At 60.2% G+C, this 455244-nt stretch carries 440 protein-coding genes, 1 tRNA gene and 10 pseudogenes (1 of these 451 cut by a window edge); 196 read left to right on the top strand and 255 right to left on the bottom strand.

All coding sequences use genetic code 11. The annotated features are described in order from the left end of the window. Positions 1-238: 238 nt before the first annotated feature. Positions 239-931, bottom strand: coding sequence for a helix-turn-helix domain-containing protein (locus IHQ71_RS08825; RefSeq protein ID WP_258161587.1), 693 nt, complete (start codon positions 929-931; stop codon positions 239-241). 227 nt (positions 932-1158) lie between these two features. Between IHQ71_RS08825 and IHQ71_RS08820 the strand changes: the two genes are divergently transcribed. Next, positions 1159-2289, top strand: coding sequence for an acyl-CoA dehydrogenase family protein (locus IHQ71_RS08820; RefSeq protein WP_308737961.1), 1131 nt, complete (start codon positions 1159-1161; stop codon positions 2287-2289). 197 nt (positions 2290-2486) lie between these two features. On the opposite strand, the gene IHQ71_RS08815 is transcribed toward IHQ71_RS08820, so the two are convergent. The 3 genes from IHQ71_RS08815 to IHQ71_RS08805 all read right to left on the bottom strand — a co-directional run bounded on the left by IHQ71_RS08815 (position 2487) and on the right by IHQ71_RS08805 (position 4981). Further along, positions 2487-3119 (bottom strand): sulfotransferase family protein, encoded by a 633-nt coding sequence (locus tag IHQ71_RS08815; protein WP_258161585.1) that lies wholly within the window; start codon positions 3117-3119, stop codon positions 2487-2489. 151 nt (positions 3120-3270) lie between these two features. Next, entirely contained in the window at positions 3271-3927 is a 657-nt protein-coding gene (locus IHQ71_RS08810) for an outer membrane protein (protein WP_258161584.1), read from the bottom strand. A gap of 130 nt (positions 3928-4057) precedes the next feature. Continuing rightward, positions 4058-4981, bottom strand: coding sequence for a hypothetical protein (locus IHQ71_RS08805; protein WP_258161583.1), 924 nt, complete (start codon positions 4979-4981; stop codon positions 4058-4060). Between the two features lie 278 nt (positions 4982-5259). On the opposite strand from IHQ71_RS08805, the gene pgsA reads away from it, so the two are divergent. Genes pgsA through IHQ71_RS08790 form a run of 3 tightly spaced genes read left to right on the top strand, consistent with a single transcriptional unit; the run spans position 5260 to position 6582 of the window. Further along, positions 5260-5853, top strand: a complete 594-nt coding sequence (gene pgsA / locus IHQ71_RS08800; RefSeq protein WP_258161581.1) for a CDP-diacylglycerol--glycerol-3-phosphate 3-phosphatidyltransferase — start codon at positions 5260-5262, stop codon at positions 5851-5853. Further along, entirely contained in the window at positions 5850-6107 is a 258-nt protein-coding gene (gene moaD / locus IHQ71_RS08795) for a molybdopterin converting factor subunit 1 (protein ID WP_258161579.1), read from the top strand. The genes pgsA and moaD overlap by 4 nt, the downstream gene beginning before the upstream one ends. A gap of 1 nt (position 6108) precedes the next feature. Then, positions 6109-6582, top strand: a complete 474-nt coding sequence (locus IHQ71_RS08790; protein ID WP_258161577.1) for a molybdenum cofactor biosynthesis protein MoaE — start codon at positions 6109-6111, stop codon at positions 6580-6582. Here the strand turns inward: IHQ71_RS08790 and IHQ71_RS08785 are convergent. After that, positions 6579-7490, bottom strand: coding sequence for a branched-chain amino acid ABC transporter permease (locus IHQ71_RS08785; RefSeq protein ID WP_258162784.1), 912 nt, complete (start codon positions 7488-7490; stop codon positions 6579-6581). The genes IHQ71_RS08790 and IHQ71_RS08785 overlap by 4 nt on opposite strands. A 49-nt stretch (positions 7491-7539) precedes the next feature. Here IHQ71_RS08785 and IHQ71_RS08780 point away from each other — a divergent pair, with 49 nt between their 5' ends. The 4 genes from IHQ71_RS08780 (at position 7540) to IHQ71_RS08765 (ending at position 11541) form a co-directional block, all read left to right on the top strand. Beyond that, the gene (locus IHQ71_RS08780; protein WP_258161576.1) at positions 7540-8103 is read left to right on the top strand and encodes a CGNR zinc finger domain-containing protein; all 564 of its coding nucleotides are present in this window, start codon (positions 7540-7542) and stop codon (positions 8101-8103) included. Beyond that, positions 8100-8594, top strand: coding sequence for a hypothetical protein (locus IHQ71_RS08775; RefSeq protein WP_258161575.1), 495 nt, complete (start codon positions 8100-8102; stop codon positions 8592-8594). The genes IHQ71_RS08780 and IHQ71_RS08775 overlap by 4 nt, the downstream gene beginning before the upstream one ends. A gap of 101 nt (positions 8595-8695) precedes the next feature. After that, on the top strand, positions 8696-10114 hold the full coding sequence (locus tag IHQ71_RS08770) for a hypothetical protein (RefSeq protein ID WP_258161573.1): 1419 nt from the start codon (positions 8696-8698) through the stop codon (positions 10112-10114). Further along, positions 10111-11541: a hypothetical protein gene (locus tag IHQ71_RS08765; protein WP_258161572.1), complete on the top strand. Its 1431-nt coding sequence runs from the start codon at positions 10111-10113 to the stop codon at positions 11539-11541. Before IHQ71_RS08770 ends, IHQ71_RS08765 begins: the two co-directional genes overlap by 4 nt. 74 nt (positions 11542-11615) lie before the next feature. On the opposite strand, the gene ndk is transcribed toward IHQ71_RS08765, so the two are convergent. Both ndk and IHQ71_RS08755 read right to left on the bottom strand, forming a co-directional pair. Beyond that, positions 11616-12038 (bottom strand): nucleoside-diphosphate kinase, encoded by a 423-nt coding sequence (ndk, locus tag IHQ71_RS08760; protein WP_258161571.1) that lies wholly within the window; start codon positions 12036-12038, stop codon positions 11616-11618. A 128-nt stretch (positions 12039-12166) separates the two neighbouring features. Then, positions 12167-12859, bottom strand: coding sequence for a glutathione S-transferase family protein (locus IHQ71_RS08755; RefSeq protein ID WP_258161570.1), 693 nt, complete (start codon positions 12857-12859; stop codon positions 12167-12169). Between the two features lie 146 nt (positions 12860-13005). Between IHQ71_RS08755 and IHQ71_RS08750 the strand changes: the two genes are divergently transcribed. Then, positions 13006-13515: a DinB family protein gene (locus IHQ71_RS08750; protein ID WP_258161569.1), complete on the top strand. Its 510-nt coding sequence runs from the start codon at positions 13006-13008 to the stop codon at positions 13513-13515. Positions 13516-13546: 31 nt separating this feature from the next. Here the strand turns inward: IHQ71_RS08750 and IHQ71_RS08745 are convergent, their stop codons facing one another. Next, the gene (locus tag IHQ71_RS08745) at positions 13547-13819 is read right to left on the bottom strand and encodes a hypothetical protein (protein ID WP_258161568.1); all 273 of its coding nucleotides are present in this window, start codon (positions 13817-13819) and stop codon (positions 13547-13549) included. 140 nt (positions 13820-13959) lie between these two features. Further along, entirely contained in the window at positions 13960-14994 is a 1035-nt protein-coding gene (locus IHQ71_RS08740) for a calcium-binding protein (protein WP_258161567.1), read from the bottom strand. Between the two features lie 203 nt (positions 14995-15197). On the opposite strand from IHQ71_RS08740, the gene IHQ71_RS08735 reads away from it, so the two are divergent. Next, entirely contained in the window at positions 15198-17072 is a 1875-nt protein-coding gene (locus IHQ71_RS08735) for an ABC-F family ATP-binding cassette domain-containing protein (RefSeq protein ID WP_258161566.1), read from the top strand. Between the two features lie 9 nt (positions 17073-17081). On the opposite strand, the gene IHQ71_RS08730 is transcribed toward IHQ71_RS08735, so the two are convergent. Beyond that, positions 17082-17510, bottom strand: a complete 429-nt coding sequence (locus IHQ71_RS08730; RefSeq protein WP_258161565.1) for a type II toxin-antitoxin system VapC family toxin — start codon at positions 17508-17510, stop codon at positions 17082-17084. After that, positions 17510-17758, bottom strand: coding sequence for a type II toxin-antitoxin system VapB family antitoxin (locus IHQ71_RS08725; protein WP_258161564.1), 249 nt, complete (start codon positions 17756-17758; stop codon positions 17510-17512). The genes IHQ71_RS08730 and IHQ71_RS08725 overlap by 1 nt, the downstream gene beginning before the upstream one ends. Positions 17759-17897: 139 nt before the next feature. Here IHQ71_RS08725 and IHQ71_RS08720 point away from each other — a divergent pair, with 139 nt between their 5' ends. Further along, positions 17898-18824, top strand: coding sequence for a Gfo/Idh/MocA family protein (locus IHQ71_RS08720; protein WP_258161563.1), 927 nt, complete (start codon positions 17898-17900; stop codon positions 18822-18824). Here IHQ71_RS08720 and IHQ71_RS08715 read toward each other — a convergent pair. Beyond that, positions 18821-19273 carry a hypothetical protein gene (locus IHQ71_RS08715; RefSeq protein ID WP_258161562.1) on the bottom strand — a complete coding sequence of 151 codons (453 nt, stop codon included), beginning with the start codon at positions 19271-19273 and terminating at the stop codon, positions 18821-18823. The genes IHQ71_RS08720 and IHQ71_RS08715 overlap by 4 nt on opposite strands. 336 nt (positions 19274-19609) lie before the next feature. Here IHQ71_RS08715 and IHQ71_RS08710 point away from each other — a divergent pair, with 336 nt between their 5' ends. Genes IHQ71_RS08710 through IHQ71_RS08700 form a run of 3 tightly spaced genes read left to right on the top strand, consistent with a single transcriptional unit; the run spans position 19610 to position 21071 of the window. Further along, entirely contained in the window at positions 19610-20119 is a 510-nt protein-coding gene (locus IHQ71_RS08710; protein WP_258161561.1) for a TadE/TadG family type IV pilus assembly protein, read from the top strand. Continuing rightward, positions 20119-20712, top strand: a complete 594-nt coding sequence (locus IHQ71_RS08705) for a TadE/TadG family type IV pilus assembly protein (protein WP_258161560.1) — start codon at positions 20119-20121, stop codon at positions 20710-20712. The genes IHQ71_RS08710 and IHQ71_RS08705 overlap by 1 nt, the downstream gene beginning before the upstream one ends. 8 nt (positions 20713-20720) lie before the next feature. Beyond that, complete coding sequence (locus IHQ71_RS08700) at positions 20721-21071, top strand: VOC family protein (protein ID WP_258161559.1); 351 nt, start codon at positions 20721-20723, stop codon at positions 21069-21071. 18 nt (positions 21072-21089) lie between these two features. Here the strand turns inward: IHQ71_RS08700 and IHQ71_RS08695 are convergent, their stop codons facing one another. Together IHQ71_RS08695 and IHQ71_RS08690 are read right to left on the bottom strand one after the other, a co-directional pair. Further along, a complete protein-coding gene (locus tag IHQ71_RS08695) occupies positions 21090-21536 on the bottom strand; it encodes a DNA polymerase III subunit chi (RefSeq protein WP_258161558.1) in 447 nt (148 codons plus the stop codon). An 11-nt stretch (positions 21537-21547) separates the two neighbouring features. Then, entirely contained in the window at positions 21548-23044 is a 1497-nt protein-coding gene (locus IHQ71_RS08690) for a leucyl aminopeptidase (protein ID WP_258161557.1), read from the bottom strand. Positions 23045-23221: 177 nt separating this feature from the next. On the opposite strand from IHQ71_RS08690, the gene IHQ71_RS08685 reads away from it, so the two are divergent. The 8 genes from IHQ71_RS08685 (at position 23222) to IHQ71_RS08650 (ending at position 32538) form a co-directional block, all read left to right on the top strand. Beyond that, positions 23222-23962, top strand: a complete 741-nt coding sequence (locus tag IHQ71_RS08685; RefSeq protein WP_258161556.1) for a phosphatase PAP2 family protein — start codon at positions 23222-23224, stop codon at positions 23960-23962. A gap of 65 nt (positions 23963-24027) precedes the next feature. Continuing rightward, a complete protein-coding gene (locus IHQ71_RS08680) occupies positions 24028-25203 on the top strand; it encodes an LptF/LptG family permease (RefSeq protein WP_258161555.1) in 1176 nt (391 codons plus the stop codon). Then, positions 25203-26291 carry an LPS export ABC transporter permease LptG gene (lptG, locus tag IHQ71_RS08675; RefSeq protein ID WP_258162783.1) on the top strand — a complete coding sequence of 363 codons (1089 nt, stop codon included), beginning with the start codon at positions 25203-25205 and terminating at the stop codon, positions 26289-26291. Before IHQ71_RS08680 ends, lptG begins: the two co-directional genes overlap by 1 nt. Then, complete coding sequence (locus IHQ71_RS08670) at positions 26291-28669, top strand: LPS-assembly protein LptD (protein ID WP_374989969.1); 2379 nt, start codon at positions 26291-26293, stop codon at positions 28667-28669. Before lptG ends, IHQ71_RS08670 begins: the two co-directional genes overlap by 1 nt. Positions 28670-28764: 95 nt before the next feature. After that, positions 28765-29706, top strand: coding sequence for a peptidylprolyl isomerase (locus tag IHQ71_RS08665; protein WP_258161554.1), 942 nt, complete (start codon positions 28765-28767; stop codon positions 29704-29706). A 2-nt stretch (positions 29707-29708) separates the two neighbouring features. Beyond that, entirely contained in the window at positions 29709-30740 is a 1032-nt protein-coding gene (pdxA, locus tag IHQ71_RS08660; RefSeq protein WP_258161553.1) for a 4-hydroxythreonine-4-phosphate dehydrogenase PdxA, read from the top strand. Next, entirely contained in the window at positions 30727-31554 is an 828-nt protein-coding gene (rsmA, locus tag IHQ71_RS08655; RefSeq protein WP_258161552.1) for a 16S rRNA (adenine(1518)-N(6)/adenine(1519)-N(6))-dimethyltransferase RsmA, read from the top strand. The genes pdxA and rsmA overlap by 14 nt, the downstream gene beginning before the upstream one ends. A 78-nt stretch (positions 31555-31632) precedes the next feature. Continuing rightward, positions 31633-32538 (top strand): DMT family transporter, encoded by a 906-nt coding sequence (locus tag IHQ71_RS08650; RefSeq protein WP_258161551.1) that lies wholly within the window; start codon positions 31633-31635, stop codon positions 32536-32538. Here the strand turns inward: IHQ71_RS08650 and gmk are convergent. The 7 genes from gmk to fabD all read right to left on the bottom strand — a co-directional run bounded on the left by gmk (position 32535) and on the right by fabD (position 39040). Beyond that, a complete protein-coding gene (gene gmk / locus IHQ71_RS08645) occupies positions 32535-33182 on the bottom strand; it encodes a guanylate kinase (RefSeq protein WP_258161550.1) in 648 nt (215 codons plus the stop codon). The two genes, IHQ71_RS08650 and gmk, sit on opposite strands and share 4 nt — an antisense overlap. Positions 33183-33186: 4 nt before the next feature. Beyond that, a complete protein-coding gene (locus tag IHQ71_RS08640) occupies positions 33187-34077 on the bottom strand; it encodes a YicC/YloC family endoribonuclease (protein ID WP_258161549.1) in 891 nt (296 codons plus the stop codon). Between the two features lie 26 nt (positions 34078-34103). Then, positions 34104-35285: an endolytic transglycosylase MltG gene (gene mltG / locus IHQ71_RS08635; protein WP_258161548.1), complete on the bottom strand. Its 1182-nt coding sequence runs from the start codon at positions 35283-35285 to the stop codon at positions 34104-34106. A gap of 117 nt (positions 35286-35402) precedes the next feature. Beyond that, the gene (gene fabF / locus IHQ71_RS08630) at positions 35403-36665 is read right to left on the bottom strand and encodes a beta-ketoacyl-ACP synthase II (RefSeq protein ID WP_258161547.1); all 1263 of its coding nucleotides are present in this window, start codon (positions 36663-36665) and stop codon (positions 35403-35405) included. A gap of 99 nt (positions 36666-36764) precedes the next feature. Continuing rightward, positions 36765-37001: an acyl carrier protein gene (locus IHQ71_RS08625; protein WP_258161546.1), complete on the bottom strand. Its 237-nt coding sequence runs from the start codon at positions 36999-37001 to the stop codon at positions 36765-36767. A 329-nt stretch (positions 37002-37330) separates the two neighbouring features. Further along, positions 37331-38068, bottom strand: a complete 738-nt coding sequence (gene fabG, locus IHQ71_RS08620; protein ID WP_258161545.1) for a 3-oxoacyl-[acyl-carrier-protein] reductase — start codon at positions 38066-38068, stop codon at positions 37331-37333. A gap of 27 nt (positions 38069-38095) precedes the next feature. Further along, positions 38096-39040: an ACP S-malonyltransferase gene (gene fabD / locus IHQ71_RS08615; RefSeq protein WP_258161544.1), complete on the bottom strand. Its 945-nt coding sequence runs from the start codon at positions 39038-39040 to the stop codon at positions 38096-38098. 187 nt (positions 39041-39227) lie between these two features. Between fabD and IHQ71_RS08610 the strand changes: the two genes are divergently transcribed. Further along, positions 39228-40274, top strand: a complete 1047-nt coding sequence (locus tag IHQ71_RS08610; RefSeq protein ID WP_258161543.1) for an aldo/keto reductase — start codon at positions 39228-39230, stop codon at positions 40272-40274. A gap of 71 nt (positions 40275-40345) precedes the next feature. Here IHQ71_RS08610 and IHQ71_RS08605 read toward each other — a convergent pair whose 3' ends face one another. Further along, positions 40346-41104 carry a hypothetical protein gene (locus tag IHQ71_RS08605; protein WP_258161542.1) on the bottom strand — a complete coding sequence of 253 codons (759 nt, stop codon included), beginning with the start codon at positions 41102-41104 and terminating at the stop codon, positions 40346-40348. Between the two features lie 445 nt (positions 41105-41549). On the opposite strand from IHQ71_RS08605, the gene rpsF reads away from it, so the two are divergent. The 8 genes from rpsF (at position 41550) to IHQ71_RS08565 (ending at position 48044) form a co-directional block, all read left to right on the top strand. Then, positions 41550-41999, top strand: a complete 450-nt coding sequence (gene rpsF, locus IHQ71_RS08600; protein ID WP_258161541.1) for a 30S ribosomal protein S6 — start codon at positions 41550-41552, stop codon at positions 41997-41999. Between the two features lie 12 nt (positions 42000-42011). Next, a complete protein-coding gene (rpsR, locus tag IHQ71_RS08595) occupies positions 42012-42263 on the top strand; it encodes a 30S ribosomal protein S18 (RefSeq protein WP_258161540.1) in 252 nt (83 codons plus the stop codon). A 187-nt stretch (positions 42264-42450) separates the two neighbouring features. Then, complete coding sequence (locus IHQ71_RS08590) at positions 42451-43410, top strand: DUF2232 domain-containing protein (RefSeq protein WP_258161538.1); 960 nt, start codon at positions 42451-42453, stop codon at positions 43408-43410. Positions 43411-43424: 14 nt separating this feature from the next. Continuing rightward, positions 43425-44000: a 50S ribosomal protein L9 gene (rplI, locus tag IHQ71_RS08585; RefSeq protein ID WP_258161537.1), complete on the top strand. Its 576-nt coding sequence runs from the start codon at positions 43425-43427 to the stop codon at positions 43998-44000. 280 nt (positions 44001-44280) lie between these two features. Next, positions 44281-45558, top strand: coding sequence for a cyclopropane-fatty-acyl-phospholipid synthase family protein (locus IHQ71_RS08580; RefSeq protein ID WP_258161536.1), 1278 nt, complete (start codon positions 44281-44283; stop codon positions 45556-45558). A gap of 249 nt (positions 45559-45807) precedes the next feature. Continuing rightward, a complete protein-coding gene (locus tag IHQ71_RS08575) occupies positions 45808-47307 on the top strand; it encodes a replicative DNA helicase (protein WP_258161535.1) in 1500 nt (499 codons plus the stop codon). Between the two features lie 72 nt (positions 47308-47379). Then, positions 47380-47643, top strand: coding sequence for an AbrB/MazE/SpoVT family DNA-binding domain-containing protein (locus IHQ71_RS08570; RefSeq protein WP_258161534.1), 264 nt, complete (start codon positions 47380-47382; stop codon positions 47641-47643). Further along, on the top strand, positions 47643-48044 hold the full coding sequence (locus IHQ71_RS08565) for a type II toxin-antitoxin system VapC family toxin (RefSeq protein ID WP_258162781.1): 402 nt from the start codon (positions 47643-47645) through the stop codon (positions 48042-48044). The genes IHQ71_RS08570 and IHQ71_RS08565 overlap by 1 nt, the downstream gene beginning before the upstream one ends. Here IHQ71_RS08565 and IHQ71_RS08560 read toward each other — a convergent pair. The 3 genes from IHQ71_RS08560 to IHQ71_RS08550 all read right to left on the bottom strand — a co-directional run bounded on the left by IHQ71_RS08560 (position 48041) and on the right by IHQ71_RS08550 (position 49979). Beyond that, complete coding sequence (locus IHQ71_RS08560; protein WP_258161533.1) at positions 48041-48343, bottom strand: AzlD family protein; 303 nt, start codon at positions 48341-48343, stop codon at positions 48041-48043. The two genes, IHQ71_RS08565 and IHQ71_RS08560, sit on opposite strands and share 4 nt — an antisense overlap. Beyond that, a complete protein-coding gene (locus tag IHQ71_RS08555) occupies positions 48340-49038 on the bottom strand; it encodes an AzlC family ABC transporter permease (protein ID WP_258161532.1) in 699 nt (232 codons plus the stop codon). Before IHQ71_RS08555 ends, IHQ71_RS08560 begins: the two co-directional genes overlap by 4 nt. Before the next feature lie 80 nt (positions 49039-49118). After that, entirely contained in the window at positions 49119-49979 is an 861-nt protein-coding gene (locus IHQ71_RS08550) for an AraC family transcriptional regulator (protein WP_258161531.1), read from the bottom strand. 90 nt (positions 49980-50069) lie between these two features. On the opposite strand from IHQ71_RS08550, the gene alr reads away from it, so the two are divergent. From alr to pssA, 5 genes are all read left to right on the top strand, one after another. After that, complete coding sequence (alr, locus tag IHQ71_RS08545; RefSeq protein ID WP_258161530.1) at positions 50070-51194, top strand: alanine racemase; 1125 nt, start codon at positions 50070-50072, stop codon at positions 51192-51194. Positions 51195-51249: 55 nt separating this feature from the next. Continuing rightward, positions 51250-51447, top strand: a complete 198-nt coding sequence (locus IHQ71_RS08540; RefSeq protein ID WP_258161529.1) for a type II toxin-antitoxin system CcdA family antitoxin — start codon at positions 51250-51252, stop codon at positions 51445-51447. Continuing rightward, positions 51447-51746 carry a CcdB family protein gene (locus tag IHQ71_RS08535; RefSeq protein ID WP_258161527.1) on the top strand — a complete coding sequence of 100 codons (300 nt, stop codon included), beginning with the start codon at positions 51447-51449 and terminating at the stop codon, positions 51744-51746. Before IHQ71_RS08540 ends, IHQ71_RS08535 begins: the two co-directional genes overlap by 1 nt. Before the next feature lie 100 nt (positions 51747-51846). Continuing rightward, on the top strand, positions 51847-52545 hold the full coding sequence (locus IHQ71_RS08530; RefSeq protein WP_258161526.1) for a phosphatidylserine decarboxylase: 699 nt from the start codon (positions 51847-51849) through the stop codon (positions 52543-52545). 11 nt (positions 52546-52556) lie between these two features. Beyond that, positions 52557-53441 (top strand): CDP-diacylglycerol--serine O-phosphatidyltransferase, encoded by an 885-nt coding sequence (gene pssA / locus IHQ71_RS08525; RefSeq protein WP_258161524.1) that lies wholly within the window; start codon positions 52557-52559, stop codon positions 53439-53441. On the opposite strand, the gene IHQ71_RS08520 is transcribed toward pssA, so the two are convergent. The 9 genes from IHQ71_RS08520 to IHQ71_RS08480 form a co-directional block, all read right to left on the bottom strand. Then, on the bottom strand, positions 53415-55559 hold the full coding sequence (locus IHQ71_RS08520; protein WP_258161523.1) for an AMP-binding protein: 2145 nt from the start codon (positions 55557-55559) through the stop codon (positions 53415-53417). The two genes, pssA and IHQ71_RS08520, sit on opposite strands and share 27 nt — an antisense overlap. A 91-nt stretch (positions 55560-55650) precedes the next feature. Further along, positions 55651-56388 carry an SDR family NAD(P)-dependent oxidoreductase gene (locus IHQ71_RS08515; RefSeq protein ID WP_258161522.1) on the bottom strand — a complete coding sequence of 246 codons (738 nt, stop codon included), beginning with the start codon at positions 56386-56388 and terminating at the stop codon, positions 55651-55653. Positions 56389-56469: 81 nt separating this feature from the next. Beyond that, positions 56470-57966: an amidophosphoribosyltransferase gene (gene purF, locus IHQ71_RS08510; RefSeq protein WP_258161521.1), complete on the bottom strand. Its 1497-nt coding sequence runs from the start codon at positions 57964-57966 to the stop codon at positions 56470-56472. A 296-nt stretch (positions 57967-58262) separates the two neighbouring features. After that, positions 58263-58901: a CvpA family protein gene (locus IHQ71_RS08505; protein WP_258161519.1), complete on the bottom strand. Its 639-nt coding sequence runs from the start codon at positions 58899-58901 to the stop codon at positions 58263-58265. Between the two features lie 93 nt (positions 58902-58994). Beyond that, complete coding sequence (gene radA, locus IHQ71_RS08500; RefSeq protein ID WP_258161518.1) at positions 58995-60398, bottom strand: DNA repair protein RadA; 1404 nt, start codon at positions 60396-60398, stop codon at positions 58995-58997. Beyond that, positions 60398-60709 (bottom strand): type II toxin-antitoxin system RelE/ParE family toxin, encoded by a 312-nt coding sequence (locus tag IHQ71_RS08495; RefSeq protein ID WP_258161517.1) that lies wholly within the window; start codon positions 60707-60709, stop codon positions 60398-60400. The genes radA and IHQ71_RS08495 overlap by 1 nt, the downstream gene beginning before the upstream one ends. Further along, positions 60706-60969, bottom strand: a complete 264-nt coding sequence (locus tag IHQ71_RS08490; protein ID WP_258161515.1) for a type II toxin-antitoxin system ParD family antitoxin — start codon at positions 60967-60969, stop codon at positions 60706-60708. Before IHQ71_RS08490 ends, IHQ71_RS08495 begins: the two co-directional genes overlap by 4 nt. A 65-nt stretch (positions 60970-61034) precedes the next feature. Beyond that, positions 61035-62924: an ABC transporter ATP-binding protein/permease gene (locus tag IHQ71_RS08485; RefSeq protein WP_258161513.1), complete on the bottom strand. Its 1890-nt coding sequence runs from the start codon at positions 62922-62924 to the stop codon at positions 61035-61037. Positions 62925-63048: 124 nt separating this feature from the next. Next, on the bottom strand, positions 63049-65493 hold the full coding sequence (locus IHQ71_RS08480; protein WP_258161512.1) for a LysM peptidoglycan-binding domain-containing protein: 2445 nt from the start codon (positions 65491-65493) through the stop codon (positions 63049-63051). Between the two features lie 160 nt (positions 65494-65653). Here IHQ71_RS08480 and IHQ71_RS08475 point away from each other — a divergent pair, with 160 nt between their 5' ends. Beyond that, on the top strand, positions 65654-66268 hold the full coding sequence (locus tag IHQ71_RS08475) for a TIGR00730 family Rossman fold protein (RefSeq protein ID WP_258161511.1): 615 nt from the start codon (positions 65654-65656) through the stop codon (positions 66266-66268). Here the strand turns inward: IHQ71_RS08475 and rarD are convergent, their stop codons facing one another. Continuing rightward, positions 66269-67186 (bottom strand): EamA family transporter RarD, encoded by a 918-nt coding sequence (gene rarD / locus IHQ71_RS08470; protein WP_258161510.1) that lies wholly within the window; start codon positions 67184-67186, stop codon positions 66269-66271. A gap of 102 nt (positions 67187-67288) precedes the next feature. Beyond that, entirely contained in the window at positions 67289-68194 is a 906-nt protein-coding gene (locus IHQ71_RS08465) for a LysR family transcriptional regulator (RefSeq protein WP_258162780.1), read from the bottom strand. Positions 68195-68298: 104 nt separating this feature from the next. Here IHQ71_RS08465 and IHQ71_RS08460 point away from each other — a divergent pair, with 104 nt between their 5' ends. The 5 genes from IHQ71_RS08460 (at position 68299) to IHQ71_RS08440 (ending at position 71905) form a co-directional block, all read left to right on the top strand. Continuing rightward, a complete protein-coding gene (locus IHQ71_RS08460; protein WP_258161508.1) occupies positions 68299-69471 on the top strand; it encodes an MFS transporter in 1173 nt (390 codons plus the stop codon). Positions 69472-69498: 27 nt separating this feature from the next. Further along, complete coding sequence (locus IHQ71_RS08455) at positions 69499-70533, top strand: aldo/keto reductase (protein ID WP_258161507.1); 1035 nt, start codon at positions 69499-69501, stop codon at positions 70531-70533. A gap of 70 nt (positions 70534-70603) precedes the next feature. Further along, on the top strand, positions 70604-70903 hold the full coding sequence (locus IHQ71_RS08450) for a hypothetical protein (protein WP_258161505.1): 300 nt from the start codon (positions 70604-70606) through the stop codon (positions 70901-70903). Next, the gene (locus IHQ71_RS08445; RefSeq protein ID WP_258161503.1) at positions 70900-71316 is read left to right on the top strand and encodes a type II toxin-antitoxin system VapC family toxin; all 417 of its coding nucleotides are present in this window, start codon (positions 70900-70902) and stop codon (positions 71314-71316) included. The genes IHQ71_RS08450 and IHQ71_RS08445 overlap by 4 nt, the downstream gene beginning before the upstream one ends. Before the next feature lie 7 nt (positions 71317-71323). Further along, on the top strand, positions 71324-71905 hold the full coding sequence (locus IHQ71_RS08440) for a hypothetical protein (RefSeq protein WP_258161501.1): 582 nt from the start codon (positions 71324-71326) through the stop codon (positions 71903-71905). Positions 71906-71991: 86 nt separating this feature from the next. Here the strand turns inward: IHQ71_RS08440 and IHQ71_RS08435 are convergent, their stop codons facing one another. From IHQ71_RS08435 to cysS, 7 genes are all read right to left on the bottom strand, one after another. Next, positions 71992-73350, bottom strand: coding sequence for a calcium-binding protein (locus tag IHQ71_RS08435; RefSeq protein ID WP_258161498.1), 1359 nt, complete (start codon positions 73348-73350; stop codon positions 71992-71994). A gap of 199 nt (positions 73351-73549) precedes the next feature. Beyond that, a complete protein-coding gene (cimA, locus tag IHQ71_RS08430) occupies positions 73550-75169 on the bottom strand; it encodes a citramalate synthase (RefSeq protein ID WP_258161497.1) in 1620 nt (539 codons plus the stop codon). Positions 75170-75328: 159 nt separating this feature from the next. Next, positions 75329-76285 carry a prolyl aminopeptidase gene (gene pip, locus IHQ71_RS08425; protein WP_258161495.1) on the bottom strand — a complete coding sequence of 319 codons (957 nt, stop codon included), beginning with the start codon at positions 76283-76285 and terminating at the stop codon, positions 75329-75331. Further along, entirely contained in the window at positions 76282-76770 is a 489-nt protein-coding gene (locus IHQ71_RS08420; protein ID WP_258161494.1) for a GFA family protein, read from the bottom strand. The genes pip and IHQ71_RS08420 overlap by 4 nt, the downstream gene beginning before the upstream one ends. Continuing rightward, positions 76767-77285: a GFA family protein gene (locus tag IHQ71_RS08415; RefSeq protein ID WP_258161493.1), complete on the bottom strand. Its 519-nt coding sequence runs from the start codon at positions 77283-77285 to the stop codon at positions 76767-76769. Before IHQ71_RS08415 ends, IHQ71_RS08420 begins: the two co-directional genes overlap by 4 nt. Positions 77286-77471: 186 nt before the next feature. After that, on the bottom strand, positions 77472-77942 hold the full coding sequence (locus IHQ71_RS08410) for a GFA family protein (RefSeq protein WP_258161491.1): 471 nt from the start codon (positions 77940-77942) through the stop codon (positions 77472-77474). Positions 77943-78048: 106 nt separating this feature from the next. Beyond that, positions 78049-79533, bottom strand: a complete 1485-nt coding sequence (cysS, locus tag IHQ71_RS08405; RefSeq protein ID WP_258161489.1) for a cysteine--tRNA ligase — start codon at positions 79531-79533, stop codon at positions 78049-78051. 346 nt (positions 79534-79879) lie between these two features. On the opposite strand from cysS, the gene IHQ71_RS08400 reads away from it, so the two are divergent. Continuing rightward, positions 79880-80041, top strand: coding sequence for a hypothetical protein (locus tag IHQ71_RS08400; RefSeq protein ID WP_258161488.1), 162 nt, complete (start codon positions 79880-79882; stop codon positions 80039-80041). Here IHQ71_RS08400 and IHQ71_RS08395 read toward each other — a convergent pair. From IHQ71_RS08395 to IHQ71_RS08385, 3 genes are all read right to left on the bottom strand, one after another. Then, complete coding sequence (locus IHQ71_RS08395) at positions 80038-80652, bottom strand: LysE/ArgO family amino acid transporter (protein ID WP_258161486.1); 615 nt, start codon at positions 80650-80652, stop codon at positions 80038-80040. The genes IHQ71_RS08400 and IHQ71_RS08395 overlap by 4 nt on opposite strands. Positions 80653-80854: 202 nt before the next feature. Beyond that, the gene (locus tag IHQ71_RS08390; RefSeq protein WP_258161485.1) at positions 80855-81265 is read right to left on the bottom strand and encodes a VOC family protein; all 411 of its coding nucleotides are present in this window, start codon (positions 81263-81265) and stop codon (positions 80855-80857) included. A 21-nt stretch (positions 81266-81286) separates the two neighbouring features. Further along, positions 81287-81628 (bottom strand): cupin domain-containing protein, encoded by a 342-nt coding sequence (locus tag IHQ71_RS08385; RefSeq protein WP_258161484.1) that lies wholly within the window; start codon positions 81626-81628, stop codon positions 81287-81289. Between the two features lie 162 nt (positions 81629-81790). Between IHQ71_RS08385 and IHQ71_RS08380 the strand changes: the two genes are divergently transcribed. Next, a complete protein-coding gene (locus IHQ71_RS08380; RefSeq protein WP_258161483.1) occupies positions 81791-82330 on the top strand; it encodes a MarR family winged helix-turn-helix transcriptional regulator in 540 nt (179 codons plus the stop codon). A 270-nt stretch (positions 82331-82600) separates the two neighbouring features. Here the strand turns inward: IHQ71_RS08380 and IHQ71_RS08375 are convergent, their stop codons facing one another. From IHQ71_RS08375 to IHQ71_RS08365, 3 genes are all read right to left on the bottom strand, one after another. Next, complete coding sequence (locus IHQ71_RS08375) at positions 82601-83200, bottom strand: ankyrin repeat domain-containing protein (protein ID WP_258161481.1); 600 nt, start codon at positions 83198-83200, stop codon at positions 82601-82603. 94 nt (positions 83201-83294) lie between these two features. Continuing rightward, the gene (locus IHQ71_RS08370) at positions 83295-83939 is read right to left on the bottom strand and encodes an FMN-binding negative transcriptional regulator (protein ID WP_258161480.1); all 645 of its coding nucleotides are present in this window, start codon (positions 83937-83939) and stop codon (positions 83295-83297) included. Positions 83940-83950: 11 nt separating this feature from the next. Further along, positions 83951-84721 carry an SOS response-associated peptidase gene (locus IHQ71_RS08365; RefSeq protein WP_258161479.1) on the bottom strand — a complete coding sequence of 257 codons (771 nt, stop codon included), beginning with the start codon at positions 84719-84721 and terminating at the stop codon, positions 83951-83953. 64 nt (positions 84722-84785) lie between these two features. Here IHQ71_RS08365 and IHQ71_RS08360 point away from each other — a divergent pair, with 64 nt between their 5' ends. From IHQ71_RS08360 to IHQ71_RS08330, 7 genes are all read left to right on the top strand, one after another. After that, positions 84786-85193 carry an NUDIX hydrolase gene (locus IHQ71_RS08360; RefSeq protein WP_258161478.1) on the top strand — a complete coding sequence of 136 codons (408 nt, stop codon included), beginning with the start codon at positions 84786-84788 and terminating at the stop codon, positions 85191-85193. Between the two features lie 37 nt (positions 85194-85230). Next, positions 85231-85653 carry a TIGR02301 family protein gene (locus IHQ71_RS08355; RefSeq protein WP_374990011.1) on the top strand — a complete coding sequence of 141 codons (423 nt, stop codon included), beginning with the start codon at positions 85231-85233 and terminating at the stop codon, positions 85651-85653. Between the two features lie 108 nt (positions 85654-85761). Beyond that, positions 85762-86019 (top strand): hypothetical protein, encoded by a 258-nt coding sequence (locus tag IHQ71_RS08350; RefSeq protein ID WP_258162779.1) that lies wholly within the window; start codon positions 85762-85764, stop codon positions 86017-86019. A 12-nt stretch (positions 86020-86031) separates the two neighbouring features. Beyond that, positions 86032-86790 carry a hypothetical protein gene (locus IHQ71_RS08345; RefSeq protein WP_258161476.1) on the top strand — a complete coding sequence of 253 codons (759 nt, stop codon included), beginning with the start codon at positions 86032-86034 and terminating at the stop codon, positions 86788-86790. Between the two features lie 78 nt (positions 86791-86868). Further along, positions 86869-87711: a folate-binding protein YgfZ gene (locus IHQ71_RS08340; RefSeq protein WP_258161474.1), complete on the top strand. Its 843-nt coding sequence runs from the start codon at positions 86869-86871 to the stop codon at positions 87709-87711. Then, on the top strand, positions 87708-88334 hold the full coding sequence (locus tag IHQ71_RS08335; protein ID WP_258161472.1) for an HD family hydrolase: 627 nt from the start codon (positions 87708-87710) through the stop codon (positions 88332-88334). The genes IHQ71_RS08340 and IHQ71_RS08335 overlap by 4 nt, the downstream gene beginning before the upstream one ends. Before the next feature lie 199 nt (positions 88335-88533). Continuing rightward, a complete protein-coding gene (locus IHQ71_RS08330; RefSeq protein WP_258161471.1) occupies positions 88534-89067 on the top strand; it encodes a tyrosine phosphatase family protein in 534 nt (177 codons plus the stop codon). Here IHQ71_RS08330 and IHQ71_RS08325 read toward each other — a convergent pair. Beyond that, positions 89010-89519 (bottom strand): hypothetical protein, encoded by a 510-nt coding sequence (locus IHQ71_RS08325; protein WP_258161470.1) that lies wholly within the window; start codon positions 89517-89519, stop codon positions 89010-89012. The genes IHQ71_RS08330 and IHQ71_RS08325 overlap by 58 nt on opposite strands. A 197-nt stretch (positions 89520-89716) precedes the next feature. On the opposite strand from IHQ71_RS08325, the gene IHQ71_RS08320 reads away from it, so the two are divergent. The 6 genes from IHQ71_RS08320 (at position 89717) to IHQ71_RS08295 (ending at position 93923) form a co-directional block, all read left to right on the top strand. Beyond that, positions 89717-90211 (top strand): pyridoxamine 5'-phosphate oxidase family protein, encoded by a 495-nt coding sequence (locus tag IHQ71_RS08320; RefSeq protein WP_258161469.1) that lies wholly within the window; start codon positions 89717-89719, stop codon positions 90209-90211. An 80-nt stretch (positions 90212-90291) separates the two neighbouring features. After that, positions 90292-90879 carry a DJ-1/PfpI family protein gene (locus IHQ71_RS08315; RefSeq protein WP_258161468.1) on the top strand — a complete coding sequence of 196 codons (588 nt, stop codon included), beginning with the start codon at positions 90292-90294 and terminating at the stop codon, positions 90877-90879. A 107-nt stretch (positions 90880-90986) separates the two neighbouring features. Continuing rightward, positions 90987-91619, top strand: a complete 633-nt coding sequence (locus IHQ71_RS08310; protein ID WP_258161467.1) for a CDP-alcohol phosphatidyltransferase family protein — start codon at positions 90987-90989, stop codon at positions 91617-91619. Continuing rightward, complete coding sequence (locus IHQ71_RS08305) at positions 91616-92236, top strand: lysophospholipid acyltransferase family protein (protein ID WP_258161466.1); 621 nt, start codon at positions 91616-91618, stop codon at positions 92234-92236. Before IHQ71_RS08310 ends, IHQ71_RS08305 begins: the two co-directional genes overlap by 4 nt. Beyond that, entirely contained in the window at positions 92233-93162 is a 930-nt protein-coding gene (locus tag IHQ71_RS08300) for a phosphatidate cytidylyltransferase (protein ID WP_258161465.1), read from the top strand. The genes IHQ71_RS08305 and IHQ71_RS08300 overlap by 4 nt, the downstream gene beginning before the upstream one ends. A 110-nt stretch (positions 93163-93272) precedes the next feature. After that, entirely contained in the window at positions 93273-93923 is a 651-nt protein-coding gene (locus IHQ71_RS08295; RefSeq protein ID WP_258161464.1) for a glutathione S-transferase family protein, read from the top strand. A gap of 31 nt (positions 93924-93954) precedes the next feature. On the opposite strand, the gene IHQ71_RS08290 is transcribed toward IHQ71_RS08295, so the two are convergent. Then, a complete protein-coding gene (locus IHQ71_RS08290) occupies positions 93955-94596 on the bottom strand; it encodes a dihydrofolate reductase family protein (RefSeq protein ID WP_258161463.1) in 642 nt (213 codons plus the stop codon). 148 nt (positions 94597-94744) lie between these two features. Between IHQ71_RS08290 and IHQ71_RS08285 the strand changes: the two genes are divergently transcribed. From IHQ71_RS08285 to IHQ71_RS08275, 3 genes are read left to right on the top strand one after another with little or no spacing between them, the layout of a single operon-like run. After that, positions 94745-95083, top strand: a complete 339-nt coding sequence (locus IHQ71_RS08285) for a helix-turn-helix transcriptional regulator (RefSeq protein ID WP_258161462.1) — start codon at positions 94745-94747, stop codon at positions 95081-95083. Position 95084: 1 nt separating this feature from the next. Continuing rightward, the gene (locus tag IHQ71_RS08280; RefSeq protein ID WP_258161461.1) at positions 95085-95564 is read left to right on the top strand and encodes an SRPBCC family protein; all 480 of its coding nucleotides are present in this window, start codon (positions 95085-95087) and stop codon (positions 95562-95564) included. A gap of 6 nt (positions 95565-95570) precedes the next feature. Further along, complete coding sequence (locus tag IHQ71_RS08275; RefSeq protein ID WP_258161460.1) at positions 95571-96578, top strand: acetylserotonin O-methyltransferase; 1008 nt, start codon at positions 95571-95573, stop codon at positions 96576-96578. A 21-nt stretch (positions 96579-96599) separates the two neighbouring features. On the opposite strand, the gene IHQ71_RS08270 is transcribed toward IHQ71_RS08275, so the two are convergent. Then, positions 96600-97469: an amino acid ABC transporter substrate-binding protein gene (locus IHQ71_RS08270; protein WP_258162778.1), complete on the bottom strand. Its 870-nt coding sequence runs from the start codon at positions 97467-97469 to the stop codon at positions 96600-96602. Positions 97470-98552: 1083 nt separating this feature from the next. On the opposite strand from IHQ71_RS08270, the gene IHQ71_RS08265 reads away from it, so the two are divergent. Together IHQ71_RS08265 and IHQ71_RS08260 are read left to right on the top strand one after the other, a co-directional pair. Further along, the gene (locus tag IHQ71_RS08265; RefSeq protein WP_258161459.1) at positions 98553-100853 is read left to right on the top strand and encodes a Tex family protein; all 2301 of its coding nucleotides are present in this window, start codon (positions 98553-98555) and stop codon (positions 100851-100853) included. Positions 100854-100926: 73 nt separating this feature from the next. Then, on the top strand, positions 100927-102057 hold the full coding sequence (locus IHQ71_RS08260) for an acyltransferase (protein WP_258161458.1): 1131 nt from the start codon (positions 100927-100929) through the stop codon (positions 102055-102057). A 2-nt stretch (positions 102058-102059) separates the two neighbouring features. On the opposite strand, the gene IHQ71_RS08255 is transcribed toward IHQ71_RS08260, so the two are convergent. The 11 genes from IHQ71_RS08255 to rpoZ all read right to left on the bottom strand — a co-directional run bounded on the left by IHQ71_RS08255 (position 102060) and on the right by rpoZ (position 110158). Further along, a complete protein-coding gene (locus tag IHQ71_RS08255; protein ID WP_308737930.1) occupies positions 102060-102401 on the bottom strand; it encodes a glutathione S-transferase C-terminal domain-containing protein in 342 nt (113 codons plus the stop codon). Then, positions 102332-102553, bottom strand: a complete 222-nt coding sequence (locus tag IHQ71_RS08250) for a glycerate kinase (RefSeq protein ID WP_258161457.1) — start codon at positions 102551-102553, stop codon at positions 102332-102334. The genes IHQ71_RS08255 and IHQ71_RS08250 overlap by 70 nt, the downstream gene beginning before the upstream one ends. 84 nt (positions 102554-102637) lie before the next feature. After that, positions 102638-103561 carry a GTPase Era gene (era, locus tag IHQ71_RS08245; RefSeq protein ID WP_258161456.1) on the bottom strand — a complete coding sequence of 308 codons (924 nt, stop codon included), beginning with the start codon at positions 103559-103561 and terminating at the stop codon, positions 102638-102640. Between the two features lie 17 nt (positions 103562-103578). Then, positions 103579-104301, bottom strand: coding sequence for a ribonuclease III (gene rnc, locus IHQ71_RS08240; RefSeq protein ID WP_258161455.1), 723 nt, complete (start codon positions 104299-104301; stop codon positions 103579-103581). Further along, positions 104298-105083 (bottom strand): signal peptidase I, encoded by a 786-nt coding sequence (gene lepB, locus IHQ71_RS08235; protein ID WP_258161454.1) that lies wholly within the window; start codon positions 105081-105083, stop codon positions 104298-104300. Before lepB ends, rnc begins: the two co-directional genes overlap by 4 nt. A gap of 69 nt (positions 105084-105152) precedes the next feature. After that, on the bottom strand, positions 105153-105554 hold the full coding sequence (gene acpS, locus IHQ71_RS08230) for a holo-ACP synthase (protein ID WP_258162777.1): 402 nt from the start codon (positions 105552-105554) through the stop codon (positions 105153-105155). A 410-nt stretch (positions 105555-105964) separates the two neighbouring features. Beyond that, positions 105965-106129 carry a DUF3563 domain-containing protein gene (locus tag IHQ71_RS08225; RefSeq protein ID WP_258161453.1) on the bottom strand — a complete coding sequence of 55 codons (165 nt, stop codon included), beginning with the start codon at positions 106127-106129 and terminating at the stop codon, positions 105965-105967. A gap of 162 nt (positions 106130-106291) precedes the next feature. After that, positions 106292-106753 carry a DsrE family protein gene (locus IHQ71_RS08220; RefSeq protein WP_258161452.1) on the bottom strand — a complete coding sequence of 154 codons (462 nt, stop codon included), beginning with the start codon at positions 106751-106753 and terminating at the stop codon, positions 106292-106294. Between the two features lie 15 nt (positions 106754-106768). Next, positions 106769-107353 (bottom strand): hypothetical protein, encoded by a 585-nt coding sequence (locus tag IHQ71_RS08215; protein WP_258161450.1) that lies wholly within the window; start codon positions 107351-107353, stop codon positions 106769-106771. Between the two features lie 66 nt (positions 107354-107419). After that, positions 107420-109651, bottom strand: coding sequence for a bifunctional (p)ppGpp synthetase/guanosine-3',5'-bis(diphosphate) 3'-pyrophosphohydrolase (locus IHQ71_RS08210; RefSeq protein WP_258161449.1), 2232 nt, complete (start codon positions 109649-109651; stop codon positions 107420-107422). Positions 109652-109753: 102 nt separating this feature from the next. Then, positions 109754-110158, bottom strand: coding sequence for a DNA-directed RNA polymerase subunit omega (gene rpoZ / locus IHQ71_RS08205; RefSeq protein WP_258161448.1), 405 nt, complete (start codon positions 110156-110158; stop codon positions 109754-109756). 436 nt (positions 110159-110594) lie between these two features. Here rpoZ and IHQ71_RS08200 point away from each other — a divergent pair, with 436 nt between their 5' ends. Then, complete coding sequence (locus IHQ71_RS08200) at positions 110595-111173, top strand: NYN domain-containing protein (protein ID WP_258161447.1); 579 nt, start codon at positions 110595-110597, stop codon at positions 111171-111173. 80 nt (positions 111174-111253) lie between these two features. Here IHQ71_RS08200 and IHQ71_RS08195 read toward each other — a convergent pair whose 3' ends face one another. From IHQ71_RS08195 to dapA, 3 genes are all read right to left on the bottom strand, one after another. Continuing rightward, entirely contained in the window at positions 111254-112360 is a 1107-nt protein-coding gene (locus IHQ71_RS08195) for a mandelate racemase/muconate lactonizing enzyme family protein (protein ID WP_258161446.1), read from the bottom strand. A gap of 89 nt (positions 112361-112449) precedes the next feature. Next, a complete protein-coding gene (gene smpB, locus IHQ71_RS08190; protein ID WP_258162776.1) occupies positions 112450-112902 on the bottom strand; it encodes an SsrA-binding protein SmpB in 453 nt (150 codons plus the stop codon). A gap of 29 nt (positions 112903-112931) precedes the next feature. Continuing rightward, positions 112932-113816, bottom strand: a complete 885-nt coding sequence (gene dapA, locus IHQ71_RS08185; protein WP_258161445.1) for a 4-hydroxy-tetrahydrodipicolinate synthase — start codon at positions 113814-113816, stop codon at positions 112932-112934. 212 nt (positions 113817-114028) lie between these two features. On the opposite strand from dapA, the gene IHQ71_RS08180 reads away from it, so the two are divergent. Both IHQ71_RS08180 and IHQ71_RS08175 read left to right on the top strand, forming a co-directional pair. Continuing rightward, positions 114029-116203 carry a lytic transglycosylase domain-containing protein gene (locus IHQ71_RS08180; RefSeq protein ID WP_258161444.1) on the top strand — a complete coding sequence of 725 codons (2175 nt, stop codon included), beginning with the start codon at positions 114029-114031 and terminating at the stop codon, positions 116201-116203. An 82-nt stretch (positions 116204-116285) separates the two neighbouring features. Continuing rightward, positions 116286-117155, top strand: a complete 870-nt coding sequence (locus tag IHQ71_RS08175) for an alpha/beta fold hydrolase (RefSeq protein WP_258161443.1) — start codon at positions 116286-116288, stop codon at positions 117153-117155. A 337-nt stretch (positions 117156-117492) separates the two neighbouring features. Here the strand turns inward: IHQ71_RS08175 and IHQ71_RS08170 are convergent, their stop codons facing one another. The 14 genes from IHQ71_RS08170 to IHQ71_RS08105 form a co-directional block, all read right to left on the bottom strand. Next, positions 117493-118587 (bottom strand): porin, encoded by a 1095-nt coding sequence (locus tag IHQ71_RS08170; protein ID WP_258159421.1) that lies wholly within the window; start codon positions 118585-118587, stop codon positions 117493-117495. A 546-nt stretch (positions 118588-119133) separates the two neighbouring features. Next, positions 119134-119817 carry a TetR family transcriptional regulator C-terminal domain-containing protein gene (locus tag IHQ71_RS08165; RefSeq protein WP_258161442.1) on the bottom strand — a complete coding sequence of 228 codons (684 nt, stop codon included), beginning with the start codon at positions 119815-119817 and terminating at the stop codon, positions 119134-119136. Positions 119818-120019: 202 nt separating this feature from the next. Beyond that, positions 120020-120244, bottom strand: coding sequence for a hypothetical protein (locus IHQ71_RS08160; RefSeq protein ID WP_258161441.1), 225 nt, complete (start codon positions 120242-120244; stop codon positions 120020-120022). Positions 120245-120365: 121 nt separating this feature from the next. Next, positions 120366-121340, bottom strand: coding sequence for a nitronate monooxygenase family protein (locus IHQ71_RS08155; RefSeq protein ID WP_258161440.1), 975 nt, complete (start codon positions 121338-121340; stop codon positions 120366-120368). A 108-nt stretch (positions 121341-121448) separates the two neighbouring features. After that, positions 121449-122630 carry a beta-ketothiolase BktB gene (bktB, locus tag IHQ71_RS08150; protein ID WP_258161439.1) on the bottom strand — a complete coding sequence of 394 codons (1182 nt, stop codon included), beginning with the start codon at positions 122628-122630 and terminating at the stop codon, positions 121449-121451. An 82-nt stretch (positions 122631-122712) separates the two neighbouring features. Beyond that, a complete protein-coding gene (locus IHQ71_RS08145) occupies positions 122713-124854 on the bottom strand; it encodes an acetate--CoA ligase family protein (RefSeq protein ID WP_258161438.1) in 2142 nt (713 codons plus the stop codon). A gap of 99 nt (positions 124855-124953) precedes the next feature. Further along, the gene (locus tag IHQ71_RS08140) at positions 124954-125616 is read right to left on the bottom strand and encodes a TetR family transcriptional regulator C-terminal domain-containing protein (RefSeq protein WP_258161437.1); all 663 of its coding nucleotides are present in this window, start codon (positions 125614-125616) and stop codon (positions 124954-124956) included. 30 nt (positions 125617-125646) lie between these two features. Next, positions 125647-126804 carry an acyl-CoA dehydrogenase family protein gene (locus IHQ71_RS08135; RefSeq protein WP_258161436.1) on the bottom strand — a complete coding sequence of 386 codons (1158 nt, stop codon included), beginning with the start codon at positions 126802-126804 and terminating at the stop codon, positions 125647-125649. 10 nt (positions 126805-126814) lie between these two features. Continuing rightward, positions 126815-127600, bottom strand: a complete 786-nt coding sequence (locus IHQ71_RS08130; protein WP_258161435.1) for an enoyl-CoA hydratase/isomerase family protein — start codon at positions 127598-127600, stop codon at positions 126815-126817. 64 nt (positions 127601-127664) lie between these two features. Continuing rightward, positions 127665-128486: an enoyl-CoA hydratase-related protein gene (locus IHQ71_RS08125; protein ID WP_258161434.1), complete on the bottom strand. Its 822-nt coding sequence runs from the start codon at positions 128484-128486 to the stop codon at positions 127665-127667. A 1-nt stretch (position 128487) separates the two neighbouring features. After that, positions 128488-129285, bottom strand: a complete 798-nt coding sequence (locus IHQ71_RS08120) for an ABC transporter permease (RefSeq protein ID WP_258161433.1) — start codon at positions 129283-129285, stop codon at positions 128488-128490. Between the two features lie 12 nt (positions 129286-129297). Then, complete coding sequence (locus tag IHQ71_RS08115; RefSeq protein ID WP_258161432.1) at positions 129298-130218, bottom strand: ABC transporter permease; 921 nt, start codon at positions 130216-130218, stop codon at positions 129298-129300. 2 nt (positions 130219-130220) lie between these two features. Then, entirely contained in the window at positions 130221-131318 is a 1098-nt protein-coding gene (locus tag IHQ71_RS08110) for an ABC transporter ATP-binding protein (protein ID WP_258161430.1), read from the bottom strand. Positions 131319-131426: 108 nt separating this feature from the next. Next, positions 131427-132458, bottom strand: a complete 1032-nt coding sequence (locus IHQ71_RS08105) for an ABC transporter substrate-binding protein (protein WP_258161429.1) — start codon at positions 132456-132458, stop codon at positions 131427-131429. 327 nt (positions 132459-132785) lie between these two features. Here IHQ71_RS08105 and IHQ71_RS08100 point away from each other — a divergent pair, with 327 nt between their 5' ends. The 3 genes and pseudogenes from IHQ71_RS08100 to IHQ71_RS08090 all read left to right on the top strand — a co-directional run. Continuing rightward, a complete protein-coding gene (locus IHQ71_RS08100) occupies positions 132786-134336 on the top strand; it encodes an acetolactate synthase large subunit (protein WP_258161428.1) in 1551 nt (516 codons plus the stop codon). A 35-nt stretch (positions 134337-134371) separates the two neighbouring features. Further along, the gene (locus IHQ71_RS08095) at positions 134372-135211 is read left to right on the top strand and encodes a DMT family transporter (protein ID WP_258161427.1); all 840 of its coding nucleotides are present in this window, start codon (positions 134372-134374) and stop codon (positions 135209-135211) included. 294 nt (positions 135212-135505) lie between these two features. Then, a pseudogene (locus IHQ71_RS08090) lies at positions 135506-135819 on the top strand (integrase core domain-containing protein); the annotation flags it as partial. Positions 135820-136180: 361 nt separating this feature from the next. Here the strand turns inward: IHQ71_RS08090 and IHQ71_RS08085 are convergent. The 10 genes from IHQ71_RS08085 to IHQ71_RS08040 form a co-directional block, all read right to left on the bottom strand. Beyond that, entirely contained in the window at positions 136181-137251 is a 1071-nt protein-coding gene (locus IHQ71_RS08085; protein WP_258161426.1) for an adenylate/guanylate cyclase domain-containing protein, read from the bottom strand. A 3-nt stretch (positions 137252-137254) separates the two neighbouring features. Continuing rightward, positions 137255-137746: a Rab family GTPase gene (locus IHQ71_RS08080; protein ID WP_258161425.1), complete on the bottom strand. Its 492-nt coding sequence runs from the start codon at positions 137744-137746 to the stop codon at positions 137255-137257. 15 nt (positions 137747-137761) lie between these two features. After that, entirely contained in the window at positions 137762-140827 is a 3066-nt protein-coding gene (locus IHQ71_RS08075; protein ID WP_258161423.1) for an OmpA family protein, read from the bottom strand. 7 nt (positions 140828-140834) lie between these two features. Beyond that, a complete protein-coding gene (locus tag IHQ71_RS08070) occupies positions 140835-141500 on the bottom strand; it encodes a hypothetical protein (protein WP_258161422.1) in 666 nt (221 codons plus the stop codon). Positions 141501-142285: 785 nt separating this feature from the next. Further along, positions 142286-142633: a hypothetical protein gene (locus tag IHQ71_RS08065; protein ID WP_258161421.1), complete on the bottom strand. Its 348-nt coding sequence runs from the start codon at positions 142631-142633 to the stop codon at positions 142286-142288. A gap of 32 nt (positions 142634-142665) precedes the next feature. Then, the gene (locus IHQ71_RS08060) at positions 142666-143160 is read right to left on the bottom strand and encodes a hypothetical protein (protein ID WP_258161419.1); all 495 of its coding nucleotides are present in this window, start codon (positions 143158-143160) and stop codon (positions 142666-142668) included. An 18-nt stretch (positions 143161-143178) separates the two neighbouring features. Continuing rightward, positions 143179-144399, bottom strand: coding sequence for a hypothetical protein (locus tag IHQ71_RS08055; RefSeq protein WP_258161418.1), 1221 nt, complete (start codon positions 144397-144399; stop codon positions 143179-143181). Positions 144400-144436: 37 nt separating this feature from the next. Then, positions 144437-145198 (bottom strand): TfuA-like protein, encoded by a 762-nt coding sequence (locus tag IHQ71_RS08050; protein ID WP_258161416.1) that lies wholly within the window; start codon positions 145196-145198, stop codon positions 144437-144439. Next, on the bottom strand, positions 145191-146354 hold the full coding sequence (locus IHQ71_RS08045; RefSeq protein ID WP_258161415.1) for a YcaO-like family protein: 1164 nt from the start codon (positions 146352-146354) through the stop codon (positions 145191-145193). The genes IHQ71_RS08050 and IHQ71_RS08045 overlap by 8 nt, the downstream gene beginning before the upstream one ends. A 7-nt stretch (positions 146355-146361) precedes the next feature. Continuing rightward, positions 146362-149349, bottom strand: coding sequence for an AAA family ATPase (locus IHQ71_RS08040; protein WP_258161414.1), 2988 nt, complete (start codon positions 149347-149349; stop codon positions 146362-146364). A 638-nt stretch (positions 149350-149987) separates the two neighbouring features. On the opposite strand from IHQ71_RS08040, the gene IHQ71_RS08035 reads away from it, so the two are divergent. After that, positions 149988-151151, top strand: a complete 1164-nt coding sequence (locus tag IHQ71_RS08035; RefSeq protein ID WP_258161413.1) for a site-specific integrase — start codon at positions 149988-149990, stop codon at positions 151149-151151. 12 nt (positions 151152-151163) lie between these two features. Then, a complete protein-coding gene (locus IHQ71_RS08030; protein WP_258161412.1) occupies positions 151164-151358 on the top strand; it encodes an AlpA family transcriptional regulator in 195 nt (64 codons plus the stop codon). A 293-nt stretch (positions 151359-151651) separates the two neighbouring features. On the opposite strand, the pseudogene IHQ71_RS08025 reads toward IHQ71_RS08030, so the two are convergent. The 5 genes and pseudogenes from IHQ71_RS08025 to IHQ71_RS08010 form a co-directional block, all read right to left on the bottom strand. After that, positions 151652-152083 (bottom strand): annotated as a pseudogene (locus tag IHQ71_RS08025) (ISL3 family transposase); the annotation flags it as partial. A gap of 302 nt (positions 152084-152385) precedes the next feature. After that, the gene (locus IHQ71_RS08020) at positions 152386-154005 is read right to left on the bottom strand and encodes an L-lactate permease (RefSeq protein WP_258161411.1); all 1620 of its coding nucleotides are present in this window, start codon (positions 154003-154005) and stop codon (positions 152386-152388) included. Positions 154006-154053: 48 nt separating this feature from the next. Beyond that, a complete protein-coding gene (locus IHQ71_RS08015) occupies positions 154054-155052 on the bottom strand; it encodes a 2-hydroxyacid dehydrogenase (protein ID WP_258161410.1) in 999 nt (332 codons plus the stop codon). A gap of 645 nt (positions 155053-155697) precedes the next feature. Further along, positions 155698-156087, bottom strand: a complete 390-nt coding sequence (locus IHQ71_RS32030) for an HlyD family efflux transporter periplasmic adaptor subunit (protein ID WP_374990010.1) — start codon at positions 156085-156087, stop codon at positions 155698-155700. Positions 156088-156147: 60 nt separating this feature from the next. Then, on the bottom strand, positions 156148-156432 hold the full coding sequence (locus IHQ71_RS08010; RefSeq protein WP_258161409.1) for a hypothetical protein: 285 nt from the start codon (positions 156430-156432) through the stop codon (positions 156148-156150). Between the two features lie 236 nt (positions 156433-156668). On the opposite strand from IHQ71_RS08010, the gene IHQ71_RS08005 reads away from it, so the two are divergent. Then, positions 156669-157157, top strand: coding sequence for a DUF2721 domain-containing protein (locus IHQ71_RS08005; protein ID WP_258161408.1), 489 nt, complete (start codon positions 156669-156671; stop codon positions 157155-157157). A 92-nt stretch (positions 157158-157249) separates the two neighbouring features. Here IHQ71_RS08005 and IHQ71_RS08000 read toward each other — a convergent pair whose 3' ends face one another. The 5 genes from IHQ71_RS08000 to IHQ71_RS07985 all read right to left on the bottom strand — a co-directional run bounded on the left by IHQ71_RS08000 (position 157250) and on the right by IHQ71_RS07985 (position 159643). Beyond that, positions 157250-157465: a hypothetical protein gene (locus tag IHQ71_RS08000; protein WP_258161407.1), complete on the bottom strand. Its 216-nt coding sequence runs from the start codon at positions 157463-157465 to the stop codon at positions 157250-157252. 32 nt (positions 157466-157497) lie between these two features. Then, positions 157498-158055 (bottom strand): hypothetical protein, encoded by a 558-nt coding sequence (locus IHQ71_RS07995; protein ID WP_258161406.1) that lies wholly within the window; start codon positions 158053-158055, stop codon positions 157498-157500. Positions 158056-158064: 9 nt separating this feature from the next. Continuing rightward, positions 158065-158307 carry a hypothetical protein gene (locus IHQ71_RS07990; protein WP_258161405.1) on the bottom strand — a complete coding sequence of 81 codons (243 nt, stop codon included), beginning with the start codon at positions 158305-158307 and terminating at the stop codon, positions 158065-158067. Then, positions 158190-158591 carry a GcrA family cell cycle regulator gene (locus IHQ71_RS32025; protein WP_374989968.1) on the bottom strand — a complete coding sequence of 134 codons (402 nt, stop codon included), beginning with the start codon at positions 158589-158591 and terminating at the stop codon, positions 158190-158192. Before IHQ71_RS32025 ends, IHQ71_RS07990 begins: the two co-directional genes overlap by 118 nt. Positions 158592-159148: 557 nt before the next feature. Further along, positions 159149-159643, bottom strand: coding sequence for a helix-turn-helix domain-containing protein (locus IHQ71_RS07985; protein ID WP_258161404.1), 495 nt, complete (start codon positions 159641-159643; stop codon positions 159149-159151). Between the two features lie 45 nt (positions 159644-159688). On the opposite strand from IHQ71_RS07985, the gene IHQ71_RS07980 reads away from it, so the two are divergent. From IHQ71_RS07980 to IHQ71_RS07955, 6 genes and pseudogenes are all read left to right on the top strand, one after another. Further along, positions 159689-160009 carry a hypothetical protein gene (locus tag IHQ71_RS07980; protein WP_258161403.1) on the top strand — a complete coding sequence of 107 codons (321 nt, stop codon included), beginning with the start codon at positions 159689-159691 and terminating at the stop codon, positions 160007-160009. Between the two features lie 150 nt (positions 160010-160159). Beyond that, positions 160160-160281, top strand: a pseudogene (locus IHQ71_RS07975) (cysteine hydrolase family protein); the annotation flags it as partial. Between the two features lie 360 nt (positions 160282-160641). Continuing rightward, on the top strand, positions 160642-162138 hold the full coding sequence (locus IHQ71_RS07970) for an ATPase domain-containing protein (protein WP_258161402.1): 1497 nt from the start codon (positions 160642-160644) through the stop codon (positions 162136-162138). Then, complete coding sequence (locus IHQ71_RS07965) at positions 162131-163798, top strand: ATP-binding protein (RefSeq protein ID WP_374990009.1); 1668 nt, start codon at positions 162131-162133, stop codon at positions 163796-163798. The genes IHQ71_RS07970 and IHQ71_RS07965 overlap by 8 nt, the downstream gene beginning before the upstream one ends. Positions 163799-164097: 299 nt before the next feature. After that, complete coding sequence (locus tag IHQ71_RS07960; protein WP_258161401.1) at positions 164098-165150, top strand: sensor histidine kinase; 1053 nt, start codon at positions 164098-164100, stop codon at positions 165148-165150. Between the two features lie 72 nt (positions 165151-165222). Beyond that, complete coding sequence (locus IHQ71_RS07955) at positions 165223-165615, top strand: response regulator (RefSeq protein ID WP_258161399.1); 393 nt, start codon at positions 165223-165225, stop codon at positions 165613-165615. Between the two features lie 128 nt (positions 165616-165743). Here the strand turns inward: IHQ71_RS07955 and IHQ71_RS07950 are convergent, their stop codons facing one another. Together IHQ71_RS07950 and IHQ71_RS07945 are read right to left on the bottom strand one after the other, a co-directional pair. Continuing rightward, a complete protein-coding gene (locus tag IHQ71_RS07950; protein WP_258161398.1) occupies positions 165744-166250 on the bottom strand; it encodes an N-acetyltransferase in 507 nt (168 codons plus the stop codon). A 23-nt stretch (positions 166251-166273) separates the two neighbouring features. Next, positions 166274-166645: a hypothetical protein gene (locus IHQ71_RS07945; protein WP_258161397.1), complete on the bottom strand. Its 372-nt coding sequence runs from the start codon at positions 166643-166645 to the stop codon at positions 166274-166276. A 362-nt stretch (positions 166646-167007) separates the two neighbouring features. Between IHQ71_RS07945 and IHQ71_RS07940 the strand changes: the two genes are divergently transcribed. The 3 genes from IHQ71_RS07940 (at position 167008) to IHQ71_RS07930 (ending at position 169706) form a co-directional block, all read left to right on the top strand. Continuing rightward, a complete protein-coding gene (locus IHQ71_RS07940; protein WP_258161396.1) occupies positions 167008-167382 on the top strand; it encodes a hypothetical protein in 375 nt (124 codons plus the stop codon). Between the two features lie 488 nt (positions 167383-167870). Next, the gene (locus IHQ71_RS07935) at positions 167871-168212 is read left to right on the top strand and encodes a DUF982 domain-containing protein (RefSeq protein WP_258161395.1); all 342 of its coding nucleotides are present in this window, start codon (positions 167871-167873) and stop codon (positions 168210-168212) included. A 21-nt stretch (positions 168213-168233) separates the two neighbouring features. Next, the gene (locus IHQ71_RS07930; protein WP_258161394.1) at positions 168234-169706 is read left to right on the top strand and encodes a phospholipase D-like domain-containing protein; all 1473 of its coding nucleotides are present in this window, start codon (positions 168234-168236) and stop codon (positions 169704-169706) included. A 66-nt stretch (positions 169707-169772) separates the two neighbouring features. Here the strand turns inward: IHQ71_RS07930 and IHQ71_RS07925 are convergent, their stop codons facing one another. Both IHQ71_RS07925 and IHQ71_RS07920 read right to left on the bottom strand, forming a co-directional pair. Then, positions 169773-169994, bottom strand: a complete 222-nt coding sequence (locus IHQ71_RS07925; protein ID WP_258158996.1) for a hypothetical protein — start codon at positions 169992-169994, stop codon at positions 169773-169775. Positions 169995-170719: 725 nt separating this feature from the next. Continuing rightward, a complete protein-coding gene (locus tag IHQ71_RS07920) occupies positions 170720-170971 on the bottom strand; it encodes a helix-turn-helix domain-containing protein (RefSeq protein ID WP_258161393.1) in 252 nt (83 codons plus the stop codon). Between the two features lie 123 nt (positions 170972-171094). Here IHQ71_RS07920 and IHQ71_RS07915 point away from each other — a divergent pair, with 123 nt between their 5' ends. The 6 genes and pseudogenes from IHQ71_RS07915 (at position 171095) to IHQ71_RS07890 (ending at position 177548) form a co-directional block, all read left to right on the top strand. Next, on the top strand, positions 171095-171721 hold the full coding sequence (locus IHQ71_RS07915) for a hypothetical protein (protein WP_258161392.1): 627 nt from the start codon (positions 171095-171097) through the stop codon (positions 171719-171721). Positions 171722-174342: 2621 nt separating this feature from the next. Then, entirely contained in the window at positions 174343-174663 is a 321-nt protein-coding gene (locus IHQ71_RS07910; protein WP_258161391.1) for a hypothetical protein, read from the top strand. Between the two features lie 376 nt (positions 174664-175039). Further along, positions 175040-175597 carry a hypothetical protein gene (locus tag IHQ71_RS07905; RefSeq protein WP_258161390.1) on the top strand — a complete coding sequence of 186 codons (558 nt, stop codon included), beginning with the start codon at positions 175040-175042 and terminating at the stop codon, positions 175595-175597. Positions 175598-175657: 60 nt separating this feature from the next. Beyond that, positions 175658-176291, top strand: a pseudogene (locus IHQ71_RS07900) (GntR family transcriptional regulator); the annotation flags it as partial. After that, on the top strand, positions 176209-176583 hold the full coding sequence (locus IHQ71_RS07895; RefSeq protein ID WP_308737960.1) for an ABC transporter permease subunit: 375 nt from the start codon (positions 176209-176211) through the stop codon (positions 176581-176583). The pseudogene IHQ71_RS07900 and the gene IHQ71_RS07895, both read left to right, overlap by 83 nt. A gap of 17 nt (positions 176584-176600) precedes the next feature. Beyond that, positions 176601-177548, top strand: a complete 948-nt coding sequence (locus IHQ71_RS07890) for a nucleoside hydrolase (RefSeq protein ID WP_258161389.1) — start codon at positions 176601-176603, stop codon at positions 177546-177548. Positions 177549-177583: 35 nt separating this feature from the next. On the opposite strand, the gene IHQ71_RS07885 is transcribed toward IHQ71_RS07890, so the two are convergent. The 3 genes from IHQ71_RS07885 to IHQ71_RS07875 are packed head-to-tail and all read right to left on the bottom strand — an operon-like array spanning position 177584 to position 183049. Beyond that, the gene (locus tag IHQ71_RS07885) at positions 177584-180853 is read right to left on the bottom strand and encodes an error-prone DNA polymerase (protein ID WP_258161388.1); all 3270 of its coding nucleotides are present in this window, start codon (positions 180851-180853) and stop codon (positions 177584-177586) included. Then, positions 180850-182373 carry a DNA polymerase Y family protein gene (locus IHQ71_RS07880; RefSeq protein ID WP_258161387.1) on the bottom strand — a complete coding sequence of 508 codons (1524 nt, stop codon included), beginning with the start codon at positions 182371-182373 and terminating at the stop codon, positions 180850-180852. The genes IHQ71_RS07885 and IHQ71_RS07880 overlap by 4 nt, the downstream gene beginning before the upstream one ends. Next, complete coding sequence (locus IHQ71_RS07875; protein WP_258162773.1) at positions 182288-183049, bottom strand: ImuA family protein; 762 nt, start codon at positions 183047-183049, stop codon at positions 182288-182290. Before IHQ71_RS07875 ends, IHQ71_RS07880 begins: the two co-directional genes overlap by 86 nt. A gap of 375 nt (positions 183050-183424) precedes the next feature. Here IHQ71_RS07875 and dinB point away from each other — a divergent pair. After that, positions 183425-184464 (top strand): annotated as a pseudogene (gene dinB, locus IHQ71_RS07870) (DNA polymerase IV). Between the two features lie 13 nt (positions 184465-184477). Here dinB and IHQ71_RS07865 read toward each other — a convergent pair. The 4 genes from IHQ71_RS07865 to IHQ71_RS07850 all read right to left on the bottom strand — a co-directional run bounded on the left by IHQ71_RS07865 (position 184478) and on the right by IHQ71_RS07850 (position 187771). Then, a complete protein-coding gene (locus tag IHQ71_RS07865) occupies positions 184478-185125 on the bottom strand; it encodes an SOS response-associated peptidase (RefSeq protein ID WP_258161386.1) in 648 nt (215 codons plus the stop codon). A gap of 29 nt (positions 185126-185154) precedes the next feature. Further along, entirely contained in the window at positions 185155-185826 is a 672-nt protein-coding gene (locus IHQ71_RS07860; RefSeq protein ID WP_258161384.1) for an SOS response-associated peptidase family protein, read from the bottom strand. A 514-nt stretch (positions 185827-186340) separates the two neighbouring features. Continuing rightward, entirely contained in the window at positions 186341-187078 is a 738-nt protein-coding gene (locus tag IHQ71_RS07855; protein WP_258161383.1) for an SDR family NAD(P)-dependent oxidoreductase, read from the bottom strand. Positions 187079-187375: 297 nt separating this feature from the next. Then, positions 187376-187771, bottom strand: coding sequence for an Ohr family peroxiredoxin (locus tag IHQ71_RS07850; RefSeq protein WP_258161382.1), 396 nt, complete (start codon positions 187769-187771; stop codon positions 187376-187378). A 260-nt stretch (positions 187772-188031) separates the two neighbouring features. On the opposite strand from IHQ71_RS07850, the gene IHQ71_RS07845 reads away from it, so the two are divergent. The 4 genes from IHQ71_RS07845 (at position 188032) to IHQ71_RS07830 (ending at position 193636) form a co-directional block, all read left to right on the top strand. Continuing rightward, positions 188032-190881, top strand: a complete 2850-nt coding sequence (locus IHQ71_RS07845; protein WP_258161381.1) for a helix-turn-helix transcriptional regulator — start codon at positions 188032-188034, stop codon at positions 190879-190881. 603 nt (positions 190882-191484) lie between these two features. Beyond that, positions 191485-192603, top strand: a complete 1119-nt coding sequence (locus tag IHQ71_RS07840; protein WP_258161380.1) for an efflux RND transporter periplasmic adaptor subunit — start codon at positions 191485-191487, stop codon at positions 192601-192603. Next, entirely contained in the window at positions 192600-192863 is a 264-nt protein-coding gene (locus IHQ71_RS07835) for an FAD-dependent monooxygenase (protein ID WP_258161379.1), read from the top strand. Before IHQ71_RS07840 ends, IHQ71_RS07835 begins: the two co-directional genes overlap by 4 nt. A 77-nt stretch (positions 192864-192940) precedes the next feature. Continuing rightward, on the top strand, positions 192941-193636 hold the full coding sequence (locus IHQ71_RS07830) for an FAD-dependent monooxygenase (protein ID WP_374989967.1): 696 nt from the start codon (positions 192941-192943) through the stop codon (positions 193634-193636). 269 nt (positions 193637-193905) lie between these two features. Here IHQ71_RS07830 and IHQ71_RS07825 read toward each other — a convergent pair whose 3' ends face one another. Together IHQ71_RS07825 and IHQ71_RS07820 are read right to left on the bottom strand one after the other, a co-directional pair. Further along, positions 193906-194769: a winged helix-turn-helix domain-containing protein gene (locus tag IHQ71_RS07825; protein WP_258161378.1), complete on the bottom strand. Its 864-nt coding sequence runs from the start codon at positions 194767-194769 to the stop codon at positions 193906-193908. An 887-nt stretch (positions 194770-195656) separates the two neighbouring features. Beyond that, the gene (locus tag IHQ71_RS07820) at positions 195657-196025 is read right to left on the bottom strand and encodes a hypothetical protein (RefSeq protein ID WP_258161377.1); all 369 of its coding nucleotides are present in this window, start codon (positions 196023-196025) and stop codon (positions 195657-195659) included. A gap of 236 nt (positions 196026-196261) precedes the next feature. Between IHQ71_RS07820 and IHQ71_RS07815 the strand changes: the two genes are divergently transcribed. The 10 genes and pseudogenes from IHQ71_RS07815 (at position 196262) to IHQ71_RS07770 (ending at position 210734) form a co-directional block, all read left to right on the top strand. Beyond that, the gene (locus tag IHQ71_RS07815; protein WP_258161376.1) at positions 196262-196549 is read left to right on the top strand and encodes a DUF1236 domain-containing protein; all 288 of its coding nucleotides are present in this window, start codon (positions 196262-196264) and stop codon (positions 196547-196549) included. A 651-nt stretch (positions 196550-197200) separates the two neighbouring features. Further along, on the top strand, positions 197201-203521 hold the full coding sequence (locus IHQ71_RS07810; protein ID WP_258161375.1) for a HAMP domain-containing protein: 6321 nt from the start codon (positions 197201-197203) through the stop codon (positions 203519-203521). 9 nt (positions 203522-203530) lie between these two features. Beyond that, a complete protein-coding gene (locus IHQ71_RS07805; RefSeq protein ID WP_258161374.1) occupies positions 203531-205225 on the top strand; it encodes a response regulator in 1695 nt (564 codons plus the stop codon). A 635-nt stretch (positions 205226-205860) separates the two neighbouring features. Beyond that, positions 205861-206262 carry a hypothetical protein gene (locus tag IHQ71_RS07800; protein ID WP_258161373.1) on the top strand — a complete coding sequence of 134 codons (402 nt, stop codon included), beginning with the start codon at positions 205861-205863 and terminating at the stop codon, positions 206260-206262. After that, a complete protein-coding gene (locus IHQ71_RS07795; RefSeq protein ID WP_258161372.1) occupies positions 206263-206460 on the top strand; it encodes a hypothetical protein in 198 nt (65 codons plus the stop codon). It begins immediately after the preceding gene. A 13-nt stretch (positions 206461-206473) separates the two neighbouring features. After that, positions 206474-206692 carry a hypothetical protein gene (locus IHQ71_RS07790; protein WP_258161371.1) on the top strand — a complete coding sequence of 73 codons (219 nt, stop codon included), beginning with the start codon at positions 206474-206476 and terminating at the stop codon, positions 206690-206692. A gap of 838 nt (positions 206693-207530) precedes the next feature. Next, positions 207531-209454: pseudogene (locus IHQ71_RS07785) on the top strand (PAS domain S-box protein). 14 nt (positions 209455-209468) lie between these two features. Further along, positions 209469-209662: pseudogene (locus IHQ71_RS07780) on the top strand (ferritin-like domain-containing protein); the annotation flags it as partial. 143 nt (positions 209663-209805) lie between these two features. Continuing rightward, positions 209806-210114 (top strand): PepSY domain-containing protein, encoded by a 309-nt coding sequence (locus IHQ71_RS07775; RefSeq protein WP_258161370.1) that lies wholly within the window; start codon positions 209806-209808, stop codon positions 210112-210114. A 23-nt stretch (positions 210115-210137) separates the two neighbouring features. Then, on the top strand, positions 210138-210734 hold the full coding sequence (locus IHQ71_RS07770) for a general stress protein (RefSeq protein WP_258161369.1): 597 nt from the start codon (positions 210138-210140) through the stop codon (positions 210732-210734). 1544 nt (positions 210735-212278) lie between these two features. Here IHQ71_RS07770 and IHQ71_RS07765 read toward each other — a convergent pair. Then, positions 212279-212869, bottom strand: coding sequence for a hypothetical protein (locus IHQ71_RS07765; protein ID WP_258161368.1), 591 nt, complete (start codon positions 212867-212869; stop codon positions 212279-212281). 390 nt (positions 212870-213259) lie between these two features. Here IHQ71_RS07765 and ligD point away from each other — a divergent pair, with 390 nt between their 5' ends. Both ligD and IHQ71_RS07755 read left to right on the top strand, forming a co-directional pair. Continuing rightward, positions 213260-215902 (top strand): DNA ligase D, encoded by a 2643-nt coding sequence (gene ligD, locus IHQ71_RS07760; protein WP_258161366.1) that lies wholly within the window; start codon positions 213260-213262, stop codon positions 215900-215902. Positions 215903-215910: 8 nt separating this feature from the next. Beyond that, positions 215911-216948 (top strand): ATP-dependent DNA ligase, encoded by a 1038-nt coding sequence (locus IHQ71_RS07755; protein WP_258161365.1) that lies wholly within the window; start codon positions 215911-215913, stop codon positions 216946-216948. 60 nt (positions 216949-217008) lie between these two features. Here IHQ71_RS07755 and IHQ71_RS07750 read toward each other — a convergent pair whose 3' ends face one another. The 5 genes from IHQ71_RS07750 to IHQ71_RS07730 form a co-directional block, all read right to left on the bottom strand. Next, positions 217009-217905: a DUF72 domain-containing protein gene (locus tag IHQ71_RS07750; RefSeq protein ID WP_258161364.1), complete on the bottom strand. Its 897-nt coding sequence runs from the start codon at positions 217903-217905 to the stop codon at positions 217009-217011. A gap of 48 nt (positions 217906-217953) precedes the next feature. Further along, positions 217954-218817 carry an SDR family oxidoreductase gene (locus IHQ71_RS07745; RefSeq protein WP_258161363.1) on the bottom strand — a complete coding sequence of 288 codons (864 nt, stop codon included), beginning with the start codon at positions 218815-218817 and terminating at the stop codon, positions 217954-217956. Positions 218818-218951: 134 nt separating this feature from the next. Continuing rightward, positions 218952-219857: an NAD(P)/FAD-dependent oxidoreductase gene (locus IHQ71_RS07740; RefSeq protein ID WP_258161362.1), complete on the bottom strand. Its 906-nt coding sequence runs from the start codon at positions 219855-219857 to the stop codon at positions 218952-218954. A gap of 165 nt (positions 219858-220022) precedes the next feature. Beyond that, the gene (locus tag IHQ71_RS07735) at positions 220023-221033 is read right to left on the bottom strand and encodes a sensor histidine kinase (RefSeq protein WP_258161361.1); all 1011 of its coding nucleotides are present in this window, start codon (positions 221031-221033) and stop codon (positions 220023-220025) included. A 440-nt stretch (positions 221034-221473) separates the two neighbouring features. Further along, on the bottom strand, positions 221474-221659 hold the full coding sequence (locus IHQ71_RS07730; protein WP_258161360.1) for a DUF4142 domain-containing protein: 186 nt from the start codon (positions 221657-221659) through the stop codon (positions 221474-221476). A gap of 142 nt (positions 221660-221801) precedes the next feature. Here IHQ71_RS07730 and IHQ71_RS07725 point away from each other — a divergent pair, with 142 nt between their 5' ends. The 3 genes from IHQ71_RS07725 to IHQ71_RS07715 all read left to right on the top strand — a co-directional run bounded on the left by IHQ71_RS07725 (position 221802) and on the right by IHQ71_RS07715 (position 224287). Next, positions 221802-222728 (top strand): manganese catalase family protein, encoded by a 927-nt coding sequence (locus IHQ71_RS07725; RefSeq protein ID WP_258161359.1) that lies wholly within the window; start codon positions 221802-221804, stop codon positions 222726-222728. Between the two features lie 81 nt (positions 222729-222809). Further along, on the top strand, positions 222810-223034 hold the full coding sequence (locus tag IHQ71_RS07720) for a hypothetical protein (RefSeq protein WP_258161358.1): 225 nt from the start codon (positions 222810-222812) through the stop codon (positions 223032-223034). A gap of 83 nt (positions 223035-223117) precedes the next feature. Beyond that, positions 223118-224287, top strand: coding sequence for a zinc-dependent alcohol dehydrogenase (locus IHQ71_RS07715; protein ID WP_258161357.1), 1170 nt, complete (start codon positions 223118-223120; stop codon positions 224285-224287). A 67-nt stretch (positions 224288-224354) separates the two neighbouring features. Here the strand turns inward: IHQ71_RS07715 and IHQ71_RS07710 are convergent, their stop codons facing one another. Next, positions 224355-224561 carry a hypothetical protein gene (locus IHQ71_RS07710; RefSeq protein WP_258161356.1) on the bottom strand — a complete coding sequence of 69 codons (207 nt, stop codon included), beginning with the start codon at positions 224559-224561 and terminating at the stop codon, positions 224355-224357. 133 nt (positions 224562-224694) lie between these two features. On the opposite strand from IHQ71_RS07710, the gene IHQ71_RS32020 reads away from it, so the two are divergent. From IHQ71_RS32020 to dnaE2, 4 genes and pseudogenes are all read left to right on the top strand, one after another. Continuing rightward, on the top strand, positions 224695-224817 hold the full coding sequence (locus IHQ71_RS32020) for a hypothetical protein (RefSeq protein ID WP_374989966.1): 123 nt from the start codon (positions 224695-224697) through the stop codon (positions 224815-224817). A 226-nt stretch (positions 224818-225043) separates the two neighbouring features. After that, on the top strand, positions 225044-225592 hold the full coding sequence (locus IHQ71_RS07705; protein ID WP_258161355.1) for a YidB family protein: 549 nt from the start codon (positions 225044-225046) through the stop codon (positions 225590-225592). Beyond that, complete coding sequence (locus IHQ71_RS07700) at positions 225592-225969, top strand: response regulator (RefSeq protein ID WP_258161354.1); 378 nt, start codon at positions 225592-225594, stop codon at positions 225967-225969. The genes IHQ71_RS07705 and IHQ71_RS07700 overlap by 1 nt, the downstream gene beginning before the upstream one ends. Before the next feature lie 113 nt (positions 225970-226082). Further along, a pseudogene (dnaE2, locus tag IHQ71_RS07695) lies at positions 226083-227659 on the top strand (error-prone DNA polymerase); the annotation flags it as partial. Between the two features lie 243 nt (positions 227660-227902). Here dnaE2 and IHQ71_RS07690 read toward each other — a convergent pair. The 3 genes from IHQ71_RS07690 to IHQ71_RS07680 form a co-directional block, all read right to left on the bottom strand. Continuing rightward, positions 227903-227992, bottom strand: a tRNA-Ser gene (locus IHQ71_RS07690). 165 nt (positions 227993-228157) lie between these two features. Further along, positions 228158-228481: a hypothetical protein gene (locus tag IHQ71_RS07685; RefSeq protein WP_258161353.1), complete on the bottom strand. Its 324-nt coding sequence runs from the start codon at positions 228479-228481 to the stop codon at positions 228158-228160. Between the two features lie 82 nt (positions 228482-228563). Next, entirely contained in the window at positions 228564-228878 is a 315-nt protein-coding gene (locus IHQ71_RS07680) for a hypothetical protein (RefSeq protein ID WP_258161352.1), read from the bottom strand. 114 nt (positions 228879-228992) lie between these two features. Between IHQ71_RS07680 and IHQ71_RS07675 the strand changes: the two genes are divergently transcribed. Both IHQ71_RS07675 and IHQ71_RS07670 read left to right on the top strand, forming a co-directional pair. Then, positions 228993-229157: a hypothetical protein gene (locus tag IHQ71_RS07675; RefSeq protein WP_258161351.1), complete on the top strand. Its 165-nt coding sequence runs from the start codon at positions 228993-228995 to the stop codon at positions 229155-229157. A 75-nt stretch (positions 229158-229232) separates the two neighbouring features. Next, a complete protein-coding gene (locus IHQ71_RS07670) occupies positions 229233-230696 on the top strand; it encodes a YdiU family protein (protein WP_258161350.1) in 1464 nt (487 codons plus the stop codon). A gap of 71 nt (positions 230697-230767) precedes the next feature. Here IHQ71_RS07670 and IHQ71_RS07665 read toward each other — a convergent pair whose 3' ends face one another. Continuing rightward, the gene (locus tag IHQ71_RS07665; protein ID WP_258161349.1) at positions 230768-231076 is read right to left on the bottom strand and encodes a PepSY domain-containing protein; all 309 of its coding nucleotides are present in this window, start codon (positions 231074-231076) and stop codon (positions 230768-230770) included. Positions 231077-231444: 368 nt separating this feature from the next. Between IHQ71_RS07665 and IHQ71_RS07660 the strand changes: the two genes are divergently transcribed. The 3 genes from IHQ71_RS07660 (at position 231445) to IHQ71_RS07650 (ending at position 233301) form a co-directional block, all read left to right on the top strand. Beyond that, complete coding sequence (locus IHQ71_RS07660; protein WP_308737929.1) at positions 231445-232521, top strand: GAF domain-containing sensor histidine kinase; 1077 nt, start codon at positions 231445-231447, stop codon at positions 232519-232521. 151 nt (positions 232522-232672) lie between these two features. Continuing rightward, a complete protein-coding gene (locus IHQ71_RS07655; protein ID WP_308737928.1) occupies positions 232673-233014 on the top strand; it encodes a response regulator in 342 nt (113 codons plus the stop codon). A gap of 95 nt (positions 233015-233109) precedes the next feature. Further along, positions 233110-233301 (top strand): DUF3008 family protein, encoded by a 192-nt coding sequence (locus IHQ71_RS07650; protein ID WP_258161348.1) that lies wholly within the window; start codon positions 233110-233112, stop codon positions 233299-233301. 61 nt (positions 233302-233362) lie between these two features. Here the strand turns inward: IHQ71_RS07650 and IHQ71_RS07645 are convergent, their stop codons facing one another. Further along, positions 233363-241873, bottom strand: coding sequence for a GH36-type glycosyl hydrolase domain-containing protein (locus IHQ71_RS07645; RefSeq protein WP_258161347.1), 8511 nt, complete (start codon positions 241871-241873; stop codon positions 233363-233365). A 150-nt stretch (positions 241874-242023) separates the two neighbouring features. Between IHQ71_RS07645 and IHQ71_RS07640 the strand changes: the two genes are divergently transcribed. Both IHQ71_RS07640 and IHQ71_RS07635 read left to right on the top strand, forming a co-directional pair. Further along, entirely contained in the window at positions 242024-243382 is a 1359-nt protein-coding gene (locus IHQ71_RS07640; RefSeq protein ID WP_258161346.1) for a PQQ-dependent sugar dehydrogenase, read from the top strand. Between the two features lie 11 nt (positions 243383-243393). Next, a complete protein-coding gene (locus IHQ71_RS07635) occupies positions 243394-243726 on the top strand; it encodes a hypothetical protein (RefSeq protein ID WP_258161345.1) in 333 nt (110 codons plus the stop codon). A gap of 18 nt (positions 243727-243744) precedes the next feature. Here IHQ71_RS07635 and IHQ71_RS07630 read toward each other — a convergent pair whose 3' ends face one another. Next, positions 243745-244419, bottom strand: a complete 675-nt coding sequence (locus IHQ71_RS07630; protein WP_258161344.1) for a TetR/AcrR family transcriptional regulator — start codon at positions 244417-244419, stop codon at positions 243745-243747. A 318-nt stretch (positions 244420-244737) separates the two neighbouring features. Here IHQ71_RS07630 and IHQ71_RS07625 point away from each other — a divergent pair, with 318 nt between their 5' ends. From IHQ71_RS07625 to IHQ71_RS07595, 7 genes are all read left to right on the top strand, one after another. Beyond that, a complete protein-coding gene (locus IHQ71_RS07625) occupies positions 244738-245886 on the top strand; it encodes an aromatic ring-hydroxylating dioxygenase subunit alpha (protein ID WP_258161343.1) in 1149 nt (382 codons plus the stop codon). Between the two features lie 29 nt (positions 245887-245915). Beyond that, entirely contained in the window at positions 245916-247019 is a 1104-nt protein-coding gene (locus IHQ71_RS07620) for a polyamine ABC transporter substrate-binding protein (protein WP_258161342.1), read from the top strand. A 48-nt stretch (positions 247020-247067) separates the two neighbouring features. Further along, positions 247068-248186 (top strand): ABC transporter ATP-binding protein, encoded by a 1119-nt coding sequence (locus IHQ71_RS07615; protein ID WP_258161341.1) that lies wholly within the window; start codon positions 247068-247070, stop codon positions 248184-248186. A 244-nt stretch (positions 248187-248430) separates the two neighbouring features. Further along, positions 248431-249366 carry an ABC transporter permease gene (locus IHQ71_RS07610; protein ID WP_258161340.1) on the top strand — a complete coding sequence of 312 codons (936 nt, stop codon included), beginning with the start codon at positions 248431-248433 and terminating at the stop codon, positions 249364-249366. Then, positions 249366-250205, top strand: a complete 840-nt coding sequence (locus IHQ71_RS07605; RefSeq protein WP_258161339.1) for an ABC transporter permease subunit — start codon at positions 249366-249368, stop codon at positions 250203-250205. The genes IHQ71_RS07610 and IHQ71_RS07605 overlap by 1 nt, the downstream gene beginning before the upstream one ends. A gap of 4 nt (positions 250206-250209) precedes the next feature. Beyond that, the gene (locus tag IHQ71_RS07600; RefSeq protein WP_258161338.1) at positions 250210-250866 is read left to right on the top strand and encodes a dimethylsulfoniopropionate lyase; all 657 of its coding nucleotides are present in this window, start codon (positions 250210-250212) and stop codon (positions 250864-250866) included. A gap of 18 nt (positions 250867-250884) precedes the next feature. Continuing rightward, complete coding sequence (locus IHQ71_RS07595; RefSeq protein ID WP_258161337.1) at positions 250885-252519, top strand: amidohydrolase; 1635 nt, start codon at positions 250885-250887, stop codon at positions 252517-252519. 282 nt (positions 252520-252801) lie between these two features. Here the strand turns inward: IHQ71_RS07595 and IHQ71_RS07590 are convergent, their stop codons facing one another. From IHQ71_RS07590 to IHQ71_RS07565, 6 genes are all read right to left on the bottom strand, one after another. After that, the gene (locus tag IHQ71_RS07590; protein ID WP_258161336.1) at positions 252802-254004 is read right to left on the bottom strand and encodes an adenylate/guanylate cyclase domain-containing protein; all 1203 of its coding nucleotides are present in this window, start codon (positions 254002-254004) and stop codon (positions 252802-252804) included. Between the two features lie 142 nt (positions 254005-254146). Next, positions 254147-255748, bottom strand: a complete 1602-nt coding sequence (locus IHQ71_RS07585) for a GMC family oxidoreductase (protein WP_258161335.1) — start codon at positions 255746-255748, stop codon at positions 254147-254149. An 8-nt stretch (positions 255749-255756) separates the two neighbouring features. After that, the gene (locus IHQ71_RS07580) at positions 255757-256548 is read right to left on the bottom strand and encodes an ABC transporter ATP-binding protein (RefSeq protein WP_258161334.1); all 792 of its coding nucleotides are present in this window, start codon (positions 256546-256548) and stop codon (positions 255757-255759) included. 20 nt (positions 256549-256568) lie between these two features. After that, positions 256569-257366, bottom strand: coding sequence for an ABC transporter permease (locus tag IHQ71_RS07575; RefSeq protein ID WP_258162770.1), 798 nt, complete (start codon positions 257364-257366; stop codon positions 256569-256571). A gap of 112 nt (positions 257367-257478) precedes the next feature. Next, complete coding sequence (locus IHQ71_RS07570; RefSeq protein WP_258161333.1) at positions 257479-258462, bottom strand: ABC transporter substrate-binding protein; 984 nt, start codon at positions 258460-258462, stop codon at positions 257479-257481. A gap of 209 nt (positions 258463-258671) precedes the next feature. Continuing rightward, entirely contained in the window at positions 258672-259616 is a 945-nt protein-coding gene (locus tag IHQ71_RS07565) for a LysR family transcriptional regulator (RefSeq protein WP_258162769.1), read from the bottom strand. Positions 259617-259764: 148 nt separating this feature from the next. Between IHQ71_RS07565 and IHQ71_RS07560 the strand changes: the two genes are divergently transcribed. Continuing rightward, positions 259765-259902, top strand: coding sequence for a hypothetical protein (locus IHQ71_RS07560; protein ID WP_258161332.1), 138 nt, complete (start codon positions 259765-259767; stop codon positions 259900-259902). A gap of 277 nt (positions 259903-260179) precedes the next feature. Here IHQ71_RS07560 and IHQ71_RS07555 read toward each other — a convergent pair whose 3' ends face one another. The 3 genes from IHQ71_RS07555 to IHQ71_RS07545 all read right to left on the bottom strand — a co-directional run bounded on the left by IHQ71_RS07555 (position 260180) and on the right by IHQ71_RS07545 (position 263258). Continuing rightward, a complete protein-coding gene (locus IHQ71_RS07555) occupies positions 260180-261670 on the bottom strand; it encodes an aldehyde dehydrogenase (protein WP_258161331.1) in 1491 nt (496 codons plus the stop codon). A gap of 277 nt (positions 261671-261947) precedes the next feature. Beyond that, positions 261948-262622 (bottom strand): DUF1028 domain-containing protein, encoded by a 675-nt coding sequence (locus tag IHQ71_RS07550; protein WP_258161330.1) that lies wholly within the window; start codon positions 262620-262622, stop codon positions 261948-261950. 216 nt (positions 262623-262838) lie between these two features. Further along, positions 262839-263258, bottom strand: a complete 420-nt coding sequence (locus IHQ71_RS07545; protein WP_258161329.1) for a RidA family protein — start codon at positions 263256-263258, stop codon at positions 262839-262841. 262 nt (positions 263259-263520) lie between these two features. Here IHQ71_RS07545 and IHQ71_RS07540 point away from each other — a divergent pair, with 262 nt between their 5' ends. Then, on the top strand, positions 263521-264750 hold the full coding sequence (locus IHQ71_RS07540; RefSeq protein WP_258161328.1) for an NAD(P)/FAD-dependent oxidoreductase: 1230 nt from the start codon (positions 263521-263523) through the stop codon (positions 264748-264750). Here the strand turns inward: IHQ71_RS07540 and argE are convergent. Beyond that, complete coding sequence (gene argE / locus IHQ71_RS07535; protein ID WP_258161327.1) at positions 264747-265901, bottom strand: acetylornithine deacetylase; 1155 nt, start codon at positions 265899-265901, stop codon at positions 264747-264749. The two genes, IHQ71_RS07540 and argE, sit on opposite strands and share 4 nt — an antisense overlap. A gap of 447 nt (positions 265902-266348) precedes the next feature. On the opposite strand from argE, the gene IHQ71_RS07530 reads away from it, so the two are divergent. Further along, positions 266349-267443 (top strand): porin, encoded by a 1095-nt coding sequence (locus IHQ71_RS07530; RefSeq protein ID WP_258161326.1) that lies wholly within the window; start codon positions 266349-266351, stop codon positions 267441-267443. A 273-nt stretch (positions 267444-267716) separates the two neighbouring features. On the opposite strand, the gene ppk2 is transcribed toward IHQ71_RS07530, so the two are convergent. The 8 genes from ppk2 to napE all read right to left on the bottom strand — a co-directional run bounded on the left by ppk2 (position 267717) and on the right by napE (position 274271). Continuing rightward, a complete protein-coding gene (gene ppk2, locus IHQ71_RS07525) occupies positions 267717-268523 on the bottom strand; it encodes a polyphosphate kinase 2 (protein WP_258162768.1) in 807 nt (268 codons plus the stop codon). A gap of 303 nt (positions 268524-268826) precedes the next feature. Next, positions 268827-269303, bottom strand: coding sequence for a histidine kinase (locus IHQ71_RS07520; protein ID WP_258161325.1), 477 nt, complete (start codon positions 269301-269303; stop codon positions 268827-268829). Positions 269304-269686: 383 nt separating this feature from the next. Beyond that, the gene (locus IHQ71_RS07515; protein WP_308737927.1) at positions 269687-270376 is read right to left on the bottom strand and encodes a NapC/NirT family cytochrome c; all 690 of its coding nucleotides are present in this window, start codon (positions 270374-270376) and stop codon (positions 269687-269689) included. After that, positions 270373-270879 (bottom strand): nitrate reductase cytochrome c-type subunit, encoded by a 507-nt coding sequence (locus IHQ71_RS07510; RefSeq protein ID WP_258161324.1) that lies wholly within the window; start codon positions 270877-270879, stop codon positions 270373-270375. Before IHQ71_RS07510 ends, IHQ71_RS07515 begins: the two co-directional genes overlap by 4 nt. Then, positions 270849-273353: a periplasmic nitrate reductase subunit alpha gene (gene napA, locus IHQ71_RS07505; RefSeq protein ID WP_258161323.1), complete on the bottom strand. Its 2505-nt coding sequence runs from the start codon at positions 273351-273353 to the stop codon at positions 270849-270851. The genes IHQ71_RS07510 and napA overlap by 31 nt, the downstream gene beginning before the upstream one ends. Continuing rightward, positions 273350-273613 (bottom strand): chaperone NapD, encoded by a 264-nt coding sequence (locus IHQ71_RS07500; RefSeq protein ID WP_258161322.1) that lies wholly within the window; start codon positions 273611-273613, stop codon positions 273350-273352. The genes napA and IHQ71_RS07500 overlap by 4 nt, the downstream gene beginning before the upstream one ends. Then, a complete protein-coding gene (locus IHQ71_RS07495) occupies positions 273606-274106 on the bottom strand; it encodes a ferredoxin-type protein NapF (protein ID WP_258161320.1) in 501 nt (166 codons plus the stop codon). Before IHQ71_RS07495 ends, IHQ71_RS07500 begins: the two co-directional genes overlap by 8 nt. 6 nt (positions 274107-274112) lie before the next feature. Beyond that, positions 274113-274271 (bottom strand): periplasmic nitrate reductase, NapE protein, encoded by a 159-nt coding sequence (gene napE, locus IHQ71_RS07490; protein ID WP_374990008.1) that lies wholly within the window; start codon positions 274269-274271, stop codon positions 274113-274115. Between the two features lie 501 nt (positions 274272-274772). Here napE and arcD point away from each other — a divergent pair. From arcD to arcC, 4 genes are read left to right on the top strand one after another with little or no spacing between them, the layout of a single operon-like run. Beyond that, the gene (gene arcD, locus IHQ71_RS07485; RefSeq protein ID WP_258161318.1) at positions 274773-276245 is read left to right on the top strand and encodes an arginine-ornithine antiporter; all 1473 of its coding nucleotides are present in this window, start codon (positions 274773-274775) and stop codon (positions 276243-276245) included. Between the two features lie 54 nt (positions 276246-276299). Then, the gene (gene arcA / locus IHQ71_RS07480; RefSeq protein ID WP_258161317.1) at positions 276300-277529 is read left to right on the top strand and encodes an arginine deiminase; all 1230 of its coding nucleotides are present in this window, start codon (positions 276300-276302) and stop codon (positions 277527-277529) included. 40 nt (positions 277530-277569) lie between these two features. Further along, complete coding sequence (locus IHQ71_RS07475) at positions 277570-278574, top strand: ornithine carbamoyltransferase (protein WP_258161316.1); 1005 nt, start codon at positions 277570-277572, stop codon at positions 278572-278574. 2 nt (positions 278575-278576) lie between these two features. After that, positions 278577-279512, top strand: coding sequence for a carbamate kinase (arcC, locus tag IHQ71_RS07470; RefSeq protein WP_258161315.1), 936 nt, complete (start codon positions 278577-278579; stop codon positions 279510-279512). A 253-nt stretch (positions 279513-279765) separates the two neighbouring features. On the opposite strand, the gene IHQ71_RS07465 is transcribed toward arcC, so the two are convergent. From IHQ71_RS07465 to IHQ71_RS07455, 3 genes are all read right to left on the bottom strand, one after another. Further along, positions 279766-280335 carry a tyrosine-protein phosphatase gene (locus tag IHQ71_RS07465; RefSeq protein WP_258161314.1) on the bottom strand — a complete coding sequence of 190 codons (570 nt, stop codon included), beginning with the start codon at positions 280333-280335 and terminating at the stop codon, positions 279766-279768. 89 nt (positions 280336-280424) lie between these two features. Continuing rightward, positions 280425-280796, bottom strand: a complete 372-nt coding sequence (locus IHQ71_RS07460; RefSeq protein WP_258161313.1) for a cupin domain-containing protein — start codon at positions 280794-280796, stop codon at positions 280425-280427. Between the two features lie 8 nt (positions 280797-280804). Continuing rightward, complete coding sequence (locus tag IHQ71_RS07455; RefSeq protein ID WP_258161312.1) at positions 280805-282913, bottom strand: FAD-dependent oxidoreductase; 2109 nt, start codon at positions 282911-282913, stop codon at positions 280805-280807. A gap of 369 nt (positions 282914-283282) precedes the next feature. Here IHQ71_RS07455 and IHQ71_RS07450 point away from each other — a divergent pair, with 369 nt between their 5' ends. The 13 genes from IHQ71_RS07450 (at position 283283) to IHQ71_RS07390 (ending at position 294792) form a co-directional block, all read left to right on the top strand. After that, a complete protein-coding gene (locus IHQ71_RS07450) occupies positions 283283-284614 on the top strand; it encodes an ABC transporter substrate-binding protein (RefSeq protein WP_258161311.1) in 1332 nt (443 codons plus the stop codon). 125 nt (positions 284615-284739) lie between these two features. After that, positions 284740-285684 (top strand): carbohydrate ABC transporter permease, encoded by a 945-nt coding sequence (locus IHQ71_RS07445; RefSeq protein ID WP_374990007.1) that lies wholly within the window; start codon positions 284740-284742, stop codon positions 285682-285684. Continuing rightward, positions 285681-286634 carry a carbohydrate ABC transporter permease gene (locus IHQ71_RS07440; RefSeq protein WP_258161309.1) on the top strand — a complete coding sequence of 318 codons (954 nt, stop codon included), beginning with the start codon at positions 285681-285683 and terminating at the stop codon, positions 286632-286634. Before IHQ71_RS07445 ends, IHQ71_RS07440 begins: the two co-directional genes overlap by 4 nt. Continuing rightward, positions 286631-286834 carry a hypothetical protein gene (locus tag IHQ71_RS07435; RefSeq protein WP_258161308.1) on the top strand — a complete coding sequence of 68 codons (204 nt, stop codon included), beginning with the start codon at positions 286631-286633 and terminating at the stop codon, positions 286832-286834. The genes IHQ71_RS07440 and IHQ71_RS07435 overlap by 4 nt, the downstream gene beginning before the upstream one ends. 3 nt (positions 286835-286837) lie before the next feature. Further along, a complete protein-coding gene (locus tag IHQ71_RS07430; protein ID WP_258161307.1) occupies positions 286838-287935 on the top strand; it encodes an ABC transporter ATP-binding protein in 1098 nt (365 codons plus the stop codon). Further along, entirely contained in the window at positions 287928-288941 is a 1014-nt protein-coding gene (locus IHQ71_RS07425; protein WP_258161306.1) for an ABC transporter ATP-binding protein, read from the top strand. Before IHQ71_RS07430 ends, IHQ71_RS07425 begins: the two co-directional genes overlap by 8 nt. A 5-nt stretch (positions 288942-288946) precedes the next feature. Then, positions 288947-289567 carry a dihydroxyacetone kinase subunit DhaL gene (gene dhaL / locus IHQ71_RS07420; RefSeq protein ID WP_258161305.1) on the top strand — a complete coding sequence of 207 codons (621 nt, stop codon included), beginning with the start codon at positions 288947-288949 and terminating at the stop codon, positions 289565-289567. After that, a complete protein-coding gene (dhaM, locus tag IHQ71_RS07415; protein WP_258161304.1) occupies positions 289564-289968 on the top strand; it encodes a dihydroxyacetone kinase phosphoryl donor subunit DhaM in 405 nt (134 codons plus the stop codon). Before dhaL ends, dhaM begins: the two co-directional genes overlap by 4 nt. Before the next feature lie 37 nt (positions 289969-290005). Beyond that, entirely contained in the window at positions 290006-290308 is a 303-nt protein-coding gene (locus IHQ71_RS07410) for an HPr family phosphocarrier protein (RefSeq protein ID WP_258161303.1), read from the top strand. Then, positions 290295-291905, top strand: a complete 1611-nt coding sequence (gene ptsP / locus IHQ71_RS07405) for a phosphoenolpyruvate--protein phosphotransferase (protein WP_258161302.1) — start codon at positions 290295-290297, stop codon at positions 291903-291905. The genes IHQ71_RS07410 and ptsP overlap by 14 nt, the downstream gene beginning before the upstream one ends. Next, a complete protein-coding gene (locus tag IHQ71_RS07400; RefSeq protein ID WP_258161301.1) occupies positions 291902-292312 on the top strand; it encodes a hypothetical protein in 411 nt (136 codons plus the stop codon). The genes ptsP and IHQ71_RS07400 overlap by 4 nt, the downstream gene beginning before the upstream one ends. A 208-nt stretch (positions 292313-292520) precedes the next feature. Then, a complete protein-coding gene (dhaK, locus tag IHQ71_RS07395) occupies positions 292521-293510 on the top strand; it encodes a dihydroxyacetone kinase subunit DhaK (RefSeq protein WP_258161300.1) in 990 nt (329 codons plus the stop codon). 295 nt (positions 293511-293805) lie between these two features. Continuing rightward, a complete protein-coding gene (locus IHQ71_RS07390; RefSeq protein ID WP_258161299.1) occupies positions 293806-294792 on the top strand; it encodes a calcium-binding protein in 987 nt (328 codons plus the stop codon). Positions 294793-294866: 74 nt separating this feature from the next. Here IHQ71_RS07390 and IHQ71_RS07385 read toward each other — a convergent pair whose 3' ends face one another. Then, positions 294867-298751: a caspase family protein gene (locus tag IHQ71_RS07385; RefSeq protein ID WP_258162767.1), complete on the bottom strand. Its 3885-nt coding sequence runs from the start codon at positions 298749-298751 to the stop codon at positions 294867-294869. Between the two features lie 104 nt (positions 298752-298855). Beyond that, positions 298856-299971, bottom strand: coding sequence for a Gfo/Idh/MocA family protein (locus IHQ71_RS07380; protein ID WP_258161298.1), 1116 nt, complete (start codon positions 299969-299971; stop codon positions 298856-298858). A 157-nt stretch (positions 299972-300128) separates the two neighbouring features. On the opposite strand from IHQ71_RS07380, the gene IHQ71_RS07375 reads away from it, so the two are divergent. The 6 genes from IHQ71_RS07375 (at position 300129) to IHQ71_RS07350 (ending at position 307378) form a co-directional block, all read left to right on the top strand. Further along, positions 300129-300989 carry a MurR/RpiR family transcriptional regulator gene (locus IHQ71_RS07375; RefSeq protein ID WP_258161297.1) on the top strand — a complete coding sequence of 287 codons (861 nt, stop codon included), beginning with the start codon at positions 300129-300131 and terminating at the stop codon, positions 300987-300989. Positions 300990-301084: 95 nt separating this feature from the next. Beyond that, positions 301085-303010 (top strand): 5-dehydro-2-deoxygluconokinase, encoded by a 1926-nt coding sequence (iolC, locus tag IHQ71_RS07370; RefSeq protein ID WP_258161296.1) that lies wholly within the window; start codon positions 301085-301087, stop codon positions 303008-303010. Between the two features lie 240 nt (positions 303011-303250). Further along, entirely contained in the window at positions 303251-305101 is a 1851-nt protein-coding gene (gene iolD / locus IHQ71_RS07365) for a 3D-(3,5/4)-trihydroxycyclohexane-1,2-dione acylhydrolase (decyclizing) (RefSeq protein WP_258161295.1), read from the top strand. Between the two features lie 68 nt (positions 305102-305169). Continuing rightward, the gene (iolE, locus tag IHQ71_RS07360) at positions 305170-306087 is read left to right on the top strand and encodes a myo-inosose-2 dehydratase (RefSeq protein WP_258161294.1); all 918 of its coding nucleotides are present in this window, start codon (positions 305170-305172) and stop codon (positions 306085-306087) included. Between the two features lie 259 nt (positions 306088-306346). After that, entirely contained in the window at positions 306347-307144 is a 798-nt protein-coding gene (gene iolB / locus IHQ71_RS07355; RefSeq protein WP_258161293.1) for a 5-deoxy-glucuronate isomerase, read from the top strand. Positions 307145-307204: 60 nt separating this feature from the next. Continuing rightward, positions 307205-307378, top strand: coding sequence for a type II toxin-antitoxin system Phd/YefM family antitoxin (locus IHQ71_RS07350; RefSeq protein WP_258161292.1), 174 nt, complete (start codon positions 307205-307207; stop codon positions 307376-307378). 5 nt (positions 307379-307383) lie between these two features. Here the strand turns inward: IHQ71_RS07350 and IHQ71_RS07345 are convergent, their stop codons facing one another. Then, positions 307384-308754, bottom strand: coding sequence for an MATE family efflux transporter (locus tag IHQ71_RS07345; protein ID WP_258161291.1), 1371 nt, complete (start codon positions 308752-308754; stop codon positions 307384-307386). A 331-nt stretch (positions 308755-309085) separates the two neighbouring features. Here IHQ71_RS07345 and IHQ71_RS07340 point away from each other — a divergent pair, with 331 nt between their 5' ends. The 4 genes from IHQ71_RS07340 to IHQ71_RS07325 all read left to right on the top strand — a co-directional run bounded on the left by IHQ71_RS07340 (position 309086) and on the right by IHQ71_RS07325 (position 311793). After that, entirely contained in the window at positions 309086-309457 is a 372-nt protein-coding gene (locus IHQ71_RS07340; RefSeq protein ID WP_258161290.1) for a hypothetical protein, read from the top strand. A gap of 170 nt (positions 309458-309627) precedes the next feature. After that, complete coding sequence (locus tag IHQ71_RS07335) at positions 309628-309987, top strand: PilZ domain-containing protein (RefSeq protein ID WP_258161289.1); 360 nt, start codon at positions 309628-309630, stop codon at positions 309985-309987. 64 nt (positions 309988-310051) lie between these two features. Next, a complete protein-coding gene (locus tag IHQ71_RS07330; RefSeq protein ID WP_258161288.1) occupies positions 310052-311170 on the top strand; it encodes a pyridoxal phosphate-dependent aminotransferase in 1119 nt (372 codons plus the stop codon). Positions 311171-311199: 29 nt separating this feature from the next. Beyond that, positions 311200-311793, top strand: coding sequence for a YdeI family protein (locus tag IHQ71_RS07325; protein WP_258161287.1), 594 nt, complete (start codon positions 311200-311202; stop codon positions 311791-311793). 96 nt (positions 311794-311889) lie between these two features. Here the strand turns inward: IHQ71_RS07325 and IHQ71_RS07320 are convergent, their stop codons facing one another. Both IHQ71_RS07320 and IHQ71_RS07315 read right to left on the bottom strand, forming a co-directional pair. After that, on the bottom strand, positions 311890-312153 hold the full coding sequence (locus IHQ71_RS07320; protein ID WP_258161286.1) for a sel1 repeat family protein: 264 nt from the start codon (positions 312151-312153) through the stop codon (positions 311890-311892). Positions 312154-312591: 438 nt separating this feature from the next. After that, positions 312592-313068 (bottom strand): group III truncated hemoglobin, encoded by a 477-nt coding sequence (locus IHQ71_RS07315; protein WP_258161285.1) that lies wholly within the window; start codon positions 313066-313068, stop codon positions 312592-312594. Between the two features lie 222 nt (positions 313069-313290). Here IHQ71_RS07315 and IHQ71_RS07310 point away from each other — a divergent pair, with 222 nt between their 5' ends. After that, on the top strand, positions 313291-313461 hold the full coding sequence (locus IHQ71_RS07310) for a hypothetical protein (protein ID WP_258161284.1): 171 nt from the start codon (positions 313291-313293) through the stop codon (positions 313459-313461). Between the two features lie 88 nt (positions 313462-313549). Beyond that, on the top strand, positions 313550-315052 hold the full coding sequence (locus tag IHQ71_RS07305; RefSeq protein WP_258161283.1) for an AMP nucleosidase: 1503 nt from the start codon (positions 313550-313552) through the stop codon (positions 315050-315052). Positions 315053-315058: 6 nt separating this feature from the next. Here the strand turns inward: IHQ71_RS07305 and IHQ71_RS07300 are convergent, their stop codons facing one another. After that, a complete protein-coding gene (locus tag IHQ71_RS07300; protein WP_258161282.1) occupies positions 315059-315973 on the bottom strand; it encodes a diacylglycerol kinase family protein in 915 nt (304 codons plus the stop codon). A gap of 228 nt (positions 315974-316201) precedes the next feature. On the opposite strand from IHQ71_RS07300, the gene IHQ71_RS07295 reads away from it, so the two are divergent. Next, entirely contained in the window at positions 316202-317455 is a 1254-nt protein-coding gene (locus tag IHQ71_RS07295; protein WP_374990006.1) for an MFS transporter, read from the top strand. On the opposite strand, the gene IHQ71_RS07290 is transcribed toward IHQ71_RS07295, so the two are convergent. Continuing rightward, positions 317421-317807, bottom strand: a complete 387-nt coding sequence (locus IHQ71_RS07290; protein ID WP_258161281.1) for a helix-turn-helix domain-containing protein — start codon at positions 317805-317807, stop codon at positions 317421-317423. The genes IHQ71_RS07295 and IHQ71_RS07290 overlap by 35 nt on opposite strands. A 137-nt stretch (positions 317808-317944) precedes the next feature. Here IHQ71_RS07290 and IHQ71_RS07285 point away from each other — a divergent pair, with 137 nt between their 5' ends. After that, positions 317945-318955, top strand: a complete 1011-nt coding sequence (locus IHQ71_RS07285) for a zinc-binding alcohol dehydrogenase family protein (protein ID WP_258161280.1) — start codon at positions 317945-317947, stop codon at positions 318953-318955. Between the two features lie 10 nt (positions 318956-318965). On the opposite strand, the gene IHQ71_RS07280 is transcribed toward IHQ71_RS07285, so the two are convergent. Beyond that, positions 318966-319490, bottom strand: coding sequence for an Lrp/AsnC family transcriptional regulator (locus tag IHQ71_RS07280; RefSeq protein ID WP_258161279.1), 525 nt, complete (start codon positions 319488-319490; stop codon positions 318966-318968). A 127-nt stretch (positions 319491-319617) separates the two neighbouring features. Here IHQ71_RS07280 and IHQ71_RS07275 point away from each other — a divergent pair, with 127 nt between their 5' ends. Next, on the top strand, positions 319618-320529 hold the full coding sequence (locus IHQ71_RS07275) for a DMT family transporter (RefSeq protein WP_258161278.1): 912 nt from the start codon (positions 319618-319620) through the stop codon (positions 320527-320529). A gap of 269 nt (positions 320530-320798) precedes the next feature. Here the strand turns inward: IHQ71_RS07275 and IHQ71_RS07270 are convergent, their stop codons facing one another. Both IHQ71_RS07270 and IHQ71_RS07265 read right to left on the bottom strand, forming a co-directional pair. After that, positions 320799-321416, bottom strand: a complete 618-nt coding sequence (locus tag IHQ71_RS07270) for a L,D-transpeptidase (protein ID WP_258161277.1) — start codon at positions 321414-321416, stop codon at positions 320799-320801. A 724-nt stretch (positions 321417-322140) separates the two neighbouring features. Continuing rightward, positions 322141-323670, bottom strand: coding sequence for a winged helix-turn-helix domain-containing protein (locus IHQ71_RS07265; RefSeq protein WP_258161276.1), 1530 nt, complete (start codon positions 323668-323670; stop codon positions 322141-322143). A gap of 196 nt (positions 323671-323866) precedes the next feature. Here IHQ71_RS07265 and IHQ71_RS07260 point away from each other — a divergent pair, with 196 nt between their 5' ends. The 3 genes from IHQ71_RS07260 (at position 323867) to IHQ71_RS07250 (ending at position 326014) form a co-directional block, all read left to right on the top strand. Further along, positions 323867-325345, top strand: a complete 1479-nt coding sequence (locus IHQ71_RS07260) for an MDR family MFS transporter (RefSeq protein WP_258161275.1) — start codon at positions 323867-323869, stop codon at positions 325343-325345. Between the two features lie 85 nt (positions 325346-325430). Further along, on the top strand, positions 325431-325649 hold the full coding sequence (locus IHQ71_RS07255; protein ID WP_258161274.1) for a type II toxin-antitoxin system VapB family antitoxin: 219 nt from the start codon (positions 325431-325433) through the stop codon (positions 325647-325649). Next, a complete protein-coding gene (locus IHQ71_RS07250) occupies positions 325646-326014 on the top strand; it encodes a type II toxin-antitoxin system VapC family toxin (RefSeq protein WP_258161273.1) in 369 nt (122 codons plus the stop codon). Before IHQ71_RS07255 ends, IHQ71_RS07250 begins: the two co-directional genes overlap by 4 nt. Here the strand turns inward: IHQ71_RS07250 and IHQ71_RS07245 are convergent, their stop codons facing one another. Next, entirely contained in the window at positions 326015-327676 is a 1662-nt protein-coding gene (locus IHQ71_RS07245) for an electron transfer flavoprotein-ubiquinone oxidoreductase (protein WP_258161272.1), read from the bottom strand. A gap of 212 nt (positions 327677-327888) precedes the next feature. Here IHQ71_RS07245 and IHQ71_RS07240 point away from each other — a divergent pair, with 212 nt between their 5' ends. Next, positions 327889-328086 carry a hypothetical protein gene (locus tag IHQ71_RS07240; protein WP_308737926.1) on the top strand — a complete coding sequence of 66 codons (198 nt, stop codon included), beginning with the start codon at positions 327889-327891 and terminating at the stop codon, positions 328084-328086. 36 nt (positions 328087-328122) lie between these two features. Here the strand turns inward: IHQ71_RS07240 and IHQ71_RS07235 are convergent, their stop codons facing one another. The 5 genes from IHQ71_RS07235 to IHQ71_RS07215 all read right to left on the bottom strand — a co-directional run bounded on the left by IHQ71_RS07235 (position 328123) and on the right by IHQ71_RS07215 (position 334052). After that, positions 328123-329133, bottom strand: a complete 1011-nt coding sequence (locus IHQ71_RS07235; protein ID WP_258161271.1) for an AraC family transcriptional regulator — start codon at positions 329131-329133, stop codon at positions 328123-328125. Positions 329134-329183: 50 nt separating this feature from the next. Further along, positions 329184-330197 (bottom strand): AraC family transcriptional regulator, encoded by a 1014-nt coding sequence (locus tag IHQ71_RS07230; protein WP_258161270.1) that lies wholly within the window; start codon positions 330195-330197, stop codon positions 329184-329186. A 986-nt stretch (positions 330198-331183) separates the two neighbouring features. Then, the gene (locus IHQ71_RS07225) at positions 331184-332455 is read right to left on the bottom strand and encodes a hypothetical protein (RefSeq protein WP_258161269.1); all 1272 of its coding nucleotides are present in this window, start codon (positions 332453-332455) and stop codon (positions 331184-331186) included. 89 nt (positions 332456-332544) lie between these two features. Next, on the bottom strand, positions 332545-333834 hold the full coding sequence (locus IHQ71_RS07220) for a pilus assembly protein (RefSeq protein WP_258161268.1): 1290 nt from the start codon (positions 333832-333834) through the stop codon (positions 332545-332547). Between the two features lie 80 nt (positions 333835-333914). Continuing rightward, positions 333915-334052 (bottom strand): hypothetical protein, encoded by a 138-nt coding sequence (locus IHQ71_RS07215; RefSeq protein WP_258161267.1) that lies wholly within the window; start codon positions 334050-334052, stop codon positions 333915-333917. Positions 334053-334704: 652 nt separating this feature from the next. Between IHQ71_RS07215 and IHQ71_RS07210 the strand changes: the two genes are divergently transcribed. From IHQ71_RS07210 to IHQ71_RS07200, 3 genes are all read left to right on the top strand, one after another. Continuing rightward, positions 334705-336042 carry an Hsp70 family protein gene (locus tag IHQ71_RS07210; protein ID WP_258161266.1) on the top strand — a complete coding sequence of 446 codons (1338 nt, stop codon included), beginning with the start codon at positions 334705-334707 and terminating at the stop codon, positions 336040-336042. 103 nt (positions 336043-336145) lie between these two features. Next, on the top strand, positions 336146-336928 hold the full coding sequence (locus IHQ71_RS07205) for a hypothetical protein (RefSeq protein WP_258161265.1): 783 nt from the start codon (positions 336146-336148) through the stop codon (positions 336926-336928). A gap of 39 nt (positions 336929-336967) precedes the next feature. Continuing rightward, positions 336968-338116, top strand: a complete 1149-nt coding sequence (locus tag IHQ71_RS07200) for an MFS transporter (protein WP_258161264.1) — start codon at positions 336968-336970, stop codon at positions 338114-338116. Between the two features lie 16 nt (positions 338117-338132). Here IHQ71_RS07200 and IHQ71_RS07195 read toward each other — a convergent pair whose 3' ends face one another. The 3 genes from IHQ71_RS07195 to IHQ71_RS07185 all read right to left on the bottom strand — a co-directional run bounded on the left by IHQ71_RS07195 (position 338133) and on the right by IHQ71_RS07185 (position 342205). Continuing rightward, complete coding sequence (locus IHQ71_RS07195; protein WP_258161263.1) at positions 338133-338792, bottom strand: DUF2726 domain-containing protein; 660 nt, start codon at positions 338790-338792, stop codon at positions 338133-338135. Between the two features lie 111 nt (positions 338793-338903). Continuing rightward, a complete protein-coding gene (locus IHQ71_RS07190; protein WP_258161262.1) occupies positions 338904-339836 on the bottom strand; it encodes a DMT family transporter in 933 nt (310 codons plus the stop codon). A 65-nt stretch (positions 339837-339901) separates the two neighbouring features. Next, positions 339902-342205: a xanthine dehydrogenase family protein molybdopterin-binding subunit gene (locus IHQ71_RS07185; protein WP_258161261.1), complete on the bottom strand. Its 2304-nt coding sequence runs from the start codon at positions 342203-342205 to the stop codon at positions 339902-339904. Between the two features lie 293 nt (positions 342206-342498). Between IHQ71_RS07185 and pepN the strand changes: the two genes are divergently transcribed. The 3 genes from pepN to IHQ71_RS07170 all read left to right on the top strand — a co-directional run bounded on the left by pepN (position 342499) and on the right by IHQ71_RS07170 (position 348647). Then, entirely contained in the window at positions 342499-345144 is a 2646-nt protein-coding gene (gene pepN, locus IHQ71_RS07180) for an aminopeptidase N (RefSeq protein WP_258161260.1), read from the top strand. Between the two features lie 172 nt (positions 345145-345316). Beyond that, the gene (locus IHQ71_RS07175; RefSeq protein ID WP_258161259.1) at positions 345317-347617 is read left to right on the top strand and encodes a PAS domain-containing sensor histidine kinase; all 2301 of its coding nucleotides are present in this window, start codon (positions 345317-345319) and stop codon (positions 347615-347617) included. Between the two features lie 97 nt (positions 347618-347714). After that, positions 347715-348647, top strand: coding sequence for a calcium-binding protein (locus IHQ71_RS07170; protein WP_258161258.1), 933 nt, complete (start codon positions 347715-347717; stop codon positions 348645-348647). Here IHQ71_RS07170 and IHQ71_RS07165 read toward each other — a convergent pair. The 8 genes from IHQ71_RS07165 to ccmI form a co-directional block, all read right to left on the bottom strand. Next, positions 348644-351598 carry a bifunctional [glutamine synthetase] adenylyltransferase/[glutamine synthetase]-adenylyl-L-tyrosine phosphorylase gene (locus IHQ71_RS07165; RefSeq protein ID WP_258161257.1) on the bottom strand — a complete coding sequence of 985 codons (2955 nt, stop codon included), beginning with the start codon at positions 351596-351598 and terminating at the stop codon, positions 348644-348646. The genes IHQ71_RS07170 and IHQ71_RS07165 overlap by 4 nt on opposite strands. A 27-nt stretch (positions 351599-351625) precedes the next feature. Next, a complete protein-coding gene (locus IHQ71_RS07160; RefSeq protein ID WP_258161256.1) occupies positions 351626-353050 on the bottom strand; it encodes a HAMP domain-containing sensor histidine kinase in 1425 nt (474 codons plus the stop codon). Beyond that, entirely contained in the window at positions 353051-353740 is a 690-nt protein-coding gene (locus IHQ71_RS07155; RefSeq protein ID WP_308737925.1) for a response regulator transcription factor, read from the bottom strand. Between the two features lie 96 nt (positions 353741-353836). Further along, complete coding sequence (locus IHQ71_RS07150) at positions 353837-355414, bottom strand: Do family serine endopeptidase (RefSeq protein WP_258161254.1); 1578 nt, start codon at positions 355412-355414, stop codon at positions 353837-353839. A gap of 130 nt (positions 355415-355544) precedes the next feature. Beyond that, positions 355545-356012, bottom strand: coding sequence for a cytochrome c-type biogenesis protein (locus IHQ71_RS07145; protein WP_258161253.1), 468 nt, complete (start codon positions 356010-356012; stop codon positions 355545-355547). Next, on the bottom strand, positions 356009-358012 hold the full coding sequence (locus tag IHQ71_RS07140; RefSeq protein ID WP_258161252.1) for a heme lyase CcmF/NrfE family subunit: 2004 nt from the start codon (positions 358010-358012) through the stop codon (positions 356009-356011). The genes IHQ71_RS07145 and IHQ71_RS07140 overlap by 4 nt, the downstream gene beginning before the upstream one ends. Next, a complete protein-coding gene (gene ccmE, locus IHQ71_RS07135; RefSeq protein WP_258161251.1) occupies positions 358009-358461 on the bottom strand; it encodes a cytochrome c maturation protein CcmE in 453 nt (150 codons plus the stop codon). The genes IHQ71_RS07140 and ccmE overlap by 4 nt, the downstream gene beginning before the upstream one ends. After that, on the bottom strand, positions 358458-359591 hold the full coding sequence (ccmI, locus tag IHQ71_RS07130) for a c-type cytochrome biogenesis protein CcmI (RefSeq protein WP_258161250.1): 1134 nt from the start codon (positions 359589-359591) through the stop codon (positions 358458-358460). Before ccmI ends, ccmE begins: the two co-directional genes overlap by 4 nt. Positions 359592-359774: 183 nt before the next feature. On the opposite strand from ccmI, the gene IHQ71_RS07125 reads away from it, so the two are divergent. Then, the gene (locus IHQ71_RS07125) at positions 359775-360719 is read left to right on the top strand and encodes a homocysteine S-methyltransferase family protein (protein ID WP_258161249.1); all 945 of its coding nucleotides are present in this window, start codon (positions 359775-359777) and stop codon (positions 360717-360719) included. Between the two features lie 74 nt (positions 360720-360793). Here IHQ71_RS07125 and IHQ71_RS07120 read toward each other — a convergent pair whose 3' ends face one another. From IHQ71_RS07120 to IHQ71_RS07035, 18 genes and pseudogenes are all read right to left on the bottom strand, one after another. Continuing rightward, positions 360794-361267 (bottom strand): hypothetical protein, encoded by a 474-nt coding sequence (locus tag IHQ71_RS07120; RefSeq protein WP_258161248.1) that lies wholly within the window; start codon positions 361265-361267, stop codon positions 360794-360796. A 155-nt stretch (positions 361268-361422) separates the two neighbouring features. Then, positions 361423-362964 carry a sensor histidine kinase gene (locus IHQ71_RS07115; RefSeq protein WP_258161247.1) on the bottom strand — a complete coding sequence of 514 codons (1542 nt, stop codon included), beginning with the start codon at positions 362962-362964 and terminating at the stop codon, positions 361423-361425. Beyond that, positions 362964-363650 (bottom strand): response regulator transcription factor, encoded by a 687-nt coding sequence (locus IHQ71_RS07110; protein ID WP_258161246.1) that lies wholly within the window; start codon positions 363648-363650, stop codon positions 362964-362966. Before IHQ71_RS07110 ends, IHQ71_RS07115 begins: the two co-directional genes overlap by 1 nt. A 225-nt stretch (positions 363651-363875) precedes the next feature. Then, complete coding sequence (locus IHQ71_RS07105; protein ID WP_258161245.1) at positions 363876-364157, bottom strand: hypothetical protein; 282 nt, start codon at positions 364155-364157, stop codon at positions 363876-363878. Positions 364158-364283: 126 nt separating this feature from the next. Further along, the gene (locus tag IHQ71_RS07100; protein WP_258161244.1) at positions 364284-364490 is read right to left on the bottom strand and encodes a hypothetical protein; all 207 of its coding nucleotides are present in this window, start codon (positions 364488-364490) and stop codon (positions 364284-364286) included. 24 nt (positions 364491-364514) lie between these two features. After that, positions 364515-368354: a glycoside hydrolase/phage tail family protein gene (locus IHQ71_RS07095; protein ID WP_258161243.1), complete on the bottom strand. Its 3840-nt coding sequence runs from the start codon at positions 368352-368354 to the stop codon at positions 364515-364517. 42 nt (positions 368355-368396) lie between these two features. After that, a pseudogene (locus IHQ71_RS07090) lies at positions 368397-368675 on the bottom strand (DUF86 domain-containing protein); the annotation flags it as partial. Between the two features lie 67 nt (positions 368676-368742). Beyond that, on the bottom strand, positions 368743-369033 hold the full coding sequence (locus IHQ71_RS07085; protein ID WP_258162764.1) for a nucleotidyltransferase family protein: 291 nt from the start codon (positions 369031-369033) through the stop codon (positions 368743-368745). A gap of 63 nt (positions 369034-369096) precedes the next feature. Further along, positions 369097-369507, bottom strand: a pseudogene (locus IHQ71_RS07080) (NlpC/P60 family protein); the annotation flags it as partial. Beyond that, positions 369500-370390, bottom strand: a complete 891-nt coding sequence (locus IHQ71_RS07075) for a DUF2163 domain-containing protein (protein WP_258161242.1) — start codon at positions 370388-370390, stop codon at positions 369500-369502. The gene IHQ71_RS07075 and the pseudogene IHQ71_RS07080, both read right to left, overlap by 8 nt. Beyond that, complete coding sequence (locus IHQ71_RS07070; protein WP_258161241.1) at positions 370387-371019, bottom strand: DUF2460 domain-containing protein; 633 nt, start codon at positions 371017-371019, stop codon at positions 370387-370389. Before IHQ71_RS07070 ends, IHQ71_RS07075 begins: the two co-directional genes overlap by 4 nt. A 3-nt stretch (positions 371020-371022) precedes the next feature. After that, the gene (locus tag IHQ71_RS07065) at positions 371023-371598 is read right to left on the bottom strand and encodes a phage tail tape measure protein (protein ID WP_258161240.1); all 576 of its coding nucleotides are present in this window, start codon (positions 371596-371598) and stop codon (positions 371023-371025) included. A gap of 21 nt (positions 371599-371619) precedes the next feature. Beyond that, positions 371620-371844: a rcc01693 family protein gene (locus IHQ71_RS07060; protein WP_258161239.1), complete on the bottom strand. Its 225-nt coding sequence runs from the start codon at positions 371842-371844 to the stop codon at positions 371620-371622. After that, on the bottom strand, positions 371841-372188 hold the full coding sequence (locus IHQ71_RS07055) for a gene transfer agent family protein (RefSeq protein WP_258161238.1): 348 nt from the start codon (positions 372186-372188) through the stop codon (positions 371841-371843). The genes IHQ71_RS07060 and IHQ71_RS07055 overlap by 4 nt, the downstream gene beginning before the upstream one ends. A gap of 1 nt (position 372189) precedes the next feature. Then, on the bottom strand, positions 372190-372597 hold the full coding sequence (locus tag IHQ71_RS07050; RefSeq protein WP_258161237.1) for a phage major tail protein, TP901-1 family: 408 nt from the start codon (positions 372595-372597) through the stop codon (positions 372190-372192). A gap of 70 nt (positions 372598-372667) precedes the next feature. Then, positions 372668-373063, bottom strand: a complete 396-nt coding sequence (locus tag IHQ71_RS07045) for a DUF3168 domain-containing protein (protein ID WP_258161236.1) — start codon at positions 373061-373063, stop codon at positions 372668-372670. A 1-nt stretch (position 373064) separates the two neighbouring features. Next, entirely contained in the window at positions 373065-373394 is a 330-nt protein-coding gene (locus IHQ71_RS07040) for a phage head closure protein (protein WP_258161235.1), read from the bottom strand. After that, entirely contained in the window at positions 373394-373963 is a 570-nt protein-coding gene (locus IHQ71_RS07035) for a head-tail connector protein (RefSeq protein ID WP_258161234.1), read from the bottom strand. The genes IHQ71_RS07040 and IHQ71_RS07035 overlap by 1 nt, the downstream gene beginning before the upstream one ends. A gap of 186 nt (positions 373964-374149) precedes the next feature. On the opposite strand from IHQ71_RS07035, the gene IHQ71_RS07030 reads away from it, so the two are divergent. Further along, positions 374150-374374, top strand: coding sequence for a DUF4189 domain-containing protein (locus IHQ71_RS07030; protein ID WP_258162763.1), 225 nt, complete (start codon positions 374150-374152; stop codon positions 374372-374374). Positions 374375-374439: 65 nt separating this feature from the next. Here the strand turns inward: IHQ71_RS07030 and IHQ71_RS07025 are convergent, their stop codons facing one another. After that, the gene (locus IHQ71_RS07025; protein WP_258161233.1) at positions 374440-375693 is read right to left on the bottom strand and encodes a phage major capsid protein; all 1254 of its coding nucleotides are present in this window, start codon (positions 375691-375693) and stop codon (positions 374440-374442) included. A 24-nt stretch (positions 375694-375717) separates the two neighbouring features. After that, positions 375718-376284 (bottom strand): HK97 family phage prohead protease, encoded by a 567-nt coding sequence (locus tag IHQ71_RS07020; protein WP_258161232.1) that lies wholly within the window; start codon positions 376282-376284, stop codon positions 375718-375720. A 108-nt stretch (positions 376285-376392) separates the two neighbouring features. On the opposite strand from IHQ71_RS07020, the gene IHQ71_RS07015 reads away from it, so the two are divergent. From IHQ71_RS07015 to IHQ71_RS07005, 3 genes are read left to right on the top strand one after another with little or no spacing between them, the layout of a single operon-like run. Further along, positions 376393-377232: an AraC family transcriptional regulator gene (locus tag IHQ71_RS07015; protein WP_258161231.1), complete on the top strand. Its 840-nt coding sequence runs from the start codon at positions 376393-376395 to the stop codon at positions 377230-377232. A gap of 56 nt (positions 377233-377288) precedes the next feature. After that, on the top strand, positions 377289-377552 hold the full coding sequence (locus IHQ71_RS07010; RefSeq protein ID WP_258161230.1) for a type II toxin-antitoxin system RelB/DinJ family antitoxin: 264 nt from the start codon (positions 377289-377291) through the stop codon (positions 377550-377552). Then, a complete protein-coding gene (locus IHQ71_RS07005; RefSeq protein WP_258161229.1) occupies positions 377539-377820 on the top strand; it encodes a type II toxin-antitoxin system YafQ family toxin in 282 nt (93 codons plus the stop codon). The genes IHQ71_RS07010 and IHQ71_RS07005 overlap by 14 nt, the downstream gene beginning before the upstream one ends. 1 nt (position 377821) lies before the next feature. Here the strand turns inward: IHQ71_RS07005 and IHQ71_RS07000 are convergent, their stop codons facing one another. After that, positions 377822-378133 carry a DUF6107 family protein gene (locus IHQ71_RS07000; protein ID WP_258161228.1) on the bottom strand — a complete coding sequence of 104 codons (312 nt, stop codon included), beginning with the start codon at positions 378131-378133 and terminating at the stop codon, positions 377822-377824. A gap of 335 nt (positions 378134-378468) precedes the next feature. On the opposite strand from IHQ71_RS07000, the gene IHQ71_RS06995 reads away from it, so the two are divergent. After that, positions 378469-379443 (top strand): isopenicillin N synthase family oxygenase, encoded by a 975-nt coding sequence (locus tag IHQ71_RS06995; RefSeq protein ID WP_258161227.1) that lies wholly within the window; start codon positions 378469-378471, stop codon positions 379441-379443. A 9-nt stretch (positions 379444-379452) separates the two neighbouring features. On the opposite strand, the gene IHQ71_RS06990 is transcribed toward IHQ71_RS06995, so the two are convergent. From IHQ71_RS06990 to IHQ71_RS06955, 8 genes are all read right to left on the bottom strand, one after another. Then, positions 379453-379809, bottom strand: a complete 357-nt coding sequence (locus tag IHQ71_RS06990) for a ribonuclease E inhibitor RraB (protein WP_258161226.1) — start codon at positions 379807-379809, stop codon at positions 379453-379455. Between the two features lie 132 nt (positions 379810-379941). Then, complete coding sequence (locus IHQ71_RS06985) at positions 379942-381099, bottom strand: phage portal protein (RefSeq protein ID WP_258161225.1); 1158 nt, start codon at positions 381097-381099, stop codon at positions 379942-379944. An 86-nt stretch (positions 381100-381185) separates the two neighbouring features. After that, a complete protein-coding gene (locus IHQ71_RS06980; protein WP_258161224.1) occupies positions 381186-381497 on the bottom strand; it encodes a Dabb family protein in 312 nt (103 codons plus the stop codon). Between the two features lie 74 nt (positions 381498-381571). Further along, positions 381572-382219, bottom strand: a complete 648-nt coding sequence (locus IHQ71_RS06975; RefSeq protein WP_258161223.1) for a hypothetical protein — start codon at positions 382217-382219, stop codon at positions 381572-381574. Between the two features lie 198 nt (positions 382220-382417). Further along, positions 382418-383638 (bottom strand): DNA-packaging protein, encoded by a 1221-nt coding sequence (locus IHQ71_RS06970; RefSeq protein ID WP_258161222.1) that lies wholly within the window; start codon positions 383636-383638, stop codon positions 382418-382420. A gap of 355 nt (positions 383639-383993) precedes the next feature. Continuing rightward, positions 383994-384539: a hypothetical protein gene (locus IHQ71_RS06965; RefSeq protein ID WP_258161221.1), complete on the bottom strand. Its 546-nt coding sequence runs from the start codon at positions 384537-384539 to the stop codon at positions 383994-383996. Between the two features lie 147 nt (positions 384540-384686). Next, positions 384687-385100 carry a type II toxin-antitoxin system VapC family toxin gene (locus IHQ71_RS06960; RefSeq protein WP_258161220.1) on the bottom strand — a complete coding sequence of 138 codons (414 nt, stop codon included), beginning with the start codon at positions 385098-385100 and terminating at the stop codon, positions 384687-384689. Then, positions 385097-385345, bottom strand: coding sequence for a plasmid stabilization protein (locus IHQ71_RS06955; protein ID WP_258161219.1), 249 nt, complete (start codon positions 385343-385345; stop codon positions 385097-385099). The genes IHQ71_RS06960 and IHQ71_RS06955 overlap by 4 nt, the downstream gene beginning before the upstream one ends. A 118-nt stretch (positions 385346-385463) precedes the next feature. Between IHQ71_RS06955 and IHQ71_RS06950 the strand changes: the two genes are divergently transcribed. Continuing rightward, on the top strand, positions 385464-385790 hold the full coding sequence (locus tag IHQ71_RS06950) for an MmcQ/YjbR family DNA-binding protein (protein WP_258161218.1): 327 nt from the start codon (positions 385464-385466) through the stop codon (positions 385788-385790). On the opposite strand, the gene IHQ71_RS06945 is transcribed toward IHQ71_RS06950, so the two are convergent. The 5 genes from IHQ71_RS06945 to IHQ71_RS06925 form a co-directional block, all read right to left on the bottom strand. After that, positions 385787-386785, bottom strand: a complete 999-nt coding sequence (locus IHQ71_RS06945) for a hypothetical protein (protein ID WP_258161217.1) — start codon at positions 386783-386785, stop codon at positions 385787-385789. The genes IHQ71_RS06950 and IHQ71_RS06945 overlap by 4 nt on opposite strands. A gap of 96 nt (positions 386786-386881) precedes the next feature. Next, the gene (locus IHQ71_RS06940) at positions 386882-387940 is read right to left on the bottom strand and encodes a hypothetical protein (protein ID WP_258161216.1); all 1059 of its coding nucleotides are present in this window, start codon (positions 387938-387940) and stop codon (positions 386882-386884) included. Between the two features lie 96 nt (positions 387941-388036). Beyond that, positions 388037-389065 (bottom strand): hypothetical protein, encoded by a 1029-nt coding sequence (locus tag IHQ71_RS06935; protein WP_258161215.1) that lies wholly within the window; start codon positions 389063-389065, stop codon positions 388037-388039. A 110-nt stretch (positions 389066-389175) separates the two neighbouring features. Beyond that, the gene (locus tag IHQ71_RS06930; protein ID WP_258161214.1) at positions 389176-389799 is read right to left on the bottom strand and encodes a class I SAM-dependent methyltransferase; all 624 of its coding nucleotides are present in this window, start codon (positions 389797-389799) and stop codon (positions 389176-389178) included. A 34-nt stretch (positions 389800-389833) separates the two neighbouring features. Next, positions 389834-390316 (bottom strand): YcgN family cysteine cluster protein, encoded by a 483-nt coding sequence (locus tag IHQ71_RS06925; RefSeq protein WP_308737924.1) that lies wholly within the window; start codon positions 390314-390316, stop codon positions 389834-389836. Between the two features lie 129 nt (positions 390317-390445). Here IHQ71_RS06925 and IHQ71_RS06920 point away from each other — a divergent pair, with 129 nt between their 5' ends. Then, positions 390446-392614, top strand: coding sequence for a transglycosylase domain-containing protein (locus IHQ71_RS06920; protein WP_258161213.1), 2169 nt, complete (start codon positions 390446-390448; stop codon positions 392612-392614). 230 nt (positions 392615-392844) lie between these two features. Continuing rightward, positions 392845-393915: a calcium-binding protein gene (locus tag IHQ71_RS06915; RefSeq protein ID WP_258161212.1), complete on the top strand. Its 1071-nt coding sequence runs from the start codon at positions 392845-392847 to the stop codon at positions 393913-393915. A gap of 132 nt (positions 393916-394047) precedes the next feature. On the opposite strand, the gene IHQ71_RS06910 is transcribed toward IHQ71_RS06915, so the two are convergent. The 4 genes from IHQ71_RS06910 to IHQ71_RS06895 form a co-directional block, all read right to left on the bottom strand. Continuing rightward, a complete protein-coding gene (locus IHQ71_RS06910) occupies positions 394048-394443 on the bottom strand; it encodes a hypothetical protein (RefSeq protein WP_258161211.1) in 396 nt (131 codons plus the stop codon). A gap of 527 nt (positions 394444-394970) precedes the next feature. After that, positions 394971-395666 (bottom strand): RNA polymerase sigma factor, encoded by a 696-nt coding sequence (locus IHQ71_RS06905; RefSeq protein ID WP_374990005.1) that lies wholly within the window; start codon positions 395664-395666, stop codon positions 394971-394973. A 45-nt stretch (positions 395667-395711) separates the two neighbouring features. Then, positions 395712-396038, bottom strand: a complete 327-nt coding sequence (locus IHQ71_RS06900) for a cupredoxin family copper-binding protein (RefSeq protein WP_258162761.1) — start codon at positions 396036-396038, stop codon at positions 395712-395714. 9 nt (positions 396039-396047) lie between these two features. Further along, positions 396048-396569: a DUF4142 domain-containing protein gene (locus IHQ71_RS06895; protein WP_258161209.1), complete on the bottom strand. Its 522-nt coding sequence runs from the start codon at positions 396567-396569 to the stop codon at positions 396048-396050. Positions 396570-396814: 245 nt separating this feature from the next. Here IHQ71_RS06895 and IHQ71_RS06890 point away from each other — a divergent pair, with 245 nt between their 5' ends. Together IHQ71_RS06890 and IHQ71_RS06885 are read left to right on the top strand one after the other, a co-directional pair. Next, complete coding sequence (locus IHQ71_RS06890; RefSeq protein WP_258161208.1) at positions 396815-397531, top strand: ParA family protein; 717 nt, start codon at positions 396815-396817, stop codon at positions 397529-397531. Positions 397532-397612: 81 nt separating this feature from the next. Continuing rightward, positions 397613-398287, top strand: a complete 675-nt coding sequence (locus tag IHQ71_RS06885) for a hypothetical protein (RefSeq protein ID WP_258161207.1) — start codon at positions 397613-397615, stop codon at positions 398285-398287. Between the two features lie 457 nt (positions 398288-398744). On the opposite strand, the gene IHQ71_RS06880 is transcribed toward IHQ71_RS06885, so the two are convergent. Then, positions 398745-399239, bottom strand: coding sequence for a BA14K family protein (locus IHQ71_RS06880; protein ID WP_374989965.1), 495 nt, complete (start codon positions 399237-399239; stop codon positions 398745-398747). Positions 399240-399359: 120 nt separating this feature from the next. Next, positions 399360-401207, bottom strand: a complete 1848-nt coding sequence (locus IHQ71_RS06875; RefSeq protein WP_258161206.1) for a calcium-binding protein — start codon at positions 401205-401207, stop codon at positions 399360-399362. Positions 401208-401456: 249 nt separating this feature from the next. Between IHQ71_RS06875 and IHQ71_RS06870 the strand changes: the two genes are divergently transcribed. The 4 genes from IHQ71_RS06870 (at position 401457) to IHQ71_RS31885 (ending at position 406425) form a co-directional block, all read left to right on the top strand. Continuing rightward, complete coding sequence (locus IHQ71_RS06870; protein WP_258161205.1) at positions 401457-402038, top strand: DUF1214 domain-containing protein; 582 nt, start codon at positions 401457-401459, stop codon at positions 402036-402038. Continuing rightward, positions 402035-402583 (top strand): DUF1254 domain-containing protein, encoded by a 549-nt coding sequence (locus IHQ71_RS06865; RefSeq protein WP_258161204.1) that lies wholly within the window; start codon positions 402035-402037, stop codon positions 402581-402583. The genes IHQ71_RS06870 and IHQ71_RS06865 overlap by 4 nt, the downstream gene beginning before the upstream one ends. A gap of 97 nt (positions 402584-402680) precedes the next feature. After that, complete coding sequence (locus tag IHQ71_RS06860; RefSeq protein ID WP_258161203.1) at positions 402681-404531, top strand: Ig-like domain-containing protein; 1851 nt, start codon at positions 402681-402683, stop codon at positions 404529-404531. Between the two features lie 79 nt (positions 404532-404610). Beyond that, on the top strand, positions 404611-406425 hold the full coding sequence (locus IHQ71_RS31885) for a calcium-binding protein (RefSeq protein ID WP_308737923.1): 1815 nt from the start codon (positions 404611-404613) through the stop codon (positions 406423-406425). 31 nt (positions 406426-406456) lie between these two features. Here the strand turns inward: IHQ71_RS31885 and IHQ71_RS06845 are convergent, their stop codons facing one another. The 4 genes from IHQ71_RS06845 to IHQ71_RS06830 all read right to left on the bottom strand — a co-directional run bounded on the left by IHQ71_RS06845 (position 406457) and on the right by IHQ71_RS06830 (position 409385). Then, positions 406457-407218, bottom strand: coding sequence for an amino acid ABC transporter ATP-binding protein (locus IHQ71_RS06845; RefSeq protein WP_258161202.1), 762 nt, complete (start codon positions 407216-407218; stop codon positions 406457-406459). Then, positions 407215-407898 carry an amino acid ABC transporter permease gene (locus IHQ71_RS06840; protein ID WP_258161201.1) on the bottom strand — a complete coding sequence of 228 codons (684 nt, stop codon included), beginning with the start codon at positions 407896-407898 and terminating at the stop codon, positions 407215-407217. Before IHQ71_RS06840 ends, IHQ71_RS06845 begins: the two co-directional genes overlap by 4 nt. A 212-nt stretch (positions 407899-408110) precedes the next feature. Then, a complete protein-coding gene (locus tag IHQ71_RS06835; RefSeq protein WP_258161200.1) occupies positions 408111-408884 on the bottom strand; it encodes an amino acid ABC transporter substrate-binding protein in 774 nt (257 codons plus the stop codon). A gap of 249 nt (positions 408885-409133) precedes the next feature. Then, positions 409134-409385, bottom strand: a complete 252-nt coding sequence (locus IHQ71_RS06830) for a DUF982 domain-containing protein (protein WP_258161199.1) — start codon at positions 409383-409385, stop codon at positions 409134-409136. 367 nt (positions 409386-409752) lie between these two features. On the opposite strand from IHQ71_RS06830, the gene IHQ71_RS31880 reads away from it, so the two are divergent. Further along, entirely contained in the window at positions 409753-410181 is a 429-nt protein-coding gene (locus tag IHQ71_RS31880) for a M10 family metallopeptidase C-terminal domain-containing protein (protein ID WP_308737922.1), read from the top strand. Positions 410182-410439: 258 nt separating this feature from the next. Here IHQ71_RS31880 and IHQ71_RS06820 read toward each other — a convergent pair whose 3' ends face one another. The 3 genes from IHQ71_RS06820 to IHQ71_RS06810 form a co-directional block, all read right to left on the bottom strand. Continuing rightward, a complete protein-coding gene (locus tag IHQ71_RS06820) occupies positions 410440-411507 on the bottom strand; it encodes a cyclic nucleotide-gated ion channel (RefSeq protein ID WP_258161198.1) in 1068 nt (355 codons plus the stop codon). Positions 411508-411927: 420 nt separating this feature from the next. Next, complete coding sequence (locus tag IHQ71_RS06815; protein WP_258161197.1) at positions 411928-412992, bottom strand: succinylglutamate desuccinylase/aspartoacylase family protein; 1065 nt, start codon at positions 412990-412992, stop codon at positions 411928-411930. Between the two features lie 168 nt (positions 412993-413160). Continuing rightward, complete coding sequence (locus IHQ71_RS06810) at positions 413161-413331, bottom strand: hypothetical protein (protein ID WP_258161196.1); 171 nt, start codon at positions 413329-413331, stop codon at positions 413161-413163. A 351-nt stretch (positions 413332-413682) separates the two neighbouring features. On the opposite strand from IHQ71_RS06810, the gene IHQ71_RS06805 reads away from it, so the two are divergent. Continuing rightward, on the top strand, positions 413683-414663 hold the full coding sequence (locus IHQ71_RS06805; RefSeq protein WP_258161195.1) for a DUF2336 domain-containing protein: 981 nt from the start codon (positions 413683-413685) through the stop codon (positions 414661-414663). 6 nt (positions 414664-414669) lie between these two features. On the opposite strand, the gene IHQ71_RS06800 is transcribed toward IHQ71_RS06805, so the two are convergent. Then, a complete protein-coding gene (locus tag IHQ71_RS06800) occupies positions 414670-415890 on the bottom strand; it encodes a hypothetical protein (protein ID WP_258161194.1) in 1221 nt (406 codons plus the stop codon). 271 nt (positions 415891-416161) lie between these two features. On the opposite strand from IHQ71_RS06800, the gene IHQ71_RS06795 reads away from it, so the two are divergent. Beyond that, complete coding sequence (locus IHQ71_RS06795) at positions 416162-417193, top strand: calcium-binding protein (protein WP_258161193.1); 1032 nt, start codon at positions 416162-416164, stop codon at positions 417191-417193. A 50-nt stretch (positions 417194-417243) separates the two neighbouring features. Here IHQ71_RS06795 and IHQ71_RS06790 read toward each other — a convergent pair whose 3' ends face one another. The 10 genes from IHQ71_RS06790 to IHQ71_RS06745 all read right to left on the bottom strand — a co-directional run bounded on the left by IHQ71_RS06790 (position 417244) and on the right by IHQ71_RS06745 (position 428554). Further along, positions 417244-418479 (bottom strand): M10 family metallopeptidase C-terminal domain-containing protein, encoded by a 1236-nt coding sequence (locus tag IHQ71_RS06790; protein ID WP_258161192.1) that lies wholly within the window; start codon positions 418477-418479, stop codon positions 417244-417246. An 83-nt stretch (positions 418480-418562) separates the two neighbouring features. Beyond that, on the bottom strand, positions 418563-419009 hold the full coding sequence (locus IHQ71_RS06785; protein WP_258161191.1) for a DUF1801 domain-containing protein: 447 nt from the start codon (positions 419007-419009) through the stop codon (positions 418563-418565). 445 nt (positions 419010-419454) lie between these two features. Next, positions 419455-419583 carry a hypothetical protein gene (locus IHQ71_RS06780; protein ID WP_258161190.1) on the bottom strand — a complete coding sequence of 43 codons (129 nt, stop codon included), beginning with the start codon at positions 419581-419583 and terminating at the stop codon, positions 419455-419457. A 344-nt stretch (positions 419584-419927) separates the two neighbouring features. Further along, positions 419928-421148, bottom strand: coding sequence for a hypothetical protein (locus tag IHQ71_RS06775; RefSeq protein ID WP_258161189.1), 1221 nt, complete (start codon positions 421146-421148; stop codon positions 419928-419930). A 233-nt stretch (positions 421149-421381) separates the two neighbouring features. Continuing rightward, the gene (locus IHQ71_RS06770; protein WP_258161188.1) at positions 421382-422614 is read right to left on the bottom strand and encodes a calcium-binding protein; all 1233 of its coding nucleotides are present in this window, start codon (positions 422612-422614) and stop codon (positions 421382-421384) included. A gap of 541 nt (positions 422615-423155) precedes the next feature. Beyond that, a complete protein-coding gene (locus tag IHQ71_RS06765) occupies positions 423156-424400 on the bottom strand; it encodes a calcium-binding protein (RefSeq protein WP_258161187.1) in 1245 nt (414 codons plus the stop codon). A gap of 260 nt (positions 424401-424660) precedes the next feature. Next, complete coding sequence (locus IHQ71_RS06760; RefSeq protein WP_258161186.1) at positions 424661-425914, bottom strand: calcium-binding protein; 1254 nt, start codon at positions 425912-425914, stop codon at positions 424661-424663. Between the two features lie 363 nt (positions 425915-426277). Further along, positions 426278-427495: a calcium-binding protein gene (locus IHQ71_RS06755; RefSeq protein WP_258161185.1), complete on the bottom strand. Its 1218-nt coding sequence runs from the start codon at positions 427493-427495 to the stop codon at positions 426278-426280. A gap of 205 nt (positions 427496-427700) precedes the next feature. Next, complete coding sequence (gene uraH / locus IHQ71_RS06750; protein ID WP_258161184.1) at positions 427701-428057, bottom strand: hydroxyisourate hydrolase; 357 nt, start codon at positions 428055-428057, stop codon at positions 427701-427703. Then, positions 428054-428554 carry an ureidoglycolate lyase gene (locus IHQ71_RS06745; RefSeq protein WP_258161183.1) on the bottom strand — a complete coding sequence of 167 codons (501 nt, stop codon included), beginning with the start codon at positions 428552-428554 and terminating at the stop codon, positions 428054-428056. The genes uraH and IHQ71_RS06745 overlap by 4 nt, the downstream gene beginning before the upstream one ends. Positions 428555-428692: 138 nt before the next feature. On the opposite strand from IHQ71_RS06745, the gene IHQ71_RS06740 reads away from it, so the two are divergent. Both IHQ71_RS06740 and IHQ71_RS06735 read left to right on the top strand, forming a co-directional pair. Next, entirely contained in the window at positions 428693-429085 is a 393-nt protein-coding gene (locus IHQ71_RS06740; protein ID WP_258161182.1) for an antitoxin Xre-like helix-turn-helix domain-containing protein, read from the top strand. Then, positions 429082-429777 (top strand): RES family NAD+ phosphorylase, encoded by a 696-nt coding sequence (locus tag IHQ71_RS06735; RefSeq protein ID WP_258161181.1) that lies wholly within the window; start codon positions 429082-429084, stop codon positions 429775-429777. Before IHQ71_RS06740 ends, IHQ71_RS06735 begins: the two co-directional genes overlap by 4 nt. An 18-nt stretch (positions 429778-429795) precedes the next feature. On the opposite strand, the gene IHQ71_RS06730 is transcribed toward IHQ71_RS06735, so the two are convergent. The 9 genes from IHQ71_RS06730 to IHQ71_RS06690 form a co-directional block, all read right to left on the bottom strand. After that, positions 429796-430092 carry a type II toxin-antitoxin system RelE/ParE family toxin gene (locus IHQ71_RS06730; RefSeq protein ID WP_258161180.1) on the bottom strand — a complete coding sequence of 99 codons (297 nt, stop codon included), beginning with the start codon at positions 430090-430092 and terminating at the stop codon, positions 429796-429798. A 5-nt stretch (positions 430093-430097) separates the two neighbouring features. Beyond that, positions 430098-430334 carry a CopG family ribbon-helix-helix protein gene (locus IHQ71_RS06725; protein WP_258161179.1) on the bottom strand — a complete coding sequence of 79 codons (237 nt, stop codon included), beginning with the start codon at positions 430332-430334 and terminating at the stop codon, positions 430098-430100. 123 nt (positions 430335-430457) lie between these two features. Then, positions 430458-430955, bottom strand: coding sequence for a 2-oxo-4-hydroxy-4-carboxy-5-ureidoimidazoline decarboxylase (gene uraD, locus IHQ71_RS06720; RefSeq protein ID WP_258161178.1), 498 nt, complete (start codon positions 430953-430955; stop codon positions 430458-430460). A gap of 98 nt (positions 430956-431053) precedes the next feature. Further along, a complete protein-coding gene (locus IHQ71_RS06715) occupies positions 431054-431749 on the bottom strand; it encodes a calcium-binding protein (protein WP_258161177.1) in 696 nt (231 codons plus the stop codon). Positions 431750-432188: 439 nt separating this feature from the next. Continuing rightward, positions 432189-432899, bottom strand: a complete 711-nt coding sequence (locus IHQ71_RS06710) for a calcium-binding protein (protein ID WP_258161176.1) — start codon at positions 432897-432899, stop codon at positions 432189-432191. A 140-nt stretch (positions 432900-433039) separates the two neighbouring features. Beyond that, on the bottom strand, positions 433040-433957 hold the full coding sequence (gene puuE, locus IHQ71_RS06705; RefSeq protein ID WP_258161175.1) for an allantoinase PuuE: 918 nt from the start codon (positions 433955-433957) through the stop codon (positions 433040-433042). 116 nt (positions 433958-434073) lie between these two features. Next, entirely contained in the window at positions 434074-435426 is a 1353-nt protein-coding gene (locus tag IHQ71_RS06700; RefSeq protein WP_258161174.1) for a calcium-binding protein, read from the bottom strand. Between the two features lie 154 nt (positions 435427-435580). Next, a complete protein-coding gene (locus tag IHQ71_RS06695) occupies positions 435581-436303 on the bottom strand; it encodes a LuxR family transcriptional regulator (protein WP_258161173.1) in 723 nt (240 codons plus the stop codon). A gap of 117 nt (positions 436304-436420) precedes the next feature. After that, positions 436421-437746 (bottom strand): FAD-binding oxidoreductase, encoded by a 1326-nt coding sequence (locus IHQ71_RS06690; protein ID WP_258161172.1) that lies wholly within the window; start codon positions 437744-437746, stop codon positions 436421-436423. A 191-nt stretch (positions 437747-437937) separates the two neighbouring features. Between IHQ71_RS06690 and IHQ71_RS06685 the strand changes: the two genes are divergently transcribed. The 5 genes from IHQ71_RS06685 to mnmD all read left to right on the top strand — a co-directional run bounded on the left by IHQ71_RS06685 (position 437938) and on the right by mnmD (position 440269). Continuing rightward, positions 437938-438261, top strand: coding sequence for a helix-turn-helix transcriptional regulator (locus IHQ71_RS06685; protein WP_258161171.1), 324 nt, complete (start codon positions 437938-437940; stop codon positions 438259-438261). After that, positions 438258-438734 carry a DUF1801 domain-containing protein gene (locus IHQ71_RS06680; protein ID WP_258161170.1) on the top strand — a complete coding sequence of 159 codons (477 nt, stop codon included), beginning with the start codon at positions 438258-438260 and terminating at the stop codon, positions 438732-438734. Before IHQ71_RS06685 ends, IHQ71_RS06680 begins: the two co-directional genes overlap by 4 nt. A gap of 109 nt (positions 438735-438843) precedes the next feature. Then, positions 438844-439275 (top strand): SRPBCC domain-containing protein, encoded by a 432-nt coding sequence (locus IHQ71_RS06675; protein ID WP_258161169.1) that lies wholly within the window; start codon positions 438844-438846, stop codon positions 439273-439275. A gap of 48 nt (positions 439276-439323) precedes the next feature. Next, positions 439324-439566, top strand: coding sequence for a hypothetical protein (locus IHQ71_RS06670; protein WP_258161168.1), 243 nt, complete (start codon positions 439324-439326; stop codon positions 439564-439566). 4 nt (positions 439567-439570) lie between these two features. Further along, positions 439571-440269: a tRNA (5-methylaminomethyl-2-thiouridine)(34)-methyltransferase MnmD gene (gene mnmD, locus IHQ71_RS06665; RefSeq protein ID WP_258161167.1), complete on the top strand. Its 699-nt coding sequence runs from the start codon at positions 439571-439573 to the stop codon at positions 440267-440269. Here the strand turns inward: mnmD and IHQ71_RS06660 are convergent. The 8 genes from IHQ71_RS06660 to IHQ71_RS06625 form a co-directional block, all read right to left on the bottom strand. Continuing rightward, positions 440266-441525, bottom strand: a complete 1260-nt coding sequence (locus IHQ71_RS06660) for a calcium-binding protein (RefSeq protein WP_258161166.1) — start codon at positions 441523-441525, stop codon at positions 440266-440268. The genes mnmD and IHQ71_RS06660 overlap by 4 nt on opposite strands. Before the next feature lie 137 nt (positions 441526-441662). Continuing rightward, entirely contained in the window at positions 441663-442943 is a 1281-nt protein-coding gene (locus IHQ71_RS06655; protein ID WP_258161165.1) for a calcium-binding protein, read from the bottom strand. 117 nt (positions 442944-443060) lie between these two features. Then, on the bottom strand, positions 443061-444194 hold the full coding sequence (locus tag IHQ71_RS06650; RefSeq protein ID WP_258161164.1) for a calcium-binding protein: 1134 nt from the start codon (positions 444192-444194) through the stop codon (positions 443061-443063). A gap of 231 nt (positions 444195-444425) precedes the next feature. Then, a complete protein-coding gene (locus tag IHQ71_RS06645) occupies positions 444426-445724 on the bottom strand; it encodes a calcium-binding protein (protein WP_258161163.1) in 1299 nt (432 codons plus the stop codon). Between the two features lie 153 nt (positions 445725-445877). Further along, positions 445878-446219, bottom strand: a complete 342-nt coding sequence (locus tag IHQ71_RS06640; RefSeq protein ID WP_258161162.1) for a DUF1491 family protein — start codon at positions 446217-446219, stop codon at positions 445878-445880. A 67-nt stretch (positions 446220-446286) separates the two neighbouring features. Continuing rightward, positions 446287-447843, bottom strand: a complete 1557-nt coding sequence (locus IHQ71_RS06635) for a calcium-binding protein (RefSeq protein WP_258161161.1) — start codon at positions 447841-447843, stop codon at positions 446287-446289. A 294-nt stretch (positions 447844-448137) separates the two neighbouring features. Next, entirely contained in the window at positions 448138-448992 is an 855-nt protein-coding gene (locus tag IHQ71_RS06630; protein WP_258161160.1) for a peptidoglycan-binding domain-containing protein, read from the bottom strand. Beyond that, entirely contained in the window at positions 448961-450418 is a 1458-nt protein-coding gene (locus IHQ71_RS06625; protein ID WP_258161159.1) for a HAMP domain-containing sensor histidine kinase, read from the bottom strand. The genes IHQ71_RS06630 and IHQ71_RS06625 overlap by 32 nt, the downstream gene beginning before the upstream one ends. Before the next feature lie 470 nt (positions 450419-450888). On the opposite strand from IHQ71_RS06625, the gene IHQ71_RS06620 reads away from it, so the two are divergent. Both IHQ71_RS06620 and IHQ71_RS06615 read left to right on the top strand, forming a co-directional pair. Continuing rightward, positions 450889-451281 carry a DUF5330 domain-containing protein gene (locus IHQ71_RS06620; protein WP_258161158.1) on the top strand — a complete coding sequence of 131 codons (393 nt, stop codon included), beginning with the start codon at positions 450889-450891 and terminating at the stop codon, positions 451279-451281. A 145-nt stretch (positions 451282-451426) separates the two neighbouring features. After that, positions 451427-451849 (top strand): SufE family protein, encoded by a 423-nt coding sequence (locus tag IHQ71_RS06615; RefSeq protein WP_258161157.1) that lies wholly within the window; start codon positions 451427-451429, stop codon positions 451847-451849. A gap of 3 nt (positions 451850-451852) precedes the next feature. Here IHQ71_RS06615 and IHQ71_RS06610 read toward each other — a convergent pair whose 3' ends face one another. The 6 genes from IHQ71_RS06610 to IHQ71_RS06585 all read right to left on the bottom strand — a co-directional run. Further along, a complete protein-coding gene (locus IHQ71_RS06610; protein WP_258161156.1) occupies positions 451853-452662 on the bottom strand; it encodes a DUF6456 domain-containing protein in 810 nt (269 codons plus the stop codon). Continuing rightward, positions 452655-453188 carry a helix-turn-helix domain-containing protein gene (locus IHQ71_RS06605; protein WP_258161155.1) on the bottom strand — a complete coding sequence of 178 codons (534 nt, stop codon included), beginning with the start codon at positions 453186-453188 and terminating at the stop codon, positions 452655-452657. The genes IHQ71_RS06610 and IHQ71_RS06605 overlap by 8 nt, the downstream gene beginning before the upstream one ends. Positions 453189-453380: 192 nt before the next feature. Further along, on the bottom strand, positions 453381-453809 hold the full coding sequence (locus IHQ71_RS06600) for a MucR family transcriptional regulator (protein WP_258161154.1): 429 nt from the start codon (positions 453807-453809) through the stop codon (positions 453381-453383). Between the two features lie 543 nt (positions 453810-454352). Further along, the gene (mnhG, locus tag IHQ71_RS06595) at positions 454353-454676 is read right to left on the bottom strand and encodes a monovalent cation/H(+) antiporter subunit G (RefSeq protein WP_258161153.1); all 324 of its coding nucleotides are present in this window, start codon (positions 454674-454676) and stop codon (positions 454353-454355) included. Further along, positions 454673-454954 (bottom strand): cation:proton antiporter, encoded by a 282-nt coding sequence (locus IHQ71_RS06590; protein ID WP_258161152.1) that lies wholly within the window; start codon positions 454952-454954, stop codon positions 454673-454675. Before IHQ71_RS06590 ends, mnhG begins: the two co-directional genes overlap by 4 nt. Next, positions 454951-455244, bottom strand: partial view of a Na+/H+ antiporter subunit E gene (locus IHQ71_RS06585; protein ID WP_308737921.1) — the 3' portion only. The gene runs 33 nt beyond the window's last position; the window shows 294 of its 327 coding nt (coding positions 34-327); its start codon lies beyond the right edge, outside the window; the stop codon is at positions 454951-454953. The genes IHQ71_RS06590 and IHQ71_RS06585 overlap by 4 nt, the downstream gene beginning before the upstream one ends.

Below are 455244 nucleotides of genomic sequence, written 5' to 3'. Positions count from 1 at the left end.
TGATCATCAACACAGCGCAGCTGGTTACAAACATGACGATTGAGGTGAACGCTGCCATGTCGCGAAGAAAATCGGTCATTTACGCCTCCTGTTCGTTTATGTTTCTTATTTGTTCCATTTTTGTTCATGAGTCAATGGGGCAAATGCTGGGTGGTTAAGAAAGTGTTGAGAGCGACGAGGGACCGCCCGCTATTCACAGGGGCGGGAGAACTTTGGCCTGGCTGACGTTGGACTGAGGTTACTGCGCCATTCGCTGCACGGTCGCGAAACCGCTCAGGCCAAGCCATTGCTGCATGCTTTTGGCGATCGCAGGATCGCCCTCGATATCAAGTTGGCCTGCATCGGCCTCGCGCCGGATGGTGGTGAGGCCCATCCAGATGGCGGTCATCGACCGCAGCGATCCACGCACCAGCAAGTCGAGATCGTATCCGGGGTCAAAATTGCAGAGATCAGCACTTCCGTTCTCGACCACAAGCCACCAACTCTTCTGCGAGGCAATGAGTTCGGGATACAGAAACTGAATCGTGCAGCGGCGGGACGGCAGATGCCCGGCATCGAGGTTGCGGCGCATGTCCCACATCAGCAGCGAAGGATCGAGATTCTTCAGCGACAGCCTGGATTCCATCCATCGCTGTGCCCAGTTTCCAAGGCCGATGATGAGCGGACGAAGCTCTTCGCCGGCCGGCGTCAGCCCATACTCCACAGCGCCTCCCGGTTTGCGCAATGTCGTGACCACGCCCGACTGTTCGAGTTCCTTGAGACGCTTGGAAAGCAGTGCCGGGGACATTTTGGGGACGCCGCGGCGAAGTTCGTTGAAGCGCGTCGAACCGCAGAGCAATTCGCGCACCACAAGCGTCGTCCAGCGCGAACACAGAATCTCCGACGCCATCGAAACCGGACAGAACTGTCCATACCCACCGCGCTCTTGCATTGGAGACCTCTCAAGGTCGACGAAAAACCCATGATAGTCGAGATTTCCACCAGAACCAACACGTGTCGCCATTCTCAGAAACATGGTCGAGCGACCCGTCTCACCGAGCAGTACAGTTCCTGAACTGGAAGCTGGTCGGAAGTGCAGGCAAGGTCGATGGCATAGTTTCACAATTGGAGGATATCGACATGCAAGCCGCAGCGGAATTTGCACTTTCCCCGAATACGATGGACACCCCCAAGCGCAGCGTTGCCGAGATTGCGGCATCGCTGGCATCGGCGATCGCGGATGGCGCCGCGACAACAGATGAAAGCGATAGCTTCGTCAGCGAGAACTACGCCCTGCTCAAGGAATCAGGCCTGGTCGAGGCAGCCGTGCCCGTCGAGCTTGGCGGTGGTGGCGCGGAAGTCGCCGAGTTGGCGGACATGCTCCGCATCCTCGCACACGCCTGCGGTTCCACCGCGCTCGCTTTCTCGATGCACACACATCAGGTGGCGATCCCCGCCTGGCGCTGGAGGCACCAGAAAGTCGCCGCCGTCGAACCGCTACTCAAGCGCGTCGCCGCCGAACGCCTGATCCTGCTCTCCAGCGGCGGCTCGGATTGGATAGGCGGTTCCGGGAAAGCCGAAAAGGTCGATGGCGGCTACCGCATCAACGCCCGCAAGGTGTTCACATCGGGCGCCGAAGCCGGGGCGATCCTGATGACCGGTGCCGTTCATGAGGCGGCGGATGGCACGCGGTCCGTCATCCATTTCGGCGCGCCGATGAAATCACCCGAGGTGAGGATCGAAAACACCTGGCGGACACTCGGCATGCGCGGCACGGGGTCCAACGATGTGGTGTTCGAGAACCTCTTCATCCCTGACGCCAACGTGGCGCTGTCGCGAAAGGCCGGCGAATGGCATCCACTGTTCCAGGTCATCGCGACCGTCGCCTTTCCCCTGATCTACGCGGTCTATCTCGGCATCGCCGAAAGCGCCCGCGACATCGCCATCGATCTTGCCAGGAAGAAGCCCGCCAGCGATCACGCCACCAGCCTCGCCGGGCGGATGGATACCTCGCTCCGCGCCGCACAACTCGCACACCGCTGGATGCTCGATATCGTCGCCCGCAATGCGCCGTCTGCGGAGAGCGTGAATGAAGTGATGATCGGTCGCTCCCTCGTCGCCCGCCATGCGATCGAGGCGACGGAGTTTGCGATGGAACTCGCCGGCGGGGCCGGGTTCTATCGGGCCAACGGACTGGAGCGGCGCTTCCGCGATGTGCAAGGTGCACGCTTTCATCCGCTTCAATCGGGACCTCAGGCGCGATATGCCGGTGCGATGGCTCTCGGCCAGCCGGTGGCGGAGATCTTCTGATCGCCTGCCGGCTAACCGGTTCATTTGCTGAAAAAGCTGCGCCGTCTCTGGCTCAAGGGCTCAGAGGCGGTGCTTGACGCGTCCCTAGAACTGTCAAAAAGTGTTGAGAGCGGCCGAAGCCTGCCCGCTATTCACAGGGTTTCGAGGTGCCGGGCTGTAATTGGCGAGTTGCCACGGCGTTAGGAACGGCCCTCGGATCAGGCCGGCACGCCGCCGAGACCGACCCAAAATTCCGCCAGACCGTTGCGGCGGGGGAACGGACCATCCGGGATATCGACGCTGAGGAAAGTGCAAAGTGGTGCCCAACCCTCGGAGACGTCGAAGACGAGCAGCCGGTCCGCTGGAATGGCTGCGCGGACATCCGCCGTGCGGCGATGAAAGGCGGCCAGCGCCTTGTCCCTGTCGCCAAACTGTTCGGCAAAGGTCTGCTTGCCGATGATCTCGTAAGCCGCATTCAGCATGTCACGGACATGTGGCGGGACATCCAGCCCTTCGTGGATCGAAAGGAGCTTGCCGATCGTGCTGGAGAAGCTGTTCCACCATGCGTCGTCGGGGCGGACGCTGTGCACGACCTTGGCGTCGGGAAATGCGACGGACAGCTCGCGCCAGACATGCGCGCCTGGCCAATCTACCTGAGCCCGATAATTGGCAAAGACGTCGTGCCAATCGACGGGCTCGCCACTAGCGACTGATTGCCAGTATGGAACCTGAGGAGGATTTTCGAAGACCTCCTCCATATGGTGGCATGTTGCAAAACCGAGTGTTTCCAGCGCTTCCTTGAGTGAGCGCGTACCCGTTCTGCCGAAGCCCGAGCCAATGACTGAAAGCATCACCTGTCCCCTCCGAACAGTGCAGTTCCTGCCAGTGTTGATTTGGGCACAGAGTGATGTCGCTGGCAAGAGAGCGAGTTGATTTCCGGCGATGTGGAGCAAGTATTTTGGTTTCGACCCCTCAAAAACCGGCTTGAGTCGATAAAATCCGTTAGAAGCTGATCTTCAGCCCCACCTGCACCACCGGATACACCCTGAACGGCGCAATCCGGTTTCTCGCACGCTCCGCCTGGTCGCGAATCTGGTCGCGGGTGAAGCCGAGTTCGGTGGCGCGGGAATTGTAGCTGAGCGAAGGCGTGCCGGCATAGAGCGCGCCGAGGTCGAAATTCAACGACACCCGCTCGTTGATCGGCACGGAATATCCGGCGCCGATATAGGGCTGGATGACATTCTGGCGGACGGTGAAGTCGGTCAGGGGGTCGTCGATGGTGACAGTGGAGCCGCCCATCTTCGCTTCCATGTTCTTGACCTTGCCCTCGATCTTGTTGGCCGAGAGGCGCACGCCGCCCGATAGGTAGAAATCGCCGGCGAAGGGGAAATAATCCACGGTGACGCCGCCATTGAGCAGGGTCAGCGTCGAAGGCAGGTCCGACTTGCGGTCATGGTAGACATAGGATGTGGCAAATCCGTTGATGCCGGCGCGGACCTGCCAGTTGTCGTTCCAGCGGTAACCGGCCTCGATACCGGCGCCAAGCGTCGAGACGTTGGGCATCATGAAAAACCGGTCATAAGCCAGATCTTCGCCGGCGAGCGATGGCCCCGCCGCAAACGAAGCGAGCAATCCGAATGCCAGTGCCGGCAGTTTCATCGACCTTCTCCAGCCGCGCCCCTTGCGGCAACCGGCCGGAATTTCCGGACCTGATTCGAATCTAGCCATAACCTGTTGAGAGAGTTCTAATTCCGGCCGCGTCCGGCCACGAAATTTCATCGATGATTGTTCACCGGCAGGAGACGGCATCCGACCGGCTTGCGGGATAAGCTATCTCGCCCAAAGCTGGGATATCGAAGCTAGATGGGTCGGCGTCAGCACCGCTTGCATGCCTAGCGTGGGCATCCGCTGCCGCGTCATGCAGGCGGCCGATCCAGCGGCAAAACTGGCGCAGGTGGTAGAGGTTGATCGAGAGCATGGAAATCGCGCCCTTCTCCTCCCATGCCATGGTTCCCGCCTCGACCGAGAGGCGCACCAGCCGGTAGAGCGTGCTGCGCGACAGGCCGAAATACCGGCTCATGCGCGGAATATTCAGGTCCCGCGCCGGAACCCAGGCCTCGCCGGTGGCTTCGACCGGCAGGTGGCGCAGAATGTCGCTCATGACCAGCCAGCCGCCGCGCATATCCTGGGTCAGGCTCACATCGATGGGCGGCTTCATCCATTTGCCGTCGGCGAGCAGGCTTGCGGCGATGTCGAGATACATGCGGCGCAGGCACTCTTCGCCAAGCGAGCCGGTATCCTCGCCGGTAGCGGACTCAACGACCAGCCGCGTCCAGTCCAGCATCACGGCCTCTGCGCCTTCGGAAAGCGAGATCAGACGGATGCGCCTGTCGCCGCGGCATTCCTTCTTGGTGAGATAGCCATAGGCGACCAGTTGGTTGAAGAAGGCGAGCGAGGTGTTGCGGCTGGCGACGCCGAGTTCGGAGGCACGGTCGCAGATCCAATTGGCTGCAGCGCCGTGCATGCTGCCGGCGTTTTCGGGATGGCCGCAGGTGTCGGCGATCAGGTGCAGCAGCAGCCACTTCTGGTGCGTATCCACGAAGCGCAGGAACCGGCGGTGCCTGCCATGGAATTCCACGCTCATTTCGGCATGTTGCCTGATTTGCGGCAACAGGTTTTCGTGGCCGCTGATATCGGCGCGATTCATCAACATTGTCGTCTAACCCTTTGTGGTGTCGAAGGTTTTTCAGGCCCTCTCGTTGAGCCTAAAATGCCTGCGACCCGGGGCACACGATGTTACGCCGGGAACAATCCCCGAATTTTTTTCATTTTCTTCCGAATAAATTTGAATGGCGGTCCGTAGCTGCCTATTTTCCGACACAGCGGGGGACGAAAGCATTGACATCCAAGGGATTTAGCGGGCGCACCGGCTTGACCTTTTGGCGGCAAAGCCTTCTTCTTGGTGCATCCCACGAGTCTGAAGCGGTGATCATGGCGAAACGCGCATTGAATATTCCGAATATGCTGACCTATGGCCGCATCCTGGCCGTTCCGCTCATCGTCCTGTGCTTCTTCGTCGAGGGCCGGCTGCAAAGTACGGATTTCGCCCGGTGGACCGCGCTCGGCCTTTTCGCGGTCGCCTCGATCACCGATTATCTCGACGGCTATCTCGCACGAATCTGGAACCAGACTTCGAATATCGGCAAGATGCTCGACCCGATCGCCGACAAGCTGCTGATCTCCGTCTGCCTGCTGCTGCTCGCCGCCGACACCGAGCGCACCATCGCCGGCTGGTCGCTCTGGGCCGCCATCATCATCCTGAGCCGCGAAATCCTGGTGGCGGGATTGCGCGAATATCTCGCCGACCTCAAGGTCTCGGTGCCGGTCACCCGCATCGCCAAGTGGAAGACGACGGCCCAGATGTTGGCGATCGGTTTTCTGCTCGCCGGGCCTGCGGGCGAGAAAGTTCTGCCTTACACGATCGAGATCGGCATCACTCTGCTCTGGGTCGCAGCACTTCTGACCGTCTATACCGGCTACGACTATTTCCGCGCCGGTATCAAGCACGTGGTGGATGACGAATGAGGGCGTCGCTCGTCTATTTCGCCTGGGTGCGCGAACGGATCGGCAAGGGCCACGAGGAAATCGACCTGCCGCCCGATGTGATCACGGTCGGCGACCTGCTCAACCATCTCAAGACGCTCGGCGAGGAATACGAGATCGCGCTCGAGCACGACCGGGTGATCCGCGTGGCGCTCGACCAGGAACATGCCCACCATACCGACAAGATTGCCGGCGTGCGCGAGATCGGCATCTTCCCGCCGATGACGGGTGGCTGAGATGGCGACGGTCGAGCCCGTCATCCGGGTGCAGGCCGAGGATTTCGACCTGGCCCGGGAAAGCGCCCTGCTCTCCTCGGGCCGGCGCGATATCGGCGCGGTTGTCAGCTTCACCGGATTGTGCCGCGACGAGGGCGGCAGGCTCGCCGCTCTCGAACTCGAACATTATCCAGGGATGGCCGAACGCGAAATCCGCCGCATCTGCGAGATCGCCATCGACCGCTGGCCGGTGACTGGGCTGACCGCGATCCACCGCTTCGGCAAGATCGCGCCGGGCGACAATATCGTGCTCGTGCTGGCAGCCTCCGCCCACCGGCAGGCAGCCTTCGACGCCGCCAATTTCGTGATGGACTACCTCAAGACCTCGGCGCCCTTCTGGAAGAAGGAGCATTTTGTCGATGGGTCCGAAGGCGACTGGGTGAGTGCCAGGGACACGGATACCAGCGCGTTCGAGCGGTGGCGCGACAAGGACTAAACCCGCCGCTCCTGCCTCGCCACGACGGCGAGGATTACCAAGCCCGAGAACATCGCGAGATCGCGCCAGACATAGGGCATGTAAGCGCCCCACATCGTCTCGGCGAGACCGTAGAGCGCGGCGCCAAGCGCGCATTTTGCCGGTGACGACTGATCGCCGATGGCGGCGATCATCACCACCTTGAGCCCGAACATCAGGCCGGCGCCGAAATCCATCGAGCCGTAATAAGAAGTCGCCATCACGCCAGCGACGGCCGAAATCGCCGCCGTGATCAGTGCCGCCGCGACGAGCACCCTGCCCGCATCGACGCCTAGCAGGGTGGCGGCAAAGGCGTCGTCCGACACCGCACGCCAGTTGCGGCCCTGTTTGCTATAGGCGAGCACGGCGGCGCCGAGCAGCACGATTGCCGTCATCGAGACGACATTGATGACCTGGATGGCCGTGAGCACCACGGGAAAGCCGGGGTGAGCCCAGAAGGTGATGCGCGTGTTTAGGAAGGGCGACAGCCAGAGATCCTTGGCGCTTGCTGCGATCCGCACCAGTTCCATCAACACTATCATGATGGCGAGCGAGGCGGTGATGACCGAATTGGGCGATATGCGCGCCAGCGGCCGGATCACCTTGTCACCGACAATGGCCGCAGCAAGCAGCGTATAGGTGATCGCTGCCGTGGCGCCGATCGCGAGCGCCGCAGGATAGATCAGCCACAGCCGGTCATAGCCGAAAGCGGTGAAATAGACGAAGACCTGGCCTGCGAAGGCGAATAGCGCGCCGGGCGTGAAATCCGCACGTTTGGTCAGCGCGAAGCTCAGCGAATAGCCGAAGGCCAGCATGGCATAGAGCGCCGCGACCGGTGCGGCATTGAGACTCTGCTGGAGGAAATAGGCGAGTTGGGTGTCGCTGAGCATGACGAAATTATAACTGGCAAAATAGTTTTTGCCAGTTATAATTCGTGCCATGACGTTTCGATGGACACCACATCGCTTTACGGGTGGCGCGCTGGCGCTCGATGTCGCCAACAGCGTGATCCTGCGCTTCGACGAGAAGCGCCGCACGGACCGTTTCGCGGTGCCGGAACAGTTCGGCGCCTTTGCAGAAGCCGCGAGCGAGCTGTCGGCCGAGCGGACGGATTTCCCTGAGCTCGCGCCGGTCGCGGATGGGCGGCAGGCCGATTTCATCGGGCTCAGGGAAGCGATCGACGCGCATTTCCGTCACCGTACCCTTCATGGCGCGGATGACCACCGGCTGGTCGCTGGGTTGCTCGGGCGGCTTTCAGCGACCTTTGCAGCCCATACAAGTAATCCCGATCCCTGCCCCGTCGATCTCGCCACCGCGCGTTCGGCGCTGAAGCTGATCGCCTCGCCGGAAACGGAACGGCTAAAGATCTGCCCCAATTGCGAATGGCTGTTCATCGACCGCAGCAAGAACCAGAGCCGCACGTGGTGCGACATGTCGGTCTGCGGCAACCGTGCCAAGGCGCGGCTTCACTACGAAAAGAGACGCAAGGAGGCGTCGCCATGAACAGGCTGGTCATCATCCCCATTCTGCTGGCCGGACTGCTGCTCTCAGCATGCCAGCGGGAGCCGGAGGACTATATCACCATCAAGGGCAAGGTCTTCATCTTCAACATCAGGGTGGCGCGCGCTTTCTACATGCTCACGCTCAACCGGCTGCCGACGACGCCCGACGACGCCGTGGTGGTGGCCGAGTTCGAGGACCCTTCGGGCGGTCCGCCGCTGATCAAGAAGCAGAAGGTGTTCCCCAAGATGACGCGGATCGATCTCCAGAGCCCGGATGTCAATTGCGTGGTCACCGGCAAGGCCTACAAGATCAAGATCACGCTCAAGAGCGCCGATGGCGAGGAACTGCAAACCATCGACACGACACTGAATTCGACGCTCGACGAAACCATGCTGCCGGAAAAGGCACTCGTGCTCGGCGCCAAGTATGACCGGAACCCGGAGGCCTTCAATCCTGATGGCTCGATCAAGTTCCGCAAGAAATGTGGCTAGAGGCATTGCTGGGCTTGAAATAATTCCTTGGCCTTATACGTTCGCCATAGAGAAGCCTTAGTGAATCCGGAGGCTTCGCGCTCTTGCAGAGGCGAACATCCTTGATTTCGAGACGTGCATTTCTTCTGGGATCGACCCTGCCGCTTGTCATGGGGTTGCGGCCCGGTTTCGCGCAGGAGGCTTGCGCGTCACAGGATCACATTGTGCTGCTCGCGGACTACGTGATCGCCAACCGCTCCAAGCTCCCGAAACTGCAGAACCGCCGGCATGGCACGGTCTCGGCCTATCTCAAGATCATGTATCAGCAGCTTGGGGCCGAACAGATCGCGGCGCTCGTCGAACCGCTTGCCAATGCCAAGGTCGATCGCGCCCGCGAACTGTTTCTGGCATGGCGGATCAGCACCGATGGGCTTGAGGCTACGCTGACGAGCGCTACGCCGGAGGCCCAAGAAGACGTCCTGACATTAGGCGAAGGCTTTTCGCCTCTTCGGGCCGCGACCCGGTCTGGCGAGATTGCATTTTTCTTCGACAAGCTCGCAGCGATACCCGAGGAGAACCGCCACGGGCTCGAAAAGAGCGCCGCCCTCTCAGTGATCGATGTCGATGACGAATCCAAGAAGGCACTCGGCGCCGAGGCGCTGACCCGGAGGCTCTATGTCTTGGCCGCCAGCCTTGCCGCAACACAGGATGACGCGAATGCCTGGCCGGTTTTCCTGGCGGCATTGCAGGACCTCAGGCGCGCCGAGGCGCTGACCACCATGCTTCACTGGCTGCCGGCATTGAAGGGCAAACCTGCGCTGCCTCGCCCGGCGCCCGCCAATGCGGAAGGGCAGATGGTGCGCTCGTTGCTTCACGAAACGATGATCGCCGCGGCACGGATACCCGAACGGGATTATCTCGTGACCTATCTCAACCAGACCGGCGATTTCGCCGGCGCCGGCCGGGCGGCAGCCGCGATCATCGACCTGACGCGCGAAGGCGCCGCGATCGACATGGAGACCGCCTGGCTGGTGATTTATGAATCGCTGGTCGAATCCTCCGGCAAGCGCGCCGAGATTGACGAGAAGCTCAAGAACATCGCTGTGAACAGCGTGCGCTTCGGGGGCGACAATGTGCGCGAAGTTCTCGACCATATGCTGGCGATCGAGGCTCTCAAGACACATGCCGCGAATGGCGGCGCGTCGCGGCCACCGGAACTCCAGGGAGCCTCGGCGGGTTTCGAGCCGCAATACAAGGCATGGCAGGAGGCAGCCGCGGTGATTGCGGCCGGCGGCGACCTGGCGGCGCTTCGGTCCAGCGGCCAGAAGCTGCTGATCGCCGCCAACCTGCTGTTCGCATCCGGACGTCATGAGGAACTGGCAAAGTTCCTGACCAGCACCGTGCCCAATTCGGACAGTATCCGGCTCGCCGAACTGTTCGCCGAAGCGCTCGACCGGCATTGCAGCGGCTACCTCGCCTTCCCCGCCGAAGCTGTGCTGATGCCCGGAGCGCCCATGTTCAGGTTCGAACCGCAGACATGATTTTGAAGTCCGGTTTTCTGGCACTCCTCGTCACATCGGCGTTCCTGCTTGCAACGCCCGCGATCGCCGGCGGCGAGCAATGCGCGCACGCCAAGGAGATCACCGATCTCGCGGGCTTCGTGCTCGATGATCTGGCGCATCCCCAGCCGACGCTTGGCAAAAGTTACGGTGTGGACGCCGCATATCTTACGCTGCATTACGGCAATATCTCGGAACCGGAAGCCGAAGGCTTACTCAAGGCTTTGATTGCGCAAAACGTCGTGGCTGGGCGAAGCTTCGTGCAAGCCTATCTCATCTCCCGGTACGGATACGATGAGGCTACGCAAAGATTGCAGTCGTTTCGGCAGACCGTGGGATACGGATCGCTCGATACCACGGTGATCCGGCAGTTGGCGAAGGCCAACCGGTTCGATGTCGCGATATCGGCACTCGTCAAGCAAACCACGCCTCCGGACGCCAATCGGCCGCTGGGCGACGCAATGGCGGTGATCGATTTCCCGGATGCCGACAAGCGGCGCTTTGCGCAGGCCGCCGAAGCGGCCGGGCTCTATGCGATGGCGGGCGGCATCTATGCCTCGATGGGCGACCGGAGTGATTGGCCGGGCTACATCAAGCGCAACTTCAAGAAGCCGGGATTTCCGCGCCTGCGCTACACATTCCTGGCGTTTTCGGCCTACCATCCCGAACTTCCGCCTATGCCTGATCCGCGCAATGGTCGCAACTCATTGATGATCCGGAAATATGTGAGAACGGACTATGCCGCCGGCTTCCGCCTGCCGCATGTATCGCTGCCGCTCGCCTATGGATCAAGGATCCATTTCGAACCTCTCTTTTCCGCCAAGGCCAGCGACAAGCTGATCAAGCTCATCGATCAAGGCGCAATCAAGCCGACCGACAACATGGACGAGAGCTGGCTCGTCGCCTTTCGCGAGATAGCGGCCCGCATCGGCGACCCGCGCGGAACAATGGAAAAGATGGAGCGCATCGGCTTCGACGGCAGGCGGCACCTGAGGACGAACGCCGGTGAGATCCTGAACTGGATGCTGGCCGTGGAAGCGATCGCGCCATGGCTGAATAATCCGGGCGATGAATTTCCGGATATTCCCGACGAGGCCGGCGAAAGCCTTCGCGTGAACTGGCAAACGTGGCGGACTGTCGGCACCGCCATCGAGGCGGGCGACCTGCAGAGTCTTGATCGACGGGATGAGAAGGCGTCCGCGATAGCCACTGAACTGCTGTTCGCGAAAGGCGATTATCAGGCGCTGACCGAACTGGTCGCATCCGTTCCTTCGCCCTGGCTCAAGCTGCGCCTTGCGGAAGACTTCTCCACGCGTCTCGACAGGCTGTGCGACAGCCGGCTCTATTTTCCGGGAGAAGGCGTGATGGGGCCTGCCGCCCTGCTCTACGATTTCGACGTGGCAAAATAGAAAAACCGGGATGCAGCGCATCCCGGTTTCCTGAATAATACCAGTTCTCTAAGGCTTGAACCTCAGGACTTGAATCAGCCGACGACCTCGGTGCCCGAGAACCAGTAGGCGATTTCTTCGGCAGCCGTTTCGGGGGCGTCCGAACCGTGGACCGAATTTTCGCCGATCGACAGGGCATGGACCTTGCGGATGGTGCCTTCAGCGGCGTTGGCCGGGTTGGTGGCGCCCATCACTTCGCGGTTCTTGGCGATTGCGTTCTCACCTTCAAGAACCTGCACGATGGTCGGAGCCGACGACATGAATTCGACGAGTTCGCCGAAGAAGGGGCGATCCTTGTGAACGGCGTAGAAGCCCTCGGCTTCGCGGCGGCTCATCCAGACGCGCTTGGAAGCGACGACGCGAAGGCCTGCATCTTCCAGCATCTTGGTGATGGCGCCGGTGAGATTGCGGCGGGTTGCGTCCGGCTTGATCATCGAAAAGGTGCGTTCAATCGCCATTTTCAGGGTCCTTTGTCTTGGTTTCCTTGGGTGGGCGGCTCTTAACCGCCTTCCCAAGGGAAAACAAGGGGTCGAACGCGCAGCCGGCAATCACTGACGAGAATTTCATGCGATTGTCGCAACTGTGCTCAAGCAGCGGCAGCCATCTGCCTTCCTCGTCCGCCATGAAGGTCCAGGCAGCGCTCGAACCAATCGTAAACGGGATCGTCATCGCTCAGTATCGCCTTGGGCGAGGCCACCCTTGCCCATTGCAGCGCACCGAACAGAATGTAATCCGCGAACAACGGCGCTTCCCCGCCGATGAAGGGCTGATATTTGAGCATATGCCGCATGGGGTCGAGCCTGGGCCGGAAGGCGGCCAGCTCGGCCTCGTGTCCCGCCTCGATGTCTTCCAGAGTGAGCCCGAGCCTTTCTTCGCGGCTCGTCCTGAAATAGCTTTGATCGATGGGTGACAGGATGTCGTGGATGTCCTTGACGATGATCTTGACCAGCGCGGCCTGGATCAGCGTCTGCGCATAGCCTTCAATCATGCGGCTCAGCGCTTTGCCGCCTTCGCCATGGAAAAGGCTTGGTCGATCCGGATATTTTTCCTCGAGGTAGAGGGCGATGGCGAAACTGTCGCGCACCAGGTGACCACCGTCATCGAGCACCGGCACGGTCGGCGAGAATCCGCCCTCGATCGCCTTGATTGCCGTGAATGGCGTCGGCACTTCCGAGAAATCGAGGCCCTTGTGCGAAAGCGCCATGACGACCTTCCACGTATGAGGCGAGAACCGCCGACCGGGGTCGGCGCCGCAAAGCGAATAAAGAAGTCTGGTCATGGTCGTCTCCTCAATCTCGAAGCGCCGAATTGACCGCAAAAAGCAGGCCGCATCAATTCAATAAATGTTATCGCCGCCATCAACGATCGTCACTTGATCGCGCCGGCTACAGGCGATTAACTGGCGTGACCGCAGGGAGATCTATCATGAAAGACCATTTCGAGATGTTCGCCGCCTATAATCGCTGGGCCAACGAAACCCTCTATGCGGCCGCGGCCACGCTGACACCGGAGGAATTCGACTCCAATCGCGGCGCCCACTTCGGCTCGATGAAGGGCACGCTCAATCATCTGCTCTGCGCCGACCGGATTTGGATGCGGCGGTTCACCGGCGCGGGCGACGCGCCGGCAGCGCTGAACGTCATTCTATTTGAGGAGCTCTCGGCACTCGAAACGGCGCGCAAGGCGGAGGACGAACGGATCGCGGATTGGGTTGCAGGCGTCGAGGAAGAGTCACTTGGACAGAACTTCACATATACGCCGATCACCAATCCGCAATTGGTCACCCAGAAGCTCGGCTCGGCGATGTTCCACTTCTTCAACCACCAGACCCATCACCGGGGCCAGTGCCATATGATTCTGACGGGCCTGGGCAAGCCGAGCCTGATACTCGACCTGGTCTATTTCCAGCGGTTCGCCGGAAAGCAGTGGCTATAGCAGCACTATCCGGCACCGGTCGGCAACGGCCTCATTCGCTGTCCATCGTCGCACGGCGTTGAAAGTCCACGCTGACGACGTTGCCACGCAGAATGCGGGCGGGTGGTCGCATGTGGCGGCGGATTTCGTCCTCCGCCTTGCGCCGGTTTTCCTCGATCAACGCATCGATCGCTTCAGGATCGACGCGCGCCGCCCTGAGTTCGCAAACCTGTCGGTAGAGCTGGGCCACAAGCCTTGTGTAATACGCAATGCTTTGCTGGTGCTCCTCGCGGGAAATATATCGCTCCTGGAACCACTGGGTCATGGCGTTCACCTTTTCAATCGAACAGAATAACACCCGGATTCACGGGGTGTTCCGGAAGATTGCTTGAGTGGCTAAGAAACTCTAACTGCAGGCCTCTCGCGGTGTTTCTCTTTGCATCAGATTGTCTTTGCGTGCCCGCATCAGAGAACGAAATCGTCTTCTACAAGCTTGATCCGCCCCTTGAGCTCGATCATGAAATCGGCCTGGCCATCGGCGTCGACGGTGCCTTCGATGAAAGTCTTGTGGCCGGAGAAATAGTACCGCAACTCACCGGGTGTGTTGGAGAAATCGTCCTTGCCGATGAAGGTGAAGGCATCGTTGGCGCCGCCGATATTGGCATCGAGTTCGTTGAGGATGATCCTGTCGCCCTGACGGTGGCTGAAGTCCTGGATCAGGTCGCGGCCGCTCCGATCGACATGGGTGTCGTTCATGAGGTGGTAGATGAACTCGTCGCTACCTTTACTGCCTTTCAGGATGTCGCGCCCTTCGTCGCCAGCAAGCTGATCGGCCCTGGGGCCACCCGTGAGCCTGTCGTTTCCGACCTCGCCACTGATGATCCCAACAACGCGACCGCCGGTTCCGACATAGCGGTCGTTGGCGTCGCCGAAGATGATCCCGCCGTCGAACCTTCCGGAATTGATGATCGTCTGCCGGCCACTGGAGTCGGTACCGTCATAGGCATAATCCGCCTTGGAACTGATCTTTCCGTCGTTGACCAGGCGGAAATCTTCCTCGCCGTTGCGATAGATCGCGGCGGCCGATTGGCTTTCCGTGACAATCAGCCCGGTGTTGAACAGGCGTGAGGTCGTTCCCGTATCGTCGCCGTAGAGTGAAATCGCGTTCGTGCCGCCGCCGAGTTGGCCGTGGTTCCTGACCACGCTGTTGCTGCCATAGATGACCGCACCGCTGAATGTCGAACCGATCACCGATGCGTCCTCGGCGATCGTCAGCCGCTGGTTGGCGTCGAGTGCGCTGTCGCCCAATGTCATGCCGCCGATATGGCCGATGACATCGCCCTTGACGACGACCTGGTGGCCCGAGCCGGTTCCGATAATCACGACGTCGTCCAGGCTGTTGAGAAGCACCCCTTTTTTGACAAGCGCGTCATCGACGGCGCCGAGTTGGCCGATAACACCATTTTCTGAACGGTCGGTACCGAAAACCTGCAGACCCATTGCCATTCTCCTTCAATTTCTCGATGGACAAAGATGCTTGCTGCAAGGCGCAATCCAATCGCACCAGTCGGAGAAACCTACGCCCGCACTGCGCGCAAACCTGTTACCGGGGGAACACCGTTGCCGCCCTCAATCTGATCCGGGCGCCCCGATAAACCGCCCGGCCCCTTGCCTTCCCTGATATCCCGGTTATTGAGAGCGCCATGATAACGATTTCCAATCTTTCGATCCGGATTGCCGGACGCCTGCTGCTGGACGACGCCAGCGTTTTCATCCCCACCGGCTTCAAGGTCGGCTTCGTGGGAAGGAATGGCGCGGGCAAATCCACCCTGTTCAAGGTCCTGACCGGCGAGATGGTGCCGGAGGGCGGCGAAGTCTCCCTGCCGAAGAGCGCGCGCATCGGCCAGGTCGCCCAAGAAGCGCCGGGCACCGACGAGCCCCTCATCGACATCGTGCTTGCCGCCGACAAGGAGCGCGCGAGCCTGCTGGCGGAAGCCGAGACCGCCACCGATCCGCACCGGATCGCCGAGATCCAGATACGGCTTGCCGACATCGACGCCTATTCGGCGGAATCGCGCGCGGCCTCGATCCTCGCCGGCCTCGGTTTCGACGAGGCGGCGCAGCGACGCCCGGCCAAGAGCTTTTCCGGCGGCTGGCGCATGCGCGTGGCGCTGGCGGCGGTGCTCTTCGCCGAGCCGGACCTGCTTCTCCTCGACGAGCCGACCAACTATCTCGACCTTGAAGGCACGCTGTGGCTTGAGGATTATGTGCGGCGCTATCCGCATACAGTGATCATCATCAGCCACGACCGCGACCTGTTGAACTCGGCGGTCAATTCGATCGTCCATCTCGACCAGAAGAAGCTGACCTTCTATCGCGGCCCCTACGACCAGTTCGAGCGGCAGAAGGCGGAAGCCGAGGAGTTGCAGACAAAAGCGAAGGTCAAGAACGAAGCCGCGCGAAAACATCTGCAGAGCTTCATCGACCGCTTCAAGGCGAAGGCGACCAAGGCCAAGCAGGCGCAAAGCCGGGTCAAGGCGCTTGAACGCATGGGCACCGTGGCGGCCGTCGTGCACGATCATGTCCAGGGCTTCAAGTTTCCCGATCCCAAGAAGGAAGCCGCATCGCCGATCATCGCCATCGAGAACGGATCTGTTGGGTACAAACCCGGCCACCCGATATTGACCCGGATGAACCTGCGTATCGATACCGATGACCGCATCGCGCTGCTCGGTTCGAACGGCAACGGCAAATCGACATTCGCCAAGTTCATCTCCGGCCGGCTGAAGCCGGATTCGGGCGGGCTAACCGTCGCGCCGAGCCTCAAGATCGGCTTTTTCGCCCAGCACCAGCTCGACGATTTGAGGCCCGATGAAAGTGCGGTCGCGCATGTCCGCAGGCTGATGCCCGGCGATCCGGAGGCCAAGGTCCGTGCCCGCACGGCGCAGATGGGGCTTGCGACGCAGAAGATGGATACGGCGGCCAAGGATCTCTCGGGTGGCGAGAAGGCGCGGCTGCTCATGGGGCTCGCGGCGTTCGATGCGCCCAACCTGCTGATCCTCGACGAACCGACCAACCATCTCGACATGGACAGCCGCCGCGCGCTGATCGAAGCGCTCAACGACTATTCGGGCGCGGTGATCCTGATCTCGCATGATCGCTATCTGATCGAGGCAACGGTCGATCGGCTGTGGCTTGTCCGCGATGGAACCGTCAAGCCGTTCGAGGGCGACCTCGAGGAATACCGCGAAATCATTGTCGGCTCCTCGAAGAAGGGCAAGAAGAGCAAGCAGGAAGATGCGCCGCCCCCCGCTCCTGAGCCGACCAGAGCCGAGCCAGCCAAGCGGATCAATCCGACCGTTCTCAAGAAAAAAGTCGATGATCTCCACAACTTGATGGGCAAGATTGAGAGATTGATTCAAGGCATCGACAAGGAACTCGCCGATCCCTCGATCTTCACGAAGAACCCCAACAGGGCGGCGGAACTGGCCAAGGCGCGGGCGAACGCCGAGAAGAAACTCGCCGAGACCGAGGAAGAATGGCTGATGATGACGGCTGAGTTGGAAGCGGCGGAGTGACGCGGGTTTTCAGGCGAGGTCGGTCTGGGAGAAGTCGTTGCCTTTGTAGAGAAGCGGCACGTTCTGGGCTTTGGCGCAGGCATAGGAGAAACAGTCGCCCATGTTGAGAGCGGCCTTGTGGCCGACGACTTTGCCGAATGTCGCCGCGGCATGGAGGGCGCCATCACCGATCGCCGGTGTAATTGGAAGCTCGCGAACTCCGATCTCAGCCAAGTACCTTTCCAGCGCTTTGCTAGCTTCTGCCATCAGCACCGCTCTACGCTGCCCGGTCTCTCCGTTTCTTTCCCAATTCGAACGGGCGATCGCCATCGCGGCTTCGAACTTTACCATAGGAGAAATGTAGGTTGGCGAAGTCAGGTCTGCGATGCGCAGTTCCAACGCTGCGCCGTCGGCTTCCTCGTTGAAAATGGCGACGAGAACCGATGCGTCGAGGAACATCAGTTCTCGCCCCACATATCATCGAAAAAGGCCTTCTGATCGAAATCCGGGTTGGGCAAGAGCCCCTTAGTCCGCGCTTCCGCTCTAATCCGCTGAAGCCTTTCCTTGAGGGGAATTTCCGATTTCTTACGCTCAATCTCACTCTCGAGCGCCCTTCGTACGGCTTCGGTCTTGGTCGGCGCATTCGTCATCGCCTGAAGTCGCTCGGCAAGCGCATCGACTTCGCGATCCCTGATATAAAGCGCCATGAGCCGGCTCCTGCATATTCATTTTTTCTGATTTGAATATGCGCCTGACGTTCACCGATTGCAAGTCTTGCCACCCTTGCCTACGCTCGCCTTTATGCTAAAACGCCAGCCAAATAATCATACTTTTCGGGAGGAAACCATGGCACCTATCAAACTCGCGATCGTGGGCATCGGCAAGATCGTCCGCGACCAGCATCTTCCCGCCGTGGCCAAGAACGCGGACTACCAGTTGATCGCCGCAGCTAGCCGCAATGGTGTGGTCGATGGCATCGACAATTACAAGTCGATCGAGGAAATGCTCACTGCCAAGCCGGAGATCGAGGCGGTGTCGCTCTGCATGCCGCCGCAGTTCCGCTACGAGGCGGCGCTTGCCGCACTTCAGGCCGGCAAGCACGTGTTTCTCGAAAAGCCGCCGGGTGCGACGATTTCCGAGGTGCAGGATCTACAGCGCATCGCCTCGGCCAAGGGCGTTTCGCTGCTCGCCAGCTGGCATTCGCGCTACGCGCCGGCGGTGGAAGCCGCGAAATCCTTCCTCGCCGCCTCGCCGGTCCGTTCGATGACCGTGACCTGGAAGGAAGATGTTCGCCACTGGCATCCGAACCAGGCCTGGATCTGGGAAGCCGGCGGGCTCGGCGTGTTCGACCCGGGTATCAATGCGCTGTCGATCGTCACGCACATCCTGCCGAAGCCGGTGTTCCTGTCATCGGCGGTGCTCGAATTCCCCGAAAACCGCGATGCGCCGATCGCGGCCTCACTCAACTTCACCAATGCCGACAAGCTCAGGGTCGAGGCGGTGTTCGACTGGCGCCAGACGGGCAAGCAGACCTGGGATATCGAGGCGGTGACCGATCAGGGCGCGATGCGGCTTGCCGATGGCGGCGCCAAGCTCTTCATCGACGGCAAGCTTACATTCGAGAAGCCGGAGGAAGAGTATCCCGAGCTCTATCGCCGCTTCGCCGAGATCATCAAATCAGGCGCCAGCGATGCCGATATCTCGCCACTGACCCATGTCGCGGATGCCTTCATGCAGGGCAAGCGCAAATTCGTTGAAGCGTTTCACGACTAGCGGCTAGGTTCGAGGCCGTAGCAATGTGCGACCTCTGGATCTCTTGGCGCCGCCTGCCATATCTCCTCGTGGAAGTTGACCGCGTTGAAACGTGCCTCGATCTTGCTGACGACTTCTCGGTCGTCAGTGATGATCTCATAAAAACTACTGTCGATCGCGCGAATGATAACCCATTGCCTGCCATGAATGGCGGGCAGATAAGCCGTGAAGGCTCCCCAGATGACCTGAACGGTGTCCTGTGCGGCGGCCATAAGCGCTTTGCCGCTCACGGGTTCCCCGGTCTGGGCCATCGCTTCCAGTCTTTCGCCGCCGGGGCCGGTCGCATCAAAGCTCGGAAACCCAGCATCGACCGCTGACAGACTCCATGCTGCCTCGAGCGATCGCGGGGCCAGCAGAGCAAGAACGTCGCGCAAGTCGAACGAAAGCGCCGACCCGGCCGTATCGGTCACCCTTAGAATTGTCATTCCCCGCTCCAAAACAGTGCAACCCCGCAATCCAGAACAGATTTCCCGATAAATAACGGATCACTCTCAAAGTGAGCCGTTTCATTCCGGAACCCGGATCAATTCAACACCTTTGCTTAACCGAAACGCAAGGCTTGGGCGATAAGCTCCCGATCAATATTGCATCCGGAGTGAGTTCATGCGTCTCCAGGTCAACAGTTCGGCCGCCAGACCCGCACGCCCATCGTGTGGCGTATCCGGCTGCGCCGGAGCATCGATCCTCGACGCACATCCGGATGATATGGTCCGCCATGGACCGATAGCACGCGGGAGAGTGCGGGCATGAGGCTGTTGCACTCGTTGATCAAGGACAGGAAGGGCAGTGCCGCGATCGAGTTCGCGATCCTGGCGCTACCGTTTTTCGTCGTCATTTTCGCCATCGCCGAAATCGCGGTGATGTATTTCGTGGAATCCGGCCTTGATGCCGCCGTTCACCAGACGGTGCGGCAGGTGCGCGTCGGCGTCGCAAAGTCCGGTGCCTGGGACTCCAAGAAATTCAAGGACACTGTCTGCGCGAACCTGTCGCTCTCCTTCGGCTGCGCGACCAATCTCAAGGTGCGCGCCGTCGTGGTCACCGATATGGCATCGGTGACAAGGGTATCGCCGATCACCAATGGCGCGCTCAATGTGACGGAAGATTTCAACCTCGGAGACTCCGGAAGCTACGTGCTTGTGCAGGCTTTCCTGCCGTGGGATCCCGTCTTCAAGCTCTACCCAATCGCGTCGACACGGCTTTCCAACGGTTCCTACGTCCTCGGCTCTTCAGAGCTTATCAAGAACGAGCCATTCTGATGATGACACGATTGAAGAATGCGATCGTCAAGAGCCGGGTGTCTTTTCAACAGGCATCCACGCGTCTGCTACGCGACCGGAGCGGCGTCTCGGCGATCGAGTTCGTGCTGCTGTTTCCGATCCTGGTGACCATGATGGCCGGCACCGTCGATATCGGCCAGGCACTGACGGTCAGTCGCAAGATGAACCAGATCGCGTCGACGCTCGGTGACATGACCTCGCAGCAAGCGACATGGAAGGCGGCCGACATCGATGCCATCGTCGCAGGTGCTGCGACAATCATCGACCCATACAGCAAAACGGGCGTCAAGATCGAACTGGCAATCCTCGATATCGACGCGACCCTGAAGGCCAAGGTCAACTGGTCACGCGGCTACAATACTCCCGCGCTCGTCAAGGGTGTGGCGTCCCCTGTCCCCATCCCCACGAACATCGCCCAGTCTGGCGTGCAGCTCATCGCCGTCCGGGCGACATATTCGCTGCAGACGCCGTTCACGAAATTGCTGACCCCGGTCACAGGCGTTACATCCTACAATTACGAGAAGACCTATATCATGCGCCCCCGCACCGGTGAGGCGATTACCCTGGAGTAGGTCTCAGCATGGGCGTGCTCCGTATCGTCGCCAACCTGCTCGCACCGGACCCGGGGGCAGTAGCCGCTTTCTACCGCGATCTGCTAGACCTCGATGTGGTCATGGACCACGGTTGGATCGTGACGTTGGCTGCCGGCGGCAATATGGTGCCGCAGCTCAGTATCGGAAGCGAAGGTGGCGCGGGTGCGCCCATGCCCGACATTTCAATTGAGGTCGACGATGTCGATACGGTCTTCGCCCGCGCGGTGCATCGAGGACACGAAATCACCTATCCGCTGACTGACGAGGATTGGGGCGTCCGCCGCTTCTTCGTCCGGGATCCCTCGGGCAACGTGGCCAACATCCTGATGCACCTGTAACGCGGCACGACCAGCTGCTCAGGCCTTCTTCTCCCAGCGGCCATCATGGTTCTGCTGCCAGTAGGAGAGTGTGTGCCCCTGGCCCTTGAGGCGCTTCCACTGGCTTCGCGCGGACTGCACCTGGTCGTCGTCATGGCCGTCGAACATGAAGACCACGCGGTCGTAGTCCTGGAGTTCCGGCGGTTCGGCGCCATCGATGACGAAACGCACACCTGATTTGTTCTGGTTGGCGGCGCCCGAGGTCAGCAGGATCGGTTGACGATCGGCATGCGGGTCCTTGTCCATGCCATGCGGCAGGAAACTGTCGGGCCGGAAGGTCCACAGATGCGTGTCGAGCGCCTCGCAGCGCTCCTGGGTGGTTGTCTGGACCGTCACGCGCCAATTGCGCTCGATGCTGCGCTCGAGAAGCGCGGGCAGCGCGTCGTCAACCTTGGATTCGGTCAGGTGGTAGAACAGGATTTCCAATTCGTCTCTTCTCAACTTTCGTAATAAGTGCGCACCAGTTCATCCAGCAGCCGCACGCCATAGCCGGAGCCCCACGAAGTGTTGATCTCGTCACCCGGCGCGCCCATGGCAAGCGAGGCGACATCGAGATGAGCCCAGGGCGTTTCACCGACGAAGCGCTTCAGGAACTGGGCCGCGGTAATCGCGCCTGCCTGCCGGCTGCCGCCAGTGTTCTTCATGTCGGCGAACTTGCTATCGATCATTTTGTCATATTCACGGCCGAGCGGCATTCTCCACAGCTTTTCGTTGGAGCTTATGCCTGAGGCGAGCAGATTGGCGGCCAGTCGGTCGTCATTGCAGAACAGTCCGGCATGATAGCTGCCAAGCGCCACCCCGATGGCGCCGGTCAGCGTCGCGAGATTGATCATGAAGGCGGGCTTGAAGCGCTCATTGGTGTACCAAAGCGCGTCGCCCAGCACGAGCCGGCCCTCGGCATCGGTGTTGATGACCTCGATCGTCTGACCCGACATCGAGGTGACGATGTCGCCCGGGCGCTGCGCATTGCCATCCGGCATGTTCTCGACCAGGCCGATGACGCCGACGGCGTTGACCTTCGCCTTGCGGGCGGCGAGCACATGCATCAGGCCGGTCACGGCCGCGGCACCACCCATGTCGCCCTTCATGTCCTCCATGCCGGCGGCCGGCTTGATCGAAATGCCGCCGGTATCGAACACCACGCCCTTGCCGATAAAGGCATAGGTCTTGTCCTTCGGCTTGCCGCCCTTCCAGTTCATCACGACCAGCCTGGGCGGCCGCACCGACCCCTGCGCCACGCCGAGAAGCGCGCCCATGCCGAGTTTGCGCATTTCCTTCTCGGTCAGGATTTCGATCTCGACGCCGAATTTCTCGAGTTCCTTGGCCTTGGCGGCGAACTCCGACGGGCCAAGCACATTGGCGGGTTCGTTGACGAGATCGCGCGCCAGGATGACGCCGTCGGCCACGGCCTGCGCGGTCTCGAAGAAGCGCTTGGCGGTGATCGATGCCGAGACAACGACCGTCACGCGCACCGGTTTGTCCGAAGCACCGTTGTCGTCGTCGGACTTTTTCGATTTGTATTTGTCGAACTTGTAGCCGCGCAGGATCATGCCGAGCGCGAAATCAGCCGCCTGCTCGCCGGTGACGGTCAGGCCGGGTGCGTCGAGATAGATCACCGCTTTCTCCGCGCCGTTGAGGGCAGCGGCCGCTGCGCCGCCGGCTTTCAGCCAGTCATGCGCGGTCAGTTCGGAGGCCTTGCCCAATCCGATCGCGACCAGCCGGTCGGCGCCCGAACCTTGCGGGGCGAGAATATCGAGCTTGGCGAGGAGCTTGCCCTTGAACTTGGCGATTTTCGCGGCGCGCGGCAGGCTGTTGCCGGGATCGGCATTGTCGCCACCGGAGAACCCTTCCGTATCGAGCGCCTTGAGAACGACGGCCGCGCCGCCCGAAACCTTGGCGGACCGGGCGAAAGTGAATTCAAACCTCGATTTCATTACTGCTCCTGAACTTCACGCGCGTGATTCCCGCATATGGACCGAGCACGACTCATTGCAAGCAGCCCGGTATCGAGCGCTGTCATAGCCCTGTAACGCAGCGAGGTGAAGAAGAGTTCGCGGGATCGACAAGTCGATCCGCTTGCTGTGACAACGACGATCACCTCGGGGGCCTGCGTGATTCCGGACATCCGGCCTGAGAGGGACGCCATTTTCCTGGCGCGTTGCTTGCTCGCATGGCTCGTCATTTTCGTGTTCTTCCGCAATCTTCCGGGTCTGGACCTCGGTGTGACGACGCTCTTCTGCCGGGACGTCGCGACATCCTCCGGCCTGCTCTGCGAGGGCTTCGCGGCGCGCAAGAGCGGGGTTGCCGCGGCCTTTCGAAGTTTGTTCTACTGGATACCGGTGCTTGCACCCTTAGCGCTACTGGCAAACATCGCCTGGACCGGATTGCGCAGCGGCTGCGCCGATCGCGAAACCCTGCGGAGCAAGGCAATCCTGATCGGCGGCTTTCTCCTCGGGCCGGTTCTGATCGTCAATGGCCTGCTCAAGACCTTTTCCGGCCGGCCGAGGCCGCATGAGACGATCGAGTTCGGCGGAACGTTGCCCTTTGCGGCGGCGGGCGATTTCTCCGGCGCCTGCATTGCCAACTGTTCCTTCGTTTCAGGCGAGGCCGCCAGCGCCGGATGGCTGATCTGCCTGCTGCCGCTGCTCAAGGGGCGGTTTCGCACGGTTTTGGCGGCTGTCATCATCGATATATCGATTGCGACGCCCCTGCTGCGCGTTGCAATGGGCGGACATTATCCGTCCGACGTGGCTCTCGGCTGGATCATCGGGCTTGCAAGCCCTGCCGCTCTGTCGCTGCTGCTGATTTTCCGGCCGACCCGCATTTCTGCAACACTTGAACGGGCGCGGTAAAAGTGCCACATCCGGGGTCTTATGCCCCGATGGCGCTCAGGGGCGAGCACGCTCGCGGATCATGCATGAACCTGCTGGAAAACTATATCTTCGGCCGGATATTCCGGATGTTCGTCGCGGCGCTGATTCCAGTGCTGGCGATCATCTGGGTGACGCAGGTGCTGGGGCGAATCAACCTTGTCACCGATAGCGGGCAATCGATCGGTTCCTTCGTCGCACTCGCCACCTACATGCTGCCGACGCTGATCCCGGTTGTCATGCCCTTCGCCGTGATCATCGGCGTCACGCAGACGCTGCAAACGATGAACAACGATTCCGAACTTGCGGTGATCGACGCATCGGGCGCGCCGCGGCGAACGGTCTACAAGCCGGCGCTCATCCTCGCGGGCATACTCTGCATCGTCTCGTTCGGCGTCGACAATTTTCTCGAACCGGTCTCGCGCTACGGCATGCGCAAGACGATCGCCGCGACCTATGCCGACCTGTTGTCATCCGTCATCGAGGAAAAGGCCTTCCGCAAGATCGACGATGGCCTCTATGTGCAAATTTCCGAGCGGATGCAGGGCCGCGTTTTCAAGGGCCTGTTCGTGGCCGATTCCCGCGACCCACGCTTCGAGATGGTCTATTATGCCCGCGAGGGCGCGGTCGACGAGAGCGGCGGCACGCTGATCATGAAGGATGGCGAAATCCACCGCAAGATCGAGGGCCGCAGCGTCTCGGTCATCCATTTCGACTCCTATTCCTTCGACCTCTCCGAACTGTCGGCCTCGCGCGGACAGGCCACGCTGAGAGCCGGCGACCGCGACTTGGGCTTCCTCTTCAATCCCGATCCCAACGACCCATACTACAAGGAAAAACCGAATGATTTCAGGGCCGAACTGCACCGGCGCCTGACGGACTGGTTCTTCCCGGTGACCTTCGCGCTGATTTCGCTGATGGTCGCGGGCTCGGCGCATTCACATCGCGAGCGGCGGCTGCATCCGCTGATCTCGGCTCTGTTCCTGGCATTCGTGTTCCGCTGGAGCGCCTTCTATCTGGCCAACCGCGTCGAGGGCGGCATGAACTCGCCCGCGCCGCTCTATGCCTTCATGGTCGTCATCAATCTTCTGCTGCTCGCCGGCATCTATCGCAGCGTCACGCGGCTTGACCGCGACAGCCTGTTTCCACGCGTCGCCGACAGTTGCGCTCAGCTCTATGGCCGCCTCGTTCCCGGACGCGCAAAGAGCGGAGGTGCCGCTTGATCTTCACCGGCACGCTTTTTCGCTATTTCCTGCGGCGGCATCTGATGACCATCTTCTGGTTTCTGGTCGGCGTGACAGGTCTCGTCTACCTCGTGGATTTCATCGAGATCTCGTCGCGACGGGGCGACATTCCAGGCTTCACGCTCGCCGACAGCCTGTTCCTGACACTGATCCGCGTGCCGTCTATCCTGCAGCAGACGCTGCCGTTCATCATGCTTTTTGCCGGCATCACCACGCTTGTGTCGCTCAACCGCAAGCAGGAGATGGTGGTGACCCGCGCTGCCGGGATTTCGGTCTGGCAGTTCATGGCCCCCTTTATCACCGGGGCGATTCTCGTCGGGCTCGTCGGCCTGTTCGTGCTCAATCCGCTCGCGGCCGCCGGCATGCGCACGGCGACGATGATCGAAAACAATCTCAAGGCCTCGAAGCAGCTCGGCCGCAAGAATGAAACCATTCCCTGGCTGCGCCAGATCACCGCCGATGACGACGTGATCGTCGGTGGTGCGCGCGTCAGCGCCGATGGCACGACGATCGAGGACGCGGTCTTCATCCATTTCGGACCGGAGAGCCGAATCGTCCTCAGGCAGGACGCACGCCAGGCAAAGTTGAAAGATGGTTACTGGGAGCTTAACGACGTTACCGAGAACCGGCCGGGACAAATTCCGGCCTTGCTCAAGACGGTACAGGTCCGCACCAATCTGAAACGGGAGTTCGTCCAGGAGCGGCTCGCACGGCCTGAAACCGTTGCGTTTCTCGACATTCCCTCGAAAATCGAGGCCGCGAGGTCGTTCGGGGTGTCAACTTTCACGCTTGAATCGCAATATCACTCCCTCATGTCGATGCCATTCCTGCTCGTCGCGATGACTCTCATTTCGGCAACAGTCTCGTTAAAATTCAGCAGGTTCAACCAATCGCAGAGCATGATTTTCGGTGGCATCGTTTCGGGCTTCGTGCTTTATGTGATCACCGTGCTGATTAAAGCATTCGGTAGCAGCGGTGTTGTACCTCCGTTCGTTGCAGCCTGGATTCCGGTCGTGGTAGCAATGTTTCTCGGGTCCACCATTTTGCTGCATCAGGAGGACGGTTAGTGGCGGCAGGCAACCGCGGAGTAACAGGGGTGTTCGGCGGAGCGCTGCTTTCGGCAGTGGCCGCCTGCGGACTTTTTTTGCCCTCGTTCCAGCCTGCCTTCGCACAGAATGCGATCGAGCAGATGGCTGCAAAGCCGTCGCCTGATTCGAAGCTGCTGCTGACATCGTCCGAACTCATCTACGATCAGGATGCCAAGAAGATCATCGCCGTTGGCGGCGTGCAGATCAATTACGCCGGCTACAAGCTGGTCGCCAAGCGCGTGGAATACGACCAGGCCTCTGGCCGGATGATCGCGATAGGCGACATCGAGCTGATCGAGCCCAATGGCAACCGGGTCTATGGCGACAAGATCGACGTGACCGACGATTTTGCCAGCGGCTTCGTCGATGCGCTGAGGATCGAGACGACCGACAATACAAGGCTGGTGGCCGTCAGCGGCGAGCGCATCAATGCCGACGAAATGATCCTCAACAAGGGCGTCTACACGGCTTGCGAGCCCTGCAAGGAGCATCCCGAGAAGCCGCCGCTCTGGCAGATCAAGGCCGAGCGCGTCGTCAACAACGGCAAGACCCATACGGTCCGGCTCGAAAAAGCTCGCTTCGAACTGTTCGGCGCGCCTATCGCCTATATCCCGGTGCTTGAAGTGCCCGATCCGACGGTGAAGCGGAAGTCCGGCTTCCTGTTCCCGCGCATGTCCACCGCCGAAAATCTCGGCTTCGGACTGGCCATTCCGTACTACCAGACTTTGACGCCGCATATGGACGCGACGCTGACTGCCACCGGCTTCACCAACCAGGGCGTGATGTTCGACGCCGAATTCCGCCAGCGGTTCAGGCTCGGCACGCATACACTCAGGATCGCCGGCATCCACCAGCTGAGGCCCGGCGCGTTCACCAGGTTCACGTCGGATGCCCAGGTCGATCAGCGCGGCATGATCCAATCCAAGGCCGACTTCAAGATCAATCCGCGCTGGGCCTTCGGCTGGGACGTCATGGTCCAGTCCGACAACAATTTCGCCCGCACCTATTCGCTCGACGGCGTGGACGATCAGGTCCGCACCAACCAGGCCTACCTGACCGGGCTTGGCCATCGCAATTCGTTCGACATGCGGTCCTATTATTTCGATGTGCAGGACGCGGATCCGAACAGTCGCGACGAGAAGGAGCAGGCAGTCGTCCATCCGGTCTTCGACTACACCTATTATCATCCTGACTCGGTGCTCGGAGGACAGCTCTCCGTCGTCACCAATTTTACCAGTCTGAGCCGGACCACCACAGACCAATATGACCGGATCGAACGCATCGACGTTGCCGACCGTTTCCGCGGCCTTGCCGGCAATTTCAACCGCTTCTCGACGGAAGCGGAGTGGAAACGCACCTTCATCCTGCCTGGCGGTCTGGTGCTGACACCGCTCGCGGTTGTGCGTGGCGACGGTTTCCAGGTCAATATGAACCATCCCTCGGCGGCTTATCCCGGCGACTTCCATGACGGCAACAACGCCACCCGCAGCATGCTGACCGCTGGGCTGGAAGCGCGCTATCCGATCCTGATGACGACGGCCAATTCGAGCCACATCTTCGAGCCCATCGCGCAGATCTTCGCTCGACCCGACGAGCAACTTGCCGGCGGGCTGCCCAACGAAGACGCGCAGAGCTTCGTCTTCGATGCATCCAACCTCTTCGATCGCGACAAGTTCTCTGGCTTCGACAGGGTCGAAGGCGGAACGCGCGCCAATGTCGGCGCCCGCTATACTGGCACGTTCGACGCCGGCTATACGCTGCGTGGCGTCTTCGGCCAGTCGTTCCTGCTCGACGGCAAGAATTCCTTCGCGTCACCCGACCTGGTTTATGCCGGCGCGGATTCGGGCCTGGAAACGGCGAGTTCCGATTATGTCGGCGCCATGGGCGTGGAAATGCCGGTCGGGCTTTCCCTCGCGCTTGGCGGCCGGCTTGACCAGAAAACTTTGGATATCCGCCGGTCCGACGTGACTGTGGGCTACAATTCGAACTGGCTGCAGACCGAGGTCACTTATTCGCAGATCGCCGCGCAGCCGCTCTACGGCTATCCGACCGACAATGACGAAGTACAGACGGTCAGCGGCGTCAAATTCGACCAGAACTGGACCGTTTACGGCTCAGCGACCTGGGACATGGACGACAATGTGCTTTCGCGCCGGGGCATCGGCTTTGCCTATGACGACAGCTGCACCATTTTTGCGCTCGCCTTCACCCAGACGAAGGACCTCAACGACACATCGGCCAACGACTGGCAGATCGGTGCGCGGCTTTCCTTCCGCACGCTGGGCGACGTGAAGGTCGGCGACACCGCCGAGCCGACATCGATCGCCGGCCAGACCCTGTTGCCGGTGTTCCGGTAAAACAGTGCGATCTTGGGCGAATGACATTGTTTTGCCGCAAGTAATGTGCAATTCCACCACTTCACTATAAAAGCCCGAAGCAAGAGGTTGGATCCATGGCCAAAGTCCGTTCGCTTTATCTCGGCGCGGCATCCTTGCTGCTCGCGGCATTCATCGTGCCGCAGACCTTTGTTCCGGCACATGCCGAGCAGATCGCCGCCACCGTCAACGCGACCGTCATTACCAGTGGTGATGTCGCCAGGCGCGTCAATTTCCTGAAGCTGCAACGCGCCAAGGGCAACCTGAAGCAAGTGGCGACACAGCAGCTTGTCGACGAAGTGCTGCAGCGTCAGGAGATTATTCGGACCGGCACATCGGTCAGCACCGACGACGTCGATGCGGCCTTCGCCCGGTTTGCCAAGAACAACAACATGTCGACTGAGCAACTGACCGAGATCCTGAAACGTGCCGGCATCGGCGCCGCGCACTTCAAGGCCTATATCGGCGTGCAGATGAGCTGGCCGAAAACCGTCTCGGGCCGCTACGGCGGCGGCAACGGACGCATGAGCAATGAGGATTTCGTCGCGAAGCTGAAGGAAAACAACGGCCAGAAACCGAAAGTGACGGAGTATTTCCTGCAGCAGGTCATCTTCGTCGTGCCGGAATCCAAGCGCGCCAAGATCACCGGCAAGCGCAAGGCCGAAGCCGAGGCCTCCCGCAAGAGCTACCCAGGCTGTGCTCAGGCGAAGGTCTTCGCAGCCGGCTTCAAGGATGTGTCCATCCGTGACATCGGCCGCGTTCTGGAAGTCCAGCTTGCCGAAGCGCAGAAGAAACTACTTGCCGGCGTGCCTGTCGGCGGAACCACGACGACAACTGTCAGCGCAACCGGCGTTGAATACACCGCGATCTGCAAGAAGCGCGAGGTGAGCGACGATTTCTCGGCACAGGTCGCGTTCCAGTCGCAGGATCTCGAGAAGGCCAAGGAAGAGGGCGAGAGCCCCGATGCCAAGAAATATATGGACGAACTGAGGAAGATGAACGAGGTCACGATCCGCTGATCATGGTCACTGGTGCCGCGCCACTCCTGGCCCTCACACAGGGCGATCCCGCCGGCATCGGCCCTGACATAACATTGATGGCATGGTTGCGGCGGGACGCGGACAGCGTTCCGCCATTCCTTTATCTCGGCGACCCCGACGTTCTTGCCGCACGTGCCATCATGCTCGGTCTTGATGTGCCTATGCGAGAGGCCGACGAACAATCGGGGGCTTCCGTCTTCAACGAGGCGCTGCCGGTGCTGGCGGTGCCGGCTGGGGTGGGCGTGGAGGCCGGCAAGCCGGACAGTGCCACGGCACACGGCACGATCCGTGCCATCGAACTCGCCGTCGAAATGACCATGCTCGGCAAGTCTGCCGCCATGGTGACCAACCCGATCGCCAAGTCGGTGCTCTACGAATCCGGCTTCACCTTTCCGGGCCACACCGAGTTTCTCGCCGATCTCGGACGCAGAGTGACGGGCCAGCCTGGAATGCCCGTCATGATGATCGCCGGACCCGAGCTCAGGACCGTGCCGGTGACCATCCATATCCCGCTCAGGGATGTTCCCGAACAGCTGACCACACGGCTGGTCTACGAGACCTGCCGCATCACCGCCCATGATCTCAATCGCCGCTTCGGCATCGAGGCGCCGCGGCTCGCGGTTTCCGGGCTCAACCCTCATGCCGGCGAGAATGGCGCGCTCGGGCTCGAGGACGATGCCATCGTAGCGCCGGCGATCCGACAGTTGCGTGCCGACGGCATCAACGCGGTCGGCCCCCTGCCCGGCGATACGATGTTCCACAAGGCAGCACGCGAGACCTATGACGTGGCGATCTGCATGTATCACGACCAGGCGCTGATCCCGGCCAAGGCGCTCGGCTTCGACGATGCCGTCAATGTCACGCTCGGCCTTCCCTTCATCCGTACCTCGCCAGACCATGGCACCGCGTTCTCGCTCGCGGGCACCGGCAAGGCAAAACCGAACAGCTTGATCGCCGCGCTGAAAATGGCCGCCGAAATGGCATCGAGAGAGACAGTCCATGGCAGCACTTGACGGCCTGCCGCCGCTGCGCGAGGTCATCGCGAAGCACGGGCTCGATGCGCTCAAATCGCTCGGCCAAAACTTCCTGCTCGACCTCAACATCACGCAGAAGGTCGCCCGCAATGCCGGCAAGATCGACGACGCCATCGTGGTCGAGATCGGCCCCGGCCCCGGTGGATTGACGCGCGCGCTGCTGGCGCTTGGCGCAAAGCACGTGATCGCCATCGAACGCGACCGCCGGGCGATTCCGGCGCTGGCGGAAATTTCGGATCACTATCCCGGGCGGTTGACTGTGATCGAGGGCGACGCGTTGACGATCGATGTCGCGCAGTTGGTAGAACCCGGCGTGCCACTGAAGATCGTCGCCAACCTGCCCTACAATATCGGCACGCAGCTTCTGGTGAACTGGCTGACCATCCCCTGGCCGCCGTTCTGGCAATCGCTGACGCTGATGTTCCAGAAGGAGGTCGGCGAGCGTATCGTGGCGGAGGCCGACGACAACCATTACGGCCGGCTTGGCGTGCTCTGCGGCTGGCTGACCCACGCCGAAATGATGTTCGACCTTTCGCCGCAAGCCTTCACGCCGCCGCCGAAGGTGACCTCGACCGTGGTGCATATCGAGCCGCGCAAGAACCCGATCCCGTGCGAACTCGCCAAGCTCGAGCGCGTGACACACGCCGCCTTCGGCCAGCGCCGCAAGATGCTGCGCCAGAGCCTGAAGCCGCTCGGCGGCGAAGCGCTGCTCAACCGAGCGGAGATCGATGCGTCGCGGCGGGCGGAAACGCTCAGCATCGAGGAATTCTGCCGGATCGCCAATCTGCTGTGACACTTCGACCGGCGCCGAAGCATCGTGGCGATGTTCGAGGATAGGAATGCGGCATCCGCAATGAGAGATCCGACCGATATGACCGCTCCCACCTCGAAGCCGCTCACCAATATCCTGCTGCTGCTGGCGCTCGCCACGCTCTGGGGGGCGTCCTACACCTTCATCAAAGTCGGCGTGGAAACCATCCCGCCGGTGACGCTGATCGCGGTGCGCACGCTGATCGCCGCCTCGATCCTTGTATTCGTCATCACGCTTCGCGGTCTATCCTTGCCGCGTGACGCGACCACATGGCGGCGGTTTCTCTTCCAGGCATGCCTTAACAGCGTCATACCATTCACGCTGATTGCCTGGGCCGAACAATCCGTCGATGCAGGCCTCGCAACGATCCTGAATTCGACAACGCCGATCTTCACCTTCCTGCTCACGGTGATCGTGGTGCGGCATGAGGCGGTGACCGCGCGCAAGATCTTCGGCGTCGTTGCGGGTTTGGCCGGTGTTTGCTTGATCATCGGCACCGAAGCACTTTCCGGTATTGGCGACCAGTTGCCCGCACAGTTTGCCATTCTTCTCGCCAGCATGGCCTATGCCGGTGCTGCGATCTTCGGCCGGAATTTCAAGGGCCTCGATCCGATGATGCCGGCGGCCGGATCGATGATCTGTGGCGCGATCATCCTCATCCCGATCAGCCTGATCGTCGACCGGCCCTGGACATTGACGCCATCGGCCGAGTCCATCGGCGCGCTTCTCGGCCTATCGGTGTTCTCGACGGCACTCGCCTTCGTGATCTTCTTCAGGCTGATGCAGACGCTCGGCTCGGTCGGCACGACCGCGCAGGCCTATCTCCGCGTGCCGATCGGCGTTGGCATCGGTGTGGTCTTCCTCGGCGAGACCGTGACGCAGACAGCCGGCATCGGGCTCATCTGTGTCATCGCAGGAGTGGCGGCGATGACATTGCCCTCACGAAAAAAACTCGCGGCGGCTTAGGCCAACAGCGTGCTGACGAAATCGAACATGCCGTGGCGGCGGTCGCGGCGGAGGCGTTCGGCCTCGACGATGCAACGCACCGAGGCGAACGCGCGATCAAGGTCGTCGTTGATCACGCCATAGTCATATTCCCGCCAATGGGCGATCTCCTCGCGCGCATTCTTGAGGCGCGTCGCGATCACCTCCGCCTTGTCCTCCGCACGGCGGTTGAGCCGCGATTGCAGCTCGGTCATGGTCGGCGGCAGGATGAAGATCGAGACCACGTCGGCAGGCATCTTGTCCTGCAATTGCTGGGCGCCCTGCCAGTCGATGTCGAATAGCATGTCGCGGCCCTCCGACATCGCGACCTCCACCGGTTCGCGCGGCGTGCCGTAGAAGTTGCCGTGCACTTCGGCCCATTCGAGCAGCGAATCGCTGTTCTTCAGCCGTTCGAATTCCTTCCTGCTGACGAAATGGTAATGAACGCCTTCAATCTCGGAGGGCCGGCGCTCACGGGTCGTGACGCTGACCGAGAGCGACATGTCGCGATCGGCTTCGAGCACGTTGCGGGCGATGGTCGATTTTCCAGCGCCCGACGGCGAGGAAATCACCAGCATCAGGCCGCGCCGCGCGATCTCCACAAGCCTCTTTTCGGTCGCCGCCATGCGATCACTCCAGATTTTGCACCTGCTCGCGGAACTGGTCGATGACCACCTTGAGCTCGATCCCCGCCGCGGTCACCGCCGCGCTGTTGGATTTAGAACAGATCGTGTTCGATTCGCGATTGAATTCTTGCGCCAGGAAATCGAGCTTGCGCCCCACCGGCCCGCCCTTGTGGAGCAGATCGCGCGCGGCCGCGATGTGCGACTTAAGCCGGTCGATCTCTTCCCGGACATCGGCCTTGGTGGCGAGGATCGCGACTTCCTGATGCAGCCGGTCGCGATCGAGCGTGCTTGAGGCGCCTTCCATCAGCGTGGCGACCTGCGCTTCGAGCCGTGCGCGGATCTGGTCGGCTGTCCGGGATGGATCGGTCTCGACCATCAGGGTCAGCTTCTCGATGGCGCCGACCTGGGCGAGAAGCACGGCGGCGAGGGCCGCGCCTTCCGCCTCGCGCATCGCGGCCATGGCAGCAGAGGCGCGTTCAACAGCCTGCAACAGCCCGGCGTCAAGCGCTTCCAAGTCGTCCTGGCCGTCCGCAGCATCCTTGAAATCGATGATACCGCGAATGCCGAGCAGCGTATCGAACCGGATCGGTGCCGGATCGATCACATCGGCAAGCTGGTCCTTGAGCGCCATGACGGCATCAAGTGCGGCCTGGTTGACCACGGCCTCGACCCTCGACTCGCCCGACTGCAGCGAGAGTGTGGCCTGGATATTACCGCGCGAGAAACGCACTGACAGAATGCGCCGCGCTTCAGCTTCCATCCGCTCGAAGCCCTGCGGCAGCCTCAGCCTGACATCGAGGCCCTTGCCGTTGACCGAGCGCAGTTCCCACGCCCATTGATGACGGCCGGCTTGTCCGTCGAGGCGGGCAAAGCCCGTCATGGATTGCAATGCCATTGTGCTGGCCCCCCGGCCTTGAGAACTCAGTCTGGCTGGGTCTCAGTATTTGGTTCCTGCGCGCCGTTCTTCTGGTCCGCCTGGAACTTGCGCCAGCGCGCCACATTCTCGTTGTGCTCCTTGAGCGTCGCGGCGAAAGCATGCCCGCCCGTGCCGTCAGCCACGAAATAGAGATATTCGGTGCGCGATGGATTGGCGACCGCTTCGAGCGCGGCACGGCCCGGATTGGCGATGGGCGTCGGCGGCAGGCCGTCGATCTCATAGGTATTGTAGGGCGTTTCCTTGTCGACATCAGCCGAGGTCAGCTCGCGGTCGGAGGGCTTGCCGTCGCCGCCGAAGAGGCCATAGACGATGGTCGGGTCGGACTGCAGGCGCATGCCCTTCTTGATACGGTTGAGGAAGACGGAGGCGACCTGCGGCCGCTCGTCGGCCTTGCCGGTCTCCTTCTCGACGATCGAGGCGAGGATCAGCATTTCTTCCTTCGAGGCGAGCGGCGAATCCTTGTCGCGCTTCTCCCAAACCTCGTCGAGAATCTTCTGCTGCGCATTCTTCATCTGGGTGACGATGGTGTTGCGCTTGTTGCCACGCGTAAACTTGTAGGTGTCGGGTCTCAGGCTGCCCTCGGGCGGCAGCTCGACCGGCAGATCGCCTTCAAGCACGGTGTCGGCGGCGAGCCGCTTGAACATCTGCTTGACGGTCAGGCCTTCCGGCAGCGTCAGCGAATACTGGATCGACTTGCCCGACTTGAAGAGATCCATGATCTCCAACATCGAGGACTTTGCCTTGACCTCATACTCGCCATGGCGCGATTTCTGGTCCTCGCCGAGGAACTTGGTGACCGTGGTGAAGATGCGCGACTGGGAAATGATGCCCTTGCGCTCCAGGCTCTGGCCGATTTCGTTGATGCCGGCGCCCTCGCGGACGAGGAATGTGGTGTCGGCTTCAAGTGGGCCTGGCACCTGGTATTCGCGGAAAAAGTAATAGACAAGCGCCACGGCGGCGACAGTCAATAAGGTGACCAGGGTCATCACGAAATTGAGGAAGATGACGAGCTGGCTGCGGGCCTCGCGCGAGCGGCGTGGCGGCAGCGGCACCTTTTCAGGCCTCAGCGCCTCCTTCGGCGACTTCGGTATGATGCGCGTCTGGGCGTCACCGCCATTGGCGGCGCGGCCAAACTGACCTTCGCTCGTCTGGTTGGGATCGGTCAAATGCATTCCTCAAAATTCGGACTGTTTCACACGCAATTAAGCAGACATTGGAGCGGCATTGCGGCAAGACTGGATGCGCGTGAGCGCCCTGGAATGTCTGTTCCGGAGCGGCAAAAGTCAATCCTGAAGACGGCGCAGGATCAGCGATGCATTCGTGCCGCCAAAACCGAAGGAATTGGAGAGCGCGATATCGACCTTGCGCTTGCGCGCCTTGTTCGGCACCAGATCGATCTTGGTCTCGACTTCAGGATTGTCGAGATTGATCGTGGGAGGCACGATGCCGTCGCGGATGGCGAGAACCGAGAAGATCGCCTCGATCGCGCCGGCGGCACCCAGGAGATGGCCGGTCATCGACTTGGTCGAGGACATCGACACGTTGGACGCGTGATCGCCCACGAGCCGTTCGACCGCGCTGAGCTCGATGGTGTCGGCCATTGTGGATGTGCCGTGCGCGTTGATGTAGTCGAGCTCACTGGGCTGCAGCCCGGCTCGCTTCAGCGCCATGCGCATGCAGCGCTCGGCACCCTCGCCGTTCTCCGAGGGGGCAGTAATATGGTAGGCGTCGCCCGAAAGACCGTAGCCGACGACCTCCGCATAGATCTTGGCGCCGCGCGCCTTGGCGTGCTCGAACTCCTCGACCACGACGATACCGGCGCCCTCGCCCATAACGAAACCGTCGCGGTCCTTGTCATAGGGTCGCGAGGCACGTTCAGGCTCGTCGTTGAAATCCGTCGACAGTGCCTTGCAGGCGGCAAAACCCGCGAGCGAAATCCGCGACACCGGCGACTCCGAGCCGCCCGCGACCATGACGTCCGCGTCGCCCAGCGCGATCAACCGCGCAGCATCGCCGATCGCATGCGCGCCGGTGGAGCAAGCGGTCACGACCGAATGGTTCGGACCGCGCAGCTTGTGGCGGATCGAGACCTGTCCCGAGACCAGGTTGATCAGGCGGCCGGGAATGAAGAAGGGGGATACGCGGCGGGGGCCCTTGTCGCGGAGCGTGTAGCCCGCCTCGACTATGCCTTCGACGCCGCCGATGCCGGAGCCGATCAGCACGCCGGTGGCGATCTGGTCCTCATCCGTTTCGGGATGCCAGCCGGCATCGTCCAGCGCCATGGTGGCGGCTGCCATGCCGTAGATGATGAAGGGATCGACCTTGCGCTGTTCCTTCGGCTCCATCCAGTCGTCGGCATTATACGTGCCGTTGGAGCCATCGCCGAAGGGCAGCCGGCAGGCAATCTTCGCCGGCAGGTCCTCGACTTCGAATTCGGTGACCCTGCGAGCGCCGCTTTTTCCAGCAAGCGCGTTCGCCCAGGTCGCCTCAACACCACATCCAAGCGGGGTCACCATTCCAAGCCCCGTGATAACGACGCGTCTCATGGCTTATTCTCCACCCTACTCAAGTCTGTTCATTAATTCATGCCGGATAGCAAACTGCCGGGCGACAAAAGTCTGCCCGGCAGAGCCAACCCGGAATGATCAGGCCTGGGCCTTGGAGATGAACTTCACCGCATCGCCAACCGTCAGGATCGAGTCGGCGGCGTCATCGGGGATTTCCACGCCGAATTCTTCTTCGAAAGCCATCACGAGTTCGACGGTATCGAGAGAATCTGCGCCCAGATCATCGATGAAGCTGGCGGCTTCGGTCACCTTGTCGGCTTCCACGCCCAGATGGTCCACCACAATTTTCTTTACGCGTTCTGCGATATCGCTCATGTCGGTTTCCTCGACCTTCGTCTGTTTATGCGCCAGGAGTGGCGTCAATACCCGATTTGCACCGCTCTTCCCCAAAAGGCGGGAGCGGCAGTTCCATCTAGCGGCTCGCATGTCCAAAATCCAGTCTAAACCGATTTTAGTCCTGCAAGCGCCATTCTAGAGACTGCACTCAGTCTCCTGCGGCTTAACACGGTTTATTTCCCGCGCAAAGCCTGAAAATGAGCAATTCCCGGCTGTTCAGGGGTGTTTCCCCAGCGGTTCTTGCCCAAGTTTTTCAACCGCTTTACCGCCCCTTTCGAACGAAACGCGGGAGCTGGTCAATTCGTTGCTTAGAGCATCGCCATGCCACCGTTCACATGCAGCACGTGACCGGTGATGTAGGAGCATTCTTCGGATGCGAGGAAACAGACGGCAGCGGCGACTTCCTTGCCCAGGCCCATGCGCTTCATCGGAATCTTCACGAAAAGCGTTTCCTTCTGCTTGTCGTTCAGCTTTTCGGTCATCGCGCTTTCGATGAAGCCCGGCGAGACGCAGTTGGCGACGATGCCGCGCGTCGCGACTTCAGCGGCCAACGCCTTGGTGAAACCTTCCATTCCGGCCTTGGAGGCGCAGTAATTGGCCTGACCCGGATTGCCCGTCGTGCCGACCACCGAGCTGATGTTGACCACGCGGCCGTAGCGGCGCTTCATCATGGGGCCGCAGAATTCGCGGGTCAGCAGGAAGGCGGCATTGAGATTGATGTCAAGGACATTGTCCCAATCCTCGTCGCTCATCCGCATCATCAGGCCGTCCTTGGTGATGCCGGCATTGTTGACGAGGATATCAACGCCGCCGAGTTCCTGTTCGGCGGTCTTCGCCAGTTCCTTCACCGCGGCGCGGTCGGTGAGATTGGCGGTGAAGATATGGGTCCGCTCGCCGAGATCGGCGGCCAATTGCTCAAGCTTTTCGCGGCGGGTGCCGTGCAGGCCGACGGTCGCGCCGCGTGCGTGGAGCGCCCGCGCGATCTCTTCGCCAATTCCCCCGGTTGCACCTGTCAGAAGCGCCTTGCGGCCGGTCAGGTCGAACATGTCTCGCAATCCTTATCTTGATATTGTTCAGGCGTTGAGCGCCGCGAGTGCCGCTTCGATATCGGCAGGCGTATTGACCGCCGTGCCGGCCAGCGACTTGTCGATGCGGCGGACGAGCCCGGTCAGGACCTTGCCCGAACCGACTTCATAGAGCGAGGTGACGCCGTTCGCAGCGAACCACTCCACGGTCTCGCGCCAGCGCACCTGTCCGGTGACCTGCTCGACGAGAAGCTTGACGATCTCGGACGCATCCGTCACCGGGGCCGCACGGACATTGGCGACGATGGGTACGACAGGGCTATTGGCAGTCACCTTGGAAAGCGCTTCGGCCATGGCATCCGCCGCCGGTGCCATCAGGCGCGAATGGAAGGGTGCGGACACGGGAAGAAGAATGGCGCGCAATGCCTTCTGTTCCTTGGCGAGTGCGGCGGCCTGTTCGACCGCGGCCTTCTCGCCGGAGACGACCAGCTGGCCACCGCCATTGTCGTTGGCGATCTGGCAGGCGCCAAGCCCGGCGACCGACTGACAAATGGCTTCGACTGCGGAATGCTCGAGCCCGATGATCGCCGCCATGGCGCCCTTGCCCGCCGGCACCGCGGCCTGCATGGCGTTGCCGCGAATGCGAAGAAGACGCGCTGTATCGGCCAGAGTAAAGGTGCCGGCGGCGCAGAGTGCGGAATATTCACCGAGGGAATGGCCGGCGACATAGGCGACCTTCGACTTGAGATCGAGGCCACGCGCCTGCATCACCCGGATCGCGGCGATCGACACCGCCATCAGCGCCGGCTGGGCGTTGGCCGTCAGCGTCAACGTCTCCTCGGGGCCGCTCCACATGACATCGGAAAGCTTTTCGCCGAGCGCCTCATCGACCTCGTCGAACACCGCGCGCGCCTCGGCAAAGCTGTCCGCCAATTCCTTGCCCATGCCGACGGACTGACTGCCCTGACCGGGAAATGTGAATGCGACCGTCATGGCAGCTCCCTCTCGTTCTCGTATTTGGCCTTCCCATTCACACAATCTTGCAGCCTGTCAAGCATTGGTGATCCGCTGCCAACCGGTTTTTACCCCGAAAACGCCGCCGCGTGCCCTTGCACTGCAACAAAATCGGCATAGATTGCGCCCGTTTCAATGCCCTCGCTTCAATTTCCAAGGATACTCCATGCGCTTTAATCCGCTCGGCCGCACCGGCATGCAGGTTTCGGAAATCTGCCTCGGCACCATGACCTGGGGCAGCCAGAATACGGAGGCCGAGGCACATGGGCAGATGGATTACGCCGTCGCCGAGGGCGTCAATTTCCTGGACACAGCCGAACTCTACCCGACCACGCCCGTTTCGGCCGAGACACAGGGCGATACCGAACGCTTCATCGGCACCTGGATGAAGGCGCGCGGCAATCGCGACAAGGTCGTGCTGGCAACCAAGATCGCCGGCCCCGGCCGCGACTATATTCGCGGCGGCGTGCCGATCACCGGCGATGAGATACGCAAGGCGATCGATCTCAGTCTCACGCGGCTCAATACCGATTACATCGACCTCTACCAGCTCCATTGGCCCAATCGCGGCCACTACCATTTCCGCCAGGCCTGGACCTACAAGCCCGAGCGCCAGCCGCCGCGCGAGGCCGTGGTCGCCAATCTCCGCGAGATCCTGGAAGCGATCGGCGAAGCGCACAAGGCAGGCAAGATTCGCGCCTTCGGCCTCTCCAACGATACCGTCTGGGGCACGATGCAGTATCTGCGGCTTGCCGATGAACTCGGCCTACCGCGCGTGGCTTCGATCCAGAACGAATACAATCTGCTCTATCACCAGCATGACCTCGATTTCGCCGAAGTCGCCCATCACGAGGATATCGGGCTGCTAGCCTATTCACCGCTGGCTGGCGGTCTGCTGACCGGAAAATATTTGGGTGGCGCCATTCCCGCTGGCTCGCGCGCGTCGATCAATCCCGACATCGGCGGCCGCCTCACCCATCACCAGGAACCGGCCGTCGCCGAATTCGTCGAGGTTGCGAAGAAGCACAATCTCGATCTCGCGCGGATGTCGCTGGCCTTCTGCCTGACACGGCCGTTCATGACGTCGGTCATCATCGGCGCCACGACAATGGAACAGCTCAAGACGGATATCTCGGCGAAGCATTTGACGCTCGACGATACCGTAATCCGCGATCTCAGGGCGGTGATCCGGAAATATCCGATGCCGATCTGACGGATGGGCTTTATCGGCCGCGGCCGGAAGCGCGTATCGGTGCTGCTTCCGGCCCAGGCATGTTGGTACGATCAAATATCCTTCGTGATGTCGTTGTTGCTTACCCAGCCCTCGACCGGCTCGTCCTTCTTGCCTGTTTTCGTAACGAACACGTCCTGAGCGCCCTTGACCGCGAGCATCGCCGTGCGCGCGTCCTGCAGGTTCGCGTCCAATTTGACGAACGCCATCTTGGAAACGATGTCCTTGACGTTCTCGGCGCCGATCTTGAACGCGAGAAACTCCGGCAGTTTCGCAGTGGTCAGGTCGACAGCGGTCCCGGCTGCGGCGTTGTCGGCGATGAATTTGTTCAGCGTTCCCTCGTGAATGATGTACTTGATGACATTGTTGGGCGCGAAAATCGCGATCCGGCTGAAGCCCTGGTCAAGTAGGGTGCGGATCTGGGCGATGGTAACATTGGCTTCATCGGCAGCCGTGGCGAGATCGAGGCTCTTTATCGCGTTGCGCTTTTTCATCACCTGGCTGACGGCGGTCTGCTGCATCTCCTGCTCCGGCGTCAGCTTCTCCATCGCCTTGTCAACCGCCCTGTTGGCGGTCTCGAAATTTTCACGCGAGAAGTAGAAGGCCAGGATGGTTCCGACCCATGTACTGAACAGCGGCACAAGCGTTGTGAATACGTCACGTGCGGTCGTGCCGCTGCCCTGGATCGTGGCGGCAAAATAGCCGGTCACGAGTATTCCAAACGTCGATACCAGAAAAACAGCCCATGCCAGCAGATTCTTGAATTCCCATTTTGGCGTGGCGTTATCAGCCACAGCATTGGAAACAGCCATTTCATTCCCCCTTTTGTGTTGCCGCGGTATCCAGCACCTCGTCTCCCGCCGAGAGCACCCGCATCAGGGAATGAGTACAACCTTCTCATTCGAGAATCAATACCTATGCGTGCATTATTATACAATTGCAACCATGCGTAAACTCTTGGTTGCGGTATTGTCCCGAGCATATGCGCTATCCACCCCTTGCTTTCGCCGCATTTTCCTGTAAAAGCCGCCCTCATCAAACATCCGGTCATTTGGCTGGTGGCTTTACGGAAGGCCGGTTTCGTCGTTGAAACCGTGAGGAACCACAGGGTTCCGGCTTCCCGTGTCTCCGCTCTCGACCGTACCGAACAGACGCTTTTCTTGCCCCGCGGGCTTGCCCGCAAACAAAGAACAGTCGTTGAGGCTTGGCGCCATTCCGGATGGGATTGATGAAAACGCAAGAAAGGCAAGTCATTTCATGGCTCTTTACGAACATTGCTTCCTTGCCCGGCAGGATATCGCCGCTCCGCAGGTCGACGCACTCGTTGAAACATACAAGGGTGTTATCGAATCTCTCGGCGGCAAGGTTGGGCGCATCGAGAACTGGGGCCTCAAGTCCCTCACCTACCGCATCAAGAAGAACCGCAAGGCCTTCTACGTCCTCATGGACGTCGATGCTCCGGCAGCCGCGATCCAGGAAGTCGAGCGCCAGCAGCGCTACAACGAAGACATCCTGCGCTTCATGACCGTCAAGGTCGAGGCTCACGAGGAAGGCCCGTCGGCCATGATGCAGAAGCGCGACCGCGACGACCGTCCGCGCCGTGATGGCGACGACCGTCCGTTCTCGCCGCGCGGTGATCGTGGCGACCGTGGTGATCGCCCGCCGCGTCGCGATGGCGACCGTCCGTTCCGTCCGCGCGAATCGTAAGGAGAATTTCCAATGGCTGATACTTCATCCGCTCCGGCCGCGCGCCGTCCGTTCCATCGCCGCCGCAAGACCTGCCCCTTCTCGGGCCAGAATGCGCCGCGCATCGACTACAAGGACGTCAAGCTGCTCTCGCGCTACATTTCCGAGCGTGGCAAGATCGTTCCGTCGCGCATCACCGCCGTTTCCCAGAAGAAGCAGCGCGAACTGGCCCAGGCCATCAAGCGCGCCCGTTTCCTCGGCCTGCTGCCTTACGTCGTAGCGTAAAGCTCGATCCCCGGAGACCCGCTCTCCGGCACCTGACTCCGCGTGAGGCGCCCGGCGCCTCATGCATCCCTTCCGCGATGGGCGCGGATCGGAACGACAGAAATCCCATGTTGGGGACCTGAATCAATCCTTCAGGAAACTCCCCTAACTGCTTCATTCGATTGAATGGACAGGACAGCGAGATAGAATGAAACCGAGCGTAAACCCTGTATTGGTCGGCATCATTGCCGGACTGGTCGCCGCCATTCTCATGGTGGTGTCGCCGGCCCTGCCCGTGATTGCGCCGATTGCCGCAATGACCGCGCTGTTCATCGCCGGTCTCGGCTTTGGCCGGGTGGCCGGACTGCTGGCCGTCGTCGTTGCCGCCGCGGCGCTCGGCGCGCTGGCATCTTCAATCGAATTTGCCTTCATTTTCGGGGCCACGCTTCTGCCGGCAGCCATCATGAGCCAGCTCGCGGGACTTGCGCGTCCGGCAAGCGAGATCGGCGGGCCGGAAACCGCGCTCGCATGGTATCCGCTTTCCGACATTCTTCTCGCAGGCGCCGCGCTGGTCGCGCTGGCAACCCTGTGCCTGGTGCTGGTTGCGCCGCTCGACGCCTATTTCACCCAAGAGATCGATCGCCTCTCCGCCATTATCGCCGAGATGGATCCCCTGGCGGCACCGACGGCCGGCGACAAGCTGCAGATGCTGGCCACCCTGAAGACGTTCAGCCCGGTCCCCATCGCCGCCGGCAACATGATCTCCTTCTTCGGCGGCTTCTATTTTGCGATGCGCATTCTCACCGCGTTCAAGCGCAATGTCCGGCCGCGTGAAGATGTGCGCTCCAGCCTTCGCATGAACCGCCTCGCACTGGCCGTATTGGTGGGTGGGATTGTGTTGATGCTCGTCGGCGGCACGGTCGGCCTTATTGGCGCCAGTTTTGCGGGCGCGGTCGGCGGCGGCTTTCTGCTTGCCGGTTTTGCGGTCATTCACAATGCACTGCGCGACAAGCCGTGGGCGTTGCCTGCGTTGATCCTGACCTACTTGGTCGCTCTTATTCCCGCCGTCGGACAAATATTGATCATGTCCTTCGGTCTTGCCAATCCGCGACGCGCCGTCGCGATCACGCCTGCCAATTCCAACGAAACTTCCGACACGCAGAACTGAAAGGAACTCACATCATGCAAGTCATTCTCCTCGAACGCGTCAACAAGCTCGGCCAGATGGGCGAGACGGTAAAGGTCAAGGACGGCTACGCCCGTAACTACCTGCTGCCGCTCGGCAAGGCACTGCGCGCCAACGAAGCCAACAACAAGCGCTATGAAACCGAGCGCGTGCAGCTTGAAGCCCGCAACCTCGAGCGCAAGAGCGAAGCCCAGACGATTGCCGACAAGCTCGAAGGCAAGTCCTTCGTCGTCGTCCGCTCCGCTGGCGAAACCGGCCAGATGTACGGCTCGGTCGCAGCGCGTGACATCGCCGACATCGTGTCCGCCGAAGGCTTCAGCATCGGCCGCAACCAGGTCGACCTCAACACCCCGATCAAAATGATCGGCCTGCACAATGTGGTTATCCACCTGCATGCCGAGGTGACCGTCACGATCGAACTCAACGTCGCCCGCTCGGCCGACGAAGCCGCCCGCCAGTCCAAGGGCGAAAGCCTGACCTCGGCCGACGCCATCTATGGTGTCGACGAGGATGCATTGAAGCCGGAAGACTTCTTCGATGCCAGCCAGATGGACGACGGCGAAGAAATGTAAGATCGTACGATCTTTAAGCGGTTCGCCCCGCTTTTTTGAACGCCTCCGGAACCATCCGGAGGCGTTTTGCGTTTCCCCACGCATGTTAATCATATCACAAATCGGAATGGATTCTTGTGCAAGTTTGAACAATTAGCCGATCAAGACCCATTGCCAATTGGAGATTCTTTGCTAAATTTTACTATTGTTAATGTTTTGGACAAGCTTACCGCCCGGTGCGCCCTCCATTACGCCCGTCCGGCCTGCTGTCAGTTGTGTGTAATGCGCGTGGAGCTGACATATGAATCGCATTCTAGACCGCTTTATTGCGACCATCGTTCGCAAGGGTAATCTAACTCTCACATTCGCCGATGGTACGCGGCGCACCTATGGCGGAGGAACCGGCAAGCCGGTCCACATCCGCTTCAACACCAGCAAAGCGGAGTGGCTGGTCGTCTACAATCCCGAATACTATCTCGGAGAATGTTACGGCGACGGCGGGCTCGATATCGTCGAAGGCGATATGTACGACCTTCTGGAGACGGTGTTCACCGGCAATCCCGATGGCGAGTTCGAGTACAAGCCGTGGATGAAGCTGTTCGCCAAGATTCGCTACGCTTTCCGGTTCTTCAAGGAATACAATTTCGCCCAGCGCTCGCGCAAGAACGTACAGCATCATTACGACCTGACCGGCGCGCTCTACGACCTGTTCCTCGATGGCGACAGGCAGTATTCCTGTGCCTATTTCGAGACGCCTGATACGGATCTGGAAGAGGCGCAACTCGCCAAGAAGCGGCATATCGCAGCCAAGATGGTGATGAACCGGCCGGGCCTTTCCGTGCTCGACATCGGTTGCGGCTGGGGCGGCATGGCGCTTTATCTCGCACGCAATCTCGGCGCCAAGGTCAAAGGCGTCACGCTCTCCGACGAGCAGTTGGCAATCGCCCGCAAGCGCGCCGAGGATGGTGGCCTGAAGGATGACGTGCGCTTCGACCTGCAGGATTATCGCCATGTCGAAGAGAAGTTTGACCGCATCGTCTCCGTCGGCATGTTCGAGCATGTCGGTCGGCCGTTCTACGACACTTATTTCAAGAAGTCGGCGCAGCTTCTCAAAAAGGACGGCGTGATGCTGATGCACACGATCGGCCGCACCGACGTGCCGAGCACGACCAATCCGTTCATCGAGAAATATATCTTCCCCGGCGGCTATATGCCGGCACTGTCCGAGGTGATGCCGGCGATCGAGCGCTCCGGCCTCAAGATCACCGATATCGAGATCCTGCGGCTGCACTATGCCGAGACGTTGAAGGCATGGCGCAAGCGCTTCATGGCAAGGCGTGAGGAGGCCAAGGCGCTCTATGACGAGAAGTTCTGCCGCATCTGGGAATTCTATCTCGCCTCCTCCGAAAGCGCCTTCCGCTGGCAGAACCTGGTGATCTTCCAGTTCCAGCTGGCACATGACCAGGAGGCGGTGCCGCTGACGCGCGACTATATCCAGTCCTCGGAAAACTGCCTGCGCCAGACCGAGCAGAAGCAGCAGGCCGGCTCCGTCCGTTTCCCGCATGAGGCGGCCGAATAGCTGATTCTCCTTCATCCCTTTCAAAAGGCCCGCACTTCCGGTGCGGGCATTTTTGTTCTATGTATGTTCGCCGCGAGTCGCTTGAGTCGAGTCAACGGAAAGATGTGTCAATGGCGATCTTATCCACGGTAAGCTTCATGCTGTGGACATCGGCTACAGCTTAACGAATTGGCAAGATTCATCTGCGTCTTGAGGCCAACCGGTCTATAGGATCGGCACCTTCAAGACAGAATTGTGACGGACAGCATAATGAAAGACGCCGCGCGGAAACTTGCCGCCATCAGCAATACCGACGCCACCCCGCATTACCGCGAAGCCCCGAACAATCTCGAGGCGGAGCAGGCGCTGCTCGGCGCCATGCTGGTCAACAACGACGCCTTCTACCGCGTGTCGGATTTCTTGAAGCCCGTGCATTTCCAAGAGCCGCTGCACCGCCGGATCTTCGAGGTCGCGGGCGATATCATCCGCATGGGCAAGACCGCCAACCCTGTGACGATCAAGACCTTCCTGCCGGCCGACGACAAGGTCGGCGACCTCACCGTGGCGCAGTATCTGGCGCGCCTTGCGGCGGACGCCGTCTCGATCATCAATGCCGAGGACTATGGCCGAGCGATCTACGATCTGGCGCTCCGCCGTTCCCTGATCACCATCGGCGAGGACATGGTCAACATCGCCTATGACGCGCCGCTCGACATGCCGCCGCAGACCCAGATCGAAGACACCGAGCGGCGCCTGTTCGAGCTTGCCGAGACCGGCCGTTACGACGGCGGCTTCCAGGCGTTTTCCGATGCCGTGGCGCAGGCGATCGACATGGCGGGCGCTGCCTTCGAGCGCGAAGGCCATCTCTCGGGTATCTCCACCGGCATCATGTCGCTGGACGCGAAGATGGGCGGTCTGCAGCGCTCCGACTTGATTGTGCTTGCCGGACGTCCCGGCATGGGCAAGACCTCGCTGGCCACCAATATCGCCTATAATATCGCCGCGGCCTACGAGCCGGAAGTCCTGCCGGACGGCTCCTTCAAGGCTCGGAACGGCGGCGTTGTCGGCTTCTATTCGCTCGAAATGTCTTCCGAACAGCTGGCCACCCGTATCATTTCCGAGCAGACGGAAGTCTCGTCGTCCAAGATTCGTCGCGGCGACATCACCGAAGCCGATTTTGAGAAGCTGGTCGCCTGCTCGCAGATGATGCAGAAGATTCCGCTTTTCATCGACCAGACCGGTGGTATCTCGATCGCGCAGCTTTCGGCGCGTGCCCGTCGCCTGAAGCGCCAGCGCGGCCTCGATTGCCTCGTCGTCGACTATATCCAGCTGATGACCGGTTCCGGCAAATCCGGTGAGAACCGCGTGCAGGAAGTGACGCAGATCACCACCGGCCTCAAGGCGCTCGGCAAGGAACTCGGCGTGCCGATCATCGCACTGTCCCAGCTGTCGCGCCAGGTGGAAAGCCGTGACGACAAGCGCCCCCAGCTCTCGGACTTGCGTGAATCAGGCTCGATCGAGCAGGACGCAGACGTCGTGCTCTTCGTGTTCCGCGAGGAATATTATGTGAAGAACGCCGAGCCCCGCGATCCCGACGATCCGAAATACACGGAATGGGAATCCAACATGGACAAGGTCAAGGGCACCGCCGACGTGATCATCGCCAAGCAGCGCCACGGACCAACCGGCACGGTAAAACTCGCCTTCCAGGCGGAATTCACGCGCTTCACCGACCTCGCGGACCCGAGCTTCACGCAATACGAGCATTGAGGGCCGGAACGGCACCTTGAAAGTAATGCAATTTTGCATTACTTTCATTTGGTATTCCACGGAGATCCTGTCATGACCAGCTTGACTGTCACAGCACGGGGTCAGGTTACCCTCCGCAAGGACGTGCTTCAGCATCTGGGTATCGAGCCGGGCGACAAGATCCACGTGGACCTGCTTCCCGACGGCCGCGCAGAAATAAAGGCCGGCAAGCCCAAGGGGACCATCCGTGATCTGCGCGGGTTCCTGCGCGGCAAGACCAATGGCCGGAAGCTTTCGATCAAGGAGATCGGTGAGGCTATCGCCGAGGCTGGTTCTCGCGCCGGGCGCGGCGATTGATGCTGGCGACAACAGATACGAACGTACTGATACGGTTTTTCGTCGAGGACGATGTCCAACAGAGCGAGCTTGCGGCAGAGATTCTTGAATCAGCCGAGGTCATCGCCATCGGCCTGCAGGTTCTTTGTGAATTCGCCTGGGTCTTAAGCTCCCACTATAAAACGTCGCGTGCCGATATCTCCGCGTCGATAAGCCAGCTTCTCGGCACAGCGAATGTCGTCGCCAACCGTCCGGCGGTCGAAGCCGGTCTCGCCGCGCTGAATGCCGGCGGCGATTTCGCTGATGGCGTCATAGCCTATGAAGGCCAATGGCTCGGCGGCGAGACTTTTGTCACTTTCGACAAGAAGGCATCCAAAATTCTTGAACGGCAGGGGCGATCGACAAAGTTATTGGCGCCCTAAAACCCAACCGCCCGCAACGCCACGACGGTCCCCACCCCGATCGCCACGCAGGCCAGCAATGGAAGCCGCAATGCAGCAAGCGCCGTCACGGCACATGCGATCGTCTCGGCCAAGCCCGTCGCGAGCGCAGTGGGCGCGATGACGGCCATCAGCACGGCGGGAGGGATCGCATCGAGTGCTCCCCGCGCGTGCTCGCCGATCGAGATGTAGCGCAGTAGGAACACGCCGGAGACGCGCGTGAGGATCGTCGCGGCGGCCATGGCGAGGATTGCGAGGAATGTATTGAGATCGATCGTCATTGCGCCACCGCCACTTTTCTGAACCGTCCGGTGACGACCGCCGCCACCAATCCCGCAGCCGCCCCCGCCGCGATGTACCAGGCGCCGGGAACCAGATGGTGCACCAGGATCGAGGCGAGTGCGCTCGCGATCAGCACCATGCCGGTAGCCGGGCCTTTCCAGAAGCCCATGACCAGCACGATGAACACCGCCGGAAAGGCGAAATCCAGCCCGATAACGGCGGGATCGCCGAGGAAGGCCCCGAGCAGCGCACCAGCCAGGCTGCATATGATCCAGTTGAGATAGAAGAAGATCGATAAGCCCGCGAAAAAGGCGGGCGTCAGCTTGGTCTTCCGAGCGCGCGCCTCGGCCATCGCCCAGTTCTCGTCGGCCATCACGAGCACAGCGAGATATTTCTGCCAGGGAGAGAAAGCGTCCATCTTGTGTCCGAGGGAAGCACCCATCAGAACATGGCGGATATTGACGAGCAGGGCTGCGAAGCCGAGCGCCGTCCAGCTCGCCGGATGGGTCCAGATATCCATCGCCACGAACTGCGAGCCTCCGGCAAACACCATGGCGCTCATCAAGGTCGCTTCCAGTGGCGACAGCCCCTTGGCGGCGGCGACGGCACCGAAGACGAGGCCGATCGGCATGGCGGCGACGATGATCGGTGCGATGGTTTTCACACCGGCGGTAAATTCCGCTTTCCAGGTCATGATTTCTCCTGATTGGTTACGCCCTCTTAGCCTTGGGCATAACGCGGGTCTTGAAGGAAAGTGCTCGGGGGTTGAGAAAATCAGCCGTTGCGGAAGACGGCCGGCGTGACGCCCGTGCGGGCCTTGAAGTGACGGGTGAAATGCGCCTGATCGGCGAACCCGCATTGCAAAGCCACTTCAGACGGCGATGCGCCTTCGCGCAGCAGGCGCCGCGCCTGTCGGACGCGCATGTCGGTCTGGAAGGCATGCGGCGTGATGAAGAACTCGCGCCGGAAAGCCCGGATCAGATGCGCGCGGCTGAGCCCCGCCACGCCCGCCAGTTCCTCCAGCCCGATATCACTTTCGAAATTCTCGGCGAGATAGTCCCGCGCACGCGCCACCCCTATGCGCCCCGTCTCGGCCGGCGGCGAGATGATGACGCTGCCATACTGGGCGAACATCCGCGAGAGCACACTGTACATCGCCTCCTCGGCCGCGAGCGGTTCGTCTCCGGCTTCTACCAGCCGATGGGCATGATGGAACGCCTGGGCGAGGTCCGGATCATGCAGCAACTGGCGCGAGAAGCTCGGCGTTCCCTGAAAGCTGCGACCCGTCACATCTTCGAGAATCCCGGTCAGTAGCGCGATCTCCGGATAGATCATCCGGTAGCGATAGCCATCGCTGATGCCGGGCGCGCCATCATGGATCTCGCCGGGATTGAGCAGGTAGAGCGCGCCCGGCCCGGTGAACTCGCGTTCGCCGCGGATGCTGGCGATCTGGCAACCGGATTCGATCGCGCCGATCGAGAACGTGTCGTGCGCATGCGGCGCGAATGCGTGGGTGATGAAGGTCGCCGTCATGCATTCCATGTCCCGGAAGGGCTTGGCCCGCCAGAAACTGGTCTTTTCCTTCGCCGTCACCGGCACGGCTTCCGTCGCCTGCGATTGGGAAACATTCTGCATGGTGGCTCAAATACCGCATTTTCACTCAACCGTCTTGAACAAAAGTGCTCATGCTTGCCCCCGCCGAAGTTTCTCATTAAGAGCGCGGCCATGGATATGCCGCCGCCCCAAGCCAGCACTTTCGATATCGCGCCTGCGCGGCTGACGGTCGATACCGGTGCGATTGCGGCTAACTGGCGGATGCTGGCGGAGCGCAGCGGCCGGGCGGAAACGTCGGCCGTGCTGAAGGCGGATGCCTATGGCCTGGGGGCCGCGCCCGTCGCGCAAGCCTTGTCCGGGGCCGGCTGCCGGACCTTTTTCGTCGCGACGGTTACCGAGGGCGCCGAACTCCGCAGCACACTGCCGGATGCGCGCATTTTCGTTCTCTCCGGATTATGGGCTGGATGGGAGGACCAGTGCTTCGCCAATGGTCTCATTCCCGTGATCGCCTCGGTCGAGCAGTTCGATTTCTTCCAGGGCCTTGGCCGCACGCACCCTCACGCGCTTTATGTCGATACCGGCATGAACCGCCTGGGCGTGCATCCCGAAGAGGCCGCGCGCCTATCGACATCCGGTGTTGCGGCTCCCGTCATGCTGATGAGCCATCTCGCCTGCTCCGACGAACCGACCCATCCGTTGAACCGTCAGCAGCTTGAATCCTTTCGGACGGTTAGCCGGCTTTTCCCAGGCGTGGAATCAAGCCTGTCCAGCTCGGCTGGCATCTTCCTCGGCTCCGGATATCATTTCGACCTCACCCGTCCCGGCATCGCGCTATATGGCGGCGAGTCTGTCTGCGGCGTGGCCAATCCCATGCGGCAGGTCGTGACGGCCGAGGCACGCATCCTGCAGATCCGCGATGTCACCGCCGGCGAAAAGGTCAGCTACGGTGCCACGCAAACGCTGGCGCGCGACAGCCGGGTGGCTGTGGTGGGCGCGGGCTATGCGGATGGCTGGCACCGGTCGCTGTCCGGCTCGGGTGTCGCGCTGAGGCAGGCCGGATCACCTGGTGCTTTCGGTTTCGTTGCGGGACAGAAAGTGCCGGTCATCGGCCGCGTTACCATGGACCTCACCATGTTCGACATCACGGACATCGATAAATCGCATGTGAAAACAGGCGATTACATCTCGCTGTTCGGAAACGGAATCACACTGGATGAAGCGGCGCGTGCGGCAGGCACGATCGGCTATGAATTGCTGACCAGCTTGGGTAGGCGCTATGAGCGACGCTATGTTTGAACGTTGAAATCCGGCGGCGAATGGCTAGTATGCTTGGGTAAAGACGGAGAACGAGATGACCAGTTCGAAGAAAGTGCCCGAGAATATGCAAGCCGACCTTGAACGTCTTCGCATGGAACGCGCGGCACGGACGCCACAAGAACGCCTCGAAGCTGAGCGGCTGTTCAAACGGGAAAATGCGAAAGCGTTCGCGTCAATGAATGCCTGGGTAGAGGAGCACGGGCTTCCGCTCGAAAAGTACCGACAGTTCTGATGGCGCAATTCGACGTCTACTCACTGCCGGGTTCGGATACGCTTTTTGTCGATCTGCAATCTGGCGCTGTCGATGAATACAACACGCGTCTTCTGGCACCCCTGGTACCAGCCGATCCAAGATTGAAACCATTGAGAAGGGTCAATCGCGAACTACGCTTCAATTCCCGCACGTATCTCTTCATGCCGCAGTTGATGTCCGCGGTGAGAACGCGCGATATTGGAAAGAGCGTAGGCAGCATAGCTGATCAACGCGATCAGATCACCGCGGCACTCGACGTCCTGTTCCTGGGCATCTAACCGCACCTCTTCCTCCCGCCCCAACCTTTCCGCCTTGAACATGGTTGAAGAGGACCCCATTTCGCGCTAGTCCGGTGCCGCAACCAGGAGCCCCGATCGAATGAGCCTTGTCGATACCATCCGCAAAACACTCGTGCCGATCCATCGGGAAGGGCACAAGTTCATCGTCGCCTTCTTTGCGTTGTCCCTTATCCTCGGCTTTCTCTGGCAGCCGCTGTTCTGGATCGGCCTGATCCTGACGCTCTGGTGCGCCTATTTCTTCCGCGATCCCGAGCGCTCGGTGCCGCAGGACGAGGATTACGCGATCAGCCCGGCCGATGGGACGGTGTCGCTGGTTTCCATGACGGTTCCGCCGGCTGAACTGGCGCTGAGCGCCGAGCCGATGCTGAAGATCTCGATCTTCATGAACGTGTTCAACGGCCATATCAACCGCGCGCCGATGAAGGGCATGATCGATCATGTCGTCTATCGCGAGGGCAAGTTCCTCAATGCCGATCTCGACAAGGCAAGCGAAGACAACGAGCGCAATGGTCTGGTCATCGATACCGTCCATGGCCGCATCGGCGTCGTGCAAGTGGCGGGCCTTGTGGCGCGCCGCATCGTTTGCTGGGTCACGCCGACTATGCAGATCGATGCCGGCCAGCGTTTCGGCCTGATCCGTTTCGGCTCGCGGCTCGATGTCTACCTGCCCGAAGGCTTTACCCCGCACGTGACCGTCGGCCAGGCCGCGATCGGTGGCGAGACGGTGCTTGCCGAATTCGGCAGCGACAAGGGGCCGGTGCTCGGCCGGCGGATGTGAGGAACCTGGAAATGGATAGCGCCGCCACACCGCCGGGAACACATGCCAAGGACGATGGAGCCCGTGGCCCGCGCCTGCGCGAAATTCCGCTTCGCATGATGGTGCCGAACCTCATCACGGTGCTGGCGATCTGCGCGGGCCTCACCGGCATAAGGCTGGCTTTCGAGGGTCGCTATGAACTGGCCGTCTCCATGGTGCTGGTTGCCGCCTTTCTCGATGGCATCGACGGACGAGTGGCGCGGATGATGCGCGCCACCTCGAATTTCGGCGTGCAGATGGATTCGCTGGCCGATATCGTCAATTTCGGCGTCGCCCCGGCGCTAGTCCTCTATGTCTATGTGCTCGACCAGGCCCGTTCGATCGGCTGGATCGCGGCGCTGATTTTCGCGATCTCGGCCGGCCTAAGGCTGGCGCGCTTCAATGTGATGACCGACCGGCCGAACAAGCCGAAATGGCTCTCGGAATATTTCGTCGGCGTGCCGGCGCCGGCCGGGGCGCTGCTCGTCATGCTGCCGGTCTATATCGGCTTCCTCGGGCTGGAAGCTTCGCCCATCTACGGCTACTGCTCGGCGGCCTATACGGTTCTGATCGGCTATCTCCTCGTCTCGCGCATTCCCGTCTGGTCTGGCAAGGCGCAGGGCATGATCCGGCGCGAAAACGCCCTGCCCTTCATCCTGGTGGTCGTGGTCTATGTGGCGCTGTTGATGAGTTACACTTGGCAGGTTCTCGCCGCGACCTCCATCCTCTATCTCTGCACACTGCCATTCGGCGCCCGCGCCTGGATGAAGAAATACGGCTCCTTGCCGGCACACGAAAGGGATGTGGAAGAAGGCGTGGTGCCTGAAGTGCCACCCAGCCGCGTAGAAGGCTCAGACGACGACGGTCCCCGCCACTAGCGCAGTGGTCGCCGTGTAATCTACCTTGCCACTGCCCAGGACCGGTATCTCCGGCACGTTGACGATATCATCGGGGATCATCATCTCGGTCGCGCCGAAGCGTTTGGAATAGGCGATCAACTCGTCCTTCCGCGCTGGCAATTGCGTGGTGACCAAAACGATCCGTTCACCGCGCCGCTTGTCGGGAAGCGAGATTGCCGCATGGTTGGCCTCTGGCCAGAGTTGCTTGACCATCATCTCCACGGCACCGAGCGAGATCATTTCGCCGGCGATCTTGGCGAAACGCTTCGCCCGACCCTTGATGCTGATGAAGCCCCGCTCGTCGATCGAGACAATGTCGCCGGTATCGTGCCACTTGCTGGCCAGCGGCTGGACCACGCCGGGCTTGTCACCGAGTAGATATCCGAGCATGAGGTTGGGCCCCGCGATGAACAACCGTCCACCCTCGGCAATCCCCTCGACGGGTTCGATGCGCATTTCCATGCCGGTGAGCAGCCTGCCCACGCTGCCGTCCTTGGAAAAGGTCGCGGAGTTGACCGCCACGACGGGCGAGGCTTCTGTCATACCGTAGCCTTCTACAACCAGGGCATCGAAGCGGTCGCGGTACATCTTGCGCGTCTCGGGCTTCACCGCCTCGGCTCCGGCAACGATCATCCGCAGGCTGTCGAAATCGCCATCCTTGGCAGCGCGCGCGTAGCCGTTGAGGAACGTATCGGTTCCGAACATGAATGTCGGCGCCACCTTGCGGGCCAGTGACGGGATCAGCTTGTAGTGCAGCGGTGAGGGATAGAGGAACAGCCGGACGCCGTAATAGATCGGCAGGAAGGCGCCGCCGAGCAGTCCGAAGGAATGGAACAGCGGAAGCACGTTGAACAGCGTGTCCTCGCTCGAAAAATCGATCCGGCAATCGACCTGCGCGGCATTGGCGACGAGACTGTTCGCCGAGAGCACGACGCCCTTCGGCGTACCCTCGGAACCCGAGGTGAAGAGCACGATGGCCGGATCGTCCGGTTTGGATTTCGCAACGGCACGCCGCCACAACAGGAAAGCGCGGAACTTCTCCATGAAGCCGATGCTCTCGCGCAGCTCCTCGACATGGACGATCTTGGCCCCGCTTTCCTTCATTTTCTCGATGAGGCCACCGAGATCCGCCTTTTCGATGAAGCCCTTTGATGTCAGCACGGTCGAGATGTTGCCGGTGCCGAGTGCCGAGACGATCGCTGCGGGACCAGCGGTATAATTGAGCATCGCCGCGACCCGCCCGGCGGACGCCACCGCGAACATGCCGACCACCACGCCGGTGGAATTGGGCAGCAGGATGCCGATCGCCTCGCCCCGCTTGGACATGGCTTCGATCCGCTTCGCCAGCACCCGCACGCCGATCAGCAGCTTTCGGTAGCTCAGCCTGGCGCCCAGCGCATCCTCGAGGATCTCGCGAGAAGGGCCGTAGAGCTTGGCTGCCGCGACCAGCGCCTCGAACAGCGACTGGCGCAGATTGACGGAGCGGAACTTGGCATTGGCCGCGCCATCGAGCAACTGGTCGGCCAAGTGCTGGCCGCTGGTTCCCGACAGCTGGAATTCGGGTGCGGCCGCCATCACCACCTGCGGCAACAAGCTGCGCGGCGCCTGAGCCTGCTTCCAATGGGAGAAGAGGGAAAAGCGCGTGCCGCGTATGAAGATCGGCACAATCCGCGCGCTGGCCTCGCGCGCGACCGCACCTATCTCGGCGAGCAATCCCATTGTTTCCGGCGAAGCCTCGACCTGGGGCGGCAGGTAGACACAGGTGATGCCGTGGCCCGCCATCACCGACTTGAAAAGCGTCATGGCCTGCGCCGTCGCGTCCTCGCCCTCAGTCTCGACATGAAATGTCTGGGCGGGCAGGAACGGCTTCAGGATGGCCCGGTCGAGCGAGGACTGGGCGAGGACGATGAAGACAACCGGTCCCTTCCACTCTGCCTTGGGATCGAAGCCCGAATGCCGGATACCGAAGACGAATTTGAGGAGCGTGAACTTGAGCGCCTGGACATAGGTGATGCCGCCGGCACCCTTCTCGCGGAAGGCGGTGATCAGCCACACAAGGATAGCCGCGCCGACTACGGCGAAGATCGCGTTTTCCAAGAAATGTCCTCCGCAGAGCCGTAGCGCTCGTACCGATTGCTTGTATCCAAACTATGGCACAAGTTGAAGAGCGCGCACGCTGGCGCGCGCCTTACGGCATCACATAGTCGCCGAAACGCTTTTCCCTGACGATGTAGAGCTTGCCCGTTTCACGCATATCCGGACCGGTGAGCTTCACCAGTTCGCGCGCGACTTCCGAGGGATGCGGCAGCGTATCGGGATCCTCGCCGGGGAAGGCCTTGGCGCGCATGGCGGTACGGGTGCCGCCGGGATCGACGCTGACGATGCGGAGCGGCAGGCGGTTCGTCTCGCCCGCCCAGGTGCGCGCGAGCGCCTCCACCGCCGCCTTCGAGGCTGAATACGGTCCCCAGAATGGACGGCATTTGTGTGCGGCGCCGGACGACAGGATCAGTGCCCTGCCCGCATCGGATTTCTGCAGCAGCGGATCGACCGAACGGATCAGCCGCCAGGTGGCGGTGACGTTGATGGTCATGACCTTTTCGAACGTCTTGGCCTCGACATGCCCGATCGGCGAAATGGTGCCGAGAATGCCGGCATTGGCGACTAGGATGTCGAGCTTGCCCCAGCGTTCGAAGATCGCGCCGCCGAGGCCGTCGATCGCGCCCATGTCGGCGAGATCGAAAGGCACCAGCGTGGCGCTGCCGCCGACCTTCTGGATTGCATCGTCGAGCTCTTCCAGCCCGCCGACAGTGCGGGCGCAAGCCACGACATGGGCGCCTGCCTTTGCCAGTTCGAGCGCCGTGAAATAGCCGATGCCGCGCGAAGCGCCGGTGACGAGCGCGATCTTGCCGCTCAGATTGATACTCATGAAGTGCCCTGATCCATGCTGTTCTCGCGAAACGAAGGGCCGGAGCCCTTCGTGTGTTCATAACCGGAAAACCAGACGGTGTCAGCCGTTGCTGGCGATGACCGAAAGCTTGCCACCCAAGGCCTCGCCGTCCTTGTCGAGAAGACGTGTCGGATAATCGCCGGTGAAATAATGATCGGTGAATTGCGGCCGGGCGGCGTTGCGGTCTTCGCCGCCGACAGCACGATAGAGGCCGTCGATCGACAGGAATGCGAGCGAATCCGCACCGATATATTTAGCCATGTCGTTCACGTCGGCATACTGATTGGCCAGCAGCTTGTCGGCGTCGGGCGTGTCGATGCCGTAGAAATCCGGATAATAGATCATCGGGCTGGCGACGCGGATATGCACTTCCTTGGCGCCGGCATCGCGGATCATCTGGACGATCTTCAGCGAGGTCGTGCCGCGGACGATGGAATCATCGACCAGGATCACGCGCTTGCCCTCGATCATCGCCCGGTTGGCGGAATGCTTGAGCTTGACGCCAAAGGCGCGGATCGACTGCGTCGGCTCGATGAAGGTGCGGCCGACATAATGGTTGCGGATGATGCCATATTCGAACGGAATGCCGCTCTGCTGCGCATAGCCGAGTGCCGCGGGCGTGCCGCCATCTGGCACGGGAACGACGACATCGGCCTCGACCGGGGCTTCCCTGGCGAGGTTCATGCCCATATTCTTGCGCGCGACATAGACGCTGCGCCCGCCGACGACCGAGTCCGGCCGGGCGAAATAGACGTATTCGAACAGGCAGAGCCGTTCCGGCTTCGGATTGGAGGCTTTCCGGGAATCGATCAGCACCGAGCCATCCGGCTGGAGTTCGCAGATGACCACTTCGCCATTCTCGACATCGCGGACATACTTGGCGCCGATAATGTCGAGCGCACAGGTCTCGGAGCAGAAGATCGGCTTGCCGTCGAGTTCGCCCATCACCAGCGGCCGGATGCCGATCGGGTCGCGCGCGGCGATCAGCTTGGTGCGGGTCATGGCCAGCATCGAATAGCCGCCCTCCATCTGCCGGATCGCATCGATGAAACGGTCGGAGGACGACGGGTGCTTGGAGCGCGCGATCAGGTGCAGCACAACTTCCGTATCCGATGTCGACTGACAGATGGCGCCGGTGGAGATGATCTGGCGGCGAAGCGTCAGGCCGTTGGTGAAATTGCCATTATGCGCGATGGCAATGCCGCCGACCTCGAGTTCGGCAAAAAGCGGCTGCACGTTGCGCAGCGCCACCTCGCCGGTGGTCGAGTAGCGGGTGTGGCCGATCGCCATTTCGCCCGGAAGCTTCGCCAGCGTCGCCGGGTCCGTGTAGTGGTCGCCGACCAGGCCCATGCGCTTTTCGGTATGGAACTGCTTGCCCTTGCCGTCGAAAGTGACGATGCCGGCGGCTTCCTGCCCGCGATGCTGGAGCGCGTGCAGGCCGAGCGCCGTCAGCGCCGCGGCATCGCTGTGCCCCAAAATGCCGAACACCCCGCATTCTTCATGAAGGGTGTCGCCATCGATATCGTCATGGACCTTGCGAGAGGCGGTGTCGTTCATTGGATTTACGGCCTTTGGCTCGTGGGAAACTAGGGATTGAGGACCCGTCGAGCGACCCATTTCACGAGGCGGATCCGGAGGCTCGAATGAAGCGAGAATATGGGCTTTGCAGCCCGCATTTTCAATCACTCAAAATCGCCGAATTCAGCCTCGGTCCGTGGACCGGAAGACATGATGCCTGCCGAAAGCGTAGCCCCGGGCCAAATGCCCAGGCGTCGCCGCCTTCATCCATGCGATCCGGTGTCTTCAGACCGCATCGCATGGAAACCTCAGTCCTCCCTGCCTCAACAGAACTCTTACTGCTGCGGCGTCGTCTGCTCCTCGGCCGGTGCCGTATCCGCCGGCTGATCGGCAGGTGCCGTATCAGTCGATGTATCGGCGGGCGGCGTGGCGGTATTATCCTTGCCGTTGGCGTCGTTCATCTTCTCTTCGATCTTCTTGCGGAGAAGGGCAGCGACGTCTTCCGGCAGCGCATTCTTCAGCTTTTCCCCAAGATCGTCGAGAAAGGGCTTGGATTTAGAGCCGGCGATCCAGGCCTGATGCTTCTCCGGCGGCACCCATTCATTGTAGAATTGTACCGCAACGACGACGATGAGGATACCGCGCGCGGCACCAAAAATGAAGCCCAGCGTACGATCAAGCGCCCCGATGCGGCTGTCGATGATCATATCGGCGATGCGCATGGTGATGAAGGAGATGACGATCAGCGCGATCAGGAAGATCGCGGCGGCTGAAGCGATGATGGCGAACTTCTCGTCGGCGATGAAATTCTTCGCGTAAGGCAGGCCGTATGGGTAAAGCTTGTAGGCGGCATAGGCCGAGCCGAACCAGCTCACGACGGAGAGAACTTCGCGGGAAAAGCCGCGAACCATGGCGAGAACGGCGGAAAACAGCGCAATAGCAAGAACAATACCATCAAAAGCAGTAATGGGCATTTATCTCTCCACAAAACGGCGGGACGAAACCCACCGTTAACAAACTCTTACCACGCGCGCCCATATAGCATCCGGCACCGCCAACGCGAAAGCCTAATCCATGTCGTTTGCCGCACGGCCCACATGTTTCGAGCCTGCGATCCGTGCGACCAGGTCGGTCAGGCTCTCGATCTGCGTCCAGCGGCCCGAAAGCCCCTTTGGCAGTTCCGCCGAACCGGTTGGCAGCACTGCGGTCTGAAAGCCCAATTTCTCGGCTTCTTTAAGGCGGAGCCCCGTATGGCCCACCGGGCGCACCGCGCCAGACAGGCTGATTTCGCCGAAATAGACGCAATCATGCGGAAGAGCAAGAGAGGCTAGCGAAGAAACGAGCGCCGCCGCAATCGCGATATCTGCAGCCGGTTCGGAGATGCGGTAGCCGCCGGCGACGTTGAGATAGACGTCGTGGCTGCCGAGCCTGACGCCGCAATGGGCCTCCAGAACCGCGAGGATCATCGCAAGCCGCGACGAATCCCAGCCGACGACCGCACGGCGGGGCGTGCCGAGTGATGTCGGCGCCACAAGGGCCTGAACTTCGACCAGCACCGGCCGCGTGCCTTCCACGCCGGCGAAGACCGCCGCACCCGGCGACTTTGCATTGCGCTCGCCAAGGAAGAGTGCCGAAGGATTGGTGACTTCGCGCAGGCCCTTGTCGGACATTTCGAACACGCCGATCTCGTCGGTCGGCCCGAAGCGGTTCTTGACCGTACGCATGATGCGATGATGATGGCCGCGATCGCCCTCGAAATAGAGCACCGCATCGACCATGTGCTCGACGACGCGCGGTCCGGCGATCTGCCCGTCCTTGGTGACATGGCCGACCAGCACCATAGCCGCGCCCGTCTGCTTGGCGAAACGGATCATTGCCTGCACGCCGACCCGCACCTGGGTGACCGTGCCGGGTGCTGCTTCCGCCATGTCGCTCCACAGCGTCTGGATGGAATCGATGATGACGAGATCGGGGCGCTTGCCCTCGGCGAGGGTTGCGAGGATGTCCTCGACATTGGTCTCGGCGGCAATCAGCACGCCGGCATCGGCCGCACTCAGGCGCTGGGCGCGCAGGCGCACCTGCGCGATGGCCTCCTCGCCCGAGACATAGATGACGCGGTGGCCCTTGCGGGACAAGGCCGCCGCCGCCTGCATCAGCAATGTCGACTTGCCTATGCCGGGATCGCCGCCGACCAGCAGCGCGGAACCACGCACAAAGCCCCCGCCCGTTGCCCGGTCGAGTTCGGAAATGCCGCATTCGATACGCGGCGCTTCCTCGATCTCGCCGTCAAGCGTGGTCAGGACCACCGGCCTGCCCTTCTTCGGCGCCCGGGTAGGGCCGCCGCCGATGCCTGAGGTCGGGTCTTCCTCGATGATCGTGTTCCAGGCGCCGCAGCCATCGCACTTGCCCGCCCAACGGGAATGAACGGTGCCGCAGTTCTGGCAGATGAATTGGGTGCGGGTCTTGGCCATCAGTTTTCGTCCTTGAACAAATCCGCACCTACATCCTGCCTCCCATGAAGCACACGCAAGACGTAGAACTCGCTGCCAATCACTCGGAAGTAGATGCAGCGTTGCCTGAACGGACGAGCCCTGAGGCCAGGTAGGATATCATCACGCGCGACACCGCTGTTTCCAGCTGCTGCCATCGCCACAATCTTTGCAGTTATGGCAGCGACTAGGCTCTCAGCAGCAATTGGATTCTTTGCCGCGACATAGTTGTAAATGTCAGCAAGATCATCGAGGGCCCTGTCGGAAAGAACGTGTCTCAGCGGTGCAATCAATTGCGCGTCTTCGCACGTTCTATAACATAACGCGTCATATCCCCTGCATTCTCAAATGCGTGGATCCGACCGGCTGCAATGTCCTCATCGCCTTCAGCAATCAACGCACGTAACACAACAAGCTTCTTTCTGGCCTGCAGAAGCTCCAGCGCCGCATCGACGATTTCGGCCTCGTCCGCATAGACTCCACCGGCGAGTTCCTCCTCTATGAATTCGCGACGGTGGTCGAAAATTGCGACTGACAGTTTTCCATCGTCCATGGACTGCTCCTAAAAAACAGCTGATAAGGACACCCTAGCAAACCCGGAACAAAATAGCAACAACCTCACTCGGCGGCCGGGGCTCTCCGCTCGATCACGCCGAGATCGTCTTCCTCGCGCACCTTCTTGAGCTTCTCCTCGGCCTCGCTCGCCTCGCGCTGGCGGCTCCACATCTGGGCGTAGAGGCCGTTGGTTTCCAGGAGGTCGGCGTGCTTGCCGCGTTCGGCGATGCCGCCGTCCTTCAGCACGATGATCTCGTCGGCATTGACCACGGTGGAAAGCCGGTGGGCGATGACCAGAGTCGTGCGGTTCTTGGACACGACATCCAGTGCCGACTGGATTTCCTGCTCGGTATGGGTGTCGAGCGCCGAGGTCGCCTCGTCGAGGATCAGGATCGGCGGCGACTTAAGGATCGTGCGGGCGATTGCCACGCGCTGCTTTTCGCCGCCCGAGAGCTTCAGACCACGCTCGCCAACCATCGACTTGTAGCCTTCCGGGAGGCTGTCGATGAATTTGCCGATCTGGGCGATCTCGGCTGCCTGCTCAACCTCGGCCTCAGTGGCGGACGGCCGGCCGTAACGGATGTTGTAGGCGATCGTGTCGTTGAACAGCACGGTGTCCTGCGGCACCATGCCGATGGCCGACCGCAGCGACTTCTGCGTCACGCCGCGCACGTCCTGGCCGTCGATGGTGATCGAGCCCTTCTGCACGTCGTAAAAGCGGTAGAGAAGCCGCGAAATGGTGGATTTGCCAGCACCAGACGGCCCGACGACGGCGACCGTGTGCCCGGCCGGCACGTCGAACGAAATGCCCTTGAGGATCTGCCGCGCCGGATCATAGGCGAAATGCACGTCCTTGAACGAGATCGCACCCTTGGCGGCGATCAATTCCTTCGCGTCGGGCGCGTCTTCGATTTCGGCATCGACCTCCAGCAGGTCGAACATCTGCTCGATATCGGTCAGGCCCTGGCGGATTTCGCGATAGACGAAGCCGATGAAATTGAGCGGCACCGAGAGCTGCAGCAGCATGGCATTGATGAAGACGAAGTCGCCGATCGTCTGGGTGCCGTTCTGCACGGCGAGCGCCGACATGACCAGCATGACCAGCGTGCCGATGCCGAAGATCACGCCCTGGCCGAAGTTCAGCCAGCCGAGCGAGGTCCAGACCTGCGTCGCCGATTTCTCGTATTTCGCCATCGACTGGTCGAAGCGCCTGGCCTCCATGTCCTCGTTGCCGAAATATTTGACGGTCTCGAAGTTGAGCAGCGAGTCGATCGCCTTGGTATTGGCGTCGGTGTCGGAGTCGTTCATGTCGCGGCGGATGTTGATCCGCCAGTCGCTGGCCCGGATGGTGAACCAGATATAGATCCACACCGTGAAGGCCGTGACGCCGAGATAGGAGAGGCCATAGCCCCACCAGAAGATCGCCGCCGTCAGCACGAATTCGATCAGTGTCGGGAAGGTGTTGAGGATCGTGAAGCGGACGATCGTCTCGATGCCCTTGGTGCCGCGCTCTATGACGCGGGACAGGCCACCGGTGCGGCGCTCGAGGTGGAAGCGCAGCGACAACCTGTGGAGATGGACGAAGGTCTTGAAGGCGAGCTGGCGCACGGCATATTGGCCGACGCTGGCAAACATCGCGTCGCGGAGCTGGTTGAGTCCCCATTGCACCAGCCGCGCCACATTATAAGCGATGACCAGCATCAGCGCGCCGAGCATGAAGGTCGGCAGCAGGCCCACCGGGTCCATCTTGCCGTTCAGCGCGTCCGTCGACCATTTGAAGAAATAGGGAACGCTCAGCAGGATGATCTTGGACAGGAGAAGATAGAACGTGGCCCAGACCACCCGCATCTTCAGGTCCATTCTGTCCGCCGGCCACATATAGGGCCAGAGATTATAGATGGTCTGAAGCGTCTTGCCCGATTCCGCGGAGACGGTTTTGTCGTCGGATGCCATGGGGATTCACCGGAAGTCGATCAAAATGAGGCGCGGCGATCCGCCCCGGACCGCCGCGATAGTCCCTGTCAGATAGGTTTCCGGCCACACATTCGCAACCGAGAAGCCGAAATTAATTGCCGGCTCACTTCTTGTGCTGATGTAGGCGCTCCTTGTGGAGCTCCTCGGCATTATCCAGCCACTTGCCCGGCATGGAGAAGACCTGGCCCGGCATGATCCGGTCCGGATCGGTGATCTGCGCCTGGTTGGCGACATAGATCGTGGTGTAGCGGACACCCTTGCCGTAGACGCGGCGTGAAATCTGCCAGAGCGTGTCGCCGCGGCGGATGATCACCGATGAAGCATCGCTCTGCGTCAGTGGCGCCTGTTCGATGACCTTCGGCTGGTCGCCGGTCGCGACTTCCTGAGTGGCGTCCGGCGCAGGCTTGCCTGCCACATCCTCCGTCCCGGTCGATGAAGCCGAGCCATCGGCGGTGTTGCTGACCGCCGTCGTCGCGGTATCGGCGGATTTGTCCTTGGTTGCGTCGTCCTTGGCGGCTTCGGCGGCGGTGAGCGTATCCTTTTTCTTGAGATCGTTGATTTCGCCCGGCTGGGCGGTGTCGGATGCCACCGAACCGTCTTCCGGCGCGCTTGTCGTCTCCTTGGACGTCGCAACGTCGGCCGGCTTGGCGGTGTCAGTCACCGGCTCCTTGATTGTCGTATTGGCTGCAAGCTCGGTGGCCGGCTTGAGCGCGGAGCTGACGCCCTGCTCGATCGAACCCAGCGCCGACTTGACGGCGGCGGGATCCTGCGGCAGCGCCTTCAGCGTCGTCAGGGCCTTCTCGGCCTCCTGCGATACGGTCTTTGCCATTTCAGCGAGCGCGGCATCGGCGTTTTCGGCGACGCGCACTTCAGACAGGCGCTTCAGGGCTATCTCGGTCGAGGAGCGCGCAGCTGCGAGTTCTTCGGCCGTCGGCGTCTTGCCATCGGCATAGAGATCCTTGAGCAGGCCAAGCGCCTTGCCGGCCTCGTCACGCGCCGTGTCGAGAGCGCCGTTGGCAGTGGGCTCGACGGCCGTTGCCGCGTTCTTCGCCGGCTCCTTGCTGGCGACGACGGCAAGATCGCCCTCGGGCCGGAAGAACGGAACCGAAGCCCGGAACTCGACCTTCGCGCCGTCCCTGCTCAGCACATCGGCGCGGATCGTGTGGTTGCCCACGGCGAGCGGCATCCTGGCATCGGCCACGAAACTGCCGTTCTCGTTGGCCTTGACCTCCGCGACGATCTTGTCGTCGGCATAGACGCGAACAGTCGCCCCGGCCCTGGTATTGCCGGCGATGAAGATCTTGTCGCCTTCGAACTCAACGGCGCTGACCAGCACTTCCGGCGCGGCAGCGGGTTCGGCGGTCTTGGCGGCGCTTTCGACTGGTGTCGCGCTATCGGCCTTTGCCACTTCCTGCGCTTCGGCCTTCGCCTTGTCTTCGGTTGCGACAACGGGCGGATTTTGCGCGATCTCGGTCGACAGCGCGGGAAGGTCCGGCGTCGTCACGGCGCCATCGGCGGCCTTCGCCTGCTCCGTCGTCACGCCCTTGTTGGCCGCGACTTCCATCGTCTTGTCCGCCTCGGGCATAGAAAGGATCTTGGAGGCTTCGCCCGGTTTGGTCACCATGGCTAGCAGTTCGCCCTTGCCGTCCTTGGGAACGGAGACCGTGGCGATTTCCTGCGAAGCGTTGGACTTGCCGTCCTTGGATGTTGTCTTCAGCACGATCGAATGGTCGCCCGAAGCCAGCGGGTTGTCGAGCACGGCGACAAACGCGCCGGTATCGTCGGCCTGCGCGGATGCGATCAACTTGTCGCCATCGACGATATCGACCTTGGAGCCGGCTTCGGCGCGGCCCGCGATCAACGTCGAACCGTCCTTCTCGACGCGCAGGATATCGAAAGAAGGAACCGCCGGGTTGGTTTCCTGCTTGGCACCGTCCGCATTCGTCGTATCGGGCGTCAACTTGGCCGTCTCGGTGCTGTCCTTTGCTGCGTCGGCCGGTTTGGCCGCCGTATCGCCCGGCAGGGCCGATTCGATGCCGGCCTTCAGGTCGGCGATCGCGGCCTTGGCGGCGGCGGGATCGGCAGGCAGTTTCTCAAGTGTCGCAAGCGCTGCCTTGGCGCTCTCGCTCGCCTTGCCGGCCAATGCCACGGTCGCGGCATCCACGCCTTCGGGAAGCTTGACGTCGCTCGCCTGTTTCAGCGCGGCTTCGATCTTCGCCTTGGCGGCGGCCATCTCTTCGGCAGTCGGCGTGCCTTTGTCCAGCAGCGCCTGCAGTTCGCCGGTCGCGGCCTCGGTATCGGCCTTCAGCCGCGCCATCTTGGAGACAAAGGCGGCCTTGGCTTCTTCAGTGCCCTTCGCGACGTCCTCGACCTGCTTGCCGGCATCGTTGACGGCATTCTGGGCCTGTTCGACGGTGTCGCCGGCTTTCCTGGCAATGTCCTCGACGGTCTTGCTGCCCTTCATTTGCGGCATGACGACAAAATACATCAGCAGTGCCGCCACTGCGAGAACTGCCACTACCACCCCGATGGCGCCGCTTTTTTTCATATTCTATCTCCGGGCGGTGAGAATCCCGCCAAAACCCCTCCCCGACTGCTAACGTTTTCCACTGCGCTTCTCAAGCATTTAGGCCCATTATGCCCGTAATCTCAGGCATTTTAATGGTATTTACCTTGACGGACGGGCGCGGTCTTTGTCATCTCGGCTCATGTCAGACAAAAAAATCCCGATTCGATCCATTTGTGTCTATTGCGGCTCCCAGCCGGGACGCGATCCCGCCTATATGGAAGCAGGCCGCGCGCTCGGTCGTTCCATTGCTGAACATGGCCTCAGGCTTATTTATGGTGGCGGCACGCGCGGCATCATGGGCGCCGTGTCATCGGGCGTTCTATCGAACGGCGGCCATGTAACCGGGATCATTCCGGAATTCCTGATGGACAAGGAAGCGTCGAAACATTCGCTCGGCGCGCTCTCCGAACTGATCGTGACGCGCGACATGCACGAACGCAAGCACAAGATGTTCGAGCATTCGGACGCGTTCGTGACGCTGCCCGGCGGCATCGGCACCTTGGAGGAGATCGTCGAGATCATGACCTGGGGCCAGCTCGGCCGTCACCGCAAGCCGATGGTCTTCGCCAATATCGGCGGCTTCTGGAACCCGATGATGGAATTGATCAAACACATGTCGGGCGAAGGCTTCATCCACACCGCCCATCTCGTCAAGCCAATGGTGATCGACGACGTCAACGACATCGTGCCCGCTGTTATCAAAGCCGCGAAGACCGCAAGCGAGGGCGACTCGGCCGTGCTTGAGAAGATGTAATCAGCTTTTGCGTCCGCGGTACATCGAGACCGAATAGATCACCAGCGCTGCCCAGATGAAGCAGAAGGCGATGAGCTTGGTCGAGCCAAAGGGCTCCTTGAAGATGAAGATCGCGATCAGGAACACGAAGCTCGGCGCGATATATTGCATGATGCCGATGGTCGAGAGCCTCAGCAGCTTGGCCGCATTTGCGTAGAGCATCAGAGGCACCGCGGTCGCCACGCCAGCGAACATCAGCAGCCATGTATCGTTGGCGTCGAAGGCGCCGAGGAAATGGCCGATCCCGGCGCGTTCGACATAGATGACATAGCCAAGCGCCGGCACCGTGAGGATCAGCACTTCCAGGAAGAAACCCTGATTTGGCCCGAGCGGCAGTGCCTTGCGCGCCAATGCATAAAAGCCCCAGGTGATGGCGAGCGTCAGCGAGATCCATGGCAGGCCGCCCGCGTCCCAGGCGAGGATCGCCACCGCGACGACGGCAAAGCCGACAGCGACCATCTGCCCAGGCTTGAGCCGCTCCTTGAGGACCACTGCCGCGATGATCACCGAGATCAGCGGATTGATATAATAGCCGAGCGCCGCCTCGACCGTGTGGCCCGAGCCGATCGCATAGACATAGGTCAACCAGTTGGCCGTGATCAGCGAAGCGGTCAGCATGCCCATGGCGAGCTTCTGCGGGTTGCGGATCATCGGCCAGATATCGCCCAGCCGCCCGCGCAGCATCAGGGCGGCCGCCGCGATCGGCAGCGACCAGATAACCCGGTGGGCGACGACTTCCATCGCGGGAATGTGGCTGACCATCTTGAGATAGAGCGGCAGAGCACCCCAGAGCAGGTACACTGCGGTCGCGTAGGCAAAGCCGGCGGTCGTGTCTTCGTTGCCGATCACCGGCTTCTGAGCCGAATCCGTCGCCGCCATATCCGCATTCCTCCGAAAGCGGCGGTTTACGTTATCCTCGGTCAGGCGACCAATTCATTCGGCTGATGGCTGAATCAAGATATGGAAAGTGAGCGCGTACGTTCATTCGACCCGGCCATGCTCCGCCAGATAATCGAGCATGACCCGAACCCGCACAGGCAAAGGACCGCCCTGCCCGACATAGACGGCGTGGAAAGCCTCGGTCTCAGCCACCATCCGCTCGGGCAACACCTCCACCAGTCTTCCCGCCGCCATGTCGGATCGCACGCAGAATGCCGCGAGCCGGGCCATGCCTACGCCGTTGAGCGCCTGGTGCCGCAATGCCTCGCCATCGCTGGCCTGAACTCTCGATTTGGCAGAGATCAGTTCGATCTCGCCATCTTCCTCAACGCGCCAGCCCTCGGCATGCCTGACATAGCTGAAGCCCAGCCGATTCAGCTTGTTGACCTCGGCAAGTGTCGTAGGCCGGCCCGCGCGCTCGAGATAGTCCGGGGACGCGACCACCAGCAGCCGGGTCTCGCCGAGCTTACGGGCCAGCAGCGTCGAACTCACGAGTTCACCGGCACGGATGGCGATATCGGTGCGATCCGCCACCAGATCGACAATCTTGTCCGTCTGGATCAGATCAACCGACGTGCCGGGATAGCGCGCCAGGAACCCGGCAAGAATCGGCGCCAGGATATGCGTGCCGTAGGAGGCGCTGGTATTGATCCTGATCTTGCCCACCGGTTGATCGGAGGACGCGGCACTGCTTTCGGCCTCTTCCATATCAGCAAGAATCCGCAAAGCCTTCTCGTGGAACGCCGCGCCTTCGGGCGTCAGTTCGAGCTTGCGCGTCGTGCGATTGACAAGCCGCGTGCCGAGCCGCGCTTCGAGCCGGCTGACGAGCTTGCTCACCGCCGAGGGCGTCATGCGCAATTCGCGCGCGGCCACCGAGAAGCCGCCTAGCTCCACGACGCGGGTGAAGACTTCCATCTCGCCGGAGCGGTTGATGTCGATGCGTGCCATTTCGTGAATTGAACTCACAAATCCTTTTCCCAAACGCATCCTAGTTCACAAGCTGTGGCGTGTCTATCTCAGTGCCATCGTCAATCGTTCGCCGAGTGCCCACTATGCCCCTCGCTCTTTATGCCCTCACCGCCGGCGCCTTCGGCATCGGCGTCACCGAATTCGTCATCATGGGCCTGCTCATCGATGTCAGCCAGGATCTCAACGTCACCATCGCCGCCGCCGGCCTGCTGATCTCGGGCTATGCGCTGGGCGTCGTCGTCGGCGCGCCGCTTCTGACTGCGCTCACCAGCCGCTGGCCGCGCAAATCCGTGCTGATCGGCCTGATGGCCATCTTCACTCTCGGCAATCTCGCCTGTGCGCTGGCACCGACCTATGAGCTGCTGATGGCCGCGCGCCTGCTGACCGCGCTTGCGCACGGCACCTTCTTCGGCGTCGGCTCGGTCGTCGCGACCAATCTCGTCGCGCCGGACAAGAAGGCCACCGCCATTGCCGTGATGTTCACCGGCCTGACCGTCGCCAACATCCTCGGCGTCCCCGCCGGCACCTGGCTCGGCCAGCAGTTCGGCTGGCGCACCACGTTCTGGGCCGTGACCGCCATCGGCATAACAGCGCTCGCCATCATCGCCGCCTTCGTTCCCCGGGATAAATCCGCGCCGGAAGCCAGCGACTGGCGCGCCGATCTCCGTGCCATGGCACGCGGCCCGGTCCTGCTCGGGCTCGCCATGACGGTTCTCGGCTATGCCGGCGTGTTCGCCGTCTTTACCTATATCGCTCCGGCGCTGACCGAAATCACCGGCTTCTCCGATGCCGCTGTCTCGCCGATCCTGCTGGTCTTCGGCGGTGGGCTCGTGCTGGGCAACCTGCTCGGCGGCAAGCTTGCCGATCGCAATATCGTCAGCGCCATCTTCGGCACGCTGATTGCGCTGACGCTGACGCTCGGCCTGATGACCTTCGCGCTGCATGACAAGATCGCGGCCATCGTCTTCACGGGCCTGCTCGGCGCTACGGCCTTCGCGACCGTCGCGCCCCTCCAGATCTGGGTGCTGCAGAAAGCCGAAGGCGCTGGCCAGAGCCTCGCCTCAAGCCTCAATATCGCAGCTTTCAATCTCGGCAACGCGATCGGCGCCTGGGCGGGCGGTATGACCATCAAACACGGCCCCGGCCTCGCTTATACGCCGCTGGTCGCCGCCGCCTTTCCGCTCGCAGCCATCGCAATCACGGTCGTCGCGCTGCGCACTGACCGCAGCCGGTTGGTTCCGGTCGCCGCCGAATAACCTCGCTCATTCGAAAGGACAAAAGCCATGGAATATCGTCGTCTCGGGGCCTCGGGCCTCAAAGTTCCCGTCCTCAGCTTCGGCGCCGGCACGTTCGGCGGCTCCGGCCCGCTCTTCGGCCACTGGGGCAATTCTGATGCGGCGGAAGCGCGCCGGCTGGTGGACATCTGCCTCGAAGCCGGCGTCAATCTCTTCGATACAGCGGACGTCTACTCGAACGGCGCATCGGAAGAGGTTCTCGGTGAGGCGATCAAGGGCCGCCGCGACCAGGTGCTGATCTCGACCAAGACTTCGCTCCCCATGGGCGACGGCCCCAACGACGCCGGCTCATCCCGCTCACGCCTGATCAAGGCAACCGAGGATGCACTCCGCCGTCTCGGCACCGACTATATCGACCTCCTGCAACTCCACGCCTTCGACGCCTTCACCCCGGTCGAAGAGGTGCTGGCGACCCTCGACATGCTCATCCGATCCGGCAAGGTCCGCTATGTCGGCGTCTCCAATTTCTCGGGTTGGCAGATCATGAAATCGCTAACGGCGGCCGACAAGCACGGCTGGCCGCGCTACGTCGCCAACCAGGTCTATTACTCGCTGGTCGGCCGCGATTACGAATGGGACCTGATGCCACTTGGCCTGGACCAGGGCCTCGGCGCGCTGGTCTGGAGCCCACTCGGCTGGGGCCGCCTGACCGGAAAAATCCGCCGTGGCCAGCCCTTGCCCGAAGGCAGCCGCCTCAACGACACCGCAAGCTTCGGCCCGCCGGTCGATGACGAAAAGCTCTACGACATCGTGGATGCGCTGGACGAAGTGGCCGCCGAGACTGGCAAGACCGTGCCGCAGGTGGCGCTTAACTGGCTCACCACCCGCCCGACCGTTTCCTCGGTCATCATCGGCGCCCGCAACGAGGAGCAACTCCGCCAGAACCTCGGCGCCATCGGCTGGGCGCTGACGGCGGACCAGATCGTGCGGCTGGACAAGGCAAGTGCGGTGACGGCGCCCTACCCTCACTTTCCGTATCACCGGCAGGAAGGGTTTGCGCGGCTGAACCCGCCGGTGGTTTGATGCAGTGATAACCTCTAGGCAAGATCTGTCGCCGGTGATATAACCGGCGATAGGTCACCGAGGCATTGCCATGAACCAGGCACAACGAAAAGCATCGAAAGTTCATCGCGAACGCGCCAAGGCACGCGGTCTCGCGCGGATCGAGGTCCAGGCGCATGCGCATGACACCGCGCTCATCCGCGCCGTCGCCGAAACCCTTCGATCAGAGACCGAGGAGGCCAGCCGCCTGCGCAAGGTCATCGCGGAACTGTTGCCCGACGCCGCTCCCCGAAATGCCTTCGACGTGTTCGGATCGGATTTGTCGGACACAGCATTCCACGAAATCCTCGACCAACCGCGTCAGGTCGGTTGGCGTGAGGTCGAGCTTTGAAGTTCCTGCTCGACACCAACATCATCTCGGAAATCCGGAAGACCCACCGCGCGCATCCCAACGTGATTGCCTGGGTCAACGCCACCGATGTCCGGGACATGGGAACGAGCGTCGTCGTGCTCGCCGAAATCCGGCGCGGCATAGAACTCAAGCGCCGGCATGATCCCTCACAGGCAAAGGCCCTGGATGCATGGTTCGAACAAATGCGAAGTGGTCTCGCCGATCGTGTTCTGCCGATAGATGAAGCTATCGCCGATCAATGGGCAAGGCTCAGCGTTCCTGATCCCCTGCCCTTTATTGATGGTTTGCTGGCGGCGACAGCGATTGTACGAGAGCTGACACTCGTCACGAGGAATACCCTCGATATCGTCCGAACCGGCGCCAAATTCTTCGATCCATTCTCCAGGCAGTGAGGGCCTGATGACCGCACAAGGCTACCCCGAGCAATATGATGTCATGTGGGCGGCGACCGACAGCATCGGCCAGGTCGGCGTATTTTTCTCGGCGGGCGAAGGGCCGATTGCGAAGGCTTTTCTCGACTACGAAGGCTATGAACAGAAAGATCTTGGAGGCCGTTTTGGCGATCCGCCTCCACGCGGCGAATTGATCCGGGTTGGTGGATTTGGAGATGATTCCGTCTACGAACTCGCAGAGCGCGGATGCTATGTCTTCGACTGGAGCGACGTTCATCGCGGTTCGGGGAAGCTCCACGCATATGAGCTCTGCGCGATGCCGAGTGCCCCGTGGAAACTCAGCGAACTTGCGCTTGATGTGCAGACGTTCCTTGGGCAAGTCCAGCTTCCGGGCGTGGTGTTCGGGACCTCGAACTGGCTTGATGTCGAAGCACATGCCGAATGCCTGAACACGCGATATCGGATGCCTTTCGATGATTTGCCGGTGCGCAAGGACGGTCCACCGGTTCAATACGCAGGGAGCGTAGGAGCGCGCACGTCCACTCTGCAATCCCTCATGACGCTTCTTCAGCGGCTCCTGCCGCGCTAGATGCCACGTCTCAAGTGTTTCATGAGGCGATAAAGGCAACCACAATATGCCGCGCCGCCGACTTACACGACGGCACGGCATTTGCTTTAGAACACGAAGTCCGCCTCGACCGGAGCGGCCACGTTCTTCAGGGTTATCTGGAAATCCGTGCCACCGTCCGTATCGACGCTGACCACCGTATCGCTGCCAGCGGTGCCGAAGGAAACGTCGGCAAAGTCGATGCCGTAATCGCTCAGGTCGATCTTGTCCGTGCCCGACACGAAGTCGATGATCGTATCGTTGCCGGTGACATCGGTGAAGACGAACGTATCGAGGCCCGCGCCGCCAATGAAGGAATCGGAGCCGATCCCGCCATTGATGGTGTCGTTGCCAACGCCGCCGACCAGGAAGTCGTTGCCGGTATCGCCGGTCAATGTGTCGTCGCCCGCGCCGGCATTGATGTAATAGACGAGTGTGCCGCTGTTTCCGCCGAGGTCGTCATTGCCTGATGTACCGAGCTTGACCGCGGTGAACAGATCGCCCCGCGCCGCGCCACTGACAAGGTCGCGGACGTCGAACGTCACGCCGGCGGTTGTGCTCATGAAGGTCATGCCTTCGTCGTCGAAGCGGCTGATCGTGCCAGTGAGACCACCAAGGCCGTCCTCGACCTGCAGACGCACGGCCAGACCGGCATCCTGATTGGTCATCGTTCCGCTGTCATTGGCACTGTCATTGCCGACCTCGCTGCTGGTGAAGGTCAGCCGGACCTGGCTTGCTGCGAGCGGTGCGGCGACGTTGACGGTATCGTCACCCGCTCCGAGATTGACGCTATCGGTGCCATCGGTGGCCGTCGTGAAGATAGCCAGATCGTTGCCGGCTCCGCCGACGATCGTATCATTGCCGCCGCCGCCAATGAAGGAATCATGGCCATTGCCGCCATTGAGCCTGTCGTTTCCGGCACCGCCGACCAGGAAATCGTCCTTGCGGCCGCCGGTGATCACATCATTGCCCATGCCGCCATTGATGTAATAGCGCTCTTTTTCGCCGCTCTCGTTGAGAACGTCATTTCCAAGGGTTCCGAGAACCACGGTATCGAACTGGTCGCCGCGCTGCACGCCGCTGACGAGGTCGCGCACGTCGAAGGTGAATTTGCCCTTGCTTTCGAAAGTAATGCCCTCGTCGTCGAAACGGCTGGCCACGCCCGCCAGAACGTCGGTCGTGCCGGTTTCCCGCTGCATGCGGACGGCCAATCCACCATCCTGGTTGGCCAGCATGCCGCTATCGTTTGCGAAATCATTGCCGACCTCGCTGCTGGTGAAGGTCAGGCGCACCTGTTCGACATTGTTCCTCGCATCGACCTGAACCGTGTCATCGCCGGCCTTCAAATCCCTGTTGACCGGATCATCGACCGAAATGTCGAAGGCATAAGTCTGGTTGATGTTCTTCCTGGCGTTCTGTTTGGTCATCGGATTCTCCCAGAGAGCGGGCCCCTGCCGTCACGGCAAGAGCTGGCCAAATCGAGCGCACCTTATGGCGTCGCAAGCGTAGCTACGGGTTAGCCCGCCTGGGAGTTTCAGGGTTAATCAAGTATTGCGTACACGTATCCGTGAACGCGGCGTGAAGAGTCATCCCCGACGTCGTTGCATCTCTACATCAAGAAGCTATTCACTCCGCCGCGATCTGCCCTGCCTGATCCCGGTTCTTCATCAGCTTGTAGATGATACTGTCCATCAGCGCCTGGAATGACGCATCGATGATGTTGTCCGAAACACCCACCGTCCACCAGCGCGCGCCGGATGCATCGGTCGATTCGATCAGCACGCGGGTGATGGCCGCCGTCGAGCCGTTGAGGATGCGCACCTTGAAGTCCACCAGAACGAGGTCGCCGATCTCGGCCTGGTATTTGCCGAGATCCTTGCGCAGCGCGATGTCGAGCGCGTTGACCGGGCCGTGAACGCTTTCGGCGACCGACATGGTCATCTCACCGTCGATCTCCACCTTTACCACCGCTTCCGACACGGTCTTGAGGTTGCCATTGGCGTCGAAGCGGCGCTCGACCATCACGCGGAAGCCATCGACGCGGAAAAAATCCGGCACCGAGCCGAGCGTCCGGCGCGCCAGCATCTCGAAGCTCGCATCGGCGCCTTCATAGGCATAGCCGGTTGCCTCGCGTTCCTTGACGATCGAGATCAGCGCGTCGAGCTTCGGATCGTCCTTGGAGACAATAATGCCGCGCCGCTTTAGCGCGTTGATGAAGTTCGACTTGCCGCCTTGGTCCGACACCATGACCTTGCGCAGGTTGCCCACCGTTTCCGGCGGCACGTGCTCATAGGTGCGCGGGTCCTTGAGCAGCGCCGAGGCATGGATGCCGGCCTTGGTCGCGAAGGCCGAGGCGCCGACATAGGGCGCCTGATGATCGGGCGAACGATTGAGCAATTCGTCGAACGAATGCGCGAGCTGGGTCAGGCCCTGCAGCTTCTCGGCATCGATGCCGGTCTCGAAGCGCGTGTTGAAGGCGGGCTTCAGCACCAAAGTCGGGATGATGGTGACCAGATTGGCATTGCCGCAACGCTCGCCGATGCCGTTCAGAGTGCCCTGCACCTGCCGCGCGCCGGCGTCGATCGCGGCGAGCGAATTGGCGACGGCCTGGCCCGTGTCATTATGCGCATGGATGCCGAGATGGTCGCCCGGCACGCCCGCGGCGATCACCGCCGAAACGATGTCGCGCACCTCCGACGGCTGCGTGCCGCCATTGGTGTCGCAGAGCACGACCCAGCGGGCGCCTGCCTGATACGCGGTCTTCGCGCAGGCGAGCGCGTAAACCGGATTGGCCTTGTAGCCGTCGAAGAAATGCTCGCAATCGACCAGCGCTTCCTTAGCCGCGCCGGTCGCCGCCTTTACCGACTCGTCGATGCTTTCGAGATTTTCCTCGTTGGTACAGCCAAGCGCGACCTTCACATGGTAATCCCAGCTCTTGGCGACATAACAGATGGCGTCCGATTTCGCCTGCAAAAGCAAGGCCATGCCGGGATCGTTTGACACGGAGATTCCGGCGCGCTTGGTCATGCCGAAGGCGACAAAGGACGCCTTTTTGGTGGCCTTCTTCTCGAAGAACTTGGTGTCGGTGGGGTTGGCGCCTGGATAGCCGCCTTCGACATAGTCGAGACCGAACTCATCCAGCATAGAGGCGATGGCGATCTTGTCCTCGACGGAAAAATCCACGCCGGGCGTCTGCTGCCCATCGCGCAAGGTGGTGTCGAAGAGGTAGATGCGTTCACGTGCCATGTCGTATGTCCAAGTTCAACTTTGCATTCCAGGGCTGCCCCTCACCCTAGCCCTCTCCCCGTAAGGACGGGGAGAGGGGACGCTAGAGGTACTAACCGTGCCACAAGTCCCTTCTCCCGGCCTGCGGGGAGAAGATGCCGGCAGGCAGATGAGGGGCTTTTACCCCACCTTCCCCGCATATTTATCCGTCGCCTCGATCAGCGCATCCAAAATCCCCGGCTCGGAATAAGCGTGCCCCGCCCCCTCGATCAGCCGGAAGTCCGCCTTCGGCCAGGCCTTGTGCAGCGCCCATGCATATCTCGCCGGGCACGGCATGTCGTAGCGGCCATGCACGATCGTGCCCGGAATGTCTTGAAGCTTATGTGCATCGCGCAGCAATTGCCCCTCGTCCATCCAGCCGGCGTGGACGAAATAATGGTTCTCGATACGGGCAAAGGCGATGGCGAAATCGTCCTCGCCGAACTTGTCGGATGTCTCGGGCTCGGGCAGCAGCGTGATCGTCTCGCCTTCCCAGAGGCTCCACGCGCGGGCGGCTTCCACCTGCTTGTCACGATCGGTGCCGACCAGCCGCTTGCGATAGGCACCCATCATGTCATGGCGCTCACTCTCGGGAATCGGCGCGAGGAAGCGCTCCCACTTGTCGGGAAACATCTCGGAGACGCCGAACTGATAATACCAGTCGAGCTCGCCTTTGGTCAGCGTGTAGATGCCACGCACCACGAGTTCGCTCACATGATCCGGATGCTTCTCGGCATAGGCGAGCGCCAGCGTCGATCCCCAGGAGCCGCCGAAGACCAGCCATTTATCGACGCCCATCTTTTCCCTGAGCTTTTCGATGTCGGCTACCAGATCCCAGGTCGTGTTGTTGTCGAGCGAGGCGTTCGGCGTGGATTTGCCGCAGCCGCGCTGGTCGAACAACATCACGTCATAGAGCTTGGGGTCGAAAAGCTGGCGATGCTTGGCCGAGAAGCCACCGCCCGGCCCGCCATGCAGGAACACGGCCGGCTTCGCACCCTTGGTTCCGGAACGCTCGTAATAGACCTGATGTCCGTCGCCGGTGTCGAGAAAGCCGGTCTCATAAGCTTCGATTTCGGGATAAAGGGTGCGCAGTCTCATGGCTCATTCTCCTCGGGCCAAACGGATGTGTCATGGTCCGGATGCTGATGATTACTGTTGCGGATCTCTTGGTAGTGCTCACCGCCGCCATCCGTCGCGTCCTTGGCGCCTTCCTCGGGAAGGCTGAAAAGTGCGTCGAACCACGGCATGCGGGCATAGGCGTCGGAATGAGCGACCGGCGGCACATCCTGCGGCCGGTCGAGCGAGCCGAGCGTGATCGCCACATGCTCCCCGCCGATCGTTTCATAGATCAGCGGCGTGCCACAGTGGGCACAAAAACCGCGCCGCACGATATCGGACGAGTGGAACCAGGCCACCTCACCGCGCGTGATCTCGAAATCCTCGTGCATCACCCCCCCGAGCGGCATGAAGTAATTGCCGGCCGCCTTCTGGCACATGCGGCAATGACAGAGGTGTGGCTCGGACGGCGCCTTCGCCGCCCGGTAGCGCACCGCCCCGCACTGGCATCCGCCGGAAAAGCTCATACGCCCTGCTCCGTCGGCCGCCAGTGATCGGGCTCGTCCGCGGGTCTCGCCGTCCAGTCCTTGGTGTCGTGGTCGGGGTGCTGGTAATTGACGATGTCGGCCAGGAAAGGCGCGGCCTCGAGATCATCCATCGTGTCGCGCTCGGGCAGTGCATGGAGATGATCGACATAGGCGATTTTGGCCTCGACGCCGAACTGGGTGAGCGGTGGCAGCCGGCCGGGCTCGTCGAAGGCACCGATCGCAAGACCCGTTCCGTCGGGCCCCTCATAGGTCAGCGGCGTGCCGCAATTCTCGCAGAAGCCGCGCTTCACGTGGTTGGAGGAGTGGAAATATTTCGGCCGCCCGCGCGTCCAGCCGAACTTGACATGCGTGACCGAAACCAGCGGCGCATAGAAATTCCCGAACGCCTTCTGGCACATTCGGCAATGGCAGATCGATGGATCCTTGAGCTCGCCCTCGACCCGGAAGCGGATGGCGCCGCACTGGCAGCCGCCGTTGTAGATGTGGTCAGACATTTGCGGCTTCCTTGTAGTAGAACCCCGCCCCGAAACCCCTCCCCACAAGGGGGAGGGGCCAACGTGTGGCGGCCGCATAGTGCAAAGCAACGTCCGCTCTTGCGGAAACGGTAAGGTTCGATCGCAGAGGGGGCGGCAGATTAAGCCCCTCCCCCTTGTGGGGAGGGGTTTGGGGCGGGGTCTTCTTCACGTCGCGTCCTCCGGCCATTTGTCGGTATTATGATCCGGGTGCTGCCAACTCTCGATCGCCGCGTGGGCGGCCTCCACCTCGGGATTGTCGAGCACCGGCTGGTCGAACAGATGGTCGATCCACGGCAGCCGTTTCTTGTGGTTGACCTGGATTTGCGGCTCCAGCCGTTCGGGATGGTCGAAGGCGCCGATCGCAAGTTCGACGCCCTCTCTCATCTGATAGGTCAAAGGCGTGCCGCATTTGGCGCAGAAGCCGCGCCAGATCTTCGCCGAGGAGCGGAACAGCGTCGGTGCGCCGCGCGTCCATTCGAGATGCGCCGGATCAGCGGTAACCAGCGGCCCGAAGAACCCACCGAATGCCTTCTGGCACATGCGGCAATGGCAGATCGAGGGCCGGCCGAGCTTGCCGGCGGTGAAGCGCACCGCGCCACACTGGCAGCCGCCGGACATGGGTTGGTCGATGGTCATTGGCCGCCTCCATTCGGGGCATACCCCCCTCTGTCACTTCGTGACATCTCCCCCTCAAGGGGGAGATGCCCGGCAGGGCAGAGGGGGGTATCAAGTCCACAAGCCATCACCGCTTCACCTCCCATGTCGTCACGCGCTCGCCGGTCGCTGGATCCTTGCCGTCCTTGAGTTGGATGCCCTTGGTTAGTAGGTCGTCGCGAATCTTGTCGGCTTCGGCGAAGTTCTTCGCGTTCAACATTTCGAGCCGCGTCTGGATAATGGCATCAAGGCCGTCGGCCACGGCAGCCTCGACCTTGTCTGCTTCGGCCTTGAACCCCAACAAACGAAGTGATTGGCGGTATTGCGACCACCGCTCTTCGTGCTTCATAGTTCCTTGATTGGCCCGATCGCTCAGATAGCTGTGTTGTTCGTGTAGAGACTTGATGGCTGCTGGTACATTTAGATCGTCTGACAAGGCAGCCACGACGTCCGGGTGCGGCGCGATGTGATCGTATTCCGGGCCGTAGCCAACTTGATCGTCCAAATTAGACCATCGGGAAAACTTAGCGAGCGTACGCCTTGCTTCCAACAATTTATCAACGGTGAAATCGATCGGCTCGCGATAATGCGTCATCAGCATCGCCAACCTCAGCACCTCGCCCGGCCACTTGCGACCACCAAATGTCTCCGTCTCCAGCAATTCATGGATCGTGACGAAATTGCCCTCGGACTTCGACATCTTCCTGCCTTCGACCTGAAGGAAGCCGTTGTGCATCCAGACATTGGCCATCACGTCGTGCCCATAGGCGCAACGCGATTGGGCAATCTCGTTTTCATGGTGCGGGAAGATCAGGTCGAGCCCGCCGCCATGGATGTCGAAGACCTCGCCGAGATGGACCTCGGACATGGCCGAGCATTCGATATGCCAGCCGGGGCGGCCGTGGATCGCGATTTTCTCGCCATCCACGACATGCTCGGCGGGCCAGCCGGGCTGGTCGCCAGCGGATTCCTTCCATAGCACGAAATCTGCCGGGTTCTTCTTGTGCGCCTCGACGGCCACGCGCGCGCCGGCCTGCTGGTCCTCCAGCTTGCGCTTGGACAGCTGGCCGTAGTCGGCCATCGAGCCGGTGGAGAATAAGACCTCCCTGCCCTCGGCGCCGGTGGCGACATAGGCATGGCCGCGATCGATCAGCCGCTGGTTGATCTCCACCATCTTGCCGATGTGCTCGGTGGCGCGCGGCTGGGCGCTCGGCTCCAGGCAGCCGAGTGCCTTCACATCCTTCTGGTACTGGTCGTAGGTCTTTTCCGTCACCAGCCGGATCGCGGCATTGAGCTCCATGCCGGGGTAATCGCGCAGCGCCCGCGCGTTGATCTTGTCATCGACGTCGGTGATGTTGCGCGCATAGGTGACGTGGTCCGCGCCATAGACATGCCTCAGCAGCCGGAACAGCACATCGAAGACGATGGCCGGGCGGGCATTGCCGATATGGGCGAAATCATAGACGGTGGGGCCGCAGACATACATGCGCACATCCTTGGCGTCGATCGGTGTGAACGCCGATTTTTCGCGCGTGAGCGTGTTGTAGAACCTGAGCTCGGGGGTCGCACCCATCAGTCACTCCCAAATATCCATGCCAAACTTCATCACCCGGTCGGCCGGGGCGTTTTGAGCTCTTGTCATGTCAGGAGACGAAAACGGCCGGGCCAGCGTGTGGGCTAGCGAATAATGTTCCGGCAAATGCAGATCATCGTTTTCATGCGTGTTGTATCGCGCTTTCTTCGGTTTCGGTCAAGACCGCCGCCGTAGATTGTGTGTCACTTCGGTAACAGATTTTCTGGTGGCGTCCGCTAATGATGATTTCAACCCGGACTTTTTATCCCGCCGTCATGGTTTCGTCCAATTCCAAGCGGCATAAGGGGCCTTCGGGAACAGTTCACAGATTGGATGAGGGACTATCATGCAAAAGATTGAAAAACGTAAACAAAACCTTAACGACCTGGTGTCGAATTATCGCCCCATCGGTCCCCGTCACCTGCTTGCCGCGGCCCTGATGCTGCGCGCCGGAAAAGTCGCGGACGAAGCGGCGAAGAAGCCTGCCCGCAAGATCGCCGCCGCTTAAAAAAGCGTCACGGCAAGGCTGGTCGCCAGGCCGGACATGACGAGGCCGATCACGACATCGAGTACCCGCCAGGCGGCGGGTCTGGCGAAGACGGGTTCGAGCAGGCGGGCGCCATAGCCCAGGCCGAAGAACCAGATGAAGGACGCCAGCGCGGCCCCCGCGCCATAGGCGATCCGCCCTGCCCCTTCGAAACGGGCAGACAGGCCGCCGAGCAGCACGACCGTATCCAGATAGACATGCGGATTGAGGAAGGTGAAGGCGAGGCACGCGGCAATCGCGGCCTTCAGGCTGCCGGTCTGTGTCTCAGCCGCATTCATCACTGCCGGATGCAAGGCCCGTCGGAAGGCGATCACTGCGTAGGCACCAAGAAACACCACGCCGCCGATGGTGACGACCGTTATCAGCACTGGCGCTTGCGAGATCAGCGCACCCAGCCCGCCGACGCCAAGCACGATCAGTGCGGCGTCCGATGCCGCGCAGATCAGGCAGAGGATGAACACATGCTGGCGCAACAGTCCCTGCCTCAGGATGAAGGCATTCTGGGCGCCGATGGCGATGATCAGGGAAGCTCCGAGCAAAAGGCCGGAGACGAAGGCGGAGAGAAGCGGCATGCGGGAATCTTCAGGATTCGAGTGGACGGCCTTCCAAGCACAGTCTCGGACGCAAGTCCATGCTGCAGCCTCCCGCTTCTCCCCTTGGGGAGAAGATGCTCGAAGGGCAGATGAGGGGTTGCGCGAAGCGCAGAGTAAGGGGCCAAGAACCCCTCATCCGGCGCTTCGCGCCGCCTTCTCCCCAAGGGGAGAAGCGATCCAGTCACTCGCCCGGCATGCCGCTCATGTCCATATGTGCGGCTTCGAAAACATGGCCGTTCGGATCCTGGAAAGCGCGGTTATACATGAAGCCGAGATCCATGGGATCGCGGATATCGGCCTTGCCGCCGGCGCTGGCTGCGGCTTCGGCGATGGCATCCACATCTGCGCGGCTGTCCATCGAAATCGCCAGCAGCACCTGGCAGGTGGCCTGCGCGTCGGCGATCGGCCGTGAGATGAAGGTCGAGAAATAGGGCTCGACCAGAAGCATGAAGCTGATCGAGTCCGACCAGACCATGCATGAAGCATTGCCGTCGCTGAACTGTTCGTTCCTGGTGCAGCCGATCGCCTCATAGAAGCGGGTCGATGCCGCGAGATCCTTCACGGGCAGGTTTACGAAAATCATCTTGGGCATATCAATTCTCCTCTCTTCAAATCAGACTTGGACAAGTTCCTGCACGATCGTGTCGTTCGCATGAATGCAGACGATTTCGAGTCTATCGTCCCCGACATTCTCGAAACGATGCGGAATATTGGCGGCGGCGACCACGATGTCGCCGGGATAGGCGCGCGTCTGTTCGCCGCCTACGGTGAACTCCGCCTCGCCTTTCCGGACGACCCAGGTCTCGGTATAGGGGTGCACATGCAGCGCCGACCCCCTGCCCGGCTCGGCATCGACAAGGAACAGCGAGACCTGGCCGCCGAAATCGCGGCCCTCGAAGCGTACCGTGCGGCTTTGACCGGCCTGCGGTTCCTGATGGCGGTGGACCATGAACATTGCACGACCTCCTATCGACTGGTTGGTAAAACTATCTTGATGAGAAGATATATTGGCGAAAACTATCTTCTCGTCAAGGTAAATATCTTTATGGGAAGATATATTTACCAAGCCACTGATTCCGTGTATATTTTTTGCATCCTTAGAGTACGGTGATAGAAGATGGCGGACAAAATTGCTGGCGAAGAGCAGGATCATGTCGATCGTCTGCGCGGCCAATGGGCGCGCGAACTGCCCGACCTCAATACCGAACCGATGGCGATCCTCGGCCGCGCCATGCGGATCACCAACATGGTTCGTCCCTCGATCGAGGCGACCTTCGCAGGTTTCGATCTCGACCGTGGCGAGTTCGACGTCATTGCCACACTGCGCCGCTCAGGCACGCCCTATCGGCTCACCCCCACCGACATGTACACGTCCTTGATGATTTCATCCGGCGGCCTCACCCACCGCCTCGACCGGCTGGAAAAGGCCGGCCTCATCCGCCGCGAGAAGTCGCCGCATGACGGCCGCAGCATGCTGGTGGCGCTGACGGACAAGGGCATCGCGCTTGCTGAGGAGGCGTTCCGCACGGACATGGCGAGTGAGCTGAAATTCCTTGATGTGCTGGATGCCGGGGAACGGAAAGCGCTTGCAGGCCTGTTGCGGAAGCTGATTGGCGGCATTCAGAATAAAATCGCGGAAAGCGAAGGCGACGCCTAGAGCGTTTCATTGTTAAATGGAAGCAGTTCTGCCGGAGCAGGTTTTCGTCAGGACCAAGGCGGCGGGCGAGCGTCGTACCCTCAGGTACGGCCGAGGCCGGCGCCGCAGGGCCTGGCGGAAAGATGCCCGGCCCTTCGGGTTGGCTGAAACGGGCCGCCTGATCGACCGGCCGGCTTGGCCGTAGAGCTTTGGCTACGACACGCGCCGGCCGGTCGACCATCCGACTCCGTTTGAGCCAACAGAACTGATTCCATTTAACAATGAAGCGCTCTAGCGACCCGCCGTCTCCAAAATCGCCACCATCTCGTTAAATCCCCGCGAACGCGCATGTTCCAGCGCCGTCACACCATCCTTGTCGGCGATGCCGATATTGGCGCCCGCATCGACCAGCAGTTTGACGATCTCGACATGGCGCTGACCGCCATCGCCGAGGATCACGGCTTCGAGCAGCGCCGTCCAGCCGAGATTGTTGACATGGTCGATATCGACGCCCGCCTCGATCAATGTCCGCACCGTCTCGACATGGCCGCGCTCGGCAGCCGGAATCAGCGCCGTGCCGCCGTAGCGGTTGGTGCTCTTGAGATCAGCGCCATGGGCAAGCGTCTGTTTGAGGATTTCGAGATGCCCGCGCGCGCCGGCATAGAGATAGGGGCTGTCGTTGATGTCGTCCTTGGCGTTGACGTCGGCGCCCGCCTCGATCAGCGCCTTGGCGGCAGCGATATTGTTGGCATGGGTGGCTGCCAGCAGCGCCGTGCGTCCTTGGCTATCGCGGGCATCGATCTGGGCGCCATCCGAAAGCAGGGATTTGATGGCGGCGGCATCGTCCTTTTCCGCCGCAACGAAAAGCTGGTCTTCCCTGGCTCCGGACATCGCGGGCTCCATTGGCATGAATGAGAGGATGAGGGTCGCGAAGAGCGCGCAAAGGGTGGGGCGTGCACGGTTGAGTTTGCGAATCATGACGGCCTTAGCTCAGCCCGCCATATTGCTTCACCAGCTTCACCATCTCGGCGTTGGCCTCGCGGTCGTCGGTGGTCAGTCCCTCCACCACGCCAACCCGGTCCGGCACCGGGCGGTTCTGGCTCACCTTCCATTTGCCTTCGAGGCTGGAAATCTCGATCTCGAAGCCGACGATCCCTTTGATCTGGCTGTCGATGAAACTCTCCGGGGCATCGGACACCGCCCAGGGATCGGCCCTGCCCTCCTCATGCGCATCGGAGAGCGCACCGACATGGGTCCGCAGCCAGCCCGCGTCCTCGTGAATTTTCACCGTCCCGCGCGCCTGCACGATCACATAGTTCCAGGTCGGCACGACCTTGCCGGTCTCCTTCTTGGTCTCGTACCAGGATGGCGTCACGTAGCTGTACGGCCCCTGGAACACAACCAGCGCCTTGCCGGTCTCGGCGAGCAGTTTCCAGTGCGGATTGGCACGCGCGAGATGGCCGCGCAGCATGCCTTTCTCGCCCGTGGAAGGGTCGAGCAGCAGCGGAATGGCATTGGCCACCGGCTCCCCATCCGACCCGGCCGAAATGATGAGACCGAACGGATGCGCCCGCATCAGCCCGTGGAGCACTTCGAGACGTTCTTCCCTGAACAGTGGCGGCTGGTACATGATATCGTTTCCTAGAACAGATCGAGTTGGCCGGCATTGCCCCCGGCCGCCTTTTTCGGCGCCGGCGGCGGGGCGGGCTGGGGCGTGAAAAGCAGTATCAGTTCCGGCCCGGTGTTGGCGACCTTGTTGACCAGGTCGGAGACCGGAATGGCCTCGAACAGATCCGGCTGCGGCGTCACCATCAGGTCGGCGACCTCACGCGGTTCCTGCGTCTTGCAGTCGAGCCAGCGGGTGAAATCCTCGGGCGCGATGACGACGGGCATACGGTCGTGGATGGCGCGAAAACCCGGCGTCGCATCCGCCGTGAGGATTGCACCGGTATCGACCTCCGAACCGTCGGCGGACGACCATGTCTCCATCAGTCCGGCAAAAGCCACGATACCGCCGTGCTTCGGGCGCACCCAATAGGCTTGGCTCTTCTCTTTCGAACCCTTTTCCGGCCGCCGCCATTCGTAGAAGCCGGATGCGGGGATCAGGATGCGGCGGTGACGCATGGCGGCGCGAAAGCTCGCCTTGCCGATTGCCGTCTCGGAACGCGCATTGATCAGCAGTGGGAATTCCTTGGGATCCTTCACCCAGCCCGGCATGAAACCCCAGCGCAACAGCAATGCCCGGCGCGCCGGCAGGTTCGAACCCGGCTCCGGCCGCTCGCCTTCGATCACCGCGAGGATCGGCTGGGTCGGGGCAATATTGTAGCGTGCCGGAAACTCTTCCAGATCCAGGATCGACAGCAATTCCTGTACGGCATCGGGTGTCGCCGTCAGCGCAAAACGTCCACACATGAGAGATTACTTGGCATCGGCAAGGGGTTGCGTCAATGTCTCAAGGAATTGATTCAAGGTCGACATGACGCCCGAAGCCGCATCCTCCGCAATCCTCATCCGCGATGGCCGGATCCTGCTCATCCGCCGCCGAAACCCGCCGTCGTTTGATATGTATGCCTTTCCGGGCGGCCGCGCCGAGCCGGGCGAGACGCCGGATCAGACTGCGCTGCGCGAATTCGAAGAAGAGACCGGCATCACGGCGCATTCACCGCGCCAATTCGCCTTCTACGATCTCCAGGCCGAAAACCCCGGCCGGCATTTCCATCTCACCGTCTTTCTCGTCGAAGCGAGCCCCGACGAGATCGCCGAGGCGCGCGACGATGCGGCCGATGCCGGCTGGTTCACGCCCGACGAGATTCGCGCCCTCAACACGCCGCCCAGCGTCATCGATTGTATCGACCGGCTGGAGCGGGAAATCATGGGGCGATAGTTTGCTCAAAGCATTCCTTTTTGCTAAGCCGCTGACCATGCTCAAGTTCATTCTTCCCGTTGCTCTTCTGGTTGCGCTTTGCGCAGGCGATTCGTTTGCCCAGCAGAAGAAAAAGGAAGAGGCTCCCGCCGAGCCGCCACCCGTCGTGGAGGAGAAGCCGGCGCCTTATGATAGCAAGATCATGCGACTTGCCGAAATCCTGGGCTCGGTCCATTATCTTCGCAATCTCTGCAACGGCGGAGAGAGCGAATGGCGGCAGATGATGGAATCACTTCTTGCCGAGGAAACCAAGGGTGAACCGCAGCGTGCCGCGCGCTTTACGGCCGCTTTCAACCGCGGTTACCGCTCGTTTGCGGCCACTTATGTGAAGTGTACTCCGCAGGCGATCGCCGCCGAGGAGAAATACCGTGCCGAAGGCGCAACACTTGCTACGGAAATTACTGCCAGATTCGGAAATTAAGAGATAATTTACCGCTTTTCATTGCGCTCCGTGCCGAATTGAGAAAACCTTGGTAATGAAATTAACGGTCCGGTAAGTTCTGACCGTCACCGCGAGTAAGGATGAATGATGGAAGCGAGCCTCAAGGAAATCGACGACCTGATCGTCCATGAAAAGATGCAGGCCGCGCTCGAATATCAGACCGAGGCCTGGGCCGATGGCCGCGCCGACGGAATTGAACCCGAGATCATCGCCGAAGCCGCACTTTGCTTCGCCATGCAGGAAACAGTGCGCCTTCAGGGCGAGGCTGGCGCCGAGGCGCTGCTTGAGACGCTCAAGGAGCGCATCCTGTCGGGTGAATTTTCGCCTAGCCGCACAATACAGTAAGGATTTTTCGAAATGCCCGGCATGGGGTTCTACTCCTCGCTCCGCCACAGGCTTCCGGTCGCGCTGGCAGCGACGGCATTGTTCTTGGCCTTGTCCTCCCCTCCGCATACCGCCCTTGCCCTGACCGAGCTCAAGAAAGAGCCCGCGGTCGAGCAGCCCAAGGATCCGGCAGACACTGTCGATGACGAGCCCGTGCCCGAAGATGACGTGACCGGCGGCGCCACGACCCTGCCCATGCCCGATCCGCTGATCAAGAAGCCGGGGGACGACACCACGGCCGATGGCAAGGACCAGCCGGAAATCCCTGCCGTGATCATCACGGACCTTTCCACCCTTCCCGAACCGGTGAAGAAGATGCGCGTGGCGCTGGTCGAGGCGGCCGCCTCGGGCGATATCGAGCGCCTTCGCCCCCTGCTCGGCACCGGCGAAGACCAGACCCAGGTCTCCGTCGGCGATGCGCCGGAAGACCCGATCGCGGCACTCAAGAGCCTGTCCGGCGACCAGGATGGCCGCGAAGTGCTCGCCATCCTGCTGGACATCATCTCGACCAGCGCCGCACTGGTCGACAAGGGCACGCCGCAGGAAACCTATGTCTGGCCGTATTTCGCCGAGAAGAACCTCGATACGCTGACGCCTCCCGAAGTGGTCGAACTCTACCGTATCGTGACGGCAGGCGACGTCACCGACATGAAGGAATTCGGCGGCTATAATTTCTATCGTCTCGGCATCGGCCCCGACGGCAAGTGGAAATTCTTCGTCGCGGGCGATTGAGCGGGTATGGGGTGAGCCTGCCCCCTTGCCGCGCGCTGGGCGAACGACTACCTCTGGCGTGACAACGGATCACCGCCCATGCCCCAGACCACGCTCGAAAACCGCACCTTCATCGCCGTCGCAGGACCGGAGGCGGAAGATTTCCTGCAAGCCATCATAACAACAGACTTGCCGTCGGTCGGTCCGGGCGAAGCTTGGCCGGGCGCGCTGCTGACGCCGCAGGGCAAGATCATGTTCGAGTTCCTGATCGCGCGCAGCGCGGATGGCTTCGTGATCGAAACGGATGCCGCTTCGGGCGACCCCTTTGCCAAGCGGCTGACGCTCTACAGGCTGCGCGCCAAGGTCACGATCGCAAAGCTTGAAGCGAATGCCGCCACGGCTTTCTGGGATACGGCAGCGCCGGAGGGCGCGGTGCGTGACATGCGCTTCGCCAAGGCGGGCGTCGATCTTTTTCGCATGCCCGACAGTGCCCAGGGCACCGACGTCTCCGCTTACACCGCGCTACGCATCGTGCACGGCATTTCCGGCGGCGCCGAGGATGGCGACGCGACGGATTTCTTCCCGCATGACCTGTTGCTCGACCGAAATGGCGGCCTCAATTTCAAGAAGGGCTGCTATGTCGGCCAGGAGGTCGTCAGCCGCATGCAGCACCGTTCGACGGCGCGCCGGCGCATCGTGACGGTGAGCGCCGACAGCGCCCTGCCCGCATCGGGCGCTGCGATCCTCGCCGGCGGCAAGGATATCGGCACGCTCAGGACCGTCGAGGGCAATACAGGCCTCGCGGTGGTCCGCATCGACAAGGCCGGCGATGCGATGGTGAGCGGCACATCGATCTCTGCTGGCGATGTTGCAGTCACACTTGCCCTACCCGCCTGGAGCGGTGTCGAATTCCCCGCCATGTCGGACGAAGCTGCATCATGACGGGTGTCATCGGCATCAAGGCCGCGATCGGCGCCCGTGCGTGGCAGCGCATGCTGTCGGGCCGCAGGCTCGATCTTCTCGATCCCTCGCCGATGGATGTCGAGCTTTCCGATATCGCCCACGGCCTTGCACGCGTGGCCCGCTGGAACGGCCAGACGCATGGCGACCACGCCTTCTCCGTCGCGCAGCACAGCCTCGTCGTCGAGCAGGTGTTCCGGCTGCAGAACCCGGATTGCAGCGCCGATCACTGCCAGATGGCGCTGCTGCACGATGCGCCGGAATATGTGATCGGCGACATGATCTCGCCGTTCAAGTCGGTGGTCGGTGGCGGCTACAAGGCCGTCGAACAACGTCTCGAGGCCGCCATCCACCTGCGCTTCTCGCTGCCGCCGCATCCCTCGGCAGCGCTGAAAGCCCAGATCAAGAGGGCGGATACGGTATCCGCCTATTTCGAGGCGACCCGGCTCGCCGGCTTCTCGGAGACGGAGGCGAAGAAATTCTTCGGCCAGCCCCGCGGCATCACAGCCGAGATGATCCCGATCCAGCCGATGGCGACGTCGGAAGCGCAGGCGCTGTTTGCCGCGCGGTTTTCGGAGATCGAGGCGATGCGGGGGAAGCGGTGAGCATGTTTGCGAGAACACCCCCCTCTGTCCTGCCGGACATCTCCCCCTCAAGGGGGGAGATTGGATGGAGCGCTAACTGCGCCATTCAACGAACGTTGAGAGATGTGGCGGGGGGTGACGCCAGCGTCCGATCTCCCCCCTTGAGGGGGAGATGTCGCGAAGCGACAGAGGGGGGTGATCTCACCCGCAAGGCATCACTATGCCCCGCATAATCGTCTCCCCCGTCAAGATGATCGGCGAAATGGCCGCCCGCCATGGCGCTCGCGAAATGATCACGCTGATCGCCGAGGACCACAATTTCCATCGCCCCGGCATCATCGATCCCACCCGTCATCTCCACGTCAAGGTCAGCGACATTGACTTCGCCAGCCGCGACGGCCTGATCGCCCCCCAGGAAAGCCATGTCGCCGAGATCGCGGATTTCGCTCGCGCCTGGGACCAGACGTCGCCGCTCCTGATCCATTGCTGGATGGGCGTGTCGCGCTCGCCGGCCGCAGCTCTGATCGCGGCGCTTGCCGCCAATCCCGATCTCGATGATGCCGAACTCGCGGCAAACCTCCGCCGCGTGTCGCCGCAGGCCACGCCCAACACGCGCCTCATCGAGATCGGCGATGCCTATCTCGCTCGTTCCGGACGTCTCGTCTCGGCGGTCAAATCGATCGGCCGTGGCGCCGATTATGTGGGTGACGCGCCATTCGTGCTGGAATTCGAACCCGCTGCCAGTAGTGGCTGAAGCCCGCGCGTGACCGAGAGCCCGCCAGAGACGATGGTTTGCCCATGCTCGGCGGCGATGCGGAGGATTTCCTCATGCACATGCTGGAAGACCTTGCCCATGTTGAGTTCGGTCGTCTCGTCGATTTCGTCGAACCGGACCGTCGCGATCGCCAGCAGGTTCAGCTCAACCGGCGGCACGGCTTCGAGCCGCTTGATTAGGGACACACGGATGAAGTCGGAAATGAATTTGTCGGCGCCCGCCTGCGCGCCGATATGCTGCGAATAGCAGAAATAATCCCAGGCGGAAATTTCCCGGTCGAAGATCTTGAGCGTGAATTGCGAGAATTTCTTGCGCGCCGACTTGATGACCTTGGCAGCGATGGCGAGCGCGCGAGCGCCCGCGAAATCGTCCGCCAGTCCCCGATACACGCACGCCACGAAGTCCCCGTTCTTCAGCAGCATTCCACTCACGCAATTCCCCCGCGGCACGACCGCGAATCCATGACATTAATGTGACAGTTTTCTAATGGCCCCGAAAGTGCGATTTCTCGCAGCGTCAGCATGGATTGTTGATGGACAGGGTCAGCCTCGCACAGGGAATGGCGTCCGCGCGCGGGAACAAAGCGCCGCGAAAACGGGTTTCTTCGACCCGACCCAAGGAGACACCGATGAGCAATATTGCCGACGCCAAGGCCGATCCGATCGGCCAGATCTGGGACAAGCTGGACAAGGTCCATGCCGTGATGCTGGGCAGCCCCGACCACAAGCAGCATATGCAGCCGATGGCGCCGCAGACCGCGCGCGCGGAAAACGCCGTCTGGTTCTACACCCGCGTCAGTGCCGATATCGCGCGCGCCGCCGTCAATGGCGGTCATGTCCATATGTGCGTGGTCGGCGACAACGACTGGTATGCCTGCCTCGACGGCACGCTGCAGACCATCCACTCGCCCGAGCACGTCGAGCGTTTCTGGTCGTCGATCACCGAGGCGTGGTATCCGCAGGGCAAGACCGACCCCGAGCTCACCATGCTGAAGTTCACCCCGTCCACCGCCGCGATCTGGGCCAGCACGTCCTCGACGCTGAAATTCGGCTGGGAAATCGCCAAGGCCAACCTCACCGACAGCGAGCCGGATGTCGGCTACACGACCCATGTAACCTTTTAATCGAGGTGCTATTTTATGCTGCCATAAACTGGCAGTATCATGCATTATGGTGTTCCCATCAACATCAGATGGAGGACGCCATGACCCGGATGCTCGCGATACTCACCGACAACTATGCTGATTGGGAATTCGGCCCGCTGGCGGCCGCGGCACGCGGCTATTCCGACATCGAAGTCGTCACCGCAACGCCTGAAGGCAAGCCGGTCACCTCGATGGGTGGCTTGAAGGTGATGCCCGACATGGCGATCGACGAAATCGATCTCACGTCCATCGATGCATTCATCGTGATTGGCGGCTCCGTCTGGGGCACGGTCGGTGCCCCCGACCTCTCGGGCTTTCTCAATGCCGCCCATCGCGATGGCAAGCTGATCGGCGCGATCTGCGGCGGCACCAAAGCGCTCGCGGGCTCGGGTCTCATCGACGCCATCCCGCATACCAGCAACGATTCCCGTACCCTCGCCGATGTCGCGGGCTACAACGGCCAGTCCTACTTCGTCGCCTCGGCGGCGGCGCTGAAATGTGGCCGCATCGTCACCGCCTCGGGCATGGCGCCGATCAGCTTCATGCGCACCATCATCACCGCGCTCGGACGCGGCGGCGATGAACTCGATTATTACGCCGGCATGTTCGGCGCCGAATTCGAGGGCCGCCACCAGATGGCGGCGTGAACCTTACGGTCCTCGGGCGTCCTCTCGAATAAGCGGCCCGTTCCGCACGTTCCCCTGTTCAATCCAGGAATATGGGGCGCGCGGCCCAGGCCGCTCAGACAAAACACATGAACACTACAGGAGACGACGGCGCACGCCGTCCGATCGCCAGCCGGTCGTCATTCTGGGCGATCGGCACCGCCCGGTTTCTTGGCCGGGCCGGCGTGACGCCGAACTCGATTTCAGTGGCATCCGTCGTGTTCGCCGGGTTCGGCGGCGCGCTGATCATGTTCTGCGCCCATCCGCTTGGATGGCTGACTGCTGCGGCCTGTGTTCAGCTTCGCCTCGTCTGCAATCTGCTCGACGGGATGGTGGCGATCGAGGGCGGCAAGAAAACCGCGACTGGCGCGCTCTATAATGAATTTCCCGACCGGATCGCCGACAGCCTGCTTCTCATTCCTCTCGGCTATGCCGCTGGTCTTCCCTGGCTTGGCTGGCTCTGCGCCCTGCTCGCGGCGCTCACCGCCTATGTCAGGGTGTTCGGCGGGTCCGTGGGCCTGGCGCAGGATTTCAGCGGCATCATGGCCAAGCAACGCCGCATGGCAGCGCTGACCGCCGGCCTTGTCGCCCAGGCCGTGGAATGGCCGCTCTTCGGCAGCCATTGGTCGCTCGTGACAGCTGCGTCCGTCATCGCGCTTGGCAGCCTCGTGACCTGCATCACCCGCACACGGGCGATTGCCCGGGCGCTGGAGGCAGCATGATCGCGCTGGTCCGCCGCCTGCTCGTTCTCCTCGTCCGCATCCTCGTCGGAGCACGCAGCGACTGGCGCGGTTGCGCGCCCGATACCCGCCGCCGCATCTATTTCGCCAACCACGGCAGCCATTTCGACACCGTGGCGGTGATGGCCGCCCTGCCCTGGCCGGTACGCCGCCTGACGCATCCGATTGCCGCGAGCGACTATTGGGGCACGACCAGTTTCAGAAAGTTCATCGCCGAGAAATGCCTGCGTGCCGTACTGGTCGATCGCAAGCCGCGGGTTCACAGCGATCCGCTTGGGCCGCTGGCGCGGGTGCTCGAGGACGGCCGCTCGATCCTGATTTTCCCCGAGGGCACGCGAAGCAGTACCGGCGAGGTCGTGACGTTCCGCAGCGGCCTGTTTCATCTGGCGCGCCGTTTTCCTGATGTCGATCTCATCCCGATCTATCTCGACAATCTCAGCCGTATTCTGCCCAAGGGCAGCTGGCTCATCGTACCGATCACCTGCACCGCACGCTTCGGCACGCCCATGCGGCTGATGCCGGGCGAGGAAAAGGCGGCCTTTCTCGATCGCGCCCGCGAGGCCGTCGTCGCGCTCGGCAACGGAAGTGCAAGCCAATGACCGCCACTTTCACCTATGTGCTCGGCAGCATCCTCATCCTGCTGACAGCCGCGACACTGATCGGCACCGTGCTGCAGTACCGTGCCAAGGATGCGAAAGCGATCGCGACGGTCGAGAACCTCAATGCCCGCATTCGCTCCTGGTGGATCATGGTGGTGATTTTCGGCGGCGCGGTGCTGCTCGGCAGCACGGTCACGACGGTGCTCTTCGCGCTGCTCTCATTCATGGCGCTACGGGAATTCTGGACACTGACGCCGTCGAAACGTGGCGATCATCTGGCGCTTTTCTTGTCGTTCTTCATCGTGCTGCCGATCCATTACATCCTGGTCGGGACCGAATGGTATGGCCTCTTCTCGATCTTCATCCCCGTCTATGCCTTCCTTATCCTGCCTGCCGTGGCGACGATTGCCGGCGACACAAGCGAATTCCTGGCGCGCAGTGCCAAGGTGCAATGGGGATTGATGCTGACGGTCTATGCGATCAGCCATGCGCCGGCCCTGATGATGCTCGACACAGGCACGCCGTCGTCGCTGCTCCTTGTCTACTTGGTCATCGTCGTCCAGCTTAGCGATGTCTTTCAGTATGTGTGGGGCAAGCTTCTGGGCAAGCGGCGCTTCTCGCCCAATATCAGCCCGTCGAAAGCGGTCGAAGGCCTGGTCGGCGGCGGCGCATCCGCCGTGCTGATCGGAACGCTGCTTTATCCGCTCACGCCGTTCTCGCCACTGCAGGCCGCTGGTGTCAGCACCGTCATCGTCGTTGCAGGCTTCTTCGGAGGTTTCGTGCTGTCGGCCATCAAGCGCGACCTTAAGGCCAAGGACTGGGGCTATGTGATCGAAGGCCATGGCGGCGTTCTCGATCGGCTGGATTCGATTACGTTTGCCGCGCCGCTGTTTTTTCACATCACGCGGTATTGGTTTACGGGGTGAAGGGATGGGCCATCCGAGGCAATCTGACGAAGGGTGATTTTTGTTGTAGGAGGATTGTCGGAACTTCGCTTGGCTCATCGTCTTCGACACGAAAGCCATGGAGAACGACGATGACGATGACAATCACCGCCTTTGAAAGCTCGCCGGATCGCGGCAGGGGGCTGGCGCGCGACATGCGCGTGCGCTGGGCGCTCGAGGAAGTGGGGCAGCCCTACAATGTCCGCCTCGTGTCGTTCAAGACGATGAAGCAGCCCGCCCATCTTGCGCTGCAACCTTTCGGACAGATCCCCACCTATGAGGAAGGCGATCTCGCCCTATTCGAATCCGGCGCCATCCTGCTCCATATCGCCGAGCACTATCCGGGTCTGCTGCCAGATGATGCCAATGCCCGGGCCCGCGCGATCACGTGGATGTTCGCCGCCGTCAGCACAATGGAGCCGCCGATCGTCGATCGCGAAATCGCGCGGTTCACGGAGGGCGACAAGCCCTGGTACGAGGAGCACCTCGCGATGATCGACAAGCGCATCCGCACACGGCTGGACCAACTCTCCGCCCGCCTTGGCGACGCCGACTGGCTCGACGGCGCCTTCAGCGCGGCCGACATCATGATGGTGCATGTGCTGCGCCGGCTGGAGAGTTCGGGCATACTGCCGGAATATCCGAAACTTTCCGCCTATACTGAGCGCGCCAGGGAACGGCCGGCGTACAAGCGGGCGTTCGAGGCGCAGTTGGCGGTTTTCACGGCTGCGCCGGGTGGGTGATTGAGGGCGCGCGGGTGAGTAAGGCGAACGCCTAGCGTCGGAAGGTCAGGTGGATGATGCCGCTCTCCGCTGTTTCCGACTTGACCGCGTAGCCGGCTTCCAGGCCGCGCAGATCGTCCCAAAGGTTGATCCCGCGCCCCAGCAGGATCGGAGTGATCGCAACATGAAGGCGATCGACAAGGCCCGCCTTGAGGAACTCGCGAACGACGGTCGGACCGCCACCAACCCTGATATCCTTGCCGCCAGCCACACTGACAGCGCGCTGGAGCGCATCTTCAGGCGTAGCGCTGAGGAAATGGAAAGTCGTGCTCCCGGCCATCTCGATCGAGGGCCGTTGCTTGTGGGTGAGGACGAAGACCGGACACCGGAACGGCGGCTCGTCGCCCCACCAGCCACGCCAGCCCGGATCGTCGGGGAAGTTATGAAGCCCGAACATGCCGGCGCCCATGATCTCGGCGCCAATATTCTCGAAATAGGCCTTCGCATAGTCGTCGTCCATGCCGGTGGTTCCAGCCCCGCTGGTATCCTTGAACACGCGCTCGCGGAATGTCCGGGTCGCGGCATAAGCGCCGACGAGGCGCCCCCAATCGTCGCCGAATGGGTTTTCGGGCGTCTGGTCCGTCGTTGTCGCGAAACCATCGAGCGAGATCATGAGATCGACACGAACTACCACTGGAGTCCTCCTTGTGCGTGGGTTGCGTAACCGCCCCGATATCGCGCAGATTAGATACTAAGGCATGTGCCTTCATATCTAGAGCCAATCACTAAGGCAAGTACCTTTTTATTCTTGACCAGCACCCGATCGCGTCTTAACACGTCACATGCCTTATCATTCGACCCCTCTCGATCTCGCCTTTCACGCCCTCAGCGATCCGACCCGCCGCGCGGTGCTGTCGCGGCTGGCCGATGGCGAGGTGCCGGTCAGCGCCCTGGCCGAGCCCTTCGACATGGCGCTCCCTTCCTTTGCCCAGCATCTCAAGGTGCTGGAGGATTGCGGGCTGATATCAAGCGAGAAGCGCGGACGCAGCCGCTGGTGCAGGCTGGTGCAGGCGCGCTTCGACGAGGCGGCGGACTGGATGGCGGCGGAACGGCTGCGCTGGGCCCAACGGCTGGATCGCCTGGAAGTCTACCTGGACAAGACGGAAGAGGACGTTGACTGATATGGCAAACCTGTTTGAGACCTGGTCGCTCGACCGCGAAATCGTGCTGGTCAAGGTGTTGAATCACCCGCGCGCCAAGGTCTTTGCCGCCTGGATGGACCCCAAGGCGCTCGCGGAATGGTATGGTCCGACGGGCCTTGAGATCGAAAGCCACGATGCCGACATCCGCGAGGGTGGCGTCTGGCGGTTCGACATGGTGGGCGTGTTCGAGGGCAAGGAGCAGCGCTTCGCCAACCTCATGCGCTTTCTGGAGATCGTGCCGAACGAGCGCATCGTCATGGACTATGGCACGCCCGAGCCTGACGACCCCGACCGCTTTCGCGTCACCGTGACATTCGATGAACAGGCCGACGGCAAGACGGTGCTGACCATGCGCCAGCTCCACCCCAGCGCCAAGCGGCGCCAGTTCGTCATCGGCTTCGGTGCGGTGGAATACGGGCTGCAGACGCTGGACGGCCTCGCCGCCTGGCTGGACCGCTGAGCAATCATGATGACTTTCGAGAGCGCGCATCCGCAACCAAAGCGCATCCAGTCGCTTCAGGCGTCCGTTGCGCCGGCATTCGCACTTCATGCCGGCGTGATGCTGGGGGTGTTCACCGTGCTTGGCGACGCCACGCTTTCCACGGTCGAAGTCGCCGAACGACTCGACGTCGAGCCACGGCGTGTCGAGCGCCTGCTCTATGCCTTGATCGCGACGGGGCTTCTGGAAATTTGCGACGATGGCTTCCGCAACGGCGAGGAGGCAGCAGCCTACCTCGTGCGTGGAAGACCTGATTATATCGGCGACGAGCACCAACTTCTCGACCAACTCTGGCATGCCGATCTATTGACGGCGACGTCGATCAGGCAGGGCCAGCCAGCTGGAAAGCACGACTTCGCCTCTGCCGATCCCGGGTCGTCGCTGGCATTCTTCCGCAGTACCGCGCCATATGCACTGGCTTTCGGCCGGGGACTTTCTGAGATGATCGACCTTCGCGCGGTGAATTCCGTCATCGATATCGGCGGCGGAGCAGGCCATGTGCTGATCGGCCTCGGCGAAACAAAACCGGGCCTGCGATCGACGCTCTTGGAATTGGCATCGAGCATCGCCATTGCGAAGGAGCTTCTCGCAGGTGAGCCGCTGGCCGACGGAATGGAATTCGAAATCGGTGACATCGTCCAGGCACCTTCGGCGACGACGCACGATCTCGCCGTTCTCAAGGCGGTCATCCAGGTCTTGTCGCCCGGGGATGCGGCAGCGGCGATCCGCAATGCACATGCGAGCCTGAATTCGGGCGGCAGGCTGATCATCAGTGGGGTCGGCATTCTCAACGATGACCGGGTATCTCCGCTGGAAGCCGTCTTCTACAACCTGACCTTCATGAACCTCTATGCCGATGGCGCATCCTATACCCGCAGCGAATATTCTCGCTGGCTGTCCGAGGCAGGCTTTGGCGAAATCACGTTCGATACCATGCCACCCGGCAGCCAGTTGATCTCGGCAAGGAAGCCGTGAAGCTCGGCTTTCTCCTTCACCCTACGGCACATGCTCCATTATGACTTGCGTGTGTAGCATCGGCGCCTCGGATCCGAAATACGTCGTGAGTAGCGGCAGAAAATCGTCGGACTGGTAGAAACCCGTCAGCGCACGATCTACCACCAGGCGGAATTCGGCGTCGTTGCGTCGCACGGCAATGGCATAGGGTTCATGCGAAAACAGGCGATCGCCGACTTCGAGCGAGGACGGATCGCGGGCGCGCATGGCCAAACTGATCAGCAGCGCCCTGTCGGCGAAATAGGCATCGATTTTGTAATCCTCCAGCGCCGCAAGACCCTCCTCATGCGTCTCGAAATCGGCGATCTTCATCTTCGACTCCTCCAGTGCCAGCGCCTGACGTAGCGTCGCGTCAGTCGTGGTGTTTGCGCGCACGCCGATGACGCGCTTGGAAGCTATCCGCTGGTTCACGACGCGGACAGCCGGCTCGTCGAGAAAAAGAGGCTGAAGGTAGCTGGGCGAATCCTTGCGGAGCAGCGCGGTCGCGCCTGTCAGGAAGATCGGCTGTGAGAAATCGACAATTTCCCTCCTTTCCAAATTGACGGTGATAGCACCGCAAAGAAGGTCTACTTTTCCATTCTTCACGGCATCGAAGCCGTCTGCGAGCTTCAGCTCGACATATTCCCGCTTCAGCTCCGGGACGTAATGCTCGATCTCGTCGGCGACCTTGTCACACAGGTCGACGGCATATCCCACTGGATTGGCACCCGGCTCACTGGAAGCGAAAGGTGCTTGGCCGCCGATGTAGCCGATACGCACGGTTCCAAGTTCGGTTACCGCCTCCAGCGTTGCAGCGCCGGCCGCCAGCGCCGAAAAGCAGAGGGCAATACCGGTGAGCAGAAACCGTCTCATGCACTTGGCCAAACGCGTATGCAGGGCACCAACATGGTCATCATCTCCGAAAACCGGTGGTAGTCTCAAAGGGCGCGCAACCAAATTACGGGCAGTCCGCCATTTGTCAACTAAGCCATGTCGTGGGCTGGCAGGGTCCTATGCCGACCAGCACGCCGGCGACGCATTGCGACCCTAGGCGGGTATTATCCACGAATCGTTGGTTGAATTGCTGAGGGCGATCGGCAAGTGCGGCAATCGGTCCCTCGCTTGCATCCCTATCGCGATCATAGGCCCAATCGCCGAAATAGGAAAATAATCCTTTCATTTTTCTTGGGCCCATGCCATACTCCGTCCCGTTCCGCATCGGCTACACCTTGAGGCGTCAGGGCGAGGCGGGACCGGTGACCGGTGTGGAGAAGCGACGTAAGTCTCCATGCAGGGCGTCCGCGAGAAGGGCCAGTCCTCTGGGGACGGCAGCCGAAAGGCTGAGTTTCGCCCCGGACGTGCGCTGTAGCGCACACATGATCGTTGCCCACGGCTCCTCAAAGGCTGCGGGACAACGGGGGCAGTGCTGGCGAGTTCGGGGATGGAGACACCGTTTGACGGGGCACGGCAACGTGTCTTAACGGCCGCGAAAGCGGTCATATAACTCGGCACGGAGACGTGCCCCGGCCGATCCTTCATGCCAAGCAAGAGGATCGGGAGACGTGCATGGTCATACCACGGGGCGGAAACGCTCGCGTGAATGCGGAGGTGTGTTCAAGGATAGGGAAGCGAATTTATGTACCGTTGCATTTACCTCTCACCAACTTCGGCCAGGCGATCGGCTACGCCTCTCGCGGCCTTCGTATCCTCTCCCGCAAGGGGAGAGGTAGGGTGCCGCGCTCTCGGCTTTTGCATGTGGATAAGGCGGTGCAGCGGGCTTTACCTCTCCCCTTGTGGGAGAGGATACGCAGACCGGGCGAGCTTGCGAGCCCTTGGTCGAAGTTGGTGAGGGGTGAAAGCTAACCCACCCCCACCTGTGCAAATCCCCGCCCCGCCCTTCCCTTTTCGCCGCGCATGACTATCTTCCGCCGACCTACAGAAATCAGGAACACCCAGATGCCCGCAGATATCAGACGCCTGTCCGCCACCATCGCCGCCGAGATCAATGCGCGCGCCGAACAGGTCGTGGCAGCGGTCGGGCTGATCGACGAGGGCGCGACCGTGCCGTTCATCGCGCGCTACCGCAAGGAGGTCACCGGCGGGCTCGATGACACGCAGTTGCGCAATCTCGCAGAACGGCTGGTCTATCTGCGTGAGATGAAATCCCGGCGCGACACGATCCTCGATTCGATCGAGAGCCAGGGCAAGATGACCGACGAGCTCAGGCGCCAGATTGTCAGTGCCGAGACGAAATCGACGCTCGAGGACATCTACCTGCCCTACAAGCCCAAGCGCCGCACCCGCGCCCAGATCGCCCGCGAGCGCGGCCTGCAGGCGCTGTCCGACGCCATCCTCGCCAATCGCGCCGCCAACCCCCAGACCCTCGCGGGAGCCTTCGTCAAGGAAGAGGTGATCGACGTGAAGATGGCGCTCGAAGGCGCCCGCGACATCATCGCCGAGGACCTGTCGGAAAACGCCGTCCTGCTCGGGCGCCTGCGCGACCACATGCATCGGCAAGCCCAGCTGGTCGCCAAGGTCGCGGATGCCAAGAAGGACAACGCGGAAAAATTCTCCGATTATTTCGACCATCGCGAAACCTGGTCGAAGGTGCCGAGCCACCGGGCGCTCGCCATGCTGCGCGGCTGGAACGAGGAAGTGCTGTCGGTGACCATCGAGGTCGATGCCGGCGACACCTCCCCCGTCAAGCCAGCCGAGAACATCGTGGCCGCCGCGCTCGAAACCCGCACCAATGGGCCCAGTGATCTCTGGCTGCGCGAGGTGGCTGGCTGGACATGGCGGGTGAAGCTTTCGCCGTCGCTCTCGCTCGACCTGATCCGCGAGATGAAGGAACGTTCCGAGGAAGAGGCGATCCGCGTCTTCGCCCGCAATCTCAAGGACTTGCTGCTCGCCGCCCCCGCCGGCACCCGTACGGCCATCGGGCTCGATCCCGGCATTCGCACCGGCGTCAAGGTCGCCGTTGTCGATGCCACGGGCAAGCTGCTCGACACCGCGACCGTCTATCCCTTCCAGCCGAGGAACGACGTGATCGGCGCGCAGACCGAAATCGCGTCGCTGATCCGCAAGCACAATGTCGAGCTGATCGCCATCGGCAACGGCACGGCCAGCCGCGAGACCGAAAAGCTCGCGGCCGACCTGATCGCCAAGCTGCCGGGCAATAAACCCACCAAGGTCATCGTCTCCGAAGCCGGCGCCTCGGTCTATTCGGCCTCGGAACTGGCGGCACTGGAATTCCCCAAGCTCGACGTCTCGCTGCGCGGCGCGGTGTCCATCGCACGGCGCCTGCAGGATCCGCTCGCCGAACTGGTCAAGATCGAGCCGAAATCGATCGGCGTCGGCCAGTACCAGCACGATGTCGACCAAGGCAAGCTCGGCCGCTCGCTTGATGGCGTGGTGGAAGATGCGGTGAATGCCGTCGGCGTCGATCTCAACACGGCGTCCGCGCCGCTGCTGTCGCGCGTCTCGGGCCTGGGCGGCTCGACCGCCGAGGCGATCGTCGCCTTCCGCAACGAGAACGGCCCATTCCAGTCGCGCAAGGACCTGATGAAAGTGCCGCGCCTCGGCGCCCGCACGTTCGAACAGTGCGCGGGCTTCCTGCGCATCTCAGGCGGCAAGGAGCCGCTCGACGCCTCCTCTGTGCACCCGGAAGCCTATGGCGTGGCGCGCAAGATCATTGCCGCCTGCGGCCGCGACCTGCGCAGCCTGATGAGCGACGGCTCGGCGCTGAAAAACGTCGATCCGCGCCAGTTCATCGACGAGAAGTTCGGACTGCCGACGGTCAAGGACATCATATCGGAGCTGGAAAAGCCCGGCCGCGACCCGCGCCCGGAATTCAAGACCGCGACGTTCGCCGAGGGCGTCAACGAGATCTCCGATCTCCGCCCCGGCATGATGCTCGAAGGCACCGTCACCAATGTCGCGGCCTTCGGCGCCTTCGTCGATATCGGCGTGCACCAGGATGGCCTCGTCCACGTCTCCGAACTCGCCGATAAGTTCATCAAGGACCCGCATGAAATCGTCAAAGCCGGCGATATCGTCCAGGTCCGCGTGGTCGAAGTCGATCCCAAGCGCAAGCGCATCGCGCTGTCGATGAAGAAGCAGGCGAGCGGGCCACGGGAGCCGCGCGAGGATCGGAGCAGGAATTCGGCACCGGCACCGAAGCAAATGCAGACCAAGCCGCAGGCGCCGAGCCAGGGTGCGTTCGGGGCGGCATTGGCCGAGGCGATGAAACGAAAATAACGCAATGCATCAGAAATATTTTTGCGTCGCAACATGTTGACTTGCTCATGAGAGACATGCGCATACTCAGCCCATGAAGAACGAAGCAAGGAGCCAGCCGGTCGTGACGGGCGCCCCAATCCCTTCGCTGCAATCGCTCCGGGCCTTCGCGGCACTCGCGGTCGTCGCCCATCACGCCATGCGGTCGGTCACCGTCAATGCCGACACCGGCCTCAACCTGCCCGAGCCTCTCCTGCTGCGCAGCCACGCAATGATCGAACTCGGCGCCGTGGGCGTTGATCTGTTCTTCATCCTCAGCGGTTTCCTGATGGTCTACATCTCGAAGCCTTACGTCGAAGGACGGCGGTCGACCGGAAATTTCGTTCTGCAGCGTGCCATCCGCATCTGGCCGATGTACGTCATCGCGACGGCTCTCTACCTGGGCCTCAACATCGCCATCCGGCTGATGGAAGGCCGTGAACTGCCTTTCAATGCCACGCCGCTTCGACTGCTGAGCTTCTTCTTCGTGCCGTCCTTCGACGCCTATGGGCTGTTGCAGCCAATCCTCGGCGTCGGTTGGACGCTGAATTACGAAGTGTTCTTTTACCTGGTCTTTGCGTTGGCACTGGCCGTCGGCCGCAGGGCGCTGGTGCCGGTCATTGCTGCGATTCTGGCCGGGCTATTCCTCGCCGGCACAGCGCTTCCGCAGGAGACCGTGGCCCATGCGTTCCTCGGCAATCCGATCCTTTTCGAATTCCTGCTTGGAGCGCTGGCGGCGAAACTCTTCATGGCAGGTCGGCTGGTAGCCGTGCCGCCAAGTGTCGCGATCCTCGCCGGTCTCACCCTGCTCTTCGCCTTCGCCTGGCTGCCCAATGAAGGCTATTTCCGGGTGCTCTATCGCGGCATTCCGAGCCTGTTGATCTTCGTCGGCGTGCTCAACCTCGACTCGAGGATCACATGGCCGAAGTGGTGGATCCATGTCGGCGACGGCTCATATTCCATCTACCTCTTCCACCTGATCTTCCTCTTTCCACTCGCCGGGTTCGTTCTCAGGAAGTTCGTAGCGGCGGGCTATGTCGCAGGGGCGGCGGAAGTGACCGCACTCATCGGTTTCCTCGTCGTGACGGCGATCGGGCTTCTCATTCACTGGATGATCGAGAAACCCCTGACGCGTTTCCTGCATGATCTCGCGAGCCGAAAGAAGGCGGCGCAAAACGCCGCTTGAGCCTATGCCCTTGTGAACACGCCCTTGCCGGCGAGATGTTCGCGACCATGCGGGCTGTCGAAGTCAAGGTCCGGCCCCTTCGGCACGATCTTCGTCGGATTGATATGGCCGATGCCGTAATAGCCGCGCTTGATCTGATCAATCCGGACGGTCTCCGCGATCCCTCGCCACTGATGGATTTCCCTGACATAGCCGGAGAGATTGGGGTAATCCGCGAGCTTGCGGATGTTGCATTTGAAGGCGCCGTTATAGGCCGCATCGAAACGGATCAGCGTCACGAAGGCGCGGATATCGGCCTCGGTGAAATGTTCGCCTGCGATGTAGCGGTTGTCGGCGAGATGCAATTGCGCAGCCAGGCATCATATTCCGCCTGCTCCTCCGCAGTCAGCGTCTTCTGCGGGCCGAAGATGCTTTCGTCGATGACATTGTCTTCCTCGTCATCGGTCGAAAGCGGCATCTGGGGATGATCCTCGAAACCATCGGGATTGTCCGACATGTCGAAGTTCTCTTTTTGTTTCAAAATAGCAAATCAGCTGCGCGGCACAAGCATAATCCGGGAGTCCGCAGGAAATAAAACCTGCTACTGGCTGTAATCAAGCCCCATCTCACGGAAGCGTTCGGGGTCGTCGCCCCAGTTTTCGCGCACTTTGACGAACAGGAAGAGGTGCACCGGCTGTTCGAGTATCTCGGAGATTTCCTTGCGGGCGGCCATGGAGATTGCCTTGATGGCGTCGCCGTTCTTGCCGAGCGCGATCTTCTTCTGGCTGTCGCGTTCGACATAGATGACCTGCTCAATCCGTACCGAGCCGTTCTTCATCTCTTCCCACTTCTCGGTCTCGACGTGGGAGGCGTAGGGCAGCTCCTGATGCAGTCGTAAGAACAGCTTCTCGCGGGTGATCTCGGCCGCGAGCTGGCGCATCGGAAGATCGGAGATCTGGTCCTCGGGATAGTACCAGGGACCTTCTGGAAGGGTCGCTGCGAGATATTTCATCAGGTCGTCGCAGCCTGGGCCTTTCAGCGCCGAGATCATGAAGGTCGCGTCGAAATTGACATACTGGTTGGCAGCGGCGGTGAGCGCCAGCAGCATCTCGTGCGGAACCGTGTCGATCTTGTTGAGGATCAGGATCTTCGGTTGCCTGACGTCTTTCAGCGCCTCGAGGATTTTCTCCGCGTCGCCTTTGATGCCGCGCTCGCTGTCGATCAAGAGCGCGATGATGTCGGCGTCCTTCGCCCCGCCCCAGGCGGTGGTGACCATGGCGCGGTCGAGCCTGCGGCGCGGCTTGAAGATACCTGGCGTGTCCATGAACACGATCTGCGTCCGGTCCTCGATCGCGATGCCGCGAATGATGGCGCGCGTCGTCTGCACCTTGTGGGACACGATCGACACCTTGGCGCCGACCAGCCGGTTGACCAGCGTCGACTTGCCGGCATTGGTGGCGCCGATCAGCGCCACGAAACCGGAACGGGTGGGAGCGTTTTCCACGACCTCGGGAGTCTCATTCATAGAAGTATCCATCAATCCTAGCGCGTGACCGGGGCCTGGATTGTCCAGACGCCTTCGCGCAACAGCATTCTTTCCGCGGCGACCTGTTCGGCGGCCCGCTTCGAGCGGTCGGTGCCGCTCTCGGGCGCGATCCCCGATACCTCGACCACGACGGTGAACTCCGGCGCGTGATCCGGCCCGCTGCGGTCTTCGATGCGATAGCTTGGCGCGAACCCGAACTTCTGGTGCGCCCATTCCTGCAATTCCGTCTTGGCGTCGCGGCGCATCGGTGTCGATGCTGTCGCCCGTGCCGACCAGTTGCGAAGAACGAAAGCGCGAGAGGCTTCCAGTCCGCCATCGAGATAGATTGCCGCGATCAGGCTTTCCACCACGTCGGCGCGTACATTCTTCATACGCTGACCGGTGATCTTTTTCAAATCCGCACCGGTGCGGACGAAACGATGGAGTTCGAGCTGGTCGGCGACTTCGGCGCAGCTATCGGCGGAGACGAGTTGGTTGAGGCGGACCGAGAGCTCCCCCTCGCCCGCATTGCGGAATGTGGTGAACAGAAGTTCGGCGACGCAGAGGCCGAGCACCCGGTCGCCGAGGAATTCCAGCCGCTCGTAATTGCCTGATTTGGCGACGCGGGCAGAGGAGTGCGTGATCGCCCGCTCCAGCCGTTCGCGATCCTCGAACACATAGCCGATCAGCCCTTCGAGCGCCTCACGCTCGGGGTCCGAAAGGCCCTTGCCGCGGCTCATCTGATGCCCTTGAAGAAGCGGTCGTAGCGCAGGTTGGACGGCCATCGCCAGACCTGGAAGAAGGGGGTCTCGTTACCGAGCGAGAAGATGATGAAGCTGGCGCGGCCGACGAGATTCTCCTCGGGCACATACTTGACCGAGAAGCGGCTGTCCGACGAATTGTCACGGTTGTCGCCCATCATGAAATAGTGCTTTTCCGGCACGTTGAAGACCGGCGTATTGTCGCCGTCGGACATCGCATTGAGGTCGAGCGTCTGGTAGGTCGCGCCGCTATCGAGCGTTTCGCGATAGATCGGCACGTCCTTGTATTCACCGACGGAGTGCTGGACACCCACGCCCGCCGTATCCGAGGTGTCGGAAGAGAACGTGCCCTCGGCGACGCGTGGCACCGGCTTGTCGTTGATGAAGAGCACGCCGTCCTTGACCTGAATCCTGTCGCCCGGCAGGCCAACGATGCGCTTGATGTAATCGATCGCCGGGTCGGACGGCAGGCGGAAGACGATGACGTCGCCGCGCTTCGGCACGCTGCCGAACAGACGGCCCTTGAACCAATCCGGATTATAGAGCGGCAGCGAATAGCGCGAATAGCCATAGGCGAACTTGTTGACCAGCAGGTAATCGCCCACCAGCAGCGTCGGCATCATCGAGCCGGAGGGAATGGTGAAGGGCTGAAGCAGAACGGTGCGGATCACGGCTGCCAGCAGAAAGGCCTGAAACAGGACGACGATGGTTTCCCACAGGGCATTCTTCTCTGCCGGCTTATTCTGATCGGACACGCTCATGTATTCCTCTTGGATATTTGGGAAACTTCTCTAGCTGTTTCCCTGTTCGGGAGCAACCCGCCCACAAGCTCAGCTCTCGGACAGAGCCTCGATGATGACAAAGGCCTGAGCGAGCGGGAAATCGTCAGTAATGGTGACATGCACATGGGCTGCATGACCAGCGGGTAACAGCGAGGCGAGGCGTTCGGCCGCACCGCCGGTGAGCTGCATCGTCGGCTTGCCGCTGGGGAGATTGACCACACCCATTTCCCGCCATTTGACGCCCATGGAAAGGCCGGTGCCGAGCGCCTTGGAACATGCCTCCTTGGCGGCGAAGCGCTTGGCATAGGAGGCAGCGCGGTTCTTGCGGCGGTCGGACTTGGCGCGCTCGATCTCCGTGAAACAGCGGTTGGTGAAACGTTCGCCGAACCGTTCGAGCGTCTTCTCCACCCGCCTGATGTCGATCATGTCGCTGCCGATGCCGATGATCACGTTCATGCCTCCCGCCGGGATTCTTCTAGATTATGACTGGCTCTAACGCCGAATGCATAATTTGGGTAGCCCAGAACGCTTCATGGCTAAATAGAAACATTCTGCCGGAGCAGGTTTTCGTCAGAACCAAGGCGATGGGCGAGCGTCGTACCCTTAGGTACGGCCGAGACCATCGCCGCAGGGACTGGCGGAAAGATGCCCGGCCCTTCGGGTTGGCTGAAGCGGGCCGCCTGATCGACCGGCCGGCTTGGCCGTAGAGCTTTGGCTACGACGCGCGCCGGCCGGTCGACCATCCGACTCCGCTTGAGCCAACAGAATGTTTCTATTTAGCCATGAAGCGTTCTAAAGACAAAAAATAAGGCCGGCAGTTATGCCAGCCCTTCGGTCGCCGCTTCTGACGGGACACTTCCTTAGAGGAAGTTGATGCCGCGGTTGCGGAACATGCCGCGGTCGATCTGCCGCTGGCGATATTCGAGGTCGACGCGGTCGACGCTCTGGTTCAGGTAGTCCATTTCGCGCTCGGCAGTGGTCGGGGCGCGAAGCTTCTGGGTGATCTTCGATACATAACCAAACATGGGTTTCATCCTTTTCTTGTCATTCCTCCCTTCTTCGATGCTTAAGATAGCGCGAATATTGCGATGCACAATAAGTAATGAAAGGACGCTGCCATGCAGCCGACGCATGACGCCGTCACATTCGCTTAATAATTCGGCATAGGTCGTGGCAACCTGCCTGTTTCACGGGCGAATGTAGAGATAGCCATCCGCCTGGAGATCGGCGATGCGGACGACACCACCCTCCTCCGCGACCTCGAAACCATCCGGCATATCGGTCAGCGCGAGTTTCCGCGCCGACATCGTGTTGCCGCAGGCGACGAAGCTCACTCCATCGCCAACGCGACCTTCGATCTGACGCTTCATGTCGGGATTGGCTTTGGAGGACACGAAGGACTCGAGCGCCGGACCGTGTACGACCAGCACGATCTTGACCTTGTCAGGTCCGCCCTTGCCGGCGATGTGGTTCTTGATATTGCCCATGACGAAATTGACGCGGGTGGGCTCGGAGAGATGGTAGACCACTTTTTGTACCGGGCGGACCGACGTCAGTGCACTGGCCGAGACAGGCAGGACGGAAACCGCGGCGCCTCCCGCCAGACCGGGAAACAGGCGTGAAATGAAGAAGCGGCGTGAGAAGGACATATCTGGCTCTCCCGTTTACTGCGTGATCACACCGCTCATGACCTTGGCTTTGATCTCATCGTCATAGATGACCGGTAGGCAGTCCTTGAGTTCGGTGCGATCGAGGCGGAACAACTTGTCGTCGGAGCCGAAGCGGGCGCCCTTGGGCAGGTCGCCTTCCTCGGTCGCCGCGGGATCGAAGAGACGGACGCTGTCCGGGATTTCGACGAGGATGGACGACTCGTTCTTGACGCGAACGCTGAGCGAGCCGCCATCGCATTCGACGCCACAACCAAGCGTCTGCTTGCCGTCCGTGCTTTGGCTGCAACTGCCGGACACCTGGAAGGGCTTCAGGAGTTGGCGGAAATTGACCTGCAGATTGATCATGTAATACGGGTCCGGCCCGGCCTGCTTGCCGACATAGGCGATCATGTCGGTGACGTTCTGGTCGGGATGGGATTTGAGATGCGCCTTGGCGTAGTGGCGCACGAAGCAGGCATGCGCATCGCCGGTGCCGGGATCGCGGCCGAAAATCTTGACGACATCCGATTGATCCGCAACGGCGATGCCCGGCAGGACAGTGACAACAAGCATCAGGCAGGTAGTAACGGCTCGGCGCATCGGAATTCTCCCCGCTCAATTTTCAGAGGCAATCTTACCTCAGAACGGGCGGCGCGGAAATTCTATTCAGTCGAAGACGCGCTTCACTGTCGAGATGCATTCGAGGTCCTTGATCTGGGATAGGAGATGGCTCAGCTGGCGCAGATCCCAGACTTCGAGATCGAACTCCATCTCCGAGAAATCGGGTGCCACCCGGATCATGGTGAGGATCGAAATATTGACATCGGCCTGGCCGACCGTCTGGGCGATGGTGGCGAGCGTGCCCGGCTCGTTGATGGCATTCACCAGAATGCGGGCCATGAAGCGCGACTTGTTGGCCTCGTCGAGATCCCAGCGGATATCGATCCAGCGCTCCGGCTGCTCGTCGAACTTGGAGAGCGACGGCGACTGGATGGGATAGACGGTAATCGAATGCTTGCCATCGTGGATGCCGACGATGCGGTCGCCCGGCACCGCCCCTGACGGTGAGAAGCGAACCTCGATATCACCGCCGAGGCCGCGGAAGGGCTGGACGCTCGCCTCCTCGGGCACATCAGGCTCCGCCGCGATGCGCGATTTCTGGCCTTCGGGGATCTTGAACATCATGCCCTGGGCCGAGCGGACGTTGAACCAGCCTTCCTCGTAGTTCTGCCGGGTGGTGACGCGCTCGTCCTGATAATCGGGATAGACCGCCTTCAGCACATCAAGCGACGAGAGTTCGCCACGACCGACCGAAGCGATGGCATCCTCGACCTCCTTGTGGCCAAGGCGATGCAGCGCGGGCTTCATCATATCCTTGGAGAACACCTTGCCGGCGCGTTCGAAGGTGCGTTCGAGGATGCGCTGGCCGAGGCCGGAATATTGCTTGCGGATGGCTAGCCGCGTGGCGCGCCGGATGGCCGAGCGCGCCTTGCCGGTGACGACGATCTCCTCCCAGGCCGCAGGCGGCACCTGCACGCCCGAACGGATGATCTCCACCTCGTCGCCATTGGCGAGCCGGGTGACGAGCGGCATGATGCGTCCGTTGATCTTGGCGCCGACACAGGTATCGCCGACATTGGTGTGGACGGCATAGGCGAAGTCGATCGGCGTCGCGCCGCGCGGCAGCGCGATCAGCTTGCCCTTGGGGGTGAAGCAATAGACCTGGTCCTGGAACAGTTCGAGCTTGGTGTGCTCGAGGAATTCCTCCGGGTTATCGCCTTCGGCGAGAGACTCGATGGTGGTCCTGAGGCCCTTATAGGCGCTCGACTGGCGTACCTCGGCTTCGCCGGGGGTGAGATTGGTGCCGTCCTTGTAGAGCGTATGCGCCGCGATGCCGAGTTCGGCAATATCATGCATGCGGCGCGTACGGATCTGCAGCTCGATACGCTGGCGGGCGGGGCCGACGATGGTCGTGTGGATCGACTGGTAATCGTTCTGCTTGGGCGTCGAGATATAATCCTTGAAGCGGCCCGGCACGACGCGCCAGCGCGTGTGGATGATGCCGAGCGCCTTGTAGCAATCCGGCACCATATCGACGACGACGCGAAAACCCCAGACATCGGAGAGTTGCTCGAAGGAAAGCGATTTCGACTGCATCTTCTTGAAGATCGAATAGGGCTTCTTCTGCCGGCCCTTGACGACGGCGTCCTTGAGGCCGTTGGCGGTGAGCAGTTCGGAGAGTTCGGTTTCGATGTTCTTGACGAGGTCGGCATTGCGCTCGGAGAGCTCCTCGAGCCGCTTGGTGACGGTCTTGTAGGCTTCCGGGTTGATGTTCTGGAAGGACAGTTCCTCCAGTTCCTCGCGCATGTCATGCATGCCCATGCGGCCGGCGAGCGGCGCATAGATGTCCATCGTCTCTTCGGAGATGCGGGCGCGCTTTTCCAGCGACATGTGTTCGAGCGTGCGCATGTTGTGCAGCCGGTCGGCGAGCTTGACCAGCAGCACGCGGACATCGTCCGATATGGCGAGCAGCAGCTTGCGGAGATTTTCCGCCTGCTTGGCCTTGCGCGAGACGAGGTCGAGCTTCTTGATCTTGGTCAGGCCCTCGACCAGCCGGCCGATATCCTCGCCGAACAGCGTATCGATCTCGTCGCGCGTCGCCGACGTGTCCTCGATCGTGTCATGCAGCAGCGCCACCGCGATAGTGGCTTCATCGAGATGCATGTCGGTGAGGATGGCCGCGACTTCGAGCGGGTGGGAAATGTAGGGATCGCCGCTGGCGCGCTTCTGCTGGCCATGCTTCTGCATGGCATAGACATAGGCCTTGTTGAGGAGCGCTTCATTGACGTCTGGCTTGTATTGCTGAACCCGCTCGACGAGCTCGTATTGCCGCATCATTGAAAGACTGCTCCGAATGCTAGAAACAAATCAGGCGCCAATCATAGGACCGGCGCCTGAGAGTGCAACGAACTTCGGTGGCCCGAAGCTACAAACTTGCGATCAATAGTCGTCGTTCTTTTCCGGCGGCACGAGGCCTTCGATGCCGGCGAGCAGTTCTTCTTCCGACATCTGGTCGAAATTGAGCGACTCGGGCGCATCCTCTTCCACGTCTGATGTCTCGGTGGTGCTCTCGGCTGTCGAGATCATGGCCGAAGCGTCGGGCTCGGGCTCGTCGATTTCGACGTGCTTCTGCAGCGAGTGGATCAGGTCTTCCTTAAGATCCTCGGGCGCCAGGCGCTCATCGGCGATTTCGCGCAGCGCCACGACCGGGTTCTTGTCGTTGTCGCGATCAATAGTGATCGGCGCGCCCTGGGAAATCAGCCTGGCGCGATGGCTGGCAAGCAGAACCAGTTCGAACCGGTTGTCCACCTTGTCAATGCAATCCTCAACGGTAACGCGGGCCATTGCAATCCTTCATGTTCTTCAAATATCGGGTCAAGCCGCACGCGTTACAGATTCCTCGCGGCAAATTCAAGGCTTGATTGGCATTAGCGGTCAAAAAGCGCAGATTGGGCGTCGTCGCCGGAACCAAAAGCGGCAGGAGCCGTTCCGATGCCGTAACATGACGCTTTTGTGCGACGGCAAGCAAAGAGAAATGTGTAATTGATGCACGTCACTCAAAGACCGAGAGAAAAGTGATCACACACCAGTATAAAGCATGTCGATTGGGATAACGGCTGGAGAAGCGCAAATTTCTCTTGGCATCGTGCGGGAGTTGCTCTAAGTACATGTCTTATATGAATGATTCATAAAATATCTGAATTGTTCGCAAGTCCACGTCATGGCGCATGAAGAGTATTTTTTAGACCACGCTTTTTCATCGCAACCAAATGGGATATTTATGTTCGATCCTCGCGAAAAAATTGCACTTTTCATCGATGGCGCCAATCTTTACGCGGCCTCCAAGAGCCTTGGCTTCGATATCGACTACCGCAAGCTGTTGAAGCATTTCAACAAGGAAGGCTACCTTTTGCGGGCCTATTATTATACCGCGCTGATCGAAGACCAGGAATATTCCTCAATCCGGCCGCTGATCGATTGGCTGGATTATAACGGCTACAAGGTGATCACCAAGCCTGCCAAGGAGTTCACCGACTCGCTTGGACGCCGCAAGATCAAGGGCAATATGGACATCGAGCTTGCGATCGATGCCATGGAGCAATCGGAGGTCGTCGACCATCTCGTGATCTTCTCCGGCGATGGCGATTTCACGACGCTCGTCGAAGCATTGCAGCGGAAGGGCCGCAAGGTTTCAGTGGTATCAACGATGGCAACGCAACCTCCAATGATTGCAGACGACCTGCGCCGCCAGGCAGATCACTTCATCGAATTGACGACGCTCAAGGCTGCGGTTGGACGCGATCCCTCGGAACGGGCGCCTCGCCCCGTCGAGCCCGTGCATGATGAGTTCGAAGTCTGACCCGCTCAAAACGGCATGAAAAAAGCGCCCCCTGGAGGCGCTCTTTTTATTCTAAATTTATACTTTATACTTGATGTATACTAATTCCTGATGTCCAGGAACGGCGTTCCAATCAACGCCGGATCGACGTCGATACCCAGGCCGATACCATCCGGAATCCCCATCCTTGAACCACCTATGACGGGCGGTGCATTGCGGGCGGTCTTCACCGTCACCCATTCATGGAAGGCGATGGCGTGCAGGCGCTTTTCCTCCGGCGTCGAGAGCGAAAGATGCGCCATTGCGGCCGTGTCGATTTCGGCGCCACCGGTATCCTCAACCGTCACCATAAGGCCGAGATCGACGGCGAGATCGCGCAGCTGGCGGGTGCGGGTCACGCCCCCGAGGCGGGAAATTTTCAGCGTCACGCCATCGGCCGCGCCCTTGCGGTGGATTTCCAGCAGATCCTCGAGCGACTGGACGCTCTCATCGAGCACCATCGGCTTGTCGAAAGAGCGGCGAACCGAGAGATTGTCGTCGATGGTGACACAGGGCTGCTCGAAGACGAAATCGATATCGCGGGTCTGGTCAGCGAAACGGCGCGCCTGGAACGGGGTCCAGCCGGCATTGGCGTCGCAGAAGAGCACCGTGCCGCGCGGCACGGCACTTGAGACCGCCCTCACCCGGTCGATATCGCCGTTGACGTCGCCGCCCACCTTGACCTGTAGGCGACGATATCCATCGGCAACGTAGCGCACGGCATTCTCAGCCATCTTCTCAGGTTCGCCATGCGTGACGACCTTGTAGAGCTCCACAGTCTCGCCTTCGCGGCCGCCCAGCATGGTGACGAGCGGAACGCCGGCAGCACGGGCTGCCAGGTCGTTGCAGGCCATGTCGATCGCCGACTTGATATAGGGATGGCCCTTGAACACGGTGTCCATGAGACGGCCGATCTGGGTCAGCGCGCGCGGGTCCTGGCCGAGCAGGTGCGGCACAATCTCCTTGACGCCAGCCTCGGCCCCGGCAGCGAATGCAGCGGAATAGAAGGTGCCGAGTGGCGCCATCTCGCCCCAGCCGGTGATGCCATCGGCGGTGATCGCCACGATGATGGAATCAAAGGCATCCGCCACGCGGCCCTTGGACATGCGGTACGGACCGTCGATAAACGGCTGCAACATGCGAAAGGCTTGAATTCGTTCGATCTTCATGCCGCGTCCCCTCTTCAGGAATTTATTATGTAATTACATAATAAGAGGATCGACGCCGAGCGCAATGCGTGTTCAGGGGAATATTTGCGTTAGCCGCGATCGCGCAGCAGCCGGCCCTTTTCGCGATTCCAGTCGCGCTCTTTTTCGGTGTCGCGCTTGTCGTGCAGCTTCTTGCCCTTGGCGATGGCCAGTTCGAGCTTGGCTCGGCCCTGATCGTTGAAATAGATCTTCAGCGGGATGAGCGTCATGCCCTCGCGATTGATGCCGGTCCGCAGCCGGCCGATCTCCTTGGCGGAGAGCAGCAGCTTGCGTGGACGGCGTGGCGCGTGGTTGAAACGGTTGGCCTGCAGATATTCCGGAACATAGGAGTTGATCAGCCAGATCTCGCCGTGCTCGTCGCTGGCGTAGGACTCGGCGATATTGGCCTTGCCTTCGCGCAGCGATTTGACCTCGGTGCCCGTCAGCATCAGGCCCGCTTCATAAGTATCAATGATTTCATAGTTGTAGCGGGCCTTGCGGTTCTCCGCTACAATCTTGCTGATCGTGGTCGATCGGCCTTTGTGGGTCGTTTTCAGTTTAGCAGTCCTGCATGTTTGAGCGCCGCATCGATCGCGGCTTCGACCGGCGCCTCGAGATCCCTGGTCAGGGGCGAGCGCACCGTGCGGCTCATCCGGCCGAGGCGGTTGAGTGCATATTTAGAACCGATCACGCCAGGTTCAAGGAAGATCGCCTTGTGCAGCGGCATAAGACGGTCCTGATATTCAAGCGCCTTGGCATAATTGCCGGCGAGCGTGGCCGCCTGGAACTCGGCACAGAGGCGCGGCGCGACATTTGCCGTCACCGAAATACAGCCTGTGCCGCCATGCGCGTTGAAGCCCAGCGCACTGGCATCCTCGCCCGACAACTGCACGAAATCCTTGCCGCAGGTGATGCGCTGCTCGGAGACGCGCTCGATCTTGCCCGTGGCGTCCTTGACGCCGATGATGTTCTTATAGGCATGCGCCAGCTTGCCCATGGTCTCCGGCGACATGTCGATGACCGAACGCGGCGGGATATTGTAAATGATGATCGGCAGGCTGACAGCCTCGGCAATCGCCGAGAAATGCGCGATCAGGCCCTTCTGTGTCGGCCTGTTATAATAAGGCGTGACCACGAGGATGGCGTCGGCGCCGGCCTTTTCCGCATGGCGCGCCAGTTCGATCGCCTCGACAGTATTGTTCGAGCCGGCACCGGCGATCACCGGCACGCGCTTTTTCGCCGCCGCGATGCAGGTTTCGACAACGCGTTTATGTTCGTCATGGGATAGCGTCGGGGATTCGCCCGTCGTGCCCACAGGCACAAGGCCGGAACTTCCCTCCGATATCTGCCACTCCACATGGGCGGCAAAAGCCTCGTGATCGACGCTGCCGTCATCGTTGAAAGGGGTCAACAGAGCGGGAATGGAACCCTTGAACATAAATTACTCCTGATCGAACGGCGTGTACCGCCCATGCTTTAGCCGCAATCCTGATTTACGGAAACGCGACATTATAGAGGACCGGCATCAGCGGCAAGCGCGTTTCTTAGCCGTCTTCAAGGTCCGAGAAAAGACAAAAACGGCAATTTTTACCGGTCTTTAAGCATAGCGGGACAAAGTCATCGGGTATTCCGGTAACCGGAGCGGGCGTGATGAAACAAGGTATCATTGCTTTTCTGGTCGTGCTCGCCGGATGCTTCAGCGCGTTCGCAATTCTCGGGCTTGGAAGCGCGCCACCGGAAGACGCAGCCCCTCTCAAGACAGTCACCGTCAAGCTGAACGTCGAGAAGGCGCCTGAGACGGTTGTGAAGCTTGCCGAGACTTCTGACTTGGCCATTAAGACGAGCGACAAGGTCGATCGCGTAGCGTCCGTCGAAACCGCATCGATCGAAACCGACGTCAGCGTTTCCGACACCGCGCCCGTTGTCGCGGACCTGCCGAAGCCGGTTCCCAGCACCAAATTCCTTGAGGGAATGACCGAACTCGCCAAGCGCCACAGTCTCGAAGCAATCGCCTATCGCGACCAGCTCGAGCGGGACTCCGCGGAATGGAAGACGCTGAGCTGGGCGATCGCGATATCCGGCCAGCGCGCCGTCCCATCCAAGATGATCGCCGAGACCCAAGCGCTCCTCAAGGATTGGCCCGGCCAAAAGGAGATGCAGGCGAACTTCGAGGAAGCGCTGTTTCAGGAAAATCCCTCCCCCAACCTGATTGTCACTGCCTTCGACAAAAAAAGCCCTTCGACATCCGATGGCACCATGATCCTGGCTCGCGCTGCGCTCGCCACCGGCGACAAGACGAGAGCGGCCTCCGTCATCCGCGCATTGTGGTCGGGCGAGAAGCTGGACGAGGCGGAGGAAGACAGGTTTATCAAGGAGTTCGGCGAGCTTCTTACGGCTGCGGATCACAAGCGCCGCATGGATTTCCTGCTCTACAAGGAGCGCTATCAGCAGGCCGAGCGCTTCTCGGAATTCGGCGAGGCGCAATCGCTGTTCGACGCTTTCTCAGCGGTAGGCCGCAAGACCAAGGATGCTGACAAGAAGATCGACGCCGTCGACGCCAAATGGCACGACGATCCGAGCTATCTCTACATCAAGATCAAGCGGCACAGGCAGCTCCAGGAATATGACACCGCCGCCAAACTGCTGGAAAAAACGCCGAAGGACGCGACTTTGCTCGCTGATCCCGGTGCCTGGTGGGTCGAGGCGCGGATCGTGACCCGTGGGCTGATCGACGCGGGCAATGTGAAGGCGGCCTACCGCCTCGCCTCGGCCCACGTGGCTATTGAGCCCGACGATCTGGCGGAAGCCGAGTTTCACGCCGGCTGGTATGCATTTCGAGGCCTGAAGGACCGAGCGAAGGCCGAGGCGCATTTCAACAAACTTCTTGCTGCCAGCCCCAAGGCTCACGACCAGGCGCGCGGGTTCTACTGGCTGGGTCGAACATTCGAAAAATCGAACCGCGAGAAATCCAAGGACTATTTCGAGCGGGCGACAGAATATCCCGCGACCTTCTATGGCCAGCTCTCGGCGGCCCGGATGAAGGTCGCGATCAAGCCCGGCCACCGCTATGCTGTAACGGATGCCGACCGGCTGGCCTTCGCGTCGCGGCCAGAGATTATCGGCCTCTCGCTGATCGAGCAGTCGGGGGAAGCCGCCCGGGCACGACGGCTGTATCTCGCACTCGCCGCGACGCTCGAAAATCCGGTCGACATCCAGCAGCTTGCCAGCAAGGCACTTGAAACGCACGGTTCGACACTGGCGCTGGCGATTGGCAAGACAGCACTCAAGCAGGGCCATGATCCGGGGCTCGCCGCCTTCCCGCTCGGTGCGATCCCAGAGACGGCTGATATCTCCGGTGCCGGCAAGGCGCTCGCCTATGCGATCGCCCGGCAGGAGAGCGCCTTCAATCCGCAGGCTGTCTCGCCCGCCAACGCACGCGGGCTGCTGCAATTGCTGCCCTCGACCGCAAAACGTGTCGCGAAGCAATACCAGATGGCCTATGCGGACGAGAAGCTGACCGAGGATCCGGCCTTCAACGCGACGCTTGGCTCGCACTATCTCGGCGAGCAGATCAGCAAATTCGATGGCTCGCTGATCATGACCTTCGCCGCCTATAATGCGGGGCCGAGCCGGGTAACGCAGTGGATCAGGCGTTACGGCGACCCGCGCGGCAAGGATATCGACGTCGCGGTCGATTGGGTGGAGAGCATTCCCTTCACCGAAACGCGCGACTATGTGCAGCGGGTGATGGAGAATTACCAGGTCTACAAGCTGCTGCTGAGCGAGACACCTGATATTGCCGCCGACATGACGGCTGGCCGATAGGGTCCCGCAATTCTCATACCGGCACTTGACCGGGAAGCCGTTCTTGCCTTTGCTGCGCATCCGACCAGCGAACGGACAGAACATGCAGCAAGATGGCTTTACGCCCCTTCACTTCACCAGCGACGATGGGCTGGCACTTTACGGCCGTGACTATGGAAGCGGGAATTCCGGGCGACGGCCGATCGTCTGCCTGGCGGGGCTCTCCCGCAACAGCCGGGATTTTCACCAGCTGGCGACATGGCTTGCAGACCAGGGGCGGCGCGTGATCACCCTCGACTATCGCGGCCGCGGCCTTTCCGCCCGGGATCCGAACCCCGCCAACTACAATATCGGCCGCGAGGCCCAGGACGTGGTCGCCGCATTGCGGACGCTCGGCATCAGCCGTGCGATCTTCATCGGCACGTCGCGTGGCGGCTTGATCCTGCATATTCTGCCTGCTTTCGTGCCCGATATGATCGCGGCATGCATTCTCAACGACGTCGGGCCGGTCATCGAGGTCGCCGGGTTGCGGGTGATCCGCGAATATCTGTCGGCGCGGCTGGAGCCAAAGGACTTTACCGAGGCAGCCCGCGCGCTCAAGGCAACGCACGGCGTGGACTTTCCCGCGCTTGGCGACAATGACTGGAACGACATGGCGGATGCGATCTTCCGGGAGACGGGCGGGCGCATTGTTTCGGATTATGATCCGGCGCTGGTCGAACCGTTGAAGACCATGGACATGGATCAGCACCTGCCCGATCTCTGGCCGCAATATGAAGCACTCGCTTCAATTCCCGTGATGATCGTGCGGGGCGAAAACTCGAAGCTGTTTTCGGCGGATGTGGCCGGTGAGATGGTCGCACGACACGGGCCGCAAATCGAATTGATCATGGCCAGAGGTCAAGGGCATGCGCCGATCCTGCACATTCCTGATGTGCTTGGACCGGTCTCCAATTTTATCGCGTCCCATTAGAGCCCTTCAGGGTTAAATGGAAGCATTCTGCCGGAGCAGGTTTTCGTCAGGACCAAGGCGATGATCGAGGTCGTACCCGTAGGTACGGCCGAGGTCATCGCCACAGGGTCATGGCGGAAAGATGCCCGGCCCTTCGGGTTGGCTGAAGCGGGCCGCCTCTTTGACCGGCCAGCTTGGCCGTATGCTTTGGCTACGACGCGCGCGGGCCGGTCAAACATGCGATTCCGCTTGAGCCAACAGAATGTTTCCATTTAACCCTGAAGGGCTCTAAAGCTGACATTCCAACGCAAAAAGGCCCGGGAGACCCGGGCCTTTCGCATCCGAGAGTGAACTCAGATTAGAAATTGCGCTGGAAGCGCAGCATGCCAGCCTTGGAGTCGTCGCCCTTGTCAGGGTTGAAGTAGATGCCTTCAACCAGGACCGAGAAGCCCGTAGCGACTTCCCAGTTGACATCGCCAACCAGGCGCCAGTCGCCGTTGTCGAACCACTGGATGTCCTTCGCGACGGTCACGGTGTCGGTGACCTTGGCAGACAGGCCGATCAAGGCGCTGAAGCCGTCATAAGCGAAGTAGATGTTCTCGTCGCTGTTCGAATACAGGCCCATCGCGGTGAAGCCGAACATGCCGATGTCGCCACGAACAACCTTCTTGACCGCGAAGGATTCGTCGGACTCGTCATAACCGATCGCTGCGGCAGCCTGGTAGTCGCCGAAGGTGCCGGACACACCAGCCGAGATATCGGGCAGGTACTGGCGGCCACGCTTGCCGGCGAGGCCGTCGCCGTCATGATCTTCCGGCTTGTAGAATTCGTCAGCGTCGTTGTCGAGCGAGACGAAGGCCTTGAAGTTGCCGAAGTCAGCCGTGTAGCTCACATACTGGCGCGAGTCAGGATAGTTCCAGTCAGAGGTGTAGACGCCGCCGTCATCGGTACGGCCGCCGTAGCCCATGAACTTCGCCCACTGGCTGTCGTAGTTGCCGAATTCGAGGCCACCGATGCCGAAGTAGTAGTAGGCACGGAGGTAGCTGTTATTGCCTTCGCCGTAGATGTTCTCGCCGTTGTTCACCGAGTCAGCCTGGATCTGGATCCAGCTGTAGACAGTGCCCCACTCGGAGTCATTGCGAGCGTCGATACGCAGACGAGCGCGGGTGTGGTTGTCGTAGGCATCATCCGTCGATCTGCCGGTGAGAAGACCAGCGCGGTCATACTTTTCAACACCGTTGGTGCCGAAGCGCTTTTCGTAACGCAGCTGGCCGCCGATCTTGAGGCAGGTTTCGGTGCCCGGGATGTAGAAGAAGCCCGTGCCGTAAGCGTCGCAGACGCGTACATATTCCATGGGTTCCGGCTCGGCAGCGACGACAGCGTCGGCAGCCTGTGCGCCGGAGACCACTGCCAGGGCAGCGGCGGAGCCGAGAAGAAGGCTCTTAATGTTCATTTCTGACCTCCAGTCAAAAGTTTAAATCGGACCGGGTTTTAGCCGCCTGCGTGGCATCCCCTGCCCAGTCCCAGAATTCGGAAACTGGTTACCCCTTGTTCCCAAGGCCCGAACCTAAATAAGTTTCGCCGCGGCGCAACCTCGAAATGACCATGATCGCCGTGGTCCATGGCTGATGAGATCAGGATGTGGCTGATTTGCAACAAAACAGCACGAGGGCCGGCCATGAACTTCCGGTGCCCATCGCTTGCGGTCGTTAAGTCTTAACAAATATTAAGGAAATCACTATTTGAGATTTATCGGCCTAGAGTCCGGGACTAGCCGTTCCTATTGCTCAGGGACGCCGATCGGCGTGAATTTCGGCACAAGCAATCTTCATACGGCCGTATATCAACACGGCACCCGGATCGGATTAATGCGATGAGATCGATGCGTAGGAGAATCGCCTGCCGCTGGCTGCCGAAATAAGTGGACGGATGCCCGCTTTATAAATTTCAGCAGTGTTCAGATTGCCGCTACGTTCCCGCGCCAACCAGCAAAGCCATGTCAGCCTTGCCCATCCAAGCCGCCGCCGGTTGACTTCCGACCCGTCACTTTGCTCGTCGCCTTCTTTCGCGAAGGTGCCGGCTTTCGCGCAGGTGCCGGCTTGGTTTGCTTCTCCCCGAGCAACTCAAGTATCCAATCCCGTGCGATTTCCTCAGCTTCTTCAAGAGAATAAGCCTCCTTGTCGAGGAGCCAGCCCACCCACAAACCGTCGGCAAGCTGAACATAGGTTATCGCTGCCTTTCGCGCATCGATCTCAAGGTTCCGCTGCGCCGCCGCCTCGGCGATCATCCGCTCGATCCATGAGCGATACTTTCGCCAAAGCGTATGCGTGAGGTCGAGCATTCCGGCATTCCACGGCGCCACACCGAGACATGCCCATGTGACCAGCGTGTCTTCCTGGTTCAATCTCATGCGGCGGAAGTTCTGGGCGATTGCAGCAAGCAGCCGCTGGAGTGGATCAGGACCCGCCTCGCGCACGGCCTGACGCGCCTCCGCATCCGCCTGCGCAACAAGGTACCGATATGCCTCGATCAGCAATTCATCCTTGCTCTTGAAGTAATAGCCAATCAGTCCGCGTGAAAACCCTGCCGCCTCGCAGATGGTATTGATCGTCGAGTCGTTATATCCGATGGATGCAATCGACCGAATCGTACCCTGGATCAGGTCATCTCGACGCTCCAGCATAATTCTCGATTTTCTTGATGTAGCCCGCATCTGATACCAGCCCCTTGAATTCGTTTGACGACTTCGACAAATATACCCTCGATGTCGTTTAGCCTAGATTTGGTCAAAATGGCTATCCACGCGATTTTGCCCAGGCGCCAATCATGAACCCGCTGCTGACAGCGCTGTCGAAACAATGAGCACCGGCGTTATGCCGATGCGGTCAACCGCTCTTCCCGAAAACATTTCCACCGATCAGGAAGCTCAACATCACGACCGTATAGTAGGACGCTTCGGTTCGCGTCAGATGGAAATCCGCCTCAAAAGTTGGCATGAGGACCACGGTCCACATGCCCGCACTGCTGAGAACCGATATTGCGAGGGTAATGGCGAGCCGCATCCATGCATAGCTGCCGTCAGCCACGAGTGCTGTGTTTGTGGGCGTCACGAGCCGATTCCTTTTCACAGCTTTGCAATTCGGCCGCCGATCCATCCGCGGCATCAAGGGATCGCGCGCACGGCCACGATCTCGGCTGCGTCCCATGCAATGTAAGGCGCGAGATGCGGGTTTAGTCTTTGAAAGCGTTGAGACCATCGTCGATCGCCGCGCGGCAGTCGTGCACCATGCGCTCGATCAATTCCGCACAGCTGGGAATGTCATCGATCAATCCAATCGCCTGGCTAGCCCAGACCAGTCCGCTATCGACCTTTCCCTCTGTCAGCGCCTCGCGGCCGCGAGCTCCCGCGACGAGATGCCGGATATCTTCAAACTCGCAGCCACCGGGACGGCGCTCGGTGGCGACCACTTCCTCGGAGATCGCGTTCTTCAAAACGCGGCCCGTGTTGCGCAGAGTGCGGAAGATCAAGTTCGTGTCAGTCTCACCAGCACGGACAAGTGCCTGCTTGATGTCGTCGTGGATCGGCGCTTCCTTCGTGGCGCAGAAACGCGTGCCCATATTGATGCCCTCGGCGCCGAGCATCATGGCAGCAGCCATACCTCGGCCGGAACCGATCCCGCCGGACGCTATCAGCGGAACCTTGACGGCACGCGCTGCCGCGGCGAAGAGCACCAAGCCGCCAATGTCGTCCTCTCCGGGATGGCCCGCGGCTTCGAACCCGTCGATAGAGATCGCATCGACCCCTGCCCGCTCCGCCGAAAGCGCATGACGGACCGCCGTGCATTTGTGGACGATCTTGGCGCCAGTTGCCTTCGCCTTGGCAATGAACTCCTTGGGGCTTCGCCCGGCTGTCTCGATGATCCGCACACCCGATTCAAGCGCCGCATCGAGGTATTCCTCGTAAGGCGGCGGTGCGGTCGAGGGAAGAATTGTCAGGTTCACTCCGAACGGATGGTCCGTCAGGTCCCGACAGCGCTTGATCTCTTCTGCCAGGGCAGCAGGAGTTGGCTGGGTGAGTGCGGTAAGGATACCAAACCCTCCCGCATTGGAAACCGCCGAAGCCAACTCCGCGCGGCCAACCCATTGCATGCCGCCCTGTATGATGGGGTAACGGGTTCCCAAAAGCTCAGTGATGCGCGTTCTCATCTGTCCTCCTCGGGCTTCGAGCCTTTATAGAATTCGTAGGAAGAAACCGGCCAAGCGTCAACAAATTTTGTTGAACGTCCAGAAAAATTTTAAGGTTTTCCGATGTCGTCACGCGGCTTCCACGATCACGGCGATACCCTGGCCTCCGCCGATACACATGGTCGCAAGACCATAGCGACCGCCCGTGCGCCGGAGCTCATAGATCAACTTGATCAGGATGATCGCACCGGATGCGCCGATTGGATGTCCCAGCGCCACGGCGCCCCCGTTGGGGTTCGTCTTCTCGGTTGGAAAATCGAGTTCGCGTGCCACCGCGCAGGCTTGCGCAGCAAAGGCTTCGTTCGACTCGATAATGTCGAGGTCCGAAACAGTCAGTCCCGCTCGCTCCAGCGCCTGCTTCACAGCAGGAACCGGGCCGAGGCCCATCACGCCGGGCGCAACTCCGCCCAGACCGTAGGCGACGATGCTCGCCAGCGGCTTCACGCCACGGGCTGCCGCGGTATTCTCCTCCATCAAGACAAGAGCGGCGGCCGCATCGTTGAGACCGCTCGCGTTGCCGGCGGTCACCGTTCCGTCCTTGCGGAAGGCCGGCCGCAACTTGGCGAGATCCTCGAGCGTAACATTGGCGCGGACATGCTCGTCCGTCTTGAACACAGTTTGCTGGCGCCCACTTGTTACGGCCAGAGGCAGGATTTGTTCTTCGAAGCGACCTTCAGCGACGGCACGGGCCGCGCGGCGATGAGACTCGAGTGCGAATTCATCCTGCGCCTTGCGATCAATGCTTCCGCGCTCAGCCAGGTTTTCCGCGGTCATCCCCATATGGCCATTGCCGAAAGGATCGGTCAGCGCGCCGACCATCATGTCGGTCGCCACCACATCGCCCATCTTCTGGCCGCTTCGCGCCTGTGTCAGGAGATGACCGGAACGGCTCATATTCTCCGCCCCGCCGGCGAGGACGATATCGGCATTTCCGAGGAGGATTGCCTCCGCTCCCGTGACGACGGCTTGCAGTCCCGACCCGCAAAGCCTGTTCAACGTCAGCGCCGGGGCTGTGTCGGGTACGCCTGCCCGGATCGCCGCGACGCGGGACAAATACATATCTTCCGGCGCGGTGTGGATAACGTTGCCGAAGACCGTCTGGCCGACATCCGCACCAGAAATCCCGGCGCGAACAATCGCCTCGCGGGCTACGCTCGCGGCGAGGTCGCAAGGCGAAATCCCTGCGAGCGTTCCTCCGAAATCACCGATAGCCGTCCGGACGCCCGAGGCGATGACAACTTTCCTGTTCATGATCTTATCCTTTCCGGGTTCCATCTCACCTGCCTTGCGACTGTCGAGTGGCCCTTGTTCATCCTTGTCGCGACCGCGGAAATCATGCCTCCACGATGAGCGCATCCACTGCAACCGCGCCGTTTTCGTAGACCATGAGCGGATTGACATCGAGTTCGGAGAGTGTCCCGACGGCCGTCTCCGCATAGCCCGCGATCGCCATGATCGCATCGATGACCGGCTCGAGATTTGCGCGCGGCTTGCCGCGGAAGCCATCCAGCAGCGGGAAGGTCTTGAGGCCTCGCAACGCCGCCTCGACGTCACCGCGCGATACCGGCAGCAGTAGTGGGCGCGCGTCCTTCAACAGTTCGACAAATATGCCGCCGGCGCCTACGACCAGGACCATGCCGAACAGCGGGTCGCGCTTGACGCCAACGATGAGCTCGGCAAGCGGCGGCGCCTGCATCGGCTCCATCAGGAATTTCTCGAGCACGACACCCGGGGCATGACGACGGACGCTTTTGGCCATGCGATCCGCCGCAGCCCTGATTTCCGCCCGGCTGCGCAGATTGAGGGCAACGCCCCCCACCTCAGTCTTGTGTGCCAGTTCATCGTGCAGGACCTTCAATACAATCGGCGCGTCGAGCATTTCGGGTAGCGCATCGATTTCGGCGCGGGCCAGCACCCGCCCATCGGGAACAGGTAGGCCGTGCGCCGCCAGCCGGCGCTTGGATTCGTTTTCATTGATCGTGCGATTGCCGCCGACCAGCGGCGCCGCATGGAGCAGTGCCAGGCCCGCGAGACCATGACCGGAAGCGGCATCACGCCGAAGCCGCTCACAATGTTCGGCCCAAAGGGCGATAACCTTTGCGGCATCATGCAGGCCCTGCAGAGGCACAACGCCCTGGCCCAACATCCATTCGCGCACGCCCTCCGGGATGGATTCCGGATTCACAGAGCCCATGAAGACTGCCTTGCCGCTCGCCCTGCCCGCCGCGGCAAGCGCCCGGATCATTGCAAGGATCGGTTCGCTGCTATCTTCGGAAACCTTGGGTGACGGATGATCCATGACCATGAGCCCGCTGTCGTAGCCGCCCTCGAGCATCGTCGTGAACATCGGCGTCAACAGTTCTTCATTTCCCCAATAGCCAGCCGTGAAGTCCAGAGGATTGGACACGTGGCCGAAATCTGGCAGCAGTGGCTTGATCACATCTATCTGGGCCTTGGTCGGCTGCGGCAGTTCCAGCCCCGCGAAGGAGCAATAGTCCGCCGCGAGGCCATTGTCCCCACCCGAACTCGAGAAGACGGCGATCCGCTTGCCGGCAAGCGACGGGGCGACCGACGCGATCTTGAGCATCTCGAGAAACTGCGGCACCGTGTCCGTGGCAATCACGCCCAGGCGAGCGAACAGTGCGTCGTAATACTCGTTCTGGCCAGCCAGCGAACTCGTGTGACTGGCCGCCATTGCCGCACCCAGTTCCGAGCGACCCGAGCGGCAAACGATGACGGGCATACCCTTGGCGCGGGCGCGGAGGCACGCCTGCGAGAAGCCCTCGATGTCGCGGATACCCTCCATGAAAAGGCCGATGCTGCTGACATTCGGATCGTCGACGAGATAGTCGATGTAATCTTCAAATCCCAGGATTGCCTGGTTTCCAGCGCTGATCAGATAGCTGAACGGCACAGATCGCTGGTTCGATGTCAGGTGAATGCAAACATTGCCGCTTTGGCCGATGACGGCAGCGCCGCGCTTGGTCGACAATGGCTGATAACCCGACGGCCACATGCTGCCATGGGTCACATAGTTCACCAGACCGTAACAGTTCGGTCCGACCACCGCCATTTCACCCGAAGCTTCGATGAGAAGGCGGTTGCGTTCGGCGCCTGCTTCACCAATTTCCGAGAAACCCGAGGCGTAGCAAATGACGCCGCCGGCTCCCATCCGGTTCAGTTCTCCCACGGCCTTGACAGTGATATCAGCGTTGACACCCAGATACGTCGCATCGGGTGCGACCGGCAGATCCGCAAGGTTGCGGTAGCATTTATAGCCCGCGATTTCGCTACGACCCGGGTTGACGACGTAGACTTCACCCTCAAATTTATGACGGGAGATATTGCGAAGCGTGCCCTCAACCTGCCGACCGCCCACGAAGGCGATGTGGCGCGGCGCAAGCAGGCGATGAAAGCTCTCCCGCCGGGCATCGGAAAGCCGCGAGGCAAGAATGGTACGTTCAGATGTAGACATAGTGGCTTTGCCCTATAAAAAATAGCGATCATCCGATTGCCGCCGGATAGCCCCCGGCGAACCCTGCCCGGCGCCGGGCGCCATGGCAAAAATCATGCTTCAGAGTGTGTTGTAGGACTGCAGGGCAGCCAGATCGAAAGGCGGATCCAACGAGTGTTTCAGCGGGTCTTCCTTGAAGACTTCGCACAGCCAATCCCGCAGAATCATGCGGCAGGTCCTGTCATCGTAAGCCTCTTCCAGGATCAGCCCCAACCAAAGTCCGTCTATCAGCTGGGTGTACATCAGTGCCGTGTTTCGAATGTTGAGGTTGAGATTTCGCTCCTGGACAACAATGGTGATCCTGCGCTCTATCGAGCTTCTATAGTTGCCCCACAGCCTGCGGTGCACCTCGGAAACCTCCGGCTTGAGACGCGCCGCGCTCCAGAAATGCAACCAAACCTCACGGTAGGGTTGCTCTCTCAGGAACGGCACCATTGAGGAGGCCAGAAGCTTGTCGAAATGGCTGTCCCCGCCCCAGGAACTGACGACGTGCCGGTGGAACTTCTCCAGGAGTTCGGTCAGATAGCGAAAGGCGAACAGAAGCAAATCATCCTTGCTCTTGAAATAGTGGCTTATCAATCCTCGGGACAGGCCGGACTCTTCGCTGATCGTGTTGATCGTGGAATTGATGTAGCCGTGCTTGCGGATAGACTCCAACGTGGCGATCGTGAACTCCCGCCGACGCGTCTCAAGTGTCAGGATTTTCTTTTCTGCTCGCTTCATTCCTCGCCCCTTGCTGTCCCGACCGGCGGTTCAGCTGCTGTAGGCCCTCAAGATATCTTTCGCGATCACGTCGCGATGGATCTCGGAGGTACCTTCCCAAATTCTCTCGATTCGCGCATCACGCCAGAACCGCTGGATGGGGAAGTCTTCCATCATCCCCATGCCGCCAAAAATCTGAACGGCATTGTCGGCCACGCGATATACCATCTCCGAGCAATACAAGTTGACCATTGACGACTGCGAGCGATCCATCAGGCCCTCGTCGATTTTCCACGCAGCTTCCTTGACCATGAGATCGCCAACCCGGATATCAAGCGCCATGTCCGCGATCTTGAAGCTCGTTCCCTGGAATTCGCCGATGGTCTTGCCGAAAGCCCGGCGGTTGGCCGCCCAATCGCAGGACATTTCGAAGATCCGCTCCGCGCGACCGACGCAATGGGCCGACAGTCCGACGCGGCCGGCATACAGCCAGTCATTGGCCATGGTGAAGCCTTCGCCCTCCTTGCCCAGTATCTTGCTGTCCGACACCCGGACATTCTCAAGATAGATCATGTTGGGGTTGTAGCCGCGCGTGCAGATCGACTTCATCGGCTCGATGCGAATGCCCGGAAGATCGTGGTCGAGCAGGAAGGCCGTGAACCGCTTGCGAGGTCCTTTCGGTGTTTCATCGACACCAGTCACTGCGATGAGAATAATGAAATCCGCATCGTCGGCATGCGAGATGAACTGCTTCACGCCGTTGATGACCCAATCACCGCCTTCGCGCACAGCCTTGGTGACGATGCCGCGCGCATCCGAGCCTGCGCCGGGTTCTGTCAGCGCGAAGCAATCGGTTTTTTCTCCACGAATTGAAGGCCATAGATAGTCTTCGATCTGATCGCCTTCGCATTTCAGGAGAATTCTGGTCGGGCGCTTAATGAGAAGCGATAGCGCCGAGGATGGCTTGCCGAGGATGCGCTCCGCTTGCGCTAGCGTTTGGTGGTCGAGGCCCGGTCCACCCCACTCTTCAGGCATATTGAGAGCAGTAAAGCCCGCCTCCGTCGCCTTGCGGCGAATGTCCTTGGCGATTTCGTCTGGAACCTTGCGGAGTTCCTCGACGATGTTCTCGTGCGGATACATCTCCTTCTCGACAAATTCGGTGAGCGAGTCGACGAGTGCCTGCTGTTCAAAACTAAGACTGAAATCCATTTTATTCTCCTTAGGCGCCGATGAAATTCGGGACGCGGCGCTCATTGGCGGCCGCGAGACCTTCGGCGTGATCTTTCGTTGCGCCGCAGATCTTGCCTGCGGCCACTTCCTCGAGTTGTTGTTCGGACAGAGAGCGCGTGAACGATGAATTCATGAGCTTTTTCGCGAGGCCTATGGCGATGGTTGGGCCTGCGGCGAGCGTTTGCGCAAAGGCGAGCGTGTCGGAGAACAGGTCGGCCTGTGGGCTCACATGCGAGACGAGGCGGTTCTCGAGCGCGGTCTGGGCAGTCCATAGCTCGCCGGTGAAGGCGAACCGCTTCGCCGCCTCGAGCCCCATCACGCGCGGCATCAGCCACGTGCCGCCGCAATCGGGTGAAAAGCCCACATTGGTATAGGAGCAGATGAACTTCGAGCGGTCCGACGCATATCGGAAGTCACATGACAGAGCCATGTCGAGCCCGGCGCCCACGGCCGCGCCATCGATCATTGCGATCGTCGGCTTCATCAAGCCGTGAACCTCCTGGATCAGCTTGAGCGACTCCTCGACCCAGTTCATGTCCGGCCACGGATTGTCTTCCTTCTTGAGGGCCCATTCCTTGATGTCGGCACCGGCTGAGAAAGCGCCGCCACGGCCCGTGAGGATCAGCGCGCGCAGGCTGGCGTCCTCGCCCGCCTCTCTCACGGCACGACGAAGTTCGATCGTGATGCCCATGCCGAGCGCGTTGCGGGCCTCGGGGCGGTTCAGGGCGATGACGCCCACCGCGCCATGGCGCTCGATTTCCAAATATTTGTACATTTTAGTTGATCTCCTAACTGCACTCGCATTTCAGTTGATGTCTTTGAAATTGCTCAGCTCTTTGCTAGCAACCCTTCCATTTGGGAGGGCGCTTTTCAAGGAAGGCACGTTGGCCTTCGATCATGTCGTGGGAAGCCAGCATGCGGGCATAAATCGCGTATTCCGGGCCGCTGTCGGCGCGGATCTCCATGGATTGTCGTTCCGGCATGCCATCGATGTTCCGCATGACTTCCTTGAAGGCCTGCTGGGCCAAAGGCGCGTCGGAGGCCATCCTGCGCGCAATGCTCCAGGCGAGTGCACTCAGTTCGGCTGGCGGAACAACACGGTAAACAAGGCCCCATGTTTTCGCTTCCGCGGCGCTCATCGCCTCGCCGGTCCAGATCATCGCGGTGGCCACGTGATATGGGATCCGGCGCGGCAAGCGTTGGAGGCCACCGCCATCCGGCAATAGCCCGCGCTGGAGCTCGGGAAGCTGAAAGTAGGCATCCTCCGCCATCACGATAAGATCGCAGGCCAGCGCCAGCTCCATGCCGCCGCCGATTGCCGGGGCATTCACCACAGCGATCAGGGGCTTTTTCAGATCCCACAGCCTGGTGATGCCGCCAAAACCACCTCTTGTCGAAGACTCGTCGACCTCTTGTCCGCTCGGAGACGCGGTCTCATTGAAGTCGAGTCCCGCCGAGAACGCCCGGGGGATTCCGCTTGTCAGCATGCCGACCTGAAGCTCATCATTGTTCTGCAGGAACAATGCCGAGCGTTCTACCGCGCGGCTCAGCCGATGGCAGATGGCGTTCACCTTCGGCTTCACCATCCGGATTTCGAGGACGCGGCCCTCTTGCTGGAGTTCGACAAGACCGGCATTCTCGACATTGAGTTGCTCGATCATCTCAGACATCCCGCTTGCGGTTGGCGAGTATTTGCATGACGAAGGGAGGGACGGTCGCGATTATCAGCATCAATGTGGACACGGCCGCAATCGTCGGATCGACATCGTCGCGCAGTGTTGAAAACATGACCTTTGTCAGCGTCGAGACTTCGCCGGCCGAGATGAAGATCGAGACCACGACCTCGTCAAAGGAGACGATAAACGCCAGGAGAGCGGCGGAAATCACCGAAAACTTCAACTGCGGCAGGGTCACCGTGAGAAAGGCCGTCAAGCGGCTGGCCCCAAGGCTGCGCGCCACCATCTCCTGGCTCAGGTCATAGGTTTTGAAGCCTGCGGTCACAGTGATGAGGACGAACGGGATCGCGACCAGCGTGTGGGCGATAATCAAGCCGATCGTGGTGTTCAACAGCCCCGCCGAGGCATAGACGAAGAACATGCCGATCGCGAGCAGGATCGAGGGGATAGCCAACGGGGCGACCAAGGTGCTGTAGATCGTTCCGCGCAAAGAGAAATTGCCGACATGCAGGCCGTAGGCGGCCATTGTGCCAAGCGTGGTCGCCACGATCATCGTCCCGAACGCGGTGCGCAGAGAGACCAGCGACGACATCAGCCACTTGTCCTGGCTGAAGAAATTCTCGTACCAGCGAAGCGACCAGCCGGGCGGAGGGAATGCGAGCGAATTGGCCGAGCTGAACGACATCGGAATAACGATGATCGTCGGGACAATCAGGAAGAGCAGGATCAGCGCGGTGAAAACGTACAGCCACAGACGTCGTTTGTGCGAAACATAGGATTCCATCACATCACCCCCTCAATGGCTGTTGGTAAGCCGGCGCACGATGAGCCAGCTGAGGAGCAGGAAGCCGCCGGTCAGGACGAGCAGGACGACCGCCAGCGCCGATGCCGGCCCCCAGGTCGGATAAAGCGAGACGGATTGTTCGATCCGCTGCGCGATCATCTGGACTTTCCCGCCACCCAGCAGCGCGGGCGTGATGTAAAATCCGAGGCACATCACGAACACCATCATCGAGCCGGCGATAAGCCCGGGCATGGAGAGTGGCAGGAACACGCGGAGGAATGCGTGGCTGGGTGAGGAGCCAAGATTGGCGGCGGCGCGCATCAGGTTGCCGTCGATCGCCTTCATCGAGGCATAGAGCGGCATGATCAGGAACGGCAGCATGATGTGCACCATGCCGATCACGGTGCCGGTCATGTTGTGCACCAGGGCCAACGGCCGATCGATCAGGCCAAGCGCGTCGAGGGTGTTGTTGATGAGCCCCTTGCGCTGCAGCAGAACCAGCCACGCATAGGTGCGCACGAGCAGTGACGTCCAGAATGGCACGAGCACGGCCAGGATCATCAATTGCGCCCATTTGTCGGGCATGATCGTGAGCACATAGGCCACCGGATAGCCCAGCAGCAGGCAGAGAGCGGTTACGATCATCGCGACCTTGAAGGTTGTGATGAAGATCGACACATAGGCGCCATCAGTCACGATGCGGGTGAAGTTTTCCGTGCTGAACCCGCCGCTCGCGCCGACGAAGGAAAGGGAGAACAGCCAGCCGATCGGCGCCACCATGAGGATGATGACAATCGCCAGTGCAGGCAATGACAGGCGGAATAGCTGCGCATTCTCGCGCCGACGATCGCGATCCAGGTTCCGGGCATTCTCGGCAAGCTGGCCTTCGCTTGCTACGGCGCCAATCGAATCTAATGTGGAGTTGAGCGCCATGTTCAGTCCTCCGCGCGCACTATGCGCGTGTCGAGCTGGCTGAGGACGAGATCGATGCGGTCGCCCGCACTGGGCCTGTTCTGCAGTTCATCCGCGCGGTTGACCTGTCGCACATGCACCAGGCCGCCATGATCGAGCTTCACCTCGATCAGCAAGCTCTCGCCTTGAAAAACGACGTTTTCGACCATGCCGCTGAAGACATTGGTCCGCTCGTCGCGCGCAACCTGTCCGCTGCGGGCGATGCGAAGACGTTCCGGCCGGAGCATCAGCATCGGGTTCGGCCGCGTCGCGTCGCTCGGATCGGCAAGCCGGATCAACTCGCCGCCATAGGTCAGGCCCCCGGAGACTTGCGCGACTGGAACAAAGCTGGATTCGCCAATGAAATCCGCAATGAAGCGGCTTGCAGGCTTTTCGTAGAGATCAGCGGGCGTCGCGACCTGAGCAAGCTTGCCACGAGAGAAGACGGCGACCCTGTCAGACATGGTCAGCGCCTCGCGCTGGTCGTGGGTTACCGAAATCGTCGTCATGCCAAGCCTGTTGTGCAGCCGGCGGATTTCGATCTGCATGGTTTCGCGCAACTGCTTGTCCAGCGCCGAAAGCGGCTCGTCCATCAGCAGAATGCGTGGCTCGAAGACGATCGCGCGGGCAAGCGCGATGCGCTGGCGCTGGCCGCCGGACAGCTCATTGACGCGGCGATCCTGATAATTCGAAAGCTGCACGAGATCGAGGGTCTTGCGGACACGGTCCGCGCATTCGGCCTTCCCCACACCTCGCAGCCTGAGCGGATAGGCAATGTTTTCGCCCACGCTCATATGCGGAAAGAGCGCGTAGTTCTGGAACACCATGCCTATGTTGCGCTTATGCGGCGGCAGGTGAATGACCTCCTGCTCACCGAGGCGCACGGAACCGCGGGTCGGGCGGGCAAAGCCGGCGAGCATCATCAGCAAGGTCGTCTTGCCCGAACCCGAGGGCCCAAGGAGCGTCAGGAACTCTCCAGCCGCGATGTCGAACGACACATCGTCAACCGCGCAAAAAGCGCCGAAATATTTTGTCAGTGAAGTTATATAGACCGGCAATGCCGTCGGCGCTGAAGTTGACATCCACGCATTCCGCAATTTCTAGGATTTGGAGCAGCAAGGCGCGACGAACGCGCAGCGCCTTCCGTTGTTCGATGGACGTGCCCGGCAAAGCCGGGCACGCGCCTGGGCTTACTGCTTGTATTGATCCCAGCGATCTTGAAGCTTGGCGGCATTCTCCGCCCAGTAGCTCGCATTGGTTACAAGCTGCTTCTTGATGTTTTCCGTGCTGGTGACAATTTTCGCCGCCTTCTCGGGGGTGATCTTGCCGCTCTTGAACGCATCCTGATTCATCGGGCCGTAAGGTATGAAATCAGGAAGGTTCGCCTGGTAATCCGGGTCGAGCAAGTGATTGACCAGTCGCATCGCGCCTTCGCGATTGGGCGAGCCCTTGGGAACAACAAGGCACTCGATATCCATGACAGCGTCATCGATCGTATAGGCGTAAGGCGCGCCTTCCTTGATCGCCGCCTCGATGCGAGCCGCCCAGATGCTCAGCATGTCGACTTCCTCGCTGGTCGCGAGCTGCGTGGCCTGGGCGCCCGAATCCCAGAACACGGCGATATCCGGCTTGAGTTGCTCGAGCTTTGCAAAACTGCGGTCTACGTCGATCGGATAGACCTTGTCCTTCGCCACTCCGTCGGCCATCAGCGCGATCTCGAGATTGGTCTGGCCGCTATATCCCGAAAGGGCGCGCGACCCAGGGAACTTCTCCGTGTTGAAGAAGTCGGCCCAGTTCCTCGGTGGGTTATCTTTGTAGACATCCTTGTTGTAGGCAAGAACGGTCGAATATGCGGTGAAGCCGATCCAGTACTCGTTCTGCAGATGCTTGGGAATTCCGGCAGCATTCGGGATCTTGCTATAGTCGAGCTTTTCGAGCAGTCCTTCATCCGCCGCCTGCTGGCAATAACCGCCATAGAGCTCGGCCACGTCGATGACATTGGCGCCACCCTTTACCTTGGTGCGGATGTCGCTGATGCCGCTCTGCAATGTGTATTCGGTCACCTTCATGTCGTGGTCTTTGGGCAGATGATCGAGGATCGCCTTGCGAACGCCCTCCTGGTAGGCTCCTCCATAAGATGCGTAGCTCACCGTCTCCGCGGCGACCGCTGGCATGGCAACAAGAACGCACGCCCCAAGGGCGCACGAAGCAAGAATTTTCATGAGATTTCCTCCTCAGGGCCACTCCACGAGCCCTGACCATCGCTAACATAATTTTTCCGGACGTCCAACTTTTTTTTGGATTTCTGCGTCAGCACACCTGATGGAAGAAACCTGACATGTAAATCTGTATTTTATATCAGCTACATAGCTATCAAATTTGAAAGTGTGGAAAAACGCCGTCCATTAAGCGAAGTCACAAAGACGCCTATAAATTTGCTGGACGTATAACTTTTATTTGATACGGTGCTTGGGAAAGACCACGCAAATGCCGGTTCGGAAAATCATTTTCGAACGTTCCCAAGTTATCCAATTTATCAAGGAATCGTCATGAACGGTGCTGAAAGTCTGGTTCGCAGTTTGCTGGCAAATGGCGTCGACACGTGCTTTGCAAATCCCGGCACCAGCGAAATGCATTTCGTGGCTGCTCTCGATCGCGTGCCAGGTGTTCGCTGCATTCTTGGCTTGCAGGAAAATGTCGTGACCGGCATGGCCGACGGATATTACCGGATTCGCAGAGCGCCGGCCGCCACCCTTCTCCATTGCGGACCCGGCCTTTCCAACGGCTTGGCCAATCTGCACAACGCGCGCCGCGCCGAGAGCGGGATCGTCAACATCGTGGGGGACCATGCGACGGCGCATCGTCCATATGATTCACCCCTGACGGCCGATGTCCCGGCACTGGCGGGAACGGTTTCGGCTTTTGTCTGCACGCCACGCAGCGCCACCACTTTGGCGTCGGACGCCGGACGCGCCTCAGCTGCCGCAAAACAGCATCCCGGCCAGATCGCCACCCTCATCCTGCCGGCCGACATTTCCTGGTCGGATGGCGGAGTGGAAGTCGCTCCGGGCGTGCCGGACCCAGCCCCGGTCATCGATCCGCATGCAGTGGACACCGCGCGCAAACTACTCGCCGGTAGCGGCCGCAAACTCATTCTTCTGGGCAACAGCACCGCAACCAAAGAGGCAGCTGCGCTTGCTTTCGCAATCGCCGACCACACCGGCGCCGAAGTCATGGGGAGTTCGCTCATCGCCGCCCATCCCGCGGGCCGCGGAACACGCCCGTTCCCGCGCGTCCCATACTATGTAGATCACGCGATCGAAGTGCTCGCGAAGTACGACACCGTACTGCTGGTCAATTGTCCGCCGCCCGTAGGCTTCTTCGGCTATCCTGGCAAGCCGTCCGAACTTTGTCGCCCGGATGCCCTCCTCCACACATTGACCCGCTCCGACCAGGATGGAACCGCGGCCCTCATGCTCCTCGCGGAAATGCTGGGGCTTGATCAAGGATCGGTCGGTGCTGTTCCGACGCCGAAGCTTTCGCCTGTCGAGCTACCGCAGGGCGAACTTTCGCCGGAGAAGCTGGACCTTGCGCTGGCCGCCCTCCTTCCCGCGCATGCCATCATTGTCGATGAAAGCCTTACCTATAGCAACGGTTACCCGGTAACGAAGGCATCGGCCGAGCCCCACGATTGGCTGATCATCACCGGCGGCGCGATAGGCGGGGGCATGCCGGTGTCTACTGGCGCCGCAGTCGCCGGCGAAGGAAGGCGCGTCGTAAACCTGCAGGCCGACGGTTCCGCCGCCTACACCCTGCAATCTCTCTGGACTCAAGCGCGGGAAAATCTGCCTTGCACGACAGTCCTCCTGAACAACGGGCGCTACAACATTCTTCTCGGTGAATACAAAAATGTCGGTGCCGTACCGGGCCCAACTGCGATGAGCATGCTCGACCTCGGAAATCCGACCATACGATGGGCGGAAATGGCGCGTTCAATGGGCGTGGAAGCGGTGACCGCAACGAGTATGGAGGAGTATACCAAGGCGCTCGCGCATAGCTTTGCCTCGGCCGGGCCCTACTTCATCGAACTGCTGGTGTGATGCACGCCTCTTCGCGAACGGTCCAGGGGATCGCGATGATGTGCACGGCATCGCTTTGCTTCAATCTGAACGATACGTTCACAAAGTTCCTTGTTGTCCGTTACGGCATTTCCGAGATCATTCTCCTGCGTTGTCTCATTGCCCTGCCACTACTGGCTGTCATGGCGATCGTGATTGGCCGCGCCCGCATCCGTTGGTCGTCCAGGATATTTTTCCATGCCGTCCGCGGCGGGCTCAACCTTGTGGCAGCCTATCTTTACATTCATGGCCTGCAATATCTCAGCGTTGCCGAAGCAACGGTGATCCTGTTTTCTTCGCCCTTGATCGTAACGTTGGCATCCGCCTACTTCTTCAAGGAGGCGGTGGGCTGGCAGAAATGGGCAGCCGCCATTTGCAGCTTCACTGGCGTTATCATCGCGATCCGTCCCGGCACCGAGACTTTCCAGCCGGCTTCGTTGTTCATATTGGCAGCGGGTTTCCTTTACGCAGCCAACTCATTGACCGCGCGCTGGATTCCTGAGGCCGATAATCTTTGGACGGTGAGCTTCTTCGGTGCGGCGTTCGCAGCCGTGTTTGTCACGCCCCTGGCAATCACCAACTGGGTGCCAGTGCGGGCTGAAGATCTTATGTCCTTCACCGCAGCAGCACTTTGCTCGAGCCTTGGCATCGGCCTGAGCTCACTCGCATACCGGCTCGCGCTGGCCTCCGACCTCGCGCCCTATGCGTATTCCGGTTTGATCTGGTCTCTGGGAATCACCTGGATCGTCTGGGGAACCATCCCAACCGCCTGGACTCTCCTCGGAGCGGCCGTAATCGCCGCAAGCAGTCTGTTTCACTTCCTTTCATCGCGGCCACCATTTTCTTCGCGACCATGACCACGGTCTTTGTCTTCTTGGCGGAGGTTGACCATTTGCGACCGGCAACACCCGCCTGGTTGCCACCCAGATCGCCACGGCACGCGTCAGATATCCACAATCTCGCGATCACCACGAAGCCGCTTGAGCATCCTGACGGCTGCGGCGAAATCCTACGACCAGTGCGCAGCGCGCCACGGGCATCGGCAAGTTCGTGGATCGGAGCACGGATGACGGCGCCGGCGTTGTCCAGCACCAGATCCTCAAGATGAAGAGTCCGCCATCGCTTCACAGGAAGTCGCGTCTCGAAGAATGCACTGGGTCAAAGGCGTTCAATACGTGTCGATAAAATACTCCGAGCGGCTGGCGGAGGCCGGATAGAACCTTCCGTCGGCAGCGTCGGCGACTCCTACGACAATGCACTGGCCGAAACGATCAACGGCCTTTACAAGGCCGAGGTCATCCATCGACGCGGGCCGTGGCGAAACTTCGAAGCTGTTGAATTCGCCACGCTCGAATGGGTCGATTGGTTCAATCATCGACGACTGCTGGAGCCCATCGGAAATATCCCGCCACTCGAAGCCGAGGAGCAGCATTATCCCATGCTGGACGAACCAGCATGGGCCGCAAAACTTAAACCAAACGGTCTCCGGCAAAGCCGGGGCGGTTCAGACCACACAGGCCTCGCCGCGTCAAACCGATCCAATGACCGCTTTCTGGCAAGAACAACAACTGCATCTATGACCGAGATGGGGGCGCGTTGCCGTCTGGCTGCTTCGGGGCCGAGAGCAGTAGGTCCGCTTGTGGCGCAGGGAAGAACGATAGCGGACTTAAATCTCCAGGATCCGATGTTCTGAGTTGACCCCAGACAGACCTTTGGCGGTCGCTCGATGGTCGATTGCTTCGCGCACCTCCGCGGACATTCGAAACCATGAGTTTGATTAGCTTGAGATGCAATGCCTGCCAGGGTCGGCGCTGCCAAGCGGCAAATCAAGCCGGGAGCCGCCACATTCGCACACGACCTGTACCACGCAATTCCGTTTCCTCGAGTGGCTCGCAGGCAAATTTTGGTCCAAGCAGTTGGCGAGTTGCATCCGAAATACGGATCTCTTCGGGCTCCGCGGACGTTTGAATGCGTGAGGCGAGATTAACGGTCTCGCCCCATAGGTCATAGGCGAACCGCCTTTTGCCTATGACGCCAGCGACGATTGGTCCCGAGTGAATTCCAATTCTGAGTCTCAGCGGTTCTCCTGCGAAGCGTTCGCGCTTAACCGCCTTCCGCAGTTCAAGTGCATAGTGCGCGAGGGCTTTTGCATGATCGGATCGCGCGGTGGGCAGGCCAGCGACCACCATCACACAATCGCCGATTGTCTTGATCTTTTCGCAACCGTATCGTTCCGAGAGCCGATCCGCCGCCTTGAAGAAGTAATTTAACATAGCGAGCGTCGTCACGGCTCCGACGGTCCGGGTTCTTTCCGTGAAACCGACGATGTCGGCAAATAGCACACTCACCTCTGCGTGGTTGTCTGCAATTTTTTTGTGCGCTTTTAACCGCTCCGCGATCGACGCCGGAAGAATGTTGAGGAGTAGGGATTCGGCGCGCTGGTATTCACGCGACAATCCCTCCTGGCTCTTCCTCAACGCCTCGTTCGTCGATTGTAGTTTCTCGTTGAGTTGACGCTCCCTCTCTTGCAGGAGCGTCATTTCATAAGCCTTCTGTTGAAGCCGCTGCTTGTTGTCGCGTTCGGCCGTGGCGTCAAGAAAGAGCAGCCACACGCAGGCATTGCCGGCAAAAAGATGAAGGTCCGCGACACGCCCGTTGGGCAGTTCGACCATGGCCATATGATATGGAAGCTCCGGGCAAGGCAGCAAACCTTCCATAAATTCAAGCTGATCGACAACAGGCTTGCCAATGCGAAGCGATGAAAGCCCGTAATGTTTAAGGTTACCGCCCTTCGCAGCTATGCAAAGCTGGGCGTCAATTTTCAGATATGCGACAGAGTGCTGATTGTAGAAGAAATCGTAAATCCAGCTTCCGACTTCTTTTGGCAATCTATCCATGGTCTATTTGGTGACCATCGAAGCAAGCTGACGAAACGCATCATCAACATGTTCACCCGAAAGCGCACTTGTTAGATAGATTTGCCATCCAAGTTGCCTGAGTTCGTCAATCTCACTATCCGATATCGCCCACCGATCGGCCAGGTCGGATTTGTTGAACAGCAATACAAACGGCATAGCGCCGAATTCGGCCTCGGCCCGCTCGCGCAGAGTGAGCGCCACGGCAAGAGTAGCGGCGCGGGTTCCATCGACGACAAGCACCAGCCCGCTCGCACCCCGCACATTGGAGACGCGGAATGAGCCGATATCGTCTTCGCCGGCCAAATCCCACAAAATCAGATCCACGGTTTTGTCCGGGAGTGCGACACTCTTCTTGTCGATTTTCACTCCCACCGTGGTCAAGTAAGTATCTGAAAAGATGCTTTGCACAAACCTGCGAACCAGACTCGTCTTTCCGACCGCGAACCCACCCAACATGCAGATCTTTTTTTGCAATATCCCAGCTCCGCACTACTCTAGGGTTACCGTAATCGAAACCCGGCGATTGGTGGAGCTCCCAGTTCGACTATTTTCAGGCACCACCGGCTCAAAGGTGCCAGCGCCCCGAACCAGCAGCAGGTCCGGAGCGACGCCGCGCTTGTTGAGAAGCGCACGAACTGTTTCGGCGCGGGCGGCGCTGATCGACACGTTGGCCGTCTCACGGCCCTTGGCATCCGCATGGCCGGTCAACATGAACCGCGCTGTTACGCCTGACTTGCGGGCATTTTTGGCGAATTCCTTTATTTGATCCGCCAACCTGTCGAGAACCGGCATCTGCTCTGGTCCCGGCACAGCTTTGCCGGAATAGAAGAAAATATCGGTCGCCTGGATGGCCTCTCTCAAATAATTAAGTTCTGCAAGGTTCAGCTCATGCAGCTGCGAGACATCCAGAACCACTCCATCCGTCGAAAGTTGTTCTGCGGCGGCCCGCGCCCGATTGATCCAGTTTGCAGGAGCCTCACCCACGACGACGATGCGACCCTGGACGATCGAAAGCTGAACAGATTTGGGCGGAGCCAGCGACGCCGTCAGCCGCTTCAACACGAACTCCGGCTCAAGGCTCTGATAGAATTGCCACTGCGAATGAACGCGGGCGGGATCGACCTCCGTTCCTGATAACAGCGACTGCGGGTCGGCGCCAAGCGGGTCTCTCAGGCCGGAAATATAGAATTGGCCATCGCGCACTTTTTGTTCGGCAACGATGATGCCCGGCTGGGTCCCCAGTCGCGACACATAATCCAGCCAGTGCTCCGCCGCGCGTGCTTCGGGGCTCACATCATGAACCTTGGAGATGTCGAATTCCGGTCCGCCTGCCGAAAGCTGTCGGGCCGCTGCGCGCGCCCGATCTATCCAGGTGTCGGGAGCCTCACCCTCGGCAACGATGCGATCCTTGACGATCGAAAGTCGTACTGTATCCGGCGGAGCCAGCGACGCCGTCAGCCGCTTCAACACGAACTCCGGCTCAAGGCTCTGATAGAATTGCCACTGCGAATGAACGCGGGCGGGATCGACGTCCGTTCCGGATAACAGCGACTGCGGATCGGCGGCAAGCGGGTCTCTCAGGCCGGAAATGTAGAAATGTCCGCCCCTCGCCGTTTGTTGGGCGACGATGATGCCCGGTTGGGCCTCAAGTCGCGACACATAGACCTGCCAGCGCTCCGCCGCGCGTGCTTCGGGGCTCACATCACGAACCCCGGCGATGTCGAATTCCGGTCCGCCTGCCGAAAGCTGTCGGGCCGCTGCGCGCGCCCGATCTATCCAGGTGTCGGGAGCCTCACCCTCGGCAATGATGCGATCCTTGACGATCGAAAGTCGTACTGTATCCGGCGGAGTCAGCGACGCCGTCAGCCGCTTCAACACGAACTCCGGCTCAAGGCTCTGATAGAATTGCCACTGCGAATGAACGCGGGCGGGATCGACGTCCGTTCCTGATAACAGCGACTGCGGGTCGGCGGCAAGCGCGTCTCTCAGACCGGCAATGTAGAATTGGCCATCGCGCACCTTTTGTTCGGCAACGATGATGCCCGGTTGGGCCTCAAGTCGCGACACATAGACCTGCCAGCGCTCCGCCGCGCGTGCTTCGGGGCTCACATCACGAACCCCGGAGATGTCGAATTCCGGTCCGCCTGCCGAAAGCTGTCGGGCTGCTGCGCGTGCCCGATCTATCCAGGTGTCGGGAGCCTCACCCTCGGCAACGATGCGATCTTTGACAATCGAAAGCCGTACTGTACCCGGCGGAGTCAGCGACGCCGTCAGCCGCTTTAGCACGAACTCCGGCTCGAGACTCTGATAGAATTGCCACTGCGAATGAACGCGGGCGGGATCGACGTCCGTTCCCGACAACAGCGACTGGGGGTCGGCAGCAAGCGGGTCTCTCAGGCCGGTAATATAGAACTGTCCGCCCTTCGCCGTTTGTTGGGCGACGATGATGCCCGGCTGGGCCTCAAGTCGCGACACATAGGCCTGCCAGCGCTGCCCGGATTGCCACGAAAGAAAGAACCAACCGCCTGCCGGAATCAAAACCAGCAGGACCGCAGCCACCACCAGCCACGGAAATCCCTGGTTTGAGTCCTCCTGCTTCAGTTCAACGCAGGTCTGCAACTGCGTCTCTATGCCGGCTAACTGAGAACCGTCGCCGTCAAACTGCTCTAAAGCCTGTGAGTGTTCGTCATGGATACGAAGCAACACATCGCGAACTATTTCATGTAATTCCTCTGGCGGATTTCCCCGTATCACCGCAACCAAGGTCGCAAACGGTCCAACTTCCGACCAGAGACGAAGCTCCCCAAAGCGGATAGTGTCCAGGCCGCTCTGTTCTTTCTCGTGAAATGAGTCTTTAACAAAGTCTTGAATTGCACTGAGCATCGAAGAAATGAGCTGAGGATCCTCGCTCGTTGCATTATCGGCAGTTACATGCGCGATCAAAAGCCCGGAATTTCGGTTAATGAGAAAGACATGTTCTACACGATAGACAAGAGAATGCTTCAGAACAACTTCCGAGAAGCTGGCACCAGTTCTCCAAGCTTCAAATCTCCACTTGAGCCCATGCCAGGTAAATATATGTCTTAAAGTTTCATTCAGCGACTGAAAGGTCTGGTCGATCTTTTCCCCGATCGACTTGCGAATTGCCGGCAGAAACACCGGGTATAATATATCCGTCAGCGTGCGCGGGCTCTTCTGGATCGACCGTTGCACAGCCCTCTCGACGGCTGGCGCAAGGGCCTCGCCGAGCTGCGCATGAGGCGCCCGGGCGGCCGCACTGGGAAGAACGCCGCCCACTGCTTCCGCCAGCTGCTCCGGTTCGCCCAGCAGATGCGTAACTCGTGAAAGCTCCGAAATTTCGCGGCCGACCAGCAACTGGCGCAGCGTTTCCATGCGACGATCGGCGGTTGGAACTCCTTCGAAACGCGCATGATGGTCCGGATCAACGTTCCGGGCAATTTCGACCAAAAGAGTAGCTAGAGCCGCGCGATCGATTTCGGTATCGTTCGAGGCGGCTTTTTGAGGAAGCCTGATTGGGTCGACGTTCGACGTCAAGTTCCGATCAACTCACTTTCCAGCCACGTTCCGAGTTGCTCTTGCTACCCCCGGAATCCTGATTTATGCATTTTGCAACCTCGACAAACAGACCAGCCAAAAGATTTCTGTCGGTCTTGACGTTGCTGAGATCGGAAAACATTTTCTCCATCAGCATCTGCATGCTTTCATTCTTTTGCTTGATTTCCTCGCGCAGCAAATGATCGCTTCGACTTATCCGGTCCGCAACGTCGCGCTCAAGCTCGCTCAATTGATCCGACAACGCGCGCACCTGCTTTTCAAGTGCCTGATTGTGCTCGCGAAGATTCCGGTCAATCTCCTTGTCGGCCTCGGCTCGTGCATCTTTTTCGCTCCGCAATTGCGCTGCGAGCGATTCGACCTGCTTCTTTGCATTTGACTCGTAGGTTTCAAGATTGCGCTTGGCCTCGGATTCGACATCCTTGAAGCGCTGTGAGAGCCGGTCTTCAAGCTTGGAAAAACGGCGGTCATAGTCCTGCATCTGGTTGCCGAACAGCAGATCGCGTATCTTGTCGACACCTACAGCGTCACCGGAGATCCCGCCCTCGCGGGCCTGGGCCGCCATGAAGTTCAGCCCGTTTCCCTCTACATTACCTATCAGATTTTCGTCCGCCTTATTGGCAGAAGAAGCGGTACTCGAAGATTCCTTTGCCATCCTAATGCCCCTCCATTTGAACAACTGTCACAATGCAAGCCCGACAGGGAATAATGTCAGCAAAATAGCCGACCCACAAGCCGGAATCTTCTTGACTCAAACCGGAATCTTCTTAATTCAAGCCGATTCGTGACGCGGCCGAGCGCTACTTCACTGACGTAGCAATGGAAGTTTGGACGATGCCATCTTAAAAGCGGGCGGCCGCGACTGGTCGGGGATCAAAGGCGGCAAGCGCACGCGGTCGTCGAGCAGTGACGGTCCGCAATCTTTGCGCTTACGTAATCACATTGTTCAACCAAAAGGCGATCGCCCGAATAACAACGGCGGCAGGGCGCAATATCGCGCTCAAGGAGGGCGATCCGATCAAGCTCGATGAGAAGCGCTTCACCAATTACACGGCAACACTGCGGGCGTTTGCGCGCGCACTCGCGGATGGCGTGACGAACCTTCCAGACGTCAAGAAAGGGGTCGTAGCGTGCCGGAATGGGCGCGCAGCTTGGTTCCATCGGGCAGGTGGACGGGGGTCGCACTGGAAACGTCATAGATCGCGACCTTCGTGCCCTTTCCCGGCCAGGCTGCGCGCGGCGCTTAGGATCGTCGAGACGCGTGGAGTAGTTCGTGCACGGCAGGCGGTTCGGTGCAGGCGGCACTGAAAATCCGATCGACCAACTCGGATATTGACATCGACCGTTTGAGCCTCGCTCGGAGAGCAAAGGGCCAAGCGTTATGATGATGGCTATACGAAAAGCACCCGGTCCTTTGACCGGACTCCTGAAGCACATTTTCTATTGGGGAATCCCTCCCTCTTCCTTAATTTCTTTCACAAAGTCACCGAAACTGCGGTAATTTTGTATTTTTCCGGTTACGCTTGGGAAGTATATCTGATGCCCATTCAAAATATTTGCAAATGTTTCTTTGCGTCCATTTTTAGGCCCGGATACAATCTCTATTGTAACAGTGGCCGATAGGCTGTTTCCGATTGTATATGCATAGAAAGTTAAATCAGTTCCTCTTGTTATGTCGTAGTCAATCAAGGGATTACCCTCAGTATCATTGCATATTTCGCCTGCCTCATTAGACACTTCTATGTTTCCTGGATCCTCAATAAAAGTGGCGGTTATCTTGTTCTTCATGATCCTCTCCTTCCATCGATGTATGAATACGACTATTCACGCGTGAGGCGGCCACCGCGATGCGCCATAGACATGTGGATCGCGTACGACGTTGGGGCGCGCTTTCCGGGCAGGTTAGCGTCGAGAAGCAGCATCTTTGCGTCGCCCAGGCCCAGCGTAATTTCAAGTAGGTCGGCTGAGGATCGAACCCGCCACATATGGTAGGCCGGCTTCGCCGGATCTGAGTCAAATCCACAGCCGACGGCAGGTTCGGCATCTTCATTGACAATGAAGACTCGAAGAGAATCAAATCTATAGCAATGGCCATCAAAAGCATAACCGTAGCCGAGAACAACGGAGTACTGGCTATTGTCGCATTCTGTTTTGTTTCGATACAGTTGAACTCGCAGTCCAGAGCCGTCGTTCTGACCGACCTCGAACTCTGCGTGGTTTTCTTTTTTGTTAAGCTTCACGCCGTAGAGCGTAATTAATTCTGCAGAATAGATGCCTCTGCTCGGAGGTGGTGCAGGTACGTATTCGTCGTCCATCTCAATCTCCCTTTCCCATCAGAGTATTTCACGCCATTTCATGCAGTCCTCGAACTGGTCCATATAAGGTCGGGAACGGCCCCGATCGGCCTCCTCCAGCAGTGCTTCCGCAGCCGCTTCGAAGGTGAGGCGATCGGGTTCGAGATGCGTCCAGGATCGCACCACACATTGACCGACAATATCCCTGGCTTCCTGCAGCGCAGCCTTGCTGGCAAAATGCCGAGATTCATAGTCAGGTCTCGATCGGTTAAGACCTGCTTCGATCAACTCCAGAGGCATCTGCCGGCGCAGGTCGCTGAAGCGCCGCGGATCGAGATCGGAAAGTCCCCTGTCGAAGAGGATTGTTTGATAGACTTCCACTAGACAATCGAAAAGCGCCGCGGCGAACGGCTTCGAGCGATCATGCACTTCTTCGCTCACATCCCCGATCCGGAGCGAGTTGTTGAAGGAGCGGATTTGCTTCTCGTCGCTCAGTTCGGCAAAGCGGTCGAGCTCGTTGTTGATCAGCAGGTCGCCGCCCGTGCGGCGCAGAATCCGATCGATGGCCGTATCGAAATGGAGAAGTCCGAGCAGCGATGTGAAATCGGCGATGGCTTCATGATAAGCAAAAAAATCCGTTCCGGAGCCGTCGCCCTGGAGCAAGCCGAGCTCGCTCAGCAGGACAAGGTGTCCCATTTCGTGTGCGATCGAATCGAAATTCAAAGCAAAACACGCCGTCGACTTGCCCGGCTCGCTTTCTCCGAGTTCGAGAAAGCCGAAGCCGGATTGCGCATTGTCCCAATCGACGATGTGGGGGATTATCTCGAGGCGGCTGCGTGATGGCGCGAAGAACCATTTGATTTCCCGCCCGACATAACCCTCGCAAATATCCAGGACACGACGCGCGCACGCATAGCTGTGGGCAGAAAGAAAGGCCGGGGAGCCCGGGAGTATGTGGTCGAAATGCCCATCGGGACCCGGCTCGGCGGGCGGACGCAGACCGCCGGCATAGGGAGGCAAGGTAGGATAGGCGTAGGGTCTTTTGGATTCGACCGGGTCAGCGACGTACATGTACTTGTCGGAAGGCCCGGCGAGTATCCCACCGACGGACGCAGCCAACCAGACTACCTCGGGTTTTTCGTAGCCTGCCACGTAGGGTGGCTGGGGGAATACCAGAAAACGTGTTCCGATAGACGGTTCGACATGCCCGCCTTTGCCGGATGTTGAAAGGTGAGCGATGGCATTCAAGCTTGCCCCCATGCTCAATACCTAAATCTGCGGAGGAAGAACTACACTTTCAGTACAAATTCTCGCTGCAAATCCCGTCCAGGTTGGAATATTTTAGATCATACGCAAATGCGTCCGTCAATTCAAATATAACGGGCTTTTGCGGCGCGTACATCGGACCATCTGGTAATGACAGCAAAGTCAGCAACCTGATCGCATCGGATTTCTTCTGCCTGACAATGCCGCTGGCAAGCCAATTGTTTAGGTTGTGGATGTCTTTTTTTAATCCCGGGTCATGACCGACAACGGATAGAGTGGTCGCGTAGGTGCGCTCGATGAAGTGAAGCGACCGCGCCGACTGTTCGAGCAAAATACGCAGTTTTCGCCCAATCACGCCGGCACGCTCCGCCTTCTTCAGCGTCATCCTCATGTCGATAAGAGCTTCACTCAATGCGTGCGAACCGAACTCGGGTGGGGCCATCGCGACCGCGACGTCGGCGTCGTCAGCAAGACTCGTGCGTCTATACCACCGGAACACAAGGCCTTGCCCGACCATCCCGCAGTCGTACAACTCCGCGGCGCGAATGGCTCCCATACTGGCGGCGCCATACACCCTGACGCCCCTCGCGATTGCCCAGAGAATCTCCTTGTGCCGAACGGCGGGTCGCTGCGCAAAGACGCCGTCTATGACGGCGATCGCCGATGGCGCATGTTGCAGTACGGCCCGCACCAAATCCCCTTGTCCAACCGGCGGAAGATAGAGTGCGTCCAGATATGTTCGCGCCTCCGCGGCGCCAATCGTGGGTCCCGAAAAGACGACCACCTCAACCATCGGCGCTTGTCTCCAGGGCTGGCGCAACGATTCTGACGACGTGAAGAGGAATGCTTTCGTCCGACGAAAGAACCACGGCGATGACTGCCTTGGCACCTGCGGCGACCATGGCGTCCAGGGCCGTCGTCAACGGATTCTCGTTGGGTCTGCCCAATTCAGTCGCAGGATAGGGTCGTCCCGCCAGAGACAACCCTCTTCGCCAGATAGAAAGCTCGTCAGCATTCACTGGCGCGTAAAAGCTTCCAATAACGTCTTCACGCGCCGCCGAAATTGCACCCAGACGCGATTGGCACGCCTCAAGCAAGGCCTTGGTCAGAGCCCCGTCATGGCTGACGTCGCAACCAAAGCCCGACGCTGGCAATGGCGCAAGCGGCACCGAGCCCGCACCCTCCATGATCTGGCACCAGTAGGCTGGCAGGTCGTGGTTGGATGGCATGCTCCACACGCCCGTCGCAAAACCTTTAGTCGAGAGCCGCTCGATAATATCGCCGGCCTTTCCCGTTCGAATAGTGCTGACATCTATCTGGAAGCGATCGAAGAAGTGGGGCGTTCTCATTGCCAACGAGTGAGCGTTGCGCTCCAATATTTCGAGACAAGCATGGGTCATTGCTGCCTGCATGCTGGTGCCGGCAGCAAGGCCGGTCGTGTTCCTTTCCAGCCAGTGTGGGTGGGGTGAAGGAATGATATAGTCGGTGTCGACCAAAGCCAACGGAACCGGGCGGAACGTGCCTGATATCATGTCCCAGCCTTCGATCCATGACAAAGGCACATGCTCGGAAACCTCCGTACTGGCTAGCAGATGGGACCAAATACCATCCGTGTTCATGCGTCCGAGTTCCGCCTTCCATATACGTTCGCTGGGTATTCTCTCCGAAGCCCATCCTTCAAGCGACTCCATCAGGCCGGAAATGGCTGCATGAGCGTAGGTAAGGCCTTTCCCCTGGTTCACTGCCACGGATCTAGAGGTTGGCCGCGTCACCTGAACAACAGGTATTCCAATCCAGTCGAGCCCGGTCACGGCCCCCAGCCGGCTAATGCCAAATTCGCGCCGGCGCGCCAGAATCTTCTCGACCGTCTCCCCGATGTCGGGCGAAGATGGGAAGGGGCCGCGCAACAATCCGTCGAGACTTCTATGGTTGTCTGCGGGGGCTCCCATGAATCCGTTACCCAAAGTGGAGTTGGAGATCTCGTTTGGCCCGCTGCTCCAGCCATTCGGCTCCCTGGCTTTCGGCCGTTTGAACGGCCCGCCGAAGATCGTTCCTGATACCGGCGGGCCTTTTGCCCAAGGCCTGGCCCAATTCGGACCTTCGTCGATGTAGCTCTGCAAGCCAGAACCTCTGGCCACTCTTGCGTCCGAGAAATATCGCGTTGTCGATCACCGCTATAGCCTCGGCGGGTCTGCCCAAACGTTCCAGGATCTGGGAATGCATATCACTGTGCATCGACAGGTTGTCGTCGGTTCCGGTCTGTTGCTGAAGGGCCAGGCCGTCGTGAAAGCGTCTTGCGCCCCGATCCGCTGAAGAGGACATTGCTTCCGCCCAACCGCAAAACATGTTGGCTCGAGCGCGGCTCGCGATCAGATCATTCTGTTCAGCCAGAGAGAGCATCCGCTCTCCAAGTCGGTAAACTTCATCATATCTGCCCTGACAGCGGCGCAGCACAATTGCGTAGTAATAACCATGCACGATGCTACCCACATGCTCGGTTGACGCTGCCCATTCCAGGCATTGACTGATAGCGGCCTCACACGCCTCGATCTGGTTCGTCAGCAAGTAGGAGAGCGCGCTCTCGCCCAATCCACAAACTTTCGCATCATGCCCGCCAAAGAAGGTGCGGTTCCTGATCGCGCGTTCTGAATCGTAGAGCTCGATTCCTTTGAGAACACAGTCCAGGCAGAATCCATGCTGTGCTGCGTCAAAACTTGTTGCCCAGGCGCAATGGTAGGATTGGAGGCGCGTTTCGGGATCGTCGGCAGCCTTCATGTCCTCCACCAGCACCTGCGCTCGCGATTGCTGGGTTAGAATGTTCGGGGCGGTAAACCACCATCCCCAGTAGAGAGGAAAGCGTCTCTCACGATTTGTCGAAGGATAACTTTTCACAAGTGACATTGCGTGCGAGTAGATCCGACGTGCCTGCTGCGAACCCTCGCCCTCGATAGCTATCGACACGACCCCGCGGAGTTGCAGCAGGTCGAGGACAAGCTCGGCCCGAGCGGGGTGTCGAGGCATTGCGGCAACTTCCTGCGCGCAGAGCTCGAGCGACCGGTTCGCCTCGTGCATTGCCGAACGAAGCACGCTCGCCTCCGCTGCCTTCAATGCGAAGCGGGCGGCATCGCTGTGAAGACCTGCTTCCGCACATTGCCAGGCAACAACCGCCGCCGGGAGGCTGGGAGTGTCCTCTTCGATCAGGAGGCGCGCTATGCGTTCGTGAAGTTGGCGACGGTCGCTACGGAGCAGGCTGCCGTAGGCGGCCTCGTGTAGAAGCACATGACGGAATTGGTATGTCTCCGCCGGGGCCTTCTTTTGTTCGATGACGTTACGAGCGACGAGAACCGCCAAATCCTGTTCGAGCGCATGGCCTTCGGGGTCGTCTGAAAGATGGCGCAGCAGGTTGCTGCTAAACTCCCGACCGATGACGCTCGCCAACTGGGCAGTACGGCGTGCCGGACCCGCCTCGGCCAGTCTCGCGGCAAGCAGATCGTTCAAGGACGACACGCCGCCTTCGTTGAGCAGCTTGTGCCATCCTGCCGAAGATTGGGTGGAGGTGTGCCTCGCTTTTAGAAAGAGGACAAGCTCGTCGGCATATAGAGGCATTCCGTCGCATTGATGCAAGACAAAGGAGGATAGGCCAGGAGGCGGTGCACCGCCCCAGACCGATGTCACCAGGTCGGTCATGGCCGCGGGACTGAGGCCCGTGAGGGTCAATCTCTCACTAAGCGTATTTGAAACTGACGTCCGGGAGGTCTGAACGACAAGAAACTGCTGCCCGTGTGCACGACCGCTCAGCCTTTCCAGCAACTCCAATGTCATGGTATCGGCCCAGTGCACATCCTCGACAACGATCAGTTTCGGGGCCCTTGCCGCACCTGAGCTCAGAATGTTGATGACGGCTTCGATGATGCTGTTCCTGAGCGCTCGCCCGGATATGTCGGTGACACGAATATTTCCTGATGTGGATCTGGATTTCTCTCTGACGAAGTCAGCAATTACCGATGCGATGGCTGTTTCCACCTCCAGACCGAGATTTCGTAGAGCGTCCCGCAGCGAAGGACCATCGAGGCCTTGCAACGATTGCCTTCCGATTCTGGATTCCAGGAAACCAATGAAGGGATGCAGAGGTTGACTGGCTAGCCCTCGATCACATTGTAGAATTATATCGTCGTGTTCGTTGTGCTGGAGCCTCCGACGAAACTCGGTCACCAGACGAGACTTTCCTATTCCGGCGTCGCCCACTATGGCTACCGATTTGCCGGCGCCTTTGCAGGTGTCGATCCATGCGCTCAAGAGCGCACCGAGTTCCTGTTCTCGACCTCTCATCGGTGTGTCGGGTTTGGGCTGTAAGGTGAACCGGTCGCTTGCCCGTATGGCCGAAAGCGGGCGCCAGACTGGTATCGGGTCGTCGAAGCCCTTGAGTTTGACGTTTCGAAGAAAGATGTAATCGAACCTGCTTCGGGTCAATTGAAATGCCGAATCTGCCACGAGGACGGAGTCCGGCTCGGCCTCCGCCTGCAGACGTGACGCCAATACGGGAGCGGCTCCAATGATGTCGTTCCCGTCGGCTGAAAATACCACGAGGCTGGTCGCCACGCCCACTCTCAATCTAAACGGCAACTTTTGCTTTCCGCGCCGCTGTCTGCGGATCGATTCAAGCAATTCGAGCGAGGCGCGTACTGCCCTTTCGGCTGCATTCTCGGCCTGTTCGGGATACCCGAAATAGCAGCAGCCACCATCCCCGAGCTTTTGGTGCAGGAAACCTCCGTGTCGAGCGATAACGCTTTCCGACATTTTGTGAAGGCTTGCCACAGAGCGGAAGAAGTCCTCTGCATCACTGTGCGACATCAGCTCTGTCGATCCAACAATGTCGTAGAAGAGCGCTGTTACCTGGCGCCGCTCGCCTGTGAGCTGGATCGGCGAAAAGAGGCCTTTGACCATCGATGCCCCCTGCATGAGCAAACCGACTATCATCACACTCTATTGGCAGAGTTTATGCAAGCACCGACTCACAAGACGATGATCTATTGGGCGCTCGCAACCGCGGCCGTCATTGATCGTGACGTCATGTACCTCAGCGAGGTTGCTGTAGCTGGTGTGGTCGATTGTATATATGAGCCAAATAATCCAGAGCCCGGCCCCGCTCGCCCAATACGCTGGGCCACTTTAAATAGCCGGTCCAAATGACCGACAAGTAAACGCGACGCTGACATCGCGTTCCGCTTTGGAATGTTCCCGAGATTGAGCCTGATGGGTGATTTGCCGAGAATCGAGACCAAATCAGCGGGAATTTGCCGCCGGGAGCGATAACCGTTGCCGTGACGGGTGAGGTACATTCGAAAGCCTCTGGGTACGGTGTTGGGTACGAACCCGAACCGAGGCTTCGAAAAACTCAATGAAATCAATGACGGCATGATGGCGGAGAAGATGTCAGCCGAAGCGCTGTTTCACCTGCTTTCACACCGCTTCAAAGTGATTAATTATCAATCACTTAGATCGTTGCGTGTTTCACGACAGTTCACCATCTATCCCACAGTTGCAACGACAAAGTGGGCCCAAAGTGGGCCTAGGGATAGAAGATGGCGATCAAAATTCCGGGCAACTACGCCGACGGTGGAAATCTCTACCTTCGTGTTCGTGACACCGGCGCGAAGAGCTTCATTCTTAAAGTGACGGTCGACGGCAAGCAACGCGAATGGACGATCGGAACCTACGGTTCGGATTGCCATCAGATCACCCTCTCCAAGGCGCGAGAACGCCGCGACGAGATGATGCCGGCCATCCGTCAGCGTGTCGAACCCGCGCCGAAGGCGAATGTGGCTGTCGAAATTGAAGCCCCTCGGGCAATTCCCACGTTCGGTGAGATAGCAACCGATCTCATCGATCAAATCGAAACCGGCTTTCGGAACGAAAAGCATCGCACCCAGTGGCGCAATACCCTGACGACCTATTGCGCATCAATCTGGTTTAAGCCGGTGGATGTGGTCGCGACCGAGCATGTGCTCGAGATCCTCAAACCGATCTGGCTGACGAAGGCCGAAACGGCATCGCGGCTACGGGGCAGGATCGAGCGCGTTCTCAGTGCCGCAAAAGTTCAGGGCTTCCGCAGCGGCGAGAACCCGGCTGCATGGCATGGACATCTCCAGCTTCTTCTTCAGAAACGACACAAGCTTCAACGGGGTCATCACCCTGCCCTGCCCTTCGCCGAGCTCCCCAACTTTTGGAAACGGCTGGCAGATAAGGACACGGTGTCCGCGGCCGCCCTCCAGTTCCTCATCCTCACTGCGGGACGGTCGGGTGAGATCCGCGGAGCAAAGTGGGACGAAATCGATTTCGAGAACAAGCTCTGGACCATTCCCGCGGCTCGGATGAAGGCGGCCAAGGAGCATGTCGTGCCGCTGTCTGAAACGTGCATCTCGATCTTGGGGCGAATGAAAGCCCAGAGGATTTCCGATTACGTCTTCCCGGGCACCAAGGAAAACACCCCGCTTTCGGACATGACCCTCACCAAGCTCCTTCGCGGACTGGCGAAGAGCTACACCGTCCACGGGTTTCGCTCGACCTTCCGCGATTGGTGTGGAGAGAAGACTGATTTCCCCCGCGAACATGCCGAGGCATGCCTCGCCCACATCGTGGGTTCGGCGGTTGAGCGCGCCTATCGCCGTGGCAATGCCCTCGAACACCGCCGGCGGATCATGTCCGGCTGGGAGAACTACATCCTCACTTCCGCATCGCCGATCTAAGGAGAAAATCGAATGTATCCTCTCTTGACCACCCAGCAGGTTTGCAAAGCGACATCGCTTTCTAGGAGCACGATCTGGCGCATGCAACAGCGCAATGAATTTCCCCAGAGTGTTCGACTGAGCACGGCAAGGGTGGCCTTTTGTGTGGGCGATATCGACGCCTGGATCGCTTCCAGGAAGCGTGGCGGTGAACAGTCGATACATTAAGTGTCTGCCGGCATTGGGATAACCAAGCGGCAAACGGCGTGGCATTTGTCAGGGAAAGACATGGGTGTAATACGGAACTAGCGGCATTGATGCGGCGTGGGGACCGGATCAAGACGACGATCAATCACCTCAGGCCCCGCGAGCGGCGCCGTGGAAGATTTGCTAGCCCAGGTCCGCTTTGCGCCCCTATTTCTGACGTCCATGCAATTTGTTGGGACACCCGAAAGCGGTCGGTCCGGTCATCACTTCTTTGATGCGCAAGCACACACTCGCGATGTATGTCCTACGGAGGCAACCATGATGGTTCCGTAGCTCGTCGCCCTGCGCTACTCATCATACCGACCACCCGTATCTCGGAATTGCGTTGAGCAACCACGGCATCCCGCTTCAACTGCCGCAGGATGGTGTCATCACTGACCGGCATGCCGAGCCGCTCCATCGACGGCTCGTCAGGACGCCACCGGCACTATGGCCGAGCAGGCCGACAATCTCTCCTGCTCGTCCGACCCGCGTATCGATCAGCTACCGTCGGCACTCGGCGGTGAATTTTCGCCGGTGCGCATTCCCGATGTGCACAACGCCAGCGGCTGAGCAGGAGTCACTGTCACCGACTTGCCTTGGACCGGCAGATCCTGGAGGTTGCGGCGGGCCCAGTCATGCCGACTTCGGCTTCGCCGAGCGGAAACAACCCACCCATCGTCAACAGTGAGCGTCACACCCAGAATCTTAACCCCTGGGCCGGGCGACCGTTTCGATTTCTTTCGCACGCCCGCCCATAGCGATATCGTCGCTAACAGCCTACGAATCGCCCAAAGTGAGGATGAACCTCAATAAATGGCAAACGACACCTCGCTTCCGTAGGTCCTGACGAGTTCATCTCCGATTGGTCGAACAGTCATCGAGGCGGCGAGCGGAGGACCATTTTGGGTTAGGCAGTCACTGATCTACCAGATGACCCGTCATCGATTATGTGGATCGTGTCTGTTCAGTTTCCTAGCAAATCGGGACGACTTTCCGAAACAAACTCTCAGACCATGAAGGACAACATAAACGTCCAGACGGAGACATACGCAAGAAGCGCGAAACTGTAGAACAGAGTCGTCCGCATGATGTCGGCTTCTCGGCCGACTTGACCAACAGCAGCGGCGGCTATGGCGATGGATTGCGGCGAGATCAGTTTTGCCATCACTCCACCACTCGTATTGGCGGCCACCAGCAGGGCTTGGCTGGTCCCGATCTGAGTAGCTGTAACCGATTGCAGGTGGGCAAAGAGGGTATTGCTGTTGACCACCGATCCGGTGATAAACACGCCGAACCAACCGATTACAGGCGCGATCAGCGGAAAGATCCGACCGGTTTGAGCCAGTCCCAGACCGATGCTGGATGATGCTCCAGAGAAATTGGCGATATAGGCCACGGCCATGATGAGAGAGATCATGGTCAGCGGGCTCCACAGCTCGCGAATTGTTGTCTTGAGCTGGTCGAACGCTCCCGACGGCGACAATCTTGATGAAAGCAAGGTGGTGATGATCACAGCGATCAAGATTGCCGTGCCCGATGCGCTGATCAGCGCTACGTTCCAGACAGCAGGCAGTGCATGGGCTGCATCAACGATGGGAGGCATTTCCTCGATCTGCAGATGCAGGAACGGGATCGGCAGTTTCAGCACCGTGGCCGCGAAAAGACCATCATTCGCAAAGAGCTGTTTGAATTGCGGCATGCTCCATGCGAAAATAAACCCGGTCAGAATGTAAAATGGCGACCAGGCCCTGAGCACATCCGTGAGCGACCAGCGTTGAGCCGATACGGGCGGGGCACCGTCTTCCCGGTAAATCCGCTTCGGTTGCCAGAACTGCATGAATAATGCCAGCGCGCCCATGGAGGCCAACGGGGCCACGATGTCAGTCAGTTCCGGGCCAAGGAAATATAGTGTGAGAGTTTGAAGGCCGCTGAAAAGTACGCCAATCACAAGCAGGACCGGCCAGGTTTCACGCACGCCGCGAAAACCATCGAGAACGAGAACAAGCAACAGGGGCACGAACAGCGTGGAAAGCTGGACGATCGCGATCATCATAAGGGACATATCCGCCAGATCGACTCCGCCTACCTTCGCACCGACCAGGACGGGAATGCCGATGGCGCCGTATGCTCCCGAGGCGGCGTTCGCGAGCAGACAGAGCATGGCTGCCTTGATCGGCTTGAAACCGAGTTCCACAAGCAGCGCGGCGCAAATCGCGATCGGCACGCCGAATCCGGCCGCGCCTTCCAGAAAGGCGCCAAAGCAGAATGCGATCAGAATGACCTGAATGCGCTGATCGTCCGATATTGTTGCGATGCTTCCCCGGATGACATCGAACTTGCCGCTCTTGACCGCCAGCTTATAGAGCCAGACCGCCATGAGCACGATATAGCCAATTGGCCACAGACCGCTCAGGATGCCGAAGACGGCCGCCCCGAGTATCTTTTCGATCGGCATATGAAAGACGGCGACAGACATCAAGATCGATATAATCAGCGTGATGATAGCGGCGTTCAATCCCTTGAGCTTCAGGATCGTCAACGCAAACAGGAAGAACAGAATTGGAAACACTGCGATTAGCGCCGAAAGATAAGGATTTCCCAACGGGTCGTAAATTTGCTGCCACATCGGCGATGTCCTGACTTATCTGGTTCGGCGCAGTATCAGAAGGTGAAATCACGCCCTCGTGACGGCATTCGGGCTTTTGGTTCCGTTGGCCAGATGGTGTATATTTTCAAACGTCACATCCGAAATTTCGCGCAGGGCTTCGATGGTGAAGAAGCCCTGATGTCCCGTTACCAGCACGTTCGGGAATGTCAGCAGACGCTGAAAAACATCATCGACAATGATGTCAGAGGAACGGTCGTGAAAGAATAGTTCGCTCTCCTGTTCGTAGACATCGATCGCGAGCGCACCGATATGGCCGGATTTCAGCGCCGCAATAACGGCCTTCGTATCGACCAATGCGCCGCGCGACGTATTGATCAGCATTGCGCCCGGCTTCATCAATGCCAGCCTCTCGGCATTGACCATGTGCCGGGTGCTCTCGAAAAGCGGGCAATGGAGCGTGATGATGTCGGAACGCGCCAGCAGGATTAGCGGATCGACCAGTTCGCCCAACTCCGCAAAGGCTGGCGGAGGCATCGGATCAAACCCCAGGACATGGCAGCCGAAGCCCTTCAGAATCCGGGCGGTGGCAAGTCCGATCTTGCCCAGCCCCACGACGCCCGCCGTCTTCCCGTGAAGTGTCATGCCCAACAGGCCATCGAGCCTGAAATTGCCTTCGCGAACCCGGTTATAGGCACGATGGGTGCGCCTGTTGAGCGTCATGATCAGTGCGATCGTATGCTCGGCGACAGCCTCTGGCGAATAGGCAGGTACGCGCGCCACAAAGAAACCAAGCTTGTCAGCGATGTCCATATCGACATTATTGAAACCTGCGCACCGCAAAAGGATGCCCTTCACGCCGAGCTTGTTCAACGCTTCGAGGACGGGTGCATCCAGCAGGTCGTTGACGAAAACGCAGACCGCATCGCATCCCTGTGCAACGGCCACTGTCTGCAACGAGAGGCCGGCTTCGTGATAAATTAGATCGATGGGCACCGCCTCGCGCTGGTTTGCCTCGTCCAAAAATTGCTTGTCGTAGCTCTGAGCGCTGAAGACTGCTACTTTCATCGAGGCCATAAGGCATCCTTCCGAGGCTTCAGGTTGGCATTAGGCGACCGCAATCGCCAAAGCCCGGGCTCCATCGCGATTGCCGGTTTGTCAGCGCGGTAGTAGCCTCTGGCAATTGACGAGTGTTTGCTTGGCTATGCTCCCCCGACGATACTCACACACATACCTGCCCGAGCGTCAGTACGTTACAGTAACGATGACGTAACAGAGGGGGATCAGGCCGAGCCTGTCGTGACCGTCAATACCGCTGGTGGCGCGTCCTGTAGACCGAAACCATGGTTCGCGTTGGATCAGTATCAGATCAAGCTGCAGATCGCAGGGATTGGTTCGAGCCTTCGTCAATCAATCCCCGGCATGGACACAGGCTAGGGGAGCACGACCATTTCCTTACAACATTGTCGGCAACGGGCGCTTGTTCCCACGATCTCGCAAGCAGGATCGTAGGGTGCTATATTACGCCGGCATCTTGAGCACATGTATCCCATCGCCACAAGGTCGAAATCATACTCTGGACCGGCATAGGCACAGACCATGTGATGGAGGACCGAAAAATACTCCAATTCCGCAGCCCGCAGGCCAGGCATACCGTTTGGTGCGCGTCTATCTGCATTTCGGGCGCTCCCGACGCAATCTACGGCGGCGTCTTCAATCAAAACCTAGAAATCCAACCAGTGCGGAGCCCACTCTGGCGGAGAATTCGGAGTAGTGCATGCGAACAGTGACACTCGCGTTCAAAGGTGGGGACAGAGCGTTCGGGGCAAAACGGACGCGCGCGATCTGGGTTGCCGGACGGACACCTGTCGGCGGCTGTTGGGTTCGAGCATACACCGCCGACACGGGTAGGATTTCTGCGATCGTTCCGGGGATGTGCCTCTTACCGAACACCACGACAACCTCTTTGCCTATTTCGGGATCGATCAGCCGCACATTGGGAATATACCAATCGACAAATACATCTCTTGGATCGAGGATTTCAGCAATCGGCGCGCCTGCAGCGAGCGATTGCCGGTCATACGCAACACCCGTCGAGACGATCCCCGAGATCGGCGCTAAAACTCTTCCTCTTTGGAAACGGCGCTCAACCTCGACGGACGTTCAGCCGTCGACAAACTTGTCGAGGGAGGCAAGCTCAATTGTGGATTCGGCGACCTCCGCTTCCAGAGTGACGACCTCCTTGGTCGCCAGGGCGAGTTCCTCCAAAACCTGCATGCGGTGGATGACCTCGGCGGCATTGGTAGCGGACATTCTCTTGTCCGCCGCCTCGCTTACGCTCTTGTAGGTGCGAGCCGCCTCGAGAGATTGGCTCGCCGCCCGCGCCTTGATACGAAGTTCCGCGCTACGCCCGGTAATGTCCGACAGAGCGAGCATGTAGGTCGCCATGACGCTATCGTGCGCTGGCGAAAGCACTTGCCCAATTTCTCTGCCGGCTGAGACACGCGCCCCGGACACCACGCTCATGCGGATCACTTGCACAGCGTAGGGCAGGGAAACCACATATCGAGCTGATGAGACCGTGCCTTCGTTCTGACATTCGCGCCTGCTTGTTGGCCTCGCGGATTACTCGAACAAGTTGCCGCGCTGAACCTGGACTGTAACGGCTACCTGGAGATTGGAGCATGGACAGTAATTCGACTTCGGCACTGCCTGAAATTGTAAGCATCATCGAAACGGCACTAACCCCTGTCTTTCTCCTGGCAGGCACTGCGGGAGTTCTCAACGTCGTGTCGATGCGCCTTGCCAGGGTTTCGGATCGCGCCAACGATGTCGCTGATCTTGTCCTTTACGGCGAAGAAGCGAATGAGGCGCGGCGCGAGCAGCTTTCATATCTCCGACACCGTACACTGGCGCTTGAAGCATCCGTTATTCTGGCGATCCTTGCTGCCGTTTTCACCTGCCTATCCACACTGGGTCTGCTGGCCGGCGCGATCAGAGAAGACTATCGAGACACGGCACTGTTCTGGTTCTTCGGGTGCGCTCTTGTTGCGCTTACGGTGTCATTCCTGGCATTCATGTACGAAATGGCCGGTGCCGCCCGCAGCATGGTTCGCCAGATCAAGAGCGACAGGCAGCGGCGTGAGAATGCCTACAAAGGTGACATTGGCTGAAAATCCTTGCCAATGTGGAAATTGCTCTGCCCCGTTAACCGGTGACTGCATGCCCCGGAGAGACGCCGCCGAAAGGTGATATTCAATAGACCCTACCCGCGCTCCGCTTTTTGATATGCCTCGATCTCGGCGGAAAACGCGTCCTTCATTTTCTCAATGACGTAGGCACTCGTGACGCCGCGCCAAAAGCAGCGCTCGTCGTCGGGCCTGATCGCCTTTAGAAACTCTATGCGGGTTTCGCCGTCGGCGCTGCGGCCAATCCTCATTATGGACTCCCTGCCTTTCACATTCTTGCGGTGCTCTTCCATGCTCACCTTCTCCGTCGCGACCGGGGCACGCATTATCGGAAGAGCATCTGAATGGACGCATAGCCGCAAGCGCCGACCAGGCTCGCGAACGTCGCTATGACCACCACCTCGATCAGGGTAAACCGACGCGCGCGGGGCCGGTCGATGCTGATGACCGGCGACGCGCGAGAATCCTTGTAAGTGGCAACCAGCTTGAAAGTGGGTTCCGGCACCGACGACGCTTCAAATTCCGCTACATACCTGCCACGTGGCAAGCGAATATGGACGCCATGATCAACACCGTAGCTTTGGTAATATAGCTCTAGAGATCGCCTGAGCCTCGTTGCCTCGATGCGAACAATCGGATCTGTATTGCTATCGAAATTGGCATCGCGACCAAACACGTCGATGGCGATTGAATAGGCCTTGATACCTTGAGATCGACCAGTAACCGCCGCTTCCACGATATATTTTAGAAAGGCCCGGTTCCGATCAGCGACCTTAAATCGGGGATCGGACAGGAGAACCTCCATTTCCGCCCGCGCAACGTCGGGATGAACCCCACCAATCGCTTTGAAGCTCGCATCTTCGGCCCGCTCGCTCATCGCCATTGCCAGCTCCTACTTAAGACTGTTCCTCATCCGCCAGAGGCCAATCAAATCGTCGGCCAACTTTGCCCGGCTCGGAGCGGCATCAATCCCGATCATGCCATGCCGTGCCAAAACTGCCTCGAACCCATCGACCTTCAGGCAAATGGCTTCAACCGCGCCTTCATGGCTATCGATGCCAAGCAACACCGTCTTAAAGCCTTCAACATCAGCTTCCTTCGAAGCGATGGCTTCGATGATATCGCTCCTTGGCATCCTCTCGTCGCGTGGGTCGCTTCAGCGCGCGTCTTCGCCATCCGGCGGAAGGGCGTTCCCTTCGTTGCTCTCGAGACCGCCAGTTTATGATGAGTTGTGCAGTAAACCGCCGCGCCATCCGTGGGCAGGCAGCAAAACAGAAAATGGCCGATCTGTTTCTGATCTTCCAGCACCGGCCATCTGCACTGGCGGGCGCGAATTTGGGTTAGCGATCGAAGCCGAAACCTGCTTTGAATGACTTCATCTCTCGGCTCGTCGCCGGTATTTACCAAATGGCCCGCCATTACCGTGCCTCCGTGTGCCTGTCCCCTATAAACCTACCAGAGCGCGAGCCACCGGGTGAGAATGTTACAGTTACACAACCGTAACATAGGGGTGATGGAGGGATACACCCCCCAGATGGGTGATGTCATAAATTTTAGCGTGTGCTAATCTTTCGAGGGACACAAGACGGGGTCGTGCATGATGGATTTTCAAATTGCGCTCTGCGTGATCGCCGGCACATGCGCCAGCGCGGCTGTTGGACTGATCCTTGTGTCCGAGGTGATCCGTAAGCGTCGCCGCAAAAAGTCACAGCTTTGGCTAGTAGAAGGCCGGCCTTGAAGCCGACGTGCGGCGCATTGGCGTATGCTCTTGGGTCAATGCCCGAAATCGGGCTGTCGATATCGACGGAGATGGCTCTCGCCCTCAGTGCAGTGCTGGCCGTCTATGCGGGGTGGTCGTGCCTGAAGATACGAGCGACCAGCGGAGCGATGTGCTCCCAGAAACCGCGCGCGCCGAGTTGATGTCTTTGCGCGGAAGTGGATGTTGGTGGAGTCAGCTAATACTCTCGCTGGTGACTTCAATGCGCCAAAGCGGACGTCGCACCAGAGAACCTCTTATCCCGCAGATAGGCCAGTTCTGCCAACAGCTCTTCACGGCTCTTGGCCTCGTCGCTTTGCGGTCCATCCGCGCCAGTGCCTGTGGTCGGTGGTTCCGGCATTGATCTGGGCTTCCCTCGCAGGCGCGGACCCAGGGCTTCAATCCCACCGCGCTCATACTGCCTCTCCCAGACCGAGAGGCAACCAACGCTGCGAATGTCGAAGAGCGCAGCCGCCTGTCGATGGGAAAGACCATCCTTCCACATCCGCTTAAGCACCGATAGCCTGAATTGCGCATCATAGTGGCTGTGTTTCCGAGCCAAGCCCGCCAAGCCATGTTCTGCGTGGCTGGCTACCCACCGACGAACCATCGAATAGTCGAGACCGAAGCGCAGCCCGACCTCTCGGTAGCTATGTGCCCCGTCGCCGTAATACTCGACAACTTCCTGCTTGAACGCGCTGCTGTGTTTGGACATGCAAAACCCCCGAAGTTGGGTGTCCAACTTTCGGGGGTCAGTTCAATGGCCGGGCTTTCTTCAAGATCAGCAATAGCGCTTTTTGACAACGACGCCGTTGTGCTTGATTTTTTTCTTTACGACGCAGCCGCTGCCGATCACAACAGTAGGACCGCCAATCCAGACGCCACCGCGCCAACCCCAACGGGCATGGTAACGGTGACCGTGGCGATATCCATGGCGTTTCCAACCTTTGTGGTGCCCGCCGCGATGGTTCCAGCCGGCGTGATGACCTTTATTCCAACCGCCGTGACGCCACTTGTTGCCTGCTTCGGCAGTGGTCGCAAGGCTGGTGGCAGCGATGAGGGCGGCGATGCCGCCAATTAAGATTTTACGCATATGAGAGATTCCTCGAGTTCGTTGTGCCTTGCGAATAGGCCAACGAACCTGAACCCTCCATGAATAAGTTCTAAAATTCCCTTTCGGTGCAGCCCGAACGCGCCATGGCTGCACCATGGCGCACTGAGGTGGGGTTCGCCAGCTTTAGCATTTGACAAGACCACTTACTCTCCTGGATCGGCGGTGGCCTGGATTTGATTTTGCGAAGAAACGCGGTCGAGACGCTGGTGATCACTGGAGGGGAGACAGACGTCTGCGTCGAAGACCAAGATGTCCGATTTCCGTTTAAACTCCTAACCGCGGACCGCCTGCTCCCGGTCCCGGAACAGCCGGACGGCAAAGCGCCCTCGTATCGGTCATAGAGATGATTATCGCGCGTGCCTAAGAGCAGACGTTGCTCCGCGGCGGCGTCACGTCGCCTGTGCGTCAACAGCAGTCATCGGGCAGCGCAGCGCGTTTAGGTGCATTTTATGCACGCAAGCGTTTCCCCGGCTTGAACTTTTCTTCGCCATACGAGTTAAGCATCGCAGGTGGGCCAATCATCAATTCATGCTCGATTGCGGGCCATAAGAGGACGCATGAAGCCGTGTATTGCCACCAAAACTTTGAGGAGTTGCTGGATGCAAAGCGGGCAAAAAGAAAAAGCTGAGATTGGCATTGCTGGCCTTGATAATATTCTCGTTGGCGGGCTATCGCGTGACCGGGTCTTTCTACTGGAGGGTAGTCCCGGCGCTGGGAAAACCACGATCGCTCTACAGTTTCTCATTGAGGGTGCGAAACGCGGGGAAAAGTGTCTCTATGTCACTCTTTCGGAGACAGAGGAAGAATTGCGAGAGGGTGCTGCATCGCACGGCATGCGGCTCGATGGACACATTGAAGTGTTCGAACTCGTTCCTCCGGAAAGCCTGCTGGACGCCAGGCAGCAGCAGAGTCTTCTGTATTCGTCCGATCTTGAGCTTGGTGAAACCACGAAGCTGATTTTTGAAGCAGTTGAGCGCGTAAAGCCTTCGCGCGTCGTTCTCGACAGCCTTTCTGAAATTCGATTGCTCGCCCAAAGCTCTCTTCGCTACCGCCGGCAAATTCTAGCTCTCAAACATTATTTTTCGCGCCAGTCGGCCACTGTCCTGCTGTTGGATGACATGACGGCTGAATCGAACGACAAGACCGTACATAGCGTCGTCCACGGAGTCATACATCTCGAGGAACTCGCCCCGACCTACGGATCGGAACGCAGACGGTTGCGCGTCTTGAAATATCGTGGGCAGGGCTATCGCGGCGGCTACCACGATTTCGCGATACGAACTGGGGGCGTCGTAGTCTTTCCGCGTTTGGTGGCTGGAGAGCACAAGACGGCATTTGAACGCGATCGTGTCGAGAGCGGAGTACCGGAAATCGACGAGCTGCTCGGTGGGGGTATCGAGCGCGGTTCAAGCACTCTGGTGCTCGGTCCCGCAGGAACCGGCAAGAGCACTTTCGTCATGCAGTACCTAGTTGCGGCGGTCCGGCGTGGTGAAAAGGCGGCCGCGTTCATATTCGATGAAGAGCTGGGCCTGCTTTTCACTCGCATGAAGCAGATGGGAATTGACCTCGAAGAGATGAGAGATGGTGGAGGTCTTCACATCGAACAGCTCGATGCTGCAGAATTGTCGCCGGGAGAATTTGCACACCGAGTGCGTGCGCGGGTCGACATGGCAGGTGCGAAAACTGTCGTCATCGATAGTATCAACGGTTACCAAGCCTCGATGCCTGACGAGCAGGCACTCATTCTCCATATGCACGAGTTGCTGCAGTACCTGAATCGCCAAGGAGCAAATACGTTTTTGACAGTCGCTCAGCATGGATTGGTAGGCGACATGAAGTCTCCGGTGGACGTTACATATCTCGCGGACACTGTAATGCTCCTTCGCTATTTCGAGGCAACCGGAAAGGTGCGTCGCGCAGTCTCGGTGATCAAGAAACGTACAGGGAGCCACGAGGACACGATTCGAGAATATCGCATATCCGGCAAGGGTTTGGCATTGGGGCAACCCCTGTCAGAATTCCAAGGCGTTCTTCGTGGCGTGCCGACCCTCGTGGGCGGACCGTTAATTGCGGCGGAGGGCACAAGTAATTCCTGACCAACTTCATCTGATCGCGCTTGTGTGTGCGCCTGACGGCCGGGATGCCGAGGTTGCCATCTCGCTTCTTCGAGAGAGCGGCATAGCAGCTGTCGCGATATCTGACTTGGCATCCGTCGTCGCATCCATCAACGACGGCACGGCTTTCGTCGTTTTGACCGAGGAAGGCGCCCACGCCGGCGATTTGCGGGCGTTGTCCGGGTGGCTTCTCCACCAACCTGCTTGGTCCGACCTGCCGTTCATCATCCTTACCCGGAGGGGCGGCGGCCTCGAACGAAACCCCTCCGCTGCTCGGTTGTCGGAGGTGCTCGGAAACGTCACATTCCTTGAGCGACCGTTCCACGTGACGACATTCATCAGCGTCGCCCGGTCCGCCCTGAAGGGACGACGCCGACAATTTGAGGCACGGGCCCGGCTTGATGAAATCAGCAGACTGAACACTACCTTGGAAGAGCGCGTCGCCCAGCGTACCGAAGAGCTGCAAAAGGCTCACAGCATTCTCGTCGAAGAGGTCGCCCAGCGTGAAAGAGCCGAGGAGCAGTTGCGACAATCTCAGAAGCTGGAAGCACTTGGTCAACTTACAGGCGGAGTGGCGCACGACTTCAACAATTTGCTCATGGCGGTGTTGGGGAATCTCGAACTCCTCAGCAAACATCTCGTCAAGGACCCGAAGGCAAGCCGCCTTCTCGACGGGGCGACACGGGGCGCGAGGCGCGGTGCGGCACTCACTCAGCGCCTTTTGGCCTTTGGGCGGCGACAAGATCTGACGGTAAAGGCCGTCGATCTGTCGGAATTGGTAAATGGTATGGACGACCTCCTCGCGAGGTCAATCGGTTCGAATATCCGGATTGAAAAGCAACTTCCCTCCGGTCTGCCGATGGCGATTGCCGACGCGAACCAGATAGAACTCGCCCTTCTCAACCTAGCAATCAACGCGCGTGATGCGATGCCTGAGGGAGGTACGCTCTCGATTTATGTACGGGAGGAAAATCTCGTCAATCCCTCCAAGGAGCTCGAGCCTGGAAGCTACCTTGTCCTCGGCGTGTCGGACACAGGATGTGGGATGAACAAGGACACGCTGGACCGGGCGATCGAACCGTTTTTCTCGACCAAGGAATTGGGAAAGGGCACGGGCCTCGGCCTATCTATGATTCATGGCCTCGCTCTCCAGCTTCACGGCACGCTGATGCTTACCAGTACTCCCGGCCTCGGAACTACTGCGGAACTCTGGGTGCCGGCGACAGCACGAGTCGTCGAACAGGTCCAAGTGCAAGCGCCTCCAGCAACTCGCGATATAACGACGCAGCTGCGCGTTCTCATGGTGGACGACGACGCTTTGATCGCAATGAGTTCTGTCGACATGCTGGAAGACCTTGGTCACGTCGTGACCGAGGCCAATTCAGGTGCCGCCGCGCTTGCCCTTCTTGAAGCAGGGCACGAGTTCGATTTGATGATCACTGACTTTTCGATGCCTGGAATGAACGGGGCTGAACTTGGCTTTGCCGCAAGGAAGCTTCACCCAAGCCTGCCTATCCTTGTCGCATCAGGCTATGCGGAACTACCTCCGGGGTCAGGAAGTGACCTGCCGCGTCTGGGAAAGCCTTATAGCCAATCGCAGCTTGCGACAGAAATCGCGAAGCTGTTTGCGAACGTGGGATAACGCCAAGAATACGATGTTTCCGGCATCTTGAACCCGATGACCGCTATGCGCCGCCACATGCGGTCATCACGTCCTTATGAACACTGGGGTAGTCTAGCTCATTCTTGGCGATCGACCGGCGTCGAGGAATGATCGAGCTCGGCCAGGTCTTACCGCGACCCGGGCCAGCCTTGATATTAGTGGAACAGTTGAGGATCAGTCATGTTATAGTGTTGTTGTCGAGTTCGAACTTCGGACTCGTCGGCGTGTTGCCGAGCAATGACTCACTCCGTGAGTCTTCGGCCCCTGAGGGCCATTTCATGCCACAGACACCAATAGTGCATTTCGAAGCGGCGAGCACCCTTGCCGTGGTGGTGTCATCCAATGAACCGCTGCTGTTCCTGTCAGACGAGCTGAAGGTCATTGCAGCGAGTGCATCGTTCTGTCGTGCCTTTGAGATCGATCCTGCGTCAGTTCCCGGTAGCCGCCTTGGCGAACTCGGAAACGGCGAATGGGCGATGCCCAAGCTTGCGTCACTTCTGAGCGCCACCGCTTCGGGAAGTGCGAATATCGAGGCCTATGAAATCGACCTTCAGCGGCCAAACCACAAAACACTGCATTTGGTTGTCAATGCGCGGACGCTCGATGACGGCAACATCGATCATATTCGCCTACTTCTGGCCGTAACCGACGTGACCAACGCGCGCGCCGAAGCGCGCCTGAAAGATGATCTGATTCGCGATAAGGCCATCCTCTTGCAGGAGGTCCAGCACAGGGTCGCGAACAGCCTCCAGATTATCGCAAGCGTTCTGATGCAGAGCGCACGGCGTGTTCAGTCGGAGGAGGCACGCGGACACCTCCACAATGCCCATCATCGGGTCATGTCAATCGCAGCCCTGCAACGGCAACTCTCAACGTCCCACGGCGGCAGTGTTGAGCTCCGTGCCTATTTCACCCAACTTGGCCAAAGCCTTGGCGCGTCGATGATCGCCGACCCTGACCGGCTCGCTATTCAGGTGACGGTCGATGACAGCGCGGTGAGTGCCGACGTTTCCGTAAGCTTGGGGCTGATTGTGACCGAGCTTGTCATCAACGCCCTCAAGCACGCCTTTCCCGACGAGCGAACAGGCACGACCGTCATCGACTATCGATCGTCGGGCAACGAGTGGACTCTTTCGATTTCCGACAACGGCATCGGCATGCCGGTCGGGAGCGATGCGCCAAAGGCAGGACTAGGAACTGGCATCGTAGAGGCGCTGGTTAAGAACCTCGGCGGCGAAATCAAGTTGAGCGATGCAGGCCCCGGCACCGTGGTCACTATCAGCCATCAGGAAAGCGCCGGTCTCCGAACCGAAGTTTCTACAGCAGCGTAGGAACGAAATTGCTCCCGACGCGCTATCCCATTGTAGCCCTCGCGGCCTCCACTCTCATAAACCGAGTAAACGATGAATAACGGCAAACCGGTCGTCCTGGTCGTCGAAGACAGCGCGTTGATACGAATGGGCGCCGTCGATCTCGTTCTGTCTGCGGGCTACGAAGCGCTTGAAGCATGCGATGCAGACGAGGCAATTCGCATGCTTGAGTCGCGAGACGACATCGATCTGGTTTTCACCGATGTTCAGATGCCCGGGACGATGGATGGCATCAAACTATCCCATTACATCCGAAACCGCTGGCCACCTGTGAAGCTGATTGTCGCATCCGGTGCTGCAATTCTTGAAGAAAGCAGCTTACCTTTCGGGAGCAGATTCTTCTCGAAACCCTATGACGACCACGCAATCACAGACGCAATGGCACGCCTGCTTTCGAGCGATGCCCCGCTCGCTCCCACCGCTTGAATTTTTCAGGTCAATCGAAGACGCGCGCCATAGTCTCGGCAACTGCCCGATGGGCAGATGGCAGCTTTGGGCCACAAGTAGCCCAGACCTCAAGCCTCGGATGCGCCAATAGCGTCATCATCCGGTTGTCAGCTATCGAGACACCGCATCATATAGACTGACGACTTGAACCCTCCCCACGGGTCGACGAAGTGCCTCGGCACGACGCCGATCTCCTGCCAGCCCAGGCGTCGAGATAGGCGTTCGGCTTCGCCGTCCTGCACGGCGTCCAGAAGGAGCAGTGTCCGCGCGTGCTTCCTCGCCTCGACCTCGACGGCTTTCATAAGTGCCTCGCCGATGCCCCGGTTCCTGAATTGTTGATGGACGATGAGCTTGTAGACCTCGCCGCGATGCGGCGCATTAGTCTCGCGAGAGAGATATAGCTGAACTGTACCGGCGATCTCGCTATCGATCGTCGCGCACATAAGAACGCGTTCGCCGGCTCCAATCGAGGCCACGACATCTTCCCAATAAGAGGCCACAGCGGCGATATTCACCGGTATTATATGACCTATAAGCGCGCCGCTCTCGACGCTGTTGATCAGGATGTCGGAGAAGCGCGGCAGGTGCTGTGTAGCGGTGTTGGTGTCGAACACGTCGATGTCGCGAGGCGTGTGCCTTAACGTGTCCTGCCCCACAGATAGCCGACCAATGCGGCGATGCCGACGGAGGCGAACACGTTTCGCTTCAAAGCCTCCTCGACATCGGCGACTGTCACGTCCACCTTTTCACTCGCCACTCCCCGCGCCGTGGTCGCGATCGTCGCGACGGAATGCTTGAGGTTCTCGAGTTCAGCCTTCAATGCTTTCAGTTGGTCGTCCGCCGCATTTGTCTTGTCTCGCTTCAGCGCACTACCGTTGCCATCGACCAGCGGCGGGGTCTTGGTCGTGGTCCCGGACGACGAGCCGTCGGAAGCCGACCTACGCGCGATCGATCGCTCGAATTCAGTGCGTGGAGTTCCGCCGTTCGCGTTTTCGAATTTCTCTGCCACATGAACCTCCTATTGAACTCCTTGGCCTCGTTTCTCGGCTAACAGAGGACAGCATGTTGAACTCGCCGGAATTCTGTTGGTTCCTTCACAACCGATCCGGGCCACGTCGCCCAAAACCTCCATCGACGGCGTGAGCCGCGACGACGATTTCTCAGACCTGGACGCCAGCCTTCCGGGCATCGGGGCAGATTAGGCGGGAACCGCGCGGCTGCTCCTAGCTCAGCGAGGTGCAGAACAATAAACGCGCTACTCCGGCGACAGTAAGTTGACTCTCCCAGTAAGCTATTAAATTCAATTGGTTAAAGCGCATCGCTGGGAACTTTCGGACGTGCCAACCGTTGGGCAGCAAGCTGGGGTCCAAAATGTTCGCACGATCCATTCGAATGATTTTTCTGTCGATGATCTTCGTATTCGCCGCATTCGTCTTGGAGGCGGGTGCATGCGATCACGTGGCTCCTGCGGTGGCGTCAGGTGATCGCCACGAAGCCACTTCGCCAGAGCAAGGCTTGCTCGACGTCACGAAACCCATGGATGCCGTAAAGGTGGCCTGGCTGGACTACCCCGACGTCGATGGCGTGCCCCGGTGTTGTCAGGGCAACGTCTGTTGCCATCTCCTGGCGCTCTCCCCGTTCCCGGATTTATGGTCGGGGGGAGGCGAAGTCGTTGCGGCATTGGTCGCGACTGACGGGACGCCCCGTTCGAGCGAACCCGACGTGCCGCCGCCGAAGGCCGTCTGACTCCTTCCCCGCGCCATCATGTCTTGCAGTCGCCCGGCCATCTGTCGGATGCGCCGAGCTCGACCACCTTCCCTCTCGCGTGACAGTGTCACGTCCTTTGAAAGAAGCATCGATGAAAACCTTCATTTCACTCTGCGTGGTCGCCATCGCCGCCGTGTCGGCATTCGCAAGCGGCAAGCCAACCCAACACGAGGATCGAGAGGCTGCGTCCTGTATGCGCCTCGCCGCGAAGATGCAATCCGATCCTTCGATGAACACCTGGCGGAACCGTATGAAAGTGTGGCCCTGTCTCGAGCAAGCCGGGAGGGCATCCCGGGACCTCGCGACCATCGCAAGCGGACAACGGCCATGAAGACGAACTCCACCATTCCGTCGATCATGCTGCTGCCCTCCCCCGCTGCACGGGGTGGCATTGCAGGAAGTTCATGCGCCTTGAGCGGAGTACATCTTACGGCATGACAGCGAGCGGGAAGAAATCTACACCTTCAATGGCGTCCGGCCTTCGCTTCCCGAAAACAATCCTGGTCCAGGTGGAAGGCCGATGGCACTTCGTCGGAGCAGCGGACGAGGCTCTCCAGTGCCTCAGGGGTGCGTTTCCGGAGCGGAATGGCCCGTCGCACAGGCGTGCGGTCGACACCTGTGCCGCCCTGCTTCTGGGTAACACCACCGCCGAAGGGGCGCAGGCAACCTTCACAGTCGCGGCGATGGAAGGCGGGCATCCGTTCGAAGTTCACGACGATGGAGCGGAACTGGAGGAGCGCCTGGTCATGGCGGCAACGGAAAACGGCTTGCTCGACATGCTGCTCGAAGTCGACCAGTTATTCGGCTAACCTGTGAGCGAGGAGGATGAAATGTCTAGCAGGTCCGTATTCCGGCCGGGCGAGAATTGCTGGCGGGTGGAGCAGGCCGACGACTTCTCGATCATCGTCGATGCCGACGATTATTTCGGCGCTATCCGTCGTACAATGATGGCGGCTGAACGGCTGATTTTCCTGGTTGGGTGGGACTTCGATGCAGGTACGACTCTGGGTCATCCCGACGTCGATGACGGCGCGCCACGGACGGTGGGGGATTTCATCATCTGGCTCACGCGCCAGAAGCCCGAGCTCGAGATCAAGATACTTCTTTGGAGCCCGGCACTGCTCGCGAGCTGGATGCGGCTCTCCAATCTGCCGTATCTCCTGAGATGGAAACTTCACAAACGCATCTCCGTCCACTTGGACGGGAGGCATCCTTTGGGCAGCTCCCATCATCAGAAAATGCTTGTGGTGGACGATCGGACAGCGTTCTGCGGCGGCATCGATGTGACCCTCGACCGATGGGATACACGCGAGCACCTTGACGACAATCCCTCGAGGCATCGGCCGAACGGCCGCCCTTACGGCCCGTGGCACGACGCCTCGAGCAAGTTCACCGGAGAAGCCGCGAGATCGCTCGGCGAGCTGTGCCGCATGCGGTGGACGCGCGCTGGGGGCGAGGAGATACCGTTAGCAGCCGGACTGAAACCTCGTGAGGACGAGCATGGTCAGGGCTTCTCGTTCGGTCGGGTTTGTCTTGCTATCTCCAGGACCGAACCTGCGCACCTCGACGAGCCGAGGGTCGTGGAGATCGAGCGGCTTTATGTCGACATGATCATGTCGGCGCGAAAGCTGATCTACGCCGAGAGCCAGTACTTCGCGTCCCGTGCAATAGCACAGGCGCTGGCGCGGCGCTTGACGGAGCCGGACGGACCTGAGGTCATTCTGATCAATCCCCTTGCCTCCGACAACTGGCTCGGCGCCATAGCCATGGACACCGCGCGAGCGCGTTTGAGGGAGTCCCTTCGACGGCACGATCCGCGGGACCGCTTCCGCATCTACCATCCCGTCACCGCGAGCGGCCAGGCGATCTATGTCCATTCGAAGCTCATGATCATCGACGACGAGATCGTTCGCGTCGGCTCGTCCAACATTAACAACCGGTCGATGCGCTTCGACAGGGAATGCGATGTCGCCTTCGAAGCACGAGGAGACGACGCTCTTCGTCGCCGTATCGCCGGGTTCAGGAGTGTTCTGCTTGGCGAGCATTTGGGTGTGGAGGCCCACGAGGTCGAGAATGCCATGAACATCGCGGGTTCGGCCATCGGCGGTGTCGAGGCGCTGAGGAAACGGACCGGGTTGAAGTCACTGCGATGCTACGAAACGCCGAATGTGTCTGACATCGAGAAATGGCTGGCGGACAACGAAATCCTTGATCCTGAGGGACCAGAAGAACTGTTTGAACCGATCGAACGACGTGGATTGTTTCGTCGACGGTTGCGGCTTCCTGGTCGAAGAGGCCGATGAACCGTCTTTGTTGGCGCGCCGGATCGCACACCCTCGCGTCACAGCGACGCGAGGGTGCTATAGAGATTAGTCGACGTTAATCGACCCCTTGATGGTCACATCAGCATCGTTGTCCTCGCGGACGATGACCTTCTTCTTTTTGATGACGACGTCAGGGTCCTGTTTTTCCTTGATGACAATGCTGTTGGTGGGTTCCGGGTCGGTCTGCCGGATGATCACGTCGTCGGCATAGGCGAGCGTGGCGGTGGCGAAAGTGGCTGCAAACACAAGTGCGAGGGTCTTGGTCATCGCGGGTCTCCTTGTTTTCACGATGCGATGACAACGCGGCAATGTGGTAACTGTTCCAACACTTCCCAACAGCGGTTACAACCCTCCGAGCGTGCGTTTGGGTGTCTGTGGCCTGGGTCTTCGCCGACTTCCTCAAAGAGCACATGCATTAGTAGGTAGGGTTCGGAAAGAAGGCCTGACGCACCTCAGTCGAGGCGAGGCGATTGGTCTTCTTGGAACCCGAGCCAACGAACCTCCGTTATCGTGGCAAGGAGATTTGCCATGAACGCCTCTGATACTCGACTCGAAATCACCGAAGACTACGTGACCAGGAAATATTGCGTCAGTCATCAACACGCCAAGAGGCTTCTTAGGCAATACGGCCGTGATAAAGCCGAAATCGACATACTGCTGGGAGCCAAAGGACGAACACCAGGACATCGGCGTCAGGACGTCCAGCGGACCGCCTCCGAGGTGTCATTCGGTTAGGGTTGTGATTTGCTCATAACGCACTTGCCTTCTAAATCGGCACGACCTCATTGAAACAGGACGTCAGCATGTCCGACAGTATGTAAAGCGACTGCTGATGTCCGCAATGGGCGGCCAATCCCAGACCTTCCGCTGAATATCCACATGTCCGCTTTGTCCTTGGGTATCCTATTAGCTGACGGTCTGCCGACGGCCCCATTTCGGACATCCGTTGCCTTGGCGCGGACACCCCGTGAATCGCATCCGAAGACCAGCGATTATCCCTGCTGATCCTTCAGCCACACTCCCGGACCCTGCGGCGGTGTCTCGCCATCATCAAAGAAAACGACGCCTCGTTCCTCATACACTCTTCGCAATGCCTCAATGGTCATTGCCAGCGGCCCTCTCGAACCAAAATTATCCTGCTCGATGCGGCTGACAGTGTTGGGCTGTACGTTTGCGAGTTGTCCGACCTCACGCACACTCAAATTTAGCATTGCTCTCGCAGCTCTGGCCTGGAACGCTTTCATCGAATTCCCATAATAATTCCCACTCACCACTTGAACGATACAAATCGACGTCATAAATACAACGTATCGATGATGGGTTCATCGATTTTAACTCGCAACCAACTGGCTTTATATGGGGTTTCAATGCAGATAAACAAGAATGAGATCATCGCTGGTGTGACCGCAGCAGTGCTGAGAACCTTCCTCAAGAAGGCACCGCCTAGCTTTGACGCAAAGGGCGTTCTTCGCATCCTTTGGAAAGATGAAGTACGCACCGAAGAGTTTCTTCGTGAGCTTGTTATCCTCGGCTATCTCCGAGCCGACGAGCACGGCTATCACGTTACAGACCAGGCGCTTAGGTTCGCCAAAGCGAAATTCCTCAACCAGCTAACTCGGGAGCAGGCAGAAATGCTGCTCAAGAAGGTTATCGTCCGGGCAGAGGCAATAAACATCATGCCGGAGCTCACCCACTACGTGGAGGAGCTACACGTCTTTGGGAGCTATCTCACCGACAAGGCAAATCTGAGCGATCTTGATATGATTGTTTGCCTGGCACCCAAGTCCGATGATCCGAAGATCCAGCTCGAAAGCTCCCTTTTGAGGGCGGAAGCGTCGGGTCGACAGCTCTCGTTCCTCGATCAGGCTGCGTTTGGCGAGAATGAGGTGCTTCGGATACTTCGTGACGGAAATCCCCGCCTCGATCTGTGCGACAGCGACCATCTCGATCTGCCTGGCCTGGTAAGCCGCAAAGTCTTTCCTGCGTCCGCGTAGATTTGATTGCACAACTCACCGGTCAAAGGCGCCCCTCATGGGGCGCTTCGACGTTTTCTGTTTCAATTGAGCTCGGTGTTTTGGAGACCTAGCTGTAAAGAGGCAGGCCTCCCCCTAGATGCCCGCTCCAAAGCCGCGCTCGCGGATATGTTCGATGTGGTGCTGGCTGCCACGGAGCGAGTCAGTGGCGAGATTTGTAAGGGTCAGACGACCAATGGTCATCCAGGGTGACTGGCCGCGCTGTGCGGGCTTATATGGCCACAGTGGTGTGGAGCGATGCTCCGAAATTAGGGAGGTTTCATATCTCTAACTTCAAGGACAGTATCCCATACTATCTTCTCTCTCCTTTCCCCCTAACTACCAAGAAAAAAAGAGAATATAATAGAAAGGGCTTCAGCCTGGCCCATCATGGAAAACGGACACTATGGCATACTGGGAACGTTTCACGCATTCTGTATTTTGTATGGAGCCTAATCTTAGGTTTCCTTGCAACAACCAACTTTCCCTTTGACCATTTTTTTTGGTTATTATACCGCACTGTCCTCCTTTTCCTCTCCTTCCGAGTCTCTACTAAATAGCGACGAACATAGGAAAACGTTGAAATCCGACATGAGGGGATTGTACTGGAACAGGTTGTGGGGTCAGATGACAACGTGTCATCGGGGGTGGTCGGCCGCGCTGTGCGGGCTTATAGGGGCCACAGTGGTACGAGCGCCGCTCAGGAAATTAGGGGGTGTTACATCTCTAACTTCAAAGACAGTATCCCATACTATCTTCTTCTTCCTTTCCCCCTAACTACCAAGAAAAAAAGAGAAGAATATAAAGAAAAGTCCAAATCCGAGACGAAGGCAATCTTACACTATGGCATACTGTCTCGTCTCACCCGACTGGTATGAAGCCGATTCTGAGCCGCGAACCCGAGCCTAAGTCAGATCGCGAACCTGGTATAGGTCCACGATCATGAGGTAGTCATCAACGTTTTCGGGCTCGACCAGCCACCATGGAAATCCGGCTCTATAGATCCGAACATGGTTTCGGCTTAGGTTCGACCGAATTGCGAGTATCTTCCCGGGCTGCGCTGTCCACCTACCGTGCTATCAACGCCCTGGCTCGGGCTTGACTCCGCCGAAGAATGTGTCCCCTCGTCGGCAGCGAAGGCCCGCGGGTGCGAAGGTTTGTGTCCCTGCCCCCAGGCGGACGCTTTCTCTTCACACGGGGCGATTAAATGGTGTGTTCGTTTGGCCGGAACGCTCACGGCCAGCGCTGACCCAAGCCTATCCGGCTTGCCGCTTCGACTCAGACTCGGGAAGTGAGATTGCCACCCGATCTACGGAACTCAATCCCTGGCATAAATGAAAAATCCAGAAAACAGATGAACACGCGGCCCTGGGTTCCATTGCTGGCCGGCCGTCATGAGGCCTATATTTTCACGACCTCGCTTTCAACCGCAACTTCGAGGCACGTAATTTATTGAGACAATCACCATCACAGTTCTGGCACGGTAACGGTACCTGACGGCGGGATGAGCAGCGCACAGTACTGCAACTGCTGCGATACTGGACCGCGCAACATACGTTAGCCCTGTCCTAGTGTAACGCGCGGCCGAGCGACGAGAATATCGATGATGAGTGAGCGGTTGCCCGACGCGACCGGGACACAGAATTACAAAAACCAACACGTTGCCCCAGTCCCGTCGGTTCTTCGCTGCGAATAGAAACAATTAAATTCAGCGCGCCATCGCCCTCATTTGGTCGACCCTCTTAGCAACAGAGCCTCTTTGACTCAGATCTGGCCGCTGACGGCGTTCTGCGTGGCGATCCAGCCCCGAGGTAGCTCAAATCCTCGATCGCACTCAGTGACTCGCTATGGCCGTTTTTTTGCGGGGCGCCCTAGAATTCGTAATACCACAAGATTACCCTTCGTTGAGCGCCAGTCTCAATCTTCGGAGAAGCGCTCGAGTAACGGGTCTGCGTTCTCATTATCGAATTAAGCCTAACGCAATTGGGTGAGGCGTGGCGATGTGAACTGGTGGCAAGTGGCGAGTAACTGAGGAGTCGCCTTGTGCATCCGGATCGACGCTACATTCGCAGATCTGGCTCGGCGTCCACTAGGCCGTTTCACACCTCAAATCAGCCAGGAGCCGACGTGGCGGACCTCATGCCTATGCCACGATGCCAACTCGACTTTGAACGCCTAACAGAACGGGCATCCTCCAATAATCCAGGCACTTGGCTCGACGTTAGGCGCGAAAATCAGGTAGGCATTTGAAATCCGCAAGGAAGCCCGATTATCAAAATGGTGTCTCGTGTAATGGCTGTGTGGATCAGGTTCAGGATCGGGCAATTCCTAGCGATGACGTGAGGTCAAAGAAGGGTACCACGCTTTTCTAAGCGTTGATGCGTGCTTAGCCGCGGAATGGGCTTGAACAAACTCCGGGGGAAAAATCCATTTTCTAGTTGATATCATAGCAACATACTTTTGGGTTTCGCAGTCTCGGCCCACACGCGTCTTTCACTCAAGTATTACATACTAAGCTATTGAAATAAAATGAAAAACTACCATATCTACCCGGCAACAAACGATCATCGCAACATTAGCCATGCAACAAGGTGAGATCTCGTATGCCGAACAAATCTGACGAACTACAACACGACGAGCAGACGGTCTTGGTCGATGGATTAAGAGGCCCGACCATTGAGCCTGACGAGGAAGAAGAGTTGGCATTTTACGTCCACCGTGAATTGCATCAGGTGCTAGATTTGCTGGTCAAGATCCACGCATCTGAGCCTCTCATTGACACCATCGAGTGGTGCATCTCCGACAACGCACGATATATGGGAGACGACTTTGTGCAGGATTTCGAGGCGGGCCGACTCCATGAACGTTATACCGGGGATCTGAGTCTCATTTGGCGCAGGCGAGATCCCGAGCTTTATCAGTAATCGCGTCTCTTCGCGGTCGGCGCACTAGCAATCCTCAAAGACATCTCGGCCTCTGCTGGGGGCCGCGACATCGCTGAGTTCGGTCGGACGGTTTTTGTTTGGCACCGCTTCGTTCTTGGACAAAGTCGCCGCTTGGCCTTTGGCCTAGAAGTAAGGTGACGGGCAGAAGGATGCGATATTCCGGCGACGATGCCATGCCACCTACGCGAGTGACATCACAGGCTCGCTCGCTCATTCGGCCGCCTATTCCCAACAGCGTACTCCCAATAATCTTTATTATTACATACCCGGGCAAGGTGCGTCTGGGGGAGACCACAAAACTAACTTAGATGACATTTGCCAGCAATCACGCTCGTGAGAACATATCGGAGTATAAATGCACGCCAAGCCGAATTACATCGTAAAGGATGCCAGTAGACACGCCTATCAACTAGGAACTGCGGCTCGAAATTTATCCAAAGGCCGGAATGTACTTTACAAAGGTACGCGGTTTTACAATCGCAACTTCGCAACGGGTGTTATGCACTACAGCCGAGTGGGCGATCAAGCCGTCTTCTTCAGCCGCGATCCCATGGTGGCAGCCTATTGGGCTGTCATGCCTGACGAGTTCGGAAGTCAGGGAGCGATCTTTGCGTTTGACAGAGATAAACTGCGAACTCGATATCGGCTCGAAAAATCGCGTTATCACGAGTTACGAGACGGATATGTGGTCGATGAGATGGAAGAGACCATATGGGGTCGGGATATTGTTAATTTTACGCAGTACCTGATCGGTATCGCTTGGGAAGGTGAAGCTCGTAGGAAACCGATTGGGAAATACTCGTGTCCTGAAATCTTCGTGGGACACGACTGGCGAAGCGACAGACGAGCCACTCGCTCTTACCGTTCCAAGCTGATCGCCCGCTGGCATGAGAAGCGCAGTTCGGAAATCTGATTTAGTCATAGCGAGGATAAATCTGCAATGAGAAATAGCCTGCACTTCAAGTTTGAAGATATTCGCGAGGCGATCGTGACGGGCGACATGGACGAAGGCGAGCCGATCCGCCAAGACGACATTGCCAAGCTCTTCGATGTAAGCAAGATTCCGGTGCGGGAGGCGCTGAAACGGCTTGAGGCGGAAGGTCTGGTCGAGTTCCAGCGCAACCGTGGCGCCGTTGTGACCAGCGTGACCGAGCCCGAGATCGCCGAGATTTTTGAAGTACGCGCAAGGCTAGAGGCCAGTGCGCTGAAACTCTCGATTCCCAAGATGACCGACAAGACATTCGAGCGTGCCGAGAACTACTGCGATGAATTCGCCCGCGAGACCGACGTGGCACGATGGGCAGAGCTGAACTGGCAGTTTCACTCCTGCCTACAAGGATGCCAACCGGCCCTTCCTGCTCAATCTCATCCGGTCCGTGAACGACCGGATAGAGCGCTATCTTCGCATTCAGCTCACATTGTCCGGTGGAACGGAGGTGGATGATCGCGAACATCGTCAGATTCTTGCCGCTTGCCGGAATCGCGATGTTATTCTGGCTTCGGACCTACTAATTTGCCGGGCTCATTGCGATCTCGCTCTACGCCGTTGTTCCGGCCATCCGCTATACGGAAGCGGGCCTTCGGAGTGTCTCGACGAACCTGCTTGAAACCGCGACACAGCTCGGTTGCACGCCATTACAGAGTATGGTGCTCGTTCAGCTGCCCACCGCACGCCCTGCGTTGCTTCTCGGGCTCAATCAGGTGGTGATGGCGGCGATCACGATGCTCCCCGTAGCCGCTACTGTCGGCACGTCGGAACTCGGACAACAGATCTACATCGCGCTGGGCAAGGCCGATGCCGGCCTCGGGATCACCGCCGGTGTTGTCTTCTGCCTGGTCGCCATCAATCTCGATCGCATCCTTCGCGGCGTCGCCGAACGCCTGCGCAGCACCAAATAAGCAAAGAAGAAATATCCATGCTCATGTCCGAAAGCCGTCGCTTGTCCATGCTCGCGCCGCGGTCAGGAAGGCGACGAATTGTAATCGACACGGACACCTTCAACGAGATCGATGATCAGTTTGCGATCGTGCATGCATTGCTGTCGCGCGACACAGTCAGTGTCGAGGCGATTTATGCCGCGCCATTCGTCAACGAAACGACCCAAGATCCTGCCCGTGGCATGGAGCTCAGTTACGATGAGATATTGGCACTGCTGGATCGCCTAGCCATTGCGCCAGTTGGCCTGGTTCATCGGGGCGTTACTGATTATGTCGGACCTCAGAAAAAACCGCTGCAGGCACCGGCAGTAGATGACCTCATCGCCCGCGCCAGGAGATCCACACCCGACAACCCCCTCTACGTTATCGCGATGGCGGCGATCAGCAATGTCGCAGCTGCACTCATCGCAGCTCCTGATATCGTGAGTAATATCGTAGTGGTCTGGCGGGGCGGCCATGCGATCGATTGGCAACACCAGCGCGAGTTCAATCTCGAGCCGGATGTCGGTGGCACGCAGGTGCTGTTCGATTCTGGCGTTCCCCTGGTTCTCGTTCCCTGTGAAGGCGTGACCTCAATCCTGCATAGCACTGTGCCGGAAATCGAACGTTACGTGGAACCATATGGTGAAATCGGTCGGTTCCTGGCCATGCGCTTCAAGGGCTACTGTGACGACCATGTTGGCTGGGCGAAGGAAATCTGGGACATGGGCGCAACCGCATGGATACTGAATTCCGATTGGGCTCCGTCCGCATTCCTGCCTACACCGATCCTGACTGACGATATGCACTATAGCACCGATCGCTCACGGCACGTGATGCGTTATGTCTACGCGATAGATCGAAATCGCATTATGAAAGACTTCATCAGTCGACTTTCAACCTTGTGCACAGCGTCGGCACAGTGCGCGGCGCCCTCGGCCGCTTAGTTGACGGAAGCGGAACCGCTGACCCATAATTGTGGCTATCTGAAATCTCGCGTCTTCACCTTGATCGCATCGAGATGCAAATACGGATCGACGATGTCGCGCGCTCGCGGCCCCTTTGGAAACCCGCGAGGGTCCAGCGCCGGCGACCCATGATGAAACTCATCGCCCCTCCCGTGTGGTAGCTCGAACACTTGGTCGCGCTCGCCGACGCTCGCCAGATAGGATGACAGATCCGTCAGACGATGAGCGACAAGATGCACGACATCCTCTTCCCGCTGAATGCGCCCATAGACGCCAAGCATGCCGGCGCCGAGCACGACACGGCGATATTTCTCGAAGGTTTTTACCCAGACAACGAGATTGGCAACGCCGGACTCGTCCTCCATCGTGATGAACATCACGCCTTTTGCTGACCCTGGCCGCTGCCGGACGAGCACGAGACCCGCAGCCTCGACCCACTTGCCGTCGCGTGATTGCATCGCCTCGCGACAAGTGATGATCCGACGCTTCGACAGGTCTTCCCGCAGGAATGAGAGGGGGTGATCGCGAAGGGTCAATCCCATGTGACCGTAATCCTCTACGACCTCGCCTCCTGAGGTCATAGGCCGCAAATCAACGATGGGCTCATCGAGCTCCGCAAGCGTTTCGTTGGCTTTCTCAGAGGCAGCTGCGAACAGCGGCAGTGGCTCGTCCCGCAATGCCTTAATTGCCCAGAGCGCCTCTCGGCGAACCAGTCGGAGCGACGGCTTAAACGCATCAGCTTCCGCGAGTTCGACGAGCGAGGCGGCTGGCACGCCCGCCCTGCGCCAAAGGTCATCGATGGATGCGAACGGTCGATCCTCTCGGACTGCCAGGATTGTAGCGGCATCGCGATTTGCAAGCCCCTTCACCATCCGCATGCCGAGCCGAATGGCAAAGCGCGTATCGTCCTCTGTAGCCTCAAGCGTGCAGTCCCATCGGCTCGCATTGACGCAGACCGGCCGAACCTCAACGTTATGCTCGCGGGCGTCCCGGACGATCTGGGCAGGAGCGTAAAAGCCCATCGGTTGGGCGTTCAGGAGGCTCGCGCAAAAGACATCCGGGTGCCAGCATTTCAGCCAGGAGGAGGCATAGGCGATGAGTGCGAATGAGGCCGCATGGCTCTCTGGGAAACCGTAACTGCCAAAACCTTCGAGCTGCTTGAAGGTCCGCTCGGCGAAATCCTGCTCGTAGCCATTCGCAACCATTCCCGAGATCAGCTTCTCACCGAACTTCGAGACTCCACCAGTATGCTTGAAGGTCGCCATGGCGCGCCGGAGCTGGTCGGCTTCACCGGGCGTAAAGCCGGCACATTCAATCGCGACCCGCATCGCCTGTTCCTGGAAGAGCGGCACGCCAAGCGTTTTGCCGAGCACCTTCTCGAGCTCGGGCTTTGGATAGACAACGGCTTCCTTGCCTGCGCGGCGGCGGAGATAGGGATGAACCATGTCGCCTTGGATTGGCCCAGGCCGGACGATGGCCACTTCGATGACCAGGTCATAGAAGGTCCGAGGCTTGATCCGGGGCAGCATCGACATCTGAGCCCGACTCTCGATCTGGAACGTCCCCAACGTATCCGCTTTGCGGATCATCGCGTAGGTTCGCGGATCTTCCGGCGGGATCGTCGCGAGATCGATCTCAATACCCTTGTACTCGGCCAGGAGATCGAAGCCGCGCTTCATGCAGGACAGCATGCCAAGCGCCAGGCAGTCGACCTTCATGAACTTGACGATATCAATGTCGTCCTTGTCCCATTCGATCACCTGTCGATCGATCATCGCAGCGGGCTCGATCGGTACGAGCTCATCGAGACGATCTCGGGTGAGGACGAAGCCACCAGGATGCTGGGATAGGTGCCGCGGTGTACCCACCAGTTGATGAGCGAGATCGAGCGCCAGTGTCAGTCGTCGGTCTCCGATGTTGAGATTGAGTTCCTCCGCGTGCTTCTCGCCGACGTTTTCACCCCAGCCCCAGACACCCGCCGAGAGCATTTTCGTCATGTCCTCAGGCAGACCGAGTGCCTTTCCGACATCGCGAATGGCGCCTTTGGACTGATAGCGGATGACCGTCGAGCAGAGAGCAGCATGGTCGCGGCCGTAGGTCTCGAACACCCATTGCATGACGATCTCACGCCGCTCATGTTCGAAGTCGACATCAATGTCGGGTGGCTCCCGTCGCTCCTCCGAGACGAAGCGCTCGAAGAGGAGATCGTTGCGATCCGGGTCGATCGAGGTGACGCCGAGGACATAGCAGACGGAGGAGTTTGCCGCCGATCCCCTGCCCTGGCAGAGGATGTTACGCGATCTGGCAAACTGTACGATGCTGTTCACGGTCAGGAAATAGGGCGCGTATTCGAGCTTCGCAATGAGCTCTAGCTCATGCTCGAGTGTCTTTCGCACCTTGTCGGGCAGGTCCTCGGGATACCGTCGTGTTGCTCCCTCCCAGGTCATCTGGGCGAGCGTCTCCTGCGGTGTCAGCTCTGGATGCGACCGCTCCTCCGGATATTGATAGGCGAGTTCATCGAGCGAGAAGGGGCAGCGCTCCATGATTTCGATCGTTCTAGCAAGTGCTGCTGGGTATCGCGGAAAAAGCCGTGCCATCTCCTCTGGTGGCTTGAGATAGCGGTCGGCATGCCGCTCGCGGCGGAAGCCGGCATCGTCGATCGTGACGTTGTGACGAATACAGGTGACCACGTCCTGCAGGATACGCCGCTCCGGAACATGAAACAGAACGTCATTGGTGACGACGGTAGCCACCCCCATCGCTGCCGCCATGTTCGACAGTTCGAACAGGCGAAGCTGATCGTTCGGCCGCCGGCGCAGCGTCAGAGCGAGATAGGCGCAATCCCCGAAGTCTTGGCATAGGCGCCGCAAATTCAGCGGACACATATCGTCGGCCAGGTCGGGAATGAGGACGACGATAAGGCCTTCTCCGTAAGCGACAAGGTCAGCCCAATCGAGAATGCATTGCGCCTTGCCGCCACGCTTCTTCCCAAGCGTGAGCAATCGGCAGAGCCGGGCATAAGCCGGACGATCGGTCGGATAGACGAGGACGGACACATCATTGGTGAGATCGAGACGGCAACCGACGATCAACCGAACACCTGTGTCCTTGGCTGCCTGGTGGGCACGAACGATGCCGGCGAGGCTGTTGCGGTCGACGATCGCAAGCGCCTCAATGCCTGACATAGCCGCCTGGGCAAACAACTCCTCGCAAGAGGAGGCTCCCCTTAGGAACGAGAAGTGCGACGTGACCTGCAGCTCGGCATAGCGGGGACCTGATGTCATCCGAATATCCCATGCAGGAACCAACGCTGGCTACCGGTTTCGCCATGTTCTCCGTCACCCGCGCGATAGATCCAGTAGCGCTCGCCGGCATCATCCTCGACCAGAAAATAGTCGCGAACCGCGGCAAGCTCTGCATCCCGCTTCCACCATTCGCCGAAGACGCGTTCCGGTCCATCTGCCCGCCTGACACGCCGTCGAACTCCGCGCCAGGTAAAGCTCACCGGTGGGTGATCTGGCAGAAGTGCGATCGTCTCGATCGGTTCGGGACAGGGTAACAATCGCGTCGGTCGCGGCCAGCGATCGGGCCACGTTTCGCCCTTGTCGGGAAGCATGGGCGCCACGCGCGCGACCGAGCGTTCGGGTACATCGCTTGCCACCGGTATCGCACGAAACAGCCGCCGTTCGCCAATGCGGTTGCCAATAATATCGACCAGGCCACAGACGTCCGCTTCGGGCTCTTCGATGAGCGATGAGATCACCTGGCGCGCGACCAGCGGTTCGGCATGTGTCGCGGTCAATGACATGATCTCGATCCCGAAGCCGGGATCGATGGTGTTGATCCGGTCTGTCAACAGCCGAGTAATGCGCTTGATGTCACGGGCGGGTTTGGCGGTTCCGGCACGGATTGCCTGATAGGTGCTGTCGACCCGATGAAACAGCAGATCAACGCGCTTGGCTCCGAGGCCCTGCTCCTCGAGCAAGCCACACAACTGATCGACAAGCTTAGCTATGTATCGTGCGATCGTCTCGGCGGCGCCGATTGGCTCAGCAAAGACCCGGCGAACCTCGATCAGTTCAGGAGTGCGGAGCGGATCGATCGGCTCCGCAACTCGGCCCAAGGCCTGATCGAGGCGACGCCCAAGCTCCGGCCCAAAGCGCAAGGCGAGCGGCGCACGCGGCTGACTGGCAATATCTCCAATCGTCTTGAAGCCTAGAACGCGCAGGCTGTCGATCATCGCAGGATCGAGCCGCAATCCCGCGATCGGCAATGTTTGAAGTGCCTGGGCCTGCGAGGCTGACGGCACGACAACGGTTGGCTGGTCCGCAAAGCGAGCAGCGGCATGTGCGGCACCCCAGGTATCAGCAACTGCGGCTCGTGCGGTGATCCCCGACCCGCGAAAGCGATTGACCATGCCAGACAGCATCAGTTCCTCGCCGCCATGCAGGTGATCGGCGCCTGTCGTGTCGATCACCAATCCATCCGGCGGATCTGCGGCAACGATGGGTGCGTAGCGTTGCAATGCCCAGAGCGCCAGACGCTCCAACGCATCGGTGTCTGAGACGGGATCGGCATCCATGATGACGAGACCGGCAACAAGTGCCTGCGCTTTCGTCGCAGGCATTCCAATTCTCAGGCCCAAAGCCATAGCGGCAGAGTCCGCAGCGGTGACGATACGACGGTTTTTCTGCCGACCGACAAGAACGAATGGCGTGTCAGGCGGAGGCGTAGCGTCGCCCAATATTCGTCTGAGGCGATCCGTAGGCCATGTCGGAAGGTAGAGCGATACGACCCTTGGCATCGGGAGCTTCCACTTCAAAATCTGCACTTTCGCCGGCACGACAGCGAATAAGCTCAAGCAGCCAACGCGCTCGGCCGACACCGGGAACTGGTAATGGGGAGGACGGAAGGACTGAGACCCGCCATCGGGTGACTGAAGCCGTGGGTTGGCCGAAGTCGGACGCTTCGGGTCCGCTGCGCCAACGGCGAATGGCAATACCTGTCGTTCCGGAACTCTCCGCGGCCAGCTGCAGCCGACGCGAGATCGCAATCGAAAGTCGGGCGACTTCGCCGACGACGGCGCCAAGGCCGCCGTGGCGGAGCCCCTCCTCCATACAAGCGAGCAAGGCTTTCTCATCGCCCGCCTCGACGTAGATCACACGACTTGGCGGCAACCCGACCTGGGCCAGAGCGGGAGCGAAGAGATCGGCTCGCGTCATGCACCAGAGCACCTTGCCCTTGAGACGCGCCGCAATGCCGGCGGCAAAGAGCGACGGGGCAGCGGCGTCCAGCGCGCCATTGCCCCCGCCCGCTACCTCATGAAGTGCTCCGAGCGACAACCCTCCACCGGGAAGCCGATTGTCAATGTCTGCAATTCCGAACGGCAGCACCTTGCGATTTCGAATCGCTCCGCCTTCCAACCGCTCGATGCGATCGCGCAGTTCTGCGATGACGGGATTGGTGACGCGATCACGCATCGAAAATGGCGCCTCCTTGGGACTTTGCAACGGGCAAAACTGTTGATATGTTCCCTTTTTGTTCTGAAAGCCAAACCGAGTCAATCGACCATCGCGCGACTCCTGACGATCGTCAGAAAGCGTAGCTTGCACGCCGAGCTGAGCGTCCGTTGATTCCATGATTTGAATCAGTTGGATAGCGGAACGATTTGGTCGGTAGAGCTCTGCTCAAATAATTGCGAGCCATACTGCCGAAACTTGGCGATGGTGGATGTTACATGCCGGCCAACGAGGAATCAGATGCTAGACACATCTGCCGATGGCGATCTTGAGAAGACGCTGACAGGCACTGCACAATCGGTGTCCAGACGGCTGCGCAAGATCATCCATATTGACATGGACGCGTTCTATGCCTCGGTCGAGCAGCGTGACAATCCAACACTCCGAGGCAAGCCGGTCGCCGTTGGTTTTGCGGAAGCACGCGGCGTGGTCGCGGCGGCGAGCTACGAAGCCCGCAAGTTTGGCGTCCACTCGGCGATGCCATCGGTCACCGCGAAGCGAAAATGTCCTGACCTGATATTCGTACCGCACCGCTTCGACGTCTATCGTGCGGTATCGCAGCAGATCCACGAGATCTTTGCCGACTACACGCCGCTGATCGAACCACTTTCGCTCGACGAGGCCTATCTCGATGTTACCGAGAATCTGAAGGAAATGGCGCTCGCGACCGAAATTGCCGAGGAAATCCGCGCCCGGATCAAGGCCGAAACCGGGCTCACCGCGTCAGCCGGCGTCTCCTACAACAAGTTTCTCGCCAAGATGGCTTCCGATCAACGTAAGCCCGATGGCATGTTCGTTATCACGCCCAGGAACGGGCCGACTTCGTCGAGGCGCTGCCCGTGAAGAAATTCCATGGCGTGGGGCCGGCAACTGCGAAGAAGATGGCCCGGCTCGGCATCGAGACCGGCGCCGATCTGAAGGCTCACGAGCTATCGTTTCTTCAGCAGCATTTTGGAAAATCGGGACCTTGGTTCTACTGGGTGGCCAGAGGGATCGACGAGCGAAGCGTGAAGCCGGATCGTGTCCGGAAGTCGATCGGCGCCGAGGATACGTTCCCTGAGGACATCCACGACCTCGACGCTGCTCGCGCAGGTCTCAAACCGCTCTGCGAAAAAGTCTCGAGCTATTGTGTGGCGAAGGGCATTCGCGGCAAGACCATAACATTGAAGGTCAAGTGGGCGGATTTCACGCAGATCACCCGGAGCAAGACCGTGGCGACACCGGTGGCTGCTGTCGATGATATTGTCAGTATCGTGGACCTTTTGCTCACGCCGGTCTTTCCTGCGGACAAAGGCATTCGGCTACTCGGCGTCACACTATCTACGCTCGATGCGACCGACGAAGAGGCTGAACCGCAGCTCGCCCTGGCGCTGTGAGTTCTTTTCCCAATCAGAGCAGCGTTGCCGTCTCTGGCTCCACTGTCTTCCGCTTGAACCAAAGCTCGGACGTCTTCTCCATCTCGATGAATTCCGGCGGGAAGACACGCAGCTGAAAAGCCAGGGCGTCCTCGAAACCGCCGTTGAGCCACTGGTCGTATTCATCCCGATGAACGAGCACCGGCATCCGGTCGTGTGCCGGGCGGACGGCCTCATTGGCATCCGTCATCACGCCTGAATAGACCGGCCCCCATTCGTCGCTCACCCGCCAAAGCCCGGCCCAGGCAAAGATCGGCTCGTCTTTGACGGAAAACCAGGTGCGGGTCATCTTGCCCTTCTGACCTTCAGCTTCCGCAAAATGCGTCATCGGGATCAGGCAACGCCACTGAGGTTTGCGCGCGAGCCCAACCCACATTGGCTTCTTGAGGTCGGCGATGTTGTTGACGGGTTTTGGCTTGGAGGCCGGCTTCATGTCTTTGAGCCTGAGAGGGAAGCCCCATACCATCGACTGCAGTAGCCGAACACCGTCCTCCTCCCTGACGACCATCCCCGGCGTGCCCGGATATACCTCGGCAGGTGCATTCGTCTGAAGCGGGTTCGGGACACCAAAGTGAGCGGCGACCTCGGCCGCAGATTGGCGAACGGTATAGAGATTACACATGCGACAACCCTTTCCTGCGCTTCGAGCGCCTACACCATAATCACAGAGCTGGTTTTGCGGGAAGTCGCTTCGCGCGGCGGCATGCCACTTTGCCAGCGATCGCGGGTGTGGAGAATGTTGAACATCTCTGACGGCAATGGTTCGCGAAATTCGAATTCGATGACATCGGAAATCGAGCCGTGCAGCCAGCGATACCATTCTTCCTTCCGCAGGATTACGGGCATCCGCTCATTGAACGGCATGATCAGGTCGTTGGCCGTCGTCGTCATCCCCGCAAACACCGATCCGAATTCTGGCGTACTGCGGCAAAAGCCCGCCCATGCGGCCATCGGCTCGTCGGTCAGCGAGAACCACACGCGGGTCTTCTTACCGGCTTCACCTTCCGGGTTGGCGAAATGTGTGATCGGTATCAGGCAGCGATAGCGAGGGTCGACGACCAGATGCTCCCACATTGGATTTGCGAGTTCGGCGACCAGGCCGATCCGTCCAGGCGGCTGACCATTCAACCGCATTTCCCGGGTCTGGCGCGGAAAGCCCCAAGGCAGCGACTTCAGCAAACGCTTGCCGTCTCTCTCCACCACGATCAACCCCTGGGTGCCCTCGACCGTTTCGCTGGGCATCGCAATTGGCTGCTCATCTTCCACGCCGAAATAGTCAGCGATTTCGCCCATCGGCCGGATGTTTGTGAAAAGTCTGGACATAACGCTCCTCGCCCGAACAATCCGGCAGAAACTAACATAGGAACAAATAAAGAACAACAATTTGGTGGGCAGAGAGGCCGCGCTGTGATTTTTTTGCCAAGCCGAATCTCAGCCGAATGCTCAGCGACAGTACCGCTCAAACGAAAAAAAACCTGCCGCGGGGGAGGAGGTGCGGCAGGCTTCATGAAGTGGAATAGCGATCAATGGGAGGAGTATCGCTATTCCGACGAACGACCCCTTTGGGAGGAGGAGTGGGCCGTTCGAACTTTGAATTCAATTGAGCGGCTAAGCGCCCTCATCTCTGTGATATCTTCCATCCCAGCCGACTCCCGAGGCGGAAGGTCTGCGTTGAGTTCAATCCGCGCCGATTATCGCGAAGGCGCGCAGTGAGTTGATGGCGCGCGCCAACAATAATTCTTGTGATCAAAACAGGTCTGCGGAGGAGTTCGCAGTGTTTTGGCACAGACATCTTTGTGTACGATTGAGATGGTGGGCGATGGATCCGCCTATTCTGTCAGAACTGGGCGAGCCCACCATCGACAAAGAGTTCAACGCCGGTGATATAGCTGCTATCATCGGAAGCCAGGAAGACGGCGGCCTTGGCGACATCCTCCGGTGTCCCCATGCGCCCAAGCGGCACATTGGCGTCCATCCCATCGCGAATAGTCTCATCAAGTAGGACTGAAAGACCGGGCGTCTGCGTATGACCGGGGCTCAGCACGTTTACCCGGATGTCGCGACCCTTGAGATCGACGATCCAGCTACGGGCAAACGAACGGATGGCCGCCTTGCTGGCGTTGTAGACCGAGAAAGCCGGCGACCCCTTTATCGACGCAATCGACCCCGTCAGGATCACTGATGCGCCCGTCGAAAGCAGCGGAAGCGACTTCTGCACTGTAAAGAGAAGGCCGCGCACATTGGTATTGAACGTCTTGTCGAAATGATCTTCGGTGATTTCGCCGAGTGTGCCGAATTCATATATGCCGACATTGGCGAGGAGGACATCGATACGGCCGGCCCTCGTCCTGACGATCTCGTAGATCCGATCGATATCGGCGAGGTCGGAGGCATCGCCCTGGATTGCGGTGGCCTTTGCTCCGATCTCGGCGACGGCCTTGTCGAGTTCCGACTGGCGGCGGCCTGTGATGAACACCTGCGCGCCTTCCTCGGCGAAGCGCTTGGCCGCACCGAGTCCGATGCCGGCGCTGCCGCCTGTGACGACGGCCACCTTGCCCTCAAGTTTCCTTGTCATTGTTCTGCTCCTTTGAAAATGCGCCGGCTGTTGCGCGACGCTGTGCGTGTCGATCCGCCCGCCGATCACGTGGAAGCGCAGCTAAATGCGTTCAAATCGACACGGTCCGGGCAAGCGGTTCAGTTGCGAATGCTGTTTCGAGTTTTCAGCGAGCGGTTCACCTGGGGAACGGCATGAGTTACCAATTCCGATGCTTGCGCTCGCTGCCGATTGGGCGACGGCTGATCGAGGATTGACCAGCCGAACTGGGATTGGTTGGTCGGATCTGTTTGCGCAGGCAGACCCGACAAAGGCGGTTCAGATCAGGTTGGTTTCAACGTTGACCTGGCCGTGCGTCGCCTTGGAGTACGGGCAGATGCTGTGTGCGGCGGCGAGCAATTCGCGAGCAACGGCGGGGTCGATGCCGGGGACGCTAACGTTGAGCCGGGCGCTCAGAAAGTAGGAGCCTTCCTCTGCGTTCAGATCGATCTCGGCGTCGACCGAGGTTCCGGCCGGCAGCTTGATCTGTCTTTGCGAGGCGGCGAGCTCGATTGCGCCCATGTAGCAGGCCGACCAGGCGGCACCGAACAGGTGTTCTGCGGCGGGATGCGGCTGCTTGAACTTGATGTCCAGCTGACCGTCGCTGCTGCGTGTTCCGCCGTCGCGGCCGTTGGTGTTGTGGGTCTTGCCGGTGAAGATAATCTTGGAGGTCATAGTGATTTTCCTTTTGTAGCTGTTGATGTTTTAGCGTCTGCACCGCTGTGCTGACCTAAGAGCTACTCGGCCGTGACCACGTTCGCACGTTATGCGTTGTTAGGCGTCATTAGCTGCAATGAGCGCTGTATTTGCTTGGGGTTGGATAGGGGCAGGCGAACCAAACGTCGTCGGGGCAAGACCCTTCCTGTCTTCCTTGATAGCGTCAGCGAACCCCTTGGAGTATAAGAGCTTGGGTGGGGATCGCTGCAGGTAACGCCATGACTGGAACCGGGGACGATACGGCTGATCGACTCACCTTCGGTCCTTTCACGTTGAGTGTGAGCCAGCGCCTTCTTGCGCGGGATGAGGCTCCGATCGACCTGGGCGCGCGCGCCATGGATTTATTGATCACACTTGCCTCTGCTCCCAACAAGCTCATGAGCAAGCAGGATCTGATCTCACAGGTCTGGCCGGATGTGATCGTTGAGGAAGGCAGCCTGCGCTTTCACATGACCGGACTGAGAAAGGCGCTAGGCGACGGCCAGGATGGCGCCCGTTACATCACGACGATCGCCGGACGAGGCTACTGTTTCGTAGCGCCGATCACGCGGCGGAGAGCTCCGCCGGCAGCGCGGTCAAACGCCGATTTCCCCCATGCCATCCTTCCGAGCCGGCTCGATCGCATGGTCGGCCGGGAGGAAGACATAATCCGTCTGTCCGACAAATTGATGAAGTCGCGGATGGTGACCATCGTTGGCGTCGGCGGTGTCGGTAAGACCACCGTCGCCACCGCGGTGGCGCATAACGTCGCCCCGAGCTTCAACGGGGCCGTCTTGTTCGCCGACTATGGCATGCTGAGCGATTCCGGCCTGGTTGCGGCCGGAATTGCCTCGATGCTCGGGCTGCCGGTCGGGTCCGAAGACGTGCGTCCCAGCCTGCTTGCCTACCTGCAAGACAAGCAGATTCTGCTGATCCTCGATACATGCGAACACCTGATCGACGCAATTGCGGATCTCGCGTCAAACATTATCGACAGCGCCCCGCAAGTTTATCTCCTCGCCACAAGCCGGGAGGCTCTCAGGATCGAAGCCGAAAGCATCTACAGGCTCGACACGCTCGCCTGCCCGCCGGACGATCCAGATATTTCGAGCGAGATGATCCTGTCGTTCCCCGCGATACAGCTGTTCATGGAGCGGGCTGCGGCCAGCGGAGCTTCTCTCGATGTCAGTGACGGCGATCTCCGCGTCGTCGCGAGCATCTGCCGGAAACTCGACGGCATGGCGCTTGCCCTGGAGCTGGCCGCCCGACGGGTCGAAACCTATGGACTGCTCCAGACCGCCACGCTCCTCGATCAGCACCTGACATTGGGCTGGGCGGGATCCCGGACGGCACCACCGCGCCAAAAGACGCTACAGGCCACGCTCGACTGGAGCTTCGGGCTTCTCACGGATGTGGAGCGCCTCCTGCTGCGCCGGCTGGCAATCTTTGTCGGAGACTTCACACTCGAAGCGGTGCTGGAAGTGGCTTCGACCCCGGATCTGGATCACCGCGCCATCTTCGGCGCAATCGACAGCCTGGTGGCAAAATCGCTGCTTGCGACCCGTCCGATCGGTTCGACGATGCGCTACCGCTTGTTGGACACGACACGCGCTTACGCACTGCAATCTCAGACCGATGAGGATCGTGCCAGAGTGGCTGTACGTCACGCTGGATACTATCAGCACTGGCTGGAGCAATTCGGCTCTGATTGGCCGAGCTTGTCGACAGGCCTCGAGCGGGTGCCGTATTTTATCAGCATAAACAACGCTCGAGCAGCCTTGGAATGGTGTTTTGGAGAGAACGGCCATGTCGGGGTCGGCATCAGGCTGGCGGCTGCTGCGGTGCCGGTTTTCCAGGTGATGTCGCTTTTCCCCGAATGTCAGCGCTGGTCGGAGCGCGCGCTTCTCGCGCTGGGCGACGCCTTTCTGGGCAGCGTCGAGGAGATGCATCTTCAGGCCGGCCTTGGAATCTCCCGGATGTATATGCAGGGCGGCCGCGACACTTCGCAAGTTGCCCTCGGTCGAGCGCTGCAGATCGCCGAGGAACGGGGCAATGCGCTCGATCAGTTGCGGATATTGGGCCCGTTGAACATGCTCAAGATGCGCACTGGCGACTTCAACGCCGCCCTTCACTACGCAAGGCGTTGCTCCGAACTCGCAGCCACGATGACGGACGCTGCGACCGTCGAGCTGGGGCATTTCTTTCTGGGGAATTCGCTGCATTTCACAGGCGAACTGGAGGCTGCGCGCATCGAACTGGAGGCGGCGGTGAAGGGCGCTTCGGGATCGCAGCGGACCACGGCGAGTTACGTCGGGTTCAAGGGAAGGCATCTGGCGGGCGGGATTCTCGCGAGGAACCTATGGCTGCAGGGCTATCCCGCGCAAGCCGACATCCGCGCGCGTCAGACGATTGCTGAAGCGGCCAAGCTGGATCATTCGCTGACCCTGTGCATCGCATTGCTTGGGGGCATTGCTGTTTTCCTTTGGCGGGATGACCTGCGAAGCGCCGAGGAGCACATCGAATGGCTGGTTTCGCGGGCTGGGCTGCATTTTCTGTCGCCGTATGTGACGGTCGCCAGAGGCTTTGAGGCGGAGATCGCAATCCGCCGGGGCGACGTGAAGTCTGGCCTGGAGACCTTGCGGCAATGTGTCGAAAAGCTTCATGCGGCGAACTACGAGGTTTTCACCACCATGCTGGAGATCTCGACCGTGAAGGGGCTGGCGGCGATCGGCGAGATCGGGGAGGGCATGGCAAGGATCGACAGGACAATAGATCTCGTCGAGAAAAACGGGGACCTCTGCTACATGCCGGAGCTTTTGCGCATCCGAGGAAACCTCCACCTGTTAATGCCGACGGCCTTGGCCGATGATGCAGAGACCTGCTTCATGCGCTCGCTTGAGTACAGCCGGAAAATTGGCGCACCGGCATGGGAGTTACGAACCGCGACCGATCTCGCTGCGCTTTGGGTCGGCGACGGAAGGGCGCGTGATGCGCGGGTACTGTTGCAGCCTGTGTTCGAACGGTTTGACGAAGGATCGGACGCCACAGACGTGATGGCCGCCGAACGCCTGCTGGCAAAAATGCGTTGATCTTATGCTGGCGTTGATGGGAAGACTATCTCACGATTTGAATCGCTTTCGCGCGCGCACCAGCGGAGGTGGCCTTAGAATGGAATACGAAAAGCAGCCGTTATGCCTGTAGCTGATATATCGGTATCTCGCTTGTGGTTCGATTCCCATCAAGTGAGGCATGGCTGGCGACTTACCTCTCTGTGCGAACCTAAGGCTGCATTGTGCCCTCAAGTCGGCCGTAGAGTCCGCCAAGCGACGGCTCAAAAGCGGGCAATGCAGTGGACTTGCGAGAGGGAATGTTTGCGCCAACAGCGGTCAAGGCTCATCCGGGATGCGGTGGGTACAGATGACTGAAAGGGCGATTAGTGTAACTGTCTCGCCCATTTCTACCTGTGACGGCAAACTAAATGTTGGCGTCTCATCGCACCGACTAATGATCGCGGAAATCCCTTCCCCGCATAGGGGAATTATCGGAATTTTATCGGCGCCGCATCGGGATTTGTAGCCCGGCTTCGAGCGATAACACGACATCGAAATCAAGGCAGCCGGCATCTATCGCCGCGGCGACACCCTCGTCCTGCGACCGAAGCGCTTTGCTGCCCGCATCACGGAGGTCGTGCAATGAAAATTCACAAGAGGCGACTGGTTGGCGTCATCTCGCTCACCCTGGCGGGCCTGGCCGTTTCGGCCTGGCACCACGCCAATGGCGAGGCAGTCGCCCCCAAGGCTGCTATCAAGGCCGAAGCAAGTCTCGTTCGCGCGCTCAAAGTCGAGCCGAAGGAGATCAGCGATGTGCGGGCCGCAATCGGTGAGGTCAAGCCGCGGCGCGAAAGCGACCTCGGCTTCCGCCTGTCCGGCAAGATCGTCAAGCGCTGGGTCGATGCCGGCGTGCTGGTCAGGAAGGGTGACCTTCTGGCCACGATCGAGGACGAGGACTATAAAAATCGGGTCCACAGCGCCGAGACCGATGTCGCTGCCACCCAGGCAGTGCTTGTCGAAGCGCAGGCCAACGAGCGCCGCGTCGGCGGCCTCTTCAAGAAGCGCTACACCTCTGCGCTCAATTACGACGCCGCGGTCAAGTCGCTTCGCTCCTCCCAGGCAAAGCTTCAATCGGCCAAGATCGCTCTCGAAATGGCCAAGGACCAGCTTGGCTACACCGAACTCCGCGCCGAATTCGACGGCATCGTCACCGCTGTCGGCGCCGAGAATGGCCAGCTCGTGAATGTCGGGCAGATGGTGGTGCGGCTTGCCGATCCCAAAGCTCGCGATGCCGTCTTCTCGATTGCGGAATCGGTCTTCGCGAATAGCCCCGAGGGCGAGATCCCACGCATTGCGGTCTCGCTTCTCAGCAACCCGGCGATCAAGGTATCCGGCAAGGTCCGGGAGATTTCGCCGGTCGCGGACGCCGTGACGCGCACCTTCGAGGTGAAGGTCGCACTTGAAAATCCGCCGGCCGAAATGCGCTTCGGCTCAAGCGTGGCGGGCCGCGTCGACCAGCCGGCCGATCCCATGGTCGTGCTGCCGGGAGGCGCGCTGTTCGACAAGGACGGAGAACCGGCTGTCTGGATCGTCGGCGCCAATTCGGAAGTATCGCTGAAACCGGTGACGGTCGTCCGCTACGAGATCGACCGCGTGGTGATCAGCAAGGGTCTCAACAAGGGTGACATCGTGTTCACCGCCGGCGTGAACCGCCTGCACGACAGGCAGAAGGTCCGCTTTCAGGAAGGATTTGCGAAATGACTGGCTTCAACACGGACGTTCTTATCGTCGGCGCCGGCCCCAGTGGCCTGACAATGGCGCTCTGGCTTCAACGCCTGGGCGTCACGTTCCGCATCATCGATCGGCGCCTCAAGCCCGGCGAGACCTCCCGTGCGCTGGCCGTCCAAGCCCGTACGCTAGAGTTCCATCGCCAGATCGGCATCGTCGATGATATCATTGAGGCGGGCGTGAAGGTCAACCAGTTGACAATAGCACGCCGGGCAAAATCCGGGCGGCGCTGAAGCTTTCCGACTTCGGCAAGGGCCTTAGCCCCTATTCCTTCGCCTTCGCACTGCCGCAGGACGTGCACGAGAAGGTGATGATCGAAGCGCTGGAAAAGTCGGGGGTGACGATCGAGCGTGGCATCGAACTCGTATCCTTCTCGCAGGACGCAAGCGGCGTCACCGCGACACTCGGCAGCGACGGACGGACCGAAGCCATCCGCGCCGCCTATATCGTCGGCTGCGACGGTGCGCGTAGTGCCGTTCGCCATGGTCTGGATATCGGCTTTCCCGGTGGCTCCTATGAGCAGGTGTTCTACGTCGCCGATGTCGAAGGCACCGGCGCCTACACGAAGAATGGCATGGACACCACGGTGGGTCGCTATGGCTTCGCCATCGTTATGCCGGTGCGCCAGTCCGGCACGCTGCGCCTGATCGGCGTCGTGCTACAGGAACACGAGCGCGACAAGGAGATCACCTTCGAGGCGATCCGTCCAGAGATCGAGCGCGATACGGGCATCCATGTCGAAACCGTGAAGTGGTTCTCCACCTACCGCATCCATCATCGGGTCGCGGAGCATTTCCGCAAAGGTCGCGCATTCCTGGCGGGCGATGCCGGTCACATCCATAGCCCGGCCGGTGGCCAGGGCATGAATACCGGCATGGGTGACGCCGTGAACCTCGTATGGAAGCTCGCGGCCGTCGTTCAGGGCCGGCCCAGCGAACGGCTGCTCTACTCTTACGAGCCCGAGCGCATCGCCTTCGCGCACAAGCTGATCAAGAGCACCGACTAGGTCTTCCGGCTGATCGCCGGCCGCTCCAGGCTGGTTCAGCTCTGGCGCCGCTATGTCATGCCGCACATGATGGCGACGCTGATCGGCACGTCGATCGGGTCGAAATTCTTCTTCCGCATGATCTCGCAGATCGGCATCAACTATCGCGAAAGTCCGATCAGCGAAGGCCGCACGGCGAAGCTCGAGGGCGGCGATCGCCTGCCTTACGTGAAGATGCAGAACGGCGACAATTTCCTGCCGCTCAAGTCGCTCGACTGGCAGGTCCATGTCTATGGCGACGCCGATCCGGCTTTCCGACTGGGCCTCGCCCCATCGGGTGTGCCGATCCACTCGCTATCAGGATCCTTGATCACCGCCTCTTCGAACAGTGCGCGCGCCGTCGCAATATCGGTCTGGGCCGGGTCGAGCAGCAGCGCCGTGCCGCGTAGAATGAGTTCATGAGCCGCAAGATTCGGTACCGGTTTGCGCATCGCCTGTTCGAGGCCGGCAGTCGCAACCCGCACCACAAGCCTTCCGACGATATCTTCGACGATATCCTGCCCGATCGGGAACATCCCCTCGCCACTCGCCTGGTAGCGATGGCCCCAGAGCTGTACGGAATTGACCGCGTCGACGAGATTGATGGTCGCCGCGATGTGCTCGCCCTGCCGGCGCACGGCGCCCTCGACGATATAATCAGCGCCCGTCTTCGCCCGGATTTGCGGCCATTCGGATCGTTCGAAGGAGGTAAAGGAAAAACTTGAATTGCGCGCCAGCACCGTGACATGGCCGAAGGCGGCGATACCGTTGATGATGTCTTCGGCAAAGCCGTCGATCAGAAGCGCACTCGCCGACTCGCCCTCATTGCGGAAGCGCAGCACCGCGACGATCGGCTGACTTCCGACGTCAGGCACAGATTCGCCGTCAGCCGCCAGGATGTAGCCGCGTTTGGGAACGGTACGGACCAAGTCCTCCCCGATCGCCTTGCGTATTTCCCGAACCGACTGGGTGAGCGAATCCTCGGTCACGAAGACTCCGGGCCAGACCGTATCGAAGAGTTCCGCCTTGGGAACGACGCGGCCCATATTGCGGGCGAGATGGGTGAGTATGCCATAGGCCTTCGGCCGCAGGAACAGCGTTTCGTCACCGCGCATCAGGACGCCCCTGGCGAGATCGAGCGAAAATCCGCCAAATCGAAAGGTTTGAGACGGGCCCGTTTCCACCATCATCCCTCTACTTTGCGCCAATAATGTTCGCATAAGTTCGCCGCTCCCTGCAACAAGCCGGTGGATTGCCACGGATTCGTTTCAGTTCAACGTCGAGATTTGCGAACGGGATGTAACTTTGCATCCGGACAAATGAAGGATTCCAGCGATAGACCAACCAATTTGGGGGCCGAGCCGATGTCCGGTTGGGGGCCAATCCCAGACCTTGGCTCCCTCTACCCCAATGTCCGGCTTCGCGTTGCGTGTTTTAGCAGCGGACTGTCGGGTGTCGCCCGCATTTCGGACATCCGTCGCCTGGCGCCGACATTCCGTGAATCGCATCCGAAGGCCAGCGATTACCGCTACTGATCTTCAGCCACACCGCGCGCCCGCATAAAGGGCCTGAGATGCCCGACCTTATTGGACCGGCTCCCGGCATGATGGACTTGTGGGTGTCGTAACGAGTGAGATCGACCGCTTCGAAGCTCGCCGACTTAGTGGAGTTTAAACTTATGCGATATTGCCTTGTAGCCGCAAAATGGAAGTGTCCTATATCCGCCATTTGAAATGTCGCCGCACAGCTTGTACGGTCATATGCGATACGAGCGATGACTGACCAGCGCTGCGACCGGTTAGCGAAGTAAGATCGCAGTTGCCAGCGCTGTAAAAACGATGACCGCCAAATACACAGTGCCGTATCCGGAAGTCATATCCGCTTTCTCAATAGTTGGGTGTCGGAAGAAATGTCTGGTGGCGGCTTCCGTTTCGAGATAGACCGCGCGATTGCATCGCCAGCACAATCGAGGGAAACTCGTAGCAAAGGGCGGTCAGAGCAATTAGTGAACGGCACTTAAGAAAAGCCTTTCCAGCAAATGGGCCGGATCGCTCCGCACGTCGTCAAGCCGGTAGCAGCCGTTCTTTCCGCTCCGGCACGTAGGCTCGTTGCAAGAAAAGACGGACGGGACTTCCCTGTCCTTCAGCAGCGTGAGCAGGGCACTGTCCTCAGTCAAATCCCGATCGACAACCGCGCCGTCTATTTCGAGGAAGTCCAGCAAAAGAGCCGCTTCGCGGGTCGTCGAAACTGGCCCGAGAATCGTGGCCCCGAGGGATTCAAAGGCCCGGTAGATGTCTCGCGCGATGAAATGCGATCGCTCCACGAACAGGATCGCCTTGCCTTCTAATTCGTCGGAAGCAATCCATCGCATGTTTGAAATTCCCTAAGTGCCGGTTCGCGGATAATCGACGGGCAGCGTGAAAGTTCCCGGCCGCCCGCACCTTCCCGATTTTCGCCCAATCATGAACCCGAGTGTCAGCTTAGATCGCGCGCACGAGGAGAAAGCCTCATGAAAAGAAAGATTTATGCTCTGCGAGAACAAATCGCAGGAACCTTCCAAGGTGGTCGCCGTTTGGCAGCCACACCACGAAACAATGGAGTACAAACATGAATACCAAGCTCTTCGCAGCAGTCGCACTATCGCTCACCTTCCCCGCCCCATACGCTCTCGCCGATGACGTGGTCGTCGTGCCGGACACGGTTACGACCTATGTGACCCAGCAGCAGGTCGAGGATTCCACGATCGACGGCGACATCGTGGTCGGCACCGCTCTGCCAGATACAGTCGTCATCAAGAACGTTCCGGACAACGATGAATACGGCTACGCCTTCGTCAACAAGAAGCGCGTCATCGTATCGCCGAAGACCCGCAAGGTCGTTCGTATCGTCGAATAACCGATCGAATGTCGCAGGCGTCGGTTCAAAACCGGCGCCTGAAACCGGCGGCAACAGTGGGAGGTTTTTGTGATTGAGAAATTAGCAGCGGTTTCAATCGCTTTGATAATGGTTGCATTGCCGTGGGAAGCCGGTTCCGGCAACCGCAAAGGGCCGGACGGCCCTCACCTCGATTTTTATCGTTTGCAGTGTAAGGCTGCGCTTCGTCGAAGCCCAGCGACCTGGATTGACCGGCTCAAGGCCAGTCGTTGTGGCGCTTGGCGAGACGTTAAAGACTGGAGCGAGCAGGCCGTGAGCCGTGGAACCTAGTTCGGCGGAGAAGCGGACGCAGGCTGGCGACAATGGGGCGACACCGGTCGTTTACCGTCCAGAGACGAGAGAAAACGTGACCCAGGGCTGAAGCGATGAAGTGAGCAGCTCGCGCGCATGGCTGGGTCCAAGATATCGGCTGTGATTTGTCCCTTGTCCTGTTGTGCGGCAGATTGAGTGGACCTTATTCAGAACGATTTGACTGATCACGAAACGGTCAACGCGACGTCGAATGCAATAAGCGTTCAACCCATCGAAATAATGACATTTCCCAAGTTTGGTGTAAGTATTGATTTGCGTTCGGTAAATTCGCCTTTACCGATGCTCATGGAGGAGTTGACTATGGATGCCACGACACCAAAGTCCGGGCGACGAATTGTCTCCAAGCCCTCAAATAGCTCTAAGTCAAAAGCCGAGGTCGTGGAGGTCAATGACGGGTCTTCGATAGATGTCGGTGCCCTGCTGGAAGCGTTGCAGGCAGTCCGCGACGGAAAGTTTTCTGCCAGGCTGTCCGGAAATCAAACCGGCTTGGCTGGAAAGATTGCCGATACGTTCAACGATATTGTCGCGGCGAACGAACGCATGGCGGACCAACTGAAATTTGTGGGCCAAGTCGTTGGTCAGGAAGGCAAGACCAGCACGAGAGTGCGATTCGGACTCACAAATGGTGCATGGTTCGACATGGAGAACTCGGTCAACACTCTGATCGATGATCTTCTTTGGCCCACCACCATGGTCACCCGCACTATCACCGCGGTCTCCAAAGGTGACCTTCTCCAGACGGTTCCGCTCGATGTTGATGGGCGCGCTCTGCAAGGCGAATTCCTGCGGTCAGCGACAATCGTCAACACCATGATCAAGCAGCTCAGCATCTTCACATCGGAAGTCACCCGCGTCGCGCGTGAAGTCGGCACAGACGGCAAGCTCGGCGGACAGGCTCAGGTCAGCGAAGTAACCGGCGTTTGGAAGGACCTCACCGAGAGCGTCAATTCCATGGCTTCCAACCTGACGGCACAGGTGCGCAACATTGCGGATGTGACGATTGCTGTCGCCAATGGTGACTTGTCCAAGAAGATCACGGTCGACGTCCGAGGCGAAATTCTGCAACTCAAGGAAGCCATCAATACGATGGTCGATCAGCTTCGATCGTTTGCCTCGGAGGTCACGCGCGTCGCGCGCGAGGTCGGAACCGAGGGCAAACTCGGCGGCCAGGCTCTCGTGCCCGGTGTAGCAGGAACCTGGAAGGACTTGACCGACTCGGTCAACGCCATGTGCGGCAATCTTACCGCACAGGTCCGCAACATCGCCCAGGTGACCACCGCCGTTGCCCGAGGCGACCTGTCGCGCAAGATCACGGTGGACGTGTCGGGCGAAATCCTGGAACTCAAGGAAACCATCAACACGATGGTGGATCAGCTCAACGGGTTTGCGGGCGAAGTCACGCGTGTGGCGCGCGAAGTCGGTACCGAAGGTCGGTTGGGTGGGCAAGCGCAGGTCCCGGGCGTTGCCGGCACGTGGAAAGACCTGACCGACAACGTCAATTCCATGGCGTCTAATCTCACGGCCCAGGTGCGGAATATCGCGGACGTCTCGACAGCCATTGCCAATGGCGACTTATCCAAGAAGATCACCGTGTCGGTGTCCGGCGAAATCCTTGAACTCAAGGAAACGATCAACACGATGGTCGATCAGTTGAATGGTTTTGCCGGCGAAGTGACGCGCGTGGCGCGCGAAGTGGGTACTGAAGGCAGGCTGGGCGGGCAAGCGCAGGTCCCAGGCGTCGCCGGCACATGGAAGGACCTGACCGACAACGTCAATTCGATGGCGTCCAACTTGACGGCGCAGGTGCGTAACATCGCTGAGGTTTCAACGGCTATCGCAAACGGCGACCTTTCAAAGAAGATCACCGTCGATGTGAAGGGTGAAATTCTTCAATTGAAGGAAACAATCAACACGACCGTCGATCAGTTGAACGCTTTCGCGTCGGAAGTGACTCGCGTGGCCCGCGAGGTCGGCACCGAAGGTAAGCTTGGCGGTCAGGCGCAGCTCAAGGGCGTTGCTGGTACGTGGAAGGACTTGACGGATTCCGTGAATTCCATGGCGTCCAACCTGACTGCTCAGGTCCGAAACATCGCCGAAGTCGCGACGGCCGTGGCGCAGGGTGACCTATCCAAAAAGATCACAGTTGCGGTTTCGGGCGAGATTCTCGAACTCAAGGAGACCATCAATACGATGGTCGATCAGCTTAACGGTTTTGCCGGTGAAGTTACCCGTGTTGCACGCGAAGTCGGCACAGAGGGCCGACTTGGCGGGCAGGCCAATGTGTTGGGCGTCGCTGGCACTTGGAAGGACTTGACGGATTCCGTGAATTCGATGGCCGGGAACCTAACCGCGCAGGTCCGAAACATTGCGGAAGTCTCCACCGCGATCGCCAACGGCGACCTCTCACGCAAAATCACCGTCGACGTTAAGGGCGAAATTCTTCAGCTTAAAGAAACGCTTAACACGATGGTTGACCAGCTCAACCGATTTGCGTCCGAGGTCACCCGCGTGGCCCGCGAAGTCGGCACAGAAGGGAAGCTTGGTGGTCAGGCGCAGGTTCCGGGTGTCGCGGGTACCTGGAAGGATCTGACCGAGAACGTGAATTCCATGGCATCGAACCTCACCGGCCAAGTCCGTAACATCGCCGAAGTGACCACCGCTGTGGCGCGCGGCGACCTTTCGCGCAAGATCACCGTGGACGTGAAAGGTGAAATTCTTGAGCTCAAGAACACGATCAACACGATGGTTGATCAGCTTAATGCCTTCGCCGGCGAGGTTACACGCGTGGCGCGTGAGGTGGGTACGGAAGGCAAGCTCGGCGGACAAGCCCAAGTCTCGGGTGTCGCCGGAACGTGGAAGGACCTCACGGATTCCGTGAACTCTATGGCCGGCAACTTGACGGCCCAGGTGCGCAACATCGCGGAGGTCGCCACGGCCATCGCCAACGGTGACCTCTCGCGCAAGATTACGGTGGACGTTCGCGGCGAAATTCTTCTTCTGAAGGACACTTTGAACACCATGGTGGACCAGCTTCGCTCGTTTGCTGGTGAGGTAACGCGCGTTGCCCGTGAAGTCGGTACCGATGGTCGGCTCGGTGGTCAGGCAGTCGTGCCGGGCGTGGCAGGTACATGGAAGGATCTCACGGACAACGTCAACCTGCTTGCAGCAAATCTGACAACGCAGGTTCGCAACATTGCCGAAGTCACGACGGCCGTCGCGCGAGGCGACCTGTCGCGCAAGATTACCGTCGATGTGAAGGGTGAAATCCTCGAGCTCAAGAACACCATCAACACGATGGTGGACCAGCTCAACGCCTTTGCTGGCGAAGTAACGCGCGTGGCGCGCGAAGTGGGCACGGAAGGAAAGCTCGGTGGCCAAGCGCAGGTGCCTGGCGTCGCGGGCACATGGAAGGACCTGACAGACACTGTCAATGTCATGGCGGCCAATCTGACAGAACAGGTCCGAGGCATCGTCAAGGTGGTGACCGCGGTTGCAAATGGCGATCTTGAGCAGAATCTGACCGTGGCATCCAAAGGCGAAGTGGCGGCGCTCGCCGAAACGATCAACAATATGACGAACACGCTGGCCACGTTTGCGGATCAGGTGACGACGGTTGCCCGTGAAGTCGGCGTCGAGGGACGCCTCGGTGGGCAGGCCAATGTGCCCGGAACTGCCGGGACCTGGAAGGACTTGACCGGCAATGTCAATCTTCTTGCCGCCAACCTGACGACCCAGGTGCGCGCCATCGCCGAAGTCGCCACCGCAGTGACCAAGGGCGACCTTACCCGATCGATCCAGGTCGAAGCGCGCGGTGAGGTGGCAGAGCTCAAAGACAATATCAACACCATGATCGGGAATCTTCGTCTGACGACCGATCAGAACAAGGAGCAGGATTGGCTCAAGACGAATCTGGCGCGTTTCACGAACATGCTGCAGGGTCAGCGCGAGCTATCAACCGTCGGCCGAATGCTGCTGTCGGAGTTGGCGCCTCTCGTTGGCGCCCAGAATGGCGTCATTTATCAGATCGAAAGTGACGGAGACGGAAAGAGCCTGAGGCTGCTTTCGACCTATGCAGGTGACGCGGTCGACGGCCATCCAGATAGAATTCGACTTGGCCAGGGGCTCATAGGACAATGCGCACAGGATGGGCGTCCTATTCTGATCACGGAAATGCCGAAGCAAGTGGTTCCGGTCGGATCGGGGATATTCAAAGCGAAGCCGCGTAGCGCAATCGTTCTGCCGGTGCTTTTTGAAGGCCAGGTCAAGGCTGTCATCGAACTCGCATCCGTCGGAAGCTTTACAGAACTCCAGCTTTCTTTCCTTGATCAGCTGACCACCTCTATCGGCATCGTGTTGAATTCGATCGAGGCGACCATGCAGACGGAAGGCTTGCTCAAGCAGTCCCAGAAGCTCGCGACCGAGTTGCAGTCTCAGCAGGGCGAACTCCAGCAGACAAACGAGCAGCTTGGTCAGAAAGCTCAACAGCTCGCGGAACGCAATGTCGAGGTGGAAGCCAAGAACCAGGAGATTGAACAAGCTCGACGTGCATTGGAGGAAAAGGCGACTGAGCTCGCGCTCACGTCGAAATACAAGTCCGAGTTCCTAGCCAATATGTCCCATGAGTTGCGCACGCCTCTGAATTCGATCCTTATTCTGGGGCAGCAGCTCGGCGAAAATCCCGAAGGGAACTTGTCGGGCAAGCAAGTGGAGTTCGCACGCACGATCCACGGCGCAGGTACGGACCTTCTGAATCTGATCAGCGACATCCTGGACCTTTCGAAAATCGAATCCGGCACGGTTTCGGTAGAGGCCGAGGAAATCTTCTTCAGTAGCCTGATCGATGGCCTAACACGGCCGTTCCGGCATGAGGCTGAGAACCGGCGTCTTGCGTTCGATGTCGAGCTTGCCGAAGACCTCGAACGAAGCATTTTCACGGATTCCAAACGCCTACAGCAGGTACTCAAGAACTTGCTGTCCAATGCCTTCAAGTTCACGGCGGATGGTGGGGTGACACTGAAGGTTGCTCCGGTAACGAGTGGCTGGAGCGCAGACAACACTTCGCTAAGGCTTGCCTCGTCGGTCGTTTCGTTCGAAGTGACGGACACTGGCATTGGCATTCCACCGGAAAAACAGCGACTTATCTTTGAGGCTTTCCAGCAGGCGGATGCGTCGACGAGCCGTAAGTATGGCGGCACCGGACTTGGGCTGGCTATCAGCCGAGAGCTGGCCAATCTCCTTGGCGGGGAAATCCAGTTGCGAAGCACGCCCGGCGTAGGAAGCACGTTTACGCTCTATCTCCCGCTCACACATTTCGGAGCTGGCTTGTCAGCATCACGCCTGACACTTTCCGATCAGTCTGAAAAGATTTCCGTCGCGCGCAGTCATCTGTTGTTGAGCGAGCCTGCCGCGGAGACCCTCAGTGACGATCGCCATTCCATCACCGCCGGCGAGCCAGTCCTGCTTATCGTTGAGGATGATCTTCACTATGCTGCGATTGTCGCAGACCTGGCCCGCGACCGCGGATTCAAGATTCTGATTGCGGCAAGAGGCGCCGATGCCCTGGCACTGGCACGCGAATACACGCCCACCGCAATATCGCTGGATGTTTTCCTTCCCGACATGCTTGGCTGGACCGTGCTCAGCCAACTCAAGCAAGATCCCGCGACGCGCCATATTCCCGTGCAAATGCTGACTCTCGACGAAGACCGGCAGCATGGCCTCGCGCGCGGCGCATACGACTTTATGGTCAAGCCGACGAGTACCGACAGTTTGCAAGCCGCTCTCGCCAAGCTAAAGGAATTCGCGAAGCCGCGCCGTAAACGGCTGCTTGTTGTCGAGGATGACGAGCGCGAGCGCGTCAGCGTGAGTGAACTGCTGGGACATGACGACATCGACATAACCAGCGTTGGAACTGGTGAGCGGGCGCTCGAAATCCTGAGAACAGACTCTGCGGACTGCATGGTTCTTGACCTGAAGTTGCCCGACATGTCCGGATTCGAGGTGCTCGAACGGATCAGAGATGACGCCTCCATCGCTGAGCTGCCGGTTGTCGTTTTCACAGGGCGGGAACTCTCTCCCGAGGAAGACGCGCAATTGCACACCATGGCTCGGAGTGTCGTCGTCAAGGGTGTCGAGTCCCCCGAGAGGCTGCTTGATGAGACTGCGTTATTCCTCCACCGTGTCGTAGCGGACATGCCGCCTCAAAAGCAGCTTATGCTGGAGCTCTTGCACGGTTCGGACGAAGATCTTCAAGGATGCACAGTTCTGCTCGTCGACGACGATGCCCGCAATATCTTCGCGCTTAGCAGTGTGCTCGAGCGACGTGGCATGAAGGTCCTCACCGCTACCACCGGCCTTGATGCCATCGCCATCATCAACACCGAACCAGACGTGGCGATTGTGCTGATGGATATCATGATGCCGGGAATGGATGGATATGAAACGATCCAGGCAATACGTACAAATCCAGAGTTTAGGCGTCTTCCAATTGTGGCACTTACGGCGAAGGCTATGAAGGGCGATCGGGAAAAGTGTCTCGAGGCCGGCGCGTCCGACTATCTCGCCAAGCCCGTGAACACCGAGCAGTTGCTGAACGCTTTGCGCATGTGGCTTCACCGCTAAGGAATGCCTATGGACCCGGTTAACATTCTGCTCGTTGATGATCAGCCTGCCAAGCTTCTGAGTTATGAAGTCATCCTTCAGGAACTCGGGGAAACCTTGATCAAGGCAACGTCTGGCCGTGAGGCCCTTGAACATCTTCTGAAAAAAGACGTCGCCGTCATCCTCGTGGACGTCTGTATGCCCGAACAGGATGGCTTTGAACTGGTCGCAATGATCCGGGAACATCCCCGTTTCCAGAAGACCGCCATCATCTTTGTTTCGGCCATTATGATGGCCGAGCCAGACCGCTTGAGGGGTTACGAAGCGGGTGCAGTCGACTACGTATCCGTCCCGATTGTTCCCGAACTCCTGCGGGCGAAGGTCAGGGTCTTTGCTGAACTCTACCGAAAAACAAGAGACCTTGAGACGCTGAATCTCAAACTCGAGCAGCGTGTTCTGGAGCGCACCGCCCAGCTGGAAGCGTCTTCGGCCCAGCTCGTGGCCTTGAACGGGGAGTTGGAACGACGCGTGGACGAACGCACACGCGAGCGAGAGGAGGCATTGGCTCAGCTATTTGAAGCGCAGAAACTCGACACGATCGGACAACTGACTGGCGGGGTCGCACACGATTTCAACAATCTGCTTATGGCCGCGCTGAGCAGCTTGAACATTCTGAAAAAGCGCCTCACACCGGACGAGACCAACGACCGGCTTCTTAATAATGCAATTCACGCGGCCGAACGCGGTACAGCTCTGACCCAGCGTTTATTGGCGTTCGCGCGCCGCCAGGAACTAAAGCCAGAGGCAGTTGATCTCATTGAGCTCGTTGACAGCATGGAGGATCTTCTTGGAAGGGCGGTTGGCTCATCAATTGTAATTAGCAACAACCTTCCACCCGCCCTGCCCCCGATCCTCGTTGATGCCAACCAACTGGAGCTTGCCCTTCTCAATCTGTGCGTCAACGCCCGGGACGCCATGAGTGGAGGGGGAACCCTCTCGATAAGCGCCACTCGCATCCATTCCAGCCATGCGTCAGCGGAATTGGCTCCGGGCGAATACATAGAAATAGTTGTGGCCGATACCGGTCACGGGATGGACAGCGAGACCGCTGAAAAAGCTGCCGAACCCTTCTTTACCACCAAAGGCGTCGGCAAAGGCACCGGCCTGGGACTCTCGATGGTGCATGGCCTTGCGGCGCAGTCCGGAGGGTCGCTCAGAATTTCGAGCACCGTTGGAGTGGGCACGAAGGTCTCCGTCTGGCTTCCGGTCGCGAGCGAGAGTGGCCGCCTGACCGTCGCCGAGCTAGCCAGCACCGAGCCGGCTGGTGCGGAGCCCGAGGCGCGGGGCCTCCGAATACTGGTGGTGGACGACGACGCGCTCGTCAGCCTCGGCACTGTCGCGATGTTGGAGGACATGGGCCACAAAACCTTGGAAGCGCATTCTGGCGTCCACGCGCTGGAACTCCTGAAAACAGTCGAGGTCCCGGATTTGGTTATTACCGACCACGCCATGCCTGGAATGACCGGCATGGAGCTTGCGGAGCACATCGGTACCAACTTCCCCGATCTCCCCATCATTTTGGCGTCGGGTTATGTCGATTTGCCGAACGAAAAGAGGTTCGGTGTGCTACCGCGACTGACGAAGCCTTTCGATGAGGCACAACTCAGCGCCGCCATCGCCAACGTTCTCTCCACGCCATATGATAGAAGAAAACAGATCGCGTAACGTATGCGAGAAGACACGCTCAACATGGATCCGGCCTTGTGAACCCTGCGGTTTACGAAAGCATCGTCTCGATGGGAGGAGTCCGCAACGCCATCTATGAATTGCGCAGGCCAAAGCTTGAGGGTCTGACCTCATTCTGTGACCGGCTAAATAAGCGATAACCCAACCAGCAAACCCGGTGCTTCCAGCTTGTGACAACTAGAACCACCCGGCCGCCTCACCCGAAATAGCCGATGTAATGAAATTGAGAAGCGTATGATGCTCGGTGTCAAAAAAATGCGCAAACGCTGGATAGGGTTGTAGCCGGCTCATGGATCGCTCGACACTAGGAAGGCGGGCGTAGGCGCCAATGCAATCACCCCTTCACCCCTCGGTCCGTCGGTGACAGCGAAGACCAGATATCGTCCAGCGAATTTCTTGGCGTCCTGCATCGTCCCGATCCCTTCGATAGCAGACGCCAGCCGTTTGAGCGGGACGTTCAAAGTCTGATTGGACTTATGCATGTGAGCTTGGCGGTATCCTATCCGTCGAGGATCCGACCACCACTGACCGTCTGGCGGTATGTCCTCCATCCAACCGCCATGGAACTGTGCCGTCTAGACAGAGTTCTACAGGGGAACAAAGGAGAAGCGGCAATGCCAGGCGAAGCAATCAACAATCCCGGCTCCAACCCCAACAGCGACCATCGCAGGACCGGAGGCAGCGCGAACGACCCACACGGTGGGCATGAGCATACGAGTGAGAGGCGCGGTCCCGATCCTGATCCGATCGACGAGCTAGTGCCGGCTGGCGACGGCAGCCTCCCCGCAACGAAGCTGTCCGTCTCCGAAGAGACCGAAACGCTCGCCTTTACGGAAACGCAGAAGCCGAACCTGCTTGACGAAATGGCGGCTGTCGATGGCACCGGCACGCTTGACCCGCGCGCTCAACCTGGATTCGGCCCGACGGAATTGGACGGTCCACAGTTCGAGGGCAATCCGGAAATCGGGATCGATCCGAACGACGTCCGCAACGAAATGCCACCGAGGGAAAATTAAATGGCCAAAACTGAAATTCAGCAGGACGCCAAGGGTCAGTTCGCCAAGTCACAGGGTGACCGAAAGAACAATGGTCTCGCCAGTGCTACCCCGCGCGCGGTGACGGGGAAGGACGACGCCACTCTAGAAAATGCCGACAAGAAACCTTCCCCGAACCCAGGTTTCGGCATCCGCACGCAAACCAACAAACGAGACTGAGAAAGGACTCCCGATGTCCATCAAATCACCCCAAGACGTTGCCCCTGGCACCACCGGTCAATTCCCGCGGTGGAAAGGTCCGGAAGAGACCCGGCAGCGGGGTTACCTGCCTGCCGACGATCCGGACGTCGATCGGGACGCCAATGGCGAGACCTTGCAGGATCCGCGCAAGCGAGATCTCTCGGATGGCTTTAAGACCACATGGGACAAAGGCGCACCGCCGAAGGAATGAGGACATCGGACCATCGGTTACACTGCGGCATAAATGATTGTGGAACGGAAAGCGTTCTGCCTGTTTGATGCTCGCAGAACCAGGCTTCTTGGGTGCTGCCAACTGTGCCGTTCTCCAGCGCGATACGTTCGCGTGTTCAGCACCGATCAAACTCGCCCATCGCGCCCTTAACGATCAGTACGGCGCATTGAACTTGAAGCAGTATTCGACGTTCAGATCGGCGCGATGGTGGCCGAAGCCAGGGTACGGTCTTGAGGAAGCGGTCGCGGCGATGATGAGCGCGGCGAAAAACCAAAGCGACATAGGAGGCAAAAACCCTGACTCGGCAGAGGATGCGGACGCAACGTCGGCAGTCTATTGTTCTAAAAAGATGCCGTCCTCCGCTTGGTTCCCGGAGAGACGAAATTGGTGAACGTCAGAGAACGGCATAGTTAGCAAGGCTTCAAAGAGACGACCTTACCGGCCCCGAACACATGCAGCGTCGGTCCGTTCCGTGGGAAACGTATTAGGCGACGGACCAAATTGTCGCATCGCTGGGCTAAACACCCGAGCCCAAGGTTATGGAAATTGCAAGACGTCTCAGATCGGCTAACTTCGGGAACCTAATGCGTCCGGACTAGTTGGGATTGAGTTCAGCGCCAGTAAGCCGCGCTACTTAACTTAAATTCAGTTGCGAAGATTCTTTTCTGATCTCGGAACATCTCGCAAGCATCGTCCATTAACGTGCCTCAGTTGAGCGACCAACGGAGCCGACATTGCCGACAGTCCACTGCCGTGAAGGTGGAACATACCGGCTGCAAGGACGTTTACGTGCCTGATGGGCGCAAGGATAAATAGCATGATCGAAGACACCGGCTCAATGCGGAGCGCGGAAGAGCGTTATCGCCTACTGATTGACTCTATAACTGATTACGCCATCTACATGCTCGACGTGGATGGTATCGTGTCGAGTTGGAATCCTGGCGCCGAGAGGTTCAAGCTCTATACCGAGAGCGAGATTATTGGGAAGCACTTCTCGACCTTTTATCTTCCTGATGACCGGGACAACAATCGACCCGAACTAGCGTTGCGCACCGCAACGGAAGAAGGCCGATTTGAAGGCGAAGGATGGCGTGTGAGGAAAGATGGCACCCGATTCTGGGCGCATGTCATCATCGATCCGATCCGTGACAAAAACAGGACACTATGGGTTTGCGAAAATCACGCGCGATCTGTCGGAACGGAAGGCCACTCAGGAACTTCTTAGAAAGAGCGAGCAACAGTTCCGTTTGCTGGTTCAAGGGGTTACCGACTACGCCATCTACATGATGGATGTCGAGGGCCACGTCTCAAGTTGGAATGCGGGTGCCGAGCGGATCAAGATGTATTCGGCTGAAGAGATTATCGGCGAACATTTTTCCCGCTTTTTCCAGTCCGAGGATCGAGAGTCTGGCTTCCCACAAAGGGCGCTGGAAACGGCAGCAAAAGATGGGAGGTTCGAGTCCGAAGGATGGCGCATCCGAAAGGACGGATCTAGATTCTGGGCGAACGCGATCATCGACGCCATCCGTGATGAACGCGGTGCTCTCATTGGCTTCGCAAAAATTACACGAGACATATCGCAAAAGCGTGAAACTGAGCGGCAGTTGGCGGTCGCCCGGGAAGAGCTGTTTCAAGCCCAGAAGATGGAGGCGGTCGGTCAACTGACCGGTGGGGTGGCTCACGACTTCAACAATCTGTTGATGGCAGTTCAAGGAAGCCTTGAACTGCTTAGGAAGAGACTTCCTTACAATCCCCACACGGCGCCTCTCCTCGCAAATGCTCTTCAGGCCACACAGCGAGGCACTTCCTTGACGCAACGAATGCTGGCGTTTTCGCGCAAGCAGGAACTGACGCTGCAAGCAGTCGATATACCGAGCATCGTAGCAAATATGACCGACCTCCTTCAGCGGACGCTTGGACCCTCGGTATTACTTGAGAATAAGCTAGCGTCGCAGCTTCCGTTAGTCCGTACTGACTCTAACCAGCTTGAAAGCGCGCTCCTCAATCTTGCTCTGAACGCCAAGGATGCAATGCCTAAAGGCGGTTTTCTGACGATCGGCGCCAAAGTCCATTTCGAAGGTCGAAAGAACGACGCGGATCTAGAAAGCGGCCAATACGTCTGTCTCTGGGTCAGAGACGAAGGCGAAGGCATGGACGAGGAGACGCTTGCAAAGGCGACTACACCGTTTTTCACGACCAAGGGCGTTGGCAAAGGCACAGGGCTTGGATTGCCTATGGTCCACGGCTTAATGGCCCAATCAGGGGGCAAACTCGTTCTACAGTCCCAAAAAAATGTTGGAACAACAGCCGAACTCTGGCTCCCCATCGCTGACGAGGCAATAAGGGGCCTGGAAACTGGGCAGCCAGAGACTGTACCCTTAACAGATGACCGCATCGTCATTCTTGCCGTAGACGACGATCCGCTGGTGCTGATGAATACCGTCTTGATGCTCCAAGACCTCGGCCACCATGTGTTTGAAGCAAATTCCGGAAGCGAAGCGATACGCATCTTGTCAGAATCGGAAGTTCAATTGGTCATTACCGATCACGCGATGCCGAGAATGACGGGGGCGGAATTGGCGACACAGATTCGGATGAAATGGCCGACAACACAGATGATACTGGCAACAGGCTACGCCGATCTGCCGCCAGGTGCTGACGCTCAGCTTCCCCGACTACCAAAGCCCTTCACCGAGCAACAATTGGCTGAGGCGGTCTCGAAAGCAATAAAATGTCTTTGAGGGCGCGCCCCGTCGCGAGTTTCCTTTCAGCAGCACGTGCCGTGGGACGTACGAAATGTCGCGCTACGGCACGCTGAGGACATGGGTGCTGGAATTGGGTCTGACCGATGCCGCCGGCCTGTTGCAGACGACACTTGACGAGGAACAGGCGACCGATTTGGCTCTGACATCGATTGCGACTTCTGTCGTCAATCAGAACGCTGAATAGCACTACCGAGCCGGTACGGAAAAAAGCGCAGCTCCCGAAACCGAAGTGAACGAGCATTTTAAATCTTCGCGGGCAAGGAACCTCCATCGCCAGTGCGAGTTTCCAAGACACGAGGCTAACTCGTTCCACAATAAGGAAAAATCATGAAAATGACACTTATCGCAGCGGCGCTGCTCAGCGCCGTCTCAATGCAGGCCTTTGCCCAGACGGCCGCAACAGACGGCGACACGCCAGCCGTCGCAACGCCTGACTCGAAGAACGCTACGGCACCGGTTGAAGGCGCCAACAGCTTCACGGAAGCACAGGCGCAGGAGCGGATCGTCGAGGCCGGATACACGGAAGTTTCGGCGCTCAAGCTGGACGACAAGGGCGTATGGCGCGGCACCGCCATGAAGGGCGGCAAGTCGATGCCGGTCGGCCTCGATTATCAAGGCAACATCGTCTCTCAATAAGAATTTTAGGGAAGGAATGACCCATGAGAACAGTTACAGGACTATTCGACAATTACGACAATGCCCGCTCTGCTATATCCCAGCTCGAAAGCGCTGGCATTTCGCATGATGACATCAGCATCGTCTCCAACAATGGCGACGGCCGCTATGACGGCGACACCGATGCCGCCGAAGGCGCGGGCACCGGTGCTGGTCTCGGCGCTGTGGCGGGCGGAGCAGGTGGCCTGTTGGCCGGGCTCGGCATGCTTGCCATCCCAGGCGTAGGCCCCGTTGTGGCTGCCGGCTGGCTCGCAGCCACGGCCGTCGGCGCGGTCGCTGGTGCAGCAGTAGGCGGCGCGGCCGGCGGCATCATCGGCGCACTGACAGAGTCAGGCGTGCCGGAAAATGACGCGCATGTCTATGCCGAGGGCGTCCGTCGCGGTGGTTCGTTGGTGACCGCCCGGGTTGACGAGAGCCGTGTCGCGGAAGCGGAGGGCATCCTGAGGGGCAACCAGCCCGTCGATCCCGCCTTGCGTCGAAGCGCCTATGAGCAGCAGGGCTGGAAGGGTTTCGACTCGAGCCTCGATCCCTATTCCCGCGACCAGATCGCGGCGGAACGGAATCGATATCCGCTGGTCTGATTTCCGACGCGCCGCCGGCAACAGAGATCGGCGGCGCAACCTTTCGATAATCGACGGCGTGGCTGCACAACGGTACGCGATATCGTCGGCTACACCCGACGTCTAGGCCGGGAACCAACTCCGCCGCCTCATCGGCTTCGCGGCCTTGCCTCGAACAAAGCCGCCGTCTGGCACGATATCCTTGCAGCGTGTGGTGTTCACCTGAGATCAGTCCACGCCTTGCTCAACGTCAACAATTGAGCCGCACAGTTCCCTTACAACTCGGTTGCGAAGATTCTTTTCTCACCTGCGGAACGAGTCGAGCGGCCGGCGATTGACTCGCTTTAGTTGCGTGATGGAGAGTTGCGATGCCTGAAAGGCAGATCATATCCGAACGGTCCCTGGCGCGTGATGCCACATGCCTGGCACGTCGCTTTGGCAGCCGAGGAATAGCAGCAGAGCGCAGATGCGAGCCCGGACCGAGGCGGCAAGGTCGATCAAGCGCACGGTTAAGACACTCATGAAGGAGCGCGAACGGGTGACGCCGGGAGCGGCGCGATAGCCAAGAATGACGGAGTCTAACAAGAAATACCGATGGCCGGACTTGGCCGGACGAGTTGGACATCGACGGCAAGCCTTTGGAGGACTACACTGTTTTCGATCGCGATATGTATGCCGGAAGAATTAGGTTGGATCGCGAAAGTCTGAAAAACGGCGAGTGGCTCTGGTCTGGACACCATCCACCGAGTTTTCGCGGTACGCCGATCATGCCGAATGCAGGATATTGCCTCACCGCTGCTCTCGCCGCGCGAGCCGTGTAGATTGTTGGGACGCGATGAAGATCAAGGCCCACCCACGCAACAGGGCCAAAAAATAGCGCGACAATGAGGACGAGGTTGTGGCACTGCCGGTTTTCATTGGCATCGGAACACATAAGGCGGGCACGTCATGGCGAAGCCGCAGAGGGACTATCTCATAACAGCCTTTGGCCACGCATTCTATGACGCCACTCGGTAAGCACAGGCACTGAAGTCGCTCATTTCCTAAAGCTGTGCTGCGGTGCGAGGCGCGCTGCTTCGTTATAAGGCCGACTGGTTTGCTTCCAATCTACGGTCGGCTGCTAATCGTCGCCTCCCCCTTCGCGGCGAACATCGTCAGCGTTGCCGACCAATGTCAGGCCGACGAGCCACCAACTGCTTGTATCTGACGGGACAAGGAGAAGCGGCTGATTGATCTGCTTTGCGAGTAGCGCACCGAGATCCAAAGCAGACTGCCAAGTTCCGCCACCCAAGGCCCGTTCGCTACGCCCGAGGGGCAATATACGGAAATAGCCGAACCTTCGAGGTTGATGAGCATCACACTGGCAAAGACTTCAACATCTCCATTTGCACGGCAGGGCTCCACGACGTGCCGAATTTTCGTCAGAGCCAGTGACGCCCTGCAGGGCTCGGAGAGCAGTCCGGCTTGAGCGAGTCATGAGCATGGGTTAAAGCTCCCGTCTAGCACCCGAATTCGCTCCGGCAACTCATAGTCCGCCATCTCGCCGAGCGGATTGACGTTCAGATTCACATCACACGCGGGGGCGCACCCAAATTGTCTTCTGATCTGTCATAGGAGTAGGACCGTACTCGCGAACCGCCAACGTCGGCGTCGCGCTTGCCAATGGGTTGCTCGTCACGGATTCGCCGATCCTCGGCGAAGGCGTCTTCTGTTGAGCTGGCGGCCTGGCTTGCCTGCGTGTTCGAAGCTGAACGAGTGCTGTCGAAGCCTGGGTTTGTCGGCACCCAGCCATCCGCGCGCCAGCTGTCCGACCATTCGTCGACGTCGATTGTTCCTTCGTCGTCTAGAATGTCGAGCGCTGTCTGATGTTGCGTTTCGGTCAGGTTAGTCACAGTAACAAGATAGCCTCCTCGGCGCAGACCTTCGGCATACACCTCGCGGTCGCCCTCCGGAAAAAAGAAATCTCCGAGCGATTCCCAGAATCCTTTGCCGTCGTCGTCCACGTCCGTCGCCGCGATGCTTTCGGGCTCCTTGCCCGGAACGAGACGAACATTGGCTTCGGCGATTCCGGCCGACATCAATTCGCGAGTGGCCTCCTCCGCATCGCTACGGTCACGGAAAAAAGTAGTGAGGGTGTGCTGGCTGACGGGGTCCATGGTGATCTCCTCCTGAGATTTACTTGGTGAGGTAATCCGACACGGATGGAGTGAGCCGTATCGTTGACGGTGAAACGGCAGAAAGTGTGCAATGTTCCCACGCGGGCCCCTAATGTCGTCTGCTGGAAATTGGGGGCTTGATCGTAGGCTGACACACCATGCCAGCCGTTGGTCGTCAGCCTTGGCAGCGAAGCTGTTCCGGTCGGTTGGAACCAAAGGGTGAGGTCCGCTTTCTGATCTCGTATTGCGAGCCGCGTCAATCGGACGTGGCAGGGATGGTGAACACAGCGGTTTTTCCCGTTTCCCACTGTGGCCAACGAAATGGCAGTCGAGCGCCCAACCTGTCCGGTTCGCACTTTATCTCTTTCCGCGTTGCGTTCCGAGGCGATCATGGCAGCCGACAAACTTTCCAAATATAAACAGAAGCGCGATTTCAAGCTTACGGCGGAGCCGAGTGGCGAAGCGGAGATAAAGCCTAGCAATCGCCGCAGGTTCATTATTCAGAAACATGACGCCACCCGGCTCCATTACGATCTGCGCCTGGAACTGGACGGCGTGTTCAAATCATGGGCGGTCACCAAAGGTCCTTCGCTCGATCCTCATGACAAGCGCCTTGCTGTGGAGGTTGAGGATCACCCCCTCGACTACGGCGACTTCGAAGGGACGATCCCTAAAGGCCAATATGGCGGTGGCACGGTCATGCTGTGGGACCGAGGCTACTGGGAGCCAGAGGGCACCAGATCGCCGGAAGAGGCTTTGGCGAAAGGCGACTTCAAGTTCACGCTAGAGGGAAAGCGGCTGCATGGGAGCTTCGTGCTCGTGCGCATGCGTCACGACCGCGATGGCGGCAAGCGGACGAACTGGCTCTTGATCAAGCATCGGGATGAATTTGCTGTCGATGAAAACGGCGAGCAAATCCTCGAGGAAAATGACACTTCGGTGGCCTCTGGACGCAGTCTGGATGCGATCGCATCCGGCCAAGGACGAAAGCCCAAGCCATTTATGATTCAGAACGGCAACGTCACCGCCGACGCTGTCTGGGATAGCAACAAGGGACTGGCCGCGGACGAACGGGCGGCAGATGCAAGAGCATCGAAGAAGGCCCCCAATAAGAACCAGAGCACTCCGCTGCCCGATTTCATTCCCCCTCAGCTCTGTGAGACGCTCGCTCGTCCGCCATCCGCAGATGGTTGGCTTCATGAAATCAAGTTCGATGGGTACCGTATCCAGATGCGGGTCGAGAACGGCGAGGTCGAGCTCCTGACCCGGAAGGGCCTGGATTGGACCAAGCGCTATCCTGGAATTGCGGACGCAGGCTCGGCATTGCCTGATGGCATTATCGATGGAGAAATCTGCGCGCTTGATGAACACGGCGCGCCAGACTTTGCCGCACTTCAGGCAGCTCTATCCGAAGGTAAGACGGACGAACTTGTTTACTTCGGGTTCGACCTGCTCTTCGAAGGTGGCGAAGATCTTCGGAACCTGCCGCTCGCCGAGCGAAAGGAGCATCTCGCCAAGCTTCTCTCCGATGCCGGCGATGACCCTCGGCTGCGCTACGTTGAGCATTTTGAAACAGGTGGCGACGCCGTTCTCAAATCAGCCTGCAAGCTTTCACTGGAAGGCATCGTTTCGAAACAAGCAAACGCCCCCTATGTTTCCGGTCGCAGCGACACCTGGGCTAAATCCAAATGCCGTGCCGGGCACGAAGTGGTCATCGGCGCCTATGCCACGACCAACGGCAAGTTTCGTTCGCTGCTTGTCGGCGTCAATCGCGGTGATCACTTTGTTTATGTCGGTCGCGTGGGCACGGGGTATGGAGTGGGCAAGCTGGCAAAACTGCTGCCGAAGCTGAAGCAATTCGAGGCCAGGAAGTCGCCGTTTACAGGCATTGGCGCGCCTAAAAAGAAATCCAGTGTTGTATGGCTAGAGCCGGAACTCGTAGCCGAGATCGAGTTTGCTGGCTGGACGGCGGACGGATTGGTCCGTCAGGCAGCGTTCAAAGGACTGCGGGAAGACAAGCCTGCCGCAGAAGTCGAGGCCGAAAAGCCAGCCGAACCCTCAAAAGTCGAGGTGCCTGATCCAGAGGCTCAAGCCAAGAGCAACCGTCGTCGAAAAGGCGCGAAAGCCGATGTGATGGGCGTGTTGATATCGAGCCCGGACAAGGCGCTCTGGCCAGACGCCGGCGACAACAAGCCTGTCACGAAAGAAGATCTAGCAAGATATTTCGAGACCGTAGGCGACTGGCTGATCGGTCACCTCAAAGGACGCCCCTGCTCGATTATCCGTACGCCCGACGGGTTAAGTGGTGAGCAATTCTTCCAGCGCCATGCCATGCCGGGCACGTCAAACCTAATTGAACTGGTGACGGTCTTTGGCGACCGCAAGCCCTATCTTCAAATCGATCGTGTCGAGGGGCTCATCGCTGCGGCACAGATCGGTGCAGTTGAGCTCCATCCATGGAATTGCGAACCCGGTCTGCCGGAAGTCCCCGGTCGGTTGGTCTTCGATCTCGATCCCGGCCCCGAGGTTGCGTTTGGGGCGGTCGTCGAGGCCGCAAAAGAAATCCGGGATCGGTTGGACGCGCTTGGACTCGTGGGTTTTTGCAAGACAACAGGCGGCAAGGGGCTGCATGTGGTCACGCCTCTAGCTGTTGCAAAGGGCAAGAAGCTCGACTGGGATCAGGCAAAGGCATTCGCACACAATGTATGCCGGGCGATGGCGAGCGATAATCCGGAACGGTATCTTACCAAGATGGCGAAGAACCAGCGGACTAACCGCATCTTCCTGGATTACCTTCGCAACGATCGGATGGCCACCGCGGTGGCACTACTATCGCCTCGTGCCCGTCCCGGAGCAACGGTCTCGATGCCTCTGAATTGGACGCAGGTAAAGGCCGATCTCGATCCGAAGAAATATACGATCCGCACGGTCCCTGCCCTCATCCAGAAGAGCACTGCCTGGAAGGATTATTGCGACGGACAGCGCCCGCTGGAACAGGCAATCAAGCGGCTGGGCCGCGTTCAAAGCCGTTAGGGTAGCCGATGCCGAAAGCGCGTGAAGTGAACCTGGATGCCCCTTTTGATGGATATGCGCTGCCGCTCGCAACGGAACCGATGGAATCGAAATCGGCCACCGACCTTCCAGCAGAAGGCGAATGGCAGTTCGAGCCAAAATGGGATGGTTTTCGGTGTCTGGTATTCAGGGAGGGTCCGGATGTGGATCTCCGCGCGAAATCGGGTAAGCCACTCGGCAGGTATTTCCCCGAGGTCGTAACATTTTTCCAAAGTGTGAGGGCCGACCGGTTCGTCATTGACGGCGAACTCGTCATCGAAATTGGCGGTCATCTCGCGTTCGATGCGCTGCAGATGCGTCTTCATCCTGCCGAGAGCCGCATCCGCAAACTTTCCACCGAGACACCGGCTCGCTTCGTGATGTTCGATATCCTGGCTTCGCCGGGTGGATACGTTGTGACCGGGCAATCTCTTTCTGAGCGAAGAACGCTGTTGGAGCGGTTCGCCGGCGCGCTCAAAGCTCCCAAGCAGGCCCAGCTTTCCCCAATGACGCGCGACCTTTACCTGGCGAAAACATGGCTGGCGGTTTCCGGTCCGAATGGCACGGATGGGGTAATTGCTAAGCCACTCGCTGAACCCTATCTTTCCGGTGAGCGGGCAATGAGAAAGGTCAAGCGGCTTCGCACCGCCGACTGCGTTGTGGGTGGGTTTCGCTATGAGAGCGACAGTGACAAGGTTGGATCCCTGCTGCTCGGACTGTTCAATGATGCGGGCAAGCTCGACCACGTGGGCTTTACATCGACGATCACGGACCAAGAGCGCGCCGAACTCACGAAGAAACTGGAGCGACTGCGCGCACCACCTGGCTTTACGGGGAAGGCACCGGGAGGTCCGAGCCGTTGGAGCACGGCGCGCAGCGGCGAATGGCAACCGTTGAAGCCGGAGTTGGTTGTCGAAGTTCGATTCGATCATGTGACAGCGCAGCGATTTCGCCATGGGACAAAGTTGATGCGATGGCGGCCCGACAAGCGGCCCGATCAGTGCAAGTTCGAGCAAATCGAGCCATAACGATGTCAAACGCACTATGCTCGAATGCTGGACGCGAAGTGCAAATACCTGTGCGTTCCGCTATTTTTTGGACAACAATGCAGTCAGCATCTTTGCATTCCTAATCGCGAACCCGTCGCGATCATTGTTGAAGTAGACCCAAACAGTTTTAGCACCGCTTTCCCTTATACGATCGGCCCAAACTTGAAGTTCTCCCTCGGTGTAGTCGTGGCGATACCATTGATTGATTCCATGGAAACGGACGTAGATATCGTCAGCTGTTCTGACGAGCTGATCCGGCAAACGCGGCCCGCTTGTCGAGCAGAAGATCGCTCCAGCCGCCTCGAAAGCGTTGAAGACATCGTCGTTCCACCAACTCTTGTGGCGAAACTCCACGACATTGCGATGGCGAGGGTCGAGCTGCGCCAGGATCATCTCGAGTGTGCCCGCGTCATAGCGGACACTGGGCGGAAGCTGGAAGAGAAAACAACCCATCCGTGGTCCGAGTAAATCTGCGATGTAGCTAAAGTCCTTCACAAGTGTCTCGGTCTCTTCGAACCGTTTGATATGAGTGATCAGCTCACAGACCTTGACCGTATATATAAAATCACCGTGCGCCTGTCTCAGCCAGGTCTTTATGGTGGCAACCGTGGGCCAACCATAAAACGGAGCGTTGAGCTCAACAGTGCTGAACTGATCCTGATAGATCGAGAACCACTGGGCCCGGGGAACGTCATCTGGATAGAAATGACCCTTCCAATGCCAATAGTACCATCCAGAGCAACCAATATTTATCGTTCCAGAGGGGCCAACCGGCTGCCACTGCCTGGGTGCATCAACGTCAACGTCCGCCTCGACTTTCATTCTGGCAGCATGCATCTTGGCGGCGCGTTCGAGATTTGTACGTCTCTGAACCTCCCGACGCTCCGCACGCCGGACGCGTCGTCGTTCAATCTCCTCCGGAGAGCGGGCTGGCATCGTGACTTCTCTCTCGACTGTCAGATCGTTGACCCAAGTCACAGTGTTTCAGATCATGATCTCGCCACCAGTGACGGGGATCACCGCGCCGGTGATGTAGCTGCCATCCTCTGAAGCCAGCAGCACATAGGCTCCTGACAACTCCGCAGGTTGTCCCGCACGGCCGATCAGCGTTTGCTTGCCGAAGGACGCTGACTTCTCTGGCGGCATGGTCGAGGGGATCAACGGCGTCCAAATCGGCCCAGGCGCCACAGCGTTGACCCGAATGCCTTTGGGGGCGAGCATTTCCGCAAGGCCTGCCGTGAAATTGGATACGGCTCCCTTGGTCGAGGCATAGGCAAGAAGACTGGATGACGGCTGGCGCGACTGGATCGAGGTCGTGTTGATGATTGTTGCACCAGGTTTCATGTGAGGAACCGCGGCCTTGGATAGGTAGAACGGCGCGTAGATGTTGGTTCGGAACGTCTCGTCCCACGCCTGCGCAGTGATATCCGTGATCGAAGAATAGGTCCGTTGGAAAGCAGCATTGTTGACGAGAATGTCGATCCCGCCGAGTTCTGACACGGCCCGGTTCACCAATGAGATACAGTGCTCCTCAGACGTGATATCGCCTGCGATAATGGGTGCACGGCGGCCGGTATCCTCCACCCATCGAGCGGTCTCTGCGGCATCCTCATCTTCGTTCAGATAGGAGATGACAATGTCTGCACCCTCTCGGGCATACGCGATCGCGACCGCTCTTCCGATTCCTGAATCAGCGCCCGTGATCAGAGCGACCTTTCCATCAAGCTTGCCACTGCCTTTGTAGCTCTTCTCGCCATGATCAGGGATTGGCTTCATCAGCCTGGTCACGCCAGGCGGGGACTGCTGCTGTTCCGGCTGGGGTGGCATGGGTCGGTTGTCGTCGGTCATACTTGATATCTTTCATGTTCACGAGGCGACAACCCGCGGATTTCATCGATGTTCCGAAGGTGCGCGGTGAGACGCGATTCTGACGAGCAGAGAAATGGGCGGGAGCATTCGTCGCCGTCAGGTCTCACGAAAAACTAGCGAACCAAGACCCGCACCGCAGAGAGATCATTTCTGATAGTGGTAGCAGCAACAGCAGCTTGCCCCATGGCATGGGAAATCTGATCGAGGCCGAGCACCACGTCCCCCGCTGCATAGAGGCCAGGGATCGTTGTCCGCTGATGGGCATCGACCCATAGGCAACCGCCTTCAGTCCGGTCAGCGCCGATCGACAGCGCCAACGCTGACTGGATGTCGGAACCCAGAGCTGGATAAAGAGAGGTGAACCTTCGGGATCTATCCGCAAATTTGACCTCCAATCCCTCCTCGGCCAGCGAGTAGGCCAGCGGTGGCGCTTCCAACAGTGTCACGCCGAGATCCAATAATTCCCGTCGCTGACCTTCATCCAAATCAAGCGTCCCTTCATTCGGATAAACAGTGACTGATGCGGTGTAGCTTCGAAGAAATTTGGCCTCGGCGAGGGCATGGGAACCGGACCCCGTAACAGCGATTTCCTTGTCGGTGACCTCATAGCCATCACACACTGGGCAATATCGCAATGAACCGCGGGCAAGAGCTTTGTCATGAAGTTCGTCAGACATGTTCGGGCGGTGGTTGATGACCCCGGTCGCGATAACGACTGTTCTGGCCTGGACGGTGTGGTCACCGGCTTTGACGTGGAACATCTCGTCCCGAACGACTATGCTTTCTACCGTGGCGTCCCAGAATGTGACGGGATATGATGAGAGCTGACGGCGTATCCGCCCTAGGAGCTCCTCTCCGGTCACCCCATCGGGGAATCCCGCATGATTGTGCGACATCGGAATGAGGCCCGCGCGGCTCTTGCCCCCGTCAATCAAGGTTACGGAAAGATGGTAGCGCGCAAGATAGAGCGCCGCGGTCAGCCCTGCGGGGCCGCCGCCTACAATGATGCAATCGCGCATAAGAATCCTTTCAAAAGGAGCTACGGTTCAACTGCAGCGGCGGTTGAACGTTCCCACAAGCGCGATGCGATTCATCGCCGCCGACTCGTCGAAGTTTCCAAACGAGTGATGATGCGCAGCCCGTCCCGCCCGGGGCGCTGGTGTCGAGCTAGTGCCCCACTTGACCTATGCGGAAAGTCGGTCCCCCTTCATACGCAATGTCACAACCGCACCACTTGGTGTCCAATTGTAGGTAATCGAGCCGCCGAGATGGCCACTCATGGTCCTTTGCACGAGCTTGCTGCCATAGCCACCTGAACCCTCCGGTGGCTCCACACCTGGGCCGCCCTGCTCCGTCCAGACTACGTCAACATCGTCGCCGACCATCTTGCCAGAAATATCGAGGTTTCCCGCGGCTGCTGAGAGCGCACCGTATTTGAGGGAGTTGGTCGCCAACTCATGGATCACGAGAGCGACCCCTGTCGCGGCGTTCTCCCCCACGCCCATTCGTGGGACCGCGACCCTAATCCGTCCGGAAAACGCTCCTTCGTCGTCATAGGGCGCAAGTAACACCGTGAACAGGTCGCCTAGCAAAGCCGCACTTCCCTGACCTCCGGGCAACGGGCGTACCAGGTCGTGGGCACGACCTAAAGCAGCCAGTCGCTGGGTCAATTGGGAAGCCATCTCGTCGACCGATGTAGACGACCGTGAAGTGATCTGGGTAAGGCCGCTAGCAATGGCCAAAAGGTTTTTCACGCGGTGACTCATCTCGCCCGCGAGCAGCTCGTGACCTTCCTCGGCCTGTTTGCGCCCGGTGACATCGAGAAATACGCCCGACATGATACGCGCAGCTATCTCGAAATCGTCGCCTTGCCCGCGAGCGGATATCCAACGGACCTCTCCCGGATTGGTCAGCATTCGAAAGTCGATTTCATATTGCCCGACGACGGCCCTTGTCGCAACAAACGCCGCCCTCACCCTATCGCGATCGGCCGGATGAATCTTTTCCGAAAGGTGCTCGAATGTCAGCGTCGCGTCTTCAGTTGAGACATCCCACAACTCATAGCCGCGTCGGTCCATTGTGAACGCATCGCTGTCGACGTTCCATGTCCAAAGAGCTATCCCGGCTGCCTTGATAGCACGCCGAAGCTGTTCCTGGTTCCAGGCGGGATGGTCGTCAGTATCCGCGCTCGTCACTGTGCCTCACTTTTCCCGTTACATCAGCACGGGGCCAACACCATGCGCCTTTTCTCCATCCGGCGCTACGACAAGAGCAATGACGCAGCGGCTCGCGACAGGATTCTGTGTGATCCATAGACATGAAAGACGGCGAAATGAGTGCGACTACTCTCCTGAGTTAAGCCCCATGATGCGGACGAGGTGCATGCGGATCGTCGGAAGGTCTGCTGAGCGAACGCCTTAACGGCCCACCCCTGCCATCTTGGGAATAGCCATCGAACAGGTTGACGGCTTCAGTGTGCACGGAATCTGAGTGGATGCGTAGGCCGCGTCGAACTCGACATCCGCCAACGGCTTTAGCGCGTCAAGGTTCTCCTGGCGCTTTGCATCGAGTGCCTTGGGGAGTGTGCCCCTCCTTCGCAGCGCATCCTAGTGCTACCGCCATGATCGTTCACCATCTATTGGGCGAAGGCCTTGAGTTTGGCGCTCTCGCTCTTCTCAATTTGAATTTTTGCAGTTTCGATCTCGATCATGTCGGATATCGCGGCCTTATCAACGAACTGGTGGGGCCGCATTTCCGCCGCTGACACGGTCACAGGATAAATGGCAAGTGCCATCACAATCCTCGGAATGATTTGTTTCATATTGAATTTTCCTCGGGGCTTGCTTCAACCAACCCGCTGCAACTCTGCTTCGTTCCGCTCGGCCAGAAATAAATCAGAAGTCGAGAGGAACATGCACTCGGTCCAAAGGTTGAGGACCATACTCATACCTAAGGACCACTATATGTTTATGAGAATCGACCAGCTTCAGGCGGAACTGCCCGCGCCGAAGAAAAAGGACCCAAATGCGGCGGCGGCCCTCCAAGAACTTCTCGGCGGTAAATACGGCGAGATGTCCACGCTGGGCAACTACATGTTCCAGAGCTTCAATTTCCGTTCGAAAGCAAAGCTAAGACCCTTCTACGATCTGGTCGCGAGCATCACGGCTGAAGAAATCGGCCATGTTGAATTGGTCAGCAACGGCGTTGCTATGCTCAACAATGGGCCGGACAACGATGGTGATGAAGCCGACGGCGGCGATATCTCCGGCGCACCGTACGAAGCGATGAAGGACATTCGCCTGGCAGCGGCATTTTTGTCGAATGCGGGTGGAGCGACGCCGGTCAACGGCAACGGCGTCGGCTGGAACAACGACTTCATAACCACGACCGGAAACGTGATTGTAGATTTACTGCACAACTTCCACCTCGAGTGCGGTGCTCGTCTCCATAAGCTCCGGGTCTATGAAACGCTCACCGATCCGACCGGCCGCGAAGTATGCGGCTACCTTCTGGTTCGTGGCTCCGTGCATGCCCACGCTTATGCGCTTGCGATCAAGAAAATCACTGGCGTGGAAATCGAGAAGATGCTGCCGACCCCCAACATCCGTCTGAGCAACATTCCCGAATGCCAGAAGTATCTTGCTGAGGGCTCGCATCGTCGCCTCTACACCTGGAGCCCGAAAGATTACAAGAGCATCTCCGGCATCTGGGGAGGCGAAGGAGAAATGGCGCTGCCTGGCGATCCTCCTGGCGAGCTGGAGGTGATCGACGGCCACCCCGAGGGCGGCAAAATCCACCAGCTAACTGGCGTTCCTTCAGCCTTTACCCCGGATTACGCGCCGGAAGAAATGATGGAAATCGCAGACCGTCTTTACAAGGCGTCCAGGTAATAAGTGGCCTGCAAGAGCCATCCGGCAGGCCACTTTAAAGGCCGCGTGCGCAGCCCTCTCGCATTTCGATTGGATATTTCAATGATCGGTTTTGCTCCCAACTCCACCGCCTCCGACCTTGCGAAGGAATACCTTCGCCTAAGAGGCAAGAGGAAAGTCGTCACGGACGACAACAAGATTTCGACTCGTCTCTGGGATGTTGAACCGGAAAAGGCGGAGAAATTTTGGGCCACTAACGTGGCGCCTCTCGCCCGCAGAAAGCGCGAAGAGATTGAAACACTTCTGCCATCAATCAACGACCTTTAATCACGGGCCATGAGCCCAATGGCCGCTTGCGCGTTGTCGTCAACGTCCAAGCTCGCGGTTATTCAAAACAGTGGAGAATTACCATGCGTGCGCTTTGCTGGCATGGGAAAGGCGACGTGCGCGTCGATACCGTTCCCGACCCCAAAATTCAGCATCCCCGAGATGCCATCATCAAGATAACCTGCTGCGCGATCTGCGGCTCTGACCTGCACCTACTTGACAGATACCAACCGACGATGAAGAGCGGCGACATCCTCGGCCATGTAAACATGGGTGAGGTGATTGAGCTAGGTTCGGAGGTCAGCAACCTGAAGGTCGGAGACCGCGTGGTCGTGCCATTCACGATCAGCTGCGGTGAATGCTGGTTCTGTGAGCAGGGACTATTTTCCTGCTGTGATCGGACGAATCCGAACGCCGAATTGGCGATCAAGGCCATGGGCCAGTCCCCGGCTGGTTTGTTTGGCTTCTCGCATATGCTTGGTGGCTATAGCGGCGGTCAGGCGGAGTACCTTCGCGTTCCTATGGCCGATGTCGGACCAATCAAAGTGCCAGATAGCGTTACGGATGAGCAGGCGCTGTTTCTGAGCGACATCTTCCCGACGGGCTACATGGCCGCCGAGAACGCCCAGATCAAGGATGGCGACACCGTCGCGATTTGGGGCTGTGGTCCCGTGGGCCAGTTCGCTATTCGCGCCGCGTTAATGATGGGTGCTGGGCGGGTCATCGCCATCGACGAAGTCCCAGAACGCTTGGCTATGGCGGAAGCCGGCGGAGCCGAGACAATCAGCTTCTCGCAAACCGATGTCTATGATGAACTGATGGAGCGAAGCAAAGGGCGCGGCCCGGATAGCTGCATCGATGCCGTCGGGTGCGAGGCATCAGGACATGGTGCGGTCGACGCCGTCGTCGACAAGGTCAAGGCAGCAACCTACCTGGCGACGGATCGGGTCCACGTTCTTCGGGAAGCAATTATGTCCTGTAGGAAAGCAGGCACGATTTCGATTCCTGGCGTCTATGTGGGATTTGGCGACAAAATCCCGCTCGGCGCCGCGATGAACAAAGGGCTTACCCTGAAGATGGGCCAGACCCATGTTCAGAAATATACCAAGCCGCTTCTCGAAAAGATTGTTGCCGGGGAAATCGACCCGAGTTTCGTCGTCACTCACCCCGCATCGCTCGAAGACGCGCCGGAGATGTACAACAAGTTTCGTGACAAGGAAGACGGCGTGATCAAGGTCGTTCTACGACCATAGGATTGCCGGGGTAAATAGCAAGGCCGCGGTTGATGCACTGCGGCCTTCTCATGCTTGTCGACGATGCTCAGCTCGGATCATCGACGGGATCGGTATCCCTGTACAGAATTAGACGTTGGTTGTTCACCACCTTCACCAGAGCGTTGATGGCCTCTTCGGTGCTGTAACCGGCATCGTTTGCGTCGGCGAGCAGCTCTGAAACTTGATCGTCCATTGCGGCTTCTAGTTCAATTCGGCGATCAGGGTCGCTTAAGGCGCGGCGAGCAAGTTTCATTAAATTCTCCTTCGCAGCGATAACCATTTCCGGCGGTCCGAGTTCCGTGAGTTCGATTTACCAACACCTTGCTTCGTTACCCGAACTCTCTGTGGTGTCGCGGACTTTGAATGCTCAAGCCTAAGGAGTGAACATGCCGCGATATTTCTTCAATCTCCGAGTCGGTCATCCAATTCTTAAAGACAACATCGGAATCGACCTACCGGATATAGAGGCAGCAATTGTGGAAGCCACCGAGAAGCTGACCTGGTTGTAGGAGCCTTGCTCGGATTGCCGGAAATGCTGGCTGGGCTGCAGGTCCACATCAGTGATGAGCATGGCAACGTCCTTGAAAGGATCGACCTGCCCGATCCTAAAGAATTCGCGCGATAAATCCGTCAATCCAGCACGGCGAGCCCCGAACCATCTGCAGGGAACTCTCACACCTCTGAACCAGTTAGACGTGAGCAAAATCGTTTCACTGAAACCGAAGGAAAACCCCGATGTCCCGTGGACCACTTACCGCTCTTCTCGCCGTTCTCACCGTCGCCGGTTATCAGAATCGCGACAAGATCGCCGAAATGCTACGCGGCCTGCAGAACGGCCAATCGACCAATCCTGATGGCACCGTGGCACAAAACCAGGGAGGTCTCAGCGACCTGCTGGGCGGCCTTACCAAGGGCGGCCTGGGCAGCATCTTTGGCGGTTCGTCCCCAGGCGGCATCCTTAGCGGTGGCCTTGGGGGCCTTCTCGATCAGTTCAAGCAAAATGGTCTCGGCGACCGCGCGGACTCTTGGGTGACGACCGGCCCCAATCAACCCATCAACGAACCCGATCTTTCCCAAGCCCTCGGAGACGATGTCCTCAGTGAGTTGACGGCAAAGACTGGGCTGTCGAAAGAGGAAATCCTCAGCCGCCTATCGCGCGAGCTACCGAAGGCCGTCGATGACCTGACACCTGATGGCGTGGTGCCGAGCGAGGACCAATTTAACGGCACGACCGATCGCTCGGCAGCGCCGACATCCGTTCCAAGTGTCGGTCGGGTGGTCTGATGACCGCCAATCAGCCGATTGCCCTCGTCGTCGATGACGAACCAATTATTCGGATGGACACAGCCGATATGGTCGCCGAGGAGGGCTTTGAGGTCATCAAGGCGAGAACGCTCGAGGATGCATTCAAATTCCTGACCGACTGTCCATCACTCAAACTTGTCGTAACTGACATTGAGACGCCGGGATCGATGACCGGATGCCAGCTGGCTTGGGAGGTGGCGAACCGCTGGCCTCATATTTGCGTCGTTGTTGCGTCAGGCGCCGGGCGTCCAGTCGATGGCGAGCTTCCGCCATCGACGATCTTCATTGCCAAGCCAATCTCCCAGGACGTCGTTCACGAAGCTATCGAAGAATACTGCCATTGTGACGCACGCTGATTTTTGCCAGTGATTGCTGTGATAGGGGGAGGCTTGCAAATATAACGCCTGCGTTGGCCTCCTGTCGTTCGGTCAATTCCCGATTGCGGAGACTCCACCCAGGTTGATTGAGGGACATCCTCTGCCAGAGGCGAGGCTCGGCAGTCAATTCCGCCGTCTGCTATGTGCTCGGCATCACAGCAATCGACTCGGCCCGGAACGATCTGCTCTTCGAGCGTTCGTGTCCGAGGAGCGACGTGAACTGCCTGATATCGATGTCGACTTCGAGCATGAGCGACGTGAGATCGTCATGCAATGGATCTTCGAGACCTATGGCCGGGACCACGCCGCACTCTGTTCGACAGTCATTCGCTATCGCTCGAAGGGAGCTGTCCGCGATGTGGGCAAAGCACTCGGCCTGCCGGAGGATATGACCAAGATTCTCTCGTCGCATGTTTGGGGTCATGGCGAGGACATCGATGGCACGCCGGCGCGTGAGCTCAATTCCAATCTTGGTGACCGCCGACTGAGGCTGACGATCGAACTGGCGCAAAAGCTCGTCGGCTTTCCGCGTCACCTATCCCAGCATCCTGGTGGCTTCGTCCTGACACGCGATTGGCTGGATGACATCGCGCCGATCGAGCCGGCAGCCATGATCGATCGCCAGGTTGTCGAGCGGGACAAGGACGACATCGATATCCTGAAGTTTCATGAAGATCGATGTCCTGGCGCTCGGCATGCTGTCTTGCATGAAGCGTGGCTTCGATCTGCTAGAACAGCACAAGGGCATCAAGCACGACCTCTCGACGATCCCGCCTGAAGATCCGCGCACCTACCAGATGGTCCGCAAGCCCGATACGCTCGGGACGTTCCAGATCGAAAGCGGGCGCAGATGTCGATGCTGCCACGGTTGAAGCCTCGGACATTCTATGACCTGGTCATCGAAGTCGCCATCGTCCGACCGGGTCCAATTCAGGGTGACATTGTGCATCCCTATCTCCGGAGGCGAGAAGGCAAGGAGCCGGTCGTGTTCCCGCGTCCGGAGCTGGAGAAATTGCTCGGCAAGACGCTCGGCGTGCCGCTGTTTCAGGAACAGGCCATGCGGGTGGCGACCTCGCCTGGTGAAGCCGACCAGCTCCGGTCCATGGCGACCTTCAAGTTCACCGGTGGTGTCAGCCAGTTCAAGATGAAGCTGATCAATGGCATGAGGGCCAGTGGCTACGATCAGGATTTTGCCTATAAGACGTTCAGCCAGATCGAAGGCTTTGGTTCCTACGGCTTTCCCGAGAGCCATGCCACCTCCTTCGCCCTGATTGCCTACGCTTCATCCTGGGTGAAGTGCTGGCATCCGGATGTCTTCTGCTGTGCACTGCTCAATGCCCAGCCCTGGGCTTCTATGCGCCGGCGGAGATTGTCCGCGATGCCATTAACCACGGCATCGACGTGCGACCAGTTTGCGGTCAGCGCCTCACGCTGGGACTGCACACTGGAGCCGACAGCCGATGAGAGTCGCTTTGCCGTCCGCCTCGGCTTCCGGATGGTCAAGACGTTGGCCAACGCGCATGGCGTGACAATCGTCAATGAACGTGCCGACGAACCGTTTGCCTCCGTCGATGACATCTGGCGCCGAGCCCGTGTTCCGGTACCCGCTCTTGTCCAACTGGCAAAGGCGGATGCGTTTCGTCCGAATCTCGGCCTCGAACGACGCGAGAAAACAGTGCGGAAAGCTGGTATTGCCGCCCGGATGCCGATGCCTGATCGAACGGATGGAAGATCGGCACACGTCTTCATAACGCATCTTCGCAGGATGGAGGCCTGTAGAAAGCAGTGCCGCGTCTTAAGTTCGCGAATCGTTCGTGAATACGCGCTGACGCTGCCAATGGAACCCAAAGTGGGCCTCCAAGTGGGCCTATTGCCACTACATCGCAAATAAACTAGACAATACAAGGGGATATGGCGGAGAAGATGGGATTCGAACCCACGATACCCTTCCGGGTATACTCCCTTAGCAGGGGAGCGCCTTCGACCACTCGGCCACCTCTCCGTCACCGGCGTGATTAGACAAGCTCACCGCCGATATCAAGCCCTTTATGACATCGCATTGAGATTTGAGCGTATTTGGTCTGTGTGCGCGACATTTCGTACGGCGCGGCCATCGGCGGGCCAGACGGAAAGTCCCGGATCGAGCACGATCCGGGACTTCGAAACCTTACTGGTTGGTGGGCGTGGTCGGGTCGATGACTGCGGGCGCCTTTTCCAACTTCTCGCCTGCCGGAGGATTGTCATTGACGATGTTCTCGTTCTCGGTGACCGGTTCGGTCGCCGGGGCCGTGATCTGTGCGTTATCCTTCGGGGTCTGGGTGTCGATGCTCATGCCCCAGAATTCGGACGCGGCCCAAGCCAGCATTGCAAGGAGCAGGCCGACGACAAGCACATAAAGAACGGGCCGCCCGAGCACGCCCTGCCGGGCCTCGACGGGGCTCAGTTCCACGCGGCGATCGTCTCGGTCGCCATGGGGTTCATGGATTGCCATGGTCGTATTCCTCTACTGTTTACAGCCTTCTGCTGGAGATTGAACGGCCGGACGGCGGCTTGGTTCCGAAAACCGCCGTGGCTCATTTCTTCTTCAGTTGCGGATCCCGCGGATGGATCGCCATCGGATCGTCAATCGCGGGGGCGGGCTGGATGAAATCAGTGTCTCCGATCGCTGGCGGATTGAGCACGCTACCGCATGTCGCGAGCTGGTCGCTCAGCGAATCGTGTGGAACAATACCGGCCTGCGCATCGCCCGAATCCTTGTCCAGGCCCGTGAGGGGCGGCATTGCGGCATCGCAATCGCTGGAATTGACCGTCTGGGCATAGGAGGCGGTTCCGGCAAATAGCGCGGCGATCACAACGGCGATCGGGATCGTGCGGATTTTCAAGTTCATGACGAGTCTCCTTATGCTGTCCGTCATTTCGACAACCGCTGCGCTTGCCGTTTGTTCCGGGGAACGAGATGCGGCCCGGACACGTTGCGAGGGAAGCAACAAGGAGTGCGCGCCATGCAAAACAGTCCCCAGTCCCGCAAGGACAGCCTCGCCGATCCCAAGAAGACGCCGCCGGCAGGACCGCACGCCAAGGAAAAGCTCACCGATCGTGAGAAGACGCCCGGCACGGGTTCGCTGCCGGAGAAGAATCAGCCTGAGGTCGATGTCGGGCCGGACTGATCTTGCCGATGGGCGCTCGCGACATTATTTTTGCCTGATGACGGCGCGCCGCAACCGCGTGCCTGGGAAAGACCTATGCTCGAGTTCTCCAACACCTATTCCGAACTGCCCGACCGCTTCTTCGCGCATGTGAAGCCGACACTGGTGCCTGCCCCGAAAATGCTCAAGTTCAATCACGCGCTTGCGGATGAGCTTGGACTAGATGGGGCGATGCTCGATTCGGCCGAGGGTGCTGCGATATTTTCCGGCAACAAGGTTCTTGAAGGCACGCATCCGATCGCCATGGCCTATGCCGGCCATCAGTTCGGCGGCTTCGTACCTCAACTCGGCGACGGCCGCGCGATCCTGCTTGGGGAAGTGATCGACCGGAACGGTATCCGCCGCGACATCCAGCTCAAGGGCGCTGGCCGCACCCCCTATTCGCGCGGCGGCGATGGCCGTGCGGCGGTGGGACCGGTGCTGCGGGAATATCTCGTGAGCGAAGCGATGCATGCGCTTGGCGTGCCGACAACGCGGGCGCTGGCGGCAGTGGCGACCGGCGACGATGTCCATCGCGAGACGGTGCTGCCCGGTGCGGTTCTGACGCGCGTCGCGGCAAGCCATATCCGGGTCGGCACATTTCAGTTCTTCGCCGCGCGCGGCGATGTCGAGGGCCTCAAGTCGCTTGCAGATTATGTGATCCAGCGGCTCTATCCGGAACTCGAAGGCTCGGGGCCGCCCTATCTTGCGCTGCTCAACGCGGTTGCGGATCGCCAGGCGGCACTCGTGGCCCGCTGGATGCATGTCGGCTTCATCCATGGCGTGATGAACACGGACAATTCGTCGATTTCGGGTGAGACCATCGATTTCGGGCCTTGCGCCTTCATGGATGCCTATGACCCGGCCACGGTTTTCAGCTCGATCGATCGCGGCGGGCGGTATCAGTATCAGAACCAGCCGGGAATCATGCAGTGGAACCTCGCCCGGCTGGCCGAGACGCTGCTGCCGCTGATCGATGAGGACAGCGAAAGGGCCGTCGAGACCGCCAACCAGGTGGTGATCGACTATGCCGGCGCGTTCCAGCAATACTGGCTGGCGGGGCTTCGCCTGAAGATCGGCCTTCACACGAATGAAGATGCGGATGGCGAATTCGTCCAGGCGCTGCTGTCCCTGATGCATCAGGACGCGGTGGACTGGACATCGGCCTTCCGGGCGCTCGGAAACTCAGCCGGGGGCGACGACATGCCGTTCTGGAGTCTCTTTAAAGACAGGGCGGCGGCTGACAAGTGGCTGGCGGAGTGGCGCGCACGGCTTTCACGCGAGCCGGGCTTTGACGAGCAAAGGGCCGCTGGCATGGACAATGTCAACCCGGTCTACATCCCGCGCAACCATCTGGTCGAGGAAGCGCTGGCGGCGGCGATCAATGAAGACGATCTCGGTCCCTTTGAACGCATGAATGCCGTGCTTTCGAAGCCCTATGAAGAACAGCCGGGCGCCGAGCGCTACACCGAACCCGCTCCCGGTGACCGTGCGCCCTACCGGACCTTCTGCGGTACGTGAGACACAGAAAGAGCCAGCTTGCTTGCCGGCCCTTTCCGCAGTCCTCGCGTAGAACTCTCAACTTCGATGACTTATTTCTCCACGATATTGCCCTGGTGATCGACGCCGAGCGACACCAGAGTGTCATCCTTCATGGCCGTCGTGCGCCAGACACCGTCCGACTCCAGATCCAGATGACCGATACCGGTATAGCCGGCAGCAGCCAGCCGTTCGCGAACCTGCGGTTCGGTGAAGCTGTTTTCACCAGGAACAGGCATATTTGCATTGCCGTCATCAGTGACGACGGGCGGATTAATGCTTCCCGTCGTGTCTCCCTCCTGCGCAATGGCGGCCGCAGGCGTCAAAGCCAGGAACGCCGCGAAAAAGACGTATCTTTTCATGGTGTTACCTCCGATTTGTTCTGCCGCTGCCAAACGGCGTATGGGAGATAACCGCTGGGACTCTGAATTGTTCCTCGCAAAGACGGCCGGAAATTGCGTTCCTGCGCTGTTTGCAGGCGAACCACTAACCTTCGAAAACGTTACACAACTCGGATAGATTTGTTCCCGGTGCATTTGCAAAAACCGAGGGAAACTTCCATATTGACCATCTGTTCAAACAACCACCGCGAGAGAAACTTCGATTAGCAACATAGACGTACCGTCAAGCGGCCGGATGCACAATTTTCAATCCGATATCGATGCAATTGGCCGTGTGGCGGCCGTGCCCACGATCCTGGACGTCATCTGCAGGACGACCGGGATGCGCTTTGCCGCGATCGCCCGCGTCACCAGCGATCGCTGGGTCACGTGCGACGCTCGACAGCATCGATTTCGGACTGAAGCCCGGCGACGAACTCAAGGTCGAGACGACGATCTGTCATGAGATACGCCAGCACCAGGAAACGGTGGCGATCGATCACGTCGAGGAAAGCGCCGTCTATTGCGGCCATCCGACAGCAGCGATGTACGGGTTCCAGAGCTATATCTCGACGCCGATTTTTCTCGAGGACGGCTCTTTTTTCGGAACGCTCTGCGCGATCGATCCATTGCCCGCCAAGGTGGACAACCCGCAGGTCATCGGCATGTTCAAGCTGTTTGCCGAACTGATCGCTCGCCATCTCGATGCCGACAGAAGAATGGTCGCGAACGAACAGACGCTTTCGGAGCAGTTCGCACTTTCCGAGCTTCGCGAGCGCTTCGTCGGTGTGCTCGGACATGACCTGAGAAACCCGCTGGCGTCGCTTCAGGCGGGCATCAAGATGATCAGGCGCCGCACCGAGGACGAGGGCACGCTCAAGATTCTGATGATGATGCAGAACAGCATCGATCGCATGCTCGGCCTTGTCGGCAACGTTATGGATTTGACACGCGGGCGTTTGGGCGGCGGCATCAAGCTCGAGATCAAGGAGATCGACTCGCTGCAAAGCGACCTGATGCAGGTGGTCGATGAGTTTCGCTCGGCAGCGCCGGAACGGATGATTCTCACGGATTTACACGTTACCAGCCCGGTCAAAGTGGATAAGATCCGCCTTGGTCAATTACTGTCAAATCTCGTCGGCAACGCCTTGGCGCATGGCGATCCGGATCGCGAGGTTCGCGTCGAAGCGAAAACGCGTGACGGTCAATTCGAACTGGCGGTCGAGAACCATGGAACACCCATTCCGGCTGAAGTCCTGCCCAGGCTTTTCGAGCCGTTTTCGCAGAGCGCGGACAATGCGCCTCAAGTCGGACTCGGCCTCGGCCTCTATATCGCGTCGGAAATCGCCAAAGCGCACGGTGGACAACTCAACGCCCACTCGACGCCGGAGAAGACTCGCTTCACACTGACAATGCCCGCCGCATGATTAAGAATGAATATTAGCCGTTCAGGAACGTCTTCTTTGTAAGATGGGCACCAGAATGATACGCAAGCATGAGTAAACCTGCACAATTCTCTTCATTAGCCTCGGTTTTAGTCATTTGATCGCCAGCAGTTACAAAATCGCAGTCCTCGTCGTGGAAGATGAATTCCTGATCCGCATGGACATTGCCGACAGCCTGGAAAGAGCTGGCTTTGTTGTTCATGAAGCCGGCAATGCACGCGAGGCAATCGCGATCCTGGACAAGAACTCCGATATCCAGGCGATGTTCACCGATGTCGACATGCCCGGCGGCATGGACGGGGTAAGGCTTGCGGCATTCGCGCGCGACCGCTGGCCGCCACTCAAGATCATCATCACGTCGGGCTATCGCCGGGTTACCGCGAACGAGATGCCGGCGGAGTGTCGCTTCTTCGACAAGCCGTATAATCTCGACCGGGTCATCACGACCATCCGCGAGATGACCGTTTCCTTCTGAACTCGAAAAGCCTTCAGGAACGAAGGCAGCGATGCCGCGTTTTCTGGTCTGGGGAGAGCGCATCCGTCTCAACCCGTTCCGGAAGGAGTATGATCATGCCCGCAAAATCCCAGGCCCAGCAGAAGGCTGCCGGCGCCGCACTCGCTGCCAAGCGCGGCGACATGCCCAAAAGCAAACTCAAGGGCGCCTCGAAATCGATGGAAGAATCGATGAGCGAGAAAGAACTCGACAAGATGGCGTCGACCAAGCGCAAGGGCAAACCCGAGCATAAGACGACCAAGCATTAAATGGAAAAGGCCGGATCGCTCCGGCCTTTTCCATTTCCATCATGTATCAGCCGCTGTTCGCCTACGACGCTTTGACTGATGCGAGCGCAAACGTTCCGTCGGGTGACACCTCTCCGTTGACGGCGACGGCCAGCTTTTCCGATCCGTCCCGCGTCACCATGATCTCGTAGCGCACGCTATCCAGCACCAGCACGGCCTCGAAGCCCGGCCAGGCGGAGGGCAGGACCGGCTCGATCCGTATGCGAGGGCCCTCGCGGCGGATGCCTAGGATAGCCTCGACCGCCGTGCGATAGAGCCAGCCGGCCGAACCGGTGTACCAGGTCCAGCCGCCCCGGCCGGTGCGGTCGGCGGCACCATAGATGTCGGCGGCAACGACATAGGGCTCGACGCGGTAGATGTCCGCATCCTCTTTGGACAGTGCGTGATTGACCGGGTTGAGCATCGAGAACGCCTTGTAGGCATCGTCGGCGCGGCCCATCTTTGCCAGCGCATAGGCGGTCCAGATCGCGGCATGGGTATATTGGCCGCCATTCTCGCGCACGCCGGGCGGATAGCTCTTGATATAGCCGGGGTCCTTGTCGGAATGCTCGAAGGGCGGGGTGAAGAGCCGGATGATCTTGCCTTCTACATCGATCAGCTTCGACGAGACGCTGTCCATGGCCTGATTGGCGCGCGCCGGGTCGCCGGCGCCCGAGATCACGCTCCACGACTGGGCGATGGAATCGATGCGGCATTCGTCGCTGTCCTTCGAGCCGAGCGGTGAACCATCGTCGAAATAGCCGCGCCGGTACCATTCGCCGTCCCAGGCATTGGCTTCGATTGAAGCCTTCAGCTTTTCGCGATGGGCTGTCCAAGCCTTGGCATGTGCCTTGTCCTTGCGGGATTCGGCGATTGGGATCATCTTCTCCAGCGCCAGCATCAGGAACCAGCCGAGCCATGTGCTCTCGCCCCTGCCTTCGATGCCGACCCGGTTCATGCCGTCGTTCCAGTCGCCGCCGAGGATGAGCGGCAGGCCGTTCGCCCCGGTGCGCTGGATGGCGAGATCGAGCGCCCGGACGCAATGGTCGTAGAGCGTCGCGGTCTCGTCGGATTTCTCCGGCGGGAAGAAGGATTCGTGCTTTTCGCCAAGCGGCTCGCCCTTGAGGAAGCCGATCTTCTCGTCAAGCAGGGAAGCGTCACCGGTTACCGACAGATAGTAGGCCGTGGCATAGCCGAGCCAAACGACGTCGTCCGAGATCAGCGTGCGGACCCCTGCGCCTGACTTGGGCAGCCACCAATGCTGGACATCGCCCTCGGTGAACTGTCGGCTGGCTGCGTTGATGATCTGCGCCCGGGCGAGCCCCGGATCCTGCAGCATCAAGGCCAGGGTATCCTGCAGCTGGTCGCGGAAACCGAAGGCGCCGGAGGCCTGATAGAAGGCGCTGCGGGCACGGATGCGGCAAGCGAGGTTCTGGTAGGGCAACCAGGTATTGACCATGCGGTCGAAAGCCGGGTCGGGCGTCGAGACTTGCAGCGTTCCGAGGAAGTCCTCCCACTGCGCCTTGGTCTTTTCCAGCTCCGTCTCGAAGCCGACGGCCATGAGCCGCTCGATCAGGGGCACTGCCAGTTCCGAGGTATCGACATCGCCGACAAGGAAGAGCGTCTCCGATGTCTCGCCCTCGGGGATGGTGAGATCGATTGCGATGGCCGCGCATGGATCGCCGCCGCTCTCCGCGGAATTCGAAAGGGTAAGCCCCACCTCCACTGCCGAGGGCGCAAACGTATCCGAATTGCCGTCGAGAAATTCGCCGCGTGCCACGGTGTAGGATTGCAGAGGACGGCTGGCCGCCAGGAAGGCGGTCCGCGTGTTGTTGTCGATCGAGAACGGGTTTTGCGCCATCAGCGCGTTGACACCAGCCTCATGCCAGTTGCGGAGATAGGGCGCCGTCCGGGCACGATTGTTGCCGAGCACCCATTCGGCATAGGCATAGATGCGCAGCGTCCTGGCATTGCCGTTCTTGTTGGTAATCCGAAGGCGTAACAGCTTTGCCGGATCGTTGTCGGCGACGATCTGGGTCATCTCGATCTGCAGACCCTCGCTCTCCGTCCTGAACGTCGAACAACCAGGAGCATGACGTACTTCGTAGAGAGCTGCGGGATCCCGGCCGATGGCCGCGAAGGGCGAGAACGTCTTTCTCGCGGGGAGATCCCTGATGTAAAAGGCCTCGCCGGGCCGATTGACGACCGTGTCGTTGGTCCAGGGCGTCAGCTGGTAGTCGCGCGAATTCGAGCTCCAGGTGAAGGCCGCACCTTCCGCCGAGATGTGAAAGCCGAATGTTCCATTGGAGATGACGTTGATCCAGGGATGCGGCGTCGCCTCCCCGCCCCGGAGCCTGACTACATAATCGCGGCTATGCGGATCGAAGCCGCCATAGCCGTTCCAGAACAGGAGATCCCCACCTTCGACCACCGCGGGACTCTGGTTTGCAGGCACCACGGCCCGGCGTGCCAAATGTTCGGCGAACTTTCTGTCCTCAGCCGGAGCGACGCTCGACGCTGCCGCCTGCTCCTCGTGGGCCAGCTTTTCGAGCCGGTCGATCTGCTCGGAGATCGCGCCGTTGCGGGTGTGGAGCATGATGCGGGCCGCACTGATCAGCGCCTGGTAGGTTTCGGGCTCCATCAGGTCGCGGCGCACCGAGAAAATATGCTGCGCCGGCCCCGACGACAAGCCGCGCCGGCGGGCATTTTCGCACATGAAGTCGATGGCGTGCTGAACGCTCTGCGCATAGGAAGCAGCGCGCTCGTTGATGATCACGAGATCGGAAATAATGCCCCGCGAGCGGAGATATTCCTGCATCCGAAACGCTTTCTGGATGATCGCCAGATCCGCCTCGTCGTCGATCCTCAGCGCAAAGATCGGGAAGTCGCCCGAGATCGACATCGGCCAGAGCGCCGATTGCTGGGCGCTGACGACATTGCCCGGCGTCAGGATCTGCCGCAGCCGTGTGTCGGGATAGATCAGGAAGGAAGCGATGCGCTGGAAGAGCAGCGCTTCGGCATGCGTCATATCGAGATGGCGTATCTGTACCTGGGTGCGCGTCCAGGCGAGCCGGGCCTCATGTTCGAAATTCTCGGCATGCCGGTAGCGTGCTACCTGTGCCTCGAGTTCGGTGCGGTTGGGTGCCGCGATCGTCCAGAAGACGAGGTTGGCTTCCTTGCCCGCCGGCACGCGGATGGTCTTGCGGAGCGCGAAGATCGGATCGAGCGTGAAGCCCTGATGCGCTTCGAGCTTGGCATCCTTGTCGAAGGCGCGCGCGCTGCCGATATCCCGGCCCCGGCCGATGAAGGCGCGGCGGTCGGTCTCGGCCTGAACCGGCGAGCGGCTTGTCGAGCCGGCGATCAGATGCGCGACCTCGATATCCGGCTCGTCGTGGCTGCGCTTGTTGCGCCGGGCATAGATGACATCACCGCTTTCACCGATCTCGGTCTTGAGGAACATCTTGGAGAACACCGGATGAGCCACATCGTTATCCGGTGGCGAAAGCACGAATTCGCCATAGGACGTGATCTCGATATGGCGGTCGGTCGTGCCTGAATTGATGATGGTGATCCGGCGCCCCTCGGCATCCGCCTCGGTACCGACGATGACTTCGAGCTTGGATTTGATTGTGCCGACAACCTTGCTGAACTCCGCCTTCTCGTCGGCGAAGACGGTGATGGCCTCCTCGCCCTCGACGGATTTCGGCCCGGGTGCGGCCGACCACCATTCGCCCGAACGGACATCACGGAGGAATATGTGCGAACCCCAGTCGTCGATGCTCGGGTCGGGGCGCCAGCGAGTCACGGCCTGGCCGTTCCACATCGAATATCCCGAACCGGTCGCGGTCACCATCACGGAGTAATGACCGTTCGACAGCACGTTGACCGAGCGACGCGCCTGCATCGGATCTTCGATCATCCGGTATTTCTGGACCGTCATCAGATCGGACGCGTCCGAAATCGGTTCGCCGGCATCTGGTGTGCGGATCGGGACAGCCTCGCGCGGCGCCTTTTCCTGAAGCAGCAGTTCGGCGGCTTCGATGACAGGATCGCTGTGGAAGCGGTCACGCAGGCGGCCGTTCAGCACGGCGTTGCCGATCGCGGTGATCGACATGCCCTGGTGATGGGCCATGTAATTGTGCACCACCGCGTAATCCTTGCCCTCCGGCAAACGTGCTTCTGTGAAGTCGATGGCGTCGTAATAGCCATAGACGCCGAGCGCCCCGATCGCGTCAAGCTTGGCCATATTGGCGACCGCCTCGCGCGGCTTGAACTGGCTGGCCAGCAGGCTCGCATAGGGCGCGATGACGACATTGTTGCCGAGATCACGCTTCAGACCGAGGCCGGGCACGCCGAAATTGTGATACTGGTAGTTCAGTTCCCGGTCGCGGGCATGATAGGCCGATTCCGAGACTCCCCAGGGGATGCCGAGTGACTTGCCGTAGGCGATCTGGCGTTCGATAGAGAGGTTGTCGGACTGGTTGAGGATGCCGCCCTGACGCTCGTGCATCACCACCGGCGGCATCAGATATTCGAACATCGAGCCCGACCAGGAAACGAGCGTTGCCCGGCCGCCGATCGTGGTGACGGGACGGCCGAGGCGGAACCAGTGCTCGCTGGCGATATCGCCCTTGGCGATAGCGAACAGGCTGGTGAGGCGCGCTTCCGATGCCAGCAGATCGTAGCAGGATTCGTCGAGCTTGCCCTCCTCGCCGCGATAGCCGATCGAAAGCAGGCGACGTTCCTTGTTGAGCAGGAAACCAAAATCCATGTTGAAGGCGAGCGCCCTCGCCCGTTCGCCGAGACTGTCGAGTCGCGCGCGCACCTCGTCCTGTCCCTCGCGGTCGAAGACCGCGTCGGCGAAATGCGCCTCGCAATTCCTGTGCAGGCGATCGGCCCATTCGACGAGAAGCTTCGTGCCATCACTGCCGATCTCTCGATCGAGGTCGTGGGCAAAGCCCAGAATCTCGCTTGCGACCACAGAGAGCCCGATCGTGCGGACCGGGGCGAATTGCGGCTCGCCGAGATAAGCTTGCAGTGTCTTTTCGAAGCCTTCCAGCCGTTCTTCAAGACGACGCCTCAAGGGGCGGATGCTGCGGCGATCGTCCGGGACTGTCGCCAGCGTCGCCCTGAACACGCGCGCAGTGTCGCCGATGCCCCTTATGTCTCCAATTAGGTGGACGGCCAGCGCCGCCGACCAGTCCTTGAGGGTAGAGGACACGACGATCAGGTGGCCGGCAAGATTGCCGCTATCGACCGTCGAGACATAATGCGGATGCATCACGTGCAGGTCGTTCGTGTCGTACCAATTGTAGATATGGCCCTTGAACTTCTCCATCCTCTCGACCGTCGAAATGGTCTGTTCGAGCCGACCAACGCAATCGAAGAAGCTGATCCAGCCCATGTCGCGGGCGGTGATGCTGGACAGCATATAGAGGCCGATATTGGTCGGCGAGGTACGAGCCGCCACAAGCGGCACCGGCAATTCCTGGAAATTATCCGGTGGCAGGAAATTGTGTTCAGCTGTCACGAAAGTCTCGAAGAAGCGCCAGGTCCGGCGCCCGATCGTGCGCAGCGTCGCGGCATCGGCATCCGAAACGTCGAGGCAATCCTCGTTTTCCAGCGTCTGGCTCGTCCACCATGCGAGAGCAGGCGCCACAAGCCAGATCAGGCCGAAGACGGACGCGATCACCGCATCGGCCGGATTGACGGCGAAGACGAGAAGCATGGACGCGACGGCAATCAGCGGCGATGCCCACATCTGCCTGTAATAATAGACGATGCCGCCCGCTCCCTCGCTCAGCACCTGCTGGGCAGTTCGCCATTCGAGCAATTTCGCACGGCTCACGAACATGCGATGCAGGGTGCGGACAATGGCATCCACCATCAATCCGGCATTGTGGGCCATGAAGGCGATGGACAGCCCCATCTGCGCCATCAGGTCGATGACATCGTTGATCAGCGCCCGGGCATGGCTTTCGGGCGAGACTCCGACCTGGCGCGGCACCACGCCAGTGAAGAGCGAAATCACCGGCCCCACGAAGAGTGCTGCTATCAGGATCATCTGCCAGAGCGCCGCAGGGGCCGGTCCCAGCAGACACCAGCCGAGCAGCGACGCCACGATCCATGTGCCTGGCATCAGCGAACGGCGCAGATTGTCCAGCATCTTGAACCGCGACAGCGCAGTCACATTCGCCTTGCCGCCGAAGATATAGGGCAGCAACTGCCAATCGCCACGCGCCCAGCGATGCTGGCGCGAAGCCTCGACTTCATAACGAACCGGGAAATCCTCGATGAAGGCAAGATCGGTGACCAGCCCGCTGCGGGCAAACGAACCCTCGAGCAGGTCATGGCTGAGGACGGTATTTTCCTCGATCCGGCCCTCCAGTGCGGCCTGGAATGCATCGACATGATAGAGGCCCTTGCCGGTGAAAGAGCCTTCGCCGAACAGGTCCTGATAGATGTCGGACACCGCAAAGACGTAAGGGTCGAGCCCCCGGTCGCGCGAGAAGATGCGCTGGAACACGGAGGCCTCGTCGCCCGTCGTCAGCGATGGCGTGATGCGCGGCTGGAGGATGGCATATCCATCGGTCACGCGGCGGCTCTCGGAATCGATCACCGGCGCGTTGAGCGGGTGGGCCATCTTGCCGATCAGCATACGGGCGGAATCGCGCGGCAGCCGCGTATCGGAATCGAGCGTCAATACATACTGGATATTCTCGGGCAACGGCGCGGATGGCGGAAGAAACGTCGTGTCGTGATCGCCTCGGATGAGCAGGTTGAGTTCATGCAGCTTGCCGCGCTTGCGCTCCCAGCCCATCCACACGCCTTCCGAGGGATTGTAGAGCCGGCGGCGGTGAAGCAGGAAGAATCGGCGCGGCCCGGCCGAAGCGTATTTCGCAGCGAGCCGGTCGATCTCGGCTTCCGCGAAAGTCAGCAAGTCGCGATCCTCGGCACTCTCCTCCACCGGGCTGTCGGCCCAGTCGGCGAGAAGCGCGAAGAATATCTCCCGGTCGGGATTGGCGAGGTAGTGAACCTCGATATTGCGCGCGAGCCCATCGACGCTATCGCGGTTCGAAAACAGGCAGGGGATGACGACCAATGTGCGGGCGGTTTCGGGCACGCCCGACTTGAACTCGAAGCCCGGCAGATGGGACGGCGGAACGGTGGCGAAGACGATGGAGCGGTAGAGTGCGGATGCGGCTTCGAGTGCCGGCAGAGCGAAGGCGAGCAAGAGCATCATGATGCCGATGGCAGCAAGCGGAGTGGTCGCCAGGAACCACCACGCCAGCGCGATGACAATGCAGGTCAGCACCAGGCTGGGGACGACCAGCGAGGCCAAACCGGCTATTCTAACGACATGCTCGATGCGTTCCGAAAGCGGCGCTTTGTAGCCAACGGCCTGCTTCAGTTCTGCGGCGCCCTTGTCGGCGAGGTAGTAGCCGACATTGTCGGTGCGCGGGTCGCCGGATTTGGCACCCACCGACATTTCGAGGGCCAGTTGAGCGACTTCCATTTCCGATTTCGGCGAACGGCGCGCGACCCGTTCGATCGCGGTGCGATAATGATTGCGGGTCCGTGCATCCAGCGTCGCGAAATCCGAGGCTTCCCGGAGTGCGACGTCGACCTTGGAAATCTCCTCGAACCATTGGGTCCAGTCGAAATCATCGATCCGCTTGAGGCTGCGGATGATATTGCCGACCGTGAGGTTGCCGGTCGAGATCCGGCTATGCTCGAGGACAATGGCTTCCTCGGCATCGATGCCGCGCGCCTCAAGCTGCTCCTCGAGCCAAGTGAGCGCCTCCGCGGCGGAGGCCGAATCCTCGCGCAGGCGATAGAGAAGCTGGGCGGTGAAGCTGTTGTCGGTGGTGAATTTTTCTTGCTCTCGGAATGCGCGACCTGGATCGGTATTCTCCCGGTTCGAAGCGAGGAAATCGGCGAACCGGTTGGCCTCGTCGCGCATGCGGCGGGAAACATCGACGCGATCCGAGAGGCGACGGAGGTTTTCCAGAAGCACATAGCGCAGGATCGCGGGAATGGCCCATATCTCGCCGATCGTCAGCGTCTCAATCTCCTGGAAGCCCTCGACGATGGAGGTCAGCGAATCCGGCGTGAATGTGCTGTCCGTATGAGCGACGTAATCCCAGGTCAGTGCGAACATGCGCGGCAGCCGCATGCCGGCGGTCATCTGCATATCGGGCAATTGGCGGAAGAACTTCACCGGCAGATCGCGCCTTACCTGACGAAAGTTCTCCTTGACCGTATGATGATGATCGAGCAGCCATTCGGCGGCGGGTGTGATCATCTGCTTGCGGCGCGAGGCATCGGCGATCGCGCTGTAGTTTTCGAGGATGGCGCGCTCGTTCTCGTTCAGCCGGTGCGGGAAGCGGAACTCCGAGAAACCGACGAGTTCGGCCGATTTGGTGACCGCAAGGTTGCGCCCGAGCGCTGCGAGTTCGTCAGCGGTCTGGAAATCGCTTCTGATCGGCGACGAGGAATCGATAATGGTCTTGACGGAGTCCGAGGGCTCCGTTCTTTGAGAATGGACATTCATTATTGTTGTTCTCGCCCGCTGGGTTCTGCCCACGGTAACGTTCGCGCCTGCGAAAATGTTCCAGAGGCTTGCGCCGTAAGCGCCAGCCATGCAACCAAATTCGCGCAGGCTCGTTTCCGTCGCGTCATCAAACATGCAAAAGGGTGCGCAATGCTTCGGCGATTCCTCGTTTCGATCCTCGTCGTCATCCTGATCGCCGTCGGCGCGGTAGCCGCCGTCTATTATTTCGACCGGGAGTCGGCGACGCTGAATGCAGAGGATGGATACGGCACGGAGCCCAAGCTACCGCCGCCGAATGCAACCGTTTTCCCGACGGTGAATATAGCCGAAGCATCAAGCTGGCCCGAGGGCGAGACGCCTGTTGTCGCAAACGGCATGAAGGTCGTGGCCTTCGCCAAGGGACTAGACCACCCGCGCACGCTGCTCGTCCTGCCGAATGGAGATGTGCTTGTTGCCGAGACGAACAAGCCTGCGAAAGAAGACACCGGCTTTTCGATAAGAGGCCTTGCCGAGGAGTTCCTGATGGGCCGAGCCGGCGCGCAGACCGGCAGCGCCAACCGCATCTCCCTTCTGCGCGACGCCGATGGCGATGGGGTCGCGGAGACCCAGGAGGTTTTCCTCGAAAACCTCCACTCGCCGTTCGGCATGACGCTTTCGAAAGGGACGCTCTATGTCGCCAATACCGATGCGATCATGGCCTTCCCGTATAAGGACGGCGACACGAAGATATCGGCGGCTGGCGAGAAGATCGTCGACCTGCCGGCCGGGCCCATCAATCATCACTGGACCAAGGATCTCGTCGCGAGTCCTGATGGCAGCAAGCTTTACGTGACCGTCGGCTCCAACAGCAATGTCGGCGAGAACGGTATGAAGAACGAGGAGAACCGGGCAGCCGTGCTTGAAGTGGACATCGCGGCGAAGAAGACGCGGCTCTTCGCATCAGGGCTGCGCAATCCCAACGGCATCACCTGGAATCCGGAATCGAAAGCGCTCTGGGTCGCGGTCAACGAGCGCGATGAGATCGGCAGCGACCTCGTGCCCGACTATATGACCTCGGTGAAGGACGGCGGCTTCTATGGCTGGCCCTATAGCTATTACGGCCAGCATGTCGATGTGCGCATCGAGCCGCAGAAGCCTGATCTCGTCGCCAAGGCCATCGTGCCGGATTACGCGCTCGGGCCGCATACCGCCTCGCTCGGCCTGACGTTCAATACGGGCGATCTGTTTCCACCCGAATACAAGAACGGCGCCTTCGTCGGCCAGCATGGCTCGTGGAACCGGGTTCCGCGCAGCGGTTACAAAGTGATCTTCGTGCCCTTCAAGGCGGGCAAGCCGGATGGCCGGCCCGTCGATATCCTGACCGGTTTCATCGGTCCCGACGACAAGGCGCGCGGCCGGCCGGTTGGCGTGGCCATCGACCGGGCGGGCGCGCTGCTCGTCGCCGACGATGTCGGCAACATCGTCTGGCGGGTCACGCCCGAACTACCCAAACAAGCCACCAGCAACTGAGGAGCAAGGACATGACCAGTATCAACCAGGCCGATGGAACAGGCGAGATCGATATCGGCGGCACCGTGTCGCCGGTCTCCTATCACGTCATTGCAAGGCCACTCGACGACGGCGCGCGCACCAGCGTGCATATCGAAGTCAGCCTGCCGCGCGACTGGCTGGTGGCTCGCGGTTTCAAGTCCGAAGCGGTGTTGATCCGCGAGGACGGCACCCGACAGTCCGTGCATGCCGAAGACCACCTTGACGCGACGGCGCCGCTGTCGGTGCTTCTGACAACACCGCCCGAGTCGGTCGCGTCCGAGGGCGAACTGGGTCAACGCTTCCCCGAACTGATTGTCCACTAACCCGTGGCGTCAAAAGAGCTAGGATGCAGCCCGCTGGCCGCATTCGATCGCGCCATGGTGATCGAAGTGCCGGGGATAGAACGCCGTGAGCATATTGAACATGGTGCCGAGCGATTCCTGGCGGCTATAGGGTCCGGTCATCGTCATCAGATCGAACCACATGCCGTTCAGCGTGACGCGGATCGCACGTGCCGTGTGTTCGGGGAGCGATGGATAACCGCCCTCCTCCGTCAGTTCAGCGCAGAGTTTCTCCATGGCGTGAAGGTACTCAAGGTCGAACTCGGCGCAATTCTCCTGATAGATCGGCCGGCTCTGCGCCTCTGCCCAGAGGGCAGACCACGCGGCCATCCGTTCCGGCGCGCTGATCGTGTCGTCGATATCGGCGCGGATCAACGCCTCCATCCGCGCAGCAGGCGTCTGGCGGCATGTCGCAAGCGCCCCCACCCAATTGTCGCGGTACTCCCGCGCCATATATTGCAGCGTCTCGGCGAGCAACTTCTCCTTCGTCTGGAAGTGGAAGATGATGAGGCCGTGCGACAGGCCGGCGGTCGCGGCCACCTCGGTCAGGGTCGTGCGGGAAAAGCCGACCCGGGCAAGCGTCGCGATCGTCGCATCGATGAGCTGCTGACGGCGGAATTCCCGGCTCGCCTTGCGGGGCGACGGCTCGATAACCGCAAGTTTGCTCTCTTCCATGCGCAGTCCTGGCCCCATTGCATTTTCACTCGACGATCAAATCCTGAACGAAAAAAACAAAAAAATCGACCCCATGCGGCAAAATTTATTGATTGACAGTTCAGTCAAAATGAAAAAAGCTAGGCGCCAACGATGATGCGACCCACAAAAGTGGGCGATAGGGAACTGGCAATTGGGAGATAACCGGATCATGCTGGATGCATGTGGACCGACCGCGATTGCGGCCGCCGTCGTGCCGTTGCTGTTTTCGGGGCCCGTCCAGTGCCTCGAATTCCTGATGTCCTCTTCCTACGAATTCTGTTGAGAGAGGAGCGCGCAATGAACCAGATGCAGATCCCCCACCCGGCATCCCCGCTTCTTCCTCATTGCGAGCCTTCGCTCCCGGCCCTCGCCTACTACGATGCCGACTGGTTCGCCGAGGAACAGAAGACGATCTGGGCGCGGAGCTGGGTCTATGCGGGCCGCGTCAACGACCTGCCTGTGATGACCATGCGCCGCGTCGAGATCGCCGGGCAGAACCTGATCCTGGTCCGCGACCGCGAAGGCGCGATCACCGCCTTCCACAATACCTGCCGGCATCGCGGCTCCGAACTTTGCGCCGAGCCGGCGCGCAAGCTGAATTCCCGGCTGATCGCCTGTCCCTATCACCAGTGTAGTTACGGGCTCGACGGCAGGCTGGTGCGCACGCCTTTCGTATCGATCACGCCGGATTTCAACAAGGACGATTTCACGCTCTTCAAGGTGCATGTGAAGCTGTGGAACGGCTTCATCTACCTCTGCCTGGCTGACGATCCGCCGGATTTCGCAGATGTGCCTGATCTCGGCGCGCACGCCCTCGACAACTGGCCGACGGAGAGCCTCGTCACCGGCCACACATTTACCAAGACGCTCGACTGCAACTGGAAGGTCTTCTGGGAAAACTACAATGAATGCCTGCATTGTCCGGGCATCCATCCCGAACTTTCGGCCGCCGTGCCGATCTATTCCAAGGGCTACATGGCACCCAACGAAGCGCCCGATTGGACGCCGGAGCAGGAAGCCGAACATGCGCTCCGCGAAGGCGCGATGACCTGGTCGATGAATGGGCTGGCCTGCGGCCCTGAATTCACCACGCTGACCCAGGCCGAGCGCGATGCCGGCCAGACCTTCGTGACCCTGGTTCCGACCATGTTCATCGTCGCCCATGTCGATTACATCAGAGCCGTGTCGCTCAAGCCGCTGGGGCCGGAGAGAACCGAACTCAAGGCCGAATGGCTGTTCCCGGCCGAGACGCTGGCACAGCCCGATTTCGACCTCGGCAACGTGGTGGATTTCGCCACGCTCGTAATGAGCCAGGACGGCGCCGCCTGCGAGATGAACCAGCGCGGCCTCAAATCCTCGAAATTCACCGAAGGCGTGCTGATGCCGCAGGAATTCGATGTCTACCGGTTCCAGTCATGGATCCGCGATCGCATGGAACAGAACTAGCTCCAGAGGAAAGAGAAGAGGTCGAGACCATGACTGAAATTACCAGACGCACAGCACTCACCCTGATCGGCGCCACGGCCCTTTCGGCACCCTTTATCCGGCGCGCACGCGCCGAAGGCACGCTCAATGTCTATAACTGGGCGGACTATATCGGCGAGACGACGATCGAGGATTTCCAGAATGCCTCCGGCATTGCGGTGACCTATGACAACTATTCCTCGGCCGAGGAAATGCAGGCCAAGATGCTTGCGGGTTCAACCGGTTACGACGTCGTCTTCATGGCCGGGGTGAGCCTTCCGAACTTCATCAAGGCGAAAATCTACCACAAGCTGGACAAGACCAAGCTGCCGGGCTGGACCAATCTCGATCCGGCCATCCTGAAGATCATGGAGACCTGGGACCCGGGCAATGAGTACGCGGCGCCGTATATGTGGGGCTCCGTCGGCTTGAGCTTCAACCTCGACATGGTCAAGGAGCGGCTGCCCAACGCCGACCTTCAATCGCTCGACATTCTGTTCAAGCCGGAGAATGCCGCGAAGCTCGCCGATTGCGGCATATCCGTGCTCGATAGCCCGACCGACATCATGTACATGGTGCTGAAATATATCGGCAAGGATCCCAATACGGCGACCGAGGCCGATTACCGCGCTGCCGCGGAGGTGTTCAAGCCGATCCGCCAGTACATCAAGACGTTCGACAATTCGAACTATCTCAACGCCATTCCCAACAAGGAACTCTGCCTCATCAACAACTGGTCGGGCGACTATGCCACGGCCAAGACGCGCGCCAAGGAAGCGGGCGTGGAGATCAACCTCGCCTACTACGTGCCGAAGACCGGTTCTCCCGCCTGGGTCGATACGATGTGCATCCCGTCGGATTCCGCAAGTGTCGACAACGCCTACAAGTTCATCGAATACATGCTGCAGCCCGAAGTGGCCGCCAAGTGCTCGAATTTCACCAACTATGCCAACGCCAACGCCAAGGCCAAGCCCTTCCTCGATCCGGCGGTCGCCAACAATCCGGCCGTCTATCCGGATGCCGAGACGATGAACCGCCTCTTCGTCACCAAGGCCCAGACGGAAGAACAGGAACGCGCGCTGACCCGCGTCTGGACGGATGTGAAGTCGGGCTGAGGCCCGCCTTTCATTTCACTGTCAGACGAATCCACAATCGAGGTCATCATGGTTCAAAGCAACGAGCAGGCCAATTCAAAGGCCTTCGTGAAAATCGAGAATGTCACGAAAACCTTTGCGGGCCTGCCCGCTGTCAAGAATGTGTCGATCGACATCGCCAAGGGCGAACTGTTCGCCCTGCTCGGCGGCTCCGGTTGCGGCAAGACCACGCTTCTGAGGATGCTGGCCGGCTTCGAAACGCCAACATCTGGCCGGATCTTCATCGACGGCAAGGACATGACCGGCGTGCCGGCCTATGAGCGGCCGGTCAACATGATGTTCCAGTCCTATGCGCTCTTCCCGCACATGACCGTCGAGAAGAATGTGGGATACGGCCTCAAGCATGACAGGATGAGCGCAGCGGAGCGCAAGGATCGCGTCAGGCAGATGCTTGATCTCGTGCAGCTTTCCGAACTCGGCCATCGCAAGCCGCACCAGCTCTCCGGCGGCCAGCGCCAGCGGGTGGCGCTTGCCCGTTCGCTCGCCAAGCATCCCAAAGTGCTGCTGCTCGACGAGCCGCTCGGTGCGCTCGACAAGAAGCTGCGCGAGCATACCCAGTTCGAGATCGCCAATATCCAGGACAAGACAGGCATCACCTTCGTGGTCGTGACCCATGACCAGGAAGAGGCGATGACGCTGGCAACCCGCATCGCCGTGATGGATAAGGGCGAAGTGCGCCAGATCGGCTCGGCGACTGAGGTCTACGAATATCCTAACTGCGCCTTCGTGGCGGGTTTCATCGGCTCGATCAACATGTTCGACGGCGAAGTCCAGTCGATGAACGGCACGGCATCCGTGGTGGTGCCGAAGCTCGGCGCGACCGTCACCGCGCCGCAAAGCTCGACGATCCGCCAGGGCGAGAAGATCAAGGTCGCGGTGCGACCGGAAAAGATCCACATCACCCGAGACCAGCCTCTGGCCGGGGCCAATGCCGTGCAGGGCACGGTTCAGGACCTCGGCTATTTCGGCAAGGATTCGCTCTACCGCATCAAGCTCGATAGCGGCACGGTGATCGCCGTCAACAATGTGAACTCGCGGCGCGCGGCCGAGAGCGAGCGCGTGGCGCAGTGGGAAGACCGGGTCTGGCTTTCCTTCGAGCCCTCCTCCGTTATTCTGCTGAGGGATTGAGGGTGATGGGCATGCTTGTTCTTCGTGGTACCCCCCTCTGCCCTGCCGGGCATCTCCCCCTCAAGGGGGGAGATCGGCAAGTGGCTACCCGCCAACTCATCTCTCAACGTCGCATTCTGGTAAACCGCCGTTTCGATGGAGCGATGAGCGCGCTCCATCCGATCTCCCCCCTTGAGGGGGAGATGTCCGGCAGGACAGAGGGGGGTAGCGCCACCCGCCCCTCCTTGATGGAGACGCAACGCTGATGGACGAACTCCCGCACGGCTCCCCCCTCTCCCGCTGGTTCAACGGCAATGGCTGGCGCCAAGTCATCATCGCCACGCCCTATGTCTGGCTCACCATCTTCTTCTTCATTCCGTTCCTGATCATCGTATGGATCAGCCTCGGCAAAACGGCGCCTGTCTCGCCGCCCTTCATCTTCAAGCCGGAATTTCCTTGGATCTACCTCCAGGGCTACGGCCGCCTGTTCACCGACACGCTCTATATCAGGGCCTATTTCGTCTCGGTCTACAATGCGGCGATCGCCACGGCGCTCTGCCTGCTGGTCGGCTATCCGATGGCGCTGGGGCTGACCCGTGTCAGCCGCAGCTGGCGGAGCTTCCTGCTGATCCTCGTCATCCTGCCGTTCTGGACCTCGTTCCTGCTCAGGGTTTATGCCTGGATGGGCCTGATGGGCTCCAACAGTTGGTTCAACAGGGGCCTGACCGCGATCTGGAATACGCTTGTTCCGCAAAGCTGGGAATTGACCTCGATCCCGATGATGAACTCGAATTTCGCGGTCATCCTGGTCATGGTCTACACCTACCTGCCCTTCATGATCCTGCCGCTCTATGCCAATCTCGAAAAGCTCGACAACACGCTCAACGAAGCGGCCATGGATCTCGGCTCGCGGCCGAGCCAGGTGTTCCGCGACGTGACGCTGCCGCTCTCGATCCCCGGCATCATCGCCGGCGGGCTGCTGGTGTTCATTCCGGCTTCCGGCGAACTGGTGATCCCGAGCCTGGTCGGCAATGCCTATGACCCGATGATCGGCCGGGTGATTTCGGACGAATTCTCCTCTGCGCGCGATTGGCCGATGGCCGCCGCGGTGGCAGTAGCACTGCTGCTGCTGCTGGTCATTCCGATGATGGCCTATACCCATTTCGATGCCAAGGCGCAGGCCGGACGGGAGAATGGGTGATGAACCAGAAGCATTATTTCCTGAAGACCTGCCTCTTCGTCGGCTTTGCGTTTTTCTATATCCCGATCCTGTCGATGATCTTCTTCTCGTTCAACAAGTCGCGGCTGGCCACCGTCTGGGGCGGGTTCTCGACCGAGTGGTACTGGAAGCTGTTCGCCAACAAGCAGGTGATGAACGCAGCGCTGCTGTCGCTGGAGATCGCGCTGGTCAGTGCCACGATCGCCACCATCCTCGGCACGATGGCCGGCATTGCGCTCGCCCGGTTCAAGCGCTTTCGCGGCCGCACGATCTTTTCCGGTTTCGTCACCGCGCCGCTGATCATGCCGGAGGTCATCACCGGCATTTCCATGCTGATGCTCTTCATCCTGATGGGTCAATATATCGGCTGGCCGAGCAAGCGCGGCTTCACGACGGTCACCATCGCCCACATCACCTTCTCGCTGACCTTCGTGACGACGATCGTACAATCGCGCCTCACCTCCATGGATATCTCGATCGAGGAGGCCGCGATGGACCTCGGCTCAAAGCCCTGGCAGGTGCTCAAGGACGTGACGCTGCCGATCATCGCGCCTGCGATCATGTCCGGCTGGCTGCTCGCCTTCACCATCTCGCTCGACGATGTGGTGATCACCAACTTCACCACCGGCCCAGGTGCCACGACGCTGCCGATCCTGATCTGGTCGAAGGTCAAGCTTGGGGTAACGCCGGATATCAACGCGCTCGCCTCGATCGTCATCATGATCGTCGGCATCTGTGTCGGCATTGCCGGCATCATCATGATGCGGGCGGAGCGGCGCCGCGAGCGCGATATCCACATGGCAACAGCGGCAAATGAGTGAGAGCATGAACAGGGAAATCGCGATCCGCAATCTGATCGACGAGATCGAGACCTATCTCGGCCGGTTCGAGGGGCCCGGCATAGCCGACGTCCACGCCGGGATCGCCCGCTGGAAGGGCGGACCTATCCGTGAGGTGGCACCGAAGCGGATAAAACAAGTCGAGCATATCGATGCCGCTCTCGACTGGATGGACGCCAGTGGCGACCATCCGCTTGCCACAGCGATCCGCGCGGCCATGCCCTATCTTGAATGGCTTGCCTACGATCCCTATCCGCGCGAACTGATCGGCGATGTCTATGCCGACAACCACACGATGGCCTCGCTGATCGGCGAAGGCGGGCAGATCGGCGCGGTGGATTTCGATCTCGGCCTGTTCGGCTTCGGACCCAACATTCTCTATCGCGACCACAAGCACGCGGCGCCCGAAATGTACGCGCCGCTGACCGCGCCACATGGCTGGCGGTTCAAAGCCGGTGAGCCGCTCAACTGGCATTCCTCGCACCAGCCGCAATGGAACGAACCATGGGAGCAGCACGCCTTCAAAGCGGGCCCGAACCCCTATTTCTGCATCTTCGGCTGGACCAAGGACGTCAACGTCCCCGCCGAGATGGTGCCGTGCGACGACTGGCCCGCGCTCGAAGCCGATAATCCCCACGCCTGAAATCCTGAAAGCAGCATCATGCCCTCCCCCGATCTCATCATCATCAACGGCAATATCGTGACCATGGACCCGCTGACGCCGAAGGCCGAAGCGCTGGCAGCGACTGGTGGGCGCGTCATCGCGCTCGGTACGACGGCCAAGATCAAGGCGCTGGCGGGCAGCGGCACGCGCGTGATCGATGCCGGCGGGCGCCTCGTCCTGCCCGGTTTCCAGGACACACACATCCACCTGCAGGATTCCGGACAGGGATACGGCCAGAACGCCGCGCTGGACGAGGCACGGACGATTGACGAACTGGTCGAGATCATGCGCGCCTTCGCCGCCTCGCATGACCGGCCCTGGGTCGATGGCGTCGGCTGGTATACCGGCATCTTCACCGACCATAACCTGACCCGCGAGGTGCTGGACCGCGCGGTGCCGGATCGCCCAAGCTTCATCCTCGCCTCCGACGGCCACAATGCCTGCATGAATTCGCTCGCCTGCGAATATGTCGGGCTGGTGAAGGGCCTCGCCGATCCGCCGAACGGGCATTTCGTGCTGGATGAAAACGGCGTGCCGACCGGCATGCTGCACGAGGATGCGATCAAGTGGGCCGATGCCCGCATGCCACAGCCGACCGATGCGGATTTCGCATTCGGAGTCAAATATGCCGCCTCGCTCGCCAATCGCCACGGCATAACCGGCGTCCTGGATGCGCGCGTCGCCGACCGCCATGTCCGCGTCTATGACGGACTGGAGAAGGCAGGCGAACTGACTGTTCGCATTTGCGCCACGGCGCTGGTGGAGCCGTCCGACACGACCGAGGAAGCGCTCGCCCGGATCAGGGCCTTCCGCGCCGCCCACCAGAGCGATATGTTCACGGTCCATTCGGCGAAATTCTTCCTCGACGGCGTGATGGAAAACCGCACCGGCGCGATGATCGAGCCCTATTCGGACGAACTGGGCGGCAACGCGTCACTGATGTTCGAATACGACCAGATTCTCGAACTGTTCACCGCCTTCGATGCGGCGCGCTTCCAGATCCACATCCACGTGATCGGCGACAATGCATGCCGCGCGGCGCTCGACGGACTGGAGGCGGCGCGCAAAGCCAATGGCAAATGGCCGAGCCTGCACCAGATCGCCCACGTCCAATGTATCGATCCCGCAGACATTCCGCGCTTCCACGAACTTGGCGCGATGATAAACATCCAGCCACTCTGGGCCCGGCACGAGCCCTCGGTCACCGACGTCGCGCTGCCGATGGTCGGAGAAAAGCGCGGCAAGTGGATGTATGCCTTCCGCTCACTGATCGATGCCGGCGCGCCCTATGCGCTGTCGTCAGACTGGGGTGTATCGACGCTCAACCCGTTCGAGATCATGGAGACCGCGATCACCCGCCAGCCGCCCGGCCGGCCGAAGACCCACCCGGTCTTCCTGCCCGAGCAGCGGATGACGCGCGAGGAATGTGTGAAGGGCTACACGATCCATGCGGCGGAGGCCGCCTGGCGTTCGGCCGATACCGGTTCACTGACGCCGGGCAAATATGCCGACATCATCGTCCTCGACCGCGATATTTTTGAGTGCGATGTGTACGACATTGGGGAGACGGAGGTGATGTTGACGCTGCTGGGCGGACAGGAAGTTCACCGGGATCCGGGGTTTGGCGGCTGAATCCGCTCGGTAAAGTTCAGTTTGCAAATTCTGCAGGGATGCCAATCATTTGATTATCCAGCTTCCAACCCTCGGGTTGGAGCCTGACATGATACCATCGGGCGCCACCAGCCAGCCAAATTGACCTGTAACGCAACACGCCGCCTTTCAAACAATCTTGGTAGCCGTGCTGGACACCGCAACACGGACAAAATTCGAAAGTCGGCAATGTTCCATCGTTGCCCCACTGCGGTTCCTCGTCATAGAAGCCGCAAACCCTGCAATGGTTATGATCTTCCTTCGTCATCGCCCCACCGTAAACAGCTCCATCGGCTCGCTCACACCCCGCAGCGAAAACTGGCCCAGAGACGCCAGCTTTTCGCGCGCTTCGGGCGCGCAGGCGTCGGCGAAATCGGCTGAAACAAGTGCGTCGTTGTCAGTGGTCTTGCAGATGGTGCAGATGCGGCTGACCTCGTTGACGGCGGGGCCGACGACGGTGAAGTCGAGCCGGTTGCGGCTGCCGACATTGCCATAGAACATCTGCCCCTTGTGCAGGCCGACATAGACGCCGGTGCAGGGCTCGCCGCGCGCGGCGCGCCGCTGGTTGAGATATTCGAAGTCGCGGCGCAATTCGCGTTCGGTTTTCAGTGCGCGTGATGCGGCGGCCGTGGCGTCCGGTCCCTTGAAGGTCGCCAGCACGCCGTCGCCGATTAGCTTGAGCACGTTGCCGCCGTTGCGGTGCAGCGCGCTGATGACGACCGACGCATAGTCGTTCAGCAGTGGGAGGATCTGTTCGGGGCGGGCGGCGTCGGTGATGGCGGTGAAATTCTTGAGATCTGACAGCCAGATCACCGCATCGATCATCTCGGCCTGGCCGCGCGCGACCTGTCCATCGATGACGCGGGTCGCCGCATCCTGGCCGAGATAGACACGTGCCAGCGTCTTGACGATCCGGATGCTGCCGACGCTCTTGAGCGCCAGCGCAAGCGTCGGCAAAAACCGCCGCAGCACCTCGAGGTGTTCCTCGCTGAAGCCTTCAGGCTCCCGCGTCGCCCATATGATGTAGACGGAGTCCATTGCCCCGATGCTGCCCTTGCGGGTAAACCGCTCGATGCGGGCGACGACGTCGGTATAGCCCTCTTCGCTGAGCTGCGGCAGCCTGTAGAAATCGAGCGGCGCACCCTTCCAGATCTCGCGGCGTACTTCCGTCTCGCCCGATGTCATCAGGTAATTGAAGACCGAGTTTTCCCAGTTCGCACGCGTCTGGCCGGCTTCCGTGGACGCATAGGTTCGGAGCGGCCGGACCTTGGTGTCTTCCGACTTCCACTCAAAGGCATGACCCTCGAACTCGGGATGCAGCGTGTCCATCAACCCGACGGCATAAGCGACCGGGATGCCGATATTGTTGCATCGCTCGCAGAAGCTCCAGAATATCTCGTTCGGCTCTTCGCCCCGCAGACCGGCGCCAGCCAGCCAGTGCAGAATCTCGATCTCGCCTTCTTGCATTCTTTCCACCTCGGGCATTACCGGCTCATGGGTAAAGGCGATGGACGCAATTCGCAAGAGTTCTTGCAGCAGGGCATGTGGCCGGACCGAAAAATTCGGCGAGGCCGACGCCAGGAATCTCTGAAAAGCTAATCGGTTCTTTTCAGGCGGGAAGCATCGCCCGTGCGCACTTTTCGCCGATCATCATCGACGGCGCGCTGGTGTTGCCGCCGATGAGCGTCGGCATGACCGACGCATCGGCGACGCGGAGATTTTCCGTGTCGCGCACCTTGAGCGAGATGGGATCGACGACCGCCATGTCATCGGTCCCCATCTTCACAGTGCCGACGGGATGGTAGACGGTGAGCGCCTCGGCGCGGAGATAGGCGAGGATCTCGTCGTCGGTCTGCACACCGGGGCCGGGCAGGATTTCGTCACCCTCGAGCGGCGCGAAGGCAGGCGCGGCAAAAATCGAGCGGGCGATCTTGATGCCCTCGACTAGGGTCCGCCAATCCTCCTCCGCCGTGAAAAACCGGTGGTCAATCAACACGTTTCTGCGCGTGCCGTCATCGGCCAGCGTGATCTCGCCGATGCTTTTCGGCCGAAGCACGCAGGTGTGGACTGCAAAGCCGTGGCCATATTCGACCAGCTTGCCGCGATGGCTGCGATAGCCGGGCACGAAATGGAACTGGATATCCGGCACGCCATTGGAATATTTCGTGCGGGCAAAGCCGCCGGCCTCGACATAGTTGGTGGTCAGCATGCCCATCCGCTTGCCGAAATAACGGAAGGGGCTGGCGAGGATCGCAGCGGCATTGGGAAAACTGAGCCCCAGCGTATCGCGGCTTTTCGAGCGCACGGTGATCATGCCGTCGATATGATCGCGCAGGTTCCGGCCGACGCCCGGGAGATCGACTCGCGAATGGATGCCGAGCTTTTGCAGCGATGCCGCTGAACCGATGCCGGATGCCAGCAGGATGCGTGGGCTACCGATGGCGCCGGCACTCAGTACCACCTCGCCCTGGCAGGCGATCGTCTGCGCCGCGCCGTCTTTGATGATATGCACGCCGGTGATGCGGCGCTCGTCCATGGCCAGATCCAACACTTCGGCACCGGTGAGCACGGTGAGGTTAGAGCGGTTGCGGATCGGTTTGACGAAAGCGGTGTAGGCGGAAAAACGCTGGCCGCGATCCTGCGTGACATTGTAGATGCCGAGGCCGAACTGGCTCTTCGCATTGAAATCCGTGTTCTCGGGCAGGCCGATCTGCTTGCCCGCCTCGACCCAGATTTTCGAGAGCGGGTTCGGGTCGCGTGGCTTGTCGACAAGCAATTCGCCCGAGAAGCCGTGGTAATCGGCATCCTGATTGAGCAGGTTCTTTTCGAGCGATTTGAACACCGGCAGCACGTCGGCGTAGGACCAGCCGGGGCAGCCGAGGTTCGCCCATTCGTCGTAATCCTCTTTGGCGCCGCGGATATAGATCATCGAATTGATCGATGACGAGCCGCCCAGCGCCTTGCCGCGATTGACCGGCAGGCGGCGGTTGTTCATCTCCGGCTGCGGCGTGCCGTAATAGCCGTAGTCGAAACGCTTGTTGCCGTAGAGCGCGAGGATGCCGGCCGGCACCTTGACGCGGATGTCGTTGTCGCTGCCGCCGCCCTCGATCAGGCAGACCCGATACGCCGGGTTGGCGGAGAGCCGGTTGGCCAGCACGCAGCCGGCCGAGCCCGCGCCGATCACGATATAGTCGAACACGGCGTCTTCCATGGCGTGGCTCAATGCTCCTCGTCTTCGTCGTGGCGGAGCAGTTCCAGTATCTCGCGCTTGCGGGCGATGAAATCCGGCTCCAGCGCGATATCGATCGAGCGCGGACGCGGGAAATCGACCACGATCTCCTTCTTGATCACGCCGGGACGGCCGGACATGACCAGCACGCGGTCGGCGAGCAGGATCGCCTCGTCGATATCGTGGGTGACGAAGAGCACGGTCTTCTTGCTGTGTTCCCATACGCGCAGGAGCAGCTTCTGCATCGTGTGCCGGGTCTGGCTGTCGAGCGCGCCGAAGGGCTCGTCCATCAGCAACACCTCGGGATCGTTGGCCATTGCGCGGGCGATCGCCACGCGCTGCTTCATGCCGCCCGAGAGTTGCGAGGGATAATGGCCGGCGAACTTGGTGAGCCCGATCTCCGAGAGGTAATATTCGACGATCTGCCGGCGCTCTGCGGCGGGGATGCCCTTGCGCTTCGGGCCGTATTCGACATTCTGCGCCACGGTCAGCCATGGAAACAGCGTATAGGCCTGGAACACCATGCCGCGATCGGGACCCGGCTCGATGATCGTGCGATTGCCGACGCGGATATCGCCGGCCGAGCGATCCTCGAGGCCTGCAATCAGGTAGAGCAGGCTCGACTTGCCGCAGCCGGACGGGCCGACGATCACGCAGAACTCGTTTTTCGCGACATGCAACGAAATGTCCGACAGCGCCAGGACCGAGCCATCGCCCTTGCCGTAGCGGAGCGTCACCTGATCGACGGCTATGTCGGCACTTCTCTGGTCGGTTACGGCCATCAGCATCATCAAACCTTTAATTAAACTGCCCAGGGGGCGGCATAGCGGCGAAGCAGGCGGAAAATCTGGTCTGTCAGGAGACCCAGTATGCCGATCAGGGCGATCGCCATGAAGATCACATCGACCTGGAAGCCACGCATGGCTTTCAGCGAGATATAGCCAAGCCCGCTGCGCGCGGCGACAAGTTCGGCAACGACGAGATAGGTCCATGCCCAGCCCATGGTGACGCGCAGGATATCGAGCACCTGCGGCAGCGTGGCGGGCATGACGATGTGGAAGACGGTTTCGGTCCGGCTGGTGCCGAGCGTATAGGCGGCATTGACCAGATCGCGTGGCACCGAGCGCGCCGCATCCGCCATCATCACCAGTTGCTGGAAGAAGATGCCGAAGATGATGATCGCCACGCGCTGCTCGATGCCGATGCCGATCCAGAGAATGGAGAGCGGCACCAGCGATGTGACCGGCAGGTAGCGGATGAAATTGACCAGCGGATCGAGAAAGCTCTGGACGATCTTGTAGGTGCCCATGACCAAGCCGAGCGGCACCGCGACGACGCTGGATATGACGAAGCCGATCAGGACCACCTGGACACTGGAGAAGACATGCTCCCAAAGCGAGCCGTCCATGGCCATGCTGATCGTGGTTTCGACCACCTTGTCGGGCTTCGGCAGGAACATCTCGCGGACGAAACCCGAATAGGTGACCGCGAACCACAGGCCGATCACCAAGACCCAGATCAGGATCGACAGCAGAATCGCGACCCATTTGGGAATGGCGCGAAAGGGGGTGCTGATATCCTTCAGCAGCGATTGTCTCATCACGTCAGCGATCCTCGTGCCCGGCCATTTCTGAAGTCCGGGACGTCAAGAAGGGAGGCCGGACGCGGGCGGCATGGATCCGCGTCCGATATTTGGGAAGAATGCGCTGGTCTTACTTGGCGCCAAGGAAGGTCGTGTCGACCAGGTCGTCATACTTGACGTCCATCTTCAGCTTCTTGTAGGAGCCCCAGATCTCGCCGCCCAGCGTCACCAGCTTGCCGGATTCGCCGTCCTTGCCATCCTTGAAGAATTCCGCGTTGCGGTCGGCGCCATAGAAGGTCACGCCTGCGGCCGATGCGGTGAAATCCTCCGGCTTGGAGAGCCAGCCGCCGACACCCTTGGCCATGACCTCGTAGGCTTCCTTCTGGTTGGTCTGGATGAATTCATGGGCCTTGTTGAGCCCCTTCACCAGCGCCTCGACGTCCTTTGGGTTTTTTTCGATGTAGGAGCAATTGAGCGCCACGACATCGACGATCAGGCCCGGCGTCTTCGTCGAGTCGATCAGGACCTGGCCCTTCTTGGCGTTCTTGGCGAGGGTGAGATGCGGCTCCCAGGTCACCGCGACCGGGATGCGGTCGGCCATGAAGGCGGCGGCGGCATCATCGGCGGTCATGTTGGTGATCTTGAAATCGGATTCGGCAAGACCTTCCTGCTTGAGCAGGATGTTGAACCAGAACTGGGAAACCGAACCTTCGTTCATCCCCACTTCCTTGCCCTTGAGATCGGCAAGCGATTTTACGCCTTCGGGCGCCAGGACGCCGTCACCGCCGTGACTGTCGTCAAGGGCGTAGACCGCCTTGAAGCAGAATTCGGGCGAGCGGTATTTCATGATCTCGTCGATGGTCGAGGCATTGCCGTCGAGCTCGCCAGCAGCCACCGCGGCCATGTAGATCGAGGCCTCCTCGATGATCTGGAGATCGATGTCGAGGCCGTTCTCCTTGAAGAAGCCCTTGTCGCGGGCGAGGAAGAGCGCCCCGTAGCCGACCCAGGTGGTCATGCCGAGCTTCATGGTGCCGGCGTCGGCTGTGGTCGCGGCAACGAGTGCAACGCCGCCGGCAAGCGTGGCTTTCAAAAGGCGCGAAAGTGTCTTTGTCATAGCGTTCCCTGTCTCTGGTTGAGTGGCGTTATATGCCTGCGCTTTCGGCGCCTTTTCCCGTCTTTTCGATCATGAGCCCAGCCAGCAAACAATTCAAGCGCGACGTGCCGGCTCTTGATTGCAGTAGCAAAGCATCAAACCCGCATCGGAAAAATAAGCATTTTCGGCGCATCGGCTTAGGCATTGCCTAATCAGACCAAGCGTTAGCTTCAGCGCTTCTTCTGGCCCATGGCGGGTGCCACCATGCCGGGAATATAGGCGTCCGAAATGAAGGATTTCGCGTGTGTGGCGAAGGCCGCGAGCAGCCGCGACTTCTTGAGTTGCTTGAGCGTGGCAAAGCCGATCGTCATCGGCCGGTTTTCGCCCGATAGCCTCACGCGCACCACTTTGCGGCCGTCGAGCGCAGTGTCGGAGCGCGGCGTGACATTGGCCAGCGAATAGCCATAGCCATTGGCGACCATGGTGCGGATGATATCGGGCTGGCTGAAACGAAAGGCGATGTTCGGCGACAGCCCCTCCTTCATGAACAGCGCCGTGAAATATTCCGCCGACAGCGGCAGGTCGAGCAGGATCAGCGGTAGTTCAGCGAGTTCGGACAGCGTCACCGCCGAGTGACGCGCCAGCGGATGGCTCTCGCCGACGATCGCGTGGACCGGCAGATTTACCAACGGCGTGAATTCGATATCCGCAGGGATTTGCAGGTCGTAGGTGATGGCGACGTCGATCATCGCCCGGTGCAGGCCGTTGAGCAGCATCTCCTGGTGATCGGCATGTGGGCGGATCGAGGCCTTGGGGAAGGCCGACATAAAGGAGATCGAGAGTTCGGGCAGGACCATAGGCGCGAGCGTTGTGAGGCAGCCGACGTTCAACTGGCCGCGCACCTCCTCGCTCGCCTCGGACGCGGCCGCATAGAGCGACTCCGCCTGCTCCACCAGCCGCTTGGCCTCCATGAGCATGATCCTCCCGGCCGGCGTCAGTGACAGGCCCTGGGCGTGATGGCGGATGAAGAGCTGGGTGTCGAGTTCCTGCTCGAGCTGCGAGATGGCGGTGGAGATCGAAGGCTGCGAGATGTTGATGCGCTCCGAGGCATGGGTGATCGATCCCGTCTCCCCGGCGGCAATGAAATATTCGAGCTGTCGGAGTGTGAAGCGCATCGAGCGGGCCATTATCGGTTCATCACCAGTTTCAGCGTTTGCGTCGGTTTGTCAAATGCATAGCGTTTCGAAAGTGCCCGGCATGGGGGTGCAATTGCAGGCTGCATGGTGCAGACTGCCGCCAAGGGAGGAGATTCGTTTGCGGCAAATGGTCATTATCCTCGTTGCGGCCGGGCTCATCGCGTATGATCTGTTCCTGCTCAATGGCTACTACATCAGGCTCATCATCGCCGAGGCGTCATCGATCTGGAACGTGATCGAAGGCTTCTTCCGCGGCCTGTTCTGAGGCCTAGAGCCTCTTGCGTTGAAATGGAATCGGTTCTGCCGGAGCAGGTTTTCGTCAGGACAGAGGCGATTGGCGAAGGTCGTACCCAGATGTACGGCCGAGCCGATCGCCTCTGATCCTGGCGGAAAGATGCCCGGCCCTTCGGGTTGGCTGAAGCGGGCCGCCTCTTTGACCGGCCGGCTTGGCCGTATGCTTTGGCTACGACGCGTGGCCCACCGGTCAAACATGCGACTCCGCTTGAGCCAACAGAACCGGTTCCATTTCAATGCAAGAGGCTCTAATATTTGATCCATGCTGTCTTGAGGCCGGAGAACTTGTCGAAGGCGTGAAGCGACAGGTCACGGCCGATGCCGGATTGCTTGAAGCCGCCGAACGGGGTCATCGGCGACAAGGCGTCGACCGTATTGACCGATACCGTTCCAACCTTCAGCCGATCGATCATGCGATGGGCACGCGACAGGTTCGAGGTCCAGACCGACGCCGCCAATCCGTAGATCGAGTCGTTGGCGATATGGACCGCCTCGTCCTCGGTCTCGAAGGTGCTGATCGCGAGCACCGGTCCAAAAATCTCCTCCTTCGACAATCGATCATCAGGCCTCACATCAGCGAAAATCGATGGCTCGATAAAGCAACCCTTGCCATCCACGGTCACGCGATTGCCGCCCGCGACCAGCCGGGCATTGGCGCGGCCATAATCGAGGAACGAGGCAATGCGGGCGGTCTGTTTCTCATCGACGATTGCGCCCATGGTGGATGCCGGATCGAGGGGATTGCCAGGTACATAGCGCCCTGCCCGCGCCTTCATCTTCTCGATGAAAACGTCGGCGATCGGCTTCTGCACCAGAAGCCTCGAATTGGCCGAGCAGACCTCGCCCTGGTTGAAGAAGATGCCGAAAGCCGCCATGTCGGCTGCCGCGTCGAGATCGTCGCAATCGGCGAAGATCAGGTTCGGGCTCTTTCCGCCGCATTCGAGCCAGATCTGCTTCATATTGGATTGGCCGGAATAGGTGAGGAAGAGTTTTCCCACCTCGGTCGAGCCGGTGAAAGCGACGCAGTCGATATCCGGGTGCAGACCGAGCGCCTTGCCAGCGGTTTCGCCATAGCCGGGCACGACATTGAAGACGCCATCCGGAATGCCGGCTTGGCTCGCGAGTTCCGCGAGACGCAGCGCCGAAAGCGGCGATTGTTCGGCCGGCTTCAGGATCACCGAGTTGCCCATGGCGAGCGCGGGCGCGCATTTCCATGCCGCCATGTCGAGCGGAAAATTCCACGGCACAACGGCGGCAATAACACCAAGAGCTTCGCGGCGGATCATCGCGAGATTGCCGGAACCGGTAGGCGCAATCTCATCATAGACCTTGTCGATCGCCTCGGCGTACCACTGGAAAACGCCAGCGGCGCCGGGCACGTCTATGGCCGCCGCGTCCTGCACCAGTTTGCCCATGTCGAGGCTTTCGAGCAGGGCAAGCTCCGTGAGGTTCTCGCGGATTAGATTGGCGAGCCTGAGCAGGATTTCCTTGCGCTCGCCCGGCGTCTTGCCCGACCATCGGCCGTCTTCGAAAGCGCGGCGGGCGGCGCGGACAGCGAGATCGATATCGGCGGCATCGCAGGAGGCGATCTGTGCCAGCACCGCGCCAGTGGCGGGATTAATGCTGTCAAAGGTCTTGCCCGACGCGGCGGGGACGTATTTGCCATCGATGAATGCGCGATCACGGAAGCGGATCTTGGTAGCTTCGGCTTCCCAGCCGGTCTTGGTCATGTCGTTCATTGGTTGTCTCCGTCGGTCATCACACGAGCCCATATCAGAATGTGGCTTACCCCTCACCAAGCGCGTCCATGCGTTCGCTGCGGCTCACGCGGACTTGCTATCCTCTCCCACAAGGGGAGAGGTAAATCTGTGGCGCTGCCTCGCCTCAAATCAAGGCCGAGCTTGTGGCGCCTTTACCTCTCCCCTTGTGGGAGAGGATACGCAGGCCGGGCGAGCTTGCGAGCCCTTGGCCGAAGTTGGTGAGGGGTGAAAGCTGGCTGCGGCACTCCCAACAACCTCATTCATCCCCCGGCACGCCATAGCTCGGCGAGCCAGACGGATTGAGCGCACGCGTGACATAATCGTTGAGCTGCGGCTTGTAGATGCCCCAGAGCGTTTCGAGTTCGCCGATCGGGTCGTCCTCGGCCCAATCGACGCGCAGATCCGCCACAGGCCAGGAGACCTCCCGCACCATCAGCATGCCCGCCGAATGCACCGGGCCAGCCTCGCCGCCCGCGGCAAGTGCTGCCCGCATGGCGGTCAGCAGACGGTCGCCGAGATGGCCCGTGGACACTTCGAAAGCCGCAACCATGCTTTTGGGCACGGCGGGATTGGCCAGCAAGTTGCCGCCAGCCGCGCAATCCTTGCCATGAGCGAGATTGTTGATGCCGAGCGTGTGTTCGCCGGAATGCTGGGCGGTCAGTCCATTCTTGTCGAGCAGCATAATCTGGCGCCAGGGTGCGTTCGAATATCCGTCGAGCAGCTTTGAGAGTGCCGCATCGGCGGGGAGACCACCGGCCATCAGATCCAATCCTTTTGATCCCAATGATGGATCGGTGATATTCTGCGTCGCCACCACGCCAACGCCGGCGCGGGCATGGGCGCAGCGCGCCGCAACGGCAGGCGAAGAAGAGGAGATGGCGATACCCATCATGCCGGTCTCAGTGCAGCGTCCGATGATCGAGAAGGTCATGTGCAGGCCTCCGGAGACGTCGCGATCCGCGCATCACCCCCCTCTGCCCTGCCGGGCATCTCCCCCTCAAGGGGGGAGATCGGCGGTTGCGCGACCTCTGCCCTAAGCCACCGCTTTGCTTTTTGCGGAAACGGCGAAACGAGTCTCCAATCTCCCCCCTTGAGGGGGAGATGTCGCGAAGCGACAGAGGGGGGTGTAGCCAAGTTCGCAGCCACCTCACGCATCCGGGATAACCGCCGTCACGTCGACCTCGACCAGCCATTCCGGCCGGGCGAGCGCCGAGATCACTACGCCGGTTGAAACCGGAAACACGCCCTTGAGCCATTTGCCGATCACGCGGTAGACCGCCTCGCGGTAGCGCGGATCGACCAGGTAGATGGTGATCTTGCAGATATGGGAGAGTTCGGAGCCGGCCTCCTCAAGCAGCATCTTGATATTGGCCATGGCCTGCTCGGTCTGCGCGACGATATCGCCGATCCCGACATTCTCCGCCGTGTCGAGGTTCTGGCCGATCTGGCCGCGCACGAACACCATGGTGCCCTTGGCGACGACCACCTGGCAGAGGTCGTTGTCGAGTTTCTGTTCCAGGTAGGTGTCCCTGGTGTTGAACATCCGGATGCGTTTGTGGGTGGGCATGATTATTCCATTCCGACGTGAACATGGTTCGACAGAGGCCATTGGAGCCACATTCGATCCAATAAGGAAAGAAGACTTTCCGTGGATTTTGCATCGGGAATTCCGAACCAATCAATCGATTGGTTAGGCCGGGCACTACATCAAGATATCCAAAGCAAGAGCGATATAAATCATTATTTCCCGAACCAAGAGCTTCGACTAGACATTTTCCTGCACCTGCAAGTCCGGGCGCAATGTCTGAGTTCGAGCAGGGAGCCGGCCTATGACGGTTGAAAAAGTCGACACGCTCATCGTCGGTGGCGGCCAGGCGGGGCTCGCGGCGAGCGAGCACCTGTCAAACAACAAGGTGCCCCACCTGCTTGTCGAGCGGAGCCGGATTGCCGAGCGCTGGCGCAGCGAGCGGTGGGATTCGCTGGTTGCCAATGGTCCCGCCTGGCATGACCGCTTTCCCACCATGGAATTTGCCGACCTGGATCCCGACAGCTTCGCCCCGCGCGACAGAATCGTCGGCTATTTCGAGGCCTTTGCCGAGCAGATCGCAGCACCGATCCGTTGCGGCGTCGAGGTCACGTCGCTCACCCGACTAGAGGACGGCTCGGGCTTTCGCGCCGAGACCTCGCAAGGCGTGATCGAAGCGAAAAACGTGATTGCCGCGACGGGACCGTTCCAGAAGCCCATCATTCCCGTCCTCGTGCCGGCCGAGACCGCGATCCTGCAGATCCATTCCGCCGCCTATCGCAATCCCGACCAGCTGCCTGATGGAGCCGTGATGGTGATCGGCGCCGGCTCATCGGGCACCCAGATCGCCGACGAACTGGCGCGTGCGGGACGGAAAGTCTATCTCTCGGTCGGGCCGCACAACCGGCCGCCGCGAGCCTATCGCGGGCGCGATTTCGTCTGGTGGCTGGGTGCGCTCGGGCATTGGGATGTCAAGACTTATGACCCTGCGCTGGAACATGTGACGATCGCGGTCAGCGGTGCGCGTGGCGGCCATACCGTGGATTTCCGCAAACTTGCCGCCGGGGGTATCACCCTGGTTGGGCGCGCGGAGACTTATGAAAACGGCGTGATGCGTTTCGCGCCGGATCTGGCGAAAAACATTGCGGCTGGCGACGCGGACTACCTCTCCGTGCTTGATGCCGCCGACGCGTATGCCGTCCGTGAGGGACTGGATTTTCCAGAGGAGCCTGAAGCCCGTATTATCGGGCCAGCGCCCGAATGCGCGATCAATCCCGTGCTCGAACTCGATTTCGCCAAGGCGGGGATCACATCGATCATCTGGGCAACGGGCTATGCGCTGGATTTCAGCTGGCTGAAGGTCGGCGATTTCGATGCGAAAGGCCGCCCGTTTCACAAGGATGGCGTCTCCCCCGTCCCCGGCCTCTATTTCGTCGGCCTGTCATGGCTGTCGCGCCGGGCCTCGGCCTTCATCTGGGGCGCATGGGGCGATGCCAAGAACGTCGCCGAGCACATCGCGGCACGGAGCCGTTAATCCGCCCTCAGCGTATCGGTCACACGCAGCAGCATGCTGCGGCATTCCTCCATCTGCTGGATGCTGACGAACTCGTCGGGCTTGTGACCCTGGTCCATGCTGCCGGGCCCGCAAACGATAACGGTGGTGCCGAGCACTTCCTGAAACAGCCCTCCCTCGGTGCCGAAGGCAACCTTGATGCGGTTGGACTGGCCGGACAAGGTGATCGCCCGCTCCGCCACAGCGCCCGCCTCGTCGGTGCCGAGACCGGGATATTCGTTGAAGATATCGAGTCTGATCTCGGCGTCCGAAAACTGGCTTTTCGATTTTGAAACAATGGCTTCGGCGCGATCGAAGAACTGATCCATGATCGACTTCGGATCATCGCCCGCGATGTTGCGGATCTCGAACAGCATCTCGCAATTGTCTGGCACGATGTTGAGCGCCGTGCCACCCTTGATGACGCCGGCATGCAGCGTCGTATAGGGCACGTCGTAGTCATCGTCGCGGCGCCCGGTACGCTCGATCTCGGCCTGCATCTCGCGAATGCTGGTCAGCAAGTCGGATGCAAGATGGATTGCGTTGAGGCCAGTGGGCGCCAGGGCGGAATGTGCCGCGTGGCCCTTGCAGGTGGCGCGGATGCCGGTCTTGCCCTTGTGGCCGGTGGCGACCTGCATCGAGGTCGGTTCGCCGATCAGCACCCATTCGGGCCGTATGCCGGCGGCCGAGAGCTCGGTCAGCATCGGGCGAACGCCGACGCAGCCGATCTCCTCGTCATAGGAGAAGGCGACATGCAGCGGGCGCGCCAGATCCTCATCCTTGGCGGCCACCAGCGCTTCGATCGCGCATGCGACAAAACCCTTCATGTCGGCGGCACCACGGGCAAACAGCCGGTCCTCGCGCCGTGTCAGTCGGAAGGGATCGCTGGTCCACGCCTGGCCCTCGACCGGCACGACATCAGTATGGCCGGAAAGCACCACGCCGCCGTTTTTATGCGGGCCGACGGTCGCAAACAGCGACGCCCGGTCACCATCCTGATGCGGGTAGAGCTCGGCCTCGATGCCGGCGCCACTCAGGAAATCGGCGATGTAGCGGATAAGCTCGATATTGCCATCGCGACTGACGGTCGGGAAGGCGATGAGGCGGTCGAATATTTCGTAAACGTGGGTCATGTCAAATCGTGTTCATCATCGGAATCGAGGGGTTGGGCGGGCGGCCGCTGTCGGCCGTGGCGGATGGTGATGATATGCAGCTTCGAATCCAGGCGCAATCGTCGCCAGACATCCTGGCTCAGTCCCACTGTGCTGTTACAACACAAATCCGTTTGCGGTTGAAAGCGATCGGTAATTCCGTTCGAGGGTGCAATGTTGGACGGGTCTGGTGTTGCGACGGTGGCGGACAGCTTCTTGCCTTGGTGCGGGTCAGCTCTGTTGGTTAGTTGCACAAGCGCAACTGTTACATCGTATATTAGAGCCCGTGACCGGAGGGTGACTCAATTCCGTTTGGCCACCGCGCCGTTTGGGCAGTAGATTCTTGAACGCGGAGTGTGAGATTCCAGGCCGGTGGGAAGCCTCTCTGTTCCAGCCTATTCCGAATGCTCAATCGAGGGGACCAATAGCATGAACATCAAGAGCCTTCTTCTCGGCTCCGCCGCTGCTCTGGCGGTTGTCTCCAGCGCCCAGGCGGCCGACGCGGTCGTTGCCGCCGAGCCGGAACCGATGGAATATGTCCGCGTCTGCGATGCCTACGGCACCGGCTTCTTCTACATCCCGGGCACCGAAACCTGCCTGAAGATCGGCGGTCAGTTGCGCTATGAAAAGCGCTTCGACTCCGGCGGCACAGAAAAGTATGACCGCGCTGGTCTGCCCACCGGCAACTTTACGAAGGATTCCTATGACAACCATACGCGCCTGCGTCTGGACACTGAAGCCAAGAATGACTCCGAATGGGGCACTGTGTTCAGCTGGTTTCGTATCCAGGCCGACTCCGTGAACAACGGTGAAAACATCTATGGCGAAGGCAATAACAGCTACCTGACCTACTACTACTATTTCGGCATCGGTGGCTTCGAATTCGGCAACTACGACAGCTTGTGGGCGAAGTTCATGGGCGACGGCAGCCGCACCGACGACGGCAGCATCTACTCGACCGATTTCAACTATCCGGACTCACGCCAGTATGTGAGCTACACGGCTGACTTCGGCAGCATAAAGGCCTTCATCTCGCTCGATAACGATGCCGACGAGTTCTACAAGCCGGAAGATCATGACGGCGACGGCGTCGCCGGCAAGCGTGGTCGCCAGTACCTGCCGGATATCTCCGGTGGTTTCATGGGCACGTGGGGCAATTATCAGGCCGGTGCGGCGATTGCCTATGACGAATCCGATGAATCCTTTGCGTTCAAGAAGGTATTCAAGGCCGATATCGACAAGTACGGCTTCACTTTCTACGGCCTTTATTCGAACAGCTCGGAAAATATCTACTTCGCCTATGATGGCTTCAGCGCCATCGCCAGCTTCTCGGCCCAGGTTACCGAAAGCGTCTATGTCGCCAAGGACATCCAGTGGTTCGACAATGGCGACTGGCGCCTGGTCGGCGATGTCAACTGGCAGGTTGCCTCGGGCTTTTCGCTTCTGGCCGAAGCCATCTACTTCAACCCGGACAAGGGCTCCGACACCAAGACTGGCATGCTGCGCTTCCAGCGCGACTTCTGATCGTTGTAACGCTGGACGAACAGTGGCCATTCGTGGCCCTGTTCGCTGCGTTGACGGCGCAGCCTCGGTGCGGCGTCACATGGGGTGTCTGATCGATGCGTTCCTGAATGAAGGCACGGTGCGCAACATGGCGGCGCCTCTCACCCGACATAACCACCGACAACACCTTGCCGCAGGTCATCGGAAAGTGCTTGCGTGATCAGATGCCGACGTCTTCCGGCCAGCATCTGAATCCCAGGTCAGCAACAGGGAATCCCTTAGAGATTCCGTAGTCTATCGTGCGTTCTCCAGCACGTCCGGAACCAGGTTTCGGGGAGTTATGTCGGTGACGAAGTCGTCGGGACGTTTTTGACGTTTCCCGAATACGGGTTTGTCGAACGGGACGTGCTCATACGGTATCGACTTCAGAATGTGGGAGATGCAGTTTATCCGCGCCCGCTTCTTGTCGTTCGACGGAACGATCCACCATGGCGCTTGCCTTGTATCGGTCGCGGTGATCATCTCGTCATACGCACGCGTGTAATCCCACCAGCGGTTATACGATTCGACGTCCATCGGGCTCAGCTTCCATTGCCGAAGGGGGTCTTCAACCCGCTGCCGGAAACGCTTTTCCTGTTCCTCTTCGCTCACGTCGAGGAAGTATTTGAGCAAAATTATGCCGCTCTCGACAATTGCAGCCTCAAAACGGGGTGCGACTTCAAGAAATCTGCGCGCCTTCTTTTCGCTGCAGAAGCCCATGACGCGTTCCACTCCGGGGCGATTGTACCAGGAGCGATCGAAGATCACGATCTCGCCTCCGGCCGGCAGGTGTTGAAGGTAACGTTGTATATAAATCTGGCTTCTTTCTCGATCGCCCGGTGCAGGCAATGCGACGACCCGGAAAACCCGCGGGCTCACCCTCTCAGTCAAACGCTTGATAACGCCACCCTTGCCGGCGGCATCGCGACCTTCAAAAATGATAACGACGCGTGCGCCGGTTTTCTTGACCCAAGCCTGGAGGTGCGAAAGCTCGACCTGCAGCCGTTTCAGCTCCTTGTCGTACCATTTCCCCTTGGATCCGGTGTTGGGTTCCGCGGACATCGTGGCCGCTTTCTCGTTCTTCTTGCCCATTTTTTCCTCTCTTTCCGATTTCTAATCGATGGTAAAGCGAATGAAGAAAAAGCCATCTGCGGTGACAGGACCTGGTGGCTTGGCAGTTGGACTGCTTGTTCAAGTTGCGCACGGCGCAAAGCAGCGGTGTCGGTGGCATTCAGGCCATCTTCTACAACTCGTCGCAACCATCGGCCAAGCGAACGTGCCCACGACGTCAAAAACGTCGGCTGCGCTTCCATCAAAGCATGAAACGCTCCCGTTCACGCTCATCCGCATATGGCGAATTGGACGCTATTTTGCCTCAGGGGCCCAATTCAGGAAGAAGCCCACGTCGCCAGGTATGCCTTCGGGAAAGGTGACGATCATGGCCTTGAGCTTATAGCCTTGCGGCTTGGCCAGGTTGACGTAGCGCTCATAGAACTGCTTGGCCTTTCCAAGGAGCGTTTCGGTCCATTGCGGGTCCCCACTGTTTATGGCTCTGCCACTATCGCTGCAGAGGTCGGAGGGAAAGCTGTAGACCATGGCCTCGTACTTGCCGTTCTTGGCCGCATCGAGGACGATGCGCCGAACCATCGCGATCTCGTCGTCGCTCACTTGATCCTTCAAGAAGCTATCGGTGAACTTCGTCAGTTCCTCATGCTTCCGGGCACGGAGTTGGTCCTCCTTGGCGAGCGCATCCATTTGCTCCTTCAGAAGATTCATTCGAAGTTGTTCAGCGCTTATGGGTACAGCGCCTCTGTCGATAGCACTATCTTTGGTCCTGTCCATTTTCCTGTCCTCCCGAACAACGATTGACTCATGACGGTTCCAATGAAGCTCTGCTAATCAAGCATGGGTATTACATTGTCTGTCGTACCTAGCCGTCAAAATTTCTGCGAAAAATGAAGCTGCGCGCGCCGGTGCGCGCCATGGATTTCGCCCCCGATGCAGCAGGACAGCTGGAAATCTCAAGTAGGTTGTACAATGCCACGTGTCTGCATCCTCGTCAAATTCGCAGTGCACTTGCGTCCAAGCTCCGCAGTTCTTTCAGCCCTCTTGCCAGCCTCCCGGCGATAGGGTCAAATTCTTGTTCGCACGCCAACTCGGTTCGAAATCTCCCAAATTTCCGAGGCGGCCCTGGGTGCTGTCTTTCTTCGTCGATCGTTCCTCGCCTATTGCTGAGGCTCGCCCAGATAGCTTGACAACGCATGGACTTCCGACCAGTGCAGCGATGATACGTCCGTTGCTTCAGCCGGCATTTTCCAACCCGGCTCGACACCTCTCATGTCGGGTAGCTCATGCGCGATACCCTTGTGGCAGTCGATGCAGGTCGCCTTGCCGGGCAGTAGATATCTGGTGTGAATGTCGGCGGCCCTCTGCGTCTGTTTGGATAAATCCATGGCGACCGTGGAGTGGCAATTGCGGCATTCGAGGCTGTCATTGGCCTTCAATCTCGCCCATTCGTTCTGAGCGAGTGCAAGGCGGTGTTTCAGAAATTTCTCCCGCGTGTCGATGGTGCCAAATATCTTACCCCAGACTTCTTTGGACGCTTGCATCTTCCGGGCGATCTTGCGTGTCCACTCGTGCGGCACATGGCAATCGGGACAACTGGCGCGCACGCCTGAGCGGTTGGAAAAATGAACTGTGCGACCGAGTTCCTCGAATACGTTGTCGCGCATTTCGTGACAGGATGTACAGAAGGTTTCAGTGTTGGTGACCTCGAGCGCGGTATTGAACGCGCCCCAAAAAATGACGCCACCGACAAAGCCACCAAGCGTCAGGAAGCCGAGCCCGAGCGTCGTCGCCGGCCTTGTCAGGATTCCCCATGCCCATTGAAAGAGTGATTTTATCCACCTGATCATTGCTCGCTTCCAGTCGGCCGGAACCCGAGTTCGCTCATGTCTTTGAACGTGTTTTCCACCAGCGGTTTGATGTCGGCCTGAGGCACATGGCAAGCGGTGCAGAAATATCGCCGGGGTGCAACGTCGGCGAGCATCTGCGCCCTGCGCGTCATGAAATGCGTAACGCTGATCATCGGTGCGCCCGAAATCTCCGTGAACTCGCGTTTGTGACAAGAGAGACAACGATTGGTGTTGATCGTCAGCTGGTAGCCCTCGATAGAATGAGGGATGATCGGGGGCTGCTCCGGATAAGCCCGCATGCGACGCTGGTCATCAACGACCCATTTTGGAAAGTAGCCCGGATCGACGTCCTGCATCGGATCAGTGTTTCCTGAGAGTTGGGGAACACGTCGGTCGACCATCTGCGCGACGGCGACCGTGGTGGTAAAAAGCGCAAGGGCGACGGCGACGACGCCCCAGACCTGACGTGAGATCAGGCGACGGGAAGAATCTTGACCGCGCATTTTTTGAAATCCGTCTGTTTGGAGATGGGATCGGTGGCGTCGAGCGTCACCTTGTTGATCAACTGGCTCGCATCGAACCACGGCACGAAGATCAGGCCCTTCGGCATCCGGTTGCGGCCACGGATATCGATCCGCGAGCGTATTTCTCCACGCCGCGAGACGATCCGCACCTCCGCACCCTGGTTGATGCCGCGCGTGCGCGCGTCTTCAGGATTCATGAAGCAGCGTGCGCCGGGGAAGGCCCTATAGAGTTCGGGAACGCGCATCGTCATCGAGCCGGAGTGCCAATGCTCGAGCACTCTCCCGGTCACAAGCCAGAAATCGAACTCCTCGTCGGGCGATTCAGCAGGCGGTTCATATGGCACGGAAAGAATCACCGCGCGACCGTCCTTCTGACCATAGAACTTCAACCCCTCGCCAGGTTTCACATAGGGGTCATATCCCTCGCGATATCGCCACCGCGTTTCCTCTCCGTTCACGACGGGCCACCGCAGCCCGCGTACCGTATGGTACTTGTCATATGGCGCGAGATCGTGGCCATGACCACGCCCGAATTCCGCATATTCTTCGAACAGTCCCTTCTGGATATAGAACCCGAAATCCTTGGCCTCGAGGTTTGCGTATTCCGGCGACACCTCGCTCGCTGGAAAACGGTCGACATTGCCGTTCTGGAAGAGCACCTCATAGAGCGTCTTGCCCTTGTAAGCAGGATTGGCGTCGAGAATGTCCTTGGTCCAGACCTCGTCGGTCGTGAAGCGCTTGGAGAATTCCACCAGTTGCCAGAGGTCGGAACGGGCGGCTCCCGGCGCGTCCACCAATTGATGCCAGACATGAGTGCGCCGCTCGGCATTGCCATACGCACCTTCTTTTTCCACCCACATCGCGGCGGGCAGGATGAGATCGGCGCTCATCGCCGTGACTGTCGGATAGACGTCCGAAACTACAATGAAGTTGTCCGGGTTGCGGTAGCCCTTATAGGTCTCGTTGCTGGTATTGGGGGCGGCCTGGACGTTGTTGTTGCATTGTACCCAATAGAAATTCAACTTGCCGTCATGCAGCATCCGATCCTGCAGGACCGCGTGATAGCCTGGCTTGTCGGGCAGCAATCCGTGCGGCAGTTTCCAGATTTCCTCGGCATGCTTGCGATGTTCCGGATTGGTCACCACCATGTCGGCGGGTAGGCGATGGGCGAACGTGCCGACCTCGCGCGCTGTGCCGCAGGCCGATGGTTGGCCGGTGAGCGAGAACGGGCTGTTGCCCGGCTCTGATATCTTCCCGGTCAGAAGATGAAGATTGTAGACCATCTGATTGGCCCAGACGCCGCGGACATGCTGGTTGAAGCCCATCGTCCAAAGCGACATCACCTTGATCTTGGGATCGGCGTAGAGTTCGGCCAATTGCTTGAGGAAAGCCGTGTCAGCGCCCGTCATCTCGGCGGTTTTTTCCAGAGTGTATTCGGACACCTGCGCCTTGAAGGCCTCGAAATCGATCGGGGTCATCTTGTCGGCCGTTGCGACCCCTGTCGCGTTCAGCTCCAGCGGATTATCCGGCCTGAGCCCGTAACCAATGTCTGTCGTACCCTTCATGAACTTCGTATGCTTGTCGACGAAGTCCTGGTTCACCTTACCGTTTTCGATGATGTAGTTTGCGATGTAGTTGAGGATCGCGAGGTCCGTGCCTGGCTTGAAGATGATCGGAACGTCGGCGAGATCCATGCTGCGGTGGGTGAACGTCGAAAGCACCGCTACCTTCACATGCTCGTGTCCGAGTCTCCGATCGGCAATGCGCGTCCAGAGGATCGGGTGCATCTCTGCCATGTTGGAGCCCCAGAGCACGAAGGCATCCGCATGCTCGAAATCGTCATAACAGCCCATCGGCTCGTCCATGCCGAAGGTGCGCATGAAGGCGACGGCAGCCGAGGCCATGCAGTGTCGGGCATTCGGGTCGAGATTGTTGGAACGGAAGCCCGCGCGCATCAATTTGGTGGCTGCATAGCCTTCGAAGATCGTCCACTGTCCGGAGCCAAACATGCCAACAGCCGTCGGTCCCTTCGCCTTGAGAACCCGCTTGCACTGTTCGGCCATCACGTCGAAGGCTTCGTCCCAGCTGACTGGCTCGAACTCGCCGTCCTTGTCATAGATGCCGCCGGTCTTGCGAAGCAGGGGTACGGTAAGGCGATCCTTGCCATACATGATCTTCGACAGGAAATAGCCCTTCACGCAGTTGAGACCGCGGTTGACCTCCGCCTCCATGTCGCCGTGGGTGGCGACCACCTGGCCAGCCTTCACCCCGACCATTACGCCGCAGCCCGTGCCGCAGAAGCGGCAGGGTGCTTTGGACCACTTGATCTCAACCGCCTCGACCCCACCCGCGATCGATTGGGCGGCGGCAGGCAATGCGATCCCGGCCGTTGACGCGGCCACCGCAGCGGCATGCGCCTTCAGCAGCTGGCGGCGGGTAAGCTCGATCGTCATGTCGCAATCTCCTGCTGAATCGCCTGTTCAAACACCATGTTGGCGGAAAGAACCCCCGCCATCGCCGATATTTCAATCAAGGTGTCTCCGAGCGCACCCAAGCAGTCGCCCTCGATCACCACCACAATCTTGCTGCCGCCGACCGCATGAACCTCCACGCCCGGCAAGAGGTCGATCGTCTCTGCCACCGCCGCTGCCCGGTCGGGATGGGCCATCACGATTGCGCTTGAGACGTGCCAGAAATCCCGGGCGTCAGACATGCTCGAGCTCCCTTGAAACGGCTGACAATCCAATCGCCTGGACGGGACAGACAGACAGACAAGCGCCGCACCCGGTGCAACAGGCTGCGTCGAGGACGGGTTGGAATGGCATGCCGCGCAATGGCACGAAATGGATCGCGGTCTCCGGGCAGGCGTCTCTGCAGGATTGGCAGTCAACAGCGTTCAGGGCCAGGCAGCGATCCTGGATGTTGGCGACGTGATCAAAGTGAATTGCGTGGGCCATGGTGAACACGGCCTCCGGACATCGCGCGCTACATTCGCCGCAAAAGGTGCATTCACCCCGGGAGAAATCGACCCGAGGCCGACCACTCTCCAAGAGGATAATTTTCTGGGGGCAGCCGGCGACGCACTGACCGCAACCCGAGCATGTCGAAATGCTCTCCGCCGTCGCGCCAGGCGGCAGAACGCCCTGTGGTCGGCTCTCACCCGGGCCAAACAGGAAACCGCGTCTCGTTGCTGCCGAACCAAGCATGGACTTCTAGCCTCCATGCGGGCCAGGAGGCCCGTTGAGAATCTGGTAGAACCACACGAGAAAGCCGTATCCGCCCACGACGCCAACCGCGACGATCGGCCAAATGCCAAACGCGAGCACGAAAAAGGTCGCCAACTCGCGCAGCCGGCGTCTGCGGAGGTCGATAGGCGCGCCAGATTCGCTCTTGCCGTCCACATCGTCCTCCCAGGTACTCAGAAAGGCATACACATCGCTAGGCGTAAGGGCTGAATGCCTCTGCGGTTTAAAACTCGATGGGCATCTCAAGGCAAAGCGTTGCGGTTAACTCTTGGCTAGCCCAAACTCAACCAAAACCATCTAATCCTTATGACCACGCAATTACCACGTAAATTACAGTAACACGTTACAGTAACGTGCTTGAAAGTTTGGGAACACGGCGGTATCCCAAACCAACGGGCATGTGACGGCAGCATAAGATTACAAGAACAGTTGAGACAATGCGCTGCATACAATGGATGGGCGCACCGCGCAGCGTATTCTCAACACACGCTGAACAAGAAACTTAGCACCGAAAACCACAATGACGTCGTTCGCCGCGGCCTAGCTTTGTAGTGGCTGTCGCGCTGTGAATTTCGTCGGTTCCGCATGGCCTTCACATACCAATCTCCACAAACGTCAGGTGATATCATGGCTGTTGTTGTTGATCAGGAATTGGTGGCAGAAAAGAAATCGGACAAGCTCACGCTGATACCACTGACTGCGCTGGTGGTCGGCTCGATGATCGGTGGCGGCGTCTTCAACCTTCCCTCCGACATGTCGCGCGGCGCATCGCCGGGCGCGATCATCATCGGCTGGATTATCACCGGCATCGGCATGCTGATGCTCGCTTTCGTCTATCAGTCGCTCGCCGTGCGCAAGCCTGACCTCAACGCCGGCCCTTACGCCTACGCCAAGGCGGGCTTTGGAGCTTTCGTGGGCTTCAACAGTGCCTGGGGCTACTGGCTCAGCGCCTTCCTCGGCAACGTTGCCTATGCGGTGGCAATTTTCTCCGCCCTGTCCTTCTTTGTGCCGACCTTTGGCGACGGCAACAACCTGATCTCCATCGCCGGTGCCTCGATCTGCCTGTGGCTCGTGCACTTTCTCGTGCTCCAGGGCGTGAAGGGCGCTGCCTTCATCAATATCGTCACCACGGTTGCGAAGCTCGTGCCGCTGCTGCTGTTCGTGATTATCGCAATCATCGCCTTCAACTGGGACAAGTTCACCTTCAATTTCTGGGGCCAGCCGTCGGGCGCCGAGGGCGATACCGGGCTCGGAAGCATCGTCAACCAGGTCAAGAGCACCATGCTGGTGACGCTCTGGGTGTTCATCGGCATCGAGGGCGCCAGCGTCTATTCCGCACGTGCGGCCAATCGTTCGGATGTCGGCCGGGCAACGGTCATCGGCTTCATCGGTGCGCTCGGCATCTATATCCTGGTGTCGCTGATCTCGACCGGCGTGCTCACCCAGACCGAGCTTGCGGGGCTCAAGGTCCCGTCGATGGCCGGCGTACTCGAGCCGCTGATCGGCTATTGGGGCGCGGCGATGATCAATCTCGGCCTGATGGTCTCGGTCGGCGGAGCCTTCCTGTCATGGACGCTGCTCTGTGCGGAAATTCCCTACACATGCGGCAAGGATGGCACGTTCCCGCGCTGGTTTGCGAGCGAGAACGCCAACGGTTCGCCCGTCAACGCGCTGTGGGCGACCAACATCCTGATCCAGGTCTTCCTGATCCTCAGCTTCTTCTCGAAGAGCGCCTATCAGTTCTTCTACTTCATCGCGTCGGTCGCCATTCTGCCGCCCTATGTTTTTTCAGGCGGCTATGCGCTGAAGCTCGCCCTGAGCGGAGAGACTTACACCGGCGGCACGGGACGCAGCCGCGACCTGATCGTCGGCCTGGTCGCCACGCTCTATGGCCTGTGGCTGGTCTACGCGGCGGGGCTCACCTACCTGCTGATGTGCACGATCCTCTTCGTCCCCGGCATCCTTGTCTACGTCCTGGCGCGGCGGGAGCACGGCGAAAAGGTATTCACCGGCGCCGAGGCCCTGATTGCCGTCGTCATAACCCTGCTTGCAGTGATAGCGGCCTATCTCCTCATTACAGGCAAGATCAGCCCGCTCTGACCGAGCTGGACCGACATATTCTTGAAGATTCCAGTGACCAGTGGAGGAGCTAACGTGCCTAAATTTGGTGTTCATTCGGAAGTCGGCAAACTCAGGACGGTGATGGTGTGCAGGCCGTCGCTCGCCCACGAGCGCCTCACCCCAGGCAACTGCCACGATCTATTGTTCGACGATGTCATCTGGGTCCACGAGGCCCAGAAAGACCACTATGATTTCGTGCTGAAGATGCAGGAACGAGGCGTCGAAGTCCTGGAGATGCATGACCTGCTGGCCGAGACCGTCGCAGATCCGGAAGCACGCAAGTTCGTGCTCGACAGGCGGATCACGGACAATGCGCTTGGCATGCATGTCGTGGACACCGTCCGCCCGTGGTTGGACGGGGTGCCCGCCAACCAGCTTGCGGACCTTCTGATCGGCGGTATCGCCAATAACGATCTCCCGGAATCCAAGACGAAGAGCATGCTGTTCGAAGCCTTTGGCGCGTCGGGGTTCGTTACGCCGCCCATTCCCAACACGCTGTTTCAGCGCGATCCGTCGTGCTGGATCTATAATGGTGTGACGGTCAACCCGATGTTCTGGCCGGCGCGGCGCCCCGAAACGTTGATCCAGCGGGCGATCTACAAGTTCCACCCGATGTTCAAGGGCGGCGATTTCAAGATCTGGTGGGGGGATTCTGACGAGCAATATGCGACGTCGACAATGGAAGGCGGCGACGTCATGCCAATCGGCAAGGGCAATGTGCTGATCGGCATGGGCGAGCGCACCACCTATCAGGCCGTCAGCCAGGTCGCCAGTTCGCTGTTCAAGAACAAGGCCGCGGATCGCGTGATCGGCTGCCTGATGCCGAAGAGCCGCGCTGCCATGCATCTCGATACCGTCTTCAGCTTCTGCGATCGCGATCTCGTGACGCTGTTCCGCGACGTCGTCGATCAGATACGCTGCTATAGCCTCTACCCGACCGACGACAAAGGTGGCTTCGAGATCCGGGAGGACAAGAAGCCGATGCTCGAAGTGGTCGCCGAGGCTCTTGGCCTCAAGAAACTACGTACGGTGGGGACGGGCGGCGATGCCTATGAAGCCGAACGCGAGCAGTGGGACGACGGCAATAACGTCGTGGCGCTCGAGCCAGGCGTCGTGGTTGCCTACGACCGCAACACCCATACCAACACGCTTCTTCGCAAGGCCGGCATTGAAGTGATCACCATCCGCGGCGCCGAGCTCGGACGCGGTCGCGGTGGCGGCCATTGCATGACCTGCCCGATTTCGCGGGATCCAGCTTACTGACGGCCAAAACCGAAACACGTGAAAAATCTGGAGAAGCATCATGAGTCTGAACCTTCGCAATCGTTCGCTGCTGACCGTCCAGGACTATACGCCGCGGGAATTCCGCTTCCTGCTCGACCTCGGCCGTGATCTCAAGCGTGCGAAATACGCCCGCACCGAGCAGCAACACCTCAAGGGCAAGGAAATCTGCCTGATCTTCGAAAAGACCTCGACCCGCACACGCTGTGCTTTCGAGGTCGCCTGCTCCGACCAGGGCGCCAATGTCACCTATCTCGATCCGGCCGGCTCGCAGATCGGCCACAAGGAGTCCTTCAAGGATACCGCCCGGGTGCTCGGCCGCATGTACGACGCGATCGAGTATCGCGGCGCTGCCCAGCACGGCGTGGAAACATTGGCGAAATGGGCGGGCGTTCCGGTCTACAACGGCTTGACGGACGAGTATCACCCCACCCAGATGCTCGCCGACGTCATGACCATGCGGGAGTTCAGCGACAAGCCGATCAGCGACATCAAGTATGCCTATGTCGGCGATACACACTCGAACATGGGTCATTCGTTGCTGATCGTCGGCTGCCTGATGGGCATGGACGTTCGCATTTGCGGCCCGAAATCCCTCTGGCCTGCAGACGAATACATGAAGATTGCAAAAGGACTAGCAAAAGCATCCGGCGCCCGTCTGACGGTCACAGATGACCCCAAAGCCGCGGTCAAAGACGTTGATTTCATTCACACCGACGTCTGGGTATCGATGGGAGAACCAAAGGAAGTCTGGAAGGAGCGCATCAAGCTGCTGACGCCCTACCAGGTCAACCCTGCGCTCATGAAGGCCAGCGGCAATCCGCAGGTCAAGTTCATGCATTGCCTGCCGGCGTTCCACGATACCGAAACCACGCTGGGCAAACAGATCGCTACCGACTACGGCATGAAGAACGGCCTCGAGGTGACGAATGATGTCTTCGAATCCGAGGCCAATGTCGCGTTCGAGCAGGCCGAAAACAGGCTGCATTCGATCAAGGCCCTTCTCGTCGCCACGCTGGGGGATTGATCATGCGTATCGTTATCGCATTGGGCGGCAACGCGCTCCTGAAACGCGGCGAGCCCATGACGGCGGAGGCCCAGCGCAGGAACATCCGCGTTGCTGCGGAAGCGATCGCGCCGATCGCACAGGAACATCAGGTGGTGATTACCCATGGCAACGGGCCGCAAGTCGGCCTTCTTGCCCTGCAGGGCGCCGCATACAAGCCCGACGAGGCCTATCCACTCGACGTGCTAGGTGCCGAGACTGAAGGCATGATCGGCTACATGCTGGAACAGGAACTCGGCAATCTCCTGCCTTTCGAGGTGCCTTTCGCCACGCTCTTGACGATGGTCGAGGTCGATGGTGACGACCCGGGCTTCAAGAATCCAACCAAGTTCGTCGGGCCCGTCTATGAAAAAGCCGATGCAGACCGGCTCGCGGGCGAAAAGAGCTGGGTCTTCAAGCAGGATGGGCAGAAGTGGCGGCGCGTCGTGCCGTCGCCCTTGCCCAAACGCATCTTCGAGATCAGGCCGGTGCGCTGGATGCTCGAAAAGGGTGCGGTGGTCATTTGCGCCGGCGGCGGCGGCATCCCGACGATGTACGAGAAGGGTGCCGACCGAAAGCTCAGGGGTGTCGAGGCTGTCATCGACAAGGATCTCTGCTCCGAGCTCCTTGCCCGCGAACTGGAAGCCGACCTCTACATCATGGCTACCGATGCGGACGCCGTGTTCATTGACTGGGGTAAGCCGAACCAGAAGGCGATCCACAAGACCAGCCCCGAGGCGATCGGCAAGTATTCCTTCCCCGCCGGCTCCATGGGGCCGAAGGTGGATGCCGCCTGCCAGTTCGCCAAGGCAACCGGCAAGGCCGCCGCAATCGGCTCGCTGGCCGATATTCCAAGGATCGTCAAGCAGGAGCGCGGCACGATCATCAGCACGAGCTACACCGATATCAGCTGGCATTGAACGTCCCGGCCATGGAGTTGGGCAGCGGGTGCGACGATGGTTGAATTGAAGGAACCTGTCTTCCCTCTCCTTGGCTGGCGCGTGCTCAGGATTGGACCAACGCCGGATGTGCCAACGCCTCCAGGGATGGCGCCGGACGCCGCCGTCCATTGACCGAGGTGACACCGCATGTGACGCGGAACAAATGGCCGTCGATCGGCGATCGACGGACGCACGACACGACATGGCGGCTAGCGCCAAACGAACGACTTCTTCACAGAAACCCCGTCGCCTCTATGCCGCTTTTGTCCTCGAACTTCTCCCAGCTCTCGTCCATGGCCTGGGTGCCGGTCAGCCAGGAAATGCCGAAATGGCCGAAATAGGGTGAGAGCTGGAGTTCGGCGATGTCCTCGTTGATGCCGGCGATCTGCTGGAGGTAGAGGACGGCGGCGAAGCCGGATCGGTCGGCGCCGCCCTCGCAGTGGATGAGCAGCGGCTTGGGCGCGTCGCGCATCATCGTCACCAGTTGCTTGGTCTCTTCGAGCGTGAGTTCCTTGAGCGCCGACATCTTGAAGTCGATGTGGCGGACGCCGAGGCGCGTCGTGGCGCCGACCTCGTCCTGGTACCATTGGCGATGGCTTTCGCCCCTGAGATTGAGCACCGTCTTGATCTTGTAGCGCTCGATCACGTCAGCGAAGCCGCTGCCCGAAAGCTGGCCGGAGCGGTAGAATTGCCCGGCGATGACCTCGTGCACGTTGCCGGTGAGGTATTGCAGACCGAGCCAGGTGCTCGCCCCTACGAGTAGCATGACGGTCAAGATAGCGATGCGACGCAGCCGTTTCATCGGGCGGAGGGCTCCATTTTCCGGGCCAGTTAGCGCCGGTGACCCACCCCCGTCAATCGCCAAGACGTCGCGACCTACCGCTGCGACCATCAGATGTCGGTCGTGACGGCGAGATAGCTCTTGCGGATCGAGGGCGAGATGATGTGCCAGATCACCCTTGTGCCCTTGGCGATGATCCAGCCGTCGCCGGGGCCATAATGGACGGTGACGCCGGTCGCCTCATCTGTGAGCGCGAGTTCGCCATCGAGCAGCGTGGCGTGCTCGTGGAAGGGATAGGTGACGCGGTACTTGCCTTTTGTCGCGGCATAGAGCCCACCCGAAACCGGGGTCTCGAAAGTACCGAAGGTGAGCTTGCCGGAGACCTGCATCGGGCCTTCCAGCGTCTCGGCGCCGATATCCTCGGGCGTGCCCCAGGCGTCAAGGCCGGCGCGGTCCATATCGAGCTTGAACGGTATCATCATGTCTTTCCTCATAGCGGCGCGAGGCCGGTGATTTCGCGTTTGAAGGGGAGTTCGCCCTCGGCGAGCGGCGGCTGGTCGAGTTCTTCTGCATAGCGGCGGCCGGCATAGGTGGCGTGGGCGATTGTCGCGGGCGCCAGCGCGTCGCCGATCGCCGTGACGCATTCGATGCCGCTGTCGGCCCATTCGGGTTTGCGCGCCAGCAAATCAAGACAGAGGGCGTCGTTCGGCAGGCGTGCGGTGACGGGGATGACGCAATCGGCGGCGATCTTTTCCAGCTTGCCGGTGAAGGTGCAAGCGAGTGTGGCTTCGCCAGGCGAAACGCTTTCCAGTGCCTTGAAGCTGATGATCTTTATGCCTTTTTCCAGCATGCGCTTCTGGATGAAATGCTGTTCCATGGTGTTGCGGGTCCAGGTCGAGGCCTCCGAGGCGGGCGTCGCATAGGTCACGTCGAAACCCTTCTCGGCCATCAGCTCGGCCATGACGCCGCCCATGTAATAATGCTCGTCGTCCCAGACGAGCACCGTGCCGCCGACCGGCATGCGGCCGTCCATCACATCGCTCGGCGAGAGCACCTGGCTGCCCTCGGCGATCCGCATCGGGAGCGTGTGATAGTGGCCGACGCCATCGGCGCGCCAGGTCGAACCCGTGGCGATCACCACGCGCGGGATGCCGAAGCTCAGCACATCGTCGGCGGTGAGGCGGCTTTCGAAATAGGTTGCGACATTGGGCAACTGGTTGAGCTGCAGCTTGCGGTAATCGGCGACGCGGATCCAGGCAGAGAGGCCCGGCAGCTTCGCCTCCTTCAGCACGCGGCCACCGAGTTCGGTGCCGGCTTCGGCGAGCGTCACGTCATAGCCGCGCTTGCCAAGCGTCTGCGCGGCCTCGAGGCCCGCAGGGCCGGAGCCGACGATCAGCACCGGCTTGTCGGTCTTCTTCCGCCGCACCTTCTCCGGGTGCCAGCCCTTGCGCCATTCCTCGGCCATGGTGGGGTTCTGGGTGCAGCGGATCGGCGACATGGTGAAATCGCCGGAGACGCAGATGTTACAGCCAATACATTCGCGGATGTCGTCGAAACGGCCTTCCTCGATCTTCTTCGGCAGGAATGGATCGGCGATCGAGGGCCGCGCGGCGCCGATCATGTCGAGAATGCCCTTGTTGACCAGGCTTACCATTCGGTCGACCGAGGTGTAGCGGCCGACGCCGACCACGGGCTTGGAGGTCAGCCGTTTGATACCCAGAATGAACGGTTCCTGAGCGCCTTCCTCGGCGAAGCGCGAGGTGCGGCTGTCGTTTTCCCAGCCGGCCAGAGTCACGTCCCAGAGATCAGGCAGATCGCCCATCAGGCCGATCATGTCCTCGACCTCCTCCTTGTAGAGACCGCCCTCGCCCATGAGTTCATCGACCGAAATACGGATCGGCACCGCGCAGGTATCGCCGACGGCCGAAATCGTTTCCTCGGTGATCTCGCGCATCAGCCGGATGCGGTTTTCGATCGAGCCGCCGTATTCGTCGGTACGCTGGTTGTATCGGCGCGACAGGAAGTGATGCAGGAAGCCGAGCGCGTGGGCGGCATAGACGTAGATCAGGTCGAAGCCCGCACGCTTCGCACGCCGGACCGCCGCCAGATGCCATTTGCGGACATTTTTGATGTCCTCCATGTCCATGCGGCGCGCCTGCACCGGATCATAGGTGAAGGTGGCGACCGGCAGATGCGCCGGCCCCATCGGCACTTCGCGCGTATAGAGGTTCGAGCCGTTCATGCCGTTATAGGCAAGCTCGATGCCGGCAAGGCTGCCGTGTTCGTGGATCTTGTCGGCCATGCGCGATAGGGCCGGAATGTCGCGATCATCCCAGAGGCGAAGCTCGATGAAGGGCGTGATCTCGGATGTGTGATGGAGCTCGACCTGCTCGGTGCAGATGACCGCCCAGCCGCCCTCGGCCTTAACGCCGCGCATATGGGCGAGTGCCGTCGGATCGCGGTAGCCCATGCCGTTGCAATGCGGCACCTGGTAGAAGCGGTTGCGCGCCGTCACCGGACCGATCTTGACGGGCTCGAACAGTACGTCGTAGCGGGCAGGCCGCGCCAGCTTGGTGCCCCATTCCACGAATTCATCCATCGCGTTCCTCCTTCATGCGACGCAACGAGCCATAGTCGCTGCTTCAAATAAAGTAATCTTTGCAGTCGCATTGGTTTGAAGAAACGGAAGCAGGCGCTGCAAATGCGGTCTCGCGATGCTTTTTCACCAGCCACTTGTCTGAACCAAAACCTGAGCGAATCCAATCAACTAAACAATTCTCGCCATCGCAACACCTTGTACCTGCTGCAATGCAGCACATTTTCCGATTGCCATGTTTAGTGATTTGTGTCGATATAAACATATAACTCAACATTCGGGTGGGGAGACCTGGTTTGTCCGAGTTATTGGTCCCACGGGAACGGGGCCGATTCGGGCCGGCATGGGGCCGGTGCCAACTGGGAGGAAATCATGCGTCATTTAGGAAAAGCCATACTCGGAGCCACGACCGCGACCGTGCTGAGCCTCGGCATCGGCCAGAGCGCCCAAGCCGAACAACTCACGCTCTGCTGGGCGGCATGGGATCCGGCCAACGCGCTGGTGGAACTGTCGAAAGACTTCACCGCCAAATCCGGCATCGACATGAAATTCGAATTCGTGCCGTGGACCAACTACGCCGACCGCTTCCTCAACGAATTGAATTCCAAGGGCAAGCTCTGCGACCTGATCATCGGCGACAGCCAGTGGATCGGCGGCTCGGCCGAGAACGGCCACTATGTTAAACTCAACGACTTCTTCGACAAGGAAGGCATCAAGATGGATGACTTCGTGCCGGCGACGGTCGTGGGTTATTCAGAATGGCCGAAGAACACGCCGAACTATTGGGCGCTGCCCGCCATGGGCGACGTGGTCGGCTGGACCTATCGCAAGGACTGGTTCACCAAGCCGGAACTGCAGAAGGAATTCAAGGAAAAGTACGGCTGGGACCTGGCCGCACCGACCACCTTCGAACAGCTCAAGCAGATCGCCGAATTCTTCCAGAAGCGCGAGATCGACGGCAAGACCGTCTATGGCGCATCGATCTATACCGAGCGCGGCTCGGAAGGCGTGACGATGGGCACGATGGACGTGCTCTATTCCTTCGGCTTCAAGTATGAAAACCCGGACAAGCCGTATGACATGGAAGGCTTCGTGAATTCCGAGAAATCCGTGAAGGGCCTGGAATTCTACAAGGCGCTTTACGATTGCTGCACGCCTCCGGGCGCATCGAACAGCTATATGGGCGAAGGCGTCGATGCCTTCAAATCCGGACAGGTGGCGATGCACATGAACTTCGCCTTCACCTGGCCGGGCCTTCAGAAGGACGAAGCCGTCGGTGGCGACAAGATCGGCTACTTCGCCAATCCGAAGGGACCGGATGGAGATCAGTTCGCGCAGCTCGGCGGACAGGGCATCTCGGTCGTTTCCTATTCCGACAAGCAGGAAGCCGCTCTCAAGTACATCAAGTGGTTCGCACAGCCTGACGTGCAGGCCAAGTGGTGGCAGCTCGGTGGCTTCTCGTGCCTGAAGGCCGTGGTCGAAGACCCGGGCTTCGTCGCCAGCCAGCCCTATGCCAAGACCTTCCTGGAATCGATGGCGATCGTGAAGGACTTCTGGGCCGAGCCTAGCTACGCTTCGCTGTTGCAGGCTTCGCAGAAGCGCTTCCACGACTATGTGGTTGCCGGCAACGGCACCGCGAAAGAAGCACTCGACGGCCTGGTCAAGGACTGGACCGAAGTGTTCGAGGACGACGGCAAGATCTAACCTTCTCCCCGGAAAGGTCTCGCCGTTACGGCGGCGGGGCCTGACCGGAGCCTGACAATCCAAGCCGGAAGACCGGCACATGAAACCCAAGGGAAAATCCGGTGACCGACACCACCTCATCCGCGATGGATAGGGCCGCCGAAGCTTTGGCCCGGAAGACGCCGCTCAAGGCCGCGCACCGCATACGGGGCCTGTCCGACAAGTGGATCGCCTGGGTCTTCATCTCCCCGGCCATCGTGCTGCTGCTGGCGATCAACATCTTTCCGCTGTTCTGGGCGATTTATCTGTCCTTCACCAATTTCCGTGCCAACCGGCCGAACGCGGTCGTCGAAAGCGTCGGACTTCGGAACTACCAGCGCGTGCTCAACGATCCCGATATCTGGATGGCGATGCAGACCACGGCGCATTTCGTGTTCTGGACGATCGTCCTGCAAACGTTGATCGGCTTCTCACTCGCCTATCTGATCGACCGCAAGTTCCGTGGACACGCCTTCTGGACGACGATCATCCTGATCCCGATGATGCTGTCGCCCGCCGTGGTCGGCAATTTCTGGCGCTTTCTCTACGAGCCTCAGATCGGCCTCTTCGCCTACGCCGTCTCGTTCCTTTCGGGGCTGCATCCCTCGGATATCCAGATGCTCGGCAATACGAGCCTGGCGCCATGGTCGATCATCATTGTCGATACGTGGATGTGGACGCCCTACGTGATGCTGATTTGCCTAGCCGGCCTGCGCTCGATCCCGGATTACATCTATGAAGCGGCCGAGGTCGATCGCGCCTCCCCCTGGCGGCAGTTCTGGACGATCACCGTGCCGATGGCGCTCCCCTTCATCATGCTCGCCGTGCTGTTCCGGGGCATCGAGAACTTCAAGATGTTCGACATGGTAACGCTGCTCACCGGCGGCGGACCCGGCTCGACCACCGAGGTCGCCTCGATCACGCTCAAGCGACAGGCCTTCGAAAGCTGGGCGACCGGACGGTCCTCCGCCTTCGCCATCGTCCTCTTCGTCGCGGTGTTCGGCCTCGCCAACATCTATGTCAAGGCACTCAACAAGGTGAAGCAACGATGAGCTCCGGCAACACAGCCCACTCGGTCGTCGAGCCGAGCCAGACCACGAAATATGTCGCAGGCACGATCGTCATCATCTATGCGCTGATCACCATGGTGCCGCTCGCCTGGATCTTCCTGACCAGCATCAAGTCGCCGCCGGATTCGATCGCCTATCCGCCGCGCATCCTGTTCACGCCGACGCTCGAGGGCTACTGCAACCTGTTCACGACCCGGACGCGGCAGACGCCGGATTACATTGCAGCGCTCGGCGCACCCCAGGGCACTTGCGACACAGTTACCCGCAAGCGCAACATGGTGATCGCCGGACCGTCGAATTTCCTGCCGCGCTTCGTCAATTCCCTGGTGATCGCCTTCGGCTCGACCTTCCTGGCGGTGTTTCTCGGCACGCTCGCGGCCTACGGATTCTCGCGCTTCAAGGTGCCACTGGCGGATGACCTGCTGTTCTTCATCCTGTCGACCCGGATGATGCCGCCGGTGGCGGTCGCGATCCCGATCTATCTGATGTATCGCGAGCTCGGCCTGTCCGACACCGCGCTCGGCATGATCCTGCTCTATACGGCGGTCAACGTGTCGCTCGCCGTCTGGCTGCTCAAGGGCTTCATCGACGAGATCCCGCGCGAATACGAGGAGGCGGCGATGATTGACGGCTATACGCGGCTGCAGGCCTTCCGCAAGGTCGTGCTGCCGCAGGCGACGACGGGCATTGCCGCGACCGCGATCTTCTGCCTGATCTTCGCCTGGAACGAATATGCTTTCGCGGCGCTCTTGACCTCCGGCACCGCGCAGACCGCGCCGCCCTTCATTCCGACCATCATCGGCGAAGGCGGGCAGGACTGGCCGGCGGTCGCCTCCGGCACCACAATCTTCCTGATCCCGATCCTGCTGTTCACCATCCTGCTGCGCAAGCAACTGCTGCGCGGGATCACCTTTGGAGCCGTGCGCAAATGAGTATCGACAGCACAAAGCCCATCAACAAGAGATCGCCCTGGCTGCGTCGCGGCCGGCTGGAGAATATCGCGGTGGCCTTGATCGGGGCCGGCTTCCTGATGATGTTTCAGCCCTTCGTGATGGCGCTTTATACCTATTCCTTCGTGACGCTGCTGGCGGGCACGGCCATGTTCGTCATCGTCTCGAAGTTTCCGGAGTAGATGATGTCCGAAATACGCGTGGAAAATCTGCAAAAATCGTTCGGCAGCTTCAATGCCGTGCAGAACTCGAATTTCGTCGTCGAGGACGGCGAGTTCCTGGCGCTGCTTGGTCCGTCCGGCTGCGGCAAGACGACAACACTGAGGATGATCGCCGGCCTCGAACTGCCGAGCTCAGGCCAGATCTTGCTCGATGGCAACGATGTCACCATGCGGCGGGCACGCGACCGCGACATCGCCTTCGTGTTCCAGCTCTTCGCGCTCTATCCGCATATGAATGTGCGCAAGAACATGGCCTATCCGCTGGTCAACCAGGGCATGCCGCGCGGCGAGATCGCGACGCGCGTCGAGGAAACGGCCAAGCTGCTGCAGATCACGCATCTCCTCGACAAGTCGGTGTCGGGGCTCGCGGGCGGCGACCGCCAGCGTGTGGCGCTCGGTCGCGCCATCGTCCGGCGTCCGAAATGCTTCCTGATGGACGAGCCGCTCGGCACGCTGGATACCGAATTCCGCGACCTGATGGTGCGCGAACTCAGGGAACTCCATAACCGGATCGGCGCCACGACGGTCTATGTCACGCATGACCAGCTCGAAGCCATGTCGATGGCCGACAAGATCGCCATCATGAGCAATGGCGTCATCGAGCAATATGGCACGCCGGAAGAGGTCTATAATCGCCCGGCGACCATGTTTGTTGCCGATTTCGTCGGCTCGCCGCCGATGAATTTCATCCGTTTCGAAGGCGGGCTGAAGAAGGGCGATACGAGCATCATGATCGACGGGCAGCCGGTCTTCGTGCCCGAGGTCCGCGAGGACATCGCGCCCACCAAGCTGGTGCTCGGCGTACGGCCGGAGCATATCCGCTTCGACGACCGCTCGGGCCTGCGGGGCCAGGTGTTCGAGACGGCCTATCTCGGCACGTCCCAGATCGTCGCCATCAATATCGACGGCACGATGATCAAGGCGCGCACCTCCTCGGCGCGCCAGCTTTCATCCGGCGACAATGTCGGGCTGAATTTCGATGGGCCGAAACTGTCGCTGTTCGAGGAAGCCTCTGGCCGGGCGATCCGCTCGGTGCTTTACGATGGAGGGCTCAATGGCTGATATCGTCCTCAACCAGGTCAGCAAGGCCTTCGGCGACAACCAGGCGGTCAGGGGCGTATCGCTCGAGATCCATGATGGCGAATTCGTCGTGCTGCTTGGACCGACCGGCGCCGGCAAGACCACGACGCTCCGGCTGATCGCCGGGCTCGAAAAGGCCGACAGCGGCAATATCATGATATCAGGCGAGCGGGTCAACGACCTGCCGCCCTCCGCGCGCGACACAGCCTTCGTGTTCCAGCAATATTCGCTCTATCCGCATCTGACCGTCTACGAGAACCTTGCCTTCCCCTTGAAGTCGCCAGCGCGGAACATGGACAAGAATGCGATCGACCGCCGCGTGCGCGAGGTCGCGGCGATGGTCCGCATCGCCCACAAGCTGGAGAATAAGGCGACGAGGCTTTCGGGCGGCGAGATGCAGCGCGTGGCGATCGGCCGGGCACTGGTTCGTGAGCCATCCGTCTTCCTGATGGACGAGCCCCTCTCCTCGCTCGATGCCAAGCTGCGCGCCGATCTTCGGCTCGAACTCAAGCGCATCCAGAGCGATCTCGGTGCCACCATGCTCTATGTCACGCACGACCAGATCGAGGCGATGACCATGGCCGACCGGATCGGCATTCTGCATGAGGGCGAGCTGATCCAGACCGGGACGCCGCGCGACATCTACGAGCGCCCCGCCAACCTGCATGTCGCAGCGCGTCTCGGCCAGCCGGCGATCAACTTTGTCGAGCCCGGCCTGATCCCGGTCGCCAACATGCCGGACGGCGTGCGGACGATCGGCGTCAGGACCGAGCATCTGGAAATCTTGGCCTCGGCCAACGGATCGGCCAATGCCGAGATTGACTGGATCGAGCATTTGGGTGACCAGAAGCATCTGCACCTGAAATGCGGACCGAAGAAGCTGATCAGCCTGGCCGATCCCGCCTCGCCGCTGAAAGCCGGAGACCGGGTGGCGCTGTCGCTGACCAACCCGCTCTATTTCGGCGCGGATGGCAGGCGGATCGGATGATGGAAATGGACACGGTAGCGATGCTGAAAGCAGATGACATCAAGGCCCTGATCGGGGCGCTCTCGAAGACAATCGCCGATCACGCCGACGAGTTGACGGCGCTCGATTCGGCGATCGGCGATGGCGATCACGGTTACAACATGAAGCGCGGCTTCGAGGCGCTGGCGGGTGAAGCCGATGCGCTCTCCGCCAAGCCGATCGGCGAGGCGTTGAAGGCGGCCGGCATGAAGCTCGTGATGACTGTGGGCGGCGCGTCCGGCCCGCTGTTCGGCACCTTGCTGATGACGCTCGGCAAGGAAATCGGCGAGACCCCCGACCGCGCCGCATTCAATGCCGCATTCCGCAAGGCGGTGGATAGTGTCGCCGTGCGGGGCAAATCCGAAAAGGGCCAGAAGACCATGCTCGATGTGCTCTACCCGATATCAGATGCGCTGGATGGCGGGGGCGATCCGTTTGGGATCAAGGAAGTAGCGGATGAGGCCGCCAATGCCACCATTCCCGTCATCGCCTCCCGCGGCCGCGCGTCATTTCTTGGCGAGCGCTCGGCGGGTCATATGGACCCAGGTTCGCGTTCGGTGGCGCTGATGGCAAGGACAATTTCGGATTTCATGGAGACGCGCCGATGAATGGCTCACCGGAAGACAATGTCGGGATCGTCATCGTGTCCCACTCGCCGAAAGTCGCCGAGGGCACGGCCGACATGGTGCGGCAGATGGTCGGCGACGAGGTGAAACTCGCCTGGTGCGGCGGCGATCCGTCGGGCGGGCTTGGCACATCGGTCGAATCCATTATTGCTGCGATCGAAAATGCCTGGACCGAAAAGGGTGTCGCAATCCTCGTCGATCTCGGGGGAGCGGAAACCAATTCGGAAATGGCCATCGAGATCATCGGTGAGCCGCGCTCGGAGAAGATCCGCATCTGCAATGCGCCTATCGTCGAGGGCGCGGTGATGGCCGCGACCGAGGCTTCGGGCGGCGCGGCTCTCGGCGCGGTAGTGGCAACGGCGGAAGAACTTTCCCCGCTTTGATAAGCGGACCAGGAGCGGTATTATGGAGAATGCTGAGATGGATACGGCAACAGCGGCGACCCAGGTGACGATCACCCATGCGGTGGGCCTGCATGCCCGTCCGTCGGTGAAGTTCACCAAGCTCGCCAAGACATTCCAGGCCAGGACAGAGATCGCGGCCAGGGATGGCGGGCCGTGGATCGATGCAAAGAGCATCGTCAAGGTCATGGCGATGAAGGCGCCCGAGGGTACGGTGCTGCATATCCGCGCCACGGGCCGCGATGCCGATCAGGCAGTGGAGACGCTCCGCGCGCTGGTGGAGCGCGATTTCGACGAGGGCGGAGTCCATGAGCAGGGATGAGCAGGTTTTCACGGGAACGCCGGCCAGTGCAGGTTTTGCCATCGGGCCGGTCTTTTGTGCCGCGCTTGCCGCGCACGGGCATTACCAGCGCCATAAATCGACCGACGCGGAATACGCACATCTGGTCCATACAGTCGAATTGACGATGGGACTTACCATCGACATGATGTCAAAGGCGCGTGGTGATGCCGCCGACATTCTCGAGTTCCAGGCCGCCATGCTTGGAGACGATACATTCCGAGACGCGGCGAAAGAATTGATCGACAACGGCATGGCGGCCGATCTCGCCTGGAGCCAGGTGCTCGACGCCGAGATCGAGAACTATGCCCAATCCGAGGAGGAGTATTTTCGCGCCCGCACGGCCGATCTGATCGACATCAAGGACCGCGTGCTGCGGGAATTGCGCGACGAATTGGAGGCGGCCATTCCTGAAAATGTGATCTATCTTGCGGACGATATCACGCCGACCACCTTCCTCTTCCACAATTGGACGGACGGTGGCATCGTATTGCGGCAAGGCAGCCCCACGAGCCATGTCGCCATGCTGGCCCGCCAGCGCGGCGTGCCGATGGTCGTCGGCATCGGTAGCGGGCATATCGATTCTGGCTTGCCCTCGCTTCTCGATGCCCAGGCGGGTCGTTTTGTCGTCGAACCGGACGACGCATCGCTTAGGACGTGGAAGGACGACTGGGGTGCCTTCGAACGCAAGGCAACGGTTGCCGCGCGGTTCGCGCCCAAGCCCGCCAGGACCGCTGATGGCGTGTCGATCGCGGTCCATGTCAACATCGCAGACCCGCAGGAGACGGAAGCCATCGACATCGGCCATATCGACGGCGTCGGGCTGATGCGGACCGAATTCCTCTACAATAGCAGGCTCCCCGACGAGGAGACGCAGTACGCCGCTTATCGAAAAGTCCTGCTATGGGCCGGCGGCAAGCCGGTGACGATCCGCACGGCCGATGCCGGCGGTGACAAGCCGGTGCCCGGCTTCACCGAAGCCGAGAGCAATCCATTCCTCGGCGTGCGCGGCATCCGCCTCTGCCTCGCAAAGCCTCATATTTTCCGGGTGCAGATACGGGCGCTGTTGCGCGCCGGCGTGCATGGCAATCTCAAGATCATGCTGCCGATGGTGTCTGTGCCGGATGAAATCGAACAGGCGCGCGCGCTGTTCGACGAGGAGATGCACAAGCTCAAGGACGCGGGAGTGGCTTTCGCCCGGCCCGAACTCGGCATCATGGTCGAGGTGCCCTCGGTGGCGATCACGCCGGAGCGTTTCAAGAAGGCCGCCTTCTTCTCGATCGGCTCGAACGACCTGACGCAATATGTGATGGCGGCGTCTCGCGACAGCGGCGCGCTCGCGAAGATCGCCGAGCCTAGCAATCCGGCCGTGCTGTCGTTGATCGGCAATGTCGCGCGATTTGGGCTGAGAAACACCATTCCCGTCAGTCTCTGCGGCGACGCGGGCAGCGATCCGGCGTTGATCCCCCTCCTGCTCAAGACGGGATTGCGTTCGGTCTCGGTCGCCGCATCGCGGATCGGCATGGTCAAGGCGGCGATCGCGGAGATCGATCTCGAAGGCATGGAAAGAAGCGCGTGACAGACATTGCCGTCGAGGATCCCGTCAAGCTCTACAAGGCCCGGCTCTCGGCGCTCATCGACAAGCGCCCCTCCGGCACGCGCCAGCGGATCGCCGATGCGCTCGGCAAGCATCGCAGCTTCGTGACCCAAATCCTGTCGACGGCCTACGCGACGCCGCTTCCGGCCAAGCATGTGCCTGTAATCTTCTCGGTCTGCCATTTCAACGGCGAGGAGAAGCGGCAATTCCTCGAGGACTACCACGCGGCGCACCCCGAAAAGCGCGAGGAACTGGAAGGCGGCACGGTGCTTCGGCACATGTCGCTGATGGTGCTCGACTTCAAGGACGAAGAGCGGAACCGGCGGTTCGACGAGGCGATCGCGGAGTTCGCCCATCGCATGGCGGCGATCATGGGGAAGAGTGAATAGCTAGGTTGGTGGTTTGGGCGCCCCTCATCTGCCTGCCGGCATCTTCTCCCCGCTCGCGGGGAGAAGGGACTCGTGGGGCGGTTGGTCGCCACTCTCAACGTTGAGAGTCTGTTGCGGACGGCAAGCCCAGCGTCCCCTCTCCCCGTCCTTACGGGGAGAGGGCTAGGATGAGGGGCAGACGTGAAATGCAATTTGGGAGGAGAACACGATGAAAAAGTTCATGAATTCGGTGGACACGATCCTGACCGAGAGCCTGCATGGTTTTGCCGCGGCACATGCCGAAATCCTGACGCTCGACCAGTCCGGAAAATTCATCCGCCGCAAGGAACTGAAGGCCGGAAAGGTGGCGCTGATCTCGGGCGGTGGCTCGGGGCACGAGCCGCTGCATGGCGGTTTCGTCGGCCATGGCATGTTGGATGCCGCCTGCCCGGGACAGGTCTTCACCTCGCCGACGCCCGACCAGATGATGGAAGCGGCGGCCGCCGTCGATACGGGCGCCGGCTGCCTATTCATCGTCAAGAACTATGAAGGCGACGTGATGAATTTCGAGATGGGCGCCGAGATGGCGTCCGGCCAGGTTATGAGCGTCATCACCAATGACGACGTCGCCGTCGAGGACTCCACCTGGACGACCGGCCGGCGCGGCGTTGCTGGCACGATGGTGGTCGAGAAGATCGCCGGTGCGGCCGCCGAAAGCGGCATGGCGCTCGCCCCCCTCGCCGAGCTTGCCAGGCGCGTCAATGCCAATGCCCGCTCGATGGGCGTGGCGCTGACCAGTTGCACCGTGCCGGCCGCCGGCAAGCCGACCTTCGACATCGGCGATGGCGAGATGGAATTCGGTGTCGGCATCCATGGCGAACCGGGCCGCCGCCGCGATACGCTGAAGAGCGCCGATGCGATCGCCGAGGAAATCTGCTCATCCATCGTCAACGACCTCGGCAACAGGGCGAAGGGCAATGCCCTGCTCTTCGTCAACGGCTTCGGCGGCACGCCGGCGATGGAACTCTACCTGATGTACAATTCCGCCCGGGCGATCCTCGAGAAGAAGGGCGTGACGATCGTCCGCTCGCTCGTCGGCTCCTATGTCACCTCGCTCGACATGGCCGGATGCTCGATCACCGTTGTCATGATGGACGACGAGATGCTCGATCTCTGGGACCGGCCGGTGCATACGGCGGGCCTGCGCTGGGGTATGTAAGCACCGGCTGACTCTGGACAAGCCAGATCACTCTGCGTCAACCCGTTGACATCAGGTCACGTGGGGGAGTCTTGCCGGAACAAGTCCGCGGGCGGCGCGTTCGGCAGGCTGAGCGCGCTGAATCGCGACGAATTTAACGAATCTGAACCTGGGATTAACGGGCTTTTCAGCCCCAATTCAGAAGGATCGCGTTAGAGCGCGCATAATGCCGGCCTGTTTGCCGCGATTTGACCATCAATCTGGTCCAGTTGCGGCGCACTGAGCCTGGCGATGCAGGACGAGGAAGGAAAAATCCATGGCCAAGACTTACACAGGCACCAACGGGGTCGATGTTGTCAATCAGACGAACCAGGATGACTACTACAATATCATCACCAAGGGCGGCGCTGACCAGATCAATGTGATACTGACCGACACCTGGGTCAATGCCGGCGATGGTGCCGACGTGGTGACCAGCGATATCGAGGGCGCCAACAGGTTTAACCTGGGCGGTGGCGCGGACACCTATACCGGTGACGGCTTCGCCAAGAGCGGACGTCATGACGAGATCTATGGCGCCGGCGGCAACGACACGATGACCATCCACACCCGTCAGAGCGACTATTTCGGCGACGGCGGCAATGATTTCATCTCCTCGGCGGGCTACTGGAATCTCCTTGTCGGCGGTAATGGCAACGACACCGTCAGCTACATGGCCCAGGACGACGACTTTCTGAAGGGTTGGGGCGTCGATCTCGACCTCGGCCGGGAATTCGCCCGCACCGGCCAGGGCCGCAAGGAAAAGATCTTCGATTTTGAGAATGCCGAAGGCACATCCTACGGCGACGGCATCTTTGGCTCCAAGGGCGACAACAAGCTCTGGGGCATGGATGGCAGCGACGATGTCAACGGCTTCAAGGGCAATGACAAGCTGTTCGGCGGCAATGGTGCGGACTTCATTTATGGCGGCAATGGCGCGGACGATCTGACCGGCGACAAGGGCGTCGACAAGATGTGGGGCGATGCGGGCAACGATCACTTCATCTTCACTGACGTTACCGACACGGGCGTCGGCGGCGGCAATCGCGACATCATCGAGGATTTCGAGAATGGCGACAAGATTGACCTGAGCGCCGCGGGTTCGTTCACCTTCATCGGCTCGGCGGCTTTCAGCAACACAGCCGGCGAGCTTCGCTTCGATAACGGCGTTGTTTCCGGTGACGTGGATGGCGACGGCACCGCCGACTTCCAGATCGAGGTCAAGGGCGTCAACAGCCTCCAGGACAGTGATTTCATCCTCTGACGGGATCGCATCTTCTTAAATGCAGAACGCCCGGCTCATCACCGGGCGTTCTTCCGTTTGGGCATTCGCTGATCTCAGGTGCGCGAACCCGTCAGCTTGTCGATCGCGGTCGATGTCGTCACGCCGAAGACACCGTCGAGCGGACCTTTGTAATAGCCACGCTGCTGCAGCACGCGCTGAATTTCACGGCGGAATTCCTGGCTGTAGTTCGCCGCGCCCTTCTTCATGTCGTTGATGAAGGGTGCCTCGCCGCCTTCCAGCGCCGAAATCGCCAACCGTGCGGCCTCGCGCGGGTCCGGGCTGCTGCCCATGCCGCGGTCCAGGAGATAGGCGAGATTGCCCATGGCGTATGTATTGCCGCTGCTGGCCGCCTTCTCATACCAGATCTTGGCCTGGTTGTAGTCCTGGGGGACGCCCTTGCCGTTCTCGTAGAGCCAAGCGAGAGACGCCATCGAATAGGGATCTTCCCGCTCGGCACCCTTCTCGTACCATTGGCGCGCTTCTTCGAAATTGATCGGCGCACCGAGGCCGTTCTGCAGCGCGTAGCCAACCGAACCCATCGAGTTAAGGTCGCCGAGCTCGGCACCGCGACGATAATAATCCAGCGACTTCACGTAGTCGCGCGTCACGCCCACGCCCTCGCGATACATCCAGCCGAGCGAGGAGAAGGAATAAGCGTCGTTCTGTGCCGCCGCCATCTCGTACCAGCGCAGCGCCTCGGGATAGTTGACCGGCATGCCGAGACCATATTGCGCCATGTAGCCGAGCGACGACATGCCCGTGACATCATTCTTCTCGGCGGCACGACGATAGAGATCGAGCGCGCGGCCATAATCCTGGTCGACGCCCTTGCCTTCGCGATAGAGCCAGGCGAGCGCCGAGAGCGCATAGGCATCGTTCTTGTCGACGCCCTTCTCGTACCAGTAGCGCGCCTCGTCGAAATTGACGTCGGTGCCGAAGCCGTTCTGCAGCGCATAGCCGACGGAACCCATGGCGTTGATATCACCCTGGAGCGCCGCCTTGCGGTAGAAATCGAGCGACTTCGCATAATCGCGCTCGACGCCGAGGCCTTCGCGATAGAGCCAGCCGACGGAGGCCTGCGCATTGGCGTAGTCCTGCATCGCAGCCTTCAGATACCAGTCGAAGGCAACTTTATAGTTCTGCGAAATGCCGCCATAGCCTTCACGGTAGATCCAGCCGAGCGAGGCCTGGGCGTAGGAGTTGCCGGCATTTGCCGCCCGCTCCATCATCCGCATGCCCTTCTGCATGTCCTGAGGTTCGCCGTTACCATAAATCGCCAGCCACGACATGTTTGTATAAGCGTGCGAATTGCCGAGATCGACGGCCTTCTGATACCAGCGGCGCGCCTGCTCGTAATTGCGGTCCATGTCGTTGGCGCGGCCGATCATGTCATAGAGCATGGAGTCGCGCGGGTCTTCCTCTGATGCCCTCGTGCAGACATCGATCGCCTTGCGGATCTGGATATCGGCGAAGACGACGCCCGGGAAGTTCGGCTCCGAGCCCGGTTCGCCGGCCAGCGCATAGCATTCGCGCGCGGTGCTGGTCAGGCTCTTCACATTCGGACGAAAGGTGATGGCATCGGCAATCGTGGTCGAGACCGAATTGCCGCTATTGACGTCGGCGCCGTTCTCGACCTTGCCGCTCGAGGAAATGCCGACATTGTTGTTGGTGTTATTGTTGGCGGTCTCGGGATTGAGATCCTTGCCGGCCGCCAGGCTGTCGATGGCGGTCATCGTGTCGGCGCCGAAATCACCGTTGACGACGCCACGGAAATAGCCTCGCTCCTTGAGCACGCGTTGGAACTCGACGCGGAAATTGGCCGAGAAATTGGTCGGCGACTTCTTCAGTTCGTCGAGCTTGCCGGTATCGCCGCGTTCCACCGCAGCCACCGCCCAACGCACCGCTTCCTTGGCGTCGACCGACGTGCCGAGGCCCTGGTCATAAAGGCGCGAGAGATTGCCCATGGCATAGGCGCTGCCGGCATCGGCGGCCTTCTCATACCAATAGCGGGCTTCGACATAATCCTGCTTCACGCCGGCACCGGCATCATAGAGGAAGCCGAGCGAGGCCATGGAATAGGAATCGCCCGCATTGGCGCCCTTCTCGTACCAATTGCGCGCCTCTTCGTAGCTTTGCGGCATGCCGAGGCCGTTCTGCGCGGCATAGCCCATCGCGGTGATCGAACTCATGTCGCCGGCATCGGCGCCACGGCGATAATAGGCCAGCGACTTCTCGAAATCCTTTTGGACGCCCACGCCTTCGCGATAGAACCAGCCGAGATTGCCGAGTGCCGTGGCATTGCCCTGCTCGGCCGATTTCTCGTACCAGCGGATCGCCTCGGCATTGTTCTGCTCGGTGCCGCCATAGCCATCGCGATAGAGGAAGGCGAGCGAAGCCTGTGCCGCATGGTTGCCGGAGATCGCACCCTTTTCGAACGCCTTGCGGCCTTCCTCGACATTGACCGGACCATCGAGGCCATAGACCGAGAACCAGCCGAGATTGGTCAGCGCGAAGAGGTTTCCGAGATCGGCTGCCTTCTTGTAATTGCGGCGTGCTTCGGCATAGTTCCGGTCGGCCTCATGGGCGCGGCCGAGAAGGTCGGTCAACATGCCGTCCTGCGGATTTTCGTTGACGGCCTGGGCGCAGGCCGTGAGCGCACGCCTGGCATCGATCTTGGTCAGGTAGACGCCGGGAAAACCGCTGAGAGACTGCGGCTCGGCCGCCAGCAGATAGCAGTCGCGCGCGGCGGGCGTATCCTTGAGGGTGAAGGAGGTAATGTTCTGGTTCTGCGCCGGCGCGAGCGAGGCGATCGCCTGCTCGGCCTCGCCCTTGTACTTGCTGTCCGGATAACGCTCGAGAAACCGCTTCAGGGCCGACGTATCAGTCGAACCCTTCAGCGCCTCCCAGGCGATCTGGTCGGCGCTTATATCAGGGTCGGCTTCGGCCTTGGCGAGCAGTTGCAGCTTCTTTTCCGCCAGCATTTTGTAGACGGCGTCCGAGCCGTGCTTGGCGATGAAGGCTTCCAGAAGTTCCTTATCAGCGAGGTCCTTGATGTTCTGCCAATCGGCAGCCGCCGATGAAATGCCGTTCGGGGCGACTTCTTCCTTCTTGTCCTCGGTCTTGGTGTCGGCGTTGTTGTTGACGGTGACGTTGAGTTCCTTGATCGAGAGATAGATCTGCGCACCGCCGAGCGAGCCATAGACGAACGGCTCCTGCTTGCGCTGCGTGACCTTGACCACCTCGTCGCGGACTTGGCCGAGTGCGATGCGGATATCAACGCCGGGCTGGGCGATATATTTCGACAGCGCTTCGGCGAAGGGCGAGTTTTCGCCCGAGCCGTCAAGCGCCACGGTGCCGGCGCGCGAGGCATAGGCGACCAGCGTGTCGGCGCCTTCGGGCTCGACCTTGGCAAGGCCCTTCTGCACGGCGCGCGTGCCCGACGAAGCAGCCATCGCCTCGATGAACGGGTTGTTGCGGCAGGCATCGAGGATGATCAGCTTGAGGCGCGAGGCGCCGTTGAGCGAGCGTTCCGCGCGCTCCAGCGGCAGCGCTTCATCTTCGACGTCGCGATCGGACTTCAGCAGGGCGTCGGTCGGGATGAGGTAGTTGGTGCCCTTCATTTCCAGCCCGTGCCCGGAATAATAGAGCACCGCGACCTCGGAGCCATAGACCTTGTCCTCGAACGAGCGCAGCGCCTTCTTCATGCCCACCAGATCGACGTCGATCGCGACATCGACCTCATCGAAGCCGGCGGCGAGCAGCGTGGTGCGCATCAGCTGGACGTCATTGCTGGGATTCTTGAGCGGCGCCGTCGCCAGGTATTGCTGATTGCCGATCAAGAGCGCAACTCTCTTGCCCGCTTCCGCGGCACCACTGGAGAATGCGAAAACCGCCGCGAATACAATTAAAAAAGGGAGACGGCGTGGTGTAAGCCGCATGGACATGCCCGTACCTCCAGAAAGTCTATCGGGAGTATTACGGATGGCCCCATGAGATTCAATGTCGCGCATGGAGAAAATTTAATAATTGATAAACCCGGGGCTCACGCAACGGTCATCCAGCGGCGCTCGAAATGCGATCTGGCCATCGCATGAACGGCCCTTTCTATTTCCAGGCCGCGTTCGAAATCGATCACGTGGGCGGGTTGTCCTGATATTGCCGAGAGCATTTCCCGGCATTCGATGATCTTCAGATCGTTGAAGCCGAGCCCATGGCCCGGCGCCGGTATGAACTTGCCATAGATCGGGTGGCTACCAGACGTCATGATCGTGCGGAAGCCGTGATTGGCCGGTTCGCCCTTGCGATCGTAGAGCTGGAATTCGTTCATCCGCTCCTGGTCGTAAAGGATGGAGCCTTCGGAGCCGTAGACCTGAACCATGATTCGGCCCTTGCGGCCCCAGGCTGAGCGATTGGCGAGCAGCACGCCGGACACGCCGCCTTCCATATGCATCAGCACATTGGCGATGTCGTGGTTCTCGACCGCTCGCCTGCCCCCTTCCCGCGCCGGCCGGTCGGCATAGGGCTTGGCCATGTCGGTCATCACTTCGGTCGGCAGACCGACGAGAACCGAGAGCAGTGACAATGGGTGGACAGCAAAATCGTCGAGCGCGCCGTAGCCGGATTGCACCTCGCTCTTCCAGTAAAAAGCTTCCTGGGGATCGGCCATGTAGTCCTCGTCCATCTCGACGCGGACATGGGTCACATCGCCGATAGCACCCGAACGGATGAGCGCGGCGATGTGACGGACCAGGGGATTCTGGATGTAGTTGTAGCCCATCACAGTGACCTTGCCCGACGCGCGGGCGGCGGCGAGCATGTGCTCGGCATCGGCAAACGAGGTTGCCATCGGCTTTTCGCACCAGACATGCTCGCCGGCTTCGAGCGCGGCGATCGCCATTTCGGCGTGGAACTGGTTGGGCGTGGTGACGGAGACGACATCGACATCCGGATTGGCAACGACTTCGCGCCAGTCGCCCGTCGATTGGGCAAAGCCGAACTCATCGGCCTTCTTGCGGGCGAGATCGGCATTCACCTCGCCAAGGCTGACGAGGCGCGGCCGCTCGACATCGCCGAACACTGATGTCACCGCGTTCCACGCCAGCGCGTGGCACTTGCCCATGTAACCCGTGCCGATAAGACCGATTCCCAATCCCGCCACGACATCCTCCACGTCAGATTTCCGGAACGGATACGCTATCGCAATTAATTTGGGAATAGAAATTTCGCCATCGCGGGGATTTTGACAGCGGTTTCGCTTTTTTGTGGAATAAACGTTCCGGTCTTGGTATGCACTCCTCTCAAATGTGGAGGAATGGATGGACGAACCGGCGAAGACCGCACCGAGCCCGCGCGATTTCGACAGTTTGCGTGCATTCATGGTCGAGCGCAAGTCCGACATGCCCAAGCGGCTGGCGCAGGTTGCAGCCTATTCGCTCGCCAATCCCGATGAAATCGCCTTCGGCACGGCCGCCAGCATCGCCTCTGCCGCCGAAGTGCAGCCTTCGACGTTGGTACGGCTGGCGCGGCACCTCGGCTATGAAGGTTTCTCCGATCTGCAGAGCATTTTCCGCGACAGACTCAAGGAGAAGAACCTCTCCTACGAGGAGCGCCTCAATATTCTGGAAAAGGACAGGAAGCATGTCGAGGAAGCCGAGCTTCTGAGCGGCTTCCTCAACGCTGCCTCACAGTCGATCGCGCGCCTCGCCTCTGCAATTGATCCGGCACATTTCGCCAGGGCGGTCGATATCATGGCGCAAGCCGAGACCATCTATCTCATTGCCAAGCGCCGCTCCTATCCTCTCACCGCGCATATGGCCTATGCCTGTGGCAAGCTCGGCATCCGCTACATCATGGTGTCCTCGCCCAACGGTGTGGAGCCGGAAATGGCGCAATTCGCCACCAGCCGCGACGCCGCCTTCGCCGTGTCGTTTTCGCCCTACGCCGCCGACAGCATCGCCTATGCCCAGGCCTTCGCCAAACGCGGCGTGCCACTGGTGTCGATCACCGATTCGGTCTTCTCACCACTGACGGGTTTTTCGACCACATGGTTCGAGGTCGCGGAATCGGATTTCTCGGGCTTCCGGTCGCTCTCGGCGTCCATGGCGCTTGCCATGGCCCTGCCGGTAGCGATCGCCGAGAAGCGGCGGCAGAGCGGGCGTGAAAAGTTGCAGAACTGATGATGAAACAAAAATTCCATTTGACTTTATAATGGAACTAATGTTTCAAAACATGCAAATCGATAATGCAGAAGACGCCTTGCGCGGAGGAAAACATGGCCCAGTCCGGTAGCGGTCCTGAAAGACGTCTCGATGTGATCGCCATCGGCCGGTCCTCAGTGGATCTCTATGGCCAGCAGAGCGGCTCGCGGCTCGAGGACATCGCCTCCTTCGCCAAATCCGTCGGCGGCTGCCCGACCAACATTTCCGTCGGCACGGCACGGCTGGGCCTGCGCTCGGCACTGGTCACTAGGGTCGGTGACGAGCAGATGGGCCGCTTCATCCGCGAGCAACTCGACCGTGAGGGTGTGAACACATCAGGCATCGTCACCGACAAGGAGCGGCTGACCGCGCTGGTGTTGCTCTCGGTGGAATCCGAAGGCGTTTCGCCGATGATTTTCGTGCGCACCGATTGCGCCGACATGGCGCTCGACGAAGACGATATCGACGAGGATTTCGTGAAATCCTCCGCCGCAGTGCTCGTCTCCGGCACGCATTTCTCCAAGCCCAACACCGAGGCTGCGCAGCGCAAGGCGATCCGCGTCGCCAAGGAAACCGGCGGCAAGGTGATCTTCGATATCGACTATCGCCCTAATTTGTGGGGCCTTGCCGGCCACGCCGAGGGTTTTGAGCGCTATGTGAAATCCGACCGCGTCTCGGCGCTGATGAAATCGGTGCTGCCGGATTGCGACCTTGTTGTCGGAACCGAAGAAGAGATCATGATCGCTTCGGGGGCGGACAATGTGCTGGCCTCGCTGAAAGCGATCCGCGCCGTCACGCCCGCGACCATCGTACTCAAGCGCGGCGCCATGGGCTGCATCGTCTATGACGGCCCGATCAGCGACGATCTCGAAGACGGCATCATCGGCCAGGGTTTTCCGATCGAGGTTTATAATGTGCTGGGCGCGGGCGACGCCTTCATGTCCGGCTTCCTGCGCGGCTGGCTGAAGGGCGAACCGCATGCGACCTCGGCCACCTGGGCCAATGCCTGTGGCGCATTCGCAGTCTCCCGCCTGCTCTGCGCGCCGGAATATCCGACCTGGGACGAGTTGCAGTTCTTCCTGCGCAACGGCTCGAAGTTCCGCGCGCTCCGCAAGGACGAGAACCTCAACCATATCCATTGGGCGACCAATCGGCGCAAGGAGATCCCGCTGCTGATGGCGCTCGCCATCGATCACCGCTCGCAATTGACCGATATCGCCGACGAGTTGAAGGTTTCGCATAGCAAGATCAATGCCTTTAAGCGGCTCGCGGTCGCGGCCTGCGCTCGGGTAAGCCAGGGCCGCGAGGGCTACGGCATGCTGATCGACGAGCGCTTCGGTCGCGAGGCCTTCTTCGATGCCGCCAAGAAGAACCTCACCTGGATCGGCCGTCCGGTCGAGCTGCCAGGCTCGCGTCCGCTGCGCTTCGAGTTCAGCCAGGACGTCGGCTCGCAACTCGTCGAATGGCCTGTCGACCATTGCATCAAGTGCCTCTGCTTCTATCACCCCGATGATCCCGAGCATCTGAAGAAGGAACAGCAGCAGAAACTGCGGACGCTGTTCGAGGCTGCCCGCAAGGTCGGACGCGAGCTGCTGGTCGAAATCATCGCCGGCAAGCACGGCAAGCTCGATGACGACACGATCGCGCGTGCGGTGCAGGAACTCTATGATCTCGGCATCAAGCCTGACTGGTGGAAGCTTGAACCGCAGCATTCGGCCCAGGCGTGGAAGAACATCGAGGCCGTGATTGCCGAGAACGACGAATATTGCCGCGGCATCGTGCTGCTCGGCCTGGAAGCGCCGGCGGCCGAACTGGAGAAGGCATTCGCCGCCACCGCAGTGGCACCGTCGGTGAAGGGATTCGCGGTTGGCCGCACGATTTTCGCGCATGCGGCCCAGCAATGGCTGTCCGGCCAGATGAACGATGAAGCGGCCATCGCCGACATGGCGGGTCGGTTCGAGGAGTTGACGAAGGCTTGGTTAAGGACGCGGGGGCGATGATAGTTTGAACGTGAGGCTCACCCCTCACCAAGCGCGTCCAGCGTTCGCTTTCAGCACACGCGGACTTGCTATCCTCTCCCGCAAGGGGAGAGGTAGGCGCCGAGTTTACCTCTCCCCTTGCGGGAGAGGATACGAAGACCGGGCAAGCGCAGCGAGCCCTTGGTCGAAGTTGGTGAGGGGTGAGCCTTTGCCATGAAAAGATTTGAACCGCGACGTTGATAGGAAAGCGGGAGGAACACGATGACGAAGACGATACGGCTGACGATGGCACAGGCTGTCGCGCACTACCTCAAGAAGCAGATGACCGTGGTGGATGGCAAGAAGGTGCCGATCTTCGGCGGCGTGTGGGCGATCTTTGGCCACGGCAATGTCGCCGGCATGGGCGAAGCGCTTTACCAGGTGCGCGACGAATTGAAGACCTACCGGGCGCATAACGAACAGGGCATGGCCAACGCCGCCGTCGCCTATGCCAAGGCCTCGTTCCGCCAGCGCTTCATGGCCGTGACGACCTCGATCGGACCCGGCGCGCTTAACATGGTAACGGCTGCTGGTGTCGCGCATGTAAACCGCCTCCCCGTGCTGTTCCTGCCCGGCGATGTCTTCGCCAATCGCGCGCCCGACCCGGTGCTGCAGCAGATCGAAAGCTTTCAGGACGGTACGCTGTCGGCCAACGATGCCTTCCGTCCTGTGGTCCGTTATTTCGACCGCATCACGCGTCCGGAGCAGATCATCTCGGCGCTGCGCCGCGCCATGCAGGTGATGACCGACCCCGTCGATTGCGGCCCGGTCTGCCTCTCGCTCTGCCAGGACGTGCAGGCGGAGGCCTTCGACTATCCGGAGAGCTTCTTCGAGGAGAAGGTCTGGTCCTTCCGCCGGCCGCTGCCTGACGAGAACGAGCTGGCGGCAGCCGTCGCGGCGCTCAAGGCCTCGACCAAGCCGGTGATCATCGCCGGTGGCGGTGTGCTCTATTCGCTGGCGACCAAGGAACTCACGGATTTCGCCGAAAAGCACGGCATCCCCGTCGTCGTCACCCAGGCCGGCAAGTCCTCGATCGACGAACGCCATCCCATGGCCATGGGCTCGGTCGGCGTGACCGGCACCTCGGCCGCCAATGTGCTGACCGAAGAGGCCGACCTGATCCTCGCCGTCGGCAGCCGGCTACAGGATTTCACCACCGGCTCCTGGGCGATCTTCAAGGGCGACCACGTCCAGTTCGTCGGCATCAACACCGCAGGCTTCGATGCTGCCAAGCATGATGCACTGCCGGTTGTCGGCGATGCCAAGGTGACGCTCGACGCAATGTCGAAGGCGCTCGGCGGCTGGGCCGCCCCGGCCGCTCTGAAGGACAAGGCTGCGAGGGTGAAGGCCGAATGGATGAAGGCGGCCGACAAGGCCATGGCCGCGACCAATGTTGCGCTGCCCTCCGACGCCCATGTGATCGGCGGCACCGCGCGCAATCATTCCGGCGAGAACACAGTTCTGGTCTGCGCCTCGGGCGGCCTGCCGGGCGAGCTTCACAAGCTGTGGCCGGCGACCTCGCCGGGCAGTTACCATATGGAATACGGTTTTTCCTGCATGGGCTACGAGATTGCCGGCGGGCTCGGCGTCAAGATGGCACGGCCGGATGCCGACGTCGTCGTCATGCTCGGCGACGGCTCCTACATGATGATGAATTCGGAGCTCTCGACCTCGGTCATGATCGGCCAGAAGATCACCGTCGTGCTGCTCGATAACAGGGGCTTCGGCTGCATCAACCGACTGCAGATGGCGACGGGCGGCGCGAACTTCAACAATCTCTTGAAGGACGCCTATCACGAGGTGATGCCCGACATCGATTTCCGCAAGCACGCGGAGAGCATGGGGGCGGTGGCGATCAAGGTTGCCTCGGTCGCCGAGCTGGAACAGGCGCTGAAGGACACGAAAGACAACGGCAAGACCACGGTGATCGTGATCGATACCGATCCGCTGATCACCACGGACGAAGGCGGCCACTGGTGGGATGTCGCGGTGCCCGAGGTCAGCGCCCGCGAACAGGTCAACAAGGCGCGCGCGGAGTATGTGAATGCCCTCGCCGCCCAGCGTATCAACTAAACAGACAGGAATGACCGTCGCTGGAAGATCGGGTCTCGATCGCCTGGCGATGCATGAAGGAGAATATCATGAAAGCCAAACTCGGCATGTCGCCCATCGCCTGGTGGAACGACGATCTTCCGGAACTCAGCGACGACGTATCGCTCGAGGAGTGCCTGCGCCAGTCCCGCAGCGCCGGTTTTACGGGCATGGAGCAAGGCCGCCGCTTCCCCAACAATCCAGCCGAGATGCTGCCGATCCTGCGCGCCGCCGATGTGACGCTGTGCGGCGGCTGGTTCTCGGGCACGCTGGTGGACGAGGAACTCGCCGCCAACAAGGATCGCATCCTCCCGATGATCGAGCTGTTCAAGGCGGTCGATGCACCATGCATCGTCTATGGCGAGGTGGGCCGCTCGATCCAGGGCGATCGTTCGAAGCCGCTCGCTACCAAGCCGCGCCTTTCCGACGACGAGATGAAGGCCTATGGGCGCAAGGTCACCCAATTCGGAGAATGGTGCACCGAACAGGGCATGCCGCTGTCCTATCACCACCATATGGCGGCCGTCGTGGAGACCGAACCGGAACTGGACGCCTTCATGAAGAATTCCGGCGAAGGCATTCCGCTTCTGCTCGATGCCGGGCACCTGGCCTTTGCCGGCGGCGACGTGTTGCGCGCCATCGACAACCACCATGCCCGCATCAACCATGTCCACGTCAAGGACATCCGCCAAGCCGTCATCGACGGACTTGACCGCAGCCGTCAATCCTTCCTTGATGCCGTGGCACTTGGTGCCTTTACCGTGCCGGGCGATGGCTCGCTGGATTTCGGCGCGATCGTCCAGCGGCTGGCCGATCACGGCTATGAAGGCTGGTTCGTCGTCGAGGCCGAGCAGGATCCGCTCAAGGCGCCGCCACAGAAGATGGCCGAGATCGGGCACAAGGAATTGATGCGCGTGATGGCAGCGGCGGGGTATACTGTGGCAACTGAGGGGTTTCCGAAGGGATAGCGGCGCAAGTCGCGTCACCCCTCACCTAGTGCGCCCAAACGTTCGACTTCGTCTCACGCGGGCTTACTATCCTCTCCCGCAAGGGGAGAGGTAAACTTGCGGTGCCCGTAGTGCCTCAAGTATAGGTCGCGAGTGGGGCACCCTACCTCTCCCCCTGCGGGAGAGGATACGAAGGCCGGGTGAGCATGGCGAACCCTTGGCCGAAGTTGGTGAGGGGTAAGCAACCCACGCCGCATCAGAAACGACGGGAGAACAGCTCATGCCGAACCTACTCGTTAAACCAAACGGCACCCAAGGCCGCGTCACGCATGTGACGCCGGAAAGCGCCGGCTGGACCTATGTCGGCTTTGACATGCACCGGGTGAAGGCCGGCGACCGGATCAGCGCCCTGACCGGCGATCGTGAAGTCTGCCTCGTCTGGATCAGCGGCAAGAGCGCGACGACCGTCGATGAGAAGCCGATTGGCGTGCTCGGCGAGCGAATGAGCCCGTTCGAGGGCGCGCCGCATGCGCTCTATGTGCCGGCCGGCTCCGAATGGCAGGTCAAGGCTTTGACCGATCTAGAGCTAGCCGTCTGCTCGGCACCAAGCGGCGGTGACCACAAGACCAAGCTCATTCCGCCCGGCACGCATCCGCAGTTCATCCGCGGCAAGGGCGCCAATGTCAGGCATGTCACCAACATCATGCCGGAAGACGACAATTCCGCCCATTCGCTGCTGGTGGTCGAGGTCATCACACCATCAGGCAACACCTCGTCCTATCCCTCGCACAAGCACGACCAGGACGACCTGCCGAATGAGAGCCTGCTCGAAGAGACCTATTACCACCGCCTGAACCCACCCCAGGGCTTCGCCTTCCAGCGCGTTTACACCGATGACCGCTCGCTCGATGAAGCGATGGCGGTAGAGGACGGCGACGTGACGCTGGTGCCGAAGGGGTATCACCCCTGCGCGACGATCCATGGCTATGACCTCTATTATCTCAACGTCATGGCCGGGCCGAAGCGGGTGTGGAAGTTTCATAATGCGCCGGAACACGAGTGGCTGCTGAAGGCGTGATGGATTGCAACGACCGACTTTCGCGCCTAATTTGCGACTCTCGATCACTTGGAGGCGTCGATGCTTTTCAATGTAGAAGAAGCGCAGCAGCGTTTTGAAGAGCTAATGGAACGAGCGCAGCGCGGAGAAGAAATCCTTATTTCGGACGGGCCGGGCAGAACGGCCCAATTGAAGCCAATTCTTAAGAACGAAGGCCAAACGAGCGAAGAAATCCTCGCCCGTTCAGAACCATAATCGCCTTACACCGGCTGCAACACCCCAAAACGCCAGCCGCGGCGCATGGCGTTGATGCCGAGCACCACCACGATGAGACCGATTATGGCGATATCCGCCGCTGGCGCCGCCATCCAGATGCCTATCTCGCCGAACAGATGCGGCAGGATCAGCAGTAATGGCAGCGAGAACAGATAGTTGCGGGACAAGCCAAGGATGGCCGCATTGCCGGCATCGCCGATCGACTGGAAATAGCCGGACAGGATGATCGGCAAGCCGCAAAGCACGTAGACGAAAGCGATCCAGGGCAGGATTCGGGCCGTCTCGCTGATGATCAGCGGGTCGCTTGAGAACATGGCGCCGATCTGTGGCGCCATGAGCCAGGCGACAAGCTGGACGGTGCCGCAATGCACCGTGACGGCCAGAAGTGCGATCTTGAGGCTGCCATTAGTGCGATCCATCAATCGAGCGCCGTAGTTATTCCCGGCGATCGTCTGGAAGGCGATCGAAATGCCCAGCATCGGCAGATAGGCGACCGTCAGCAGACGCGTGACGATGCCGTAGGCTGCGATCGTCGCCACATAGTGCTCAGGCTCCCAAAGGCGGATATTGGTGATCATTGCCGCCGATATCAGCGAGGTGCCGAGAAACCCGAGGCTCGATGGCGCGCCGAGCGCCAGCATCTGCTTCCATTCCGTCACCGGGCCGGGGCGGGCGAGTTTCAGCACGCCAGGGGTCCGGAAACGGAAAGCCAGCACGATCGACAGGCAGATCGCTTGCGCCAGCACCGAGCCGAAGGCCGAGCCCGCCACACCCCAGCCGAAGCCGCCCATGAACAGCCAGTTCAAGCCAATGTTCATCAGCGTCGCCGAGATGGTGACCAGCGTCATGAAGCCGAGGCGGCCTTCGCAGCGCAGCCCGTCGATATTGAGCGACAGGAAGAAGGTCACGGGCGCGAAGATCACCATAATGGTCATGAAGAGTTCGGCATTGGCCGCCACGGCTGGCGCGCCAGCGGCACCCTCGGCGATCGCCATGCGGCCGAGCGTGAAGAACAGCAGATAGACGAAAGCGATCACGGCGAGAACCAGCAGATGCGCGCCGGTGAAGGTCTGGCGCGCCTCGTCGCGGCGTCCGGCGCCGAGATGGCGTGCGAGAATGCTGGACATGCCATTCGACACAAGCGTCTGCAGCGCAACCATCATCATCGCCATGGGGAAGATGAGCGACACGGCGGAGAGCGCATCGGCACCGGCATAAAGGCCGATGAAATAGGCGTCGGCCACAACATAGAGGCCGTTGATGGTCATGATCAGAATTATGGGTGCAGCGGTCCTCGCAAAAAGCGCAGGCAGGCTGCCATGCAGGAACATATTGTTCGCATCAGTGGAATTCATCGAAACCTCGTCAATCCAGTTCGCGAAACCAGCACGCTTCAGAACGCACCATGTCGGGAGCTCGCATTGCCGTCAGTTCGCTCAAGCGATGTGACAGGGTTCGATCAAAAGAGGAATTCACCATGAGCATTTGCTCGCGAGCGGCAGGCACCTCGGCCGCCGGACGATATACGTGACGCCGGCAAAAGCGTCAATCTGCCGATCCATGACATTGTCTTATGGCAGCTATCTCCAGGCCGAAGAAGCGTAACGCATTGGCGCCAAAGCGGATTCAGATTTGTTAAACGATCGGATGATATGATTGCGCCGACGCAACACTCTGGAGGGCTCGATGTCCTTACATCACTTCAAGGACTTTCACGAGCGGCTGCAACTCCAGAATCCGAAGCGCAGCTTCCGCCTGCATAGCATCGATCGTGCCGGGCTCGTCATCCCGGTCGGCCATCACCTTACCATCTCCACCCAGCATCACTGCGTCATCCAGCGCATCTCCTGTGCCGCGGCGCTGATCAACATCAATCCCCGCATCGAGCTGCCGAAGAACTTCTTCCTCGTCATCCTTGGTTCGAGCGAGGAAATCGGTGCGACCGAGGCAAGCCGCGAAGCCGACCACATGCTGGTCAAGTTCAACATGTTCCTCGATGTCGGCTTCCTGCAGAGCATCGTCGGCACCGCTTCGCTCGAGATCGAGCCGCTCGCCTAACCTACCGATACGAACGCTCGGCACGCAATCCAGAGATGCGTTTCAAAGCTGGACACTGACCGTTGGTTTTCCTCAATAAATTTCGCAGTCGATAAAAATCTAACTTTCGGATTGAAGCGAGTGAAACACTCCTGTGCGAAGTTGTCCCGGTAACCCCTGGGGAGCCATCAATGGCCGAGAACGCACTAGCCAACCTTCATAGCGACGCCTCTCAGCACGGCCGCGGCGCCGAGCGATTTGTCCTTAACCGCGCTGCGCGGTTGATGGCGGTCAATCCCGCGCTCGCCGGCATGTCGATCCGCAGCTGCCACCTCGTGGACATTTCAAAGATCGGCGCAACCATCAATCTGATGACCACGATCGGCCTGCCGGATCACTACTACCTCAACATCGTCGGCACCTCGAACCGTATCGGCTGCGCCGAGATCTATCGCAACGGCAGCCGCGTCGGCGTGAAGTTCATCAAGCCGATCGAGGACGAATTGCTGCATGTGATCGTTCGAGGCGACTTCTTCACCGAAGCCAAATGACCACCTTGCAGGCGTAAGCGAAAACTCTATTCTCCACCGCCAGGATGAATCAGGGTTTTCCAGCATGTCGAATTTCTCGCGCTTCACGCGCATTGCCCGCGATCTGCCGGCCACCGTTCCGTTCGTCGGGCCGGAGGCCATCGAGCGCAACCGCCATCTCGAGGTCAAGGCGCGGATCGGCGCCAATGAGAGCGGCTTCGGACCGGCGCCGTCGGTGATCGAGGCGATGCGGCAGGCCGCGACCGAGACCTGGAAATATACCGATCCGGAGAGCTTCGAGCTCAGGCACGCGATCGCCGCGCATCTCGGCCTCGACCCCAAATTCATCAATATCGGCGAAGGCATAGACGGCATTCTCGGCCAGATCGTGCGGCTGGTGATCGAGCCCGGCATGCCGGTCGTCACCTCGCTCGGCGGCTATCCGACCTTCAATTATCACGTCGTCGGCTTTGGCGGCCGGCTGGTCACGGTTTCCTACAGGGATGACAAAGAAGACCTCGACGGCCTGCTCGCGGCGATCGAGCGCGAGGATGCGCCGCTCGCCTATTTTGCCAATCCGGACAATCCGATGGGCAGTTGGTACAGCGCGGACCGCGTGCTGGAGTTCGCGCGCGCCGTGCCGGAAACCACGATGCTGATCCTCGATGAAGCCTATGGCGAGACCGCTCCATCAGGCACCATACCCCCAGCCGATGCGTTGATCGACCGGCCGAACGTCATCCGTACCCGTACCTTCTCGAAAGCCTATGGGCTCGCCGGATCCCGTATCGGCTATGTCATTTCGGCTGCCGATACCGCCACCGCTTTCGACAAGATCCGCAACCATTTCGGGCTGAACCGGATCGGTGTGGCGGCAGCCATCGCAGCGCTGAAGGACAAGAACTATCTCGCAGACGTGCTTGGCAAGATCAGCGCCGCCCGCGACCGGATCGCCGCCATCGCACGGACCAACGGTTTGACACCCCTGCCCTCGGCGACGAATTTCGTGGCGATCGACTGCGGCCGCGATGGCGTCTATTCACGCGCCATCGTCGATGGGCTGATGGAGGAAGGCGTGTTCATCCGCATGCCCGGTGTCGCTCCGCTCAACCGCTGCGTCCGTGTCAGCGTCGGGCCGGACAAGGATCTCGATCTCTTCGAGGCGGCACTGCCGAAAGTTCTGAAGCGGTTGGGAAACCCGTAGACCGTTGCCAATCAATTGGGAGGTAGACAGTGGCAAAGAGCGAGACAAATCCCAAGGTCGATGCATTCCTGGCCCGGACCACGGAATGGCGCGCGGAAATCGAGGCGCTGAGAAAGATCATTCTCGACTGCCAGCTGACCGAGGATTTCAAATGGGGCTGGCCCTGCTATTCCATCGACAAGAAGAATGTCGTCCTGATCCACGGCTTCAAGGAATATTGCGCGCTCCTGCTCTTCAAGGGCGCGTTGATGACGGATCCGGAAAAGATCCTGGTGCAGCAGACGGAGAATGTGCAGGCGGCCCGCCAGATTCGGTTCACCGGTCTCGATGAAATCAAGCGGATGGACAACATCCTGAAGGCTTACATCCACCAGGCCGTGGATGTGGAGAAGGCCGGCTTCAAAGTGGATTTCAAGAAGGCGTCGGAATTTGCGGTCGTCGAGGAATTCCAGGCCAAACTTGATGCAATGCCGGAATTGAAGACCGCCTTCCAGGCGCTGACGCCGGGGCGACAGCGGGGATATCTTCTCCACTTTTCATCGGCCAAGCAATCCAAGACCCGGGAAGCCAGGATCGAGAAATACATGCCGAAGATTTTCGATGGAAAAGGATTGGAAGACTAGCGAATAGCGAAGAGCGAATAGTTTGCTGGCCGACTGGAGGTCACAGGCCAAAACTACTCGCCATTCGCTAAAAGCAGGTTGTTTGAAGCCATTCACTCAATGCATCGTCATCCATTCGCGGGCCGCGCGGAGTGCCGCGGCGAGTTCGCCCTTGCTCATCGAGCGGGAAAGCTCGGCGCGGAGGTGAGCGGCGCGCTCGGAACCCTTGATGGCGGCGATGTTGAGCCACTTGTGCGCGGAAACCAGGTCGATCTCGCAACCGCGGCCGGTCGCATACATCAGGCCCATGGTGCAGAAAGTGTCGGCGCGGGTCTCGCCGCCCATCGAAGCTTCCATCGTGTTCATGTCAAAGCGTGCCATTTCAGTCGTCCCTTTGTTTGCCAGTAACCGTTGTTCTTTTTCTCTCTGTTTTGCCTTGGGAGGCTCCGGAGAAGGCCGGTCCGCTTTTGCGGTTTTTCTCGGTCTTCTCCGGTGTTTGGCGGTGTTTTCGTCCCCGCTCGTCTTATGGCTTCACTATGCCGGACGGCCTTCAACGTCAGCTTAAAATGCATGATTAATTTGAGACAAACAAAGTACAAACGCTTGGTAAACTTGGGTTTTCGTTAAGCATCGGACTCGCTGATACATACGTATTCCGCGAAAAACTTTACCGAAATTTCAGCTTGTGGTTTCAACCCTTTGTTCACCAAGAAAACGGTTGGAAATCAGGGTGTCGTAAAAAGATGCCTTCGCTGAGACACGAAAACGGACGCCGGATATTAACAAATGGGGGTATTTATAGCCGCGTGGGAAGCGCCTTCAGGCTTGCGGCAAGACCGTGGCATCGAGTTCCGGCCGGTGCAGGCGTTCGCCCTTGGCCAGCATGACGCCGAGATCGCCTGATATGGCCAATTCCAAACTCTCGGCAATGCGGATCGCGCGTTCGAGGAAGAGGCGTGCCGCAGCGGGAGGGCAGGTTTCCATCGCCGTCTCGGCGAACAGCCTGAGCCACCGGTCGAAATGCCTGCCATCGACGGGAAGGCCGATGTGCTTCTGCATCGGCGAGCCGGCATAGGCGCCGCTGCCGAGCGTCACCGAGGACCAGAAGGCACCCAGCTGTTTGAAATGGTGTTCCCAATCCACGACGCGTTCGTTGAAGATCGGGCCGAGCGCCGGATCGAGACGGACTTTGCCATAGAATGCGCGCACCAGACGGTCGATCATCGCTTCGTCGATGCCCGTCTCGCGCTTCTTCTGTTCGACAATTCGCGCCCGGCGTTCGGCGGCATCTTCCATGAGGGAGCATTCCTTTGAGGCGCAAGATAGACCGGCAGAACGCGTTCGGCGATGCCGCATTCCGTCGCGCCTCCCATCTCGGAGATCCGGTCGACCGGCCACAGGTAGTGTTTCGTTAGCAAGTCGGCAACCATTCTGAATGCCAAATGAATGGCGAGATCAGCGTGAGTTCAGCCTCGGCGGTTTAGAAGACGTTCAACATTCGGACGCTTCGGGACGGAAATGACCATTATCGCACGCCGCTTCACAATCATCTGCCTCATCATGAGCCTGTTTGCGGTTGGCCTCACCGCGGCTGTGGAAAGCAGCGGCAAGCGCAACCATGTCGGCGTCATTGGTTTGAGCGCCCCCTGCCCGCAGCCTTCGGGCATCCATTGCAAGGCATCGCTTTGAAATATCCCACCGCCGGATTTCGAGCAAAAATCTGCTTGAAATCCGGCGGCCCCGATTGATTGTCATCAAGTGCCTATTATAATGGCACATGGCAAAGCGAATCCTCTCCACATCCCTCCTCGATACCGTCACCCCTGAAAATTTTACGGCCGTCGCATTCCACGACGCGACTGCCGCCGTCGATGCGCTCGAAGAGCTCTACGACCGCAACACCGCCTTCCTGCGCGACAGTTTCGAGGCGGTGATCAAGGGCGGCCAGCCGCATAAGCGCTACCGGGCCTATTATCCCGAAGTCCGCATGGAGACCCTGCGCTACGATCGCATCGACTCCCGCATGCCCTATGGCTTCCTCAGCGAGCCCGGGCTCTATTCGACCACGATCACCCAGCCGAAGCTCTTCCGTCACTATCTCAAGACGCAGATCGGCCAGCTTATCGTCAATCATGGCCTGCCGGTGACGATCTCGGAATCGGCGACGCCCATCCCGCTGCACTTCGCCTTCGGCGAAGGTGCGCATGTGGAGGCGAGTGCCGCCAATACGCTCGATGTGCCGCTACGCGACCTGTTCGACACCCCTGATCTTGCCACCACGGATGACGAGATCGCCAATGGCGAGTATGAGCCGCCGCCGGGTGGCCCACGGCCGCTGGCGCCCTTCACCGCGCAACGCATCGATTACTCGCTGGCGCGGCTCAGCCATTACACCGCCACGCGCGCCAAGCATTTCCAGAATTTCGTGCTGTTCACGAACTACCAGTTCTATGTCGATGAGTTCTGCGCCTGGGCGCGCCAGATGATGGTCGAGGGCGGCAATGGCTATAGCGAGTTCGTCGAGCCCGGCAATGCGATCACGCCGCCGGGCTTCAGCGAACCGCAAACCGGCGTGCCCGCCGCTCGCCTGCCGCAGATGCCTGCATATCACTTGAAGAAGAAGGGCCATGCCGGCATCACCCTGGTCAATATCGGCATCGGGCCTTCCAACGCCAAGACGATCACCGACCACGTGGCGGTTCTCCGACCCCATGCCTGGCTGATGCTCGGCCATTGCGCGGGCCTGCGCAACAGCCAGACGCTGGGCGATTACGTTCTGGCGCATGCCTATATGCGCGAGGATCATGTGCTGGATGACGACTTGCCGGTCTGGGTGCCGATCCCGGCGCTCGCCGAAGTCCAGCAGGCGCTGCAGGATGCAGTGGCCGACGTGACCGGCTATGACGGCTATGAGCTCAAGCGCATCATGCGCACCGGCACCGTGGCGACGATCGACAACCGCAACTGGGAACTTCGCGACCAGCGCGGGCCGGTCAAGCGGCTCAGCCAGGCGCGCGCCATCGCGCTCGACATGGAATCGGCGACCATCGCCGCCAACGGGTTCCGTTTCCGGGTGCCCTATGGCACGCTGCTCTGCGTGTCCGACAAGCCGCTGCATGGCGAGCTCAAACTGCCGGGCATGGCCACGGCGTTCTACAAGAACCAGGTCAACCAGCACCTCAGGATCGGCATCCTGGCGCTCGAAAAGCTATCCGCCATGCCGGCCGCACAGCTTCATTCGCGCAAGCTTCGGAGCTTCTTCGAGACGGCTTTTCAGTAAAGCACTCTAAGGCACTTCAGGCAGCGTCTCTGGCACGATGACCTTCAGCGCGCCGGCATGCAGCCGGAGCGAAACATTGCGGCCGAGCGGCATCAACTCCCCGTCGAGCACGCAATTGGCCTTGCGGTAGAGTTTGGGGAAATGCAGATCGACCGAGCGGGCGCGCATCTCGGTGACGGCGACGTTCTGGCTCATTCTGCCGCGCAATATGTCGATCGCGAGGATGGCGGCTCCGGCCGGGCGGAGTGCGTCGGTGAGATAGAAACCGAGATGGCCGCTATTGAGTTCTTCCGAGAACATCAAGCTGTTGTTGCCGAATGGGTTGTTCGACACGTTGATCGCCGAGACCAGCCGGTGCTCTTTATGTCCCTCTACATCGAACTCAACCTCAAATCGCGGTGGATCGAGCACCACACCCACCGAGGCGCGGACATTTGCCGCCATCTTGCCGATGCGGGACGCATAGGTCATGGCATCGCGCAGCCGCACCATGCGGGCATGCATGCCGGCCGAGAACTGATGCACGAACGGACGGCCATCGGCACTGCCGATATCGGCGTCCATCACGTGGCCCTTGGCCAGCACATCGAGCACCGCGTAGATATCGAGCGGCAGCTTCAACGATCGGGCAAAGAGGTTCATCGTGCCGGCCGGGACCACGCCGAGTGGCAGGTCCGCTTTCCAGGCAATGCCCGCAGCCGTCGAGATCGTGCCGTCGCCGCCACCGGCGATCAGGCCCTCGGTGCCCTTCTCGGAGGCGCCTTTCTCGATCGCTTTGACCATTTCCTTGCCGGCAACCACGTGGCACTCGATTTCATGCCCTGCATCGCGGAATACCTGCTCTGCCTTTTGCGCATAGGCGGCCATGTCGATGGTCCGGAAAGTACCGCCGTCCCGGTTGAAATACGCTTTGAAATGCATGAATTCGCCCTGAAAAACGGATTTCCCGATCAATCACACAGAAACGCGTGACGGGGAAGGCCGGTTCCGCGCCACGCCCAGCTTTGTGCGCCGCAACAAAAGCCTTACGCTCAGACACGCTTCTTGTTATATCGTATGACCAATCGCGGATTCACAGGCCCTGCCTGGCGACACCCCGATTTTCTCCGGTGAATCCGGAAGCGCTCAAAGACAGAAAGCATGCCGCTCGTGACCGATATGGCCTATTCCGATTCGCTCGACCATGCGGAACCCGCGGCAGGGTATTCCAAGCTTCAGGTGGCGCTGGTGCTGTTCGCGCTCGCGGTCGGCGGCTTTGCGATCGGAACGGGCGAATTCGCCATCATGGGCCTGCTGCCCAACGTTGCCGCTACATTCTCCGTCTCGACCCCGGTGGCGGGCTATGTGATCAGCGCCTATGCGCTTGGCGTGGTCGTCGGCGCGCCGCTGATTGCGATCATGGCGGCAAAGATGGCGCGGCGCCCGCTGCTGCTCCTGCTGATGGGCTTCTTCGCGGTCACCAATATCCTGAGCGCGGTCGCGCCCGATTTCACTTCCTTCACGATCCTGCGTTTCCTGTCCGGCCTGCCGCATGGCGCCTATTTCGGCGTCGGGGCGCTGGTCGCCGCCTCAATGGTGCCGCTGCATTACCGTGTCCGTGCCGTGGGCAAGGTGATGCTCGGCCTGACCGTCGCGACGCTGGCCGGCACGCCAGTCATGGCTTTCTTCGGCCAGGCGCTGTCCTGGGAAGTGATGTTCTGGGCCGTGGGCCTGATCGCCGCGCTGACGGTGACACTGATCTGGATCTATCTGCCTCGGGACCAGGTGGTCGAAGGCGCCAGCATTGCCCGCGAGCTCGGCGCGTTCACCCGCCCGCAGGTGTGGCTGACGCTCGCCATCGCCGCCACCGGCTTCGGCGGCATGTTCGCCATCTTCAGCTATATCGCGCTGACGGTGACCGAAGTGACGCTGCTCTCGGTCGGCATGGTGCCTGTCGTCATGGTGATTTTCGGCGTCGGCATGAATATCGGCAACCTGATCGGTTCCAAGCTCGCCGACATGTTCCTGATGGGCACGATCGGCAGCATGCTTGTCATGAACATGGTCGTCATGACGATGTTCGCGCTTGGCGCCGGCAGCGTATGGCTGCTCTGCCTGTCGGTCTTCCTGATCGGCTGCGGATTTGCGGCTGGCCCTGCCGTGCAGACAAGGCTGATGGATGTCGCGGCCGACGGCCAGACCATGGCCGCAGCCTCGATGCATTCTGCCTTCAACGTCGCCAACGCCATCGGCGCATGGCTCGGCGGCGTGGTCATCGCCATGGGTTTCGGCTATGCCGCGACCGGCTGGGTCGGTGTGGTCCTGTCGATTATCGGCCTGGGTATCTTTGGCCTTTCGGTCTGGCTCGAACGCAAGAGCCCGACGCGTTCTATGCGGCCGCAACTTCCGCAAGCGGCGGAATAACGAACTTCTCGCCATCCCGGCAGAGAACATGCTGCTCGCCCCAGGCGGCGAGCGCCCGGATCACCGGCTCCATGCTCTTGCCCAGCGGCGTCAGCGCATAATCGACACGCGGCGGCACGACCGGATGCACGGTGCGCGACACCAGCCCCGCCTCCTCGAGTTCCCGCAACTGCTTGGTCAGCATGCGCTGGGTGATCGACTTCAGCTTCCGCTTCAATTCGCTGAACCGATGCGTGCCATCGAAGAGGTGGAAGAGGATCACCCCCTTCCATTTGCCGTCGAGAAAAGTCAGCGTCGATTCCACCGGGCAGCCGGGGAAATTGTTGGTGAGCTTGGCGCGCGGACGGGACATGGATTAAACCTTCCGTTTGCGGATGCCGCTGAATTCACGGTATCCTTTTTGTACCTATATACACAAAATGTGCATTCTTGCGTTCTTGTCACATAATGCGCATCTACCTTCTCGACAACATTTGAAGGAGACAGATCATGCGCGCAGTCGCTTACGAAAAGCCCCAGGACATCACCTCCGAGACGTCGCTTGTCGATGTCGAGCGGCCGATGCCAGAAGCCAGGGGGCATGACCTGCTGGTCGAGATCAAGGCGATCTCGGTGAACCCGGTCGATACCAAGGTGCGCAAAAGCCGTGAGGCGGTGGCTGGCGGCTTAGTGCAGCTCGGCTGGGATGCTGCCGGTGTCGTCAAGGCCGTCGGCGGCGATGTTACGCTGTTCAGGCCGGGCGATGAGGTCTTCTATGCCGGCGTCATCAATCGTGACGGGACGAATGCCGAATATCATCTGGTTGACGAGCGCATCGTTGGACGCAAGCCGAAGTCGCTGAACTTCGCGCAGGCCGCCGCCCTGCCCCTCACATCGATCACCGCCTATGAAATGCTGTTCGACCGGCTGCAGGTGAAGGATCCGGTTCCCGGCGACTTCCGGTCGATCCTGATCATCGGCGGCGCCGGCGGCGTCAGCTCGATCGCCATCCAGCTCGCCCGTCAGCTGACCGACCTGACCGTCGTCGCCACGTCCTCGCGTCCGGAAACGGCGGAATGGGTGAAGTCGCTTGGGGCGCATCACGTGGTGAGCCACAGCAAGCCCCTGCCCGAGCAGTTCAAGGCGCTGGGGCTCACGCCAGGCTTCGTCTTCTCGACGACGCATACCGATCAGCATGTCGCCGGAATCGCCGAAATCATCGCGCCGCAGGGCCGCTTCGGCCTTATCGACGATCCCGTCGAGCTCAACGTAAAGCCGTTCAAGGGTAAGTCCGCGTCGGTCCGCTGGGAGTCGATGTTCACCCGTGCGGTCTTCGGCACATCAGATATGATCGAGCAGCACAAGCTGCTCAACGAGGTCTCGGAACTCGTCGATGCGGGGAAGATCAGGACCACGGCGGCCGAAAGCTACGGCACGATCAATGCTGCCAATCTCCGGCGCGCTCATCAGCAGATCGAAAGCCACACCACTATCGGCAAGATCGTGCTCGAGGGCTTCTGAGAGGCGAACGCTACTTCTTGAAAAGCTCTTCGAATGGGTCGCTTGAAGACTTCCGGACGCTCTCACCGGTGCCCGGCAGCTTCAGCGGCCCAGCGGTCTTGACCGTGCGGATCGCGAAGTTGGAGCGGATATCGACGACGAAGGGCAGCGTCAAAAGCTTGTCGGTCAGCACGCGCTCATAGGCAGGCAGATCCTCGACGACGACCTCCGCGAGGAAATCGGCGCTGCCCGAGATCATGAAACAGGAGATTACCTCCGGCACCTCGGCCAGCACTTCCTGGAAGCGGTTGGCGCTCTCCTTGTTATGTCCACCGACCTTCATCTCGACGAAGACCGTCAGTCCGAGCCCGACTTTGGTCCGGTCTATGTCGGCGCGATAGCCACGGATGACGCCTTCCTCCTCAAGATTGCGGATTCGCCGCAGGCAGGGCGATGGCGACAGGTGCACCGCCTCGGCAATATCGACGTTGGCAGCGCGGCCATTCTCCTGCAAGTTAGAGAGGATGGCGAGATCGAATGCATCGAGCTTTGGCATTTTCCATCTCCTGCGCGATATATTTTGGCATAATATTGCGCTGTCGTGGAAATTCAAGACCGAATGCGCAAGGACACGCCCCGGCGCTTCCGCCTATCATCGTGACATCCAACGGACGGAGATGACGATGAGCGATACAACAATCACGACGACATCCGGATCGTCCCGTAACCTGCTCGGGGCTCTATCGGCGCTCGGCGTGGTCTTCATCTGGGCCGCATGGCTCACCTCCACGCGCCATGGGTTCGGCACGGCGCTGACCACCCTCGACCTGAGCCTGTTGCGCTATGGTGTACCCGCAATCGTTCTGGCTCCAGTCTGGCTGCGGACGGGCCTTTGGCCCAAAAACACGCCGAAACTGCCACTTGTCTTGATGGTGCTGGGCTGCGGCGCGTTCTTCTTCCAGATCGTCGCCCTCGGCATGCATCACACGCCTGCCGCTGCCGCCGGCGTGCTGCTGCCCGGGGCCATGCCCTTCTTCGTCGCGCTGATCGGTATGGCAGTGCTCGGCGAACGACCGGACAATGCCCGCAAGCTCGGCATGGCCGCGATACTCGCCGGCGGCTTGATCCTGCTTGCCGGCAGCCTCACGGGACATGCTTTGTCCTGGGTGAGCTATGTGGTGCTTCCACTGGGGGCGACCTGCTTTGCGATCTACACCCATGCCTTCAAGCATTCGGGTCTCAACGCCTTCGAAGGCGGCGCGCTGATCTCGATTTGGTCGATGATCATCAACCTTGCCCTGCTGCCCTTCTTCGGCACCGGCTTCTTCGATGTACCCATGGGCGAGATCGGCTTGCAGGTGCTGACGCAGGGCGTGCTCTCGGGCCTCGGAACAATGATCCTCTATGGTTACGCGGTGCGTACGCTCGGCGGTACGCAGGCAGCGGCCTATACGGCGATCACCCCGGTCGCGGCCGCCTTTGCCGGCGCATGGATCCTCGGCGAGCCCGTGGGGCTGCTGATCATCGCCGCCGCCTTTGTCACCGGCGCGGGCGTGCTGCTGTCGACGGGTATCCTGTCGCGGAAGAAGGCCTAGATCGCTTCATTGTTAAATGGAATCATTCTGTTGGCCGAGACGGAGTCGGATATTCGTTCGGTCGGCGCGTGTCGTAGCCCAGTTCTACGGCCAAGGCGACCGAACGAATAGGCGGCCCGTATCGGCCAACCCCGAAGGGGCCGGGCATCTTTCCGCCAGGATCAGAGGCGATCGGCTCGGACGTACATCGGGGTATGCCCTTCGCCAATCGCCTCTGCCCTGACGAAAACCTGCTCCGGCAGAATGCTTCCATTTAACAATGAAACGATCTAAGCCTGGATCACGAAGACCTTGGTGCCGACGTCGACGCGGCTGTAGAGATCGATGACATCGTGATTGAGCATGCGAATGCAGCCCGACGACATGGCGTAGCCGATCGAGCTCGGCTGGTTGGTGCCGTGGATGCGGAAATGCGTATCGCCACCACCGCGATAGAGATAGAGCGCCCGGGCGCCGAGCGGATTAGCGAGGCCGCCCGGCACACCGCCCGCATATTTGCGGTTCTTGGCCGGATCGCGGCGGATCATGTTGACAGTCGGCGTCCAACTCGGCCATTCAGCCTTGCGGCCGATATGGGCGTTGCCCGAGAGTGCGAGGCCCTCGCGGCCGACGCCAATTCCGTAGCGCATCGCCATACCATCACCGAGAATGTAATAGAGGCGCCGCGCCGGCGTATCGACGACGATCGTGCCGGGCTTCTGGCCGGTCTCGTAGGCGACTTCAGTGCGGCGCAGTTCCGGCTTGATCTTGTCGAGCGGCATGGCCGGCATCGGATGGGCTTCATCGGGCTTTGCCGCGTAATTCGCCCTGTGATTGGCGCCGTTGGTTGAACAGCCGGCGAGAAGAGCCAATGAACCCAGCAATAGCCCACGACGCGAAATCGACATTCCAAATCCCCATGCTTCCCCTAAGTGCTAATGAGAAGTAAGGAATTATGGTTAACACCCGGTTAAACGGCCGTGTGATTTCGGCTTGGATTCGTTCAGCGGGCGGTAGTCCCGGTCATGGCGTTACCCGGGCGCCACAGGCCAAGCAGGCGCCCCACGAACGACGCAAAACCGAGCGACACGCGGGGAATGCGCGACGACGCCGCTATTGCTTCGATAGGCGTGGCCTCTTCCGCCGCCTATTGGGTTTCGGTCGGCGAGGACGCATAGAGCCGCTGCATGTTCCACCGGGCAAGATCGGCACCCTGGTTCAGCGACATGATGGAATTTGGAGCAAGCATGATGGCCTCCCGTGGGCGATGTCGGTTTCAACACGGCCATAGTCGAACGGGCGGCAGGAAAATGTACTCAAGGCGGAGATTAAATCTCCCTATGAGTTGTTAAAGCGTGTCGCAGTTATTTGGAGCCATTCTGCCGGAGCAGGTTTTCGTCAGGACCAAGGCGGCGGGCGAGCGTCGTACCCTTAGGTACGGCCGAGACCGGCGCCGCAGGGACTGGCGGAAAGATGCCCGGCCCTTCGGGTTGGCTGAAACGGGCCGCCTGATCGACCGGCCGGCTTGGCCGTAGATTTGGCTACGACGCGCGCCGGCCGGTCGACCATCCGACTCCGTTTGAGCCAACAGAATGGCTCCAAATAGCTGCGACACGCTTTGAGTCGAAAGCATCATTGGAGGCCGGCGAGACGTAGGCCTTCGAGCACTGTGTCGATGCGCTCGGGATACCTGGCCGGCTGCCCGGCCTTGATCCGCGCAAGCGAGACGCCCGGCGCGATTTCCCGCAGCCGGTCGAGATAGAGCTTCGCCTCCTCCATGCGGCCGAGATAGGCATTGGCTGATATCAGCATCCAGTAGGTCGCGTCGAAATGAGCATTGACGCTGAGTGACCGCCCCGCCCAGTAGAGCGCCTGTTCGTAATCGCCCCGGATGACCGCGATATGGGCGATGCCCGTCATGGCGAAGCGCCGGTCGGGGTCCTGCGGCGCCAGCCGCAATGCGCGCTCGAGATGCAACTGCGCCTCATCAAGATCGCCGCAATGCAGCGTCGAGACGCCGAGCACGCACATCACATACAGGTCGTTCGGATTGGCCGCCGCGGCGGCCTCGATGACCTGCATGCCGCCGACATAATCCTTGCCGGTCTGCACCAGGGCCATTCCGCATGGCGCCATGATGCGCGGATCGCCGGCGCAATGTTCGAGTGCGCGGCGGGCATAGTCCAGGCAGCGCCCGATGTCGTCGTTGCCGATCGGCGGCCAGCCCATGGCGTTGCGGTGCTCAAGCGCCCAGACGGCATGGGCGAGCACGTTGGGGTTGTTCGGTTCGAGTTCCAGGGCCTGCAACAGAAGCGCATGGGCTTCCACATTGGCCACCGCGCTTTCCTCGCCGATCAGCCACAATGCCCGCAGGTAGACGTCATAGGCGGCAAAGCTTTTCGGCCGGTCGCGCAGCGAGCGGGTGGTCTCGGCCTGCTCTAGCGCCGGTCTGAGCCGCGATGCGACGGCCTCGGTGATCTGGTCCTGAAAGGCGAAGACATCCTCCAGAGTTCCGTCGAAGCGGTCGGCCCAGAGCGTGAAGCCGTCATGGCCGGGCACCAGCCGAACCGATATGCGCAGGCGCTCGCCGGCGCGGCGGATGTCACCCTCGACCAGATAGTCGGCGCCGAGATCGGCGGCGGCCTGGCGGATGTCGGCATCGTGGCTGCGGCGGGCAAAGACGGTGTTGCGGGAAATGACGCGAAAGCTGCGGAAGCGCGACAGCGCCGTGATGATATCGGCCACCACGCCATCGGCGAAGTAATCGGCATCGGCATCGCGCGAGAGATTGCGGAACGGCAGGACGGCGAGCACAGGCATTCGGGGGCCGGGTTCGGGCACCCTATCCGCCGCGGGGGCGGCGAGCAGCCTATAGCCCGCGCGCGGCACGGTCACGATCCAGTCCCGCCCCTCCCCGTCCTGCCCAAGCAGCTTGCGCATTCCGGCAATCTGGACCGTCAGATTGCCCTCCTCGACCGCGACGCCGGGCCAGGCGGCATTCATGAGCGCTTCCTTCGAAACCGTGCCACCGCCGGCTTCGGCCAGGCATTTGAGCAGCAAGGCCGCACGATTGCCGAGCTGCGAGACCTCGCCGCCCCGGGCAACCGTCATCCGGCCAGGATCGAATGTGAAGGGACCGAAATGGATCGGATCGTCTGCCATGCGTCATCCCTTGAAGGCGTTGAACAGGGATAGCAGGCTGAGGCGATAGCGGGCAAGGTCCGTGCAAAATCGAAAAATACGGATCGAAATGGCTTGCCTGGGCACAATTGGTTGACTGTACAATCCAGACGCCTAGAGTAACATTGCTTCGCGCGCACGCGCATTTGCTGCCGACATCCCACGCCAAGGACATATCATGTCAGCCAAAGGCTCGAACAGAGCACTTGTCATTGCCGCCGTCATGGCAAGCATGGCAATGATCGCTATCGAGGCGACGATCGTCGCCACCGCCATGCCGCAGATCGCGGCAGAACTCGGCGACATCAACCTCTACAGCTGGACCTTTTCGTCATTTCTGCTGGCCCAGACGGCGACCACGATCATCTTCGGCCGGCTTGCGGATATCTATGGCCGGAAGCCCGTGCTCCTCGTCGGCATCGCAATCTTCCTGGTGGGAACCATCTTCGCAGGCTTTGCCCAGAGCATGCATGTCCTGATCGCTTTCCGGCTGCTTCAGGGCCTGGGCGCTGGCGCGATCCAACCCGTTGCCATGACCGTTGTCGCTGATCTCTATCCGCTTGAGGAGCGCGGCAAGGTCCAGGGCTATCTCGCCAGTGTGTGGGCGGTGTCGGCCGTGGTCGGGCCGCTGGCGGGCAGTATCATTGTCGAAGCGGTTTCCTGGTCCTGGGTATTCTGGGTCAATATCCCAGTGGGTATCCTGGCGGCCACGGGCTTCATCGTCTTTCTGCGCGAAGACTTTCAAAGCCGCGACGAGAAGGTCGATGTGATGGGTGCCGTCCTGTTCTCGATTGCCATAGGCGCCCTGATGATCGGGCTCACCAACATAGAGCAAGCATCCGCGACCTACATCATCACGGCTGGTGCTGTGTTCCTCGTCGCGCTGGCATTGTTCATCTGGCAGGAAATCCGCGCGACGCATCCCATGCTGTCGCTCGACCTGTGGCTGCGGCGGCCGATCGCCAGTTCCAATATCGTCACCTTCATCGCCGGCATGGCGATGATAGGCCTGACGACGTTTCTGCCCATGTACATCCAGACGGTTCTCAACCGCTCCGCGCTGGTCGCTGGGCTTACGCTATCGGCCATGCTGCTGGGCTGGCCCGCCGCTGCCACCTTTGCCGCGAGAAGCTTCCATCGGATCGGCATCAGGCCATTGATGATAACGGGCAGCGTGTTCGTGCCGCTTGGTTGCAGCCTGCTTCTGACCCTGACGCCCGCCAGCAGCCCGCTCGTCGCGGCGGCCGGATCGCTGATCGTCGGCGTCGGCATGGGGCTGACCAGCATTTCCGCGCTGATGCTGATCCAGGCGTCTGCTGGCAAGACCGAGCGTGGCAGCGCGACTGCATCCAACATATTCTCGCGCAACCTGGGCAGCACGCTCGGCGCTTCGCTCTTTGGCGCGGTGCTGAATTACGGCCTCCTGCACTCCACGGGTGGGGCTTCGGTGACCGCCGGCCAGTTGCAGGACTTGCTGAACAGGACGACCGAGATCGCCGGCACTGTCGCGCCGATCAGGACAGCGTTGCAGGATTCGCTGCATCTCACATTCGGCGCGATGGTGTTGATCGCCATGTTGACGATCATAGCCGGCCTGTTCGTGCCTTCGCTGGCGAGGGCACCCGAAGGTGAGGCAAGTCAGCAGGCGGGGCAATGAGGAATGGATGGCAGAGCAGCCGGATTGCAGGCGCATTGAATTGCGCATCAAATGATGCTATTTTTGATGCAGCAGGAGAAGAGAGATGAGAACGACTGTTACGATTGACGATGAATTGGTTAGTAGGGCGCAGGAGATCACCGGCATCGAGGAAAAGTCTGCACTTTTGAATGAAGCGCTCAAGCGCATGATTCAAAGAGAGAGCGCGATGAGACTTGCGCGCCTGGGTGGAAGCGATCCTGATGCAAAGGCTCCGCCTCGGCGACGCTGGAGCGAGGACGGAACAAGGTTCGGAAACGAGTGATCCTTCTCGATACTTCGGTCTGGATCGATCACGTCAGCAAGAACAACGACCACCTCTTCGAACTTTTCGAGGAAGGGAAGATTCTCATCCATCCCTTTATGATCGGCGAGGTCGCGCTGGGCTCGTTGAGAGACCATGACAAGATCATAGCTTCTCTGCTCGAGATGCCACGCCCCACGGTGGCCAGCGAAGCGGAGGTCTTATCCCTGATAAGAAACAGGTTCCTGGCTGGCAGCGGTATCGGTTATGTCGATGCCCAGCTGCTTGCATCAACCCGTCTCACGCCCGAAACCATGCTTTGGACACGCGACAAGCGCCTGAGACGTGTTGCCGAAGCAATGGGCGTTGCCTACGCCCTACCCTGATCACATATTCGGATAGACCGGACCCTCTCCGCCCTGTGGCGGCACCCAGTTGATGTTCTGGTTGGGGTCCTTGATGTCGCAGGTCTTGCAGTGGACGCAATTCTGGGCGTTGATCACGAACACCTCGTTGCCATCCTTCTCGACCCATTCATAGACGCCGGCCGGACAGTAGCGGGTCGATGGGCCGCCGAAGACGCCGAGTTCGGACTTGACCTGTAGATCGGCATTCCTGACCTGCAGATGGATCGGCTGATCTTCCTCGTGGTTGGTGTTGGAGAGATAGACCGAGGACAGGCGGTCGAAGGTCAGGACGCCGTCGGGCTTGGGATATTCGATCTTCTTGTAATTCGCCGCCGGTTCCAATGACGCCGCATCGGTCTTGCCGTGCCTGAGCGTGCCGAAGAAGGAGAAGCCGAACAACTGGTTGGTCCACATGTCGAGACCGCCAAGCCCGATGCCGATGAAGGTACCGAACTTCGACCATAGCGGCTTGACGTTGCGGACGCGCTTGAGATCCTTGCCGATCGGCGTCGTGCGCCATTCGTTCTCGATCTCGATGACCTCGTCGTTCGCTCGACCAGCCTCGATCGCGGCGGCGATCTTCTCGGCCGCCAGCATGCCCGAGAGCACCGCATTGTGCGAACCCTTGATGCGCGGCACATTGACGAAGCCCGCCGAACAGCCGATCAGCGAGCCACCCGGGAATGTCAGCTTCGGCACCGACTGGTAGCCGCCTTCGGTAATGGCGCGCGCGCCATAGGAAAGCCGCTTGCCGCCCTCGAACGTGCCCCTGATCGCGGGATGGGTCTTGAAGCGCTGGAATTCCTCGAAGGGGTAGATCCAGGGATTCTTGTAATTGAGATGCAGTACGAAGCCGACGGCGACCTGATTGTCCTCGAGGTGATAGAGGAACGAGCCGCCGCCGGTGCGCATGTCGAGCGGCCAGCCGAAGGAATGCTGCACCAGGCCGGGCTTGTGGTTCTCCGGCTTGACCTGCCAGAGCTCCTTGATGCCGATGCCGAATTTCTGGGGCTCGCGGCCCTCGTCGAGCTTGAATTTCGCGATCAGCTGCTTGGCGAGCGAGCCCCTAACGCCCTCGCCGATCAGTGTGTATTTGCCCAACAATTCCATGCCGCGCGCATAGGCGCCGCTCGGCTCGCCGTCGCGGCCGATGCCCATGTCGCCGGTGGCGACGCCGCGCACGGCACCATTCTCGTCATAAAGTACTTCGGTGGCGGCAAAGCCGGGATAGATCTCGACGCCGAGTTCCTCCGCCTTAGTCGCCAGCCAGCGACAGACATTGCCGAGCGACACGATGTAATTGCCGTGATTGTTCATCAGCGGCGGCATCATGATATTGGGCAGGCGGATGGAGCCGGCGGGGCCGAGCAGCAGGAAATGGTCGTCAGTAACTTCGGTCTTGAAGGGATGCTCGCCATCCTCGCGCCAGCCGGGCAGCAGCTTGTCGATTCCGATCGGATCGACCACCGCGCCCGACAGGATATGCGCGCCGACCTCGGCGCCCTTTTCGAGCACGACGACGGTGAGGTCCGGATTGACCTGCTTGAGCCGGATCGCAGCCGAAAGCCCCGCAGGCCCAGCGCCCACGATGACCACGTCGAATTCCATGCTCTCCCGTTCCGGAAGTTCCATCTCGCTCATATTCTTAACCCCGTCCGGACTTAGCTACATTTGGCAGGGTTCGACTATTGGCAAAACAAAACAGGCTTGTCGAGCCAATGCGCGGCAAATTCAATTGCGTCTGAGCCTCAAACAAACGCCAATCGTCGCAGCATGGCGCCCGGCGATTGGCTTGCCGCCTGTCCTGGGATAGGCTCGATTCCACCACTGCTTGCACAAATGAAGGAAAGACCATGGGCGGATTGAGAACCTTGCTGTTTCTGGCCGGCGTCATCGCCGTCATCATGGGCCTGCTCTGGGCCGGCCAGGGCAGCGGTCTGGCGCCCTACCCGGCCACAAGCCCGATGATCAACAACAGCCAGTGGGTTTATTACGGTGGGTTGCTGGTGGTGGCCGGGCTGGTTGTGATGTGGTGGTCGCGGCGGAAATAGCGCGGCGTTCCGGGAAAGATAACACCTCCCCCATCCTCACCCCATCTGCGTCCTGCGAAACCGCTCCACCGTTTCGCCGGTCCATCGCTTGAACGCCCGGTAGAAGGAGTTCACATTGGCAAATCCCAGCCGGTAGGCCAGTTCCTGGTTGTTCATCTCCTTGAAGGCGAGCGCCCGCATGGCGAATTGCTGGCGTACGCCATCGAGCAGTTCGGCGAAGGTCACCTTTTCCTCGGATAGCCGCCGCTGCAGGGTGCGCTCGCTGACGACGAGCGTCTTGGCGAGGCTTGCCAGCGAGACCTCGCGGAGGTCCGCGTTGGTTTCCAGCGCACGGCGCACCCGGCCCTTGATCGAGTCGTCCTGGAGATCGTGCATCAACTGGTCGACCGCCTCGGCGAACAGCGGCTCCATGGCCGGATTATATGTGAGCTGGGGGCTGTTATAGTCTTCGAGCGTTATCGCCATCACGTTCTCCTCGTCGGAGAAGGTGACGGGACAGTCGAATTTCTCCTGGTAGAGCGCGGCGAAATCCGGTTCGGGGCGGCGCAATTTCATGTAGCGCGGCTTGATCGGCTTTTCGGTGGTCAGGCGCATGAAGCCCAGCATGGATGTGAAGTGGTAATCGACCTTTGCGAAGCAATAGGGCCGGAACTCGAGATAGGCGGAATCGATCTTCAGTTCCGCGTACTGCCCGTTGATCTCGGCGCGCATGAGAAAGCCCAGGACCAGCGGCGAGAACGTCGCGTGGCGCTCCATGCCGATTGCGAGCGTGGCGCCGATCATCGCGTAGAGCGGCGAGAAATTGTAGAGCTTCGGATCGACCTCCATGCCGACCTTCAGACAGATGGCGGGATCGCCGATAACCTCATAGGCCTTGACGAAGAGGGCGTCGGCTTCGAGCGGAGTCAGACCGGATTCGATATAGAGCGGATCGACCCCGATATCCCTGGCCATCTGCACGATGTCATGGCCGGCCTTGCGCAAATTCTCGACGAGATTCCGCGGCATGGGAGCCGTGTTCAGTCGCCGCTCCAGATTGTCTGCCATAGAGTCCTCCCTGCGTTTGTTATTGATCACCGGTGCCCCGCGACACCCTTCTATTCAGCCTGCTGCGCCCTCCGGAACCGCTCCACGGTCTCGCCCGTCCATCGCTTGAACGCCCTGTAGAACGAGTTCACGCTGGAAAATCCCAGCCGGTAAGCGAGATCGTTCGTGTTGGTTTCCCTGAGGGTGAGCGCCCGCATCGCCGATTGGCGTCTCACGTCGTCGAGAAGATCGGCAAATGTCATTTCCTCCTCGGCGAGCCGTCGCTGCAAGGTGCGCTCGCTGACGGCGAGCAGCCTGGCAAGGCTTGCGAGGGAAACATCCCTCAGATCGGGGCTGGTTTCGAGGACGCGGCGAACGCGTCCGCTGATCGAGTCGTCCTTGAGATCGCGCAGCAGGTCCGCCACGCCCGCAGCAAGGAAGGGCTCCATCACCGGCCGGTGAGTGACCTGTCGCGATCGATAATCCACTCGGGAAAAGGCCATCACATTTTCCGCCTCGGAGAAGCGGATGGGACATTGGAACTGGTCTTTATAGAGCTGGACGAAATCCGGCTCCGGACGGCGCAGTTTCATGTATCGCGGACGAATATGCCGCTCGGTCGTCAGATGCATGAAGGCCATGATCGACGTGTATTGGAAGTCGACCTTGGCGAAGCCATATGGCCGGGATTCCGCGCTGCGGGAATCGATCTTCAATTCCACATAGGAGCCGTTCTCGACGATGGTCATGGTGAAACCCCAGACCAGCGGGATGAAATCCGCGTAGCGGCCGATTGCGACATCCAGCGTGGGGGCGACCAATGCATAAAGGCCCGGCATGTTGAGCAGCTTCGGATCGATCTCCCGTCCAACCTTCAAGCCGATTGCCGGGTCGCCGGCAATGTCCCAGGCCTTGCCGACCAGCGTTTCCATCTCGGCCTCGGTCAGGCCGGATTCGATGAACTGGGGATCGATCCCGGCCTCCTGGGAAATCCGCGCGAGATCATAGCCGGCCTTGAGCATGTTGTTGATCAGGTTTCGCGCCAAGGGTGCGGTGTTAAGTCTCCGTTCCAGGTCGTCAACCATTATCCGCAGCTTTTCCAGATTGATGTCCATCGTCAAGTGCCAGTGAAAACGACGCTGCGGCCGCCAGCAAAGCTCTCGGAAAACGCGCCTCCATGTTCACAAGAATTGTTCGGATGTATTTCCCCACTTCAGTTCCCGGTTACTTGCAAATTACTATCTCGGCGAGGCATGGAGGATGCCGGGCGCAGCGCTGTGCTTGCCGATCCGCAGCGCTTCCTGACAACGTAGGGGCATGCTGCCTGTCGAGGCGAGATGGTCCGACCATGGGCATTGCTGCACGCCATACGATGCAAGACAGAAGGATAAAGCCGCCACCGCCGGCGGGCTCAAATCGGCCTGAACGCCGTACAAAACCATATTGAAATAACAACCTAGTGTAGATCACCCAGACCAAATTGCCAATCTCTCGGTGCCGGCCGAGCACCGAGACCCATTCACTTTTTCGTTCGTCGCGGCGAGCCCGCCCGTCGGCAAGCCAACGTTCGTCATCCCGTCATTCGGCCGCCGCCAAAGTTGTAGCGTGACGCGCCATTTTCCAAGCTTGATATGAGAACAATTGGCTTTTGGCAAAAATTGAGTATACTTGCTTGTCTTATGTCAATATAGGCAATACAGCTTATTTGTATGACTTATTTTTGATGTAAATTGAAGTATTTAGGAAATTTGTAATCCAATTCCGGCGCAGTTTGTTTTAATTATGAAAAACTTTATTTTATTGCGCCGTGTATTTTCCACAATACACAAGGCGCCAAAAAAACATCAGCGCACGCCAAAGTCGCCGAATCCCAGTTCATGGCGCGGAGCGGCGGTATTCCGGCGCATCGCGATAGTGGGTTTTGGCAGCGTCGAGTGGCGAAATCGGCGCCAAATTTCAACTTGACCGAATCGGACATGTATTCTGCTGGAGACGGCTACACTTCCGGGTGGTCACTTGATCAGCGGTGGCGAGCCGGCAACAGCGAGGCGTGGATCCGCGGTTGTCGGGATCATGACCTTTCACTGCTGCGACCACGCATCGGGAACATCATAACCCGCCCGCTGTCGGATGTAGAAGGCGCAGCGAAAGAAGAGGCTTCACGACGAGCGACAAAAACAGATCGCCCATTGGCCCCAAGGGCGGAGAGTATGCTTCGCTGAGCATGAGACGCCAGTGTCAGGTCGTCCACCAGCGTTGAAATGGGAGAGGAAGCCGATTGCAAGCGCTGGCTCTCGTGATGAGCCTTTCGCATATGGCCGCTGAATTCGCCAATGGCCTGATCAAGATGATAAGCTTGCTCAGCGATCGCGTGCGACTTGTGCCGCAGGGACTCGGCGGAGATGTCCATCTCAGAATGCGTTCCGGAGAGTTGCTTCAAGACGTTGAGGCACTTTGCCGTCTCCTTCGCGATTCTTGCCGTCAACTCCTGAATATCGTTCATCGCCTCGCATATTGGGGTTCGTCCAGCTGCCGCTGCATCCTTCGAGCGCTCTGCGCCAATCGAAGGCGATCCTTCTGTGCTGTCCGTTTCGTCGATCAATGAAGCCTGTGCCGATTGAACGAACTGCACGAGTGCGTCTATTCGTTCGGCATAGGTTTCGATCATGGCTAGACTTTTCTCTGCCTGATCGGCACGAACCTTGCCGACCTTCGCCGCGACCGAGGTTCCGAGGGCAAGCATTTCGACTTTTCTAGCCTCGCAATCGATCGCGGCCCCGAAGATCTTGACTTTTTGAAACGGTCGCTGACCGTCTTCCAAAGCCTTGGTCAGACGATTGCTCCTGTCCGCGATCTCGTTATTGGCGTGATCAATTACACGAAGGCCCCGCGCAAGACCCTCGGACGACCGATGGATCTCACCGAGCGACGCTTGAAGGTGCGAGCCAAACCGATTGAAACTCTGCACCAGTGGATTGAACTGAACGTTGAAGACATGTGGTGACATGGGCTCGAAAGAGCCTACCGACAATCTGCCAAGACCCAAGCACATCGCTTCGACCGCCGTCTCCAGTTCAGGCTTACTCATGCAAGCCGGCGTGTCCGCCACAGCGGTTGAGTGATGAACTTTCCCACCTGTGAGACCCTGAGATGGATCGGCGACGCTGATCAACGCGGCTTGATGCAAATCCGGCTTCAACGCGCTGGCCGATCCACCACGCTGCAGATGCGCTTCGTCTTTGAGCCCCGTGCGACCGCCCCCGCAGATCATGCGAAGTGCACGTCCGAAAAAGGAAAATAGCCCGTTTCTGAATATTGCCGATCCGGCACCTTGGTCAAGCACGTTGGCATCCTCTGCAATTCTTTCGATGTGTTTGCTTTGCACTCCCGCAGGGGGCGGGAGGACACAGCCGTCAAGGCGAACCGCTGCGGTCATTTCACAAGCCTGGGCTTGCCAGTCGACAGCGAAGCGCCGATCTGCTTGAAGATCTCGGTCATCCCCACCGACGTGGTGGAACTAAAGTAGTGCTTGAGGCTCGATGCGCAGTTCTTCAATGGTTTGGCAGCGGAGTCCGAGATATCGAAGGCAACGGCGAAGATGGTTATGCCGTTTTTCTTCATTTCGGCGCAGGTTGCCTCCTGCATGAGGTTGGCCGCCGACGTGTTGAAGGGGTCGCCGTAGTCACCGGGGGTGTTTTCTCCATCCGTCATCAGTATCAAGACCTTCGGTGGACCTTTCCCATAGTCGTGCGGCAGGTCCGCCTTGCCCCATCTGCCCTTCCATTTCGGCGACAGCATGCGATGGCCCCAGGCCGCACCTTCCCAGATGCTGGTGCCATAGCCGGTCTTGAGGTTGAGCAGGATGTTCCTGATCGGGGTCTTCTCGAAGGACCAGCCGCGAACCTTGGTGCCGCCGCAGGTCGAGGAAGATCCGTAGTTGTTGCCCGTTAGATAAGGCGGAAATTTTTCCACTTCGGGCAGTGCATCGCTGGTGCGGTTTGTTGTCGACCGCAGGCCGGTACAGTTCATGTTGGTTCCGGCATTGCTAGGTGCCAGATTCTTGTCGATCCAACCGGTACTGTAATCCGAAACGTTCACCCGCCCGTCGAAAGGGACCACGGAGACCCAGGTGTCCTTCCGCGTCTCCGCGGTCTTGTACAGGGTGTCGATCAGCGCAACGGCGCTCTTGCGGAGGTCCTTGATCTTGTCGTCGTCCTCCATCGAACTGCTGACGTCCACGACCATCGCCAGTTCCACCCCCGAACCACCGGAGTCGGCGGCTGATGTGACGCCGACCGGCACCTCCTTGACCGAAACGATATTCAACAGGGGCGTTTTCATAGGATAGCTGAATGCGCCGCTGACGATACCATCCGCGATCGTGAAAGTGGGTTTCAGCGCCAAAGCCTCAATGCTACCGTCGTCGTAGATTTCCTTCGCATCCGCCTTGAACATGTCCAGGGCCGCCTGCATTGCTTGGCTCTCACCACTTGACAACGCCTTGGCGCCAGCGAGCACGCCGGCGTCGAGACTGCTCTGCAGCATCGTGCGCAGATTGACGGCCCGGCGATATTCCACCGCGACGCCGATCGAAATAATCAGCGGGACCATGACGATCGCGGAGAGTATCGCAAAGTTGCCCGATCGATCTTTCAGAAATCTTTTCATCACCTTACCAGTCACAATGGAGAAAAAATCAGCCTCAGGATCGGCCGTTGACACTCGCCGCGCCGCCGATGGTCAGCGCGAATTCAATGGGGTTGCGTGTTCATTTCTGGATTGGGCGCGGTCACGTACCGGGACTAGGAGGTCTCGCCCTGCTCCGGACAGAACGCATCATCGCTGGCGGCATCGGAGTCCGTGCCTTTCCACACCAATCGATCCATCAGCGACATGGCCGACCATTGCTGGAACACGGCCGGAAGGCTCGCCCGCGTCAACAAAGAGAGGTTCCACCGGCGGATGGAGTGCAAAACAAGATCGGTACCATGCCTGTCCCCTTCAGAGGCAAGGTATGGGGGGCGGAGCAGGTCGTTGCTCCCGTGGCAGGGACAGGTCGGGTGGCAGAATGAATATGCGGTGGCTGTCATCTGTAAGTCCGTCAGTTTCTCTTGCATGAAAGAACTTTTCTCCCATGCCTCTTTTCTGGACCGGGCTGCTTAAGCATCTGTTAAAATGAAGTATTTCCTATATATTTACAGTATATAAGCTTTAGACATAAAGCATATATTATTGATTTATATCAATCTTCAAAGCAATATATCACGCAAGAAAGTATTTTCGAATGCACTCGAGTACATTTTCCGGGACACCTCGCGGGCCTTGCTAATACGAGAAATGCCAAAAAACTATCGCAACACGCCACGCGACATCCAGCGAGGCGGCAGCCGCCAAATTGACCCCAGAGGACGCCAGATTTCGAGGCGGCGGCCTTTGAGCACCGGATAGGATCGTCCCGGCAAGGGAGCATGTGCGTCCGGTTCCGGTCTTGCCATCCGGCCTCGCTTATGCCATTAGGCGCCCTCCGTCGGCGGAGCCTCGCGCCCGCCCGTCATTCATCATGTCATTTCCATTCAACAACCGGAGCGTCTCATGGCCTCGGCAATCGGCCTCGATTTCGGCACGACAAACACCGTGCTCGCCGTCCGGGATGGCGAGACGACCCGATCGGTGGGCTTTGAAAGCTCCGCCGGCCATTCCGACAGCATGCGGACCTGCCTGTCCTTCATGAAGGATGCCAAGCTCGGCGCGCAGGCCCTGAAGGTCGAAGCGGGTGCCGCGGCGATCCGTGCCTTCATCGACAATCCCGGCGAGGCCCGCTTCCTGCAGTCGATCAAGACCTTTGCCGCGAGCGCCGTCTTCCAGGGCACGCTGATCCATGCCCGGCGGCATCAGTTCGAAGACCTGATGGAGATCTTCCTCAAGCGGCTGGAAAAATATGCCGGTACGGATCTCGGTTCGACATACGACCGTGTGGTCGCCGGCCGTCCGGTGAAATTCGCCGGCTCCAATCCGGACGAGAACCTGGCGCTCGAACGCTACAACAGCGCGCTCAACCGGCTCGGATTTCCGCAGATTCATTTCGTCTACGAGCCGGTGGCGGCGGCCTTTTATTTCGCGCAGAACCTGAAGCAGGATGCCACCGTGCTGGTGGCCGATTTCGGCGGCGGCACGACCGACTATTCGCTGATCCGTTTCGAAAGCCATGCCGGCAAGCTCACGGCCGTGCCGCTCGGCCATTCCGGCGTCGGCATCGCCGGCGATCATTTCGATTTCCGGATCATCGACAACGTCGTCTCGCCGCAGATCGGCAAGGGCAGCTTTTACAAGAGCTTCGACAAGGTTCTTGAAATCCCGTCGAACTATTACGCCAATTTCGGCCGCTGGAACCAGCTGTCGATCTTCAAGACGCTGAAGGACTTCCAGGATCTCAAGCAGCTGGTGCGCTCGAGCCTCGATCCGGAACGGCTGGAAACCTTCATCGAGCTGATCGAGCATGACGAAGGCTATCCACTCTACCAGGCGGTCTCGGCGGCTAAGATGAAGCTGTCCGAAGCCGAGGAGGTCGAATTCTATTTCCCGCCGCTTGGGCAGCACTCGAAGCGCCTGATCAAGCGCGCGGCCTTCGAAAGCTGGATCGCCAGCGATCTCGCCCAGATCGAGGGTGCGCTCGACGAGGTGCTGGTCAAGACCCGCACCCTGCCCGGCGCGATCGACAAGGTGTTCCTCACCGGTGGGACCAGCTTCGTGCCCGCCGTGCGGCGCATCTTCGAGAACCGTTTCGACCGTGACCGGATCGAGAGCGGCGGCGAGCTGCTTTCCATCGCCCACGGCCTGGCGCTGATCGGCGAACGCGACGACATCGCCAACTGGACGACGATGCCGGGCGAAACAGGGCCAGTGTCGGCCCTCCGCTCTCGGGCGCGTTGAAAAGCGCGCATAGACGGCTCCGGGCGGGCAGATACACAACCTCTGCTGGACATATTCCCGCGAATCCGGCCAAGGGAGATCGGATCACCAGCGAGGCAGAGGCATGTTTTCCAAGTCGATCGATATTATCCGCGAGAACTGGTCGTTCTATCTTGGCTTCATCATGATCCTGACGGTCATGCTCGGCATACAGGACGCGGGCTATTTCAAGTCCGGCGGATCAGTTGGAACGACGGTCATCTGGCTGCTCATCGCACGCTACATCCATCGCAGCGCACTTTTCGGCCTGAAGTTCGCGGAGACCAATGCCGATCGCTCGACAGACATGCGGTTCGGGGGCTTCATCTTGAAGGGACTTCTGCTGGGGGGCGTGGCAATCGCGCTCGCCGTTCCATTCATGTTTCTCACGCTCTCGCCGGGGAGCGGCGTCAGCGGACTGACCTACCTGGTGCTGATCGTGGCTTTTCTCATCGCCTATTCGGTCGTGCTGGGGCTTGCGGGTTCCTGGCTGCCCGCCGATGTTTATGGCCAGAACAAGGGTCTCGGCGCGGCGTTCAAGCGCGGCATGTCGAATTTCGGTTCCGTCTTCATCCGCATCCTGGGTATTACGCTGCTTGGTGTCGCCATTCCGATCGCGCTGGTCATCGCCTTCTTGGGTGCGGGCGTGTCGGCATCGGTGGTGACTGAGGGGCACATTAACGTCACCGGCGCGATCTTTGTCGTCCTGATGCAGACGCTGCAATGCTTCTGCATCACCGTGACGTCAGTGGTCCTCAGTCACTATTACCTCACCTATGAAGGGGTTCTTCCCGGTCAGCCGCCGAGACGCGAGGCTGAGCCAAGCACTGACGCTTTCAAGCCACCAGGCCAGGGCGGGCACCTTTAGACTGGCGAAGCGACGTTCAAGGAAGTGGAGTGAGGCCCGGTGATCCAAAGCATACGCGCGGTATCGAGCCTGATTGCCTCGGTCTTCATCCTGATGTCGGGCTTCGGGCTGGCCAACTATGTGGTGCCACTGCGCGCCCTCGGCGAAGGCTGGACGGCGACCGACATCGCGCTGATCGGCGCGGTCTATTCGGCGGGCTATACATTGGCCTCGTTCATCACGCCGAAGTTCATCCGGCTCACGGGCCATATCCGCGTCTTCGCCGCCAATATCGCGCTGATGGTGGTGTCGATCCTGCTCTGTGCGCTGGTCGCCGATCTCTGGGCCTGGATGGCGTTCCGGGGCATGTTTGGCTTTGCCATCGCCAGCTGCTACCTGATCATGGAAAGCTGGATCAACGAGAAGGCCGAGAACGAATATCGTGGCTTCATGTTCTCGGTCTATATGGTGACCGCGATGGGCGGCACGATCGCCGGACCCTATATCGCCTCGCTCGGCGATGTGATGAACACAGCGCTGTTCATCGTCGCGGCGATCATCCTCGCCTCCGCCGTCTTCCCCGTCGCGCTCTCGGCTTCATCGACGCCGACGCCGCCGACAGAAGTCGGCTTCGACCTCAAGAGCCTGTGGCGGCGCTCGCCGGTCGCCTTTGTCGGCACATTCCTGTCGGGCGTCATCGCCGGGGCATGGCTGAACTTCGCAGCGGTCTTTGCCAAGATGTCGGGCCTCACCGAAACCGGCGGCGCCAACCTGATCGCGGCGATCACGGTGGGTGCGATCGTCGCCCAGTTCCCCCTCGGCCGCGTCTCGGATTATGTCGACCGTCGCGCCGTGATGGTGTTCTGCTGCATTCTCGGCGTGATCGCCGGGCTCTGGATGTTCACGCTCGATGCGCGCCACGAGTACCAGCTCTACATGGCGGCCTGCCTGTCGGGGATGGTGATGTTTCCAATCTATTCGCTCAACGTCGCGCACGCCAACGACATGGCACTGCCGGGCGAATTCGTGCGGATATCCTCCGGCATCACCGTGCTTTACGGCGTGGGCGTCATCCTCGGACCGCTGATCGGCGGACAGGCGATCGCATATTCCGGCCCGAGCGGGTTGCCTGTCGTGCTGGCCATTTTCTTCGCGATCTACGGCGTCTACGCGACCTATCGCATCCTGCGGCGGCCGGCCAAAGTGTGAGCGTCCGGTCAGCGCTTCAGTTGGTGGATGTCCGCGTCGTAGTCGATTGCGTAGATGCGGGGCTTTCAACCAGCCTTTCGACAAGCCGCTTCAATTCGGATGGCGTCGTATGTCCAGCCACCACTTCATGATAGCCAATGCCGGCACGTCGCAGCGCTTCCTTCTTGACTGCGTCGCGCGCTGCAGCTGTGCCTTGATGATGTCCGCTACCCTGGTACTCGACGACATGGCGAGGATGACAATTTTCGTCAACCAGCAACAAGTCGACCCGCTTGGAGTTGATGCAACTATATGCCTGGGCATCTCGACTTTTAAGAATTTCGCCAAGTGACACTTGTGCCATGACCAACCAACGCGGATTGCAGGCGGTGACGAAGGCGTCGAGGTCCTGGTAAACACGCACTTCACTTTTGCTGAGAAGCGGCTGTGCCGAGAAGCTCGCAGCCATCACGATCCGCAGTTGATCTGCGGCATCGGTGGGCCTGCTAGACACCTCGGACTCTCGCAGCCACGGACCAGGCTCAACATTGGGTATTACATGTGGTCGGCTTTGGGAATATGCGCGGTCACGCGCTCTCCATTCACGCCGCCGCAGGCTTGACCTCAAGCGCGATATCGCCACTCCTACGACAAGGCCGATAAATAGGGCGGCGATCAATGTGATCTCTGGTGACATAGACAAAGTCTACTTCGCAACTTTCGAAGACACGTAAAAGCAATTCTTCAAAATCGAGCTTTTGTAAAGAGATGTATCAAAGAACTTGCGGCGCCTGAATGTCGCTTAGTCCTAAGGCGTGAGCGTCTGATCCTCGCGATGGGTCGGAACCTTGCGCCGCGTCTCGCGATAGAGGATGAAGACGCCCGCTCCGATGACGATTGCCGCGCCGAACAGCAGCGTGCCGCCCGGCAGGTCTCCGAACAGGTAATAGCCGAACAATGTCGCCCAGATGATCGAGGTATATTCGAAGGGTGCGATGGTCGAGACGTCGGCGAAACGATAGCTCTGGGTGAGCAGGATCTGCCCCAGCCCGCCGACGAAGCCGGCGCCTATCAGCAGGGCGGCGGACGACCAGGGCAATGCGTTCCAGCCGAAGGGAAGCGTCATCAGCGAGAAGATGGCCGATGACAGCGAGAAATAGAGCACGATCGTCGGCGTGTTCTCGGTGCGGACGAGTTGGCGCACATGCACCATGGCCACCGCCGCCAGCGCCGCAGAAAACAGCACAGCCGCGACACCGGAAATCTCGTTGGGACTGAGTCCGCCCTGCTCGAACAATGTGAGCTTGGGCCATACGATGATTACCACGCCGATGAACCCCGCAAACACCGCGCCCCAGCGATAGCGCCGCACGTCTTCGCCCAACAGCACCGCGCCCGCGACCACAGCGAACAGCGGCATCGCATAGCCGATCGCCACGGCCTCGGGCAGAGGCAGGTGCACCACGCCATAGAAGCCGAGCGCCATCGACGAGACGCCGATGAAGCCGCGGTAGAAATGCCCCATCGGATTGGCCGTCTTGAACGAAACGCCCAGTTCGCCACGGAAAAACAGCCAGACCATGATCGGCACAAGCGCGAAGAACGAGCGGAAGAAGGTGATCTCGCCGGTCGCGATGCCCGGCCCGGCCAGCTTCACCATCGATTGCATCGAGATGAACAGCAGGATCGACATCACTTTCATTGCGATGCCGCGAGCGGGGTTGGCGACGGTCTTGTCCATGGATGCATGTCCGAATAGAGCATTGCCCGGCCGCCGTCAGGCGACCGGTGTAAAGCGAGGAATGATCAGCCAGCCTTGGCGGCCTCGATCGCCTCCCAGACCCTGCCCGGGGTGGCGGGCATGTCCAACGACTTGATACCATAGCCGCGATGAAGTGCGTCGATCACCGCGTTCATCACCGCAGGCGTCGAACCGATCGTGGCGGCCTCGCCCGCACCCTTGATACCGAGCGCATTGGCGACCGAGGGCACGTTGCGGGTGTCGAATTTGAAGAACGGCAGGTCTCCCGCGCGCGGCACGGCGTAATCCATGAAGGTGGCGGTGAGCAGCTGGCCTTCCTCGGAATATTGCACGCCTTCGACCAGCGCCTGTCCCGCGCCTTGGGCGACACCGCCATGGATCTGCCCCAAGAGCAGGATCGGGTTCACGATGACGCCGAAGTCGTCGACGATCTGGTAGTTGACGATCTCGGTCATCCCGGTTTCGGGATCGATCTCGACTTCGACGACATGCGTGCCGTTGGGAAACGTCGCCTCGTCCTGCTTCACATCGGCAATCGCGATGATGTCCGCCGGGTCCTTGGCGGCGCGGGCGACGTCAGCAAAGCTCAACATGCGGTCGGTGCCGGCGATGCGCGCCACGCCGCCGACCAGTTCGATGTCCTCGGCAGCACTTTCGAGTTCGTCGCCGGCAATGCGCTTGATCTTTTCCGCGAGATCCTCGCCGGCGCGGACCACCGAGACGCCGCCGATCGGGATGGAGCGCGAGCCGCCTGTGCCGCCGCCGCGCTTGAGTTCAGCCGTGTCGCCCTGGCGGACGATGATCTTGTCGAAATCAATGCCGATCTTCTCGGCGATGAGCTGGCTGTAGGCGGTGGCATGGCCCTGGCCGTTGGTCTGGGTGCCGATGAAGAGCGTGATCGTGCCATCGAGGTTGAGATGGAGATGCGCCGGTTCGGAGCCGGGAAACGCGCAAATCTCGACATAGGTCGAGAGCCCGACGCCGCGAACTTTGCCGCGCGATGCCGCCTCGTCGTAGCGCTCCTGAAAGCTGCCATATCCGGACATTTCCAGCGCCTGCTGCAGATGCCCGTCGAACTCGCCGACATCGTAGAGACAGTCCGATTGGGTGCGGTAGGGAAACTGGTCCGGCTTGATGAAATTGATCCGCCGCAGTTCGACCGGGCTGACACCGAGATCGCGCGCCGAGGAATCCATCAGCCGCTCGATGAGATAGGCGGCTTCCGGCCGGCCGGCGCCGCGATAGGCATCCACCGGCGTAGTATTTGTGTAAGCACCCCGGATCTCGTAATCGAGATTGGGAATGTCATAGACGCCGGTCGCCATCAGCGCCGCCATGGTGGGGATCATCGGCCCGTATTGCGAGAGATAGGCGCCCATATTGGCGACCATGTCCACCCGCATGCCGGTGATCCGATAATCGGCATCGAAGGCGAGCGAGGCGTCCATGATGCTATCGCGGCCATGCGTGTCGGCAAGCGCATGCTCGGTGCGGCTCGAAACCCAGCGGACCGGGCGGCCGAGCCGGCGTGATGCCTCCAGCACCAGCGCATATTCGCGATAGGTGAACATCTTGGTGCCGAAGCCGCCGCCGACATCGCCGGTGATCACCCGGATTTTCTCGGGATCGACACGGAAGACATCCTTGGCAAGAATGCTGCGCATCGAATGGACGCCCTGCGACGGCGTATGCAGCGTGAAACTATCGGTCTCGGCGTCATAGGCGCCGACCACCGCGCGCGGCTCCAGATAGTGCGAGATGACGCGGTTGTTGACCACGCGGAGCTCTGTCGTATGCGCTGCCGTCGCGAAGGCCCCGTCTGTCGCTTGCCGGTCACCGATCCGGTAGTGAAAGGCCTGGTTGCTGCCGAGTTCTTCCCAGACCAGCGATGCCCCTTCGTCGAGCGCGGTCACGAGATCGACATGCGATCCAAGTCCATCGCCTTCGATCTTGATCAGTTCGGCCGCGTCCTCGGCCTGTTCGCGTGTATCGGCGACGATGAAGGCCAGCGCGTCGCCGACATGCTTGGCAACGCCGCTGCAGAGAACCGGCGCCTCGCGCTTGACGTTCCGGGTGCCATCCGGCTGGGTGACTTGCTCCTTGCTCGGCATCGCGCCGAGATGGCCGACATCTTCCCCGGTCAGCACCAGATGCACCCCCGGCGAAGCAAGTGCGGCCTCCGTCGAGACGATCTTGAACCAGGCATGCGCATGGGACGAGCGCCAGACGAAGCCGTGCAGCGCATTCTCCACACGCACATCGTCGGTATAGTTTCCCTCGCCCCTGACGAGTTTGAAGTCTTCCTTGCGGAGCGCCGAGGCTCCAATACCAAATTTCGGCACGTTCATATGTGCAACCCTGCTATCGGACGGTCTGGGTGAAGCTGCGGCGGACAGGATCGGCGATGCCGCTTCGTTGATCACACCACCATATTGCCTTTCGTCATATTTTGAACCCCGCTGATCATGAAATTTTGAAAATGGCCCTCCTGAATTGTGTCATTCCGGGATTGCGTTTAACGATGTTTCAGGGTTTGACTGGGATGCTGCCGCCGGGACTCGCCCTGTCGCTCGCGTTCCGCGATACTTGGCGCGCAGATGAATTGAACGCAGACAATGGCGAACGCCATTCGGGACATCACATGGAAGCTACCGCCGGCCAGGTCATCCATCTGGCAGACTACCGTCCGACCGATTTCGTTCTCGAACGGGTGGATTTGACCTTCGAGCTCGACCCGCGCGAAACCCTCGTCATCCAGCGTTCGCTGATGCACCGCCGCGAAGGCGCCGACGAGAATGCGCCGCTGGTCCTCGACGGCGACGAGCTCAATCTGCGCGCGGTCGCGATCGACGGCAATCCGATCGACGAGAGCCAGTACACGGTCGGCCCCAACACGTTGACGATCAGAGGCCTGCCGACCGGCACGACCTTCGAGGTCACGGTCGAGACCATCGTCAATCCGGAGGCCAATACCAAGCTGATGGGGCTCTACCGCACCAACGGCACCTATTGCACCCAGTGCGAGGCCGAAGGCTTCCGCCGCATCACCTATTTCATGGACCGGCCGGATGTGCTGGGCATCTATACGATCACCATCATCGGCGATGGCACGGCCAACCCGCTGATGCTGTCGAACGGCAATTTCCTCGGCGCGGGCGATTACGGCGACGGCCGACGCTTCGCCGCCTGGTACGATCCGCATCCGAAGCCGAGCTATCTGTTCGCGCTTGTTGCCGGCGACCTCGGTGTCGTCGAAGACACGTTCACCACCATGACCGAGCGCGAAGTGGCGCTGAAAATCTATGTCGAACACGGCAAGGAAGACCGCGCGGCCTATGCCATGGATGCGCTCAAGCGTTCCATGAAGTGGGACGAGGAAGCCTTTGGCCGCGAATACGATCTCGATATTTTCATGATCGTTGCGGTGTCCGATTTCAACATGGGCGCCATGGAGAACAAGGGCCTCAACGTCTTCAACGACAAATACATCCTGGCCGACCCGGAAACCGCCACCGACCAGGACTACGCCAATATCGAGGCGATCGTCGCGCACGAATATTTCCACAACTGGACCGGCAACCGCATTACGTGCCGCGACTGGTTCCAGCTTTGCCTGAAGGAAGGCCTCACTGTCTTCCGCGACCACGAGTTCTCCGCCGACGAGCGCAGCCGCGCCGTCAAGCGCATTGCCGAAGTGCGGCACCTGAAGGCCGAGCAGTTCGCCGAGGATGCGGGCCCGCTCGCCCATCCGGTGCGGCCGAATATCTATCGCGAAATCAACAACTTCTACACGACGACGGTCTATGAAAAAGGTTCGGAAGTGACGCGCATGATCGCGACGCTTCTGGGTCGCGACACGTTCCGCAAGGGCATGGACCTCTATTTCGAGCGCCACGATGGTCAGGCCGTGACGATCGAGGATTTCGTCACGTGCTTCGAGGAAGCGAGTGGTCGCGATCTCACGCAGTTCTCGCGCTGGTATCATCAGGCCGGCACGCCTGTCGTCACCGTCTCTGCCGCCTATGACGCTTCGGCGCGCAATCTCAAGCTCTCGCTGGAGCAAATGATCCCGCCGACGCCCGGTCAGCAGGTCAAGGAACCGATGCACATCCCGCTGGCGATGGGCCTGATCCTGGACAATGGTTCGGAAGCCACGCCAAGTGCTGTCACGGGCGGTGAATATTCGGGCGGTGTGCTGCACCTGACGGACCGCGCCCAGGAAATCACGTTCGAGGGCATTTCATCGCGCCCGGTCGTGTCGCTCAACCGCAGCTTCTCGGCGCCGGTCAACCTGCATTTCGACCAGTCGGTCGACGATATCATCCATATTGCACGCCACGACGGCGATCTCTTCTCGCGCTGGCAGGCGATCAATCATCTCGCCATGCAGGACCTCACCAGTGGCGTGAAATCCGCGGGCGACGGCGCGGCGACAGCCTCCGAGGCACTGACATCGGTCATCAAGGCGACGATCGCCGACGAGGCGCTGGAGCCGGCCTTCCGCGCCCAGGTGCTTGCCCTGCCCTCCGAGGCCGACATCGCCCGCGAGATCGGCAGCAATATCGATCCCGACCTCATCCACGACGTCCGCGACAGCGTGATCCGTTCGATCGCGGTCAAGGCGATCGATGAATTCGCCGCACTTTATGCGGGTATGAAAGTCGATGGCGCGTTCAGCCCCGATGCAGCGAGTGCCGGCAGGCGCGCGCTCGGCAATTCGGCACTGACGTGGCTCTCCTACGGCGACGAGGATCCCGCCCGTGCCGCAGCAGCCTTCGGCAATGCCAACAACATGACGGAACTGTCGCATGCGCTGATGGTGCTGGCGCATCGCTTTCCCGAAACGGAAGCAGCGGCCGACGCCATCGCGGCGTTTGAGCAGCGTTTCAGCGGCAATCCACTGGTCATCGACAAGTGGTTCACGATCCAGGCGACGATCCCGGGGGCAGACACGCTCGACCGGATCAAGAGCCTGATGGAAAGCCCGCATTTCGCGCCGAACAATCCGAACCGGCTGCGCGCGCTGATCGGCTCCTACGCCATGGCGAACCCAACCGGCTTCAACCGCGCCGACGGCGCCGGCTACAGGTTCCTCGCCGAGCAGATCATCGATATCGACAAGCGCAATCCGCAAGTCGCAGCTCGTATCCTCACGTCAATGCGCTCGTGGCGTTCGCTCGAGCAGACACGTGCCGGACACGCCCGGTTCGCGCTGCTGCAGATCGACCAGTCCGGCCCGCTCTCCACCGACGTGCGAGACCTCATCGACCGCATGCAGAAGGTGTAAAGCGCTACAAACTGCTTGCGCGGCGCTTATGGCCAAAAAAATCTGCGAGTCAAAAGAACGGGTTAAAAATCCGTTAAATCCGGCATCTGGACAATGTTCCCGCCCCGTGATTCCTTATGGATGATTCGGGCGAGCGGCGCGGCGAATCTGCAAGAGAATCAAGGCGGGAATCATGGCGGATGCGCAACGAGGAAGCGTGGCCGGCGGCTGGCTCAGGCGTGGCCTGACGAGCCTTTCGGGGGTCGAACGAAGCATCAGGGAAAGCTCCCGGCGGCTCAATTTTCCGCCCGCGATCGAACTGGCGCGGGCCGAGCCTGCTCTCAGGAAATCGATCCCGATCCTCATCACCGCCTTCCTGCTCGTCGTTGCGGCATCGCGCGTCTTCGGCATCTATGGCGAAGTCGTGCGCATGGAAGACACGGCGGGTCGCGAGGCTGCCTTCACAGCATCGCTGGTTTCCGCCAAACTCTCGACGCTGCCCGAACTCACCAAACGCGCCAATGCGGAGCGCGCCCAGGCGATGCTGACCGAACTCGGCAAGGCGACACCCGGCGCATTTCGTGCCCATGTCCTGCTTGCCGATAACGGCGGCTATGTGATCGCCGGCACCGGCGACGGCTTCTTCCTCAAGGGCCGCTACCTTCAGGTCCTGCTGCCGGAACTCTTCTCCGGCGAGTTCGAAATCAACCGTCTGCTGAATATCTCGCTCAGTGGGCGCGAGCATCTCGCATCCTTCATGCCGCTTCAGGGCAAGGGCGGCTTCGTGCTGGCGATAACGCCGCTCGATGCGATTTCCGGCCATCTGCGCGACGAGATTTCCCTGAACGTCACGCTGTTTACTGGCATTTCGGCAATCATCCTGGTCATCCTCTACGCCTATTATACTCAGGCAAAGCGGGCGCGCGATGCCGACGACGTCTTCGTCGAATCCAACCTGCGCGTCGAAACAGCCCTCTCGCGCGGCCGCTGCGGATTGTGGGATTTCGACATGGCCGATGGCCGGTTGTTCTGGTCGCGGTCGATGTATGAAATGCTTGGTATACCGCCGCGCAATGACGTGCTCTCCTTTGGCGACATGGCGCGGATGATGCACCCGGACGACAATTCGATCTATTCGCTGGCCCGCGGCATCGCCAAGGGCGAACTGAGGAATGTCGATCAGATTTTTCGCGTGCGCCATGCCGGCGGGCATTATGTCTGGCTGCGCGCCCGCGCCCAGATCATCCGCGCCCATTCCGGACGCGTCCACCTGATCGGCATCGCCATGGACGTGACCGAGCAGACCAAGCTCGCCCAGCGCTATGCCGAGGCCGACCAGCGTCTGGCGGACGCCATCGAATCCACCTCGGAAGCCTTCGTGCTGTGGGACAAGAACGACCGGCTGGTGATGTGCAACGCGCATTATCAACAAGCCTATGGCCTGCCCGACAGCGTGCTGGTGACAGGCACGGAGAGAAGTTCGCTGATGGCCTCTGCCTGCCGCCCGGTGATCGAGCGCCGGCTTGCCGATCCGGACCCGGAGAACTGCCAGTCGCAGACGACGGAGGTGCAGCTCGCCGATGGCCGCTGGCTGCAGATCAACGAACGCCGCACGCATGATGGCGGGCTGGTTTCGGTCGGCACCGACATTACTCTGCTCAAGCGGCACCAGGAACGCCTGCGCGAATCCGAGCGCCGGCTGATGGCGACGATCGGCGACCTCTCCGCCTCACGCGTCAAGCTCGAACGGCAGAAGGCCGCACTCTCTGTCGCAAATGCAAATTACCAAGCGGAAAAGGAGCGCGCCGAGGGCGCCAACCGCGCCAAGTCCGAATTCCTCGCCAACATGTCGCACGAACTCAGGACGCCGCTCAACGCCATTCTCGGCTTCTCGGAAATCCTGCAGAGCCAGATGTTCGGCCCGCTCGGCAGCGACAAGTATCACGAATATTCCTGCGACATCCATGACAGCGGCATTCACCTGCTCAACGTCATCAGCGACATTCTCGACATGTCGAAGATCGAGGCGGGCCAACTGCAGATCAAGACCGAACCGACCAATCTGGCGGTTCTGATCGAGGAGAGCCTCAGGCTGATTTCGATTGCCGCCGGTGCCAAGAACATCGTGGTCGAGCAGGATATCAGCCCCGACCTCAACCTCCAGGCCGACCGGCGCGCGATGAAGCAGATCCTGCTCAACCTGCTCTCCAACGCGGTTAAATTCACCAACGAAAACGGCCGGGTGATCGTGCGTGCGCGCAAGATCGACGGCAGGGTCGCGCTCGTCATCGGCGACACCGGCATCGGCATCCCCAGGGCTGCGATGCAGAAGATCGGCCAGCCGTTCGAGCAGGTGCAGAGCCAATATGCCAAGAGCCAGGGCGGTTCGGGGCTCGGGCTTGCCATTTCCCGCTCGCTGACCCAGCTCCATGGCGGTGCAATGCGCATCCGCTCGGCCGAGGGCAAAGGCACGGTTATCGGCGTGCGGATTTAGTTCCTCTTAATAAATTTCATCCAATGATTGCGGCAACCTTAAGCGCCCGCCACATCGGCGCGCCGCAACAATGATGATTTGCCCGGAGGATATTGCCATGAAGATGACTGGTTCGACCTACAACGATACCCTGCGGGGAGGCAAAGCCAAGGATCTGATCTATGGCAATGCCGGAAATGACCTGATATCGGGCTGGGAAGAAATCGGCACCGGAGCGGCTGACGAGATTCATGCGGGCGGGGGCAATGACCTGATCAGCGGCTTCAGCTTCAACTTCAGCAATCCCAATAGATCGAAATCGAGAGGCGCCTCGATCGACGGCGATGCCGGCGACGACAAGTTGATCGTGGACGCGGAGGGCGGCGCCAAGATCACCGAACTCAGCCGCTTGGGCCTTGTCGCCAAAGTCAGCGGCGTTGAAGAAATCATCTACAATTTCAGCGAAGCGACCCTCAAGCAGACTCTGATGGGTACAAAAGCCGGCGAGACCATCTACGGCGGCGAAAACGGCGCAAAGATCCGTGGAGAGAACGGAAACGACTATCTCTTCGCGGGGCGCGGCGACGATGTGCTGAACGGCGGGGACGGCGCCGACTTCCTCAGCGCTGCCGGCGGACGGAACCAACTGACGGGTGGCGCAGGGGCGGACGTTTTCCAGTTCCATCTGACCGAGGACTATTCCTACTCCAACATCACCGATTTCCAGAAGGGCATCGACAAGATCGCGCTCGTGCTCGATACGGGTGGGCCGGGGTTCACGCTGCCCAAATTTGGAGATCAAATTCGGATAATCGATCGTGAAATGGACGAGATGGGTTACTTGAACTACGACAACGGCCGGATCATGGACCGTGGTCTTTTCTCAGGAGATGCCGACTACTTCGCCGACGAGATGATCTATGAGCAATCCACCGGCTCTTTCCTGCAGGTCTTTCGCGACGACGACGACAATGAATATCAGGTCCTTCTCGCCCATGTCGACGGCCAGCCCAATCTCGATGTCAACGACTTCGTTTTCATGGTGATCTAATCTCGCTCACGTGACGCGCTGACCACCCGCTTGAAAATCGCGCGAACCTCCTGCGAATAGCGCTTCATCTCGCCCTCAAGCACCTTGAGGTCGGGCAACTCCGTTATGCGGCAGATGATCTCCTTCAACCCTTCAGGCGCCTCCCTCGGGTCGAAGCCGCCGCCGATGCAGAGCCGCACCACCTGAGCCAAGTCCGAATAAAGCTTGAGTGCGGCGATCACCGTGTCGAGATCGGCCGGTTTGAGGAAATGCGGCCCGAGCCGCTTCAGCGTCGCCTCGGTATTGGCAGTGCGGCCCTCGGCCGAGATTCCCTCTCCCGGTGCTATCAGCGTCAGATATTGCGCGATGAACTCGATGTCGACCAGTCCGCCGGGGATCAGTTTCACATCCCAGATGTCTTTCGGCGGCTTTTCCTTCTCGATCAGATCGCGCATCTCAGCGACCTCCTTGGTGATCTTCTTCCGGTCGCCGGGCACATCCAGGACACGCTCGATGATCCGCTCCGCCTCGACCTTCAGGCTGTCGTCGCCCGCCACCATGCGCGCGCGGCTGAGCGCCATATGCTCCCAGGTCCAGGCTTCCTCCGACTGGTATTTCTCGAAAGCATTGATGCGTGTCGCCACCGGCCCCTTGTTGCCGGAGGGCCTGAGCCGCATGTCGACCTCGTAGAGGACGCCTTCTGCCGTCGGCGCGGAGAGTGCCGCGATCATGCGCTGGGTCAGCCGCGCGAAATAACGGTTGGAATCGATCGGCTTCGGACCATCCGATTCCGCCGCCTCGCTGTCATAGTCATAGAGCAGGATGAGATCGACATCCGAACCGGCCGTCAGCTCGCCGCTGCCGAGCTTGCCGAGCCCCATGATAGCCACCCGGCCGCCGGGATATTTGCCATGGACCGCCTCTAGCTCCGAGGTCACCGCGGCAAGTGCCTCCGATATTACGAGGTCGGCGAGATGGGTGAAAGCGGACGCCGCCGATGCGCCGCCGATGACCCCGGTCAGCAGGCGGATGCCGATCAGGAACCTGTGCTCGAAGGCGAAGATCCTGAGCCGGTCGAGCGTCTCCTCGAAATGCGACGAGCCCGACAGGAAGCTTCGCAACCGTCTTTGCAGATAGTCGCGCGTCGGCAGTTCCGACATCAGCGCCGGATCGAGCATGCCGTCGAACACATGCGGCTTGGAGGCGATGATGCTGGCAAGCTTCGGCGCCGCCGACATGATGGTGGCGATCAGCGAGAGCAGCGAGGGATTGGAGGATAAGAGCGAGAACAGCTGGATGCCCGCCGGCAGGCCGGAGATGAACTGGTCGAAACGCAGCAGCGCTTCGTCGGCCTCCGCCGCCTGGCCGAACGTCCTGAGCAGTTCCGGCATCAGCTCGGTCAATCTTTCCCGCGCCTCGACCGATTGCGTAGCGCGATAGCGGCCGTAGTGCCAGGCGCGGATCGTCGCCGACACCCCTTCGGGCCGCTTGAAGCCGAGGCCTCTCAGCGTCTCCAGCGTGTCGGGATCATCGACCCGGCCGGTGAAGACGAGGTTGCCGGTCTCGGTGGATAGCTTCGCCTCCTGTTCGAAAAGCTGGGCATAGCGCTTCTCGACGGTCCTCAGCATTTTGACCAGATCAGCCGAAAAGCTCGCCGTACCGTCATAGCCCATCATGAAGGCGATGCGCTTCAGCTCGACCTCGCCCTCCGGCAGATTGTGCGACTGCTCGTCATTGACCATCTGAATGCGGTGCTCGACCGCACGCAGATACCAATAGGCCTCGGTCAGTTCGATCCTGGTTTTCGTATCGATCCAGCGCGCTTGCTCCAGCGCGAGAAGCGCCTGCTCGGTGCTTTTCGTCCGAAGTTCCGGCATGCGTCCGCCGGCGATCAACTGCTGGGTCTGGGCGAAGAATTCGATCTCGCGGATACCACCTCGACCGAGCTTGATATTGTGACCCTTGACCGCGATCTCGTCGTGGCCGCGATGGGCGTGGATCTGCCGCTTGATCGAGTGGATGTCCGATATCGCCGCATAATCGAGATATTTGCGGAAAACGAAAGGCACCAGGTCTTTGAGGAACAGCTCTCCGGCTTTGAGGTCACCGCCGACGGGTCGCGCCTTGATGAAGGCCGCACGCTCCCAGTTCTGCCCCCTGCCCTCGTAATAGAGCATGGCGGCATCGACCGGGATCGCCAGCGGCGTCGAACCGGGATCGGGCCTGAGTCGGAGGTCGGTGCGAAACACATAGCCGTCGCCGGTGCGGTCCTGCAGAATGCGGATCAGCCGCCGCAACATGCGCGCAAAGGTGTCGGTCGCCTCGTCGGGATCGGCCAGCATGCCGTTGTCAGGATCGAAGAAGACGACGATGTCGATATCCGAGGAATAGTTGAGTTCGCGGCCGCCGAGCTTGCCCATGCCCAGCACGACGAGGCCGGTATCGCGGCATGGCTCGTCCTCGTGGCGGAGAACCAGCTTTCCACTCTGATGGGCAACCGTCAGGAGGTGATCGAAGGCTGCGGAGATACAGACGTCGGCGAGTTCCGAGAGCGAATGTGTCGTCTCCCGGCCATCGAACAGGCCGGCCAAGTCGGCCATGGCGATCAGGAACGACGCCCGGCGCTTGGCCTTGCGCAGCGCCGTCATCAGTTCGGCTTCCGTCGCTCCGCGCCAGGCATCTCGCGCTTGATGGGTAATCCCGCCGAGAAGCGCGCGGATATCCTGCGTAATCGCCGCCGAGAGCAGCGACGGCATCAACCGCGCCGTGTCACGCAGATAGGGCGACAGTGTGAAAGCCGCCGCCACGAAGTCCTTGAGCGGTCTACCTGGTTCGAGCAGGCGGGCAAGATCGGGCTCGGTCTTCGCCCAATCCTTCATGTCGGACAGTGCCGATTTCAGTTCCTGCTGATTGAAGGGTTTCAACGCGTTCGGCTCGATATCACAAAGCCTGCCGCCATTCTCATTCGCCACGCGCATTCCTCCCGGATCGCCGCAAACTTAGAGTGCTTTGCTCTCGGGAAACACCATTTTCACCGTCAATCCACGATTCTCAGCATTTTCCGGAACGGTCGCGGAAAAATCGATGCGTCCGCCATGCAGTTCCATCACCGCGACCGTCAGCGCCAGACCCAACCCGGTGCCGGGCTTGGAGCGGCTTTCATCGAGCCGCACGAAGCGTTTGGTGACTTCCTCGTATTTATCGTCCGGGACGCCCGGACCATGGTCGGAGACGGCCAGCTCCGTCTCGCCTCCCTTGAGACGAGTCACGAGCAAGATCGTGTTCTGCCCGGTACCGCCGCCATATTTGATCGCGTTGTCGATCAGGTTGGAGATCGCCTGGCCGATCAGTTCGCGGTTGCCGCGCACACGGCAGTCGGGCGCCAGCACCTTCTCGATCGACAGCCCCGCGTCCTCGGCGACGGGCTCATAGAGTTCGGCGACTTCCGAGGCCACCGCCGAAAGGTCGATATCCGACATCTCGGCGACCGCCGAGCCCGCCTCGACGCGCGAGATCATCAGAAGCGCGTTGAAGGTGCGGATCAACTGATCGCTCTCCGCGATGATGTCCTCTAGCGCCGCCGCATGGCCTCGCTCGCTCCTGTCGCCGAGCGCGCTTTCGGCCTTGTTGCGCAGCCGTGTCAGCGGCGTCTTGAGGTCGTGGGCGATATTATCGGAGACCTGCCGCAGCCCCTCGTCCAGCCGCTCCATGCGCGACAGCATGGCGTTCAATGATGTCGAGAGCCGGTCGAATTCGTCGCCCGAGCCGGTCACCGGCAGCCGTTCGGAGAGATCGCCCGCCATGATGTTCTGCGCCGCGCCCGACATGCGGTCGATGCGCTGAAGTGCTCTCCGGCCGATTGCGAACCAGATGATCAGCGCACCCAGTCCCATGATGCCGAGCGCCAGCATCAACGCCTGGCGGACCAGCAAGCGCGCATTCTCCGGCTCACCGAGATCGCGTCCGACGAGGATGCGGATGCCGTTATCGAGAAAGAAGACATTGGCGACCGCCATATGCTTGTCCTTCGAGGACTTGTCGCCGAAGCGACTGTAGAGGAACGGCCGGTCGGTCCAGCCCTCGCTGTCTATGACACCAGGCTGCAGCTTGGCGACATTGCCGGCAAGCATTTCGCCATTGGGGCCGGCGATCACATAGAGATTGGCGCCGGGCTGATGGGATTGCCGCTCGAGCACGCTGAGCAGTGCCTGAAGCCCGCCCTGGGTGAAGATGTCGTTGAGAATACCGACCTCTTCGGCAACGGAATCCTTCATCCGCCGCTGCAGCTGGCTCTCGGAAATCGAGGTAACGTAGAAAACGAGGGTCGCCGCGCAAACCGCAAACAGCAGCAGATAAAGTGCCGAAAGCCGGACCGCCGTGTTCCGATAGAGCATCTGGAAACGGGCCGCAGCCGCGCTCGCCATTTATGCGTCATCCTTGATCATATACCCGGCGCCGCGCACGGTGCGCAGCAACGGCCGGTCGAAATCCTTCTCGATCTTGGAGCGCAGCCGCGACACGTGGACGTCGATCACATTGGTCTGCGGGTCGAAATGATAGTCCCAGACATTCTCCAGCAGCATGGTGCGCGTCACCACCTGGCCGGCATTCTTCATGAGATATTCGAGCAGGCGGTATTCGCGCGGCTGGAGCACGATTTCCTTGCCGGCGCGGCGGACGTCATGGGCGAGCCGGTCGAGTTCGAGGTCGCCGACCTTGTAGACCATGTCCTGCTCGGGCGAACCCCGGCGGCGGCCCAGCACCTCGACACGGGCCAGCAGTTCGGTGAAGGAATAGGGTTTGGGGAGATAGTCGTCGCCGCCTGCACGGAGGCCGGTCACCCGGTCATCGACCTGGCCGAGCGCCGAGAGGATCAGCACCGGCGTGTTGACGCCACGCTTGCGGAGTTCGGAGATCACCGACAGGCCATCGCGGCGCGGCAGCATGCGGTCCACCACGACCACGTCGTAGCCGTTCTCCGACGCCATGAAGAGGCCGCTCTCGCCGTCGCTCGCATGCTCGGTGGTGTGGCCCGCCTCGCGGAAGGCCTTCACCAGATAGCTCGCCGCATCCAGGTCGTCTTCGATGATGAGAATCTTCATGGACTGGAGCATAACGCATGAATTTCAGGTGTCAGGAAGCCCTTCCCCCAAAATTTTGGGGAAAGGGCAATCCGTCAGGTTGTCGTCATTGCCTGTGGGCGGGCTTGATCAACCGAGATCGAGCGCCACGAAGCGGTTACCGTTCTGATCCTGGATCTGGAACAGCGCCTTCTTGCGGCCGCCGGCCTTGGCTTCGTCGATCACCTTCTGGATGTCAGCCGCGTTCTTGACGTCCTGGTTATTGACCGAGGTGATCTTCTCACCGTTCTTCAGGCCCTTGTCGGCGGCATCGGATTCGGGATCGACCGAGGTGATCTGCACGCCGTTGCCGTCATCGGCCGGGGTGACCACGATGCCGAGCTTGTCGAGGGTCTGCTCGGCAGGGGTCTCCGGTTCCTCGGCGCCATTCTGGCCGCCCATGTTGGGATCGGCGGAAGCAACGCGGTTCTCGTCCGGCAGCTTGCCGAGGGTGACCTTGACGCTGATCGACTTGCCGTCGCGCCAGACCGAGAGATCCACCACCTTGTTGGGCTGCATGGAGCCGATCTTGCGGGCGAGTTCCTTCGGTCCCTTGATCGGATCGCCATCGACCGCGGTGACCACGTCGCCTTCCTTCAGGCCGGCCTTGAAGCCCGGCGAGTCGGCCTGCGGCTCATTGATCAGGGCGCCGGCGGCTTCCGCGAGGCCGAGGGATTCGGCGACATCCGCCGTCACCGGCTCGATCTTGACGCCCAGCCAGCCGCGGGCGATATCGCCGCCCTTCATCAGCTGGTTGACGACATCCTTGGCGACCGAAGCCGGGATGGCAAACGCAATACCGACATTGCCGCCCGACGGTGAGAAGATCGCGGTATTGATGCCGACCACTTCGCCCGAAAGGTTGAAGGTCGGGCCACCGGAATTGCCGCGGTTTACTGCCGCATCGACCTGCAGGAAGTCGTCATAGGGGCCGGCGCCGATATCGCGGCCGAGTGCCGAGACAATGCCGGCGGTCACGGTGCCGCCAAGGCCGAAGGGATTACCGACGGCGACGACCCAGTCACCCACGCGGACCTTGTGTTCGTCGGCGAAGGAGACGTAGGTGAACTTGCGCTTTTCCTTGTCGTCCACCTTCAGCACGGCGAGGTCGGTGCGTGGATCCTTGCCGATCAGCTTGGCATCGAGTTCGGTACCGTCGGTCATCACGACGGTGAACGCCGTGCCGCCGTCGATCACGTGGTTGTTGGTGACGAGATAACCGTCTTCGGTGATGAAGAAGCCGGAGCCCTGCGAGGTGGGACGCAGGCGCGGCTTCATGTTCTTGTCGGCGCGGCGGTTCCAATGGTTGTCATTGCGCTGGCCTGGATTGCGATTGCCGAACTGCTGGTCGCCCTCGCCGAATTCACGGAAGAAGCGCTTCAGAGGATGATCGTCGGGCAGATCGTCGAAGCCGTTCTGGCCGCCGAAATTGAAGGACATGTCGTCGTTGACAGGGTTGGCGCGCGACTGGACGCGAACCGAAACGACGGCCGGGGTAACGGCAGCAACCACATCGGCGAAGCCCGGCACCTGTTGGGCTTCGATCTTTACGGGAGCGGCGAACGCATTGTGGATCACAGGCATGCCGGTAATGGTCACGGCGACGGCGGCACCTGCGATAGTGCCTGCCTTGAGGAGAGAAGAGACGTTAGCAAACTTGCCGATCATGTCACATTTTCCTTCGATGGTGCCGGTGCGTCGGTGCAACCGGCGAATTCGTTCGATGGGAAAGATGTAGAGCCGGGCACCTTGCGGCAATGTTTCCGGAGAATGAAAAATTGGTAATGTATGGAGCCGATTATTTTCCGGAGCGGTCGGCCAGAATCGCGTCCAGCGCCTTCTGCTCCTCGTCGGACAGCGCGGGCGTCGGGAGGGGCCGCCTGCGCCTTGCTGCCTGGCGGAATATGACCAGACCACCGATCACCAGAAGCGCCACCGGCATGCCCCACAGCAACATCGTGTTGAAACCCAACGGCGGCTTGAGCAGCACGAATTCGCCGTAGCGGGAAACGAGATAGGCAAGGACCTCGTCGTCCGTATCGCCGGCCGTCAGCCTCTCCCGCACCAACACCCGCAGGTCCTTGGCGAGTTCGGCATTGGAATCGTCGATCGACTGGTTCTGGCAGACCATGCAGCGGAGTTCGGCGGAGATGGCGCGGGCACGCGCTTCGAGAGCGGGATCGGCAAGCACCTCGTCGGGATTGACCGCGAGCGCCGGGGTCAGCGAGGCAGCCCAGAAGATCACCGCCGCCAGGATCGTCCTCATTCGGCTGCCCCTAGCACGGGCGCCGCCTTGGGCCGCCGCGCGGGCGCGCCGACCCTGAGCCGGCGGTCGGACAGCGAGACAATTCCGCCCGCCATCATCACCAGCGTCCCGCCCCAGATGCAGAGAATCCACGGCTTCCACCAGATACGCACGACGAGCTTGCCGTCCTCGGTCTTGTCGCCGATCGAGACGTACAACTGCGAGAGCCCGAAGCTGACGATGCCCGCCTCGGTCGTGGGCATCTGGCGCGCCGGATAGATGCGCTTGGCGCTGTCGGTCTCGGCCTGCACCACGCCGCCGGTGAGGATCGAGAAATGAGCGGCATCCTCGACATAGTTCGGGCCCGCGCGCACGCTTTCCCGGTCGAAGCGGACGGAATAGCCTCCCGCCTCCACCGTCTGGCCGGCCGACATTTCGAGCACCTGCTCGGTCTCCCAGCTCGTTACCAGCACGACGCCTAGCACCGTTACTCCGAGGCCCGCATGGGCAAGCGCTGCGCCGAAGGCCGAGCGCGGCAGGCCGACCAGCCGCCGACTACCGTTCGAGAACCCGGCTCGCGCAAAACCCGCCCTGCCCCAGAGATCGGTCAGCGCGCCGAAGATCAGCCAAAGCCCGCCCGCGACGCCGAGCGCGGTCAGCATCGGCCCATCGCCACGTGCTATCCAGACGACGATCCCCAACGTGAGCGACAGCACAAAGGCCAGCCGCAGCCGGCGAGCCGCCGCAACCATGTCGCCGCGTTTCCAGGCGAGCAGCGGCCCGAGCGGCAGGACGGCAATCAGCGGCACCATCAGCCAGCCGAACGCGATGTTGAAGAAAGGCGCACCTACCGAAATCTTGTCGCCGGTCAAAGCTTCCAGCAACATCGGATAGAGCGTGCCGGTCAGCACCGCCCCAGTCGCGACCACCAGGATCAGGTTGTTGAGCACCAGCGCACCTTCGCGCGACACCGGCTGGAACAATCCGCCCGGCGCCAGCGAACCGGCCCTCAGGGCGAACAGCGCAAACGCCCCGCCGATGAAGATCGCGAGAATGCAGAGGATGAACAGGCCGCGTGATGGGTCCGACGCGAAGGAATGGACCGAGGTCAGCACGCCCGACCGCACAAGGAAGGTACCGAGCAGCGAGAGCGAGAAGGCGAGGATGGCGAGCAGCACGGTCCAGATCTTCAGCGCCTCGCGCTTTTCCATCACCAGCGCCGAGTGCAGCAGCGCCGTACCCGCAAGCCACGGCATGAAGGATGCGTTCTCCACCGGATCCCAGAACCACCAGCCGCCCCAGCCGAGCTCGTAATAGGCCCAGTAGGAGCCCATGGCGATGCCCGCCGTCAGGAAGGTCCAGGCAAGCAGCGTCCACGGCCGCACCCAGCGCGCCCAGGCCGCATCGATCCGCCCGTCGATCAGGGCCGCGACCGCGAAGGAGAAGCAGACGGAAAAACCGACATAGCCGAGATAGAGCAGCGGCGGATGGATCGCCAAGCCAAAATCCTGCAGCACCGGATTGAGATCCTGTCCCTCTGCCGGCGGCGGGTTCATGCCGGGAAGCCCCAGCACGCGTGTGAACGGGTTGGAGGTCAAGAGCACGAAGAGCAGGAAGGCGCTGGCGATCCAGCCTTGAACTGCCAGCACATTGGCCTTCAGCGTCGCCGGCAGGTTGCCACCGAATATCGCTACCAGCGCCGAGAAGAAGACGAGGATCAAGAGCCAGAGCATCATCGATCCCTCGTGATTGCCCCAGACGCCGGTGATCTTGTAGAGATCGGGCATCTTCGAATGGGAATTCTCCCACACATTCAGCACCGAGAAATCCGAGGTCGCATAGGCCCAGGTGAGTGCCGAATAGGAGAGGCCCACCAGCAGGAAGGTCACCAGCGCGCCTGATGTCGAGAGCGCCATCAGGCGCTCGTCGCGGCGTAGCGCGCCGAGTAGCGGTACCGTCGCCTGCAGGAGTGCCGCAACCAGCGCCAGCGCCAGCGCGAAATGGCCAAGCTCGACGATCACTTGATGGTCTCCTTGCCCGACATGGTCACGCCCTTCGCCTTCAGCCGGTCGGCGACATCCTTCGGCATGTAGGTCTCGTCATGCTTGGCGAGCACGCTGTCGGCGCGGAACACCATTGGATTACCCTCGAGCCTGCCCTCCGCCACAACGCCCTGCCCCTCGCGAAAGAGATCGGGCAGGATGCCGGTATAGCTCACGGAGACGGTGGCCAGCGTATCGGTCACCTCGAATGTCTCGACCATGCCCTGCCCGCGCTTCCACGAACCTTCCTTGACCAGCCCCCCGAGCCGCACCCGCGTCTCGGGCTTCAGCGCGGCCTTGGCGAGGTCGGACGGCACATAGAAATAGGCGACCGACTGGCTGAAGGCGAACATGACGAGGATCACGGCCGTGCAGAGGAAGGCCATGCCACCGCCGATCAGCGCCAGTCTCTTCTGCTTGCGGGTCATTCCGTAACGCCCTCCAGGCTGATGCCCAGTTCCTTTGCATCTGATATCAGTGCCTTGCCATTGTCGCTGTCGGCGGGGAAAGCCGCAAGCGCCCGCTTCAACGCTTCCGTGGCTTTGGCTGGATCCTGCAGCATCACATAGGAGCGCAGCAGCCGCTTCCAGCCCTCGAAATTCTGCGGGTCGTCGGCAAGCCGCGCGTCGAGGCTCTCGACCATGGTGCGGATCATCTGCGTCCGGTCCTCGTCGGACATATCGGCTGCCGCCGCCACATCGTCTTGGGTCGGGTGGCCCGGCGCCTTGGCGGCCTGCTCCTTCTCGGCACGGATGCGCTCGATCTGCGCGTCGGTCACCTCCATCCAGGGGGCGGCGGGATCGGAAGCCTTCTTCAGTGCCTCAAGCGCCGCAATCGCGGCGTCGGCCTTGCCATCCTGCGCCTCGGCGAGCGCCAGGTAGAAGCGCGCCCTGGGATCGCCGGGGACAAGCTCCAGAATCTTGGTGAAGGCATCGCGCGCCTCGACATCGACGCGCCCCTTGCTGCTCACGACAAGCGTCTCGGCGAGGCCGCCATAACGGCGCGCATCGGCGCCGAGATACTTGATTGCATTGCGCCAGGCATTCACAGACTCAGCGACCTGTCCTCGCTTAAGATAGACGGGCGCCAGTATTTCCCAACCACGGCCGTCCTCCGGATGCTCTTCGAGCCTGAGTTCCACGCGCCGGATCAGGATGTTGCTGTCGGGCTGCGGACTTTCGAAGCGCGCCCTGAGCGGAAAATCCGGCTCATCCGGCAGGCCGGCGTGGCTATAAAGCGCCACTGCCCCCGCGGGCACCACAAGACAGAGAACGACGGCTAGCATCACTGCCTGCCGCCTGCGGAGCAGCGACGACTTGCGCGGTGCATCCTGGCTCGCGGCAATCAGCCGGCGCGCGATTTCGGCCCGAGCCTGTCCGGCGCTTTCCCCGTCGATCAAGCCGCTTTTCTCGTCGCTTTCGATCTCGGAGAGCTGGTCTCGATAGACTTCCGCATCGTTCGGACGCGCGGTCACGTCCTCTTCCCCGCGCCGAAGCAGCGGAGAGGCGATCAGCAGCGCTGCGACCAGCGCAATCGAAATGGCAAGAATCCAGAACATGTCCACGATCCACTATGTGAAAGGACTCGACATTCCAATGACCAGGATCAAACATAACGCAAATTTGAGGCGATAAGCCGCAATTCGCTGCGGCAATCCGGTTCGCCAACCTGCGACATCCGTTTGGCAGAATGCCCTGCCGGGCCAACGGCACCAATGTCAACCTTGAGATGGACAACCGTCATGTCGAAATACCGCAAGGCACTGCCTCAGCTCGCAAACCGGATCTTCCTCACAGATGGGGGTCTCGAAACAACCCTGATCTTCCAGGATGGCATCGACCTCCCGCATTTCGCTTCCTTCCCGCTGATCGATACCGACGCTGGCCGGCGCATGCTGGAGGCTTATTATGAAAGCTATATCGGCATCGCACTCGCGGCGAAGACCGGCTTCATGCTCGACACCGCGACCTGGCGTGCCAATCCCGATTGGGCCGCCAAGCTCGGCTACGTGGGGAACGTGCTCGACAAGGTTAATCGCCGCTGCGTGGAACATATGATCGCGATGCGTGACCGGTTTGAGACGGAAGAGTCGCCCATGGTCGTCAGCGGGGCCATCGGTCCACGTGGCGACGGCTATGTCGCGGACCATCAGATGACCGCCGACCAGGCTCGTGAATACCACCTGTCGCAGATCGAGAGCTTTCTCGCCGCCGGTGCCGACATGGCGACGGCGTTTACAATCAACTATGTCGAAGAAGGCATCGGCATTGCGCTGGCCGCCCAGTCCGTCGGCCTGCCGGTCGTCATTTCCTTCACGCTCGAGACGGATGGCAGGCTGCCGAGCGGCATGGCGCTCGGCGATGCGATCAAGGCGGTCGATGACGCGACCACGGGCTACCCGGTCTATTACATGATCAACTGCGCTCATCCCACGCATTTCGCGCATATCCTTGAAACCGGCGAGCCCTGGCTGCAGCGCATCCGCGGCATTCGCGGCAACGCATCGACCCGCAGCCATGCCGAACTTGACTCCTCTCCGGACCTCGATGCCGGCGATCCCGTCGATTTCGGTGCGCGCTATCGCGAACTGCGCGACAGGCACAGCCAGTTCACGGTCCTGGGGGGCTGCTGCGGCACCGATCGCCGCCATGTCGAGCAGATCCGCTACGCCTGCCTGGCGGCTTGACGTGGCCAAAACGCCAAAAAAGGCCGGACCTGCGGAGCGGGTCCTGCCTTTCCAGTTCTGAGAACAGCAAAAATTCAGAGCGGCGTCCAGGAGCCGTTGGCATTGCGGCAGGCGGCACCGCGCGCCAGCTTCGGCTCGGCACCCGTCTTGAGCGTGATCGAATGGCTATATTGCCGGCAGTTCTGTGAACCGACCTGGTAGGGCACAGCCGCGATCACCTGGCCCTTCATCCCGCCGGAACCTTCCCAGGCGACGGTCTGGCCACTCGGCGTGCTTTCCAACACCTTGTATTCCGCCTCCAGCGCCCGCGAACGGTCGGCGGAGGAGAGCTTGATGTCGGTGATCTTGGAAACCAGCCCGCCCTTCAGCGCCTGGATATAGAAAGCGGAGGGTTCGGGTTCGCTTGTCGTCGCCTCGGACATCTGCTCGCCGGTTTCATCGAGCCTGTCCGATCCCGACGTGGTGGTGCAACCCGCCGCGAGCAGGGCGGCCAACAGCATGCCGGCAAGCTTCATGCGGCTCATGATTGCGGGATCGAGGATCGCCATTCGAATCTGCTTTGCCCCTTCAAACCCGCGACTGCGAGACAGTCACGGTATCAATCCCATCTGCTCAGCACTGATGGCAGTATTAAGGCAGCATCATAACCGGCTTATATTCGATTCGGCGACCCCTAAACCGTGTCGGCTGTTAGTGAATTGTCTCAATTCTCCCGGGCAGCGATCATCGGCAACACCAGTTCGGCCCGAAGCCCGCCGGACGCGGCGCGAGAAAGCGAGAACGCGCCCTTGTATTCGGAGACGATCTCCGAGACGATCGACAGGCCCAATCCGGTGCCCGGCTTGCTCTCGTCGAGCCTGCGGCCGCGCTTGAGCGCTTCCTTGATCTGGCCGGGTTCCAGCCCCGGACCGTCGTCCTCGATCGTCAATTGCGCCCAGTGCCGGCGCGCGGGATCGTCGCCCGTCACGCCCTGTGGCGCGATGCGCGCGGTGATCGTGATCCGGTGCTTCGCGAAGCGGCTGGCATTCTCCACGAGATTGCCGATCGTTTCCTCGATATCCTGCGCCTCCATGGCGAGCCTCAGGGTCTTGGGCTCGATCGAAAGCGCGTAGTCCTTATCGGGATTGAGTTTGCGCATGACGCGCGCCAGTCTCTGCAGCACGGGCTCGGCCTCCGTGCGCGCAAGGATACTGTCGCGCTGGGCGGCTATGCGGGCGCGGTTGAGGTAGGATTGCACCTGGACCTGCATGATCTCGGCCTGCGAACGGACCAGATCATTGTGCGGCGCCTGCATCTGGCTGGCATCGTTGAGCAGTACGGCGATCGGCGTCTTCAGCGAATGCGCGAGATTGCCGACCTGCATGCGCGCGCGCTCGACGACGCGACGATTGCTCTCGATCAGTGCGTTGACCTCTGTCGCCATCGGCTGGATCTCCAGCGGCATGTTGCCGTCGAGCCGCTCGGCGTGCCCATCCCGGATCCGGGTCAGCGCCGCCCGCACACGATCGAGTGGCCTTAGACCCACGAGCACGACGAACGCATTGAGCACCAGCGACCCGGCGCCGAACAGCGCCAAAGCGAAATAGAGGCTGCGGTTGAAGAGCGCCACATCGTCGCCGACGACCTTGTGGTTGCCGATCATCCGGAAGCGGACGCTGCGATAGACAGCCTCCGGCTCGTCAGCGGAGAAATCACTGCCCTCGTCGCTGGCCTCTTCCTGCATGCTGATTTCGGCTTCGGCGACGCGTACATCGTTTCCGGCCGAGTCCTTCGTTTGGTAAAAGCGCTCGAAGCGCGGGTTGAACTGCACTTCGGTGTTGGAAAGCGTCGGCACTTGGATGCCTTCCATGCTGTCGGAGGCGAGCTTGTCAGTCTTGTAGTCGCCCAGCGGCAGCACCTCCCAGTACCAGCCGCTGCCGGGCTGCTGGAACGCCAGCTCGTCAAGCGCCGGCCGGCCCTGGAGCGCCTTGGTCTCGGGATCGATCGAAACGGAATTGACGGCCGAATAGAGCTGCGTCCGGAGAAGATCGCGCAGATTTCGCTCGGCGCCGGCGGCATAGAGGTTGGAAATGACGAAGGCGAGGATAACCAGCCCGATCACCGACCAGACGGTGGTGTAGAGCAAGACGCGGGCGGTCAGCGAGTTCAGCCGGGCCGGCAGCGATGCCGAGAATGCGCGCAGGCGCCGGACCAGTTTTCCCTTGGCCGTCTCGGCGGTCGGCCCGCTGTCCGCGCTGTCCGCCATTATTTGCCGCCCTTGGCGTCTCCGTCTGCCGGCGGCTGCATGCGATAGCCCAGGCCCCGCACGGTCTCGATCAGGTCGATGCCCATCTTCTTGCGCAGCCGCCCGACGAAGACCTCGATCGTGTTGGAATCGCGGTCGAAATCCTGGTCGTACATGTGCTCGACCAGTTCGGTGCGCGAAACCACCTGCCCCATGTGATGCATGAGATAGGAAAGCAACCGGAACTCGTGGCTGGTGAGCTTCAGTGTCATGCCGTTGACGGTGACCTTCGAGCTCTTGGTATCGAGCTTGACCGGACCGCAGGAGATTTCGGAACTCGCATGCCCTGCCGCGCGACGGATCAGCGCGCGCAACCGCGCTTGCACCTCTTCCATATGGAAAGGCTTGGTCACGTAATCGTCGGCGCCGGCATCGATGCCCGCCACCTTGTCGCTCCAGCGATCACGGGCGGTCAGGATCAGCACCGGCATCTTGCGGCCGGCCTCGCGCCATTTCTCGAGCACCGTCACGCCGTCCATCTCGGGCAGGCCGATATCCAGCACGACCGCATCATAAGGTTCGTTCTCACCGAGATAGTGGCCTTCCTCGCCATCGAAGGCCTGATCGACCACATAGCCCGCCTCCTTCAACGTGTCGGTGAGCTGGCGATTGAGGTTCTGATCGTCTTCGACAACAAGTATGCGCATCGATAATTCCTGATTTCTCTAGAATGCTACCCTAGCCATCCATCGCCATCGGTTCAAGAATTGCCCGCAACCAGCCGCGACGCGCGACCTGTTCAGCAATTCGTCAGCGTGTGACGAAAATGGTGCTGTCGAGAACCGGAGCGCAGCGTACGTAAAAGTACGTGCGCACCGGAAGCGCAGACAACGCCATTTGCAGTCCACGCTGGCGGATTGATGGACAGGTCGCTAGAAGTCCATGGGAATGCGGAGTCTGATCTTTTTCGGGCGGCCATTGGCTTTCACGACGAGGACGGTGACGCGACAGATGGGCTTGCCGTTGCGGGCAGGCTGCACCGACAGCAATTCGCCGCCGGTCATTTCGAGCGCCTGCTCCACGGCACGATCGCAGGCGCCGCGCGCCTGCGCGACCTCAGCCCGGGGGGCATTCACACCGGCGTCGGGAAGCGGCTCGGATGGGGTCACCATCAAGCCTGCCGCCACCAGCGCCGTTACCACAAACGATGTCATCTACTTTCCATATCCCTCTCGGGGATTTTTGCTCACCTGTGATCATCTTTAGTCGAACCACAATGAATGGCAAATGAATGTGGGGCTCCCAGGAAGTTGCCGGTTGTCGCTATGGTAATCCTTTCGTCAACCGAGCCGCTTGTCGGCGCTGAGACGGCCATAGAGCGCCAGCAGGCCGCCGATCGCGCCGCCGAGCGCCACGATGCCCTCAGCGAGATCGCCCTGCGCACCTTCGTCGAGTTCGAAGCCGCCCGCCTGCAGAACGCTGGCGAGGATTGCGATCAGGGAGCCCCAGACGGTCTTCGACTGGTACCAGTATTTCGTATCGATCATTGGAAAATCCTTTCTTTTCAAAATCTAGAGTTCGATATTCGCTTCGGCCGCGATGCCCAGCGCCACCTTCCCGCCCTTCTGCCGGACGCGGAAACTGATCACCGTTTGCGGACCACCGAAATCGGCAATCTCCATCGCCGATGTGTAGAGGAACGATGGCGCGTTGGCCGAGACCGTTCGGACGGGCGCTCCGCCATTGAGGATCTCGACCTGATAGGCCTCGACATCCTCATCGAGCGGAATCTCGTCGCCTTCCCAACCATCGGCAGCGATCCGGCTGCGCCGAACCCAGATCAATTGAATGCCCCCACCTGTACGGACCGCCGCCAGATGCACCGGCGAAAGCGGCGTCTCGCTCCTCACTCCACCGGCAAAACTCACCGGTCCGACGCTGCCGCCACCCGAGCCCGCGGCTTCCGCCAGCCAGTTGAGCACCAACCCCGCCTCATCAGCCTCGAGGCGGAGGCTTCTCACACCTTCATCGAGCACAACGAAAGGCGCACTGACGGCAGCGCCCGCCGCCATGGCGTCCTCCGTGCCGGCAAGCCCGCGCAGCAAGCCCGAAAGTTCCCAGTGGTTCTCCGTGACCTCTTCGGCGCTGCGGAAACCAATGATCTCCCATTCGCCACTCGCTGCCTTAATCGCCGCCCGGTTCGCACCATTGAGCAGCGCAAGCTCCGACACCGACGAAAGCCCGCCATAGATCATGCGCACCGATATCCGGCTTGCCTCGTCGATCCGGCCCGTCACGCCGCCGGAGATCGCCAGTGTAACCCGGCCCATCCTGGCCGGACGCGACAGAACCAGACGGCGCTGATAATTTTCGCTCTCCGGCGAGACCGACAGGACCACTCGCTTCCACGGCCGGGCCGCGACGGCAACCCGGGCAAAACCCTCGCCATCTTCATATCGCGCAAGATCCATCAGATGAATGACCGGCGAGAAGGCCTTGTTGCCATCGCGGCCGCGCCAGCGTTTTCCCGAGCGCGTATAGTCCGATGCGCTGTCGCCCGATCCGGTCTGTCGCGCTTCGACGTCGCGGGTCTCGCCATCCTCGATGCGGGTGATCACGAAACGTCCCGCCGGCCCTTCGGCCAGCGTGATCACATCGCCCGGTTCACATTCCAGCGCCGTCGGTGGCAGCGAGAATCGCACCTGACGCCGGGAAAGCCTGTGGTCCCTGAGCAGCCCCTCAACCACGGGTGCTGCCGATTCCTCCGGCAGCACACCGGGCAACCCGACCCGCAAGATGCGGTCATTGACCGGCTCGATGCGCCGCGAGCGCGCCGTCTGGCTCTCATACTCGTCCGCCTCGCCCTGGAAATCGATCACCGCCTCGCTGGCGAAATCCGAGTCCTGGCCGTTCATCTCAGTCCAGCGCGGCTCGTCATCCCGATCGGCAAAGACCGAGATCTCGCTTGCCGGCGCCGAGATCTGCCCACGCGACCGGAACGTCATCATACCGTCGATGTCGGTCACATCCAGCCGATACGCCGAGACCAGCGGTTCAAGCAGCGCCCGCGCCGAGGCAAGATTGCCAGCGACATAGCCCTTGAGTTCGCCCGACACGCCGGACACGTCGAAATTCGTGACACCGTGATCCCTCAGGATCGCAGCGATCACCGTCGAGAGCGTCCCGCCCCCCAACCGCCCATTCAGCCAATGGCCGAGCGTCCAGTTGCCGCCATCGGCGAACAGACTGCTGTCCTCGGGAAAAGCAGGCATGGCGCGAGCGTCCCACGCCCAGAGGAACATATGACCCGGGTTGACCATGCCGGCGGGAGCGGCGTCGCTGTTCCACCATGCGTGATGGGCATCGAGAAAGCGCCGCTGCGTCTCGTCGGAGCGCATGCCGCCCGAAAAATAGGGAAGTGCCGACTCGGAGCTCTTGGCATCGACGAAGACGTTCGGCTGGTTGCCGCCGCGATCGATCGCCGGGCAGCCGAGCTCCGTGAACCAGATCGGCTTCATCCCGGCGAGCCAGGCTGTCGGGCTCGCGGATTCCACTCCACCCACCCGCTTATAATGACGGTTGCTCCACCAGCCCTCGATATCCTTGTAGCGATAGACCCAGTGCTTGCCCGCCAGCCCGTCGACGATCGGCGTGCGCACACGCGCCACCCGGTCAGCATCGGTGGCGTAATACCAGTCGAAGCCCTCGCCGGAGGTAATCGCCGTCGTCATCGCCGCCTTGTCGGCGGAGGTCCGCGCATCGTCAGGCTGGAGTCCCACAAAGTCCTCGTCGCGGAAATCCGTCAGCGGCATATAATTATCGATGCCGACCGCATCGATCGCATCATGGGTCCAGAGCTGGTCGAGGTTGAAGAAGACGTTTCCCGATCCGTCCTGCGGATGATAGCCGAAATACTCGCTCCAGTCGGCGCCATAGGTCAGCTTGGTTTTGTTGCCCGTGATGTCGCGAACATCGCCTGCAAGCTCGGCCAGTTTCTCGACAAAGGGAAAATCGTTGGTGCCGTCGCGCACCGATGTCAGGCCGCGCAGCTCCGAGCCGATGATCAACCCATCGACCCCACCTGCCGCCTCGGCCAACAGCGCATAGTGCAGGATCATTCGCCGATAGCCGCGATCGCTGCCGGAATAGATCACGGTGTCGCCCGACACATCGAAATCGCCGGCCGCCGCATCCCCGACGAACGCATTGATCTGACCGCGAGCTTCAAGGCTATGGTCCGGACTGCCCGGTTGTCCCGCCGCAGGATGACAGGTGATGCGCCCGCGCCAGGGATATTTCGACTGGCCTTCACTCCCGCCATAGGGATCAGCCAAGCCATTATCCTCCGGAATATCCATCATCAGGAAGGGATAGAGAAACACCTTCAGACCCGCGTCTTTCAGATGACGGATAGCAGCGACGACGCTCGCGTCGTTGGGCGTACCGCCATAGGCGGGCCTGCCGCCCACGCGCGAGATCAGGCGCGCATTGCCGCGCGTATGCCCGGCCACCTGCCAGGGCACGCTCTCGCCGTCGCGGTTGTCCTTCTCCACGCCGGGCATGATCTGGCATTGATGCGCCCGGAGATCGTCGCCGAACCAGGAGACGACCAGCGCCACGCGTTCGAGATTGGGGCAGATATCCCGGAGTTCGCTGATCGATGCCGTCCAGTCGGTGCCGTTCCGCAACTGGTTGCGATTGAGAAACCGCGCCTCGCCGTCGCCCAGCTCCTCGGTCACATTTGTGGGGCTGTAGCCGTGCTCGGTGGCGCCCGGAATGATGGTGATCGCGCGGATATCTTTCTCCAGATTTCCGACACGCCGGATCACCTCGAACTGCAATACAGGAATGCGGTTGCCGAACGTGTCGAGCGGCAGCCGTTCGAAGACGACATAGGCCAGCCCGCGATAGGTCGGCGTATTGTCATAGCCCTGCTTGGCACCGATCAGCGGATCGGGCTCCTGGTCCTCGCCGCCCCGGTGCACACGCATCTCGATCCCCATCTGGTCGAGCTCCCGCCCGTCGGCCCAGATACGCCGGATACTGGAGATCGGCCCCTCGCAGATGCCGATGGCAAAGTTCGCATAATAGCTGAACGTTTCGATCCGCGGCCCCGTCGCCTTGCCGCCGGAGCGCTCCTCCGTCACTTCCTCGATGAACCGCGTAGCCCAGATCAGCGTGCCGCCGACCCGCGCGGTGCCATAGACGCGGCTCACCGGCGTGCCTTCCTGCGCGCCGGGAATGCGCGCGCTTTCGAGCGGCGTGCCCTCGACGGTCGTCCAACCCGAAATGATGCTGCGATCGATCAGGTTGCCGGCGAGCGCACCCGCCGCCCTGCCGATCATCGCGCCAACGGGCCCGAACAGCCCGCCGACAGTCGCGCCGGCGGCCTGCAACAATAGGGTTGCCATGGGGAGTTACTCCGGGGGGAATTGAGAAGAAGTTTGGACCGATCAATTCGGATCGGTTGAACGGCTTGCCCGCAGGCGCGCGATCTCTTGCACCAGCGCAGGAAGATCGTTCCGTACAGTCTGCCAGAGGATCGCGTGATCGATGCTGAAATAAACATGGGCAATGTGATGCCGCATTCCGCGCATTTCGCGCCAGCTTATCGCCGGTGTATTCGCCACGAAGTCGGGATACAGGGTGGCAATCTTCGTCGCCGCTTCGCCCATCACGGTAAAGCTCATTGCGACGGCATGCTGCGTCTTCACATCTGCGAGAAATTCATCAAGCGTTTGCTGGCTGCTCTACGAGCTGCGCTTTCTACTTGCTCTAGGTAATTGTCCAGCTTGTCGCTCACACAGGGCGAGCCTCGGCTAAAACCGTGTCACGGAATCTTTCGTGAAGTTCCTGCGGCGTTCGGACATCGACCGGAATGCCAACCAGTTCTGTGAGGTCTTCGGTTAGGCCGCCCAAGTCAAAAAGCGTCGTTCCAGGCAAGGCATCAACGAGGATATCGAGATCGCTGCCGTCCTTGTCAGAGCCATGCAGCACGGATCCGAACACGCGCGGATTGGCAGTGCGACGGCGCGCGGCCAGCTCGCGGATCGCCTCTTCTTTGCCTCGCAATGCCAATGACGGTTTCATCGTGCTCACCTTTCGCACGATGGTAACAGATCGCCATTCCGTATCCAACACACTATCCCCCGCCCACCGAAACACCCAAGCCACCCGCCTCCGCCAACTTGGCACCAGCGCACTCTCGATCACCCCCGCCTGCTCATAGGCATGAATGAACCGCCCCGGCCCGCTCAGTATCCCGAGATGCTTTGCCGACGCCCCCTCCTGCCATCGAAACAACAACAGGTCGCCCGGCGCCATCGAGGCCACCGGCACAGGATCGCCGAAATGCCGGAGTGCCGCGAGATAGAGCCGCTCCTCGCCGCTCCGTTCCGCCCAGTCCATGCCATAGGCGCCGGGCGTTTCCGGCTCCTCGCCGTAGCGCTCGCGCCAGATGCCGCGGATCAGGCCCAGGCAGTCGCAGCCCACGCCTTTGCGCGATCCCTGGTGCCGGTAGGGCGTGCCGATCCAGCTCCGTGCAATTGCGACGACGTCACTCATAGAGCACCCCGCCGTCATGTTCGGTCTCGCCGTCGGCATAGGTATAGGCGAAGTCGGCGCCGGGCATATGCGGGAAACCGCGGAAGTTTCGCTGGTTGTTGAACTTCGCCTTGCAGGTCGAAAAAATCTTGTCGCAGCCGACGGTGATGGTGAACGTATCGCCCGGATCGGGCGCCACGGCGAGCGGCAGCCAGAACACGACGATCACCGCGCCGCCCACCTTGCGGTGGCTCTCGATATCGGCGGCGACGCCGGCATTTGGTCCGGATGTGAAGCGGATCACGCCGTAGCGGAAGAAGCCGGCGGGAAAGGCACTGATCCCATGGGCGGAAATCCGTGTCGTGTCGGCAATCGCGCCGACCGCGCCATCAGCCGTGAAATCGGGATTATCGGCATTCTTGCCGCAACGCGCATCGCCGAAGGTGGCATCGCAACGGCGCGAATAGATCCGACCCCGGCTCTCATCGAGCCTATGCGCCACGCTGCGCATCTCGGCCTTGAAAAAGCCCTCGGAGCGCGTGACCTCACCGATCTCCAGCACCTTCAGACGCATATGCTGGACGGGCATCGCCCAATTGACGAGGAAAAGCTCGACCTTCGCCCCGTCATACTTTCCGGCCGCGACATCGGTGTCCGCAATCGCCTCGGACGAGAGTGCGCCCGCCACATCGCCGGAAGGCGCCGAGAGCCCGCCAACGCTCTCCCAGTCGCTCGCCTCGAAGCCGCTGGCGGCGAGGAAAGTTGTCGCGTCGAACACCAGGTCATGGTCGTGGTCGGTGAAGCCGAGTACCACGCCATCGCGGCGGGTCACCCGCCAGGCATGGCAGAGCGTCGTCGCATCGCTTTCGAGATGCGCCTTGAGATCCGGATCGATCACTTTCATGGCATGATCTCCACAAGTGGAATCGAAGGAATGCGTCCGGCATGGAACGCGTCGAGATTGATCTCGATCCGGTCCGTATCGAACCGCACCGGCACGTCGAAACGGAACCCGGCACGAATGACGGCGCCGTTGATCGGCGCGGTATCGAAGGTCACGATTCCCGTCGCGAGATCGACGCCGAAGTAATCCGCGCTCACCGCAGCGCCGTCGATCCGAACCGCAACGCTGCCGGCTCGCGGCTTGGCAATCACACGCTCAGTCGTCCCGCCAGCATCGCCATAGATCTTCAGCAACTGAAACGCTGTCCGTGCGCCATTGCCGATCCCCAGCGGCTGGTCGTCGGACGACACCGTCCCCTCCGGCCCGCAGGATTGGAAATCAACCGGATCGGTAAAACGAAAACCATAGAGCTGCCCGGCCCGCGCCTCGAAGAAGGCCAGCACCTCATAGAGGTCACTCACCGAACGTATGCCGGACCCAGCATCATAGTGCCGCCGCGCATCCTTCCAGCGCCGGTTGCGGCTCTCGCGCCCGTTCGAGAGCGAAACGATATCCGTCCGCCGGTATGGCCCGCCGCTGGTGCCAAGCGCCAGCCGCAGCGGAAATTGAATTTCGTGGAATGAGGTCATGGCTCACACTCCCCGCCGGCCCCGGCCCACGGCACGGGTCAGCATCGCATTGATCTGGCCTTCCGATTTGCGGAAGCTCTGGGCGTCGGTGGCATTGACATTGAAAATCACCTGCACCGGCGCGCCGGCCTCGCCCGCCGCCACGCCCAGCCGTCCGTCCGGCCCGCGCTTGAGCGGCATGATCGCCTCGCTGCCCGCCTCGCCCATCAGGCCGGTTCCACCAGCCATGGGAAAATAAGTCGGCTGCGAAACCACACCGCCCGTGGCAAAGGCCTGCACGCGCCCCGGCACGCCGCCATGTGAGAAACCGATCGCGCCCGACAACATGTTGCTCGCCCCCGACACCATCGATCCGATCGACGTCTCCAGCGGTTTCAATCCCACATCGAGCGAGATCGAGGAAAAGCGATAAGCAATGTTCTGCAGCACCTCGATCAGGCTGTCGCCGTCGAGCACCGCGCCTTTCAACGCCGTGGTGATGGCCGAGCCGAAGGAACGCGACCGCGCCTCCAGATCGTCGAGCACAGCGCTCAGCTCCTCCGCGCCGGATAGCGCGTCCTCAATGTCATCAGGTTCCATGAATATCTCCTCTGCCGGCGATCATCCGCCGCTGTCCGGCCATTTTTCCATCAGCGCCTCGAGCCCGTGCCGGTCGATGCCATTGCTGGGCCGCATCGCGCCGCCCAGAGCCAGAAATTCCCTGACGCTCAGCGCCCAGAATGCATTTGGGGTTAGCCGCAGCAGCCCGAGCCCGAAATGCAAAGCCGCGCCCCAGGGGAAAGGCTGCGGACGGGCATCGGTCGATCGGGCTGCTGCGGCATTCAAGGGTTTTGGTTCTGGCCCTCCGGCGCAAATGCACTCGCCAGCAGCGTTGCCGCCAGGCTCACCGCACCACCAAGCCCGCCCTCGACGCGCATGTCGCCGAGATCACCGTCTTCGATCACGTTGCCGCCGCCGCGCAGTCCCGCGGCGATGATCGCCATCACATCCCGGATACCGATTCTTCCGCCCGAAAAGCGCCCCGCCAAGTCGCCGATATTATCGACCCCGAAAGCAGTTTCGAGTTCAGCCAGCGCACCCAAAGTCATGCAGAGGATGCGCCGCTCGCCATTGATCACGGCTTCGATCTCGCCGCGCACGCGGTTCGCCCGCCCCGCCCCCACTACCATCTCAAACCGCCCCGAAGGCCAGTTGGCCGGCACTTTCGAGCGCGAGATCAAACATCACCTCGCCATTGTGCTGGCCGAAATATTCGAGCGCGGTCACCTGCATCGGCCCGGTCACGGTGCCGAAATCGGGGATCAGCACCTGCCAGTTCAGGATCGTGCCGTTGAAAAACGAGGTCCGCACGGTCGCATCCGACGTCTGGTCCTTGAAGATGCCGGACCCCGAGACCGCCGCACGCTTGACGCCCGCGCCATCGAGCAGTTCCCGCCAGCGTCCCGCGCTTTCCGCATCGGTGATCTCCACCGTCTCGGCATTGAAGGCGATCCGGCGCGAGCGCAGGCCCGCCACCGTCTCGTAAGTTGAACCGTTGTGGATCTTCAAAAGCAGATCCTTGCCTTTCTGGGCGGTCATCGAAAATCCTTTCGTGGAAAATGAAAAAGGCGCCCGATGAGGCGCCCACAAAAGACGAGAAACGGGTCCGCTAAACCTCCGTCAGCGCCCGGAACACCATCTGCGCCACATGCGCCCTGGTCTTCGGCTCCCGCCGTGCCCGTGTGCTCCGGTGCATCAGATTGACCAGCACGAAACCCGCCAGACTCAGCGCCGTGCCATCGAGCAAAACCTTTACCCGCGCGGCGATTTCCTGCGCCTGCTTGCGGCCCTCAGCATCGGACCAGGCCTCGATCGTCACGAGATGCTCTTCTGCGTCCGGGCCGAAATCGCTCGTGGCGACCTCGCTCAGCACGACATACGGCATCGCCCTCCCGGTTATCCGCCGATCGAACACGGCGCCCGCGCCGATCATCCCGGTCAGCGTCGTGTCGCCGGTCAGCCGCGAAAAGATCGCGGCCTGCAATGCATTGGCGGAACCTGCCATCTTACACCTCCGTCACTTGGGCGACGAGATAGCGGCCGCGCTCATCGGGATCATGCACCGTGTGGATCTCGAAAATCCGGCCACCCTTGCGAAACCGCTTGCCCGCGCTCACACCCTCGGTGCGGCGGACCCAGATCCGGTGCGTCACCGCCTGCCGGTCGATATGGCCGAGTTCCTCACGCACAGCGGACACCGGTTCGATCCGTGCCCAGAGCGTTGACTCAACGGCATGACTCACCGTCACCCCACCTTGGCCGTCCGGCGTCTCCACGGGTGACTCAAGGTCAAGCCGCGCCGTCAGTTGCCCGGCATCGAGAAATGTCAGGTTCATCAGAGCCTCCGCATCAGGAAGGGCGCGACCAGCCGGTCATAGCCGTCAGGCACCGAGGCCGGCTGCATCTCGATCGGCACCGCGCCACGGAACTCGTAACAATGCGCCGCATGCACCAGCATCGCGCGCTTGAGCGTATCGGGCACATCGGCCCCGCTCTCGCCGAAGCCGGCGGTGAAATCCACCTCGATCCCATTCATCGCCTGGCGCGCCGCCGGCCGCTCCCGCAGCCACAGCCGCGCCGGCCGGCGCAAGCCGTCCAGCACATGGCCTGCGAGCGTCACCTCGCTCTCCTCGCCGAGTTCGTCGAAAGCGCGCACGGCGTCCACCGCAAGCACCGGCCCGCGCGAAATCTCCAGCGGGCCATTGTCCGGCCAGCAATCGAGATAGAGCCGCCAGCCCTGGCTGATCAGCGCCAGACCCGTCACGCGCTCGAGATGTTCGCGCGCAACCCGGATCAGGCCGGCGAGCAGAGTGTCCTCGTCATTGCCTTCGACCCGGATATGGGCCTTCAGATCGGCAAGCGTCAGCGGCTCCGCCAGCGGCGGTTGAATAGGAGCGTATGTCATTATTTTCCCTTGATGATTTTATCGCCGTGCGGCTCAACCTGGAGGCGGCGGCACGGTAAGGTTACCGCCGAAGATCGCTTGCACGGGCGCCTGCTTGCTGCTTGGTACTACCCGTGAGTCCTGCGCAGCCTATCGCTACGGACTGAACCAGAATTCCGAGCCTTACAGGGGTACGACGTGAACACCATGCGCATTGGACTGACCGCTCTCGCCATCTTGGCCGCCGCCATCGCCTCCACCGGCACTGCAAATGCCTGGGGCTGCATCGCCGTCTCGGAGGACGGCACCTACGGCTACAGCTACAATTTCGACAATCAGGACGATGCTACGACGAGAGCGCTGAACGAATGCGCCAACCGCGCCACGACCGATCAGACCTGCGAAATCACCGAATGCATCGAAGGCTCCTGAGCCCCGCCTTACGCGAGTGCTTGAAACGGCCGGGACCAATCTCCCGGCCGTTTTGCTATTGTCCGTCAGCTCACGCCGAACTTCACCAGCTTGATCGCCTCGAAATTCTGCACGCCGCCGCCGACCCGCTTGGTGGTGTAGAAGAGCACATACGGCTTGGCCGAATAGGGGTCGCGCAGCACCCGCACGCCGGTCCGATCGACCACCAGGTATCCGGCGCGGAAGTCGCCGACCGCGATCGAAAAGGCGTTCGAGCCGACATCCGGCATGTCCTCGGCCTCGGTCACCGGAAAGCCCATCAGCGTCGCCGGCTGGCCGATCGCCGACGGTGCCTGCCAGAGATAGTTGCCCTGCGAGTCCTTGAACTTGCGGATCGCCGCCTGGGTGGTGCGGTTCATCACATAGCTCGCATTCTGGCGGTGGCCCGCCTTCAGCGCATAGGCCGCGTCGATCAGGATATCACCCGGTCCGGATGCCGCGAACGCTCCGGAAACGCCGGTGGCGAGATAGCCGATATTGCCCCAGCTCCAGCTGGCGTTGGCGACATTGGTATAGGCGAGAAAGCCCCTCGGCCGGTTGGTGCCGTTGCCGGAAACGAAGGCCGTACCCTCCTGTTCGGCAAACGCGATATCCACCTCGGAGGCGATCCAGCTTTCGATATCCACGGCATTATCGTCGAGCAGCCCCTGCGTTGCCGCCGGCATCGCATAGAGCTCCATCGTCTCGAAGGAGAGTTCCGCGAGCGACGGCGTCGCCGTCTCGGTCCGTGCGCCTGTCTCTGCGACCCAACCGGTCGATAGGCCGGCAAGCGCGAAGGGCTTCTTCAGCACATGGCCCGAAACCTGCCGCACCGTCGCCAGCGACCGGATCGGCGAGGCCACCGACAACCGGCGCCCGATCTCGCTGTCGGTCTCGTTCGGCACCAGGTAGCCGCCATCCGAGCCGGTCGCGGTCGAAAACGCCTTCTCCTCCAGCACTCTCAGCCCGCTGTCGTCGCCGCGGCGGATATAGGTCTCGAATGCCGCCTTGTGTTCCATCTGGTCGAGGCCCAATGCCCCGCCACCGCCGAGTACCGGCCGTGCCTTCTTGATCACCAACTGATCGAGCGCCTTCTTCTGTTCGTCGACCGCCTTGTTGATGCGATCGACCTTGTCGCGGGTCACGACATCCGAAGTCAGCTTCTTCTCGATCTCGTCGAGCCGCTTGTCATTGGCATCCTTGAACGCCTCGAAGGCGCCCATGAAACCGTCGAACGCATCGGCGATCGTATCCGGCACCGCCTTGATCTCCGGCGCGGCAGTCATGCTCTGGTTATCCATGTCTCAAATCCTCTTCGTTGAAATTCATGCAAACGTTCTTATCGAGCGGGCCGCATCCCGCATCGCCCGGATCAATCCCTTCTCTGTCAGGCTCATCGCGCTGCCGCCTTCCTTGACTTCGGAAATCCGGGCGCTCGGCAGCATCGGAAAGGTCACCACCGAGATCTCCCAGAGATCCGCCTCCAGGATCTGGCGAATCCCGGTCTTCGGTTCCGCCTTCGACCGCACCGTCTGGAAGCCGATCGACAGCCCGTCGATCGCCCTCGATTTCATCAGCTGGTGCACTTCCCGCGCCCGCTTGACGCCATCCGACAATACGCCTTCGACATAAAGTCCGCGGCCATCCTCGCGGATCACCCGCCAGGCGCCGATTGGTTCGGCCGGATCGTGCTGGAACAGCATCCGCACGCCGCTGGCGCCACGCCGTGCCAGCGATTTCAGAAAGGCGCCGCGCTCGACCCGGTCCTTGCCGAGATCGACTTCTCCGAACAGGCTGGCATAGCCGGAAAAAGCGCCGGCCTCGCCCAGCATCTTCAGTTCGATACGCGCGAATTTCCGTTCGCGCCCGGCGATGAGAGCGTCTGCGGTCATCTCAATGTCCTTATGCTATGGAAGAAAAAATCTGGCGACCGCAAGAACGGTCAAGCGCAGTCGGTATCGCCTCCGGTACAAAGGCGTCATCGGAAACGAGTTGTGTGCATGAACATCATCGAGAATGCCATCTGGCAGGTCGAAAGCAATCTTCGACGGCCCATCGCCCTGGAGACCATCGCGGAAATGAGTGGCGTTACGCCCACTTACCTCACCCGCGCTTTCGCCTCCGCGACGGGCAATTCGCTGATGCGTTACGCTCGTGCGCGTCGGCTTTCGGAGGCTGCCCGCATTCTCGCACTCGGCGTTCCCGATATCCTAGGCCTGGCGCTCGACGTCGGCTACGGATCGCATGAAGCCTTCACCCGCGCCTTTCGCGAGCATTTCGGGCTGACGCCGGAAAGTGTCCGCGACGCGCGCACGACAAGACATCTCGAACTTACGGAGCCAATGATCATGGACGCCTCACCAAAGCCCAACCTCGCTGAGCCGAAGATCGAAAAGCGCGACAAGATGCTGTTTGCCGGCCTCATCAAGACCTATGCAATGAAGGATATCGGTGGCATTCCCGCGCTCTGGGAACAGTTCAACGCCATGGAAGGCGGTCTGACCAACGTCGTCAATCCCAAGGTCGCCTATGGCGCCTCGCTCAGCTACACCGAGGAAACCGGCTGCGAATACATGGCCGCCGTCGAGGTCTCAAGCCTCGCCGATGTGCCGAAGGAATTCCAGACCGCGACCATTCCCGCCGCGACCTACGCCATCTTCTCCCAGCCGGGGCACATCACGCTGATGCGCCCGACGATCATGTCCATCTGGCAGGATTGGCTGCCGCGTTCAGGCTATACCGCCGAGGAAGCACCGCTGGTCGAATTCTACCCCTCGACTTTCGATCCTGTGACCGGCAATGGCGGGTTCGAGGTGTGGATTCCGGTGCGCAAACAATAACCTCTTGTTGTCCACTCCTTGCTGCATTACATTGTCATGCAGCAAGGAGAATTCTGATGGCCAGCAACGCACTCGTACAAACCCGGATCGACGGCAAGGTGAAGGACGAAGCCTCTGCCGTGCTCGCGGCGATGGGCCTTACTGTATCCGATGCCGTGCGCCTGATGCTCACGCGGGTCGCACACGACAAGGCATTGCCCTTCGAGCCGTTGATCCCCAATGCCGAAACCGTCGCCGCCATGCGCGAAGCCCGTGCCGGCAACCTCAAGAGCTACGAGTCCGTCGATGCGCTGATGGCGGATCTGAATGCGGAAGATTGAGCCGACCAGCGCCTTCAAACGGGACTTCAAACGCGAGGCCAAAGGCCGCCATGCCAAGGTTCTCCAATCGGAGCTCCCGGCACTTCTGCTATTGCTTGCCACCGACCTGCCGCTGGAAGCGCGGCTGCGCGACCACGCCCTCACCGGCGAGTGGAAAGACCATCGCGACTGTCATGTCCGGCCCGATCTCGTCCTGATCTATCGCAAACCAGACGAAGAGACGCTGCAGCTCGTCAGGCTCGGCTCACATTCGGAACTTGGACTTTAACCTACCCCCGCGCCCCACCCCATCTCCCCGCAACCCGCGCCAGCACACCCAGCCCCCACCAGGCCGAGAGGCTCACCGCAGCAGCCCCCGACAGCATGATTTCCGACGGCGACAGAAACGCAACGATCCCCAGCCGCGCCGCCAGAAACACACCCGCCGGCCCGCCGAACACCACACCCGAGATCAGGCCCGCGAGAAACCTGCACGCCGCCTCACGGCTGCCCTTGGGCAGCATGTAGACCAGCGACACGGCCGCTCCGGCCGAGGCACCGATCGCGCGTTCCATCCAGAACGCCCCGGAAAAATCAGCCATTGGTTAACCTCTTTATATTATGATCACCTCAAGTAGGGTGTATCGGACCGCAACCTTGCAACCGCCCGCTTCCGGGCATTTGCGTGGGCGCCGATCACCGAAAACAAAGCCGCCAGAATCGCTTGGCGTCATTTTCTCCGAAGTTGAATCCAGACGCTCTTGAGTTGATTGAGGTCGATCCGACTTTGATTCACTTCGATGTCGCAACCCGCTGATTTTCCCAGCCTCTGTCGCGCCGACTTCCATCGCTATCCGCAGAATTCGATTCCTGATTTCTGGACAAGCCTCTGAAATCCATGCACGATCCGGCTTTCCAGGAATCCGGAGCTTCATCCATGTCATTTCCCGTCTTCGACCTCGCCGCCTTCGAACGTTCCGACGACAATGGAAAGCGGCAGATGGGGCGGGAGGTGGACCTCATCTGCCGCACATCCGGCTTCCTCGCGGTTCAGAACCACGGCGTGCCGGACGATGTGATTTCAGGTGTCTGGACCCATGCCCACGATTTCTTCGATCTCGACCACGAGACCAAGAACCGCTCGAAGGCGCCCTATCCAGGCTACCCCTACGGCTATCTCGGCCCCGGCACCGAGGCGCTTGCCAAGTCCAAGGGCGTCGATACGCCGCCAGATCTCAAGGAAAGCTTCAACGGGGGCCCGCTGGCAGTCCCGCCCGGCCTCACCGACCAGGAGGCCCTGTCCTTCTGCTATGCCGAAACCATCTGGCCGGCGGCGCCGGACGGCTTCCGCCCGGCCTGGGAGGCCTACTATCGCGCCGTCACCGATCTCGCCTCCCGCATCATGAAGGTCTTCGCCGTCGCGCTCGAACTGAAGGAGGACTATTTCCAGTCCTATATCGGACAGCCGATCTCGGCGCTGCGCGCCCTCAACTATCCCGAACTCGCTGCCCCACCACCAGGAGGCCAGCTCCGCGCCGGCGCACATACCGATTACGGCAGCCTCACCATCCTGCTGCCGCAGCCCGGCTCGAAGGGCCTCGAAATCATGACGCCCGAAGGTGCCTGGCGCGAAGTACCGCCGGTCGAGGGCGCCTTCGTCATCAATATCGGCGATCTCATGGCCCGCTGGACCAACGACCGCTGGGTCTCGACGCTCCACCGCGTCGTCAATGTCGCTCCCGAAGACGGCGGCCTCGACCGCCGCCAGTCGCTCGCCTTCTTCCATCAGCCCGACTGGTTCGCCAATATCGAGACGCTGCCTTCATGTCTGGCACCGGGCGAGGTGTCGAAATACGAGCCGGTGCTGTCGGGGCCGTACCTGATGGGCAAGTTCAAGAAGACAGTGATGTAAGCGGGAACATTACTTGCGAACGACCTCGGTTTCCCAACCATCGTAGTCGCCGTTCAATCGTCCTGCATACTCGCTCAGAAGCGCTGTTTCACCGTCGATCTTGACGGGAATCTGGATCTTGGAAGAGATCACGGCCCATGCGTTCCTGCCTTCGGCTTCGTTATGCTCGTCGTCGATGTCGTAGCCGCGCGAGACCAGAAATTCGCGAAAACTGATCTGTGCAGCGGCATCAGGAAAATAGGCGAAATGTTGCACGGTCCGTGGCGATCTGCAGTCATCGCTATTCTCGCGCAACACTGACCGAACCCGTTCGTTCTTTAGAAATTCATCGACATTGTCGTCAGCCTTGGCCGGTAGGGCATCCATAAACCGAGATATCAAGCCGCGCAAAAAACTCATGAAGCAAAGTCATCCAACATCATCGAGATGACGACTATCATCGTGACATCGCCGATACAACCTTCACCATAGGCTCTCAGTACTGATCTCAGAGGTCAATCAGTACCCCACAGCCTCCCGCTTCTCCTCATCCGTCAAAAAACCCGCAGCCCCAACCCGTGCCCAGAGCGCATCCCGCTCCAGCGCCAGCCCCGGCACCTGATCGAGGTCGTGCCCCAGCGCCAGCCTTTCCTCGCAGATCGCGCTCAGCCAGCCCGACAGCGATGCCGCAGTCCGCGTCAGCAGTGGCAGCACTGTCAGCCGCCAGAAGGCCCGGTTGGCCTCGGCATAATTGGCATAGGTGTTGTCGCCCGGTAGCCCCAGCAGCATCGGCGGCACGCCGAGCGCCAGCGCGATATCGCGCGAGGCCCCATTCTTCGCCTCGATGAAATCCATGTCGCGGGGCGAAAGCCCCATCGCCTTCCAGTCCAACCCGCCTTCGAGCAGCATCGGTCGGCCGGCGCGGGCCGGGCCCGAATAGCCCTCCGCGAGTTCCGCCTTCAGCCGCTCATACTGGTCGGGCGAAAGATTGCCGCCCTCCTTGGGCTGGTAGACCAGCGCGCCGGATGGCCGGGCCGAATTGTCGATCAGCGCTTTGTTCCACTGGCTCGCCGTGTTGGAGAGATCGAGTGCGGCGCCCGCAGCCCCCAGCGGCGGAAAGCCCTGGTGGTCGTCGAGCGGATGGAACAGCTTCAGCTGCAGTACCGATCCCGGCCCCACGGCCGGATAACGCCGCAACCGGCTGCCGGCGCGATATTCATACGCCTCCGGCCAGCCATCGGCGCCTTCCAGCACCCGCATCCGGTCCGGCCTGAGCAGGTGTACTTCGGCCAGCCTCGTGCCCGCCATGACAGGCAGCAGAAAGGCGTTGCCTGATATCAGCATCTGCCCATAAAGCGCCTCGAAGAATTCGCCGCCGCCCTGGCGCCCGTTCGGTTGCACCAGCAGATCGAGCACATCGTGCTCGGTGGCCTCCGCGCCGTCGCGATAGAGCAGCCACGGCACTGATGCCGCAGCTTCCGAAACCAGCCGGATCGCCCGGTGCGCGACCGGGTTCCGCATGAAACCCTCGCGTGCCAGTCCGGCATAACTCCGCTCGTGGCCGCCGGAGGTGATGCCGCCAGCGATGCCGAACATCTGCGACAGCGCCTTGAGTTCAGGCACGGCGGGGGAAGCGCCGGAGCGCCTGGCGCCCCACGTGAGGAATGGAATTTTCATGGTTTTGCCTCGGTTATGAGTGCCGGCACGCGGCCTATGTTAGATCGAGCCGAATTGGAGGGCGCCCGGGCGTCGATCCCGCTGGTCTAAACCAGAGGCCTCTTCACTGCCGCGCCGCTATCGTAATCGGCCGCTATCCGGATCTCCCTGAGCGGCCGCACGATCTCGATCGAGCGCTGGTAATTATCGTGCGCCTTGTAGGCCGCGAGCGCGTCGGCATCGGCAAATTCGCCGTAGACCACCAGGTCCACCTCGCCGCCCAGCTGGTCGGTCTTTACGTTCTCGCCGATTTCTAAAACCCCTGCATGGGGAATCTCGGTCAGCAGCGACAGCCCCTTGCGGATCGTGTCGAGGTCGTTTTTGTCACGTGCGGAGAAGAAGACGATATGGCGGATCATGGTCGGTCCCGGTGAAGCATTCTCGCTTCGCCGCTACCATGCCCGCCAATCGCATTCAACGCGGCATGATGCCGTCACCCCGTCGTATAGCTGATGCACCGGTAGAAGGCCCGGCCGTACTTGCCGACCTGATCTTCGAGATTGCCCGGAAGGATAATCTCGCGGGCATTCTTCCAGTCTTCCTTGGTCGGACTGAAATAGTTCGATAGCTCCTTGCCGGTGAACAGGCCGTCGATCATGCCTTCGAACATGATTTGAACGGTCTTGACGTCGTTCATCGCATCATCGGGTGCGTCGGCGACACCGAATTTGGCATAGTTCGACTTGCCTGTGATCTGTACCAGTCCCCGGCCACGATATTTCCAGCCATCGCCGCTTGCCTCGTCGCCATTTCCCAGCTTGTTGGAATAGACCCGGTTGGCGATCCGCTCGCGGTGGCCGGCATAGCTCGCCGCCTGGGCCGCCGTGAAGCGGCTGGGAAACACGACCCGCAGCCGCGCAGCGGAATAGTTGAGGTTCTCTTCGACGGGCGCCATGGCGCGGCCGGTCTCGTGATAGGCAGTCGCCAGCATGTAAGCGAGCCAGCGGTCGTCCTTATCGAAATGGTTCGCATCCCATTCATCGAGAATGGCCTCCATCCCGTTGACCTGACCCTGCTTGAGAGCTCCGGAAAAAAGATTGTCGCGGACCTCCTCGAAAAAGAATTCGCGGTTCATCGGCATGTTACGTCCTCCCAGACATGCCGGAGCACACGGCGCGCGTAAGCCGCGCCGGATTTCCCCAGGCGTTGATTGATATGAATTCCGATCGCACCGCCCGCCGGCCAATCGACAGGATAAAAACTACTATAAAGTGTAACTATTAGCAATACACAACCAATTTCAACCAACGGACGCTAATGGGCCTTTATGCGTTGCGGTTCAAATCCCCCGCACCCTCGGCTCGCCCTGCCCGCCCAGCACCAGGCTGGTCAGTGCCCAGACCAGCGCATCGAGCCTGTCGGGCGAGGTGCCGCCGGACAATCCATCCGGCCCGAAGTCGCACATCTGGTCCTCGAGCGCCGCGAAATCCCCGGCATGGGCCACGCGGCCCTGTTCGTAGAGTGCTGCCACCGGCTCGGCGCGCAGATATTTGCCGCGCCGGGCATGGACGGTGGTCACCGGCAGCGTCTCGTCGACCGAGCGCAAGATCGCGCCGACCATGTCGCCGCCCTGGTTGACCTCGGCCACCACCCGGTCAGCCTGGTATTTTCTGAACGCCCGCACGACCGCATTGCCCCAGGCAGAGGGCGAAGCATTGGCAACCGAGAGATCGGCCAGCACCACCGCCCGGCCCGTCGCTTCCAGCCCCGCGACGACGATGCCGCAGCAGGAATCCCTGGCCCGTTCCGCCGCCGGCGGATCGACCGCCACGACGATCCGGCCGAGCGGCCCATGCGTCCGGATGCGCAACCGTTCCAGCATGTCACGGCTCCACAGCGCGTCTTCGCGGTCCTCGATCAGTTCGCCGCCGAGTTCCTGCCGGCCAAGCCGCGTGCCGCCATAGCGCTTCTCCATCGTCTCGACGAAGCCGGCGGCCAGGTTGGCGCGATTGCCTTCAGTCGAAAGCCGCGTCACCACCGTGCCGGCGTCCTTGATCAGCGTCCGCACCAGCGGAATAGCGCGCGGCGTGGTGGTCACCACCTGCCGAGGCATGTCGCCGAGCCTGAGCCCGAATTGCAGCATGTCCCAGGTTTCCTGCGCATGCTTCCATTTCGCCAGTTCGTCGCACCAGGCGAGATCGAACTGCGGACCACGCAGGCTGTCGGGATCCTCCGAGGAAAACAACTGCGCCACCGAACCGTTCGGCCAGACCAATCTCCGCCGCGTGATCTCGAATTGCGGCCGCCCGAACCTGGCGATCCGCCAGATGCCCGAGACACCGTCGATCATCACCTCGCGGGCATCGGCCAGCGTCTCGGCCACCAGCGCGATCCGGAGCGGCGCCTTGGCTCCACTCGCCATGGCATGCACCCATTCGGCCCCGGCCCGGGTCTTGCCCGAACCGCGCCCGCCCATGAGGAGCCAGGTGCGCCAGTCGCCGGCGGGTGGCTTTTGTTCGTCTCGTGCCCCAAGGCGCCATTCGCTGCCGAGATGCCGCACATGTCTCTCGGCATCGGAACGGGCGAAGCGGCTCAGCAGACGTCTAATCTCCCCCCTTGAGGGGGAGATGTCGCAAAGCGACAGAGGGGGGTCATCCACACTCTCGACCTGCACGGACCTTGCACCCTCTTCTCCCCAATGGGGAAAAGAGAGAGATTGCTGCACCGTGTCGGTCTTATCCTCGCTGTCCTGCGAGGGATCGTTGCATTCAGCGGTAGCGCGCTCAGCAGGACTGGCTCTGCGCATTATGCCGGCAGGATCGGGAACCGTTTTCATCATGTCCCCAGCATAAGCCTCGGCAGTCGTCTGCGCCCGCTTCATATGTGCTTTGGCTACACAAGCCTCAGCCAGCTTCCTACTGCGCGCACTTCTCGGGACCGTCGCCACTCCCGGGCGGACCGGTTCCTGCATCGGCGGCTTCGGTCCCACCGCCCACCTGCATTCTGGCACGCTCATCGACACGTTCGTTGATCTTGCGATCAATATCGGCAAGCAGCTGCTGGTATGCATCGTCATCGAAGCTCTCTTCCTCGGCCCGCATCCGGTCCTCGGCCAGCGTCCGCTGCAGCCCATCGACCTTCTCGATCGTCCGCACGATCAGCGACAACGCGTCGCTCGCCGATTTCACATCCGCCTTGGCAAGCTTGATCTCACCCTCGTCGGTGCCATCAAGCCGCCCCTGCGCATCAACGCGGATTTTCTTGAACACGTCGAACTGCGCCTTCAGCTCGCCCTGCATCTCGTTGAGCAGGCTCTGCAGCGCCTCGGCGGGCGAAGGCTCGGACTTGGTCTCGAGCAAAAGCCCGTCCACCGCCTCCACAATGTCGGCCCGATAGACCGCGCCGCGCCCCACCGGCCACGCGCCAGCCAGCGCCGGATCGAAATCATCCGCGTCAAACATGGAAAACATTCCTAATTCTGAAGATTGCTCCGACCGCCTGTACGGCACCGCCTGTGGCGCTCCGTCATCCGCAATTATCGGATCATGTCATAACCCTACCAAACGACCGTGACGCAGTCAAGGATTATTTTCCTAAAATCAGGATTTTCAATTATCCCAAGGCGAGATCAATTCCAGCCCCGTCGTTTCGAAATCACGCACGTTTCGTGTTGCAAGCTTGCCGCGATTAACGAGCGCAATCGCAGCGATCATCCCATCCTGCACCGACATCCGACGCCCTTGCCGTTCGGCGACCGACATGATCTCACCGTAAGCGACCGCCGCGTCTTCGGTCAGGCCGAATATGCGATTGGCGAAACGTTGGCGCCACCCCAGAAGCCTTTGTTCGAGCCGGTCGGCGCGCTGTTCGGGGCGGATTCTCTGAATACCGAAGGCGATTTCGGCAATCACGACGGTGGAAAGCGCGAGCTCCGCGTCGTGCCGCGTCAACCACGACAAGACTTTCGCTTCAGGCGTCCTCGTCATCGTTTCCGAAATGACGTTCGTATCGACGAAGATCACAGATCCAATCCGCCGTGGGGCTTGCGATTCTCGCGAATCAAGCGCTCAAGATCGTTGTCAATACCACTCGGATCGGCCATCCTCTGATAGAATGCGGCTGCCGGTTCGCGCCCGGCCTCGCGAACCTCGTAAGCTTCCAGCGCGCGCTCGACAATCTCGGCGACGGTCCTGTTCTCCCGCCGTGCAAGGCGGTGCGCAAGGTCGCGCGCCCTGGAACTTCTGACTGACAGTTGTGGTTCGGCCATGACAATCTCCTTACCGGAAATATAGCGCAATGGCGACTTGCCATCAAGATGGCAGCCTTGAAAGCTTGCGCCCCAGCAGCGGCCATGGTCAACTTGTGACCATGGAGAAGGCATCCCCATGACCCACGACGACATCACCACAATCGCCCTCACGCTCCCCGGCGTCACCGAATCCGCCCATTTCGGCAAACGCGATTTCCGGGCGCCGAAAATCTTCATGAGCCTGCCGACAGAGACCACGGCAAACCTCAATCTCAAGCCCGACCAGCAATTGATGCTGCAGGGCCTCTACCCGCTGGAATTCTCGGCCCTGCCCAACAAATGGGGCTCGCGCGGCTGGACCATGTTGCATCTCGACAGATGCAACAAAACGACCGCCGAGATGGCGGTCGAAATGGCTTGGCGCAATGTCGCGCCGAAGAAGCTGTTGGCGCAGAAGCCTTAGTCGAGCAGCGCCGACAAATCTTCCTCGCCGGCATAGCCGCGCACGATCCGGGCGACCATATCGCGCACCGCGGCAGGCAAGGTCTCGCCAGCGCCGGCAGCCGGAATTTCGCGTTCGTCGAGCACCGCCGAAAGCCGCATCGCATTGGCCTTGGGTCCGAGGAATTCCGCGAGCTTACGGGCTGCAAGGTGCCTATCGCCGAGGAAGTCAGCCTCGTAGGAGAGAAACAGCGGCTTGACCAGGCCTTCGCGCTCGGCCCGCTTCCACGAGAGGTGGAACTCGGCGATCCAGGCGGCGAAGCGTCCGGCGACCAGCATCAGCCGGTCCTCGCGGCCGAGGCTGGCAAAGCCCGCCGGCATCATCGCGGCCACAGCGCTGCCGTCGGTCAATGCAGCCACTTCGATCTCCGCGATCGTGTCGAAGATGTTGCGGGTGACGACCACCGGGCGGATGTTGTAGAGCGCCAGCATGCGCGCCGCGTAGGGCGTGCAGCGGGCGGCATGGCGGGCCACGTAGCCCGCGCCCATCATCAGGCCTTCGCGGATCAGCGCGAATTCATCGGGCTCCTGGTCGAGCGTCGAGGCGCCGAGCAGCACCGGCTCGGCGGCACCGGCGACGATGTTGGCGGTCAGCAGGCCAAGCGCGATCGACAGCGCGCCGTCGAGGAAATCGGGCGCCGCGCCGGGGGCAGCGGTCACAAGCACGTTGAGGCGGTCGTTGCGGGCCGCGGTGAGCTTGGCGCGCATCACCATTTCGGCGAAATAGCCGCGGTCGAGCGCCAGCAAATCCAGGCTCTCGCGCGGAATGTTGGGCAGGAAGAAGGGGTTGGCCCAGGTCATGCCGGCGGAATATTCGAGGCCCTGCTGCGGCGGCTGCCGGTAGAGAAAATCATGGCACATCGCATCGAGGGCCGCCACATCGGAAACCGACGATATCGCGTGCAGGAAAGAACCGAATTCCTGTGCCTGATCGTCTTTTCTCGCCAGATTGTCCATGCCGTCTCATCCCTTTCAATGAACCAATATCCCGAATTCTATGGCCCGAGCCTTTCCCCAGACTGGCGCTTGGCCGATGCCCGGAATCGGCAGGCGTCAATCGCCGATCAGCGGCGAAATATCTTCCTCGTCGCGATAGTAGCCTGCGGTCTTGAGGATGATCTCCCGCACCGATTCCGGCATCTCACGACCGCGGCCGGCGACCCCCTTGTTGAAGCGCCGCGCATCGGCGTCACGCTTATCCTCGAAGGCGTCGGCAAGCTTCACTGGGTCGGCGAATTCGGTGCCGAGATGGCGGCTCACCCGCGCGGCCAGCACCGCCTTGTCGCCGAGGAAATCCTGCTCATAGGAAATCCAGAGCGGCTTGATCAGCCCGGCCCGTTCGCATTTCTTCCAGCTTACGAAGAACTGGATGAACCATGCGGCGTTGCGCTGCGCGAGGATCGTCAGCCGGTCCTCGACGTCGAGGCGTGCGTAATTCGCCGGAAGGCCGTCGCCGAAATACTTCTGGGCGTCCAGCGCTTCGCCAGTTCTGTTGGTCATGACCATGTCGTCGAGTGAGACGATCGTGTCGAACAGGTTGCGGTGCGTGACGATCGGACGGATATTATAGATACCCATCATCTGGGCGAAGTAGGGCGTGCAGCGCATGTGATGCTGGGCGACATAGCCGAGGCCATTCAGGCCAGACCGTATCAGCGCGAGCTCGTCGGCTTCCTGCTCACGCAGGTTGGCGCCAAGGGTCGTGCCCGCAAATGCCGTGGGCGTGGCTGTGAAAAGGCTGACCGACGGCAGGCCGAGCGCCTTTCTGAGCGCATTCTCGATGAAAGTCGAGGCCGATTTCGGCGCGCAGGCGACCAGTACGTTAAGCTGCCTTGCCCGGCTCGCGGTCAACTTGGCGCGCATGACGAATTCGGCGAACTGATCAAGATTGAGCTTGAGCTTTTGCGCCGCCTCAACAGGAATATCGGCGAGGAAAAACGGATTCGACCAAGTCAGCACGGAGGCGATTTCAAGCCTGCGCTGCGGCGGAAAACGACCGAGAAATCCATTGCCCAGCGACTTCAGTTCGGCAGCATCGCTCACAAGCGCGAACTCTCCCAGGAACGGAACGATCTCTTCGTCGAGCGCGTCTTTCCTAGCCAGATTGTTCATGGATGAGCCTATCATAATGGACGGTGCGGCCAGATTAGTGCCCAAGCCTTTCCCGGGACTGGCGCGACGGGCTTGCGTCGTTACAGCCCACCGCTCTCACCCAAGAATTTGGCGCCAGTCCGCCAGGTCGCTATAGGCTTCGAACGTATCGACAACTCGCTTGCGCGCCGCGCCCTGGATCACGCTTCCGCGCCCGGCAACGCCCTTGTTGAAATGCGTTCCGGCGTCGCCTTTTCCGTGCTCGAAGGCCATCGACAGTCGCTCGGCCACATCCGCACCATAGCCGAGCCACGTGCTGAGGCGTGTCGCCAGTTCCGCCTTGTCGCCGATCAGCTCATTTTCGTAGGAAATCCAGAATGGCTTGATCAGGCCAGCCCGTTCCAGCAGCGCCCATGACACGTGGTAATGGACATACGTCATCAGCGAACGGTCGAGCAGATGATTCATCCGCTCTTCGAATTCCATCTTCGACCAGTATCGCGGCAGGCTGAGTTCGGTATAAGCCGATACATTGCTGCCATCGACTTCACCGAGATTCTTGAGGCAGAAATCGTCCAGCGAGATCAGGCAATCGAAGATATTGCGCTTCATCAGCACGAATTTGAGGTTGTAGAGTTCCGCCTGCCGCGCCAGGAACGGCGTGCACACCATGTGGTGATGCGCCACGAAGCCATTGGGGGTCAGGCAGGCGTTAAGCAGCGCCAGCTCATCGATTTCGTGCGGCCGCGCGGCAGCGCCCAGAACGGCATAATCGTAGGGCCTGGCGAGCAGCATCAGAAGGCTCATCTTCGGCAGCTGCAAGGCATGGCCCAGCGCGGCCGAAATGAAGGTCGAGCCGGATTTCATCGGCGCGGATACGATCACGCGCTCCGAGTTCGTCTGCGCTGCCGAGGCGCGCGCCTGGGCGAGGAAATATTGCAGCTGAAGCGTATTGAGCTGCATCTGCCCCGGCGCCTTGGCGCTTGGCACGAAGAACGGGCTCGCGAGACTCCCGAGAGCCACCGTGCGGCGCTGTGCGGTCACATCCTTCATTGCCAGCGCGTCGTCGGCCATGCTGCGGACGGCGGCAAGATTCGGCGCCGTGATCAGCGTATCGATGAATGCATCCGGGTTTTGCTGCGTCATGGGAGGCTCCTGTTTGGGCAGGAACGCTATGCGGCAGCGCTTGTCCGAGGCTGGTTGGCCCGACCAGCACATCATCGACCGACTGCCCGCAATTGCCGGCGAAGCGCCCGTTAGCCGTCGCGCCGGAAGGTCGAGAACTGGAACTTCTGGATACTGCCCCACGGCGTGGCGTGTTGGTGGCGCCGGTGATCGATCAGCGCAAACCCCGGGCCAAGCAGCCCGCCAAGCGAGGCCGCGTCGTGCCGGGCCACAGGCAGGCCGCTGCATTTCTCGGGTCCATCGGGTGCAAAGGTTCCGATGATCGCATGGCCGCCCATCCGGAGCCCGCGTGTCAGCCGTTCGATATACGCGGCCTGATCCTCCGGCTCGGTGAGGAAGTGGAAGGCCGCCCGGTCGTGCCAGATGTCATAGGCAGCCTCGCTCGGCTCCCACGCCGTCGCATCGGCGGCGATCCACTCGACGGCGTCGCCCTTCTTGCCCAGCCGTGCCCGCGCCGCGGCAAGGGCCGCCTCCGAGAGATCGAGAACGGCGAGATCGGTGAAACCCTTGTCCAGCAGGCTATCGACCAGCCTCGACGCCCCGCCGCCGACATCGATGACCGCATTTTCGGGCCTCGCATCCGCGAGTGCCAGCAGTTCAAGCGATATCGCCGGCGTCTCCTGGAACCAGCTGACATCGGCCTCGCCCTTGGTCGAGTAGACATTTTCCCAATGCGTGTGGCGTTCGCTGCTCATCCTGTCCTTCCCGGTAGCGTGTCGTACGGCCCGTTCAAGCCTTCTGCTTCGCCCGCGCACTCTCCGGCACCTCGCCCGGCCAGGCCACTTCGTGATCCTCGTAGTCGTCCCAATCCACATCGGTCTCATCCACCGTCCGGTCGCGCACCGAGATGCCGGCGGCATGTACCGTGTCAGGATCGCCGGAGAGCAGCGGGTGCCACCAGTAGAGGTCGCGGCCTTCCTTCACCAGCCGGTAGCCGCAGGTCGGCGGCAGCCAGGTCAGCGTCTCGACCTCCTCGACGGTCAGCCGGATACAATCGGGCACGAAGTCCTTGCGGTTGGGATAGTTGGTGCAGCGACAGCTGTCGCCGTCGAGCAGCTTGCAGCGGATGTCGGTCCAGACGATCTCGCCTGTATCCTCGTATTCGAGCTTGTTGAGACAGCAACGGCCGCAGCCGTCGCACAGGCTCTCCCATTCCGCGTCACTCATCTCGCGAAGCGTCTTTTGTTTCCAGAATGGAACAGGTTCAATCATATCGCGAATTCGTGTCCTGCGTGAAACGTCTTCTTCTTGCTGTTTGGGCGAAAATCGGCAAACATCTGGCAAGGCCGCAGCGTTTATACCCAAGCGCCGACTTTGGCCAGTATTACCTGGGATTCTGCAATGGCCGACGACGGCGAAGACCTGAAGAACAAGCGTCTCAAGAGCCATTTCTTCCTGCGGCTCGATGCCTGGCTCGACTCCACGCTCTGGGCCGCCGGCTTTCGTTTCCTCGACTTATGGGAAGAGATCACCATCTTTTTCCGGCGTTTCCGCGTCAAGGGCTGGAAGCGCATCCCGGTCGAACTCGCGGGCGAAGCGCTGACCTGGGGCGCCGTCGGCATGATCGCCATGCTGGCGCTCGCCAAGCCCGCCTTCGAGATCGCCAAGAGCGACTGGCGCAAGAAATCGGATTTCGCCGTCACCTTCCTTGATCGCTACGGCAATGTCATCGGCCATCGCGGCATCATCCATGAGGATTCCGTGCCGATCGACGAGCTGCCGGATCATCTGGTCAAGGCGGTGCTGGCGACCGAGGACCGTCGTTTCTTCGAGCATTTCGGCATCGATTTCCTCGGCCTGTTCCGCGCGGTCAGCGAAAACGCCCGCGCCGGCGGCGTCGTCCAGGGTGGTTCGACGCTGACACAGCAGCTCGCCAAGAACCTGTTCCTCTCCAACGAGCGCTCCTTCGACCGCAAGATCAAGGAAGCCTTCCTGGCGCTGTGGATCGAGACGCATATGACGAAGAAGGAGATTCTCTCGCTTTATCTCGACCGCGCCTATATGGGCGGCGGCACGTTTGGCGCGGCGGCTGCCGCGCGGTTCTATTTCAACAAGGAACTCCCCGACCTCACGCTCGCCGAGTCGGCCATGATCGCCGGCCTGTTCAAGGCCCCGGCGAAATACGCCCCCCACGTCAACCTGCCCGCTGCCCGCGCCCGCGCCAACGAGGTGCTGACCAACCTCGTCCAGGGTGGCCTGATGACCGAGGGCGAGGTGATCGATGCCCGCCGCCATCCCGCAACCGCCGTCGATCGCAGCACCAAGGAGGCGCCCGATTTCTTCCTCGACTGGGCCTATGAGCAGACGCTGGATGTGGCCCGCAGCCAAGACTTCTCCGACCATACGCTTGTTGTGCGCACCACGCTTGATGCCGGGCTGCAACATGCGGCCGAGCAGGCCGTCGAGACGGGCCTGCGCCAGTACGGCGAGACCTACCGTGTCAAGCAGGGCGCGATGGTGGTGATCGAGAACGGCGGCGCCGTGCGCGCCATGGTGGGCGGCCGCGACTATGGCGAGAACCAGTTTAACCGCGCCACCAAGGCGCTGCGCCAGCCCGGCTCGTCGTTCAAGGTCTATACCTATTCGCTGGCGATGGAAAAAGGCCTGACACCCACGACGCCGATCGTCGATGCGCCGATCTGCTGGGGCAACTGGTGCCCGGGCAATTACGGCAACAGCTATGCCGGCCGGATCGACATCCAGACGGCGATCGCGAAATCGATCAACACCATTCCCGTGCGCCTCACCAAGGAAAAATTCGGCAAGAAGCCGATGGACCAGATCGTGGCGCTGGCGAAAAAGTTCGGCGTCGAGACACCGCTGCGCAACGACGTGACGATCCCGCTCGGTTCGTCCGAGGTCACCGTCATGGATCAGGCCACGGCCTATGCCGTCTTTCCGGCAGGCGGCCTGGAGTCGCGCCGTCACGGCATCAGCCAGATCACCGATTACGGTGGCAACGTGCTCTACGATTTCGACCGTGACGCCCCACCCGCCAAACGGGTGCTCACGCAGCAGGCCGCCGACTACATGAACCACATGCTGACCCGCATTCCCTATGTCGGCACCGCCCGCAAGGCGGCCGTCGATGGCGTGCTGACCGGCGGCAAGACGGGCACGACGCAAGGCTATCGCGACGCCTGGTTCTGTGGCTATACCGGCAATTTCGCCGCCGCCGTCTGGTTCGGCAACGACGACTATACGTCCTCCAACAACATGACCGGCGGCTCGCTGCCGGCGATGACCTTCAAGCTGGTCATGGACTACGCCCATCAGGGCCTGCCTATCCGCGAGATTCCCGGCGCCGATCCCGCCCCCGAGATCGCCGAGCAGGTGAACAAGGAAAAGCCCGTTGTCGAGAAGACCGAAGAAACCGCCGACGCCGCGCCGGTGTTCGTCCGCCCGCGCATGCTGACCGTGGCGAGCACCAGGGTCGTGAAGGATATCGGGGAGCGGTTGAAGGGTGCCAAGCCGCTGAAGAGGCTGGAGAAGGTGGCGAGCGTGGAGTAGTTCAGCCGACCTTCAAATCATTCTTCCGGCGCCCGCTTTACTTGACCATATTTGCCAGTATTGTGCTTTTTATATTAGCTCGACGTCAAAACCTGACGCCGAAGAGTCACGACACTTCAACTTACGCCTGCCAATTTTTCTGGAACTCGATTTCCGGTAGATGATGGCTGTGCAATCGCGCCGGCATTCCGCTCTGCGCGCATAATTTTATGTTTTCGCGGGGAATCGACATGGTAATGCACATTTTCAACTCGGATTCAATCGGCGCCGGCATCCGGGCCTATCTCGGCCAAGATGATGCCCTCTTCGTCAAATCAGGAGTCCTGGTGGCTTCGACGGACGGAAGTACCACCATCAGGGCCGGCGGCTTCGGAACCGTCTTGCATATCGATGGCCAGGTCATTTCTGAAAACCTCTGCCTCGATATCGGCACGACCGCCCCATCGCTGTACATGAGCATCTATCTCGGCGAATCCAGCGTGGTCCGAAGCTATCTCGGTACAGCGATTGCTCTACACTTCGCCGAACACACGATCGAAATGCACGGAAAGGTCTTCGCGACTTTGGACGGGCTTCAACTTTCCTTGGGAGATGGTGCGGAGAGCTACATTGCCAACGCAGGTACGATCGATGCGGACCTCCGCGGAATTTTCCTCGAAACCCTTGACGATGTCTTCCTTGAAAACACCGGAATGATAAACGGTGATACTGCAGGGATTTGGGTGCAAGGGACGAGTGGTGACGTATGGATCACCAACAGCGGCACCATCAAGAGCAGCACGTCGGGCATCACAAACATCGGCGATGGTGCGCTCCACATCGAAAATTCGGGCCTGATACGGCTTGGCGCCTTTCTAGGCGACCAGTCCGACATCTATGACGGACGCCTCGGACGCATCACCGGCACGCTCGTGGCGGGGGCCGGTGACGACACAGTAAAGGGCGGCACCAGCGACGAGAGCTTCCAGGGCGGCGCGGGCCGGGACCTCCTGAGCGGCGGCGGCGGCGCGGACCAGTTCATCTATGTCAATGCCGGCGATTCCACGCTGGAGGTGAGCGGCCGCGACCTGATCAGCGACTTCTCCCATAAAGGCCGTGATATCATCGACTTTTCCACCCTCATCCCAGGCGAACTGGATTTCGTCGGCAAGTCGCACTTTTCCGGAGCGGACGAAATCCGCTATCAGATTTCGGGCAAATCGACCTTCGTCTACCTCAATCTCGACGCCGATCCGGAGGCGGAAATGGCCATCCAGTTTGCCGGCAAGATCAAGTTCGTTGAGTCCGATTTTTCGATTTGAGATGATGCGGATGTTCTGCGCGACCCATTCCGAGTCTCTGTCCATCGGCAGGAATGGCCCGCGCCAATGGTTGAGTGGGAGGGTGCGGAGATTTTCCGCCGCACCCGCGCACAGATCCGACGGCGGGATGGCTCAATCGCCGCAGGCGATGGCGGGCATTGTCCAGGTCGACCAGCTTGCGGTGTTGGTCCTGTCGTAGGTTCTTCCATCGACAACTTCGCCGTCATCTTCCACATGCGCCGTATAGACGCCCGACGATCCGTTGTCCCAGTCGATGGTGAACTTGAACCGGCCGTTGGCCGAAATCGAGCCGTCCAGATCGCCTCGTCCGCCGCTGAACTTCGCGGAGGCGCTGAGTTTCCTGCCCTCCCTTTGGATATTCTTGACGGTCACGACAGCACCATTGCCCTGCGAAAGGGTAAAGGAGCGGCCGAGGTCCCAATTTTCGCAAGCCGAGGCGATGCCGGGCAGACCGAAAACAGTGAGAATTGCTGCATATGCGACTTTGCTATTCTTGATATTCAGCATTTTCATTCTCCGTTGCTTGAAGAAATAGTTGATGATCTTCGATTTTGTCTCTCGCAGAAACTATATCGCTCTGTATTACTCATTATTTGGTTTTGATAATGAACGCGGCATGAATATAAATCCATTAGAACATGATAATATCAGAGTTCACTGATATTCATAAATAATTTTCTGTATTTCCTTTTGCGTTCAACTCTTGCCGCCACAATTTTTGCGATTTTCCCCGGATTTTTCCGCCTGTTTTCGTGGTGTGGGGCAGGATTGCGGTCATCGAGTCGCATCGAGATCGTTGGCCATCCGCTCAGCAAGCAGGATCAGGCAGCCCGTGCCAAATAATATCCGGCGCAGCGCTCTACTTGTCGCTTGCAGGTCGTCGGCAAATCGACGTTCATCTATCTCACCTTGGACGCCGCCCCTATCACCGAGATGGCGATCGAATTGAGGGGTAAGATCAATCTGGTCGAGGGGATTTCGATCTGTGAGACGGGGGTGGCTTCTGACACCCTGACGGCGACATGCGGCTTTCCTCAGCCCGCCTTGAGCGCCGCGACCACCCGATCGGCCATCGCCACGCAACGCATACCATCGAACGGGAAAAGTGCGGCGAACGAACCAGTGAGTTCCTTTTCGATCGCCTCGCGCATCAGCTTGCGGGCGCGGAACAGGCGTGTCTTGACCGTCTCCGGCTTGAGGTCGAGTAGCGACGCGGTCTCCTCGATGTTCATGCCGTGGACGTCGCGCAGGATGAATACCGGGCGGAAGGTGAGCGGCAGGCTGTCGACCGCGCGTTCCAGCAGGCGCCGCGCCTGGTTGCGCGCCGCCTCGGCTTCCGGATCGGGCGCGGAAATCGCCAAAGGGAACTGAATGAGATTGGCGCTGCGGCTGCCTGACGGCATGTCGAGTTCCTCCAGTGCCGTGGTGCGACGCGCCTTGCGCAGGCGGCCGAGCGCCTCGTTGAGCGCGATCCGCGTGAGCCAGGTCGCGAGTTGGGATTGATTGCGGAAAGAGGCAAGGTTGGTGAAGGCGCTGACATAGGTCGCCTGCACGACGTCCTCGGCCTCGGAATCGTTGCGGAGAACGGCACGCGCGAGGCGAAACAATTGCTGGTTATGACGCCGCACGATGACCCGCATCGCGGTCTCGTCCCCTTCCCGCGCCATCGCCATGAGTTCGGCATCGGAAAGTGCCGCCGCTTCCGCCCCCCGTTCCGTCGCCGCTGTCATACGCATTTACGTCTCCGCATTCCTATCTCACAAGGGAACGCCCGGCTATTGCCGGACGTCGAGTTTTCCCACCATGGCGGGATGGAAACGGCAGTAGTAATCCACCATGCCCGCCTTGCTGATCGTCATCCGCACCTCCGCCTTCGGCGGCAGGTCGACATCGAAGCTCTTGTCGCGCGCCGTGGCGGTGTGGCGGAATATATCATCGTTTCGCCAGACGATCACATCGCCGACCTTGAGTTCCGCAGGCGTGGGGCCGAACTTCATCTTCGCGATGGCGATCTCGTAGTCCGCAGCCGACGCGACACCGCTGCTCGCAGCGGTAAGGATGACGAGTATCGACACGCGCCTCAGATTGGTGATCAGCCCCATCATGCCGGCCTATTTCACGCTTGAGGCGAGATGTTCGGCATGCTCTTGATGCTGCTTGAACAGCGTCAGGCCGGTTTCCAGCAGCACCTTGAGCTCGGCATTGTCGGCGGATGGGATAAGCGTCGTCTCAAGCGCGCCGTTGACGGCCTTGTGGTAGGCGACCTCGTTTTCGACATAGGCCTTGTCGAACGCATCGCCCTCCAGCGCGCCGAGCGCGTCGTGCTTCTTCTGGGCATCCGCCGTCAGCGACTTGCTGATATCGTTGTCCTCGGGCGTGACATTGAGCTTCTTGACCAGCGCCAAAGCCTGGTCGTTCACAGCCTTGTGGTCGCGCTCCATGGTCGTGGCGAATTCGATGACGGCGGGGTTCTTCGATTTGGCCAGCGCCTGCTGCGCGGCAGTCACATCGATCTGTCCGGCGGTGTAGGCGATATGGGCGATCTGCGGGTCCGTCACATCGGCGGCGCCAGCGCTTGCCGCCATGCCCAGCATGGCAGCGATGGCGGTGGCGGCGAAAACTTGTTTCAACATTTCATTCTCCATGGGTCCAAGCGCTTCAGTCCCATCCGGCAGCGACCCGGCCGACCGGGATGGTGCGCATTGGATGAAAATGTCTGGAGAAAGTTCCCGGAAAAATTCGGCCGTTCGATTTGGCTGGCACGCGGCGCTACCTATTTCTAGGTAGTTAATATTCACTGCCGGCCAATAACCCTTCATTAACCATATCTTGACACGCTTTCCTCACGTCTTGGAGTCGGACAAAGGAAGCGCCTGGTATGCCCGTGATCACTGTCGCCAACACCAAGGGTGGGGCGGGTAAGACAACAGCCGCGGCGCTGATTGCCACCGAGCTTGCCCAGATGGGCCTGAACGTCACCGTCTTCGACAGCGATCCGCAACACTGGTTCAGCCAGTGGTTCGAGACCGCGAAGCCGCGGGGGCCGATCTCGCTGGTCAACCATGTGACGGCATCGGCGCTCGAAGGCCATATGCGCCGCATGGACCGTGCCCGCGACTATTACCTCATCGACCTCGCCGGCGAGCGCAACCAGCTTACCGCTACCGCCCTGGCCTTTTCCAACCATGTGCTGATCCCCGTGCAGGGTGCGGGCATGGACGCCAAGGGGGCCGCCAAGATCCTCGACATCCTCGCCCGGATCAAGGCGGAGACCGGCGTCGATATCCCCCATTCCGTGCTGCTCTCCCGCGTCAACCCGATGGTCACCACCCATTCGCTGCTGGCGATCAAGGGCCTGCTCGCCCAGCGCGGCGTCGATGTGATGGCGACCCCGGTGATCGAGCGCGCCGCCTTCCGCGAAATGTTCGACAAAGGCGTGACGCTCTACGACATGGAGGCCTCGAAGGTCTCCAACCTCGACAAGGCGGTGCTCAATGCCAAGGCGCTGGCCGACGAGGTGATGCGGCTGCTGCCGGTCCGCGTGGTCTCCTCGCCGTCGCGCAAGCGCCCCTGGGGCTGGGGCCGGGCTGCTTGAGGCCCTGACGGGACTGGCGCCGGCCGGTCCCGGGATGTAAGGGGTGGCGCAAAGCCGCCCTCATCTTCCGAAAGCCTTGCCATGCAGCCTTGGGAACTCCTCGACGAAGCGAAAATTCCCGGTAGCGGCGAGACGCTCAGGCTGAAGCGGCGCGGGACGGAATATTCGATCATGCTCGGCGCCAACGAGCTGATGAACAGCCGGCTGAGCGGCTCGGAAAAGGCGCTGGCGACGCTGTCGCTGGAAAAACTCGGTGGGCGCAAGTCTTCCAATATCCTGATCGGCGGGCTCGGCATGGGTTTCACGCTGCGCGCGGCACTGGAAGCCGCTGGCGATACGGCACGGATCACGGTCGCCGAACTGGTGCCGGCCGTCATCGCCTGGGCCAGAGGCCCGATGGCCGACCTGCACGGGACATCGCTTGCCGATCCGCGCGTGACGTTTTTTGAAGGCGATGTCGGCGCCGCCATCCGCGTCGAAATAGCCGGCTACGATGCGATCCTGCTCGATGTCGACAACGGTCCGGATGGCTTGAGCCGCCCGTCCAATGACGCGCTCTACAATGCCAAGGGGCTGGGCGAGGCCAGGGCGGCGCTGACCCCCGGCGGCGTGCTCGCCGTCTGGTCCTCGGCACCAGATGCAGCCTTCACCCGCCGGCTGAAGCAGGCAGGTTTTATGACCGAAGAGAAGCCAGTGCGGGCGCGCGGCAAATCCGGCGCGCGGCATATGATATGGTTGGCGGTGAGGCCGGCTTGATCGGAGGCGTATCTTTCCACCGGTCGTGGTTGCGCATTCGTTCGGTTGGAGCTGACGACGTCGCCGACACCAATCCAGTCCAAACGGAAGGGAGCGCTCACCGCGCTCCCTCTTTCTGTCGGCAATCTGGTTGTCCGCAGGGAAGCATCTGGCCGTTGCCACGTGCTCCCCATCCGTGCGTCACCTAGACCCTCTTGCATTGAATTTGACCCGGTTCTGCCGGAGCAGGTTTTCGTCTGGGCAGAGGCGATTGGCGAAGGGCATATCCAGATATACGTCCGAGCCGATCGCCTCTGATCCAGGCGGAAAGATGCCCGGCCCACCGGGTTGGCTGAAGCGGGCCGCCTATTCGTTCGGCCGGCTTGGCCGTAGAGCTGGGCTACGACGCGCGCCGGCCGAACGAATATCCGACTCCGCCTCAGCCAACAGAACCGGGTCAAATTCAATGCAAGAGGGTCTAATACGGCGAATAACAAATGCGGCGGCCGCCATTGTAGGGCTGCCAGGTGTTATCCGACCGGCGATAGCTGGCATAGTGGTCGCGGCACCAGCGGACGTGGGCGCTGCCTCTACGCACGACTGGCCCGTTGGTCACGACGAAAGCTGCCGCCGGATACCAGTACCCGCCCCAACGACGATAGCCCGGGCGATAGTAGCCGTAGCCCCGATAGCCGCCGTAATAGTGGTGACCTTTGCGGTAATAATGGCCATGGCGCTTGTGGTAATTCCGATTGTGGTATTTACCATTATGACGGTTGCCGTGATGTCGAGCACTGTGATTTCGGCCGCCGCGATGGCGATAAATTTTGCCCTTTGAGCGGACAAATTCGATCTGCGATCCGTTTTCCGCGGTTTGCGAGGGCATTGGAGGAAACGCCGCAGCGGGAATCACGGGCGAGAAACTCAATATCGCGCTTAATCCCAAGGCTACGCACAAAGACTTCATTTTCATGACACACTCCTGCAAAAGGACGATATCACCCAAGACGCGCAGGCGGCCAAAGAGTTCCACTTATGATGCGCACCTGCAGACAGCGTGCGCGGCAGGTGACAGTGCCGGCGCGCGTGGTGCTCAGAGTTCCAGCAGGAAATGCGACCGGTCGATATCGCCCATGAATTCCGGGCCATAGGGCGTGCTGCTGCCGCATTTGACCACGAACCAGCTGTCGGTCGAATTGTTGTAGGTCTTGTCGATGTGGCCGTTTTCCATGAAGTCGAGCTTGGCGCCCGGTTCCATGAGGTAGAAGCCCTTGTCTTCGAAGATCTTCTCGCGGCCCGTCACGATACGCTCGATGCCGATTGAGGTCAGATCGATCGTGTCGTCGGCCGAGAGATCGGTGAACCGGAAACGCGCCGTCAGGCCCTTGCCGTCGAGCACCTGCGAGGGATCGACGCCGCTCAACTCTATTTGGATCGTGTCGGCGCCGTCGCCGGTCTTGATCACGATCGGCGTCTTCTGCAGCTTGTTGATGGTGAGCGTCAGGTTGTCGTCGCCATCCGAAAGCGTGAAGACGTCGAACTGGTTGAGTATCACCGAAACGTTGCCTGAAGCATCGCCCGCCAACTCGAACTTCTCGACATTCTTGATGTTGAAGACCGGACGTGACGCATACACGATGACGGTATCGGTGCCGGCATGACCGGCTTCGCTAATGGCATCATTGTTGTTGCCGCCGATCAGCGAGGGACTGGACGGGTTTTCGGAACCGCCGACCTCGTTGGACGCGTCGTCGGTGAGGAAATAGGTGTCGTTGCCTTTGCCACCGACCAACTGGTCACCAGAACTGCCGCCGCCCCAGAGCCGGTCGTTGCCGTCTCCTCCGATCAGGACATCGACGCCGAGCCCTCCATAGAGCCGGTCATTGCCATCGCCGCCCAACAACCGGTCGGCCTGGGAACCGGTAAAAAGATCGGTATCGCCCAGGATCACATCATTGCCGGCCCCGCCGTCGATCGTGTTGGATCCGTCGGTGCCGACGATCAGGTCATCGTCGTTCTTCCGGCTGTTGAGCTTGTCGCCCTTCTGATCTCCAAAAAATTCACCACCGGCACGCAGGTTGACGAAAAGCAGCTCCTCCATGCGACCTATATCGATGCCGTAGAAGTCGGCAACGCTTCTCATCGCCGGCTGGAGGTGATCGACGATCGTATCTGAGCCGCCGTTGCCCAGCCCGATCTTCGACGGGTCGAAATCGTTCTCGTATTTCAGGATGTATTTCCGGTTCCGGGCATAGGCCGCGCCGACATCTTCCGCCTCATCGATATCGACGAAATCCGGGTCGTTGTAGAGTTCGAAAACATCCGACTGAAAATAGCGGCGGGCGGCCGTCGCGTTATTCACCGTTTCCGCCTCGCGATCCATGTACCGGATGCCGAACCACGCGCCCGCGCGGTCGCCGTTGAAAAGCAGGTCGTCCATGACGTCGCCGATATCCGCGCCCTGCTGCAGCATAGAGGCGAGCACCGCTCGTTCTTCGGATTCAGGCAAGCCGACGTCGCCCCAGGACGCGAGCAGGTCCTCGGTGGAGGCCATCGCCATTTCAACGAACTGCTTCACATGGTCCGAATTTCCAAACTCAAACGTCGTCGGGAAACTCGGATCATTGGTTTCCAGCGCCCATTGCTCAAGGACATCGTCGAGCTTGTTGCGCAAGCCGGCGGCAGTGCCGTTATGGCTGTCCACGACATTAAAAAGACGCCCCAGGAGTGTCGATTCACTTGACCCGGTAATGGTCAGCATCGCCTCGAAGAGATAGGCCTGGAGCTCGAAATTGGGTCCGATACGCGCATTGCCCGACTTGTCCATGTAGGGCTTGAAGTTCTCGCCCCAGATCTTCGTCAGGACTTCGCCGTAGCGGAAGTTGTCATAACCGGTAGGGTCCCCAACTGGATCGAACTCGTCGTATACTGGAAATACCATCAGAGACCCCAAGATACCTATGGCCGCAAAACACGCGGCACTCTTCAAGGCCGCACATACTTGACGCTTTGCTACAAAATTGCGGTCAAACTTGGAAGCCCCCGCTGGAGCGGGTGTCGTCTGCGTGAAACAATACTGCGCAGCCGATGAACCCGCCCCGAATGATCCCTCGGCATTCCCATTTCCCGAAAGCGGAATCAATGCTAACGCTCTCACCAGACAACCAGCTCGAAAGCCTGAACCCACCTGATGCTACGCCTGCCTTTCCTTGTCGCGCTTGCGCTTCTGACGGCTTTCGGTCTCGGCATCGGCTCGGCCGTGGGCATGCTGGATGCGTCCTCCGGTTTCGGGGCGATCCGGCTCGGGCCATGGGCGGCTTTTCCCGAGGCACAGACATCCGCCGCCGACCCCTATGCGCGCTCGCACCGGGCGCGCGCCGGCAAGCTGCTGCTCGCTACGGCCGAAGGGCTGCAATTCCAGGCCGATGTCGATGAGGACGGCGCGCGGCTGTCGCCACGCTGCACCTATGCGATGGACGGACTGACGCCCCCTGCCCGCTTCTGGACGCTTTACGCGGCCAACCGCGACATGGAGCCGCTGACGCCCGCCGAGAACCTGCCCGCCGCTTTCAACGCCTGGAACGTGCTGCGCCGGCCGGACGGCAGTTTCCGCGTTCTGATCTCGGCCGAGGCACAGCCCGGCAACTGGCTGGCGATCCGCCGCGATACCGCCTTTCGGCTGGTGCTGACGCTGCTCGATACGCCGACCGCCGGCTCCTCCGGCGTGCTGGAGATCAAGATGCCGAAGCTCACGCGCGTGAGCTGCTCATGATCCGCGCCGGTCTTTTCGCCATACTGACCGGCCTTGTGGGCGCCGCCGTGCTGCATCTCGTCATCATCCTGGCGCTGCCCTCCTTCACCGGGCTCGATTCCTACACCAGGCTCGCGACCTACGACGCACCCAATCGCTTCATCATCTTCGGCGACAAGGCCGACGAGATGGGCTTCTCCAACGGCGACCCCTATCTCAGGACCGCAGCCTGCGTCTTCGACGTCGGCGAACGGCCGATGCACCTGATGGCAGCGGGTTCGGTGCCGTTCTGGTCGTTCGCGGTCTACGATTCCTCGTCCAACGAAGTGTTTTCGATGAACGACCGCTCCGCCGCCGGCGGCGAACTCGACGCCATCATCGCCTCGCCGCAACAACTCGCCGCGATCCGCAAGACCAATCCGGATGTGATCAGTGAAAGCGTGCTGATCGAGATGCCGCGGCCCGAGGGCTATGTGGTGCTGCGCGCGCTCAGCCCCGCGCCCAGCTTCGAGGAGCCGGCGAAGGAGTTTTTGATGGAGGCGAGTTGCGAGGTGTATGAGGGGTGACAATCTTCACCCGCTCCACTTCTATTCCAGATTGAAACTTGCTAACCTTGATAGAACTTTTTCGAGGCACCTCACGTATTGCTAAACGAGTGATTACATGCAGAGATTCTTAGGTGGGGAAACCGTCGTCGTCGGACATCCCGATCTTCCTAACTATTCCACACCCAGCATATTCGAACTTCCCGAGGGAGGATGGGTTTCAACGTGGTTTGAATATTACCCTACGCCCGTCACTCGACAGCAGCGGTTCGACCAGAGTGGCAACAAGGTCGGCGATGTTATCACCATTGCCAATTACGGCTACGTCACGGTTGGGCTGGCGAATGGTGGGTGGGTTATTGGCTGGACTGGGGGGCGGAACGATGACGTGAGCGGGGCGCAGGGTATTGAAGCCAGAATCAGCCTCTATGACGCCAATGGCACTCCTTTGGTCTCCCAATTGCCGGTTAACAGTGGCTCTATTACGTACGACGCACTACCGTCGATCGCTGGCCTCGCGGATGGAGGTTGGATCGTGACATGGGCGGGCTATCCCGAGGGCGACCACAACTACGAACCCGATGTCTACCAGCAGCGATACAGCGCCTCCGGCGTGGCCTTGGGGTCCAATCAGCGTGTCAACACGAGCGAAGCGTTCGAACATGAGCTTGCAAGCGTAACTGCGCTCAGCGACGGTGGCTGGATCGTTGCCTGGGGCGGCGGCGAGAATCATAGCACGGGGGGCGGATACCAGAACGTCCTGCTACAGCGCTATGACAAGGACGGCAATGCGGTGGGAGGCGAAGTCCGGGTCAGTGATCCGGACAAGAAGACCTATGAGCCGCCATCGATCACCGAACTTGAGGATGGCGGCTGGGTGGTCGCATGGTGGAATGGCAGCCGGATATTCCAGCAGCGCTACGACAAGGACGGAAGTGCCCTAGGCGAACAAGCCTCACTCTACGGTGCATCGAGCCCGCCACAAGTCGATGCGCTTGCCGACGGCGGATGGGTGATGAGCTACTTCGCCTATTATGGCGACGATCTGGAACTTCGTGTGCAACCCTTCGCGGCCGACGGCGGTGCCGTGGGCGCCGAACTGGTCATTGATGCCGTTTCCGTCTATGAGCGCCACTCAATAGAAACACTCGATGACGGTCGATTTGTCGTCACTTTTGTATCCGACTCGGGAGGCGAAGTGCGACAGCAGATCTTCTCGATGGGTGAAAATGCCGTGCCGGTCTCGACGGATGATCAAGGCGCCATGCACGAAGATGATGCCCTGTTCGTCGATGTCCTCGCCAATGACACGGACGGTGACGGCGACAGGTTGACAATCGAATCTGCCACTGTCGTTCATGGTAGTGCCACCGTAGCGATCGATTTTGGTCAGCTAGTCGTGTACGACAAGAGCTATTACCTCACTAAGGGCGACACCGGGACGCTTGTCATCGAATATACGATGACTGACGGCTTCGAGACGGAGACCGGGCAGGTCACTATCCAAATCACAGGCGAACACTCGGATGGTGACCAGATCATGGGCAGTGGGGAAACGGACGCGCTTCGCGGCACGGAATCCTTCGATGAAAGCTATTTCGCACACGGCGGCAATGACTTAATTCAAGCCATGGGCGGCGACGATTTCCTTTGGGGCGAAGGTGGCAAAGACTGGCTCATGGGCGGAGATGACGACGATATTCTCGTCGGCGGCAAGGGCAACGACTTGCTCGAGGGCGGAGACGGCAAAGACGTTTACGTGTTTTTCCGAGGCGGCGGACGCGACAGAGTTCAGCTGGATTATGGCAAGACCGACATCATCGACCTCTCCGACTACGGCTTCAAGTCGTATAACCAACTCGACAAACTCGTGAAGCAGAAGGGCGGTGACTTCGTCATCAATCTGCCAGGCAAGGACTGGCTCTATATTGAAGACGGCGCCTATCACGGGGTGGATGCCATCATCTGAGCTGTCCCGAGGGCCTCTCTCTCGGAATTTCCTTTTGACATCAATCAGATAGCTTTTTATCACTATTCAAGGGCATACGATGACAAAGTTCATTGCCGATGAAATCACCACTCTCTCCACATCCGGCTCCCATCATTTCTCCAAGACATCCATCGACGAACTCGCAGATGGCGGATGGATTGTGACATGGGTGGTGGATGAGGGGGGTACAACGGGCGTTCGGATGCAGCGCTACGATGCGAGCGGATCCGAGGTGGGCGGCGAGCAGAATCTCGGACTCTTGTCCTCACCTGCGGTCACGACGCTGTCTGATGGCGGCTGGCTGATCACTGGCTGGGACTGGGACGCGACTACAAACACTTCAGTGGAAACTGCCTGGCGTTTCGACGCGTCCGGCCAGCGGGTCGAGTTGAACGATGCGATGGACGGAGGCTCCGAACGCATTGCGGGCCTGCCGGACGGGGGCTGGGTCGGCGTAGACCTGCAACAAGCCGGTGCGCAATGGGACCTCGTCCAACAGCGGTACGATGCCGATGGACAGCCTGTGGGTTCCAGCGTCACTCTATCAACCTTACCCTATTCCGGGATCTATGACAGCGACGTGACCGTGCTCGAAGACGGAGGTTGGGTCGCCACATGGAAGACGCTTGACACCTGGTATCAGCAGCACTTCACCAGCGACGGCATTGCGTCAGGCGCCATATCGACATATCCCGCGACCTATTTCTACACACCGATGATAGCGGCGATGAAGGACGGAGGCTGGATCACGCTCTACCAGCAGGGAGGTCTCCGCTATACCCAGCGCTATGACGCAAATGGAACAAAAGTCGGCGACGGTGCCGTCATCGGTGACGTGCCTGACGGCGGCACTCCGCTGACTATTGCCGGCCTGAGCAACGGCGGCTGGGCTATTGCGTGGTCGCATCTCTCAGACGAGGTTTTCCATTACTACGACACAGTGGTGCAGGTCTACGACGCCGATGGAACATCGGTGGGCCGCCCTTACGTCGTTCACGACCTGGTCGGCGTCGATACGAGGATCGAGGCACTGGATGGCGGTGCGTTTGTAGTGAACTGGGAGTGGAATGACGGTCAGTATACCCATGTAAAGCAGCGGATCTACCGCCCGACGGATAGCAACGATCCGCCCGTTGCCGTCGATGACGGCGGGACCGTGGCCGAAGGCGAACAGGTTCAGATTGATGTCTTGCAAAACGATGTTGTCGCCGATTGGGGCGACGTGCTCAGCGTCGAATCCGCAAGCGTCGTACAAGGGGAAGGCAGCGTAACGATTACCGAAAGCGGCCAATTGCTGGTGACGGACGCACATGACGACCTAGTCAATGGCCAGCAGGCAACGCTCGTCATCGAATATACCATGACCGACGGCTTTCATACGGCGACCGGTGAACTCGTTGTAACCGTCAACGGCGTCACACGTGCTGGCGATGTCGTCATGGGGACCCAAGGCGCCGATAGTTATCGAGGCATCAGCGGGTCGGAAACATATTACGGTCTCGGCGGCAATGACAACGTTCATACTAAAGGCGGAGACGATTTCCTCTTCGGCGGAGATGGCAATGACAAGCTCTTTGGCGACCGCGGCGACGACACACTTGTCGGAAGCAAAGGCGACGATGTGCTGGCGGGCGGCGATGGCTTCAACGAGTTTGTGATTTTTCGCGGCGATGGGCGCGACCGGATCCAACTCGGTAGAGATGGCTACGGCTACGGCAATACTTTGGATCTCACTGATTTCAACTTCAGATCAACTAACCAGCTCCACAAACTGGTGAAGGAAAGAGGCAACGACCTTATCATCGATCTGCCTGGCAACGGTTTGCTCTACATCGAAGACGGCGCAAATCGCGCCATATACGCCGACATCTGAGTAATCCTGCAAACGTCTTGCATCGCCGTCCTCAAATATCATAACTCACCGCCGTATTCAGCGAGGCGATAAACCGCTTCGTCCGTTCGCGCTCCGGCGTCTGGAAAATGTCCCTCGGCGCGCCGCTTTCCACCACAACGCCGGCATCGAGGAAGACGACGTGGTCGGCGACGCGGGAGGCCAGCCGCAGGTCGTGGGTGGCCATGACCATGGTCGTGCCTTCGCGGGCTAGGCGCGAGAGCACTTCGACGACTTCTTCCGCCAGTTCCGGATCGAGCGCCGAGGTGGGCTCGTCGCAGAGCAGCACGCGGGGCGATGGCGCGAGCGCGCGGGCAATGGCGACGCGCTGCTGCTGGCCGCCCGAGAGCGTCGAGGGCCAGGCGTCGGCCTTGTGCGCCATGCCGACCTTTTCGAGCAATTCGAGAGCGCGGGCCTTCGCCTTGTCTGCCGGCCATTTCAGCACTGTCAGCAGGCCTTCCATGACATTGCCGATCGCCGTCCGATGCGGGAAGAGCTGGAAATTCTGGAACACCATGCCGGTCTGGCGGCGGAGCTTTTGCACCTCGGTCCAGCCCGGCTTGCGGCCGGGGGTGAACTCGAGCTTCGCCTCGCCGAGGCGGATGGTGCCGGATGTCGGGATTTCCAAGAGATTGATCGAGCGCAGCAGCGTACTCTTGCCGCCGCCGGAGGGGCCGACCAGTGCGGTGACACTGCCCTCGGCAAGCGTCAGGCTGATATCCTTGAGCACATGGTTATCGCCGAACTTCTTTTCGATATGGCTGAGCTCGATCATGTCCGCGCCTCCAGATAGCCGCCATAGCGTTCGAAGCGCTTCTCCAGCCGCTCCTGCAGGGCCGAGAGCACCGAGCTCAACGCAAGATAGATCAGCGCGGCCTCGATATAGAGGATCAACGGCTCGTAGGTTGTGGCGACGATGCGCTGGGCGGTCTGGAACAGTTCCGGCACGGTGATGGCGGCGGCGAGCGAGGTGTCCTTGACCAGCGAGATGAAGGTGTTGGACAGCGGCGGCACCGAGACGCGGGTCGCCTGCGGCAGGATGGTGCGGCGCATGGCCTGGCTCCAGCTCATGCCGATCGAATAGGCCGCCTCCCACTGGCCGCGCGGCACCGACGAGATCGCGGCGCGAATGATCTCCGACGTATAGGCGCCGACATTGAGCGTGAAGCCGATCAGCGCCGCCGAAAACGCATCGAGCACGATGCCGGTACTCGTCGGCAGGCCGTAGAATATCACGAAGAGCTGGACGAGCAGCGGCGTGCCGCGAAAAATCCAGACGTAGAAGCGGGCGAGCCACACAAGTGGCTTCGGCGCAAAGAGGCGCGTGACGGCCGTGACCAGGCCGAGCGACAGGCCGAGCACGAAGGACAGCAGTGTCAGCGGGATGGTGAAGATCAGGCCGGCCCAGAGGAGTGACGGCAGCGAATCCAGCATCAGTTGGAGCCAGGGTGGCACGGTGGTGTCCTTCTGTTGATGGCGTGTAGGAAGAAAGTCCCCGCCCCAACCCCTCCCCACAAGGGGGAGGGGCTAACCCGTGGCGATGCCTTGCCCCTTCTAACCCTCGTCATATGTTGCTCTGGAGATTTGAGCAAAAGAGGTGCGGCTTGGTTAAGCCCCTCCCCCTTGTGGGGAGGGGTTTGGGGCGGGGTCTTTCTTACTATCTCTACTTACTTCGAAACATCCTGCCCAAAGTACTTATCCGCGATCTTCTGATACGTCCCATCCGCCTTGATATCCACCAGCGCCTTGTCGATCGCGGCCTTCAGGTCCGCATCGCCCTTGCGGAAGATGATGCCGGAATAATCCGCGTCCGCCTGTTCGGCGGCGATCTTCACCGGGGCGTCGGGCTTGTGCTTCTTGAAATCGAGGAAGGACAGGCTGTCGTTGATGGTCGCATCGGCGCGGCCGGTGAGCACCAACTGGATCGCCTGGTCGAACCCGTCGGTGCCGACCAGTTCGGCGCCGGAGGCTTCCGCCAGCTTGCCGAAACTCGAGGTCAGTGATTGCGCCGACTTCTTGCCCTTGAGATCGGCGAAACCCTTGATGCCGTCATCGTCGGCGCGCACGATCAGCACGGCCTTGGAGGCGATATAGGGTTCGGAGAAATCGTATTTCTGCTTGCGCTGATCGGTGATGCCGACCTGGTTGACGACCACGTCATAGCGGGTGGCATCGAGGCCGGCGATCAGGCCGTCCCACTTGCCTTCGAGGAACTCCGCCTTGACGCCGAGCTTCTCGGCGACGGCCTCGCCGATCTCGACATCGAAGCCGACCAGCTTGCCATCCGGGTCATGGAAGGTGAACGGGGCGTAGGTGCCCTCGGTGCCGATCTTCAGCACGCCAGCGGATTTGATCGCGTCGAGGTTCTCGCCGGCCTGGGCGGGTGCGAGCAGTACCACTTGCAGAAGTGCGGCGCCCGCGATGATTTTCAGCCAATTCATTGTCATTCTCCATTCTCACGTCTTGGGGTGGCGGGAGAATAACAAATCGAACGCGCCAACGTTCAGCAGCGCATTGCGCAAAAATGCGGCAGATGCGGAATATTATTGCGCGTTTTGCGGAAAGACTGTCGCGACGTTCGGGCCGAGGCGATTTCGGCGATTTTCAACCGGAGGCGTGGAATCGCAAACCATCCGCGTTGGCGAAGCGGGTCGGACCGCTCGCATCATGCGACCATTCATAGCCCGGGCTCAGCGCCCGTCGACCGCCAGTTCGGCCTCGCGGGCGGCGAGCAGCAGCGCGCGGCGGGCATGGATGACGGGGCGGCGGCCATCAAGCACGGCGGCGCAGGCGCGCAACGCCTTCATGAAGGCGGAACCATCGAGCCTCGGCCATTTCTCGGCCAGGAACCAGGCTGCCTCGCCAGCGCTTCTGATGGTGATTTTTCGGGCGCCGCCCGAACTCAGGGTTACCGGTATGCTGAAAAATTTGTCGTCTGTCATGCTCATTCTCCGGCGCATCAAACGCAATGAGCGGGAAAAGGTTCCACTGAAAATCCGATAACATTGCAATCACTTACCGGTGATCAGTGTTGCTTCCCCTGGCAATGGCGGCCGCTTGCGCTCCAGCCCCCGCAAACTAAGACGCAAAGGCTGTGCCAGGCTGGATTATCAGAGGATTCTAATGGTTCAGACGTTGTCCGGAGGCGGGACGGCGGCAACGGAAACTTAAGGCGCCGTTAAGGGTGCCAAGCGATGCGGCCGTAAGAAGCGCAATAAGCACTTTAGGTTGATTGCATATTGCCGATCTTTTTGAAATAAAACCCGCAAATCTTACGAAACTGATTCGCAATGAGAGAGAGATAGCAGCATGGCAACGATTACCGGAACCAACAAGAGCGACATTCTCAACGCCGCGGACGGTGTGACCGATCTTCAGGATTTCCTGTTCGGCAAACAGGGCAAGGACCAGCTTTTCGGCCTTGACGGTGACGATTTCCTCAACGGCGGCCAGGGCAAGGACCAGCTGACCGGCGGCGAAGGGGCGGACACGTTCGTGTTCACCAAGGGTTCCGGCAAGGACACGATCACGGATTTCGAGTTCGGCGTCGATATGATCCACATATCCAAGGGCGGCTTCAAGGGCATCAAGGATGCCGACGACGTGGCCAAGCACGCCAAGGAGCTGAAGAACGGCGACGTCGAGATCAATCTCGGCAAAGGCACCAAGATCGTGCTCAAAGGCGTCGATATCGACCACGTCAAGCAGCACGCGGACGAGTATTTCGACGTCGTGTGATCTTTTCCGGCGGATTGCGAGACATGCTAGGCGGCCGGTCGCAAGAACCGGCTGCGGCCGCCGACAAACGCTTCCACGGCATCCTCGGGCTTGTCCCGAGCATCTGGTAGCGGAAGATAAATACGTTATTTCAATTACTTACAGCACTTGAAACGGTTTGAAGACATATAAGTAGGACGGCGCGAGCCGCCCTTCTTATCGGGAAGCTGAGTGGACATCGTCGCTTTCGCCATGCGGTTCAGTGGAGAGATGAGGCTCTCAAGCTTTCGGCAACAAGTCGCGCCGCTCACGCGCGGTCCTGTGGATGATATCCGCGATTTCGGTATTGCTGCTCGACAGAATCTGGAAGTCGATTGCGTGTAGCGACAGTAACGAGACCTCGGTTGCGGCACTGACCGTCGCCGAACGGGGCTGGCCGCTGACGAGCGCCATCTCGCCGAAGAAGCCGCCAGGTCCGAGCTCCACCGGGCTCGGGGTCGTGACCGTGACACGGCCCTCGACGATGAAGAACATCTGTTCTCCCGTCTCACCCTTGCGGCAGATAACGGTGCCAGCCGGCACAATGCGTGGCCTGAGCGCGCGGACGACCTCGATGAGCGCAGCCGGCCCAAGCTTCTGGAACAGCGGCACGGCCGCAACCAGTTGCCAATTGCGCACGAAGTCCTGACGGCGGACTTCTTGGTAGAAACCGGTGGCGAGGATGCCGGCCCAGAGCGCAAAGATGCCGATGCCACTCATCATCACCAATCCGGCAAGGACGCGACCGGCGAAACTCTGAGGAGTCGCATCGCCATAGCCGGTTGTGGTCAGCGTCGCCACCGCCCACCACATCGCCTGGGGAATGCTACCGAAGTCGTCCGGCTGAGCGTCACGCTCGATGAGATATGCGGCAAGCGCAGTGCCGAACAGGACGATGCCGAAAATCGAGGTGACACCGATCAGATTGCGCGCCTCGTTGGCCAGGACCCTGCCCAGCAGCCGGAAGTAGGTGGAATGGCGCAGGGGCTTCAGCAGCCAGATTGCACAATAGAGATATCGATCACGCGTGCCTATCAAAAGGAACGCAGCAAGCGGGATCAGAACAGCGAGCACATCGATGGTCAGCGCAGGCAGGTTTATGCTGTCCCCGCTTGTCCGCTGCACGATCAGCGTCCCGATAAGTTGCAGTCCATAGACGGTCCAGATGCCGGCGAGCAGGATCTGCAGCAAGTAGCCAGTTTGTGCGGAAATGTCCGGCGTCGTCAGTGCAGCAACCGCCAGCAATCCGATAGCAGCGAGAAGCGCGTTCAGCCGCGCGGAAATCCTGGAGAAAGGCAATGCCGACATTCGATCTCCCCCAGAACAGCCCGACACTCCGCTCACGATAAGATACATTCAGGCCAGGCGCAAACCGTGCAGGGGCGCAGCCTTCGGCCCACCAATTTCCAGACACAGCTACTACCGATCGAGGCACTGTCCGTGGGCCGCGGGGGGCCGCCTCACATACGGCCCCGGACATCTTTCCGCCAGGATCAGAGGCGATCGCCTTGGCCGCTCGCCCATGTACGACGCTTGCCGATCGCTTGAGCCCCGACGAAAACCTGCTCTGGCAGAACGTTTCAATTTGACCATGAAAGGCTCGCCGATCCTCGGGGCAAGCCCGAGGAACACGTCGTGGGTTGTGCGAAGTCTGTCAACAAGCGAACCCGGCTGCAACGACAGCCGGCTTTTTGTTTGCCCAAAGGTAGGAACGAGACTTTGTTCCCCTCAATCCTCCAGCCCGCCGCCCTTCTTCCGCTTGGCCTGCGACAATTCCCGGCTGGCGATCTTCATCAGGTTGTCGGTCCGGCGCACGAAGCGCCTGGTGATGCGGGTGACGATCGTGCCCTCGGCGGGAGCGGTAACCTTCACGTCGCCCGCGGCGTCGCCCGGCGTGGTGACGATGGTGGCGAGATGGTCGCCCTTTTCCACGACCTCGCCGTATTCGCGCTCGAACAGCACCATGCCGGTGACCGGTGCATCGACCATCTGGACATAGTCGAGGCCGGCGACGACGCCTTCGAAGCTTTCCTTGCGGATCGGCTCGCCTTTGAGCACGCCGCGGCGCTGCAGGAAGGCGTAGAGGCCCTCGGCGTCCATGCGGCCGAGGACGGGATCGACATCGGCGAGGCCGCGAAACTCCATGGTCAGCGAGATGCGGCCTTCGTGCCAGGCCTTGCGGTTGCCGAGCGGGCCGTGCTGCCAGGCATGCGTGACTGCGTCTTCAAAGGCGGATGACTTGCCGTCGGAGAGCAGCACGGCTTCGAGGCCGATGCTCTCTGCGAGATCGGTCGCCTCAGGCCACCAGACCTCATGCAGATAGGCGTAGAGCTGGCTTTCGTCGTCGCAATGAAGGTCGAGCATCAGGTCGGCGCCCGACGCCATATGCAGCAGATGGTGCTTGAGCTGTTCGGCGGCGAGCAGTTCTTCGACGCCGTCGAGCAGGCTGTCGCGCTCATCGCCCGACAGCAGCGGATAGTCGCGGTTGAAATTGGTGCGGCTGCCAAGATCGAAACGGCCTTCGTTGGCGCCGTTGACATATTGGCTGGCGCCGACCGGGTTGGCCTTGGGCACGATGGTGATGCTGCCCAGGATATCGCCGCGCTTTTCGGCGGCTTCCAGCATGGGGATCAGGAAATGCAGGGCCGCGACGCCGGGCAGTTCCTCGGCATGGAGTGCCGCCTGCATATAGGTCTTCGGCGCGGAGGCGTCGGCCCCCGGAAATTTGACGACGGGCAGGCGGAATTCGACACCTGATGTGTCGCCAGCGATAGCGATCTCGGACTTTTGCATGATGATGATTCCAGAATGAGGCTCTGGAACTGTCCTAGCGCATCGAGGCGCAAAGCCGCAATCACGCGGAGGAAATAAAGGGAAGCGTCCCGCAGACCGGGTCGTCAGACACGCCGCCTGGCGTGAAAATCCCGGGTGGCGGCCCGGAGGGTCAATTTGCCATTCAAATCAATGCTTCTTCCGCTTTGTGCCGGTCGACCGCGTCTCGGGACGGTGGCCTTCATCGGTCCAGCGCTCGTAACGGACGCCGGTGAAAAGCAAAATCCTGGCTTCGCAAGGCTCACTCGGCCGCTTGGGCTGTTTGTCGAGCCTTTCCTGTAATCGTATCACTTCTGCCATTCTCTCGTCTCCTGATTAGGATTTGAGACGGATGAACTTGAGATCGATCTCATCCTGCCGATGGCCGGCAGACGCTTTCCCTCAACCTGAATCGGGATCGGGACAGTCGCGTCTTTCTCCTTTCTTCAGCCGTCGGGGTAACTTTTACCTCAGCCCAGGCGGCCAGTCTGTTACGCATGAAACACGTTGGGCGCCAAACATTAACGCCCCCTTAGCACTCGTGATCACAACATGGCATAGTTAACACTCCATAAACAGTTTGCATATAATTTTCAGAACGACCTCTTGTTTATGCGTATTGCAGGTAACTTTCGCGTGTCTGACCGATTTAGAGAATTGGAAACCCCGCTCATGCGGATGAAAGATGTGGTGCTGATGGCGACTGTGTCGAGCTTCGAGAACATGGCGCAGCCGGGCCGCCACGAGCTGAGGCAGTTTTCCGAACTCTTCGAGCCGGTCTTCAAGGCATCGCGTGTGGAAGCCAAGCGCAACGCCATCGCTGCAATCTCGCGCTGCGCCACCGTGCCCGATCAGGTCGCCTGGTTCATTGCGACACAACCGATCGCGCTCGCCGCGATCTTCATCACCACCAGCCCGGCGATATCCGACGAAATGCTGATCCAGATCGCCCGCACCCAGGGTCCGCTCCATGCCAAGGCGGTTGCCGCGCGCGAAAACCTCTCCGTTGATGTGGTGGATGCGCTGGTCTCGCTGCATACCGCGCTCGAAAAGCACCGGGGCGAGGACGAAGCCGCGCCACGCGATGCGGAAACCGCGCTGATCGAGGAACAGGGTTTCGCGGTGACGCGCGAGGAGCAACTGCGCCAGCAGCTCAAGGCGCTGGTCCATCGCGACACGCTGGCGCGCGACGCCGAGACGGCGGAAAGCATCGACGATACGCGCACCAGCCTGCTGATCCGCTTCGCGCGGTTGAAGGAAGCGCGCCGCTTTTCCTTCACGCTGGCCGATGCGCTGGGTTCCAGCCGCTGGCTCTCCGAACGCATCATGCTCGACCTCTCGGGCCAGCAGTTGGGCACCGCGCTGATGGCGCTGGGGCTCGACGAGGCCGACGGGTGCTTCATGCTCACCCAGTTCTACCCGCATCTCAAGGAGATGGCAGGCACCGAGAGCCGCGCAGCCACGCTGTGGTCCGGCCTCGATCCGGAACGTTGTGACGACCGCATGCGCGCATGGCTGCGCGCCGACGACTATGCCGAAGGCCGGACGCCAGAGGACGAACAGGCCGCCAACGCCAACGACGCCCCTGCCCTGCCGCAGACGGCGGAACGGCCGGTATTTGGACGCAGACGGGCCGTGGGGGCGAAGCGGTAGGTCGCTTCACCCGAACAGGAAATCGCCCTTGTCGAAGTCGCCGATCACTTGCTTCTCGACCAGGATGAAATCGGTGACGTTCTCGGCGGCGAAGGAGATGCGGACGTCATTGCCCGATTTGACGAAGTCAAGATCGCCAAAGCTGTCGTAGAGCGTGAAGCCTTCGATGCGGATACGATCCTGGCCCTGCTTGAAATCGGTGATCGTGTCGCCGCCATCCAGCATGGCGTAGCGGAAGAGATCCCGGCCGCCGCCGCCGGTGAGGGTATCGTCGCCCAGCCCGCCCTCCAGGTCGTTATTGCCGCCATTGCCCCTGAGCGTGTTGGCGCCGTCGCTGCCGGTCAGGCTGGCGTTCTTGCCGCCCGTCAGAATGAGGTTCTCGAGTCCGCTGGCGAGCGTGTAGGAAACGCCGGTCCGCACGGTGTCGATGCCCCCACCGTCGGTGATAACGATATCGGCCGATTTCACGACGAAAAGATCGTCGCCGATGCCGCTGTTGATCTGGCCGACGAATTTTCCTTTGTCGATGAACCTGTTGTTGCCGGCGCCGAAGAAGATATCGCCGTAGATGGTCCCGCGATTGGCGAAGCTGTCCTCTCCATCGCCACCGTAATAGGCGGCGCCGGCGCGCGCGGAAATCAGCCCTGCATTGGTGATCCTGGCTATGTCGCCAGCACCGGACACGACCTGGACGGCGTTGACGGCGAGAATCTCGCTTGCCCTGCCGAGCGTGATCGTGATGTCAGGCGCTTCGAGGCGTATTGCGCCATAACCGGTGATGACGCCATGATTTTCGAATTCGAACGCGCCCGCCGTCGCATTCTGGCGCACGGCGAAGCCATTGAAGACTGCGGAGATCTCGCCATAGTTGACGAGACTGCCGGCGGACTCCTGGAGGTGGATGCCGACATTGCTCGCGTCGATATGGCCCCGGTTGACGATATCGGAGGATACCGCGGTGAGGCTTATGACATTGGTGCCGGTGAGATAGCCGCCTTTGTCGACGGTGACCCTGGTGCCCTCGGCATCGATGTCGAGCACGGGGTCGGTGCCGAATGAGCCAAGCGTGCCCCGGATGCGAAGCTCGTTTCCGTGGGCCTGGGTACCAAGATACACTGCGGGGCCGCTGTTGGTGAGTATCCATGAGCTGGGATCGAGAATATAGATACTGTCGCTCAGCGCGGGGATCTGCGTGGAATTGCTGCTGGAAAAGTAATGGGTGGCCAATGCGACTCCTCCAATGGTTGGACGGCAACAACTGCGCGGCGACATTACCATCTGCAGGCGAGAAAAGAAGAGGCGATCACGCACCTGACTGGTGGCGAAGAAATCCCCCTTTTCGCAATCGCTGACTTCTGGTTCGAGACGAGGGTCAAGGTGACGGCGAAGCTGCAACCTGCATGACGGGTTTTACCTTGCGGGCGTGTATCCGATGCGTCATCTTCCGCGGCAGGCTGGATCGCGGCATTGGTGCAGGCGGCGGCCGAGGGGACGGGACATGGCATCATACAGTTTCAACGCGGATAGCATCGGCGACAACATCCAGGCCGATCTCGGGGGATTCGGATTCGCCTATGTTGGTGAGAACGTGACCGTCGCAAGCCTTCTCTCCTTCACGATCCAGGGTTCGGGTTCCCTTCATTCGGTCTTTGTCGAGGGTACGGTCGTGGGCGTCAGCGCGATCTTGCTGGGCGACGACCCGGATGTCGACGCGGGCCAGCAGCTGTTCATCGGCGAGCAGGGATCGGTGATAGGGATGGTGCCGAATTTCAACGCGATTCAACTCACGGGAAGCGGCTCGCGGATCGACAATCGCGGTGAAATCCACAGCGCCTTCCAGGGCGTCACCGTGATCGGCAACGACGCCGGCGGCAGCGTATCCAGGCTCGACAATCACGGCACGATCGAGGCGACCAGCTGGGCGGTCGCGCACCAGGGATCGGAGAGGTTCGTCGTCCGGAACTGGGGTCTGATTTCGTCGTTCGACGGTAATGCAATCACGGGCGCGTTCGGCAGCGCGGTCGAGGAAATCGTCAATCTGGGCGAGATCGTGGGCAGCGTCTATCTCGACGGCGGGAACGACCAGTTCGACGGGCGAAAGGGCATCCAGTCATTGGTCGATGCCGGCAGCGGCGACGATGCCGTTCTCGGCGGGACCGGCAACGAGATCCTTGCCGGCGGCGCGGGAAAGGACATTCTCTCTGGCGGCGGCGGTCGCGATACCTTCGTTTTCGACGCAGCTCCCATAGCCGCCAACGCGGACCGGATCACGGATTTCAACACGAAATTCGACCTGATCCGGCTGGACAGTATCGACTTTGCCGGCCTCGCCGCCGGCGCGCTCGCAGTCGATGCGTTCATCGCCAACAGAGGCGGCAAGGCGCAGGATGCCGAGGACCGCATCATCTACGAGACCGATACCGGCCGCCTGCTTTACGACGCGGACGGCAAAGGCGGCGACGCCGCCGAACTGGTCGTCACGCTCTCCAAGGCACTTAGATTGACTGCCGCGGACTTTTTCGTGATCTGACGCCGAAAACGGCGGAACGTCGTTCCGCGGTACGCGGTGGCGAAACCGTCTCAGCCGAAAAGGAAATCGGCTTTGTCGAAGTCGCCGATCTTCTGGTTTTCCACCAGGATGAAATCGGCACCGTTCTCGTCGGCGAAGGAAATCCGGACGTTGTTGCCCGACTTGATGAAGTCGAGGTCGGCGAAACTGTTGAACTGGGTGAAGCCCTCGATGCGGATGCGGTCCTGGCCCTGCTTGAAATCGGTGATCGTGTCGCCGCCATCGAACTTGGCGTAGATGAAGGTGTCCCTACCGCCGCCGCCGGACAGTGTGTCGGCAGCGGTGCCGCCCGCGATCCGGTTGTCGCCCGCATTGCCGATCATGATATTGGCATCGGCGTTGCCGGTCGCGTTGGCGTTCCTGCTGCCCGTCAAGCGCAGGTTTTCCACCTCTTCGGGCAATGTGAAGGTCACGCCGATGCGGATGCTGTCGGTGCCACCGCCGATGTTCTCATCGACCAATATCCCCTTCCTGAGCACGAAGAGGTCGTCGCCGGTACCGCCGCTGATATAACCTTCGAACCTGCCCTTGTCGATGAACCGGTCGTCGCCGCCCCCGAAGTTGATGTCACCAAATATGGTCCCGCGATTGGTGAACGTGTCCCGGCCGGCGCCGCTGTTGTAGGCGTAACCCGCTGCGTTCGACATCAGGCCATGGTTGACCACTTCAGCGGTGTCACCCGACTGGGAGCTTACCAGCATCCCGATGACACCGTAGATCCTGCTGGACCTGCCGAGAGTCACCGTCAACTCGCCCGCTTCCAGCGCCAGCCCGCCATATCCCGAGATCACGCCATGGTTCTCGAGGTGGAAGTCACCGCTGGCCGTACTCTGGCTGACCGCATAGCTGCTGGCGGATGCCGCTGCGATCTGGCCATTGTTGATCAGCCGGCCCACCGATCCATCCAGCAGGATGCCGGTCAAATCGCCGCTGATGAAACCGTTGTTGATGATGTCGGCGGACACATCCTCCAGCCCGATCCCTATCTGTGCTGTGATGTTGCCGCTCTTCTCGATCACGATCCGGGTATCCTCGGCATCGACATCGAGGGCAGGATCGCTGCCGCTGGCCGAACCAATCGTGCCCCTGATGCGCAGGACGTTGCCGCCCGCCGCCCCGGTGACGTGCACCGCTGGATCGGAGGCCGTGTAGACCCAGGAGTCGGGCAAGAAGATATAGATGTTGCCGCTCTGGTTGATCGTGAATGTGGTGAACTGCTGAACACCGACAAGGATCGTATCGACCATGGATCTTGCTCCTCTTGCGGTCGCCGCCAATGTCCCGGTTCAACCCTACACCGAATTTCCCGTATTGGCGATTGTGGAACGCGTCAGGTTCCGCGCTTCCGAGCCGACGCCTTGACGAAATCGGTCACCGGTACGGAACGTATCGCCTCCGCCACCGCGTCGAGATCGAGCTTGTCGAGGGATTTGAACCGGACGCAGGCGGCACCCATGTCAAGCTTGAGCTCGTTTTCGCGATAGCGCCGCTCGAAACTCTCCTTGACGCCGGGGACACCGCAATAGAGGCCGCAGAGATAGACCGCCATATGGTTTTTCTGGCTGGCCAAAGCCGCCAGCATCAAGGGCTGGCCGTTATAGGTCTTCGGCTGGATCGCGAGCGGCACCTCGTAGACGATCATGCCCCAGTTCATCGATTCCTCGTATCCCTCGGGCAGGTTTTCGAGAATGATGGCGCGGACGCGTTCGAGGGCTTCGCGCCTGGTGGGCGCAAGCTCGGCGAGATAATCCTCGACGGTAGTGGAAGTCGATCGCATGAAGGCAGTCTAGATCGCTTCATTGTTAAATGGAATCATTCTGTTGGCCGAGACGGAGTCGGATATTCGTTCGGTCGGCGCGCGTCGTAGCCCAGTTCTACGGCCAAGGCGACCGAACGAATAGGCGGCCCGTATCGGCCAACCCTCCCGCAGATTTGCTAAAGCAAATCTGCAAGACATTAGAATCGCCGATCGTCGCGAAGCGCGACCGGTGGGGCCGGGCATCTTTCCGCCAGGATCAGAGGCGATCGGCTCGGACGTACATCGGGGTATGCCCTTCGCCAATCGCCTCTGCCCTGACGAAAACCTGCTCCGGCAGAATGCTTCCATTTAACAATGAAACGATCTAGCGGGAAAACGCGGTCGGCCAAGCAACAAAAAAATCCCGGAACAGCGCAGGGGAACGCCATTCCGGGACTGGGGGTCAAAAGCCTGGGGGGAGGCTTCAGAAAATCGAAAGACGGCGTTCCTGATCTTCGCGGGCCTCGCGGCTCGAAGCGATGATCGAGGATGCAAACGTGGCCACGAACATGGCCGAAATCAGTGTGGCGAACAGGCCGAGCGCAAATGTCATTGTCTCATCCTCTTGGCTTGGAGCACCTTTTGCATTGTGCGGAGGCTCCGTTACTTGGCTGGTAAACGATTGTCAGGCGCCGTTTATTCGGCCTCGCTAATCATTTCCTTGCCCATGAACGTAACATCTCACGCTTTTGTTTCATCGGAGTGTCGAGACAGGGTGAATTTTGTTTCAACATCAGCAAGGAGCCGGTTTGGCCGGCGATGTGGGAGCCCGAACCGGCGGAGTACACTCCATCTTCACCATCAATCAATGCAAGGGTGACAGATGCCGCGTCGCAGGCGTGAAACAAAGCCGCCCCGAACGGACCGGGGCGTCTTGCTCGAAATCGAGAGCGGGATTCAGGCGAAATAGGCGTAGGTGATATTGCTCTTCAATGTATCTTCGATGATCAACCGGTCGCCACCACCGAATTTGATCACCACATCGCCGTTCACCTGGACGATATCGAGATTGTCGAACTGCAGCTGGCTCTGGACCATCGGGGCTTCTAGGAGATCGCCACCATCCTCAAAATCCGAGATGCGATCGACACCGTCGCCCTGTTGGAAATGGAAGATGTCGTTCGCCAGTCCGCCGGTCATGACGTCATTGCCCTTCGCGCCATAGAGATTGTCTTCGCCGTTCAGGCCCTTGAGGTGATTGTTGCCGCGGTTGCCGGTCAGGTCATTGTCGAGCACGCTGCCGGTGGCATCAATGTTCTTCCTGCCCTTGAGGTCGAGCGCCTCGACATGCAGGCCGATCTTGTAGGACACGGACGAACTCACGCGGTCGTAATCGGAATCATTGCCGTCAGTGAACTTGACCTTGCTGGCGACCAGGATCGTCTCGTCGCCGGCGCCGCCCTCGATCGTGCCCTTGATCTCGCCCTTTCTTGTGTCGATGAAGTTGTTACCGCCGGCGAGCACCACGTCGCCCAAGACCTTGCCCTTGTTGACGAAATGCAGGTTGCCGAGATCAAGCTCGATGGCCACCTCGCCGCCATCGATCGTGCCCCGGTTGAGGATTTGGGCGTCGCCCGCTCCATTCAGCAGAATGGCCTTGAGCGGCCCCAATATTCGGGCGCCGGCATCGTTGAAGATATAGGTGCCATTGGCGCCGGCCGAAATGCCGTAGTTCGAACCGTCGAGCAGGCCGTTATTGTGAATCTGGCTGCCGTCACCTTCGAAATGGACCGCGATATGGCCGCCTATGGTGCCGAAATTCGTCAAGTCAGCCCATATGGCACCGTGGAAACCCGCCTCGACGCCCCTCATGATACCGCGGTTGACGACGTCCGATCCGGCGCCGTCAGCCGAGATGCCGTAATAGGCATGTTTGCAGTTGATGAAGGAATCCTTGCCGACTTCGACGGAGGATGTCGAGCCATCGAACCTGATGCCCGCCCTGCCGATACCGACGACCTTGATATCGCCCCTGATGATGATCTCGCTGTTGAAAGCGCCCTCAAAGATCGCGTCCTCATTAGAGGTGGTGATCTTGGCGTTCTTGGTCAGGGTCCAGGTTTCGTTCGGAAGATTGAGAAGCCACTGCGTATTGCGGTCGGTGTTTTGGACAGGCATTTTCAGTTCTCCTAAAAGGTTGGCTGATCGAATGCATGAACGGCGACTGTGAGCCCGTTACGACTCGATCGCAAGCGGCGAATCCGGGGCCATGGCGAGTCACCACGCCTTGAGGATACGCGACAGCACATTCTAATATTCATATCCGGTGACCGGCCGGATGAAACGCAAAAGCCCCGGCGGTGAACCCGCCGGGGCGCCCTGTTCGCGGCACCTGATTTCACAGGTCGGCGTCAGATGGTGAAGAAGTCGCTCTCGTCGAGCTCGGCCAAGGTCACGCCCTTGATGAAGAGCGAGTCGTCGCCGTAGGTAAGCAGCACGCCGCCGTTTTTCTGGGTCAGATGATTGGCAAGGAGATCGGCTTCGTTGCCGGCGAAGGGCGTGTAGATGACGTCCTCGCCATCGACGAAGTCCTCGACCACGTCGTGGCCGCTCCCCTTGCGGAAGTCGAACATGTCCTGGTCGGCGCCGCCGAAGAGCCTGTCGTCGCCCTTGCCGCCCTTCAGGTAATCCTCGCCGGCCATGCCTTTGAGCACGTTGTCGCCCTTGTTGCCGGTCAGCACGTTGTCGCCTTCATTGCCGGTGGCGCTGGCGTTCTTGTTGCCCTGCAGGATCAGGTCCTCGAGGTTTTCACCCAGCGTGAAGGACACAGTGGACTTGACCTTGTCGTAGCCGAAACCGGGCTGCTCGACGATATCAGTGTGGGAGTCGCCGATGATGTAGATGTCGTTGCCGTCACCGCCATTCACCTGGCCATCGAAATTGCCCTTGCGGGTGTTGAAGACGTCTTCGCCGGCGCCGAGATTGACGTTGCCGTCGATCGTGCCCTTGTTGATGACGGTCGTATCGGCAGCACCGTCGTTGATCGCCGTCTGGGCTTTGATCAGACCGGAATTGTGAAGCACGGCGGTCCCGTCACCGATGAGGTGCACGGCAGTCGTATCGGCGGTGATCTTGCCACCCTTGAGGTTTTCGATCACGGCTCCATCCGCGTTGGCGAGGACACCGAAGACATCGCCGGCAATGCGGCCGCTATTGGTGAGATCAAGCCCATCGCCTGCCATCAGGCCGATCTGGCCGCTGAGCATCAGGCCGCTGTTGACGACCTGCGCATAGTCACCGACCGCAACGGCCGACGACGAGCCGGTGATGCCGCCCGCATTGTTCAGCGAGAAGTTCGCGCCGGTGGCGTTGAGGCCGACATTGGCACCGAGGCCGTTGATATGTCCGCCGAGCAGGACGTCGACATGGGTGTTGTTGCCGGCAACACGGACGACGCTGGTCGTGTCGGTGGCTGTCGCTTCACCCTTGAGTATCAGCGTGTTGTTGTTGAAGCCGGCGGCGACGTCGATCGCGAACTCTCCCGACGTCTCGATAAGGGCGTTCGCGCCCAGGATGTAGGTGTCGTTCGAGGTGTCGATCATCCAGGTCGTTTCGAGATCCTGGTTCTGCTTTATCGTTCCCATGGTGGTTTTCCTTTGTAGGTTTAGTTTCGGTTTCAGGATGCCGGGTGGCTTCCTTGAAACAAAAGCTACAGGAAAAACTCGGGAGCGAAGTTACATGAGGAACAGGTAAATTGATAAAATTTAATTGATTCAATTACTTATTTTTTAGAACTGCTTTCGCCCGAGACCGTCGTTGCGGCCTCGGGGCAGGGCTCATAGCGGCGAAACCTCTCCATGGCGGCTTTCGGCCCTGTGGAGCGTTCGTTTCATGGTTCGAAGAAATCGACGGACCGGCAGACGGGATTATTCCCGACGGTCGGAAGCCGTGTTACCTCTGAAACAAGCGTATGAATGAGATTGGGAAACGCATGCGCGATGCGGACGGGGCGGCGGGTCGGCATGGGACAGACCAGAAAAATAACGCGCCCCGGCAGTGTGTGGTCCGCCTTGCCGGGGCGCATCTGATCACCAGATACTGAACGCCGGTGTCAGAAGGAGATATTGATGTGAGGTATGCGGATTGGACGAAACCGGCCGCCGGATATTCGGCGGGCAATTGAAATCAGATGGTGAAATCGTCCATCCAGCCAAAATCGGCGGCGGCCATGCCCTTTACCAGGATCTCGCCGCCCTGGTATTCGATCAGCGCACCGCCCTTGACATCAGTGATGTCCAGATCGTCGAAACCGGACTGGCTGATGACGCCATCGATCCGGATCCTGTCGAAATGATCCTCGAAGTCGATGATCGTATCACGTCCACCCTTAAGAGTGAAAAAGAACGTGTCGCCCTCGGAACCACCGACGAGCGTGTCCCTGCCCGCGCCGCCGGCGATGTAATCGCTGCCACCGCGCCCCTTGATCACGTTGTCTCCGATGTTGCCGATCAGGCGGTTACCGCCCAATTCACCTGATGCATCGATGTCCTTCTTGCCGAGGAGTTGCAGCGACTCGACATTGGCGGTCAGCTTGTAACTCACGGTCGAGAGCGCGTAGTCGTAACCCTCGCTGAGCACCTCGACGACCTTCACGGACGACTTGCCGATGTAATAGGTGTCGCCGTCATCGCCGCCGTAGACCGAGCCGGTGATCGAGCCGCGCCGTCCGTCGAACGTATCGCTGCCGTCGCCCATATAGACATTGCCTGATATGCGGCCGGAATTGATGATCTCGATATTGCCGATGCCGTCGATGATCGCGGCACTCGGCGCCTTGATCAGGCCGTGGTTCTCGATCGTGCCGCCGCCGGCGCCCATCAATTCGATCCCAACCTCATGGAGAGACCTGAGCACCCCGCCCTTTTCGTTGACGATGGAGGAACCCGCGAGATAGCCGCTGACCGCGTCGGAATTGCCGCCGCGGATCAGGCCCTCGTTGATCACCTCGAAGCCGCCTTCCGAGAAATAGACGCCATTCTCCGCTTTGATCACGCCATAATTCGCCAACCTGCCTGCGCCTGTGCCATAGACACCCGAGGAGTCGCCCTGGATCAGGCCATGGTTCACCAGTTCCGTGCCAGTGCCATCCATCATCACGCCGCCGAAGGCATCGCGGCCGTCGAGATGGCCGGTCTTGCCGACATAGACCCTGGAGCCATCATCCTGGAACCGGACAGCGAACATGCCGCCGCCGGAAGCCGTCACGTCGCCGAGAATGCGAATGTTGGAATTCTGGATGCCGGCGCCTTCAACGATGCCGGAAAAGCCGGAGGTCTCGACCTCGGCATTCCTGGTGAGAATCCAGGTGTCGTTGCTCGTCGTCATCACCCACGAGGTGTCACGGTCGGTCTTCTGGAAATGCGTTGCCACTGGCTGTCCCTAACGTCTGCTTCAAATTTCAAGGGGAAGACGCTGGTGTTGGCCGGTTTATTCCCGTTTGTATGCAAATGAATTTCCTGGCGCCGCAGCGTGACGCGGGCGTGAAACATTTGGATTGGATATCTGCCCCCGGCAGCAGAGGTCCGCCCTGCCGGGGCGCTCCGGCAATCGCCGCCATGCCGGTGCCGGAGAAGATCGAGATAGACCCTGCTGAAAGTTTCCCGCAGGGCCTCGATTGGAAATTCAAGCGATCAGAAGCCGAGGATGAAGTCGTCATTGCCGAGGTCATCGAGGTCCATGCCCTTGATGAACATCGAGTTTTTGCCGTATTCGATCAGCACGCCGCCCTGGGTTTCGGTCGCATGGTTGTCCAGCATGTTCTGAACATCCGCCTCTGACGTGATGAAGTTGGAGAAGATGACATCCGATCCGTCCTGGAAGTCCTTGATCGTGTCGTGGCCGTTCTTCGTGTTGAACTCGAAGATATCGCTGTCGGCGCCGCCGATCATCAGGTCGTTGCCGCGTCCGGAACCGAGGTAATCCTCGCCATTCATACCCCGCAGGACGTTGTCGCCCTTGTTGCCATAAATCGAGTTGTTGCCCTCGTTGCCGGTGCCGTTGAGGTCCTTGCCGCCAAGAAGGGTGAGGCTTTCGATGTTTTCGCCGAGCGTGTAGCTAAACTTGGCGAAGACTTCATCCATGCCTTCGTCGAAGAGCTCCGCGATGGCGCCCGACTTGTGGGAGAGGATATACGTGTCATTATCCTCGCCGCCAAAGACCGTGCCTTTCAACGTGCCGCCAAGAATCTGGAACGTGTCCTCGCCGGCTCCCAGTTTCACGTCGCCATCGATCGTGCCGCCCTTGCGGTTGCTGATGGCGGCATCGCCTTCAGCGTCGGCGATCGCGGTCGGCCCCTTGATCAGGCCGTGGTTGATCACGACAAACGTACCCTCGCCCGTGCTGTTGACGGCGGTGTCGCCGCCCTTGATGACGCCGTCCGTCTCGTTTCTGACGCCGGAGCCTTGAGCAACCGCGTTGACGCCATAGGTATCGCCAAGGAGCTTTCCGGAGTTGACGACCTCAAGGCCGCTCTCGTTGCCGGCGACCGCGCGGTCAGCCGAGATCCTGCCGCTATTGTATACCGTGGTGAACTCCCCGCCGACGATGCCCGAAAGGCTGGCATTGATCGTGCCGGCATTGTGGATTTCAGCTGCGCTACCCGTCACATGGATGCCGACATTGACGAATGGCGCATCGATGACCGAGTTCTTGCCGATGAGAAGTTTGGTGTCCTCGGCATCGATCCGTATCGCCCGCATCACGGGCCCGGCGACACTGATATCGCCAAGGAGCTTGATCGTGTTGCCGGTGAATTCGGCACCAAGGTCGATCGCCTCGGTGCCGTTGGTGGTGATCGACGCATTGCCGGCGAGTATCCAAGTGTCGTCGCTCGTATCGATATTCCAGGTGCCGGTGAGATCGTTCTTTTGCGTGTGCGTTGTCATCTTGTTGGTCCCGCTTGTTCGTTTTGTTTCAGTCTCACAGGTTGGGACGGCGCCGGGGGATGGATTATTCCCTTGAGCAATTTGATGTGTTCCACGCGGAACTCGCGCTGCTTGAGGCAGATAGCAGCCTTCGACATGGTCCATTCGACTGTTTTGATTGTTTCAGAGTTCGAGGCCGGGGATTACGCGTCGGCGAAGTTCGTCGTCGCGAGGTTGTACAGGTCGCCCTGAATGCCATCGATCTTGACTGTATCAGCCATGGCACTCTCCACCGGGCGCGAGGCCTCCAAGACCGCCGCAAGCGCGGGCCCGGCCGAAACGCCGGGCCCCCTGCTTCATCGTCGCGCCAAGATAGACAAGCACTCAAACGAAGGAGAAGAAGATGTCGAGAAGATCGGCCTTGTGATAATCTTCGATGGTCAGGCTGTCGTTGCCTGAGGTGATGACGACATCGGTGCCCTTGTCCTTGGCGTTTGCCAGCACGTCGGCGAAATCGTCGAATGCCTTCCAGGCAGAGAGATTGATGAGATCGACCGCGCCGGATACGAAGTCGGTGATGGTGTCGTTGCCGTCCTTGGTTCCGAAGAAAAATGTATCGGAGCCTGAAGAACCCGTCAGCTCGTCGTCTCCACGGTGACCATAAATGGAATCGTCGCCCATATCGCCATTCAGCGTGTTGTCGCCGGCATTTCCGTGCAGGATGTTGTTTTCGCTGTTGCCGGTGCCATCGATGTTCTTCTTGCCGAGCAGGGTCAGGTTTTCGACATTCAGGTCGAGTGTGTAGGATATCGCGGATTTGATCGTATCGGTTCCCTCGCCGATTTCCTCGCTCAGACCGAGATCGGCGCTGTCGACGAACATCGTATCGTTGCCGAGGCCGCCAATGACAAAACCTCGGACCATCGTGCCGCCGAGACCGTTGAACACATCGTCGCCCTCGCCGAGATCGACGCCGCCGGAAATGGTGCCCTTGTTGCGGATGTTGATATTGCCTTCGGCATCAACGATGGACGTGGTGGAACTTCCCGTAACATTGATCAAGCCCAGGTTGACGATCCTGTTGGCGTCACCAGTCTGGAGGTCGATCGTTATCGCTATGTTATTCCCGGAAATTATGCCGTTCCTGCCGTTGGTGATGCTCAGTCCGTCACCCTGGGCAACGTCGATTGCATATTGACTGCCCAGGATCTTGCCGTTGTTGACGATCTTGCCATCGGTGCTCGCCTGGACGAAAACACCGATGCCGCCGCCGCCGACAATCAACCCGTTATTGACCAGGACCTGCTCCAGCCCGGACATGCCCGCGCCCCAGCCGCCCTGGAGAAAGCCGGTCTCTCCAACATGGATTTCGGATCCCTCCCCGCCGATAAAGGCTGCGAATTCCATACCGATGACGCTGCCATCGATGTTGAAAATGTTATTCTTGGCAAGATCGCTGTCCCCGACCGTCGCATTGGGTTCGCCCATATCGGGCGTATCCGTGATTACCATGCCGGTCCTGGTGATATTGATGATGTTATTGTTGTCCTCAATGAAGACTTCATCGGTCAAAATCTTCCTGATCGTGGTGGTCTTGGCCATCCGTCGCTCTCTTTTCTAAAAAGTGTTTCAGCAATGATTTTGTCCCAAGATCATCTGCAATGAAACGTATGATTTAATCAAGAGAGCATGCAGTCAGAAGTGGAAGTGTTTCGCGCGGCCCGCTACAGTTCCCTGACCACTTGGCTTTGTTGACGGCCACGGAGGTATCAATAACAGACCATTGAATACGCCGCTGGCGGGCTGATCAGCTGCCGCGATAAGTCGCATAGCCGAAAGCTGAAATCAGCAGCGGCACGTGGTAATGCGCCTCGGGATCGGTGACGCCGAAGCGGATCGGCACGACATCGAGGAAGGGCGGATCGCTGAGCTTGTGGCCGTGGAAGCGGAGATACGGCCCGGCATGGAAGACCAGTTCGTAGATGCCCTTGCGGAAATTCTCGCCCTGAAGGATCGGGCCGCCATCGATGCGGCCATCGGCATTGGTGTGCACGGTCCTGATATATTCGCGAACTTCGTCATTGATGCGGAAGATATCGATCATCACGCCCTTGGCGGGCTGGCCGAGACCGGTATCGAGAACATGGGTTGTGAGACCGCTCATCGGGAAATCTCCAGAATGACATATGGTGCAGAATAGAAATATTCTTCCAGATTGTTGCCCGGCCCGCTACGGTCGATAACGAGAAAATCACTGATTTCTTCGAGCGCCATCAAGGGATGATGCCAGACATTCGCGCGGTAGTTGACGCCCTGCCGACCGCTCGCAAGAAATACCCGCGGGACGCCGGGCCTGCCGCCTTCGTCCTCGGCCACCACCACCAGCCAGGGCCTTTCCTGCAGCGGATGGAAGCTCTGGCTGCCGAAGGGATGGCGCTCCATCATATCGACTGTATAGGGCAACCTGCGCGGCTGGCCGCGGAACAGATTGATGATGACCTCCGCCCCCTCGCCGAGTGCCTGGGCGTGACCCAGCGCATGGAACCGCTCGGTCGTGCCGCCATTGATCAGCCGCATGGTGGCGGGATCGGCCTCGATGAGATCGCCGAACGCCGCGAAGGCGGATTTGGTGAGCGGATGGATAGCGAGGGTATGGGGCATGGCAGATGATTAGCGCATCAGGGTGCTAAGTGTGAAGTGTCGCGTATTGGTTTGAAGGACGGCATGTGCAATATTTGACAGACTGCCGTTGACAATGTATACCATATGATATGAAGATTCAAATCTTATGGTGAACTCATGGCAATCGCTACCAAGCCCCAACCGGTCCCGGCAGTCGAAGTCGCCACTGTCGTCAAGGCGGTGACGCGAACGGCCGATCTCTGGAAACTCAGGAACGCCGACGCGGCGGCGCTGTTCGACGTGCCGATTGCCACCTGGAACCGGATGAAGGCGGGGCAGTATCGCGGTACGCTGGATCGCGACAAGGCCATGCGGGCGAGCCTGATCATCGGCATATTCAAGGGCTTGCGCCTGCTTTTCAATGGGCCACTCGAATATGGCTGGCCGGCGCTGAAGAACAGCGGTCCGCTCTATGAGGGCCGGACGCCGGTCGGGTTGATGATCTCCGGCGGCATACCGGCAATGATGCGCGTGCGCGATCATATCGATGCCATGCGGGGTGGATTGTGACGGCATCAATCCCCGTCAGCGAGATCGCCGAGCCCTCAACCGTCCGGCTGATTTCGACCGCCTATATCACCGAACCTGCACTCTCGCCGCTTTACGACACGGACGAGGAGCGGCAGGTGCTGGAAGCGCTGGAGGGACGCTCCTCGGCGCGCCTCGCGCCCGTGCGGATGCCGCCGGACGTCGATCCCTCAGAACTGCTCACGCCCGCCGCCGGCTTCGGCTACACCTATGTCAACGCCGCCTTCTGCTATGTGAAGCCCGATGGCAACCGCTTCAACGATGGCAGGCGCGGCGCCTGGTATGCGGCGATCGGCAAGGATGCGGCAAAGACCTCGCAGGCCGAAGTGATCTTCCACCTGACTCGTGAACTCGACCATGTCGGCATCTATGACAACATCACCGCCTATCGCGAGCTTCTCGCCGGGATCATCGGGCCGTTCCATGATCTGCGCGGAATGGATGGCGAGCCGGCACTCTCACCGGATATCGCAACGGCCTACCCCGCCGGTCAGGCGCTGGCGCGCCGGATATTCGAGGGCGGTGGCAACGGCGTGCTCTACCCCTCGGCTCGGCGAAGGGCCGGAACCTGCCTCGCGGCGTTCCGGCCGCATCTGATCCAGAATATCAGGCTGGGCGAGACAATCACATTCGAATGGAAGGGTGAAAGGGAGCCGGAGGTGCTCGCCAGTTAGCCGTCCTCCGTTTACCGGTCACGGTTCGGCCAGTTCTTCCGGCCATTCGCGAGCGCCGTGCTGGACGAAGAGGATTTCTATCCCGTCATCACCAACGCGATAGGCAACGACATAGGGTCTTCGTGGAATCACGAGTTCCCGCGTGCCCTTGATCTCGCCCTTGCGTCGGATGAACGGATTGGAGGACAGTAATCGTTTCGTCGTTGAGTGGATTTCGTTGACGACATTGGCCGCAGCGCGCGGATTTTCCTTCGCGATATAGTCGCCGATCTCGACAAGCTCCCGGAGATATCGTCGCGTCCAGACGATACGCAAATTCGCTATGCCTCGCCGTATTTGTTGAGTACGGCGGCGATCTCTTCATCGGACGCGAATTCGCCACGGCCGGCTTCGTCCAGGCCTTGCTGAACGCCGGCAACCCACTTCTCCTGCCAAGCGAGCGAACGCCCGTGGGCAAGTGCGTCCTCGATGATCTGCTCGCGTGTCAGCGTCGAGCGCGACGCAAGCATGTCGATGCGGCGGCTCAAATCGTCAGATATCTCGATCGTGTTTTCCATCACGTCATTCTGCCAGCGGACAGACTGTCCATGATAAAATCCTCCCCGGAGCCCTTTGCCCCCGACAGCGGCGGTCAATCGCGCCGCCATTGCGACGCATGGCATCGCGGATATGGGTGACCATCACATCCCGGAAAAATCCATCGCTTCGACCCTCAGCCGCGCGATCTTCTCGACCTCGTGGCACGCGGCGGCGAGTTCCTCCGGCCGCGTGTGATGAATACGGTTTTCGAAGACATGCAGGATTTCCTGCTTGGTAAGCCCTTTGACCGCGATGATGAAGGGAAAGCCGAAGCGCGCGTGATAGCGGGTGTTGAGATCGGTGAAGCGGGCGAACTCGACCTCTGTCAGCCGGTCGAGCCCGGCGCCCGCCTGTTCCTGCAGGCTGTCCTCGGTGAGGACGCCCGCGATGGCCAGCCTGCCCGCAAGATCGGGATGGGCGCGCAATACGGCCAGGCGCTCATCGTCCGTGGCGGCACGGAATTCCTGGGAAAGCACCGCGTGCAGCCAGTCGACGTCCAGTCGCGAGGGAGGTGCAGCCCTGTCGAACGCCCGTTCGGCGATCCAGGCGGAGTGCTCGAAAACGCCGCCGAAACGCGCTACGAAATCCGCCCTGTCCATGGCTCCACCCGGTCTGGTTCGTGTTCTTGTTACGTCACGGTCTAGCGCGGCAATGGGGTAAAGTCGAGGCGCATAGGACGCGCCCGCACGAGCGAGACTCAGTTGATCGCTATGAAGTCATCATCGAACGTCACGTGGGATTTCCGTACGTCCAGAAGCCGGATGATGTCGCCCTCGCCATAGATCACCAGCGTGTCCCTGCCATCCTTGACGATATCGACTTCGGGGACAGTCGCGACATTGATGAAGTCCTGATGACCCTCTCCGCCGTCGGCATCGAAATCGACGATTGTGTCCTTGCCATCGCCGGGGAAGAAGATGAAGTAGTCGGAGCCCTTGCCGCCCGTGAGCCGGTCGCGTCCCTCGCTACCCAGGATCCAGTCATGGCCACCGCGGCCATCGATGCGGTCGTTGCCATCATAGCCGTCGATCCATTCGCCCTGGTTGGCGCCCTTGATCGTATCCTTGCCCGCCAGAAGGGTCTCGACGACGGCGCGGATGCCGCCATCGTTCCAAGCGGTGGAAAGCGCGGCCGCATCGGCATCGAGGCCGGTGATCCGCGCTTCCTTCTCGCCATCGGGGTTCCTGAAAACCAGTTCGTGGATCGTGCCGCCGGTCATGGCGCCGGCATCGTATTCGATGCCCTCGCCGAGAAAGGCGAGATATTCACCGCCGGTGCTGTCGAACAGCAGTGCCTGGCTCTTCCATTCCACGACGATCGCCGTGTCGCCGCTGAAGAACGTATAGAGCGGATTGAGCCGCGCATATTCCGAGGTATAGGTGAGCTTCACCATGGACGATCCCGTTTCCCGTGCGATATCGACTGCCGGCTGAAATTGCGCGGCGGCAACATTGTCGGCATCGGGATGAATATGTCAAATACGATCACGGTTAATGCGCGTCCCTCTCACAGTGGCATATCGACCCCCAAAATTCGGGGCGGCATGGTTACCATTTGTTAAGAGGAATTACTGCAATCTTAGCGGCATAGGCAGGAGCCCGGTCCGTTTCCCGGGGCTTCCGCCGCCCGCGCGAATGCGGGAGGCGCCGCCTCAATACTGAACAGGCACGGCAGGGAATGCTGCCTGGACCAGAAAATCAGCACGAATTCGGCGGCCCTGACATGGGGCCGCCGCTTTTGTTTCAGGCGGCCGGCGTGGATATGCGGCTGCGTTCGCTGCTCAGAAATCGAACAGACGGTTGATCTGATCGTCTGGCTGCTGACGCCAAATGTCAGAGCGGCATATGAAAATCGTTCTCTTTGATGTCGGATTTGTCGGTGTCGAGCAGCGTCAGCGTATTGCCATCCCCGAAGTTCAGCACCACGTCATCGCCGACCTGCTTTATCGACAGCATATCGTCGAACTGTGCGGCGATGTAATCCTGGTTGTCGCCGCCGCCCTTGGCGTCGAAATCGGTGATGATATCCTTGCCGCCCTTGTCATCGAGCAGGAAGAAGAAATAATCCCGGCCCGCGCCGCCCGTCATCTTATCGTCGCCCAGTTCGCCGTTGATAGTGTCGTTGCCGGCCAGCCCGTTCAAACGGTCGTTGCCCTTGCCGGCCCAGACGAAGTCGTCGTTGGAGCTGCCGGTGAACCGGTCCTTGCCGCCATAGACCTTTTCGAGGAACTGCGACAGGTTGCTGCCCTCGGACAGGAGATTGTCGAGCTGCTTGGCCTTGAAATCGGCGCCCGACACGCGAGACGTCGTGTTGCCGTTTTCGTCCTTGAAGATGATGGTATCGACGCTTCCCGTCAGCAGCTTGCCATCGAGATAGGCGAAGCCTTCGCCCTTGAGGATGATTTTCTCGCCGCCATCGGTGTCGAGATAGACAGCCTTGTTGGCGCCGCTCTCGTCCATCAGTGTGTGCATGTCGTCGGGCGTGTAATCCCAGTAAAGCGAGCCGAGGTCGCCGAGAAAGTCAGTGTGCTTGATCTTCGCCATTTGTCGTTCCCATCCGTTGTTTTTGTTACGATGCAGGAACGACGCATCAAACTCCCGGACTATTCGGTTCAGGAATCAAGAGTGTTACGCGGGAGACAGGAGGCGGAGCCGGCTTTCAGCTGAAGTCGGATTGTCAGAACTCAACCCGGCCTGTGATGCTCATGCCAGTGCCGGGCGATGTCGATGCGCCTGGGCACCCACACATTATCGTGCTTGAGCACATATTCGATGAAGCGCCTCAGCGCGGCGGCGCGGGCGGGGCGGCCGACGAGGCGGCAGTGGAGGCCGACCGACATCATCTTGGGCGACCCCTCCCTACCCTCTTCGTAGAGCGCGTCGAAGGCATCCTTGAGATAGGTGTAGAACTGGTCGCCGGAATTGAAGCCCTGGGGCGTGGCGAAGCGCATGTCGTTGGTATCGAGCGTATAGGGGATGATCAGGAACGGCTTGCCATCGGCGCCGGGCACCCAGAACGGCAGGTCGTCAGAATAGTTGTCTGAGGAATAGAGGAAGCCGCCCTCCTCCATGACCAGCCTGAGCGTGTTGATCGAGGGCTTGCCCTGATACATGCCGAGCGGGCGGGTGCCGGCCACTTCGGTGTGCAGGCGCACGGCTTCCAGTATATGCTGGCGCTCGAGGTCTTCAGCGTAATCCTTGTATTCATGCCAGCGGTAGCCGTGGCTGGCGATTTCCCAGCCGGCCTCGTTCATGGCGGCCACCGCCTCCGGATTGCGCGCCATGGCAACCGTGACGCCATAGACGGTGACCGGCACGTCGAGCGTGGTGAACATGCGGTGGAGCCGCCAGAAGCCCGCGCGGGAACCGTATTCGTAGATGCTCTCCATGTTGAGATTGCGCTGGCCGGGCCAGGCGGGTCCGCCAACGATCTCCGACAACAGGTTCTCGGACGCCGGGTCGCCGTCGAGAACACAGCTTTCACCGCCCTCCTCGTAGTTCAGCACGAACTGCACCGCGATCTTGGCGCCGCCGGGCCATTTCGGATCGGGGATATTGCGGCCGTAGCCAACGAGATCGCGGGGAGTCTTGATATCGAGCATGCTTGTCACCTTTGTCCGTTCGGGCAAAGGCTAGAAAAGCGCGAGCGGTTTGTCGAGGGCAGAATGCGTCCGCGCCATCCCAGGCGTCAGGCATGCCGGGACTGCGCGGGTGCGCTTCAGATCACCAGGAAGTCGTTCGCGTTCAGGGTCAGTCCCGCTTCCAGGTCGGCAATCAGCATGGATTTGCCCTTGCCGCTGCCGTTTGCGTCATAGAAGAGCCGGCCGGTATCGGTGTCGTAAATGATGCGGTCCTCGCGGTCCTGCGCCTTGCCGCTGGCATTGGCGGCGAAGGCGTCACTGGCGAGCTTGCCGTCGCGGCCGATGGCCTTGAAGGCGCGGTTGTCGAACAGGATCCGGTCGTCGGCCGCGCTGAAGTCGATGATCAGATCGATGTCCAGGCGATTTTGCGGCAGGGCAGAGAAGACGAAGCTGTCACGCCCCTCGCCGCCGGTGAGCTGGTCGGCGCCCGTTCCACCGCCGAGCCTGTCATTGCCGCCGCCGGTAGCGATGACATCGTCGCTGGCGCCGCCATCGACCGAATCCGTGCCCGCATGACCAATGTAGCTGTCCTCGCCATCGAGCAGCCTTATGCCTACCTTGGACATCGTCAGTTGCTGGATGCCGCTCAGGTCGAAGATGTCGTCGCCTATCGAGCCGGACAGCTTGAAGCCGTTCGCATCGAACTGTTCGACGCCGGCCGTGATATCGATCGTGAGGAACTGCCGGCTGGTGTCGTTCATCAGCCGCACCGCATCCGTGCCGGCGCCGCCGACGAAGGTATCCATGTCGATATCGCCGATCCAGAAGATGTCGTCGCCTTCGCCGCCATCGAGCAGGTCGCGGCCGGTGCCGCCGTAAAGCTGGTCATTGCCGCCGCCGCCCTGGAGCGTGTCGTTGGAATTGCCGCCATCGACGACATCCACACCTGCATGACCGGTGAAAATGTCGTTACCGTTGCCGAGTTCGATCGCGCCGGATCGGTTGATGATGGAGGTCACGCCGCTGAAATCGTAGAGATCGCTGCCGGCGCTGCCGAGAAGGGCGAAATTGCCGAGATCCAAGACTTCCACGCCGGCCGCGACGTCCAGGACGATTTCGCTGCGGGTGAGGTCGCTGAAAAGCCGCACCGTATCGGTGCCCGATCCACCCAGGAACGTATCGATGCCGGTGCTGTTGCCGCCGATCCAGAATGTGTCGTTGCCTTCGCCGCCATCGAGATAGTCGTCGCCGCGGTCGCCATAGAGATGATCGTCGCCGTTCTGGCCGAAAAGCGTGTCGTTGAGATCGCCGCCGTTGAGCGTATCGTTGCCGCCTCCGCCATAGATGTTGTCGCGGCCATCGCCGCCGGACAGCACATCATTGCCGGTTTCGAGGTTCGGGTCCGCGCCCTGCTCATAACCGAAGATGTTGTCGCTGCCGATGCTTCCCTGGCGCGTGTCGTTGCCGCTGGTACCGTAGATATCTGACATGAGCTTTTCCCAACTTGATGATCACAGGCGGGCGGCATGTGCCGCAAGGTTGCTTGCCCTGTCAGGTGATTGTCATGATTTGGCGCGGGGATCAGTTATCAGATTTGCGTATTTTGACCGGCTAATGCAGATTTTGTCGCGGAACAGCCGACACTTAGAGCATGATGTGGCGGCGCTGCAGGGCGAGCGCCACGGCAGCCAGCGTGCTCGAAACGCCATAGGCTTCGCGCACATTCTGCAGATGTTTGCGCACTGTCGCGGTGGAGATCACGAGGATGTCGCCGATCTCGTCGGCGGTCTTGCCCATGGCGGCCCAGAGCAGGACCTCACGTTCGCGCGGACTGAGCAGGCGGTCGCGATCCTCCTCGCTCCTCAGTGCCTCGACGCTGCTGATCGTCACCATCGACATGAGGTTGACGGCGATCCGTTCGCGCTTGCTGAGCACCAGTGTTCTCTCGGGCGATGCGAAGGACATCAGGGCATGCCAGTGCCGACGCGAATAGGCGGGCACGATATAGCCGCTGCGGAGCCCGAAATCCGTCGCTTCATTGACGACCCGGCTTGCCTGGGCGGTCGTGAAATAGGGTTCCGGCACCTCGCTCCAGAAGAAGGGGCGCACCGTTTCGCGGCTGTAGCGGCAGACGCCATCGATGTCGGCATAGTTGCCGCCCACATAGCGCTCGAACCAGCCCTGCGGCCATCCATTGAGTTCCACCAGCGGCTCGAGCGCATCTCCGGGCAGCGGAATGCCACTGAAGATGAAATGCTCGAAGCCCAGCTTGCGGACATTCTGCGTGAGATCGGCAAGCATCGGCCGCGTCGAACGATAGTCCGGGCATCGGTCGATGAAATCAAACATGTCCTGCTCTACGGTCATGCGCCTCCCGGGATGCCTTCACGCCAGCAAACATGTTTAGATTGCCGGAAGGGAATTTCAATTCACAATCGCACGTTTTTGTGGCGGCAGGCCATGCGTCATGCGGCGCGAAGATATCTAGCCGGGGATTTCCCGCGAAATCTGCCCCGAAAGGGTGAAATTTTCCGGCAACGGCGCCGTGCTGCGGCCAAGCAGATGGTCGAGTGCGGAATCGGCCAGCCTATGGGCCATGCCGAAGGAAATCTTGAACCCGCCGGTGAGCGCGATGATGTTTGCATGGCCGGGCACCGGGCCGACTAGCGGGTCGCGGCCGATCGCCTTGGGGCGGATGCCGGCCCAGCGTTCGACAACCTCGGCGTCGCGGAGCGCTGGGATCAGGGCACGGGCGTTCTCGATGAGGGTGTCGAGCTGGCGGTCGGTGGACAGCGGATCGTCGTACTGGTTTTCGCTGGTGGAGCCGATGGCCGCGAAGCCGCCTTCATGCGGCACAACATAGACGCCATCGAGGAAGACGACGGGAAGCGTGGGATCGAGATCGGCTTTCAGCAGGGCCGCCTGGCCTTTGACGCCTTGGCCGAGGGGTTTCGGCAGTGGGGGCATGAGGGATTGCAGGATGGGGAAGCTTGCGGCGCCGGCGGCTATGAGGGCGTGGGAGAAGGTGATGGTGGTGATTGAGGGTTCAGAAGAATACCCCCATCTGTCACTTCGTGACATCTCCGCCTCAAGGGGGGAGATTGGGGGCGTGTGTTGCGCCGCCGGTGCCACATCCGATCTCCCCCCTTGAGGGGGAGATGCCCGGCAGGGCAGAGGGGGGTGAGCCACAATCTCAGCCCTGCCCCGTCCCGCATCCAGCCGCTCCAGACTGGCATGCTCAAAAATCCGCACATTCGGCTGGCGCAGGAGCCAAGTCTTCAACACGGCCATCAACGCGCGCGGCTCGACGCGGGCGGCGAGGGTGTCGTGGATATAGCCGGCGGCGCAGGCCGTGGGGTCGATATAGGCAGGCTCCGGTTCGCCATCGCGGACATGCCAGTGGAAGCGGTATCCGCCCTGGTGCCAGTTGGTTTCCGCGTCGCGCTGGTGGCGGAGCGCGATCTCGCGCAGATGCGGTTTGGGGAGCGGGACGATGCGGCCGGCGCGGCGGAAGTTGGCGTTGAGGCCGGTGTCGTGCTCCAGCCGTGCGATCTCGTCGGGCAGCGAGACCAGCGCATCGAACTGGTACTGTTTCTTCTGATCCCAGCGGTCGGGCATCCATGGGAACAGCGCGCCGAGCAGGCCACCCGAGGCGCCGCGACCCACCTCGCCCGCATCGATCAGGATCACTGAAAAGCCCGCATCGGCTGCTTTCACCGCGCCCCACAGGCCCATGATGCCGCCGCCGATGACGAGCATGTCGGTGGAGAGCTGGCCGGAACCGGAAAGGGAATTGTCGGCTGATGCCATGGATGGGATACCGGGAACTGCGCCGCTCGCGCTGGGATGGATCGACGGCGATATGCCCTATTCGCCGGGGTTTGGCGATTGTTTTGTTGCGGAAGTAGCGGAGATCGCAATGTCTCTCCAAATCTCTTCTTGACGAACTCATAGCTCGTCGGTTATGAGTTAATCCATAGCCAGCGAGTTATTGATCCGACATGCAGAACGACCACGACATCCTCTTCCGAACCCTTGGCGATCCGACGCGCCGGGCGATCTTCGAGCGGTTGTGCCGTGAGGGTGAGCAGACAGTCGGAGCGCTGACGGCGCAGGCGGGGATCTCGCAGCCGGCGGTTTCGAAGCATCTCGGGGTGCTCAAGCAGGCGGGACTGGTACGCGACCGGCATGAGGGGCGGCAGACGCATTATAGCGCCGAACTTGGTGCGCTTGCCCCGTTGACCGCCTGGACGAGCCAGATGACCGGGTTCTGGCAGCGCCGGTTCGACGACCTCGAGGATTTGCTGAAAAGGATGGACCAATGAAGGACACATCAGCCAAGACAGGAAAGAAGGCGGCCGCCAAGTCCCGCAAGCCGCTGCAGCCGGGGCCGGACGGGGTCGTGCTGCTCTCGGGCGGTAATCCGCAGATCGCCAAGGGCTATGGTGACGCGCCGGTGCAGGCCTTTATCGCGGCGATGCCGGGCTGGAAAAGCGATGTCGGACGCCGGATCGACGATGTCATCACACGCACCATCCCTGATGTGCAGAAGGCGGTGAAGTGGAACACGCCCTTCTACGGCGTCGAACCGGATCACTATTTCCTCGGTTTCCACTGCATCACAAAATACGTCAAGGTCGCCTTCATGCGGGGCGCATCGCTCGATCCCCTGCCGCCCGGCGCCTCCAAGCAGAAGGATGTGCGTTATCTCGACATTCACGAGGACGATCCGTTCGACGAAGAGCAGTTCACGGACTGGGTGAGACAAGCCAGTCAACTGCCTGGCGAAAAAATGTAAATCAGAACGAAGAATATGCGGGAACGGAAGCCGAGCGAGCCTGCCAGTGCGGCGGACGGCCTCCGCACGCCGTGTTCAACCAACACCTCAAGTGACGAAGGATGAAACAATGAACGAACAATCGACCGAAACGCGCACCGTCGTCGTCGAGCGCGACATCCCGCATCCGCCGGAAAAGATCTGGCGTGCGCTCACCCAACCACACCTGATGGAGGAATGGCTGATGAAGAACGATTTTCTGCCTGTCGTCGGCCACCGCTTCAATCTTCGCGGCGAATGGGGCGGCGTGCTGGACTGCGAGGTGCTGACGGTCGAGCCGCACACGCAATTGTCCTACACGTGGAACTTTGTCCACGAAGACGCGGCCTACGACATGCGGAGCGTGGTGAACTTTACACTCACCCCGACGAGCACTGGCACGCATCTGCGCGTCGAGCAGGCGGGTTTCCGTCCAGACCAGAAGCAGGCCCTCGGTGGCGCCAAGGCTGGATGGCAGCAAATGCTTGGAAGCCTGGAGAAGGTGCTGGATGGGCTGGAATGAAGCCTGTCGACATTGTGCAAACGATTTGATGTTCAAAGGAGAAATAGCATGAACAGATGGATTCGGCAGATACACCGCTGGCTGGCGATTGCCTTTACGGTGGGTTTCATCGCCAATATCGTCACCATATTCGGCATGGGCCATCAGCAGCCGCCGGTGCTGGTGGGCATGATGGCGCTGGTGCCGCTGATGTTGCTGCTGCTGACCGGGCTCTACATGTTTGCCCTGCCCTATTTCGCGAGGGGTGGCGGAGGCCAATTGACCGGGGCCGGCAAGCAAACTATCCGCTAAGGCCATGGACGAGACGGATAAGAAAAATGCTCCGGTGCTGGAATGGATCGACGGCGACATGCCCTTTTCGCCAGCGTTCGGCGACCATTTCTATTGCCGCGAAGATGGCCGCGCGGAGTGCGGCCATGTGTTCCTCGCGGGCAATGGATTGCCGGAGCGGTGGAAGGCGGGCGGGGCTTTCGTGATCGGCGAACTCGGCTTCGGCACGGGGCTGAATTTCTGCGAAACGTGGCGGGTGTGGAAGAGGCAACCGGCCGGCTCGCTGCATTTCATCTCGTTCGAACTCCACCCGATGGACCGGGCTGATATCACCAAGGCGCTGTCGCGCTGGCCGGAGATCGAAGCGGAGAGGCAGGCGCTGGTGGCGGCGTGGCCGGATGATCCGCGTGGCGTGGTTCGGCTTCGAATGGCCGACGACGTGACGCTTACGGTGGTCTGCGGCGATGCCTTCACCAATCTGTCCGAGAGTACCGAGACATTCGACGCCTGGTATCTCGATGGGTTCGCGCCGTCGCGCAATCCTGCCATGTGGTCGGGGGAAATCCTCAATGCCGTGCATGACCACACGCGTCCCGGCGGTACCTTCGCGACCTATGCGGCGGCGGGCTTTGTCCGCCGCAATCTGATCGCGGCGGGATTCGAGGTCGAGCGCCGCCCGGGCTTTGCGGGCAAGCGCGAGATGCTGTGCGGCATACGTCCTTAGTAAGCGAAGTCCTCGCCGGTCAGGTTGGCGATCGTTACATTGTTGACGGTGAGGACATCATTCTTGCCGAGGTGGATTTCGACATTGGCGCCGTTCTGCACCATGGTTTTCGAGATATCCGTGAAATCATCGAGTTCCCTGTAGCGGGTCAGGTCGATGACGTCGGTGCCGTTCTGGAAGTCGGCGATGATGTCATGGCCGGATCTTGTGGTGAAGACGAAAGTGTCGGCAAGCGTGCCGCCATAGAGCAGGTCGTTGCCCCGGCCGCCGTTGATGACGTCGATGCCGCCATAGCCATAGAGCGTGTTCTGGCCGGCATTGCCGGTCATGCGGTTGGCGCTGTCATTGCCCTTGCCGGTGAGGCTGTTCTCACCGGTGAAAATGAGGTTCTCGAAGTTGTTGCCGAGCGTCCAGGTGACCGTGGAACGCACGGTGTCAGTGCCGGCATTGGTCTGCTCGCCGAGAACGATCAGCGCGTCGTCGATGATGTAAAGGTCGTCCTGCTCGCCGCCATCGACGTAGTAGGTGGTGCCGCCGCGGTCGTCGAAAATGTCGTCGCCGCCACCCAGCCAGACCTGGCTGGAAATTTCGCCGCGGTTGCGGATAATCTCGGTCGCCAGGCTGAAATTGGCCTGCAGAGCCCAGAACTTGCCGTCGATATTGCCGTGATTGACGAGCGTCGTCGAGCTTCCCGTCAGGTTGGAGAGCATGATCGTCGTGTTCTCGGTGGCACCGATATCGCCCTTGTTGACGATCTTCAGTTCTTCGCCTGCGCCGAGCAAGGAATAGATGGCATGGTCCTGCCCTGCGATCTGCCCGGTATTGACGATCTTGCCGCCCTCGAAACTCACGTCGATGCCGATATTGCCGCCGTTGATGATCCCTGAATTCTCGATCAGCATCCGCGTGCCTGATGTTTCGACGGCAGTTTCGCCGCCGATGAGGCCGGAATTCCTGAGGACTTGCCCGTCGGCGGCCAGCCTGACGCCGACCTTGCCCGAGATGGATGCGGATTTGGCGACTTCGAGCACCCCGGCGCCGGTTTCGTCCTGTGTACCGATGAAGATGCCGAATCCCTGGCTAGCGGAGATATCGCCCTTGATCAGGAAATCCCGGCCCTTGACATCCGTCATGCCGACGATACCCGCCGGATCGGCGGTGTTGATGGAGACGTTCCTTTCGAGGACGTAGGTCGTGTCGCCCTGTTTGGCCTCGAACATGGTGGTGCGATTCTTGGAAATGCTGACGATTTTCATCTGAGCCCCTGAAATTTCTCGTTTCGTGGGCTCGCTTATCGCTCAGCTTTGTTTCAGGAGAACACCGAATCTCGCGCCGAATGTTTCATATGTTTCAGAGTGTTACCCAGGTAACAGCGCCCCGCAACATGCGGGTTTCAGTCGTCGCCCTGCCGGAAAAAGGTGAAATCCACGCTTTCCAGATCCGCGATCTCAATATCCAGGATCGTCAGTTTGTCACCGAGTCCGAAATTGATCACCACGCCGGCATCGGTCTGTTTGGCGAAGTCCTCGATGGTATCGAAGTCGATGGCCGATGAAACATCGTTGAGGTTGATCCGGTCGGAGAAGTCGTAATCGGCGATCACGTCGCGACCGAAACCATCAGCGAAGACAAAGCGATCGACATCCTCTCCGCCGATCAGCCTGTCATTGCCCAGGCCACCCGTGATCTGATCGCTGCCTTCGCCGCCATTCAGTACGTTGTCACCGGCATTGCCAAGAAGCGTGTTCTTCTCGGCGTTGCCGGCGCCCCTGATGTCCTGCCTGCCGAGCAGCTCAAGACTTTCGATGCCGTCGGCGAGCTTTATCGAGATATTGGTGAAGACCTTGTCGGCGCCGCCCGAGTCAGCGCCAAGTTCGACCTTGTTATTGTAGAGGAAATATTCGTCGTCGCCCAATCCGCCGGAGACGGTGCTGCCGACCGTGCCCCGGTTGACGAAGACGTCGTCGCCGTCGCCGAGGGTGACACCGCCGTCGAAGCGGCCGAAGTTGACGACCCTCTCATTGCCATCGCGGCCGACCACCGCCGTGCTGCCGCCCTTGACTGTTCCATGATTGACGAAGAGATTCGAACTGCCGTCGAAACTGGTGAACTCGACGACCTGGACCGTGCCTCTTTGTTCGATGACGCCGTGATTGCGCACCACATTGTCACCACCGTTAAGCCGCAGGACGACGGTGTCGTCCGAGCGGATAAGGCCATAATTCTCAAGTGAAATATCACTACCCAGCAGGTCAATCGCCTGGCTCGAGGCGATGATCCTGCCGTTGTTTACGATGCTTGCTCCTGGTGTCCCGCCAGACATGCCGACCGCCGCGCGAACCAGACCATCATTGGTAAGGTTGAGGTCCGCAACTTTGAGACGGAGAGCGATGTCCTCGGCGAGAAGCACGCCCGTTTTGGCGATGCCCACATCCGCGCCGTTGGCCAAGAATCCATTATCGAAGTCACCGAGTACGAGACCGAAACTATTGATATCCGCCAGAGCCTCAACGCTGCCGCGAATGGTGATCTGGCGATTTTCCGACGCTGTCGCCGCATCGATCGCCGTCCCCGCCACCTTGCCGGTTACACCCTTGGCGATGAGCAGGATATCGTTGTCGTCAGGAACGAATATAGTCGAGGTAAAGTCGGCCGTGATTGTCTGCGATGTCATGGTGAGATCTCCGGGTGCCCATGACAGCACAGTAGATGAGTTTTGCTTTCCCGCAACCAACATAACTGGATGCAACTGTGCCAAGTCTGGGGCAGTTTACCGGTTGGAAGTCGAATGTCACACAACCGGGAACAGGAAATCGTCGGTATTGACGCCGTCCTGGTCGAGCAGGATGATCTTGTCCTTGCCGAGAAGCTCGATCACAACGTTATCGCCAACCTGGAGCATATGGAGGTCATCGACGCCGGTGATGCCTTCATATTGCTCGAAGTTGATGCGGTCGACGCCGGTTTCGAAATCGGCGATCACATCCTTTCCCCAGCCCTTCATGAAGTTGAACGTGTCGCCCGCGTCACCGCCCCAGAGGTGATCGTTGCCGCCGAAGCCCGAGATGATATCCTTGCCGCCAAGGCCGTGAAGGACGTTGTTGCCCGCATTGCCGATGACCCGGTTGGAAAGACCGTTGCCGGTGAGATCTATGTCACCCTTGCCGAGCGCTTGCAGGATTTCGATCGCGACGCTGTCGGTGAGGCTGTAGGAACGCTTGATCTGTAGCGTATCCACGCCCTCACCGAGGGCCTCATAAATCTCGATGTCGCCCGAGACAATCCGGTAGACATCGTGGCCGAGCCCGCCTTTGACGACGCCATCAACGGTACCACCATTGTTGACGAAGAGGTCGTCTCCTTCCTCGAGGACGACGTCACCCCCGAGATATCCGAGATTCCTGAGTTCGATCCCCTCGCCGCTGTGGCTGTAAACGGACATGGATTCACCGATGATCTTGCCGCGGTTGACGATGGTGCCCCCCTCCTCGGAGAGCCTCACACCGACCACGCCCCGGATAACGCCGTCCTCGGCATTCACCACATCGGCCGTGCCCTGATAATGCTTGATGCCATCACTGACCCCGCGAATGCTGCCGTGGTTTTCGATGTAGGAACCCATCGCGTTGATGTTGATGCCGGTGTCGGCTCTCACACGGCCGGTTTCAGCGACCCGTATCGTGATATCGTCGTTCTGCGCGAAAATGCCGACATGGTTGTCGAGCGAGACCGTTATCCGGCCGAGCACCTCGATGATGCTGCCAGCCGGGCCGCCAGAGCCGCCGCCGGTGAAAATACCATGGCCGTAGCCCTCCGCGCCGTCCGCATCGACATCCAATACCCCTTTCTCGCCAAGGATGTAGTGAGCCTTGTCGTCGAGGACCCAGGTTTTGGTGCTTTGCTTGTTCAGGACAATCTTGGCCATCGCGCACATCTCCGCTTCAGTTACGGATATTACGTTTCACAGCCATAAAATATGCGGACAATCTCGGAAAAATCGTGGACCGCTCAAAGAAATCCGTTGCTGCCGTCCAATTTCCGGGACGGGTGCCACTGAAGCACCGGAGCGCCCTTCATGCGCTTGGGAAACCCGGTGCTTTCCGAAATTCCAGCGGTTGGCGTATCAGGTGAAAGCGTTCAGGTCGGCGCGATCCCGCTACAACAGTGCCGAAATCGGGATAATCCCGGTTCGATAATGGAAGTTGGCTTCTTCGAGCTGGTTGAGTTTCACATCCGGCAGCTCGATTCTGGCGCCGCCATCGGTGAACATCACACCGCCCTTGATCGCGACGACGTGATTCATCACCTGCGAGAAAGTGTCGTATCCGAAGCTATCGACGTCAAGGACGTCTTCCTGCCAAGAAAAATCCATGACCCGATCCTTGCCGGAGTCACTGTAGATCATGAACGTATCCGGCCCCGTGCCACCAAAGCACTTGTCGTTGCCGCGGCCGGCGCTGAAGAGGTCGGCTCCATCAAAACCCTTCAGGAGATTGTCGCCCTTGTTGCCGTAGATATCGTTGTCTTCGGCATTGCCGCTGCCGATAAGGTCCGCCCCTCCGAGAAGGAAGAGGTTCTCGGTGAATTGCTGGAGTTTGGTATTCCGGCTGGCAAAAACAGTGTCGATGCCACCGCCATCCAGTTCGACGATGCTGATCTTTCGACTGAATATATTGTAGGTGTCGTCATCCGCACCGCCGTAGACGGAGCCATCGACAGTACCCCTCTTGCAGGAAAACTGATCGAAACCGTCGCCGAGCATAATGTCGCCCTTGACGAAGCCGTCGTTGAAAACCTGGTCGTTGCCGGCCTTGCATTCGATGGCGATGTCGGCGGAAAATATCCCGCCATTGTTGCGGCAGGTGTTGAAATTGCCGATCGCGGAGTCGAAGAAAACCGTCGGGCCGGCGCCGAGGCCCCTTATGTCGCCATAATTGAAAAGATTGTTGCCGTTTCCGGTCAGGGTGACGGTGATGTCGTCCGTGGATTTGACCAAGCCCTTGTTGGTGAAGTCGAACGCGCCACCGGTTGAGAAGAAGGCTTGCTCGACTGCGACGATGTTGCCCTTGCTGACGAGCGAGCCGCCGAAGAGGTCGCCGATAATGCCGTTCTGGCCCTTGATATTGCCGTTGATGATGATCTCGACATCCTGGATATAGGCTGCGATCACGGTGCCGGTGTCGGATGTGAGGCGCCCGCTTCCCCGCAAATTGATCTGCCCGCCGGACGAGCCCGAGGGATCCGACACGAGCCCCAGATGAAGGACGTCCGCACCATTGTTGGCGGTGACCCGGCCCCGTATGTCGAACATGCGGTTATCGGCCACCGTCTCCGCGTCGATGGCGAGAACGTCGAGAACGCCCTGGACGCCCGCGTTGATTGTCAGGATATCGTCACTACCGATCACCTGGATCGGCGTGGTGAAATCGCTGTCGATCGTCTGGCTCGTTCCCATTCGAATTCCCCCGGCCCCATCATGCGGTGAATCAAAGCCATTATGCCTGGACGGGCGCGCAGCCCGTCCATTCGGAAATTTCACGGCGTCATATTATCACATCCGAAAATAGCGGGGAAGCGTCATGAAGTTAGGCGCGCGGGAGCGGGACCATCAACTCTGTTCGGCAAGGTCAAGCAATGCCGCGACATCCTCGGCCTCAAGCTCGACCACCCAGAGATCCGGATCGAAGCGGGCTTCTCGCGCGATGATGTCGGCGACGGCGTCGGGCTCGGCGCGTTCGGCCCGCACCTCGAACAACCTGTCCTCGCCGCGCTCCTCGAAGAAGCTCTGCGGCGCCGGGCCATAGAGGGTCTCATAGCCATCGCGAAAACGCTGGCGCAGGAAGACCGCGCCGGCCTCGGTGGCGCCCTTGCGCTCGATGGCAGCAAAACCGCCGGATGAGTACACCCGGCGGATGAGAGCGGAGACGAAGAAATCGGATGTGACGCGCATGGAGGCAAGGCAATAGGGTGGCAGCCGGCGAAAGTCAAAACGCCAAAGCCGGGCGCCTCCCTTCCTCTCAGTCGAAAATGAAGTCCGCCGCGGAAAGATCGGAGACGTCCATGTTCTTGAGGATCAGCATGTCGCCGGGATAGATCGACGTGAAGTCGATGATGACATCGCCGCCCTTCTGCTTGATCAACCCGCCGAGATCTGAAAAATCGTTGATATCGACGCCATTGACGTTGAAGTCGAGTTCGATCTTGTCCTGCTTGTCGTGAAAATCCGTGATCGTATCCTTGCCCCAGGAATCCACGAAGATGAAGACGTCCTTTCCGCCGCCGCCCCTCAACACGTCGTTGCCCACATAACCGTCAAGACGGTTGGCAAATCCGTTTCCGATGATCTGGTCGTTGAACCCACTACCGGTGACATTCTCAATGTTGACATAGACGTGGCCTGCGGCGGCTCCGCCGCCCTTGCCGGTCGCAAGATTGACCTTCACCCCCGAGTTAATGTCGGAATCGTAACTGACCAGATCGGAACCTCCGCCGCCATCAAACCGGTCATTGCCTTCGCCCGCTTGAAACTCGTCGTCGCCTGCAAGGCCGAACAGTTTGTTGTCGCCTGCATTGCCGACCAGATAATTGGCGAGAGAATTTCCGCCGCCGACGAGATCGGCCTTGCCCGAGAGATAAAGCTCTTCGAAATTGCTTTGCAGCCAATAGCTGACCGACGATCTGACGCCATCGATACCGTCGCCGGAGAATTCGACCAACTCGATCGAGGCGTCATCGATTATGTAGAAATCGTTATCCTGGCCGCCATAGACCGGGCCGGTGACAGTGCCGCCGATACTCTTGAACGTGTCGTAGCCGGCGCCGAGGTCCACGCTCCCATGCACGGTGCCGCCTTCGTTGCTGAAGCGATCGCTGCCGTCACCGAGATCCACGGCACCGAAGATAAATCCGTTGTTCGTCACCGTCTGGGCGGTGTCGTCGCCGATCATGGAATAGGAGCTCAAGCAGGAGACGGTGCCCTCATTGACAAACTCGCCATAGTGCCCGGTCATGTAGACGGCCGCCTCGGTCAGCAGGCTTGTCGAAGAGGTCACCAGTCCGGAATTGACGAAGCGGAACTCATGCCCGTTGAGTTCGAGGCCGTTTGTGACGCCGCTGATCGTACCCTGGTTGACGATATCGGCATCGAGGCCGCTCGATATCAAGCCGGCGCCGTTCCACGAGGAGATGGTGCCGGCATTGATCACGTGGTTGAAATCGCCGGTCATCGACAGCCCGGCGGTGGAGCCGCTGATGTCGCCTTTGTTGACGAGTTCGAGGCCGCCGCCGTGCGACACGATTCCATAACCCTCGCCAAGGATCGAGCCGGTCGCGGAAACGTGGATGGTCGTGGAACCGCCGGATATGGCGTCAAAACCGATGAACATGCCGGAGCCGGCGCCCTCGCCGATCACATGGCCATCGATCTGGAACTTGCGGTTGGTGACGGCGGCGGTGCCGCTGATCGCCGTGCCAAGCACTGCGAGATAGACGTCCTGCTGCAGGACATAAGTGTCGCTCGCGGTATTGGCGACCCATTGGGTCACGGAATCGGCACTGAGAATATTGACGGCCATGATTGGTCCTTTCGAGTTTGCGTCATGAAAATCGGATTTGGCCCGCTGTGGCAGGAATGTGCATAGCAGCCATCGCGGACCGCCTTGCATTCGCCAACTGCGGATTGAACGGGACAAGATCAAAAATTATTCGACGTATCTTGTATTTACCCGTAAAAATAACAATCTTTTGTCTAGCATCCGTTGGAAATATGACTGCGGCCGCAAAATCAACGACAAGCCGGCAGACAGCCATGCCCCAAGCCGGAAAATATCCGGCTTGGGGTGACAATGCGGTCGTGTGGGGATTGCGGTTTAAATCGCGCCGATCGACTTCAGCTTCTTGAGCACGCGCTCGGAGGGCTCGCCGGTGACCGGCAGCCGGTAGCTCTTCTCGAAGGCGCGGATGGCGGTGCGGGTCGCGTCGCCCGGTATGCCATCGACCTTGACATCGGCATAGGCCATGCCGGACAGGCCCTTCTGGATCTGCATGACGAGCGCGGGCGATGCCGGCTTCTTCTCGGGGATCACCTTGACGGCGGGATCGTCGGACTGGGAGATCAGAGCTGCGACTTCGTCCACCGGCTTTTCGACCTTGGTGCTCGCGGTTTTTACTCCAGCGTCATCGGCGGGACTCGCGACGTGCTTCAACCGGGCCAGCAGGCCGTTGCTTGGCTCCCCGGTCTCGTCCATGCCTTCGGTCTGCTCGAAGAACAGGATCGCCGCTTCGGTCTTCGGGCCGGTCAAGCCATCAGCCGGGCCGTCATAGAGCCCGCGGCCCGCCAGCGCCACCTGGATCTCGCGGATCAGCGGCGAAGGCTCGGGCTTTTCGGCAGTCTGCGTCGGCTGTTCATCGGACTGTCGTTCGATCTTGAAGGTCGTGACGCCCGGCTCTTCGTCGGCCACTTCGGGCATGGCGCGGGAGGCCTTGGCGTCCTCGAACATGCGGGTCGCCAGCAGTGGCGCCGGATGATGGCGCGGCTGATACCAGAGCGCATTGGCGGCGACGAAGGAGAAGATCACGCCGAAGGCGATGAAGCCGCCGATGGCGCGCGGATGACGGCCGAGCGCGGTGCCTGATGCGAACACGATGCGCATGGCGCGTGAGGGCGCGGGCTGCTTGCCGCGCGCGCCGCGCTCAGGCGATTTTCGCTTGGGCTGTGAAGCCATCGCGGTTCTCTCCTGAATAGGTTTCGTTCAATCGTGGTGGGAATTCGAATGTTTCGCAGCCGGCCTCGGCTTCGCCATCGAGCGGCAGCGTGACCGTCATGACCGTGCCCTTGTGCTCTTCGCTCTCTATGCGGAGTTCGCCGCCATGCAGGCCGACGAGACCCTTGACGAGCGCGAGACCGAGACCCGTGCCTTCGTATTGACGGGTATAGTCGTTCTGCACCTGCATGAAGGGCTTGCCGATCAGTGCGAGCTTTTCCTGGGGGATGCCGATGCCGGTGTCGCTGACCGAAATGACCAGGTTGCCGCGTTCGGCCACTGCATCGATGGTGACGACGCCGCCGGTCTCGGTGAACTTTATGGCGTTGTTGGCGAGGTTGATCAGCACCTGCTTGACGGCGCGGCGGTCGGCCACGACTTCATCAAGACCGCGCGCGATGCGGGTAGTGAGAACCACGCCCTTGCGCTTGGCCTCGAGCCCAAGCATTTCATCGACAGAGCGCATGACGGCGCCGATGGCGAACGGCTCCTTGATCAGTTCATAACGGCCGGCCTCGATCTTGGACATGTCGAGCATGGTGTTGACCACGGCCAGCAGGTGGTGGCCGGACTGGTTGATCAGCTCGACATATTCCTTCTGGCGCTCGTTCTCGAACTTGCCGAAATATTCGCCGAGCAGGATGTCGGAGAAACCGAGCACGGCATTGAGGGGCGTACGCAGCTCGTGGCTGACGGCCGCGAGGAAACGCGTCTTGGCCTCGTTGGCCGAGCGCGCCTCGACCTTCCAGGTTGACACGTCCTCGCGCAACGCAACCTCGTCGGCGATATCAACGGTCTGGATGGTGAAGGCTTCAAGGCTGCCGTCACGCGCGAAGGTGCCGCTGAAATGCGCCCGGACCGGACGAAGATCGGCGCCGACGGCAAGCATGAATTCGGCACTCGCCGAGCTCGAGCCCTGGCGCAGCGCATCGATCGCGTGGAGATAGTGAAGGCGGCCCGAAACGTGGATCGCATCGAAATAGGACTGCGGCGCCATATGCCGGGAGAAGCCGAACGCAGCCCGGTCGGCACCGTTGACCGAGGTCAGCTGGCCGCTCGCGTCATGACGGGTGATGAGACCCAGCAGGCTATCGAGCGGATCGGCGGGATCGGCCTTCGCCAGTAGAGGCATTACGATCGCGCGCGGGCGGAGTTCTTCATGAGCAAGGCAGGTAAGCCAGCTTGCGGCAAAGGCGGCAAAACCGGAGGGCAGGATGGAGGACCAACTCCAGCCGGCGAGCGCCACGAGGCTGGCAGCGGACACTGCGACGAGGCCCGCGATGACGGCATGCTTCGGCGCGACGCCCCGGTTGCCCTGGTGGGTCGCGGGGGCCGAATTCCCCATCATGGGAAAAGCCTTGCCGGCAATGGTACGCAATACTTTCAACACGTCAGCCTTGTCTTGGTTTGACAGTCGAAAAATCGCATCCGCGGCTTAAGGAATGGATAAGGGCGCATGTCCGGAACCGGGCATTCACAGCTTAAATTCCAAAAAAGAGACATGTTGGTCCAACTTCGGGATTTGTGGTTAACAGGGTGTAATTGCTTGGGATTTCGGGGTTTTTTCAGCACCGTTAATAATTGTGGCGGGCGGCACTTGCCCAACTCGGTGGAGTCCTCGGGAGCCATTGCCCATATGCTTAACGCGACAGGCCATAATTTGAATCAAATGCATGTCGAATGCTGTTCAAATGCGAGAAATTACAATTTTCGACGAATACGCGGAAAAGTCTCCTGATTCCCGGAAGGGGTTATTGGCCGGGTGGCGCTAGTGTCGCTGGCAATCAGGACGGCACAGAACCGTTCACCCATGACACGCTACCGGCGGCAAGACCGGACAACGAACAGGCGACGACAATGTGGTTTTTGATCAAGGGCGCATTCTGGTTCTCACTCGTGCTGGTGATGCTGCCGATATTCGACACCGACGCAACCAACAGGCTCTCCCAGGAAAAGGGCGTCGAACTGACCGACGCGCTGGGCGCTGCGGCAGGTGTCATTTCCTACGCGACCGATCTCTGCGCCGAGAAGCCGGATGTCTGCGTCAAGGGTGCGGAGACCTTCACGACGCTCGGCACCAGGGCGCGCGAAGGCGCCCGCGTTGCCTACACCTATCTCGACACGCAATTTGCCGATGAGGCCGCAGCCAAAAAGGCTGACACGGTGCTGACCGGCACTGTCGCTGCCAAGCTGGATCCGACGAACCCGATCAAGAACATCCCCATTCCCGTGCCGCGCCCGAAGGCCTGACCGGCACGATCCCGAGTTTACCCTGCCTGTAACTATCGTCAGCTCTCTTGACGCGCCGTGAAGCCTGCTTCACGGCGTCTCTTTTTGTCCAATAAGCTTTTCTTTGGCGGTACAAATCTCTATATCCTGCGTCAAAGGAAGAACCATGGCCGCAATCGCAGACATACTCGCAGACTTCGAATATCTCGAGGAGTGGGAAGACCGCTACCGCTACGTGATCGAGCTCGGCAAGGCGCTGCCCGACCTGCCCGATGCCGACAAGACCGCTGAAAACAAGGTGCGCGGCTGCGCCAGCCAGGTATGGCTGGTGACCGAACCCGGCGACGGGCCGGACCCGGCGCTGACGCTCCGCGGCGACAGCGACGCCCATATCGTGCGCGGGCTGGTGGCGATCGTGCTCGCGATCTATTCGGGCAAGCGCGCCTCCGAGATTGCCCGGCTCGATGCGCTCGAGACGTTTCGAGGCATCGGCATGATCGAGCACCTCTCGGCCCAGCGCGCCAACGGCTTGCGCTCGATGGTCAACCGTATCCAGGCGGAAGCGGTGAGCCGGCTGCAGGCGGCATGAAAATCACGCTATCCCCGGCCGATACCCCTCCGCGCCCCAGGCATGGCTACGCCTCACCGACTGCGGCGATGGCGGATTGTAGTGGCGGTGGAGTTGCATCAATGCCGTCTTGAGCATGAGCTTGGCGGAGCGGGCCGGCCATTGGCGTTCGCGTTCGACCACCTCGAGCCCTTTTTCGAAGCAGCAGACATCGAGCACGACCCCCGACAAGTCCGGCCCCATGGCATCGACGGCGCGGGCGACGCGGGCGCGGGCGGCCACGACATTGTCCTTTAGCTCAGTACAGGCGCCCGGTCCCGGCCGGCCACTGGCGCCCGGCCTCGGCTCATAGCTCTGGGTCAGCTTGGGTTGAAGGGCTGCGAAGTGGAAATCGCGCGCCAGCCTCTCGCCAGCCAGCATGGCATCGGGCGGGAACCAGGCATCGCCTGATTTGTCCTTGAGCCGTGACAGCAGCGCGAGCGGCGATTCGGCGGCGTTGACCCTGATATGGGCGCGTTCGCCCGCTATCGTTGCCTCGGCGATCTCGATGACCCTGTGCTGGTCGAGAAAGGCCTCCTCGCGGGCCGCCATGTGGCGGCGCAGCCAGTTGCGCGCCTCGCGCGTCGCGAAGATCCGGCCCTCGCGGATGAGCACCAGTCCCACCCGCGACGCACGCGCAATCGTCTCGCGCCTCGCGGGCTGCCCGGCGCCGCCCGGCCGCAGCAGCAGGTGTTCGCCGGCCTGATCTTCCATGATGCAGCCGTGATTGCCGAGAAAGCGCAGCAGACGGGCGATCTCGCGGGCCTGTTCCTTGCTCTTGCCGCGCTCAGCCATGAACCCGCTCTCCGGCTGCGAAGACCGTGTCGACCACGCGCTCGACGGCTCCGACGAGATCGTCGAAAGCATGCTCGTCGCGCCGGTCCTCGACGCGGGCGCAGGAATGGGCGACCGTGGTGCGATCGCGCCCGAAACCCTGGGCGATGTCGGTGAAGGTCAATCTCAGCGCGACATGGCAGACATACATGGCGATCTGCTGGACATGACTGCCGGCGAATCGCTCGTCGCGGGCAAACCCGGTGCGTGGGCTGCCGAGCGAGATCATCTCGCTCGCCACCTGGCGCACGGCGTGGCAGACGTTCCGCAATCCCACCGACCGCCGGCGGTTGGGCAGCGACACCTTGCGGATCAGCCGCGCATCGCCGGTACGCGAGACGAATTGCAGGTCGCGCGGTACGGTGAGACCCCAGGGCGCGGGCGCCATGCGCCGCCTGAGGCGCTCCTTGATGGCATCGGGAATATCGAGATTGAGACCGGCAAAGGGATCGGCTTCAAACGTGTGTGAAATGAATGGATGCGTCATTAAAATACTCCCCAATTGAAATAGGAATATTTTCATATATGACGTAGAAAATGTGAGAGGTGAAGCGGAATTCGGCAATCATTCGTTGATTTCTGGAAAGCTCCTAATTCTGAAGGATAATTTTCCTACAATCAAGCGAATAAAAAAGCGGCCGCAACGGGCCGCTTCCTGTCGAAATTCATTGGTGTTGGCTCAGGCGCGCTTCTTGCGGCCCTGGCCGAGGCCCATTTCCTTGGCGAGGCGCGAACGCGCTTCGGCATAGGCGGGGGCGACCATCGGATAGTCGGATGGGAGATCCCACTTTTCGCGATATTCTTCGGGAGTCATGCCGTAATGGGTCATGAGGTGGCGCTTCAGCGACTTGAACTTCATGCCGTCTTCGAGGCAAATCAGGTAGTCGTTGTGAACCGATTTCTTGACCGGCACCGGCGGCTTCGGCTTTTCCACGGCAGGTGCCACGGCTTCCTGGCCCGATGTGCTGGACAGTGCGGAATGCACGTCCGATATAAGGGCGCCAAGATCGCCCGACGGGACGACATGGTTGCCGACATAGGCAGCCACGATTTCAGCCGTCAGTTCGACAAGGAGCTCCTTGTTGCCCACGGTAGCGAGTTCGTTCATTTTTTGATTCTCCTGAGTGATCCACTGCCCTGCTGCCGGCATCACTGCCCACAGCGACCAATAGTAGAGCGACATGCCAAGCAGGAAACTGGACTTCGCTACGAACTACCCCTAGCCTCGCAGCGAACTTCCCCGGCATGCCTGAAATCCCGATCGACTTGAACCAAATCCACATTCACCAACAGATTTGACGGGAAACTTCATATTTCCCGGAACCAGCGTCCGGATCAATGGGTATACAGCTCAATTCTGAATCAACATTCAGGCTCTACTTGTTCGGGAGTAGCACTTTTTCACGGATTGTAAACAGTTATTTTCGTCGATCAACAAAGAGTTAATTTTGCTTAAGCAGGCATCAGACCAGTGAACACAATGAATATCGAGCAAATTGACCATAATTTGGGCATATTCTCTTGTCCGAGGCCGATTGCCAACTCTATCCGCAAAGCGGATATACACTTGGTGGGTCTATGTAATCCAGGTTACTCACCGTACCCGCCGATCACACGTAAGTATAAGCAAATAAAAGAAACTTGACGTTCGTCAGTTCGTGTTCTCGCCGTCGTTGCTTGGCAATTTCGCGCCTGCCCGTACCGCCGCCTTGGCGAGCAGATGGGCCGCGACCGGGGCGGTCAGGACGAAGAAGCCTATTGTCAGGAGGCACTTTATCCACACCTCGATTTCTCCGGACTGCATGGCAACGCCGAGCAACAAAAGTCCGGAGCCGGCAGTGCCGGCCTTGGAGGATGCATGCATGCGGGTGAACAGATCGGGCAGGCGGAAGAGGCCTAGCGCGGCGACGAGCGCCAGAAACGCCCCCCCGAGCAGCAGTATAGCGATGACGATATCGAACAACGAAGCCATCATGTCCCATCCTCCCTGCCGGCCTTGACGTGGATGTAGCGCGCGAAAGCAGCAGTCGTCAGGAAGCCGACAAGGCCGAGCGCCAGCGCGATATCGATATAAAGCTCGAAGCTGGTCTTGACCGCGATCACCGCGATAAAGCCGATGGCGATGGCGACGAGCTGGTCGAGCGCCAGCACGCGATCGGCAAGCGTCGGGCCGATAATCACCCGGATCGCCGTCAGGATCAGTGCCAGCATGAGGATCGCAAGTGCGATGTGGACTGCGGTGGTGAGGATCATGCGAAGGCCTCCCGGATCAGCCGTTCGAAGCCATCGGCGATCTCCCGGCGCGCGGCGTCGGGATCAGGGCAATCGATGGCGTGGACGATGAGCGCGGTGCGATCGTCGGTCACGTCGACCGTCAATGTGCCCGGGGTGAGCGTGATGAGATTGGCGAGCAGCGTGATCTGGAAATCGCCGGTCAGCGTCAGGTCAAAGCGGAAGGCGCAGGGCGTGAACCGCATGCGCGGCGAGAGCACCAGCCAAGCGACACGGAAGACCGAGAGCGCGAACTCCCTGAGGAAAACAAG

The organism is Rhizobium sp. TH2 (assembly GCF_024707525.1).
Taxonomy (GTDB): domain Bacteria; phylum Pseudomonadota; class Alphaproteobacteria; order Rhizobiales; family Rhizobiaceae; genus Rhizobium_E.
This window is presented reverse-complemented; position numbering and strand designations above follow the sequence as displayed.

What these genes read in the sequence shown, in the direction of transcription:
- IHQ71_RS08265 (WP_258161459.1), top strand. Translation starts at nt 98,553, where the DNA reads ATGCCCGCAGATATCAGACGCCTGTCCGCCACCATCGCCGCCGAGATC.
- IHQ71_RS07840 (WP_258161380.1), top strand. Translation starts at nt 191,485, where the DNA reads ATGAAAATTCACAAGAGGCGACTGGTTGGCGTCATCTCGCTCACCCTG.
- IHQ71_RS06635 (WP_258161161.1), bottom strand. Translation starts at nt 447,843, where the DNA reads ATGGCCGTCAATATTCTCAGTGCCGATTCCGTGACCCAATGGGTCGCC.
- IHQ71_RS07720 (WP_258161358.1), top strand. Translation starts at nt 222,810, where the DNA reads ATGATCGGTTTTGCTCCCAACTCCACCGCCTCCGACCTTGCGAAGGAA.
- IHQ71_RS07500 (WP_258161322.1), bottom strand. Translation starts at nt 273,613, where the DNA reads ATGTCTGACGCCCGGGATTTCTGGCACGTCTCAAGCGCAATCGTGATG.
- IHQ71_RS08145 (WP_258161438.1), bottom strand. Translation starts at nt 124,854, where the DNA reads ATGTCTACATCTGAACGTACCATTCTTGCCTCGCGGCTTTCCGATGCC.
- IHQ71_RS07125 (WP_258161249.1), top strand. Translation starts at nt 359,775, where the DNA reads ATGTCGAAATACCGCAAGGCACTGCCTCAGCTCGCAAACCGGATCTTC.
- IHQ71_RS06615 (WP_258161157.1), top strand. Translation starts at nt 451,427, where the DNA reads ATGGCCGCAATCGCAGACATACTCGCAGACTTCGAATATCTCGAGGAG.
- dhaM (WP_258161304.1), top strand. Translation starts at nt 289,564, where the DNA reads ATGAATGGCTCACCGGAAGACAATGTCGGGATCGTCATCGTGTCCCAC.
- IHQ71_RS07425 (WP_258161306.1), top strand. Translation starts at nt 287,928, where the DNA reads ATGGCTGATATCGTCCTCAACCAGGTCAGCAAGGCCTTCGGCGACAAC.
- IHQ71_RS07105 (WP_258161245.1), bottom strand. Translation starts at nt 364,157, where the DNA reads ATGACATCGTTTGTGGTAACGGCGCTGGTGGCGGCAGGCTTGATGGTG.
- IHQ71_RS06955 (WP_258161219.1), bottom strand. Translation starts at nt 385,345, where the DNA reads ATGGCCGAACCACAACTGTCAGTCAGAAGTTCCAGGGCGCGCGACCTT.
- IHQ71_RS08180 (WP_258161444.1), top strand. Translation starts at nt 114,029, where the DNA reads ATGAAACAAGGTATCATTGCTTTTCTGGTCGTGCTCGCCGGATGCTTC.
- IHQ71_RS07680 (WP_258161352.1), bottom strand. Translation starts at nt 228,878, where the DNA reads ATGAACTTGAAAATCCGCACGATCCCGATCGCCGTTGTGATCGCCGCG.
- IHQ71_RS06645 (WP_258161163.1), bottom strand. Translation starts at nt 445,724, where the DNA reads ATGGGAACGAGCCAGACGATCGACAGCGATTTCACCACGCCGATCCAG.
- IHQ71_RS07550 (WP_258161330.1), bottom strand. Translation starts at nt 262,622, where the DNA reads ATGACCTTCTCGATCATCGGACGCTGCACTGAGACCGGCATGATGGGT.
- IHQ71_RS07000 (WP_258161228.1), bottom strand. Translation starts at nt 378,133, where the DNA reads ATGGCTGATTTTTCCGGGGCGTTCTGGATGGAACGCGCGATCGGTGCC.
- IHQ71_RS07340 (WP_258161290.1), top strand. Translation starts at nt 309,086, where the DNA reads ATGTCCTTACATCACTTCAAGGACTTTCACGAGCGGCTGCAACTCCAG.
- IHQ71_RS08170 (WP_258159421.1), bottom strand. Translation starts at nt 118,587, where the DNA reads ATGAACATTAAGAGCCTTCTTCTCGGCTCCGCCGCTGCCCTGGCAGTG.
- IHQ71_RS08740 (WP_258161567.1), bottom strand. Translation starts at nt 14,994, where the DNA reads ATGGGTCTGCAGGTTTTCGGTACCGACCGTTCAGAAAATGGTGTTATC.
- IHQ71_RS07385 (WP_258162767.1), bottom strand. Translation starts at nt 298,751, where the DNA reads ATGCGGCTTACACCACGCCGTCTCCCTTTTTTAATTGTATTCGCGGCG.
- IHQ71_RS07160 (WP_258161256.1), bottom strand. Translation starts at nt 353,050, where the DNA reads ATGGCGAGCGCGGCTGCGGCCCGTTTCCAGATGCTCTATCGGAACACG.
- iolC (WP_258161296.1), top strand. Translation starts at nt 301,085, where the DNA reads ATGGCCCAGTCCGGTAGCGGTCCTGAAAGACGTCTCGATGTGATCGCC.
- IHQ71_RS07280 (WP_258161279.1), bottom strand. Translation starts at nt 319,490, where the DNA reads ATGCCAAAGCTCGATGCATTCGATCTCGCCATCCTCTCTAACTTGCAG.
- IHQ71_RS06650 (WP_258161164.1), bottom strand. Translation starts at nt 444,194, where the DNA reads ATGGCCAAGATTGTCCTGAACAAGCAAAGCACCAAAACCTGGGTCCTC.
- arcD (WP_258161318.1), top strand. Translation starts at nt 274,773, where the DNA reads ATGGCTGTTGTTGTTGATCAGGAATTGGTGGCAGAAAAGAAATCGGAC.
- IHQ71_RS07935 (WP_258161395.1), top strand. Translation starts at nt 167,871, where the DNA reads ATGGCGTCCGGCCTTCGCTTCCCGAAAACAATCCTGGTCCAGGTGGAA.
- IHQ71_RS06710 (WP_258161176.1), bottom strand. Translation starts at nt 432,899, where the DNA reads ATGGCGAAGATCAAGCACACTGACTTTCTCGGCGACCTCGGCTCGCTT.
- IHQ71_RS06605 (WP_258161155.1), bottom strand. Translation starts at nt 453,188, where the DNA reads ATGACGCATCCATTCATTTCACACACGTTTGAAGCCGATCCCTTTGCC.
- IHQ71_RS07890 (WP_258161389.1), top strand. Translation starts at nt 176,601, where the DNA reads ATGCTCATGTCCGAAAGCCGTCGCTTGTCCATGCTCGCGCCGCGGTCA.
- IHQ71_RS08175 (WP_258161443.1), top strand. Translation starts at nt 116,286, where the DNA reads ATGCAGCAAGATGGCTTTACGCCCCTTCACTTCACCAGCGACGATGGG.
- uraD (WP_258161178.1), bottom strand. Translation starts at nt 430,955, where the DNA reads ATGGACAGGGCGGATTTCGTAGCGCGTTTCGGCGGCGTTTTCGAGCAC.
- IHQ71_RS07030 (WP_258162763.1), top strand. Translation starts at nt 374,150, where the DNA reads ATGCGCATTGGACTGACCGCTCTCGCCATCTTGGCCGCCGCCATCGCC.
- IHQ71_RS07150 (WP_258161254.1), bottom strand. Translation starts at nt 355,414, where the DNA reads ATGATCGGCAAGTTTGCTAACGTCTCTTCTCTCCTCAAGGCAGGCACT.
- IHQ71_RS08395 (WP_258161486.1), bottom strand. Translation starts at nt 80,652, where the DNA reads ATGCCGCTTCTCTCCGCCTTCGTCTCCGGCCTTTTGCTCGGAGCTTCC.
- IHQ71_RS07825 (WP_258161378.1), bottom strand. Translation starts at nt 194,769, where the DNA reads ATGCGCGGTGACGAAACGCTGTTCCTGCGGCCGAAGGCCTATGGCATA.
- IHQ71_RS07015 (WP_258161231.1), top strand. Translation starts at nt 376,393, where the DNA reads ATGAACATCATCGAGAATGCCATCTGGCAGGTCGAAAGCAATCTTCGA.
- IHQ71_RS06905 (WP_374990005.1), bottom strand. Translation starts at nt 395,666, where the DNA reads ATGACAGCGGCGACGGAACGGGGGGCGGAAGCGGCGGCACTTTCCGAT.
- IHQ71_RS07990 (WP_258161405.1), bottom strand. Translation starts at nt 158,307, where the DNA reads ATGCCAAGGAGCGATATCATCGAAGCCATCGCTTCGAAGGAAGCTGAT.
- IHQ71_RS07450 (WP_258161311.1), top strand. Translation starts at nt 283,283, where the DNA reads ATGCGTCATTTAGGAAAAGCCATACTCGGAGCCACGACCGCGACCGTG.
- IHQ71_RS08400 (WP_258161488.1), top strand. Translation starts at nt 79,880, where the DNA reads ATGCAAAAGATTGAAAAACGTAAACAAAACCTTAACGACCTGGTGTCG.
- arcC (WP_258161315.1), top strand. Translation starts at nt 278,577, where the DNA reads ATGCGTATCGTTATCGCATTGGGCGGCAACGCGCTCCTGAAACGCGGC.
- IHQ71_RS08505 (WP_258161519.1), bottom strand. Translation starts at nt 58,901, where the DNA reads ATGCCCATTACTGCTTTTGATGGTATTGTTCTTGCTATTGCGCTGTTT.
- IHQ71_RS07925 (WP_258158996.1), bottom strand. Translation starts at nt 169,994, where the DNA reads ATGACCAAGACCCTCGCACTTGTGTTTGCAGCCACTTTCGCCACCGCC.
- IHQ71_RS08315 (WP_258161468.1), top strand. Translation starts at nt 90,292, where the DNA reads ATGACCCGGATGCTCGCGATACTCACCGACAACTATGCTGATTGGGAA.
- pip (WP_258161495.1), bottom strand. Translation starts at nt 76,285, where the DNA reads ATGAGACTGCGCACCCTTTATCCCGAAATCGAAGCTTATGAGACCGGC.
- IHQ71_RS08215 (WP_258161450.1), bottom strand. Translation starts at nt 107,353, where the DNA reads ATGCGCCGAGCCGTTACTACCTGCCTGATGCTTGTTGTCACTGTCCTG.
- IHQ71_RS06845 (WP_258161202.1), bottom strand. Translation starts at nt 407,218, where the DNA reads ATGATCGAGCTCAGCCATATCGAAAAGAAGTTCGGCGATAACCATGTG.
- IHQ71_RS07120 (WP_258161248.1), bottom strand. Translation starts at nt 361,267, where the DNA reads ATGGCGATCCTCGATCCCGCAATCATGAGCCGCATGAAGCTTGCCGGC.
- fabG (WP_258161545.1), bottom strand. Translation starts at nt 38,068, where the DNA reads ATGTTCGACCTGACCGGCCGCAAGGCGCTTCTGACAGGTGCAACCGGG.
- IHQ71_RS08155 (WP_258161440.1), bottom strand. Translation starts at nt 121,340, where the DNA reads ATGAGAACGCGCATCACTGAGCTTTTGGGAACCCGTTACCCCATCATA.
- IHQ71_RS07800 (WP_258161373.1), top strand. Translation starts at nt 205,861, where the DNA reads ATGCCAGGCGAAGCAATCAACAATCCCGGCTCCAACCCCAACAGCGAC.
- IHQ71_RS08700 (WP_258161559.1), top strand. Translation starts at nt 20,721, where the DNA reads ATGGGCGTGCTCCGTATCGTCGCCAACCTGCTCGCACCGGACCCGGGG.
- IHQ71_RS08610 (WP_258161543.1), top strand. Translation starts at nt 39,228, where the DNA reads ATGCGCTTTAATCCGCTCGGCCGCACCGGCATGCAGGTTTCGGAAATC.
- IHQ71_RS08440 (WP_258161501.1), top strand. Translation starts at nt 71,324, where the DNA reads ATGACCGCACAAGGCTACCCCGAGCAATATGATGTCATGTGGGCGGCG.
- IHQ71_RS06780 (WP_258161190.1), bottom strand. Translation starts at nt 419,583, where the DNA reads ATGACATTTGCGCTCGGCCTGTTCGCCACACTGATTTCGGCCATGTTC.
- argE (WP_258161327.1), bottom strand. Translation starts at nt 265,901, where the DNA reads ATGACCCACGTTTACGAAATATTCGACCGCCTCATCGCCTTCCCGACC.
- dhaK (WP_258161300.1), top strand. Translation starts at nt 292,521, where the DNA reads ATGAAAAAGTTCATGAATTCGGTGGACACGATCCTGACCGAGAGCCTG.
- IHQ71_RS08085 (WP_258161426.1), bottom strand. Translation starts at nt 137,251, where the DNA reads ATGGATAGATTGCCAAAAGAAGTCGGAAGCTGGATTTACGATTTCTTC.
- IHQ71_RS07375 (WP_258161297.1), top strand. Translation starts at nt 300,129, where the DNA reads ATGGACGAACCGGCGAAGACCGCACCGAGCCCGCGCGATTTCGACAGT.
- IHQ71_RS07540 (WP_258161328.1), top strand. Translation starts at nt 263,521, where the DNA reads ATGACGGTTGAAAAAGTCGACACGCTCATCGTCGGTGGCGGCCAGGCG.
- IHQ71_RS06875 (WP_258161206.1), bottom strand. Translation starts at nt 401,207, where the DNA reads ATGGTATTTCCAGTATACGACGAGTTCGATCCAGTTGGGGACCCTACC.
- IHQ71_RS08015 (WP_258161410.1), bottom strand. Translation starts at nt 155,052, where the DNA reads ATGAAAGTAGCAGTCTTCAGCGCTCAGAGCTACGACAAGCAATTTTTG.
- IHQ71_RS07545 (WP_258161329.1), bottom strand. Translation starts at nt 263,258, where the DNA reads ATGCCCACCCACAAACGCATCCGGATGTTCAACACCAGGGACACCTAC.
- IHQ71_RS06785 (WP_258161191.1), bottom strand. Translation starts at nt 419,009, where the DNA reads ATGCGATCGACTTCCACTACCGTCGAGGATTATCTCGCCGAGCTTGCG.
- IHQ71_RS07750 (WP_258161364.1), bottom strand. Translation starts at nt 217,905, where the DNA reads ATGCCAGCCCGCTCTCCGGAGGAGATTGAACGACGACGCGTCCGGCGT.
- IHQ71_RS08165 (WP_258161442.1), bottom strand. Translation starts at nt 119,817, where the DNA reads ATGCTGGAGCGTCGAGATGACCTGATCCAGGGTACGATTCGGTCGATT.
- ptsP (WP_258161302.1), top strand. Translation starts at nt 290,295, where the DNA reads ATGAGCAGGGATGAGCAGGTTTTCACGGGAACGCCGGCCAGTGCAGGT.
- IHQ71_RS06775 (WP_258161189.1), bottom strand. Translation starts at nt 421,148, where the DNA reads ATGCCTGTCCAAAACACCGACCGCAATACGCAGTGGCTTCTCAATCTT.
- IHQ71_RS06700 (WP_258161174.1), bottom strand. Translation starts at nt 435,426, where the DNA reads ATGTCAGATATCTACGGTACCAGCGGCAACGACACGCGCCAGGGAAGC.
- IHQ71_RS08530 (WP_258161526.1), top strand. Translation starts at nt 51,847, where the DNA reads ATGAGCCTTGTCGATACCATCCGCAAAACACTCGTGCCGATCCATCGG.
- pssA (WP_258161524.1), top strand. Translation starts at nt 52,557, where the DNA reads ATGGATAGCGCCGCCACACCGCCGGGAACACATGCCAAGGACGATGGA.
- IHQ71_RS07195 (WP_258161263.1), bottom strand. Translation starts at nt 338,792, where the DNA reads ATGTCACCAGAGATCACATTGATCGCCGCCCTATTTATCGGCCTTGTC.
- IHQ71_RS07010 (WP_258161230.1), top strand. Translation starts at nt 377,289, where the DNA reads ATGGCCAGCAACGCACTCGTACAAACCCGGATCGACGGCAAGGTGAAG.
- IHQ71_RS07980 (WP_258161403.1), top strand. Translation starts at nt 159,689, where the DNA reads ATGGCCGGGCTTTCTTCAAGATCAGCAATAGCGCTTTTTGACAACGAC.
- IHQ71_RS06680 (WP_258161170.1), top strand. Translation starts at nt 438,258, where the DNA reads ATGAAGGACACATCAGCCAAGACAGGAAAGAAGGCGGCCGCCAAGTCC.
- IHQ71_RS07465 (WP_258161314.1), bottom strand. Translation starts at nt 280,335, where the DNA reads ATGAAACGGCTGCGTCGCATCGCTATCTTGACCGTCATGCTACTCGTA.
- IHQ71_RS06980 (WP_258161224.1), bottom strand. Translation starts at nt 381,497, where the DNA reads ATGATCCGCCATATCGTCTTCTTCTCCGCACGTGACAAAAACGACCTC.
- IHQ71_RS06950 (WP_258161218.1), top strand. Translation starts at nt 385,464, where the DNA reads ATGACCCACGACGACATCACCACAATCGCCCTCACGCTCCCCGGCGTC.
- IHQ71_RS07410 (WP_258161303.1), top strand. Translation starts at nt 290,006, where the DNA reads ATGGATACGGCAACAGCGGCGACCCAGGTGACGATCACCCATGCGGTG.
- IHQ71_RS06965 (WP_258161221.1), bottom strand. Translation starts at nt 384,539, where the DNA reads ATGTTTGACGCGGATGATTTCGATCCGGCGCTGGCTGGCGCGTGGCCG.
- IHQ71_RS07630 (WP_258161344.1), bottom strand. Translation starts at nt 244,419, where the DNA reads ATGGAAGAGAGCAAACTTGCGGTTATCGAGCCGTCGCCCCGCAAGGCG.
- IHQ71_RS07100 (WP_258161244.1), bottom strand. Translation starts at nt 364,490, where the DNA reads ATGATCGATACGAAATACTGGTACCAGTCGAAGACCGTCTGGGGCTCC.
- IHQ71_RS06755 (WP_258161185.1), bottom strand. Translation starts at nt 427,495, where the DNA reads ATGGCCAAGACCACCACGATCAGGAAGATTTTGACCGATGAAGTCTTC.
- IHQ71_RS08385 (WP_258161484.1), bottom strand. Translation starts at nt 81,628, where the DNA reads ATGTTCATGGTCCACCGCCATCAGGAACCGCAGGCCGGTCAAAGCCGC.
- IHQ71_RS06815 (WP_258161197.1), bottom strand. Translation starts at nt 412,992, where the DNA reads ATGCAAAAGTCCGAGATCGCTATCGCTGGCGACACATCAGGTGTCGAA.
- IHQ71_RS08720 (WP_258161563.1), top strand. Translation starts at nt 17,898, where the DNA reads ATGGCACCTATCAAACTCGCGATCGTGGGCATCGGCAAGATCGTCCGC.
- IHQ71_RS07460 (WP_258161313.1), bottom strand. Translation starts at nt 280,796, where the DNA reads ATGATGATACCGTTCAAGCTCGATATGGACCGCGCCGGCCTTGACGCC.
- IHQ71_RS06995 (WP_258161227.1), top strand. Translation starts at nt 378,469, where the DNA reads ATGTCATTTCCCGTCTTCGACCTCGCCGCCTTCGAACGTTCCGACGAC.
- IHQ71_RS08295 (WP_258161464.1), top strand. Translation starts at nt 93,273, where the DNA reads ATGACGATGACAATCACCGCCTTTGAAAGCTCGCCGGATCGCGGCAGG.
- moaD (WP_258161579.1), top strand. Translation starts at nt 5,850, where the DNA reads ATGAGGGCGTCGCTCGTCTATTTCGCCTGGGTGCGCGAACGGATCGGC.
- IHQ71_RS07575 (WP_258162770.1), bottom strand. Translation starts at nt 257,366, where the DNA reads ATGAGACAATCGCTGCTGAAGGATATCAGCACCCCCTTTCGCGCCATT.
- IHQ71_RS06820 (WP_258161198.1), bottom strand. Translation starts at nt 411,507, where the DNA reads ATGTCGGCATTGCCTTTCTCCAGGATTTCCGCGCGGCTGAACGCGCTT.
- iolD (WP_258161295.1), top strand. Translation starts at nt 303,251, where the DNA reads ATGACGAAGACGATACGGCTGACGATGGCACAGGCTGTCGCGCACTAC.
- IHQ71_RS08725 (WP_258161564.1), bottom strand. Translation starts at nt 17,758, where the DNA reads ATGGCGCTTTATATCAGGGATCGCGAAGTCGATGCGCTTGCCGAGCGA.
- IHQ71_RS07910 (WP_258161391.1), top strand. Translation starts at nt 174,343, where the DNA reads ATGCCGAACAAATCTGACGAACTACAACACGACGAGCAGACGGTCTTG.
- IHQ71_RS07185 (WP_258161261.1), bottom strand. Translation starts at nt 342,205, where the DNA reads ATGAACGTGCCGAAATTTGGTATTGGAGCCTCGGCGCTCCGCAAGGAA.
- IHQ71_RS08640 (WP_258161549.1), bottom strand. Translation starts at nt 34,077, where the DNA reads ATGGCATTGCAATCCATGACGGGCTTTGCCCGCCTCGACGGACAAGCC.
- IHQ71_RS08570 (WP_258161534.1), top strand. Translation starts at nt 47,380, where the DNA reads ATGACCAGCTTGACTGTCACAGCACGGGGTCAGGTTACCCTCCGCAAG.
- IHQ71_RS08380 (WP_258161483.1), top strand. Translation starts at nt 81,791, where the DNA reads ATGGCGGACAAAATTGCTGGCGAAGAGCAGGATCATGTCGATCGTCTG.
- IHQ71_RS06990 (WP_258161226.1), bottom strand. Translation starts at nt 379,809, where the DNA reads ATGGATGCCCTACCGGCCAAGGCTGACGACAATGTCGATGAATTTCTA.
- IHQ71_RS08580 (WP_258161536.1), top strand. Translation starts at nt 44,281, where the DNA reads ATGAATCGCATTCTAGACCGCTTTATTGCGACCATCGTTCGCAAGGGT.
- IHQ71_RS07390 (WP_258161299.1), top strand. Translation starts at nt 293,806, where the DNA reads ATGGCCAAGACTTACACAGGCACCAACGGGGTCGATGTTGTCAATCAG.
- IHQ71_RS07565 (WP_258162769.1), bottom strand. Translation starts at nt 259,616, where the DNA reads ATGCGCTTCACACTCCGACAGCTCGAATATTTCATTGCCGCCGGGGAG.
- pgsA (WP_258161581.1), top strand. Translation starts at nt 5,260, where the DNA reads ATGGCGAAACGCGCATTGAATATTCCGAATATGCTGACCTATGGCCGC.
- IHQ71_RS06830 (WP_258161199.1), bottom strand. Translation starts at nt 409,385, where the DNA reads ATGACAGACGACAAATTTTTCAGCATACCGGTAACCCTGAGTTCGGGC.
- IHQ71_RS08135 (WP_258161436.1), bottom strand. Translation starts at nt 126,804, where the DNA reads ATGGATTTCAGTCTTAGTTTTGAACAGCAGGCACTCGTCGACTCGCTC.
- IHQ71_RS08825 (WP_258161587.1), bottom strand. Translation starts at nt 931, where the DNA reads ATGCAAGAGCGCGGTGGGTATGGACAGTTCTGTCCGGTTTCGATGGCG.
- IHQ71_RS07830 (WP_374989967.1), top strand. Translation starts at nt 192,941, where the DNA reads ATGATCGAAGCGCTGGAAAAGTCGGGGGTGACGATCGAGCGTGGCATC.
- IHQ71_RS07145 (WP_258161253.1), bottom strand. Translation starts at nt 356,012, where the DNA reads ATGAGGACGATCCTGGCGGCGGTGATCTTCTGGGCTGCCTCGCTGACC.
- purF (WP_258161521.1), bottom strand. Translation starts at nt 57,966, where the DNA reads ATGAACGACACCGCCTCTCGCAAGGTCCATGACGATATCGATGGCGAC.
- IHQ71_RS06640 (WP_258161162.1), bottom strand. Translation starts at nt 446,219, where the DNA reads ATGCGCGTCACATCCGATTTCTTCGTCTCCGCTCTCATCCGCCGGGTG.
- IHQ71_RS07210 (WP_258161266.1), top strand. Translation starts at nt 334,705, where the DNA reads ATGGCCTCGGCAATCGGCCTCGATTTCGGCACGACAAACACCGTGCTC.
- IHQ71_RS06795 (WP_258161193.1), top strand. Translation starts at nt 416,162, where the DNA reads ATGGCATCATACAGTTTCAACGCGGATAGCATCGGCGACAACATCCAG.
- IHQ71_RS08285 (WP_258161462.1), top strand. Translation starts at nt 94,745, where the DNA reads ATGCCTTATCATTCGACCCCTCTCGATCTCGCCTTTCACGCCCTCAGC.
- IHQ71_RS06930 (WP_258161214.1), bottom strand. Translation starts at nt 389,799, where the DNA reads ATGAGCAGCGAACGCCACACGCATTGGGAAAATGTCTACTCGACCAAG.
- IHQ71_RS08050 (WP_258161416.1), bottom strand. Translation starts at nt 145,198, where the DNA reads ATGGTTGAGGTGGTCGTCTTTTCGGGACCCACGATTGGCGCCGCGGAG.
- IHQ71_RS07685 (WP_258161353.1), bottom strand. Translation starts at nt 228,481, where the DNA reads ATGGCAATCCATGAACCCCATGGCGACCGAGACGATCGCCGCGTGGAA.
- IHQ71_RS07205 (WP_258161265.1), top strand. Translation starts at nt 336,146, where the DNA reads ATGTTTTCCAAGTCGATCGATATTATCCGCGAGAACTGGTCGTTCTAT.
- IHQ71_RS07240 (WP_308737926.1), top strand. Translation starts at nt 327,889, where the DNA reads ATGGGCGGATTGAGAACCTTGCTGTTTCTGGCCGGCGTCATCGCCGTC.
- IHQ71_RS08820 (WP_308737961.1), top strand. Translation starts at nt 1,159, where the DNA reads ATGGACACCCCCAAGCGCAGCGTTGCCGAGATTGCGGCATCGCTGGCA.
- IHQ71_RS07095 (WP_258161243.1), bottom strand. Translation starts at nt 368,354, where the DNA reads ATGGCAACCCTATTGTTGCAGGCCGCCGGCGCGACTGTCGGCGGGCTG.
- IHQ71_RS07855 (WP_258161383.1), bottom strand. Translation starts at nt 187,078, where the DNA reads ATGACAAGGAAACTTGAGGGCAAGGTGGCCGTCGTCACAGGCGGCAGC.
- IHQ71_RS07315 (WP_258161285.1), bottom strand. Translation starts at nt 313,068, where the DNA reads ATGGAAGATGCCGCCGAACGCCGGGCGCGAATTGTCGAACAGAAGAAG.
- iolB (WP_258161293.1), top strand. Translation starts at nt 306,347, where the DNA reads ATGCCGAACCTACTCGTTAAACCAAACGGCACCCAAGGCCGCGTCACG.
- IHQ71_RS06860 (WP_258161203.1), top strand. Translation starts at nt 402,681, where the DNA reads ATGCAGAGATTCTTAGGTGGGGAAACCGTCGTCGTCGGACATCCCGAT.
- IHQ71_RS07555 (WP_258161331.1), bottom strand. Translation starts at nt 261,670, where the DNA reads ATGAACGACATGACCAAGACCGGCTGGGAAGCCGAAGCTACCAAGATC.
- IHQ71_RS06885 (WP_258161207.1), top strand. Translation starts at nt 397,613, where the DNA reads ATGCAGCCTTGGGAACTCCTCGACGAAGCGAAAATTCCCGGTAGCGGC.
- IHQ71_RS08775 (WP_258161575.1), top strand. Translation starts at nt 8,100, where the DNA reads ATGAACAGGCTGGTCATCATCCCCATTCTGCTGGCCGGACTGCTGCTC.
- napA (WP_258161323.1), bottom strand. Translation starts at nt 273,353, where the DNA reads ATGACGATCGAGCTTACCCGCCGCCAGCTGCTGAAGGCGCATGCCGCT.
- IHQ71_RS08020 (WP_258161411.1), bottom strand. Translation starts at nt 154,005, where the DNA reads ATGTGGCAGCAAATTTACGACCCGTTGGGAAATCCTTATCTTTCGGCG.
- IHQ71_RS06600 (WP_258161154.1), bottom strand. Translation starts at nt 453,809, where the DNA reads ATGAACGAACTCGCTACCGTGGGCAACAAGGAGCTCCTTGTCGAACTG.
- rpsF (WP_258161541.1), top strand. Translation starts at nt 41,550, where the DNA reads ATGGCTCTTTACGAACATTGCTTCCTTGCCCGGCAGGATATCGCCGCT.
- IHQ71_RS07435 (WP_258161308.1), top strand. Translation starts at nt 286,631, where the DNA reads ATGAGTATCGACAGCACAAAGCCCATCAACAAGAGATCGCCCTGGCTG.
- IHQ71_RS06835 (WP_258161200.1), bottom strand. Translation starts at nt 408,884, where the DNA reads ATGAATTGGCTGAAAATCATCGCGGGCGCCGCACTTCTGCAAGTGGTA.
- IHQ71_RS06910 (WP_258161211.1), bottom strand. Translation starts at nt 394,443, where the DNA reads ATGCTGAATATCAAGAATAGCAAAGTCGCATATGCAGCAATTCTCACT.
- IHQ71_RS07620 (WP_258161342.1), top strand. Translation starts at nt 245,916, where the DNA reads ATGACTGAAATTACCAGACGCACAGCACTCACCCTGATCGGCGCCACG.
- IHQ71_RS07175 (WP_258161259.1), top strand. Translation starts at nt 345,317, where the DNA reads ATGGCGGATGCGCAACGAGGAAGCGTGGCCGGCGGCTGGCTCAGGCGT.
- IHQ71_RS06745 (WP_258161183.1), bottom strand. Translation starts at nt 428,554, where the DNA reads ATGCCCCATACCCTCGCTATCCATCCGCTCACCAAATCCGCCTTCGCG.
- IHQ71_RS08575 (WP_258161535.1), top strand. Translation starts at nt 45,808, where the DNA reads ATGAAAGACGCCGCGCGGAAACTTGCCGCCATCAGCAATACCGACGCC.
- IHQ71_RS08200 (WP_258161447.1), top strand. Translation starts at nt 110,595, where the DNA reads ATGTTCGATCCTCGCGAAAAAATTGCACTTTTCATCGATGGCGCCAAT.
- IHQ71_RS07285 (WP_258161280.1), top strand. Translation starts at nt 317,945, where the DNA reads ATGCGCGCAGTCGCTTACGAAAAGCCCCAGGACATCACCTCCGAGACG.
- IHQ71_RS08120 (WP_258161433.1), bottom strand. Translation starts at nt 129,285, where the DNA reads ATGGAATCCTATGTTTCGCACAAACGACGTCTGTGGCTGTACGTTTTC.
- IHQ71_RS07875 (WP_258162773.1), bottom strand. Translation starts at nt 183,049, where the DNA reads ATGCGTGATCGCGTCACCAATCCCGTCATCGCAGAACTGCGCGATCGC.
- IHQ71_RS08815 (WP_258161585.1), bottom strand. Translation starts at nt 3,119, where the DNA reads ATGCTTTCAGTCATTGGCTCGGGCTTCGGCAGAACGGGTACGCGCTCA.
- rplI (WP_258161537.1), top strand. Translation starts at nt 43,425, where the DNA reads ATGCAAGTCATTCTCCTCGAACGCGTCAACAAGCTCGGCCAGATGGGC.
- IHQ71_RS08745 (WP_258161568.1), bottom strand. Translation starts at nt 13,819, where the DNA reads ATGACCCAGTGGTTCCAGGAGCGATATATTTCCCGCGAGGAGCACCAG.
- IHQ71_RS08765 (WP_258161572.1), top strand. Translation starts at nt 10,111, where the DNA reads ATGATTTTGAAGTCCGGTTTTCTGGCACTCCTCGTCACATCGGCGTTC.
- IHQ71_RS07810 (WP_258161375.1), top strand. Translation starts at nt 197,201, where the DNA reads ATGGATGCCACGACACCAAAGTCCGGGCGACGAATTGTCTCCAAGCCC.
- IHQ71_RS06630 (WP_258161160.1), bottom strand. Translation starts at nt 448,992, where the DNA reads ATGGCTTCACAGCCCAAGCGAAAATCGCCTGAGCGCGGCGCGCGCGGC.
- fabF (WP_258161547.1), bottom strand. Translation starts at nt 36,665, where the DNA reads ATGAGACGCGTCGTTATCACGGGGCTTGGAATGGTGACCCCGCTTGGA.
- pepN (WP_258161260.1), top strand. Translation starts at nt 342,499, where the DNA reads ATGGAAGCTACCGCCGGCCAGGTCATCCATCTGGCAGACTACCGTCCG.
- IHQ71_RS08790 (WP_258161577.1), top strand. Translation starts at nt 6,109, where the DNA reads ATGGCGACGGTCGAGCCCGTCATCCGGGTGCAGGCCGAGGATTTCGAC.
- IHQ71_RS08750 (WP_258161569.1), top strand. Translation starts at nt 13,006, where the DNA reads ATGAAAGACCATTTCGAGATGTTCGCCGCCTATAATCGCTGGGCCAAC.
- IHQ71_RS08665 (WP_258161554.1), top strand. Translation starts at nt 28,765, where the DNA reads ATGGCCAAAGTCCGTTCGCTTTATCTCGGCGCGGCATCCTTGCTGCTC.
- IHQ71_RS08030 (WP_258161412.1), top strand. Translation starts at nt 151,164, where the DNA reads ATGTATCCTCTCTTGACCACCCAGCAGGTTTGCAAAGCGACATCGCTT.
- IHQ71_RS06810 (WP_258161196.1), bottom strand. Translation starts at nt 413,331, where the DNA reads ATGGCAGAAGTGATACGATTACAGGAAAGGCTCGACAAACAGCCCAAG.
- dapA (WP_258161445.1), bottom strand. Translation starts at nt 113,816, where the DNA reads ATGTTCAAGGGTTCCATTCCCGCTCTGTTGACCCCTTTCAACGATGAC.
- pdxA (WP_258161553.1), top strand. Translation starts at nt 29,709, where the DNA reads ATGGTCACTGGTGCCGCGCCACTCCTGGCCCTCACACAGGGCGATCCC.
- IHQ71_RS07820 (WP_258161377.1), bottom strand. Translation starts at nt 196,025, where the DNA reads ATGCGATGGATTGCTTCCGACGAATTAGAAGGCAAGGCGATCCTGTTC.
- IHQ71_RS07230 (WP_258161270.1), bottom strand. Translation starts at nt 330,197, where the DNA reads ATGGTTGACGACCTGGAACGGAGACTTAACACCGCACCCTTGGCGCGA.
- IHQ71_RS06920 (WP_258161213.1), top strand. Translation starts at nt 390,446, where the DNA reads ATGGCCGACGACGGCGAAGACCTGAAGAACAAGCGTCTCAAGAGCCAT.
- IHQ71_RS07670 (WP_258161350.1), top strand. Translation starts at nt 229,233, where the DNA reads ATGCTCGAGTTCTCCAACACCTATTCCGAACTGCCCGACCGCTTCTTC.
- IHQ71_RS08710 (WP_258161561.1), top strand. Translation starts at nt 19,610, where the DNA reads ATGAGGCTGTTGCACTCGTTGATCAAGGACAGGAAGGGCAGTGCCGCG.
- IHQ71_RS07860 (WP_258161384.1), bottom strand. Translation starts at nt 185,826, where the DNA reads ATGTCCAGACTTTTCACAAACATCCGGCCGATGGGCGAAATCGCTGAC.
- IHQ71_RS07255 (WP_258161274.1), top strand. Translation starts at nt 325,431, where the DNA reads ATGAGAACGACTGTTACGATTGACGATGAATTGGTTAGTAGGGCGCAG.
- ccmE (WP_258161251.1), bottom strand. Translation starts at nt 358,461, where the DNA reads ATGACCCGCAAGCAGAAGAGACTGGCGCTGATCGGCGGTGGCATGGCC.
- IHQ71_RS07440 (WP_258161309.1), top strand. Translation starts at nt 285,681, where the DNA reads ATGAGCTCCGGCAACACAGCCCACTCGGTCGTCGAGCCGAGCCAGACC.
- IHQ71_RS32020 (WP_374989966.1), top strand. Translation starts at nt 224,695, where the DNA reads ATGCCGCGATATTTCTTCAATCTCCGAGTCGGTCATCCAATTCTTAAA.
- IHQ71_RS07025 (WP_258161233.1), bottom strand. Translation starts at nt 375,693, where the DNA reads ATGGATAACCAGAGCATGACTGCCGCGCCGGAGATCAAGGCGGTGCCG.
- IHQ71_RS06895 (WP_258161209.1), bottom strand. Translation starts at nt 396,569, where the DNA reads ATGTTGAAACAAGTTTTCGCCGCCACCGCCATCGCTGCCATGCTGGGC.
- IHQ71_RS07605 (WP_258161339.1), top strand. Translation starts at nt 249,366, where the DNA reads ATGAACCAGAAGCATTATTTCCTGAAGACCTGCCTCTTCGTCGGCTTT.
- IHQ71_RS08420 (WP_258161494.1), bottom strand. Translation starts at nt 76,770, where the DNA reads ATGAGCTTTTCCGGCGGATGCCAGTGCGGGGCGGTGCGCTACCGGGCG.
- rnc (WP_258161455.1), bottom strand. Translation starts at nt 104,301, where the DNA reads ATGAGCCGCGGCAAGGGCCTTTCGGACCCCGAGCGTGAGGCGCTCGAA.
- IHQ71_RS07515 (WP_308737927.1), bottom strand. Translation starts at nt 270,376, where the DNA reads ATGATCAGGTGGATAAAATCACTCTTTCAATGGGCATGGGGAATCCTG.
- IHQ71_RS08055 (WP_258161418.1), bottom strand. Translation starts at nt 144,399, where the DNA reads ATGGGGGCAAGCTTGAATGCCATCGCTCACCTTTCAACATCCGGCAAA.
- IHQ71_RS07495 (WP_258161320.1), bottom strand. Translation starts at nt 274,106, where the DNA reads ATGCTTGGTTCGGCAGCAACGAGACGCGGTTTCCTGTTTGGCCCGGGT.
- IHQ71_RS08485 (WP_258161513.1), bottom strand. Translation starts at nt 62,924, where the DNA reads ATGGCATCCGACGACAAAACCGTCTCCGCGGAATCGGGCAAGACGCTT.
- IHQ71_RS07805 (WP_258161374.1), top strand. Translation starts at nt 203,531, where the DNA reads ATGGACCCGGTTAACATTCTGCTCGTTGATGATCAGCCTGCCAAGCTT.
- IHQ71_RS08280 (WP_258161461.1), top strand. Translation starts at nt 95,085, where the DNA reads ATGGCAAACCTGTTTGAGACCTGGTCGCTCGACCGCGAAATCGTGCTG.
- IHQ71_RS06670 (WP_258161168.1), top strand. Translation starts at nt 439,324, where the DNA reads ATGAACAGATGGATTCGGCAGATACACCGCTGGCTGGCGATTGCCTTT.
- IHQ71_RS07850 (WP_258161382.1), bottom strand. Translation starts at nt 187,771, where the DNA reads ATGACCTCCAAGATTATCTTCACCGGCAAGACCCACAACACCAACGGC.
- IHQ71_RS08455 (WP_258161507.1), top strand. Translation starts at nt 69,499, where the DNA reads ATGGAATATCGTCGTCTCGGGGCCTCGGGCCTCAAAGTTCCCGTCCTC.
- IHQ71_RS07650 (WP_258161348.1), top strand. Translation starts at nt 233,110, where the DNA reads ATGCCCGCAAAATCCCAGGCCCAGCAGAAGGCTGCCGGCGCCGCACTC.
- IHQ71_RS07730 (WP_258161360.1), bottom strand. Translation starts at nt 221,659, where the DNA reads ATGAAACAAATCATTCCGAGGATTGTGATGGCACTTGCCATTTATCCT.
- IHQ71_RS07920 (WP_258161393.1), bottom strand. Translation starts at nt 170,971, where the DNA reads ATGAAAGCGTTCCAGGCCAGAGCTGCGAGAGCAATGCTAAATTTGAGT.
- IHQ71_RS08270 (WP_258162778.1), bottom strand. Translation starts at nt 97,469, where the DNA reads ATGAGACGGTTTCTGCTCACCGGTATTGCCCTCTGCTTTTCGGCGCTG.
- IHQ71_RS06610 (WP_258161156.1), bottom strand. Translation starts at nt 452,662, where the DNA reads ATGGCTGAGCGCGGCAAGAGCAAGGAACAGGCCCGCGAGATCGCCCGT.
- IHQ71_RS08110 (WP_258161430.1), bottom strand. Translation starts at nt 131,318, where the DNA reads ATGTCAACTTCAGCGCCGACGGCATTGCCGGTCTATATAACTTCACTG.
- IHQ71_RS07020 (WP_258161232.1), bottom strand. Translation starts at nt 376,284, where the DNA reads ATGACCGCAGACGCTCTCATCGCCGGGCGCGAACGGAAATTCGCGCGT.
- IHQ71_RS07970 (WP_258161402.1), top strand. Translation starts at nt 160,642, where the DNA reads ATGCAAAGCGGGCAAAAAGAAAAAGCTGAGATTGGCATTGCTGGCCTT.
- IHQ71_RS07740 (WP_258161362.1), bottom strand. Translation starts at nt 219,857, where the DNA reads ATGCGCGATTGCATCATTGTAGGCGGCGGCCCCGCAGGGCTGACCGCG.
- IHQ71_RS08390 (WP_258161485.1), bottom strand. Translation starts at nt 81,265, where the DNA reads ATGCCCAAGATGATTTTCGTAAACCTGCCCGTGAAGGATCTCGCGGCA.
- IHQ71_RS06925 (WP_308737924.1), bottom strand. Translation starts at nt 390,316, where the DNA reads ATGATTGAACCTGTTCCATTCTGGAAACAAAAGACGCTTCGCGAGATG.
- IHQ71_RS32025 (WP_374989968.1), bottom strand. Translation starts at nt 158,591, where the DNA reads ATGGCGGGCCATTTGGTAAATACCGGCGACGAGCCGAGAGATGAAGTC.
- IHQ71_RS06975 (WP_258161223.1), bottom strand. Translation starts at nt 382,219, where the DNA reads ATGCCGATGAACCGCGAATTCTTTTTCGAGGAGGTCCGCGACAATCTT.
- IHQ71_RS08275 (WP_258161460.1), top strand. Translation starts at nt 95,571, where the DNA reads ATGATGACTTTCGAGAGCGCGCATCCGCAACCAAAGCGCATCCAGTCG.
- IHQ71_RS06655 (WP_258161165.1), bottom strand. Translation starts at nt 442,943, where the DNA reads ATGACATCGCAGACAATCACGGCCGACTTTACCTCGACTATATTCGTT.
- IHQ71_RS08355 (WP_374990011.1), top strand. Translation starts at nt 85,231, where the DNA reads ATGCTCAAGTTCATTCTTCCCGTTGCTCTTCTGGTTGCGCTTTGCGCA.
- IHQ71_RS08490 (WP_258161515.1), bottom strand. Translation starts at nt 60,969, where the DNA reads ATGGACGATGGAAAACTGTCAGTCGCAATTTTCGACCACCGTCGCGAA.
- IHQ71_RS08365 (WP_258161479.1), bottom strand. Translation starts at nt 84,721, where the DNA reads ATGTGTGGACGTTTTGCGCTGACGGCGACACCCGATGCCGTACAGGAA.
- alr (WP_258161530.1), top strand. Translation starts at nt 50,070, where the DNA reads ATGGATATGCCGCCGCCCCAAGCCAGCACTTTCGATATCGCGCCTGCG.
- IHQ71_RS06715 (WP_258161177.1), bottom strand. Translation starts at nt 431,749, where the DNA reads ATGGTGAAGCTCACCTATACCTCGGAATATGCGCGGCTCAATCCGCTC.
- IHQ71_RS07155 (WP_308737925.1), bottom strand. Translation starts at nt 353,740, where the DNA reads ATGCTCCAGTCCATGAAGATTCTCATCATCGAAGACGACCTGGATGCG.
- IHQ71_RS07905 (WP_258161390.1), top strand. Translation starts at nt 175,040, where the DNA reads ATGCACGCCAAGCCGAATTACATCGTAAAGGATGCCAGTAGACACGCC.
- IHQ71_RS07775 (WP_258161370.1), top strand. Translation starts at nt 209,806, where the DNA reads ATGAAAATGACACTTATCGCAGCGGCGCTGCTCAGCGCCGTCTCAATG.
- IHQ71_RS07770 (WP_258161369.1), top strand. Translation starts at nt 210,138, where the DNA reads ATGAGAACAGTTACAGGACTATTCGACAATTACGACAATGCCCGCTCT.
- IHQ71_RS07045 (WP_258161236.1), bottom strand. Translation starts at nt 373,063, where the DNA reads ATGGCAGGTTCCGCCAATGCATTGCAGGCCGCGATCTTTTCGCGGCTG.
- IHQ71_RS07115 (WP_258161247.1), bottom strand. Translation starts at nt 362,964, where the DNA reads ATGGCGGACAGCGCGGACAGCGGGCCGACCGCCGAGACGGCCAAGGGA.
- IHQ71_RS08115 (WP_258161432.1), bottom strand. Translation starts at nt 130,218, where the DNA reads ATGGCGCTCAACTCCACATTAGATTCGATTGGCGCCGTAGCAAGCGAA.
- IHQ71_RS07985 (WP_258161404.1), bottom strand. Translation starts at nt 159,643, where the DNA reads ATGTCCAAACACAGCAGCGCGTTCAAGCAGGAAGTTGTCGAGTATTAC.
- IHQ71_RS07350 (WP_258161292.1), top strand. Translation starts at nt 307,205, where the DNA reads ATGCTTTTCAATGTAGAAGAAGCGCAGCAGCGTTTTGAAGAGCTAATG.
- IHQ71_RS06690 (WP_258161172.1), bottom strand. Translation starts at nt 437,746, where the DNA reads ATGGCATCAGCCGACAATTCCCTTTCCGGTTCCGGCCAGCTCTCCACC.
- IHQ71_RS08375 (WP_258161481.1), bottom strand. Translation starts at nt 83,200, where the DNA reads ATGTCCGGAGCCAGGGAAGACCAGCTTTTCGTTGCGGCGGAAAAGGAC.
- IHQ71_RS07705 (WP_258161355.1), top strand. Translation starts at nt 225,044, where the DNA reads ATGTCCCGTGGACCACTTACCGCTCTTCTCGCCGTTCTCACCGTCGCC.
- IHQ71_RS08320 (WP_258161469.1), top strand. Translation starts at nt 89,717, where the DNA reads ATGAGCAATATTGCCGACGCCAAGGCCGATCCGATCGGCCAGATCTGG.
- IHQ71_RS06740 (WP_258161182.1), top strand. Translation starts at nt 428,693, where the DNA reads ATGGCAATCGCTACCAAGCCCCAACCGGTCCCGGCAGTCGAAGTCGCC.
- IHQ71_RS07475 (WP_258161316.1), top strand. Translation starts at nt 277,570, where the DNA reads ATGAGTCTGAACCTTCGCAATCGTTCGCTGCTGACCGTCCAGGACTAT.
- IHQ71_RS07745 (WP_258161363.1), bottom strand. Translation starts at nt 218,817, where the DNA reads ATGACCGACGACAACCGACCCATGCCACCCCAGCCGGAACAGCAGCAG.
- IHQ71_RS07625 (WP_258161343.1), top strand. Translation starts at nt 244,738, where the DNA reads ATGAACCAGATGCAGATCCCCCACCCGGCATCCCCGCTTCTTCCTCAT.
- IHQ71_RS07190 (WP_258161262.1), bottom strand. Translation starts at nt 339,836, where the DNA reads ATGGACAAGACCGTCGCCAACCCCGCTCGCGGCATCGCAATGAAAGTG.
- IHQ71_RS08225 (WP_258161453.1), bottom strand. Translation starts at nt 106,129, where the DNA reads ATGTTTGGTTATGTATCGAAGATCACCCAGAAGCTTCGCGCCCCGACC.
- IHQ71_RS07055 (WP_258161238.1), bottom strand. Translation starts at nt 372,188, where the DNA reads ATGGTAGTGGGGGCGGGGCGGGCGAACCGCGTGCGCGGCGAGATCGAA.
- IHQ71_RS07700 (WP_258161354.1), top strand. Translation starts at nt 225,592, where the DNA reads ATGACCGCCAATCAGCCGATTGCCCTCGTCGTCGATGACGAACCAATT.
- IHQ71_RS07715 (WP_258161357.1), top strand. Translation starts at nt 223,118, where the DNA reads ATGCGTGCGCTTTGCTGGCATGGGAAAGGCGACGTGCGCGTCGATACC.
- IHQ71_RS08535 (WP_258161527.1), top strand. Translation starts at nt 51,447, where the DNA reads ATGGCGCAATTCGACGTCTACTCACTGCCGGGTTCGGATACGCTTTTT.
- IHQ71_RS07755 (WP_258161365.1), top strand. Translation starts at nt 215,911, where the DNA reads ATGCCGAAAGCGCGTGAAGTGAACCTGGATGCCCCTTTTGATGGATAT.
- IHQ71_RS07530 (WP_258161326.1), top strand. Translation starts at nt 266,349, where the DNA reads ATGAACATCAAGAGCCTTCTTCTCGGCTCCGCCGCTGCTCTGGCGGTT.
- IHQ71_RS08220 (WP_258161452.1), bottom strand. Translation starts at nt 106,753, where the DNA reads ATGTCCTTCTCACGCCGCTTCTTCATTTCACGCCTGTTTCCCGGTCTG.
- IHQ71_RS08465 (WP_258162780.1), bottom strand. Translation starts at nt 68,194, where the DNA reads ATGGCACGCATCGACATCAACCGCTCCGGCGAGATGGAAGTCTTCACC.
- IHQ71_RS06935 (WP_258161215.1), bottom strand. Translation starts at nt 389,065, where the DNA reads ATGACGCAGCAAAACCCGGATGCATTCATCGATACGCTGATCACGGCG.
- rpoZ (WP_258161448.1), bottom strand. Translation starts at nt 110,158, where the DNA reads ATGGCCCGCGTTACCGTTGAGGATTGCATTGACAAGGTGGACAACCGG.
- IHQ71_RS06805 (WP_258161195.1), top strand. Translation starts at nt 413,683, where the DNA reads ATGCGGATGAAAGATGTGGTGCTGATGGCGACTGTGTCGAGCTTCGAG.
- IHQ71_RS07050 (WP_258161237.1), bottom strand. Translation starts at nt 372,597, where the DNA reads ATGACCGCCCAGAAAGGCAAGGATCTGCTTTTGAAGATCCACAACGGT.
- IHQ71_RS07260 (WP_258161275.1), top strand. Translation starts at nt 323,867, where the DNA reads ATGTCAGCCAAAGGCTCGAACAGAGCACTTGTCATTGCCGCCGTCATG.
- cysS (WP_258161489.1), bottom strand. Translation starts at nt 79,533, where the DNA reads ATGGGTGCGACCCCCGAGCTCAGGTTCTACAACACGCTCACGCGCGAA.
- IHQ71_RS08705 (WP_258161560.1), top strand. Translation starts at nt 20,119, where the DNA reads ATGATGACACGATTGAAGAATGCGATCGTCAAGAGCCGGGTGTCTTTT.
- IHQ71_RS08480 (WP_258161512.1), bottom strand. Translation starts at nt 65,493, where the DNA reads ATGAAAAAAAGCGGCGCCATCGGGGTGGTAGTGGCAGTTCTCGCAGTG.
- IHQ71_RS08305 (WP_258161466.1), top strand. Translation starts at nt 91,616, where the DNA reads ATGATCGCGCTGGTCCGCCGCCTGCTCGTTCTCCTCGTCCGCATCCTC.
- IHQ71_RS06940 (WP_258161216.1), bottom strand. Translation starts at nt 387,940, where the DNA reads ATGAACAATCTGGCTAGGAAAGACGCGCTCGACGAAGAGATCGTTCCG.
- IHQ71_RS06695 (WP_258161173.1), bottom strand. Translation starts at nt 436,303, where the DNA reads ATGACCGTAGAGCAGGACATGTTTGATTTCATCGACCGATGCCCGGAC.
- IHQ71_RS08555 (WP_258161532.1), bottom strand. Translation starts at nt 49,038, where the DNA reads ATGACCTGGAAAGCGGAATTTACCGCCGGTGTGAAAACCATCGCACCG.
- ppk2 (WP_258162768.1), bottom strand. Translation starts at nt 268,523, where the DNA reads ATGTCCGCGGAACCCAACACCGGATCCAAGGGGAAATGGTACGACAAG.
- fabD (WP_258161544.1), bottom strand. Translation starts at nt 39,040, where the DNA reads ATGACGGTCGCATTCACATTTCCCGGTCAGGGCAGTCAGTCCGTCGGC.
- IHQ71_RS06880 (WP_374989965.1), bottom strand. Translation starts at nt 399,239, where the DNA reads ATGAAAATGAAGTCTTTGTGCGTAGCCTTGGGATTAAGCGCGATATTG.
- IHQ71_RS08680 (WP_258161555.1), top strand. Translation starts at nt 24,028, where the DNA reads ATGAACCTGCTGGAAAACTATATCTTCGGCCGGATATTCCGGATGTTC.
- IHQ71_RS08035 (WP_258161413.1), top strand. Translation starts at nt 149,988, where the DNA reads ATGGCGATCAAAATTCCGGGCAACTACGCCGACGGTGGAAATCTCTAC.
- IHQ71_RS08370 (WP_258161480.1), bottom strand. Translation starts at nt 83,939, where the DNA reads ATGTACCAGCCGCCACTGTTCAGGGAAGAACGTCTCGAAGTGCTCCAC.
- IHQ71_RS07710 (WP_258161356.1), bottom strand. Translation starts at nt 224,561, where the DNA reads ATGAAACTTGCTCGCCGCGCCTTAAGCGACCCTGATCGCCGAATTGAA.
- IHQ71_RS07725 (WP_258161359.1), top strand. Translation starts at nt 221,802, where the DNA reads ATGTTTATGAGAATCGACCAGCTTCAGGCGGAACTGCCCGCGCCGAAG.
- IHQ71_RS08210 (WP_258161449.1), bottom strand. Translation starts at nt 109,651, where the DNA reads ATGATGCGGCAATACGAGCTCGTCGAGCGGGTTCAGCAATACAAGCCA.
- IHQ71_RS08105 (WP_258161429.1), bottom strand. Translation starts at nt 132,458, where the DNA reads ATGAAAATTCTTGCTTCGTGCGCCCTTGGGGCGTGCGTTCTTGTTGCC.
- IHQ71_RS08690 (WP_258161557.1), bottom strand. Translation starts at nt 23,044, where the DNA reads ATGAAATCGAGGTTTGAATTCACTTTCGCCCGGTCCGCCAAGGTTTCG.
- era (WP_258161456.1), bottom strand. Translation starts at nt 103,561, where the DNA reads ATGAATGAGACTCCCGAGGTCGTGGAAAACGCTCCCACCCGTTCCGGT.
- IHQ71_RS08625 (WP_258161546.1), bottom strand. Translation starts at nt 37,001, where the DNA reads ATGAGCGATATCGCAGAACGCGTAAAGAAAATTGTGGTGGACCATCTG.
- IHQ71_RS07305 (WP_258161283.1), top strand. Translation starts at nt 313,550, where the DNA reads ATGGCAAAGCGAATCCTCTCCACATCCCTCCTCGATACCGTCACCCCT.
- rsmA (WP_258161552.1), top strand. Translation starts at nt 30,727, where the DNA reads ATGGCAGCACTTGACGGCCTGCCGCCGCTGCGCGAGGTCATCGCGAAG.
- IHQ71_RS08335 (WP_258161472.1), top strand. Translation starts at nt 87,708, where the DNA reads ATGACGGGTGTCATCGGCATCAAGGCCGCGATCGGCGCCCGTGCGTGG.
- dhaL (WP_258161305.1), top strand. Translation starts at nt 288,947, where the DNA reads ATGGACACGGTAGCGATGCTGAAAGCAGATGACATCAAGGCCCTGATC.
- ligD (WP_258161366.1), top strand. Translation starts at nt 213,260, where the DNA reads ATGGCAGCCGACAAACTTTCCAAATATAAACAGAAGCGCGATTTCAAG.
- IHQ71_RS07455 (WP_258161312.1), bottom strand. Translation starts at nt 282,913, where the DNA reads ATGGATGAATTCGTGGAATGGGGCACCAAGCTGGCGCGGCCTGCCCGC.
- IHQ71_RS07585 (WP_258161335.1), bottom strand. Translation starts at nt 255,748, where the DNA reads ATGGAAGACGCCGTGTTCGACTATATCGTGATCGGCGCGGGCTCGGCC.
- IHQ71_RS07085 (WP_258162764.1), bottom strand. Translation starts at nt 369,033, where the DNA reads ATGAAACCGTCATTGGCATTGCGAGGCAAAGAAGAGGCGATCCGCGAG.
- IHQ71_RS07995 (WP_258161406.1), bottom strand. Translation starts at nt 158,055, where the DNA reads ATGGCGATGAGCGAGCGGGCCGAAGATGCGAGCTTCAAAGCGATTGGT.
- IHQ71_RS07930 (WP_258161394.1), top strand. Translation starts at nt 168,234, where the DNA reads ATGTCTAGCAGGTCCGTATTCCGGCCGGGCGAGAATTGCTGGCGGGTG.
- IHQ71_RS06590 (WP_258161152.1), bottom strand. Translation starts at nt 454,954, where the DNA reads ATGATCCTCACCACCGCAGTCCACATCGCACTTGCGATCCTCATGCTG.
- ndk (WP_258161571.1), bottom strand. Translation starts at nt 12,038, where the DNA reads ATGGCGATTGAACGCACCTTTTCGATGATCAAGCCGGACGCAACCCGC.
- IHQ71_RS08780 (WP_258161576.1), top strand. Translation starts at nt 7,540, where the DNA reads ATGACGTTTCGATGGACACCACATCGCTTTACGGGTGGCGCGCTGGCG.
- IHQ71_RS07075 (WP_258161242.1), bottom strand. Translation starts at nt 370,390, where the DNA reads ATGAAAGTGATCGATCCGGATCTCAAGGCGCATCTCGAAAGCGATGCG.
- IHQ71_RS07005 (WP_258161229.1), top strand. Translation starts at nt 377,539, where the DNA reads ATGCGGAAGATTGAGCCGACCAGCGCCTTCAAACGGGACTTCAAACGC.
- IHQ71_RS07595 (WP_258161337.1), top strand. Translation starts at nt 250,885, where the DNA reads ATGCCCTCCCCCGATCTCATCATCATCAACGGCAATATCGTGACCATG.
- IHQ71_RS07110 (WP_258161246.1), bottom strand. Translation starts at nt 363,650, where the DNA reads ATGCGCATACTTGTTGTCGAAGACGATCAGAACCTCAATCGCCAGCTC.
- IHQ71_RS07675 (WP_258161351.1), top strand. Translation starts at nt 228,993, where the DNA reads ATGCAAAACAGTCCCCAGTCCCGCAAGGACAGCCTCGCCGATCCCAAG.
- IHQ71_RS08565 (WP_258162781.1), top strand. Translation starts at nt 47,643, where the DNA reads ATGCTGGCGACAACAGATACGAACGTACTGATACGGTTTTTCGTCGAG.
- IHQ71_RS07645 (WP_258161347.1), bottom strand. Translation starts at nt 241,873, where the DNA reads ATGAATGTCCATTCTCAAAGAACGGAGCCCTCGGACTCCGTCAAGACC.
- IHQ71_RS31885 (WP_308737923.1), top strand. Translation starts at nt 404,611, where the DNA reads ATGACAAAGTTCATTGCCGATGAAATCACCACTCTCTCCACATCCGGC.
- IHQ71_RS07960 (WP_258161401.1), top strand. Translation starts at nt 164,098, where the DNA reads ATGCCACAGACACCAATAGTGCATTTCGAAGCGGCGAGCACCCTTGCC.
- IHQ71_RS08515 (WP_258161522.1), bottom strand. Translation starts at nt 56,388, where the DNA reads ATGAGTATCAATCTGAGCGGCAAGATCGCGCTCGTCACCGGCGCTTCG.
- mnhG (WP_258161153.1), bottom strand. Translation starts at nt 454,676, where the DNA reads ATGATGGCTTCGTTGTTCGATATCGTCATCGCTATACTGCTGCTCGGG.
- IHQ71_RS08360 (WP_258161478.1), top strand. Translation starts at nt 84,786, where the DNA reads ATGACGCCCGAAGCCGCATCCTCCGCAATCCTCATCCGCGATGGCCGG.
- IHQ71_RS08755 (WP_258161570.1), bottom strand. Translation starts at nt 12,859, where the DNA reads ATGACCAGACTTCTTTATTCGCTTTGCGGCGCCGACCCCGGTCGGCGG.
- IHQ71_RS06685 (WP_258161171.1), top strand. Translation starts at nt 437,938, where the DNA reads ATGCAGAACGACCACGACATCCTCTTCCGAACCCTTGGCGATCCGACG.
- IHQ71_RS07445 (WP_374990007.1), top strand. Translation starts at nt 284,740, where the DNA reads ATGGATAGGGCCGCCGAAGCTTTGGCCCGGAAGACGCCGCTCAAGGCC.
- IHQ71_RS07235 (WP_258161271.1), bottom strand. Translation starts at nt 329,133, where the DNA reads ATGGCAGACAATCTGGAGCGGCGACTGAACACGGCTCCCATGCCGCGG.
- IHQ71_RS07610 (WP_258161340.1), top strand. Translation starts at nt 248,431, where the DNA reads ATGGACGAACTCCCGCACGGCTCCCCCCTCTCCCGCTGGTTCAACGGC.
- IHQ71_RS07430 (WP_258161307.1), top strand. Translation starts at nt 286,838, where the DNA reads ATGTCCGAAATACGCGTGGAAAATCTGCAAAAATCGTTCGGCAGCTTC.
- IHQ71_RS06770 (WP_258161188.1), bottom strand. Translation starts at nt 422,614, where the DNA reads ATGGGAACGATAAAGCAGAACCAGGATCTCGAAACGACCTGGATGATC.
- IHQ71_RS07520 (WP_258161325.1), bottom strand. Translation starts at nt 269,303, where the DNA reads ATGGACAGGACCAAAGATAGTGCTATCGACAGAGGCGCTGTACCCATA.
- IHQ71_RS07270 (WP_258161277.1), bottom strand. Translation starts at nt 321,416, where the DNA reads ATGTCGATTTCGCGTCGTGGGCTATTGCTGGGTTCATTGGCTCTTCTC.
- IHQ71_RS08605 (WP_258161542.1), bottom strand. Translation starts at nt 41,104, where the DNA reads ATGGCTGTTTCCAATGCTGTGGCTGATAACGCCACGCCAAAATGGGAA.
- IHQ71_RS07330 (WP_258161288.1), top strand. Translation starts at nt 310,052, where the DNA reads ATGTCGAATTTCTCGCGCTTCACGCGCATTGCCCGCGATCTGCCGGCC.
- IHQ71_RS07290 (WP_258161281.1), bottom strand. Translation starts at nt 317,807, where the DNA reads ATGTCCCGTCCGCGCGCCAAGCTCACCAACAATTTCCCCGGCTGCCCG.
- IHQ71_RS08070 (WP_258161422.1), bottom strand. Translation starts at nt 141,500, where the DNA reads ATGGCAAAGGAATCTTCGAGTACCGCTTCTTCTGCCAATAAGGCGGAC.
- IHQ71_RS08540 (WP_258161529.1), top strand. Translation starts at nt 51,250, where the DNA reads ATGACCAGTTCGAAGAAAGTGCCCGAGAATATGCAAGCCGACCTTGAA.
- mnmD (WP_258161167.1), top strand. Translation starts at nt 439,571, where the DNA reads ATGGACGAGACGGATAAGAAAAATGCTCCGGTGCTGGAATGGATCGAC.
- IHQ71_RS07880 (WP_258161387.1), bottom strand. Translation starts at nt 182,373, where the DNA reads ATGCCAAGGGTCGTATCGCTCTACCTTCCGACATGGCCTACGGATCGC.
- IHQ71_RS08805 (WP_258161583.1), bottom strand. Translation starts at nt 4,981, where the DNA reads ATGTTGATGAATCGCGCCGATATCAGCGGCCACGAAAACCTGTTGCCG.
- cimA (WP_258161497.1), bottom strand. Translation starts at nt 75,169, where the DNA reads ATGGCACGTGAACGCATCTACCTCTTCGACACCACCTTGCGCGATGGG.
- IHQ71_RS08550 (WP_258161531.1), bottom strand. Translation starts at nt 49,979, where the DNA reads ATGCAGAATGTTTCCCAATCGCAGGCGACGGAAGCCGTGCCGGTGACG.
- IHQ71_RS06945 (WP_258161217.1), bottom strand. Translation starts at nt 386,785, where the DNA reads ATGGACAATCTGGCGAGAAAAGACGATCAGGCACAGGAATTCGGTTCT.
- ccmI (WP_258161250.1), bottom strand. Translation starts at nt 359,591, where the DNA reads ATGTTCTGGATTCTTGCCATTTCGATTGCGCTGGTCGCAGCGCTGCTG.
- IHQ71_RS07885 (WP_258161388.1), bottom strand. Translation starts at nt 180,853, where the DNA reads ATGACATCAGGTCCCCGCTATGCCGAGCTGCAGGTCACGTCGCACTTC.
- IHQ71_RS07590 (WP_258161336.1), bottom strand. Translation starts at nt 254,004, where the DNA reads ATGCAAGAAGGCGAGATCGAGATTCTGCACTGGCTGGCTGGCGCCGGT.
- IHQ71_RS07765 (WP_258161368.1), bottom strand. Translation starts at nt 212,869, where the DNA reads ATGGACCCCGTCAGCCAGCACACCCTCACTACTTTTTTCCGTGACCGT.
- IHQ71_RS08735 (WP_258161566.1), top strand. Translation starts at nt 15,198, where the DNA reads ATGATAACGATTTCCAATCTTTCGATCCGGATTGCCGGACGCCTGCTG.
- IHQ71_RS08810 (WP_258161584.1), bottom strand. Translation starts at nt 3,927, where the DNA reads ATGAAACTGCCGGCACTGGCATTCGGATTGCTCGCTTCGTTTGCGGCG.
- IHQ71_RS08005 (WP_258161408.1), top strand. Translation starts at nt 156,669, where the DNA reads ATGGACAGTAATTCGACTTCGGCACTGCCTGAAATTGTAAGCATCATC.
- IHQ71_RS08450 (WP_258161505.1), top strand. Translation starts at nt 70,604, where the DNA reads ATGAACCAGGCACAACGAAAAGCATCGAAAGTTCATCGCGAACGCGCC.
- IHQ71_RS07245 (WP_258161272.1), bottom strand. Translation starts at nt 327,676, where the DNA reads ATGAGCGAGATGGAACTTCCGGAACGGGAGAGCATGGAATTCGACGTG.
- rarD (WP_258161510.1), bottom strand. Translation starts at nt 67,186, where the DNA reads ATGGCGGCGACGGATTCGGCTCAGAAGCCGGTGATCGGCAACGAAGAC.
- IHQ71_RS07790 (WP_258161371.1), top strand. Translation starts at nt 206,474, where the DNA reads ATGTCCATCAAATCACCCCAAGACGTTGCCCCTGGCACCACCGGTCAA.
- IHQ71_RS08435 (WP_258161498.1), bottom strand. Translation starts at nt 73,350, where the DNA reads ATGACCAAACAGAACGCCAGGAAGAACATCAACCAGACTTATGCCTTC.
- IHQ71_RS07275 (WP_258161278.1), top strand. Translation starts at nt 319,618, where the DNA reads ATGAGCGATACAACAATCACGACGACATCCGGATCGTCCCGTAACCTG.
- IHQ71_RS31880 (WP_308737922.1), top strand. Translation starts at nt 409,753, where the DNA reads ATGGCAACGATTACCGGAACCAACAAGAGCGACATTCTCAACGCCGCG.
- puuE (WP_258161175.1), bottom strand. Translation starts at nt 433,957, where the DNA reads ATGCTCGATATCAAGACTCCCCGCGATCTCGTTGGCTACGGCCGCAAT.
- IHQ71_RS07265 (WP_258161276.1), bottom strand. Translation starts at nt 323,670, where the DNA reads ATGGCAGACGATCCGATCCATTTCGGTCCCTTCACATTCGATCCTGGC.
- IHQ71_RS08785 (WP_258162784.1), bottom strand. Translation starts at nt 7,490, where the DNA reads ATGCTCAGCGACACCCAACTCGCCTATTTCCTCCAGCAGAGTCTCAAT.
- bktB (WP_258161439.1), bottom strand. Translation starts at nt 122,630, where the DNA reads ATGAACAGGAAAGTTGTCATCGCCTCGGGCGTCCGGACGGCTATCGGT.
- IHQ71_RS08195 (WP_258161446.1), bottom strand. Translation starts at nt 112,360, where the DNA reads ATGAAGATCGAACGAATTCAAGCCTTTCGCATGTTGCAGCCGTTTATC.
- radA (WP_258161518.1), bottom strand. Translation starts at nt 60,398, where the DNA reads ATGGCCAAGACCCGCACCCAATTCATCTGCCAGAACTGCGGCACCGTT.
- IHQ71_RS07865 (WP_258161386.1), bottom strand. Translation starts at nt 185,125, where the DNA reads ATGTGTAATCTCTATACCGTTCGCCAATCTGCGGCCGAGGTCGCCGCT.
- IHQ71_RS06870 (WP_258161205.1), top strand. Translation starts at nt 401,457, where the DNA reads ATGCTACGCCTGCCTTTCCTTGTCGCGCTTGCGCTTCTGACGGCTTTC.
- IHQ71_RS07665 (WP_258161349.1), bottom strand. Translation starts at nt 231,076, where the DNA reads ATGAAAAGATACGTCTTTTTCGCGGCGTTCCTGGCTTTGACGCCTGCG.
- IHQ71_RS08460 (WP_258161508.1), top strand. Translation starts at nt 68,299, where the DNA reads ATGCCCCTCGCTCTTTATGCCCTCACCGCCGGCGCCTTCGGCATCGGC.
- IHQ71_RS06985 (WP_258161225.1), bottom strand. Translation starts at nt 381,099, where the DNA reads ATGAAAATTCCATTCCTCACGTGGGGCGCCAGGCGCTCCGGCGCTTCC.
- uraH (WP_258161184.1), bottom strand. Translation starts at nt 428,057, where the DNA reads ATGAGCGGTCTCACAACCCATGTTCTCGATACCGGTCTCGGCCAGCCC.
- IHQ71_RS07345 (WP_258161291.1), bottom strand. Translation starts at nt 308,754, where the DNA reads ATGAATTCCACTGATGCGAACAATATGTTCCTGCATGGCAGCCTGCCT.
- IHQ71_RS08475 (WP_258161511.1), top strand. Translation starts at nt 65,654, where the DNA reads ATGTCAGACAAAAAAATCCCGATTCGATCCATTTGTGTCTATTGCGGC.
- IHQ71_RS07795 (WP_258161372.1), top strand. Translation starts at nt 206,263, where the DNA reads ATGGCCAAAACTGAAATTCAGCAGGACGCCAAGGGTCAGTTCGCCAAG.
- IHQ71_RS07170 (WP_258161258.1), top strand. Translation starts at nt 347,715, where the DNA reads ATGAAGATGACTGGTTCGACCTACAACGATACCCTGCGGGGAGGCAAA.
- IHQ71_RS07835 (WP_258161379.1), top strand. Translation starts at nt 192,600, where the DNA reads ATGACTGGCTTCAACACGGACGTTCTTATCGTCGGCGCCGGCCCCAGT.
- IHQ71_RS07940 (WP_258161396.1), top strand. Translation starts at nt 167,008, where the DNA reads ATGTTCGCACGATCCATTCGAATGATTTTTCTGTCGATGATCTTCGTA.
- IHQ71_RS06660 (WP_258161166.1), bottom strand. Translation starts at nt 441,525, where the DNA reads ATGAAAATCGTCAGCATTTCCAAGAATCGCACCACCATGTTCGAGGCC.
- IHQ71_RS07560 (WP_258161332.1), top strand. Translation starts at nt 259,765, where the DNA reads ATGGTCATTATCCTCGTTGCGGCCGGGCTCATCGCGTATGATCTGTTC.
- IHQ71_RS08065 (WP_258161421.1), bottom strand. Translation starts at nt 142,633, where the DNA reads ATGAAGAACAAGATAACCGCCACTTTTATTGAGGATCCAGGAAACATA.
- IHQ71_RS08340 (WP_258161474.1), top strand. Translation starts at nt 86,869, where the DNA reads ATGCCCCAGACCACGCTCGAAAACCGCACCTTCATCGCCGTCGCAGGA.
- IHQ71_RS08060 (WP_258161419.1), bottom strand. Translation starts at nt 143,160, where the DNA reads ATGGACGACGAATACGTACCTGCACCACCTCCGAGCAGAGGCATCTAT.
- IHQ71_RS07040 (WP_258161235.1), bottom strand. Translation starts at nt 373,394, where the DNA reads ATGAACCTGACATTTCTCGATGCCGGGCAACTGACGGCGCGGCTTGAC.
- IHQ71_RS07640 (WP_258161346.1), top strand. Translation starts at nt 242,024, where the DNA reads ATGCTTCGGCGATTCCTCGTTTCGATCCTCGTCGTCATCCTGATCGCC.
- IHQ71_RS08590 (WP_258161538.1), top strand. Translation starts at nt 42,451, where the DNA reads ATGAAACCGAGCGTAAACCCTGTATTGGTCGGCATCATTGCCGGACTG.
- iolE (WP_258161294.1), top strand. Translation starts at nt 305,170, where the DNA reads ATGAAAGCCAAACTCGGCATGTCGCCCATCGCCTGGTGGAACGACGAT.
- IHQ71_RS08345 (WP_258161476.1), top strand. Translation starts at nt 86,032, where the DNA reads ATGCCCGGCATGGGGTTCTACTCCTCGCTCCGCCACAGGCTTCCGGTC.
- IHQ71_RS08040 (WP_258161414.1), bottom strand. Translation starts at nt 149,349, where the DNA reads ATGGTCAAAGGCCTCTTTTCGCCGATCCAGCTCACAGGCGAGCGGCGC.
- IHQ71_RS08095 (WP_258161427.1), top strand. Translation starts at nt 134,372, where the DNA reads ATGATGTGCACGGCATCGCTTTGCTTCAATCTGAACGATACGTTCACA.
- IHQ71_RS06725 (WP_258161179.1), bottom strand. Translation starts at nt 430,334, where the DNA reads ATGGAAAACACGATCGAGATATCTGACGATTTGAGCCGCCGCATCGAC.
- IHQ71_RS08125 (WP_258161434.1), bottom strand. Translation starts at nt 128,486, where the DNA reads ATGATCGAGCAACTCAATGTCGAGAATGCCGGTCTTGTCGAACTCCAG.
- IHQ71_RS08650 (WP_258161551.1), top strand. Translation starts at nt 31,633, where the DNA reads ATGACCGCTCCCACCTCGAAGCCGCTCACCAATATCCTGCTGCTGCTG.
- IHQ71_RS07510 (WP_258161324.1), bottom strand. Translation starts at nt 270,879, where the DNA reads ATGCGCGGTCAAGATTCTTCCCGTCGCCTGATCTCACGTCAGGTCTGG.
- IHQ71_RS08010 (WP_258161409.1), bottom strand. Translation starts at nt 156,432, where the DNA reads ATGGCGACCTACATGCTCGCTCTGTCGGACATTACCGGGCGTAGCGCG.
- IHQ71_RS07035 (WP_258161234.1), bottom strand. Translation starts at nt 373,963, where the DNA reads ATGACATACGCTCCTATTCAACCGCCGCTGGCGGAGCCGCTGACGCTT.
- IHQ71_RS07320 (WP_258161286.1), bottom strand. Translation starts at nt 312,153, where the DNA reads ATGGCACGCTTTGACATGAACACGATGGAAGCTTCGATGGGCGGCGAG.
- IHQ71_RS08310 (WP_258161467.1), top strand. Translation starts at nt 90,987, where the DNA reads ATGAACACTACAGGAGACGACGGCGCACGCCGTCCGATCGCCAGCCGG.
- IHQ71_RS06760 (WP_258161186.1), bottom strand. Translation starts at nt 425,914, where the DNA reads ATGACAACGCACACGCAAAAGAACGATCTCACCGGCACCTGGAATATC.
- gmk (WP_258161550.1), bottom strand. Translation starts at nt 33,182, where the DNA reads ATGGCGGCGACCGAAAAGAGGCTTGTGGAGATCGCGCGGCGCGGCCTG.
- IHQ71_RS06620 (WP_258161158.1), top strand. Translation starts at nt 450,889, where the DNA reads ATGTGGTTTTTGATCAAGGGCGCATTCTGGTTCTCACTCGTGCTGGTG.
- IHQ71_RS07065 (WP_258161240.1), bottom strand. Translation starts at nt 371,598, where the DNA reads ATGGAACCTGATGACATTGAGGACGCGCTATCCGGCGCGGAGGAGCTG.
- IHQ71_RS08000 (WP_258161407.1), bottom strand. Translation starts at nt 157,465, where the DNA reads ATGGAAGAGCACCGCAAGAATGTGAAAGGCAGGGAGTCCATAATGAGG.
- IHQ71_RS07635 (WP_258161345.1), top strand. Translation starts at nt 243,394, where the DNA reads ATGACCAGTATCAACCAGGCCGATGGAACAGGCGAGATCGATATCGGC.
- IHQ71_RS08300 (WP_258161465.1), top strand. Translation starts at nt 92,233, where the DNA reads ATGACCGCCACTTTCACCTATGTGCTCGGCAGCATCCTCATCCTGCTG.
- IHQ71_RS07845 (WP_258161381.1), top strand. Translation starts at nt 188,032, where the DNA reads ATGACTGGAACCGGGGACGATACGGCTGATCGACTCACCTTCGGTCCT.
- IHQ71_RS06790 (WP_258161192.1), bottom strand. Translation starts at nt 418,479, where the DNA reads ATGGTCGATACGATCCTTGTCGGTGTTCAGCAGTTCACCACATTCACG.
- IHQ71_RS07915 (WP_258161392.1), top strand. Translation starts at nt 171,095, where the DNA reads ATGCAGATAAACAAGAATGAGATCATCGCTGGTGTGACCGCAGCAGTG.
- IHQ71_RS08250 (WP_258161457.1), bottom strand. Translation starts at nt 102,553, where the DNA reads ATGTCGGACAATCCCGATGGTTTCGAGGATCATCCCCAGATGCCGCTT.
- IHQ71_RS07335 (WP_258161289.1), top strand. Translation starts at nt 309,628, where the DNA reads ATGGCCGAGAACGCACTAGCCAACCTTCATAGCGACGCCTCTCAGCAC.
- IHQ71_RS07955 (WP_258161399.1), top strand. Translation starts at nt 165,223, where the DNA reads ATGAATAACGGCAAACCGGTCGTCCTGGTCGTCGAAGACAGCGCGTTG.
- IHQ71_RS08045 (WP_258161415.1), bottom strand. Translation starts at nt 146,354, where the DNA reads ATGGGAGCCCCCGCAGACAACCATAGAAGTCTCGACGGATTGTTGCGC.
- IHQ71_RS07600 (WP_258161338.1), top strand. Translation starts at nt 250,210, where the DNA reads ATGAACAGGGAAATCGCGATCCGCAATCTGATCGACGAGATCGAGACC.
- IHQ71_RS08100 (WP_258161428.1), top strand. Translation starts at nt 132,786, where the DNA reads ATGAACGGTGCTGAAAGTCTGGTTCGCAGTTTGCTGGCAAATGGCGTC.
- IHQ71_RS08560 (WP_258161533.1), bottom strand. Translation starts at nt 48,343, where the DNA reads ATGACGATCGATCTCAATACATTCCTCGCAATCCTCGCCATGGCCGCC.
- IHQ71_RS08415 (WP_258161493.1), bottom strand. Translation starts at nt 77,285, where the DNA reads ATGTCTGACCACATCTACAACGGCGGCTGCCAGTGCGGCGCCATCCGC.
- IHQ71_RS08130 (WP_258161435.1), bottom strand. Translation starts at nt 127,600, where the DNA reads ATGTACAAATATTTGGAAATCGAGCGCCATGGCGCGGTGGGCGTCATC.
- IHQ71_RS06675 (WP_258161169.1), top strand. Translation starts at nt 438,844, where the DNA reads ATGAACGAACAATCGACCGAAACGCGCACCGTCGTCGTCGAGCGCGAC.
- IHQ71_RS07815 (WP_258161376.1), top strand. Translation starts at nt 196,262, where the DNA reads ATGAATACCAAGCTCTTCGCAGCAGTCGCACTATCGCTCACCTTCCCC.
- IHQ71_RS06915 (WP_258161212.1), top strand. Translation starts at nt 392,845, where the DNA reads ATGGTAATGCACATTTTCAACTCGGATTCAATCGGCGCCGGCATCCGG.
- IHQ71_RS07615 (WP_258161341.1), top strand. Translation starts at nt 247,068, where the DNA reads ATGGTTCAAAGCAACGAGCAGGCCAATTCAAAGGCCTTCGTGAAAATC.
- IHQ71_RS06900 (WP_258162761.1), bottom strand. Translation starts at nt 396,038, where the DNA reads ATGGGGCTGATCACCAATCTGAGGCGCGTGTCGATACTCGTCATCCTT.
- lepB (WP_258161454.1), bottom strand. Translation starts at nt 105,083, where the DNA reads ATGAGCGTGTCCGATCAGAATAAGCCGGCAGAGAAGAATGCCCTGTGG.
- IHQ71_RS08410 (WP_258161491.1), bottom strand. Translation starts at nt 77,942, where the DNA reads ATGACCATCGACCAACCCATGTCCGGCGGCTGCCAGTGTGGCGCGGTG.
- IHQ71_RS08350 (WP_258162779.1), top strand. Translation starts at nt 85,762, where the DNA reads ATGGAAGCGAGCCTCAAGGAAATCGACGACCTGATCGTCCATGAAAAG.
- IHQ71_RS08330 (WP_258161471.1), top strand. Translation starts at nt 88,534, where the DNA reads ATGCCCCGCATAATCGTCTCCCCCGTCAAGATGATCGGCGAAATGGCC.
- IHQ71_RS06890 (WP_258161208.1), top strand. Translation starts at nt 396,815, where the DNA reads ATGCCCGTGATCACTGTCGCCAACACCAAGGGTGGGGCGGGTAAGACA.
- IHQ71_RS08140 (WP_258161437.1), bottom strand. Translation starts at nt 125,616, where the DNA reads ATGAAGCGAGCAGAAAAGAAAATCCTGACACTTGAGACGCGTCGGCGG.
- IHQ71_RS08730 (WP_258161565.1), bottom strand. Translation starts at nt 17,510, where the DNA reads ATGTTCCTCGACGCATCGGTTCTCGTCGCCATTTTCAACGAGGAAGCC.
- IHQ71_RS08260 (WP_258161458.1), top strand. Translation starts at nt 100,927, where the DNA reads ATGAAGAACGAAGCAAGGAGCCAGCCGGTCGTGACGGGCGCCCCAATC.
- rpsR (WP_258161540.1), top strand. Translation starts at nt 42,012, where the DNA reads ATGGCTGATACTTCATCCGCTCCGGCCGCGCGCCGTCCGTTCCATCGC.
- IHQ71_RS06865 (WP_258161204.1), top strand. Translation starts at nt 402,035, where the DNA reads ATGATCCGCGCCGGTCTTTTCGCCATACTGACCGGCCTTGTGGGCGCC.
- IHQ71_RS07570 (WP_258161333.1), bottom strand. Translation starts at nt 258,462, where the DNA reads ATGACAAAGACACTTTCGCGCCTTTTGAAAGCCACGCTTGCCGGCGGC.
- IHQ71_RS07300 (WP_258161282.1), bottom strand. Translation starts at nt 315,973, where the DNA reads ATGCATTTCAAAGCGTATTTCAACCGGGACGGCGGTACTTTCCGGACC.
- IHQ71_RS07310 (WP_258161284.1), top strand. Translation starts at nt 313,291, where the DNA reads ATGACCATTATCGCACGCCGCTTCACAATCATCTGCCTCATCATGAGC.
- IHQ71_RS07580 (WP_258161334.1), bottom strand. Translation starts at nt 256,548, where the DNA reads ATGGCCGTAACCGACCAGAGAAGTGCCGACATAGCCGTCGATCAGGTG.
- IHQ71_RS07070 (WP_258161241.1), bottom strand. Translation starts at nt 371,019, where the DNA reads ATGACCTCATTCCACGAAATTCAATTTCCGCTGCGGCTGGCGCTTGGC.